This is a genomic window from Bradyrhizobium sp. USDA 4516, from assembly GCF_054055915.1.
In genome coordinates this window covers 2,961,654-3,415,027 of record NZ_JBSRXT010000001.1, presented here as the reverse complement: position 1 = coordinate 3,415,027, position 453,374 = coordinate 2,961,654, and the positions used below count along the sequence as shown (strand labels likewise).

General features: G+C 65.0%; 405 protein-coding genes, 3 tRNA genes and 5 pseudogenes (2 of these 413 cut by a window edge). 195 read left to right on the top strand and 218 right to left on the bottom strand.

Features of this window, described 5'->3' with window-relative positions; all coding sequences use genetic code 11:
* On the bottom strand, positions 1 to 710 hold the 5' portion of the coding sequence (locus tag ACVI1L_RS15695) for an MFS transporter (protein WP_057015508.1). Its footprint begins 580 nt before the window's first position; only the first 710 of its 1,290 coding nucleotides appear in the window; its start codon is at positions 708 to 710; its stop codon lies off the left edge, out of view.
* 234 nt (positions 711 to 944) lie between these two features.
* Here ACVI1L_RS15695 and cyoA point away from each other — a divergent pair, with 234 nt between their 5' ends.
* The 7 genes and pseudogenes from cyoA to ACVI1L_RS15660 all read left to right on the top strand — a co-directional run bounded on the left by cyoA (position 945) and on the right by ACVI1L_RS15660 (position 7,869).
* Positions 945 to 2,111, top strand: coding sequence for a ubiquinol oxidase subunit II (gene cyoA / locus ACVI1L_RS15690; RefSeq protein WP_229192747.1), 1,167 nt, complete (start codon positions 945 to 947; stop codon positions 2,109 to 2,111).
* 10 nt (positions 2,112 to 2,121) lie between these two features.
* Positions 2,122 to 4,126: pseudogene (gene cyoB / locus ACVI1L_RS15685) on the top strand (cytochrome o ubiquinol oxidase subunit I).
* Complete coding sequence (gene cyoC / locus ACVI1L_RS15680; protein WP_225163208.1) at positions 4,123 to 4,755, top strand: cytochrome o ubiquinol oxidase subunit III; 633 nt, start codon at positions 4,123 to 4,125, stop codon at positions 4,753 to 4,755. The pseudogene cyoB and the gene cyoC overlap by 4 nt, the downstream one beginning before the upstream one ends.
* The gene (gene cyoD, locus ACVI1L_RS15675) at positions 4,752 to 5,153 is read left to right on the top strand and encodes a cytochrome o ubiquinol oxidase subunit IV (RefSeq protein WP_456783239.1); all 402 of its coding nucleotides are present in this window, start codon (positions 4,752 to 4,754) and stop codon (positions 5,151 to 5,153) included. Before cyoC ends, cyoD begins: the two co-directional genes overlap by 4 nt.
* A 2-nt stretch (positions 5,154 to 5,155) precedes the next feature.
* Complete coding sequence (locus ACVI1L_RS15670) at positions 5,156 to 5,986, top strand: SURF1 family protein (protein ID WP_456783238.1); 831 nt, start codon at positions 5,156 to 5,158, stop codon at positions 5,984 to 5,986.
* A complete protein-coding gene (locus tag ACVI1L_RS15665) occupies positions 5,958 to 7,343 on the top strand; it encodes an ATP-binding protein (protein WP_168858672.1) in 1,386 nt (461 codons plus the stop codon). The genes ACVI1L_RS15670 and ACVI1L_RS15665 overlap by 29 nt, the downstream gene beginning before the upstream one ends.
* Positions 7,333 to 7,869 carry a response regulator transcription factor gene (locus ACVI1L_RS15660; RefSeq protein WP_057015515.1) on the top strand — a complete coding sequence of 179 codons (537 nt, stop codon included), beginning with the start codon at positions 7,333 to 7,335 and terminating at the stop codon, positions 7,867 to 7,869. Before ACVI1L_RS15665 ends, ACVI1L_RS15660 begins: the two co-directional genes overlap by 11 nt.
* A 58-nt stretch (positions 7,870 to 7,927) precedes the next feature.
* Here ACVI1L_RS15660 and ACVI1L_RS15655 read toward each other — a convergent pair whose 3' ends face one another.
* On the bottom strand, positions 7,928 to 8,326 hold the full coding sequence (locus ACVI1L_RS15655) for a nuclear transport factor 2 family protein (protein WP_229193384.1): 399 nt from the start codon (positions 8,324 to 8,326) through the stop codon (positions 7,928 to 7,930).
* Positions 8,327 to 8,520: 194 nt separating this feature from the next.
* On the opposite strand from ACVI1L_RS15655, the gene ACVI1L_RS15650 reads away from it, so the two are divergent.
* Entirely contained in the window at positions 8,521 to 8,940 is a 420-nt protein-coding gene (locus ACVI1L_RS15650) for a hypothetical protein (RefSeq protein ID WP_456783237.1), read from the top strand.
* Between the two features lie 335 nt (positions 8,941 to 9,275).
* Here the strand turns inward: ACVI1L_RS15650 and ACVI1L_RS15645 are convergent, their stop codons facing one another.
* The 6 genes from ACVI1L_RS15645 to ACVI1L_RS15620 form a co-directional block, all read right to left on the bottom strand.
* Positions 9,276 to 9,830 carry a hypothetical protein gene (locus tag ACVI1L_RS15645; protein WP_156436051.1) on the bottom strand — a complete coding sequence of 185 codons (555 nt, stop codon included), beginning with the start codon at positions 9,828 to 9,830 and terminating at the stop codon, positions 9,276 to 9,278.
* A 311-nt stretch (positions 9,831 to 10,141) separates the two neighbouring features.
* Complete coding sequence (locus ACVI1L_RS15640) at positions 10,142 to 10,948, bottom strand: CarD family transcriptional regulator (protein WP_080686805.1); 807 nt, start codon at positions 10,946 to 10,948, stop codon at positions 10,142 to 10,144.
* Between the two features lie 411 nt (positions 10,949 to 11,359).
* Positions 11,360 to 11,698, bottom strand: a complete 339-nt coding sequence (fdxA, locus tag ACVI1L_RS15635; protein ID WP_057015519.1) for a ferredoxin FdxA — start codon at positions 11,696 to 11,698, stop codon at positions 11,360 to 11,362.
* 135 nt (positions 11,699 to 11,833) lie between these two features.
* Positions 11,834 to 12,118, bottom strand: a complete 285-nt coding sequence (locus ACVI1L_RS15630; RefSeq protein WP_076824784.1) for an RNA-binding S4 domain-containing protein — start codon at positions 12,116 to 12,118, stop codon at positions 11,834 to 11,836.
* 30 nt (positions 12,119 to 12,148) lie between these two features.
* Complete coding sequence (locus ACVI1L_RS15625; RefSeq protein WP_456783236.1) at positions 12,149 to 15,670, bottom strand: helicase-related protein; 3,522 nt, start codon at positions 15,668 to 15,670, stop codon at positions 12,149 to 12,151.
* Positions 15,671 to 16,251: 581 nt separating this feature from the next.
* Positions 16,252 to 17,082, bottom strand: a complete 831-nt coding sequence (locus ACVI1L_RS15620; RefSeq protein WP_456785558.1) for a DUF3108 domain-containing protein — start codon at positions 17,080 to 17,082, stop codon at positions 16,252 to 16,254.
* A 355-nt stretch (positions 17,083 to 17,437) separates the two neighbouring features.
* Here ACVI1L_RS15620 and rpmB point away from each other — a divergent pair, with 355 nt between their 5' ends.
* Positions 17,438 to 17,746 (top strand): 50S ribosomal protein L28, encoded by a 309-nt coding sequence (gene rpmB / locus ACVI1L_RS15615; protein WP_057015522.1) that lies wholly within the window; start codon positions 17,438 to 17,440, stop codon positions 17,744 to 17,746.
* Between the two features lie 72 nt (positions 17,747 to 17,818).
* Here the strand turns inward: rpmB and ACVI1L_RS15610 are convergent, their stop codons facing one another.
* The gene (locus tag ACVI1L_RS15610; protein WP_456783235.1) at positions 17,819 to 19,087 is read right to left on the bottom strand and encodes a helicase-related protein; all 1,269 of its coding nucleotides are present in this window, start codon (positions 19,085 to 19,087) and stop codon (positions 17,819 to 17,821) included.
* 1,294 nt (positions 19,088 to 20,381) lie between these two features.
* Between ACVI1L_RS15610 and ACVI1L_RS15605 the strand changes: the two genes are divergently transcribed.
* Together ACVI1L_RS15605 and ACVI1L_RS15600 are read left to right on the top strand one after the other, a co-directional pair.
* Positions 20,382 to 20,609, top strand: a complete 228-nt coding sequence (locus ACVI1L_RS15605; protein WP_016843499.1) for a hypothetical protein — start codon at positions 20,382 to 20,384, stop codon at positions 20,607 to 20,609.
* Positions 20,610 to 20,878: 269 nt separating this feature from the next.
* Positions 20,879 to 22,084 (top strand): ABC transporter substrate-binding protein, encoded by a 1,206-nt coding sequence (locus ACVI1L_RS15600; RefSeq protein ID WP_057015524.1) that lies wholly within the window; start codon positions 20,879 to 20,881, stop codon positions 22,082 to 22,084.
* Between the two features lie 53 nt (positions 22,085 to 22,137).
* Here ACVI1L_RS15600 and ACVI1L_RS15595 read toward each other — a convergent pair.
* The 5 genes and pseudogenes from ACVI1L_RS15595 to ACVI1L_RS15575 all read right to left on the bottom strand — a co-directional run.
* Positions 22,138 to 23,124, bottom strand: a pseudogene (locus ACVI1L_RS15595) (IS30 family transposase); the annotation flags it as partial.
* Positions 23,125 to 23,500: 376 nt separating this feature from the next.
* Positions 23,501 to 24,463: an alpha/beta hydrolase gene (locus tag ACVI1L_RS15590; RefSeq protein ID WP_456783234.1), complete on the bottom strand. Its 963-nt coding sequence runs from the start codon at positions 24,461 to 24,463 to the stop codon at positions 23,501 to 23,503.
* 29 nt (positions 24,464 to 24,492) lie between these two features.
* Complete coding sequence (locus ACVI1L_RS15585; protein ID WP_057015526.1) at positions 24,493 to 26,268, bottom strand: NAD(P)-binding domain-containing protein; 1,776 nt, start codon at positions 26,266 to 26,268, stop codon at positions 24,493 to 24,495.
* Positions 26,269 to 26,343: 75 nt separating this feature from the next.
* Positions 26,344 to 29,814, bottom strand: coding sequence for an acyl-[ACP]--phospholipid O-acyltransferase (locus ACVI1L_RS15580; protein ID WP_057015527.1), 3,471 nt, complete (start codon positions 29,812 to 29,814; stop codon positions 26,344 to 26,346).
* A gap of 287 nt (positions 29,815 to 30,101) precedes the next feature.
* Entirely contained in the window at positions 30,102 to 30,359 is a 258-nt protein-coding gene (locus ACVI1L_RS15575) for a hypothetical protein (RefSeq protein WP_092083143.1), read from the bottom strand.
* Positions 30,360 to 30,411: 52 nt separating this feature from the next.
* Here ACVI1L_RS15575 and ACVI1L_RS15570 point away from each other — a divergent pair, with 52 nt between their 5' ends.
* Complete coding sequence (locus ACVI1L_RS15570) at positions 30,412 to 31,032, top strand: TetR/AcrR family transcriptional regulator (RefSeq protein ID WP_456785557.1); 621 nt, start codon at positions 30,412 to 30,414, stop codon at positions 31,030 to 31,032.
* A 20-nt stretch (positions 31,033 to 31,052) separates the two neighbouring features.
* Here the strand turns inward: ACVI1L_RS15570 and ACVI1L_RS15565 are convergent, their stop codons facing one another.
* Positions 31,053 to 32,051 (bottom strand): winged helix-turn-helix domain-containing protein, encoded by a 999-nt coding sequence (locus tag ACVI1L_RS15565; RefSeq protein ID WP_456783233.1) that lies wholly within the window; start codon positions 32,049 to 32,051, stop codon positions 31,053 to 31,055.
* A 150-nt stretch (positions 32,052 to 32,201) separates the two neighbouring features.
* Here ACVI1L_RS15565 and ACVI1L_RS15560 point away from each other — a divergent pair, with 150 nt between their 5' ends.
* On the top strand, positions 32,202 to 33,380 hold the full coding sequence (locus tag ACVI1L_RS15560) for an ABC transporter substrate-binding protein (RefSeq protein WP_456783232.1): 1,179 nt from the start codon (positions 32,202 to 32,204) through the stop codon (positions 33,378 to 33,380).
* A 160-nt stretch (positions 33,381 to 33,540) separates the two neighbouring features.
* On the opposite strand, the gene ACVI1L_RS15555 is transcribed toward ACVI1L_RS15560, so the two are convergent.
* Positions 33,541 to 33,960, bottom strand: coding sequence for a hypothetical protein (locus ACVI1L_RS15555; protein WP_028336188.1), 420 nt, complete (start codon positions 33,958 to 33,960; stop codon positions 33,541 to 33,543).
* Between the two features lie 220 nt (positions 33,961 to 34,180).
* Here ACVI1L_RS15555 and ACVI1L_RS15550 point away from each other — a divergent pair, with 220 nt between their 5' ends.
* Both ACVI1L_RS15550 and ACVI1L_RS15545 read left to right on the top strand, forming a co-directional pair.
* Positions 34,181 to 36,448: a DUF2235 domain-containing protein gene (locus tag ACVI1L_RS15550; protein ID WP_456783231.1), complete on the top strand. Its 2,268-nt coding sequence runs from the start codon at positions 34,181 to 34,183 to the stop codon at positions 36,446 to 36,448.
* Positions 36,449 to 36,679: 231 nt separating this feature from the next.
* A complete protein-coding gene (locus ACVI1L_RS15545) occupies positions 36,680 to 38,362 on the top strand; it encodes a phospholipase D-like domain-containing protein (protein ID WP_456783230.1) in 1,683 nt (560 codons plus the stop codon).
* 66 nt (positions 38,363 to 38,428) lie between these two features.
* On the opposite strand, the pseudogene ACVI1L_RS15540 reads toward ACVI1L_RS15545, so the two are convergent.
* Both ACVI1L_RS15540 and ACVI1L_RS15535 read right to left on the bottom strand, forming a co-directional pair.
* A pseudogene (locus ACVI1L_RS15540) lies at positions 38,429 to 39,530 on the bottom strand (LLM class flavin-dependent oxidoreductase).
* A 105-nt stretch (positions 39,531 to 39,635) separates the two neighbouring features.
* The gene (locus tag ACVI1L_RS15535) at positions 39,636 to 40,274 is read right to left on the bottom strand and encodes a TetR/AcrR family transcriptional regulator (RefSeq protein WP_229190798.1); all 639 of its coding nucleotides are present in this window, start codon (positions 40,272 to 40,274) and stop codon (positions 39,636 to 39,638) included.
* 55 nt (positions 40,275 to 40,329) lie between these two features.
* On the opposite strand from ACVI1L_RS15535, the gene ACVI1L_RS15530 reads away from it, so the two are divergent.
* Positions 40,330 to 41,841: an FAD-dependent monooxygenase gene (locus tag ACVI1L_RS15530; RefSeq protein WP_456783229.1), complete on the top strand. Its 1,512-nt coding sequence runs from the start codon at positions 40,330 to 40,332 to the stop codon at positions 41,839 to 41,841.
* A gap of 21 nt (positions 41,842 to 41,862) precedes the next feature.
* On the opposite strand, the gene ACVI1L_RS15525 is transcribed toward ACVI1L_RS15530, so the two are convergent.
* From ACVI1L_RS15525 to cobS, 5 genes are all read right to left on the bottom strand, one after another.
* Positions 41,863 to 42,975, bottom strand: coding sequence for an NADH:flavin oxidoreductase/NADH oxidase (locus ACVI1L_RS15525; protein ID WP_057015537.1), 1,113 nt, complete (start codon positions 42,973 to 42,975; stop codon positions 41,863 to 41,865).
* 137 nt (positions 42,976 to 43,112) lie between these two features.
* Positions 43,113 to 44,195 (bottom strand): esterase-like activity of phytase family protein, encoded by a 1,083-nt coding sequence (locus ACVI1L_RS15520; RefSeq protein WP_456783228.1) that lies wholly within the window; start codon positions 44,193 to 44,195, stop codon positions 43,113 to 43,115.
* 3 nt (positions 44,196 to 44,198) lie between these two features.
* Complete coding sequence (gene cobT, locus ACVI1L_RS15515) at positions 44,199 to 46,097, bottom strand: cobaltochelatase subunit CobT (RefSeq protein ID WP_076824816.1); 1,899 nt, start codon at positions 46,095 to 46,097, stop codon at positions 44,199 to 44,201.
* Complete coding sequence (locus tag ACVI1L_RS15510) at positions 46,094 to 46,504, bottom strand: GNAT family N-acetyltransferase (protein ID WP_028343272.1); 411 nt, start codon at positions 46,502 to 46,504, stop codon at positions 46,094 to 46,096. The genes cobT and ACVI1L_RS15510 overlap by 4 nt, the downstream gene beginning before the upstream one ends.
* A 3-nt stretch (positions 46,505 to 46,507) precedes the next feature.
* Positions 46,508 to 47,506 (bottom strand): cobaltochelatase subunit CobS, encoded by a 999-nt coding sequence (cobS, locus tag ACVI1L_RS15505; protein WP_057015539.1) that lies wholly within the window; start codon positions 47,504 to 47,506, stop codon positions 46,508 to 46,510.
* A 292-nt stretch (positions 47,507 to 47,798) separates the two neighbouring features.
* On the opposite strand from cobS, the gene ACVI1L_RS15500 reads away from it, so the two are divergent.
* The gene (locus tag ACVI1L_RS15500; RefSeq protein ID WP_057015540.1) at positions 47,799 to 48,461 is read left to right on the top strand and encodes a DedA family protein; all 663 of its coding nucleotides are present in this window, start codon (positions 47,799 to 47,801) and stop codon (positions 48,459 to 48,461) included.
* A gap of 60 nt (positions 48,462 to 48,521) precedes the next feature.
* Here ACVI1L_RS15500 and ACVI1L_RS15495 read toward each other — a convergent pair whose 3' ends face one another.
* Positions 48,522 to 49,745 carry a citrate/2-methylcitrate synthase gene (locus ACVI1L_RS15495; protein WP_057015541.1) on the bottom strand — a complete coding sequence of 408 codons (1,224 nt, stop codon included), beginning with the start codon at positions 49,743 to 49,745 and terminating at the stop codon, positions 48,522 to 48,524.
* A 76-nt stretch (positions 49,746 to 49,821) separates the two neighbouring features.
* On the opposite strand from ACVI1L_RS15495, the gene ACVI1L_RS15490 reads away from it, so the two are divergent.
* Positions 49,822 to 50,916 (top strand): citrate synthase/methylcitrate synthase, encoded by a 1,095-nt coding sequence (locus ACVI1L_RS15490; RefSeq protein ID WP_456783227.1) that lies wholly within the window; start codon positions 49,822 to 49,824, stop codon positions 50,914 to 50,916.
* A gap of 331 nt (positions 50,917 to 51,247) precedes the next feature.
* Here the strand turns inward: ACVI1L_RS15490 and ACVI1L_RS15485 are convergent, their stop codons facing one another.
* A complete protein-coding gene (locus ACVI1L_RS15485; RefSeq protein WP_028338207.1) occupies positions 51,248 to 51,886 on the bottom strand; it encodes a J domain-containing protein in 639 nt (212 codons plus the stop codon).
* A gap of 109 nt (positions 51,887 to 51,995) precedes the next feature.
* Here ACVI1L_RS15485 and ACVI1L_RS15480 point away from each other — a divergent pair, with 109 nt between their 5' ends.
* Positions 51,996 to 52,271 carry a BolA family protein gene (locus ACVI1L_RS15480; RefSeq protein ID WP_028338206.1) on the top strand — a complete coding sequence of 92 codons (276 nt, stop codon included), beginning with the start codon at positions 51,996 to 51,998 and terminating at the stop codon, positions 52,269 to 52,271.
* A gap of 118 nt (positions 52,272 to 52,389) precedes the next feature.
* Complete coding sequence (locus ACVI1L_RS15475) at positions 52,390 to 52,839, top strand: hypothetical protein (protein ID WP_456783226.1); 450 nt, start codon at positions 52,390 to 52,392, stop codon at positions 52,837 to 52,839.
* Between the two features lie 176 nt (positions 52,840 to 53,015).
* Here ACVI1L_RS15475 and ACVI1L_RS15470 read toward each other — a convergent pair whose 3' ends face one another.
* From ACVI1L_RS15470 to ACVI1L_RS15460, 3 genes are all read right to left on the bottom strand, one after another.
* On the bottom strand, positions 53,016 to 54,323 hold the full coding sequence (locus ACVI1L_RS15470; RefSeq protein WP_456783225.1) for an HlyC/CorC family transporter: 1,308 nt from the start codon (positions 54,321 to 54,323) through the stop codon (positions 53,016 to 53,018).
* A 117-nt stretch (positions 54,324 to 54,440) separates the two neighbouring features.
* Positions 54,441 to 55,583 (bottom strand): 3-dehydroquinate synthase, encoded by a 1,143-nt coding sequence (gene aroB, locus ACVI1L_RS15465; RefSeq protein WP_057015544.1) that lies wholly within the window; start codon positions 55,581 to 55,583, stop codon positions 54,441 to 54,443.
* 10 nt (positions 55,584 to 55,593) lie between these two features.
* Positions 55,594 to 56,214 carry a shikimate kinase gene (locus ACVI1L_RS15460; RefSeq protein ID WP_076824827.1) on the bottom strand — a complete coding sequence of 207 codons (621 nt, stop codon included), beginning with the start codon at positions 56,212 to 56,214 and terminating at the stop codon, positions 55,594 to 55,596.
* A gap of 145 nt (positions 56,215 to 56,359) precedes the next feature.
* Between ACVI1L_RS15460 and ACVI1L_RS15455 the strand changes: the two genes are divergently transcribed.
* The 4 genes from ACVI1L_RS15455 to ACVI1L_RS15440 all read left to right on the top strand — a co-directional run bounded on the left by ACVI1L_RS15455 (position 56,360) and on the right by ACVI1L_RS15440 (position 60,395).
* On the top strand, positions 56,360 to 56,506 hold the full coding sequence (locus tag ACVI1L_RS15455) for a histidine kinase (RefSeq protein WP_253638074.1): 147 nt from the start codon (positions 56,360 to 56,362) through the stop codon (positions 56,504 to 56,506).
* Between the two features lie 16 nt (positions 56,507 to 56,522).
* Positions 56,523 to 57,506, top strand: a complete 984-nt coding sequence (xerD, locus tag ACVI1L_RS15450) for a site-specific tyrosine recombinase XerD (RefSeq protein ID WP_057015546.1) — start codon at positions 56,523 to 56,525, stop codon at positions 57,504 to 57,506.
* A gap of 203 nt (positions 57,507 to 57,709) precedes the next feature.
* Positions 57,710 to 58,672 carry an acetyl-CoA carboxylase carboxyltransferase subunit alpha gene (locus ACVI1L_RS15445; RefSeq protein WP_253638075.1) on the top strand — a complete coding sequence of 321 codons (963 nt, stop codon included), beginning with the start codon at positions 57,710 to 57,712 and terminating at the stop codon, positions 58,670 to 58,672.
* Between the two features lie 229 nt (positions 58,673 to 58,901).
* A complete protein-coding gene (locus ACVI1L_RS15440; RefSeq protein WP_168858592.1) occupies positions 58,902 to 60,395 on the top strand; it encodes a L,D-transpeptidase family protein in 1,494 nt (497 codons plus the stop codon).
* Between the two features lie 464 nt (positions 60,396 to 60,859).
* Here the strand turns inward: ACVI1L_RS15440 and ACVI1L_RS15435 are convergent, their stop codons facing one another.
* Positions 60,860 to 61,090, bottom strand: a complete 231-nt coding sequence (locus tag ACVI1L_RS15435; RefSeq protein WP_057015635.1) for a hypothetical protein — start codon at positions 61,088 to 61,090, stop codon at positions 60,860 to 60,862.
* Between the two features lie 68 nt (positions 61,091 to 61,158).
* Positions 61,159 to 62,235, bottom strand: coding sequence for a flavodoxin family protein (locus tag ACVI1L_RS15430; protein ID WP_057015634.1), 1,077 nt, complete (start codon positions 62,233 to 62,235; stop codon positions 61,159 to 61,161).
* Between the two features lie 198 nt (positions 62,236 to 62,433).
* Between ACVI1L_RS15430 and ACVI1L_RS15425 the strand changes: the two genes are divergently transcribed.
* The 3 genes from ACVI1L_RS15425 to ACVI1L_RS15415 are packed head-to-tail and all read left to right on the top strand — an operon-like array spanning position 62,434 to position 63,886.
* Entirely contained in the window at positions 62,434 to 63,057 is a 624-nt protein-coding gene (locus tag ACVI1L_RS15425) for a phosphatase PAP2 family protein (RefSeq protein WP_456783224.1), read from the top strand.
* Positions 63,054 to 63,401 (top strand): DUF3147 family protein, encoded by a 348-nt coding sequence (locus ACVI1L_RS15420; protein WP_057015633.1) that lies wholly within the window; start codon positions 63,054 to 63,056, stop codon positions 63,399 to 63,401. Before ACVI1L_RS15425 ends, ACVI1L_RS15420 begins: the two co-directional genes overlap by 4 nt.
* Entirely contained in the window at positions 63,398 to 63,886 is a 489-nt protein-coding gene (locus ACVI1L_RS15415) for a DUF3147 family protein (protein ID WP_229189792.1), read from the top strand. Before ACVI1L_RS15420 ends, ACVI1L_RS15415 begins: the two co-directional genes overlap by 4 nt.
* A 6-nt stretch (positions 63,887 to 63,892) precedes the next feature.
* Here the strand turns inward: ACVI1L_RS15415 and ACVI1L_RS15410 are convergent, their stop codons facing one another.
* From ACVI1L_RS15410 to ACVI1L_RS15375, 8 genes and pseudogenes are all read right to left on the bottom strand, one after another.
* A complete protein-coding gene (locus tag ACVI1L_RS15410) occupies positions 63,893 to 64,594 on the bottom strand; it encodes a branched-chain amino acid ABC transporter ATP-binding protein (RefSeq protein WP_057015632.1) in 702 nt (233 codons plus the stop codon).
* Positions 64,587 to 65,321 carry an ABC transporter ATP-binding protein gene (locus ACVI1L_RS15405; RefSeq protein WP_021081562.1) on the bottom strand — a complete coding sequence of 245 codons (735 nt, stop codon included), beginning with the start codon at positions 65,319 to 65,321 and terminating at the stop codon, positions 64,587 to 64,589. The genes ACVI1L_RS15410 and ACVI1L_RS15405 overlap by 8 nt, the downstream gene beginning before the upstream one ends.
* Positions 65,308 to 66,402, bottom strand: a complete 1,095-nt coding sequence (locus tag ACVI1L_RS15400; RefSeq protein ID WP_253588262.1) for a branched-chain amino acid ABC transporter permease — start codon at positions 66,400 to 66,402, stop codon at positions 65,308 to 65,310. Before ACVI1L_RS15400 ends, ACVI1L_RS15405 begins: the two co-directional genes overlap by 14 nt.
* A 7-nt stretch (positions 66,403 to 66,409) precedes the next feature.
* Positions 66,410 to 67,628 (bottom strand): annotated as a pseudogene (locus ACVI1L_RS15395) (substrate-binding protein).
* A gap of 4 nt (positions 67,629 to 67,632) precedes the next feature.
* On the bottom strand, positions 67,633 to 68,490 hold the full coding sequence (locus ACVI1L_RS15390; RefSeq protein ID WP_028337306.1) for a branched-chain amino acid ABC transporter permease: 858 nt from the start codon (positions 68,488 to 68,490) through the stop codon (positions 67,633 to 67,635).
* A gap of 54 nt (positions 68,491 to 68,544) precedes the next feature.
* Positions 68,545 to 70,059 carry an amidase gene (locus tag ACVI1L_RS15385; RefSeq protein ID WP_057015636.1) on the bottom strand — a complete coding sequence of 505 codons (1,515 nt, stop codon included), beginning with the start codon at positions 70,057 to 70,059 and terminating at the stop codon, positions 68,545 to 68,547.
* A 164-nt stretch (positions 70,060 to 70,223) separates the two neighbouring features.
* A complete protein-coding gene (locus ACVI1L_RS15380) occupies positions 70,224 to 71,408 on the bottom strand; it encodes a substrate-binding domain-containing protein (RefSeq protein WP_456785556.1) in 1,185 nt (394 codons plus the stop codon).
* Positions 71,409 to 71,487: 79 nt separating this feature from the next.
* Complete coding sequence (locus tag ACVI1L_RS15375; RefSeq protein ID WP_253638083.1) at positions 71,488 to 72,669, bottom strand: substrate-binding domain-containing protein; 1,182 nt, start codon at positions 72,667 to 72,669, stop codon at positions 71,488 to 71,490.
* Between the two features lie 178 nt (positions 72,670 to 72,847).
* On the opposite strand from ACVI1L_RS15375, the gene ACVI1L_RS15370 reads away from it, so the two are divergent.
* Together ACVI1L_RS15370 and ACVI1L_RS15365 are read left to right on the top strand one after the other, a co-directional pair.
* Positions 72,848 to 73,291 (top strand): MarR family winged helix-turn-helix transcriptional regulator, encoded by a 444-nt coding sequence (locus tag ACVI1L_RS15370; RefSeq protein WP_016847408.1) that lies wholly within the window; start codon positions 72,848 to 72,850, stop codon positions 73,289 to 73,291.
* A gap of 165 nt (positions 73,292 to 73,456) precedes the next feature.
* Positions 73,457 to 73,891, top strand: a complete 435-nt coding sequence (locus ACVI1L_RS15365) for a VOC family protein (protein WP_253638084.1) — start codon at positions 73,457 to 73,459, stop codon at positions 73,889 to 73,891.
* Positions 73,892 to 73,949: 58 nt separating this feature from the next.
* Here the strand turns inward: ACVI1L_RS15365 and secA are convergent, their stop codons facing one another.
* Positions 73,950 to 76,814 carry a preprotein translocase subunit SecA gene (secA, locus tag ACVI1L_RS15360; protein ID WP_253588264.1) on the bottom strand — a complete coding sequence of 955 codons (2,865 nt, stop codon included), beginning with the start codon at positions 76,812 to 76,814 and terminating at the stop codon, positions 73,950 to 73,952.
* A gap of 392 nt (positions 76,815 to 77,206) precedes the next feature.
* On the opposite strand from secA, the gene ACVI1L_RS15355 reads away from it, so the two are divergent.
* On the top strand, positions 77,207 to 78,133 hold the full coding sequence (locus tag ACVI1L_RS15355) for a peptidylprolyl isomerase (RefSeq protein WP_456783223.1): 927 nt from the start codon (positions 77,207 to 77,209) through the stop codon (positions 78,131 to 78,133).
* 284 nt (positions 78,134 to 78,417) lie between these two features.
* Complete coding sequence (argJ, locus tag ACVI1L_RS15350) at positions 78,418 to 79,659, top strand: bifunctional glutamate N-acetyltransferase/amino-acid acetyltransferase ArgJ (RefSeq protein ID WP_456783222.1); 1,242 nt, start codon at positions 78,418 to 78,420, stop codon at positions 79,657 to 79,659.
* A gap of 261 nt (positions 79,660 to 79,920) precedes the next feature.
* Here the strand turns inward: argJ and ACVI1L_RS15345 are convergent, their stop codons facing one another.
* Entirely contained in the window at positions 79,921 to 81,249 is a 1,329-nt protein-coding gene (locus ACVI1L_RS15345) for a TadE/TadG family type IV pilus assembly protein (protein ID WP_456783221.1), read from the bottom strand.
* A gap of 174 nt (positions 81,250 to 81,423) precedes the next feature.
* Between ACVI1L_RS15345 and ACVI1L_RS15340 the strand changes: the two genes are divergently transcribed.
* Complete coding sequence (locus ACVI1L_RS15340) at positions 81,424 to 81,834, top strand: (deoxy)nucleoside triphosphate pyrophosphohydrolase (RefSeq protein ID WP_028343243.1); 411 nt, start codon at positions 81,424 to 81,426, stop codon at positions 81,832 to 81,834.
* Positions 81,835 to 82,236: 402 nt separating this feature from the next.
* On the opposite strand, the gene ACVI1L_RS15335 is transcribed toward ACVI1L_RS15340, so the two are convergent.
* Positions 82,237 to 83,079, bottom strand: a complete 843-nt coding sequence (locus tag ACVI1L_RS15335; protein ID WP_456783220.1) for a methyltransferase domain-containing protein — start codon at positions 83,077 to 83,079, stop codon at positions 82,237 to 82,239.
* 77 nt (positions 83,080 to 83,156) lie between these two features.
* Between ACVI1L_RS15335 and ACVI1L_RS15330 the strand changes: the two genes are divergently transcribed.
* The 5 genes from ACVI1L_RS15330 (at position 83,157) to ACVI1L_RS15310 (ending at position 86,163) form a co-directional block, all read left to right on the top strand.
* A complete protein-coding gene (locus ACVI1L_RS15330) occupies positions 83,157 to 83,966 on the top strand; it encodes a ComF family protein (protein WP_456783219.1) in 810 nt (269 codons plus the stop codon).
* 29 nt (positions 83,967 to 83,995) lie between these two features.
* Positions 83,996 to 84,268, top strand: coding sequence for a glutaredoxin 3 (gene grxC, locus ACVI1L_RS15325; protein ID WP_057015554.1), 273 nt, complete (start codon positions 83,996 to 83,998; stop codon positions 84,266 to 84,268).
* The gene (locus ACVI1L_RS15320) at positions 84,268 to 85,143 is read left to right on the top strand and encodes a carbon-nitrogen hydrolase family protein (RefSeq protein ID WP_057015555.1); all 876 of its coding nucleotides are present in this window, start codon (positions 84,268 to 84,270) and stop codon (positions 85,141 to 85,143) included. Before grxC ends, ACVI1L_RS15320 begins: the two co-directional genes overlap by 1 nt.
* The gene (locus ACVI1L_RS15315) at positions 85,140 to 85,610 is read left to right on the top strand and encodes a DUF1178 family protein (protein WP_057015556.1); all 471 of its coding nucleotides are present in this window, start codon (positions 85,140 to 85,142) and stop codon (positions 85,608 to 85,610) included. Before ACVI1L_RS15320 ends, ACVI1L_RS15315 begins: the two co-directional genes overlap by 4 nt.
* Before the next feature lie 112 nt (positions 85,611 to 85,722).
* Positions 85,723 to 86,163 carry an EamA family transporter gene (locus tag ACVI1L_RS15310; protein ID WP_076824724.1) on the top strand — a complete coding sequence of 147 codons (441 nt, stop codon included), beginning with the start codon at positions 85,723 to 85,725 and terminating at the stop codon, positions 86,161 to 86,163.
* Here the strand turns inward: ACVI1L_RS15310 and ACVI1L_RS15305 are convergent, their stop codons facing one another.
* Positions 86,164 to 87,063 (bottom strand): DMT family transporter, encoded by a 900-nt coding sequence (locus ACVI1L_RS15305; protein ID WP_076824722.1) that lies wholly within the window; start codon positions 87,061 to 87,063, stop codon positions 86,164 to 86,166.
* 265 nt (positions 87,064 to 87,328) lie between these two features.
* On the opposite strand from ACVI1L_RS15305, the gene ACVI1L_RS15300 reads away from it, so the two are divergent.
* Positions 87,329 to 88,357, top strand: a complete 1,029-nt coding sequence (locus tag ACVI1L_RS15300) for an IS110 family RNA-guided transposase (RefSeq protein WP_057016162.1) — start codon at positions 87,329 to 87,331, stop codon at positions 88,355 to 88,357.
* Between the two features lie 396 nt (positions 88,358 to 88,753).
* On the opposite strand, the gene ubiG is transcribed toward ACVI1L_RS15300, so the two are convergent.
* Positions 88,754 to 89,536, bottom strand: coding sequence for a bifunctional 2-polyprenyl-6-hydroxyphenol methylase/3-demethylubiquinol 3-O-methyltransferase UbiG (gene ubiG / locus ACVI1L_RS15295; RefSeq protein WP_076824719.1), 783 nt, complete (start codon positions 89,534 to 89,536; stop codon positions 88,754 to 88,756).
* A gap of 14 nt (positions 89,537 to 89,550) precedes the next feature.
* Positions 89,551 to 90,018, bottom strand: coding sequence for a PH domain-containing protein (locus tag ACVI1L_RS15290; RefSeq protein ID WP_057015559.1), 468 nt, complete (start codon positions 90,016 to 90,018; stop codon positions 89,551 to 89,553).
* Between the two features lie 209 nt (positions 90,019 to 90,227).
* Here ACVI1L_RS15290 and ACVI1L_RS15285 point away from each other — a divergent pair, with 209 nt between their 5' ends.
* The 3 genes from ACVI1L_RS15285 to prfA all read left to right on the top strand — a co-directional run bounded on the left by ACVI1L_RS15285 (position 90,228) and on the right by prfA (position 95,310).
* Positions 90,228 to 91,484, top strand: coding sequence for an aspartate kinase (locus ACVI1L_RS15285; protein ID WP_057015560.1), 1,257 nt, complete (start codon positions 90,228 to 90,230; stop codon positions 91,482 to 91,484).
* 421 nt (positions 91,485 to 91,905) lie between these two features.
* On the top strand, positions 91,906 to 94,173 hold the full coding sequence (gene ptsP / locus ACVI1L_RS15280; RefSeq protein ID WP_028343590.1) for a phosphoenolpyruvate--protein phosphotransferase: 2,268 nt from the start codon (positions 91,906 to 91,908) through the stop codon (positions 94,171 to 94,173).
* 57 nt (positions 94,174 to 94,230) lie between these two features.
* Positions 94,231 to 95,310 carry a peptide chain release factor 1 gene (prfA, locus tag ACVI1L_RS15275; RefSeq protein WP_076824716.1) on the top strand — a complete coding sequence of 360 codons (1,080 nt, stop codon included), beginning with the start codon at positions 94,231 to 94,233 and terminating at the stop codon, positions 95,308 to 95,310.
* A 34-nt stretch (positions 95,311 to 95,344) separates the two neighbouring features.
* Here prfA and ACVI1L_RS15270 read toward each other — a convergent pair whose 3' ends face one another.
* A complete protein-coding gene (locus ACVI1L_RS15270; RefSeq protein ID WP_057015561.1) occupies positions 95,345 to 95,815 on the bottom strand; it encodes a MarR family winged helix-turn-helix transcriptional regulator in 471 nt (156 codons plus the stop codon).
* Between the two features lie 145 nt (positions 95,816 to 95,960).
* A complete protein-coding gene (locus ACVI1L_RS15265) occupies positions 95,961 to 96,401 on the bottom strand; it encodes a hypothetical protein (protein WP_245311286.1) in 441 nt (146 codons plus the stop codon).
* 292 nt (positions 96,402 to 96,693) lie between these two features.
* Between ACVI1L_RS15265 and ACVI1L_RS15260 the strand changes: the two genes are divergently transcribed.
* The 4 genes from ACVI1L_RS15260 to ACVI1L_RS15245 all read left to right on the top strand — a co-directional run bounded on the left by ACVI1L_RS15260 (position 96,694) and on the right by ACVI1L_RS15245 (position 101,605).
* Entirely contained in the window at positions 96,694 to 98,049 is a 1,356-nt protein-coding gene (locus ACVI1L_RS15260; protein WP_057015563.1) for a substrate-binding protein, read from the top strand.
* A gap of 114 nt (positions 98,050 to 98,163) precedes the next feature.
* Positions 98,164 to 99,039, top strand: coding sequence for a branched-chain amino acid ABC transporter permease (locus ACVI1L_RS15255; RefSeq protein WP_456783218.1), 876 nt, complete (start codon positions 98,164 to 98,166; stop codon positions 99,037 to 99,039).
* 14 nt (positions 99,040 to 99,053) lie between these two features.
* On the top strand, positions 99,054 to 100,910 hold the full coding sequence (locus ACVI1L_RS15250) for a branched-chain amino acid ABC transporter ATP-binding protein/permease (RefSeq protein ID WP_057015565.1): 1,857 nt from the start codon (positions 99,054 to 99,056) through the stop codon (positions 100,908 to 100,910).
* On the top strand, positions 100,907 to 101,605 hold the full coding sequence (locus tag ACVI1L_RS15245; protein WP_057015566.1) for an ABC transporter ATP-binding protein: 699 nt from the start codon (positions 100,907 to 100,909) through the stop codon (positions 101,603 to 101,605). The genes ACVI1L_RS15250 and ACVI1L_RS15245 overlap by 4 nt, the downstream gene beginning before the upstream one ends.
* Positions 101,606 to 101,846: 241 nt before the next feature.
* On the opposite strand, the gene ACVI1L_RS15240 is transcribed toward ACVI1L_RS15245, so the two are convergent.
* The gene (locus ACVI1L_RS15240; protein WP_057015567.1) at positions 101,847 to 102,272 is read right to left on the bottom strand and encodes an HIT domain-containing protein; all 426 of its coding nucleotides are present in this window, start codon (positions 102,270 to 102,272) and stop codon (positions 101,847 to 101,849) included.
* A 105-nt stretch (positions 102,273 to 102,377) separates the two neighbouring features.
* Between ACVI1L_RS15240 and prmC the strand changes: the two genes are divergently transcribed.
* Positions 102,378 to 103,265 (top strand): peptide chain release factor N(5)-glutamine methyltransferase, encoded by an 888-nt coding sequence (gene prmC, locus ACVI1L_RS15235; protein ID WP_456783217.1) that lies wholly within the window; start codon positions 102,378 to 102,380, stop codon positions 103,263 to 103,265.
* 497 nt (positions 103,266 to 103,762) lie between these two features.
* Complete coding sequence (locus ACVI1L_RS15230) at positions 103,763 to 104,533, top strand: DUF4167 domain-containing protein (protein ID WP_057015569.1); 771 nt, start codon at positions 103,763 to 103,765, stop codon at positions 104,531 to 104,533.
* Positions 104,534 to 104,599: 66 nt separating this feature from the next.
* Here the strand turns inward: ACVI1L_RS15230 and ACVI1L_RS15225 are convergent, their stop codons facing one another.
* Positions 104,600 to 105,352, bottom strand: a complete 753-nt coding sequence (locus tag ACVI1L_RS15225; protein ID WP_456783216.1) for a class I SAM-dependent methyltransferase — start codon at positions 105,350 to 105,352, stop codon at positions 104,600 to 104,602.
* A gap of 185 nt (positions 105,353 to 105,537) precedes the next feature.
* Here ACVI1L_RS15225 and gloB point away from each other — a divergent pair, with 185 nt between their 5' ends.
* Both gloB and ACVI1L_RS15215 read left to right on the top strand, forming a co-directional pair.
* Positions 105,538 to 106,305: a hydroxyacylglutathione hydrolase gene (gloB, locus tag ACVI1L_RS15220; protein ID WP_092083095.1), complete on the top strand. Its 768-nt coding sequence runs from the start codon at positions 105,538 to 105,540 to the stop codon at positions 106,303 to 106,305.
* Positions 106,305 to 106,736 (top strand): cupin domain-containing protein, encoded by a 432-nt coding sequence (locus tag ACVI1L_RS15215; protein ID WP_076824702.1) that lies wholly within the window; start codon positions 106,305 to 106,307, stop codon positions 106,734 to 106,736. The genes gloB and ACVI1L_RS15215 overlap by 1 nt, the downstream gene beginning before the upstream one ends.
* A 271-nt stretch (positions 106,737 to 107,007) precedes the next feature.
* Here the strand turns inward: ACVI1L_RS15215 and yddG are convergent, their stop codons facing one another.
* From yddG to ACVI1L_RS15200, 3 genes are all read right to left on the bottom strand, one after another.
* Complete coding sequence (yddG, locus tag ACVI1L_RS15210; RefSeq protein WP_092083093.1) at positions 107,008 to 107,880, bottom strand: aromatic amino acid exporter YddG; 873 nt, start codon at positions 107,878 to 107,880, stop codon at positions 107,008 to 107,010.
* Positions 107,881 to 108,067: 187 nt separating this feature from the next.
* Positions 108,068 to 108,793 (bottom strand): acetoacetyl-CoA reductase, encoded by a 726-nt coding sequence (gene phbB, locus ACVI1L_RS15205; RefSeq protein ID WP_016841131.1) that lies wholly within the window; start codon positions 108,791 to 108,793, stop codon positions 108,068 to 108,070.
* Between the two features lie 267 nt (positions 108,794 to 109,060).
* On the bottom strand, positions 109,061 to 110,239 hold the full coding sequence (locus tag ACVI1L_RS15200) for an acetyl-CoA C-acetyltransferase (protein ID WP_076824763.1): 1,179 nt from the start codon (positions 110,237 to 110,239) through the stop codon (positions 109,061 to 109,063).
* Positions 110,240 to 110,552: 313 nt separating this feature from the next.
* Between ACVI1L_RS15200 and phaR the strand changes: the two genes are divergently transcribed.
* A complete protein-coding gene (gene phaR / locus ACVI1L_RS15195; protein WP_057015574.1) occupies positions 110,553 to 111,143 on the top strand; it encodes a polyhydroxyalkanoate synthesis repressor PhaR in 591 nt (196 codons plus the stop codon).
* A gap of 125 nt (positions 111,144 to 111,268) precedes the next feature.
* Here phaR and ACVI1L_RS15190 read toward each other — a convergent pair whose 3' ends face one another.
* The 6 genes from ACVI1L_RS15190 to ACVI1L_RS15165 form a co-directional block, all read right to left on the bottom strand.
* The gene (locus ACVI1L_RS15190) at positions 111,269 to 111,655 is read right to left on the bottom strand and encodes a RidA family protein (RefSeq protein WP_225162692.1); all 387 of its coding nucleotides are present in this window, start codon (positions 111,653 to 111,655) and stop codon (positions 111,269 to 111,271) included.
* A 257-nt stretch (positions 111,656 to 111,912) separates the two neighbouring features.
* Entirely contained in the window at positions 111,913 to 114,249 is a 2,337-nt protein-coding gene (locus ACVI1L_RS15185) for an acetamidase/formamidase family protein (RefSeq protein WP_456783215.1), read from the bottom strand.
* Positions 114,250 to 114,331: 82 nt separating this feature from the next.
* Positions 114,332 to 115,573 carry an acetamidase/formamidase family protein gene (locus ACVI1L_RS15180; RefSeq protein ID WP_456783214.1) on the bottom strand — a complete coding sequence of 414 codons (1,242 nt, stop codon included), beginning with the start codon at positions 115,571 to 115,573 and terminating at the stop codon, positions 114,332 to 114,334.
* Between the two features lie 40 nt (positions 115,574 to 115,613).
* On the bottom strand, positions 115,614 to 117,224 hold the full coding sequence (locus ACVI1L_RS15175) for an amino acid ABC transporter permease/ATP-binding protein (RefSeq protein ID WP_456783213.1): 1,611 nt from the start codon (positions 117,222 to 117,224) through the stop codon (positions 115,614 to 115,616).
* Between the two features lie 32 nt (positions 117,225 to 117,256).
* Positions 117,257 to 118,150, bottom strand: coding sequence for an ABC transporter substrate-binding protein (locus tag ACVI1L_RS15170; RefSeq protein ID WP_076824695.1), 894 nt, complete (start codon positions 118,148 to 118,150; stop codon positions 117,257 to 117,259).
* A 204-nt stretch (positions 118,151 to 118,354) separates the two neighbouring features.
* On the bottom strand, positions 118,355 to 120,046 hold the full coding sequence (locus ACVI1L_RS15165; RefSeq protein WP_456783212.1) for an EAL domain-containing protein: 1,692 nt from the start codon (positions 120,044 to 120,046) through the stop codon (positions 118,355 to 118,357).
* A 219-nt stretch (positions 120,047 to 120,265) separates the two neighbouring features.
* On the opposite strand from ACVI1L_RS15165, the gene ACVI1L_RS15160 reads away from it, so the two are divergent.
* Positions 120,266 to 120,550, top strand: coding sequence for a hypothetical protein (locus ACVI1L_RS15160; RefSeq protein ID WP_069279792.1), 285 nt, complete (start codon positions 120,266 to 120,268; stop codon positions 120,548 to 120,550).
* 7 nt (positions 120,551 to 120,557) lie between these two features.
* Here the strand turns inward: ACVI1L_RS15160 and ACVI1L_RS15155 are convergent, their stop codons facing one another.
* The 3 genes from ACVI1L_RS15155 to mtgA form a co-directional block, all read right to left on the bottom strand.
* Positions 120,558 to 121,196 carry a hypothetical protein gene (locus ACVI1L_RS15155; protein WP_057015581.1) on the bottom strand — a complete coding sequence of 213 codons (639 nt, stop codon included), beginning with the start codon at positions 121,194 to 121,196 and terminating at the stop codon, positions 120,558 to 120,560.
* A gap of 143 nt (positions 121,197 to 121,339) precedes the next feature.
* Positions 121,340 to 121,525, bottom strand: coding sequence for a 50S ribosomal protein L32 (rpmF, locus tag ACVI1L_RS15150; protein ID WP_021077536.1), 186 nt, complete (start codon positions 121,523 to 121,525; stop codon positions 121,340 to 121,342).
* A 160-nt stretch (positions 121,526 to 121,685) separates the two neighbouring features.
* On the bottom strand, positions 121,686 to 122,357 hold the full coding sequence (mtgA, locus tag ACVI1L_RS15145) for a monofunctional biosynthetic peptidoglycan transglycosylase (RefSeq protein ID WP_028337347.1): 672 nt from the start codon (positions 122,355 to 122,357) through the stop codon (positions 121,686 to 121,688).
* A 199-nt stretch (positions 122,358 to 122,556) separates the two neighbouring features.
* Between mtgA and ACVI1L_RS15140 the strand changes: the two genes are divergently transcribed.
* Positions 122,557 to 123,477 (top strand): polyprenyl synthetase family protein, encoded by a 921-nt coding sequence (locus ACVI1L_RS15140; RefSeq protein ID WP_076824685.1) that lies wholly within the window; start codon positions 122,557 to 122,559, stop codon positions 123,475 to 123,477.
* An 18-nt stretch (positions 123,478 to 123,495) separates the two neighbouring features.
* Entirely contained in the window at positions 123,496 to 124,176 is a 681-nt protein-coding gene (locus ACVI1L_RS15135; protein ID WP_225162686.1) for a DUF1345 domain-containing protein, read from the top strand.
* Between the two features lie 78 nt (positions 124,177 to 124,254).
* Here ACVI1L_RS15135 and ACVI1L_RS15130 read toward each other — a convergent pair whose 3' ends face one another.
* Complete coding sequence (locus ACVI1L_RS15130) at positions 124,255 to 124,689, bottom strand: GFA family protein (RefSeq protein WP_456783211.1); 435 nt, start codon at positions 124,687 to 124,689, stop codon at positions 124,255 to 124,257.
* Between the two features lie 250 nt (positions 124,690 to 124,939).
* Here ACVI1L_RS15130 and ACVI1L_RS15125 point away from each other — a divergent pair, with 250 nt between their 5' ends.
* Together ACVI1L_RS15125 and ACVI1L_RS15120 are read left to right on the top strand one after the other, a co-directional pair.
* Entirely contained in the window at positions 124,940 to 125,314 is a 375-nt protein-coding gene (locus tag ACVI1L_RS15125) for a nuclear transport factor 2 family protein (protein ID WP_016847513.1), read from the top strand.
* A gap of 108 nt (positions 125,315 to 125,422) precedes the next feature.
* Positions 125,423 to 127,030 (top strand): Na+/H+ antiporter, encoded by a 1,608-nt coding sequence (locus tag ACVI1L_RS15120; protein WP_057015584.1) that lies wholly within the window; start codon positions 125,423 to 125,425, stop codon positions 127,028 to 127,030.
* A 157-nt stretch (positions 127,031 to 127,187) separates the two neighbouring features.
* Here the strand turns inward: ACVI1L_RS15120 and ACVI1L_RS15115 are convergent, their stop codons facing one another.
* The 3 genes from ACVI1L_RS15115 to ispG form a co-directional block, all read right to left on the bottom strand.
* Entirely contained in the window at positions 127,188 to 128,528 is a 1,341-nt protein-coding gene (locus tag ACVI1L_RS15115) for a Rieske 2Fe-2S domain-containing protein (RefSeq protein WP_456783210.1), read from the bottom strand.
* 72 nt (positions 128,529 to 128,600) lie between these two features.
* A complete protein-coding gene (locus ACVI1L_RS15110) occupies positions 128,601 to 129,494 on the bottom strand; it encodes a TauD/TfdA dioxygenase family protein (protein ID WP_028343560.1) in 894 nt (297 codons plus the stop codon).
* Between the two features lie 270 nt (positions 129,495 to 129,764).
* Positions 129,765 to 131,054 (bottom strand): flavodoxin-dependent (E)-4-hydroxy-3-methylbut-2-enyl-diphosphate synthase, encoded by a 1,290-nt coding sequence (gene ispG / locus ACVI1L_RS15105; protein ID WP_057016780.1) that lies wholly within the window; start codon positions 131,052 to 131,054, stop codon positions 129,765 to 129,767.
* Between the two features lie 259 nt (positions 131,055 to 131,313).
* Here ispG and ACVI1L_RS15100 point away from each other — a divergent pair, with 259 nt between their 5' ends.
* Positions 131,314 to 132,189: a sulfurtransferase gene (locus ACVI1L_RS15100; protein WP_057016781.1), complete on the top strand. Its 876-nt coding sequence runs from the start codon at positions 131,314 to 131,316 to the stop codon at positions 132,187 to 132,189.
* Positions 132,190 to 132,407: 218 nt separating this feature from the next.
* Here ACVI1L_RS15100 and ACVI1L_RS15095 read toward each other — a convergent pair whose 3' ends face one another.
* Entirely contained in the window at positions 132,408 to 132,596 is a 189-nt protein-coding gene (locus ACVI1L_RS15095) for a hypothetical protein (RefSeq protein ID WP_038387623.1), read from the bottom strand.
* Positions 132,597 to 132,673: 77 nt separating this feature from the next.
* Here ACVI1L_RS15095 and ACVI1L_RS15090 point away from each other — a divergent pair, with 77 nt between their 5' ends.
* Positions 132,674 to 133,450, top strand: a complete 777-nt coding sequence (locus ACVI1L_RS15090) for a DUF805 domain-containing protein (RefSeq protein ID WP_456783209.1) — start codon at positions 132,674 to 132,676, stop codon at positions 133,448 to 133,450.
* On the top strand, positions 133,362 to 134,021 hold the full coding sequence (locus ACVI1L_RS15085) for a hypothetical protein (protein WP_456783208.1): 660 nt from the start codon (positions 133,362 to 133,364) through the stop codon (positions 134,019 to 134,021). Before ACVI1L_RS15090 ends, ACVI1L_RS15085 begins: the two co-directional genes overlap by 89 nt.
* 185 nt (positions 134,022 to 134,206) lie before the next feature.
* Here ACVI1L_RS15085 and ACVI1L_RS15080 read toward each other — a convergent pair whose 3' ends face one another.
* Both ACVI1L_RS15080 and ACVI1L_RS15075 read right to left on the bottom strand, forming a co-directional pair.
* Positions 134,207 to 135,163, bottom strand: a complete 957-nt coding sequence (locus tag ACVI1L_RS15080; protein ID WP_316398848.1) for a DMT family transporter — start codon at positions 135,161 to 135,163, stop codon at positions 134,207 to 134,209.
* Positions 135,164 to 135,394: 231 nt separating this feature from the next.
* Positions 135,395 to 135,883 carry a Fur family transcriptional regulator gene (locus ACVI1L_RS15075; protein ID WP_026191999.1) on the bottom strand — a complete coding sequence of 163 codons (489 nt, stop codon included), beginning with the start codon at positions 135,881 to 135,883 and terminating at the stop codon, positions 135,395 to 135,397.
* Between the two features lie 167 nt (positions 135,884 to 136,050).
* Between ACVI1L_RS15075 and ACVI1L_RS15070 the strand changes: the two genes are divergently transcribed.
* The 4 genes from ACVI1L_RS15070 to ACVI1L_RS15055 all read left to right on the top strand — a co-directional run bounded on the left by ACVI1L_RS15070 (position 136,051) and on the right by ACVI1L_RS15055 (position 140,944).
* Entirely contained in the window at positions 136,051 to 136,530 is a 480-nt protein-coding gene (locus ACVI1L_RS15070; RefSeq protein WP_085970781.1) for a MarR family winged helix-turn-helix transcriptional regulator, read from the top strand.
* Entirely contained in the window at positions 136,523 to 137,695 is a 1,173-nt protein-coding gene (locus ACVI1L_RS15065) for an HlyD family secretion protein (protein WP_253588282.1), read from the top strand. The genes ACVI1L_RS15070 and ACVI1L_RS15065 overlap by 8 nt, the downstream gene beginning before the upstream one ends.
* A gap of 97 nt (positions 137,696 to 137,792) precedes the next feature.
* Complete coding sequence (locus ACVI1L_RS15060; RefSeq protein ID WP_253588283.1) at positions 137,793 to 139,349, top strand: MDR family MFS transporter; 1,557 nt, start codon at positions 137,793 to 137,795, stop codon at positions 139,347 to 139,349.
* Between the two features lie 284 nt (positions 139,350 to 139,633).
* Positions 139,634 to 140,944, top strand: a complete 1,311-nt coding sequence (locus ACVI1L_RS15055; protein ID WP_057016785.1) for an ABC transporter substrate-binding protein — start codon at positions 139,634 to 139,636, stop codon at positions 140,942 to 140,944.
* A 443-nt stretch (positions 140,945 to 141,387) separates the two neighbouring features.
* Here ACVI1L_RS15055 and ACVI1L_RS15050 read toward each other — a convergent pair whose 3' ends face one another.
* From ACVI1L_RS15050 to ACVI1L_RS15010, 9 genes are all read right to left on the bottom strand, one after another.
* A complete protein-coding gene (locus tag ACVI1L_RS15050; RefSeq protein WP_456783207.1) occupies positions 141,388 to 142,557 on the bottom strand; it encodes a Gfo/Idh/MocA family protein in 1,170 nt (389 codons plus the stop codon).
* Positions 142,558 to 142,573: 16 nt separating this feature from the next.
* Complete coding sequence (locus ACVI1L_RS15045; RefSeq protein WP_456783206.1) at positions 142,574 to 143,428, bottom strand: shikimate dehydrogenase; 855 nt, start codon at positions 143,426 to 143,428, stop codon at positions 142,574 to 142,576.
* A 21-nt stretch (positions 143,429 to 143,449) separates the two neighbouring features.
* Positions 143,450 to 143,914 (bottom strand): SRPBCC domain-containing protein, encoded by a 465-nt coding sequence (locus tag ACVI1L_RS15040; RefSeq protein WP_057015448.1) that lies wholly within the window; start codon positions 143,912 to 143,914, stop codon positions 143,450 to 143,452.
* An 11-nt stretch (positions 143,915 to 143,925) separates the two neighbouring features.
* Positions 143,926 to 144,249 (bottom strand): ArsR/SmtB family transcription factor, encoded by a 324-nt coding sequence (locus ACVI1L_RS15035; RefSeq protein ID WP_057015449.1) that lies wholly within the window; start codon positions 144,247 to 144,249, stop codon positions 143,926 to 143,928.
* 143 nt (positions 144,250 to 144,392) lie between these two features.
* Positions 144,393 to 144,995 carry a protocatechuate 3,4-dioxygenase subunit alpha gene (pcaG, locus tag ACVI1L_RS15030; protein ID WP_456783203.1) on the bottom strand — a complete coding sequence of 201 codons (603 nt, stop codon included), beginning with the start codon at positions 144,993 to 144,995 and terminating at the stop codon, positions 144,393 to 144,395.
* 1 nt (position 144,996) lies between these two features.
* Positions 144,997 to 145,698 (bottom strand): protocatechuate 3,4-dioxygenase subunit beta, encoded by a 702-nt coding sequence (gene pcaH / locus ACVI1L_RS15025; RefSeq protein ID WP_456783205.1) that lies wholly within the window; start codon positions 145,696 to 145,698, stop codon positions 144,997 to 144,999.
* 38 nt (positions 145,699 to 145,736) lie between these two features.
* Positions 145,737 to 146,276, bottom strand: a complete 540-nt coding sequence (locus ACVI1L_RS15020; RefSeq protein ID WP_057015117.1) for a 4-hydroxylaminobenzoate lyase — start codon at positions 146,274 to 146,276, stop codon at positions 145,737 to 145,739.
* A 13-nt stretch (positions 146,277 to 146,289) separates the two neighbouring features.
* A complete protein-coding gene (locus ACVI1L_RS15015) occupies positions 146,290 to 147,018 on the bottom strand; it encodes a nitroreductase (RefSeq protein WP_168858249.1) in 729 nt (242 codons plus the stop codon).
* Positions 146,994 to 148,223 (bottom strand): ABC transporter substrate-binding protein, encoded by a 1,230-nt coding sequence (locus ACVI1L_RS15010; RefSeq protein WP_456783204.1) that lies wholly within the window; start codon positions 148,221 to 148,223, stop codon positions 146,994 to 146,996. Before ACVI1L_RS15010 ends, ACVI1L_RS15015 begins: the two co-directional genes overlap by 25 nt.
* 232 nt (positions 148,224 to 148,455) lie before the next feature.
* Here ACVI1L_RS15010 and ACVI1L_RS15005 point away from each other — a divergent pair, with 232 nt between their 5' ends.
* A complete protein-coding gene (locus ACVI1L_RS15005; RefSeq protein WP_076824662.1) occupies positions 148,456 to 149,433 on the top strand; it encodes a LysR family transcriptional regulator in 978 nt (325 codons plus the stop codon).
* 8 nt (positions 149,434 to 149,441) lie between these two features.
* Here ACVI1L_RS15005 and pcaG (ACVI1L_RS15000) read toward each other — a convergent pair whose 3' ends face one another.
* From pcaG (ACVI1L_RS15000) to pcaF, 3 genes are all read right to left on the bottom strand, one after another.
* Complete coding sequence (pcaG, locus tag ACVI1L_RS15000; RefSeq protein WP_456783203.1) at positions 149,442 to 150,044, bottom strand: protocatechuate 3,4-dioxygenase subunit alpha; 603 nt, start codon at positions 150,042 to 150,044, stop codon at positions 149,442 to 149,444.
* A 1-nt stretch (position 150,045) separates the two neighbouring features.
* Positions 150,046 to 150,747: a protocatechuate 3,4-dioxygenase subunit beta gene (gene pcaH, locus ACVI1L_RS14995; protein ID WP_168858251.1), complete on the bottom strand. Its 702-nt coding sequence runs from the start codon at positions 150,745 to 150,747 to the stop codon at positions 150,046 to 150,048.
* 105 nt (positions 150,748 to 150,852) lie between these two features.
* Positions 150,853 to 152,061 (bottom strand): 3-oxoadipyl-CoA thiolase, encoded by a 1,209-nt coding sequence (pcaF, locus tag ACVI1L_RS14990; protein WP_028337987.1) that lies wholly within the window; start codon positions 152,059 to 152,061, stop codon positions 150,853 to 150,855.
* 212 nt (positions 152,062 to 152,273) lie between these two features.
* Between pcaF and mutS the strand changes: the two genes are divergently transcribed.
* On the top strand, positions 152,274 to 155,003 hold the full coding sequence (gene mutS, locus ACVI1L_RS14985) for a DNA mismatch repair protein MutS (RefSeq protein WP_057015406.1): 2,730 nt from the start codon (positions 152,274 to 152,276) through the stop codon (positions 155,001 to 155,003).
* A gap of 92 nt (positions 155,004 to 155,095) precedes the next feature.
* On the opposite strand, the gene ACVI1L_RS14980 is transcribed toward mutS, so the two are convergent.
* The 5 genes from ACVI1L_RS14980 to ACVI1L_RS14960 form a co-directional block, all read right to left on the bottom strand.
* A complete protein-coding gene (locus tag ACVI1L_RS14980) occupies positions 155,096 to 155,893 on the bottom strand; it encodes a hypothetical protein (protein WP_057015405.1) in 798 nt (265 codons plus the stop codon).
* A gap of 158 nt (positions 155,894 to 156,051) precedes the next feature.
* Positions 156,052 to 156,561, bottom strand: coding sequence for an OsmC family protein (locus ACVI1L_RS14975; protein ID WP_057015404.1), 510 nt, complete (start codon positions 156,559 to 156,561; stop codon positions 156,052 to 156,054).
* A gap of 157 nt (positions 156,562 to 156,718) precedes the next feature.
* Positions 156,719 to 157,504 carry an ABC transporter ATP-binding protein gene (locus ACVI1L_RS14970; protein WP_057015403.1) on the bottom strand — a complete coding sequence of 262 codons (786 nt, stop codon included), beginning with the start codon at positions 157,502 to 157,504 and terminating at the stop codon, positions 156,719 to 156,721.
* Positions 157,504 to 158,337 (bottom strand): ABC transporter permease, encoded by an 834-nt coding sequence (locus ACVI1L_RS14965; RefSeq protein ID WP_057015419.1) that lies wholly within the window; start codon positions 158,335 to 158,337, stop codon positions 157,504 to 157,506. Before ACVI1L_RS14965 ends, ACVI1L_RS14970 begins: the two co-directional genes overlap by 1 nt.
* A 216-nt stretch (positions 158,338 to 158,553) precedes the next feature.
* Positions 158,554 to 159,528 (bottom strand): aliphatic sulfonate ABC transporter substrate-binding protein, encoded by a 975-nt coding sequence (locus ACVI1L_RS14960; protein WP_057015402.1) that lies wholly within the window; start codon positions 159,526 to 159,528, stop codon positions 158,554 to 158,556.
* 199 nt (positions 159,529 to 159,727) lie between these two features.
* On the opposite strand from ACVI1L_RS14960, the gene ACVI1L_RS14955 reads away from it, so the two are divergent.
* Positions 159,728 to 162,520, top strand: coding sequence for a [protein-PII] uridylyltransferase (locus ACVI1L_RS14955; protein WP_225647051.1), 2,793 nt, complete (start codon positions 159,728 to 159,730; stop codon positions 162,518 to 162,520).
* Positions 162,521 to 162,767: 247 nt separating this feature from the next.
* On the opposite strand, the gene ACVI1L_RS14950 is transcribed toward ACVI1L_RS14955, so the two are convergent.
* The 3 genes from ACVI1L_RS14950 to ACVI1L_RS14940 all read right to left on the bottom strand — a co-directional run bounded on the left by ACVI1L_RS14950 (position 162,768) and on the right by ACVI1L_RS14940 (position 166,720).
* A complete protein-coding gene (locus ACVI1L_RS14950) occupies positions 162,768 to 164,714 on the bottom strand; it encodes a glycosyltransferase (RefSeq protein ID WP_456783202.1) in 1,947 nt (648 codons plus the stop codon).
* On the bottom strand, positions 164,711 to 166,066 hold the full coding sequence (locus ACVI1L_RS14945; RefSeq protein ID WP_456783201.1) for an HlyD family efflux transporter periplasmic adaptor subunit: 1,356 nt from the start codon (positions 166,064 to 166,066) through the stop codon (positions 164,711 to 164,713). Before ACVI1L_RS14945 ends, ACVI1L_RS14950 begins: the two co-directional genes overlap by 4 nt.
* 387 nt (positions 166,067 to 166,453) lie before the next feature.
* The gene (locus ACVI1L_RS14940) at positions 166,454 to 166,720 is read right to left on the bottom strand and encodes a hypothetical protein (protein ID WP_057015418.1); all 267 of its coding nucleotides are present in this window, start codon (positions 166,718 to 166,720) and stop codon (positions 166,454 to 166,456) included.
* Between the two features lie 368 nt (positions 166,721 to 167,088).
* Here ACVI1L_RS14940 and ACVI1L_RS14935 point away from each other — a divergent pair, with 368 nt between their 5' ends.
* The 4 genes from ACVI1L_RS14935 (at position 167,089) to ACVI1L_RS14920 (ending at position 170,519) form a co-directional block, all read left to right on the top strand.
* The gene (locus ACVI1L_RS14935; RefSeq protein WP_229192240.1) at positions 167,089 to 168,840 is read left to right on the top strand and encodes a PAS domain-containing sensor histidine kinase; all 1,752 of its coding nucleotides are present in this window, start codon (positions 167,089 to 167,091) and stop codon (positions 168,838 to 168,840) included.
* Complete coding sequence (locus tag ACVI1L_RS14930; RefSeq protein ID WP_076824640.1) at positions 168,834 to 169,508, top strand: response regulator transcription factor; 675 nt, start codon at positions 168,834 to 168,836, stop codon at positions 169,506 to 169,508. Before ACVI1L_RS14935 ends, ACVI1L_RS14930 begins: the two co-directional genes overlap by 7 nt.
* A gap of 102 nt (positions 169,509 to 169,610) precedes the next feature.
* A complete protein-coding gene (locus ACVI1L_RS14925; RefSeq protein WP_076824638.1) occupies positions 169,611 to 169,985 on the top strand; it encodes a response regulator transcription factor in 375 nt (124 codons plus the stop codon).
* Between the two features lie 342 nt (positions 169,986 to 170,327).
* The gene (locus ACVI1L_RS14920) at positions 170,328 to 170,519 is read left to right on the top strand and encodes a hypothetical protein (RefSeq protein ID WP_456783200.1); all 192 of its coding nucleotides are present in this window, start codon (positions 170,328 to 170,330) and stop codon (positions 170,517 to 170,519) included.
* 236 nt (positions 170,520 to 170,755) lie between these two features.
* On the opposite strand, the gene ACVI1L_RS14915 is transcribed toward ACVI1L_RS14920, so the two are convergent.
* Positions 170,756 to 171,280, bottom strand: a complete 525-nt coding sequence (locus ACVI1L_RS14915) for a methylated-DNA--[protein]-cysteine S-methyltransferase (RefSeq protein WP_456783199.1) — start codon at positions 171,278 to 171,280, stop codon at positions 170,756 to 170,758.
* A gap of 190 nt (positions 171,281 to 171,470) precedes the next feature.
* Here ACVI1L_RS14915 and ACVI1L_RS14910 point away from each other — a divergent pair, with 190 nt between their 5' ends.
* From ACVI1L_RS14910 to ACVI1L_RS14900, 3 genes are all read left to right on the top strand, one after another.
* Complete coding sequence (locus ACVI1L_RS14910; protein WP_083714868.1) at positions 171,471 to 171,833, top strand: DUF1304 domain-containing protein; 363 nt, start codon at positions 171,471 to 171,473, stop codon at positions 171,831 to 171,833.
* 203 nt (positions 171,834 to 172,036) lie between these two features.
* Positions 172,037 to 173,257, top strand: a complete 1,221-nt coding sequence (locus ACVI1L_RS14905) for an ABC transporter substrate-binding protein (protein WP_456783198.1) — start codon at positions 172,037 to 172,039, stop codon at positions 173,255 to 173,257.
* 380 nt (positions 173,258 to 173,637) lie between these two features.
* Positions 173,638 to 174,864 carry an ABC transporter substrate-binding protein gene (locus tag ACVI1L_RS14900; protein ID WP_018269220.1) on the top strand — a complete coding sequence of 409 codons (1,227 nt, stop codon included), beginning with the start codon at positions 173,638 to 173,640 and terminating at the stop codon, positions 174,862 to 174,864.
* Positions 174,865 to 175,075: 211 nt separating this feature from the next.
* On the opposite strand, the gene ACVI1L_RS14895 is transcribed toward ACVI1L_RS14900, so the two are convergent.
* Entirely contained in the window at positions 175,076 to 175,501 is a 426-nt protein-coding gene (locus ACVI1L_RS14895) for a DUF1330 domain-containing protein (protein WP_456778108.1), read from the bottom strand.
* A gap of 247 nt (positions 175,502 to 175,748) precedes the next feature.
* Between ACVI1L_RS14895 and ACVI1L_RS14890 the strand changes: the two genes are divergently transcribed.
* Positions 175,749 to 178,004 (top strand): transglycosylase domain-containing protein, encoded by a 2,256-nt coding sequence (locus ACVI1L_RS14890; protein WP_168858262.1) that lies wholly within the window; start codon positions 175,749 to 175,751, stop codon positions 178,002 to 178,004.
* Between the two features lie 258 nt (positions 178,005 to 178,262).
* Here the strand turns inward: ACVI1L_RS14890 and ACVI1L_RS14885 are convergent, their stop codons facing one another.
* The 4 genes from ACVI1L_RS14885 to ACVI1L_RS14870 all read right to left on the bottom strand — a co-directional run bounded on the left by ACVI1L_RS14885 (position 178,263) and on the right by ACVI1L_RS14870 (position 182,385).
* On the bottom strand, positions 178,263 to 179,102 hold the full coding sequence (locus ACVI1L_RS14885; protein ID WP_076824634.1) for a M48 family metallopeptidase: 840 nt from the start codon (positions 179,100 to 179,102) through the stop codon (positions 178,263 to 178,265).
* Positions 179,103 to 179,300: 198 nt separating this feature from the next.
* Positions 179,301 to 180,629, bottom strand: a complete 1,329-nt coding sequence (locus ACVI1L_RS14880) for a polyhydroxyalkanoate depolymerase (protein ID WP_028341465.1) — start codon at positions 180,627 to 180,629, stop codon at positions 179,301 to 179,303.
* Positions 180,630 to 180,757: 128 nt separating this feature from the next.
* On the bottom strand, positions 180,758 to 181,582 hold the full coding sequence (locus tag ACVI1L_RS14875; protein WP_057015392.1) for an ABC transporter permease: 825 nt from the start codon (positions 181,580 to 181,582) through the stop codon (positions 180,758 to 180,760).
* Positions 181,579 to 182,385: an ABC transporter ATP-binding protein gene (locus tag ACVI1L_RS14870; RefSeq protein WP_168858263.1), complete on the bottom strand. Its 807-nt coding sequence runs from the start codon at positions 182,383 to 182,385 to the stop codon at positions 181,579 to 181,581. The genes ACVI1L_RS14875 and ACVI1L_RS14870 overlap by 4 nt, the downstream gene beginning before the upstream one ends.
* 141 nt (positions 182,386 to 182,526) lie before the next feature.
* Here ACVI1L_RS14870 and ACVI1L_RS14865 point away from each other — a divergent pair, with 141 nt between their 5' ends.
* The gene (locus tag ACVI1L_RS14865) at positions 182,527 to 183,846 is read left to right on the top strand and encodes an ActS/PrrB/RegB family redox-sensitive histidine kinase (RefSeq protein ID WP_168858264.1); all 1,320 of its coding nucleotides are present in this window, start codon (positions 182,527 to 182,529) and stop codon (positions 183,844 to 183,846) included.
* Positions 183,847 to 183,980: 134 nt separating this feature from the next.
* Entirely contained in the window at positions 183,981 to 184,535 is a 555-nt protein-coding gene (locus tag ACVI1L_RS14860; protein ID WP_016845514.1) for an ActR/PrrA/RegA family redox response regulator transcription factor, read from the top strand.
* A gap of 325 nt (positions 184,536 to 184,860) precedes the next feature.
* Here ACVI1L_RS14860 and ACVI1L_RS14855 read toward each other — a convergent pair whose 3' ends face one another.
* On the bottom strand, positions 184,861 to 185,343 hold the full coding sequence (locus ACVI1L_RS14855) for an MmcB family DNA repair protein (protein ID WP_456783197.1): 483 nt from the start codon (positions 185,341 to 185,343) through the stop codon (positions 184,861 to 184,863).
* Between the two features lie 218 nt (positions 185,344 to 185,561).
* Between ACVI1L_RS14855 and ACVI1L_RS14850 the strand changes: the two genes are divergently transcribed.
* Positions 185,562 to 187,262 (top strand): alpha-amylase family protein, encoded by a 1,701-nt coding sequence (locus ACVI1L_RS14850; protein WP_456783196.1) that lies wholly within the window; start codon positions 185,562 to 185,564, stop codon positions 187,260 to 187,262.
* On the opposite strand, the gene ACVI1L_RS14845 is transcribed toward ACVI1L_RS14850, so the two are convergent.
* Together ACVI1L_RS14845 and ACVI1L_RS14840 are read right to left on the bottom strand one after the other, a co-directional pair.
* The gene (locus ACVI1L_RS14845; protein WP_076824626.1) at positions 187,250 to 188,857 is read right to left on the bottom strand and encodes an alpha-amylase family glycosyl hydrolase; all 1,608 of its coding nucleotides are present in this window, start codon (positions 188,855 to 188,857) and stop codon (positions 187,250 to 187,252) included. The genes ACVI1L_RS14850 and ACVI1L_RS14845 overlap by 13 nt on opposite strands.
* Before the next feature lie 120 nt (positions 188,858 to 188,977).
* Positions 188,978 to 189,790: an RMD1 family protein gene (locus ACVI1L_RS14840; protein ID WP_057015413.1), complete on the bottom strand. Its 813-nt coding sequence runs from the start codon at positions 189,788 to 189,790 to the stop codon at positions 188,978 to 188,980.
* 175 nt (positions 189,791 to 189,965) lie between these two features.
* Between ACVI1L_RS14840 and ACVI1L_RS14835 the strand changes: the two genes are divergently transcribed.
* Positions 189,966 to 190,634, top strand: a complete 669-nt coding sequence (locus ACVI1L_RS14835) for an MBL fold metallo-hydrolase (protein WP_057015387.1) — start codon at positions 189,966 to 189,968, stop codon at positions 190,632 to 190,634.
* Here the strand turns inward: ACVI1L_RS14835 and ACVI1L_RS14830 are convergent, their stop codons facing one another.
* Positions 190,635 to 191,810 carry an extracellular catalytic domain type 1 short-chain-length polyhydroxyalkanoate depolymerase gene (locus tag ACVI1L_RS14830; RefSeq protein ID WP_057015412.1) on the bottom strand — a complete coding sequence of 392 codons (1,176 nt, stop codon included), beginning with the start codon at positions 191,808 to 191,810 and terminating at the stop codon, positions 190,635 to 190,637.
* 210 nt (positions 191,811 to 192,020) lie between these two features.
* A complete protein-coding gene (locus ACVI1L_RS14825; protein WP_456783195.1) occupies positions 192,021 to 193,427 on the bottom strand; it encodes an MFS transporter in 1,407 nt (468 codons plus the stop codon).
* Between the two features lie 272 nt (positions 193,428 to 193,699).
* Here ACVI1L_RS14825 and ACVI1L_RS14820 point away from each other — a divergent pair, with 272 nt between their 5' ends.
* Positions 193,700 to 194,941, top strand: a complete 1,242-nt coding sequence (locus tag ACVI1L_RS14820) for an LLM class flavin-dependent oxidoreductase (protein ID WP_076824620.1) — start codon at positions 193,700 to 193,702, stop codon at positions 194,939 to 194,941.
* 481 nt (positions 194,942 to 195,422) lie between these two features.
* On the opposite strand, the gene ACVI1L_RS14815 is transcribed toward ACVI1L_RS14820, so the two are convergent.
* On the bottom strand, positions 195,423 to 196,265 hold the full coding sequence (locus ACVI1L_RS14815) for an SDR family NAD(P)-dependent oxidoreductase (protein ID WP_316395251.1): 843 nt from the start codon (positions 196,263 to 196,265) through the stop codon (positions 195,423 to 195,425).
* 179 nt (positions 196,266 to 196,444) lie between these two features.
* Here ACVI1L_RS14815 and ACVI1L_RS14810 point away from each other — a divergent pair, with 179 nt between their 5' ends.
* Positions 196,445 to 197,407 (top strand): sensor histidine kinase, encoded by a 963-nt coding sequence (locus tag ACVI1L_RS14810; protein WP_057015384.1) that lies wholly within the window; start codon positions 196,445 to 196,447, stop codon positions 197,405 to 197,407.
* 204 nt (positions 197,408 to 197,611) lie between these two features.
* Positions 197,612 to 199,384, top strand: a complete 1,773-nt coding sequence (locus tag ACVI1L_RS14805) for a putative bifunctional diguanylate cyclase/phosphodiesterase (RefSeq protein ID WP_057015383.1) — start codon at positions 197,612 to 197,614, stop codon at positions 199,382 to 199,384.
* A gap of 167 nt (positions 199,385 to 199,551) precedes the next feature.
* Here ACVI1L_RS14805 and ACVI1L_RS14800 read toward each other — a convergent pair whose 3' ends face one another.
* Positions 199,552 to 200,190: a carboxymuconolactone decarboxylase family protein gene (locus tag ACVI1L_RS14800; RefSeq protein WP_057015382.1), complete on the bottom strand. Its 639-nt coding sequence runs from the start codon at positions 200,188 to 200,190 to the stop codon at positions 199,552 to 199,554.
* 219 nt (positions 200,191 to 200,409) lie between these two features.
* Between ACVI1L_RS14800 and ACVI1L_RS14795 the strand changes: the two genes are divergently transcribed.
* Positions 200,410 to 200,814, top strand: a complete 405-nt coding sequence (locus tag ACVI1L_RS14795; protein WP_016843571.1) for a YccF domain-containing protein — start codon at positions 200,410 to 200,412, stop codon at positions 200,812 to 200,814.
* Positions 200,815 to 200,994: 180 nt separating this feature from the next.
* On the opposite strand, the gene ACVI1L_RS14790 is transcribed toward ACVI1L_RS14795, so the two are convergent.
* The 3 genes from ACVI1L_RS14790 to ACVI1L_RS14780 form a co-directional block, all read right to left on the bottom strand.
* A complete protein-coding gene (locus ACVI1L_RS14790) occupies positions 200,995 to 201,252 on the bottom strand; it encodes a GCG_CRPN prefix-to-repeats domain-containing protein (protein WP_156436045.1) in 258 nt (85 codons plus the stop codon).
* 110 nt (positions 201,253 to 201,362) lie between these two features.
* On the bottom strand, positions 201,363 to 202,403 hold the full coding sequence (locus ACVI1L_RS14785; RefSeq protein WP_456783194.1) for an alpha/beta hydrolase: 1,041 nt from the start codon (positions 202,401 to 202,403) through the stop codon (positions 201,363 to 201,365).
* A gap of 95 nt (positions 202,404 to 202,498) precedes the next feature.
* Positions 202,499 to 203,578, bottom strand: a complete 1,080-nt coding sequence (locus ACVI1L_RS14780) for an LLM class flavin-dependent oxidoreductase (protein WP_168856590.1) — start codon at positions 203,576 to 203,578, stop codon at positions 202,499 to 202,501.
* 130 nt (positions 203,579 to 203,708) lie between these two features.
* On the opposite strand from ACVI1L_RS14780, the gene ACVI1L_RS14775 reads away from it, so the two are divergent.
* Positions 203,709 to 203,785 (top strand) — tRNA-Arg (locus tag ACVI1L_RS14775).
* A 54-nt stretch (positions 203,786 to 203,839) separates the two neighbouring features.
* Here the strand turns inward: ACVI1L_RS14775 and ACVI1L_RS14770 are convergent.
* From ACVI1L_RS14770 to ACVI1L_RS14760, 3 genes are all read right to left on the bottom strand, one after another.
* A complete protein-coding gene (locus ACVI1L_RS14770) occupies positions 203,840 to 204,160 on the bottom strand; it encodes a hypothetical protein (RefSeq protein ID WP_456783193.1) in 321 nt (106 codons plus the stop codon).
* 71 nt (positions 204,161 to 204,231) lie between these two features.
* Positions 204,232 to 209,055 carry an NAD-glutamate dehydrogenase gene (locus ACVI1L_RS14765; RefSeq protein WP_456783192.1) on the bottom strand — a complete coding sequence of 1,608 codons (4,824 nt, stop codon included), beginning with the start codon at positions 209,053 to 209,055 and terminating at the stop codon, positions 204,232 to 204,234.
* 327 nt (positions 209,056 to 209,382) lie between these two features.
* Positions 209,383 to 211,326: a sigma-54-dependent Fis family transcriptional regulator gene (locus tag ACVI1L_RS14760; protein WP_456783191.1), complete on the bottom strand. Its 1,944-nt coding sequence runs from the start codon at positions 211,324 to 211,326 to the stop codon at positions 209,383 to 209,385.
* A 284-nt stretch (positions 211,327 to 211,610) separates the two neighbouring features.
* Between ACVI1L_RS14760 and ACVI1L_RS14755 the strand changes: the two genes are divergently transcribed.
* Entirely contained in the window at positions 211,611 to 213,419 is a 1,809-nt protein-coding gene (locus ACVI1L_RS14755; protein ID WP_456783190.1) for an NAD(P)/FAD-dependent oxidoreductase, read from the top strand.
* Between the two features lie 191 nt (positions 213,420 to 213,610).
* On the opposite strand, the gene ACVI1L_RS14750 is transcribed toward ACVI1L_RS14755, so the two are convergent.
* The 7 genes from ACVI1L_RS14750 to ACVI1L_RS14720 all read right to left on the bottom strand — a co-directional run bounded on the left by ACVI1L_RS14750 (position 213,611) and on the right by ACVI1L_RS14720 (position 220,660).
* Positions 213,611 to 214,030 carry a CBS domain-containing protein gene (locus ACVI1L_RS14750; protein ID WP_057015376.1) on the bottom strand — a complete coding sequence of 140 codons (420 nt, stop codon included), beginning with the start codon at positions 214,028 to 214,030 and terminating at the stop codon, positions 213,611 to 213,613.
* Between the two features lie 251 nt (positions 214,031 to 214,281).
* Entirely contained in the window at positions 214,282 to 214,752 is a 471-nt protein-coding gene (locus ACVI1L_RS14745) for an aminoacyl-tRNA deacylase (RefSeq protein ID WP_176937234.1), read from the bottom strand.
* Between the two features lie 120 nt (positions 214,753 to 214,872).
* Complete coding sequence (locus ACVI1L_RS14740) at positions 214,873 to 215,685, bottom strand: pentapeptide repeat-containing protein (protein ID WP_456783189.1); 813 nt, start codon at positions 215,683 to 215,685, stop codon at positions 214,873 to 214,875.
* 275 nt (positions 215,686 to 215,960) lie between these two features.
* On the bottom strand, positions 215,961 to 216,518 hold the full coding sequence (locus tag ACVI1L_RS14735) for a hypothetical protein (RefSeq protein WP_456783188.1): 558 nt from the start codon (positions 216,516 to 216,518) through the stop codon (positions 215,961 to 215,963).
* A 189-nt stretch (positions 216,519 to 216,707) separates the two neighbouring features.
* Positions 216,708 to 218,543, bottom strand: coding sequence for a DUF1963 domain-containing protein (locus ACVI1L_RS14730; RefSeq protein WP_456783187.1), 1,836 nt, complete (start codon positions 218,541 to 218,543; stop codon positions 216,708 to 216,710).
* 190 nt (positions 218,544 to 218,733) lie between these two features.
* Positions 218,734 to 219,972: a CaiB/BaiF CoA transferase family protein gene (locus ACVI1L_RS14725; protein ID WP_456783186.1), complete on the bottom strand. Its 1,239-nt coding sequence runs from the start codon at positions 219,970 to 219,972 to the stop codon at positions 218,734 to 218,736.
* Positions 219,959 to 220,660, bottom strand: a complete 702-nt coding sequence (locus ACVI1L_RS14720) for a haloacid dehalogenase type II (protein ID WP_456783185.1) — start codon at positions 220,658 to 220,660, stop codon at positions 219,959 to 219,961. Before ACVI1L_RS14720 ends, ACVI1L_RS14725 begins: the two co-directional genes overlap by 14 nt.
* Before the next feature lie 95 nt (positions 220,661 to 220,755).
* Here ACVI1L_RS14720 and ACVI1L_RS14715 point away from each other — a divergent pair, with 95 nt between their 5' ends.
* Entirely contained in the window at positions 220,756 to 221,658 is a 903-nt protein-coding gene (locus ACVI1L_RS14715) for a LysR family transcriptional regulator (protein WP_456783184.1), read from the top strand.
* On the opposite strand, the gene ACVI1L_RS14710 is transcribed toward ACVI1L_RS14715, so the two are convergent.
* Entirely contained in the window at positions 221,655 to 223,064 is a 1,410-nt protein-coding gene (locus tag ACVI1L_RS14710) for an MFS transporter (RefSeq protein ID WP_456783183.1), read from the bottom strand. The two genes, ACVI1L_RS14715 and ACVI1L_RS14710, sit on opposite strands and share 4 nt — an antisense overlap.
* Before the next feature lie 298 nt (positions 223,065 to 223,362).
* Between ACVI1L_RS14710 and ACVI1L_RS14705 the strand changes: the two genes are divergently transcribed.
* Positions 223,363 to 224,532 (top strand): YXWGXW repeat-containing protein, encoded by a 1,170-nt coding sequence (locus ACVI1L_RS14705; protein WP_168856602.1) that lies wholly within the window; start codon positions 223,363 to 223,365, stop codon positions 224,530 to 224,532.
* A 115-nt stretch (positions 224,533 to 224,647) separates the two neighbouring features.
* On the opposite strand, the gene ACVI1L_RS14700 is transcribed toward ACVI1L_RS14705, so the two are convergent.
* The 4 genes from ACVI1L_RS14700 to bioB all read right to left on the bottom strand — a co-directional run bounded on the left by ACVI1L_RS14700 (position 224,648) and on the right by bioB (position 228,751).
* The gene (locus ACVI1L_RS14700; protein ID WP_456783182.1) at positions 224,648 to 225,910 is read right to left on the bottom strand and encodes an adenosylmethionine--8-amino-7-oxononanoate transaminase; all 1,263 of its coding nucleotides are present in this window, start codon (positions 225,908 to 225,910) and stop codon (positions 224,648 to 224,650) included.
* Complete coding sequence (gene bioD, locus ACVI1L_RS14695) at positions 225,907 to 226,539, bottom strand: dethiobiotin synthase (protein WP_168856604.1); 633 nt, start codon at positions 226,537 to 226,539, stop codon at positions 225,907 to 225,909. The genes ACVI1L_RS14700 and bioD overlap by 4 nt, the downstream gene beginning before the upstream one ends.
* On the bottom strand, positions 226,536 to 227,690 hold the full coding sequence (locus ACVI1L_RS14690) for an 8-amino-7-oxononanoate synthase (protein ID WP_456783181.1): 1,155 nt from the start codon (positions 227,688 to 227,690) through the stop codon (positions 226,536 to 226,538). Before ACVI1L_RS14690 ends, bioD begins: the two co-directional genes overlap by 4 nt.
* 65 nt (positions 227,691 to 227,755) lie before the next feature.
* Positions 227,756 to 228,751 (bottom strand): biotin synthase BioB, encoded by a 996-nt coding sequence (gene bioB / locus ACVI1L_RS14685; protein ID WP_456783180.1) that lies wholly within the window; start codon positions 228,749 to 228,751, stop codon positions 227,756 to 227,758.
* A gap of 124 nt (positions 228,752 to 228,875) precedes the next feature.
* Here bioB and ACVI1L_RS14680 point away from each other — a divergent pair, with 124 nt between their 5' ends.
* Positions 228,876 to 229,514 carry a GntR family transcriptional regulator gene (locus ACVI1L_RS14680; protein ID WP_057015362.1) on the top strand — a complete coding sequence of 213 codons (639 nt, stop codon included), beginning with the start codon at positions 228,876 to 228,878 and terminating at the stop codon, positions 229,512 to 229,514.
* A gap of 228 nt (positions 229,515 to 229,742) precedes the next feature.
* On the opposite strand, the gene greA is transcribed toward ACVI1L_RS14680, so the two are convergent.
* The 4 genes from greA to ACVI1L_RS14660 all read right to left on the bottom strand — a co-directional run bounded on the left by greA (position 229,743) and on the right by ACVI1L_RS14660 (position 236,131).
* Positions 229,743 to 230,225 carry a transcription elongation factor GreA gene (gene greA / locus ACVI1L_RS14675; RefSeq protein WP_076824576.1) on the bottom strand — a complete coding sequence of 161 codons (483 nt, stop codon included), beginning with the start codon at positions 230,223 to 230,225 and terminating at the stop codon, positions 229,743 to 229,745.
* A 79-nt stretch (positions 230,226 to 230,304) separates the two neighbouring features.
* Entirely contained in the window at positions 230,305 to 233,451 is a 3,147-nt protein-coding gene (locus ACVI1L_RS14670; protein ID WP_456783179.1) for an efflux RND transporter permease subunit, read from the bottom strand.
* Positions 233,448 to 234,683 carry an efflux RND transporter periplasmic adaptor subunit gene (locus ACVI1L_RS14665; RefSeq protein WP_456783178.1) on the bottom strand — a complete coding sequence of 412 codons (1,236 nt, stop codon included), beginning with the start codon at positions 234,681 to 234,683 and terminating at the stop codon, positions 233,448 to 233,450. The genes ACVI1L_RS14670 and ACVI1L_RS14665 overlap by 4 nt, the downstream gene beginning before the upstream one ends.
* 311 nt (positions 234,684 to 234,994) lie before the next feature.
* Positions 234,995 to 236,131 carry a hypothetical protein gene (locus ACVI1L_RS14660; protein ID WP_076824570.1) on the bottom strand — a complete coding sequence of 379 codons (1,137 nt, stop codon included), beginning with the start codon at positions 236,129 to 236,131 and terminating at the stop codon, positions 234,995 to 234,997.
* Between the two features lie 658 nt (positions 236,132 to 236,789).
* On the opposite strand from ACVI1L_RS14660, the gene ACVI1L_RS14655 reads away from it, so the two are divergent.
* The 3 genes from ACVI1L_RS14655 (at position 236,790) to ACVI1L_RS14645 (ending at position 238,886) form a co-directional block, all read left to right on the top strand.
* On the top strand, positions 236,790 to 237,902 hold the full coding sequence (locus ACVI1L_RS14655; RefSeq protein ID WP_092080909.1) for a helix-turn-helix transcriptional regulator: 1,113 nt from the start codon (positions 236,790 to 236,792) through the stop codon (positions 237,900 to 237,902).
* A 153-nt stretch (positions 237,903 to 238,055) separates the two neighbouring features.
* The gene (locus ACVI1L_RS14650; protein WP_316395140.1) at positions 238,056 to 238,361 is read left to right on the top strand and encodes a hypothetical protein; all 306 of its coding nucleotides are present in this window, start codon (positions 238,056 to 238,058) and stop codon (positions 238,359 to 238,361) included.
* Positions 238,362 to 238,364: 3 nt separating this feature from the next.
* A complete protein-coding gene (locus ACVI1L_RS14645; protein WP_316395139.1) occupies positions 238,365 to 238,886 on the top strand; it encodes a DUF1697 domain-containing protein in 522 nt (173 codons plus the stop codon).
* Positions 238,887 to 239,025: 139 nt separating this feature from the next.
* On the opposite strand, the gene ACVI1L_RS14640 is transcribed toward ACVI1L_RS14645, so the two are convergent.
* The 13 genes and pseudogenes from ACVI1L_RS14640 to ACVI1L_RS14580 all read right to left on the bottom strand — a co-directional run bounded on the left by ACVI1L_RS14640 (position 239,026) and on the right by ACVI1L_RS14580 (position 248,498).
* Positions 239,026 to 240,249: a threonine ammonia-lyase gene (locus ACVI1L_RS14640; protein WP_456783177.1), complete on the bottom strand. Its 1,224-nt coding sequence runs from the start codon at positions 240,247 to 240,249 to the stop codon at positions 239,026 to 239,028.
* A gap of 318 nt (positions 240,250 to 240,567) precedes the next feature.
* Positions 240,568 to 240,723: a response regulator gene (locus ACVI1L_RS14635; RefSeq protein ID WP_456783176.1), complete on the bottom strand. Its 156-nt coding sequence runs from the start codon at positions 240,721 to 240,723 to the stop codon at positions 240,568 to 240,570.
* A 54-nt stretch (positions 240,724 to 240,777) separates the two neighbouring features.
* Complete coding sequence (locus tag ACVI1L_RS14630) at positions 240,778 to 241,101, bottom strand: aminoacyl-tRNA deacylase (protein ID WP_225646649.1); 324 nt, start codon at positions 241,099 to 241,101, stop codon at positions 240,778 to 240,780.
* A gap of 211 nt (positions 241,102 to 241,312) precedes the next feature.
* Positions 241,313 to 242,839 carry a magnesium-protoporphyrin IX monomethyl ester anaerobic oxidative cyclase gene (gene bchE, locus ACVI1L_RS14625; protein WP_456783175.1) on the bottom strand — a complete coding sequence of 509 codons (1,527 nt, stop codon included), beginning with the start codon at positions 242,837 to 242,839 and terminating at the stop codon, positions 241,313 to 241,315.
* A 113-nt stretch (positions 242,840 to 242,952) separates the two neighbouring features.
* The gene (locus ACVI1L_RS14620) at positions 242,953 to 243,693 is read right to left on the bottom strand and encodes a di-trans,poly-cis-decaprenylcistransferase (RefSeq protein WP_057015350.1); all 741 of its coding nucleotides are present in this window, start codon (positions 243,691 to 243,693) and stop codon (positions 242,953 to 242,955) included.
* A 29-nt stretch (positions 243,694 to 243,722) separates the two neighbouring features.
* Positions 243,723 to 244,145, bottom strand: a complete 423-nt coding sequence (locus ACVI1L_RS14615; RefSeq protein WP_168856613.1) for a transcriptional regulator — start codon at positions 244,143 to 244,145, stop codon at positions 243,723 to 243,725.
* Positions 244,132 to 244,749 (bottom strand): hypothetical protein, encoded by a 618-nt coding sequence (locus tag ACVI1L_RS14610; protein ID WP_057015349.1) that lies wholly within the window; start codon positions 244,747 to 244,749, stop codon positions 244,132 to 244,134. The genes ACVI1L_RS14615 and ACVI1L_RS14610 overlap by 14 nt, the downstream gene beginning before the upstream one ends.
* A 128-nt stretch (positions 244,750 to 244,877) precedes the next feature.
* Positions 244,878 to 245,234 (bottom strand): DUF1428 domain-containing protein, encoded by a 357-nt coding sequence (locus ACVI1L_RS14605; RefSeq protein WP_456783174.1) that lies wholly within the window; start codon positions 245,232 to 245,234, stop codon positions 244,878 to 244,880.
* Between the two features lie 144 nt (positions 245,235 to 245,378).
* Complete coding sequence (locus tag ACVI1L_RS14600; RefSeq protein ID WP_057015348.1) at positions 245,379 to 246,116, bottom strand: DUF899 domain-containing protein; 738 nt, start codon at positions 246,114 to 246,116, stop codon at positions 245,379 to 245,381.
* Positions 246,117 to 246,134: 18 nt separating this feature from the next.
* Positions 246,135 to 246,497 (bottom strand): annotated as a pseudogene (locus ACVI1L_RS14595) (SRPBCC family protein); the annotation flags it as partial.
* Positions 246,482 to 246,937: an ArsR/SmtB family transcription factor gene (locus ACVI1L_RS14590; RefSeq protein ID WP_225162100.1), complete on the bottom strand. Its 456-nt coding sequence runs from the start codon at positions 246,935 to 246,937 to the stop codon at positions 246,482 to 246,484. The gene ACVI1L_RS14590 and the pseudogene ACVI1L_RS14595, both read right to left, overlap by 16 nt.
* A gap of 130 nt (positions 246,938 to 247,067) precedes the next feature.
* Positions 247,068 to 247,355, bottom strand: a complete 288-nt coding sequence (locus tag ACVI1L_RS14585; RefSeq protein WP_076824556.1) for a DUF3551 domain-containing protein — start codon at positions 247,353 to 247,355, stop codon at positions 247,068 to 247,070.
* Between the two features lie 171 nt (positions 247,356 to 247,526).
* On the bottom strand, positions 247,527 to 248,498 hold the full coding sequence (locus tag ACVI1L_RS14580) for a Bug family tripartite tricarboxylate transporter substrate binding protein (RefSeq protein WP_057015345.1): 972 nt from the start codon (positions 248,496 to 248,498) through the stop codon (positions 247,527 to 247,529).
* 204 nt (positions 248,499 to 248,702) lie between these two features.
* Between ACVI1L_RS14580 and ACVI1L_RS14575 the strand changes: the two genes are divergently transcribed.
* Together ACVI1L_RS14575 and ACVI1L_RS14570 are read left to right on the top strand one after the other, a co-directional pair.
* A complete protein-coding gene (locus tag ACVI1L_RS14575; RefSeq protein ID WP_057015344.1) occupies positions 248,703 to 249,122 on the top strand; it encodes a VOC family protein in 420 nt (139 codons plus the stop codon).
* A gap of 208 nt (positions 249,123 to 249,330) precedes the next feature.
* On the top strand, positions 249,331 to 250,911 hold the full coding sequence (locus tag ACVI1L_RS14570; protein WP_456783173.1) for an AMP-binding protein: 1,581 nt from the start codon (positions 249,331 to 249,333) through the stop codon (positions 250,909 to 250,911).
* A gap of 102 nt (positions 250,912 to 251,013) precedes the next feature.
* Here the strand turns inward: ACVI1L_RS14570 and ACVI1L_RS14565 are convergent, their stop codons facing one another.
* The 4 genes from ACVI1L_RS14565 to ACVI1L_RS14550 all read right to left on the bottom strand — a co-directional run bounded on the left by ACVI1L_RS14565 (position 251,014) and on the right by ACVI1L_RS14550 (position 256,617).
* Positions 251,014 to 252,303, bottom strand: coding sequence for a cytochrome P450 (locus tag ACVI1L_RS14565; protein ID WP_456783172.1), 1,290 nt, complete (start codon positions 252,301 to 252,303; stop codon positions 251,014 to 251,016).
* Positions 252,304 to 252,454: 151 nt separating this feature from the next.
* On the bottom strand, positions 252,455 to 253,552 hold the full coding sequence (locus ACVI1L_RS14560) for an HD-GYP domain-containing protein (RefSeq protein WP_057015342.1): 1,098 nt from the start codon (positions 253,550 to 253,552) through the stop codon (positions 252,455 to 252,457).
* Positions 253,553 to 253,843: 291 nt separating this feature from the next.
* Complete coding sequence (locus tag ACVI1L_RS14555) at positions 253,844 to 256,129, bottom strand: xanthine dehydrogenase family protein molybdopterin-binding subunit (protein WP_168856618.1); 2,286 nt, start codon at positions 256,127 to 256,129, stop codon at positions 253,844 to 253,846.
* Positions 256,126 to 256,617 (bottom strand): (2Fe-2S)-binding protein, encoded by a 492-nt coding sequence (locus tag ACVI1L_RS14550; protein WP_026192016.1) that lies wholly within the window; start codon positions 256,615 to 256,617, stop codon positions 256,126 to 256,128. The genes ACVI1L_RS14555 and ACVI1L_RS14550 overlap by 4 nt, the downstream gene beginning before the upstream one ends.
* A 309-nt stretch (positions 256,618 to 256,926) precedes the next feature.
* Between ACVI1L_RS14550 and ACVI1L_RS14545 the strand changes: the two genes are divergently transcribed.
* From ACVI1L_RS14545 to ACVI1L_RS14535, 3 genes are all read left to right on the top strand, one after another.
* Positions 256,927 to 257,715, top strand: coding sequence for an alpha/beta fold hydrolase (locus tag ACVI1L_RS14545; protein WP_456783171.1), 789 nt, complete (start codon positions 256,927 to 256,929; stop codon positions 257,713 to 257,715).
* A complete protein-coding gene (locus ACVI1L_RS14540) occupies positions 257,712 to 258,047 on the top strand; it encodes a hypothetical protein (RefSeq protein WP_057015339.1) in 336 nt (111 codons plus the stop codon). The genes ACVI1L_RS14545 and ACVI1L_RS14540 overlap by 4 nt, the downstream gene beginning before the upstream one ends.
* A 134-nt stretch (positions 258,048 to 258,181) precedes the next feature.
* Positions 258,182 to 258,856, top strand: a complete 675-nt coding sequence (locus ACVI1L_RS14535; RefSeq protein WP_076824544.1) for a dienelactone hydrolase family protein — start codon at positions 258,182 to 258,184, stop codon at positions 258,854 to 258,856.
* Between the two features lie 131 nt (positions 258,857 to 258,987).
* Here ACVI1L_RS14535 and ACVI1L_RS14530 read toward each other — a convergent pair whose 3' ends face one another.
* The 3 genes from ACVI1L_RS14530 to ACVI1L_RS14520 form a co-directional block, all read right to left on the bottom strand.
* Positions 258,988 to 259,743, bottom strand: a complete 756-nt coding sequence (locus ACVI1L_RS14530; RefSeq protein WP_168856621.1) for a polysaccharide biosynthesis/export family protein — start codon at positions 259,741 to 259,743, stop codon at positions 258,988 to 258,990.
* Between the two features lie 173 nt (positions 259,744 to 259,916).
* The gene (gene msrA, locus ACVI1L_RS14525; RefSeq protein WP_057015336.1) at positions 259,917 to 260,573 is read right to left on the bottom strand and encodes a peptide-methionine (S)-S-oxide reductase MsrA; all 657 of its coding nucleotides are present in this window, start codon (positions 260,571 to 260,573) and stop codon (positions 259,917 to 259,919) included.
* A gap of 130 nt (positions 260,574 to 260,703) precedes the next feature.
* Positions 260,704 to 261,021: a hypothetical protein gene (locus ACVI1L_RS14520; RefSeq protein WP_016842666.1), complete on the bottom strand. Its 318-nt coding sequence runs from the start codon at positions 261,019 to 261,021 to the stop codon at positions 260,704 to 260,706.
* A 373-nt stretch (positions 261,022 to 261,394) separates the two neighbouring features.
* Between ACVI1L_RS14520 and rpsT the strand changes: the two genes are divergently transcribed.
* The 9 genes from rpsT to ACVI1L_RS14475 all read left to right on the top strand — a co-directional run bounded on the left by rpsT (position 261,395) and on the right by ACVI1L_RS14475 (position 273,528).
* Positions 261,395 to 261,661, top strand: a complete 267-nt coding sequence (gene rpsT, locus ACVI1L_RS14515) for a 30S ribosomal protein S20 (protein WP_057015335.1) — start codon at positions 261,395 to 261,397, stop codon at positions 261,659 to 261,661.
* Between the two features lie 1,227 nt (positions 261,662 to 262,888).
* A complete protein-coding gene (dnaA, locus tag ACVI1L_RS14510; protein ID WP_456783170.1) occupies positions 262,889 to 264,319 on the top strand; it encodes a chromosomal replication initiator protein DnaA in 1,431 nt (476 codons plus the stop codon).
* 264 nt (positions 264,320 to 264,583) lie between these two features.
* Complete coding sequence (gene dnaN, locus ACVI1L_RS14505; protein ID WP_057015333.1) at positions 264,584 to 265,702, top strand: DNA polymerase III subunit beta; 1,119 nt, start codon at positions 264,584 to 264,586, stop codon at positions 265,700 to 265,702.
* A gap of 52 nt (positions 265,703 to 265,754) precedes the next feature.
* Positions 265,755 to 266,042 (top strand): GIY-YIG nuclease family protein, encoded by a 288-nt coding sequence (locus tag ACVI1L_RS14500; protein ID WP_456783169.1) that lies wholly within the window; start codon positions 265,755 to 265,757, stop codon positions 266,040 to 266,042.
* A gap of 46 nt (positions 266,043 to 266,088) precedes the next feature.
* Positions 266,089 to 267,225 carry a DNA replication/repair protein RecF gene (gene recF, locus ACVI1L_RS14495; RefSeq protein ID WP_092080951.1) on the top strand — a complete coding sequence of 379 codons (1,137 nt, stop codon included), beginning with the start codon at positions 266,089 to 266,091 and terminating at the stop codon, positions 267,223 to 267,225.
* 485 nt (positions 267,226 to 267,710) lie between these two features.
* Complete coding sequence (gene gyrB, locus ACVI1L_RS14490) at positions 267,711 to 270,146, top strand: DNA topoisomerase (ATP-hydrolyzing) subunit B (RefSeq protein WP_456783168.1); 2,436 nt, start codon at positions 267,711 to 267,713, stop codon at positions 270,144 to 270,146.
* 164 nt (positions 270,147 to 270,310) lie between these two features.
* Positions 270,311 to 271,603 carry a UDP-N-acetylglucosamine 1-carboxyvinyltransferase gene (gene murA, locus ACVI1L_RS14485; protein ID WP_456783167.1) on the top strand — a complete coding sequence of 431 codons (1,293 nt, stop codon included), beginning with the start codon at positions 270,311 to 270,313 and terminating at the stop codon, positions 271,601 to 271,603.
* 57 nt (positions 271,604 to 271,660) lie between these two features.
* Positions 271,661 to 273,058: an MATE family efflux transporter gene (locus tag ACVI1L_RS14480; protein ID WP_168856624.1), complete on the top strand. Its 1,398-nt coding sequence runs from the start codon at positions 271,661 to 271,663 to the stop codon at positions 273,056 to 273,058.
* A complete protein-coding gene (locus tag ACVI1L_RS14475) occupies positions 273,055 to 273,528 on the top strand; it encodes a DUF2867 domain-containing protein (protein ID WP_076824534.1) in 474 nt (157 codons plus the stop codon). The genes ACVI1L_RS14480 and ACVI1L_RS14475 overlap by 4 nt, the downstream gene beginning before the upstream one ends.
* 14 nt (positions 273,529 to 273,542) lie before the next feature.
* On the opposite strand, the gene ACVI1L_RS14470 is transcribed toward ACVI1L_RS14475, so the two are convergent.
* Entirely contained in the window at positions 273,543 to 274,682 is a 1,140-nt protein-coding gene (locus ACVI1L_RS14470; RefSeq protein WP_076824532.1) for an FUSC family protein, read from the bottom strand.
* A gap of 162 nt (positions 274,683 to 274,844) precedes the next feature.
* Between ACVI1L_RS14470 and ACVI1L_RS14465 the strand changes: the two genes are divergently transcribed.
* Positions 274,845 to 276,215, top strand: coding sequence for an MmgE/PrpD family protein (locus ACVI1L_RS14465; protein WP_456783166.1), 1,371 nt, complete (start codon positions 274,845 to 274,847; stop codon positions 276,213 to 276,215).
* A 273-nt stretch (positions 276,216 to 276,488) separates the two neighbouring features.
* On the opposite strand, the gene ACVI1L_RS14460 is transcribed toward ACVI1L_RS14465, so the two are convergent.
* The 4 genes from ACVI1L_RS14460 to ACVI1L_RS14445 form a co-directional block, all read right to left on the bottom strand.
* Positions 276,489 to 276,779, bottom strand: a complete 291-nt coding sequence (locus ACVI1L_RS14460) for a DUF1330 domain-containing protein (RefSeq protein WP_253638152.1) — start codon at positions 276,777 to 276,779, stop codon at positions 276,489 to 276,491.
* A 129-nt stretch (positions 276,780 to 276,908) separates the two neighbouring features.
* On the bottom strand, positions 276,909 to 278,336 hold the full coding sequence (locus ACVI1L_RS14455) for a serine hydrolase domain-containing protein (RefSeq protein ID WP_456783165.1): 1,428 nt from the start codon (positions 278,334 to 278,336) through the stop codon (positions 276,909 to 276,911).
* A gap of 330 nt (positions 278,337 to 278,666) precedes the next feature.
* Positions 278,667 to 279,740, bottom strand: coding sequence for a helix-turn-helix domain-containing protein (locus ACVI1L_RS14450; protein WP_456783164.1), 1,074 nt, complete (start codon positions 279,738 to 279,740; stop codon positions 278,667 to 278,669).
* A 31-nt stretch (positions 279,741 to 279,771) separates the two neighbouring features.
* Positions 279,772 to 280,347 carry a GNAT family N-acetyltransferase gene (locus ACVI1L_RS14445; RefSeq protein ID WP_456783163.1) on the bottom strand — a complete coding sequence of 192 codons (576 nt, stop codon included), beginning with the start codon at positions 280,345 to 280,347 and terminating at the stop codon, positions 279,772 to 279,774.
* A gap of 293 nt (positions 280,348 to 280,640) precedes the next feature.
* Here ACVI1L_RS14445 and ACVI1L_RS14440 point away from each other — a divergent pair, with 293 nt between their 5' ends.
* The 3 genes from ACVI1L_RS14440 (at position 280,641) to ACVI1L_RS14430 (ending at position 283,639) form a co-directional block, all read left to right on the top strand.
* Positions 280,641 to 281,558 carry a pirin family protein gene (locus tag ACVI1L_RS14440; RefSeq protein ID WP_253588331.1) on the top strand — a complete coding sequence of 306 codons (918 nt, stop codon included), beginning with the start codon at positions 280,641 to 280,643 and terminating at the stop codon, positions 281,556 to 281,558.
* Positions 281,559 to 281,657: 99 nt separating this feature from the next.
* Positions 281,658 to 282,572 carry a phosphoribosylaminoimidazolesuccinocarboxamide synthase gene (locus ACVI1L_RS14435; protein WP_456783162.1) on the top strand — a complete coding sequence of 305 codons (915 nt, stop codon included), beginning with the start codon at positions 281,658 to 281,660 and terminating at the stop codon, positions 282,570 to 282,572.
* A gap of 260 nt (positions 282,573 to 282,832) precedes the next feature.
* Positions 282,833 to 283,639, top strand: coding sequence for a crotonase/enoyl-CoA hydratase family protein (locus ACVI1L_RS14430; protein WP_168856631.1), 807 nt, complete (start codon positions 282,833 to 282,835; stop codon positions 283,637 to 283,639).
* 201 nt (positions 283,640 to 283,840) lie between these two features.
* On the opposite strand, the gene ACVI1L_RS14425 is transcribed toward ACVI1L_RS14430, so the two are convergent.
* The 3 genes from ACVI1L_RS14425 to ACVI1L_RS14415 all read right to left on the bottom strand — a co-directional run bounded on the left by ACVI1L_RS14425 (position 283,841) and on the right by ACVI1L_RS14415 (position 286,473).
* The gene (locus tag ACVI1L_RS14425) at positions 283,841 to 284,302 is read right to left on the bottom strand and encodes a hypothetical protein (RefSeq protein WP_456783161.1); all 462 of its coding nucleotides are present in this window, start codon (positions 284,300 to 284,302) and stop codon (positions 283,841 to 283,843) included.
* 109 nt (positions 284,303 to 284,411) lie between these two features.
* The gene (locus ACVI1L_RS14420; RefSeq protein WP_057015317.1) at positions 284,412 to 285,908 is read right to left on the bottom strand and encodes an NAD-dependent succinate-semialdehyde dehydrogenase; all 1,497 of its coding nucleotides are present in this window, start codon (positions 285,906 to 285,908) and stop codon (positions 284,412 to 284,414) included.
* Positions 285,909 to 286,149: 241 nt separating this feature from the next.
* Complete coding sequence (locus tag ACVI1L_RS14415) at positions 286,150 to 286,473, bottom strand: hypothetical protein (protein ID WP_057015316.1); 324 nt, start codon at positions 286,471 to 286,473, stop codon at positions 286,150 to 286,152.
* Between the two features lie 345 nt (positions 286,474 to 286,818).
* Here ACVI1L_RS14415 and ACVI1L_RS14410 point away from each other — a divergent pair, with 345 nt between their 5' ends.
* Entirely contained in the window at positions 286,819 to 288,012 is a 1,194-nt protein-coding gene (locus ACVI1L_RS14410; RefSeq protein WP_456783160.1) for a serine hydrolase domain-containing protein, read from the top strand.
* A gap of 289 nt (positions 288,013 to 288,301) precedes the next feature.
* Positions 288,302 to 290,041: an AMP-binding protein gene (locus ACVI1L_RS14405; protein ID WP_456783159.1), complete on the top strand. Its 1,740-nt coding sequence runs from the start codon at positions 288,302 to 288,304 to the stop codon at positions 290,039 to 290,041.
* A 168-nt stretch (positions 290,042 to 290,209) separates the two neighbouring features.
* Here ACVI1L_RS14405 and ACVI1L_RS14400 read toward each other — a convergent pair whose 3' ends face one another.
* Positions 290,210 to 291,211 (bottom strand): adenosine kinase, encoded by a 1,002-nt coding sequence (locus ACVI1L_RS14400; protein ID WP_076824515.1) that lies wholly within the window; start codon positions 291,209 to 291,211, stop codon positions 290,210 to 290,212.
* 281 nt (positions 291,212 to 291,492) lie between these two features.
* Between ACVI1L_RS14400 and murJ the strand changes: the two genes are divergently transcribed.
* The 16 genes from murJ to trmB all read left to right on the top strand — a co-directional run bounded on the left by murJ (position 291,493) and on the right by trmB (position 306,664).
* On the top strand, positions 291,493 to 293,052 hold the full coding sequence (gene murJ / locus ACVI1L_RS14395; RefSeq protein ID WP_456783158.1) for a murein biosynthesis integral membrane protein MurJ: 1,560 nt from the start codon (positions 291,493 to 291,495) through the stop codon (positions 293,050 to 293,052).
* A gap of 45 nt (positions 293,053 to 293,097) precedes the next feature.
* Positions 293,098 to 294,150: a tryptophan--tRNA ligase gene (trpS, locus tag ACVI1L_RS14390; RefSeq protein WP_076824511.1), complete on the top strand. Its 1,053-nt coding sequence runs from the start codon at positions 293,098 to 293,100 to the stop codon at positions 294,148 to 294,150.
* Between the two features lie 88 nt (positions 294,151 to 294,238).
* On the top strand, positions 294,239 to 294,733 hold the full coding sequence (locus ACVI1L_RS14385) for a universal stress protein (protein WP_028335525.1): 495 nt from the start codon (positions 294,239 to 294,241) through the stop codon (positions 294,731 to 294,733).
* A gap of 201 nt (positions 294,734 to 294,934) precedes the next feature.
* Positions 294,935 to 295,504 (top strand): NifU family protein, encoded by a 570-nt coding sequence (locus tag ACVI1L_RS14380; RefSeq protein ID WP_028335524.1) that lies wholly within the window; start codon positions 294,935 to 294,937, stop codon positions 295,502 to 295,504.
* 88 nt (positions 295,505 to 295,592) lie between these two features.
* Complete coding sequence (gene tsaB, locus ACVI1L_RS14375; protein ID WP_456783157.1) at positions 295,593 to 296,288, top strand: tRNA (adenosine(37)-N6)-threonylcarbamoyltransferase complex dimerization subunit type 1 TsaB; 696 nt, start codon at positions 295,593 to 295,595, stop codon at positions 296,286 to 296,288.
* Positions 296,285 to 296,770, top strand: coding sequence for a ribosomal protein S18-alanine N-acetyltransferase (gene rimI / locus ACVI1L_RS14370; protein WP_057015309.1), 486 nt, complete (start codon positions 296,285 to 296,287; stop codon positions 296,768 to 296,770). The genes tsaB and rimI overlap by 4 nt, the downstream gene beginning before the upstream one ends.
* 77 nt (positions 296,771 to 296,847) lie before the next feature.
* A complete protein-coding gene (locus ACVI1L_RS14365; RefSeq protein WP_016840396.1) occupies positions 296,848 to 297,300 on the top strand; it encodes a Fur family transcriptional regulator in 453 nt (150 codons plus the stop codon).
* A 5-nt stretch (positions 297,301 to 297,305) separates the two neighbouring features.
* Positions 297,306 to 297,986 carry an HAD family hydrolase gene (locus ACVI1L_RS14360; protein ID WP_456783156.1) on the top strand — a complete coding sequence of 227 codons (681 nt, stop codon included), beginning with the start codon at positions 297,306 to 297,308 and terminating at the stop codon, positions 297,984 to 297,986.
* Positions 297,987 to 298,190: 204 nt separating this feature from the next.
* Positions 298,191 to 299,579: a tRNA (N6-isopentenyl adenosine(37)-C2)-methylthiotransferase MiaB gene (gene miaB / locus ACVI1L_RS14355; RefSeq protein ID WP_456783155.1), complete on the top strand. Its 1,389-nt coding sequence runs from the start codon at positions 298,191 to 298,193 to the stop codon at positions 299,577 to 299,579.
* A gap of 5 nt (positions 299,580 to 299,584) precedes the next feature.
* Positions 299,585 to 300,655 (top strand): PhoH family protein, encoded by a 1,071-nt coding sequence (locus ACVI1L_RS14350; RefSeq protein WP_077231173.1) that lies wholly within the window; start codon positions 299,585 to 299,587, stop codon positions 300,653 to 300,655.
* A 68-nt stretch (positions 300,656 to 300,723) separates the two neighbouring features.
* On the top strand, positions 300,724 to 301,221 hold the full coding sequence (ybeY, locus tag ACVI1L_RS14345; protein WP_456783154.1) for an rRNA maturation RNase YbeY: 498 nt from the start codon (positions 300,724 to 300,726) through the stop codon (positions 301,219 to 301,221).
* Position 301,222: 1 nt separating this feature from the next.
* Positions 301,223 to 302,335 carry a hemolysin family protein gene (locus ACVI1L_RS14340; RefSeq protein WP_076824743.1) on the top strand — a complete coding sequence of 371 codons (1,113 nt, stop codon included), beginning with the start codon at positions 301,223 to 301,225 and terminating at the stop codon, positions 302,333 to 302,335.
* Positions 302,332 to 303,945, top strand: a complete 1,614-nt coding sequence (gene lnt / locus ACVI1L_RS14335; RefSeq protein WP_456783153.1) for an apolipoprotein N-acyltransferase — start codon at positions 302,332 to 302,334, stop codon at positions 303,943 to 303,945. Before ACVI1L_RS14340 ends, lnt begins: the two co-directional genes overlap by 4 nt.
* A gap of 261 nt (positions 303,946 to 304,206) precedes the next feature.
* Positions 304,207 to 304,623 (top strand): helix-turn-helix domain-containing protein, encoded by a 417-nt coding sequence (locus ACVI1L_RS14330; protein WP_028335515.1) that lies wholly within the window; start codon positions 304,207 to 304,209, stop codon positions 304,621 to 304,623.
* Between the two features lie 179 nt (positions 304,624 to 304,802).
* Positions 304,803 to 305,927, top strand: coding sequence for a M20 family metallopeptidase (locus tag ACVI1L_RS14325; RefSeq protein WP_057015302.1), 1,125 nt, complete (start codon positions 304,803 to 304,805; stop codon positions 305,925 to 305,927).
* Entirely contained in the window at positions 305,924 to 306,664 is a 741-nt protein-coding gene (gene trmB, locus ACVI1L_RS14320) for a tRNA (guanosine(46)-N7)-methyltransferase TrmB (RefSeq protein ID WP_456783152.1), read from the top strand. The genes ACVI1L_RS14325 and trmB overlap by 4 nt, the downstream gene beginning before the upstream one ends.
* A 91-nt stretch (positions 306,665 to 306,755) precedes the next feature.
* Here the strand turns inward: trmB and ACVI1L_RS14315 are convergent, their stop codons facing one another.
* Positions 306,756 to 307,598, bottom strand: a complete 843-nt coding sequence (locus ACVI1L_RS14315) for a phytanoyl-CoA dioxygenase family protein (protein ID WP_168856641.1) — start codon at positions 307,596 to 307,598, stop codon at positions 306,756 to 306,758.
* Positions 307,599 to 307,815: 217 nt separating this feature from the next.
* On the bottom strand, positions 307,816 to 308,886 hold the full coding sequence (locus tag ACVI1L_RS14310) for a DUF2336 domain-containing protein (protein ID WP_229191000.1): 1,071 nt from the start codon (positions 308,884 to 308,886) through the stop codon (positions 307,816 to 307,818).
* 347 nt (positions 308,887 to 309,233) lie between these two features.
* Between ACVI1L_RS14310 and rimP the strand changes: the two genes are divergently transcribed.
* The 11 genes from rimP (at position 309,234) to ACVI1L_RS14255 (ending at position 321,769) form a co-directional block, all read left to right on the top strand.
* Positions 309,234 to 310,022 (top strand): ribosome maturation factor RimP, encoded by a 789-nt coding sequence (rimP, locus tag ACVI1L_RS14305; RefSeq protein WP_456783151.1) that lies wholly within the window; start codon positions 309,234 to 309,236, stop codon positions 310,020 to 310,022.
* Positions 310,023 to 310,025: 3 nt separating this feature from the next.
* Entirely contained in the window at positions 310,026 to 311,642 is a 1,617-nt protein-coding gene (gene nusA, locus ACVI1L_RS14300) for a transcription termination factor NusA (protein ID WP_057015297.1), read from the top strand.
* Positions 311,643 to 311,716: 74 nt separating this feature from the next.
* Positions 311,717 to 312,403, top strand: a complete 687-nt coding sequence (locus ACVI1L_RS14295) for an RNA-binding protein (RefSeq protein ID WP_456783150.1) — start codon at positions 311,717 to 311,719, stop codon at positions 312,401 to 312,403.
* A gap of 107 nt (positions 312,404 to 312,510) precedes the next feature.
* Entirely contained in the window at positions 312,511 to 315,207 is a 2,697-nt protein-coding gene (gene infB / locus ACVI1L_RS14290; protein WP_076824501.1) for a translation initiation factor IF-2, read from the top strand.
* A 174-nt stretch (positions 315,208 to 315,381) separates the two neighbouring features.
* Positions 315,382 to 315,792, top strand: a complete 411-nt coding sequence (gene rbfA, locus ACVI1L_RS14285; protein WP_028343913.1) for a 30S ribosome-binding factor RbfA — start codon at positions 315,382 to 315,384, stop codon at positions 315,790 to 315,792.
* A complete protein-coding gene (gene truB, locus ACVI1L_RS14280) occupies positions 315,792 to 316,901 on the top strand; it encodes a tRNA pseudouridine(55) synthase TruB (RefSeq protein WP_253638167.1) in 1,110 nt (369 codons plus the stop codon). The genes rbfA and truB overlap by 1 nt, the downstream gene beginning before the upstream one ends.
* A gap of 2 nt (positions 316,902 to 316,903) precedes the next feature.
* Entirely contained in the window at positions 316,904 to 317,173 is a 270-nt protein-coding gene (rpsO, locus tag ACVI1L_RS14275) for a 30S ribosomal protein S15 (RefSeq protein WP_016844725.1), read from the top strand.
* Positions 317,174 to 317,487: 314 nt separating this feature from the next.
* Positions 317,488 to 319,650 (top strand): polyribonucleotide nucleotidyltransferase, encoded by a 2,163-nt coding sequence (pnp, locus tag ACVI1L_RS14270; protein WP_050383431.1) that lies wholly within the window; start codon positions 317,488 to 317,490, stop codon positions 319,648 to 319,650.
* 203 nt (positions 319,651 to 319,853) lie between these two features.
* Positions 319,854 to 320,576, top strand: a complete 723-nt coding sequence (locus tag ACVI1L_RS14265) for a superoxide dismutase (RefSeq protein WP_057015294.1) — start codon at positions 319,854 to 319,856, stop codon at positions 320,574 to 320,576.
* Positions 320,577 to 320,699: 123 nt separating this feature from the next.
* Complete coding sequence (locus tag ACVI1L_RS14260) at positions 320,700 to 321,176, top strand: GNAT family N-acetyltransferase (RefSeq protein WP_456783149.1); 477 nt, start codon at positions 320,700 to 320,702, stop codon at positions 321,174 to 321,176.
* Positions 321,173 to 321,769, top strand: coding sequence for a glutathione S-transferase family protein (locus ACVI1L_RS14255; RefSeq protein ID WP_057015292.1), 597 nt, complete (start codon positions 321,173 to 321,175; stop codon positions 321,767 to 321,769). The genes ACVI1L_RS14260 and ACVI1L_RS14255 overlap by 4 nt, the downstream gene beginning before the upstream one ends.
* Before the next feature lie 121 nt (positions 321,770 to 321,890).
* Here ACVI1L_RS14255 and fabV read toward each other — a convergent pair whose 3' ends face one another.
* The 3 genes from fabV to fabA all read right to left on the bottom strand — a co-directional run bounded on the left by fabV (position 321,891) and on the right by fabA (position 324,931).
* Positions 321,891 to 323,063: an enoyl-ACP reductase FabV gene (gene fabV / locus ACVI1L_RS14250; RefSeq protein WP_456783148.1), complete on the bottom strand. Its 1,173-nt coding sequence runs from the start codon at positions 323,061 to 323,063 to the stop codon at positions 321,891 to 321,893.
* Between the two features lie 79 nt (positions 323,064 to 323,142).
* On the bottom strand, positions 323,143 to 324,366 hold the full coding sequence (fabB, locus tag ACVI1L_RS14245) for a beta-ketoacyl-ACP synthase I (protein ID WP_253588344.1): 1,224 nt from the start codon (positions 324,364 to 324,366) through the stop codon (positions 323,143 to 323,145).
* A gap of 43 nt (positions 324,367 to 324,409) precedes the next feature.
* Positions 324,410 to 324,931: a 3-hydroxyacyl-[acyl-carrier-protein] dehydratase FabA gene (gene fabA, locus ACVI1L_RS14240; RefSeq protein WP_057015289.1), complete on the bottom strand. Its 522-nt coding sequence runs from the start codon at positions 324,929 to 324,931 to the stop codon at positions 324,410 to 324,412.
* 327 nt (positions 324,932 to 325,258) lie between these two features.
* Here fabA and irrA point away from each other — a divergent pair, with 327 nt between their 5' ends.
* Positions 325,259 to 325,750, top strand: a complete 492-nt coding sequence (gene irrA, locus ACVI1L_RS14235; RefSeq protein WP_026192029.1) for an iron response transcriptional regulator IrrA — start codon at positions 325,259 to 325,261, stop codon at positions 325,748 to 325,750.
* Between the two features lie 72 nt (positions 325,751 to 325,822).
* On the opposite strand, the gene ACVI1L_RS14230 is transcribed toward irrA, so the two are convergent.
* The gene (locus tag ACVI1L_RS14230; protein WP_076824741.1) at positions 325,823 to 326,350 is read right to left on the bottom strand and encodes an SH3 domain-containing protein; all 528 of its coding nucleotides are present in this window, start codon (positions 326,348 to 326,350) and stop codon (positions 325,823 to 325,825) included.
* A 345-nt stretch (positions 326,351 to 326,695) separates the two neighbouring features.
* Between ACVI1L_RS14230 and ACVI1L_RS14225 the strand changes: the two genes are divergently transcribed.
* Together ACVI1L_RS14225 and ACVI1L_RS14220 are read left to right on the top strand one after the other, a co-directional pair.
* Positions 326,696 to 327,700, top strand: a complete 1,005-nt coding sequence (locus tag ACVI1L_RS14225) for a 2-hydroxyacid dehydrogenase (RefSeq protein ID WP_456783147.1) — start codon at positions 326,696 to 326,698, stop codon at positions 327,698 to 327,700.
* A 306-nt stretch (positions 327,701 to 328,006) separates the two neighbouring features.
* On the top strand, positions 328,007 to 329,170 hold the full coding sequence (locus tag ACVI1L_RS14220) for an IS4 family transposase (protein WP_057015126.1): 1,164 nt from the start codon (positions 328,007 to 328,009) through the stop codon (positions 329,168 to 329,170).
* Between the two features lie 410 nt (positions 329,171 to 329,580).
* On the opposite strand, the gene ACVI1L_RS14215 is transcribed toward ACVI1L_RS14220, so the two are convergent.
* A complete protein-coding gene (locus ACVI1L_RS14215; protein ID WP_168856647.1) occupies positions 329,581 to 330,492 on the bottom strand; it encodes a LysR family transcriptional regulator in 912 nt (303 codons plus the stop codon).
* A 121-nt stretch (positions 330,493 to 330,613) separates the two neighbouring features.
* Here ACVI1L_RS14215 and ACVI1L_RS14210 point away from each other — a divergent pair, with 121 nt between their 5' ends.
* Positions 330,614 to 331,621, top strand: coding sequence for an aldo/keto reductase (locus ACVI1L_RS14210; protein WP_456783146.1), 1,008 nt, complete (start codon positions 330,614 to 330,616; stop codon positions 331,619 to 331,621).
* A 9-nt stretch (positions 331,622 to 331,630) separates the two neighbouring features.
* On the opposite strand, the gene ACVI1L_RS14205 is transcribed toward ACVI1L_RS14210, so the two are convergent.
* Entirely contained in the window at positions 331,631 to 332,434 is an 804-nt protein-coding gene (locus ACVI1L_RS14205) for a HesA/MoeB/ThiF family protein (protein ID WP_456783145.1), read from the bottom strand.
* Between the two features lie 225 nt (positions 332,435 to 332,659).
* Here ACVI1L_RS14205 and ACVI1L_RS14200 point away from each other — a divergent pair, with 225 nt between their 5' ends.
* Entirely contained in the window at positions 332,660 to 334,033 is a 1,374-nt protein-coding gene (locus ACVI1L_RS14200) for a serine protease (protein ID WP_456783144.1), read from the top strand.
* A gap of 156 nt (positions 334,034 to 334,189) precedes the next feature.
* Here the strand turns inward: ACVI1L_RS14200 and ggt are convergent, their stop codons facing one another.
* The 3 genes from ggt to mutM all read right to left on the bottom strand — a co-directional run bounded on the left by ggt (position 334,190) and on the right by mutM (position 337,464).
* Complete coding sequence (gene ggt, locus ACVI1L_RS14195) at positions 334,190 to 335,869, bottom strand: gamma-glutamyltransferase (protein WP_456785555.1); 1,680 nt, start codon at positions 335,867 to 335,869, stop codon at positions 334,190 to 334,192.
* Between the two features lie 123 nt (positions 335,870 to 335,992).
* Positions 335,993 to 336,556: a GNAT family N-acetyltransferase gene (locus tag ACVI1L_RS14190; protein ID WP_456783143.1), complete on the bottom strand. Its 564-nt coding sequence runs from the start codon at positions 336,554 to 336,556 to the stop codon at positions 335,993 to 335,995.
* Between the two features lie 2 nt (positions 336,557 to 336,558).
* Positions 336,559 to 337,464, bottom strand: coding sequence for a bifunctional DNA-formamidopyrimidine glycosylase/DNA-(apurinic or apyrimidinic site) lyase (gene mutM / locus ACVI1L_RS14185; protein ID WP_456783142.1), 906 nt, complete (start codon positions 337,462 to 337,464; stop codon positions 336,559 to 336,561).
* 141 nt (positions 337,465 to 337,605) lie between these two features.
* Between mutM and ubiE the strand changes: the two genes are divergently transcribed.
* From ubiE to ACVI1L_RS14145, 8 genes are all read left to right on the top strand, one after another.
* Entirely contained in the window at positions 337,606 to 338,367 is a 762-nt protein-coding gene (gene ubiE / locus ACVI1L_RS14180; protein WP_057020427.1) for a bifunctional demethylmenaquinone methyltransferase/2-methoxy-6-polyprenyl-1,4-benzoquinol methylase UbiE, read from the top strand.
* On the top strand, positions 338,364 to 339,938 hold the full coding sequence (gene ubiB / locus ACVI1L_RS14175; protein ID WP_057020426.1) for a 2-polyprenylphenol 6-hydroxylase: 1,575 nt from the start codon (positions 338,364 to 338,366) through the stop codon (positions 339,936 to 339,938). The genes ubiE and ubiB overlap by 4 nt, the downstream gene beginning before the upstream one ends.
* 69 nt (positions 339,939 to 340,007) lie before the next feature.
* Positions 340,008 to 341,474 carry a bifunctional phosphopantothenoylcysteine decarboxylase/phosphopantothenate--cysteine ligase CoaBC gene (gene coaBC / locus ACVI1L_RS14170; protein ID WP_456783141.1) on the top strand — a complete coding sequence of 489 codons (1,467 nt, stop codon included), beginning with the start codon at positions 340,008 to 340,010 and terminating at the stop codon, positions 341,472 to 341,474.
* A 51-nt stretch (positions 341,475 to 341,525) separates the two neighbouring features.
* On the top strand, positions 341,526 to 341,984 hold the full coding sequence (dut, locus tag ACVI1L_RS14165; protein ID WP_076833820.1) for a dUTP diphosphatase: 459 nt from the start codon (positions 341,526 to 341,528) through the stop codon (positions 341,982 to 341,984).
* A 518-nt stretch (positions 341,985 to 342,502) separates the two neighbouring features.
* Positions 342,503 to 345,013: an ATP-binding protein gene (locus tag ACVI1L_RS14160; protein ID WP_456783140.1), complete on the top strand. Its 2,511-nt coding sequence runs from the start codon at positions 342,503 to 342,505 to the stop codon at positions 345,011 to 345,013.
* Positions 345,010 to 346,533, top strand: a complete 1,524-nt coding sequence (gene tsaE / locus ACVI1L_RS14155) for a tRNA (adenosine(37)-N6)-threonylcarbamoyltransferase complex ATPase subunit type 1 TsaE (protein ID WP_456783139.1) — start codon at positions 345,010 to 345,012, stop codon at positions 346,531 to 346,533. Before ACVI1L_RS14160 ends, tsaE begins: the two co-directional genes overlap by 4 nt.
* 87 nt (positions 346,534 to 346,620) lie before the next feature.
* Positions 346,621 to 346,941 carry a PilZ domain-containing protein gene (locus tag ACVI1L_RS14150; RefSeq protein WP_028337556.1) on the top strand — a complete coding sequence of 107 codons (321 nt, stop codon included), beginning with the start codon at positions 346,621 to 346,623 and terminating at the stop codon, positions 346,939 to 346,941.
* Between the two features lie 125 nt (positions 346,942 to 347,066).
* Positions 347,067 to 347,789, top strand: a complete 723-nt coding sequence (locus ACVI1L_RS14145; protein ID WP_057020444.1) for a nucleotidyltransferase family protein — start codon at positions 347,067 to 347,069, stop codon at positions 347,787 to 347,789.
* A gap of 12 nt (positions 347,790 to 347,801) precedes the next feature.
* On the opposite strand, the gene ACVI1L_RS14140 is transcribed toward ACVI1L_RS14145, so the two are convergent.
* A complete protein-coding gene (locus tag ACVI1L_RS14140) occupies positions 347,802 to 348,815 on the bottom strand; it encodes a DUF2891 domain-containing protein (RefSeq protein WP_456783138.1) in 1,014 nt (337 codons plus the stop codon).
* Positions 348,812 to 349,735: a hypothetical protein gene (locus ACVI1L_RS14135; RefSeq protein ID WP_456783137.1), complete on the bottom strand. Its 924-nt coding sequence runs from the start codon at positions 349,733 to 349,735 to the stop codon at positions 348,812 to 348,814. The genes ACVI1L_RS14140 and ACVI1L_RS14135 overlap by 4 nt, the downstream gene beginning before the upstream one ends.
* Before the next feature lie 123 nt (positions 349,736 to 349,858).
* On the opposite strand from ACVI1L_RS14135, the gene ACVI1L_RS14130 reads away from it, so the two are divergent.
* The 6 genes from ACVI1L_RS14130 (at position 349,859) to ACVI1L_RS14105 (ending at position 359,586) form a co-directional block, all read left to right on the top strand.
* Positions 349,859 to 350,749, top strand: coding sequence for a LysR family transcriptional regulator (locus ACVI1L_RS14130; RefSeq protein WP_456783136.1), 891 nt, complete (start codon positions 349,859 to 349,861; stop codon positions 350,747 to 350,749).
* Positions 350,750 to 350,829: 80 nt separating this feature from the next.
* Entirely contained in the window at positions 350,830 to 353,976 is a 3,147-nt protein-coding gene (addB, locus tag ACVI1L_RS14125) for a double-strand break repair protein AddB (protein ID WP_456783135.1), read from the top strand.
* Positions 353,970 to 357,446 (top strand): double-strand break repair helicase AddA, encoded by a 3,477-nt coding sequence (addA, locus tag ACVI1L_RS14120; RefSeq protein WP_456783134.1) that lies wholly within the window; start codon positions 353,970 to 353,972, stop codon positions 357,444 to 357,446. The genes addB and addA overlap by 7 nt, the downstream gene beginning before the upstream one ends.
* A 116-nt stretch (positions 357,447 to 357,562) precedes the next feature.
* Positions 357,563 to 357,883 (top strand): thioredoxin, encoded by a 321-nt coding sequence (gene trxA / locus ACVI1L_RS14115; protein ID WP_016847387.1) that lies wholly within the window; start codon positions 357,563 to 357,565, stop codon positions 357,881 to 357,883.
* Positions 357,884 to 357,979: 96 nt separating this feature from the next.
* Positions 357,980 to 359,044 carry an ATP-dependent DNA ligase gene (locus tag ACVI1L_RS14110; protein WP_456783133.1) on the top strand — a complete coding sequence of 355 codons (1,065 nt, stop codon included), beginning with the start codon at positions 357,980 to 357,982 and terminating at the stop codon, positions 359,042 to 359,044.
* An 83-nt stretch (positions 359,045 to 359,127) separates the two neighbouring features.
* Positions 359,128 to 359,586 carry a DUF2231 domain-containing protein gene (locus tag ACVI1L_RS14105; RefSeq protein WP_076833804.1) on the top strand — a complete coding sequence of 153 codons (459 nt, stop codon included), beginning with the start codon at positions 359,128 to 359,130 and terminating at the stop codon, positions 359,584 to 359,586.
* Between the two features lie 5 nt (positions 359,587 to 359,591).
* Here the strand turns inward: ACVI1L_RS14105 and ACVI1L_RS14100 are convergent, their stop codons facing one another.
* The 12 genes from ACVI1L_RS14100 to aroA all read right to left on the bottom strand — a co-directional run bounded on the left by ACVI1L_RS14100 (position 359,592) and on the right by aroA (position 372,200).
* Positions 359,592 to 360,332 (bottom strand): metallophosphoesterase family protein, encoded by a 741-nt coding sequence (locus tag ACVI1L_RS14100; RefSeq protein WP_076833802.1) that lies wholly within the window; start codon positions 360,330 to 360,332, stop codon positions 359,592 to 359,594.
* Between the two features lie 47 nt (positions 360,333 to 360,379).
* Positions 360,380 to 361,624 carry a bifunctional folylpolyglutamate synthase/dihydrofolate synthase gene (locus tag ACVI1L_RS14095; protein ID WP_456785554.1) on the bottom strand — a complete coding sequence of 415 codons (1,245 nt, stop codon included), beginning with the start codon at positions 361,622 to 361,624 and terminating at the stop codon, positions 360,380 to 360,382.
* Positions 361,625 to 361,719: 95 nt separating this feature from the next.
* On the bottom strand, positions 361,720 to 362,661 hold the full coding sequence (gene accD, locus ACVI1L_RS14090; RefSeq protein ID WP_028337545.1) for an acetyl-CoA carboxylase, carboxyltransferase subunit beta: 942 nt from the start codon (positions 362,659 to 362,661) through the stop codon (positions 361,720 to 361,722).
* A gap of 104 nt (positions 362,662 to 362,765) precedes the next feature.
* Positions 362,766 to 363,602, bottom strand: a complete 837-nt coding sequence (gene trpA, locus ACVI1L_RS14085) for a tryptophan synthase subunit alpha (protein WP_168856664.1) — start codon at positions 363,600 to 363,602, stop codon at positions 362,766 to 362,768.
* The gene (trpB, locus tag ACVI1L_RS14080) at positions 363,599 to 364,816 is read right to left on the bottom strand and encodes a tryptophan synthase subunit beta (RefSeq protein ID WP_057020413.1); all 1,218 of its coding nucleotides are present in this window, start codon (positions 364,814 to 364,816) and stop codon (positions 363,599 to 363,601) included. The genes trpA and trpB overlap by 4 nt, the downstream gene beginning before the upstream one ends.
* A gap of 120 nt (positions 364,817 to 364,936) precedes the next feature.
* Entirely contained in the window at positions 364,937 to 365,638 is a 702-nt protein-coding gene (locus ACVI1L_RS14075; protein WP_229193010.1) for a phosphoribosylanthranilate isomerase, read from the bottom strand.
* A 75-nt stretch (positions 365,639 to 365,713) separates the two neighbouring features.
* Complete coding sequence (locus tag ACVI1L_RS14070) at positions 365,714 to 366,100, bottom strand: LapA family protein (protein ID WP_253588354.1); 387 nt, start codon at positions 366,098 to 366,100, stop codon at positions 365,714 to 365,716.
* Positions 366,101 to 366,184: 84 nt separating this feature from the next.
* Entirely contained in the window at positions 366,185 to 366,514 is a 330-nt protein-coding gene (locus tag ACVI1L_RS14065; protein WP_016847379.1) for an integration host factor subunit beta, read from the bottom strand.
* Positions 366,515 to 366,688: 174 nt separating this feature from the next.
* Positions 366,689 to 367,666, bottom strand: a complete 978-nt coding sequence (gene sppA, locus ACVI1L_RS14060) for a signal peptide peptidase SppA (protein WP_168856666.1) — start codon at positions 367,664 to 367,666, stop codon at positions 366,689 to 366,691.
* A 467-nt stretch (positions 367,667 to 368,133) separates the two neighbouring features.
* The gene (gene rpsA, locus ACVI1L_RS14055) at positions 368,134 to 369,843 is read right to left on the bottom strand and encodes a 30S ribosomal protein S1 (RefSeq protein ID WP_028337539.1); all 1,710 of its coding nucleotides are present in this window, start codon (positions 369,841 to 369,843) and stop codon (positions 368,134 to 368,136) included.
* Between the two features lie 393 nt (positions 369,844 to 370,236).
* Positions 370,237 to 370,866 (bottom strand): (d)CMP kinase, encoded by a 630-nt coding sequence (gene cmk, locus ACVI1L_RS14050; protein WP_057020410.1) that lies wholly within the window; start codon positions 370,864 to 370,866, stop codon positions 370,237 to 370,239.
* On the bottom strand, positions 370,863 to 372,200 hold the full coding sequence (gene aroA, locus ACVI1L_RS14045) for a 3-phosphoshikimate 1-carboxyvinyltransferase (protein ID WP_456783132.1): 1,338 nt from the start codon (positions 372,198 to 372,200) through the stop codon (positions 370,863 to 370,865). Before aroA ends, cmk begins: the two co-directional genes overlap by 4 nt.
* 145 nt (positions 372,201 to 372,345) lie before the next feature.
* On the opposite strand from aroA, the gene ACVI1L_RS14040 reads away from it, so the two are divergent.
* The 3 genes from ACVI1L_RS14040 (at position 372,346) to ACVI1L_RS14030 (ending at position 373,279) form a co-directional block, all read left to right on the top strand.
* The gene (locus ACVI1L_RS14040) at positions 372,346 to 372,753 is read left to right on the top strand and encodes a TIGR02300 family protein (protein WP_057020408.1); all 408 of its coding nucleotides are present in this window, start codon (positions 372,346 to 372,348) and stop codon (positions 372,751 to 372,753) included.
* A 95-nt stretch (positions 372,754 to 372,848) separates the two neighbouring features.
* Positions 372,849 to 372,924: transfer RNA gene (locus ACVI1L_RS14035), tRNA-Ala, on the top strand.
* 163 nt (positions 372,925 to 373,087) lie between these two features.
* Positions 373,088 to 373,279 carry a GIY-YIG nuclease family protein gene (locus ACVI1L_RS14030; RefSeq protein WP_253625207.1) on the top strand — a complete coding sequence of 64 codons (192 nt, stop codon included), beginning with the start codon at positions 373,088 to 373,090 and terminating at the stop codon, positions 373,277 to 373,279.
* A gap of 56 nt (positions 373,280 to 373,335) precedes the next feature.
* Here the strand turns inward: ACVI1L_RS14030 and ACVI1L_RS14025 are convergent, their stop codons facing one another.
* The gene (locus ACVI1L_RS14025; protein ID WP_057020441.1) at positions 373,336 to 373,797 is read right to left on the bottom strand and encodes a MarR family winged helix-turn-helix transcriptional regulator; all 462 of its coding nucleotides are present in this window, start codon (positions 373,795 to 373,797) and stop codon (positions 373,336 to 373,338) included.
* A gap of 168 nt (positions 373,798 to 373,965) precedes the next feature.
* Here ACVI1L_RS14025 and ACVI1L_RS14020 point away from each other — a divergent pair, with 168 nt between their 5' ends.
* From ACVI1L_RS14020 to ACVI1L_RS13985, 8 genes are all read left to right on the top strand, one after another.
* Entirely contained in the window at positions 373,966 to 374,394 is a 429-nt protein-coding gene (locus tag ACVI1L_RS14020) for an organic hydroperoxide resistance protein (protein WP_168856208.1), read from the top strand.
* Between the two features lie 189 nt (positions 374,395 to 374,583).
* The gene (locus ACVI1L_RS14015; RefSeq protein WP_168856207.1) at positions 374,584 to 375,789 is read left to right on the top strand and encodes a CaiB/BaiF CoA transferase family protein; all 1,206 of its coding nucleotides are present in this window, start codon (positions 374,584 to 374,586) and stop codon (positions 375,787 to 375,789) included.
* Positions 375,790 to 376,079: 290 nt separating this feature from the next.
* Positions 376,080 to 377,396 (top strand): sn-glycerol-3-phosphate ABC transporter substrate-binding protein UgpB, encoded by a 1,317-nt coding sequence (gene ugpB, locus ACVI1L_RS14010; protein WP_028337533.1) that lies wholly within the window; start codon positions 376,080 to 376,082, stop codon positions 377,394 to 377,396.
* A gap of 163 nt (positions 377,397 to 377,559) precedes the next feature.
* On the top strand, positions 377,560 to 378,441 hold the full coding sequence (ugpA, locus tag ACVI1L_RS14005) for a sn-glycerol-3-phosphate ABC transporter permease UgpA (RefSeq protein WP_456783131.1): 882 nt from the start codon (positions 377,560 to 377,562) through the stop codon (positions 378,439 to 378,441).
* Complete coding sequence (gene ugpE, locus ACVI1L_RS14000) at positions 378,441 to 379,289, top strand: sn-glycerol-3-phosphate ABC transporter permease UgpE (protein ID WP_057020404.1); 849 nt, start codon at positions 378,441 to 378,443, stop codon at positions 379,287 to 379,289. The genes ugpA and ugpE overlap by 1 nt, the downstream gene beginning before the upstream one ends.
* On the top strand, positions 379,289 to 380,371 hold the full coding sequence (locus ACVI1L_RS13995) for a sn-glycerol-3-phosphate import ATP-binding protein UgpC (RefSeq protein ID WP_018269287.1): 1,083 nt from the start codon (positions 379,289 to 379,291) through the stop codon (positions 380,369 to 380,371). The genes ugpE and ACVI1L_RS13995 overlap by 1 nt, the downstream gene beginning before the upstream one ends.
* Positions 380,372 to 380,541: 170 nt before the next feature.
* Positions 380,542 to 380,967 (top strand): Hsp20 family protein, encoded by a 426-nt coding sequence (locus tag ACVI1L_RS13990; protein WP_057020402.1) that lies wholly within the window; start codon positions 380,542 to 380,544, stop codon positions 380,965 to 380,967.
* Between the two features lie 50 nt (positions 380,968 to 381,017).
* The gene (locus tag ACVI1L_RS13985; RefSeq protein WP_016843536.1) at positions 381,018 to 381,287 is read left to right on the top strand and encodes a BQ00720 family protein; all 270 of its coding nucleotides are present in this window, start codon (positions 381,018 to 381,020) and stop codon (positions 381,285 to 381,287) included.
* A gap of 79 nt (positions 381,288 to 381,366) precedes the next feature.
* Here the strand turns inward: ACVI1L_RS13985 and ACVI1L_RS13980 are convergent, their stop codons facing one another.
* Positions 381,367 to 381,714, bottom strand: a complete 348-nt coding sequence (locus tag ACVI1L_RS13980) for a DUF6665 family protein (RefSeq protein ID WP_456783130.1) — start codon at positions 381,712 to 381,714, stop codon at positions 381,367 to 381,369.
* 261 nt (positions 381,715 to 381,975) lie between these two features.
* Between ACVI1L_RS13980 and ACVI1L_RS13975 the strand changes: the two genes are divergently transcribed.
* Positions 381,976 to 382,533 (top strand): cytochrome P460 family protein, encoded by a 558-nt coding sequence (locus ACVI1L_RS13975; RefSeq protein ID WP_456783129.1) that lies wholly within the window; start codon positions 381,976 to 381,978, stop codon positions 382,531 to 382,533.
* Between the two features lie 17 nt (positions 382,534 to 382,550).
* On the opposite strand, the gene ACVI1L_RS13970 is transcribed toward ACVI1L_RS13975, so the two are convergent.
* From ACVI1L_RS13970 to ACVI1L_RS13960, 3 genes are all read right to left on the bottom strand, one after another.
* The gene (locus ACVI1L_RS13970) at positions 382,551 to 384,080 is read right to left on the bottom strand and encodes an AMP-binding protein (protein ID WP_456783128.1); all 1,530 of its coding nucleotides are present in this window, start codon (positions 384,078 to 384,080) and stop codon (positions 382,551 to 382,553) included.
* A 123-nt stretch (positions 384,081 to 384,203) separates the two neighbouring features.
* On the bottom strand, positions 384,204 to 385,334 hold the full coding sequence (locus ACVI1L_RS13965) for a DUF5938 domain-containing protein (protein WP_057020397.1): 1,131 nt from the start codon (positions 385,332 to 385,334) through the stop codon (positions 384,204 to 384,206).
* 36 nt (positions 385,335 to 385,370) lie between these two features.
* Positions 385,371 to 386,174, bottom strand: coding sequence for an SDR family NAD(P)-dependent oxidoreductase (locus tag ACVI1L_RS13960; protein WP_456783127.1), 804 nt, complete (start codon positions 386,172 to 386,174; stop codon positions 385,371 to 385,373).
* Between the two features lie 365 nt (positions 386,175 to 386,539).
* Here ACVI1L_RS13960 and ACVI1L_RS13955 point away from each other — a divergent pair, with 365 nt between their 5' ends.
* Complete coding sequence (locus tag ACVI1L_RS13955; protein WP_026192040.1) at positions 386,540 to 387,145, top strand: TetR/AcrR family transcriptional regulator; 606 nt, start codon at positions 386,540 to 386,542, stop codon at positions 387,143 to 387,145.
* Between the two features lie 147 nt (positions 387,146 to 387,292).
* Here the strand turns inward: ACVI1L_RS13955 and ACVI1L_RS13950 are convergent, their stop codons facing one another.
* The 10 genes from ACVI1L_RS13950 to ACVI1L_RS13905 all read right to left on the bottom strand — a co-directional run bounded on the left by ACVI1L_RS13950 (position 387,293) and on the right by ACVI1L_RS13905 (position 397,836).
* The gene (locus ACVI1L_RS13950; protein ID WP_456783126.1) at positions 387,293 to 387,550 is read right to left on the bottom strand and encodes a HepT-like ribonuclease domain-containing protein; all 258 of its coding nucleotides are present in this window, start codon (positions 387,548 to 387,550) and stop codon (positions 387,293 to 387,295) included.
* A gap of 35 nt (positions 387,551 to 387,585) precedes the next feature.
* Positions 387,586 to 387,882, bottom strand: coding sequence for a nucleotidyltransferase family protein (locus ACVI1L_RS13945; protein ID WP_057020394.1), 297 nt, complete (start codon positions 387,880 to 387,882; stop codon positions 387,586 to 387,588).
* A gap of 55 nt (positions 387,883 to 387,937) precedes the next feature.
* A complete protein-coding gene (gene ptsN, locus ACVI1L_RS13940; protein WP_016843543.1) occupies positions 387,938 to 388,399 on the bottom strand; it encodes a PTS IIA-like nitrogen regulatory protein PtsN in 462 nt (153 codons plus the stop codon).
* Positions 388,400 to 388,630: 231 nt separating this feature from the next.
* Positions 388,631 to 389,230, bottom strand: coding sequence for a ribosome hibernation-promoting factor, HPF/YfiA family (gene hpf, locus ACVI1L_RS13935; RefSeq protein WP_028337939.1), 600 nt, complete (start codon positions 389,228 to 389,230; stop codon positions 388,631 to 388,633).
* Between the two features lie 185 nt (positions 389,231 to 389,415).
* Positions 389,416 to 391,071, bottom strand: a complete 1,656-nt coding sequence (rpoN, locus tag ACVI1L_RS13930) for an RNA polymerase factor sigma-54 (protein WP_076833777.1) — start codon at positions 391,069 to 391,071, stop codon at positions 389,416 to 389,418.
* Positions 391,072 to 391,276: 205 nt separating this feature from the next.
* Complete coding sequence (gene lptB, locus ACVI1L_RS13925; protein ID WP_028341724.1) at positions 391,277 to 392,257, bottom strand: LPS export ABC transporter ATP-binding protein; 981 nt, start codon at positions 392,255 to 392,257, stop codon at positions 391,277 to 391,279.
* A 341-nt stretch (positions 392,258 to 392,598) separates the two neighbouring features.
* Positions 392,599 to 393,321, bottom strand: coding sequence for an LptA/OstA family protein (locus tag ACVI1L_RS13920; RefSeq protein ID WP_229193451.1), 723 nt, complete (start codon positions 393,319 to 393,321; stop codon positions 392,599 to 392,601).
* Positions 393,322 to 393,326: 5 nt separating this feature from the next.
* Entirely contained in the window at positions 393,327 to 394,052 is a 726-nt protein-coding gene (gene lptC, locus ACVI1L_RS13915; RefSeq protein WP_057020391.1) for an LPS export ABC transporter periplasmic protein LptC, read from the bottom strand.
* Positions 394,053 to 394,206: 154 nt separating this feature from the next.
* Positions 394,207 to 394,821, bottom strand: a complete 615-nt coding sequence (locus tag ACVI1L_RS13910) for a ribonuclease D (RefSeq protein ID WP_076833773.1) — start codon at positions 394,819 to 394,821, stop codon at positions 394,207 to 394,209.
* Between the two features lie 231 nt (positions 394,822 to 395,052).
* The gene (locus ACVI1L_RS13905; protein ID WP_456783125.1) at positions 395,053 to 397,836 is read right to left on the bottom strand and encodes an autotransporter family protein; all 2,784 of its coding nucleotides are present in this window, start codon (positions 397,834 to 397,836) and stop codon (positions 395,053 to 395,055) included.
* A gap of 446 nt (positions 397,837 to 398,282) precedes the next feature.
* Here ACVI1L_RS13905 and ACVI1L_RS13900 point away from each other — a divergent pair, with 446 nt between their 5' ends.
* Positions 398,283 to 399,548 carry an MFS transporter gene (locus tag ACVI1L_RS13900; RefSeq protein WP_456783124.1) on the top strand — a complete coding sequence of 422 codons (1,266 nt, stop codon included), beginning with the start codon at positions 398,283 to 398,285 and terminating at the stop codon, positions 399,546 to 399,548.
* A gap of 40 nt (positions 399,549 to 399,588) precedes the next feature.
* Here the strand turns inward: ACVI1L_RS13900 and ACVI1L_RS13895 are convergent, their stop codons facing one another.
* Both ACVI1L_RS13895 and ACVI1L_RS13890 read right to left on the bottom strand, forming a co-directional pair.
* Positions 399,589 to 400,797, bottom strand: a complete 1,209-nt coding sequence (locus tag ACVI1L_RS13895; protein ID WP_456783123.1) for a GNAT family N-acetyltransferase — start codon at positions 400,795 to 400,797, stop codon at positions 399,589 to 399,591.
* A 255-nt stretch (positions 400,798 to 401,052) separates the two neighbouring features.
* The gene (locus tag ACVI1L_RS13890) at positions 401,053 to 401,949 is read right to left on the bottom strand and encodes a LysR family transcriptional regulator (protein WP_069279043.1); all 897 of its coding nucleotides are present in this window, start codon (positions 401,947 to 401,949) and stop codon (positions 401,053 to 401,055) included.
* Positions 401,950 to 402,042: 93 nt separating this feature from the next.
* On the opposite strand from ACVI1L_RS13890, the gene styA reads away from it, so the two are divergent.
* The 3 genes from styA to ACVI1L_RS13875 all read left to right on the top strand — a co-directional run bounded on the left by styA (position 402,043) and on the right by ACVI1L_RS13875 (position 404,313).
* On the top strand, positions 402,043 to 403,293 hold the full coding sequence (styA, locus tag ACVI1L_RS13885) for a styrene monooxygenase subunit StyA (protein ID WP_057020386.1): 1,251 nt from the start codon (positions 402,043 to 402,045) through the stop codon (positions 403,291 to 403,293).
* A gap of 129 nt (positions 403,294 to 403,422) precedes the next feature.
* The gene (locus tag ACVI1L_RS13880) at positions 403,423 to 403,950 is read left to right on the top strand and encodes a flavin reductase family protein (RefSeq protein ID WP_456783122.1); all 528 of its coding nucleotides are present in this window, start codon (positions 403,423 to 403,425) and stop codon (positions 403,948 to 403,950) included.
* A gap of 147 nt (positions 403,951 to 404,097) precedes the next feature.
* Positions 404,098 to 404,313 carry a hypothetical protein gene (locus tag ACVI1L_RS13875; RefSeq protein WP_456783121.1) on the top strand — a complete coding sequence of 72 codons (216 nt, stop codon included), beginning with the start codon at positions 404,098 to 404,100 and terminating at the stop codon, positions 404,311 to 404,313.
* A 117-nt stretch (positions 404,314 to 404,430) separates the two neighbouring features.
* Here ACVI1L_RS13875 and ACVI1L_RS13870 read toward each other — a convergent pair.
* Positions 404,431 to 404,517 (bottom strand) — tRNA-Leu (locus ACVI1L_RS13870).
* A gap of 146 nt (positions 404,518 to 404,663) precedes the next feature.
* On the opposite strand from ACVI1L_RS13870, the gene ACVI1L_RS13865 reads away from it, so the two are divergent.
* Entirely contained in the window at positions 404,664 to 405,632 is a 969-nt protein-coding gene (locus tag ACVI1L_RS13865) for a complex I NDUFA9 subunit family protein (RefSeq protein ID WP_456783120.1), read from the top strand.
* Positions 405,633 to 405,901: 269 nt separating this feature from the next.
* On the opposite strand, the gene ACVI1L_RS13860 is transcribed toward ACVI1L_RS13865, so the two are convergent.
* Positions 405,902 to 406,708 carry an undecaprenyl-diphosphate phosphatase gene (locus ACVI1L_RS13860; protein WP_028341730.1) on the bottom strand — a complete coding sequence of 269 codons (807 nt, stop codon included), beginning with the start codon at positions 406,706 to 406,708 and terminating at the stop codon, positions 405,902 to 405,904.
* Positions 406,709 to 406,971: 263 nt separating this feature from the next.
* Here ACVI1L_RS13860 and ACVI1L_RS13855 point away from each other — a divergent pair, with 263 nt between their 5' ends.
* From ACVI1L_RS13855 to ACVI1L_RS13845, 3 genes are read left to right on the top strand one after another with little or no spacing between them, the layout of a single operon-like run.
* On the top strand, positions 406,972 to 407,664 hold the full coding sequence (locus ACVI1L_RS13855; RefSeq protein ID WP_057020382.1) for a glutathione S-transferase family protein: 693 nt from the start codon (positions 406,972 to 406,974) through the stop codon (positions 407,662 to 407,664).
* Positions 407,613 to 408,803: a tRNA epoxyqueuosine(34) reductase QueG gene (queG, locus tag ACVI1L_RS13850; protein ID WP_456783119.1), complete on the top strand. Its 1,191-nt coding sequence runs from the start codon at positions 407,613 to 407,615 to the stop codon at positions 408,801 to 408,803. The genes ACVI1L_RS13855 and queG overlap by 52 nt, the downstream gene beginning before the upstream one ends.
* Positions 408,804 to 408,837: 34 nt before the next feature.
* Positions 408,838 to 409,635 carry an acyl-CoA thioesterase domain-containing protein gene (locus tag ACVI1L_RS13845; RefSeq protein WP_456783118.1) on the top strand — a complete coding sequence of 266 codons (798 nt, stop codon included), beginning with the start codon at positions 408,838 to 408,840 and terminating at the stop codon, positions 409,633 to 409,635.
* Between the two features lie 150 nt (positions 409,636 to 409,785).
* Here the strand turns inward: ACVI1L_RS13845 and ACVI1L_RS13840 are convergent, their stop codons facing one another.
* Both ACVI1L_RS13840 and ACVI1L_RS13835 read right to left on the bottom strand, forming a co-directional pair.
* Positions 409,786 to 410,253, bottom strand: coding sequence for a nuclear transport factor 2 family protein (locus ACVI1L_RS13840; protein WP_310880920.1), 468 nt, complete (start codon positions 410,251 to 410,253; stop codon positions 409,786 to 409,788).
* 178 nt (positions 410,254 to 410,431) lie between these two features.
* Positions 410,432 to 411,235: an alpha/beta hydrolase gene (locus tag ACVI1L_RS13835; protein ID WP_456783117.1), complete on the bottom strand. Its 804-nt coding sequence runs from the start codon at positions 411,233 to 411,235 to the stop codon at positions 410,432 to 410,434.
* A 229-nt stretch (positions 411,236 to 411,464) separates the two neighbouring features.
* On the opposite strand from ACVI1L_RS13835, the gene infC reads away from it, so the two are divergent.
* The 3 genes from infC (at position 411,465) to rplT (ending at position 413,071) form a co-directional block, all read left to right on the top strand.
* Positions 411,465 to 412,004, top strand: coding sequence for a translation initiation factor IF-3 (gene infC / locus ACVI1L_RS13830; protein WP_026192043.1), 540 nt, complete (start codon positions 411,465 to 411,467; stop codon positions 412,002 to 412,004).
* A 432-nt stretch (positions 412,005 to 412,436) separates the two neighbouring features.
* Positions 412,437 to 412,637 carry a 50S ribosomal protein L35 gene (gene rpmI / locus ACVI1L_RS13825; protein ID WP_008539890.1) on the top strand — a complete coding sequence of 67 codons (201 nt, stop codon included), beginning with the start codon at positions 412,437 to 412,439 and terminating at the stop codon, positions 412,635 to 412,637.
* Positions 412,638 to 412,711: 74 nt separating this feature from the next.
* Entirely contained in the window at positions 412,712 to 413,071 is a 360-nt protein-coding gene (rplT, locus tag ACVI1L_RS13820; RefSeq protein ID WP_018269297.1) for a 50S ribosomal protein L20, read from the top strand.
* A 16-nt stretch (positions 413,072 to 413,087) separates the two neighbouring features.
* Here rplT and ACVI1L_RS13815 read toward each other — a convergent pair whose 3' ends face one another.
* The gene (locus tag ACVI1L_RS13815; protein WP_057020377.1) at positions 413,088 to 413,498 is read right to left on the bottom strand and encodes a hypothetical protein; all 411 of its coding nucleotides are present in this window, start codon (positions 413,496 to 413,498) and stop codon (positions 413,088 to 413,090) included.
* 207 nt (positions 413,499 to 413,705) lie between these two features.
* On the opposite strand from ACVI1L_RS13815, the gene pheS reads away from it, so the two are divergent.
* The 4 genes from pheS to ACVI1L_RS13795 all read left to right on the top strand — a co-directional run bounded on the left by pheS (position 413,706) and on the right by ACVI1L_RS13795 (position 419,332).
* The gene (gene pheS / locus ACVI1L_RS13810) at positions 413,706 to 414,788 is read left to right on the top strand and encodes a phenylalanine--tRNA ligase subunit alpha (protein ID WP_456783116.1); all 1,083 of its coding nucleotides are present in this window, start codon (positions 413,706 to 413,708) and stop codon (positions 414,786 to 414,788) included.
* Between the two features lie 163 nt (positions 414,789 to 414,951).
* Positions 414,952 to 417,360: a phenylalanine--tRNA ligase subunit beta gene (gene pheT, locus ACVI1L_RS13805; RefSeq protein ID WP_456783115.1), complete on the top strand. Its 2,409-nt coding sequence runs from the start codon at positions 414,952 to 414,954 to the stop codon at positions 417,358 to 417,360.
* Positions 417,361 to 417,575: 215 nt separating this feature from the next.
* The gene (locus ACVI1L_RS13800; protein ID WP_456783114.1) at positions 417,576 to 418,352 is read left to right on the top strand and encodes a sulfite exporter TauE/SafE family protein; all 777 of its coding nucleotides are present in this window, start codon (positions 417,576 to 417,578) and stop codon (positions 418,350 to 418,352) included.
* Positions 418,353 to 418,387: 35 nt separating this feature from the next.
* Positions 418,388 to 419,332: an MBL fold metallo-hydrolase gene (locus ACVI1L_RS13795; RefSeq protein WP_253605766.1), complete on the top strand. Its 945-nt coding sequence runs from the start codon at positions 418,388 to 418,390 to the stop codon at positions 419,330 to 419,332.
* A gap of 274 nt (positions 419,333 to 419,606) precedes the next feature.
* On the opposite strand, the gene ACVI1L_RS13790 is transcribed toward ACVI1L_RS13795, so the two are convergent.
* On the bottom strand, positions 419,607 to 421,016 hold the full coding sequence (locus ACVI1L_RS13790; protein ID WP_456783113.1) for a flavin monoamine oxidase family protein: 1,410 nt from the start codon (positions 421,014 to 421,016) through the stop codon (positions 419,607 to 419,609).
* 199 nt (positions 421,017 to 421,215) lie between these two features.
* Here ACVI1L_RS13790 and ACVI1L_RS13785 point away from each other — a divergent pair, with 199 nt between their 5' ends.
* Positions 421,216 to 422,097: a YiiX/YebB-like N1pC/P60 family cysteine hydrolase gene (locus tag ACVI1L_RS13785; RefSeq protein ID WP_456783112.1), complete on the top strand. Its 882-nt coding sequence runs from the start codon at positions 421,216 to 421,218 to the stop codon at positions 422,095 to 422,097.
* A gap of 3 nt (positions 422,098 to 422,100) precedes the next feature.
* On the opposite strand, the gene ACVI1L_RS13780 is transcribed toward ACVI1L_RS13785, so the two are convergent.
* Positions 422,101 to 424,305: a TonB-dependent receptor gene (locus ACVI1L_RS13780; RefSeq protein WP_456783111.1), complete on the bottom strand. Its 2,205-nt coding sequence runs from the start codon at positions 424,303 to 424,305 to the stop codon at positions 422,101 to 422,103.
* A gap of 146 nt (positions 424,306 to 424,451) precedes the next feature.
* Here ACVI1L_RS13780 and nikR point away from each other — a divergent pair, with 146 nt between their 5' ends.
* Complete coding sequence (nikR, locus tag ACVI1L_RS13775; protein ID WP_456783110.1) at positions 424,452 to 424,889, top strand: nickel-responsive transcriptional regulator NikR; 438 nt, start codon at positions 424,452 to 424,454, stop codon at positions 424,887 to 424,889.
* 110 nt (positions 424,890 to 424,999) lie between these two features.
* Here nikR and ACVI1L_RS13770 read toward each other — a convergent pair whose 3' ends face one another.
* The gene (locus ACVI1L_RS13770) at positions 425,000 to 425,947 is read right to left on the bottom strand and encodes a hydroxymethylglutaryl-CoA lyase (protein WP_456783109.1); all 948 of its coding nucleotides are present in this window, start codon (positions 425,945 to 425,947) and stop codon (positions 425,000 to 425,002) included.
* Positions 425,948 to 425,954: 7 nt separating this feature from the next.
* Positions 425,955 to 427,124 (bottom strand): CaiB/BaiF CoA transferase family protein, encoded by a 1,170-nt coding sequence (locus ACVI1L_RS13765; protein WP_456783108.1) that lies wholly within the window; start codon positions 427,122 to 427,124, stop codon positions 425,955 to 425,957.
* A gap of 171 nt (positions 427,125 to 427,295) precedes the next feature.
* On the opposite strand from ACVI1L_RS13765, the gene ACVI1L_RS13760 reads away from it, so the two are divergent.
* The 4 genes from ACVI1L_RS13760 (at position 427,296) to ACVI1L_RS13745 (ending at position 432,280) form a co-directional block, all read left to right on the top strand.
* Positions 427,296 to 428,219, top strand: coding sequence for a LysR family transcriptional regulator (locus tag ACVI1L_RS13760; RefSeq protein WP_225642493.1), 924 nt, complete (start codon positions 427,296 to 427,298; stop codon positions 428,217 to 428,219).
* A gap of 275 nt (positions 428,220 to 428,494) precedes the next feature.
* Positions 428,495 to 429,739: an IS4 family transposase gene (locus ACVI1L_RS13755; RefSeq protein ID WP_456785505.1), complete on the top strand. Its 1,245-nt coding sequence runs from the start codon at positions 428,495 to 428,497 to the stop codon at positions 429,737 to 429,739.
* Positions 429,740 to 430,010: 271 nt separating this feature from the next.
* Positions 430,011 to 431,423 (top strand): MFS transporter, encoded by a 1,413-nt coding sequence (locus ACVI1L_RS13750; protein ID WP_456783107.1) that lies wholly within the window; start codon positions 430,011 to 430,013, stop codon positions 431,421 to 431,423.
* Positions 431,424 to 431,527: 104 nt separating this feature from the next.
* The gene (locus ACVI1L_RS13745; RefSeq protein ID WP_057020368.1) at positions 431,528 to 432,280 is read left to right on the top strand and encodes a sulfate transporter family protein; all 753 of its coding nucleotides are present in this window, start codon (positions 431,528 to 431,530) and stop codon (positions 432,278 to 432,280) included.
* Here ACVI1L_RS13745 and ACVI1L_RS13740 read toward each other — a convergent pair.
* The 6 genes from ACVI1L_RS13740 to nth form a co-directional block, all read right to left on the bottom strand.
* Positions 432,277 to 433,779 carry a DHA2 family efflux MFS transporter permease subunit gene (locus ACVI1L_RS13740; RefSeq protein WP_456785553.1) on the bottom strand — a complete coding sequence of 501 codons (1,503 nt, stop codon included), beginning with the start codon at positions 433,777 to 433,779 and terminating at the stop codon, positions 432,277 to 432,279. The two genes, ACVI1L_RS13745 and ACVI1L_RS13740, sit on opposite strands and share 4 nt — an antisense overlap.
* A 59-nt stretch (positions 433,780 to 433,838) precedes the next feature.
* A complete protein-coding gene (locus ACVI1L_RS13735; RefSeq protein WP_456783106.1) occupies positions 433,839 to 434,351 on the bottom strand; it encodes an isoprenylcysteine carboxyl methyltransferase family protein in 513 nt (170 codons plus the stop codon).
* Positions 434,348 to 435,400 (bottom strand): type III polyketide synthase, encoded by a 1,053-nt coding sequence (locus ACVI1L_RS13730; protein WP_456785552.1) that lies wholly within the window; start codon positions 435,398 to 435,400, stop codon positions 434,348 to 434,350. The genes ACVI1L_RS13735 and ACVI1L_RS13730 overlap by 4 nt, the downstream gene beginning before the upstream one ends.
* 140 nt (positions 435,401 to 435,540) lie before the next feature.
* Positions 435,541 to 437,169 carry an MFS transporter gene (locus ACVI1L_RS13725; RefSeq protein WP_456783105.1) on the bottom strand — a complete coding sequence of 543 codons (1,629 nt, stop codon included), beginning with the start codon at positions 437,167 to 437,169 and terminating at the stop codon, positions 435,541 to 435,543.
* The gene (locus ACVI1L_RS13720) at positions 437,156 to 438,301 is read right to left on the bottom strand and encodes an HlyD family secretion protein (protein WP_168856183.1); all 1,146 of its coding nucleotides are present in this window, start codon (positions 438,299 to 438,301) and stop codon (positions 437,156 to 437,158) included. The genes ACVI1L_RS13725 and ACVI1L_RS13720 overlap by 14 nt, the downstream gene beginning before the upstream one ends.
* A 106-nt stretch (positions 438,302 to 438,407) precedes the next feature.
* Complete coding sequence (gene nth, locus ACVI1L_RS13715; RefSeq protein WP_210262631.1) at positions 438,408 to 439,193, bottom strand: endonuclease III; 786 nt, start codon at positions 439,191 to 439,193, stop codon at positions 438,408 to 438,410.
* A gap of 22 nt (positions 439,194 to 439,215) precedes the next feature.
* On the opposite strand from nth, the gene ACVI1L_RS13710 reads away from it, so the two are divergent.
* Positions 439,216 to 439,776, top strand: coding sequence for a DUF2244 domain-containing protein (locus tag ACVI1L_RS13710; protein ID WP_244558980.1), 561 nt, complete (start codon positions 439,216 to 439,218; stop codon positions 439,774 to 439,776).
* Between the two features lie 107 nt (positions 439,777 to 439,883).
* The gene (locus tag ACVI1L_RS13705; RefSeq protein ID WP_057020364.1) at positions 439,884 to 440,780 is read left to right on the top strand and encodes a methylated-DNA--[protein]-cysteine S-methyltransferase; all 897 of its coding nucleotides are present in this window, start codon (positions 439,884 to 439,886) and stop codon (positions 440,778 to 440,780) included.
* Positions 440,781 to 440,904: 124 nt separating this feature from the next.
* Here the strand turns inward: ACVI1L_RS13705 and ACVI1L_RS13700 are convergent, their stop codons facing one another.
* The 8 genes from ACVI1L_RS13700 to dnaK form a co-directional block, all read right to left on the bottom strand.
* Entirely contained in the window at positions 440,905 to 441,528 is a 624-nt protein-coding gene (locus tag ACVI1L_RS13700) for a 2,3-bisphosphoglycerate-dependent phosphoglycerate mutase (protein ID WP_028341753.1), read from the bottom strand.
* Positions 441,529 to 441,575: 47 nt separating this feature from the next.
* On the bottom strand, positions 441,576 to 442,388 hold the full coding sequence (dapB, locus tag ACVI1L_RS13695) for a 4-hydroxy-tetrahydrodipicolinate reductase (protein ID WP_016841511.1): 813 nt from the start codon (positions 442,386 to 442,388) through the stop codon (positions 441,576 to 441,578).
* 71 nt (positions 442,389 to 442,459) lie between these two features.
* A complete protein-coding gene (locus tag ACVI1L_RS13690; protein ID WP_057020363.1) occupies positions 442,460 to 442,756 on the bottom strand; it encodes a DUF1330 domain-containing protein in 297 nt (98 codons plus the stop codon).
* Positions 442,757 to 442,777: 21 nt separating this feature from the next.
* Positions 442,778 to 443,488 carry an orotidine-5'-phosphate decarboxylase gene (gene pyrF, locus ACVI1L_RS13685; protein ID WP_057020362.1) on the bottom strand — a complete coding sequence of 237 codons (711 nt, stop codon included), beginning with the start codon at positions 443,486 to 443,488 and terminating at the stop codon, positions 442,778 to 442,780.
* A gap of 6 nt (positions 443,489 to 443,494) precedes the next feature.
* Positions 443,495 to 444,073, bottom strand: coding sequence for an NADPH-dependent FMN reductase (locus ACVI1L_RS13680; protein ID WP_092081152.1), 579 nt, complete (start codon positions 444,071 to 444,073; stop codon positions 443,495 to 443,497).
* A gap of 48 nt (positions 444,074 to 444,121) precedes the next feature.
* Entirely contained in the window at positions 444,122 to 444,724 is a 603-nt protein-coding gene (locus tag ACVI1L_RS13675) for a class I SAM-dependent methyltransferase (RefSeq protein WP_456783104.1), read from the bottom strand.
* Between the two features lie 99 nt (positions 444,725 to 444,823).
* Positions 444,824 to 445,951 (bottom strand): molecular chaperone DnaJ, encoded by a 1,128-nt coding sequence (dnaJ, locus tag ACVI1L_RS13670; protein WP_456783103.1) that lies wholly within the window; start codon positions 445,949 to 445,951, stop codon positions 444,824 to 444,826.
* Between the two features lie 172 nt (positions 445,952 to 446,123).
* On the bottom strand, positions 446,124 to 448,025 hold the full coding sequence (dnaK, locus tag ACVI1L_RS13665) for a molecular chaperone DnaK (protein WP_026192053.1): 1,902 nt from the start codon (positions 448,023 to 448,025) through the stop codon (positions 446,124 to 446,126).
* Between the two features lie 566 nt (positions 448,026 to 448,591).
* On the opposite strand from dnaK, the gene ACVI1L_RS13660 reads away from it, so the two are divergent.
* The 4 genes from ACVI1L_RS13660 (at position 448,592) to ACVI1L_RS13645 (ending at position 451,693) form a co-directional block, all read left to right on the top strand.
* Positions 448,592 to 449,527: a hypothetical protein gene (locus tag ACVI1L_RS13660; protein WP_057020358.1), complete on the top strand. Its 936-nt coding sequence runs from the start codon at positions 448,592 to 448,594 to the stop codon at positions 449,525 to 449,527.
* 84 nt (positions 449,528 to 449,611) lie between these two features.
* Positions 449,612 to 450,322 (top strand): bifunctional nicotinamidase/pyrazinamidase, encoded by a 711-nt coding sequence (pncA, locus tag ACVI1L_RS13655; protein ID WP_456783102.1) that lies wholly within the window; start codon positions 449,612 to 449,614, stop codon positions 450,320 to 450,322.
* Between the two features lie 22 nt (positions 450,323 to 450,344).
* The gene (locus ACVI1L_RS13650; protein WP_456783101.1) at positions 450,345 to 451,199 is read left to right on the top strand and encodes a helix-turn-helix domain-containing protein; all 855 of its coding nucleotides are present in this window, start codon (positions 450,345 to 450,347) and stop codon (positions 451,197 to 451,199) included.
* A 68-nt stretch (positions 451,200 to 451,267) separates the two neighbouring features.
* Positions 451,268 to 451,693 (top strand): VOC family protein, encoded by a 426-nt coding sequence (locus ACVI1L_RS13645; RefSeq protein WP_076833716.1) that lies wholly within the window; start codon positions 451,268 to 451,270, stop codon positions 451,691 to 451,693.
* Between the two features lie 48 nt (positions 451,694 to 451,741).
* Here ACVI1L_RS13645 and grpE read toward each other — a convergent pair whose 3' ends face one another.
* Together grpE and hrcA are read right to left on the bottom strand one after the other, a co-directional pair.
* The gene (grpE, locus tag ACVI1L_RS13640; protein WP_456783100.1) at positions 451,742 to 452,347 is read right to left on the bottom strand and encodes a nucleotide exchange factor GrpE; all 606 of its coding nucleotides are present in this window, start codon (positions 452,345 to 452,347) and stop codon (positions 451,742 to 451,744) included.
* A gap of 165 nt (positions 452,348 to 452,512) precedes the next feature.
* Positions 452,513 to 453,374: the 3' portion of a heat-inducible transcriptional repressor HrcA gene (gene hrcA / locus ACVI1L_RS13635; protein ID WP_168856177.1), read on the bottom strand. The gene runs 227 nt beyond the window's last position; only the last 862 of its 1,089 coding nucleotides appear in the window; its start codon lies beyond the right edge, outside the window — the gene reads right to left on this strand; the stop codon is at positions 452,513 to 452,515.

Below are 453,374 nucleotides of genomic sequence, written 5' to 3'. Positions count from 1 at the left end.
TCGCCGACCCGCGCCGGCTCGAGATCGCGGCTTTCGAACAGCTCGGAATATTCATCCGTCGCCACCATGCGCAGCCGCGCGAACAGCGCCACCACGTTGATCGCGAAGGCGACGAAGAACGGATAGCGCCAGCCCCAGTCGAAGAAATCATCCGCCGAGAGGTTGCCGGCGAAGAAGGCGAACAGCGCGCTGGCCACGATCAGCCCGAGCGGCGCGCCGAGCTGCGGCACCATCGCGTACCAGCCGCGGCGATGCGCCGGCGAATTCATCGCCAGCAGCGAGGCAAGGCCGTCCCAGGCGCCGCCCCAGGCGATACCCTGCAGCACGCGCGCGGCGGCCAACAGCCAGATCGCCGCGACGCCGATCGTGTCGTAGCCGGGCAGAAACGCGAGCGCCACCGTGGCGGTGCCGAGCAGGAACAGCGCGATGACGAGCTTGGCGCCCTTGCCGTGGCGGCGGTCGACCGCCATGAAGATGACGGTGCCGAGTGGCCGCGCGGCGAAGGCCAGCGCGAAGATGCCGAATGAATAGAGCGTGCCGGTCAGTTCATTGACGAACGGGAACACCAGCTTCGGGAACACGATGACCGAGGCGATCGCATAGACGAAGAAATCGAAGAATTCCGACGTGCGTCCGATGATGACGCCGATGGCGATTTCGCCGGGTTTCGCCTGCCCGTGACCTGATGCGGTCGGGGTGCCGTGAGCCATTGCTGGGGCTTGTGCCATCGCCGGAGAACCGTCCTTTGGAGCACGATCAAACCGGTTTTCCGAACAGACCGTGCTCAAACAAGAAAGTGAGGCCACGGGCAGATTGCCACGCGGTCCACCTCACCTTCTGACCCTTCATCCCGCAGTGCAACATTGGACAAATTGTCCAATGTGAACTTTGCTGCATCGCAGCTACCCCTTGGCGGAACTCATAAAATTCAAGTGGGGTGAGCCGTGCGCGCCTTGAAATTATTGGCCTTATTGCCGTTCGCGGCGCTCCTTGGCGGGTGCGATTTCGTCGTCCTGGCGCCTGCCGGCGACATCGCCGTCCAGCAGCGCGACCTCGTCGTCATCTCGACCGTGCTGATGCTCATCATCGTGCTTCCGGTGATGGCGCTGACCGTGTTCTTCGCCTGGCGCTACCGCCAGTCCAACACCGCGGCCCCCTACGAGCCGGAGTGGGATCACTCCACCCAGCTCGAGCTCGTGATCTGGTCGGCGCCGCTGCTGATCATCATTTGCCTCGGCGCGCTGACCTGGATGGGCACCCATCTGCTCGATCCCTACCGCTCGCTCGGCCGCATCGCCGCCGACAAGCCGATCGAGAGCAAGGACGCCCCGCTCAATGTCGAGGTGGTCGCGCTCGACTGGAAGTGGCTGTTCATCTACCCGGATTACGGCGTCGCCGCCGTCAACGAGCTCGCAGCTCCAGTCGACCGCCCGATCCGCTTCCGCATCACGGCGTCCTCCGTGATGAACTCGTTCTATATCCCCGCGCTTGCCGGCCAGATCTACGCCATGCCCGGCATGGAGACCAAGCTGCACGCGGTCGCCAACAAGGAAGGCACCTATCGCGGCTTCTCCGCCAACTACAGCGGCGCCGGCTTCTCCGGCATGCACTTCGACTTCAAGAGCCTGTCTGGCGCCGATTTCGACAAGTGGATCGCCACCGCCAAGGCGAGCAGCAACATGCTCGGCCGCACCGACTATCTGCAGCTCGAGCGTCCGAGCCAGAACGATCCGGTCCGGCTCTACCGCTCGGTCGACCGCGATCTCTACAAGGCGGTCCTCAACATGTGCGTCGAGCCCGGCAAGATGTGCATGAGCGAGATGATGGCGATCGACGCCAAGGGCGGCCTCGGCCGCGAAGGCTTCAACAACACGCTGCCGCTGACCTACGACAAATACGCCCGCCGCGGCGCGCCGCTCGGCTCTGAGCCGACCTTCGTCGCCGGCATCTGCTCGATGGACGAGATCAAGGACGCGCCGTCGCACGAGATCACCGCGCCGCTCGACCTGACGCCGCTGCGCGGCTTCGGTCTGAAGCGCCCGCCGTTCTCGCCCGCGCACCCCTCGTCGACATCCTTGCTGCTCGGTCAGCGTCCGAAATCAGAGTCCTGAGGAGGACCGCATGAATCCCGATCTCGTCAAGATGATCTTCGGCCGCCTCAATCTGGAGGCGCTGCCGATCCACGAGCCGATCCTGGTCGGCACCTTCGCGGTGGTGGCGACCGGCGGCCTCGCGCTGTTTGCGATCGTCACCTATTTCCGGCTCTGGACCTATCTGTGGCGCGAGTGGTTCACCACCGTGGACCACAAGCGCATCGGCATCATGTACATGATCCTCGGCATCGTGATGCTGCTGCGCGGCTTCGCGGACGCGTTGATGATGCGGCTGCAGCAGGCGATCGCCTTTGGCGGCTCCGACGGTTACCTCCCGGCCCATCATTACGACCAGATCTTCACCGCGCACGGCGTGATCATGATCTTCTTCGTGGCGATGCCGCTGGTGACCGGCTTGATGAACTACGTGGTGCCGCTGCAGATCGGCGCACGCGACGTCTCCTTCCCGTTCCTCAACAATTTCAGCTTCTGGATGACGGTCGGTGGCGCCGTGCTGGTGATGATGTCGCTGTTCGTCGGCGAATTCGCCCGCACCGGCTGGCTCGCCTACCCGCCGCTGTCGAACATCGGCTACAGTCCCGATGTCGGCGTCGACTATTACATATGGGGACTACAGGTCGCCGGCGTCGGCACGACGCTATCGGGCATCAACCTGATCTGCACCATCGTCAAGCTGCGCGCGCCGGGCATGACGATGATGAAGATGCCGGTGTTCACCTGGACCTCGCTCTGCACCAACGTCCTGATCGTCGCCTCCTTCCCGGTGCTGACGGCGGTGCTGGCGCTGCTGTCGCTCGACCGTTACGTCGGCACCAACTTCTTCACGAACGACTTCGGCGGCAACCCGATGATGTACGTGAACCTGATCTGGATCTGGGGCCACCCCGAGGTCTACATCCTGGTGCTGCCGGCGTTCGGCATCTTCTCCGAGGTGACCGCGACATTCTCCGGCAAGCGGCTGTTCGGCTACACCTCGATGGTCTACGCCACCGTCGTCATCACCATCCTGTCCTACCTGGTCTGGCTGCACCACTTCTTCACGATGGGCTCCGGCGCCAGCGTGAACTCGTTCTTCGGCATCACCACCATGATCATCTCGATCCCGACGGGCGCGAAGATGTTCAACTGGCTGTTCACGATGTATCGCGGCCGCATCCGCTTCGAGCTGCCGATGATGTGGACGGTGGCATTCATGCTGACCTTCGTGATCGGCGGCATGACCGGCGTGCTGCTGGCGGTGCCGCCGGCCGATTTCGTGCTGCATAACAGCCTGTTCCTGATCGCGCATTTCCACAACGTGATCATCGGCGGCGTGCTGTTCGGCCTGTTCGCCGGCGTCAACTACTGGTTCCCGAAGGCGTTCGGCTTCAGGCTCGATCCGTTCTGGGGCAAGCTGTCGTTCTGGCTCTGGGTTCTCGGGCTTCTACTTCGCCTTCATGCCGCTCTATGTGCTCGGCCTGATGGGCGTGACCCGAAGGCTCCGCGTGTTCGACGATCCCTCCTTGCAGATCTGGTTCATCATCGCGGGCTTCGGCGCGTTCCTGATCCTGCTCGGCATCGTCGCGATGCTGGTGCAGTTCGCGGTCAGCATTCTGCGCCGCGAGCAGCTGAAGGACACCACCGGCGATCCCTGGAACGCGCGGACGCTGGAATGGGCGACCTCGTCGCCGCCGCCGGACTACAACTTCGCCTTCACGCCCGTGGTCTACGACAACGACGCCTGGTGGGACATGAAGCGCCGCGGCTACAGGCGCCCGCTGACCGGCTTCAAGCCGATCCACATGCCCTCCAACACCGGCACCGGCATCATCCTCGCCGGACTTGCGACGGTGATGGGGTTCGGCCTGATCTGGTACATCTGGTGGCTCGCCGCCGTCAGCTTCGTTGCGCTGCTCGCGGTCGCGATCGGCCACACCTTCAACTATCACCGCGACTTCCACATCCAGGCGGATGAGGTGGTGCGGACTGAAGACGCGCGGACACGCGTGCTCGCCGCGGGAGCCCAGACATGAGCGTAGCAACAACCGTCTCCACCCAGGACTCCGAGCCGATCTTTCACGTTGTGGACGAGCACGATCATCCGGAAGGCGCCAGCACCATGCTGGGCTTCTGGATCTACCTGATGAGCGATTGCCTCATCTTCGCGATGCTGTTTGCGACCTATGGCGTGCTCGGCGGCAACTATGCCGCTGGCCCATCGCCGAAGGACCTGTTCGACCTCAAGCTGGTCGCGCTCAACACCACGATGCTGCTGCTCTCCTCGATCACCTATGGCTTCGCCATGCTGACGATGGAGAAATCGAGGATCGGCGCGACGCAAGCCTGGCTCGCCATCACCGGGCTGTTCGGCCTCGCCTTCCTCGGCATCGAGCTCACCGAGTTCGCGCATATGATCCACGAGGGCGCGACGCCCCAGCGCAGCGCCTTCCTGTCGTCATTCTTCACCCTGGTCGGCACCCACGGCCTGCACGTCACCTTCGGCCTCGTCTGGCTGGTGACGCTGATGGTGCAGACCGCGCGCTTCGGCCTCACCGAAGCCAACCGGCGCCGGCTGATGTGCCTCTCGATGTTCTGGCACTTCCTCGACGTGGTCTGGATCGGCGTCTTCACCTTCGTCTATCTCCTGGGAATGCTGCGATGACAACAAAAGCTCACGCCAAAGCTCATACGCTCGAAGCCAATGCCAGCCACGGACATGGCGATCACGGCGGCGCGGCTCACGGCTCGCTGCAGAGCTATCTGATCGGCTTCGGTCTCTCCGTCGTCCTCACCGCGGTGCCGTTCTGGCTGGTGATGACCGGCGCCATCGCCGACAAGCAGGTCACCGCGCTGATCGTGCTGGTGCTCGCCGCGGTGCAGATCGTCGTGCACATGGTGTACTTCCTGCACATGAACACGCGGTCCGAGAACGGCTGGACCATGATGGCGATGATCTTCACCGTGATCATGGTGGTGATCGCGCTGACCGGCTCGCTGTGGGTCATGCATCATCTCAATGTCAACATGATGCCGCTGCACGACATGAGCCAGATGCCGTGATCATGCGGTCTGCCAGACCATCGCTTGTGCTGCTCACGCTCGGCATGCTGGGCGTGGTGCTGCCGAGCGCGCTCGGTATCTGGCAGATCGAACGCCGGACCTGGAAGCTGGCGCTGATCGAGCGGGTCGAGCAGCGCATGCATGCCGCGCCGGTCGCGCCGCCGCCCCCATCGTCATGGCCGGCGGTCACGGCCGCGAGCGATGAATACCGCCGCGTCACCCTACGCGGCACGTTCCTCAACGCCGACGAAACGCTGGTGCAGGCCGTCACGGCCGAAGGTCCCGGCTTCTGGGTACTGACCCCGCTGCAAGCCGCCGACGGAACCACCGTGCTGGTCAACCGCGGCTTTGTTCCCGCTGATAAGCGCGATCCCGCGACACGGCGCGATGGCGAGCCGCAGGGCGCCGTCAGCGTCACCGGACTGCTGCGGATGTCGGAGCCGAAGGGCGGCTTCCTGCGCAGCAACGATGCTTCGGCCGGCCGCTGGTATTCCCGCGACGTTGCCGCCATCGCCGCCGCGCACGGACTGTCGCATGTAGCGCCATTCTTCATCGACGCCGATGCGACGCCAAATCCGGGCGGCTACCCAATCGGCGGGCTCACTATCGTGCGGTTTCCGAACAACCACCTGATTTACGCGCTGACATGGTTCGCGCTGGCCCTTATGCTGGCGGGCGCGCTCCTGCGCGTCATCAGCGGCAGGAGCCGCGCCGGCACCTCCGATCCAAGGTGGGGTTCACGGCGCGCCGCCGTGCGCCGCTTGATCGGCGCAGCCCGCAATCTGTCTCGCGACACAGGCCCAGATGCTCGAGCGCACATCGGATCTGCATGACGACAAGGCCGCGACCGGCGCGGCGGTAACGCCGTCCGCCGCGGGCGCGGCCGCCGGCATGCCGTTCGACCTCGCAGCGCCCGCCGACATCGCGACCAATCGCAAGAACATGGCCCTCCTGGTCCAGCTGCGCTGGATCGCCGTGATCGGCCAGATCGCCACCATCGGCTTCGTGCAGTTCTGGATGGGCGTCGCGCTGCCGCTGCTGCCCTTGGCGGCCGTGATCTCCGGGCTGGTGGCACTCAATGTCGTCAGCCTGCTGTGGCTGCGCTACCGCGCCGACATCAACAACCGCGAGCTGCTGGTCGCGCTGGCGCTCGACGTCGCGGCGCTGACCGCCCTGCTCTATCTCAGCGGCGGCGCCACCAACCCGTTCACCTCGCTCTATCTGCTGCAGGTGACGCTTGGCGCGGTGCTGCTCGACGCGCCCTCGACCTGGTCGCTGGTGGCGCTGGTCTGCATGAACTTCGCCTGGCTGACCAGCTATTACCGGCCGCTGGAGCTGCCGCAGCAAGGCTTCGCCGATGCCTTCAACCTCTATATCGCCGGCACCTTCATCGGCCTCGTGCTCGACGCCGTGCTGCTCGTGGTGTTCATGACCCGGATCAACCGCAATCTGCGCGATCGCGACCTGCGCCTCGCGGCGCTGCGCCAGCACGCCGCCGAGCAGGATCACATCGTCCGGATCGGCCTCCTGGCCTCCGGCGCCGCGCATGAGCTCGGCACGCCGCTCGCCTCGCTCTCGGTCATCCTCGGCGACTGGCGCCGGATGCCCGCGCTCGCCTCCGACCCTGAAATGTCGCAGGACCTCGGCGAGATGGAGATCTCGGTGCAGCGCTGCAAGTCGATCGTAACGGGCATCCTGCTCTCGGCGGGCGAAGCCCGCGGCGAAGGCTCCTCGCCGACCACGGTCACGGCGTTCCTGACGGCATTGGTGGAGGAATGGCGGACGACGCGGCCGTCGGCCACGCTGTATTTCCGCAACGCCTTCGGCGCTGATCTCGCGATCGTATCCGACATCGCGCTCAAGCAGGCGATCTTCAACGTGCTCGACAACGCCGCCGAGGTGTCGCGCGACTGGATCGAGCTGACCGCCGAGCGCAATGCCGACACGCTGGTGCTGTCGGTGACCGATCGCGGCCCGGGCTTCTCGCGCGAGATGCTGGCGCATATCGGCAAGCCGTATCAATCGACCAAGGGCAGCCCCGGCAGCGGCCTCGGCCTGTTCCTGGTGGTCAACGTGGTGCGCAAGCTGGGCGGCGTGGTGACGGCGCGCAACCGGCCGGACATCGGCGCCGCGGTCAGGCTCGAGCTGCCGCTCTCGACGCTCGCGATCGGAGACCATCTTGACGGATGAACGCCAGCTCCTGATCGTCGAGGACGATGCGGGTTTCGCCCGCACATTGAAGCGCTCGTTCGAGCGCCGCGGCTATGATGTGGCGGTGTCGGCCTCGCTCGACGAGGTCCGCCAGCTGCTCGAGCAGCAATCGCCCGGCTATGCGGTGGTCGACCTGAAGCTCGCCGGCGGTGCATCGGGCCTTGCCTGCGTCGAGGCGTTGCACACGCATGATCCTGAGATGCTGATCGTCGTGCTGACCGGCTTTGCCAGCATCGCGACGGCGGTCGAGGCGATCAAGCTCGGCGCCTGCCACTATCTGGCCAAGCCGTCAAACACCGACGACATCGAGGCCGCGTTCCTTAAAGCGCAGGGCAATGCCGCCATCGAGGTCGGTGCGCGGCCGACGTCGATCAAGACGCTGGAATGGGAGCGCATCCACCAGACCCTGATGGAGACCGACTTCAACATCTCGGAAGCCGCCCGCCGACTCGGCATGCACCGCCGGACATTGGCGCGCAAGCTCGAGAAGCAGCGGGTGAAGTAGGCGATAGAGGCGGATGACGCCGACGACATCCGCGCATGCGCGCCTGCCTCTTGCTTTGTCACGACATCGCGGCAACATCCGCCGCAGTGTCAATGTACTCCTGAAAGAGGACCGCCTTCCCGTCACGGTACTTGAAAACGTGGGCCCATTCGTTCGTTACAGTCTTGCCTGTTTTCTTTGCCCGCGCCGTGAGTGTACCCAGGACCACGACGGTGTCGCCCTGCTCAATCATCTCACGCGGCGCGAACTCGCTGAATTCCAGATTCTCGCCAACCTGGACGAAGAAGTTTGCAATCTGCTGCTTTCCCTTGAAGGTCCCGGCCCAAGGCAGTTTGTCCTGGGGGCCCGGGGTTATCCACGTGCAGTCGTCATCGATCAGATCCCTCATGAGCGTCGGAATGTCACCACGTTGAAAGGCCTCATAACCCTTCCTGGTTGCCTCAACATTGGATGTCATCGAATTTCTCCTCGCTGCAAATTGATGGGGTCAGTTTAATGTCGATCAAATAACGGCAGGGCGGTCAGCATAGCACGCCGCGCTCCGGTTGCCGTCGTCATCCATGAAGCAAGACAAGACGATACTGGTCAGGATCGTTTACGTAGCTTCGAGCGTCATTGCGGCTCGCTTCGCTGCCAGTGTAAAGCGACGGCATGAGTAATGCCGACAAGCTCTTCCAACCCGACCCTGACAATGCCGACCATGCGGCCATGATCGCGGCGGCGATCCGCTGCATCGACGATTTCACCGACCGCTTCAACGCTCGCGATCTCGCCGGCATGGACGCGCTGCTGCACTTCCCGCACGTCATCCTATCCGGCGAGCAGCTCGTGATCTGGGATGGCCCGGGCCAGCTGCCGCCGTCGTTCTTCAACGATCTGGCGCGCACCACGGGATGGACGAAGAGCACCTATCAGCGCAAGGAGCCGGTGCTGGTCGGGCCGCGCAAGGTGCATCTGCTGGTCGAATACAGCCGCGACCGCGCCGACGGATCGATTGTCAGCCGTCACCGCAATCTATGGATCGTGACCTCCGAGAACCGCCGCTGGGGCATCAAGCAGCGCTCGTATTGAGCACGCGGCGCGGCAGCATCAACGGCGTAGCCGACGGGCTACCGCCGAGCCAGGAAGACCCCCAGCAAGAATGCAACGGCAAGCGATTGAAGCGGAGCCGCCCTGGTCGCTTCACTCAAGTGATGCAGCCACCGATCTTGTTGCGGCAAAGGTTCGAATACGCCGCGCTCAGCCATCTGACGGATCGCCTCTGACGCCTGCTCTATGCGTTGTTCAGGACTGGCAGTTGAAGCAATGGAGTTTTCGTTAGCCATCAGACGAACGGGCCTTCTGTATCAGCACTAACGTCCCTCGATTGCGGACTGTTCCTCGGCTCCTTCACTAAAGCGATGCGCTCAGTCATTCCTGAAGAAATTCGCGAACGGACGCGGCGGGGAGTCATCGTCTTCAGACGCCATGATCGGCACTTCGTGGCGTCGCGCCTGCTCCAAGAGCACCGGAGCTTCGCGGCGTTGCTCGCCTTGTTCGATGCGCCGCTGTTGACGCCTCGCCTGCTCGGTCGCGACGCGCTTCGCCTTGCGTTCGGCGTAGCGCTTACGCCGCTCCTTTTCTGCAATGTCAGATTTTCTCGTGTCCACCACGTCCGCCTGCTTCTCGACAGGCGCTTGTACGTCCTTGACCGGCTCCAGTGGCGGCTGCGGCGGTGAGGCTGCGTCTGGCGTGGCGGGCTCTCGTTGGGTGGCAGGCTGCGGTGGCTGCGCAGCTTCTGCCGTGGATGGCAGGATAACGCGCGCTGGTTCCGCGGGCGCTGGCGAAGAGACACGCGCGGGGGCGCCGGCAGAATCCTTAAGCGCCGAATTCGCCATGAACAGTCCACCACCGAACCCAGCGCCTAGGATAATAAAAGTTGTTCCAACGCCTGCGAAAAAAATGCCTGCCTTTGATGTCATGGTCCGCTCTCCTCACTGGCGAGCGAACGCGCGAAAGTTACCGGCGTTCCGTTTCGGGATAAGTCGGCAACGTGTGCCGCTGGTCCAAGAGTCCAGCGGCGCGGACAGTTTGGAATATCGATCTGCCCGGGCGAAGATCGCGGTCGAGGGGCTGCAACTTGCGGAGAGCCTGCACCCTCACCCGGATTGCATTTGCCATGCAATCCGACCTCTCCCACAAGGGGAGAGGTAAGCGTGCCCCACGGACACGCCGCCAAAGCAAAAAGCCCGGTCTTGCGACCGGGCTTTTGTTTTCAATCCGTCGAACCCTTTCAGGCGGCTTCGTCCTCGACGGCGGTATCGTCGCCATCGGTATCGGCATCCTCGCCGTCGGCATCACCCTCGCCTTCACCCTCGGCTTCTGCCTTGGCGCCGCGGCGCGGGCTCTTGGCGAGCTGGCCTTCGATCTCCTTGATCGCCTCGGTCTCGGTCGAGTGCTGCACGACCGCGATCTCGCGCGACAGGCGGTCGAGCGCCGCTTCATAGAGCTGGCGTTCGCTATAGGACTGCTCGGGCTGCGATTCCGAACGATAGAGGTCGCGGACCACCTCGGCGATCGCGACGATGTCGCCCGAGTTGATCTTCGCTTCGTATTCCTGGGCGCGGCGCGACCACATGGTGCGCTTGACGCGGGCACGGCCCTTCAGCGTCTCCAGCGCCTTCTTGACCAGCGCCGGCTCCGACAGCTTGCGCATGCCGACATTGGCGACCTTCGCCGTCGGGACGCGTAGCGTCATCTTGTCCTTCATGAAATTGATCACGAACAGCTCGAGCTTGGCGCCCGCGATCTCCTGCTCCTCGATCGCCAGGATCTGGCCGACGCCGTGAGCGGGATAGACCACGAATTCATTGGCCTTGAAGCCCTGACGCTGCGTCACGACCTTCTTCGGCTCCTCGACGCGCGGCGCGGCGGCCGGCTTGGCGGCAGCCTTCGGAGCAGCGGCGGGGACGGCAGCCTTCGGGGCGGCCGGCTTCGGCGCAGCAGCCGTCTTGGTCGCGGCAGGCTTGGGGGCGACCTTGGCAGCAGCGGGCTTCGCAGCTGCCGCTTTCGCGGCAGTCTTGGCAGTCTTTTCTGGCATCACGCTTCTTTTGTTCTTTGAGGACTTTGCAGCCGCCGCCTTCTTGGCCCCCTTCACGGACGCCTTGGCACGGCCCTTGGTTGCGCTGCGAGCAACGACAGCGGCTTTTTTCGTCGTCTTTGAAGCACTCTTTTTACGCGTTTTCTGTGACACAGCCTGCGCGCGGAAACTGCCACGCCCCTGTTCGAGTTTGCGGGAACCTCGAAGCCACAAGGTACGCATGGCAGGGGGTTCTTGGCCTGTAATGTGTCAGATATAGCACATTTTCCGCAAAAATCAATGGTTTACGCCCGATTCCGGGCATAACAGGGGCCGTTCAGGTCATATGTCCGTCATTAGGGTTAAATCGGCGGCCGAACGGAGGGCCGCGGCGGACCAGAGTCCGACCTTACCACGGTATTCCCTGGCGAATCAGTCGCCGCTGCCGGGATTCGGAGAAAAATATTTATCGAACTTGCCTTCCTTGCCTTCCCACTCCTTGGCGTCTTCCGGCGAGTCCTTCTTCTGGGTGATGTTCGGCCAGCTCTTGGCGTAGTCGCGGTTGACCTCGAGCCACTTTTCCAGGCCCGGCTCGGTGTCCGGCTTGATGGCGTCCGCCGGGCATTCCGGCTCGCACACGCCGCAATCGATGCATTCGTCGGGATGGATGACCAGCATGTTCTCGCCCTCGTAGAAGCAATCGACGGGGCAGACCTCGACGCAGTCGGTATATTTGCACTTGATGCAGGCTTCAGTGACGACGTAGGTCATCCAAAACTCCGGAACGATCGATTTTTCTGGGGTTGCGTAGCGCAGGAATACCGGGGCCGCAAGGGAAGCGGCCCTCGAAAAACGCCCGTATTCTCACGCTCCTGCCACCCAAATTTAGATGCAAGCGCTAGATAACTACTCCTTACCGGCCTGCAAATTGCCGGCCTGCAAATCCTCGTACAGCACCCGCGCCGAACTGGCATCGCCGCGCCGCTCGGCAAAGCCGATCACCTTGAGCACGCGGACGCTGTTGTCGAGCGCGACGGTGACGACGTCGCCCGCCTTCACCGCATGGCCCGGCGATTTCTCACGCGCGCCGTTGATCCGGACATGCCCCGATACGACGAGTTCAGCGGCACTGGTGCGGGCCTTCACCAGGCGCGCATGCCACAGCCATTTGTCGAGGCGCTGTCGATCCAAACTAGACCAAGCGTTAAACTAAGGGTTGGACTATTCCTTCCGGCCTGCGAGCTGCTCTTTCAGGGCAGCGAGCTTGGCGAATGGCGAATTCGGATCGATCGGCCGGTCGCGCTCGCGCGGCGCGCTCGAGGCGTAGGGCCGATGCGACGGGCCGCCCTCGCGCTTGTCGCGGCCGCCCTTGCCGAAATCGCGGCCGCCGCGGTCACGATCGCCGCGCTCGCCCTTGCGGTCGCCGCCAAACTTGTTGTCGCGGCGACGCTCATTGTCGCGATCGCGACCCTTGCCTTCGAAGCGTTCGCGGCGCTGGCCCTTGTCGTCCCTGTTGTCGCGGGCCTGCGCGCCCTCGGCGGGCGCCGCAGCCGGATCCGCGGGCGCGCCTGGACGCGGCGCGCGGAAATCCTGGTGACGGCGCGGACGGCGATGCTGTTCGCGCTTGCTGTCGCCCTCGCCGCCTTCAGCGGCCTGCGCGCCCTCGGCGGGCTTGCCCTGGTGACGGCCGCGGTTGCGATCGTGGCCGCGATGATGCGGACGGCGCTCGTCTCCGCGGCCGCCGGGACGCCAGACTTCGACCAGCTGCGGCTCGGCCGGCGTCTCCGCGGCGGCGGCTTCAGCCGGTGCTGCCTCGGCACTCGCGGTCTCCGCGGCCGCCTCAGTGGCGGTCTCGGAGGGTGTCTCTGCAGTGGCTTCCACGGCAGGCGCGGGCTCGGATACTTCCGAAGCGGGCGCCTCAGCAGCGGGCTCTTCGGCGACCGCGGCGGGCTCCGCGGCGACTTCTGCCACGGGCTCGGGCTTGGTCTCGACGACGACCGGCGTCGCCTCGCTGGACACCACCTCGGCAAAGCCGACATCGGGCAGCAGCGCGGCTGACGGTGCGGGATCGCCGGACACCGGCTTATCCGTGGCGGCCTCCGGCGCTTCGGCCACAACCTCGGCGGTGGCACCAACCGGCGCATCCACGGCGGCCTCAGAGGTCGCCTCGACCGGCGGCGTCTCGGCGGCGACCGTCTCGGTGGTCTCGGCCACGGCCTCCGTGGTCTCGGCCACGGCCTCCGTGGTCTCGGCCGGCGCGGCCTCGACGGGCTTCGGCGGCAGCGGCGGACGGCGGTCCATGCGGTAGCCGAGCGCGCGCAGGATCGAGGCAAAATCCTCGCCTGCGGAGCCGGTCAGCGAGGTCATCGCCTGCGTCACGACAAAGCCGCGGCCGTCGAACGCACCCGCAGGCTTCTCGCCCGGCGAGGTCTCGCGCCAGGCCAAAGCGGGGCGGATCAGGTCGGCGAGCCGCTCCAGGATGTCGACGCGCACCGCGCGCTCGCCGCACTGGCGATAGCCGAGCACGCGATAGGCATCGCGCGGCAGCGCCTTGTCGACCGGGAACGAGGTGCGGCCGCTCGAGGCGAGATGCTGCACATTCGACAGCGCCGCCATGTCGGCATTGCTCTGCTTCTCGGCCCACAGCAGCGAGGCCAGCGAGCGCGCCGCGGGCTTCAAGAGCTGCGGGAAATAGATGTGGTAGGCGCCGAACCGCACGCCGTATTTGCGCAGGGCCGCGCGCGAGGGCTGGTCGAGATCCTTCATCTCGGCCGCGATCTTCGCGCGCTCGAGCACGCCGAGCGCCTCGACCAGCTGGAAGGCGATGCCGCGGGCGATGCCCTGCAGGTCCTCGGCCTTGGACAGTTCGAACAGCGGCCCGAGCAGCTTTTCGATATGCGTCTTGAGCCAGAGGTCGAGCCGGGTCTGCACCGCTTCGCGCGAGGCGCCGGTCAGCCGCTCGTCGGAGATGATGCGCAGCCGCGGATGCAGCGCGTCCTCGGCGGCCACCAGCTTGGCGACCGCATCGCCGGTCCAGCGGATGGTGCCGTCGGAGGTCAGCACGAACTGCTCGTCGGGGGCGGCGCCCAGCTTCTCGGCGCGCGCATCGATCTCGCGCGCCAGCACCTGCTGGGCGGCGGCTTGCAGCGCCTTGGCATCGCTGCCGGCCTCGGCCGCATCAGGTGCGAAGGTGAAACCATCGAGCCGGCCGATCACGTGGCCTTCCACGATCACTTCACCGGTCTTGCCAATTTCCGTATTCAAAACTGAGTTCTCCCGCAGGCGGCGCATCAATACACTGGTCCGCCTGTCAACGAAACGCTCCGTGAGCCGTTCATGCAGCGCATCGGATAATTTATTTTCGAGCTCGCGCGTGATCCCCTGCCAGTGGTCCGGGTCGTAGAGCCAGTCCGGCCGGTTGGCAACAAAGGTCCAGGTCCTGATCTGCGCGATCCGGCCCGATAGCGTGTCGATATCGCCGTCGGTCCGGTTGGCCTGGTCGACCTGGGCGGCAAACCATGCGTCAGGGATACGCCCCTTTTGCATCAGGAAGCCATACAGCGTGGTCACGAGTTCGGCATGGGCGGCCGGCGACAGCTTCCGGTAGTCCGGAACCTGGCAGGCCTCCCACAGCCGCTCCACCGCGGCCGCCCCATGCGCGAGATTGCGCACCTCGGCGTCGCGCGCAACATGCTCGAGCACGCGCAGGTCCTCGGCCACCGGGGCCCGCGTCAGTGCCTCATGATTGGGCGACAGCGCCAGCGACACCTGCAACGCGCCGAGCGAGGCGAAGTCCAACTTCGCGTTGCGCCATTGCAGCACCTTGACGGCATCGAAGGTGTGGTTCTGCAGCGCGTTGACGAGCTCCGGCTCGAACGGCGCGCAGCGGCCGGTGGTGCCGAAGGTGCCGTTGCGCGTCGCGCGGCCGGCGCGGCCCGCGATCTGCGCGAATTCGGCCGGCGTCAGGCGGCGGAACTGGTAGCCGTCATACTTGCGGTCGGAAGCGAAGGCGACGTGATCGACGTCGAGATTGAGCCCCATGCCGACCGCGTCGGTGGCGACGAGATAATCGACGTCGCCGTTCTGGAACATCGCGACCTGGGCATTGCGCGTGCGTGGTGAGAGCGAGCCCAGCACCACGGCCGCGCCGCCATGCTGGCGGCGGATCAATTCGGCGATCGCGTAGACTTCGTCGGCGGAGAACGCGACGATTGCCGTTCTGCGCGGCTGCCGCGTGATCTTGCGGTCGCCGGCGAATTCGAGCTGCGACAGCCGCGGCCGCGTGATGATCGAGGCACCCGGCAACAGCCGCTCGATCATCGGCCGCATGGTCGCCGCGCCCAGCAGCAGCGTCTCGTCGCGGCCGCGGCGATTGAGGATGCGATCGGTGAACACATGCCCACGCTCGAGATCGGCTGCGATCTGGATCTCGTCGACTGCGAGGAACGAGACATCGAGATCGCGCGGCATCGCTTCCACGGTCGAGACCCAGAAGCGCGGCGCCTTCGGCTTGATCTTCTCCTCGCCGGTGACCAGCGCGACGTTGTCGACGCCGGCGCGATCGACGATCTTGTTGTAGACCTCGCGCGCCAAGAGCCGCAGCGGCAGCCCGATCAGGCCCGACGAATGCGCCAGCATGCGCTCGATGGCCAGATGCGTCTTGCCGGTGTTGGTCGGCCCGAGCACCGCGGTGACGCCTGCACCGGGCACGCGGTCATTTCCGAACGAAGTTGAGAAAGCCATATTTTGCAGGTGTTTCTTTTGATCGATGCGCCGCTGTTAGCCGTCATTGCGAGCCAACGGGTCGCGCGAATGCGCGCCCGATGACAGGCTCCGCTGAAGCAATCCATTCGGACCGCTTGCCGCGATAGTGGATTGCTTCGTCGCTTCGCTCCTCGCAATGACGCTGAAATCCGGAAACTGATCGATCATCGACACCATCTGCGGCGAAATCTGTCTCACAATGCGACGCTTTCCGCGTCCCCCTTAAGCTCTGGAACGACTCTAGAACGAATCGCGGCCGAATCGCTGACTCGATTCCGGGCTCGAAACGTTCACCGCAACATCTCGGGCAGGCTGACGGCGGCGGCACTAGATCAAGTTTGAAGGGGCTCCACAAGCACAGGATATGCGGACTGAATTCCTTAAGTTCCAGGGTGGCCGAGTCGAATCAGAAGCGGACAAGAGTCAACTGGATTCCGGTGACGTTTGTTGCTGGTCCGCGCCTACCTCTGTCTGTCATTCCGGGGCGCGCGTAGCGCGAACCCGGAATCTCGAGATTCCGGGTTCGATGCTGCCGCATCGCCCCGGAATGACGGTGCGACTTACTGCGTCTTCGCCACGCGCGGCGGCGCGGCTGTGGTGACGAACGAGGTGGCTTCCAGCATGGCCTGGCCGAGCGGGGTCGGGATCGTCATGCGGAACGGCACCAGGAGGCGGGTGCCGGCGATCGGCACGAAGGCGATCTCGATGTTGCGCTGGGCGGCGAGGTATTTGATGACCGGGCGATCCGGGATGTAGCCCGAGATCGGCACGAAATAGAGCGCGCAGACCAGCGCCGGGCCGTGATAGCCGCGCTCGGCCTTGACGATCTCGACCCGCTTGAAATCGAGCTTGAGGTCGTAACGCATGCGGCCGTCAAAGATGCCGGCGCCGCTGCGGCAAATATCCGGGCTCATCAATTCGGCATTGCCGGGCGCGCGCAGGAACGAGCCGGTCATCGGATCGAACACGTTCTTCCTCTGCGCGTCGGTCACCGGCAGGCGGTCGGGATCGACCGGCGGCTCCGGCTCGATCGCGGATTCCTTGATGCCGCCATTGGCCAGCACCATCCGGATCGTCTCCGACTTCTTCGAGGTGGTGGTGGTCGCGGTGTAGGAGGTGGCGGCCAGCGCGCCGTTGACGACGCGGCCCTGCGAGGCGCCCGCGCCGGAGCCGCCGGAAAACGCTTTCAGAAGGCCCGCGGTGCCGCCCTGGGCCGAGGCAGAGAAGCTGTCGTCGCCGATTTCGATGGTCCAGCTGCCCTTGCCGACCGGGATACCGGCCAGGGTCGCCTCATACCGGGCGTCGAGCCGCCCCTGCGCGCTGGCGCGCTCGGCGCAGAACAGCAGCAATGCGCCCGCGCACAGGCCGAGCAGCCGGCCGAGCGGGGGCAAAATGGCAATGGCGGTGGTCACTTAACCTACCTGACGGTCCTGCTATCGGCGCTCTATCCATTGTCCATTTCGGCGTTCAATTCGGCCGGACAACAAGGCGCATCTTGTATGGAACCTAGACTTGCAGCCGAATACGCCCTTTATATGGTTGCCATATCCGCCGTTAAGTGGCTGGAAGACCTTATGAACCGGCAATTCCGGTGCCCCGCATGCGGCGATATAATCTTGACGCTCGGGTATTCTCCCCCTATACACCCGCGGTTCCTGGAAAATGGACGCGAATTCAAAACCCCCGCGCGGGCCGTGTGATTGCACGCCTGGCAGAGAGGCGGGGATGCAATAAGGATTTTGTAAGATGTCCCGGCGCTGCGAACTGACGGCCAAGGGCCCCCAGACGGGCCACAAGGTGAGCCACTCGAACATCAAGACCAAGCGGCGCTTCCTGCCGAACCTGGCCAACATCACCTTCATCTCCGAAGCGCTCGGCCGCAACGTGCGCCTGCGCGTCTCGACCAATGCGCTGAAGAGCGTCGACCACAATGGCGGCCTCGACGCCTATCTGCTCAAGGCCAAGGCCGACGTGCTCTCGCCCCGCGCCCTCGACCTGAAGCGCGCGATCGAGAAGAAGGTCGGCAAGCCGGCGCTGGTGAAGAAGGCGAGCTGAGCGAGACGCGAGAGCGGAATTCGCGGAGAGAGTTTTGAACGGCCGGGTCGGATGACCCGGCCGTCTTGTTTTTTAGATGGTAGGCTGAACGACTGTAACCAGCGACCGCTCAAAATCAGAGAAGTCGGTCAGTTGATTGACGTCAACGGCTCTCAAGTCCTGCAGCGCTCTATCAAGGTCATATTGATCGAGGTAGGGGATCAGCTTTCGCGCAATCTGATTGGGAATTCCGTACTCGTCTAAGGCAGCTATCGGTGCGGGCAAGAATAGATGCTCTGTAGCCTCGGCATAAACGGTATAGTCCGGGGAAGACAGCTCAAGACGATCTGCGACCTCGGACACGATACGATGAAGAACCATAAGATCGCGTGGGAACTGAAACGTAGCGATGTTACGGACGATTTTGAGCGCATTGTCGATTCGATCTGACACTGACTGGCCAGGCAGCACGCCAACCGCAATCTCTCGAAGATAACCAGACAAGCCCCGCGACATCCCCAACGCATTAAGATGCCAAGCAAGCCCTTTGCCTGACTTGATATCAAGGTCCTTCAGTCTCGGTCCGGAGAGGTCTGCGACTATTAAATCGCAAACGGCTACTAATTGATCCCGCTGCGGGAACCCCCTCCAGAGCAGAAGCGCGTCACCTTGAACGAGTCTATCGTGGACGGCCCGCGCGATCCTGTTTTGCGTGTCCGGCAAGACCGAACCATTCGCCCGCAAAGTATCCGCAGACAAGAAACTACTTTCGATCGCATCGTTTACGCGCTCCCTTGAGCGCTCTGAGAGTTCGCTCTCATCCAACTGCAACAATAGCGAGAGCGGTGTGTCTTCGTTTTGTCCTCCTATCGGGTACTCAACAATAACATCTTCATTCTCTGGCGGCCTTTCGAGCATAAAGACCTTTCCCACGAAGTACGTCCCCATTCGACCGGCGCGCCCCTGAATGTTCTTGTAAGTGAAAAAATCAAGGACGTTCCTATTTCGTCGACGGTCATAGACAATAACGTTCTTGGCTACTGTATTGACGCCCTCAATAAGTGTCGAAGTACAGATGAGGACTCTGATTGAACCGTCATTGAACATTCGCACCATGTGCTGTTGAAGGGCCCGCGGAATTCCTCCGTGATGCAGTCCGACGCCGTGTCGAAGCGCCTCTGCAGCTAAGATGTACACGTTCGTTTTGTCTGAGACTGCCACTTGAGAAGGGTGAGTGATCAAGTGGCAACGGCTCCTGAATTTTTGTGCGATCCGCCTTCGAGTTTCATCTATCAGCGCCAGCGTCGGAAGCACGATCACGATCTTCCGGAACTTATCGAGCGCAATCATTGCGTCGATCAAGAGGCTTTTCCCGACGCTCGTCGAAGCGCTAAGCACGACGTTTGAACCGGACCGCAACTGGTAGTAGATTCTCGCTTGAAGACTGTGAAAGACCGCATCCAATCCATCCGGACGATGCAGTTCGTACGCTAGAAGGTCCTCCGTTTCGGTGGATTCTATAATAGGCGAGAGATAAGGATAAAATCGCGTGCAGTAACGCTTCGCCGATCATTTCGAGGACAAACGACGCAGCTACATGATCTTGATACTTAAATCCAATTCGTGCGGCGACGCCGCCGGCGTCTGAAATGTCGTCCACAATTCACCCTGTACGCAGTTCAACGAACTCAGGTCCCAAACGACTTCTGCAATCAAGCGTTGAAAACGATTCTCCGCAAGAATTTAGTCGAATGCCCTGGGCAGCTTCTTCGCGCGCAGAAGATAAAATTCATCAAATATTTTCAATGCGATACAGCCCCACCCAGTCAATTCAAGGAAAATGCTCCTACTCATTGGCTCCAAATCGCGAGTACAAGCAACGCGTGCCTCCCCCGCTGAGGGACGTATCGCGATCGTGACGGACTGGGTGCGGGATGCGGTGGACGCGGGAGGCGCGCGAGACGAGCGCGCCGAATCGCGGACGGTGAAAGCGTGTGGTCCTGACGCCTCGGTGAAAGGTGTCCCCCGCGAGATGCGAAAGCGTCTTGCGAAGGCGGCGACAATCAAACCCTGTCTCGCCGGAGGTGAATCGATCTGACCGTTGCACGCGGCGTGCGATGGCGAGGTGGATTTTTCTTTGTACGATTACGCGTGAAGTAAAATCATCCATCATATCGCACGAGGAGAGATGGATTTCTTCGTCGCTGCGCTCTTCGCAATGACGGCGTTCGCGAAGGTTCGATGACAGCTGCCGCCAATGACAGCGGTGTCATCGCTGGCCACACTGCGAATCTCTGCTGACGCGCTCTAGGCGAGTGAAGAAAGACTTAACGCACGCGCCTTAACCAACGAAGAAACCCTATAAACAAAGGCAAAGCGGGCCTCTCGCGTGGCCGTTAATCACAACATCACTGCGCATCATCACGAGCGCATGAGGCGCATGCAAAACGCCACGATCTCTTCCAGATATTAGTGTGCAAACAAGCCGTCCGACACGATTGCGATTCGACGCAGGCCAAGCCCGTATCGTCTCGAACACCGTGAGGGACATCACGGCCGGCACAACTGATTGTGAGGCGTGCGCCGCACTCTTGGGAAGAAGCCTGGCCGTTCTTACATCACGTCCGAAGAACGACCCCGATAAAGGAATTCGTCAATGCAAGTTCGCGCAGCCGATCCGCGCGGAAGACTGGTGCCTGCGATTGCAACCGCCGCCGTGGCGGTGCTCGCGACGGCCGCCCTCGTCATCCTCGAATTCAACCCGCCCCGCAATGTGCAGGCCGCGGCCGAGCCCGGCATGATCACCTCCGCCGCCGCCAGCAGAGCCGGCGCTACCGTGCTGCCGACCGATCCGGTCACGACCGGCAGCGTGCGGTATCGTTAAGGACTCCGCTCTCTCATCACGTCGTCCCGGCGAAGGCCGGGACCCATTACCCCGGCTGTTTATTGGTTATAAGGCTGGGGCAACATTCCATGTAACGGCAAACATTAGTGGTTATGGGTCCCGGCCTTCGCCGGGACGACGGTAATCATCACCTCCCCCGCCCGCATTTTCGCATCCCTGCCCCGGCGTCTCACCACAAGCCCAACGTGCGGCCGCTCACGTAAGCTCTCCCTCGCTAACAAAACAAAAAAGCCACAGGGAGGCTCACGATGATCTGGAAGGCCGTCACGGCAGCCGTCGCGCTTGCGCTCGCGACGCAGGTACACGCCGCCGAGAAGAAATACGGCACGGGCGCCAGCGACACCGAGATCAAGCTCGGACAGACCTCGCCATTCTCCGGCGCGGCGTCGGCCTACAGCGTGATCGCGAAGACGCAGGCCGCCTACTTTAGGATGATCAACGACCAGGGCGGCGTGAACGGGCGCAAGATCAACCTGATCACGCTCGACGACGGCTACTCGCCGCCGAAGACGGTGGAGCAGACGCGCAAGCTGGTGGAGCAGGAGGAGGTCGCCGCGATCCTCAATCCGCTGGGCACGCCGACGGGCCTGGCCGTGCGCAAATATCTCAATGACAAGAAAGTGCCGCAGCTGTTCGTTGGCGCCGGCGCCACGCTGTGGGGCGACTACGCGCATTATCCGTGGACGATCGGCTTCCAGCCGTCGTACCAGGCCGAGACCGCGGTCTACGCAAAGTATGTGCTGACCAACAAGCCGGACGCCAAGATCGCGCTGTTCTACCAGAACGACGACGCCGGCAAGGATTACGGCAACGGCTTCAAGAAGGGACTGGGGCCGGAGAACACCGCCAAGATGGTGGTGGCGGAGACGACCTATGAATCGACCGATCCGACGGTCGACAGCCAGATCGTGAAGCTGAAATCCTCCGGCGCCAACGTGCTGTTCATGCACGCGATCCCCAAGCAGGCGGCGCAGGCGATCAAGAAGATCGGCGAGATCGGCTGGAAGCCGGATTTGTTCTTCCTCGCGGCGACCTCGACCTCGGTGTCCTCGGTGCTGAAGCCGGCCGGCTTCGACTATTCCAGGGACATCATCTCGTCCTACTCGCTGAAGGATCCGAACGATCCGCAGTGGAAGGACGATAAGGACGTGATCGCCTGGCAGGACTTCATGAAGAAGTATTTTCCGGACGGCAATCTGCAGGACCAGCTGATCGTCTACGGCTATGTGGTGGCGGAGGCGACGGTGCAGGTCTTGAAGCAATGCGGCGACGACCTCACCCATGAGAACATCATGAGGCAGGCCGCCAATCTCGACATCGCGCTGCCGATGTTCCTGCCCGGCATCAAGGTGAAGACCTCGCCGACCGACTACTTCCCGGTCGAGGCGATGCGGCTGCAGAAGTTCAACGGCGAGACCTGGCAGCTGTTCGGCGACACGATCGGAAATGATTGAGGGGGTTGTTGAACGCAAATCCATCCACATCGTCGTCCCGGCGAAGGCCGGGAGGTGGATTCACATTCGAAGTGCAACACTTGAGCAAAGGACTCGGCAGGCGTGCGGTAGTCAAGGCATTTGCGCGGGGTGTTGTTGTAGGCGGCGATGAACTGGCGGAATCTGGCGGTCGAGAGGGTTACGAGATCCGTCTTGCGGGGAATAAAGCGGCGCATCCTGCCGATGGCGTTCTCGATGCCACCCTTCTGCCAGGGGGCATGGGGATCGCAGAAGAAGGTCGCGATCGAGAGGCGGTGCAGCGCCAGGTGACCGGCGAACTCGGTGCCGTTGTCGAAGGTAACGCTCTGGCGCAGCTCTTGTGGAAGGGGCGCGAAGAAGCCCACGAGATGGCGGGCGACACCGCGCGCGACCTTGCTGGCAAGGCGGATGCCGAGCAGCAGCCGCGAGGTGCGCTCGTGCACGGTCAGCACGGCCTGACCGTATTTCGAGAACATCATCAGGTCGGCCTCCCAGTGCCCGGGCACGCTGCGGTCGGCCGCTTCGAGCGGCCGATTTGCCAGGGATACACGGCCTTCGATGAAGCTTGCGGGGCTGCCGCCCCGCTTGCCGCGGCAGCCGCGCTTGCTCTTGGCGCGCGGCAGATAGCGCCGCCAGTTGAAGTCCGTGGTGCGCCTGAGTTGGCGATAGATGAAGCGGTAGATGGTCTCGTGGGAGATCACCTTGCGCCCGTACTCGCGGGCCAGCCGGCCAGCGACCTGCTCGGGCGACCAGCCGCGGCGAAGGCGTTGCAACACCGCGCGGCGCAGGCCGGGCTCCCGTTCGAGGCGTCCGCCCGTCCAGCGCCGCGCTCGCATCTGGTGCTGGGCATAGCTCGGCTTGTAGCCGACCTGGCTCCCCCGATTGCGCCTCAGTTCCCGAGAGATCGTTGATGGCGAGCGATCCAGAGCTGCCGCGATTTGCCGGACCGAGCTGCCATTGGCCGATAGGCAGGCAATCTCGCATCGGTCGTCCAGAGAGAGCTGCTTGTAAGTCCGCCCCATGGCAACACCTCCTCAAGGAAGTGTTGCACTTCGTTTGTGAACTCAGGGGACCCATTACCCCGACTGGATGGCGTGGCGCGACGCTGGAGCCGCAGCCCGCTCCTGCAACAGGCTGCGGTGGTTATGGGTCCCGGCCTTCGCCGGGACGACGAGGAGGTTAGCTCCCCGTCAACAACGGCGAAATGCCACCTGCCCCCGGGTGCGGGCATACGCATGATCGATTTCGGAATATTGGAAATATACCCCTGAGTTGCCCGACGCGTCAAGTCGCCGGGTCGAACGTCGGCCACCGCCGGCTACTTTGCATGGGGTTGTTTTCGATATTTTGGCAACGCGCCTCCCCCGCAAGCGCCCTCCAGGGGAGGCAAGCGAGGAGTCACACCCCCTTCTCCAGCAACACCCGAAAATCCGCCCGCGCACGCTGCGCCTCGGCGCGTGCGGCCTCCGACGCGTCGCCGAGACCAAAATAGCCGTGAATCAGCCCCTCGCCGGAATGATAGGTCACCGGCACGCCGGCCGCCTGCAACGCCCGCGCGTAGGCATGACCCTCGTCGCGCAGCGGGTCGAACCAGGCGGTGGTGACGACCGCCGGCGCCACACCGGCAAGGCTCTTCGCGCGCAGCGGCGAGACACGCCAGTCGGCGCCCTCGGCCTTGTCGGCGAGATAGTGCCCGCAGAACCACTGCATCGTCGCCCGCGTCAGGAAGTAGCCGTCCGCATTCTCGGCGCGTGACGGAAATTTGGCGTTCTCGGCCGCGTCGGCAAAATTGCCGACCACATGGGTGACGGGATAGACCAGCAATTGCCCGGCGAGCCTGATGCCGGCGTCGCGGCAGGCCAGCGCTGACGTGGCGGCGAGATTGCCGCCGGCGGAATCGCCGGCGACGCCGACGCGGGAAAGGTCGCCGCCGAATTCGTCGATCCGCGCGACCACGTCGCGGATCGCGGCGAACGCATCCTCGAACGCGCCGGGAAAGCGGGTTTCCGGCGGGCGGCGGTAATCGACCGAGATCACGACAGCGCCGGTGTCGATCACGAGGTTGCGGGCCTGGCGATCATGCGTCTCGAGATCGCCGGCGACCCAGCCGCCGCCGTGGAAGAAGATCACGGTCGGCGCCGTGCCACGGCCGTTGCGATAGAGCCGCGCGCCGAGCTTGCCGGCGGCGCCAGCGACCTCGATATCGCGTGCCACGTCGACCGGCGGCGGCGGCACCGCCTTGCGCGCCTCCGCCAGCGCCCGGAGCGAATCGCGACAGCTCTGCGGCGTCATGGTTTCGGGATCGCGCAGCGGCAGCAGCGGGATGATCTTCTCAATGACGGGATCGAGCGGAAGCGGCATGGGAGTCCTTCAGTGCGAGTGCGTGGAGTTCAGGTGAGTTGCTTGGAAAGCGCGCCGGCCTCGATCGCTGCGATCTGCAGCGCGATGAAGCGGCTGTAGATGCGGGCCTGCGAGAACGCGCCGCCGGCGAACCAAAGGCCGGGCTGCGGCGTGCGCGTCCACATGTTGCGCAGCTCCTGGGTCGCCTCGTCGAAGCCCCAGACGCGGCCGACGCGGGCGGCGACGTCCTCGCCGAACAACCTGCCGACCAGATGGTCCGGGCCCTTGTAGCCGGTGGCGAGCACGAACAGCTCGGCGGCGAGCGACGTGCCGTCCTTCAGCGCAAGGCCGGCGGCGGTGATATCGGCGATGTCGGCGGCCTGGATCAGGCGGATTTTGCCGTCGGCGATCAATTCGGAGCAGCCGACATTGAAGTAGTAGCCGCCGCCGCGGGAGCGGAATTTCAGCGGCCAGCCGGTGCCGTCCTCGCCGAACTCGAGCCGGAAGCCGGCGCGCTCCAGCCGCGACAGCAGCGGCGCATCGAGCCGCTTGACCTCGTCAGTGATGATCCTGTGCGCGATCTTCATCACCGGCAGCGGCACGCCGGAATTGAGGATATCGCGCACCTCGATCGGCGGGCCATCGCCGAGATAGGTCTTGTCGTAGAGCTGCGCCGGCTCGACATTGACCACCATGGTCGGGCTGCGCTGCACCATGGTGACGTCGGCGCCGGCGGCGTGCAGCTCCTGGCAGATGTCATGCGCGCTGGTGCCGGTGCCGAACACGACGACCGAACGCCCCGCCCATTCGCGCCCGGCCGCGAACGCGCTGGAGTGCAGCACCTTCCCCTCGAAATTCCCGATGCCGTCGATCCTGGGAATGTTCGGCGTGCCGCTGACGCTGGTCGCGAGCACGATGTGCTTCGGATGCAGCGTACGCGGGCCACAGCTGCGTTGCAGTGTCACCGTCCAGCGTTGCGTCGTATCGTCATAGCGCGCGCCTTCGAACGAGGTCTCGGTCCAGAAGTCGAGCTCCATGATGTCGACATAGCTCTCCAGCCAGTTCGCGATCTTGTCCTTCGGGATGTAGTCCGGAAAGCTCGGCGGGAACGGGAGGTAGCGGAACAGATTGACCGGCGTCTTGTTGTGCAGCTTGAGGCCGCGATAGCGCAGCCGCCAATTGTCGCCGATGCGCCGCTCGCGATCGACGATCAGGGCATCGAGCCCGATCCGCTTGCACTCGACCGCGGCCGCGATGCCGGCATGGCCGCCGCCGACGATCAGCACGTCGGGCTCGCGGTCGGCATAGGCGCGCGAGGCCTGTCGCTGCTCCAGCCAGTCGGGTGCGGCGAAATCGCGCGCGTGGGATTGCTCGGCAGCGCCGTCGGTGCGCGCCTCGCAGATGCGGTTGAAGTCGAGCATCGTGGAGAACGTCCACGCCGCGGAATTTCCGTCAGCATCGTGGAGCAGCCGCACCGCGCCGGTGCCGGGGCCATTCGATGTGTCGAAGGTGAAGACAGCCTCGATCGCCTCGCGTCCGGCCACCACGGCCTGCCGCGGTATCAAGGCACGGTCATCGAGACGAAATCCGCGCGCGCCGACCGCTTCAGCGCGTGCAAGCAGCTCGGCCACGACGCGCTGCCGCCCGCTGAAGGTCGCAAACTGCCAGGAGATGCCGAAGATATTGCGCCAGTGGCTCTCCGGCGCAAACAATGCGGATAGAGCCTCCGTGGAGCGGCTCGCGAGCGCCGCATCCAGCGCGCCGATCCATTGCTCGGCGGCAAGTTCAGGCGCGTCCTCCGTGGCCGGGTTCAGTTTGTCCAGCATGATCGTGCTTTCTCGGGAGCAGTTGCCGTCTATCTGACAACATGCTCCCGAAAAGCACAACCATCATGCCAAGCCTCATGCAACGTGTTGCGCCAGCCGCGCCGGCTCGGCCTCGCCCTCATCGCCGGCGGGCTCGACCTGCGGCGCAGGCGCCGCGGCAAGTTCCGCTGCTATTTCCTTGGCCAGCGCAGTGGCGCCGACATAGTCGGTCTTGCCGGTGCCGAGCAGAGGCACCTTGTCGACGACGCGGATATCGGCCGGCACCGCGAGCTCGGAGGCGCCGACGCTCTTGGCCTGGCGCTGCATCGCGGCGCGGTCGGCGTCCTTCTGCGTAGTGAGCAGCACGATGCGTTCGCCCTTGCGCTGATCGGGCAGCGTGACCGCAACCGACATGGCCTGCGGCCAGATCGCGGCCGCGATCGCCTCCACCGCGGACAATGAGACCATCTCGCCGGCGATCTTGGCGAAGCGCTTGGCACGACCCTTGATCGCGATGAAGCCCTGCGCGTCGACCGAGACGATGTCGCCGGTGTCGTGCCAGCCTTCGGGCAGCGGCTCGAGCACGCCGGGATTCTCGGCACGGAGATAGCCGAGCATGACGTTCGGGCCCTTCACCGACAGGCGGCCGCCTTCCTCGATGCCGGGGACCGGATCGAGACGGTACTGCATCAGCGGCGAGATGCGGCCGACGGTGCCCTGGCGATTGGCCATCGGCGTGTTCATCGCCAGCACCGGCGCGGTCTCGGTGACGCCATAGCCCTCGAGGATGCGGATGCCGTAGCGCTCCATGTAGATCTGCCGCGTGCGCTCCTTCACCGCCTCCGCACCGGCGATGACGAGCCGCAGCGTGCGGAAGTCATAGGCATGCGCCGAGCGGGCGTAGCCGGTGAGGAAGGTGTCGGTGCCGAACAGGATCGTCGCGCCGGTCTGGTAGATCAGCTCGGGCACGATCCGGTAATGCAGCGGCGACGGATACATGAAGATCGGGATGCCGCCGAGGATCGGCATCATCATGCCGCCGGTCAAACCGAACGAGTGGAACACCGGCAGCACGTTGAACACCTTGTCGTTGGCATTGGCATCGACCCGCGCCAGCGCCTGTGCCGCGTTGGCGAGGATGTTGCGATGGGACAGCACGACGCCCTTCGGCGTGCCTTCCGAACCCGAGGTAAACAGGATGACCGCGGGATCGTTGGCCTTGCGGGCGACGCGCGGCGCGATGCCGGCGCGGAAGCCCGCGACCTTGTCGGCGAGGCCGATGCCGGCCCTGACATCCTCGAGATAGACGACGCGCGCCTGGCCGGCGAGCGCCGCGATCAGCTTGTCGAGCTTGCCCTTCTCGATGAAGGCCTGCGAGGTCAGCACGGTCTTCACCTGCGCCGCCTTCATCGCCGCCAGCACATTGACTGGACCTGCCGAGAAGTTGAGCATCGCCGGCACGCGGCCGATGGTCTGCAGCGCCATGAACACGACGGCAACGCCGGCCGAGTTCGGCAGCAGCACCCCGACATTCTCGCCGACCGCGGTGCCCTGCTCGAGCTTGCGGCTCAGCACCTGGGCGCCGAGGATCAGCTTGCGATAGGTCAGCTTGGTGCCGAGCGCGTCCTCGATGATCGGCTTGCCGGTATCGCGGTCGCGATAGGCGTGGCCGAGGCCCTCGAACAGCGTGTGGTCGAGCATCGCGTTCTGGACCATGGCGTTGATCATCACGTCCTGCAGCGCGGCACCGGCGGCATTGCGGCGCGCCTTGCCCTTCAGCGACTGGTCGACCGGCAGCTTCACCGGCGGCAGGATCGAGATCGTCACCTTGGGGAACCAGGAGCGCTTGATCTCGCCATTCTTGAGATAGCTGAGATGCGAACGCTGCGCGCCCTCGATGCGGACCGGGACGACGACCGCATCGGCCTTGTCGGCGATCATTGCGGTGCCGTCATAGACCTTCATCAACGAACCCGAGACCGTGATGCGCCCTTCCGGGAAGATCACCACCGGCTCGCCGGCGGCGACCAGCTTGATCAGGTCGCGCGCGGCCAGCGGCTTGGTCGGGTCCATCGTGTAATGCTTGATCATCTTCAGGAACGGCTTGGCCCACCACGCCTTGGAGATGCCAGTGTCGACCGCGAAGCTCGCATCGATCGGCAAGGTGGCGTGCAGCAGCGGGCCATCGACCAGGCTGACATGGTTGGGCGCGATCAGCATCCGCGTGCCCGATGGCGGCAGGTTCTCCATGCCACGCACCTCGACACGGAACAGCGCCCGGAACAGCAGCGCGCCGAAGTCGCGCACGCCCTCCTTGCCCCACTTGCTCAGCACGAACCAGACGGTGCCGAAGCTCGCGACGGCGAGGCCGAAGAAAATCCAGGCGATCGGCAGGCCGATATATTGCAGGGCGCCGACGAACACCGCGCCGGCGACCATGAAGCCGGCCTGCAAAATGTTGCCTGCGGCGATGATGCGGGCGCGCTCGGACGGCGCGGTCCAGGCCTGCACGGCAGCGAACGACGGCACCACGAACAGGCCGCCGCCGAAGGCGAACAGGAAGAAGTCGGCCAGCATGCGGAAGCCGCCGAACGAGGTCGCGAACGCAACCGCGGTGACATCCTTGCCGAGCGAGGTGGTGGCGATCGCCCAGGCGAGGTCGAGGCCGACCACGCCCATCACGATGGCGCCGATCGGCACCAGCGCGAGGTTCGGGCGGACATGGCTCAGCTGCGCGGCGAACAGCGAGCCGGCGGCGATGCCGATCGCGAACACGGCGAGGCACAGCGTGACCACGCCCTCGGTACCGCCGACGCCTTCCTTGATCAGCGCAGGCAGCAGCGACAGCACGATCGCACCGACCATCCAGAACCAGGACACGATCACCATGCCGTCCCACAGCCGCGGCTCGGCATAGAGCGACTTCAACAGGCGCACGGTCGAGGTCCAGGGATTTTTTGTGATCGGCAGATCGGGCGCCGACGGCTGCGTCACCGGGATGCGCGATGCAAACGCCCAGGACAGCACCGACAGGCCGACCACGGCGGCGCAGATCCAGCCCATGTGGCTGGCGCCGGCGACGAACATGCCACCCGCAATGGTGCCGATCAGGATCGCCATGAAGGTTGCGCCCTCGACCAGCGCGTTGCCGGTCGCGAGTTCAGACACCGACAGCTGGTCGGGCAGAACGGCATATTTCACCGGACCGAACAGCGCCGCGACGATGCCGAACAGCGCCAGCGCGATGAACAGCAGCGGGATCGAATGGGTGAAGAAGCCGGCGGCGGCAAAGGCCGCGGCGAAGATCTCGAAGAACTTCAGCCGGCGGGCGACGACGGATTTGATGTAGCGGTCGGCGAGCTCGCCGCCGAGCGCCGAGAGCACGAAGAACGGAGCGATGAACACCGCCCCCGCGAGCTGGACCAGCGCCGGCCCCTGCTCGTTGGCGACGCCATACAGCAGCATGATGACGAGCGCGTTCTTCAGCACGTTGTCGTTCAACGCCGAGCAGAACTGCGACCAGAACAGCGGCGCGAAGCGGCGGGACGTCATCAATTCCTTGATCATGACCGGTTCCTTGGGTTAGCGCGCACGGCGCTGGCAGGTCTGCGAATTCGGGTGGCGGAGAATGGTGAGCGTGGAGAAAATGACGGGGATGCCGCAGCCTTTAGTCTTTTCCGCAACGTATCGGTTCGAAGGCGCGCAAAATCGGGCGAACCGGGACGTCGCGACATTGCCCGCCAGAGATGTACGAGACCTTATCCAGACCTGGGGTTGATCGACGCCGGATGGGCTCGCAGGGGACATGGTGAGCGCTTTGTTGAGGTTTCGCCGACAATTGCGGGCCGCGTGCTTCAGGTCAGTTCACTCAAGCCGCCGAACGGTGACCATCGGCAGTTGCGCGGCTTGCAGCGGCCTCCGCTCGCAGCCGCCTGGCGCGGCGCGCGCCGATCCGCGCGCCGCTGCTCCAGGACGCCTGCGACGTCGCAGGCGCGGGCAATCCGCTCGATCGGCGCGGTCGCCAGATTGAGGACGGCGCGGCCGAAGCCCTTCACGAGCTCGATCGCGTCATCGACAAGGGTGGTGGTCAATTGAAGTGCTAGGGTCTGCATCTGAGTGGCCTCCTATGCCAACTTGAGCAACGCTCAAATTAGTAGTATGAAAATGAACATTGTTCAAGAAGAATCGCGACGAGACCGAAAAAAACTTCAGCGGCGGGCCCTGCTGATCGAGATCGCGCGCCGGTCAATCGCCACTAAGGGATTGAGATCACTCAAGGTTCGCGATGTCGCCGAGGCCGCCGGCTGCTCCATCGGCAGTGTCTATAATGAGTTCGGCGACTTCGACGGGTTGATCCTGACCGTGAACCGGGAGACCGTTCACGCCCTGACCACACGCCTCAAGGCGGTCCCGGCCGACAATCCCCTGCGCCAGCTACACGGACTTGCCGACGCCTATCTCGGCTTCGCCACCGAGCACGCCAATCTGCTGCGCTCGCTGTTCGAGCACCGGATGGAGGACGACCGGCCGTTTCCGGAAGACATCCTCACGATGGTGATGGATGCGTTCGCGCTGATGCATGCGCCGCTGCTCCGGCTGCTGCCCGATCGTGATCCCGGCGACGTCGCGCTGCTGTCGCGGACGATGTTCTCCGCGGTCCACGGCATCATCTCACTCGGCCTCGAGGAGCGCATGGTCGCGGTCCCGCCCGAGATGCTGCGCGAGCGCCTCGCGCAGTTCGTCGACACGCATCTGGCGGGGCTCGGTGTTTCGCGGCGCGCGTAATCACACCGGGTGCGTCTCGATCAGGTTTGACTGCGTGCAATGCGGCCCGGGTGGGCAAGGGTCCAGAGCGGTTCGAGGAACACGACACCGGTACCTCCCTCGCGGAAGACGAGCTTGAACTCGATCCGTCCATCCGCGGTGATGGAGGCGGAGTGCAGTCCGGTATTGCCGTCATAGCGCAAGACGTCGTCGAGGACATATCCGGTGAAGCCGCCGGAAAAGCCGGGCCCGGGTACACGGCTGTGCGGCATCGCCGGGCCGTTCACGAGATAGCCGGTCGCGACACCGTCCCGATCGACATTGGTGACGATCATCATGAATTGGCGGTGCGAGTTGATCCATCCCTCGGCGCTCACCCACACGCCGAGAAAGCGGCGGACATTGTCCGGTACGTCGCTTGCCGGCGCGCGAACGCGATAGGCGGGAAGCGGAAGCTGCTTCTCGGCGGCCAGCGCGGTGATCCGCTCGACATCCTGCTCCGGCACGATGCCGTGATCCTGCGGCACAAGCCAGTGCGCCAATTCGGCCAGAGGATGCCACATCCCGTTGGCGAGCGGCGGCACGGATGCGAATGATGCGAAGGCGATCACCGACAGGCCGGCGATCAGCGACCATCGGGGAAGCGCGGCCAAGCGTGCTGCGATGCCGCGTGGAGCGGACGTTCGACGCGAGACGTTCTGCGATCCATGATCGTGCGGCGGCGGCAGCGGCCTGGCATCGAGACGATAGCCGCGGCGAGACACCGTCTTGATGATGCGGTGGTCATCATCGCGCAGCTTCAGGCGCAGCTCGCGGATGCACTGGACGAGCGAGTCGTCGGAAACCGCGACGTTACCCCAGACCGCCTCGTGCAGATCCTGCTTGGATGCCAGCCGCCCGGCATTGCTGGCGAGATAGCCGAGCACCGCGAATGATTTCGGCCTGAGATCGAGATCGACGCCATCCACGCGGGCTACGCCGCGGGCGAGATCAAGCTCAAAGGAATCAAATATCAAAACGGAATCAGTCGCCGGGTCCATAGAGGTCACTCCATGCCCACAGACGGCACCAAACGGGAAAATTTAGCAGCAAATTCGCCGTTCTGTCACTTCTTCATCAGGACTTCCCTGGCGCGAAGCCGATAGTCGCGAACCGGCCCGGCATCATTCCGGGCTCGCGGGAGGTTGGCCATGTCGAGCACCCGGTTTGCCATGTTGGTCGGGGCTGTTCTGTCGCTTGCGGCGGTGCGACCGGGACTCACCCAGGCGCAGGACGTCGTAAGGGTCGGGCTGGTGATGCCATTGACCGGCGTTCTGGGGCCGGTCGGCAAGCAGGCGGTCGCCGGGGCGCGGCTCTACATGGCGCAGCACGGCGACATGGTCGCCGGCCGCAAGGTCGAATTGATCGTCCGGGACGATGCCAGCGTGCCCGACAATGCCAAGCGCATTGCGCAGGAGCTGATCGTCAACGACGGGGTGGCGATCCTCGGCGGCGGGTTGACGCCGAGCGTGCTGGCGCTCGCGCCGCTGGCCAATGAGAGCAAGACGGCAACCGTCGTGATGGTATCGGGCACTTCGATCGTGACCGAACGGTCGCCTTACTTCGTGCGCACCAGCTGGACGCACGCGCAGCAGGCCAGCGTGCTGGCGGATTGGGCGGCGAGAAACGGATCGAAACGGGCCACCATCATCGCATCCGACTGGGCACCCGGGCGCGAAGCCGCCGGCGTATTTTCGGCGAGCTTCACCGCGGCAGGTGGAACGATCGTCGAAGCGCTGAAAGTGCCGCTGGCCAACCCCGATTTCGCGCCGTTCCTGCAGCGCGCGCGGGATGGCAATCCCGACACTCTGTTCATTTTTGTCCCGACAAGCCAGGCCGGTATCCTGGCCAAGCAGTTCGTCGAGCGCGGGCTCGACAAGAGCGGGATCAAGCTGATCGGCCCCGGCGACATCGCCGACGACGAGGACCTGCCGGGCATGAGCGATGCGATGATCGGCATGATCACGGCGGGGTTCTACTCCGCCGCGCATCCATCCGAGCTGAACCGCGACTATGTCGCGGCGTTTCGCAAGGCCAACGCGAATGTTCGACCGAACTTCATCAGCGTCAGCGCCTATGACGGCATGCATCTGATTTACGAGGCGCTGAAGGTGACCGGCGGCAAGACCAATGGCGATGCGTTGGTCGAAGCCATGAAGGGCATGGCCTGGGAAAGCCCGCGTGGCCCGATGTCGATCGACCCGAAGACGCGCGAAGTCGTCCACGACATCTACATTCGCAGGGTCGAGAAGGTCGGCGGCGAGCTCTACAGCGTCGAGCAGGAGACGTTCAAGGCGGTCAAGGACCCCGCCAAGGTCGCGAACCGATGAGGGAGGCGGAGTAGCAGCTGATCCGGCTTGGCGTAGGCCTTTGCGGTGTCCCGGCGTAGCGGGTGACGGCCGACACAGGACTTGCGTTCAGACCATCCCCCCTGCAACACGACCGATCCCGAGCCAGCAAACCAGCCTCGTCCAACGCCACTCCGACGCTTCACGCGCGCGCCCGCGCGATCGTGCCGCCGACGATCTGCATGGCAACGCCGAGCACCCAGCCCGCCATGATGGCCGCGGTCCAGCCGATGTCCGGCTCGCTGCGCAGCACGACGACGCCAACCGAGAAGAACGCAACCATCGTCGCGAGGAAGGTCCCGATCGCGCCGAGCAGCTCCGCCGCGTCGATCTTGCGCATCGAGGCCGAATCCTTCGGATGGAACAGCTTGGGCGGCGTATCGATGCCGAGATAGAAGCCGATCGCTCCGCCCAGCATCATGACGAGCAGGAACGCCTGCGAGGTCAGCGCCGAGACGCTCGAGCCGACATGGATGGCGACAAACAGACCGCTTGCGGCTCCCGCCAAAGCAAGGCCGAAGCGCTCAAGGACGTGGGCAAATTTTCTGACGTGGCTGCGCATGGCTGTGCCTCATCAATGAATTGCGCCGCTATTAGGCTAGGCCTTTTCGCAGCAACGCGAAAGCGGTCACCTCTCACATGGCCGCGACCACGTGACGCTTTGTGCGCTAGTTCACACCTATCGCGGCATGGAATGATTAAAGAGCGATCAAAGGTAGCAAACGATCCGGTCCCTGCTACGCTGCGCCATCCGCTTCATTCGTTTCAGCGAGCGTCTTTCAATGCCGAGTCCGAAGATCATTATTCTGTCCGATGGCACCGGCAACGCCGCTTCCAGCGTCTGGCGCACCAATGTCTGGCGGATCTTCCAGTCGCTCGATTTGCAGGGCAATACGCAGGCCGCCAAGTATGATGACGGCGTCGGCACGTCGAAATTCATTCCGCTGGCAATCCTCGGCGGCGCCTTCGGCTACGGCCTCAAGCGCAACATCCTCGACGCCTACAAGTTCATCTGCCGGAACTACGACCACGCGAAAGATTCGAAGGTCTACCTGTTCGGATTCAGCCGCGGCGCGTTCACCGTACGCACGCTCGCCGCACTCATCCTCGATCAGGGCCTGATCGCCGCGGACACCGAATCCGAGCTGCACGACGGCGCGGTGAAGGCCTATCGCGCATACCGGGCCGAGGGCTACCACTCGATCTGGCGCATCGAGGTGCTGTTCCGCGCGCTGCGCGACTATGTTCTTGTACCGCTGTGGGATCGCCTTCGAGGCAACAAGCCGTACGCAAGGATCGCGCGGAAGCCGGTGCCGGCGATCGAATTCATCGGCATCTGGGACACCGTCGCGGCCTATGGCCTGCCGATCGACGAGATGACGCGCGGCATCTCCAACTGGGTGTGGCCGCTCGAACTGCCGAACCGGATTCTCAGCCCGAAGGTCAAGTGCGCGCGACACGCGCTGGCGCTCGACGACGAGCGCACGACCTTTCATCCGGTGCTCTGGACCGAGCAAGAGCCGAGGCAGCCCGCACCGGCCGTGCCGACCAGCATCGATGGCGAGCGCCTCGTCCAGGTCTGGTTCGTCGGCATGCACGCCAATGTCGGCGGCGGCTATCCGGACGACGCTGTCGCATTCGTGCCGCTGGCCTGGCTGGTCGACGAAGCCGTCAAGCGCGGCCTCGCATTCAAGAGCGCACCGATCGCCGACCCTGACGCGATCAAGTCAATCAAGTCCTCCGAGGACAAGGATGGCCGCCTCTACGATTCCCGGGCCGGCCTCGGCGCGTACTACCGGTACGGTCCGCGCAAGGTCGCCGACCTCTGCAACGATCCCTATGCCGGCGTCAGCGTGCCGATGCCGAAGATCCACGAGAGCGTGTTCGAGCGGATCGACAGCGGCGCCAATGCCTATGCCCCGATCGGACTTCCGCCGAACTACGTGGTCGTGTCGCGCAGCGGCCAGGTCACCCCGCTCGGCGCCAATACGTTTGAGACGCCCGCGGGCGCACCGGCGCGCTATGCCGCACAGGAGAAGCTGTGGAACTACGTCTGGATGCGGCGGATCGCCTACTTCGCCACGCTGGCGGCGTCGCTGCATCTGGCCACGTTCTGGCTGTTCCATAACCAGCACAAGGAGCACGAATTCAGCTCACCTGTCAGGATGATCTCGGAGCTGGTGCGCTTCGTTCAATCGTTCCTGCCCGATTCCTTTCATTGGTGGACCGATTGGTACGCCGGCAATCCGGAATGGTTCGCCGGCGGCATCCTTGCTGTCATCGTGCTGATGGGTGCCGGCAGTTCGCTCAGCGCGACGATCAGCGACAGGATGCGGATCATCTGGCGTGACCGCGCGAAGCCGACGCCACTCTCCGGGTTCATGCACGATGCGATCTATCGATTCCGTACCAGCGCGGTCTATCAGTGGATTCTCAACGTCGGAAAGCGGCATGTCGTCCCTTTCCTGCTCACGGCCCTGCTGGTCTGGTTCAGCGCGACGCTGGTCAGCCACTTCCTGTTCAATCTCGCCGATTCGACGGGGGCATTCTGCACGGGCACTGCAACGGACAAGCTTGTCGCCGTCGACAAGGGCATCCCGCAGGATGCCGCCGACTTCGACACCGGCGCCATCTGTGCGCCGACCGGCCTCAAGGTCCGCACCGGGTTCAAATACGAGATCGCGATCACGATGTCGGAGCCATGGGAGGACGCCGGCCGCGCGGTGACGCCGATCGGATACCGGACCTCGACCATCGAAGGCACAAAGCAGTTGCGCGGCTATTTCGCGATCTTCCTGCGGCGGATCCTGTTCCGGCCATGGTTCAGGCTGATCGCACGGGTCGGAGAGACCGGCGTCGACGAGTATTTTCTCGACCCCCTGCCGGTGTCGAACACCGACCCGCAGGTCTACAAGGCGCGTTTCACCGCCGATCGCAGCGGCGAGATCTTCCTCTACGTCAACCAGGCCGTCATCAGCCTGCCCTGGGTCTGCGGATGGTTCTACGGCGACCATAAGGGCAAGGCGAAGGTCACGGTGCGGTTGCTGTAGGAAGCCGCGATCGGGCCCACAGCATCGCGGCCCAACGGGTGCGCACGACGTGACCGATCTGTGATCCTGCCGACAGACCAGGTTGTAGATTGTCTGGCATACTCTCCTTGCTAGATCAGCTGCCCCGACGCTCGGAACGATCCGACGCGACTTCAGGGATCGCCGGGCGACGTTGACGCGCCAGGTTCATGTCGACCGGATATTTCTCAGCCGCGATTTGGAGGCATCACCATGATTTCCACAATTCAGGCGTTCCCGACCACCGACGGCATCTTCGTGGTCTGGGAGGTCGCGGCAATGATCCCGGACTGCCTCGGCTTTGCGCTGTATCGTCAGCAGCAGGGCAAAAGTGCAACCGTGGTCGACACCTGGGTCGGGTTCGAGGACCAGGCGCAGGATCACAAGCCGGGCGAACATCGGCCGAGCACCGAATGGCCGGTGCAGAAGACCAACTGGACCGATTTCCTGGCGCCAACCGACGCGCCGGTCCGCTATGGCGTCGTTCCGGTTCTCAAGGACGGCGCCACCAAGGTGAAGCCCGCCTACAGTGCGCCAGCGACATGGACCGAATACGTCTCCGCAATGCCGTCGGGCCCGCTCAAGCCATGGTTCAACCGCGGCACGATCTCGGCGCAATGGCTGTCGCGCGCGATCGGCAAGGACAAAAAGCCGGCGCAATCCCTGGAGAAGGCGATCTCGACCAAGGGCAACAAGATCCGTGACTTCCTCAAGGGCCAGCTCGGCGCCCGCCTGCTGGCGCTGTTGGCTGAAGCCAAGAAGAGCAAGCGCGACGTCTATCTCGCGCTCTACGAGCTCAACGACCCTGAGCTGATCGCCGCGCTGACCGCGATGAAGGGCAAGGCGCACGTCGTGCTCGGCAACAGCACAGGCAAGTCCGACGCCACCGCCAAGGACACCGAGAAGAACGCCGGCGTGCTGAAGAAGGCCGGCGTCGACATCGTTCGCCGCAAGATCGCGCCGAGCCGTTACGCCCACAACAAGTTCGCGGTGTTCTGCGACGGCGCGCAGAAGCCGAAGGTGGTCTGGACCGGCAGCACCAACTGGACCCGGACCGGACTGTGCACCCAAAACAACAACGGGCTCGAGATCACCGACGACAAGGTCGCGGCGGCCTATCATGACCATTGGAAAGCGATCTACGCCGACGGCAGCAAGTCGCCGAAGGCGCTGGCCGTGGCCGGCGATCACGAATGGCCCTTCACCATCGGCAAGTCGAAGCTCAGCGTCTGGTTCACGCCCACCACCAGGAGCGGTGACCTCAAGGAAGCCACCAGGATGATCGAGGACACCGAGCATGGCGCGGCGTGCCTGATGCTCAATCCCGGCAACAAGGGCCTGCTCGGCCCGATCCTGGAGAAGGCGCAGGACAAGAAGCTTTATGTGCGCGGGGTGCTCAACAATTTCCCGGCGCAGGGCAAGGACAGCCCGAAGGATCAGCTGCAGCTCCTGGCCGGCGACGGACAGCAGCAGGTCTTCAAGGGCAAGCAGATCGCCGACGTGATCCGGCCCGCCGGCATCGACAAGACCGCGGACTGGTGGGAGCACGAGATCAAGAACACCGGCAAATTCATGATCGCCGTGCACAGCAAGGTGATCGTGCTGGATCCGGCCGGCAAGAACGCGGTGGTCATGACCGGCTCGCACAATTTCTCCGACCGCGCCAGCACCAAGAACGACGACAACCTCGTCATCATCAGGGGCGATTCGCAGCTGGCGCTGACCTATGCCGCGCGCATCGTCAGCATCTACGGCCAGTATCGCTGGCAGGCCTGGCGCAACACGCCGGAGGGCCAGAAGGACAAGGGTCTGAAGCGCAGCGACAGCTGGCTGAGCAACCGCATCGGCAAGGGCTGGGCGGAAACCGAAACGCGGTTCTGGCTCGGCACCACCTGACGCCGGCGATCCGTCATGAATACGGGGCAGCGTTACCGCTGCCCCTTGTTATCCTCTCCGCCAAACCTACGCCGCGCGGCCGACCGAGGCGTCGAGATGTTTCAGCCGCGGCAGCACCTCCTGCTTCAGGAGCCGCAGCGAATTGTGCCAGGCTTCCGGCTTGTGCTTGTAGTCGAAGCCGAACACCAGGAGCACGCCGAAACCGCCGACCTCCTGGTAGATCTGCTCGATCTTCTCGGTGACCGTCGCGGGCGAGCCGACGATCCAGTTGTTGCGCGCGCAATATTCGACCGTGACGTCGCTGTCCGGCACGTCGGGCGAGGCCTTCAAGTAATCCTTGAAACCAAAGTGGCCGAGCAGCGGCAGGAAGTACTCGCCCATCATCCGGCCCATCATGTCGCCGGTCGACAGCTTCCATGCTTCTTGATCGGTGTCGGCGACGAATACCTCGCGCACCATTCGCCAATCCTTGCGGCTCGGCGTGCGGCCGGTCTTGGCCGCGCCGGCTTCGACCGAATCCCAGTGGCTGCCGACATAGGCAGGGTTGAGGTTGAGGCTCATCGGAATGAAGCCGCGCTCGCCGGCGAGCTTCAGCGTATCCGAATTCTTGGAGAGCCCCGCGACGCCGATCGGCGGATGCGGCGCTTGCTGAGGCTTGATGTGCGGGCTTGAGGAAGTCGAACATCGTGTCCGGCTTGGTCACGGTCCAGAACTTACCCTTGTGGGTCCAGGGAGCCGGCTCGGTCCACATCTTCAAAATGATCTCGAGCGCCTCGCGGGTCATGTCGCGGTTCTGTCCCGACATGCCGTCGACATTGAACATCGCCCAGTCGCTCGGCAGCCCGGAGGCCGCGACGCCGAAATTGAGCCGCCCGTTCGAGAGATGATCGAGCATCGCGACGCGGTTGGCGAGCTCGGCCGGGTGATGATACGGCAGCAGGAAGCCGCCGGGCCCGATGCGGATGTTCTTGGTCTGCAGCAGCGCCTGCGCGATCAACAGATCAGGCGACGGATGCGGCTCCCAGGGTGCGGTGTGGTGCTCGCCGATCCAGGCTTCCTGATAGCCGAGCTCGTCGAGCCAGCGCAGCACCTGCAGGTCCCAGTCGTGGCCCTCCTTCAATCCGCACTCCGGCGGATGCGACGGCATCGCGAAGTATCCGAGTTCCATGGGTTTCCTCTCTTTGTTCGATGCGTGTCTTCCGCACGCGCTTCGAGAGTAGCTGCCCCGGCTACGGCAGAACAATGGCCTTGTCGCATCCGGCTCGGCCGGGATTCATGCGTAGGGCGTATCCTTCAGCATGATCGCGATACCGGAAAAGCTTCGCTCCATGATCCGCAGGAAGGTCTCGCGTGACGTCGCAGCCGACCTGCGGGCCTTGTGCTCGCGAAGCCCTTCCGCATAGGCGACGGTCAGCGCCGTGACCACCATCGACGCGGCGAGCCGGGCATCGGCATCGGCGAGCGGGCGCTTGATGGCTGCCGCCAGCACGCTCGCGAGATCATCGATCAGTTCGTCACGCATCTCGCGCGCCCGCGCCGAGAGCGCCGGGCTCTCGGCGACGGTGCGCCAGAATTTCGCCGTTGCGTCGGTGAATTTCGCGAACGGATGCACGCGATCCGCCAGGCTGTGCACCAGCTTGCGGAGCGTCGCGATCGGCGCCTCGCCGGCCGGACGCTCGGCAAAGGCAGTCCGCAGCAACTGACGGCTTTCCTCTTCACGGTCGAAAAACAGGTCTTCCTTGCGTGGAAAGTAATTGAACACCGTCATCCGGGAGACCTCGGCTGCCTCGGCGACTTCGGCCACCGAAACATTGTCGAAGCCCCGTTCCAGGAACAGCTCGGTGGCGACATCCGAGATCGCCTGGCGCGTCGCCTCCTTCTTCCGCTCCCGCAACCCGCCCTGATTTGACATGCGGGAATTTGTACCATAATAAATATTATACTGAGTATAATTTTATGGTGACGGCGTGACGCGTGAACGAACCGATGTGGTTGTGGTCGGTGCCGGGCCGACCGGACTGCTGCTGGCGATCGAACTGACCCTGGGCGGCGCCGACGTGATCGTCATCGAGCGGCTGGCCGAGCCCGACCAGACCATCAAGGCCGGCGCGATCGGCGCGCTAGCAGGCGAGGCCCTCGAGCGCCGCGGCCTCGGCGATGCGATGAATGCGGTCGAACGCAGCATGGCGGACAGCATGTCCAGGCTCATGAAGGGCTCGGGCGATGCGAGCGACCTGCCGTTCAAGAAATTCGGCGGTCACTTCTCGGGCATTTTCCTGATCGACCAGACGCGTCAGCGCGAGCCGGACCGGCGGTTGCGCGGGGTGAACCAGCAAGCCCTGGAAAGCATGCTTGCCGAGTGCGCCCACGCGCTCGGCATCGAGATCAGGCGCGGCTGCGAGTTGATCGATTTCGAGGATAGCGGCGACGGCGTCGTGGCGCAAACTAAGGACGCGTCCGGCGATGCCACGCTGCACGCGGCCTATCTCGTCGGCTGCGACGGCGGACGCAGCGCCGTGCGCAAGCGCGCAGGCTTCGCATTCCCCGGCACCGAACCGACCCTCACCGGACACCAGGCCATCGTCGATCTCGATCATCCGGATCGACTTCTGCCGGTCGGCTGGCGGCGAACGCCGGTCGGCATGATGGCCTATGGACCGATTCCTGGCCGGGTGTTCCTGGCCGAGTTCGACGGACCGCCGGCCGATCGCAGCGCGCCGGTCACGCGCGAGGAGATCGAGACCACCCTGCGCCGGATCAGCGGCGTCGACGTTCGCGTCACCGCTGTCAAGACCGCGACGCGCTTCACCGACAATGCGCGACAGGCCGACAGCTATCGCAGGGGCCGCGTCCTCTTGGCGGGCGATGCGGCGCATGTGCACTCGCCATTCGGCGGACAAGGCCTCAATCTCGGCCTGCTCGATGCGGTCAATCTCGGCTGGAAGCTTGCGGCGGTCGTGTGCGATCGCATGCCCGACAGCCTGCTCGACAGCTACACCGAGGAGCGGCACCCGATCGCGGCAAGGGTGCTGGCCAACACCCGCGCCCAGGTCGCCTTGATGCGGCCTGACGTCATGACTGATGCCCTGCGCGAGATCGTCGCTGATCTGATGAGCCTCGACGAGGGCACCCGCTATTTCGGCGAAATGATCAGCGGCATCAGGATCCGTTACGATCTCGGCAGCGACCATCCATCGGTCGGCCGGCTCTCCGGCAATTTCGCTCTCGGCGACGGCGACGCGGAAACAACCCTGTTCGATCAGATGGAGGACGGCAGGGCCGTGCTGATCGATGCGACTGATGGAGCCGCGTCAGCGATCGCGGCACGCTGGGATATCTTCGTGCGATGCGTGCCGCGACGTAGCGGCGCTTCGCTGCTGATCCGCCCGGATGCCTGCATCGCCTGGGCGGCCGACGACGCCGACACGACGGGCCTCGACGCCGCGCTGACGCGCTGGTTCGGGCCCGCCATGCCGTGACCTCGCAAGCGAGGTGCGCTGTCAGCGCGTCCCGAACGTGGTCTTGCCGAACAGCGCCTTCTGCGTCGAGGGCTGCGAGCGCCAGTATTGCGGCGGTGCGCTCACCTCGCCGCCGAGCTCGGCGGCAGCGTGCCAGCCCCAGCGCGGGTCGTAGAGCATGCCGCGGGCGAGCGCGACCATATCGGCCTTGCCGGACGAGACGATCTCCTCCGCCTGCTTCGCTTCCGTGATCAGGCCGACCGCCATCGTGGTAACGCCGGTCGCCTCCTTGACCGCCAGCGCCGCCGGCACCTGGTAGCCCGGCCCGAGCGGAATCTTCTGCAACGGCGAGACGCCGCCGGAGGAGACATCCATCCAGTCGACGCCGCGCTTCTTCAGCTCCCTGGCAAACTCGATGGTCTGCGCAAGGTCCCAGGCGCCCTCGACCCAGTCGGTCGCCGACACCCGCATGCCGATCGGCTTGTGATCCGGGAATACGGCGCGCACGGCGTCGAACACTTCCAGCGGGAAGCGCATGCGGTTTTCGAGCGAGCCGCCATAGCGGTCGGTCCGCTTGTTGGCGATCGGCGACAGGAACTGGTGCAGCAGATAGCCGTGCGCGCCGTGCAGCTCGAGCGCATCGATGCCGAGCCGGTCGGCGCGCTTCGCCGACGCGACAAAGGCCTCGCGGATGCGCGTCAGGCCGGCGTCGTCGAGCGCCACCGGCGCGGCCTCGCCTTCCTTGTGCGGGACGTCAGATGGTCCGACCGTCTGCCAGCCGCCTTCGGCAATCGGGATCAACTGCCCGCCCTCCCAGGGGCGCTGGCTCGACGCCTTGCGGCCGGCATGGGCGAGTTGCATGGCGACCGCCGCTTTCGAATGCTTGCGCACCGAGGCCAGGATCGGCTTCAGCGCCGCCTCGTTGGCGTCGTTGTAAAGACCGAGGCAGCCCGGCGTGATCCGCCCGATATCCTCGACATGGGTGGCCTCGATGCAGAACATCGCCGCGCCCGACAGGGCCAGCATGTTGATGTGGGTGAAGTGCCAGTCGTTGGCGGAGCCGTCGACGGCCGAATACTGGCACATCGGCGAGACCATGACGCGATTGGAGAGTCTCAGGTCGCGCAGTTCGATCGGGGAGAACAGGGTGCTCATGCGGCGGATATCCGGGATCGGGGAGAGGGCCCGGTTAAGATAGAGGCACCACGGCCGATCACCAACCGTCCGGATGGCCGCGCAGGCCGGGGCGCAGATCAGCAATGTCCTGACGGGGTCCCTCCGGGCCGGCGCCCTCAGTCCACCAGCGTGAACTGCAGCAGCAGGTTGCGCTGGATCAGGGAGAAATTGTCGTCGGAGACCATGGTCAGCACGGTCTCGCCCTCCTCCGTGACATGGGCGTCGATGCCTTCCATATTGTCGATCTCGTTGCCGAGATCGGCATTGAAGATCGCGGGGCCGTCGACCACGGCGCCGGGCGCGATATCGGACAGCGCGAGACGGCGGATGCGGATGCCGACGCCGCCGAACCAGGAGAATTTCCGCTCCAGAATCAACAGACCGCCCGACGGCAGCAGGAGCGCGTCGCTGATATCGAAATTCTCGCTGCGACGGACGCTAAACTGGCCCGGCGTCTTGCCGCCGACCAGGAAGGCGACCAAATTGCCGCTCGCATCGAGCCCGCGTTCCGAGAATGCGATCAGCGTACCGGCAAGCGGCTGGCCTTTCGGCACGAAGACGAGCCCCTCCAGCCCCTTGTTGTTGGGAAGCTTGCGTGCCGCCGGCGGCAGCGCAATCACCTCGCCGCGCGAGCGGGTAAAGCCCTTGGCGAAATCGAAGCGCAGCACCTGGTTGACCCGCTCGAGACCGACATAGGCGAACGAGCCGTCGAGCGCGAGCGATTCCGAATCATACCAGCCGCGGGTCGCGGTGATCGGCCTGCCGTCGGCGCCGAGCAGCGGCGCCGCTTCGACATCCTCGAGCCCGACCATCTCCCGGCCGCGATAGACGATGCGGCCGGTGAACCAGCTGCCCTGGTCGCTGACCGCGATGAAGCGTTCGCCCTTGGCATCGAGCCGTAGCGCGGAGAGGCCGCCGAAGCCGGAGAACGACGAGGTCAGGATCAGGCCGCTGCGATATTCCAGCGCGCCGAACCGCGTGCGCGCGCGGTCGCGGATGTCGAACGACGGCAGCGGCCGCGCGTTGACGTCGATCGAAGCCGGTTCGTTGACCCGGTAGGGGCTCGGCCTCGCAGCCGGCCTCGGCGTCGCCGGCGGCCGGGTCGCGCTCTGCGCCTGCGCAAGACGCGGCAATGCGGCGGCCGACAGCCCCGCCGCCATACCCTGGAGGAAACGGCGGCGGCTAGGGGACGAGCGCATGTCTCACGAGTGGAGGCGGCGCCGGACGCCCGGCGCGGGCGCCGAGCCGTGGGTCTCGCTGAACAGCTCGGCGAGCTTTTCGGTGATGGCGCCGCCAAGCTCTTCGGCGTCCACGATGGTCACGGCGCGGCGATAGTAGCGCGTCACGTCGTGACCGATGCCGATCGCGATCAGCTCGACCGGCGAGCGGGTCTCGATCTCGTCGATGATGTGTCGCAGATGCCGCTCGAGATAGTTGCCGGGATTGACCGACAGCGTGGAGTCGTCGACCGGCGCGCCGTCGGAGATCATCATCAGGATGCGGCGCTGCTCGGGGCGCGCGAGCAGGCGCTTGTGCGCCCAGTCGAGCGCCTCGCCGTCGATGTTCTCCTTGAGCAGGCCCTCGCGCATCATCAGCCCGAGATTTTTCCGCGCGCGACGCCAGGGCGCGTCGGCCGACTTGTAGATGATGTGCCTGAGATCGTTGAGGCGGCCCGGATTGGCCGGCTTGCCGGCCGCGAGCCACGCCTCGCGCGACTGCCCGCCCTTCCAGGCGCGCGTGGTGAAGCCGAGGATCTCGACCTTGACGCCGCACCGCTCCAGCGTGCGCGCCAGAATGTCGGCGCAGGTGGCGGCGACCGTGATCGGGCGGCCGCGCATCGAGCCGGAGTTATCCAGCAGCAGCGTCACCACGGTGTCGCGGAAGGTGGCCTCCTTCTCATGCATGAAGGACAGCGGATGATAGGGATCGGTGACGACGCGCGAAAGCCGCGCTGGATCGAGGATGCCCTCCTCGAGATCGAAATCCCAGGCCCGGTTCTGCTGCGCCATCAGCCGGCGCTGCAAGCGGTTGGCGAGCCGCGCCACGATGCCCTGCAGATGCGCGAGCTGCTTGTCGAGATACGAGCGCAGCCGCTCGAGCTCGTCGTGATCGCAGAGATCTTCGGCGGCGATCACCTCGTCGAACTTCGGCGCGAAGGCGTGATATTCCGGACCGCGCGGCTCGTTCTGTCCGCGCGCATTCGGCCGCGTCGCCTCGCCCGGCGTCTCGTCGTCGCCGAGCTCGCCGTCGTCGAACGTATCAGACGTGGAGGCCTGCGCGCTCTCCATCGCGCTTTCGCTCATCTCTTCCGCTGACGTCTGCGCCTGGTCGGCGCTCATCTCCTGCGCGGCATCGGAGTCGGGCGAGCCCTCGGCGCCGGACTGATCGCTCTCGCCGTCCTGGTTCTCGTCCTGGTCGTCGTCATCGTCCGAATCCATGTTGCGGTCGTCGCCGAGATCGAGCGCCGACAGCAGATCATGGACGAGGTCGCCGAACCTCGCCTGGTCCTCGGTGAAACGGCTGAGCTTGTCGAGCCGCGAGCCGATCTTGTCCTCCAGGGTCGGACGCCAGAGATCGACCATCTTCTTGGCGGCCGCGGGCGGGGCCATGCCGGTGAGACGCTCGCGCACCAGCATCGCCAGCGCATCCGACAGCGGCGCGTCGGCGCGATCAGTGATCTCGTCATACTTGCCGCGATGGAAATGATCGTCGAGCATCGCGGTGAGGTTCTTCGCGACGCCCGCCATCCGCCGCGAGCCGATCGCCTCGACGCGCGCCTGCTCGACCGCCTCGAACACGCCGCGCGCCTGCGGATTACCCGGCATCAGCTTGCGATGCACCTTGGGATCGTGACAGGCGATCTTGAGCGCGATCGAATCGGCGTGGCCGCGCACGATCGCCGCATCGCGCTTGGTCATCTTGCGCGCCGGCTCCGGCAGCCGCGCCTTGCCGGGCGCAAGCCCCGGGCGCTCGGCGGCGAAGGAGACCTCGAGCTCCGGCTTCTTGGCGATCGCCTTCAGGCACGCCGACACCGAGCGCTTGAACGGCTCGGTCGGCGCTTCCTTGGATCCGGGACGGAATTTGATGTTGGAGGTTGTCATAGCGATTTCGTAAACCAATGGCGCGTTACGCCGCCGGGATACCCCTCAATCGAACCGAACTCTTTATATCCGTTGGCGCGGTAGAAGCCCGGCGCCTGGAAGCTCATCGTATCCAGATAGGATCGCGTCGCTCCGAAGCGCCGCGCCTCGTCCTCGATCGCCTTGATCAGCTTCGCGCCAAAGCCCTTGTTGCGAAACTTCTGCTCCATCCAGAACAACTGGATGAACAACACCGCGGTCCAGACCTCGCCGACGATGCCGCCGACAATCTCGTCGCCTTGCCGCAGCGAGATGGCGAAGCGCTTGTACTTCTGCTTCCCCATCTTCTCGTTGTTGTAGTGGAGCAATCCGCCGAGCACCGCTTTCTTCGTCTGTGTGACTGTGCGCTCGACGGAGATTTTCGGCATGGACTAGCTGAGCGCCACGTTGACCGAGGATTCCGGCAGCTCGACGTTGAAGCAGCGCTGGTAGAACTCGGCGACCAGCGGCCGCTCCAATTCGTCACACTTGTTGAGGAAGGTGACGCGGAACGCGAAGCCGATATCGCTGAAGATGTCGGCGTTCTCGGCCCAGGTGATCACCGTGCGCGGGCTCATCACCGTCGACAGGTCGCCATTGGCGAACGCGTTGCGGGTCAGATCCGCAAGCCGCACCATCTTGTTGACGATGTCGCGGCCTTCCTGCGTGCGGTAGTGCTTCGCCTTCGCCAGCACGATCTCCACTTCCTCGTCATGGGCGAGGTAGTTCAGCGTGGTGACGATCGACCAGCGGTCCATCTGGCCCTGGTTGATCTGCTGGGTGCCGTGATAGAGGCCCGAGGTGTCGCCGAGGCCGACCGTGTTGGCGGTCGAGAACAGGCGGAACGCCGGATGCGGCTTGATCACCTTGTTCTGGTCGAGCAGCGTCAGGCGGCCGGAGACTTCCAGCACGCGCTGAATCACGAACATCACGTCCGGGCGGCCGGCGTCGTATTCGTCGAACACCAGCGCGATATTGTGCTGCAGCGCCCAGGGCAGAATGCCGTCGCGGAATTCGGTGACCTGCTTGCCTTCCTTGACCACGATCGCGTCCTTGCCGACGAGGTCGATACGGCTGATGTGGCTGTCGAGGTTAACGCGCACGCAGGGCCAGTTGAGGCGGGCCGCAACCTGCTCGATGTGGGTGGACTTGCCGGTGCCGTGATAGCCGGTGACCATCACGCGGCGGTTCTTGGCAAAGCCCGCGAGGATCGCGAGCGTGGTGGCGCGGTCAAAGCGGTAGTCGCTGTCGACTTCCGGCACATGCGGATCGACTTCGGAATAGGCGGGAACTTCCAGGTCGCTATCGATCCCGAAGACCTGCCGGACCGACACCTTCATGTCGGGCAAGCCGACGGGTTCCTGAGCTTTGGTCTGGACGGCGGTCGTCATTCATCCTCCGAGGTCCCGGGCGTTCCCGAAACCAGATTAATCGTTTGGCTGCGGATGGGGTGCTTCGCATAAGCCTAGCAGAGAGCAACGGTTGGCAGAAGCCCGCGAGCAAATCAAAGTTCCGTTGTTCTATCATAAAGATAGGAGCGAAACTCGGTTTTTGGAAGGCTGCCCTGCAAATCCCGCCGTACTTTTGCCGCAGCACCACGACGGCCGGCCCGGGCCGGGCACTTTTCAGGCCGGCGGGGAGTTGTTAGCTCTCAAATCGATAACACCGCCACATGGGAATTTTGTGACTTCATTCCTTGACCCTTTGATCGCGTTCGTTTCGGCCCATGCCTGGCTTGCCTATCTGACGCTGTTTCTGGCCGCCCTGCTGGAGGCGGTGCCGGTGGTCGGCTCCCTGGTGCCGGGGTCGACCATCATCCTGGCGTTGAGCGCGCTGGTGCCGGGCGGCGAATTGAAGCTGTTGCCGGTGCTCGCCGCGGCGGCCGCCGGCGCGATGCTCGGCGACGGCACCGCCTACCTGATCGGCCACCGCAGCCAGCGCGAGATACTGTCGGCCTGGCCGCTTTCCAACTACCCGCGCGTGGTGGCGCAGAGCGAGGCCTTCTTCAACCGCTGGGGCGTGCTCGCGGTGTTCTTCGCCCGCTTCGTGCCGCCGATCCGCGCCTTCGTGCCGATCACGGCCGGCGCGCTCGGCATGCCGCCGGCGCGCTTCTACGCGGTCAACATCCCCGCGATCCTGCTCTGGGCGCCGGCGCATGTGCTGCCCGGCGTGCTCGCCGTCACCGCGCTGCATGACTATGCCGGCCTGCCGCATCATGGCCATGTCGGCAAGCATCTCTGGATGTTTGCGGTCGCGGGCGGCGCCGTGATCCTGGCGCTGGCCGTCTGGACCATCCGCCGCCGGCACGGCGGCAGCCTGATCGAACCGGCCAAGCCGGCGAAATAATTCCTTTCACTTGCGCATGATCTTCTCGGAAAACCGGTCTCCACTTTTCCGGATCATGCGCTAGATGCTGTTGGTCGTTCCCGCCCGCCCGGGTGCCGGACCGACATAGCGCGCGCGAGGCCTGATCAACTTGCCGAGCTGAAGCTGCTCGCTGGCATGCGCGATCCAGCCGACGCTGCGCGCCATCGCGAACAGCGCAAGCTCGCTGCCCGCGGGCATCCGCAGCGCATGCACCAGCACCGCCAGCGCGTAATCGATGTTGACGAATTCGCCCGTTGCCTCCGCGATCCGCTCCGGCACTTCCCTGGTGAATTTGCGCGGCGCGCCGGCCCGCGTCAGCGCCTCGAGCAGCGAGATCGCGCGCGGATCGCCCTTCTTGTAGACGCCGTGCCCGAAGCCGGCGAAACGTTCGCCAAGCGCGACCCGCTCACGAACCACCGGCGCAACGTCATTGTCGAGCATCGTCTTGACGAGGCGCGAGGCGAGCACGCCGGCACCGCCATGCATCGGTCCCTTCAGCGCGACGAGACCCGCAATGACAGCGTCGTACAGATTGAGCCCGGTCGATGCCGCGCAGCGTGCGGTGAAGGTCGACGCATTCAGTTCGTGATCGGCGAGCAGCACCAGCGCGCGGCGGATCAGGTCGGGCGCGTGCTTGTTGCCTGGCGTCCAAACCTGCGCCACCTGCTCGTGCAGCGGCTCGTTCGATGGCGCAGCGTTCAGCATGGTCGCGACCAGCAGCCGCAGGATGCGGCCGCCGACCATGGCGCGGCCGTCGGGCGCGCGCGTGAAGGCGCCGGGATCGGCACTTGCCGCCAGCGCCAGCACTGCCACCGTGCGGTCGATCGGCTGGGCGCGGCGCGCGGCCTCAGCGATCGCGCGCATTTCGTCCGAGAGGTGCGGGCAATTGTCCGGCGCGAACGGATCGACGCCGGTGACATCCCACAGCAGCGTCGCGGTGTGCTCCAGCGTGTCGCGCTCGGCGAGCTCGACGCAGTTCACGCCGCGATAGATCGGGCCTTGCTCGGTGATGGTTGCGATCGCCGAATCCATCACCGGCAGGTCGGCGTCGAAATTACGGAAGCCCCGCGGCTCCGGCGACGGCACGCGGCGCTCCTTCAACCCCCTGATGTCCTCGGCGCGGTAGCGGTGGCTGCGCGAATCCGGCGACGGCTCGGAGCGGATTAGCCCGCGGCTGACATAAGCGTAGAGGGTCGCCGGCGAGATCGCGAGCTCGGCGGCGGCTTCGCGAGCGGAGAGGTAAAGCTCGGCGGATTTTTTCATATTGATTTATATAATCAAGATTGATCAACTCGTCGAGAGGCCCGACCTTGAAGGGGTGAAGCAAGGAGATCAGGCCATGAATATGCACCTCACCAAGAGCCAGATCGGTCTGGACGGCGTTCCTGCCGCCGAGACCGTGTTGAGCCATGTCGACGGCGAGCGCGGCGAATTGATCATCGCCGGCGAGCACGTCGCCGACCTCGCGGGCAAGTCGAGCTTCGAGGGCGTCACGGCGCGGCTGTGGAACGGCGCCACCGGCAAGTCGCTGAGTGAAGCCAATGTCCGCGCCAGCCTCGGCGCCGCCCGCGAACGCGCCTTCGCCCGCCTGCCGGACCTGCTGCCGGCGACGCGCGGCATGTCGATCGTCGACGGCTTCCGGGCCGCGATCGCAGGCCTCCGCGGCGAGAACGGGCTGGAGCACGAGGCGACCATCGTCGGCGCCTTCCCGGTGATCGCGGGCGCCCTGGTCCAACACGCCAAGGGACACGACCCGATCGCGCCGGACCCGAATGCCGGCCACGCCGCCGACACGCTGCGGATGCTGCTGGGCCGCAAGGTCGAGCCGCGCGAGGTGGCAGCGCTCGACGCCTATCTCGTCACCGTCTGCGACCACGGCATGAATGCGTCGACCTTCACCACACGGGTGATCGCCTCGACGCAGGCCGACCTGTTCGCGGCGATCACCGGCGGCTATTGCGCGCTGACCGGCCCGCTGCATGGCGGCGCACCTGAGCCGGTGCTCGAAATGCTGGACGCGATCGGCACACGCGAGCGCATCAAGCCCTGGGTTGACGGCGCGCTGGCGCACGGCGAACGGCTGATGGGATTTGGTCACCGCGTCTATCGCGTGCGCGACCCGCGCGCCGACGTGCTGAAGGTCGCGATCGAGCGCCTCGAGGCCAGTGGTGCCGACCTGCCATTTGCCGGCGAGGTCGAGGCTTACATCCGCGAGGCGCTGCGGAAAAAGAATCCGGAGCGGCCGCTCGAGACCAATGTCGAGTTCTTCACCGCGATCCTGCTCGACGGGCTGGAAATCCCGCGGCAGGCGTTCACGCCGATCTTTGCCACCGCGCGCGCCGCCGGCTGGACCGCGCACGCCCTGGAGCAGCGGCGCACCGGGCGCCTGATCCGGCCGAGCTCGTCCTATGTCGGGACGGTGCCGAAGGGGTGAGGGCTAACCACGAACCGTAGCCCGAATGGAGCCAACGGGTCGCGCGAACGCGCGCCCGATGGCAGGCTCCGCGAAATCCGGGAACGGTCTTGCCACGGATCGAGGGGTCCCGGATTGCGCTGCGCTTCATCCGGGCTACAAAACTGCACCGTTGGACGATGGCGGAGCCACACACTCCGCCGTCGTCCCGGCGAAGGCCGGGACCCACACGCCGCGGCCCATCGATGGGGCAATCGGGCAGACATCTTGTGCAAACGATAACGGCCGGTGGTTATGGGCCCCTGCTCCCGTGCGCAACTGCGCACTAGGCAGGGGCGACGGAGGCAAGACTTCAGGCCTCGCGCACCACGGTCTTCAGATAATTGTACGCCTTGATAATCTCGATCAGGCGATCCTCGGTGGAGCGGTCGCCGCCATTGGCGTCGGGATGGTGCTGCTTGACCAGCGCCTTGTACTTCGACTTGACGTCTTCGAGCGTCGCCTCGGCCCCGAGCCCCATCACCTGCAGCGCCTTGCGCTCGGCGTTCATGACCTTGCGGGTCTCGGGCTTGGGCTCCGCGCCACCCGGTCCGGGGCGCCAGCGGCCGCGGCCGTTGAGCTCGGAGAACACGTGGAACGGATCGGAGGCGGCATCGAGACCGCTCTCGCCCTTCTTGCCGTTGTTGGCGCCCATCTTCCAGGTCGGACGGTGGCCGGTCAGCGCGTCCTTCTGGTAGCGCGCGACGTCGTCAGGATTCATACCCTGGAAGAAATTGTAGGACTGGTTGTATTCACGGACGTGGTCGAGACAGAAGTGCCAATACTCGCGTGAATTCTCGCGGCCTTTCGGGGCGCGATGCGCGCCTTTGTTCTGGCAACCCGCCCACTCGCAGGTCACGGCCTGCTCGCCGGCCTGCGCCTGGCGCTTCGCACTGACCTTGGTCGGCTTGATGCGAATGGAGTCGAAGAATTTTGATGAATCGATCGGCATGTTCTCTTTGACTACGCAATGCACAAATCTTCAAGTCTTGACATTGCGCGGACCTCGTTTCCCGCTTGCACCATTGACGAAAAGCTGTCGCGAACCTAACTCCGCCGCCATGAGCACCAAAGACGCTATCATAAACAAGTTGCGTGAAGCTTTCTTGCCGGAAAGCCTCGACGTCGTCGACGAGTCACATCTGCATGAGGGCCACGCCGGCCACAGGCCAGGCGGGGAGACGCACTTTCGGGTATATATTGTGTCTCCGGCCTTCGAAGGGAAGAGCCGGATCGAACGCCATCGCATGATAAATGCGACGCTGGCGCAGGAACTCGCCGGCTCGGTGCATGCGCTGGCGATCCACGCCCACGGCCCCGGGGAAAAGCCGCGCTAGTTCGCGCTTGCCTCAAGACGAAGCGGTGGTTTTCCTCTATGAGAACAGGATGGACCTGCTCCATAGGTGAGCAGGTGAAACTACGGATTGCACCGCCACGCATGATATGGGGCCATTGATGATCCGTTGCTGGCCACGTTTCCGGTCGATCGTCACCGCCGCCGGCCTGCTCCTGATATGCGCGATGCGCCCGGCCTCGGCGCTGGACATGCCGAGCCCGTTCGTCCAGGAGGTTCTGATCAAGAGCATCCTGGTCTCGCTCAACGATGCGGTGGCGGCGAACAATTTCACCGTGTTCCACGCCAAGATCTCAAAGCCGTTCCGCGACCAGTTTCCACCCGACAAGCTCAAGACCATCTTCAAGGATCTGGTCGACAAGCACGCGGTGTTCGACGCCGTAGTCGCCAAGCCGATCGTTCTCGACGAGGACGCCAAGATCGACGACAAGGGCGTGCTGCGGCTGAAGGGTCATTTCGACACCACGCCCAAGCAGGTGAAGTATCAGCTCGGCTTCATCCCTTCCGACGGCGCCTGGAAGCTGTCGGGCATCTCGATCGATATCGAGTAGGTCCACGCCGCTGCCTGATCCGTCATCCCCGCGCAAAGGCTGCGCCTTTGTCGCTGGAGGAGCCGCGAAGCGGCGTCTCGAAGGATGCACGGCCACCGGCCGGGCCGTCGACCCTTCGAGACGCGCGCGATGCGCGCTCCTCGGGGTGACGGTGCTAGGAGACTGGCCAACTCGAACTAGAACGCCGTCCCCGCCCGCTTCGGCTTCTTCTCCTCCAACTCGGTCTCGCGCGGGACGGCGACGATGCGCAGCGCGGTGATGCGGTTGCGCTCGCGGCGGAGCACGCGGAAGCGGAAGCCGTGGAAGGTGAAGCTCTGGCCGCGCTCCGGGATCGAGCGCGCCTCGTGGATCACGAGGCCGGCGACCGTGGTCGCCTCCTCGTCCGGCAGGCGCCAGTCCATCGCGCGGTTGAGATCGCGGATCGGCACCGAGCCGTCGACCACCACGGATCCGTCCAGCTGCGCCCGCACGCCGGCGACCACGACGTCATGCTCGTCGGAGATATCGCCGACGATCTCCTCCAGGATGTCCTCCAGCGTCACCATGCCTTCGACCTCGCCATACTCGTCGACCACGAGGGCGAAGTGGGTCTTGCGGCGGCGGAACGCCTTCAACTGTTCGGAGACCGGGCGCATCTCCGGCACGAACCAGGGCGGCAGCGCGATCGCGGAGGCATCGATCGCCGACATGTCACCCTCGTTGGCGCGCATCGCGCGCAGCAGGTCCTTGGCGTGGAGCACGCCGACGATGTTCTCCGGCTTCTCCCGCCACAGCGGGATGCGGGTGTATTCGCTCGCCAGCACCTCGCGCACCAGTTCCTCGGGCGGCAGGTCGGCGTTGACCATGGTCATCTCGGTGCGATGGACCATGACGTCGGAGACCTGCAGTTCGCTGAGATCCAGCAACCCGCCGAGCATGTCGCGATCCTGCTTCTCGACCTTGCCCTCGTGATGCAACAGATCGACCGCACCGCGCAGACGTTCGGTCGGCGACAGCACCGCCTGATGCGCCCCGACCTTGATGCCGAGCAGCTTCATCAGCGCCAGCACGATGGTCTCGATGATGGTGAGCAGCGGCCCCAGCACGAAGATCGTCAGCCGCATCGGCCGCGCGACCAAAAGCGAGATGCGGTCGGGCGCGTTGATCGCGATGGTCTTGGGCAGCACCTCGGCGAACACCACGACCATCACGGTCATGACAGCGGTGGCATAGAGCACGCCGACATCGCCGAACCAGGCGGTGAACACGCCGGTCGCCAGCGCCGAGGCGCCGATATTGGCGATGTTGTTGCCGAGCAGCAGCGCGCCGATCATGCGCTCGCGCATGTTGACCAGCTTGGAGACCACGCCGGCATCGGTGTTGCCCTGCTTCGACAGCCGCAGCATGCTGGCGCGCGAGGCGCCGGTCAGCGCCGTCTCACTCGCCGCGAAAAACGCCGAGATGAACAGGCAGAGCAGCACGATCGAGAAGGTGAACCATCCCACTGAACTGATCCGTGGCTAGAGCATGATCCGGAAAAGTGTGCAGCGGTTTTCCGAAAGGATCATGCTCAAATCAAAAAGATAGAGCGGGATGACGATCCGAAGGAGAGACATCCCGGTCTAGGCCTTCAGCTTGGCTTGCAGGAAGTCGCGCACCGGCTGCGGCTCGACATTGTTGGCGATCACGGCGCGGCCCACGGCCTCCAGCAGGATGAAGGTGAGCTTGCCGCGCTTGACCTTCTTGTCCTGCGCCATCAGCGCCAGCAGCGCGTCGGCGTCGGCAAGGCCTTCCTGCGCGAAGCCTGCGATATCCTGCAGGCGCGTCGGCAATCCGACCGCGGACAGATGACGCGCGATGCGCCCCGCATCGTCGGACGAAATCATGCCGAGCTGCGCCGAGAATTCCGCGGCGAGCACCATGCCGACCGCGACGCCCTCGCCGTGGAACAGCCGGTCGGAGAAGCCGGTTGCGGCTTCCAGTGCATGGCCGAAGGTATGGCCGAGATTGAGCAGCGCCCGCTCGCCGGTCTCGCGCTCGTCGCGCGAGACGACGCCCGCCTTGGCGCGGCAGGAGGTTGCGATCGCGTGCTCGCGCCCGGCGCCGCCGGCGAAGATGTCGGTGTGGTTCTTCTCGAGCCAGGCGAAGAAGGCCTCGTCGCCGAGGATGCCGTATTTCGCGACCTCGGCGTAGCCGGCGCGGAACTGGCGCGGCGACAGCGTGTCGAGCACCGAGGTGTCGGCGATGACCAGCACCGGCTGGTGGAATGCGCCGATCAGGTTCTTGCCCTGCGGCGAGTTGATGCCGGTCTTGCCGCCGACGGAGGAATCGACCTGCGCCAGCAGCGAGGTCGGCACCTGCACGAAATCGACGCCGCGGCGCAGGATCGCGGCCGCGAAGCCGGCGAGATCGCCGACCACGCCGCCGCCGAGCGCGATCACGAGGTCATTGCGCTCGATCTTCGCCGCGATCAGCGCCTCGCTGACCTCGGTCAGCGTGGCATAGCTCTTCGAGCCCTCGCCCTCCTCGACGACGATCCGCGACGTCGGCACCCCCGCGGCGGCGAGCGACGCCTCGGTCGGCTCCAGCCAGTGCTTGGCGACGGTGCGGTCGGTGACGATGGCGGTACGCACGCCGGGCCGCAGCGCCGCGACACGCTCGCCGAGCGACTGCAGCACGTCGCGGCCGATCACGATGTCATAGGCGCGGTCGCCGAGCGCGACGTCGACGGTAACTGAGGCGGAATGTTTCAAGGGCGCAGTCATGAGGTCGCGTTCAATCCATCACAGGTGGTTGCTCGTCGGCCGGACGCGCACCGCACAGATGCGCATGCAGGGCCTCGAGGCATTCGTCGACGATGCGGTCGTGCGGCACGTCGCGCGAGGCAATCGTCAAATCGGCGGTGCCGTAGACCGGCTCGCGCTCGCTGAGCAGGCGGTTGACGGTCGCCTCCGGGTCGGGGGTGTGCAACAGCGGACGATCGGCGCGGCGGCGCACCCGGCGCATGATGATATCACTGTCGGCCTTGAGCCAGATCGAGATCGCGCGGTCGCGGATCCGGTTGCGGGTCTCCTCGCGCATGAAGGCGCCGCCGCCGGTCGCCAGCACGACCGGGCCATTGCCGAGGATACGGGCGATCACCCGCGCCTCGCCGTCGCGGAAATACGGCTCGCCCTTGCTCTCGAAGATCTCCGGGATCGTCATGTCCGCCGCCGCCTCGATCTCGGTGTCGGCATCGGTGAACGGCAGCTTGAGTCGCGCCGCCACCCGCCGGCCGATGGTCGACTTGCCGGCCCCCATCATGCCGACCAGCACGATCGACCGCGTCCCCAGCGCGGCCGCGATGTCGGCCTCCAGGGTCGGGTGGGTGGGCGCCGGTACGGCTGCGTCGGACATCAAAAAGCTCGGATATTGGGACGAATTGTTCAGAATTCGAGCCACCTATACTACCCCCGGCGACACCCTTACCAGCGACTCTTGCAACCGCGCGGGGAACATGTTGGATGATTTCATTGGTTAATTCGCCGCCCGAGTCGCCTCCATGCCCAGCCTGTTCCGCTTCCTGACGGTCGTCGCCGTGATTTTCGGGATCGGCTACGGCATCGTCTTCGCGCTGGCGAATTTCGTGCACCCGAAACCGCGGGAAATGACGGTGACCATCTCACCGGATAAGTTCCTCAAGAAATAGACGCTATGATTCCGGCATGCCCGCTGCTGCCAAAAATCCCGCCAAGACCCTCGCCAAGTCCTCCGACGCCAGACTGACCGCGTTGTTCCTCGACATGCTCGCCGCGGAACAGGGCGCCGGCGCCAACACGCTCGACGCCTACCGGCGCGACCTCACCGATTTCTCCGACTACCTCGCCCATGCCGGCGCCGATTTCACCAGCGCCGACACCGAGACGCTGCGTGGCTACCTCGCCGACCTCGATGTCAGAGGCTTCAAGTCGACCAGCGTGGCGCGGCGGCTGTCGGCGATGCGGCATCTCTACCGTTTCCTGCTCAATGAGCGGGTCCGCACCGACGATCCGGCCGCGATCCTGTCCGGCCCGAAGCGCGGCCGCGGCCTGCCCAAGGTGCTGTCGATCGCCGATGTCGACCGCATGCTGACCCGCGCCAAGGAACTGACCCAGACCGACGTCTCGCCGGCGCAGCGGCTGCGCGCGCTGCGGCTGTATTGCCTGCTCGAGGTGCTCTACGCCACCGGCCTGCGCGTCTCCGAGCTGGTGTCGCTACCGGTCTCGGCGGCGCGGCGCGATGCGCGGATGATCGTGGTGCGCGGCAAGGGCAACAAGGAGCGGCTGGTGCCGCTGAACGACGCCTCGCGCCAGGCGATGGCAGACTATCTCGCAGCGCTGGAGGTGATGCAGCCGAAGGCGAAGAAGGCCGCGCCGGCGAAATGGCTGTTTCCGTCCTCCGGCGAGAGCGGCCATCTGACCCGGCAGCATTTCGCCCGCGATCTGAAGGAGCTCGCGAGCGCCTCCGGCCTTGCGCCGCGGCTGGTCTCCCCGCACGTGCTGCGTCATGCGTTTGCCAGCCATCTGCTGCACAATGGCGCGGACCTGCGCATCGTGCAGACCCTGCTCGGCCACACCGACATCTCGACCACCCAGATCTACACCCATGTGGTCGAGGAGCGGCTGAAGAGCCTGGTCCGCGACCTGCACCCGTTGGCGGAGAAGTCCTAGGGATCCGAAGCCCAGAGACCTCGATACCTTCATCTGATCCGCCTTGACTTCCGCTTCGTCTCCGCAGAAAGAGCGTCACTTGCTTGCGATCCCGAAGCGTGCATTCCACCCGGATGCGCGTTAACCTTTTGAAGTTACAAAGCTTCTCTTTCCGACGCCGAAACCGCTTCGCCCCTCGCACCGATCTTCCCTATATTGAGTTGATGCCCGACCCGATGCGCAGCTATCTCGACTTCGAAAAACCCGTCGCCGAGCTTGAATCCAAGATCGACGAGTTGCGTGCGCTTGCCGCGAGCGGCAGCGACATCGGCGACGAGGTCGCGCGGATCGAGGACAAGGCGGCGCAGGCGCTCACCGAGCTCTATTCCAATCTGACGCCGTGGCAGAAGACGCTGGTGGCGCGGCATCCGCAGCGGCCGCACTTCACCGATTTCATCGGCGGCCTGATCACCGAATTCACGCCGATGGCCGGCGACCGCAAATTCGCCGACGACGAGGCCCTGGTCGGCGGCTTCGGCCGCTTCCGCGGCGAGAGCATCTGTGTGGTCGGCCAGGAGAAGGGCGCCACCACCGAGAGCCGCATCAAGCACAATTTCGGCATGGCGCGCCCCGAAGGCTACCGCAAGGCGGTGCGCCTGATGGAAATGGCCGACCGGTTCGGCATCCCGGTGCTGTCGATCGTCGATTCCGCCGGCGCCTATCCCGGCATCGGCGCCGAGGAACGCGGCCAGGCCGAGGCGATCGCGCGCTCGACCGACGCCTGCCTGTCGCTCGGTGTGCCCAATGTCGCGATCGTCACCGGCGAAGGCATGTCGGGCGGCGCCATCGCCATCACCACGGCGAACCGCGTCCTGATGATGGAGCATGCGATCTACAGCGTGATCTCGCCGGAGGCGGCATCCTCGATCCTGTGGCGCGACGGCACCAAGGCGCAGGAAGCCGCCAACAGCATGAAGATCACCGCCCAGGACATGCTGCGCTTCGGCGTGATCGACCAGATCCTGAAGGAGCCGTCCGGCGGCGCTCATCGCGACGCGGGCGCGATGATCGCGACCACGGGCGATGCCATCGCCCAGGCGCTCAACGACCTACGAAATCTTGATCCGGACGCGATTCGCAAACAGCGGCGCCAGAAATTCCTCGATATCGGCCGCAAGCTCGGCTGAGGCGCCCAAACCGCCCGATTTTTCGTCCAAATCGACCAATTTTGCCGTAATTGGGCCCCGAGCCGGGTCTTTAACATTCCTTGAACCATGCCTGCTACCGTGAGGGCTGTCCGCCCCGGTTCAGGTTGCGAGCAGGGGTCGTCGAAGGCTAATATTTTACACAATGGCTTCAGGGCATATTCGCCGTGTTGGGGTCGCGAAAATCGCCCGGTGGGTGTGGAGCTCGGACTTGACTCATCGCACGCTCGTACGCGCGCTTCTGACCTCGGCGGTCCTCGCCGCAGGCGTCATGCTCGCCGGTTGTGACAGCGACCAGATCTCGCTCGCGCAGAACGCCAAGGCCAACCAGCCGGTCCCGCCAAAGCTCGTCGCTGCCATGACCGAAAAGGACATGGACATGCAGTCGCCGATCCTGGTGCGGCTGTTCAAGCAGGAGGCCGAGCTCGAGGTCTGGAAGCAGAACCGCTCCGGCCAGTTCGCGCTGCTCAAGACCTATCCAATCTGCCGCTGGTCGGGCGACCTCGGTCCGAAGGTCCGCGAAGGCGACCGCCAGGCGCCCGAAGGGTTCTACTCGATCAACCCGAGCCAGATGAACCCGCAGTCGGCCTATTACCTGTCGTTCAACACCGGCTATCCCAACGCCTTCGACAAGGCGCTCGGCCGCACCGGCTCGCAGCTGATGGTGCACGGCGATTGCTCTTCGCGCGGCTGCTACGCGATGACCGACGAGCAGATCGCAGAGATTTACTCGCTCGGCCGCGAATCCTTCTTCGGCGGCCAGAAGGCGTTCCAGCTGCAGGCCTACCCGTTCCGGATGACGCCGGTGAACATGGCCAAGCACCGCAACAATCCGAACATGCCGTTCTGGAAGATGATCAAGGAAGGCTACGATCATTTCGAGGTGACGAAGCAGGAGCCGAAGGTCGACTTCTGCGAGAAGAAGTATGTGTTCGACGCGGTGAAGGCGCCGGGCGCGACACGCGATCCGGTGTTCGACGCCTCCGCGAAGTGCCCGGCCTATGTGATCCCCGAGGAGATCGCGAGCGCCGTGCACGAGAAGGAGCAGAAGGACGCCGCCGAGACCGCCAAGCTGGTATCCAAGGGCACGCCCGTTGCGCGCCTCAACACCGGCATCGACGGCGGCATGAACGCGATCTTCGCCTCGAAGATTCCGGAAGGAAACACCGGCCTCTCCGAAGGCGGCGACAGCCAGGCGCTGGCATCGATGTCGCTGGCGCGCGCGCCCGGCACGATCCCCGGTACGGTCAATCCGCCGAAGCCCAATCTCGCGGTCCAGCAGGAAGAGCCGGTCGTGGCGACGACGTCGTCCACCGCATCGTCAGCCGGCATCCGCGTTGCCTCGGCGAACGCGTCCGACAAATCCGCCTCTGACAAATCCGCCTCTGACAAGTCCGAAGGCTTCTTCTCCAGCTTTGCCCGCAAGGTCGGGATCGGCGGCACCGCCGACGCCAGCAAGACGACCGCGCCGGCTCCGGCCGCTGCCGCACCAGCCAAGCCGAAGGTCGCCGAGGCCAAGCCGCAATCGGTGGTTCGCGTCGCCCCCAAGGCTGAGCCGAAGCAGGCCGCCAAGCCCGCGCCGAAGCCGGCAGTGACCACGGCCGCAGCCGCCGCACCGGCCCCGTCGTCGTCGACCCAACTCGCCGGCTCCGCGCCTGTCGTGCAGACCAACTCGTTCGACACCCGCTTCTCGGCGGTGAAGTAGGCGGGGCGCGTCTGCGCGAAGACAGCTCGCTGCCGCTTGTCGCAATGCTGCTGTAGCGCAAACTATTTCCAGCCGTCGTCCCTGCGAAGCAGGGACCCAAAACCACCGAACTTGATCGTGAATGGGATCGTGGCCCCAGCGTCGCGCAACAACTCTCATTTGGGGTAATGGGTCCTGGCTTTCGCCAGGACGACATTGAGTGTGTGGCGCGGTCTGTGAGTCACACCACAACGTTCTCGCGACATGATTTGTCCGAGCTTTGCTCTTCGTTCCGCCCTCTCCGTTGGCAGAGCGCGCAGGGAAAGCCGGGCGCCGATCGCACCCAAAGCGTCAGGCCTGCACGATTTCGCCGTCCGCGTTGCGTGCTTTCGTCAGTACCGCGCGCAGACGCCTCGTCGCTGCCGCACCGCCACGCTCGCAGGTTCGAACACCACGCTCCGTCACCGTCGCATGCGCGTTGACCGTTACATTCCGTGGCTTTCGAAAACCTTCTTGCAGCTTCGGCTCAGGCTGGCCCGCTTCATCTGGAGACAGCTCTGCACGGCGCCGTCATTGCCGAGGTCCTTCCGGCAGAAGCGCTGTGCATCGCGCGTGCACGCGCTCTGTTCCGATGGCGTACCGGAATGCTGCGCCAACGCGGCACCGCTGCTCATCACGGCAGCAGCAACAAGAGCTGCAATCGAAATATAGCGCATTGTGACTTCCTCCCGCGGCCTAACGGGCAGCGGGGGCCCATCGTTCCTTTGGGAACCCGGATTCCATCCTACTTCGGCCGCGGGTCCTCAAGCCCCTTGCCGGGATCTTCCAGATGCCCGGTGCGCGCGAGGTCGACGGCGGCGCCGAGCGCCTGCGCGACATTGCGCACCTGTTCCTGGAAGGCCTTGTCTTCGTCGAGATCGCGATGCGACGTCGCATAGGGCTTCATGTAGCCGACATAGCCATCGATCTCGGCCCTGCCGCCGGCCGAGATCAACTCCATGTCGGTGAGCCAGTCCGCAAGAAAGCGGCGGCATGTTTCCGCACCGACGCTGTCGCCGTGGACCACGATGCCGAAATGCCGGCCGCGCAAATGCTTGGGGTATGGCCAGCCCTTGAGTTCGAGCGCCTTGGCTTCGCTCGCGGTCTTGCCGTGGGTCGAGGTCGGATCGGGATTGCCGCCATCGGCGCAGACCAGGCGATCGATCATCGCCTTGAGTCCGGTCGGCGTCTGGTACCAGTTGACGGGCGAGATGATCATGATGCCGTGCGCGCGCACCCACAGCGGATAGATCTCGTTCATCCAGTCGTCGGTTTGCCCGAGCGAGTAGTTCGGATAGCAGCTGCACGGCCAGTGGCAGAGTGCCATCGAGGTGGAGACGCAGGACTTGCAGGGGTGAATCTCCCTGCCGAACTCGGACGTCAGCCGCGACAGATCGAGCACATCGACCGCCAAGCCCATCTCGCGGAAGGCGGCCTCGGCGATCTCGACCATGCGCCAGCTTTTGGACATCTCGCCGGGACACGTATGTTCGCTGCGCGAGGAGCCGTTGATCAGCAGGATATGCGGCGCTTCGTTTGGATCGTCGTGCCTGCGTTGCGCTTCATCGATGGCATCGCGCGCGGACAGCCAATCGACCGCGAGATCATAGTCGGGATCGGCAAAACCGGGGCCGGCCTTGCGGGTAACCGGCGCCTTGCGCGAATGACGATAGGCGTCCCAGGCGCCGGCGATGATCGTCGCAAGCTCCGTCTGCATGGATTGAAAGACCGGATCGGCAAATCGCTTGCGGTAGCGCCGTTCGAATTCATCGCGCGAAAGCTTGACCGGCGGCATCCCCTTGCGAACGTCCGGCTCCGTCATCGACACCTCTCCCTGCCTGCAATCCATCGCCCGCCGTGCATCCCGGTTGGCGCGCGAAACCTCGGGATGAGACCTTGGGATCAAGTCGAGACGGGCAGAGGCTAAAGACCATCGATCTGCATTTGGTTCCTCCGGGCGATGCCTCGCACGCCGGTTAGGACCCATGCCGCGGCTGGCGCGTTGGATGGGAACCTGATCATGCATACGACAGCCCGAGTTCGCGCACGCCGCCAGCGAGGCGCCCCCTTCCCGATCACCATTCGCCCGACCGCGGCGGACGCCATGATCGCGCGTGCGATCGCCCGCAACACCGCACCTGCGCCGGAAGAGATCGCCCGCACACTGACCTGGGGCGCTGACGAAAAGGTCCTGCTTGCGCTCGCCGCCGCAGGCTGGCTCGCCTCACGCGGGCGCGGCGCCTCGCTCGAGCGCGCCGGCAATCACGCGCTGCTGGTGACGGTCGCAGCATCGCTGCTGCCGCATGGCCTGAAGTTGCTGTTCAACCAGACTCGCCCGGATCGCCTGACCGTGGCCGGCCATGCCAACGGCATCCCGATCTCTGGCAGGCGCGATGACGCCTTCCCATCCGGCCACGCGCTGCATATGGGCGCGCTGGCGTCGGCGGCAGCGACATTGCCCGCCGGCGCGCGCCGCCCAATCCAGGCACTCGCGGTCGGCCTCTCGCTGACGCGCATTATGGTTCTCGCACACTGGACGAGCGACGTGATCGCGGGATTCGGGCTCGGAGCACTTCTCGAGCGGCTGCTGCGATTGTGGACCGGCTATCCCGGTGACGATCCACCGCGGGGCAAGGCGCGATGAGCGAATATGTCATCCGCTTTCTCGTGGGCGGGGCCGTGGTGTCGGCCTTCGCGATGCTGGGTGACGTGCTGCGTCCGAAGAGCTTCGCCGGGCTGTTCGGCGCCGCGCCGTCGGTTGCGCTCGCCACCCTCGGCATCGCCGTGTACCAGCACGGCACCGACTATGCCGGCCTGCAGAGCCGCGCGATGATGGCTGGCGCCGTTGCGCTGGCCATCTATAGCTTCGTGGTCTGCCAATTGCTGATTCGCGCGAGGCTCCGCGCTGCCCCCGCCACCTTGCTGGCGCTTGTCGTCTGGCTCGCGATCGTCTTCGGCTTGCTGGGCGTTGCCGGAGGACAGGCATGACACCGGTCCGCGTCTCACTGTCCTCGCTCAGGGAAAGCCGGTGGACCGAATATCTGATCCGCTTCGTGCTCGGTGGCGGCGCCACCGTCCTGACCGGACTGATCAGCAGCACGTGCGGCGCCTATGTCGGCGGCGCCTTTCTTGCACTCCCCGCCATCTTCTGCGCCAGCGCCACCCTCATCGAGAAGCATGAAATCCGCCGCAAGCGGAACGCCGGCCTCGACGGCACGTGGCGCGGGCAGCAGGCCGCGGCGCTCGATGCGGCGGGCGCAGCGCTCGGCGCGGTCGGCATGCTGGCATTCGCCATCGTCTTCGCGCTGACGGTGGGCCGCAGCGTCCCGGCCGCCTTCATCGCGGCATCGCTGGCCTGGCTGATCTGCTCGGTCGCGGCCTGGTATGTGCGTCGCGAGATGCGATCGGCACGGCGGACGCGGACGCCGGGAGACGGCGTGATCGGCCGCAAGGCCGACCGCCTGCCGCATTGAAGCCTGCTACGGCGCCAGATAGCGCAGCAGTTCCGGATCGCTCCGCACCTCGCTGGCGCCGCCCTGCAGCGCGACGCGGCCGCGGTCCAGCACATAGGCATAGTCGGCGACGCGCAGCGCGAGGTCGAGATGCTGCTCGACGATCACGACCGAGATGCTTTTGGCGAGCTCGATCAGCCGTTCGGTGATCTCCTCGATCACGCCGATCCAGACGCCTTCGGTCGGCTCGTCCAGCAGCAGCAACTTTGGATTGCCGAGCATGGCGCGGCCGATCGCCAGCATCTTGCGCTCGCCGCCGGACAGCGTGCCGGCCGGCTGGTCGAGCCGCTGGCCGAGTTTCGGAAAGATGGCCAGCACGCGATCGACGGCGCTGGCATCGGAATTGAACAGCGAGCCGACGGCGAGGTTGTCGCGCACCGACAGGCGGGCGAACACCGAATGCTCCTGCGGCACATAGCCGATGCCGGAGCGCACCCGCTCCTCGGTGCGGCGGCGGGTGATGTCGCGGCCGTCGAAGAACAACTCGCCCTGCGAGCTTGCGAGCTCGCCGACGATGGTCTTCATCAGCGTGGTCTTGCCGGCGCCGTTGCGGCCGAGCACGGCGACGCCGCCGCGCCAGGGAATGCCGATGTTGACATCGAACAGGACCTGGCTGCGGCCATAACCGGCGTCGAGATGCCGGATATCGAGGAAGGTTTGCTCAGGCACGGCGAAGATAGATCTCCTGGACGCTTTTGTTGGCCTGGATTTCCGCGACCGTTCCCGAGGCCAGCACCTTGCCCTGGTCGAGCACGGTGAGGCGGTCGCAGATGTCGCGGATGAAATCGAGGTCGTGTTCGACGATGACGAGCGAGCAATGCTGCTTGATCGGCTGCAACAGCTCGCCGGTGACGCGGCGCTCCTCGAGGCTCATGCCGCCGGTCGGCTCGTCCAGCAGCAACAGCCGTGGCTTGCCGGCGAGCGCCATCGCGATCTCGAGCCATTGCTGCTGGCCGTGCGACAGGGCCGCGGCGGCATCATGTGCGCGATCGGCGAGCCGGAACTGGGTCAGCATCGTCATCACCTGATCGTGCAGCTTCTTGCGGGTCCGCGACAGCACGAGGTCGAACAGCGAGCAGTGTGCCTGCAGCGCCAGCAGGATGTTGTCGTACAGCGTCAGCGTCGGCAGCACCGAGGTGATCTGGAACTTCAGGCTCATGCCGGCGCGCGCGCGCTCGGTCGGCGTGAACGCGGTGATGTCGGTGTTGACGAAGGAGACCTTGCCCGTGGTCGGCACCTCGGCGCCGGCGACGCATTTCATCAGCGTGCTCTTGCCCGAGCCGTTGGGGCCGATCAGGCCGTGGAACTCGTTCTCGCCGACGGTCAGCGCTGCACCGTCGAGCGCGGTCAGCTTGCCGAACACTTTGCTGATCCCTTGCGCCTCAAGGAGCGGCATTGCCGGTCTCCTTCGGGGCTTTGCCGAAACTGCCGACCCGCTCGCGCTCGCCGAGCACGAAGGAGATCAGCCCGAGCGGCCGGAACATGATGACGAGCAGCAGCAGCACGCCGAGGATGATCGGCCAGACGTCGCGGTAATTGTCGGACAGCCAGAAGCTGACGCCCTCGATGATCACGGTGCCGATCACGGCGCCGATCAGCGTGCCGGAGCCGCCGAACAAGACGTAGAGCACGACCTGGGTCGAGAACACGACGCCCAGCATGTTGGGCCAGACGAAGCCCTCGTGGAAGGCATAGAGGCTGCCGGCAAGACCGGCGATGGTGCCGCCGACTGCAAAGATGATCGCCTTCAGATGCTGCGCCTTGTAGCCGAAGAAGGCGATGCGCTGCTCGTTCTCGCGCAGGCCGGCGAGCGCGAGGCCGAATTGCGAGCGGACCAGGAAGCGGCAGAGCAGATAGACGACCACGAGGATGCCGAGCACCATGTAGTAGTAGATCGGCCCCTCCTCGAACTCGTAGCTGCCGAGGGTGAGCGGCGGGATCGACGGGATGCCGTTCTGGCCGCCGAGATAGTACCAGCCGCGCGCCAGCCGGTCCGCGGCATAGGAGCCGGTGAGGGTGCCGAGCGAGACGAAGATCACGCTCGAGGGATAACGCCCGAGCAGCAGGAAGCCGCCGAGCAGCAGCGACGCGGTGAGCCCGATCAGCGTTCCGGCAGGCAGGATCAGGAGGATCGAGGTGACGTTGAGATCGCGCGCCAAGAGCGCCACGCCGTAGCCGGCGGCGCCGAAGAACAGCGCCTGGCCGAAGCTCATGATGCCGGCATAGCCCCACACCAGGTCGAACGACAGGGCGAACAACGCGAGGATCACCACGCGGGTGGCGAACACCGTCAGATAGTCCTGCAGCACCCATGGCAGGACCAGTGCGATCAGCAGCACCAGCCCTTCCACGATCGGCAGGACCTTCCATCCTGCCGATACCCGTCCCGCCGGCGCGCTTGCGGCCGGTGCACCCTCGCCCGTCACGACATCTGGTTCCTCACCGACGCGTGCGACAGCCTCTCTTGCTCCAACCATGGATCGCTCAGCATTCCTTGGGATCAACGAGACCGTCGCTGCGCGCGACGATCTCATAGTTCCCGCCTTTGGCAACAGCGGTGTACATCTTCATCTTGCAGTGACGCTTGCCCGGCACCATCTCCGCCCGGTCCGCCCGGCCCTTCGGCGATCTTGGCGTGGTCGAGCGCGGCCGCAACGGAGTCGCGGTCGACCTTGCCGGCCTCCTTGACCGCCGCCTCCCACAGCTTGAGGCCGCGATAGGTTCCGGTGGCGGCGCTGCCGGCCGCGAACAGGAAGTTGCCGGGGAAATCCTTCTCATAGGCTGCCTGGAGCTTGGCGTCGAACGGATCCTCCTTGGTCAGCACCTTGAAATAGTCGAGGCAGCTCGCAAGGCCCTCGATCTCGTTGGCCTGATTGATGTTGAGCGTGTTCTCGTCATAGTAGACGCAGGCGAGCCGCCCGCCGTTCTTGAGGAAGCCGGCTTCATAAAGCTGCTTGAAGAACGGGCCGACGCCGGGCGGGATCACGGTGTTGAACACGACGTCGACCTTGTTGGAGATGACGCGGTTCACGGTGGCCGAGAAGTCGACCTGGTCGAGCGGGTAGTATTCCTCGAACACCACCTCGCCGCCGTTCGATTCGATCACCTTGCGGGCGTAGACGTTGAGCGTGTGCGGCCAGACATAGTTGGCGCTCGGCAGCGCGAACTTCTTGCCGCCGTTCTTGATCAGCCAGGGAATGAAGGTGTCGCACTGCTGCGCCGGGGTCGGTCCGGTGCAGAACAGATAGGGCGTGCACTCCTTGCCTTCGTAGAGCTGCGGATAGATGTAGAGCGTCTTGCCGCGCGCCACGATCGGATCCTTGATCGCATTGCGCATCGACGAGGTGATTCCGCCGAGCACCATGTCGACCTTGTCGCGCTGGATCAGCTTGCGGACATTGCCGACCGCGACCGATTCGTTCGAGGCAGTGTCCTCGATGTAGAGCTCGAGCGGCCGGCCGAGCAGGCCGCCGCCGGCGTTGATCTCCTTGATCACCATCTTGGCGACGTTGGCGTCGGCGTTGCCGGCATAGGCGATCGGGCCGGTCAGGTCGGTCGCGATGCCGACCTTGATCGGTCCCTCCGCTGCGTTGGCCCAGTCGGGCCTGACCACCCAGCTGCCGACCCCGGTCGCGAGCGCGCCGGTCGCGAACGCGAAATTGCTCATGAAGCGGCGGCGCGTGAGATTGGTGCGATCGAACATCTGACTAAACCCCTTTTCCCGATATGAGGCCCTGCGGGCGGAATTTGATGAAGGCAATGGCGAGCACGAAGACCAGGACGTCGGCGACGACAGGAGACATCACCCAAGGCAGCGCCGCGCTGAGCGTGCCGATCACACCGGCGCCGGCGACCGGACCGATGAAGGAGCCGACCCCGCCGACCATCACGGCGACGAAGCCCTGGATCAGGAAGCGGATGCCGAGATCGGCGAACAGGCTGAACACCGGCACAATCAGCGCGCCGGCAAGTCCGGCCAGCGCCGCGCCGAACGCGAAGGTTGCCCCGTAGATCAGGGGCGTCGAGATGCCCGACGCGCGCGCCAGCGCCGGATTCTCCAGCGTGGCGCGGACCCGAAGCCCGAACGAGGTGCGCGCCAGCAAGAGATAGCAGCCGCCCATCACCAGCAGCGTGATCACGATGATGGTGAAGCGCCAGGCCGAGATGTGGACGGAGCCGAGGTCGATCGAACCGCCGATCGGCTCCGGCACCGTGAGATAGAAGCCGCCGATCAGGCCGCGCACGCTCTCGCGGATGATCAGGCCGAGCGCATAGGTGCCGAGCATCGCCACGATCGGCGCGGCGTAGAACCGCCTGATGATCAGCGCCTCCAGCACGAAGCCGATCGCGCCGACCACGAAGGGCGCCGCGACCATGCCGGCCCAGACCGGCGCGCCGTGGGCGTAGGCCAGATAGGTGACATAGGCCCCGAGCAGGACGAACTCGCCCTGCGCGAAGTTGAAGATGCCCATCATGCTGGCGATGATGCCGAGCCCGAGCACCACCAGCACGATGATCGCGCCGAAGCTCACGATCTCGAACGCCGCGGCAAAAGTGCTAGCCATGTCGTTCGATCCGGCGTTCGATCCATCCAGCCTGCGTCTGCAACAAGCGGCGCCTCACATCTTCTTCCAGTCGCCGGCCTGCTCGAAGGCGTGCGCGGCGCGGTAGATGGTGGATTCCTCGAACATCCGGCCGACCAGCATCAACCCGACCGGCAGGCCGTCGACCATGCCGCAGGGCAGCGACATCGCCGGGTGGTGGGTGATGTCGAACGGCGCGGTGTTGGTGATCATCTCGAGCGCACGGGCGACATAGTCCTCGCGGCTGGCATTGGCCGCCGGCAGCGCCGGCGCCTTCATCGGCGTGGTCGGCAGCAGCAGCAAGTCGTAATCCTTGAACGCCTTGTCATAGGCCGCGGTGAGGCGGCGGGAGATGTTGAGCGCCTTGCCGTAGAAGCGCGGACCGAAATTGTTGTTGATGTAGGTGCCGAGCATCATGAACAGCTTGGTGGTCTCCGACAGCGAGTCCGCCTGGCGGCGCCAGCCGCGATGGAAGTCCATCAGCGAGGTCGAATAGAGGTCGGGCCGGCTGAGGCCGTAGCCGTCGCCGAACATCATGGTCTGGGTCAGGCCTTCGGTGCCGATCGGGGTCCAGATCGCGGGGCCGACCATGTGCATCGGGATCGACACGGTGTCGACCGACGCGCCGAGATCCTTGAAGCGCTTGGCCGCCTCGCGCACGCTTTCATTGACCGCGGCTTCCGCGGTCGGCTGCTCGAAGCCTTCCTTGAGGATGCCGATCTTCATGCCCTTGACGCCCTTGCCCAGCGCCTTGGTGTAATCCTCGACCTTGGGCGCCTTGATGCGCGGATCGTAGCCGTCGTCGCCGGCGATCACCTCGAGCAGCAGCGCGTTGTCCTCCACCGTTGCGGTCATCGGTCCTGTGTGGTCGACGAAGATCTCGATCGGCATGATGCCGGTATAGGGCACGAGGCCCCAGGTCGGCTTCATGCCGTAGGTGCCGCAGAACGAGGACGGCATGCGGATCGAGCCGCCCTGGTCGCCGCCGATCGCCATGTCGACCTCGCCGAGCGCGACCACGACGCCGGAGCCCGACGACGAGCCGCCGGCCGAATAGCCCATCTTGTGCGGATTGTGCACCGCTCCGTAAGAGTTGGTGTGGCTGCCGCCGGACAGGCAGAAGTGCTCGCAATGGGTCTTGCCGGCGATCTCGGCGCCGGCATCGAGCATCCGCGTGACGATGGTGGCGTCGAAATCGGGGATATAGCCTTCCAGCGTCGACGAGCCGTTCGTCATCGGCACGCCGGCCAGCATGATGTTGTCCTTCAGCGCCACCGTCTTGCCCTTGAGCTTGCCGGACGCCGCGCCCTTCACGGTCGACTTGTAGTACCAGGCGTTGCGCGGGTTCTCCTCTGGCGCCGGGCGATAGCCGGGCGTGCGCGGATATTTCACCGCAGGCAGCTCGTCCGGCATCGCGGCGATCACGTTGTAGGCGTCGATCGAGCCCTGCATCAGGCCGCGGAACGAGGCCACATCCTCATCGGTCAGTGACAGGCCGCACTGCTCGGCGACGGCACGAAGTTGCGTTGGCGTGGGAAGGACGACGGTCACGGCGCTCTCCTGATAGCTTTTGATCTTTGGATTTGATCCCTCGACGCAGGTGCAGCGGCGCGCTGCCCGCGCGAACCGCTCACCCCGTTGCTGTATTGAAAACGGAAATATTTTCCTTTTCAAGTATTATTTCGCAAAACCTTCCGGCGACGCTGTCGCACTGCTCAGATCGGCTTGATCACCCTGAAGTCGAGACCGTCGGCTTCGGCAAGATACATCGGCATCCTGGCATGGCCGCTGCGCACCGTGACCGGACCGCGCGGGCCGCGATAGACGAGGTTGTCCGCCGCCGCGAGCAGCGGCCGCATGTCCAGCGTGCCGGCGCGCTTGGCGGCGGCCTCGAGCAGGCAGAACCCTTCATAGGCGGACTCGCTGCACGAGCCGACCGGCGGCGCGAACGCACCGAACATCGCGCGATAGCGGTCCCTGAAATCGTCGCCTTCGCGTGAGCCGACGGAGGGGAAATAGCCGGAGGCGCAGTAAAGGTTCTCGGTCTTGTCGGCGCCGATGCCGAGCAGCGCCGTCTCGTCGAAACAGCCGGCAAAGCGCAGCGTGGTGGCGGCAAGGCCGGCATCGGCGAAGGCGCGGTTGAAGGTCACGCTATCGGTGCCGATCAGCGAGATCAGCACGACATCGGGTTTCGCGGCGCGGATGCGTTCCAGCTGCGCCTCGTGATTATCCTCGCCGACCGGCACGAACTCCTCGCCGACCACGAGCCCGCCGGTCTCCTTGATGTAACGCTTCACCGCGCGGTGCGACTGCCATGGCCAGACATAGTCGCTGCCGATCAGGTACCAGCGCGAGGCGCGCTTCGCCTCGGCCAGCCAGTGGATCGACGGCCGGTTCTGCCAGCGTGGCGTCTCGCCGATCGCGATGACGCCCGGCGTCCGCTCGCCGCCTTCATAGACCGGCGTGTAGATGTAGGGGATCTTGCTGCGGGTGATCAGGCCGCGCAGCGCGACGCGCACCGCGCTGGTGTGCATGCCCATGATGAGATCGACATCGTCGGACGCGATCGCCTGCTCGGCGCGATCGAGCACGTCCTCGATCGGTCCGCCGGCGTCATAGACCGAGAACTCGACCTCGCGGCCGAGGATGCCGCCGCGCCGGTTGATGTCGGCGACGGCGAGCTGTGCACTCGAGGTCGCGGCCGGTCCCCACATCCCGGGCGAACCGGTGCAGCAGACGAAGCCGGCGATCCGCAGCCGGCTGCGCGCACCGCGCGGACCGAAACCGTCCCGATCCATCGGGGAAAAGACCCGATCGGACCGCGCCGACGTCAGGTTCCGGAACAGCAGGGGAGGCGGGCATGGAAGGCCGCCATACCTGTTGCTCGAGGTTCGGGCCATGACGTAGGGCGTCGATTGCACACCTGCTCCTGTCTGGCACCGGCAAGCCGCGCGGCGAGCGCGGCATCGCCCGGTCCATCTAGATCGTCCTGATCACATTGAAGTCGAGACCGTCGGCCTCGGCAAGATAGATCGGCATCTCGGCGCGGCCGTCGCGAATTGTGACGGTGCCGCGGGCACCGCTGTAGACGAGATTGTGCGCCGCGGCGGACAATGGTCCGATCGACAGCGAGCGCGCCTGATTGGCCGCCGCCTCGAGAAAGCGCATCCCCTCATAATTGGACTGCCCGACCGAGCCGATCGGCGGCGCATGCGCCCCGAACATCGCGCGGTAGCTGGTCCGGAAGTCGTCATTGGCGCACGAATCGATGCAACCGAAATAGCCGGAGGCGCAGAACAGGTTTTGGGTCGAGTCGGGGCCGATGCCGAGCATCACGGTCTCGTCCATCGCGCCGGCGTAACGCAGCGTGGTCGCGGCAAGCCCGGCCTCGGCGAAGGCACGGTTGAAGGTGATGCTGTCGGTGCCGATCAGGGTGATCAGCACGACATCTGGCCGTGCTGCGCGAATCCGCGCCAGATGCGGCTCGTGATTGTCCTCGCCGAGCGGGACAAATTCCTCGCCGACGACGTGGCCGCCGGCCTCCTTGATGTAGCGCTTCACCGCGCGATGCGACTGCCAGGGCCAGACATAATCGCTGCCGATCAGGTACCAGCGCTGGGCCTTCTTGACCTCGGTGAGCCAGTGGATCGCCGGCCGGCTTTCCGCGCGCGGCGTCTCGCCGATCGCCATCACGCCGGGCGTCCGCTCGCCGCCCTCATAGACCGGCGTGTAGACATAGGGGATGCGGCCGGCGGTGACCTTGCGCAGCGCGAGGCGCACCGCCGAGATATGCGAGCCCATGATCACGTCGATCTCGTCGAAAGCGATCGCCCGCTCGGCGCGTCGCACCACTTCCTCGATCGGGCCGCCGGCGTCGTACATCGACAATTCGACCTCGCGGCCGCGGATGCCGCCGCGCCGGTTGATCTCGGCGACCGCGAGCATGACGCTGTTGGCGGAGATCGGCCCCCAGATCCCGGGCGCGCCGGAGAAGGTGATGAAATTGCCGATTCGAAGCTTGCTGTCGGTGCTGCGACGGCGCGACGAGCCGGGCTTGAGGGTCAAAGCGAGATCGGCCGCGCAGGACGACGGATTTCGAAACAGCAGCGGCGGCGCGACGGGCATGCCGCCATACGCCTGGAAAGAGACCGTCGAGAGCACGCCAACTCCTGTCTGGGAAGCAGTAAGCAACGCAGCCAGCGGGCGGTCGCGGCATCCGCCCCTTGGTTGGGGGAATATCCTAGGTGAAAATATTGAATATTCAACAATTGAAGTGCATATAGAAATGGCATGAGTTGCCGGACATTCATTCACCGGGTCAGGAACCAGGTCTTACGCCGTGGCTAAACCGCCGAAAGAAAATTCCCCGATCACCGAACATCTCGCCTACCTGCTGGCGCAAGCCAACCGGGAGATCAACCGGCAGTTGGAGACGCGGCTCGCCAAGGAAGGCGTGCCGGTCGAGCAGTGGCGCATCCTGAAGGTGCTGTCCGACGGCAACGGCCACTCGATGGGCGAGCTTGCGGATGCTGTGCTGCTCAACCATCCGACGCTGACCAAGATGATCGACCGCATGGTGTCGGACGCGCTGGTCTATCGCGTCCAGGATCCCAAGGATCGCCGCAAGGTGCTGATGTTCGTCTCCGACCGCGGCAAGGCGCTGTGCCGGCGGCTCAACTCGCTCGCGGTGAGCCAGGAAGAGCACATCGTCGAGAGCTATGGCGACAAGTCGACCACTGAACTCAAGCGCCTGCTGGAAAGCCTGATCGGCAGCGCCAATTAAGGCCGCGCCGGCCCGGCGCGCCCCTGCCGAAACCATCGAAAAAAGACCGGCAGGAAATGTCGGGATGCGGCGGTTTGGTGCGTCCTTGGGGCGCGCCCTGCGGCGCAGCCTTCGCGCTTGGCCGCGCTGGTCCACCCGATTGCTCGTTAGTGAGGATTTCCCGTCATGACTTCGATCACGCCGTTCCTCTGGCTCGACAACAACGTCCGCGATGCCGTCGCCTTCTACCAATCGGTGTTTCCGAACGCCAAGATCGAGACCGTCAGCGATTTCATGGCGACCTTCGAGCTCGAGGGGCAGCGGTTCCACGCGCTCAATGGCGGGCCGCAGCACAAGTTCAACGAGGCGGTGTCGTTCTTCCTGAGCGTCGAGACCCAGGAGCAGGTGGACTACTTCTGGGAGAAGCTCACCGACGGCGGCCAGGAATCGCGCTGCGGCTGGCTCAAAGACCGCTTCGGCCTGTCCTGGCAGGTGATCCCGACCGCGCTCGGCCGCTATCTCAGCGCCCCCGATCGCAAGGCAGCCGACCGCGCGATGCAGGCGATGCTGAAGATGCAGAAGATCGTGATCGCCGATCTCGACAAGGCCTTCGCCGGCTGAGAGCGATGCGGCTCGACGGGCGCGGGCCAGTCGCCCGCCGCCTCAGCGCGCGCGGCGGCTACGCGTACCGGCCGTGGCAGTGCTTGTACTTCTTGCCTGACCCGCAGGGGCAGTCCTCGTTGCGGCCGACCTTGCCCCAGCTCGCCGGATCGTTCGGATCGCGGTCGGTGGCAATCATCCCGGGCGCCAGTGAGGCCTGGGCGTAGGTGGCCTCGGTCAGGCGGGCCTGCGCGAACTCGTCCTCGCCGGTGTTGGGATCGAGCTTGTGCGCCTCCATCAGCGGCAGCGGCTGCGGCGGCTCCTCCGGCGGCACGATCTCGACCCGCATCAGCTGCGCGGTGACCGCCTCGCGCAGATGCGCGCTCATCTCCTGGAACAGGTTGAAGGCCTCGGTCTTGTACTCCTGCAACGGGTCACGCTGGCCATAGCCGCGCAGGCCGATCACCTGTCGCAGATGGTCGAGCATGATCAGGTGCTCGCGCCAGAGATGGTCCAGCGTCTGCAGCAGGATGGTCTTCTCGACGTAACGCATCACGTCGGGACCCCATTGCGCGACCTTGGCGGCCATGCGCTCGTCGACATGGGTCTCGATGCGGGTCAGCAGCTCCTCGTCGGCGATGCCCTCTTCCTTGGCCCATTCGTCGACCGGCAGATCGACATCGAGCACGCGCTTCAATTCGTCCTTGAGGCCGGCGGTGTCCCACTGCTCGGCATAGGCGTGCTCGGGAATGTATTTGGCGACCACGTCCTCGACGAAGGCATGGCGCATGTCGGTCACGGTCTCGACGACGCTGTCGTCCTTCATCAGGTCGACGCGCTGGTCGAAGATCACCTTGCGCTGGTCGTTCTGGACGTTGTCGAACTTCAAGAGGTTCTTGCGGATGTCGAAGTTGCGCGCCTCGACCTTCTGCTGCGCCTTCTCGAGCGCCTTGTTGATCCAGGGATGGATGATCGCTTCGCCTTCCTGCAGGCCGAGCCGCTGCAGCATGCTGTCGAGCCGGTCGGAGCCGAAGATGCGCATCAGATCGTCTTCCAGCGACAGGAAGAACTTCGAGCGGCCGGGATCGCCCTGACGGCCGGAACGGCCGCGCAGCTGGTTGTCGATGCGGCGGGATTCGTGACGCTCTGAGCCGATGATGTAGAGGCCGCCCGGCTTCTTCACGGTTTTCGCGGGCTTGTTGCCCTTGGCGGGCTCGACCTCGAAATCCTCTTCCGCCTTCAGCACGATCTCGCGGAAGCGCTCGATGTCGGCCTTGATCTGCTCGATCTTCTTGGCCTTCTCGGCCTCATCGGTGATCCCGGCGGTCTCCTGCTGGATCCGCATCTCGAGCGAGCCGCCGAGCTTGATGTCGGTACCGCGGCCGGCCATGTTGGTCGCGATCGTGATCGCGCCCGGCACGCCGGCTTCCGCGACGATATAGGCTTCCTGCTCGTGGAAGCGCGCGTTCAGCACCGCGAACAGCTTTGCCGGCTTGCCGGCGCGCGCGGCGGCATAGAGCTTCTCCATGCCGGATTCGGACGTGAAGTCGATCTGCTTGTAGCCGTGCTTCTTCAAGTACTCGGCCAGCACTTCCGACTTCTCGATCGACGCCGTGCCGACCAGCACCGGCTGCAGCCGCTTGTTGGCGCGCTCGATCTCGGCAAGGATCGCGGCGTATTTCTCGTTCTGGGTGCGGTAGACCTCGTCGTCCTCGTCAAGGCGCGCCACCGGCAGGTTGGTCGGGATCTCAACGACCTCGAGCTTGTAGATGTCGAACAGTTCGTCGGCTTCGGTCAGCGCCGTGCCGGTCATGCCGGACAGCTTCTGGTACATCCGGAAATAGTTCTGGAAGGTGATCGAGGCCAGCGTCTGGTTCTCGGGCTGGACCGTGACGTGCTCCTTGGCTTCCAGCGCCTGGTGCAGGCCTTCCGAATAGCGGCGGCCCTGCATCATGCGGCCGGTGAACTCGTCGATGATGACGACCTCGTCGTCGCGGACGATGTAGTCCTTGTCGCGCGTGAACAGCGTGTGCGCGCGCAGCGCCTGGTTGACGTGATGCACGACGGAGACGTTCTCGACGTCGTACAGCGAGTCGCCCTTGAGCTGGCCGGCGTCGCGCAGCAGGTTCTCCAGCTTCTCCATGCCGGCTTCGGTCAGCGTCACCGTGCGCTGCTTCTCGTCGACCTCGTAGTCGTCCTTCTTGGCGAGATTCGGCATGAAGGTGTCGATGGTGTTGTAGAAATCCGAGCGGTCGTCGAGCGGGCCGGAGATGATCAGCGGCGTGCGCGCCTCGTCGATCAGGATGGAGTCCACTTCGTCGACGATCGCGTAGTAGTGCTCGCGCTGGACCATGTCCTCCAGGCGGTACTTCATGTTGTCGCGCAGATAGTCGAAGCCGTATTCGTTGTTGGTGCCGTAGGTGATGTCGCAGGCATAGGCAGCCTTGCGCTCGGCGTCGTCGAGGCCGTGCACGATCACGCCGGTGGTCAGCCCCAGGAAGGCGTAGATCTGGCCCATCCAGCCGGAGTCGCGGCGGGCGAGGTAGTCGTTGACGGTGACGACGTGGACGCCCTTGCCGGCGAGCGCGTTGAGGTAGACTGCAAGCGTCGCGACCAGCGTCTTGCCTTCGCCGGTCTTCATCTCGGCGATGTCGCCCTCGTGCAGCACCATGCCGCCGATCAGCTGAACGTCGAAATGGCGCTGGCCGAGCGTCCGCTTGGCGGCCTCGCGCACCGTGGCGAAGGCCGGAACCAGGATGTCGTCCAGCGTCTTGCCGCTGGCGAGCTGCTGCTTGAATTCGGCGGTGCGGGCCTTGAGCTGATCGTCCGTCAGTTTGACGAGCTCGGGCTCCAGCGCGTTGATGGCGTTGACGCGGGACTGATACCCCTTGACCCGACGGTCATTGGCGGAGCCGAAAAACTTGCGGGCGAGCGCGCCGATCATGCGAAATTCCTGTTCTTCGGTCTCGAGTTCGGTCTTCGTTCAGTGTTGGAATTCAACTTGGAATTCAGTCTTGGATTACAGCCTGAGATGGTCCGCCGGATCGCCTATCAACTCAACGTGACGCGCTACGGTTCGAGCCCCGGCCCGGGGGCTCCTCCGCCAATTGAGTGGGAAACAGGCCATCCTGGGTTCAACGGCGAAAAACGCAGCAAAATAAGCGCTCTCGCCGCTGACGCGGTTGGCCAGAGATATGGCCCGGTCGGGGGGTTGTCAACGCTGGCAAGATGTCAAGGAATTCATCATTTTGACAAGACTTTCGCGTTGCCAATGTAACACGATTGGGCGAGTGTCCGCCCCGCTCGAGCTTCCCCCCTTTGAGACAAGGATTTTGCATGACCACCTCGCCCCCGGAAACCAAAACCGGCCTGCGCCTCGGCCTCGCCACCCTGGCCGCGACGGGCTGTCTTGTCGCAGTGCTGGCTGCCGGCCTCCCGGTCCGGGCCGCGGAATCCGATCCGGTGCTGGCGAAGGTCAACGGCTCGGAGATCCACGCCAGCGACGTGGCGCTCGCCGAGGAGGAACTCGGCCAGAGCCTGCAGCAGATGGACCCCTCGACCCGCAAGGACAACGTGCTGTCCTTCCTGATCGACATGAAGATCGTGTCCAAGGCCGCCGAGGACAAGAAGATCGAGAACAATGACGACTTCAAGAAGCGGCTCGCCTTCACCCGCAACCGCCTGTTGATGGACAGCCTGCTTGCCAGCGAGGGCAAGGCCGCGACCACCGACGACGCCATGAAGAAGGTCTATGAGGAGGCCGCCAAGCAGATCACCGGCGAGCAGGAGGTGCGCGCCCGCCACATCCTGGTCGAGACCGAGGACGAGGCCAAGGCGATCAAGGCCGAGCTCGACAAGGGCGCCGACTTCGGCGAGCTCGCCAAGAAGAAGTCCAAGGACCCCGGCGCCTCCGACGGCGGCGACCTCGGCTTCTTCACCAAGGAGCAGATGGTGCCGGAATTCTCCGCGGTCGCCTTCTCGCTCGAGCCGGGCAAGATCTCCGATCCGGTCAAGTCGCAGTTCGGCTGGCACATCATCAAGGTCGAGGAAAAGCGCAACCGCAAGGCGCCCGACTTCGAGCAGGTGAAGGCCCAGATCGAGACCTATGTGACCCGCAAGGCCCAGGCCGACTATGTCGCCAAGCTGCGCGAGGCCGCCAAGGTCGAGCGCATGGACAAGCCGGCCGATGCGGCCGCGCCGGCGGATGCCGCCAAGGACGCGCCGGAGCCGGCCGACAACAAGATGGCGCCGGCGAAGAAGTAAGCTTTGCGACGTCGATAGCTTCAATGCGCGATGGCCGGGCTCGTCCCGGCCATTTTGCTTTTTTAGCCCGTCCTCGTAGCCCGGATGAAGCGCAGCGAAATCCGGGGTCTGTTGCCGCGGAGGGACTCGTCCCGGATTGCGCTTCGCTCCATCCGGGCTACACATTCGTCGCGCTACCGCTTCCTTGAACGATTCATGACAGCGCGTTCGCATCGCAGCCCTCTCCCGCTTCTTGCGGCGAGATGTTATGGAGCGCTTCCCTCCCCGTAGCCGGAAGCTTGCCGATGTCCACCGCCGTCTCCCCCCTCGCCCCGCCCGACGTTCCAGAGATGCCCGTGATCGCGGGTGTGCGGCTTGCGACCGCTGCCGCCGGCATCCGCTACAAGGGGCGCACCGACGTGCTGCTTGCGCTGCTCGACAAGGGCACCACGGTGGCCGGCGTGTTCACCAAGTCGAAGTGCCCGTCGGCGCCGGTCGAATGGTGCCGCGCCAAGCTGAAGGGCGGCGCCGCGCGCGCGCTGGTGGTCAATTCCGGCAACGCCAACGCCTTCACCGGCAAGACCGGCAAGGCGTCGACCGCGCTGACCGCGCAGATCGCGGCGAAGGCGGTCGGCTGCTCGACATCGGACGTGTTCCTCGCCTCCACCGGCGTGATCGGCGAGCCGCTCGACGCCACCAAGTTCGACGGCGTGCTGGCGCAGCTCGCACAGACCGCGACCCCCGATCGCTGGATGGACGCAGCGAAGGCAATCATGACCACCGACACCTTCCCGAAAGTCGCCACCGCGACCGTCAAGCTCGGCAAGGCCAAGGTGACGATCAACGGCATGGCCAAGGGCGCCGGCATGATCATGCCCGACATGGCGACCATGCTGTCGTTCATCTTCACCGACGCGCCGCTGTCGGCCTCGGTGCTGCAATCCCTGCTCAAGGCCGGCGTCGAGGACACCTTCAATGCGCTGACCATCGACGGCGACACCTCGACCTCGGACACGCTGCTGGCATTTGCAACCGGCGCAGCCGCTGCCAACGGCGCGCCGAAGATCTCGCGCGCCGGCGACCCGCGGCTGAAGGCCTTCACCAAGGCGTTCCAGCAGATCCTCGCCGATCTGTCCGAGCAGGTGGCGCGCGACGGCGAAGGCGCCCGCAAGCTGGTCGAGGTCGTGGTCGAGGGCGCCACCACCAAACCGTCGGCGCGCAGAATCGCGATGTCGATCGCCAATTCGCCGCTGGTGAAGACCGCGATCGCCGGCGAGGACGCCAATTGGGGCCGCGTGGTGATGGCGGTCGGCAAGGCCGGCGAACCTGCCAACCGCGACAAGCTCTCGATCTCCTTCAACGGCATCCGCGTCGCCAAGAGCGGCGCGCGCGACCCCTCCTACAACGAGAAAGAGGTGTCGGAGGCGATGAAGGCGCCGAAGATCCAGATCAAGGTCGCGCTTGGCCTCGGCAAGGCCAAAGACCGCGTGCTGACCTGCGACCTCACCAAGGAATACGTCGCGATCAACGGGGACTACAGGTCGTAGTAGCCGACATAGCGTCGCCACCTCCGTCATTGCGAGGAGCGAAGCGACGAAGCAATCCATCCGTCCATGCATGCGGACAGATGGATTGCTTCGCTTCGCTCGCAATGACGGCGTGAGTCCCGTCATCCTGAGGAGCGCGTAGCGCGTCTCGAAGGATGCACGGCCCGATAGCGCCGCGCGGAGAAAATCGGGCCGTCGACCCTTCGAGACGGCCGCTTTGCGGCCTCCTCAGGGTGACGGTGATAGAGCGTGTGCGCTTCGCTAGCTGCTGATCCGCGCGTCGGCGACGGCCTTCTTGAACAGCGCGTTCATCGCATCCGCGATGCCCTGCGTCGGGCTGACCTCGAAATAGAAGCCCGGCGACGCGCAGGCCTGCATGTTCTGCGCGATCTGGCTGTTCGGCGACGGGCCGAACGGGCCCTGGTTGAACGGATCGATCCAGGTCATGTACCAGCCGTTGGTCGGCAGCTGCAGGTAAGTCGTGTAGAGCACCGCGATCTTGATGCCGCGGTTCTTGATGGCCGTGCACAACGCCGGATTGATCGGCGACTGGCAGCGATTGCCGCCGCTGACCGGCTTCAGGCAGCTTGAATTCGGTTCGTCAGCCACGCCGTCGGACACGAAGAACAGGTATTTCATCGGCGCCGCCGCCGTGCCCGGGCCCGGCGCGCTGATCGCGTTGCTGATGGCCGGAAGCACCGTCGAGAACTGGCTGTCCTTGTCGGCGGTGTAGGAATCGTTGTTGCCGTTGACGCCCATCAGGTCGATGTTGCCGGCTGCGGTCTTGGCGCTCGATAGGCTGGTCGACAGCGAGAACAGTGCGCGCAGGCCGATCGTCTTCGACGAGGCGCCGAAATCGTAGATCGCCATCCGGTACTGGCTGGCATAGGTCGCGGTGTTCGCGGCCGTGTCCATCAATTGCTGGGTCGCGCTGCGCAGCACGTCGATCCGCGTCGTCACGCCGAGCGTCTTGGCGAGATTGTAGTAGTTGTTGGCGTCGTTGTAGTCGTGACAGGCGAAGGCGCACTTGTCGGACGTGTTGTTGACCATCTTGGTCACGTCGGCGGGCGTCGCCGCAACCCCCATCGACGGCGAGTTGTCGAGCAGGAGATAGAAATCGATATAGAGCGGCATGTTCGCGGTCGAGGTCGACGCGCCGGTCACCGTCATCTTGCTTTGTCCGATCACGCCGAGGAACATGGTCGGGACATCGGCGGTGAACTTGACCGTCGAGGTGATGACGCCGCCGGTCTTGGTCATGGTCGGCGTCACGCTGGTCAGCGTGAAGCTGTTCTGGTTCAAGATGTTGCCGTTGAAGATCTTGGCCGCATCGGCTTCGCCCGCCTGGATCTCGCCGTCCGAGGTCATGGCGCCGGCGGCGATGAAGCCGGGCGATGCCTTGGCGATCGATCCGACGCTCGCGGCGTCGGCGGCCGATATCAGCTTGCTGCGGATCTGGTTGGCGCGGGAATAGTCGACCGCGCATCCGACCGCGACGATGAGCGGCAGCACAGCGAGGCCAAAGGTCATTGCGATGTTGCCGGAGCGATCGCGACGGAAACGGCTGATGGTCCGGATCAAGGTGCTCATGGGTTATGTCGGCAAAGAATATGATGCGCAGATAAATGAGAACCTTCACCCTGCCGGATACGAATTAAGGCCGGCTTATCGCGATCGCGGAAAGCCGCGCGGGCATAAATCGTTTGGCTGACAGCGCGTTGCTGGTTAATGAAAGCTTGCAGACTGGAAGGAATCCCCCGCCGCATGGCTGACATCAAGCTGACTCTCGTCGTCGCCTGCGCGCTTGTCGATGCCGACAAGCGCGTGCTGCTGGCGCAGCGCCCCGAGGGCAAGGCGCTGGCCGGCCTGTGGGAATTCCCCGGCGGCAAGATCGAGCCCGGCGAGCGGCCGGAGCAGACCCTGATCCGCGAGCTGCATGAGGAGATCGGCATCACCGTGAGCGAGCCGTGCCTCGCGCCGCTGACCTTCGCCAGCCATGCCTACGAGACCTTCCATCTGCTGATGCCGCTCTACATCTGCCGGCGCTGGGAGGGCATCGCGGTGGCGCGCGAGGGCCAGAACCTCGCCTGGGTCCGCGCAAGCAAGCTGCGCGACTACCCGATGCCGCCCGCAGACATCCCGCTGCTGCCGCATCTGATCGATCTGTTGCTGTGATCCTCTTCGCCTCTTCCGCTTGCGCGGGAGGCGCGCTGCCAAAATATCGAAAACAACCCCATGCAAAGCAGGTGGCGGTGGCAGGCGTTCGACCAGGCGACTTGACACGTCGGGCAACTCACCGGCATAATTCCATTATTCCGAAATCGTGCAAGCTCCCCTCGCCTTTTCCCGCAAGGACAGGGCAATCGCATATGGCCGTTTGAGGCGATCGGAGTTCCCACAAACTCGTCATGCCCGGGCTTGTCCCGGGCATCCACGTCTTCGTTTCCACCGGAGAAAAGACGTGGATGGCCGGGCTAAACAACAAGCCCGGCCATGACGGCGCGGAAGAATCGGTTCATTCCATATGCAATTGCCCTCCCCCGCAAGCGGGAGAGGGAGCCCTAGCATCGTGCGTCCCTAACGCTTCGTCCCCTTCACCGCCGCCTCAAGGCTCGCCTTCGCCGACCCTGGCTTGAGCGGCTTCGGCTGGCTTTCATGCGGCGCCCAGCCGGAGAGCCAGACGATGTCGAAGGTGGCGCGGATGCGGCCGTCGGAATCGGCGAAGCGTTCGCCGTAGATTTGTGCCATGCGCAGCATGGTGGCGCGGCGGGTTAAGGTGTGACGTCGCTCGCGCAGCACATTGGTCGCGCCCATGCGCCGCAGGTCAGCCATCAGCGCGAACGCGCTTGAATAGCGCACCACGACGCGGTCGACGTCGGTGACCGGCAGCGCGAAGCCGGCCCGCTGCAACAGCGCGCCGATGTCGCGCAGATCGGCGAACGGCACGACGCGCGGCGACGCCCCGCCCTCGCACTCGGCCTCCGCCGCGGCAAAGCTCTGCCGCAGCTCGGTCAGCGTATCGCCGCCGAGCATCGAAGCGAGCAGCAGCCCGTCCGGCTTCAGCGCCCGGCGGAGCTGCGCCAGCACGCCCGGCAGATCATTGACGAACTGGAAGGCCAGCGCGGAGACCACAAGATCGAGCGACTCCGGCGGCAGACCGAGCGCTTCCGCCTCGCTGAAACCGATCGCATCGACCGCGGCGACACGCCCGCGCAGGACGTCCGCGAGCCCGACACCCGGCGTCCAGACATCGGCCGCCGCCGAAAAGCTGCGCGATACCGCCTGCAAGCGGTCCGCCATGTCTTCGCTGGCACGCTCGAGCAGGAATGTCGCCGCGCCCTCGCGCCGCGCGCGCGCCAGCCGCGCGCCGAGCAAGGCGCGGTCGAACAGGATGGGGGCTGAGGGCGGGTTCGGTGTCATGCCGCTGGTTACGCCGGACCGCCGCCGCAGGCAATGCGCCTTGAGCCGGCGTTGCTCAAACGCTAGCCTCGCCCGCCATGGACGCCGAGGCATCACCGACACGCTCCATTACCGGTCACGTCCAGCGCGCGCTTGGCGCGATCGGGGGCGCGTGGCTGCGCACGGCGCGGCTGGCGCTCGATATCGCGCTGCCGACGCTATGCGTTTCGTGCCGCGAGCCGGTCGATGGCGAGGGGGTGTGCGCGGCCTGCTGGGCCAGATTGTCGTTCATCGCGCCGCCGTTCTGCCCGCGGCTCGGGATTCCCTTCGTCTACGATCCCGGCCCCGGGCTGCTGTCGATGGAGGCGATCGCCAATCCGCCGGCCTACAGCAGAGCCCGCGCCGCGGTGCGCTATGACGATGTCGCGCGCACGCTGGTGCACGCATTGAAATACCAGGATCGCACCGATCTGGCGCCCACAATGGGTCGCTGGATGGCGCGGGCGGGGAAGGAATTGCTCCACGACGCCGATCTGCTGGTTCCGGTTCCTCTGCATTGGCGGCGCGGCTGGAGCCGGCGCTACAACCAGTCCGGGGCGCTCGCCAAGGTGATCGCGCGCCAGAGCGGCGTCAAAATGACTGCCGAAGCGCTGCGGCGCATCCGCGCCACCGAGCAGCAGATCGGGCTGTCACGCAAGGATCGCGCCAGCAATGTCCAGGGCGCATTCGGGGTCGCCGATGAACGCAAGGCTGACGTCCAGGGCCGCCGCGTGATCCTGATCGACGACGTCCTGACCTCGGGCGCGACAGTGGACGCCTGCGCGCGGGCGCTGCTCCGCGCCAAAGCCGCGCAGGTCGACGTGCTGGTGTTTGCCCGGGTTGTCGATACCCACCGCGCTCCCATATAATCTGACATTCTGGTTCAACCGAGCGCACCATGACCGCTGCCATTGAAATCTACACCCGCCCGGGCTGCGGTTATTGCAGCGCGGCCAAATCGCTTTTGACGCGCAAGAACGCCGCGTTCACCGAATTGAGCGTCGCCAGCAACCCGGCCTATCGCGACGAGATGTATGGCCGCGCCGGTGCCGGCTCGACCTTCCCGCAGATCTTCATCGGCAAGACCCATGTCGGCGGCTGCGACGAGCTCTACGCGCTCGACCGCGAGGGCAAGCTCGACGGCCTGCTCAGCAACGGAGGCGGCGCCTGATGACGGAGAACATTTTCACCGCCGCCATGGTGCAGATGCGCACCGGATTGCTGCCGGAGCCGAGCCTCGAGCAGGGCACGCGGCTGATCCGCGAGGCGGCGGCGCAGGGTGCCAAGTACGTGCTGACCCCTGAGGTCAGCAACATGATGCAGCTCAACCGCAAGGCGCTGTTCGAGCATTTGGCGAGCGAAGAGGACGACCAGTCGCTCAAGGCGTATCGCGCGCTGGCCGCCGAGCTGAAGATCCACCTGCATATCGGCTCGCTGGCGCTGCGCTACTCGCCGGAGAAGGCGGTCAACCGCTCGTTCCTGATCGGGCCCGAGGGCAATCTGCTCGCGAGCTACGACAAGATCCATATGTTCGATATCGATTTGCCCGGCGGCGAAAGCTACCGCGAATCGGCCAATTATCAGCCCGGCGAGACTGCCGTGATCTCCGACCTGCCCTGGGGCCGGATCGGACTGACTATCTGCTACGACGTGCGCTTCCCGGCGCTGTACCGTGCGCTGGCCGAAGCCGGCGCATCGTTCCTCACCGTGCCGTCCGCCTTCACCCGCAAGACCGGCGAAGCGCATTGGCACACGCTGCTGCGCGCCCGCGCCATCGAGACCGGCTGCTTCGTGTTCGCGGCAGCGCAGGCCGGCCTGCATGAGAACAAGCGCGAGACCTTCGGCCATTCGCTGATCATCGACCCCTGGGGCGAGATCCTCGCCGAGGGCGGCGTCGAGCCGGGCGTGTTCCTTGCCGAGATCGACCCCGCCAAGGTCGAGACCGCGCGCAAGACCATTCCCTCGCTGCAGCATGGCAGGCGTTTCGGCATCGCCGACCCCAAGGCCGGCCCGGAACATCTGCACCTCGTCCGGGGTTCGGCATGATCCGCTACACGCTGCGCTGCGAGCGCGGCCACCAGTTCGAGAGCTGGTTCCAGAGCTCCTCGGCCTATGAATCGCAGGAGCGGCGTCACCTGATCGATTGCCCGTCCTGCGGCTCAAGCAAGATCGAGCGCGCCATCATGGCGCCGCAGGTCGTCAGCAAGAAGGGCCGCGAACCGGCCCAGCCGGCGCCGGCCGCGCCCGTCGAGGCAGCGGCGAGCGAGTCGACATCGCTGATGATGGCGCAGGAGCGCGAGCTGCGCAGCAAGCTGAAGGAGCTGCGCGACCACATCGTGAAGAACGCCGACAATGTCGGCGACCGCTTCCCCAACGAAGCACGCAAGATGCATTACGGCGATATCGAGCACCGGCCGATCTACGGCGAGGCCTCGCCCGAAGAGGCCCGCGCGCTGATCGACGAAGGCGTCGAGGTCTCGCCGCTGCCGACGCTGCCGGAAGACCGGAATTGACGCGCAGCGTCATTCCGGGGCACGCGACGCGTGAACCCGGAATCTCGCGCCGCAACCTCGAGATTCCGGGTTCGGTGCTGCGCACGCCCCGGAATGACAATCTGGGAAGAGCATGACTCCCGACTCATTCTCCTCCTGGCAGGTCTGGGCGTTCCTTTCCGCCGTCTTCGCCGCGCTGACCGCGATCTTCGCCAAGGTCGGCGTCGAGGGCATCAACTCCGATCTCGCCACCCTGATCCGCACTGTGGTCGTGCTGATCACGCTGTCGGCCATCCTGTTCGCGACCGGACAGTTCACCCAGTCCGGGCCGATCTCGGCGAAGAGCTGGCTGTTCCTGCTGCTGTCCGGGCTCGGCACCGGCGCGTCGTGGATCTGCTATTTCCGCGCGCTCAAGCTTGGACCTGCGACGCTGGTCGCGCCGATCGACAAGCTCAGCGTCGTGCTGGTGGCGCTGTTCGGCGCTACCTTCCTCGGCGAACGCCCCTCGGCCTATGGCTGGATCGGGATCGCGCTGATCTCCGCGGGCGCGGTGCTGATCGCGGTGAAAGGGTAATTACGCGGCGATCAAGAGCGCGACGCCGATCACGATCAGGACGATGCCGAACACCTCGCGCAGCGAGAACGGCTGCTTGAGCGAGAAATACGCCACGCCCTGCGCGAACAGCACCTCGATCAGCGCCAGCGTGCGCACATTGGCGGCGGCGGTGAGCGCGAACGCCAGGAACCAGAATTGCGATGAGAATGCGCCCATGAAGCCCGCGAACATCGAGGGCCGCCACAGCTTGAGGATCGACCTCAGCACGTCGGGCGCGCGCAACAACAGATAGACCGACAGGATCAGCGTCTGCACGAGGAGGCTCCACATCAGCGTGTAGGAGGCCGCCGTGACAAATGAGACTGAGGGCACCGCGATGATCGCGCCGCGAAAGCTCACCGCCGAGATCGCGAACACTGCGGCGGCGCCGAGGCCGAGCACGGTCGGGCGCAGGTCGGCGAAGCTCTTCTGCCCGCCGGGCCGCAGCGCGGTGATGACGACGCCGATGGTCGCGATCACGATCGCGATCACCTTGGTCGTCGTTAGATGGTCGCCGAGGAAGATGAAGCCGAAGATCGCGGTCTGGATCGCCTCGGTCTTCATGTAGGCCGTGGTGACGACGAAAGAGCGGTCGTTCATCGCCAGCAGCATGAAGCCGGTGCCGACGATCTGGCTGAGCGCGCCGGTCACCAGCCACGGCCAGAACGACGATGACGGCCACGGCACGCGATCGCCGGTCAGCAGCACCGCCAGCGCGAAGAACACCACCGAGAACGGCAGGCCGAACAGGAAGCGGATATTGGTCGCGCCCCAGGTCCCGAGCGGCCCGGTCAGATGCCGCTGCATCGCATTGCGCGCCACCTGCCCGAACGCAGCGACGATGGTGAAGGGGATCCAGAGCGAGGCGATCGTGAACATGGGGGATAAGGAAAGCATGCCGGCGGGAGTACACGCCCAGCGTGCCGATTGCCGCTGACGCGGTCAACCGAGTGGGCGCATGACAGGCCTGCGCGATGTCCACAAACTTCCGTAGATGGGGTAACGGGCCGGCCGCCCGCTCGCTACGGCGCAATTTGGAAGCGCGCTCGCGAGCGGCCTGTTGGTTGGAAGGCGGTCGTCCCTCAAACTGATGGTGTTCAACGGAGTCGGGCAAGCCCGCTCCAAGCATCATTAAGGGACGACCATGTACCACTATGCAGGAATTGACGTGTCTTTGGAATGCTCGAGCGTTTGCCTTGTCGATGGGACAGGCAAGATTTTGCGCGAGACGAAGGTTGCGAGCGAGCCGGCGGCGCTGATCGCCTGGTTCCGGTCGCTGGGTCTGGTACTGGAACGGATCGGGCTGGAGGCAGGCCCCTTGTCGCAATGGCTGTATGCGGGTCTGCGAGACGCAGGGCTTGCGGTCGAGCTGCTGGAAACGCGGCACGTTCGCGAAGCCTTCAAGTCGATGCCGGTGAAGACGGACCGCAACGATGCCCGCCGGATCGCGCAGTTGATGCGGCTCGGCTGGTTCCGGCCGGTGCACTGCAAGTCGGTCGCGGCGCAGGAGACCCGCGCCATCCTGACGGCGCGCAAGCTGCTGCAATCCAAGCTTCGCGATGTCGAGAACAGCCTGCGCGGCATACTTCGCGGTTTTGGCCTGAAGGTCGGTGCGACCACCGAGCGCACGTTCGCCGGGCGCATCCGCGAGCTCGTGACCGGCCATCCCGGACTGGAGTTGGTCGCGGCGGCGCTGCTCCAAGCCCATGCGGTGCTGCTGCGGGAGTTCAAGAGCCTGGACAAGCACACCCAGAAGCTCGCCAGGACGCATCCATCCGCCAAGCTCCTGATGACAACGCCGTCCGTTGGTCCGATCGTGGCGCTCACCTATGCCGCGGCGATCGACGACCCGAAGCGCTTCCGCTCCTCGAAGGCCACGGGAGCCCACTTTGGGCTCACCCCGAAGAAGTACCAGTCCGGTGAGACCGACTACACCGGCCGCATCAGCAAGATCGGGGATGCCTCCGTGCGCGAGGCGCTCTACCAGGCAGCTCACGTCATGCTGACCAAGCCGGTCAAGAATTGCTCGGCATTGAAGAGCTGGGCGATGCGGATCGCCCGGCGCGCAGGCATGCGCAAGGCCAAGGTAGCGCTGGCTCGCAAGCTCGCCGTGATCCTGCATCGCATGCTCGCCGACACCAAACCGTTCAACCCGATGACCAAGGCCATCTAGCCAGGAGCAGCAATCGGTTCCGGGCGGGCCACGACACCAGGCTCTCCCCGAGCGAAGTCCCTCCGCTGGGACGATGGATCCGGTCAGGCCGCCATCCGGGAAGTGGCTCACGACCACGCAATCCGTAGATTGGCCGGCCGGCTCCTCAATGCACCCCATCAGGCGACGGCCTTCGCGCCGATCCCGTACAGAAGCAAGTGCCCGGCGAGTGGATGACGCGAAAAGGGATTGACTAACCAAGGCCCGTTACAGAAGCCCGGATGAAGCGCAGCGCAATCCGGGGCCAGCTCATCCGCGGACGAAGCAGTCCCGGATTACGCTACGCTCCATCCGGGCTACGCATTCTGTGGTCGCAGGGACGACACCTGTTGTGTGGCCGAGACCGTGGTATCTAACTCACACCTCTTCCGCCACCACCATGTAGTTCACGTCCATGTCGGTCGACACGGTCCATTTGTCGGCGAGCGGGTTGTAGACCACGCCGGCCTGCTCGGTGACGGTGAGGTTGACGTCGCCGAGATAGCGCTCGAGCTCGGCGGGGGTGACGAACTTGCTCCACTCGTGGGTGCCGCGCGGCAGCCAGCGCAGCACGTATTCGGCGCCGACGATCGCCAGCGCAAAACTCTTCAAGTTGCGGTTCAGGGTCGAGACCACCATCAGCCCGCCGGGCTTGAGCATGACAGCGCAGCGCTTGATGAAGGCGCCGACGTCATTGACGTGCTCGACCACCTCCATCGCCAGCACGATGTCGAAGCGCTCGCGGGCGTCCATCTCCTCCACCGTGGTGCAGCGGTAGTCGATCGACAGATGGCCCTTGTCGGCGTGCAGCTTCGCGGCAGCGATGTTGGTGGCGGACGGATCGATCCCGATCACCTGGGCCCCTAACCGCGTGAACGGCTCGCACAACAGGCCGGCGCCGCAGCCGATGTCGAGCAGGCGCAGGCCGGACAGGCAGCTGAGGCTCTTGGCGTTGCGCTCGAACTTGCGGCAGGCCGCGTCGCGGATATAGGTCAGGCGCAGCGGGTTGATCTTGTGCAGCGGCGCCATCTTGCCGCGCGGATCCCACCATTCATCGGACAGTTTCGAGAATTTCGCGACCTCGGCCGGATCGACCGAGCTGGCGGAGGCATTGGCGGAGGAACTGGCGGAGAAACCGGAAAGAGTTGATTGCGTGGCCATGATTGCGCGCGCCCCTATCGCGCGGTGATCGAATTGCGGAACGACAGCGGCGCGGCGATGGTCCTGATGGTCTCGATGCCCTCGCCGACGCCGCGGATGGTGACGTCGCCATAGTTGAGCAGGCGCCCCATGATGCTCTGGTTGACGTCGACGCTTTCGACCTTGTCGAGGCTCATCTCGAAGGTGCGCCGCTTGATGAAGCCGCTCTTGTGCACCACGCGGAAATTGGTGACGTCGGTTTCGGTGGTCCAGCGGTGGAACCAGGCCGCGGCGGTCCAGTACAGCGCCGCGACCGCGACCACGGCGGCGGCCGCAAAGCAGGCCATCACGAGGCCGTCGACCGTCGTCATCCGCGACAGGATCAAGAGCGCCAGCACCACGATCCAGGCCCCGATCGCCGGCAGATAGAACATCCAGTGCGCATTGGTGGAATACAGCACCTTCTCGCCAGGCTGCAGGATCTCATCGATATAACGTCCCATCCAATCCGCCTTCGAGTTGCCCCGTGTTACCCGTGCGCCACAACCCGCCCGCAACCGGTCAAAACACCCCCAAAAGACACTCGAGGGCCCCCTACCTACCGGCTTGCCCCCGGGCGCGGCGCTATGTATACGCGCGTTTCGGTCCCCGCGCTTGCGGTTTTCGGCGTGGGTTAACCTACTTATCCTCTTAAAGGAATAGACGCGTCGTCATGGGCCGCCTCGTGATGAAATTCGGCGGTACATCCGTCGCCAATATCGATCGTATCCGCAACGTCGCGCAGCATGTGAAGCGCGAGGTCGACGCGGGCCACGAGGTCGCCGTCGTCGTCTCCGCGATGTCCGGCAAGACCAATGAGCTGGTGGCCTGGTGCACCGATGCCTCGCCGATGCACGACGCGCGCGAATATGACGCGGTGGTCGCCTCCGGCGAACAGGTCACTTCGGGCCTGCTCGCGATCGTGCTGCAGGGCATCGGCATCCAGGCGCGCTCCTGGCAGGGCTGGCAGATCCCGATCAAGACCTCGGAGGCGCATGCCTCGGCGCGCATCCTCGATATCGACGGCACCGAGATCATCACCCGCTTCAAGGAGCGCAAGGAAGTCGCCGTGATCGCCGGCTTCCAGGGCATCAATCCCGACACCGGCCGCATCACCACGCTCGGCCGCGGCGGCTCGGACACCTCGGCGGTGGCGATCGCCGCCGCGCTGCGCGCCGACCGCTGCGACATCTACACCGACGTCGACGGCGTCTACACCACCGATCCCCGCGTGGTGCCGAAGGCGCGCCGGCTCGACAAGATCGCCTTCGAGGACATGCTGGAACTGGCCTCGCAGGGCGCCAAGGTGCTGCAGGTTCGCTCGGTGGAACTCGGCATGGTGCACAACATGCCGATTTTCGTGCGCTCCAGCTTCGACAAGCCAGAGGATATCGACCCGCACGCCAACCAGCCGCCGGGCACGCTGATCTGCAGCGAGGAGGAAATCATGGAAATGCACGTCGTCACCGGCATCGCCTTCTCCAAGGACGAAGCCCAGATTTCCGTGCGCCAGATCGAGGACAAGCCTGGCGTCGCCGCCGCGATCTTCGGGCCGCTCGCGGATGCCAATATCAATGTCGACATGATCGTGCAGAACGTGTCCGAGGACGGCAAGACCACCGACCTCACCTTCACCGTTCCGGCCGGCGACTATAACCGCGCCAAGGACACGATTACCGCCGCCAAGGCCAAGATCGGCTACGCTCGCGTCGATACCGCGACCGACGTCGCCAAGGTCTCGGTGATCGGCAGCGGCATGCGCAGCCATGCCGGCGTCGCGGCCAAGGCGTTCAAGGCGCTGGCCGACCGCAACATCAACATCCGCGCCATCACCACCTCCGAGATCAAGTTCTCGGTCCTGATCGACGCCGCCTACACCGAGCTCGCGGTCCGCACGCTGCACACGCTGTACGGCCTCGACCAGGCGTAGGCGCGACCGGCAGGGGCAGGGCTCGCTCCGCTGTCATTCCGGGGCGATGCGACAGCATCGAATCCGGAATCTCGAGGTTCCGGGTTCGCCGCTTCGCGACGCCCCCGGAACGACGAGACCGAGCACTGGCCGTGCTCCCCAGCCGCGCCCCGGAGTTAGAATTTCTCTTAGCGGGCGCAGCATTGGGCTGACGCAGACGTTATTTGCTACTGGCAGGCGTTTTGCTTGGCAAAGCAAGCCTCGATTGGCTATACGGCCAGTCAGGTAGGCTGTCGCAAACTGTGGCACAGTTTAGTGATCCCGAATCGGCGGGAACTGGCGAGCGGCGACGCCGAATGATTAAAATTGTTGTTTTTGACGAGTTTTGCGCCAACGGCCGGCCGCACCGGTGCGCTGGCTACGTGGGGAGGGACTGAAACATATGCGGAGCGCGTCGGGAGGCCCCCGCATCCTGTTGAGACGGCTCCGCGAGACCATGGCGGAGCAAGTCTCCGCCCAGGAGCGGCTCGACAAGATCGTGGTGCTGATCGCGGCCAACATGGTGGCCGAGGTCTGCTCCTGCTACGTGCTGCGCATCGACAACACCCTCGAACTCTATGCCACCGAAGGTCTGAACCGCGACGCCGTCCACCGCACGGTGATGAGCGCGCATGAAGGCCTGGTCGGCCTCGTCGCCAGCGAGGCGACGCCGCTCAACCTGTCCGACGCGCAAAGCCATCCCGCCTTCGCCTACCGCCCGGAGACCGGCGAAGAGGCCTACCACTCGTTCCTCGGCGTGCCGATCCTGCGCGCCGGCAACACGCTCGGCGTGCTCGTGGTGCAGAACCGCGCCAAGCGCACCTATGTCGAGGAAGAAGTCGAGGCGCTGCAGACCACCGCCATGGTGCTGGCGGAGATGATCGCCTCCGGCGAGCTTGCCGCGCTGGCGCAGCCCGGCGCCGAGCCCGCCGCGCGGCACTCGCTGCACAAGACCGGCGCGGTGCTCTCCGACGGCATCGCGCTCGGCCACGTCGTGCTGCACGAGCCGCGCGTCGTCATCACCAACTACATCGCCGAGGATCTGCCGAAGGAGATCAAGCGGCTCGACACTGCGCTCGCCAATCTGCGCGCCGATCTCGACCGCATGCTGGAGCGCGGCGACGTCGCCGACGGCGGCGAGCACCGCGAGGTGCTGGAAGCCTACCGCATGTTCGCCAACGACCAGGGCTGGTCGCACAAGCTGCACGAGGCGGTCGCCACCGGCCTCACCGCGGAAGCCGCCGTCGAACGCGTGCAGTCCGACACCCGCGCGCGCATGCTGCGCTCGACCGATCCCTATCTGCGCGACCGCCTGCACGACCTCGAGGATCTCGGCCATCGCCTGATGCGGCAGCTGGTCGGCCAGGACCATGCGCCGTCGCGCGAGCAGCTGCCCGACAACGCCATCCTGATCGCCCGCGCGATGGGCCCGGCGGCGCTGCTCGACTATGACCGCAAGCGGCTGCGCGGCCTGGTGCTGGAGGAAGGCACCGCGAATTCCCACGTCTCGATCGTGGCGCGCGCGCTCGGCATTCCCGCGGTCGGCGAGGTGCCGAACGCGCCCGGCATCGCCGACCCGGGCGATGCCATCATCGTCGACGGCATTTCCGGCGAGATCTATGTCCGCCCCTCGACCGAGATCGAATCCGCCTATGCCGAGCGTGTCCGGTTCCGGGCGCGGCGGCAGGCGCAATATTCGGCGCTGCGCGACAAGGCCTGCGTGACCAAGGACGGCCAGCCGATCGAGCTTCTGATCAATGCCGGCCTGACCATCGACCTGCCGCATATCGACGACACCGGCAGCGCCGGCATCGGCCTGTTCCGCACCGAATTGCAGTTCATGGTGAGCCCGAACCTGCCGCGCTCGAGCGACCAGCTCGCGCTGTACCGCACCGTGCTCGACGCCGCAGGCAGCAAGCCCGTCACCTTCCGCACGCTCGACATCGGCGGCGACAAGGCGCTGCCCTATATGGAGACCGTGATCGAGGAAAATCCCGCGCTCGGCTGGCGCGCGATCCGGCTCGGCCTCGACCGTCCGGGCCTTTTGCGCGGCCAGATCCGCGCGCTGCTGCGTGCCGGCGGCGGCCGCGCGCTGAAGATCATGTTCCCGATGATCTCGGACATCGCCGAGTTCGACCAGGCCAAGGCGATCGTCGAGCGCGAGTTGACCTATCTGCGCCAGCACGGCCATTCGCTGCCCGAGCGGATCGATATCGGCACCATGGTCGAGGTGCCGGCGCTGCTCTACCAGCTCGACGAGCTCCTGAAGAAGGTCGACTTCGTCTCGGTCGGCTCCAACGATCTGTTCCAGTTCCTGTTTGCTGTCGACCGCGGCAATGCCAAGGTCTCCGAACGCTTCGACATCCTCTCGGCGCCGATCCTGCGCGCGCTGCGCGACATCGTGCGCAAGGCCAAGGCGGCGAAGAAGGCCGCCTCGCTGTGCGGCGAGATGGCGTCGAAACCGATCGGCGCGCTGGCGCTGATCGCAATCGGCTACCGTTCTCTTTCATTGTCGGCAACTGCGCACGGCCCGGTCAAGGCGTTGATCCTCGACCTCGATGCCAAGAAGGCCGAGGCGATGATCAATCCGCTGCTGGACGCGCCGGTCGGCAGCGTCTCGATCCGCGCGGCGCTGACGAAGTTTGCGGAAACCGAGGGGCTGGCCTTGTAGCGACGCTGCCGTCGCCGCTGCCGCCCCTCCGTACCTTCCGCAATTCGAGATACCGCTATGCTACCCGAAGCCAAACTCGACGTCCTGCTCGCCCATCATGCCTCGCTCGAGGCCGAGCTGCTCGGCGAGGTCAAGTCCGAGCGCTATGTGCAGATCACGCGCGAGCTCGCCGAGCTCAACCCGTTGATCGACGCGGTGAAGCTCTACCGTTCTGCGCGCAGCGAACTCGCCGATACCGAGGCGATGCTGGCGGATGCGGAGACCGACGCCGAAATGCGCAGCATGGCGGAAGCCGAGCTGGAAACGCTGCAGGCGCGGCTCGGCGAGCTCGAGCAGCAGATCCGGATCGCGCTGTTGCCGAAGGACGCGATGGACGACCGCAACGTGATGCTGGAAATCCGTGCCGGCACCGGCGGCGACGAGGCCTCGCTGTTCGCCGGCGACCTGTTCCGGATGTATGAGCGCTTCGCGTCCTTGCAGGGCTGGAAGGTCGAGGTGATTTCGGCGAGCGAAGGCACCGTCGGCGGCTACAAGGAAATCATCGCCGAGGTGCAGGGCCGCGGCGCGTTCGCCAAGCTGAAATTCGAATCCGGCGTGCACCGCGTGCAGCGTGTGCCCGACACCGAGACACAGGGCCGCATCCACACCTCGGCCGCCACGGTCGCCGTACTGCCCGAGGTCGAGGACGTCGACGTCGATATCAAGGACACGGACTTGAGGATCGAGACCATGCGCGCGGGCGGCGCCGGCGGTCAGCATGTCAACAAGACCGAATCGGCGATCCGCATCACCCATCTGCCGACCGGCATCGTCGTGATGATGCAGGACAGCCGCTCGCAGCACAAGAACCGGGCGTCGGCGATGAACATCCTGCGCTCGCGCATCTACGATGCCGAGCGCCAGCGCGTCGAGGCGGCGCGCTCCGCCGACCGCAAGGAGAAGGTCGGCTCCGGCGACCGCTCCGAGCGCATCCGCACCTATAATTTCCCGCAAGGACGCGTCACCGACCACCGCATCAACCTGACGCTCTACAAGCTGCCGCAGGTGATCGCGGGCGAAGCGCTCGGCGAATTGATCGACGCGCTGACCACCGAGCACCAGGCGGCACAGCTCGCCGCGCAGGGCGCCGCGGCCTGACGCGCGCCGCCGCTTGCGCCGGCGGATGCTGCACTCAGTCCTCTTCGGAAGACGGCGAAGACTTCAGCAAGCGGCGCAACGCCGGGCTCGCGACGCGGCGCAGTTCCTCGATGTTCTTCTTCGAGACCGCCTGGAGCTTCTGCTCACCCTTTGCCGTCAGCTTGAGCTGAACCCGCCGCGCGTCATCCGGATCGGCAAGGCGGCTGACCAGCCCGAGCTTTGCCATGCGGTTCATCAGTTCGACGGCGGAGTGATGCCGGATCAGCAGGAACCGGGCGATGTCGCCGACGGTCGGCGGACCGGGATCGACGAAACCCTTGATGCCGAGCAGCGCCTGATGCTGCCGCGGCGTCATTCCGGCCTTCCGGGCGCCCTCCTCGCTGAATGCGAGAAACCTGCGCAACTCGTAGCGAAACTGCGCCAGCGCCCGGTAGTCCACCGTCGCGGCCACGGCCTTGCGTTTGGTTGCGCCGGCGAGCGCTCGTCGTTGCTTTGGTTGCGGCATTCGATCGTCCTGCTGCTGGCTCGCTCCGCCGGACGGCAGACGCCGTGCAACGCTATCAAGCCCGCGCCGGACGCACCATACTACCGGCCGCCCTTCCACTTATGTTTTCAACGGTTTGACGATCGAGCGGCGGGGCCGCGCAAGCTCAGGGCTGCGGCCAGTGATCGTAGGTCGAGCTCAATATTTTCAGCAGCACGATCTGGAACGCGACCGGAATCCGCGGGCTCCTGCGGCGAATGGATTTCTCCAGCGCCTCGGTGATCTCGCTCTTGGTGAGATGCCCGGCCGAGGCACGCGCGACCAGATCGCCCCAGACCTCCGTCAACGACTTGCCGGTGTGATGCGGAGACGGGATCGTTATCCCGCGCGTCTCGGCCCAAGCGATGATCTCGCGCATGGTTTGCCGTCCGCAATTTCGCGCCGTCGCGAGGTGGCGCGCGGTGAGCAGCCGCAGCAGATCGTCCGGCGGCGCCCAGCCCACCTTCGGCGGCACTTCGTCGAGCAGCTCGACCGCCAGCTCCTTCAGGACGTTGATCGCGCGAATGCTCAGGCTGCCCGATTGCCCGGCGCCACCGTGCTCGGGCACGGCGCGCTCTCCGGCATTTCCGGTGCGACTTGAAGGCTCCTGGATCATCGCTCCCTCACTTACAGGACCCGCACCCGGTCGGTAAACCCTCGATACATCGTAGACCGATATAAATTCTATCGTAGGCCGATATGATTCGACGAAAGGTGACATTGACTAAATATGCCGGTGGGGAATTGTAGCTGTGACAGGCTGCTCGATTGCAGCCGGCGCATCATGCCGCCGATCGATCCGATCAGGCGACGAGTGAGCATGCGCGCCAACAATCAATATAATTGGAGGATACTGAGCGATGAGCACCAAGGATTTTCGGCCGGGCAGTGCCCCGAACGTTTCGCGCCGCACTTTGCTGCAAGCCGGCGCGGGCCTGATCGGCGGCAGCGTGCTGCCGGCCTCGATCGCATCGCGGGCCTTCGCCGAGGACCACCCGGCGATCGGAACCTATCCCGCGGGCACGTCGGGCTCTTCGGCGTTCATCGGCATCTCGGTCCCGCGCACCGGCACCTATGCGGTGCAGGGCGAGGATGAGCTCAAGGGCTATCAGCTCGCGATCGAGCACATCAACAGCGGCCACGAGCTGATCAAGAAAATCTCGCCGAAGACCAGCAAGGGCGTGCTCGGCAAGGAGCTGAAGTTCGGCGTCGCGGATTCCGCGGCGAAGCCGAACGAGGCCGTGCAGGCGCAGCAGCGCTTCATCTCCGAGAACAAGGCGGTGATGATCACCGGCGGCACGTCGAGCGCGGTCGCGGTGGCGCTGAACAAGCTGGCGCAGCGCGAGAAGGTGATCTTCGTCTGCGGCATTTCCGGCTCCAACGACACCACCGGCAAGGATTGCGTGCGCTACGGCTTCCGCCAGAACTTCTTCGGCCAGACCGCCGCGGCGGCGATCGCGCCGGTGCTGATCAAGCAGTTCGGCAAGAACAAGAAGGCCGCCTACCTGACGCCCGACTACACCTACGGCCACACCGTCACCAAGTCGATGCAGGACTACCTCGCCCAGGCGGGCTGGACCACCGTCACCAACCAGGTCTCGCCGCTCGGCGCGCCGGACTATTCGTCCTATCTGCTCAACGTCGCGAATTCCGGCGCCGACGTGCTGATCAACGTCAACTGGGGTCACGATGCCGTGCTGTCGACGCAGCAGGCCAAGCAGTTCGGCGTGCTCGACAAGATGAAGCTCGTGGTGCCCTACCAGGTGCCGTTCATCGCCCGCGAGACCGGCGGCCTGATGCAGGGCGTCTACGCCGCGACCGACTATTGGTGGACCATCGAGGACAAATATCCGCTGGCCAAGATGTTCAACGAGGCCTTCGAGAAGAAGTACGGATACAAGCCGGAATGGGGCGCCGAGAATGCCTATGTCAGCTTCGCGCACTGGGCCCGCATGGTCGAGGAGGCCGGCAGCTTCTATCCGCCCGACGTCATCAAGGCCTATGAGAAGGGTGAGACGCTGCCTTCGCTTGTCGGCGACGTCCACTATCGCCCCGAGGATCATCAGTGCGTCCGCCCCGTCGTCATCGTCCGCGGCAAGATGGAAAAGGAGATGAAGAACAAGGAGGACTATTACGAGGTGATCGAGATCGTCCCCGGCGACGGTCTGATGCAGAAGCCGGATGCGTTCGGCTGCCATCTCGGCGACTACACCTGATTAACGTGGGAAGACTCGGCGCCGTGGGCGGGGCGACCCGGCCCGCGGCGCCGCTTTTCTCGGAACGCATCCTCCACTGACCGGGCCAGGTATACGGCTGAGTGAACGCGCGTCATGATCAACTGGCCAAATTTCGTCTCGCAACTTTTCAACGGACTGGCGCTCGGCGCGCTGCTCGCGCTGATCAGCTCCGGATTGACGATCATCTACGGCACACTCGGGGTGCTCAACCTCGCCCACGGCGCCATGTTCATGATCGGCGGCTACGCCGGATACGTGACCTATTCCTACACCGGCTCGTTCATTCTCGCCGTGATCGCAGGCTCGCTGTTCGTGATGGTGCTCGGGATTGCGATGGAGCGGATCATCGTCCGCCACTTCTACCATCGCCCGCATGAGGACCAGCTGCTGGTCACGTTCGGCCTCGGCATCTGCTTCGTCGAGATTGTGCGGCTGATCTTCACCAGCCAGTCGCAGGTGGTGCCGCCGCCGGCGCTGCTGCAGGGCATCACCTCGCTCGGCTTCCTGTTCTACCCGACCTACCGGCTTGCGGTCGTCGGCATCGTCGCGGTCGCGCTGGGCGCGCTGTTCCTGATCCTGTACCGCACCCGGCTCGGCATGATCGTGCGCGCCGGCATCGAGGATTCGGTGATGGTCGATTCGCTCGGCATCAACGTCTACCGCGTCTTCATGATCGTGTTCGGCATCGGCGCGATGGCCGCGGGCTTCGCCGGCATCATCAACGCGCCGGTGGTGTCGCTGACGCCGGGTGTCGGCGACGACATCCTGGTCGAGATCTTCGTGGTGGTGGTGATCGGCGGCGTCGGCTCGTTTCCCGGCGCCATCCTCGGCGGACTGATCGCCGGCGAGATCATCAGCATCACCTCGATGTTCAACCCCGGTTACGCCTACGTCATGCTGTTCGCGGCGATGACGCTCGTGCTGGTGCTCAGACCGCATGGCCTGCTCGGCACGCAGGGCCGCGAATGACGACGGATATCTAGATGCTTAAACAGCGCCCATACCTGATCGAACTCCTGACCGCCGCCGGCCTGATCGTCGCGCCCTTCGTGCTGCCGTGGCTCGGCTTCGCGCCCAACACGGTGAACCGGATCCTGGTCTGGGGTCTGTTCGGCCTCGGCTTCGACATCCTGTTCGGCTTCACCGGCCTGCTGTCGTTCGGCCAGTCGGCCTTTTACGGCACCGGCGGCTTCGTCGCGGCCTATCTGCTGACGCGCGCCGGTTTTCCATACGTCGTGCTCGCGCTCGTCATCGGCATGATCGCGGCCGCCGCCACCGGCTATCTGATCGGCCTGATCGCGCTGCGTCGCACCGGCATCTACTTCGCGATGATCACGGTGGCGATCGCCGAGGTGTTCTTCTTCGTCGAGTTCAATCCGCTGTCGGACTTCACCGGCGGCGAGAACGGGCTGCCGGGCGTGCCGACCCCGAGCTTCAATCTCGGCTTCACCACGCTGCACTTCACCACCGGCTGGTCGCTCTATCAGTTCCTGGCGCTGTGCTACTTCATCGGCGTCGTGATTGCGCTGCGCATCGTGCGCTCGCCGGTCGGTGCCGTGTTCAGCGCGATCCGCGACAACCCGCTGCGCGCGACCGCGGTCGGCCACAACATCCACGGCTACAAGCTCACCGCCTTCGTGATCGCCGCCGCCTATGCCGGCTTTGCCGGCGGGCTGCTCGGCGTGCTGCAGGCCTTCATGCCGCCTGACGCGTTCACCTTCGACACGTCGGGGCAGCTCGTGATGCAAACCGCGATCGGCGGCCGCGGCACGCTGTTCGGGCCGCTGGTCGGCGCCGCGGTGTGGCTGTCGCTGCAGGACTTCCTGCAGGCGGCGCTCGGGCTCGGCGCGGCCTGGAAGCTCGTGCTCGGCATCGTGTTCGTGCTGCTGGTGTGCTTCCTGCGCCGCGGCATCATCGGTGGCCTCGCCGATCTTTACCGCCTCCTGACCGGACAGCGCGGCGCCAAGGAGCCGGAGGAGAGCGCACCCGAGGTCGTCGCCGTGGCAAGCGAGCGGCACGCCGCAGCGCCCGCCGCGCCGAAGCCGGTGGCGGCTCGTGCTGGCGGCAATCCGTCCGGCCCGATCCTCCAGGCCAGGGGCCTGACCAAGCGCTATGGCGGCCTGCTCGCCAACAGCGACATCGACTTCACCGTCAATCACGGTGAGCTGCGCGGCATCATCGGCCCGAACGGCGCCGGCAAGTCGACCTTCTTCAAGATGCTGACCTGCGAGGTGCATCCGACCTCGGGCACCATCCTGTTCGAGGGCCGCGACATCACCGGCATGAACGTCACCGACGTCTGTCAGCTCGGCCTGACCAAGAGCTACCAGGTCAACCAGCTGTTCACCGGGCTGACGGTGCGCGAGAATTTGGTGATCGCGGCGCTGTCGGCGCTGCGCGGCAAGTTCAAGCTCGACCTGTTCCGCAGCATCGACAGCATCCCCGGCCTGTCCGAGCGCGTGCAGCAGACGCTCGAGCTGGTCAATCTGACCTCGAGGCCGGACACGCCCGTGTCCGAGCTTGCCTATGGCGAGAAGCGGCGGCTGGAGATCGGGCTGGCGCTGGCAACGTCGCCGAGCCTGTTGCTGCTCGACGAGCCGCTGGCCGGCATGAGCCCGCGCGAGCGCGTCGAGACCGTCAAGCTGCTGAAGTCGATCAGCCAGGGCCGCACCATGATCATCATCGATCACGACATGGATGCGCTGTTCGAGCTCGCCGAACGCGTCACCGTGCTGCAGGAGGGCCGCGTGCTGGTCGAGGGAACGCCGGAAGAGATCAAGACCAATTCGACCGTCCAAGAAGCCTATCTTGGCGGCGTGCATGGAGTGCTCGCCGCATGAGCCTGCTCGAGGTCAATGGACTGAACAGCTATTACGGGGATTCCCACATCCTGTTCGACGTCTCGATGCGCGTCGAGCGCAACGAGGTGGTGGCGCTGCTCGGACGTAACGGCGCCGGCAAGAGCACGACGCTGAAGAGCCTGATGGGCGTCGTCACCCCGCGCCGCGGCTCGGTGATGTTCGACGGCGTCGAGATCTCCGGCCGGAAGAGCCACAAGATCGCGCAAGCCGGCATGCAGCTGGTCCATGAGGAGCGCCGTATCTTCGGTAGCCTGAGCGTCGAGGAGAACCTCGTGATCGCCGGCCTGACCGCCTCGCAGCGCTGGCCGCTCGACCGCATCTACGAGATGTTCCCGCGGCTGCGCGAGCGGCGCGGCAACCGCGGCACCGACCTGTCGGGCGGCGAGCAGCAGATGCTGGCGATCGCGCGCGCCTTGGTACGCGATCCCAAGATCATCCTGCTCGACGAGCCGTTCGAGGGCCTGGCGCCGGTGATCGTGCGCGACCTGATGAAGGCGTGTCGCGATCTCGCCGAGGCCGGACAGACCATCGTGCTGGTGGAGCAAAACCTCGCCGCGACGCTCGCGCTGGCGCAGCGCATCTACATCATCAACAACGGGCACATCGTCCATGAAGGGCCGGCGCAGGAGATCAAGGCGCAGCCCGATGTTCTGCAGCGCTATCTCGGGGTTTAGGGCGCGTCACTTTCTCCGCCGTCATTGCGAGCCAACGGGTCGCGCGAACGCACGCCCGATGACAGGCTCCGCGAAGCAATCCATCGGTCCGCATGCGCGGATGGATGGATTGCTTCGTCGCTACAGCGCAAAATTGCTTTACAAATTTTGTCGCGAGCTCCTCGCAATGACGAACTCGATATTGCGCATGGCCTCTCGGGATAGAGATTACGGCATTCCCGCGTCGGACCGGGCCACCCGCTCACCCACCCAGCGCCGCGATCATCCGCCTGGCGTGATCGGCGAGCACATCCATCTCCGCCTTGACGGTCTGCGCCGGCAGCAGTGCGACGCCGGCCTTCACCGGCATCACATGCATGTGCAGGTGAAACACTACCTGACCGCTGGCGGGCTCGCTGAACTGCTGGATGATGATGCCGTCGGCCGCGAACGCCTTCATCGCGGCGATGGCGATGCGCTTGGCCGACCGCGCCACCGCGGCGAGGTCGTCTTCCGCGATGTCGAGGATGCCGCGCGCGGGCGCCTTCGGAATCACCAGGGTATGCCCCGGCGATCGCGGCATGATGTCGAGAAAGGCAAAGGTCCGGTCGGTCTCGTAGACCTTGAAGCTCGGAACCTCGCCGCGCAGGATCCTGGCGAAGATGTTCTGGTCGTCATAGCCCGTCATGGTCGCGCGTTCCGGATAGCTAGGTTCAGATTCTGACCGTGCGCGCCGGCCGCACGGGGCGCAAGTGATATCGACGCCGCATCGACCATCGGCTAACAACGCGCCATGAGCGAACCCGCAGGACATGGCCAGACTGTCGAGAGCATCAGGCGCAGCCTCACCGCCCGCCTCAAGGCGGCCGGCCACGACGCCGCCGAGCTCGATGCGCGACTGCTGGTCGGCGCCGTGCTGGGGCTCGATCTGACCGGCATGATCACCGGCGCGAAGCGCGCGCTGACGAGGGACGAAGCCGATCGCCTCGAGCACCTCGCGCAGCGCCGCCTCGCCGGCGAACCGGTCGCGCGCATCCTCGGCGTCAAGGAGTTCTGGGGACTGCCGCTGCACCTGTCCGCCGCGACGCTGGTGCCGCGCCCGGACACCGAGACGGTGGTCGAGCGCGCACTCGAACTGCTGCGCGCCGACGGGGTGGCCGAGCGCGCCTTGCGGATCGCCGATCTCGGCACCGGTTCTGGCGCGATCCTGCTGGCGCTGCTCTCGGAACTGCCGAACGCGCATGGCTTCGCCACCGACATCTCGACGGAGGCGCTGCAGACCGCGAGCCGCAACGCCAGCGCGCTCGGATTCGCCGATCGCACGACATGGATCGAGTGCGACTACGGCCGCGGGCTCGTCGGCGCGTTCGAGCTGATCGTGTCCAATCCGCCGTACATCCCCTCGGCCGACGTCGCCGGACTCGACATCGAGGTGCGCGCGCATGATCCGCGCGCGGCGCTCGACGGCGGTGCCGACGGGCTCGACGCCTACCGCGCGCTGATTTCGCAATCTGCGGGTCTTTTGACCTCAGGAGGATTTCTGGTTGTGGAAGTCGGACAGGGTCAGAGCGGCGACGTTGAAGCGCTGATGACGGCATCCGGGTTATCCCCAACGGGGCCGCCAAAGGCCGATCTGGGGGGCATCCCGAGGGCCGTTTCCGCCCGCCGGCTGCCCCGATAAAGTCCTATTGGAACGAAAAAAAACCTCTTGGATTATCCCCCGGGAACGACTACGTTCCGGGCACAACATCGGTGCTGGCCCCGTAATCCGTTACGGGTGATGACCAGGGTTCAGCAGAGCCCGCCGATCGAAAGGTTCCAGGAACGCAGGTCATATAGAGCGCAATAGCCGAAGCTGTGCTGCTCTCGACCGCCAAGCGAACGAAAGCCTGTTATTGCGCTTGAAGACTTACGCACGAGAACTGAGCCTGTCTCAACGGGCGGAATGATTTGGTCGCTGGCGCGATTGCCGGCGGTTGGGGAACGCGTCTTTGCTGCACGCGACTTTGCTGAACGAGATGGTCGGCGACATCGAAACCACTTCGAACGGTATTGCGATTCCGTGTGCCTAGGCGCGCGCCGAATCGGACTCTGGGAATCGGACTTCTGAGAAATCGGACTGCTGAGAAATCGGACTGTGGACTGCAATAACTTCAGGGCTGGAATAAAAGGCGACAGATGAGAAACGGTCAGAACAACAAGCGGATGCGCAACCGGAATAACAACAACAATAACAACAACAATAACCGGCGCGGCCAGAATCCCCTGACACGGGTGTACGAATCGAACGGACCTGACATCAAGATCCGCGGCACGGCCTCCCACGTGGCCGAGAAATACGTTCAGCTTGCGCGCGATGCGCGCTCCTCCGGCGATCCGGTGGCCGCTGAGAACTACTACCAGCACGCCGAGCACTACTACCGGATCATCGCGGCCGCGCAGGAGCAGTTCCGGCAGAATCAGCAGCCGCCGCGCCCCGACGCCGAGGTCACCCCGACCGAAGACGGCGACGACGACAGCGACGGCTATTCGAGCTTCGGCCAGGAGCCGGGCTTCGTGCCGCAGCAGCAGCAACCTTTCATGCGCGACAACGGCCAGCAGCCGTACCAGCGCGAGCAGCAGCAGCCGCGCGAGCATCGCGAGCGCGACCAGCAGCCGCGTGAGCACCGCGAGCGCGAGCATCGTCCGCAGCCGCAATATCAGCCGCAACCGCAGAACCAGCCGCAGCCCGCGATGGCCGATGCCGGCGGCGTCGATCGCCTGCCCTCGTTCATCACCGGCGGCGCGCAGCCACAGGTCAACGGCGCCTATGAAGGCAATAATGGCGGCGCAGAACGCGGCGAACGGAGCGAGCGCTTTCCGCGCCGCCGCCGCCGTCCGCACGGCCCGCGCCCCGACCTGGCGACGCAGCCCGCACCGAGCGACGACTTCAATCCGGGCAACGAGTAATCCTGAAAATCTGTCACCCTCCCTTCACGGGGAGGGTGAATTGTCCGCGTCACGCCTCGGGTCGTGTTACGGCTCTGCGTGAGTCGATTTGCGCGTCGCCGTCGAGGACGGCACCAGCACCGGACGCAATGACGGGATCAGTTGCGTGCGCTCGCGACGCGCGGGAATCGCCCGATAGACCTGCTTGGTCGCCTCCACGATATGCACGCCGGCGAACGGCATCGACAGCGCCGCGCCGACCCGCTCCCACGCCATCGCCGAGCGCAGGAACCAGCTGCCCTGCACCGGCGGCATGAACAACGCCTCGCCCCACGACGACGGCGTGAACCAGGTCTGCCGCAACAGCTGCGTGATCTGCGCCCGCGAATAGGGCCGGCCATGGCCGAACGGCGTGGCGTCGGTGCGCGTCCAGACGCCGCGGCGGTTCGGGATGATCGCGATCAGCCGCCCCGACGGCGAGAGCACCCGCCACACCTCGCGCAGCAACCGCTCCGGGTCATCGGACATCTCCAGCGCGTGCACCAGCAGCACGCGGTCGACCGCGGCATCCGGCAGCGGCATCGAGAATTCGTCGATCAAGGTGGCCAGCGCCGGCCGGCCGGTCGGCCATTTCAGCACGCCCTGGGCCGCCGGCATGAAGGCAATGCAGCGCTCGCAGGACTCACGGAACAGGCCGAGATAGGGGGTCGGATAGCCGAGGCCGAGCACGCGCTGGCCTTCCGCGTTCGGCCACCGCGCGCGGATACCCCGGTTGATCAGCTGCCGCGCCACGATGCCGAGGCGCTGCGAATAGAAGTCGCGCAGGTCGATGACGTCCATGGTGTTTAGCCTAACACGCCCCCTGCTGCCCGGGTGCGCCGAAAATTGCATTGCCGCCGGAGCGTTAACGCCATATTTCACCCCTATATTGGGCGCGTTAAAAGCATGACCCGGGAAAGTCGATACCGGTCTTTCGAATACATCATGCTTTGAAAATGTCCGTCCCGTTTGTTCGTGGAGATATCATGACCGCCGAAATTCGCACCTTCAGCTGCCTCACCGACAATTTCGGGTATTTGATCCACGATCCCGCGACCAAGGCGACCGCGTCGATCGACGCGCCGGAAGCCGGCCCGATCATCAAGGCGCTGGAGCGCGAAGGCTGGACGCTGACGGATATCCTGATCACCCATCACCACGGCGACCATGTCGGCGGCGTCGCCGAGCTGAAGCAGAAATACGGCTGCCGCGTCGTCGCCCCGCACGACCAGTCGGCCAAGATCGCCAATGTCGATCTGCGCGCCGCCAATGCCGATGTCATCAAGGTCGGCAGCCTGCTCGCACGCGTGGTCGAGACGCCCGGCCATACGCTCGATCACATCTCCTATGTGTTCGACGGCGAGAAGGCGGTGTTTGCCGCCGATACGCTGTTCTCGATCGGCTGCGGCCGGGTGTTCGAGGGCACCTACCCCATGATGTGGGATTCGCTGCTGAAGCTGCGCTCGCTGCCGGACGATTTCCGTCTCTATTGCGGCCATGAATATACCGCTGCGAATGTGAAATTCGCGCTCACCATCGAGCCCGACAATCCGGCCCTGCAGAAGCGGGCCGAAGAGGTCACAAAGCTGCGCGCCGAGAACAAGCCGACGATCCCGGTGCTGCTCGGCGACGAGAAGAAGGCCAACGTGTTCCTGCGCGCCGACGAGCCCGCGGTAGCGGCGAAGCTGCACATGAAGGGCGCCGATCCGGCGCTGGTGTTCGGCGAGCTCCGCGAGCGCAAGAACAAGTCGTGATGGCCGACCTCTCGGCGGCCGACATCATCGCGCGGCTCGCGCTGCAGCCGCATCCCGAAGGCGGGCACTATCGCGAGACGTTTCGCGACGCGCGCTGCGACGCCAATGGCCGTGCGCATTCGACCGCGATCTACTTCCTGCTGGCGCGCGGCGAGCGCTCGCATTGGCACCGCATCGACGCCGTCGAGATGTGGCACTATTACGCCGGCGCGCCGCTGACATTGCGGATCGCGCAGGACGGCGGCCCACATTCGATCACGCTCGGGCCGGATGTGGCGCGCGGCGAGCAGCCACAGGCAATCGTGCCGGCGGACACATGGCAGGCTGCGGAAAGCAGCGGCGACTGGACGCTGGTCGGCTGCACCGTCGCGCCGGGATTCGAGTTCGCGAAGTTCGAGCTGGCGCCGAAGGGCTGGGAGCCCGCTTCGTAAGAGCTTTTTCCCGTCATCCCCGCGCAAAGGCTTTGCCTTTGTCGCTGGAGGTGCGAGCCTTGCGGCGCAATTGCGCCGCTGGGCGAGCCTCGAAGGATGAATCGGCCACAGACGGGGCCGTCGACCCTTCGAGACGGCCGCGTTGCGGCCTCCTCTGGGTGACGGTGAAACAATAGCAACAACCCTCTTCGTAGGATGGGTAGAGCGCAGCGAAACCCATCATCTCGCCGCGTGGACCAAAGGCGATGGGTTTCGCTTCGCTCTACCCATCCTACGTTCTTTTTCTCAGCACCATATCCTTGGCCGCGATCAACCCGCCGCCGGCGATCAGGATCGCGGCGATCGCGATATTGGCGCTGGGCTTGGCGAAGCCCGCTGCGATCAGGAACGCGGTCGAGAGCAGCGGCGTGGCGTAGGAGGCGGCACCGAGCACGCGGATGTCGCCGCGCTTCATGCCGATATCCCAGGCGAAGAACGCGGCCCCCACCGGACCGATGCCGAGCGCGACGACGGCAAGCCACTGCAGCGGCGTCGCGGGCCACACCGTCGTCTCCACCATCATGTGCACGAGCGCCGCAAGCACGGCGGTCGCGAGGCAGAAGCCTGCCACCGCATCGGTCGGCACCGCCTTGAGCCGGCGCGACATCACCGAATAGGACGCCCAGACGAACGCCGCGACAAAGGCGGCCGCGAAGCCTGGAATCTGCTCTTTTGTGAAGGCGCCGGTGTTGCCGGCGAACAGCAGCACGGTGCCGGCGAGCCCGAGCAGCGCGCCGACGATGTGATGCACCGCAAGCCGCTCGCCCGGCAGCAGTGACGAGAACAGCACGATCAACAGCGGCCAGAGATAATTGAGCAGGCCGGCCTCGGCCGGCGGGGCGAAGCGCAGCGCCAGGAAATACAGCGCGTGATAGCCGAACAGCCCGCCGACGCCGACGACCCAGGCGACCAGCGGTTGCTTCAACGCGCCGAAGGCTGACGGACGCAACAGGAAGCTCGCGAACGCGACCGCGGCGCCGATCGCAAAGGTCATGGCCGCGAGCTGGAACGCCGGGATCGCCCCGGTCGCGACCGTCATGACCGACAGCAGCGACCACATCAGGATGGCGGTCAGTCCGACAAGGGTGGCAGTTCGGGTCGTCATCTCAATTCAATCCGTCGTGGCCGGGCATGACTATCCAAAGGATGGCGGTCTGAAGCCGCTCGCCGATGTCCCGGCCGGCCACGTCTTCCTTCGCGTGTGGCGCGTTGTAAAGACGAAAATGCCCGGCACAAGGCCGGGCATTCGCTACTTGATTGTGCGCGCCTGCGACGCGACGACGCTACTCGCGTCAGGCGTGATACTGGCCGCCGTTCACCGTCAGCGTCGAGCCGGTGATGAAACCGGCATCGTCGGCGGCGAGGAACACCACGGCCCGCGCGATCTCTTCGGGTTCGCCGAGCCGGGCAACCGGAATCTGCGGGATCACGTTCTTCTCGAGCACGTCCTTCGGCACCGCCTGCACCATCTCGGTGTTGATATAGCCGGGGCAGATCACGTTCACGGTGATGCCGCCCTTGGCGTTCTCCAGCGCCAAGGCCTTGGTGAAGCCGATGTCGCCGGCCTTGGCCGCGGAGTAGTTGACCTGGCCGAACTGGCCTTTCTGGCCGTTGATGGAGGAGATCGAGATGACGCGGCCGAACTTGCGGGCGCGCATGCCCTCGATCACCTGGCGCGTCATGTTGAACAGCGAGCCGAGGTTGGTGTTGATCACGGCATTCCACTGCTCGACCGTCATCTTGTGGAACGCGGTGTCCTTGGTGATGCCGGCATTGTTGACGAGCACGTCGACCGGGCCGAGATCGGCCTCGACCTGCTTGACGCCGGCCGCGCAGGCGTCGAACGATGCGACGTCCCACTTGTAGACCGGAATCCCGCTCTCCGCCTTGAACTTCTCCGCCGCGGCGTCATTGCCGGCGTAGCTCGCCGCCACCTTGTAGCCCGCCGCTTTCAGCGCCTTGCTGATCGCAGCTCCAATACCGCGCGTTCCGCCCGTCACCAATGCAACACGTGCCATGTCCGTTTCCTCCTTGGCCGTCTTTTATAACCGGATAACTCCGGCCTACGCACTCACTCAACAAAGCGCGATGAGATCAGGTTGAATTGTCATCGCGCTTTGGCTCCCTTTTTTGAGCATGATCTTTCGGAAAACCGCTGCACACTTTTCCGGATCATGCTCTCGAAACAAAAATGCCCGGCGCAAAGCCGGGCATCTTATTTATCAGCTCGCTTCGCGGTTGACAGATGATCTTTTCATCACCTAACCGGCCTCGCTGCCTTTTGTTCAGTCGCGTGCAACGCACATAGCGATGCCCATGCCGCCGCCGATGCACAGCGTCGCGAGGCCCTTCTTGGCATCGCGCTTCTGCATCTCGTGCAGCAGCGTCACCAGCACGCGCGCACCCGACGCGCCGACCGGATGGCCGATCGCGATCGCGCCGCCATTGACGTTGACCTTGGCCGGATCCCAGCCGAGGTCCTTGTTCACCGCGCAAGCCTGCGCCGCGAACGCCTCGTTGGCCTCGATCAGATCGAGGTCGGCGATGTTCCAGCCGGCCTTCTTCAGCGCGGCGCGCGAGGCGGGGATCGGGCCGGTGCCCATGATCTTGGGGTCGACGCCGGCCTGGCCCCACGACACGATGCGGGCCAGCACCTTCTTGCCCTGCTTGGCGGCTTCCTTGGCGGTCATCAGCACGACGGCGGCGGCGCCGTCATTGATGCCCGAGGCGTTGCCCGCGGTCACGGTGCCGTCCTTCTCAAAAGCCGCGCGGAGCTTGGCCATCGCGTCGAGCGTGGCGCCGTGGCGCGGATACTCGTCGGTGTCGACCACGATATCGCCCTTGCGGGACTTGATGGTGACCGGGACGATCTCGTCCTTGAACTTGCCGGCCTTCTGCGCCGCCTCGGCCTTGTTCTGCGAACCGACCGCGAACTCGTCCTGCTGCGACCGGGTGATCTGGTACTGCTTGGCGACGTTCTCGGCGGTGTTGCCCATGTGGTAGCCGTTGAAGGCATCCCACAGCCCGTCCTTGATCATGGTGTCGATCAGCTCGAGGCCGCCCATCTTGACGCCGCCACGCAGATATTGCGCGTGCGGGGCCATGCTCATGGATTCCTGGCCGCCGGCGACGACGATCGAGGAATCGCCGTTGAGCAGCGCCTGGTAGCCGAGCGCCACGGTGCGCAAGCCCGAGCCGCAGAGCTGGTTGACGCCCCAGGCCGGGCTTTCCACCGGGATGCCGGCCGCGATCGAGGCCTGGCGGGCCGGGTTCTGGCCCTGCGCGGCGGTGAGGATCTGGCCCATGATGACTTCGGAGACCTGACCGCCCTCGACGCCGGCACGCTCCAGCGCCGCCTTGATGGCGATGGCCCCGAGGTCATGGGCCGGCGTGGTGGCGAAAGCGCCGTTGAAGCTACCGACGGGGGTGCGGGCGGCGCTGACGATGACGACATCGTCTGACATGGACATCTCCTATGGGTTGTAGCTGGGTTTCTCGACGGCGGGCGGCCGATTTGGCGGGCCTGTCTCTTGACGGCTATCCTGTAAACCTCGTTGAGACATGTCAATCGCACTGTCGGGCAAATCGCGCCGCGACGCACTCAAAATGACGCCCTTGGCACTTTCCTGAGCAAATCCTATGCTTTGGAATTAACCGCACAGCACAAAACTGTAGCCGAACCGCTTTGAAAATGCTTACCTTTGCTGCGATGCGTTGCATTTTGCCCTGCGGCGATGCCGTAGGGTTCCAGGTTATTCGGTGTTGAAGTGAGAGCCCATGGCAAAATCTGAACAACCGACCACGATCAAGAAATACGCGAACCGGCGGCTCTATAATACCGGGACGAGCACCTATGTCACGCTCGAGGATCTCGCGGCGATGGTGAAGGAAGGCGAAGATTTCCTCGTCTATGACGCCAAGACCGGCGACGACATTACCCGCTCCGTGCTCGCGCAAATCATCTTCGAGCAGGAAAACAAGGCCGGGCAGAACCTGCTGCCGACCACTTTCCTGCGCCAGCTGATCCGCTTCTACGGCGACAGCATGCAGATGGTGGTGCCGAAATATCTCGAACAGTCGATCGAGACGCTGACCAAGGAACAGGAAAAATTCCGCAAGCAGATCGCGGGCGCGCTGAGCGGGACACCGTTTGCGCCGCTGGAAGAACAGGTCCGCCGCAACATGGAGCTGTTCCAGCAGACCTTCTCGATGTTCAAGCCGTTCGTGCCGCAACGCGGTGGCGGCGAGGCCGACAAGGCGCCGGAGCCCACGCCCGATGACGGCAACATCGACGATCTTCGCCGCCAGATGAAGGACATGCAGGAACGCCTCGAGCGCATGTCGCAGCCGACGAAGAAGGACGAGTAGGTCTCGTTCAGGTCCGCTGCCGGCCCGGCCGGACCTCCGGCCGCCATCACTTCTGAAGTCCTGACGGCGGCTCTCGCCGACGTCGGGCGGTCTCCGTCTGGTCGAGCATACCCTCGCGGGCGCGTCTATGCAGGCCGGCGGCAGACGAGATCGATTTCGATCAACGCATCATAGGCGAGACCGGTGACGCCGACGCAGGTGCGGGCCGGCAGGCGGTCGGACGGGAAATAGCTGCGATAGGTCTCGTTCATCGCCGCATAATCTTCCTTGAAGCGCGTCAGATAGATGCGCGACATCACGATATGCTCGAGGCCGAGATCGAGGCCCGCAAGCACCACGCGCAGATTCTCCATCACCGCGCGGGTCTGCGCCACGATGCCCTCGGGCAATAGGCCGGGTGCGGCCGGCGTATCCGGCATCTGGCCGGTGACGAAGACGAAGCCGTCCGTCTCGACCGCGTGGCTGAACGGCGCGACCGGCTTCGGGCCACCGGATATCATGTGAAACTGCAACGACGTCTCCTCGCCTGCTCTTTGATGGATCATGATGCGCGTCTACGGCATCGCATCATGATCTCATGTCTTTGTTCGAGCATGATCTTTCACGCTCTAGTGTCCCGAATCCGAAGTTCGCATCATTTGCCGCACCTTCGGAGCGAACTTCGGATTCGATAAGGACACTAGCAAACTTATGATTCTAGTGTGCTTTATGAATGCGAAGTTCGTGAAAGTGGCTGCCGCGAAATCGCACGAACTTCGCATTCAGCACACTAGTTTTGCGGCGCGTGATCGAAGACGCGCTTGCTGAGAATGGCATGGACGCCCCAATTGCCGTCCACCACCTGCGTCACGCCGAAATCCACCGCCACCGACATCAGCGCGATCGCCTCGTCCTCGGTAAGGCCTTTGATGTTCATCAGGAAGCGGCGCATCTTGCGGAACGCATCCTTCATCGCGAGATCGAGCGACGAGGTCGCGTAGACCTCGCTCTGCCCCTTGGCGCCGAATTCGGCGAGATAGTTGGGATGACTGAAGCCCATCAGCACCCAGTCGGCTTCGGTCTCGATCAACGGATAGGTAAGATCGGCGAAGGGCTGATTGGTAAGCTCGTTCTTCTTGTGCAGGATGACCTGGAACGTGCCGGTCATCGAACATTCGATGGCGGTGCCGCCGAGTTCGCCGTCACCCTGCGCAGCATGGGGATCGCCGACTGACAATAGCGCGCCCGGCACCGACACCGGCAGATAGACCGTCGAGCCCTTGCCGAGCCGCCAATTGTCGAGATTGCCGCCGAAATATGCGGGCGGGACGGAATCGACAAGCTCGGCCTCGCGCGGCGCAAGCGCGATGACTCCGAAATGCGGGCGCAGCGGAATGCGGATGCCGTCGAGCACGTCGTGGCGGCGCCGCACCGATGACGGCGGGATCGGGATGCCCGGATAGTCGTAAGTCTTGTGCAGCGTCCCGAACGGATCGGTCTGCGGCTCCCAGCGATAGGAATACAGCGCACGGGCATGCGGCGCGTCATCGTCGTCGACGATCTCGTAGATCGTCACCGCCTCATGGGCGTTCTGCTCGGCAAGGAACTCCTTGTAGTGATAGCCCCACCAGGCCGCGACGCTGCTGCCGAACACGCGGCCCTCGAAGTCCGGATTGCGGCTCGCGCGCGGCGCGATGTCGAGGATGCGGATTTCCAGTACGTCCCCTGGCTCCGCGTCCTTCACGGCCACCGGCCCGGTGCAAATGTGAACGCCGAATCCCTCGCCGGCGCCGCGGCCGTAGATCGAGGCATCGAGCGGGCCGGCGCCGCGGCGATCGACGTTCTTCCGATCGCGCGTCCAGTGGAACACGCTCTCCGCGCCTGGATCTCCCTTGATCATGCGCTCGGGATCGTCGGAGGCGTGCTGGGTCAGCGTCTCAATGGTGATGGTGTCGCCGGAGCCGATCTCGACCTGCGGCGGCAACGAATGGCTGAAATAGCCCCAATGCACGCGCGAGGCATCCGCGGCGAGATGGTGATGGCGCGGCGCGTCCGCGATCTCCACGTCATGGGCGTTGAACGGCGCAGCCGTCCTGCGCACCAGCGCTGCGCGCCGGCTGCACATTTGCGCCAGCGCCTGTTGAGGCCAGCCGCGTTGCACCGTGGCCGCGGATGCGGTCTGCCGCTCGGCTTCATGCTGGCGGAATTCGCGCGGCGACAGACCGAAGCGCTGGCGAAACGCGCGGCTGAAATGGGCAGAGTCGTTGAAGCCGACGCGGAACGCGATCTCGGAAATCGAACGATGCGCCTCGGCGGGATTCGACAGATCGGCCCAGGTGCGCTGCAGCCGACGTTCGCGCAGGTAATGCGTGAAACTGGTGCCGGCCCCCTCGAACAGCTTTTGCAGATAGCGTTCAGAAATGCCCTCGGCACTGGCGATTTTGACCGGCGTCAGATCGGGTTCCTCGAGGCTGCGTTCGACGGTCTGACACAGGCGATGCAGCGTCGCTGCCTTGGAAGCGCCGCCGCCGCCGCGATCGCCCGCCGTCTCGCCATGCTGACGCATGAAGGTCGGCAGCAGATCGGCGAGACTTCGCGCCAGCGCCGTCCATTCGACATCGGACAGCGCGTCGAGATCGCGCGCGGCGAGCTCCATCATCTGCGCGAATACGCTGCCAAAGCCGCCGGGCTGGAGCACCCGCACCTCGCCGCCTTGCAACGTGGCGCGATGGCGATGTGCCGGTTCGGACGTCACCGACAGCACTACCGCGCGCATCTCGCGCTGGAACGACACGCTCCAATCCCCTGCGCGTGGCAGCAAGAGAAGATGCCGCGCAGCAACGATCTGATAACCGGTGGTCGTCTTCAGCGCCACCCCGTCTTCGAGCGGCAGCAGCACCAGCGGATGATCGGCCACAGCATCCGTGCGCGGCGACACCGATTGTGGCCCTGCCGAAAGCCTGGCCAGCGTCACGCCCTGAAAGCTGCGCCGCACCGCGATGGCATGGCCGGCATGGGTGCTCGTGGCGACCGTGGGCTGCAAGCCGACCGACGCCAGGACGTCCCGCCACGCCTCGGGGCGGTCGCCTTCGGAGTAGGATTCACTCGTGAACGGACGCAACCTCATGCATCGACCTTTATGGCCGAAGCGAAGCAATCTCCGTGCCATCCCCAAGGATGACACGTCCTGCTCGGTGGCCGGCGCGTGATCAGTCACACCGGAACACGTTCTTGCGGATGGTCCCGTGCACGCCCCAATTGGCGTCGACCACCTGCGTCACGCCAAAATCTGCCCCCACCGACATAAGCGAGATCGCCTCGTCCTCGCTGAGCTTGTGCACCGTCATCAGGAAGCGCCGCATCTTGCGAAAGGCGTCGCGCATGGCGCGGTCGAGGCTGGAGTGATTGGCGATTTCGAGCTGCGCATTGGCGCCGAGCTCGGCGAGATAGTTCGGGTAGGTGAAGCCGTAGACCGACCAGGCGTCGGGGGTTTCCAGCATCGGATGCGTCAGGCCTTCGAGCTGTGTGCCGCCGAGATCGCGATGCTTGTGCAGGATGAATTCGAAATCGCCGGTGAGCGAGGTCTCGATCGCCGTGCCGCCGAGCTCGCTGTCGCCCTGCGCGGCATGCGGATCACCGACCGAAAAGAACGCACCGGGCACCGCAACCGGATAGAACATCTTGGCCCCCTTGCCGACGCGCCAGTCGTCGATGTTGCCGCCGGTATAGCTCGGCGGGATCGAGGAGACGAAATCCTGCTCCGACGGCGCGAGGCCCATGGTGCCAAAATGCAGCCGCGCGGGCACACGGACATTGCTCAGAACATTCTCACGCTTGACGACGGTGGCGTGATCGACGCGGACGCCGGGATAATCGATGGTCGGGTGCACGATGCCATCAGGATCGGTCTGCGGCGTCCAGATATAATTGTAGACCGCTTTGGCGAAAGGCTCACCCGACGCGTCGAGCTCGAAGATCGTCACCACCTCGCGTGGCTTCGGCTCTTCGATCAGGTCGTGATAGTGAAAGCCCCAATTGGCCGCGACGTTGGAGCCGAAGCATTTGCCGGCATGGCAGGCGTTGCAGGCCGGCCTCGGTCGCACGTCGAGAATGCGAACCTCCAGCACGTCGCCCGGCTCGGCGCCTTCGATCGCCACCGGACCGGTGAGCAGGTGCACGCCGACGCCTTCGCCGGAGCCGCGGATGAACGGCCCTTCGATGGGCCCCGAACCGCGCCGCACCACCGCCTTGTGCTCGCGCGTCCATTTGAACACGCTCTCGGCACCCGGATCGCCCTCGATCATGCGCTCGTAATCGTCATTGGCGTGATGCGTCAGCGTCTCGATGGTCGCGCGGTCGCCGGACTTCAGCGTCAATGCCGGCGCCACGACCTTGCTGAAATAGCCCCAATGCACAGTCTTCGCAGATACCGGCAGCAGATGATGTTTCACGCAGGGGTCCTCACGCGGATGGAAACGGAACGGGTTCTATTCATGCGACCTCGGCCTCCATGGCATTGAGGAAACGCTGCGCGACCGGATTGCGCGGATTGCTCAGCACCTCGTCGGCCGGGCCCTCCTCGACGATCGCGCCATCCGCCAGCAGCACCACGCGATCAGCGACTTCACTGGCGAAGCGCAGTTGATGGGTCGAGATGATCATGGTGAGGCCGTCTTCCACCGCGAGGCGACGGATCACTTCAAGGACCTCATTGACGAGTTCGGGATCGAGCGCGGAGGTCGGCTCATCCAGCAACAGCACGCTGGGATTCGGCGCGATCGCACGGGCGATGGCGACGCGCTGCTGCTGGCCACCGGAGAGATGCCGCGGCAGCGCATCGGCGCGGTGGCTGAGGCCGACGCGCCCGAGCAGTTCGGTCGCCCGGCGATCCGCATCTATGCGCGACACGCCATGCACCCAGCGCAGCGGCCCGGCGATGTTCTCCTTCGCGGTGAGGTGACCGAACAGGTTGAACTGCTGGAACACCATACCGACACCGACCTCGGCGCGCGCCTGCGCCAACAGTCGCGGCGACAGCGCCTTGCCGCTATCGCTGAAGCCGAGCCGGCGACCGCCGACCTTGATGCTGCCGTCGTTCCAGAGTTCGAGATTGTTGATACAGCGGAGCAGCGTGCTCTTGCCGGAGCCGGACGGCCCGAGCAGCGCGACCACCTCGCCGATCCGCACCGTGAGATCGACGCCGGCGAGCACCATTTGCTTGTCATAGCTTTTGCGCAATGCGGCAACATCGACCGCCACATTGTTCCGCTTCAGGATCTCGTTGCGTTTGGCACGATCGACACGCTCGGTCTGCGCCCGCGGCGGCGGCAATTCGGCGACACCGGCATCGGGCAAGATCTCGGGCGGCGCGTCCTCGGCCGCAATCAGCGGATCATCGAATCCCTGCGCGCGATACCCCGGCATCATCCGCATCAGCTTGATCTGCTTCGATGCGCGGTCGAGATCGAACAGCCATTCGAGGAACAGCTGGATGCCGGCGATCGCCGCGGTAAGGAACAGATAGATCAGGCCCGAGGCGAAGAAGATCGAGAAGAAATCGAAAGTTGCCGACGCCATCTGGGTCGAACGCAACGTCAGCTCCTGCACGGCGATCACCGACGCCAGCGAAGAATTCTTCAGCGCGCTGACGGTCTCGTTGCCGAAGGCGGGGATCATCGAGCGGATCGCCTGCGGGGCGATGATCCGGCGCATCAGGACGCCGGGCGTCATGCCGAGCGCCTGCCCGGCCAGCACCTGGCCGCGATCGACGCCGAGCACGCCGGAGCGCAGCATCTCGGCGATGAACGGAGCTTCGTTGCAGGCCAGCGCGAGGCCGGCGGCGAGAATGGCCGGTAGCTTGATGCCGATCTGCGGCAGGGCATTATAGGCGAACACCATCTGCAGGATCAGCGGCGTGCCGCGAAAGATCACGGTGTAGACCCGGGCGAAGGACGCCAGCGCCCTGAAGCGGCTGAGTTGCATCCACGCCAGGATCACACCGAGGATCAGGCCGCCGAGCAGACCGAGGGCGGTGACCTGCAAGGTCGCCTGAATGCCCTCGATCATATACGGCATGGTCAAATAGTGGAGGAACAGCTCCATGGAGCATGTCGTCCTTTTGCCGGTGCTGGGGCCTACTTGACCGTCAGCAGACCGGGCTCGATCAGGTTCTCCGGATCGAGATTCCACTTCTTCAGCAACGCGAGCTGATCGCCCGATTTGTAGATCTCGGTCAGCGCCGCCTTCACGGCATCGCGGAAGGCCGGTTTGTCCTTGGGCACGCCGATGCCGACCTTGTACGGGATCGTCACCGCGATAGCTTTTTCGAGCTTGTCCGGATAGGCCTTCACCGCATTGTCGACGGTGTTGACGTCGTTGACATAGGTGTCGGCGCGTCCGGCCAGAATCGCCTGGATGCAGTTGGCGTTGTTGTCGTAGAGCTGAATGGTCGGCTCAGGCTTGCCCTCCTTCTTGCACTCCGGCACGAGCGCCTGGATCAGCGGAACTTCAACGTAGCCTGTGTTCTCGGCCGCTGCCGCACCGCACATCGAGGTGTTGATGCCGGAGATCTTCTTCGGATTGCCCTTGGCGACCAATACGCCGTCGAACACCTTCGAATAGGTGATGAAGTCGGCCGCCTTGGCACGCTCTTCCGTGGCGTAGATGTCGGAGATCACAATGTCGGCCTGACCACTGGACAGCGTGGTCAGAAGTGCGGCGAAGGTCACCGCCTTGTAGGTCAGCTTGAAGCCGAGGCATTCGCCGATCTGCTCGCCGAGATCGATATCGAAGCCGACATATTTGCTCGGATCCTTCGGATCGATCGACTCGTAGCCCGGCGTATGCGGATTGATTGCGTTGACGAGGGTCTTGCCCTTCCAGTCCGGATACTTTGCCTGCAGCTCCGCACAGGCGGCCGGCGCAGCTGCCCTGGCGTCGGTTGGAGCACCGACGCCCACAACGAGCAATGCCCCTAACGCTGCGATGTGCATGAGTTTGTACGCGCGCGGAAAAGATAACGTGACCATTCGATCCTCTTTCGACGTTGTCATGGCGCAAGCCACGGTCCAAACCTCGAAGAAGTAAACGGCGGTCTCCGGCGGAAAACTTGTCTGGGGACGCACAATTAATTGGATGAACTCCCGCCAAACCTTGGGCAGGACGCGCTCATATTTTGAGCAATCCCTTTCGCGGGTATCACGACCGATATTGTGAAGCGGCCTATGGCCGCTTCAGCCCGTGGCGGGCACGGGCTTCTCCGCCGACGCGTTCCACGGGCGGTCCGGCGAGGCGAGGCCGATCAGGCGGCCCTGGATGAAGTCGCAGCCCCATTCGCGCAGCATCACGGCGGCTTCCTCGTCCTGCACCCATTCGGCGACCGTCCTGATCTCGAGGCGGCGGGCGAGATCGATCAGCGTTTGCACGAAAGCGCGGTCGTCGGCCGAACGCACGATGTTCTGCACGAAGGCGCCGTCGATCTTCACGATGTCGACGCCGAGCTTGCGCAAGTTGCGGAACGAGGTGTAGCCGGCGCCGAAATCGTCGATCGCGATCCGGCTGCCGAAGTTCTTCAGGCGCGTGACAAAGCCGCGCACGTCGTCGATATCCTGGATCGCCACCGTCTCGGTGATCTCGACGATCAGCCGCTCGCCGACGCCGTGATGCGCGCGCATCAGGGATTCGATGGTGGCCCACCAGTCCGGATCCATCGTGGTGTCGGGCGAGATGTTGAGGCTGAGCTGTACGCCGGGAGCGGCAGCGAGCTCGGCGATGGCGAGCTCCAGCACACGGTGATCGACCAGCCGGATCAGGCCGAGCCGCTCGGCGACCGGCACGATATCGGGCGCGAGCAGCGCGCGGCCGTCGTCCTGCTCCATCCGGACCAGGCACTCGTAGAACGCGGGCTGCCGCAGGCGCGCATCGACCACGGGCTCGAAGCCGATCACGATGCGGCGCTCGTTCAGCGCGGTGACGATCTCGTCGGTGACGCGGATGTTGACGCGGCGCTGGGCGTCGCGCTCGACATTCGGCTTCCACAGCGCGAACGATCCGGCGCGGCGGCTCTTGGCCGCGTCCAGCGTCTCCTGGGCGCGATTGACCGCCTCCTCCGCCGACCGCGCATGGCGGGGAATGGTGACGGCGCCGATCGAGACCGTCACCGATACCGGGCCGGACTTGGTCGGCACCACCTCGTCGCGCACCGCGGCCAGGAAGCGCTCGGCCGCGACATTGGTGTCGTCGACGGTGCAGTTGCGCAGGATCAGGCCGAACTTGTTGCCGGAGAAGCGGCCGAGCATGTCGCCGCTGCGCAGCCGCGCACGAATCCGCTTCGCGACCTCGGCGATGACGGCGTCGGCGACATCGAAGCCAAAGGCATCGTTGACGCGCGCGAGGTGATCGATGCCGATCAGCATGAAGGCGCAGGAGGAGCGGAAGCGCGCGCACTCCTCCATCGTCTCGGCGAGCGAGGCGATCAGATGGGTGCGGTTGAGCTCATTGGTCAGCGGGTCGTGCCGCGACAGCTTCAGCAGCTGCTCGTCGCGGGCATGCCGCTCATTGTTGATGCGGACGACGCCCTGCACGCGCGCCGGCCTGCCGTCGGCGCCGGCAAACCAGCAGCCGGTCTCCTCGATCCAGATCACCGGCGCCGAGGTGACGGCCCGCACGCCATATTCGATCCGGTAGGGAACGCCCTCCCCGCCGCGTACCGGCGCCGGCGCGCCGAGCGCATCGGATCGCACCGAGCGCGATGGCTCGATCAGCTTTGCAAGCTCGGCGCCGCTCGCCAGCGCCGCGACCGGGATATCCGGGAAGACTGCCGCCACATTGTCGCTCCAGGCGATCGCATCGCTCGCGAGGTCCCAGGCGAATGTCGCTTGGCCGAGCGAGGCGAGGATGCTGGCAGCTGGCGGGACAGGGGGCATCGAACATGTCTCGATTTGGGACGGCACCCGGTGATTCTACACGCTCTCAAGATAGTGGTTCCGGCGAATCCAACGCTAGGTGAAGTTGATAAATAATCTGGAAACCACGTTTTCGACTGTCCGGGAACGAACTGGGGACGGCGGGCATGACCCTTGCCACAGGGGTGTTGCGGAGGGCCGCAACGTCCCAAACTATGACGCTCCAACGGGTCGCAGACGATGCCGGATATCGATCAATCGGAAATCCTCGACGGCGAGTGCACCGGCGATGCTGCGGCGGCCAGCACGGCGCTGGTGCCGCTGGCCGCGACCACCCATTGGGCGCCCAAGATCCCGCTGCCGCATGCCGATCCGTCGTTTGTGGCTCATCTGATCGCCACCGCCGCACACGAACCGCAGACGCGCGGGCAGCGGCGTGGGTCATTGGCCGACGCGCAGAGCGCTTACGGCCCGCATGTCGACGAACGCCGCAGCGTGGCGCGGCGGACCCGGCAGATCATCTAGGAAAATATCAGCGCTGCGGCGCGTCCGACGGCGGATGGCCGCCCGGCTGCAAATCCGGCGAGGTCACCGTCGGCTTTGGCGCGGACTGATCGAGTAGCACGGATTCCGCAACCGACGTCGCCGAGGGGACCGGTGCGGCCGGTGGCGGCGCGGCAGGCGCCGGCGCGGCGACAGGCGCGGGCTCAGGCCGGGGTGCCGGCTCCGCTACGGGTGCAGGTTGCGGTGCCTCAGCTGCCGCAGGGTGCGCCCTGCCGGCGCTGGGCGCCGGTGCGACCACCGCACGGCGGCGGGTGCGCAGCGCAATTCCGGAAATGAAATCGACCAGCGCCAGCAGCGTGAGCAAGCCATAGGTCGAGTTGCCGAATTTCGGCCAGAGCACGAATTCGGCAGCGGCGGCGCCGAACACGATCAGCGACAGCAGATGGTCGGTGAGATATTTCGCGCCGGGGCGCGCGCCCTTGATGACCTCGAGCAGCAACAGCAGTACGGCGGCGGCGAGCAGCATGTCGCTGAGCGTGATCTGCCACTGCTCGCCCGACAGCAATGTCAGCCTGATCAGCGGGTCGGTGAACGACACGCCGGGCATCAGGAAAGCGATGATGTTGTAGACCGCGAGCGGAACGAGCAGCAGCGGAAAACCGACCATCGGGGCTTGCGCCTTATTCAGGGAGAACCAGCAATGCGGCGATGCTCATTGGCCTCGCCGCGGACGCGCCCGTCTTGGCCGCACTCGTTGACCGAATTCAGGCGCCGCGCCGCATGGCTGCGGCGCGTAGGCCGAATGTCCGATCAGGACTCTTTCTTGGCCTTCAGGACCTGGCGGCCCTTGTACATGCCGGTCTTCAGGTCGAGGTGGTGCGGACGGCGCAGTTCGCCGGAGTCCTTGTCCTCGACATAGGTCGGGGTCTTGATCGCATCGGCCGAACGGCGCATGCCACGGCGCGACGGCGAGGTTTTTCTTCTGGGAACGGCCATGACGGTGTCCTCTAGGGGTGTTGCGGAGGCATCGTCCGAAATGGGGACGAGCGCACAGCGCTTCAAAGCGCCAGCTGCGATGCCGGTAAGGCCGCGCTTATAGAGGAAGGCACTGCGTAAAGCTAGGGCCGGAGACAGCAAAAAGCGTCCGAAATCGGCCTCAGGAGCCGCGATTTTCGCGCCAGCAGCGCGTCACGGAGTTGGCCCGGACCATATAGGTGGCGGACAGCCTGCGGACCCCCGGGCCGGGGTTCCGGGCGCTCCTCTTGACCGGATTCGGCAGGATCGCGGCCAAAAGCGCGGCCTCGCGGGCTGACAGCCCAGCGGCGGACCGGCCGAAGGCATATTGGGCGCCGGCTTCGGCGCCGAACTGGCCGGACGGGCCCATTTCCGCGATATTGAGGTAGATTTCCAGGATCCGCTGCTTGGGCAGCACGAGATCGATCCAGAGCGCCAGCGGCAGTTCCAGCCCCTTGCGGATCACGCTGCGGCCGGACCACAGGAACAGGTTCTTGGCGACCTGCTGGGTGATGGTCGAGCCGCCGCGGGCCACCTCGCCATCCTCGGCGTCGTCGAGCACCTCGCGCAGCGCGCCCCAGTCGATGCCCCGATGCTTGCAGAAATGAGCATCCTCCGAGCCGACCACGGACCGCACCAGATAAGGCGACATCGCGCCGAAATCGATCCAGTGCCGCGTCACCGGGGCCCCGCGCAGGGTCCGCCACGCCATCAGCGCCGAAACCGGATGGCCGGTGCGATAGAACGGCGCCACCAGATACGGCAGCAACAGCAGCGCCAGCAAAAGCAGCAATAAAATTCGGACGATGCGCAAAACAGGGGTTTCCGGGGAGGACCATTCCAGGAAGGATTTGGGACCCGCCCGCCAGAACACGGCCGGCGCCGTCGACGTCTGCGGGATAATTCACGGTTTTTCCAGCACTTTTAAGGCGCATTCCGTCGCAGGGCGGGAATTGACGAAGCCGATGCCATCAACGATTGTCCGGCCGAAAATCGATCTGGAGCAATTCTTAATGACGACCGGTACTGCAGAGTTTTCCAAGCGGCTGGACCAGACCGCGGAGGATACCGAAGCCCTGCTCGCCAAACTGCTGTCCGACGCGACCGAAAGCGATGAGATCGTGCGCCCGAAGCGGCTGATCGAGGCCATGCGCTATTCGAGCCTCGGCGGCGGCAAGCGGCTGCGGCCGTTCCTCGCGGTCGAGAGCGCGGCGGTGTTCGGCATCCCACGCGAATCCGCGCTGCTGGTCGGCGCCGCGCTGGAATGCATCCACTGCTACTCGCTGATCCACGACGATCTGCCGGCGATGGACAATTCCGATCTGCGCCGCGGCCGCCCGACCCTGCACAAGGCCTATGACGACGCCACCGCAATCCTCGCCGGCGACGCGCTGCTCACCATCGCCTTCGACATCATCACCCGTGATGCGATCCACAAGGACGCCCAGGTCCGCCTGCTGTTGACCCGCGCGCTGGCGCGCGCCTCCGGCGTCGGCGGCATGGCCGGCGGCCAGATCCTCGACCTCGCCGGCGAAGGCCGCTTCGGCGACCGCGAGCCGGTCGATGTCGCGCGCCTGCAGCAGATGAAGACAGGCGCGCTGCTCCGCTTCGGCTGCATCGCCGGCGCGATCCTCGGCCAGTCCTCGCAAAAGGAGTACCAGGCGCTCGACGATTACGGCAAAGCGCTCGGTGAAGCCTTCCAGATCGCCGACGATTTGCTCGACGTCGAGGGCGACGCCGCCGCGCTCGGCAAGCCGGCCGGCGCTGACGCCGCGCTCGGCAAGACCACGTTCGTCACCCAGCTCGGCATCGATGGCGCCAAGCAGCGCGTCCGCGATCTCCTCGCGCGTGCCGACGCCGCGCTGTCGGTGTTCGGCGACCGAGGCGACGTGCTGCGCGCGGCCGCCCGCTTCGTCGCCGAGCGCAAGAACTAGCCGAGAGCACAGCGCGAAATGAACAAGGAGATCGACGACCGCCTTGTTCGCTTCCGCAAGCTGCCGCTGCCGGTCCGCGTCGTCGTGGGCCGGCCGCGCACCTTCGGCTCGATCGCTTTCGGTATCCTGGCTGCGCTGCTGGTGCCGGGAGCACCGCGCATCGTCACGCGCCTGCTCGCGGGCTGGGATGCCTTCGCCGCGCTGTATCTCGTGCTTGCCTATGTGATGATGCTGCGCTGTGGCGTCGCCCATATCAAGCGAAGCGCCATCCTGCAGGACGACGGACGTTTCCTGATCCTGCTGCTGACCGCGTTCGGCGCGCTGGCGAGCCTCGCCGCCATCGTGTTCGAGCTCGGCGCATCAAAGGGCAGCCCGGCCGGACTGGCGCTGGCAATCGTCACCATCACGCTGTCATGGGCCTTGGTGCACACCGCGTTCGCGCTGCACTACGCCCATGAGTATTACCGAGGCAAGACGCCCGGCGGATTGCAGTTTCCGAGCGGCGAGGAACATGCCGACGCCGATTACTGGGACTTCGTCTATTTCTCGTTCGTGATCGGCATGACCGCGCAGGTCTCCGACGTCGGCATCACCGACAAGATCATCCGCCGCACCGCGACCGTGCACGGCATCATCTCGTTCGTGTTCAACACCGCGCTGCTCGCCCTGATGGTGAACATCGCCGCGAGCGCAATCTAGCTGCGCGGCATGATGAGATGCCGTGCGCAGGGCGGTCGGCAAGGGCTACAAGCAGCACGCCGATGACGTCGTGCGAATTTATTCCCCGCCTTGCGTCACGTGCTCCTGATATTGCGGCAGATCGTCCGATATCGCGTACCACGGCGCCTTGGAGCCGACGAAGATATGGGCGGTCGGCCGGATCGCCGGCGCATCGCGCAGCGTACCCATCGCGACATGGACATAGGCGCCGCCGCGGACCTGCGAATAGAGCAGCGAGCCGCAGCGGCCGCAATGCGCGTCGTGGGCGAGCTCATCGCCATAGATCAGGAGCCCATCAGCGCCGCCGACCACGGTGAATTTGTCGCGCGCGATTCCCGCGAACGGCTTGAACGCCGATCCCGTGGTGCGCCGGCAGTTCGAGCAGTGACAATTGAGCGCATAGGCAAACGCGTCGGCCACCTCGTAGCGCACGTCGCGGCAGAAGCATTCGCCGGTCAGGATATGTTCGTTCGAATTTGCAGATGCGGTCACAACTCGTCCCTCACGCAGAATTTTGTCGCCGGCCATGGCGCAATCTAGCGGTTCATGGCTAAATCCTAGCATTGTGTCTCTGACAGTCCATTCCGTCATTCCGGGGCGCGACGAAGTCGCGAACCCGGAATCCAGAGGTTGTGGATCGAGATTCCGGGTTCTCGCTTCGCGAGCCCCGGAATGACACTGAGTGAATCACGCGTCAGAGACGCAACACTAACAGATCAAACCCTGCCGGGAGGACCAACCAATGAGCCAAGATCGATCCAGCGTCGAAAGCGTCGTGCAAACCTATTTCGACGGTCTCTACGAGAGCAATGCCGACAAGCTCGCCGAGGCTTTTCATCCGAGCGCCGATTTGCGCTGGGTGGAGAAGGGCGAGCTGAAGGTCCTGACCGTGCCGGACTGGCTTGCCCTGGTGCGCAAGCGCACCTCGGCGAAGGCCGAAGGCAAGCCGCGCGAGGATTTTATCGTCACCATCGACCGCTCCGACGACAACACCGCCTTCATCAAGGTGCGCTGCCAGCTGCCGCCGCGCTATTTCACCGACTATCTGGTGGCGATGAAGCTCGCCGACGGCTGGCAGATCGTCTCGAAGTCGTACCGCTACGACCTCAGGGATTGATCGACCGGGCGCGGCGCGCCCGCGACGGCTTTGTGACACGCCCCCCGCGGTCCGGCTCCGGCCGGACCGCATTGACTGGCACCGGTTTCCGGGCGAATTGAGCCCGTTATGGAAGCCAAATTTCAGATTTTTCTCACTTTGCTCGGCGTGCTGGCGGGAACCGCCCTGGTGGCGCGGCGGACCGATATCGCGCCCGCGATCCTGCTGCTGCTGGTCGGCATCGTGCTCGCCTTCGTGCCGGGCATGCCGTCGCTGGAACTGCCGCCTGAGCTGGTGCTGCTGGTGGTGCTGCCGCCGCTGATCTATTCGGCGAGCGTCGCGATGAGCTGGCGCGAGTTCAAGGCCAACCTGCGGCCGATCATCCTGCTGTCGGTCGGCTGCGTGATCTTCACCGCCTTCATGGTCGCGGCCGCGACCCATTATCTGATCGGCCTGCCCTGGAGCATCGGCTTCCTGCTCGGCGCCATCGTCGCGCCGCCTGACGTGGTCGCGCCGCTGGCGATCGCCCGCAGGCTCGGCATGCCCCGCCGCATCCTGGTGGTGCTCGAGGGCGAAGGGCTCGCCAATGACGCGACCGCGCTGATCCTCTACCGCTTCGCGCTCGCCGCGATCACCACCGGACTGTTCTCGCTGCCGAAGGCGACCGGCACCTTCCTCGTCATCGTCGCCGGCGAGATCGCGTTCGGCACCGCGGTCGGCTGGCTCAGCCTGCGCGCCCGCCGCCGCGCCAGGGATCCGCAGGTCGAGATCACGCTGTCGCTGATCACGCCCTACCTCGCCTACTGGATCCCCGAGCATTTCGGCGGCAGCGGCGTGATCGCGACTGTCGCCTGCGGCCTCTACATGAGCTGGAACGGACCGCTGTTGATCTCGGCCGCGACGCGCCTGCAGGGCATCTTCTTCTGGGACTTGATCATCTATCTGATCGAGGGCCTGCTGTTCCTCTTGACCGGCTTCCAGATGCGTTCGCTGTACGAGAAGTCGAAGTCGTTCCCGCTGCACGACATCCTCACCGCGACCGTGCTGGTCGCCGTCATCGTGATCGTGGCGCGCTTCGTCTGGGTGTTTCCCGGCACCTATCTGCCGCGCTGGATCAGCCGACGCGTGAGCGAGCGCGATCCGCTGCCGTCGTGGCGGGCGGTGTTCGTGGTCGCCTTCACCGGCGTGCGCGGCGCGGTCTCGCTCGCCGCGGCGCTGGCGCTGCCGCTGACATTGCCGAGCGGAGACGCCTTCCCGTATCGCGACCTGATCCTGTTCGTCGCCTTCGGCGTGATCTTCGTGACGCTGGTCGGGCTCGGCCTCACTCTGCCACCGGTGGTGCGCTGGCTCGGCCTCGCCAGGGACGGGCGCAGCGAGCACATCGCCGAGCACGAGCAGGAGATCGCGGCGCGGCGCGAGGCGCTGAACGCCGCGCTGAAGTCGCTCGATGCCATCACCGACGACCGCGAGCTTTCCGACGAGGTCATCAAGCTCTTGCGCTCGCGGCACGAGATCCGGATCAACCAGCTGCCCGACTCGCTCAATCCCGACACGCACGACGTCTCCGCCACCGGCACCGAGCTGACGCGGGAGCTGATCGCCTCCGAGCGCAAGTTCATCCATATGCTGCTGCGCGACGGCAAGATCACCGACGAGACCAGGCGGCGGATCGAGCGCGACCTCGACCTCGAGGAAGCCAGCCTCGCCAACCGCGAGTATCGCAGGATTCCGTTGTAGCGCGTGTAGCGCGCGGTATCCCTCCCCACGTCGTCCCGGCGCAGGCCGGGACCCATAACCACCGTCGCTGGCTTGGCGAAGGTTCGGGCCACAGCGCATCTCAACAATATCCAACGGTGGTTATGGGTCCCTGCTTTCGCAGGGACGACAGCAGAGATTACTCCGCCGCGGCGTTCTGGCCGGGACCGCCGACGAAGCCGGCGGGATCGCCGAACCGCTCGATCATGACGGCCGTGAGGTCCTTGGTCTTGCTGGTGACGCAGGCGCCGGAGCGCACGGTGTAACGGTCCTGATGCTGAGCATGCGGCGGCGCCTCGCCCTTTTGCAGCGCGCGGGCCGCCTCCATGACCAGCTTGCGGAAATGCATGATGCCGAGATCGGTCGGGCCGAGATGCTCGCGGGTACGGTCGGCGATCGGGCCCTGGCTGTCCTGCACCGCGGCGTCCTGCTCGGAGACGCCCTTGATGCCGGTGTAGCTCTTGGTCCGCTGCAGCTTGCGGTCGATCAGATAGTCGTTGGCCTTGTTGCGCAGCGGCACGTAGTTCTCGTCGACGACAGCCATTACGCCGTTGCCGTTGGCGTAGCCTTCGCGCTCGGCATCGGTCAGCGGCCGGTGGGGATTCCACGCATAGGTGTAGATCCAGCAATTGGTGTCGGTGACCGGCACGAAGGTCTGGCCGAACATGTTCTCGCCCGGCATCGAGCTCGGCGCGTAGCTGTGGAACGGCATCAGGAACTGGGCGATGCGCCAGTAGATGTTGTCGCTGCCGGTGAGCCGTCCGCCCGCCACCGTGAGGCCGGCCTCATGCGGATTGATCTTGATCACCGGGCGCGGGTCCTCGGCGATCCAGCGCATGTGATCGGTCGCGACCCGGGTCAGCGGGTTCACGAAATGCTTCTTGATGTCGAGGATCTCGTTCTCCTCCTTCTCGAAGGAGAGATGCGCGAAGGTGAAATGCGCGGTGTCGATCGAGCCTTCCACCGCCTGCACCCAGTTGCAGTCCTGCCACTTCTTGGTGACGAAGCGGTGCGAGGCCGGCAGCAGCGCCATCTCCAGCGCCGGCAGTTCTGGCATCTGATCGGCCGGGCCCATATAGGCCCAGATCATGTCGCCCCATTCGCGCACCGGATGGGACTTGATCCGGATCAGGTCCTTTGCGTTGAGGTCGGGATACGAGGTCGGCATATCGACGCAGCGGCCGTCGGTATCGAACTTCCAGCCGTGATAGACGCAGCGGATGCCGCATTCCTCGTTGCGGCCGAGCCAAAGATTGGCGCCGCGATGCGGGCAGTACTGGTCGATGACGCCGACCACGCCTCTGGTGTCGCGGAAGGCGAGCAGCTCCTCGCCCATGACAACGATCTTCTTCGGGTCGCTGTCCGGCTCCGCCAGTTCCTCGGACAGCAGCACCGGAATCCAGAACCGCCGCAGCAATTCGCCCATGCCGGTCCTCTCACCGGATTCGGTGAGGAATTTGTTGTCCTCGGCGCGAAGCATGGGCGGTCTCCCGATGGCATTTTTCAGTTCGTAGTTCGTAGGATGGGTGGAACCAACGCAGCACGCAATTCCTCACACCGGCCGCTCTCCCTTCACGGTGACGCGGGTGCCGGAGCGGGTGTGCGGCCAGTAATCCCACATCGCGCGGTGCTGGGCGCAGCGGTTGTCCCAGAACGCGATCGCGTTCTCGGTCCAGCGGAAGCGGCACTGGAACAGCGGGTTCTCGGCGTGCTGGTAGAGATAGGCCAGCATGGCGTCGCTCTCGTCGCGCGGAATGCCGACGATGAAGCGGGTGAAGCCGCGATTGACGTAGAGCGATTTCTTGCCGGTCACCGGGTGGGTGCGGACCACCGGATGCTCGGCGCGAGGATATTCCCGCTTGTCGGCGACGCCGTAGTTCGCATACAGGCCACGATAGGTCTGCTCGCCGTCATGCAGCGCGGTCAGCCCGTCGAGATAGGCCTTCATGCGGTCCGACAGCGCCTCATAGGCGGCGTACATGTTGGCGAACAGGGTGTCGCCGCCGCGCGGCGGGCACTGCTTGATGTAGAGGATCGAACCCATCGGCGGCTCGAGATCGCAGGACACGTCGGTGTGCCAGCCCTCGCCATTCGCGCGTGGCGAATCCTTGTCGGCATAGATCTTCATCAGCGCCGGATCGCCCTCGTTGGGCGCGGCCGGATGCACATGCAGCTCACCGAACTTGCGGCCGAAGGCGAGATGCTGGTCGGGACTGATGTGCTGGTCGCGGAAGAAGATGACGAGGTTTTCGGCGAGCGCGCGATGGATCTCGTCCATCTGGCGGTTGGAGCGCGCATCGTCGCCGACCAGCTTGCCGATATCGACGCCGGAGATCTCCGCGCCGATGATCGGCGTCAGCTTCTCGACGCCGATGGTCTCATAGGGCTCGGATTGGTCGGCGAGGTGGCGATAGCGCGGACCCTGCTTGCCGGATAGCGAGCTCATGGGCGTTCTCCCAATCATTCTTGATTGGGAGCATGGTAACGCGCATCGACGGAAGCGCAATCTGCGCCTCAAACATATCTGTCGTCCCGGACAAGCGCAGCGAAGCGGAGCGCAGATCCGGGACCCATAACCACAGGATCGGGTTTTGCGAAGGCTGGTAACCCGCATCTCGCGCCACAACCACATCCTGTGGTTATGGGTCCCTGCTCCCGTGCGCAATTGCGCACTAGGCAGGGACAAGGTTGAGTGTGGGTCACGCGCGGAGTGAAACTACTCCGCGGCGCCGGCCTGCTCCGGCAGCTTGGCGCCGTTGCCGTAGCGCTGGTCGATATAGTCGATCACCAGTGCCTTGAAGTCGGCGGCGATGCCGGGGCCGCGCAGGGTGCGGAACTTCTTGCCGTCGACGAAGACAGGCGCGGCCGGCGCTTCGCCGGTACCGGGCAGCGAGATGCCGATATTGGCATGCTTGGATTCGCCCGGGCCGTTGACGATGCAGCCCATCACCGCGACGTTGAGCTGCTCGACGCCCGGATACTTGGTCTTCCAGGCCGGCATCTCGTCGCGGATGAAATCCTGGATCGAGCGCGCCAGCTCCTGGAACGTGGTCGAGGTCGTGCGGCCGCAGCCCGGGCATGCCGCAACCAGCGGCACGAAGGTACGGAAGCCCATGGTCTGCAGCAATTCCTGCGCGACCTGCACTTCCAGCGTGCGGTCGCCGCCGGGCTCCGGCGTCAGCGAGATGCGGATGGTGTCGCCGATGCCCTGCTGCAGCAGGATGCCGAGCGCGGCCGAGGAGGCCACGATGCCCTTCGAGCCCATGCCGGCCTCGGTGAGGCCGAGATGGATCGCATAATCCGAGCGGCGCACGACTTCCTGATAGACCGCGATCAGGTCCTGCACGGCCGACACCTTGGCCGACAGGATGATCTTGTTCTTCGGCATGCCGAGCTCTTGCGCACGCGCGGCCGACAGCAGCGCCGACTGCACCATCGCCTCGCGGGTCACGGCGCGGGCATCGCGCGGATTCGCAGACGCCGTATTCTCGTCCATCAGCTTGGTGAGCAGTTCCTGGTCGAGCGAGCCCCAATTGGCGCCGATGCGCACCGGCTTGTTGTTCTTGTTGGCGATCTCGATGATGTCGGCGAACTGGGTATCGCGCTTGTTCTTGAAGCCGACATTGCCGGGATTGATGCGGTACTTGTCGAGCGCCTCGGCGCAGGCCGGATATTCGGCGAGCAGCTTGTGCCCAATATAGTGGAAGTCGCCGATCAGGGGCGTGGTGATGCCGCGCTTGCGCAGGCCGTCACGGATGTGCGGCACGGCAGCGGCGGCTTCCTCGCGGTCGACGGTGATGCGGACCATCTCGGAGCCGGCGCGGGACAGCGCGGCAACCTGGGCGATGGTGCCGTCGACATCGGCGGTGTCGGTGTTGGTCATCGACTGCACGACGATCGGCGCGCCGCCGCCGACGGCGACGTTGCCGACCATGACCTGCGTGGTTTGGTGCCGCGGCGCGGGGCCGGCGACGTCGTCTTGCGGCAAAATCTCGGGCTTGTTCATGGCGTCTCGAATATCAGGTTTTGGTGACATTCACCAAGGGGGCGATGGGCCTCGCGCGCGACGGGCCAAGCGATCGTGTTTCGGAGTGAATTCAATAGCTTATGGCGCCGATTGAGGCCAAACGCAAGCCATGCAGCGGCGTCCTGCATGCCCCGCTATATTGGACCGGATTGGGGTGAATCAAAGGGCAAAGTGACAGCTTTTCATGTGATCTGGCGCATCTTAGCATCCCGTTAAACACACACCGGGAGGACGCAAAATGGCCGGCAACAGCGAGCTGATCACCACGGCGGAACTTGCCGAGATCCTGACCCGGCCGGACCTTCGCCTGTTCGACTGCACGACCTATCTGGAGCCGGCCCCCGCCGGCAGCAACGCTCCCTATATGGTCGTCTCGGGCCGCCAGACCTTCGAGGCCGGCCACATCCCGGGCGCCAATTTCCTCGATTTGCAGGCCGAATTCTCGGATGCCCATACCCATCTGCGCTTCATGATGCCGCCGACAGCGCAGCTCGAAGCCGCGTTCGGCCGCCACGGCATCTCGGCGGGCAGCCGCGTCGTGCTCTATTCGATCGGCACCGCAATGTGGGCGACGCGGTTCTGGTGGATGCTGCGCTCGCTCGGCTTCGAGGGTGCCGCCGTGCTCGACGGCGGCATCGACAAATGGACTGCCGAAGGACGCGACATCGAGACCGGACTTGCCGGCGGCTATCCGCCGGCGACGTTTCCGGCGCGGCCGAAGGACGGCATGTTCGTCGACAAGCATGACGTGCTCGCCGCGACCACGGAGGGCGACACCGTCATCGTCAACGCGCTCGGCCCGCAATTCTACAAGGGGCTGGAGCCGAGCCGTTACGGCCGACCCGGCCGCATCCCCGGCAGCGTCAGCGTGCCGGCGGCGACCTTGATCGATCCCAAGGCCAAGACGTTCGTGCCGCTTGAGGAGGCCGAAGCAATCTTCGCAGCGCAAGGCATCACCAGGGACAAGCGCGTCGTCGCCTATTGCGGCGGCGGCATCTCCGCGACCATCGACCTGTTCCAGCTGCATCGGCTCGGCTACGACAATCTCACGCTCTATGACGGCTCGATGGGCGAATGGGCGAAGGATGAGTCCCTGCCAATCGAGAGGGGTTAGTGGGGAAGCGCGATGTCTCCTCCGTCGTCCTGGCGAAGGCCAGGACCCATAACCACCGAATTTGCTTGTGAACGGGAAAGCGGCCCCCAGCGCCACGCGACAACCGACAGTTGGGGTAATGGGTCCTGGCCTTCGCCAGGACGACGCTGAATGTTTGGCGCGCCGATGAGTCATACATCCGCATTCTCGCGACATGAATCGTCGGAGTCTTGAGGCGATCAAGCCGGCTTCTTGACGATCTCAAGGCCTCGGGCCGCCAATTCCTTCAAGATGCTCCGTGCGAGGTGGGAGCACTCATCCGGCTTGATCCAGCACGCGCTCCGCCAGTCCGGATCATCCTCCTTGGAGTATGCGGTGAACGCGGAGCGAATTCCGGCTTCAATTGCATCGGTGGCATCGATTGGCATCAGCGCGCCTCCAACGGCATCCCTCGCATGGGAGCCTTCGTGGAGGCGATGTTGACGTAAATCGATACCGTCCGCAATTGCGCCTGAAGGCCACAATTGTCCGCTCAGCAATAGGGAAACGTAAATCTTCGCCGCTAGAGTGCCGCCGTCTGCCGGAGATGGTCGTGCATCCCACCGCGTCGATCGCCACCTGTTTCAGGAAGTTCGCTGATTTCACCGGACGGGCTTCGCGTGCCGAGTTCTGGTGGTTCTTCGGCTTTTGTCTGCTGCTCCTGCTCGCAGCCCATCAGCTCGACAAGACGGTCTACGCCGCCGTCGCAATAGCGCTGCCGCTGTTTGCCGTGACGGCCCGGCGCTTCCACGACAGTGGCCTGACCACCGGCCTTGCGGTGTTCTTCGCCGTTGCGCCGTTTGTCATCTTCTACTTCTTTTCCGCTGTCCAGGATCGCATCGAGGCATGGTTTGGCGTGCACGTGCCGTATGGATTGATCGCCGCGATCCCGGCGATCTGCGCCTTTGCTTTCTCTGCCTTCTGCTTCCTCGCCGCACTCGGCCGCCGAAGCCTGCAGACCGCTTCGACGGCACGGGCGAGGTCCGGCGTCGATTCATCGGAAGCAAATCCGGCCGTGCTCGCCAGGCAAGAGGCGGAACGCAAGGTCTCCGGTTTTTTCCAAAGCCGTCATGGCCGTATTCGCGATCCCGGCGGATGGCGGGGCGTCGGCCGGCGCCGACAAGACCGACCCCGGCGTCACCGCCGCGTGCGGGATGGTCGTCGATCTCTGCGCGCGTTACGGACACGGCATCACCTCACCGCCATTCAACGCGCTGTTTTCCGGATCAGGGGCGCGACTTGAGGCCGCCGGCTGGCACGCCCTACCGGACGGCGGCGCGGAGATCGACCTGAACCATCGCGCAAGCACCAGCATCGTGCGCAATTGCGCAGTTGAACTGCGCAAGGACGCGGGACAGACCGACATTGCCGGCCTGCTGCGCAAGGAGAAAGAGCAGTTGCAGGCGGCCGAGACGGCGACGCCGGAACAGGATCGGACGACGGCCTATTACGCGCTCGACGGAGCGGGCGCAGCCGGATTCATTGCGATCGAGAAGCTGCGTCAAAGCTACAACACCTATTTCCGAATCCGCATCTGCCTTGCCGAAGGGCATGGGCGCGCCGCGATGGAGACCCTGCGATCGTCGACGCTCTACCAGGCATTCCGCCACGCGTTCTCCGATGGCGCGCCGCCCTATCCCGCGTTCGGCCAGAGAATCATCAAGGGCTATCAGCCGATCCTCTACCGGGACGGGCTCGGCATCTCACTCGAGGTCACCGATCTCGGAGCCGGGAGCGCAAAAATGCTTGCCGGCCGCGGGCTGCATCTTCCGCCGGTCTACGTCGATTTCGAGATGCATGAGCGGATGATGTAACGGGATTGCGCTCCGGTTGTCTGCGGCATTCCGCTCCTCTTTGCTCGTCATCCTGAGGCGCGAGCTCTTGCGAGCCTCAAAGGATGAACGGCCCGGGTGCCGGCTGGGCCGTCGTTTCGAGACGCGCGTTCCGCGCTCCTCAGCATGACGGGGAGAGAGTTGAGCGCACGGCACCCAGGATAACCTCACGCCGGCACGTTGGGATCCGGCGTCACCTTCGGGTCGGGCTTGTTGACGAGATAGAGCCCGGCGATCACCAGCAGCGCGGCGACGCCGAACACCGCCGTCAACGTGTCGTGCATGATGAAATAGGCCGCGACGACGCCGAACAGCGGCGTGACGAAGGTGAAGGCCGACAGCTTGCTCGCGGAGTAGGTTTTCACCATCGCAAACCAGATGACGAACGTGCAGCCCACCACCCAGACCGCCTGATAGGCAAGCAGCGAGATCGACAGCGCGCTCGGCACATGCTCGATGCGCTCGCCCGCGATCCAGGCGGCGAGGCCGAGGATCGGAATCGAGATCGCGACCTGGTAGCCGAGCGCCTTTTCCGGCGCGGCCTTGCGCAAGCCCGTGCCCTTGGCGACCAGCGTAGTTGCCGCCCACAGCGCGCCGCCGCCGACCACCATGAGGTCGCCGAGCAGCACCTTGGCATCGACGTTCGGCTGCGGCACGCCGATCGCGAGCGCGACGCCGGCAAAGCTCAGCGCAAGCCCGCTCCACTGCACGGTCGAGAGACGCTCGCCGAGGAACTGGTGCGAGCCGAGCGCAACGAAGAACGGCGCGGTGTAGAGGAACACCGAGGCGCGCGAGGCCGAGGTGAAGACGAGGCCGGTGAAGATCAGCACGAACTCGCAGCCGAACATCAGCCCGGCGACGATCCCGGGGACGAGGGTGCCGTCGCGCTCGAAGAATTTGACGCCGCGCAGGTGGCCGACGATCAGCATCACCGGCAGCGCGCCGGCGGAGCGGATCATCGCCTGCAGCATCGGCGGCACGTCGGGCAGCGCAAGCTTGACCGCGAGCTGGTTGAAGCCCCAGCTCACGCACAGCATCAGCATCACGGCGATGGCGCCGGGCGGCAGCCCGTGTCCGACGCTGACGGGCCTTGTGACGCTGGCGGAGATCGCTTGGGTCGACATGTTTCCTCGCGAGCCGGCTTGGTGCCGTGTTGTTAATTGCCGGTTGGGCTCCCTCGCCCCGCTCTTGCGGGGAGAGGGTTGGGGTGAGGGGCCGTCGCCGCAAATTCGATAGAGGCGAGCGTGCGGAGAGTCCCCCTCACCCGAAATTCGCTACCGCGAATTTCGACCTCTCCCCGCAAGCGGGGCGAGGTAGCTCGAAAGCAGTGCGAGTTAGCTGAAACCATCGCGCCATCACGTCTTTTGGCAGTGCGCACAGGTGCCGGCGATCTCGACGACGGAGAGTTTCGGGATGAACCCCGAGGCCCGCGCCGCCGCGGTCAGGCTTTGCGCGACGGGGGCGGCCGGGATCTCGCCGACCGAGCCGCAATGGTCGCAGATCAAAAACGCCACCATCGAGGTCTCGTCATGGTCGTGCGCGCAGGCGAGGAAGGCGTTGCGGCTCTCGATGCGGTGGACGAGGCCGTTCTCCATCAGGAAGTCGAGCGCGCGGTAGACGGTAATCGGTGCCGGCCGCGGCATCGTCTTGGCCAGCTCGTCGATCACCTCATAGGCGCCGAGCGGGCGATGGCTCGACAGCAGCGCCTGCAGCACCTGACGGCGGATCGGGGTGAATTTCTGGCCGCGGCGCGCACACACCTGCTCGGCATGCGCCATCGCGTCCGCGGCGCAGCGGCCGTGATCGTGGTCGGGGGCAGGAAATGTCGGCTTGGCCAGGCTCATTGCCTCGATATCTAGCATTTGCGCGCCCGTTCCCAAAGCCCGGCTCTCAACCCCGGTTCGCCGCCGCGTTGCAGCCATGCCCGCAATGCGGGGCAGCCTCGCGTTAACCCGGCATGCAGAAATCATAAGCAAGCTTATTATATCCCAAGCTTATGGAGGCAGGATCGATGCGCGGTTCGGTGGACACCGATTTCTTGTTTACGCTGGGCGAAGTGTTCCGGCTGATCCGCGTCTATGCCGACAAGGAGGCCGCACGCTACGGCATCACCCGCGCGCAATGGGCCGTGCTGTCCAAGGTGGAACGCCAGGAAGGGTTGAAACAGACCGAGCTCGCCGAGCTGCTCGAGGTGCAGCCGATCACGCTGACGCGGCTGATCGACAAGCTCTGCGACAATGGCTGGATCGAGCGCCGCAGCGACGAGAACGATCGCCGCGTCAACCGCCTCTATCTGAAGAAGGCCGCGCGCCCGCTGCTCGGCAAGCTCGCCGGCCTCCGCTCCGAACTCACCGCGACCGCGCTCGAGGGCATCAGCCCCGCTGACGCGTATCGCCTGCTCACCCAATTGGAATCGATCAAGGAAAACGTTCGCAATGCCGTCCAGACCCCAGCCGGCGAGCCCTCCCGAAAGGAACAGCGCTATGGCTGAACCCGTCCTCAAACTGGCCCCCGAGCAGAAGAGCAATCCGGGCGAGCCTGCGCCGTCGGGCAAGGCCAGCCGCGCGCCGCGCCGTCGCCTGATGGCCGGTCTGCGGCGCTATCGCCGCACGCTGCTGCTGGTCGTGCTGCCGACGCTCGCTGCGATCGGCGGCATCGTGTTCTATCTCAATGGCGGCCGCTATGTCGGCACCGACGACGCCTATGTCGGCGCGCAGAAGGTGCTGATCACGCCGGAAATCTCCGGCAAGATCGACAAGATCGTCGTGAAGGAAGGCCAGCACGTCAGGAAGGGCGACGAACTGTTCGAGATCGACCCCGTGCCGTTCCGCCTCGCGGTGGCGCAGGCCAAGGCCGCGCTCGACCAGACCAGGACCACCTATGACAACCTGGTCGACAACATCAAGATCAACGGCAGGATGCTGGAATTCGCCCAGCAGAGCATCGAATTGAAGAAGCGCGACGTCGAACGCAAGTCGACGCTGGCCAAGCAGAATTTCGGCTCGCAGCTCGACCTCGACAACGCGGCGAATGCGCAAGTGACGGCCGAGAGCCTGGCGCAATACATCAGGCAGCAGATCTCCAAGGACAAGACGCAGCTGCTCGGCGATATCGACCTGCCGATCGAACAGTTCCCGCCCTACGCCCAGGCCAAGGCCAAGCTCGACGACGCCCAGCGCAATCTCGACCACACCGTGCTGCGCGCGCCGATGGACGGCGTCGCGACCCAGGTCGACCAGATCCAGCTCGGCCGCTTCGTCGCCGCCGGCTCGCCGGTGTTCTCGATCATCGACGTCGACCATCCCTGGGTCGACGCCAATCCGAAGGAAAGCGACTTCACCTATGTCGCGGTCGGCCAGCCGGTTGAGCTCGACGTCGACGCGTTCCCGAACCATCGGTTCAAGGGCAAGGTCGGCTCGCTGTCGCCCGGCACCGGCGCGCAGTTCGCGATCCTGCCGCCGCAGAACGCGACCGGCAATTTCGTCAAGGTGGTGCAGCGCGTGCCGGTGCGGATCTATTTCGACGAGAACGATCCGTTCGTGAAGAAGCTGAAAGCCGGCATGAGCGTCTACGCGACGATCGACACCAACCACCGCCGCACGCTGGCCGGCCTGCTCGGGCTGGCGCCGGCCTCGGCGCACCCGGACCACGAGTAGAGAGAAGAAGCGGTCGATCATCGACCGCAGAGACAGTGCGCCCCCTCTCCCGCTTGCGGGGGAGCGGGTTTCCAACGCTCGAACAGGACCGACCTGAATGAATGCACCGTCACCATCCGCCGTACCCGGCATGCGCCGGAACATGGTGACGATCTGCGCGATGACCGCGACGATCATGCAGGCGCTCGACACCACGATCGCCAACGTCGCGCTGCCCTATATGCAGGGCTCGCTGTCGGCCTCGCAGGACCAGATCAACTGGGTGCTGACCTCCTACATCGTCGCGGCCGCGATCATGACCGCGCCGGTGGGCTGGATCGCCAACCGCTATGGCCGCAAGCGCATCTTCATCATCTGCTCGGCCGGCTTCACCGTCGCCTCGGTGTTCTGCGGCCTGGCGCAGGACATCAACCAAATGGTGCTGTTCCGCCTGCTGCAGGGCGTGTTCGGCGCGGCGCTGGTGCCGCTGTCGCAGGCCGTGATGCTCGACTCTTACGCGCTGCATGAGCGCGCGAAAGCGATGTCGATCTGGGGCATGGGCGTGATGATGGGCCCGATCATGGGGCCCTCGCTCGGCGCCTGGCTGACCGAGACCTATTCCTGGCACTGGGTGTTCTTCGTCAACCTGCCATTCGGCGCCATCACCGTGCTCGGCCTTGCCGTCTTCATGGACGAGACCAAGCAAGACCTCAATCTGCGCTTCGACTGGTTCGGGTTCGGCGCGCTCGCGGTCGCGATCGGTTCGCTGCAGCTCGCGCTCGACCGCGGCGAGCAGCTCGGCTGGCTGGAATCCAACGAGATCATGATCGAATTCGTCGTCTCCGCGATCGGCTTCTACTATTTCTTCGCCCATTCGCTGACGACCAGCCGGCCCTTCATCCAGTTCGCGCTGTTCAAGGACAAGAACTTCCTCGGCGGCTGCGTGTTCATGACTGTCATGGGCCTCGTGCTGTATTCGACCATGGCGCTGTCCTCGCCCTATCTGCAGAACGTGGTCGGCTACCCGATCATCACCGCGGGCCTGTTGTTGGCGACCCGCGGCGCCGGCACCTTCGTCGCGATGATGCTGGTCGGCCGCATGATGCGCTACATCGAGGCGCGCACGCTGATCATCTCCGGCCTGGCGCTGACCGCGGCCTCGCTGTTCCAGATGACCGGCTGGACCGACATGACGCAGGCCAACGAGATCATCGTCGTCAGCGTGATCCAGGGCTTCGGCTTCGGCCTCGTGTTCGTGCCGCTGTCGACGGTGGCGTTCATGTCGCTGCCCAACCATCTGCGCACCGACGGCACCTCGATGCTGACGCTGTTGCGCAACGTCGCAAGCTCGGTCGGCATCTCGATCGTGATCGCGCAGCTGACGGAAGGCGGACGGCGGATCTACGCAAAGCTGTCGGAGCAGATCAATCCGTTCAACCACGCGCTGCAGATGCCCGACGTATCGGGCATGATCAACCTCAACACCGATGCCGGCCGCGCGATGGCCGACAAGATGGTGGCGGCGCAGTCGCAGATCATCGCGTTCTCGCACGACTACCAGCTGGTGATGCTGTTCATCCTGGTCTCGATCCCGCTCGCGCTGATGATCGGCTCGACCAAGGCCACGCTGCGCGCGCAGTCGGCGCCATCGGATCATGCCGCGGTGATGGAGTAGGTTTTCGCCCTACGTTCTCCGAGTGTCGGGGCGATTGGTCACACCGTCATCCTGAGGCGCGAGCACTTGCGAGCCTCGAAGGATGCACGGCCCCGTTGGTGGCCGTCGACCCTTCGAGACGCGCTACGCGCTCCTCAGGGTGACGGTGAAAGAGTGAGGACGCCCCCTCCGAAAGCGCAAGACGCCGCAGCCGCAAGCCGCGTTGACTTTCCGACCTTGCCTCCCAATACTCCGCGAAAACAAGCAGACCCGTCATACAACTGACGGTTTCAGGGGAGGACGCGATGCCGACTTCACGCAGGACGCTGCTGAAGACTTCAGCGGCTGCCGCCGCTGCTTTCAGCTTGGATTGGACACGGGCGCAGGCGCAGGCCGAGACGGTCCGGATCGGCGTGATCTACGACCTGACAGGCCCGTTCGCCGCCGGCGGCTCGGTCGCCTCCTCGATCGGCACCCAGATCGCGATCGACCTCGTCAACGAGAAGGGCGGCATCGGTGGCAAGTACAAGATCGCGCCGGTCAACGTCGATTCCCAGAGCAAGCCCGATGTCGCGATCAACGAGGCCAATCGCCTGATCGACCAGGAGAAGGTCGACATCCTCAACGGCGTGTTCGCAAGCTCCCACGCGGTGCCGCTCGCCGCCAAGGTCGAGCAGCAGAAGCGGATCCTGTGGATCACGACCGCAGTCTCGACCGCCGTGTTCAAGGACAAGAACCTGCAATACGTATTCCGCGCGCAGATCCATTCCGACCAGTACGGCCAGGCCTTCGCGAGCTTCATCAACGAGCATGCCAAGGCCAAGCTCGGCATGGAGCCCAAGGACGTCAAGGTGGCGCTGATCCACGAGGACGGGCCCTATGGCGTCGGCGTCGCCGCGGCCGACGAGGCCTTCGCCAAGGAGGTCGGGCTGCAGGTCGCGCTGAAGGAGGGCTATTCCGCCTCCGCGCCCGATCTCTCGGTGCTGGTCACCAAGCTGAAGCGCGCCAAGGCCGACGTGATCTCGCACGCCGGCTACAATCCCGACATCACGCTGTTCCTGCGCCAGGCACGCGAGAGCGGGCTGAAGTTCAAGATGCTGTTCGGCGCCGGCGCCGGCTACAGCCAGCTCGACAAGCTGCGCGCGACCTTCGGCGCCGACATCGACAATTTCTGCAACATCGATCCGGTGCCGGCGCAGCTGCTCGATCCCGCCAAGCTCGCGCCGGGAATCGGCGACCTCACCAAGACCATGGTCGCGCGCTACCGCGAGAAGACCAATGCGACCGAAGTGCCGCCGCACTGCTCGATGGGCTTCAACCAGACCTGGATCCTGCTCAACAATGTGCTGCCGGTCGCCAAGGAGAAGTACGGCGGCTTCGATCCCGAGGCGATCCGCAAGGCGGCGCTCGACGTCGACATCCCCGCAGGCGGCACCATCCAGGGCTATGGCGTGAAGTTCTATCCGCCGGGCACGCCGCTGTCCGGCCAGAACGAGCGCTCGACGCCGGTCGTGATGCAGAACGCCGGCGAGCGCATCACCGTGGTGTGGCCGACCAATATCCGCACCCAGGATCCGGTGTTTCCGCTGCCGAAGGGCTCGGTGTACGCGGCGTAGCGTGGCGACGAGGCGAGACTGCCGCCGCATCGGGGCTGCGCTCCCTCGCCCCGCTGTTGCGGGGAGAGGGTTGGGGTGAGGGGCTTCTCTCCGCGAATGCGATCGCGATGAGACCTGTACCCCCTCACCCGGATTGCATCTGGCGATGCAATCCGACCTCTCCCCGCAAGCGGGGCAAGGTGAGGTGAGATGTCGCCTCGCCGCTCGAGCGAATGACGCGGTGACAACCTCTCATCCGGCGCGCTGTGCGCGCCACCTTCTCCCACAAGGGGAGAAGGGAAGAGCAGCCGCAGGGTAACCAAAAGGAGTGCGACGACGTACCAGACTCACATGCTGCTCTCGACTCCGTCATCCTGAGGTGCGAGCGGAGCAAGCCTCGAAGGATGGACGGCCCGGCATACGCACTATGGGACGAGAGCAATCACGCTGCTCCTCCCGCGCCGTTACAACACCACCCGCCTGCCCTCATCCGCCGCCCAGTAGCCGGCGTAATTTACCCGTGTCGTCTCATACGCCAGCGCGAGGTCCGCGAGGGGCTGCCGCCCGGTCGCGACGCATTCCATGAAATCCTGGATCTCCTGCAGGTAGCCGCGGGTCCATTCCTCCTCGAGGCAGACATATTGCCAGCCGGTTTTGCGATCGACCTTTTCGGTGATGTAGACCGAGGCGAGCTTCTCCTCGCTCGTCTGGTAGCTGGTCAGATGCGTGTTCGGGGTGATGTTGGCAAACAGTGAGCCGCCGCTCGTATAGATCTCGATCAAATTGCGCACGCCGCCCATGATCATGTCGCCGGAGAACACCGTTGCCTTGGTGCCGTCGGAGAAGGTTGCGGTCAGCGTGCCCCAATCCTCGACATCGACAGGATTGGCCTTGATGTAGGCGCGCTCCTCGGATTTAAGGCCGGCGGTGACATTGCCGACGTCGCAGGTGACGCTGGCGACCGTGATGGTCTCGCCGCGCGCTTTGGCCTCGACCTGCTTGAGATAGAGCACCGCCGACAGGGGATGACAGCCCATCCGGATCAGCGAGCCGCCGCCGGTCATCGCCCACTCGGCGGCATGCGCCGCATGCGAGCCGGAATGGCTCTCCTCGCCCTTCATGAACAGGATCTTGTCGCCTGTCGCGCGGATGATCTCCGCGGTCTTGGTCACCGCCGGTGCGTAGATCCAGTCCTCGGCATACATGAAGAGTTGTCCGCTTCGCTCGATCGCGGCGCGGGTCACCTCCATCTCCTCCATCACCCGCTGGTACATCAGCGCTTTCGGCACATACCTGCCGATCGGCGCCTTGTCGCCGTCGCGGCCGAAATAGCCGCTGAACGGCTTCTCGCAGATCACGTGCTTGCCGGCCTGCATTGCCTCGACGATCATCGCGGCGTGAAGGTTCGGCGGCGTGCAAATGTCGATCACGTCAAGCTCGCGGTCGGCGATCAGCTCGGCGAAGCGGCGATAGGCGTTCGGGATTGCGTGCTTGCGGGCGAACGCATTGACATGATCGCCGCGCGCCGCGACCGCCCTCACCTCGACGTCGACGCCATAGACGCGCCGGTAGGCAACCATATGCAGCTCCGACACGAAGCCGCAGCCGGCCAGCCCGATCCTGATTTTTGTCATTTTGTGTCTCCGCCCCTCAGGCGGGCGCAGAGTAGCGTGCGGCCATCACCGCGTCGAACGCATTTGCCATGACATCCGTCGAAGGCATCATTGTCGTGAACAATTCGAACGCGTCCGCTGCTGCGTAGATCGCAAGATCGCGCCCGGTCAGAACTTTGGCGCCCTTGGCCTTGGCCGCCAACAGCAGCGGCGTCCACAGCGGCGTGTAGACGGCGTCGGCGACCCACATCGACGGATGCAACAAGCCGTCCGGCACAGGACTGTCGCGGCTCGGCAGCATGCCGACCGGCGTTGCGTTGACGACGCCGGTCGCGCCATCGACCGCGGCCTCGATGCCGGCGACACCACGAACCGCATGACGGCCGGCCAACTGGCCGGCCAGCCACGCGACCTTCGCGGCATCAGCGTCGAAGATGCGGAGCCCACCAACGCCGAGGATGGCGAGCGCGAAGGCGATCGCCTTGCCGACGCCGCCGGCACCGATCAGCGCGATCGGGCCGCGCGGCGCTGACGCAAGCAGCGGCGCGATTGGGCGCGCAAAGCCGGTCGCGTCGGTGTTGTGTCCGACCAGCCGCGTGCGATCGACGACGATGGTGTTGACCGCGCCGATCGCACGCGCATCGGGTGCGAGATCGTCGAGCAGCTCGACCACCGCCTCCTTGTAGGGAAAGGTGACATTGACGCCGGCAAAGCCGAGCCGCCGGATGCCGTCGAGCATCGCGCGCAGCTCGTCGCGGCCGGCGCCGTTGACCTCGATGAGCTGGTAGTGGACGCGAACGCCGAGCGCTGCTGCGGCCGCTTCGTGCATCGCAGGCGCCGCCGAATGCGCGATCGGATAGCCAATCAGCCCCGTCAGGAAACGGTCGCGCATTGTCCCTCACGTCAGTCGCGTTCAGCTCATGCGGTCGAGCCGAGCATAGCTGTCTTCCATGCCGTGCTCCATGCCGGTCGCGAGCATCGCTGCGCGCGTTTCGGCATCCGGCAAGGTCATCCGCATCGTCATCAAGGTGCCGTCGCCGTCGAGCGCAAAGCGCGTCTCGACATGATTGTCCGGCGTCGGATCCGGCAGATGCATGCGCTCGACATGCACGATGCGGCTGAACGGTTCGAGCGCGAGATATTCGCCGGTCAAATGAAAGCCGCCGCCCTTCCCGTCGGTCCATTCGTAGCGGATCCTGCCGCCGGGCTTCGCCTCGCTGATGCAGACCGGCATGGTCCAGCCGTCGGGACCGAGCAGCCATTTCTGCAACAGCTCCGGCTCGGTATGCGCCCGATACACCGCCTCCGGCGGCGCGACGAAGCGCCTGGTCACGACGACATAGCGGTCGCCTTCGGTCTTCAGCGTCAACTTGCTCATGGGGATACCCTTCACTGCTCAGGCTTCATTGTGGCCAGCACACCGTCCAGCCGGTCGTAATTGGTTTCCAGCGCACGGCGCAGCATGCCGAGCCATTGATCGATCTCGGTAACCGCTGATGGCGCTAGCCGGCACGGTCGCTTGGTGCCCTCGATCCGCCGCACGATCAGGCCGGCGCCCTCGAGCACCTTGAGATGGCGGGAGATCGCGGGCTGGGTCATGTCGAACGGCTCGACTAGCTCCATCACAGTCGCCTCGCCCAGCGCGAGGCGCGCCAGGATCGCCCGGCGGGTCGGGTCGGCGAGCGCGGAAAAGGCGGCGTCGAGGTTGGCCATGCTTTATCTCGCATCGGTTATATAATAATCTTATTATATAACCGATGCTGCATGATCAAGTCAAATCCGCTGCGGCGAACGCGCGCAGCGGATTTTTCGGCCGTCCCCCAAAGTTGGATTGGCGCGCCGCTGGCGGCGCGCAGCTAGACGTCGAAGAACACCGTCTCGTTGTCGCCCTGCAGATGGACGTCGAAGGTGTAGACGCTGCCCGCGCCGGCCTTGCGCCTGGCGATCAAGGTCGCGCGTCGATCGGCCGGCACCAGCGCCAGCGTGGAATCTGTGGCGTTGCCGGCTTCATCTTCGAAATAGATCCGGGTGTAGAGGTGCAGCAGCATGCCGCGCGCGAACACCGCGAGCCCGATATGCGGCGCCTGCGGCTTGCCGTCGGCATCCGGCACCACGCCCGGCTTGATGGTGTCGAAGGCGTAGCCACCGCTCTTGTCGGTGCCGCAGCGGCCAAAGCCCTTGAAACTCGAATTGGGCAGCGCGCGCGCATCCTGCGGATCGGAGAAGCGGCCCTGGCTATCGGCCTGCCAGATCTCCAGCATGCAATCCGGGATCACGGCGCCGTCGCCGTCATAGACCTTGCCCTCGACGCGGATGCGCTCACCCGAGACGTCAGGCGTCAGAAGGTTGTTGGTAAAAGCGTCGTTCCATTCATATTCGCCGTTCGGCGTCAGGCCATACTTGAAATAGGGGCCGACGGTCTGCGAAGGCGTGATTCCATCAGGGCGCGGGTTCGACACGTTACTTGGTCTCCATCGGCGTGGCACTCTGCCCGCGCAGCACGATATCGAAGCGGTAGCACAGCGCCCATTCCGGCTTGGTGTTCTCGAGATCGAACGACGAGATCATCCGCGCCCGCGCCTTCTCGTCCGTCACCGAGTTGAAGATCGGATCGAACGGGAACAGCGGATCGCCCGGGAAGTACATCTGGGTCACGAGACGCGAGACGAACGAGTGGCCGAACACCGAGAAGTGGATATGCGCGGGCCGCCAGGCGTTATGGTGATTGCCCCAGGGATAGGCGCCGGGCTTGATGGTGATGAACTTGTAATAGCCCTTGGCATCGGACTGCGTGCGGCCGGCGCCGGTGAAGTTGGGATCGAGCGGCGCCGGATGCTGGTCGACGACATGGATGTAGCGGCCGCAGACATTGGCTTGCCACAGCTCGACCAGCGTGTTGGGCACGCCGCGGCCGTCCTCGTCGAGCACATAGCCATGCACGATGATGCGCTCGCCGAGCGGCTCGCCCTCGGCCTGGATGGTGAGGTCGTTGTCGTGCGCGCGCACGGTCTCATGACCATAGACCGGCCCGGTCAGCTCCGAGAGCGTGTGCCGCAGCGGGATCAGCGGCTTTGAGGGTACGCGCTTGATCGCGCTGCGGTACGCAGGCGACAGGCGCGCGGGATGGACGCTGTTCGAAGCGACCGGGTAGATCAACGTCATGAGCTTTCTCCAGACCGGATTGCCGCCCGCGCCGGATATCAGGCCGGCGCCTTGAAATCGTAGGAGATGCGCCCGGCCGGCAGAAAGAACAGCGCGATGACCGCGCCACCCCTGACCTCCGGATAGTGCCGGCTGCCGGGATCCGGCGCGGTCCAGCCCGGCCCCTGCCAGCCCTGCAGCCCCTTCAACTGCGCGCCCTTGTCGAGGGGAACGACGAGGTTGAGCTCGCCATAGGGGTGACCATGATATTGCCCGCGCAGCACGTCGTGATCGTCCTCGTCCTTGAAGCGGCACGGATCGGTGCTGTTCATGTAGACCGCGGTGATGCTGAACTGGAACGTCTCGGGGACCGGCTCGAGGATGCGGCTGCGCCGATAGTTCGGACCTTCCACCTCCTGGTTCGCCGCCCAGCCCTCCTCGACTCCCATTTTGATGAGGCGGGCGAGATCCTGGTACAGCGCGCTGTCCTCTCCATAGGTCTCGTTGAGCCATCGCTCCATCGCCGCGCTCGGCGTCATGTCCTTGACCTCGCGCAGAAACGGAATGCTGCGTTCGATAAGCTGTTCCCGGCTTCCCATGACTTTCTCCTGTCTAATCCTCGAAACCCTTGAAGGAGGCGAATGCCTCCAGTTCCGCGCGCGGCATCAGCCGCGTGCGCGACCGCTCCCTAGGGTGGCCCATCGAGATTCCGCAGGCCACCATCTGCTCGGCGGGGATCGACAGCAGCGGACGCAAGATCCGATGGAATCTGGCGAAGGTCTCCTGCGGACAGGATTGCAGCCCGCGTCCGACCGCCGCCAGCATCACGTTCTGGATGAACATGCCGAGATCGAGCCAGCTTCCCATCGCCAGGCGCCGATCGATGGTGACGATCAACCCAACCGGCGCGCCGAAGAACATGAAGTTCTTTGCGGTCTGCCGGCTCCTCGCCGCAGCGTCGCTTTGCGCGATCCCGAGCGAGTCATAGAACAATCGCCCGAACTCCTGACGACGGCCGAGATACGGCTCGGGGAAAGCGCTGGCGTAGTATTGATATTCGGAGACGTGCTCGTTCGGCTCGTTCTCATACGCATCCAGCAGCGCAGCCGACACCTTGGTCTTGGCGGCGCCGGCGAGCACGTAGACGTGCCAGGGCTGGATGTTCGCGCCGCTCGGCGCGAACCGCGCCACGCGCAGGATCTGCTCGATGGTCGATCGGGAGACCGGACTGCCGGAGAACTCGCGGCACGACAGCCGGCCGGCGATCACCTCGTCGATTGGATTGCGTGCGGCTCCGCACGCCACATCCCGGTCGATCACGACTTCTTCACGAGCGAGCATCCGCCGTCCTCCATCGGTCTGAAGGCCTCTTCACCCGGGATGGTGGCCAGCAGCTGGTAGTAGTCGAACTGGTATTTCGACTCTGCCGGCGACTTGACGCGGAACAGATACATGTCGCGGACCAGCCGGCCGTCGGGACGGATCCTGCCGTTGCGGGTCATGAAATCGTTGACCGGCAATTCGCGCATCTTGGCCGCGACCGTCGGCCCATCAAGCGTGCCGGCGGCTTCGACCGCCTTGAGGTAGTGCATGACAGCACCATAGGTGCCGGCGTGGATCATGGTGGGCACTTTCTTCGCCTTCTCGATGAAGCGCTTCGACCATGCCCGCGTCTCGTCGTTGAGGTCCCAGTAGAACGCCGAGCTCAGCATCAGGCCTTGCGCACTCTGCAGCCCAAGGCTGTGAATGTCGGCGATGAAGACGATCAGGCCGGCAAGCTTCTGCCCGCGCGTCACCCCGAACTCGCCGGCCTGCTTCACGGCGTTGATGAAGTCGCCGCCGGCGTCGGCGAGCGCGATCACGTCGGCCCTGGAGGCCTGCGCCTGCAGCAGGAAGGACGAGAAATCGGGCGTGTTGATCGGGTGTTTCACGGCGCCGACCACCTTGCCGCCGGTCGTGTCGATCACCTTGCGGCTGTCGGCCTCGAGCTGCGCACCGAGCGAGTAGTCGGCCGAAAGAAAGAACCAGGACCTGGCGCCGAGGCGCGAAATCGCCCTCGTCGTCCCCTGCGACAGCGCATAGGTATCGTAGGTCCAGTGGATGCCGGTCGGCGAGCACTCGTCGCCGGTCAGCCGGGACGTTGCCGCGCCGGTGGCGAGAAACAGCTTCTTCTTGTCGCGCGTGATGCCCTGGACCGCCAGCGCGACCGCGGAATTCGGGACATCGAGAATGGCCTCGACATTGTCGTTCTCCAGCCAGCGCCGGGCAATCGCCGAGCCGATATCCGCCTTGTTCTGATGATCGCCGGCAACGATCTCGATCGGGCGGCCGAGCACCTTGCCCTTGAAATCGTCCACCGCCATTTGCGCCGCGACCACCGAGCCCTGGCCGCCATTGTCAGCGTACAGCGACGACATGTCGGTCAGCACGCCGAGCCTGACCGGCCCGTTCTGTGCAATCGCCGACGTCGCCGTCGCCACCAGCATCAACGCCAGTCCGATTGATTTACGCGCGCCACTTCGGGCCAACATCACCCAGGCCTTCATCGCTTTTCTCCTCCCAACCCGGCGCCGGCAATCTTGGCCAGAACGCCGCGTTGCGGAAGTGAAAGTCTTGCAGAGTGATCCTGAACCGGCTTCAGATGGCAGGTGGTGACGACACGGCTATACGCTCGTGGAGAATCCGCTCGGTTGCATCCGCCAGACGCCTGGCCTTAACTGCCGTCGATCGCGGAATTTTGCCGAGGCGAGCGATCTGCCATAGACGGGGACTCTCAACGTGTCCGTTTCCTTCAAGACCCTGGATCTGAATCTGCTCAAGGTATTCGACGCCGTCATGGAGGAGCGCAGCGTGCTGCGGGCCAGCCAGAAGGTCGCGCTGAGCCAGTCCGCTGTCAGCCACTCTCTGGCGCGGCTGCGCGAGATGCTGGATGACGACCTGTTCGTGCGCACGGCCACCGGCATGCAGCCGACCGCGCGCGCGTTGACGATGGCGCCGCAGGTTCGCCAGGCGCTGCGATCGCTGGAGGCCGCGGTCGAGCTGCCGACCTTCGCTCCAGCAGCCTCCACCAAGCCGTTCACGCTGGCCGCCAACGACTTCACGACGATGGTGCTGGCGCCGCCGCTCCTGAAGATCCTGGGCCGGGAAGCTCCTGCGATCGACCTCACCATCAAGCCGGTGACGCGGATCGATCTTGCCGAGCAGATCGACCTCGGCCGCATCGACGTCGCGATCGGCGTGTTCTCGTCGCCGCCGAGCCGTTTCCGCACGGCGCTGCTGTTCGAATATAATGATGTGCTGATCGTCGGCAAAAGGCGCAAGCTTGGCCGGCTCGACAAGGCAAAGCTCGCGACCTTGCCGTTGGTCGTGGTGTCCTTTGGCGGCGAGCAGGAAGGCGCGATTGGCGGCTTCATCTCCGAGCGCGGACTCGCCAGGCGTTCGGAGATGTACGATCGCCCCGCGCTCGAACGGGCGCTGTCCGACAGCGACCGGCCGCCGCGGATCGCGGTCTCGCTGCCGCACTTCCTTGCCCTGCCCGCACTGCTGATCGATTCCGAGTTGGCTGCGATCGTCCCGCGGCCGCTGGCGCGTGCACTCGAGCAGGCACATGCGATCACGACCTATGAACTGCCTTACACCACGACGCCCGTGGAGGTTCGGCTGCTCTGGCACGAACGCGTCGAGGACGAGCCTTCGCACGAATGGCTTCACGAGGTGCTCCGGCGCGCCACCGAAGAGCTGCGGCGCGGCGGCTAGCGGCCGGGCTAGACGTCGAAGAACACCGTCTCGTTGTCGCCCTGCAGATGGACGTCGAAGGTGTAGACGCTGCCCGCGCCGGCCTTGCGCCTGGCGATCAAGGTCGCGCGGCGATCGGCCGGCACCAGCGCCAGCGTGGAATCTGTGGCGTTGCCGGCTTCATCTTCGAAATAGATCCGGGTGTAGAGATGTAGCAGCATGCCGCGCGCGAACACCGCGAGCCCGATATGCGGCGCCTGCGGCTTGCCGTCGGCATCCGGCACCACGCCCGGCTTGATGGTGTCGAAGGCGTAGCCACCGCTCTTGTCGGTGCCGCAGCGGCCAAAGCCCTTGAAACTCGAATTGGGCAGCGCGCGCGCATCCTGCGGATCGGAGAAGCGGCCCTGGCTATCGGCCTGCCAGATCTCCAGCATGCAATCCGGGATCACGGCGCCGTCGCCGTCATAGACCTTGCCCTCGACGCGGATGCGCTCACCCGAGACGTCAGGCGTCAGAAGGTTGTTGGTAAAAGCGTCGTTCCATTCATATTCGCCGTTCGGCGTCAGGCCATACTTGAAATAGGGGCCGACGGTCTGCGAAGGCGTGATTCCATCAGGGCGCGGGTTCGACACGTTACTTGGTCTCCATCGGCGTGGCACTCTGCCCGCGCAGCACGATATCGAAGCGGTAGCACAGCGCCCATTCCGGCTTGGTGTTCTCGAGATCGAACGACGAGATCATCCGCGCCCGCGCCTTCTCGTCCGTCACCGAGTTGAAGATCGGATCGAACGGGAACAGCGGATCGCCCGGGAAGTACATCTGGGTCACGAGACGCGAGACGAACGAGTGGCCGAACACCGAGAAGTGGATATGCGCGGGCCGCCAGGCGTTATGGTGATTGCCCCAGGGATAGGCGCCGGGCTTGATGGTGATGAACTTGTAATAGCCCTTGGCATCGGACTGCGTGCGGCCGGCGCCGGTGAAGTTGGGATCGAGCGGCGCCGGGTGCTGATCGACGACATGAATGTAGCGGCCGCAGGCATTGGCCTGCCACAGCTCGACCAGGGTGTTGGGCACGCCGCGGCCGTCCTCGTCGAGCACATAGCCGTGCACGATGATGCGCTCGCCGAGCGGCTCGCCTTTCGCCTGGATGGTGAGGTCGTTGTCGTGCGCGCGCACGGTCTCATGACCATAGACCGGCCCGGTCAGCTCCGAGAGCGTGTGCCGCATCGGGATCAGCGGCTTCTGCGGCGAACGCTTCACGGTGGAGCGATAGTCCGGCGACAGCCGCGCCGGATGGGCCGCAAGCGATTGCAGCGGGTACAACAAGGTCATGGCGAATTCCTCCGCGGCCCACGCGCCCGGTGAGCTCACGTCAGATCATTATAATGCATAACCAATTTGGGGAAGGGCTGTTTTCAGCCCCTCCAAACCATTGGCTTAATTAAGTTTTTCGATCGCGACCGCAACGCCCTGACCGACTCCGACGCACATAGTTGCCAAGGCAAGCTTCCCGCCCCGCTTCTCCATGCCGTGCACGGCGGTCAAGACCAGCCGCGCGCCGCTCATGCCGAGCGGGTGGCCGAGCGCGATCGCACCGCCATGCGGATTGACGAAATCGGCGTCTTCCTTGACGCCGAGCTGGCGCAGGCAGGCGATACCCTGCGAGGCGAAGGCCTCGTTGAGCTCGATCAGGTCGAAGTCCGACACCTTGATGCCGAGGCGTTCGACCAACTTCTTCGTTGCCGGCACCGGACCGATGCCCATGATGCGCGGCGGCACCGCGGCCGAGGCAAGGCCGAGGATTTTTGCGCGCGGCGTCAGGCCGTGCTTCTTCACCGCGGCTTCGGAAGCGAGGATCATCGCGGCGGCGCCGTCATTGACGCCGGACGCGTTGCCCGCGGTCACTGTGCCCGGATTGCGCACGATCGGCTTCAGCTTGGCGAGACCTTCGAGCGTGGTCTCCGGACGCGGATGCTCGTCCTTGTCGACGGTGATCGGGCCGGCCTTGCCGCCGGGCACTTGGATCGGAACGATCTCCTCGGCGAAATAGCCCGACGCAATCGCCGCGCCCGCACGCTGCTGCGAGCGGATCGCCATCGCATCCTGATCGGCGCGCGACACCTGGAATTCCTCAGCGACGTTCTCGCCGGTCTCTGGCATCGCATCGACGCCGTACTGCGCCTTCATCAGCGGATTGATGAAGCGCCAGCCGATTGTGGTGTCGTAGATCTCGGACGAACGCGAGAAGGCTTCCGCGGCCTTGCCCATCACGAACGGCGCGCGCGTCATCGATTCGACGCCGCCCGCGATCGCGAAATCGATCTCGCCGGCGCGGATGGCGCGGCCCGCAGCGCCGACTGCATCGAGGCCGGAGGCGCAGAGCCGGTTCAGGGTCTGGCCGGGAACCGACTCCGGCATGCCTGCGAGCAGCAGCGCCATGCGCGCAACGTTGCGGTTGTCTTCGCCGGCCTGGTTGGCGCAGCCGAAATAGACCTCGTCAACCTCGTTCCAATTGAGCGTCGGGTGCTTGGCCATCAGCGCCTTGATCGGGGCCGCCGCGAGATCGTCGGCGCGTACTTTGGCGAGCGAGCCGCCGAAACGGCCGATCGGGGTCCGGACGGCATCGCAAATGAACACATCACGCATTGAATCTCTCCCTGAATGCCGCGACTTAGGCGCTGGATCTGCTGGAACTTGAGATCGGTTTTAGGAGCGTGCCCGCGGCAGGTCAATTGATGCGGCTGCGCGCCCCGCACGCATTGCCGTGAGGGCTGACATAATTGGCGCGTGGACAGGGTGGAAAACCCCGACTTCGCGGATAGGACCGCGCGACGAAATTTTGTAGTTTCCGCCCCCTCATGACAGTCCAGCAGCCCATCCCCGTTCCGCCCGAGCCCGCTCCTGCCGCCGAGGCGCCGTCGCGCGTCACGCCGATGATGGAACAGTATCTGGAAATCAAGGCCGCCCATCCCGGCCTGCTGCTGTTCTACCGGATGGGCGACTTCTACGAACTGTTCTTCGAGGATGCGGAGATCGCCTCCCGGACGCTCGGCATCGTGCTGACCAAGCGCGGCAAGCATCAGGGCATGGACATCCCGATGTGCGGCGTTCCGGTCGAACGCTCCGAGGATTACCTGCATCGCCTGATCGGCGCCGGCCATCGTGTCGCGGTGTGCGAGCAGACGGAAAATCCCGCGGAGGCCAAAGCCCGCGGCAACAAGAGCGTGGTCCGCCGCGGCGTGGTGCGGCTGGTGACGCCGGGCACGCTGACCGAAGACACCCTGCTCGACGCCCGCACCAACAATTACTTGATCGCGATCGCGCGCGCCCGCGGCTCGGCCGGTGCGGATCGTCTTGGCCTTGCCTGGATCGACATTTCGACCTCCGAATTCATGGTGACGGAGTGTGCGACGGCGGAGCTCGCGGCGACGCTGGCGCGCATCAATCCGAACGAGGCCATCATCACCGATGCGCTCTACAGCGACAGCGAGCTGGCGCCGACCTTGCGCGAACTGCCGTCGGTGACGCCGCTGACCCGCGACGTGTTCGACAGCGCCACCGCCGAGCGGCGACTCTGCGACTATTTCGCGGTCGCGACCATGGACGGCCTGTCGGCGATGTCGCGACTGGAGGCGACCGCCGCGGCCGCGGCCGTCACCTATATCGACCGCACCCAGGTCGGCAAGCGTCCGCCGCTGTCGCCGCCGGCGCGCGAGGCCGCCGGCACCACGATGGCGATCGATCCGGCGACCCGCGCCAATCTCGAACTGACGCGCACGCTCGCCGGCGAGCGCCGCGGCTCGCTGCTCGATGCGATCGACTGCACCGTCACCGCGGCGGGCTCGCGCCTCCTGGCGCAGCGCCTTGCCGCGCCGCTCACCGACGTCGCCGTGATCGCGCGGCGGCTCGATGCCGTCTCGGCCTTCGTCGCGGATTCCGCGGCGCGCGAGGACGTCAGGACCGTGCTGCGCGCGGCGCCCGACATGTCGCGCGCGCTGGCGCGGCTCTCGGTCGGCCGCGGCGGCCCGCGCGACCTCGCCAGCCTGCGCGACGGCATCCTCGCCGCCGACCAGGCGCTGGAGCTGCTGGCGCAGCTTTCCAATCCGCCGGCCGAGGTTTCGACCGTGATGGCGGCGCTACAGCGTCCCTCGCGCGATCTGGCGCAGGAATTCTCCCGCGCGCTCTCCGAACAGCTTCCGCTGATCAAGCGCGATGGCGGCTTCGTCCGCGAGGGCTATGAAGCCGCGCTCGACGAGAGCCGCAATTTGCGCGACGCCTCGCGCCTCGTCGTCGCCGCGATGCAAGCGCGTTATGCCGAGGATACCGGCATCAAGACGCTGAAGATCCGGCACAACAACGTGCTCGGCTATTTCGTCGAGGTCACCGCGCAGCACGGCGACAAGCTGTTCGCGCCGCCACTGAATGCAACCTTCATCCATCGCCAGACGCTGGCGGGGCAGGTCCGCTTCACCACCGCAGAGCTCGGCGAGACCGAGGCCAAGATCGCCAATGCCGGCGAGCGCGCGCTCAATCTCGAGCTCGAGATCTTTGAACGCCTGAGCGCGATGGCGCTCGCGGCGAGCGCTGATCTGCGCAATGCCGCGCATGCCTTTGCGATGCTCGACGTCGCGACGTCATTGGCCAAGCTTGCGATCGACGACAATTACGTGCGGCCTGATGTCGACGGCTCGCTCGGCTTTGCGATCGAGGGCGGCCGGCATCCGGTGGTCGAGCAGGCGCTGAAACGCGATGGCCAGCCGTTCATCGCCAATGCCTGCGACCTGTCGCCGGCGCCGGGCCAGAAATCCGGCCAGCTCTGGCTGATCACCGGTCCGAACATGGCCGGCAAGTCGACCTTCCTGCGCCAGAACGCGCTGATCGCGCTCTTGGCGCAGATCGGCTCTTACGTGCCGGCGTCGCGCGCGCGGCTCGGCATCGTCGACCGGCTGTTCTCGCGCGTCGGCGCCGCCGACGACCTGGCGCGCGGACGCTCGACCTTCATGGTCGAGATGGTCGAGACCGCGGTGATCCTGAACCAGGCCAGCGAACGGTCGCTGGTGATCCTCGACGAGATCGGCCGCGGCACCGCGACGTTCGACGGGCTGTCGATAGCCTGGGCCGCGATCGAGCATCTGCATGAGAGCAACCGCTGCCGCACGCTGTTCGCGACGCATTATCACGAGTTGACCGCGCTCTCGGCGAAACTGCCGCGGATGTTCAACGCCACGGTGCGGGTCAAGGAGTGGCAGGGCGACGTCGTGTTCCTGCACGAGGTGCTGCCGGGCTCGGCCGACCGCTCCTACGGCATCCAGGTCGCAAAACTCGCCGGCCTGCCGCCGGCCGTGATCACGCGCGCCAAATCGGTGCTGGCAAAACTCGAAGCCCAGGACCGCGGCCAGACCGCGCGTGCCTTGGTCGACGATCTGCCGCTGTTCGCCGTCCCCTCCCGCGCCGCCAGTGAGGACAAACCGCCGAGCGAGGCCGATCTGCTGGTCGAGGCCGTGAAGGCGCTGCATCCCGACGAGATGTCGCCGCGCGAGGCGCTGGATGCGCTGTATGCGCTGCGGGCAAAGCTGCCGAAAGCGTAGGTGCTGTCGTCATTCCGGGATGTTCCGAAGGACCAGACCCGGAATCTCGAGATTCCGGGTTCGATGCTTCGCATCGCCCCGGAATGACGGCGTCAACGTTTTACTTTCCTCCGCCCGATCTGCCACAGCACCAGATTCCAGACGATGCAGGTGGCGAGCGCGCAGCAAAGGCCGATTAGCGAGCCGAGTTGCAGCACCGCGACGTGCAGCACCGCAACCCCGAGGCCAAAGCCCATCAAGCCCCAGGCGCTGTTGGCGAGCACGGCGGCGGTTGCGGGGCCGCCGATGCGCGGATGCAGAATCAGCATCATCGAGGAGAATACGATCGGAAACAGCGCCATCACGCCGGTGACGCGCGGGCCGACCCAGCCTGACGCCGTGACCACGGTGCCGACCAGGCTTGCGACCAGCGCGGCGCGCAGCGGAATGTCGTACCAGCGCCGCGCGATCAGCGGCATTTTCGCGACATGCCGATAGGGCCTCAGCAGCGGGATGCAGATCGCAAAGGTGATGGCGTTGACGATCAGCCCGGCGACGAGCGACCACTCGAACTGGCGGATGATGGTGGCGAGCACCAGCCACACCGCGATCGCGCTGCCCGCGCTGATCCACATGCTGAAGCGCTGCGCCAGCACGGCGTAGGTCAGGCCCATATAGATCGTGGCGGCGTTGACCGGCAGGCTCGCCAGCGCCCCCTCGGCGATGAAGGCGGCGTCATGGTCGAGCGCGAGGAAGGTGTAGGACGGCCCGGCCGAGATCGGCAGGGTTGCGATCAGCGCGCCGATCACCGGTCCCGAACGCTCCGTGATGATGGACGCGCTGACCACGAATGCGGCCGCAACCGCCATGCGCAACACGAGGATCAGGACGAAGTGGAGTTCGGGGGACATTCTGCGTCATCCCGGCGAAGGCCGGGATCCATAACCACGGCTGTTCGTGAGGAGCGAAAGCCGTCGGGCAGCGGGGCTTGAATCGAGAAGACACGGCGTATGGGTCCCGGTTCCATGCGAAATCGCGCACTAGGCCGGGACGACACCGTTGAAAGCGGCTACACCCGCTGCATCGTCACCGAAACCTTCGGGCCGCTCTTGATGGTCTGATAGACCACGCAATAGCGCTCGGTGAGTTTCAGCAAGAGATCGAGCTTGTCCTGCGGCGCGTCGGTGCCGATCTCGAAGCGGAGGCGGATCTCGCGGAAGCCGACCGGGGTCTCCTTGTCGACGCCGAGCGTGCCGCGGAAATCGAGATCGCCCTCGGCGAAGACATTGCCGGGCTTCAGCGGCACGTCGATCGCGGTGGCGACCGATTTCAGCGTGACGCCGGCGCAGGCGACCAGCGCTTCCAGCAGCATGTCGCCGGAGCAAAGCTCGAGCCCGGAGCCGCCGGTAGCGGGGTGGAGGCCGGCGATCGCGAGCGCACGGCCAGTCTCGACCTTGCAGGCGATGCTCTCATTGTCGATCGATCCCTTGGCCTTCAGCGTGATCACGGCGGCCTGGGGGTCGGTCTTGTAGCGCTCCTTGATCGGAGCCTGCATTGCGCGGAGTTCGGCGGAGTCCATGGGTCTGCTCCCGGCTATTCTTCTTAAAGCGCGATGAGACTCAGGCTGAAATCGTCATCGCGCTTTAGATTCTTGTTTTAGCATGATCTTTTCGGAAAACCGCTTCACACTTTTCCGGATCATGCTCTAGCCGATGTAAGGCCTTAAGGAGCGGATGTCACCACCACATCGCCTCGCCGGCGCTGGATTTGTCGGTGACGTCCCGCACCGAACGGTCGAGCGAGCGGTCGAGCGCGGTCAGCACGCGGCGCTTGAAGGTGTCGAACAGCTCCGATTTGCGGTCGCGCGGCCGCGCCAGGTTGATGGTAATCTCCTCGAACAGCCGGCCCGGCCGCGGCCGCATCACCAGCACGCGGTCGGCGAGCACCACGGCCTCGTCCACGTCGTGGGTGACCAGGATCAGGGTCGGCCGCGTGTCGGCCCACAGATCGAGCAGATGATCCTGCAGATCGCGCCGCGTGAAGGCATCGAGCGCCGAGAACGGCTCGTCGAGCAGCAGCACTTCGGGCTGCGGCACCAGCGCGCGGGCTATCGCGACCCGCTGCGCCTGGCCGCCGGACAATTCGCGCGGCCAGGCCGCGGCCTTGTCGGCAAGGCCGACGCGGGCGAGCGCCGCCACGACGCGCGCGCGCCTCGCCTCGGCCGGAAGGTCGGCGAGGCCGAAGCCGATATTGTCGGCGACGCTGAGCCAGGGCAGCAGCCGTGGCTCCTGGAAGATGATCCCGATCTTGGCGTGCGGCGATGATATCACCGCATTGTCGAGCGTCACGCTGCCTGAAGAGGCGCGATCGAGGCCGGCGATGGCGCGCAGCAGCGTCGACTTGCCGCAACCGGAGCCGCCGATGATCGCGATGATCTCGCCGGGCGCAATCTCGGCCGAGAACCGCTCCAGCGCGTGGACGCCGTTCGGATAGGTCTTGCCGACTGCTTTGAGCGCCAGCATTACCGCCCTCCCCGCGCGCCGAACGCGTCCTGCCAGCGCAGCAGCGGTGCGGCGGCGACCTCGATCAGCCAGTCGGTGAGCTTGCCGAGAATCGCGAAGATCACGATCGCGGCGAGGATCTGCGCCGGCTTGCCGAGCTGCTGGCCGTCGAGCAGGAGGTAGCCGAGGCCTTCGGAGGCGCCGATCAGTTCGGCCGCGACCACGAACATCCACCCCAAACCGAGCCCGACCCGCAGCGCAACCACATAGGCCGGCAGCACGGCGGGCAACAGGATGCGGCGGATCATCGCCGGTCCGGACAGGCGGAACACGCGGCCGACCTCGACGATCTTGCGATCGACCGACAGGATTGCGCCCATCACGCCGAGATAGATCGGAAAGAACACGCCGACCGCGATCAGCGCGACCTTCGAGGTCTCGAAAATGCCGAGCCAGAGCACGAACAGCGGCACCCAGGCGAGCGAGGGGATCGCGCGCAGCGCCTGCACCGTCGGATCGAGCAGCCGCTTGGCGAAATCCCAATAGCCGGAGATCGCGCCCATGATGGTCCCGGCGACGACACCGAGCGCAAAGCCCGCGCCCACGCGCCACAGCGTCGCGAGGATATGGCGCGACAGCTCTCCGCTCTTGGCGAGCTCGACGATGGTCTCGAACACCTTTGACGGAGGCGGCACCAGGCGGCCGTTGGAATAGCCGAGAGAGACGACGAGTTCCCAGCCCAGCGCCAGCGCAATCGGCAGCACGAGCCCGAGCACCGGGCGCGCATAGCGTGACCACCGCGCAGGTGCACCGGGCGGGGCCGTCTGTTCCAGCGCGGGCAGGTCAACGGTCATGGCCATAGCAACAACTATTCTTCCGGCGGGATTGCAAGGCGGAGCGCGCCTAACTCCATCCACGTCGTCCCGGCGAAGGCCGGGACCCATAACCACAGGGCGTGGTAATCAAGCGAGCTGGGGCCACAGCCTTGTTCAACAATAAAGCCCTGTGGTTATGGTCCCGGGTCGCGCTTCGCTTGCCCGGGACGACGGAGGTTAGTTTAACGACAGCGGTTAGTTGGTGGGCAGCGGGACCTGATCGTCGACCAAGGAATCCAGCGCGGCCTTGACGTCGGTCTTGGCGTCGATCACGCCCGCCTGCTGCAAGGCGAGGCCGGCGGCGAGGATCGATTCGCGCTGGGCACTGCCGATCCGGCTGTGGGTCAGCTCGGTGCGCTCCTTGAGCTGCTTGTCGACCACGGCGTCCGGCAGCTTGGTGACGGCGATGAAGGTCTTCTTCAGCTCGTCATAGTTGGCCAGCGAATATTTCCGCGCTTCCTCGTACGTCGCGAGCACGCGGCGGACGATATCCGGATGCGCCTTCAGGAACTCCTCGCGCACATTGAGGATGCCCCAGGTGTTGGCTTCCGCCTTGCGGTAGAACAGCTTTGCACCGTCCTCGACCTCCGCCTGCGCCATCATCGGATCGAGACCGGCCCAGGCGTCGACGTCGCCGCGGATCAACGCGGTCTTGCCGTCGGCGTGCTGCAACAGCACCGGCGTGATGTCCTTTTCGGTGAGACCGGCGCCGAGCAGCGCACGAACCAGGAAGATGTGCGGATCGGTGCCACGCGTCACCGCGACGCGCTTGCCCTTGAGGTCGGCGACGGACGCGATCCTGGAGTCCTTGGTCGTGACCAGTGCGGTCCATTCGGGACGCGAATAGACATAGATCGACTTGATCGGGTTGCCGTTGATCTTCGCGACCAGCGCCGCCGAACCCGCGGTCGAGCCGAGATCGATCGAACCGGCGTTGAGGAATTCGAGCGCCTTGTTGGAGCCGGCCGACTGCACCCAGACGATGCTGATGCCGTCCTTGGCGAATTCCTTTTCCAGGAGGCCCTTCTGCTTCAGGACCATCGACACCGGATTGTAGGTCGCCCAGTCGATCCGGATCTCCTTCAGCGCGTCGGCGGCGCGCGCCGCGCCGGGCAGCAAGGTCGAGACCGCGAGCAGCGCAGCGAACGTGCGCCGGGAAAATTTTTGCATTCGTCGACCCCCTCGATCAGTTTTATGAAACAATCTTTTATTTCAATGAGTTAGCCTTGCGGTCAACGAGAAAATCTCTACCCTTTACGGGATGGCGCGAGAACGATCTTGCTCGAAGCGCCGCCATGAGAGCATGGAGCTGCTGTCGTTATACTTTGGTCAGTGACAGCAACGGCTCCGTCCGATATCGGATGAACCTATGGACAGCGTCGTAGCCGAGGCCCGCCCTGAAGCGGATGATCGTTTCGAGACCGAGCGGATCACCGCGGCGGTGAATGCACTTGCCGAACGGCATGCCGGCCGCGAGGACCAGTTCCGCGCCGCGATGGCGCAGCTGCTCAAGGCCGAGCTGATCGCCGCGCGCGCCACGGCGCAGGCGCTGCTGCTCAAGGACCGTCACGGCCGGCGCTGCGCCGAACGGCTCTGCTTCGTGCAGGACGAGATCATCCGCATCCTCTACGCGGCGGCGACCCGCCACCTCTATCACTCGCCGATCCCCTCGGGCGCCGAACGCATGGCCGTGGTGGCGACCGGCGGCTATGGCCGCGGGCTGATGGCGCCGGAGTCCGACATCGATCTGTTGTTCATCCTGCCCTACAAGCAGACCGCCTGGGGCGAACAGGTCGCTGAAGCGATTCTCTATTGCCTCTGGGACATGGGGCTGAAGGTCGGCCACGCCACCCGCTCGGTCGATGAATCGATCCGTCAGGCCCGCGGCGACATGACGATCCGCACCGCGATCCTCGAGACGCGCTTCCTGACCGGCGACCAGCCGCTTTATGACGAGTTGGTCGAGCGCTTCGACAAGGAGGTGGTGCAGGGCACCGCGTCGGAATTCGTCACCGCAAAGCTCGCCGAGCGCGAGGAGCGGCATCGCCGCGCCGGCCAGTCGCGCTATCTAGTCGAGCCCAACGTCAAGGACGGCAAGGGCGGCCTGCGCGACCTGCACACGCTGTTCTGGATCGCCAAATACGTCTACCGCGTGCGCGAGACCGACGAGCTGCTGGAACGCGGCGTGTTCGACGCGCAGGAATACCGCACCTTCCGCCGCTGCGCCGACTTCCTGTGGTCGGTGCGCTGCAATCTGCACTTCTTCGCCGGACGCGCCGAGGAGCGGCTGTCGTTCGACATGCAGCGCGAAATCGCGGTCCGCCTCGGCTACACCTCGCATCCCGGCATGCAGGACGTCGAGCGCTTCATGAAGCACTACTTCCTGATCGCGAAAGACGTCGGCGACCTCACCGCGATCCTGTGCGCCAAGCTCGAGGAAGAGCACAACAAGCCGGCGCCGGTGCTGAGCCGGATGGTGGCGCGGCTGCGGCCCGGCACCAAGCGGCGGCGGGTTAACGGCAGCGACGACTTCATCGTCGACAACAACCGCATCAATCTCGCCGCGCCCGACGTCTTCAAGCACGATCCGGTCAACCTGATCCGGATCTTCCGCCTTGCGCAGCAGAACAACCTCGCCTTCCATCCCGATGCGATGCGCACGGTGACGCGCTCGCTGAAGCTGATCAACACCCAGCTGCGCGAGAACGATGAAGCCAACCGCCTGTTCATGGAGATCCTGACCTCCGACAATGCGGAGATCGTGCTGCGGCGGATGAACGAGACCGGCGTGCTCGGTCACTTCATCCGCGCCTTCGGCAAGATCGTGTCGATGATGCAGTTCAACATGTACCACCACTACACGGTGGACGAGCATCTGCTCCGCTGCATCGGCTTCCTGCAGGACATCGAGCGCGGCGGCAACGAGGAGTTCACGGTCGCCAGCGACCTGTTTCGCAAGATCCGCCCCGAGCACCGCCCGGTGATCTATATCGCGACGCTGCTGCACGACATCGCCAAGGGCCGACCTGAGGATCATTCGATCGCCGGCGCCAAGGTGGCGCGGCGGCTGTGTCCGCGGCTCGGCTTCTCGGCGGCCGACACCGAGCTGGTGGCGTGGCTGATCGAGGAGCATTTGACGATGTCGACGGTGGCGCAATCGCGCGACCTGTCGGACCGCAAGACCATCGAGAATTTCGCCGCCGTGGTCCAGTCGGTCGAGCAGATGAAGCTGCTCACGATCCTGACCACGGCCGACATCCGCGGCGTCGGCCCGGGCGTTTGGAACGGCTGGAAGGCGCAGCTGTTGCGCACGCTGTATTACGAGACCGAGCCGGTGCTGACCGGCGGCTTCTCCGAGGTCAACCGCGCCCAGCGCATCGCGGTGGCGCAAGCCGAATTCCGCCGCGCCTTCACCGAATGGCCGGAGGCGGAGCTCAACGCCTATATCGGCCGGCACTATCCGGCCTACTGGCTCAAGGTCGAGCTGGCGCGCAAGATCCGCCAGGCCCGCTTCATCCGCGCCAGCGAGCAGGCCGGCCACAAGCTTGCGATCAATGTCGGCTTCGACGAGGTCCGCGCCGTCACCGAGCTGACGATCCTGGCGACCGACCATCCGTGGCTGCTGTCGATCATCGCGGGTGCCTGCGCGTCGGCCGGCGCCAACATCGTCGACGCCCAGATCTACACCACGACCGACGGCCGCGCGCTCGACACCATCTCGATCTCGCGCGAATACGACCGCGACGAGGACGAGGGCCGCCGCGCCACCAGAATTGGCGAGATGATCGAGCACGTGCTGGAAGGCAAGCTGCGGCTGCCCGAGGCGGTCGCCAAGCGCACCGTCCGCAGCAAGGCGCGGCCGTTCATCGTCGAGCCCGAGGTGACCATCAACAACCAGTGGTCCGACCGCTACACCGTGATCGAGGTCTCCGGGCTCGACCGGCCCGGCCTGCTCTACCAGCTCACCACCGCGATCTCAAAGCTCAACCTCAACATCGCATCGGCCCATGTCGCGACCTTCGGCGAACGTGCCCGCGACGTGTTCTATGTCACCGACCTGCTCGGCGCCCAGATCACGGCACCGACCCGGCAGGCCGCGATCAAGAGCGCGCTGCTGCATCTGCTGGCGAGCGAGGACCAGGCGGCGAAGCCGGCGGCGTAGATCGAATCGTAAGAAGCGTACACGCCTGTCCCGTCATCCTGAGGAGGCCGCGCAGCGGCCGTCTCGAAGGATCGACGGCCACGTTCCTTCCCCAAGAGAGTGGGAGTATGCGGAAGCGGCCGGGCCGTCGATCCTTCGAGACGCGCGTTCCGCGCTCCTCCAGCGACAAAGGCGAAGCCTTTTCGCGGGGATGACGGGATCGAAAGCTGTTTCCACCGAAGGAGCGAAGCACCAATCCCGTGGCGGATCAACCGAACAGCCGCATCAGCAGGGCCTTGCCGACCGGCGCCGCGCGCACGCCGTGGAAGGCGCGGACATATTCACCGGCATAGAATGCGCGCACGACATTGACCCGCGTCGCCACCGCGTCCTCGAAGCGGACGCCGAAGCCGTCGCGGGTGCGCCGGACCACAGTCGCGGCGACGTTCTGTCCGTAGACATTGCATTTGATCAAGGAACCGATGGCGGGCGGGACGGGATCGATGAAGCGCGCACCGGAGATCGAGATGTCGGCCATCCGGATCAGCCGCATCTCGCTGTCCTGATGGATCAGGATCGGCTCGTCGCGCTCGAACCGCTCGGCCTTGCGGCGCCGCGGCTGCTCGATGCAGATGAAGCACACGATCGCGAGCACGACGCAATTGTACAGGCTCCAGGCCAGCGCCAGCCCGCCATAGGCGATGTTTTCGCCGCGCAGATGCAGGATGAAGGCGTAGGCGATCGCAAACAGCGTGATCAGCAGGGCGGCACCGTAGAGCCGCAGCAGCGGCCACTCGATGAAGCGGCGGTTGCGGTCGCCGCCCTTGGCCGTCACCTTGAATTTGTGGCCCTGCGGCCTGGCGAGGCCGGTCACGACCGCCTTCAGCACCGCGGGCGCCGCGATGTATTGCGACACGTCGGTCATGATCGCGAGCGAGCGGCCGCGCGAAATCCAGGCCATCGTGAAGGCGTGCCAGACATAGAACGGCAGGAAATATTTTAGCAGCTCGAACAGGTCGGCATGGACCGCCTTGATCCCGAACAGCAGATAAAGCCACGGCACGACCAGGCCGAACACCTTGGTGCCGTAGACCGCCGCCCAGCTCATGAAGGCGTCGACCAGCGACAGCCGGTCCATGAAGGCGAGCTTCGATTGCCGCGAGAACGGCCCGCTGCGGCCGCGGAAGATCTGCATGAAGCCGAGACACCAGCGTCCGCGCTGCGTGATGTATTCCTTCAGTCGCTCCGGCGCGAGTCCGATGGTCAGGCGCTCGTTCAGATAGACCGTGCGCAGTCCCTTCTCCTTCAGCCGCAGTGTGACGAGGTAATCCTCCGTCACCGAATCGGTCGGGAAGCCGCCGATCTGCATCAGGCCGGAGAAGCGGATCAACGATGAGGTGCCGCAGCAGAACGCCGTGTCCCAGGCATCCTTGGCCGGCATCAAAATATCGAAGAAGAAGCGCTGCTCGTCGGGCCACACATCGGTCGCCGCGAGATTGGTCTGGATCGGATCAGGGTTGATGAAGTGCTGCGGCGTCTGCACGACGCCGACGCTGCCGTCCTGCATCAGGCTCATCGCCCGGGTCAGGAAATCCGGCATCGGGACAAAATCCGCATCGAGGATCGAGATGAACTCCGGCCGCTCAGCCAGCCCGGAAACGTGCTGGAGCGCATGATTGATGTTGCCGGCCTTGGCGTGGCGGTTGTCCGGGCGGGCCAGATAGTTGCAGCCGAGCTCCTGGGCGAGCCGGCGCAGCCAGAGCCGCCGCCCGTCGTCGAGCACCCAGACGCGGTAGTTCGGATAGTTCAGCCCGGTCGCGCCGATGATGGTGCGCTCCAGGATCGCTTTCTCCTCGTTGTAGGTGCAGATGAAGACGTCGACGAGCGGCGCGTTTGCGGGCAACCTCGATCGGCGCAGGATCGCATTGACCTCAGGCGAACGGTCGATCGTGCGGCTGAGGAACAGTAGCGACAGGCACACCGCGATCATCGAGGCCGCCTCGGCCAGCATGAAGGGATAGCCGACCAGCGCGTCGGCGGTGAGGCCCGGAGGCGGCAGGGTGTGGGTCACCCGCCACGCGAAATAGTGGACCAGCAGGACGAACGACATGCCGGTCATCATGACGCGGGCCAGGGTCTGCTCGCGGCGGAGCAGGGGCAGGATGGCAAGGCAGGCGCCGAAGGCGACCAGCCCGGGCGCAAATGCCGCCATCATGACTTTGCCAGGTCCGCGTTGAACACCACGCGCCCGGTGCGGCCGACCGCGCAATCCTTGCCCGTGGTATCGAGCGCCGGCATCGAGACCGTGACCCGATAGGGTTCCTTGTTCAGCGCATCCGGATTGATCGCAAGGTTCGCGGGCGCGCCCGACGCGCCGGTGAGATTGACGATCTCGCCCTGCAGCGCGGCGCTGCCGTCATTCGGCTCGAAGCTCGCCTGCTCGCCGAGTTTCAGTCCGTTGTAGACGCTCTCGGTGACGTTCGCCGTGACCACCGCGCCGCTGCAATCGAGCAGCTTGAGCAAGGGCTGCCCGGCCCTGACGTCCTCGCCGGGCGACGTCATCATCTCCCAGATGCGCCCGCCGACCGGCGCCTTGATGTCGGCTTCCGCCCGGTTGACGTAGTGCAGCTGCTCGGCTGCGATCTCGTGGGTCAGCCAGTCGATCTCGGCGTCGGCATGCGCCAGATCGGCGCGCAGATCGCTCACGCGCTGGCGCATCTCCTCTTCGCGCTGCACGGAGCTCGGCCGGTCATTGTAGCTGTCGCCGAGATAAGTGCCATTCCTTGCCGCGGTGAGCTCGACCTTGGCGGCGTCGAGACGCCGTCGAGCGCCGATTTCGGTCTGCTGCGAGATCGCCTGCTCGCGCGTCAGGCGGGCCATTTCGACCGTCGACACGCTGCCCGACTTGATCAGCGACGACGCCCGCTCGACGGCGGCCACGGCCTCCTCCCGCCGTGCGGCGGCGGCCTCGATCGCGGTCTGGATTTCGGCGATCCGGGCCTCGAGCTGAAGGATGCGGCCGTCACGGAACTGGCCGGCCTGGCGGGCAAGATCCTGTTGCGCCGTCTCGGCGGCCGCAAGCTTGGCGGCCAGACTCGGGCGCTCATTTTCCAACCGCGACATCTGTCGCCGGAGATCATCGAGCCGGGCGCGATCGCCGCGTGCGTTAACGACGTGAAGGATCGCATCGCCCTCGTGAACCACGCTGAGCTGCGTGGATTTCTGCGGCTTCGCGCTCACGGTGCCGTCGATCGGTGAGCGCAAGGTCACGATCCTGGCGTTGACCACGGCCTCCACGCTCGAGGTCTGCAACACAGCCCTGAGCGGCAGCCATCCGAAGACGGTGACGATGGCAAGGCCAATGCCGACCTTGAGCAGGCGGCGAACCATCCGGCCTGAGCCTGCGGGCGCTTCGGGATGGGGAGCGCTATCGCTGGCCGGCTCGTCATGCTCCGGCTGCAGCCGTTCCTGCAGATCGCGCTGCAATCCCCGTGCGCCGTCGGCCTCATTCCTGGTGACGGAATTATTGTCTTCGGGAAGCGGCTTGTGCTGCTGTGCCTGATTCATAATGACCGGCCCCTGATCTGTCAGTGCGCGAACCAACGCACAGCTCTGCAGAGCGATGCCGTTGCCGGACAGATCCAATAATCAGGTGCTTCAAAAGCGGCTAAAGCGAACCGGGCATCTTTCGAAAAAATTGCTGCAATTTGCCGCCGTCGGGAGCCTGGCGCGCGAGCCGCGCCGTCGACCTGCTCCGCCCATCATTGCGGTGCGCCATTGCGCAGCCGAGGGCGTCTGCAGAACTGAGCCCGGAATCCATCAGGGCCGGGGCTAGGCGGGGAATGGATTCCGGGCTCTCACGGAGGCTGTGATCGGACCCGTCTTGCGCGACCCAGGCGTGAGCAGCCAGCGCTTCGGTCCCGGCAGCCTGCCGGACTTGGAATTCAGGGCCGGCTACCGCCCTGAGTCTGGCGCGTCGAATTGCGGCTGCAGCGCCGCCAGGCTCGCTCCCAGCAAGGCCAGGTAGCTGGCCTGACAGACCACCACGCCCAGATCGAATGCGTCCAGCAGATCGATCCACGGGTTGTCGGTCAGCGTGCTTGCTGTTTGCCTGCCACCAACGATAACGGAAGGCTGGAAGCTGCGATCGCGTCTCTGAGGCCTTGCCTCGTGGTCGACGTCGTCGGAGCAAACGATCAGATGCAGGCGCGCGCTGGGCATTTCAATCTCCGTCACTGATTGGCGATTGCTGAACCCCGGAAATCTCTGCCGTCGTCGAGTTACCCAATAAGCGTAGTCACCGGGATGGAACGGGCCATTGAACGGAGGTTGATCCGACCGTTACATTCGGTGGGGACGACTCATACTTGAGTTTAGGTCGCAACCTGGACCTGAGCGCGCTCAACGGCTTCGCTTTCTGCGCGATCCCACGGGGGTGGACCGCCAAAAAGGCCGGCGTCATCCCGCCCGGGCGGCAAGAAAGCTGCTAATATACAGTCTATTGGGAGGGCGACGTTGTCGCCGCTGATGGTAGCAGTCACCTAGCGACGCAGCGCGGCCCATGATGATGGCCAAGTGCTGGGCTGCCGATGATCCGCGACCCGACCACGAAGTCCTGGTCGGCCGAGCAATGGCTGCTCGGCGGCATGGTGCTGGCCTTGGCGGCAACCTGCATCGGGCTGTTGCTAGGTTCGCAGCCGGCAGCTTCCGCCCATCTGGTTGCCCTGGCGCTGCTCGTCGCGTCGCTGACCGCCGCATTGCTGATGATCCGCCTGGTGGGCCGTTCGCAAAGGCGGATGGAAGCCATGTTGCGCGGCCGAGCCAGCAGCGAGGAGCGCGCGATGGAGGCGCTGCGCAACAGCGAAGCGCAATGGAAGGAGGTATTCGAGCACAACCCGGTCATGTACTTCATGGTCGACGCAACGGGGCTCGTGCTGTCGGTCAACACGTTCGGCGCGGCGCAGCTCGGCTACACCGTCGACGAACTGCTTGGACAATCGGTGCTGCGGGTCTTTGCCGCCGAAGACCGGGACATGGTCCAGCGCAACGTCGCGGCATGCCTCGACAACATCGGCCAGACCCACAATTGGGAAATCCGGAAGGTCCGCAAGGACGGTTCACGGATTTGGGTTCGTGAAAACGCCAAGGCGGTGCGGCGGCTGGGCGATCAGCTGATCGTGCTGATCGCATGCGAGGACATCACCGAGCGCAAGCACGCCGAAAATGCGCTGCAGCAGAGTGAAATGTACTTGACCGAAGCCCAGCGATTGAGCCACACCGGCAGCTTCGGCTGGCACGTCGCCAGCGGCGAGATCATCTGGTCGGAAGAGACGTTCAGGATCTTCGAATTCGACAGAGCTCCTTCCATCACACATGCCACGGTCCTGCAGCGCGTCCATCCGGACGATCGCGCCCGCGTGCAACGGACCATCGACCGCGCCTCGCTCGACGGCAAGGACTTCGAGCACGGCTACCGATTGCTGATGCCCAATGGGGCGATCAAATTTGTTCACGCCAGGGCGCATGCGGTGACGAATCTTTCGGGCGACACCGAATTCATCGGAGCGGTCACCGACGTGACCGCCCGCAAGCGAGCCGAGGCGGAGTTGCACGAAGCGCAGACCAACCTCGCACACGTCACGCGCGTGACGGCGCTCGGCGAGCTCGCCGCATCGATCGCCCATGAAGTGAACCAGCCGCTTGCCGCCGTGGTCACCAATGCCGCGGCATGCCTGCGGTGGCTCAACCGGGCGGCCCCCGATCTGAACGAAGCTCGCGGCGCGGTCAGGTCGATCATCAGCGACGGCAACCGGGCGGGCGAGGTCATCCAGCGCGTCCGCGCGATGGTGAACAAGACGACCGATCAGAAGGCGCCACTCGACGTCAATGAAGTCATCAACCAGGTGATCATCCTGGTGCAGCATGAACTGCAGCGCCACCATGTATCCTTGCAGCTCGACCTCGCTCCCGCGCTCCCGTCTGTCGTTGCCGACCGTATCCAGCTGCAGCAGGTCATCCTCAACCTGGTCCTCAACGGCATCGAGGCCATGCAGCCGGTCACGGACCGGCCGCGGGAACTGGTGATCCGGACGCGACATGACGAGGTCGGGCAGATCGTGGTCACGGTCACCGACTGCGGCGTCGGAATCGCGACCGAGAATGCCGAACGGCTGTTCGACGCCTTCTACACCACCAAGGCCAGCGGCATGGGAATGGGGCTGTCGATCTGCCGATCGATCGTCGAAGCCCACCGAGGCCGCCTGTCCGTGACCGGAAATAGCGGCCCCGGCGCGACATTCCAGTTCACCTTGCCACTGCACGAAGAGGATCATGCATGGTGACCGGGCGCGCGGCATCGCCTTCTGGTCTGGCAAACGCCGAGGATCCCATCGTCTTCGTCGTCGACGACGACGCATCCGTGCGGGACGCGCTGAGCAATCTGTTCCGGTCGGTCGGCTTGCGGACCGCAGCATTCGGCTCGGCCCATGAATTTCTGCAGCGCAAGCCCCCGGATGTCCCGAGCTGCCTGATCCTCGACATCCGGCTGCCCCGGCTCAGCGGCCTCGACTTTCAGGGGGAGCTGGCGAAGGCGGGCATCGATATTCCGATCATCTTCATGACCGGCCACGGCGATATCCCGATGACGGTCAGGGCCATGAAGGCCGGCGCTGTGGACTTCCTGACCAAGCCATTCCGCGATCAGGACATGCTGGATGCCGTCACGACGGCGATCGAGCGCGACAGGAGTCGTCGCGATGAGGCCAAGGTTCTTGCCAACCTGCGCGCCGCCTTCGCGACCCTGACGCCGCGTGAACGCCAGGTGATGACGCTCGTCACGGCGGGGTTGATGAACAAGCAGGTCGCCGCCGAAATCGGTGTGGCCGAGATCACAGTGAAGATACACCGCGGGCACATCATGCGGAAAATGGCGGCAAAGTCGTTACCCGATCTGGTCAGGATGGCACAGATGCTCCAGATCGGACCGGCAGCCGGCGGGGCGCAAACCTAAGTATGATTCTCCGGCCCCGATTGGCGACGCACTGTGGTCCCCACATGATGCACACGCCAGAGGCCCTTCCGGCCCGGGATAACCTCCTTGCCCAACCCGCCAGTGATATCAATCATCGACGATGACATGTCGGTTCGCACCGCGACCGACAATCTCGTCAGGTCGCTAGGCTACGCGGTCGAGACCTACGCGTCGGCCGAGGAATTTTTGCACTCGCCCCGCCTGAATGACACATCCTGTGTGATCGCGGATGTCAGGATGCCGGCCATGAGCGGGCTCGACCTGCAGAGCCACCTCATTGCCAGCGGACACCGCTTTCCGTTCATTTTCGTCACGGCGTTCTCGGTCGAAAGCGATCGCGTCCGGGCGCTGAAGGCTGGAGCGATCTGCTTTCTGAGCAAGCCCTGCGACGGGGACGTGCTGATCAAATGCCTCGATACCGCCCTCAGGCAGCACAGCGCGGCGCCGGGTGCGTGAGTTGGATCAGCCGTCACCAGGCCGGCTATACGCAAGGATGATGCCACAAAACATCTGGACAAGTTGCGCATGGACGGCGGCGGCGCGAGATTTCGCATCGTCGTCCTTCGGGAAGATCGACGGCGAGGACAGCACCAGACATTTTGATTGGCAAATGGCAATTCCTCGGAGGGAGGTCGCCATGCGTGCGGAACCGCGCTGCGCCCAGTGTGACAGCGAAGAGCCCAAGATCATCTGTTTGCGAAATCCGGCGGGCGAACGCTACTGCGGACGCCTCTGCCTCTACAAAGGCCAGGAGGACTTCATCCGCTGGCTTTGGCGCGCGAATGCGGAGGTAGCGTCATGACAGCTCGTTGCGGAAATCCGGCCTGCAAGCGGCCTTTCGGGCTGATCCGGCATAATTGGTATTTTGAGCAGTTTTGCTCGACGAAGTGCCGCGAGATCCAGAAGCGGCAGCTGGAGCGCAACAAGACCTATTGGAAGTGGCTGTATCCCTTCCCCAGAACCGGCGCCCCATCGAAAAAGCCGATCTGACGACGTTGGCCAACAACGCTCAAGGGAGTCTCACATGACAACGGTCGACGCGATGCTGGTGGGAGCGATACTCGCGTGGGTGCCTTCGCTCATTGTGTTCCTCTATATCGTGCGCGATCTGCGCAACATGCCCCGCGAAGATCTCGACTGATCGCCGCACCGGCGGCCGAAGCGGATTGCTGGATCGTTATCTTGACGCGCTTCTTCACGCGAACCGGTTCCCGCTCGAAATCACTCTAGACCTCCACGCCCTCGTGGCGCAGCAGCCAGCGCTTGCGCTCCAGCCCGCCGCCATATTTGACCAGTGAGCCGTTGGCGCCGATCAGGCGATGACATGGCACGACGACGCTGATCGGGTTGGAGCCGTTGGCATGGCCGACCGCGCGCATCGCATTCGGCGCGTTCAGTTTCGCCGCCAGTGCGCCGTAGCTCATGGTGGTGCCGTGCGGAATGTTCGGCAGCGCGTGCCAGACCTTCTGCTGGAACGGCGTGCCGGCGACGCGCCATTCGACATCGGTGAGACGATCGAGATCGCCCTTGAAGTAATCGCCGAGCGCCTTGCGCATCGCAGCCGGCGCGTGGCCGTCCCGCAGCGTCACGGCGCCATAATGCAGCCGCAGCAGGTCGAGCATGCGCCCTTCATAATCGTCCCAGTCGAGCACGCGCAGCACGCCGTCATCATCGGTCACCAGCAGCGCGGTGCCGATCGGGGTCTTGAGGCGGTCGAGCTTGAAGGTCTGTGGAGTCCTGCGGTCGGCCATTGTCATATCTCGGGCAAGCAGATCGGCCGGCATACAATTCACCGCCCGCATGCTAGCGTCCACCCGAATTCTGGGTAGAGCGATTTTCGAGCGAAGCGGAGACCGGTTCGCGTGAAGAAAACGCGCCAAAACAAGAATCTTGAGCTTCGATTCTGATTCAATCAGAACCGAAGCTTTGGGGGGCCGCAATATGTTGTTGCTTGGCAATGTTCTGGTCGCGGTGGTGGCCATGCTGCACGTCTATTTCCTTGTGCTCGAGATGTTTCTCTGGACCAAGCCGCTCGGGCTGAAGACGTTTCGCAACTCGATCGAGAAGGCAAACGATTCCGCGGTGCTCGCCGCCAATCAGGGGCTCTATAACGGCTTCCTCGCCGCCGGACTGATCTGGGGCCTCGTACATGGCAATCCGGCCTTCGCGTTCCAGATCAAGACATTCTTCCTGCTCTGCGTGATCGTCGCCGGTGCCTATGGCGCCGCCACCGTCAGCCGCCGCATTCTTTATGTGCAGGCGGCTCCCGCTGCGTTGGCGCTGATCCAGCTCTGGCTGGCCTAAAGCGCGGGCGCGCTTTTGTTTTCTTGAGCATGATCCGCTCGGAAACCGCTTCACAGTTTTCCGGATCATGCTCAAACGCGACATCGCGCGCAGGGTGCATCGTCTTGCAATGGCCCAGCCGTTCCTCCATCATCCCGTGCAACGGTGACATCCGCCGGCCTGAGCTTGCGGACAAGATCACCGGCAACAGGGAGGTCACGGACATGAGAAGCGTGCAATTGCTCGCTGCGACGGCGCTTGCGATCGCGTTGTCGGTTACATCGGCCACCGCGCAGAAGAAATACGACATCGGCGCGACCGACACCGAGATCAAGATCGGCCAGACCGTGCCGTTCTCCGGCCCCGCATCCGCCTATGCCGGCATCGGCAAGACCCAGGCGGCCTACATGAAGATGATCAACGATCAGGGCGGCATCAACGGCCGCAAGCTGAACCTGATCCAGTATGACGACGCTTATTCGCCGCCGAAAGCGGTCGAGCAGGTGCGCAAGCTTGTCGAGGGCGACGAGGTGCTGTTCACGTTCCAGATCATCGGCACGCCGTCAAATGCCGCCGTGCAGAAATATCTGAATGCCAGGAAGGTGCCGCAGCTGCTCGCCTCCACCGGCGCCTCGCGCTTCTCCGACCCGCAGAACGCGCCGTGGACGATCGCGTTCAACCCGAACTACCAGTCCGAGGGACGCATCTACGCCAAATACATCCTGGCCAATCACCCCAACGCCAAGATCGGCATCTTCTACCAGAACGACGATCTCGGCCGCGACTACATCACCGGCCTGAAGAGCGGGCTCGGCGACAAGGCCGCCAGCATGATCGTCACCGAGGTGTCCTACGAGCTGACCGACCCGACGGTCGATTCCCAGATCGTGAAGCTGAAGGCCGCCGGGGTCGATTTGGTCTATGACGCCTCGACACCAAAATTCGCCGCGCAGGCGATCCGCAAGGTCGCCGATCTCAACTGGAACCCGGTGCACATCCTCGACATCAATGCGAGCCCGGTGTCGGCGACGCTGAAGCCGGCCGGTCTCGACATCTCCAAGGGCATCATCTCGACCAATTACGGCAAGGACCCCGCCGACCCGCAATGGAAGGACGATCCCGGCGTGAAGGCCTATTTCGCCTTCATGGACAAGTATTATCCGGAAGGCGACAAGCTCAACACCGTCAACACCTACGGCTACTCGACTGCCGAGCTCCTGATCCAGGTGCTCAAGCAGTGCGGCGACGACCTCACCCGCGAGAACCTGATGAAGCAGGTGACCAGCCTGAAGAAGTTCGTGCCGAGCCTCGCGCTGCCGGGCATGTCGATCACGACGGGACCGAACGACTACCGCATCAACAAGCAGATGCAGATGATGAAGTTCAACGGCGAGCGCTGGGAGCTGTTCGGCCCGATCATCGAGGACACCGGACCGGCGGGCTAGCCGCGGTCGGGACGAGACTCCACTCCCTCTCCCCGTTCTTACGGGGAGAGGGTCGGGGTGAGGGGCTGCTTCCGCGCACCGCTGCATTAGCTGCGCCCGCGGAGACTCCCCCTCACCCGCATCGCATCTTCGATGCGATGCGACCTCTCCCCGCAGGCGGGGCGAGGTAAAGCGGGCCCCAACCTTCGCGCCGCTCCACCCACCTTTTCGCAACGCCCCCTACTTTGGTTGACTGAAATCGCTCACCTTTTCGGCAGCGCTCGTCTTGCGTTGCAATAACGGTTCCTCCAGTATCCCGGCCCAGCGATGGCGACCGCGGGACCTTGAACCCGCGGACAAGATCATCGGCCAACCATCAGTCACGTGAGGGAAACAGCATTATGAGGAACGGGATTTTTCACCTGGTCACGGGAACGGCGCTCGCGATCGCGCTGTCGGCAACGTCGGCCTTTGCGCAGAAGAAGTACGATCCCGGCGCGAGCGACACCGAGATCAAGATCGGCCAGACCGTCCCCTTCTCCGGACCGGCCTCTGCCTATGCCTCGATCGGCAAGACCCAGGCGGCCTACTTCAAGATGATCAACGATCAGGGCGGCATCAACGGCCGCAAGATCAACCTGATCCAGTATGACGACGCGTATTCGCCGCCCAAGGCCGTCGAGCAGGTTCGCAAGCTCGTCGAGAGCGACGAGGTGCTCTTGACCTTCCAGATCGTCGGCACGCCGTCGAACGCCGCCGTGCAGAAATATCTCAACGCCAAGAAGGTGCCGCAGCTGTTTGCCGCGACCGGCGCCTCGAAGTTCACCGACCCGAAGAACTTCCCCTGGACGCTCGGCTTCAACCCGAACTACTTCGTCGAAGGGCGCATCTACGGCCAGTACATCCTGAAGGAGCATCCCAACGCCAAGATCGGCGTGCTCTATCAGAACGACGACCTCGGCAAGGATTATCTGAACGGCATCAAGGCCGGCCTCGGCGACAAGGCCGCCAAGATGATCGTGGCCGAAGCCTCCTACGAGGTCTCCGACCCGACCATCGATTCCCAGGTGATCAAGATCAAGGACGCCGGCGCCGACCTGTTCTTCTCGGCCTCGACGCCGAAGCAGGCGGCGCAGGCGATCAAGAAGATCGCCGAGCTCGGCTGGCACCCTATCCACATCGTCGACATCAACGCGACATCGGTCGGCGCCGTGCTGCAGCCGGCCGGCCTGGAAGCCTCCAAGGGTCTGATCAGCACCAATTACGGCAAGGATCCGGCCGATCCGCAGTGGAAGGACGATCCGGGCATGAAGCGCTATTTCGACTTCATGGCCAAGTACTATCCCGACGGCGACAAGAACTCGAACTTCAACACCTATGGCTACTCGACCGCCCAGTTGATGGTGCATGTGCTGAAGCAGTGCGGCGACGACCTGACCCGCGACAACGTGCTGAAGCAGGCGACCAACCTGAAGAATGTCGAGCTCGACATGGCGCTGCCCGGCATCAAGGGCAACACCGCGCCGAACGACTATCGCGTCAACAAGCAGCTGCAGATGATGCGCTTCAACGGCGAGCGCTGGGAGCTGTTCGGCCCGATCCTCGAGGACGCCGGCCCGGCCGGCTAGTCGGTTCGCGCAGGTTTGAAATGCAATCGGCGGCCTCCAGGCCGCCGATTTGTTTGCGGGGATGTCCTATCACCGTCACCCTGGGGAGCGCGAGGCGCGTCTCGAAGGGTCGACGGCCACCAGCGGGGCCGTGCATGCTTCGAGGCTCGCTCCGCTCGCACCTCAGCATGACGGGGATGGAGATCGCCGCGACCCATCGATTTTTACGCGCCTACTTCGGAATCTCGCCGAAATTCTTCCCCACCGGCAGCACGGCATGGCGGATCAGGCGGGAATCGTCCACCGCGGCCTGGCGGTGCTTCACCGCCTCGCGATAGACCGGATCGCGGATCATCTCGACGAAGGCAGCGACGCTTGGATATTCCGCGATGAAGCAGTGATCCCAGCGCTCCTCCTGCGGTCCGATCAGCATCAGCTCGAAGCGGCCTTGCCAGACGATGCGGCCGCCGAGCCGTTCGAACACCGGCCCGCTCTCGCGGCCGTAGGCCGCATAAGCCTCCGCGCCGGTGGCCTTGCGGCCGTCGGGATAGGCGGCCCATTCGCGCAGGCGCACCAGGTTGAGCATGTGGATCGGGCCCGGCCGGTTGTCGTCCCGGAACTGCGCGAAAACGTCCTTGGTCGGATCGATATGGCCCATGCGGTGCTCCTTCGTTTCTTGTTCCCTAGCGCGATCGCTCGATCGCGCTCTTCCATCCTGTTTGAGCATGATCTCCGCGCAAACGCTCCGCGTTTGTCGCGAGGGAAAACCGGTGCCCACTTTTCCTGATCATGCTCCTTATGTAGCACGCGCTGCCTCACCTCCTAATCCCCCGTTAAGCTTTGCGTAACCGCCCCTTAAACCGGGAACGCTAGCGTGCGTCCCTGTCAGGGTGTGAGCGTTGCGGATGGCGTGGGGACGGAAAAAAGGCGGTGCGCGCAAGGAGCCGCTGTTCGGGCTTCCGGCCGCGCTTGCCGACCTTCGGCTGTCGCCGTCCGATCGCATTCCCGGCGGCGGCGACGACAAGCCCGCCAAATCCAAACCCAAGAGCAGCGACAAGAGCAGCGATTCCGGTAGCGAGAAACCGCGCCCGTCGCGCAGCGGCAGCAAGCGGCGCAGCAAGTCGCGGGGCTTTGGCATCGGCCGCCTGTTCTATTGGACCGCGGTGCTCGGCCTGTGGGCCGGCATTGCGGTGATCGGTGTCGTGGTGTGGGTCGGCGCGCATCTGCCGCCGATCCAGTCGCTGGAGATTCCCAAGCGTCCGCCGACGATCCAGATCGTCGGCATCGACGGCAGCGTGCTGGCGCAGCGCGGCGAAATGGCCGGCGCCAATATCGCGTTGAAGGATCTGCCGCCCTATCTGCCGAAGGCCTTCATCGCGATCGAGGACCGCCGCTTCTATTCGCATTACGGCGTCGACCCGGTTGGCATCCTGCGCGCGGCGGTGACCAACCTCCTGCACCGCGGCGTCTCGCAGGGCGGCTCGACGCTGACCCAGCAGCTCGCCAAGAACCTCTTCCTGACCCAGGAGCGCACCATGCAGCGCAAGCTGCAGGAAGCCGAGCTCGCGCTCTGGCTGGAGCGCAAGCATTCCAAGAACGAGATCCTCGAGCTCTACCTCAACCGGGTCTATTTTGGGTCCGGCGCCTATGGCGTCGAGGCCGCCGCGCAGCGCTATTTCGGCAAGTCGGCGAAGAACGTGACGCTGCCGGAAGCCGCGATGCTGGCCGGCCTCGTCAAGTCGCCGTCGCGGCTGGCGCCAAACCGCAACCCTGAAGGCGCCGAGCAGCGCGCGCAGGTCGTGCTGGCGGCGATGGCCGACGCCAAGTTCATCACCGAGGCGCAGGCCAAGGCCTCGATCGGCCAGCCCTCGATTGCGGTGAAGCCGGCCGGCGCCGGCACCGTGAACTATGTCGCCGACTGGATCGGCGAAGTGCTCGACGATCTGGTCGGCCAGATCGACCAGGACATCGTGGTGCAGACCACGATCGATCCGAAGCTGCAGAACGTCGCCGAAGCCGCCATCATCGATGAGCTCGCCGCCAAGAGCGTGAAGTTCAATGTCAGCCAGGGCGCGCTGGTGGCGATGACGCCGGACGGCGCGGTGCGCGCCATGGTCGGCGGCCGGAACTACTCGGAGAGCCAGTACAATCGCGCGGTCACCGCGAAGCGGCAGCCGGGCTCGGCGTTCAAGCCGTTCGTCTATCTCACCGCGGTCGAAGCAGGACTGACACCGGACACCATCCGCACCGACGCGCCGCTCGACATCAAGGGCTGGAAGCCGGAGAACTACACCCACGAATATTTCGGCTCGGTGACATTGACCCAGGCGCTGGCAATGTCGCTGAACACGGTCGCGGTGCGGCTCGGCGTCGAGGTCGGCGCCAAGAATGTGGTGCGCACCGCGCACCGGCTCGGCATCTCCTCCAAGCTCGAGCCCAACGTCTCGATCGCGCTCGGCACCTCGGAAGTCTCGGTGATCGAGCTGGTCGGCGCCTATGCGCCGTTCGCCAATGGCGGCTACGTGGTGTCGCCGCATGTGGTGACCAAGATCAAGACCAGTTCGGGCAAGCTGCTCTATGACCGTCCGACCGATCCGCCCAACCAGGTGATCGAGCCGCGCTATGATTCGATGATGAATAGCATGATGCGCGAGACGCTGATCTCGGGCACCGCGCGCAAGGCGGAGATCCCGGGCTGGACAGCCGCCGGCAAGACCGGCACCAGCCAGGATTATCGCGACGCCTGGTTCATCGGCTACACCGCCAAGCTCGTCACCGGCGTCTGGCTCGGCAATGACGACAATTCACCGACCAAGAAGGCGACCGGCGGCGGCTTGCCGGTCGAAGTGTGGACCCGCTTCATGAAGGCGGCGCATCAGGGCGTGCCGGTCGCGGCGATCCCGAACTCGCAAGGCAGCTGGGGGCCGGCGAACCTGATGCAGATCTCGTCACAGGTCACCGCGCCGTCAGCGCCGGCGGGACCGATGCAGATTCAGCCACCGATGCAGGCATCGCAACCGCCCGCGCCGGTACCATCCGGCGGTTACTATCGCCCGCCACCGCCGACGCCGGCCCGCGCCTCGGCGCCACCCAACCCGAACGCGCGGCCCGAGGCTGCGGCTGGACTGGACGGCTGGCTGGCGGATCGGTTGTTTCGGTAGAAGTCGGTAGGCGGACGGATCGCGTTGCTCCGTAGCCCTGATGAAGCGAAGCGTAATCCGGGACCAGTCACGCCATCGATGAAAGCTGCCCCGGATTACGCTTACGCTCCATCTGGGCTACGCACTCAAGCCGTCATCCCCCGCGAAGGCGGGGGATTCAGTACGCCTCAGCCCTGGATTGAAGACAAACGCCTCTGGAATACTGCATCGCCCGCTTTCGCGGGCGATGACAGCAACGTTCGGGGCGAACAGCGCGCCCTACTCCTGGATCCCGTAGCGGTGCAGGTCGTTGCCGTAGGTGTCGAGCCAGTTCTTGGCGCGCGTTACCGACGCGCAGACCTTGTCGACCACCCGCCAGAACCGCGCCGAGTGGTTCATCTCGACGAGATGGGCGACCTCATGCGCGGCGAGGTAATCGAGCACGAAGGGCGGCGCCAGGATCAGCCGCCATGAGAACGACAGCGAACCCGCCGAAGTACACGAGCCCCAGCGGCTGGACTGATCGCGGATCGAGATCCGGCGTACCCGCACGCCGAGTTCCGCGGCGTGAAGCTGCGCCGCCTTCTGCAGGTCCTTGCGCGCCTCGCGCTTGAGGAAGTCGTGCACGCGGCGATCCATGTACTCGACGCCGCCGGCGACGCAAATGATCCTCTCGCCGCTGTCGCGCGTCTCGGTCCACACCGTGCCGCGCTCGCCCGAGCGGTGCACCAGGCGATGCGGCACGCCGCGCAACGGCACCACGGTGCCGGGCTGGAACGGCGCGGCCTTCGGCAAGCGGCCAAGACGGGCGGCGATCCAGCCGCCATGGAGATTGGCGAACTCCTTGGCTTCCGGAATCGTGCCGCGCGGCGGCATCGTCAGGATCGCTTCACGATCGGTTGGATGTATCCTGAGTGTGTAGCGGCGCGCGCGCCTATGCCGGCGCAACCTGACGGTGAAGAACTGGGAGCCGTGTCTGACCAATACGGTCGCGGGTTCGGCAGGCCGCCGATAGAGGAGCGCGCGAGTAGCCATTTCTGAGAGTCCGGGGAGCAGGAGTTCGCCCGAACTTTGCCATATCCGCCGCCAGGGAAAGCGCTCGGCGCAAAAACAAATCATTTGCCCAATATACAGGGGCTGGACGTTAATTGACCTCTACAGGCAGGGGCTGGAACCGGAATTTTTCCGATGAATCAAGATTACGAAAAAGGCCCAAAGAATGAAATTACATTCACCCTTTTGGCCTTGCCCGATTTGGGATTCTTTTAGTTAAATCAGCGACTTGCGCGACCGCGAAAATCGCGGCCGGGGCGATACCTATTCGGCGGCGGCGACCAGCGAAAGCCGCGTATTGGCCGCCGAAACCATGAAATCGGAGATCCGCGGCACGATTTCGGAGCGGAAACGCGAGCCGTTGAACACGCCATAGTGCCCAACGCCCTTTTGCACGTAATGCACGCGGCGATGGTTCGGGATCGCGGTGCAGAGCGCGTGCGTCGCCTCGGTTTGGCCAAGACCTGAGATGTCGTCCTTCTCGCCTTCGACCGTCATCAGCGCGACGCGGCGGATCTTCGACGGATCAACCGGCTTGCCGCGATGGGTCATCTCGCCCTTCGGCAGCGCGTGCTTGACGAAGACGAGGTCGACGGTCTGGAGGTAATATTCGGCGGTGAGATCCATCACCGCGAGATACTCGTCATAGAATTCGCGGTGCTTGTCGACGAGATCGCCGTCACCCTTGACCAGATTGGCGAACAGCGCCTTGTGCGCGTCCATGTGCCGGTCGAGGTTCATGCTGATGAAGCCATTGAGCTGCAGGAAGCCCGGATAGACGTCACGCATCACGCCCGGATGCGGGAACGGCACCTTGGTGATGACATTGTTGCGGAACCACTCGATGCCGCGCTCTTCCGCGAGGTTGTTGACCGCGGTCGGATTGCGCCTGGTGTCGATCGGCCCGCCCATCAGCGTCATCGACAGCGGCACGAACGGATCGTTGTTGGCTTCCATCACCGAAACCGCTGCCACGACAGGCACGGAAGGCTGGCACACCGCGATGACATGCATGTTGCCGCCGAGAGCGTGCAGCATCTCGATCAGGTAGTCGACATAGTCCTCGAGATCGAACCGGCCGGCCGCGAGCGGCACCATGCGCGCGTCGGCCCAGTCGGTGATGTAGACCTCATGCGTCGGCAGGAACGCCTCGACTGTGCCGCGGAGCAGCGTCGCATAGTGACCCGACATCGGCGCCACGATCAGCACGCGCGGCTGCGGCGAGCGCAGCGGGCGCGTCAGCTTGCGATCGAAATGCAGCAGGCGGCAGAACGGCTTTTCCCAGATCGAACGGACCTCGACCGGAGTGCGGATGCCGTTGACCTCGGTCGTCGGCAGGTTCCATTCCGGCTTGCCGTAGCGGCGCGTGGTGCGCTCGAACAGCTCACAACCGGCGGCGATCGACTTGCCGAACTCGGTGTGGGTCCACGGATTGAGCGGGTTCTGAAACAGGATCTTGGTGGCGTCAGTTACCGCGCGCACCGGATTGAGCGACGCATGCGCCATCTCGTACATCCAGTACAACGGCGTCGTGAGTGCCGGGCTGCCTTCCGCCGCTAGTGGCGGGGCACCGCCAAATTCACCGATGGGCATAGTATTTTCAGACCCCTGTTTTGCGCCGCAGCATACTGACCAATGCGTAACAATGCGTCAATGCGCCGCGAGCCGAATCTGGGGGCGATATCGGGCTAAAAGGCCGAGAATCCACGAGAAAGTGACATTTATTCACCACCGCCGAGCAGCGACCCGTTGCGCTTGGCGCTCTGCAAAAGGGCAAGGAAGATCGCAAAAGAGGCAGCGAACAGGAACGCGTTGATGACCAGCGCCCACGCCATCAGGTCGGCGCGGAAGACGTGATCGATCAGAAGCGAGCGCATGCCTTCGAACACATAGGTCGGCGGCAGCGTCCAGGCGACAGCTTGCAGCCAGGCCGGCAGCACCTCGACCGGATAGTAGATGCAGGCGAGCGGCATCACCGCGAACATCAGCGTCCAGACGATGCTTTCCGCCCCTAACCCGTTGCGCAGCACGAGGCCCGAGGCGAACACGCCGACCGACCAGCTCGTGAAGATCAGATTGCAGAAGAACGCGATCAGCGGCAGCCCGATGGCGTAGAAGTTGAAGCCGAAAAAGAACAGCGCCAGCAGCGTCATCGGGATCACGCCGATGGCGAGCCGGATCAGGCTCATGATCATCAGCGAGAGCAGGAATTCGATCGGCTTCAGCGGGCTCATCATCAGGTTGCCGAGGTTGCGTGCCCACATCTCCTCCAGGAACGAGATCGAGAAGCCGAGCTGCCCCCGGAACAGGATGTCCCACAGGATCACGGCACCGATCAGCGTGCCGCCCGCCTTGGCGAAGAAGCCGGATGCCTGCGAGATGTAATTCTGCAGGAAGCCCCAGGTGATGATCTGCAATGCCGGCCAGTAGACCAGCTCCAGCAGCCGCGGCCATGACGACATCAGGAGATACCAATAGCGCAGCACCATCGCGTTGATGCGTTGCAGTGAAATGGTGTGCTGGTGCTGGCTGACGAGTTCGCTCATGGTGTGTCCTCTGGCGCGCCCTCCCGCACCCGGCCGCGCGCCACGTCGAGAAACACCTCTTCCAGCGTGTCGCGGTTGTAGCGCGCCATGATCCGGTCGGGGCTGTCGTCGTCCTCGATCTTGCCGCGCTTCATGATGATGACGCGGTCGCAGAGGCGCTCGACCTCCAGCATGTTGTGTGACGCCAGCAGGATGGTCGCGTTATGGGTCTTGCGATAGGTCTCGAGATGCTGCCGCACCCAGTCGGCGGTATCCGGGTCGAGCGAGGCGGTCGGCTCGTCGAGCAGCAAGAGGTCCGGTTCGTTGATCAGCGCCTTCGCCAGCGCCACGCGGGTCTTCTGCCCGGCGGAGAGCTTGCCGTTGGAGCGGTCGAGGAATTCCTTGAGATCGAGATCGTCGGCGAGCTGGTCGATCCGCTCACGCAAACGCTGCACGGCATAGAGGCGCCCGAAAATGGTCAGGTTCTGCCGCACCGTGAGCCGCATCGGCATGTCGACATAGGGGCTTTCGAAGTTCATCCGGCCGAGCACGTCGTAGCGCTGCTCGGGGATTTTTGCACCGAGCACCTCGACGCTGCCTGAGGTCGGCAGCACCAGGCCCATGATCATCGCGATCGTCGTGGTCTTGCCGGCGCCGTTGCCGCCGAGCAGGCCGGTAATGCTGCCGCGCGCGATGCGGAACGAGATGTCGTCGACCGCGCGGGTGGTCTTGTAGACCTTGACCAGATGCGCAACGTCGATCGCGGCCGACTCGCCTTGTTCAGCCGCCGGAGCTTGCCTCTGACCTGTCCCGACCTGTTGCATATGGCCGTCATTGAGCCATTGCGACAATAAGCGCAAGGCTCGGCGGTAATTAAAGGCTTGGCGGTAATTAAAGGCTCGCCCTGCATCGTTGCGCTAAGTCGCGAATTTGTGCGCCGCCCACGGCACAGCTAAGGTCCCGGCATGACCGACGTCGCCTCCGATTTCCGCCAACCCCGCCGCTACGTCCGCCTGGATACGATCCTGCGGCTGCGCTGGCTCGCCGCGCTCGGCCAGCTCGTCGCCATCTTCATCGTGGCGCAGGGACTGGAATTCGACGTTCCGATCGTCCCCTGCGTCACCATCGTGACGTTCTCGGCGCTGCTCAATCTTGCACTGCAGATCGCCTTCAACCCGATGCAGCGGCTGGAGCCGGCCTATGCCGCCGCCCTGCTCGCCTTCAACATCGTCGAGCTCGGCGGGCTCCTGTACTTCACCGGCGGATTGCAGAACCCGTTCTCGTTCCTGTTCCTGGCGCCGGTCCTGATCTCGGCCACCGTGCTGCCGATCCGGCTGACGATCGCGCTCGGCTGCCTTGCGGTCGCCTGCGCCTCGGCGCTGTTCTTCTATCATCTGCCGCTGCCCTGGGATGCCGACGATCCCTTGGTACTGCCGCCGATCTATCTGATCGGCGTCTGGCTTTCGATCCTGCTCGCGATCGGTGTCACCAGTCTGTACGCATTCCAGGTGACCGAGGAAGCGCGCCAGCTCTCCGATGCGCTGGCCGCGACTGAACTGGTACTGACACGCGAACAGCACCTGACTCAGCTCGACGGCCTCGCCGCCGCCGCCGCGCATGAGCTCGGAACGCCGCTGTCGACGATCTTCCTGATCTCGCGCGAGCTCGAGAAGACGGTGCATGACGCGGCGATCGCCGGCGACCTCAAGACCCTGCGTGAGCAGGCGCAGCGCTGCCGCGACATCCTGAGCAAGATCGCGCAATTGTCATCGAGCGGTGCGCCGTTCGACACCATGAAGCTGTCGACCTTGATCGAGGAGGCGGTGGCGCCGCATCGCGATTTCGGCATCAACATCAAGGTGCGGCTTGCTGTCGCAGCAACGCCTGAACCGGTCGCCGCGCGCAATCCGGCGATCCTCTATGGCGTCGGAAACATTCTCGAAAATGCGGTCGATTTCGCGCACCAGACCGTCGAGGTGAACGCGTGGTGGAACGCCGAGACCGTTGAAGTCGTCGTCTCCGACGACGGTCCGGGCATCGCGCCCGACATGCTGAAGCGGATCGGCGAGCCGTATCTGTCGCGTCGCCGAGGTGCGGATGAGGCCCAAAACCCACGTGGGGGCCTCGGTCTGGGCGTTTTCATCGCAAGGACGCTGCTGGAACGCACTGGTGCCAAGGTGTCGTTTACCAATCGCACCTTTCCCGATCACGGCGCCGTGGTGCAGATCGTCTGGCCGCGCGAGCGCTTTGAGGAATCCGCGCCGGGCGACGAAACCGAATCCTAAGAACGATTCTTAATCGCAACCCTGGCATTACGGATGCATTGCTCTTTCCGGACGAGCACGCGACTTTCGGCTGCCTTGGCAGCGCCGCAGTAGGACCCCATATATTAGGGGTCTGCCACAGGGAAAAATGGATCGTGAACGCCATCACTGAACTGAATGACCATGCCGACCGCTCGCTCCTCATCGTCGAGGACGACAAGCCGTTCCTGGAACGGCTGTCGCGCGCGATGGAGACGCGGGGTTTCGCGGTGAAGTCATGCGACACGGTATCTGATGGTCTCGCCGAGATCGGCCGCGCCGCGCCCGCTTTCGCAGTCGTCGATCTTCGCCTCGGCGACGGCAACGGCCTCGACGTCGTTTCGGCGTTGAAGCGCAAGCGCCCCGAGGCGCGCGCGATCGTGCTGACCGGCTACGGCAACATCGCCACCGCCGTCACCGCGGTGAAGATGGGCGCCGTCGATTATCTCTCGAAGCCCGCCGACGCCGATGACGTCGTCGCCGCGCTGCTCGCGACCGGCACCGAGAAGTCCGAGCTGCCGGCCAATCCGATGTCGGCGGACCGCGTGCGCTGGGAGCACATCCAGCGCATCTACGAGATGTGCAACCGCAACGTCTCGGAGACCGCGCGCCGCCTCAACATGCACCGCCGCACCTTGCAGCGCATCCTCGCCAAGCGCGCCCCGCGGTAAGCGATACTTCATTTGCTTTCGCGATGGCCGGGCTCCTCCCGGCCATTTGCTTTTGTAGGGTGGGCAGCTACGTAGGATGGGTGAAGCGAAGCGATACCCATCCTCTCTCCCGGTGTCCCGAAGCTGATGGGTTTCGCTTCGCTCTACCCGTCCTACGGAATCCAACAAGCTGTCCGTCACCCCGAGGAGCGCGCCCTTGCGCGCGTCTCGAAGGGTCGACGGTCACCAGCCGGGCCGATTCATCCTTCGAGGCTCGCTGCGCTCGCGCCTCCGGCGACAAAGGCGAGGCCTTTGCGCGGGGATGACGGGGCAGCAATGTTCTTCGCTAAAACTCGTGCCCCTGCGGATCGACCAGGCGGTTGATGCGCTGCGCCGCGGTCATGGCAAAGCGCACCGTCATCGCCTTGCGCGTGGCCGCCGGCACGCGATGCTCCGGCGCCTCGCAATGCAGATGCCCGCCATAGGCGTCCGCGATGATCAAACCGGTGTCGACGGGAAAGATCTCGCACGGCAGATCCTGCGTGAAGGCGAAGAACAGCCGGTCGCAATGCATCCGGTAATCCTGCCATTTCTGGTCGGCGCGCAGATCCTCGACCGATGACTTGATCTCAACGATCCAGATCTCGCCGCGCTCGTTCAGCGCGACCAGATCGGCTCTTCGGCCGGACGGCAGCGGCAATTCGCTGATGCAGGAAAATCCCAGCGATCTCAGAAGCCTCGCCGTGCCGCGCGCGATCGCAAGCGCGGTCTCCGACTGGCGTCGGTCGGGCGCGGGCACAAGCGCGATCTGGCGGGCGGATGAGTCCATTGCGCGAAGATTAGCCGATTCCACGAGACCATGATCCGGAAAAATGGAAGCCGGCTTTCCGCGAAGATCATGCTCCAGCCGATAGAGCGCGGCAGCGTCAGGCCGGCACGGAGCGTCGTCCGTCTCCGTTGTGGGACGGCGCTCCACAGGAACCCGTCGCCGCCTCACCGCTTATCCTCCCGGCCGCCGCCACGGGTGGGACTGGAGAGGATTGCCTGGTGATCGACGACCTCTGGTACAAGAACGGAGTGATCTACTGCCTGTCGGTTGGCACCTACATGGATGCCAACGGCGATGGCATCGGTGATTTCAGCGGTCTGCTCCGGCGCCTGGACTATTTGCACGGGCTCGGCATCACCGCGATCTGGCTGATGCCGTTTCAGCCTTCGCCCAACAGGGACGACGGCTACGACATCTCGGATTATTACGACGTCGATCCGCGCTACGGCACGCTGGGCGATTTCGTTGAATTTACCCATGGCTGCCAGCAGCGCGGCATCCGCGTCATCATCGACCTCGTCGTCAATCACACCTCGGATCAGCACGACTGGTTTCGATCGGCGCGCAGCTCGAACGACTCGCCGTACCGCGATTGGTATGTCTGGTCGGACAGGAAGCCCGCCAATGCCAACACCGGCATGGTGTTTCCCGGCGTTCAGAAATCGACCTGGACGCGCGACAAGCAAGCCGGCGCCTGGTACTTTCATCGCTTCTACGATTTCCAGCCGGACCTCAACACATCGAACCCGCATGTGCAGGCCGAGATCCTCAAGATCATGGGGTTCTGGATTCAGCTCGGCGTCTCGGGCTTCCGCATGGACGCCGTGCCCTTCGTGATCGCGACCAAGGGCGCCTCCAGGCGCAAGCCGGTCGAGCAGTACGACATGCTGCGATCGTTTCGGGAATTCCTGCAATGGCGCCAGGGCAACGCGATCATCCTCGCTGAAGCCAACGTATTGCCCGAGACGGACATGGAATATTTCGGGCGTGACGGCGACCGGATGCACATGATGTTCAACTTCCACGTCAATCAGCATCTGTTCTACGCGCTGGCGTCGGCGGATACGAAGCCGTTGGCGAAGGCACTGACGGCGACCAAGCCACGGCCCGCGACCGCACAATGGGGCTTGTTCCTGCGCAATCATGATGAACTCGACCTCGGCCGCCTGTCGAAGCCGCAGCGCGAAACGGTGTTCGAGGCATTCGGTGCCGACAAGAGCATGCAGCTCTACGACCGGGGCATCCGGCGACGGCTTGCGCCCATGCTGGGCGGCGACCGCCGACGCATCGAGCTCGCTTACAGCGTGATGTGCACGCTTCCCGGCACGCCCGTGATCCGCTACGGCGATGAGCTCGGCATGGGCGACAATCTCGACCTGCCCGAACGCGGTTGCGCGCGCACACCGATGCAATGGTCGACCGAGCCACACGCCGGCTTCACCGAGAGCGATCGGCCATGTGTGCCCGTCATCGAGAATGGACCTTATGGCTATGAGCACGTCAACGCGGCCAAGCAACGGCGCGACCCCAATTCGATGCTGAACTGGACCGAGCGCATCGTCCGTATGCGCAAGGAAGTCCCCGAGGTCGGCTGGGGAGATTTCAAGGTTATCGCAAGCCGAAACCCCGCCATCCTGATCATCCGGTACGACTGGCGTAACAACTCGGTGCTGTTCGTGCACAACTTCGCGGAAAAGCCGCTCGAGATATCGTTCAACGTCGGTCTGCCCGACGACGCCGGCAAACTCCTCGTCAATCTCCTGACCGAGGACCACAGCCGCGCCGACGAGGCCGGTCGCCACAAGCTTCTGATCGAGGCCTACGGCTATCGCTGGTATCGGGTCGGTGGGCTCGACTATCTGCTCAAGCGCAGCGACATCGATACCATGGAGCCCCGCACCCGGCGTCAATCGTCCTGATGTGGTCCGAGGATCACGCCCTCATTGGGGCGTAGATCGAGCACGCCTTCGACCTTCTCGCCCTGCCGGTCCATCAAGGTCGACAGCAGGACTTCATTGCTGAAGCCGATCGCGCTCGAGGAGACCGACGCGGCGGCCGCGCCGAAGTTCAGCGCGATCACGGCGACGCCCTCAGTGCTGCGCCGCCGGTAGAGCAGCACATCACCGTGCGCCGCCACCGGCTCATAGCTGCCATGGACGAGCTGCGGCAGCCTTCGCCGCAGCGCGATCAGCGCCTTGTAGAGATTGAGGATCGACGTCCTCTCGGCTTCGAGACTTGCGACATTGTCGCTGGCAAAATCCTGCGCCAGCGGCAGCCACGGCGGAGCCGTCGAGAAGCCGGCATGGCGCTCGGCGCTCCATTGCATCGGCGTGCGGCAGCCGTCACGGCCGACGCCGATATCCGGCACGTTCTTCTCGAAGGGATCGCGCACCTGGTCCGGCGCAATCGCAACCTGGCGCATGCCGATCTCGTCGCCGTAATAGAGCGTCGGCGTGCCGCGCAGCGTCAGCAGCAGCATCGCGGCGACCGGCGCCTGCGCCGGCCCCACCCGGCTCGCCACCCGCGGCCGATCGTGGTTGCCGAGCACCCAGTTCGGCCATGCCCCCGGCGGCAGCGCCTTTTCGTAGTCGGCGATGATCATCTCGACCGATCGCGCGCTCCACAAGGTCGACAGCAGCGCAAAGTTGAACGGCATCTGCGCGCCGCGCAGATCGTTGCCGTAATAGGCGACCAGCCGATGCAGCGGCAGATAGATCTCGCCGATCAGCACGCGGTTGTCGAATTCCTCGGTGACGCCGCGCATCTCGGTGATGACGGTGTGCACCTCGAGCTGATCGGTCGAATATTGCGTCAGCAGCTTCTCGTGCGGCGGTCGGCCAGCGCGATAATGCGGGTTTGTCGGGTTATCGCGGAAGTCGGCATCCTTGATCAGGTGCCAGATCACGTCGACGCGAAAACCGTCGACACCCTTGCGCAGCCAGAAGCGCATCACGTCGTAGATCGCGTCCCTGACCTCGCGATTGCGCCAGTTGAGATCGGGCTGCTGCGCGAGGAAGGCGTGATAATAGTATTGGCCTGAGGCCTCGTCATACGCCCAGGCGCTGCCGCCGAACTCGGACAGCCAGTTGTTGGGCGGGCCGCCGTCCGGCGCCGGATCGCGCCAGATGTACCAGTCGCGCTTGGGGTTATCGCGCGAGCTCTTCGCCTCGATGAACCATTGGTGCTGGTCGGATGTGTGGTTCGGCACCAGATCGAGGATCAGCTTGAGGCCGGAATCGTGCGCGGCCGCGACCAGCGCGTCGAAATCCTCCATCGTCCCGAACAGCGGGTCGATGCCGGTGTAATCGGAGATATCGTAACCGAAATCGGCCATCGGCGACGGGAAGATCGGCGACAGCCAGACCGCGTCGACGCCAAGCCGCGTCAGATAGGGCAGCCGCGTGATGATCCCCTTGAGATCGCCGACGCCGTCACCGTCGCTATCCGCGAACGAGCGCGGATAGACCTGATAGAAAATGCCGCGCCGCCACCAGTCCCTGCTGTCCTGATCCATCCCGTCCCCCCAAGCTCGCAGCCCGGCCCAGGCCGCTCCGCGCCCGGAGTGGCCGATCGGTTCAGGGATGACGCACAATTCGGGACGGAAAGATGGCCGGATCCGGCCGCTGTCGCCCGTTCAATGCCGGGCCATCGCCAGCTGATAGATGGTGATCAGCACCTCGAACAGGATCAGGAAGACGATGATCAGCTCCAGCCGCAGCGAGCGGCTGGTGTCGATGATGTCGGTCAGCACCTGCGCGGTTTCGGCGACGACTGCGAGCTTGCGGTTCAGCGACTCCGCACGCTCCTTCAATTCATACTCGTCCTCGAGCCTGGCGTAGAGGCGCTCGAGCTGCGGCTTGTCCCAGAGGATATCGGGCTTCTCCGACACTTCCACCGGTCCGGCCACGCGATGCCGCACCAGCAGCGCGTTGCCGATGTGCTTGAGGATCGCAACGCGGCCGCGATGGACGCGGCCGCCCTTGGCGAGCTCACGCGCAAGCGGCTCGGTCGTGTCGAAGACTGCGCGGACCTCGCGCTCGTGCCGCGCCAGCACCACGCTTTTCGCCAACGCCTCGCCGACCAGGATCAGCCGCTCCGGCGAGAGGCCCTGCAGATAGATCGGGCCGCCCGGCGGAATCTGATCCTCCTTCTCGGCGGCGAGCTCGATGATCGCGATCTCCTCCTCGCGCCGCGTGAACAGGCCGGTCATGCGCGACTGCAGGCTGCGCAGGAATTCATCCTCCTCCAGCGCATTGAGGCCGATCAGAACGACGACGCCGTAGCGGAACAGGATCGCCACGCCGTTTTCATTGACGCGAAACGCCAGCGGCGTCGTGGCCAGCACGTCGCCGCGCTCGAGGCCCGACGTGTTGATGCGGTCCGCGACGAAGAAGGCGCGCGCGGTGGTCCGGGGTCCGCCGAGCGGTGATTTGGAAGCCTGGGTCATGAAGTTCCGGACTGCGAGGACTTGAATCATGATCGAGAGCAGCCGCGTACCGGCCTGCTCACGAACTTGTTCTGCTGGAAGTGACCTTATCACGGTCCGTTTTGGGATCACACGCCGGGGCAGCCGCATTTCCAGCGCGTGTTGACGACGTTTCCCGGAAGCCTATGGTGCCCCCATGAACGAGACAACCGACACCAAACCGAAAGCCGGCGCGATCATCGTGCCGGTGACGCTGTTCGAGCAGAACTGCACCATCATCTGGCACGAGCCCACCAAGAAGGCCGTGGTGATCGACCCGGGCGGCGACGTGCCGAAGATCCAGGCCGCGATCAAGCAGACCGGCGTGACGGTCGAGAAGATCTGGCTGACCCACGGTCATATCGACCATGTCGGCGGCGCTGCTGAACTGCGCGACGCGCTGCAGGTCAAGATCGAGGGCCCGCACATCGCCGACAAATATCTGCTCGACAATGTCGTCTCGAGCGGCGCGCGCTTTGGCATGACCGGGGTACGCAATTTCGGGCCAGACCGCTGGCTCGATGAGGGCGATCAGGTCTCGATCGGCGACCTCACCTTCGACATCCTGCACTGCCCCGGCCACTCACCGGGCAGCGTGGTGTTCTTCAACAAGGAGCTGCGCTTCGCCCATGTCGGCGACGTGCTGTTCGCCGGCTCGGTCGGACGCACCGATTTGCCCGGGGGCAGCCATCCGACCCTGATCCAGTCGATCAAGGACAAGCTGCTGCCGCTCGGCGACGATGTCGGCTTCATCTGCGGCCATGGCGCCGGATCGAGCATCGGCCAGGAGCGGATGACGAATCCGTTCCTGACCGGCGAGATGTAGCTACTTCATCAGCCCCGCGGCGGTGAGCGCCCGCGTGATGACGCCGCCGACATCGACACCCTTGCTCCGTCGCTTGCGCGGCCGATCGCTCTTGCGGCCGGATGCCACCTCCGGCTCGGCCGCGGGCACCGGTACCGTCATCGAGACCGTGTCAGCGCGCTCGCGCGGAATTCCGGTCGGCGCGATATGCGGCTGACGGACCTTGTCGGTCAGGCCGAAGAAGCTCGCGATGTGATAGGAGGAGGAGATCCCGGCCTCGATCAGGAACGCGCCCTCCACGCCATAGCGCTCGTCATTGTCGGCAAGCCCGAGCGGCGTGCCATGCGCCATGTCGGCGATGGTGTAGGACTCGACCAGCGTTTCGCCGTCGGCGTTCCACCACACCTCGCGCGGATGGCCGTCGACATCCGCCTTCGACATCGCGGCAAGCGGCAGGCCGTGCACGTCGAGCCACTGCCGCACGATTGCATCGGCATTGCCGGGATGCACGGTGCGGTCGGCACTGCCGTGCCACACCGAAATCTTCGGCCAGGCGCCGCCATGCGTCGACGCGTTGCGCACCAGACCGCCGAGCTCGGGCGCGGAGAGCGCGCTGCCATGCATCATCGCGTGCAGCGCTTCGCGCAGATCGGTGGCGACGCCGAACGGCAGGCCGGCGATGATGGCGCCGGCCGCGAACACATCCGGATAGGTCGCGAGCATGACCGAGGCCATCGCGCCGCCGGCGGACAGACCCGTCACATAGATGCGGCGCGGGTCGATCTCATGCGTGCCGACCAGATGCGCGATCATCTGCCTGATCGACGCGGCCTCGCCCTGCCCGCGCGCGATGTCTTGCGGGTTGAACCAGTTGAAGCAGGTGTTGCCGTTGTTCAACGCCTGCTGCTCCGGCATCAGCAGTGCGAAGCCGTAATGCGCCGCAAGCGCCGACCAGCCGGCGCCGAGATCGTAGGACGCTGCAGTCTGGCCGCAGCCATGCAGCACCACGACGAGCGCGGGTGACCGCGCCAGCTGCGCGGGCACGAACGAGAACATCTTCAGATCGCCGGGGTTGACGCCGAATTCGGTCGTCTCGACGAGCGGCGTCGGCACGGCCGGCGCGAGTGCGCCAAGGCCGCTGAACGCGTTCATCTTCGGCAGATGACGCAGAAATTCGACGTTGTTGATCAGGGACAACAGCAACTCCTGAGGTGATTTAGTCTTCTGTGTCACCCGATCAGATAATTGCTGCACTGCAAAATGAAAAGGCCGTGTGCTGTCTTTCCCTGCGGAATTTGTGAGAATCGGCGTTAATGCGTGATCGCGCTGCGAGCCGGCCGAAATAGTTGCCATAGCACCTTGTTTGAGCACCAACTTTTCAGGAATGCGCGCCGCGTGGCGCCGGATTCACGCCGTGGCGCGGCGCATCCATGACAGAAATGCGGCTGAAATTGCGATCGACAGCACAAACAATGCGCATGCCGCAAACAGCGCCAGACGTGCTGACATCGTACTCTCGATTGCGAAGAAGACTGCGCCGATCGCGGCAACGCCGGCCGCGTTGCCGATCTGCGTCGTCGTGCCGTACATGCCGGAGCCGGCACCGGCGCTGGCGGGCCGCACGCTCGCGAGCACCGCGCTCGACAATGGCGCCATGACAAGCCCCTGGCCGTAGCCGAAGATCATCAGCGCCAGCGCGAGCAGCAGTGCCGACGGTGCCGCGACCACCTCAATTGTCGCGACGAGCACGGCGAGACCGACGATCTGCAGCGCACAGCCCTCGATCAGCACCAGCGTGCCGCGATGCCTTGCGCGCACGCCGCTGTGACGCGAGGCAACCACGAAGGTCAGCGCCAGCGGCACGAACACCAGCCCGGCCTGTAGCGGCGGAATCTGCAAGCCCTTCTGCATGAACATGGTCATGATCAGATAGAACGACAGATTGGCGAAGAAGAAGAAAAACACCGCGACCAGGCCGAGCATGAAGGCGCGATCCGACAGCAGCGACAGATCGATCAGCGGCATGCCGCCGCGGCGCGCGACGGACCGCTCGAGCCGCACGAAGGCCGCGATCACAGCGATGCCCACGGCCATCACCAGCCACACCCATGCCGTCCAGCTGAGATCATGGCCGAACAGCAGCGGACCGATCAGGCACAGCAGGCCCGCGAACAGCACGATTGCGCCCGGGATATCGAGCCGCGTGCCGGCGCGGCGCGGTACCGTCGGCATGATCTTCAGCGCCGCCGCAATGATGACGACGCCGCACGGCACGTTGACGAAAAACACCGCGCGCCAGCCGAGCCCGGCGAGATCGAGCGTCACCAGCACGCCGCCGAGCGTGAAGCCGGCGGCTCCCGCGAGCCCCAGCACGATGCCGTAGATGCCGAACGCCCGCGCGCGGCTGGCGTCTGAGAACAGCAGATGCAGCGTCGCCAGCACCTGCGGCACCATCAGCGCCGCGGTTGCACCCTGCGCCAGCCGCGCGACGATGAGCTCGGGCCCGGACTGCGCGAGACCACACCACAGCGAGGTCACCGAGAATCCGGCGACGCCGGCGATGAACACGTTCCTGGTGCCATGGATGTCGCCAAGCCGGCCGCCGGTGACCACCAGCGTGGCATAGGCGATCAGGTAGATCGCGATCACGGCCTCGATCTCTGCCGGCGTCGCGTGCAGCTCCGCCGCGATCGTCGGGATCGCGACGTTGACGATGAAGGCATCGACCCCGAACATGAATTGCGCCGACACTACGATCGCCAGCACCCACCAGCGGCGGGACGTGTCCGCTCGCGTCGGAACGATCTGGTGCATGTCCTGTCCTGCCCGAAATGACGTTATAGCGGACATCAGCAGATTCCGGTCATCGCTTCGATTACCTGCGAGGTAAGCCCGGGATCACAGACGCTCGAGCCCCGGCTGCCAATTTGCGTTGACGCGCTAGGAAACATTCCGGACGGCGGCAATCGCCGCCGATTTGCGCAACAACCATGCGACCGCCGCAACCCCCGAGCATTGCCTTGCCCCGGGCCACCCCGTAGGTTGGCGGAAAGCCCCCGATAACAATAGTCCGGAGAGAACGACCCATGGCGCGCCTCAAGTTCGGAGCCTTCCTCGCCCCGCATCACCCGATCGGCGAGCATCCGATGCTGCAATTCCGCCGCGACCTCGATTTCGTCGAGCAGCTCGACGCGCTCGGTTACGACGAATTCTGGTGCGGCGAGCACCACTCCTCGGGCTGGGAGACCATCGCCTCGCCGGAAATGTTCCTGGCCGCCGCCGGCGAGCGCACCAAGCGCATCAAGCTCGGCACCGGCGTGGTCTCGCTGCCCTATCACCACCCCTTCAACGTCGCGCAGCGCATGGTGCAGCTCGACCACATGACCGGCGGCCGCGCCATCTTCGGCTCCGGCCCCGGCGCGCTCGCTTCCGACGCCCACACGCTCGGCATCGACCCGATGACCCAGCGCGATCGCCAGGACGAGGCGATCGCGGTGATCCGCCGCCTGTTCAACGGCGAGCGCGTCACCGCCAAGACTGACTGGTTCGAGATGCACGACGCCGCGTTGCAGATCCTGCCGCTGCAGGAGGACATGCCGTTCGTGGTGGCCTCGCAGATCTCGCCGTCGGGCATGACGCTCGCCGGCAAATACGGCATCGGCATCATCTCGCTGGGCTCGATGTCGACCCAGGGCTTGATGGCGCTGCCGCAGCAATGGCAGTTCGCCGAGGATGCCGCCAAGAAGGCCGGCACCACGGTGAGCCGCGCCAACTGGCGCGTGCTGCTGTCCTGGCACATCGCCGAGACCCGCGAACAGGCGCGGCGCGAGGCCGGCGCCGGGCTGATGCGCTGGCACAACGAATATAACGTCGGCACCCTGATGCGGCCGGGCCTGACCGCATTCTCCTCGCCCGATGAGGCCGTCGACAAGACCGCGTTCGTCGAAGGCGCCGCGTCCACCATCGGCACGCCGGATGATCTGATCAAGATGATCAAGAACCTGGTCGATGTCTCCGGCGGCGTCGGCTCGATCATCGGCTTCGCGCACGACTGGGCCAATCCGGAAAACACCCGCCGCAGCTGGGACATGGTCGCGCGCTATGTCGTGCCCGAGATCAACGGCTATATCGACGGCCTGCGCAAGTCGCGCCAGTTCCTGATCGACAACCGCGCCGTGTTCGAGCGCGCCGGCCAGGCTGTCATGGCCAAGATCATGCAGAACGACAAGGCCGCCGCCGCCCTCCAGCAAACCGGCCCCGGCCGCGTCGCGATCCCCGCTGTGAACGCACCGGATCTTACTAAGGCCGCGGCTAAACAGAAGGCGTGATTTGTGATCCTTCCTGGAGGAAGAAAAAGCGCTGGAGGAAGAAAGAACGCCAGCTCGCGCCACACCCACCGCCGTCGTCCCGGCGCAGGCCGGGACCCATACGCCGCGGCGGGTGTTGTGAAAGGGGCTCGTCCTTCCAGCATTGGGCAACAATCACCATTCGTGGTTATGGGTCCCGGCCTGCGCCGGGACGACGGTGGGGATGGTTTGCGCTTCAAACGCCAAACAATGCGGCGTCATCACCCGCACATGCCGCGTGCGAGTGAGACCATTCGAATGTGTCAAGGTCGTAAGCCTGATGACCTCGCGCGACCAACTCTTCGATCGCGGACGATTTCTCCGTTCCAGACATGCCCGTGATCAAGACGCACTTCATACTTTTTCCTCGCCCTGAAGGAATCGGCAGTGCACGCTATGGATTGCTTCCGCCTTCGCCACGGCTTCAGCGGACAAGTCGCTCCGCTCGCAATGACGGATACTGCTACCCCGCCCCCTGATCGAACGCCTTGCGCAGCGCGACGTAGCCGGCCTGCTGCTGGCTCCAGTTGCGGCCGCCGGTGATGGCGCCGTCGATGACGAGGTCATGGCCGTTGATGAAACTCGATTCGTCGCTCGCCAGGAACACCGCGGCATGCGCGATGTCGTCGGGCAGTCCGGCGCGCGGGATCGGCTGCGCCGCCTTGTAGACCTCGCGCATCACGGCCGCGGTCTTCTCGGCTGCTTCCGTCGACAATCCGAGCGCCTTGCCGAAAATGCCGGTGGCGATCGCGCCGGGCGAGATCGAGTTGACGCGGATGCCAGACTCGCCGAGCTCCATTGCCACGCATTTGGTGAAATGGATCACCGCGGCCTTCGCGGCGCCATAGACCATCGACGACGAGAAGCCGGCGAGCCGTCCGGCGATGCTGCCATTGTTGATGATACTGCCGAAGCCCTGTTTGCGCATGTAGGGCGCGGCATGCTTCATGCCGAGCATGACGCTGCGCACCAGCGTCGCCATCGCGGCATCGAACCGCTCGACGTCGAGGCCTTCGATGCCCCCGGTCTGCGCCGGGCCGCCGGCATTGTTGAACAGGCAGTCGATCCGGCCGAACTTCTCAACCGCAAGCGCGATCAGCGCCTGCATCTGTTCCTCGACCGTGACGTCGGTCTGACGGAACACGCAGGTCTCGCCGAGCTGTTGCGCCAGTGCCTCGCCCTCCGGCGCGCGGCGTCCGGCAATCACCACCTTCGCGCCCTCCGCGACAAAGATCTCCGCCGTGCGCAGCCCGATGCCGCTGGTCGCCCCTGTGATCACCGCGACCTTGCCGTCCAGCCGTCCCATGTCGGTCCCCTCAACTTACGTATGATGTTGCGGATATTCCCCAGCTCCTGCTGCCAATACAAGCACTTGCAAGCCGCCACGCTCGCAAGGTCCGCCTGTGGCCAGAAGGCCACAACTGCGGTTTTTCGGTCGCAGCGGCCTTATTTTGGGTCGCCTGTTCACGTGAACTGGAACGACCGATGGCGAAGTGGATCGACGATTTCAGGGCGTGTTGGCGGGGCGATGCCCAGCCGTCGGTGCGGCTTGCGGTCGCCTTCGCGGTGCTTTGTCTCGTTTTGGCCACGGCCGCGCGCTTCGGGCTCGCCCAGATCCGGCCGGATGTGTTCTTCACGCCCTATTTCCCGGCGGTGTTCTTTGCCACCGCCCTTGGCGGTTTCCGGATCGGGATCGCGACCGCGCTGGCGAGCGGCCTGCTCGGCGTCGTGCTCAATTTCAGCGGCGCGCACGCCGATCCTGCGCGCTTTGCGCTGCTGATGATCTTCTGGGTTGTGTGCGGCATCGCGATCTGGGGCGTCGAGCATTACCGTTCCCTGGTCGCACAGCAGCGCGAAGTTTCCAAACGGCTGATCGAGGAAGAGCAGTACCGCAAGGTGGTGGTCGACGAATTGCAGCACCGGCTGAAGAACAAGTCCTCGACCATTCATGCCGTACTGCATCAGGCGCTGCAGGACCGGCCCGATGTCTGGCAGCGCATCGACCATCGCATCCGCGCGCTCTCGGCGACCGACGATCTGATCGCGCGGGTCGACGGCTATGGCTGCGATATCAAGGATTTGCTGCGCTCGGAACTCGGGCCCTACGGCCACGTGCGGTTCAACCTCAATGGCGAGCAGCTGTTCCTGCCCGCCAAGCTCGCCGTCTCGCTGGCGCTGATCTTCCATGAGCTCGCAACCAACGCCGGAAAATACGGCGCCTTCTCCTCGCCGCGCGGATTTTTACAAGTGTCATGGACGGTCGACGACGGACGTCTCAACGTGATCTGGGACGAGACCGAGGGACCAGTGGTCGAGACGATCGGCGAAGCCGGCTTCGGCACCAAGCTGCTCAAGTCGGCGCTGCGGCCGTTCGACGGCAAGACCGAGATCAGTTACCTGAAGACCGGTGTTCACTGCACCATGCAGTGCAAGCTTCCGAGCTGTTGATAAGTCGGCTTTCCGGCGCACGCGCATGTGTTGATGCAACCGCGCGCTGCGCAATCGCTTTCAGCAGCGGTCGCAGCCGACATTGATACTCTGTTAATGACGATTGCCGCGACGGCTTGCGAAAGCCGTCGCGGTCTCATTCTGTCACGGCATTTCGCAGGTCCGCTTAACCAAAACTACAACGGACTTTGCCAAGGTCGGCGCATGCACAGTCTCACCAGACACGATTTTCAGGCGGGCGCGGCAGTGCCCGGCCAAGACGATATTTCCGGCAATGAATTGCGTATCCTGCGCGACCTTCTCCAACTCCTTCCGGCGGGAGTGACCGTCCAGGACGAGCAGGGCCAGATCATCCTGGTGAATGAAGCAGCCGCGAGCCAGCTGCAGCTGGCCGCCAGCGCGAGCCAGCCGTCCCCGGTCGACGAGCGCCACGCCGCCAACCTGGACCTGCTGCGCAGCGGCCGTCCGGTGGTGCTCGAGGAAACGCTCTCCTGCGGCGCATCCAAATACGTGTTCCTGACCTCGCACCGGCCCGTCCGGATCGCCGGTCGCAATCTCCTGATCTCGACCTCGACCGACATCAGCGAGCAGAAGGCGTTCGAGGACCAGCTGTTCCGCTCGGCCTATTACGACGAGCTGACCGGCCTGCCGACCCGCCGGGTGATCGAGCACCGCGTCAACGGCTTGATCCGCGACGATTCGCAAGGCCATTTCGCGCTCGCCTTCCTCGACGTCGACAACTTCAAGCACATCAACGACTATTACGGCCACGCGATCGGCGATGCGCTGCTCGTTGAGCTGTCGAAGCGACTCGGCCACGCGCTGCGCGACACCGATATCCTGTCGCGCATCTCCGGCGATGAATTCCTGCTGCTGCTCAACCCGATCAGCGGCAATGACGAAGTCGCCGAATTCATCCATGTCATGCAGGAGCGGCTGAAGGCGCCGTTCTTCATCGAGGACTCCGAGATCTTCGCCTCGACCTCGATCGGCGTCAGCCTCTATCCGATGCATGGCCGGAGCTACGAGGCGCTGCGCCAGAATGCCGATATCGCGATGTACCGCGTCAAGAACAACGGCAAGGGCTCGACCGCGTTCTTCGACAACAGCATGGAGCGCGAGGCGCTGGCGCGGATGAAGATCGAGCAGTCGCTGCGGCTGGCGATCCTGGAAAAGCGCTTCTGCTGCGCGTTCCAGGCCAAGGTCGATATCCGCACCCAGGAGGTGAAGGGCATCGAGGCGCTGGTGCGGCTGCGCGACGACGAGGGCGTGATCCAGGCGCCGGGCACCTTCATTGATCTCGCGGTCGAGCTCGGCCTGATCGACGAGCTGACGTTCCTGGTGCTGGCGGAGATCGTCAAGTCGATCGACCTGATCAACGACACGTTCGGTCCGACGGCGACGATCAGCATCAATGTCGCCGCCAAGCAGGCCTCCAACCTCGAATTCATGCGCCGGTTCGCGCGCGCGCTCGAGGAGACCGGCTTCCCCAAACGCTTCATGATCGAGGTAACCGAGGACGCGTTCGTGACGCGGTCGCATTTCCAGGACCAGATCCTGCCGATCCTGCGCGGCATCGGCGTCGGCATCTCGATCGACGATTTCGGCATCGGCTATTCGTCGCTGTCGGCGCTCGCCGATATCACCGCCGACGAGATCAAGATCGACCGCTCCTTCATCACCGACATCCATCAGCGGCCGCGCAGCCAGGGCATCTTGCGCGCAATCGAATCGCTGAGCGAGGCGCTCGGCATGACCGTGATCGCCGAGGGTATCGAGTCCTACGAGGAACTCACCTATCTGCAGGCCGCGACCAAGATCCGCTATGCCCAGGGCTATTACTTCGCCAAACCGATCTTCCTCGAGGATTTGAAGCCGGCGACGCCGGTCGCCAGCGAAACGCGCGCCAGCATGGCCGCGCGCCCCGCCCAGGAAGGCCGCCAGGGCTATTCGCGCGCCAGCGGTTTCCGGCGGTAAGCGCGCGATGTGACTGCGCTCCCTCTCCCGCTTGCGGCGGAGGGTTGGGGTAGGGGTTTCACCACGAGTCAAAACTGGGGAGAGAGCCCCCACCCGCCGCGCGCTGCGCGCACGTCGACCTCCCCCGCAGGCGGGAGAGGTAAGAACGCGAGACCACTGCAGACGCCCTACTTCTCCAGCACCGCCAACGGCTGCACGCCGTTATTCGCGGGACCGGCCTGCATCGTGATCAGCATCATCGAGACCATGTCGTAATAGCCCATGATGGCGATGATATCCGTGATGCCGCGCTCGCCGAATTTATCCAGCGCCGCCTTGTAGACAGCGTCGCTGACCTTCTTGTCGCGATAGAGCGCGATGCCGAGATCGTACAGCGCGGCCTCGTCGTCCTTCATGCTCTCGGGCCGCGTGCCCTTGGCGATCGCGTCCGCGATTTTCGGATCGAGCCCGCCCTTGATCGCCAGCGGATGGTGCGCGGACCATTCATATTGCGCGGTCCAGTGCCGCGCCGTGATCAGGATCGCCATTTCGCTGAGCCGCGCCGGCAGCGAGGTATTCCACCGCAGATACTCCGACAGGTTCGACAGCTTTGGTGCCAGATCGGGATTGCGGATATAGGCGCGGTAGGGCGGCGCGGTGAATTTGGCATTGCGCGGCGGCGCGCTGATCATGTCGGCCCAGGCCTTTTGCGCCGGCGACAGCTCCTCCGCCTTCAGCGGCGCGAAGCGCACGGCGTCCTCAGCCCGCACGGCCGACACCGACAATGCCAGCGCCGCCAAGATCCCTGCTCCGAATATTGTTCTCATTGTTGTTCTCCCTTTTCGGTGCAGGCGTCTTTGCGCCCTGCCCGGTCGCGCGAGATTAATTGCCGTCGCGATGGATGCAATGAGGTGCCAGCTGTCGTTCGGTGCCGGCCGCCGGTGAAGCGCCTCGTCACGGCAGGCGCGCGGTTAGGCCACACCTACCGCAGCGCCGGGCGGCGGCGTATATAAAGAGCAGTCCCAAGCGGCGCGAAGGTGTCAGCCATGCAGCCTGTATCTATCCTCCTGAACATCCTCTGGATCCTGATCGGCGGCGCGTGGATGGCGTTCGGCTGGCTGGTCGCCGCCGTGATCATGGCTGTGACCATTATCGGGCTGCCCTGGGCGCGCGCCGCCTTCAACATCGCCGTCTACACGCTGCTCCCGTTCGGCTCGCGTGCGGTGCGCCGCGATGAGGTGACCGGCACGTCCGACATCGGTACCGGACCGCTCGGCGTGATCGGCAATCTGATCTGGTTCATCCTGGCCGGCTGGTGGCTCGCGATCGGCCATGTGATCACTGCGATCCTGCTGGCGGTGACCATCATCGGCATCCCGTTCGCCTGGGCGCATCTCAAGCTTGCCGGCATCGCGCTGTGGCCGATCGGCAAGGTGATCGTGCCGGCGTGACGCTGGCCAGGCCGTCGACGGCTAGTGTCCCGAATCCGAAGTTCGCATCATTTGCCGCACCTTCGGAGCGAACTTCGGATTCGATAAGGACACTAGCAAACTTATGATTCTAGTGGTTTATGAATGCGAAGTTCGTGAAAGTGGCTGCCGCGAAATCGCACGAACTTCGCATTCAGCACACTAGAGCCAATCCTTCGTGGTCTGGCTGCAAGCCTGATAGTCGCGCCGCCAGACGAAGCCAGCGCCACCACACGGCGGGCGCGGGCGCGAGGTGGCGGGACACTCATTCCTGACCCGCGCGGCGGTGCCCCAGCCGTCGATCACGCAGGCACCTCGTGAGGTCCTGTGGCAACCGTCACCGCATCCCTCTGCGGCGTTGGCCGGGGTCAAGCCGAGGAAGGCACCGGCTGTCAGAAGCGTGATCAAACCTGCTCTCATGATGTTCTCCATCGAGCTGTCGGTCGTGCTGCTCCATTCGCGGCACAAGCGTAGGCGATCTCTGTGCCGCTTGCCACCGTCTCCGCGCACAAATTCTGGTGTCGGGGGGCTCAGCGCGCTGCTTCGCAGCCGGGGATGTCGAATACGGCGGTCAGGCCGCAGGGCGAGTTGAGCATCTTGCCGCCGGCATGGCCGACGCCGGGCACATCCCACACGCTGTGGTTTGGCGCGCCGCCGTCGCGGGCCTGCATCACGGCGGCATAGGAATGCCCGCGCGCGTAACGGTACGGCCCCTGGGCCTCCGCCATGCAGGATTTGTCGAGCGCGGGATGATTGGGGTTGGTGTCGAGCGTTCCGAGCAGATAGATCACGCGGCGCGCGACATAGGCCTGCTCCAGCGCAGCCGGCGAAGGCTCGGCAAGATAGGGCGGGCGGTCGTCCATACCGAATTTCCAGCTGTTGTAGCCATGGCAGTTCGCCGCGATCGCGGGCTCCGGCCGCTCCTTGGTGAAATAGGCGTAGGAGGACGGATTGGCGACCACATAGCGCACGCCGATGCCCTCGCGCAGCAGCAGCTGATCGCCCTTCACCGCGATCGCATAGCGCTGCACCACCTGGCCGCCGCCGGAATGACCGAACACGACGACCTGCTGCAGGTTCGGAAACAGCTTGCGGTCGCCGAGCTTCGCCAGGATGGCATCGAGCGCCTCGAACGAGCTCGCCGCGCTCGGCGCGAGCGCAGGCTCGCCGCCCTGCCAGCCATAGAGGCTCCAGCGCAGCGTCTCCGCCGGCAGCTTGAAGGCCTCGACGTCGGACTCGATCAGGAATTGCGGCGCGATCATCAGCGCATGCTCGCCGGCATCGCCGGCCGCGGCCTGCGCGCTCAGCGCCGCGCGAAAATAGTCGTCGGCATTGCGCAGCACGCCATGCAGCACGAGCACCGCGCGCGTAACATCCGGCAGCGGGTTGGACCAGTCGGCCGAGAGGTAGAGCGGAAAGCTCGCTTTGCCGACGGCAATCCGCGCATTGGCGATCTCCTTGACCGGTTTCCGGTCGCGCTCGGTCTGTGCCTGCGTCGCGGACGCCGCGGGTACGTGCGCCGCCGCCACGACGAGCAATGCCGCGGCCGCAAGCCAGGCCCGGTGATGCATGGTTCGACTCCGTTGCTGCCGCGAGCTCGGCTGGATCATGGCGCGTCAGGCGCAGATTCACCCGTGAATTTTTGGAAAGCTTCCGCACCCGCACCTCAGGCCACGAGCCGTCCATGATTGTTGGCGGCGAGGATCGGGCGGATCAGGCGGCCGAACCGCTCGGCCTCCTCGTCGTGCAGATAACCGGACAGGCAGAAGGAGTGGCAACCGGCATCGATGAACTGCTGCAAGGTCGCGGCGCATTGCGCGGGATCGCCGACCACCGCGATGCCGGCGCCGGGCCGCACCTTGGTGATGCCGGTCCACAGATGCGGCATCAGGAGATCGCCGTAGTCGCGCGCGAGCTGCTGCACGCGCTGGTTGGCCTCCGAGCGATTGTAGAGCGTCTTCATCTCCTGCTTCTGCCGCTCGGTGGCGTGGCGCACCAGCTGGTCGGCCGCCTCCCAGGCATCTGTCTCGTTCTCGCGGCAGATCACCTGCAGCCGCATGCCGAAGCCGATCGCATCCTCGCGGTCATGCGCCCGCGCCATCCGCCGAATCTCGGCGATATTCTCCGCGATGCGCTCCGGCAGGTCGCCCCAGAACAGATGGACGTCGGAATGCTTCGCCGACACCTCCCAGGCCTGCCGCGAGCCGCCGCCGAGATAGAATTTCGGAAACGGCTGCTGCAACGGACGCGGCCTGATATGCGCGCCGGAGATCGTGTGAAACCTGCCCTGGAAATGCACCGGGCCGCGCGTCGTCCACAGCGCCTTGAGGATCGAGACCTCCTCCTCCATCAGCGCGTAGCGTTCCTCTTTGGCATAGCGCACGCCCTCGGCCTCGACCTCGCTCTCGTTCTGGCCGGCGATCAGATTGATGCAGATCCGCCCGCCCGACATCTGGTCGAAGGTCGAGATCATCTTTGCCATCAGCACCGGGTTGATATAGCCGGGCCGCGCCGCAATCAGCGGCTTGATCCGGCTGGAGCGCGCCGCCATGAAGGCGCCCGTGATCCAGGCCTCCCAGCACACCGAGCCTACCGGGATCAGCAGATACTCGAAGCCGGCGTCCTCGGCGGCCGCGACCACGCGCTCGCAGAGTTCCGGCGAACCGGCGATCTGGGCCTCCATCAGCCCATAGGCCGTGGTGTCGCCATGCGTGGGCAGATACCAGCCGAATTCCAGCGGACGCATGGGCAAACTCCCTCGAAAGACGGCCTTTTTTCGCGGCCTGTCATATTGTCGGGAGGCAGTTTACAGCCCTTAACCAGTTGGACAACGCCGTTGCCGACGCGGAGCCAATCAGCTAAATGAACCCCTGCACGCACCCGTAGCTCAGCTGGATAGAGCGTTGCCCTCCGAAGGCAAAGGTCACACGTTCGAATCGTGTCGGGTGCGCCATTTCCGCTTCGTTCGCCGCCGTTCAATTGTAGCCTTTGCTGCGATTCCCCCAGCTTAGGGGATTCTTTCCACAACGTTGGGCCGGTTTTTCTCGAGCCAGGCGACGGCCTCGGGTCCATCGACGACACACTCGAAGGTTTCCCAGGTTGGGTCCTCCAGAGATTCCAGTTGCAGTCGCTTCGCCGCATACTCAACGAGGTCGTGCAGGCGTTCGTATCCTTGTCTGTGCTCGAGGGAATCTGCAATCGCAGTGCTGGTCCATCCTCGTTGGGCCAAATCGATAATGCTTGGAGCGTCAGCCTCGCTGAACCACGGTGTGGCATCGAACTCGATGCAGCGAACATTGTCGGCGGTATGACAAGTGGCGTGGATCATTGGATTCCTCCGTTTACCGGCTAGCTACCTGCGCCAGCATCGCGCTTCTCACATCGCTGCCTCGCACGCCCTCAGGCCTTGACCAAGTCCCCCAGCAGGTTCGCCGCCACCGTCAGCTTGGCGAGGGTCAGGCCGCTGGCAGCGATCTCCTCCACCGAGCGGCGGATACGCGTCGCCTCGGGGTGAGCCGCGAGCCAGGTCTCGACGGCCTGCTGGCCAGACTGGCCGGTTGCCAGCATATCGGCGGCCAGTCTCCTTTCGGCGCCGGCGATCTGCTCGACGGCGCGATCTATGGCCATGCGTTCGAAATAATCGTTGGCCGGCACACTGCGTGCGGCGGCGATGATGCGGTCGAGACGGAAATTCGCCTCGGCGGCGTAGAAGGTCGCGGCGGCATCGCCGATGGGGCGCGTGGTGCGCTCGGCAACCGTCACGATGTCGGGAGCCGAGACCAAAGCGTCAAGATCGGCGAGCTCTCCGGCGAGGCCGGCCGGGACGCCGGCGTCGGCGAGTTCCTGCCGCCGCTTGACGCGCGCGGCTTGCAAGTCCGGCGGCAAGGCAGTGTCGAGCCCGGCGACGATCTGGCGGATCGCCGGGCCGAAGCGCGCGACGACGGCCTCCAGCCCGTCCTTGAAATCGGCATTGCGCACGTACCAGACCATGCGGGAGAGCAGGAGGTCCTGCACCGAAGCGTAGAGGGACAGCTGCAGCTGCCCGTCGATGCAGGCGTCGAGCGCGTCGATCGCGTCATTGAGCCACTTCAGGCCGTAGCATTCATCGACCGCCACATAGGCCATGACGATGGTCGGGATGTCGGCGTCGGTCTCGTCGATCAGGCGCACGACGCAGGCCGGGCCGCCGCGATTGATCACCGCATTGGCAAGACTGGTCGCGATGATCTCCCGCCGCAGGCGATGCAATCCGGCCGCGGTCGGGAATTTGTCCTGAACCTCGCGCGGAAAATACTGGGATAGTTCGCGGGCAAGATAGGGGTCGTCGGGCACGCTGGTGACGAGCAGATCATCGTAGAGGGTCAGCTTGGCGTAGGCGAGCAGCACGGCAAGCTCGGGCCGCGCGAGGGACTGGCCGCGCCGTGTGCGCTCGGTGAGCGCGGCGTCGTCGGGCAAGAACTCCACGGCGCGGCTCAGCAAGCCGCGCTGTTCGAGCGACTGCATCAGGCGGGTGAGGAAACCGGTCTCTGCCACACCCTTGCGCTCGGCCAGCGACAGCGCCAGCGTCTGCAGATAGTTGTTGCGCAGCACCAGCACGCCGACCTCGTCGGTCATCGCGGCAAGCAGGCTGTTGCGGTCAATGGGACTGAGGCGTCCCTCGCGTTCGGGGCGCGCCAGCGCGATCTTGATGTTGACCTCGACGTCGGACGTGTTCACGCCGGCCGAATTGTCGATGGCGTCGGTGTTGAGCTTGACGCCCTTCTGCGCCGCTTCGATGCGGCCGCGCTGGGTAACGCCGAGGTTGGCCCCTTCGCCGATCACCCGGGCACGCACGTCGCCGCCCGCGATGCGGATCGGATCGTTGGCGCGGTCCCCGACCTGGTCGTCGCTTTCCCCGGAGGAGCGGACATAGGTGCCGATGCCGCCAAACCACAACAGGTCCGCGCGAGCCTTCAGGATCGCCGTCATCACCTCGAAAGGCGTGGCTTGCGGCTTGTCGAGATCGAGCAGCGTGCGCACTTCCGGCGCAAGCGGGATCGCCTTGAGCGAGCGCGAGAACACGCCGCCGCCCTGCGAGATCAGCGACTTGTTGTAGTCCTGCCAACTCGATCGCGGCAGATCGAACAGGCGCTTGCGCTCGGCGAAGCTGGTCGATGGATCGGGTGAAGGATCGATAAAGATGTCGCGATGATCGAAAGCCGCCACTAGCCTTGTCGCCGGCGAGAGCAGCATGCCATTGCCGAAAACGTCGCCCGACATGTCGCCGACGCCGACCGCGGTGAACGGCATGGTCTGAATGTCGGTGCCGAGCTCGCGGAAGTGGCGCTTGACCGCCGTCCAGGCGCCGCGCGCCGTGATCCCCATCTTCTTGTGGTCGTAACCCTGGCTGCCGCCGGATGCGAAGGCATCGCCGAGCCAATGGTTCATCTCGGCCGAGATCGCGTTGGCGACATCGGAGAAGGTGGCGGTGCCCTTGTCGGCGGCGACGACGAGGTAGGGGTCGTCGCCGTCGTGACGCACGGTGGATTCGGGCGGCACGACGATGTCGCCGTCGAGATTGTCGGTGAGCTCGAGCAGCGAGCGAACGAAGATGCGATAGCTTTCGGTGCCCTCCGCGAGCCAGGCGTCGCGCTTGGAAGGCGGCGGCAGGCGCTTGGGCACGAAGCCGCCCTTGGCTCCGACCGGCACGATCACGGCGTTCTTGACCTGCTGCGCTTTCACCAGGCCGAGGATCTCGGTGCGGAAATCCTGCGGCCGGTCGGACCAGCGCAAACCACCGCGCGCAACCTTGCCGAAGCGCAGGTGGATACCTTCGACACGAGGGGAATAGACGAAGATCTCGTAGAGCGGTCGTGGAGCGGGCAAGTCGTCGATCCGGCGCGCCTCGAACTTGAAGGAGATCACCGGACGCGGGTGTCCATCCTCGCCGATCTGCCACAGATTGGTGCGAACGGTAGCCTGCACCAGATTGGTGAAGCGGCGCAGGATGCGGTCTTCATCGAGCGAGGCGACGGATTTGAGCTGTTCCTCGACCTCGGCAAGCAAAGCCGCCTCGCGCGCCGCGCGCTCGGCGTCCGTCAAGGCGAGGCGCGGATCGAGGCGGGTCTGGAACATCGCGACCAGGCTGGCCGTGATCGCGGCGTTCTTGCGCAAGGTCTCCCACATGTAATCCTGGGTGAACGGAGCGCGGATCTGGTGCAAATAACGCGACAGCGCCCGAATGGTCGAGACTTCCCGCCAACTTAGGGCGGTGCGCAGGATCAGGCCGTTATATCCGTCAGATTCGGCGCGATCGGTCACCACCGCCATGATCGAGGCTTCCAGGCGATGGCTGAATTCCGGGTTGATCTCGATGGGCTGGCCGTCACTGGTCTCGATCGTCATGTCGTGCAGCCAGACCGGCGCAGGCCTGGTACCGGGCACGACCTGATAGGTGCGTTCGTTGACCACACGCAGGCCGTGATTTTCGATCACCGGCACGCGGTAGGATAACGACAGCGGTACGGCGTCCGAAAACACCTTCAGGCCGAAGCGCCTCGGATCGTCGCCTTCGATGCGGTAAACCGAAATCGTCACCGGGCGCGCCGGCGTCAACTTTTCGACGGTCGTGATATCGGCGATCGCCTGTTCCGCGCCGAACACCTCGGTATAGCCGCCGCTGAAGGCCTGGGCATATCGGTTGGTGAGCATGCGCGCCCGCATGCCATCGGTCGACGCGGTAAGCGCGGCCTTCAGCTTGTCGGCCCAGGTCGCGGCAATGGCGCTGATCCCGGCTTCGAGCAGGGCGCGGTCGACGACGGGCGTTTTGCCTTCATAGCGTCCGATGATGAAGTGGACGCGCGCAAGCGCCCCTTCCGGGAATGATACGTAGGAGGCGGACAGCTTCCCTTTGTAGGCCTGCGCCAAAAAGGCTCCGACGCGCGTGCGGACGTCGGTGTCGTATTTGTCGCGCGGAATGAAGGTGAGGATGGAGACAAAGCGATCGAACTTGTCGACCCGCGGCAGCGCCCGGACGCGCGGACGCTCGTAGAGGATCAGGATCTCGATGACGAAGTTGTAGAGCGTGTCGACGTCGATCTGGAACAGCTCGTCGCGCGGATAATCTTCGAGAATATGCATCAGCGCCTTGCCGGAATGGCCGTTCGGGTCGAAGCCCGCGCGCTGCAGCACCCGCGAAACCTTGTGGCGGACATAAGGGATCTGCCGTACCGAGCGAGTATAGGCGCCCGAGGTGAAAAGGCCGACGACGCGCAGCTCGCCTTCGAGCCGGCCGTCGGGCGAGTAGAGTTTGATGCCCACATAATCCATCCGGGTGCGGCGATGGACGCGGCTGGAGACATTGGCCTTGATGACGATCAGCAGGGTCGGCTCGTGCATGAACTCGCGGATTTCCGGCGTCATCACCACCATTTCGCTGCCGCGACGCAGGACCTTCACGTCCGGATCGCGCAGAATGCCGAGGCCTTCGCCGGTTGTAATGTCGTCCGACGCGTCGCTGTCGGGCGAGAAGCGATATTTGCGCACGCCGAGGAAAGTGAAATTGTCCGCGCAGAGCCATTGCAGGAACTGATTGGCTTCGGCGAGTTCGTCGATCGGCAGCGGCGGCGGATTGGAAGAGAACGTCTTGATCGCTTCCTCGACACTGTCACGCATGACGCGCCAGTCGGCAACGCAGGCGCGGACATTGTTCAACGTCCTGGTCAGGCCGTCGATCAGCTTCTGGCGATCGGAATCCGCATCCAGGCGGGTGATGTGGAGATGAATCAGGCTTTCGCGCGCGCCCTTTGCTCCGTCCGGCAATGCTTCCCCGTAGAATCGCAGCAGCTTGCCTCCATCGTCGCGCTCCACCGCGATGATCGGGTGAGCGACCAGGGTGACCTCGAGGCCCTGCTCGGCGAGCTCCGCCATGGTGGAATCGAACAGGAAAGGCATGTTGTCGTTGAGAATTTCGAGCACGGAAATCTCGCGTCCGTTCGGCAACGTCGGATTGACGACGCGGATATCGGCGCTGCCAGCCGTGCGCCGCTGCACGTGCTCCCAGGCCTGCTCCGCCAGCAGGGCAAGCGAGGCGGCATCGTAATTGGCGAGATCCTCGATATTGGTGTAGCCGAACAAGGGCTCGGCAAAGGCCCGGGGGCTCTTGCCCGCTGGCACGCTGCCCGCTGCATCGCGGATCAGGGCTGCCCGGGCCTTGTCGTCACGCCACGCCATAATGTCCTCCATTTGCCGTGCCGTCCGATCGCAGCCGCGACCATCCGCTTGATTCTGGAGTGCATCTCTTCGTGCGTTGCGATCGAATGCTACGCGAAATCCTAGCTTCGACGGCTGCCGACGACAATACTACGATCCCGCAGCGAACGGCGCACGCTGTCGTGAGGCGTGCTGAATTTCGCTTGCGACAGCGGGTGGGCCGAAGTCGGCCGACGGCGGCCGAACGCCTGGGGCAGGAAAAATCACATGCAATTTCAATTATGTATGGGTTCGCGCCGCAGTTCGGCAGGGATGTCGTATCTGACGGTGGCGGTCAGCGACGGCGGGCAACGACCGCACTCAGGTCAGGTCTTTCGGCATCGTGATGCCGAAGCGGACAATCTGGCGATGGATGGTCGAGCGATCGACGCCGCGTTCGCGCGCCACCTGCGAGACGTTCCAGCGATTGTTGCGCAACGCCGCAAGTAGCGCATCGGCTTGCCACGACGTCGCCGCTCTGCCACGTGCCGGCTTTCCGGAGCTGTCCTGACCCAGGGGATGAGCGATCCGGTCCGGCAGATCGGCAAGATCGATCGTGCCGTCGTTCGACAGCGCGCAGCCATGATCGAGCGCATTGATCAGCTCGCGGATGTTGCCAGGCCATTGGTACTTGAGCAGCGCGCTGCGCGCGCTTGCCGTCAGCGCATAGTTGGCCTTGTGCTCCGTCGAAAGCCGATGCAGGGATTGATCGATCAGCCACTCGATATCGGTGCGCTGACGCAGCGGAGGCAGCGCAAGCACCGCGCCGTTGAGGCGGAAATAGAGATCCTCGCGGAACTGCCCCGCCTTCACCAGCGTGACGAGGTCGCGATGGGTGGCAGCGATGACGCGGACATTGAGCGGGACCGGCCGGGTGCGGCCGACCGGTGTCACCTCGCGCTCGGCGAGCACGCGCAACAGGCGCGTCTGCGACGAGATCGGCATGTCGCCGATCTCGTCAAGGAACAGGGTGCCGCCGTCGGCTTCGAGCACGAGACCCTTCTTGCCCTTGGCCGCCGCTCCGGTGAAGGCGCCTGCCTCGTGGCCGAACAGCTCGCTCTCGATCAGGCTTTCCGGCAGCGCGGCGCAGTTGACGGCGACGAACGGTCTGCCTGCCCGCGCACTGACCGAATGCAGCGCCTTCGTCAGGTGCTCCTTGCCGGTGCCGGTTTCGCCGGTGATGAGCAGGCCCATCTGGGTATTGATGAGCTTGGCGGCGCGCGTCACCACGTGATGCATGGCGGGATCGCCGCGGAACAGGTTGCGTAGTGGCGCCGGAAGCGCCGACTCACTGCGGGAGGACGCCGGCGCCACCAGCTTGTTCGGGGGCGGCAAGGTCTGCGCGAACAGCGTCGCGCCGCTGTTGGCTAGTCGTAGCGTGCGTTGGCCGGTGGGGCGCGAATGGGCGAAGCGCGGCAGATCGTCGATGGTGCATTCGAAGATGTCGGACACGCCGAAGCCGTCGGCCCGCAGGCGAAGGTCCGGACGCTTGGCCAGTTCGCGGGCGAGCAGCTGCCTTGCGCGATTGTTGAAACCGATGATGTGGCCGCTGCTATCGACGGCCATTACATAGTCCGGATCGACATCGGCGAATTCCGCGGAGCCGGACAGCTTGATGATCCATTCCTGCCGGAAACGGTTCAGCAGATTCGCATTCTCGATCTTGTGGGCGAACGACTTGACCAGTTGCAGCGCCAGGAACTGGCTGGCCTTCGGTTCCGGCGAGCGCAGCGCGGAGATATCCAAGACCGCAGCGAGCTTGCCGCTGGGATCGAAGACCGGCGCGGCCGTGCAGGTCAGCGGAATATGGGTGGCGTCAAAATGGTCGGATTGATGCACCGTCAGGGCTTCTTCGGTCGCGATGCAGGTGCCGACTGCGCAAGTGCCGGCATGCGGCTCGTTCCAGTCGGCGCCGAGATAGAGGCCGGCCCTGCGAAGCGTGTTGTTGAATGTCGGGTCGCCGATGAAATCCACCGTGATGCCCCTGGCATCGGTGAGCAGCAGCACATAGCCGAGTCCGGCGATCTGACGATACAGCATCTCGACGCCGAAGCGCGCCGTGTGCAGGAACTCGTCCATGGCGTCGCGATGCTCGCGCAGCCGCCCGGACGTTACGATATGAGCGTCGCGCAGCACCAACGGATCGAGCTTGTGTTCGGAGACGCATCGCACCCACGACTGATGGATGATTGCGTCACGCGCGCTGCTCTGGCCGTCCGCAACGCGAACCAGCTCGTCGATGTGCGCAGCCCGCTCCGTCGTCACGGCTGATGCTCCTGGATGTTTCCCCGCACGTTGTTGCGTCGAGTGTCACTCGGATTGTGCCGCCGATCAAGTTTGTTGCGTGCAACACCTGTTGCATGACGCAACAAGTGAGGCGGCCTGGCGCCGACAGCTAACGCGAGGAAATGCCGAGCGTTTTTCGAGATGCGCCGCAATGGCATGAGGCTTGCTGACATGGTGGTCGAGGCAAGATTCGACCTCGCTAACAAACGCGCCGGACCCACGACGCAAAGGCGATCGACGCCGGCATATGGGAGAATGAAACCATGCTCACGAAGGCCCCGGACGGAAAGATCACCGCGCTGCTCGACGAGTTCAACGTCGCATTGTCGTCGGGTGACATCGAACGCGCGATCGAGCTGTTCCAGACCGATTGCTACTGGCGCGATCTGGTCACCTTCACCTGGAACATCAAAACCATGGAAGGCAAGGATCAGATCCGCGACATGCTTCAAGCGCGGCTTGCGGATAGCAAACCGTCGGGATGGCGCATTGCCGATGGCGAAGCCGCGAGCGAGGCCGGCGGCATCATCGAGAGCTGGATCGAATTCGAGACCGATGTCGCGCGCGGCTATGGTCACCTGCGCATGAAGGATGGACGCATCTGGACCTTGCTCACCACCATGGCCGAGCTCAAGGGACATGAGGAAAAGTCCGGCTCCACCCGTCCGCTCGGCGCCAAGCACGGCCACGGCAAGGACCGTAAGAGCTGGCGCGAGGAACGTGACCAGGAAATCACCGAGCTGGGTCATGCAAAACAACCCTATGCGCTGATCATCGGCGGTGGCCAGGGCGGCATCGCGCTTGGCGCGCGGCTGCGGCAATTGAACGTGCCAACCATCATCATCGAGAAGAACGAACGCGCCGGCGATTCCTGGCGCAAGCGATACAAGTCGCTCTGCCTGCACGATCCGGTCTGGTACGACCATCTGCCCTATATCGACTTCCCGAAAAACTGGCCGGTGTTCGCGCCGAAGGACAAGATCGGCGACTGGCTGGAGATGTACACGAAGGTCATGGAGCTCAACTACTGGAGCTCGACCACGGCGAAGTCGGCCAAGTATGACGAGAAGGCCGGGGAATGGACCGTCGTGGTCGAGCGCGACGGCAAGGAGATCACGCTCAAGCCGAAGCAGCTCGTGCTGGCGACCGGCATGTCGGGCAAGGCGAACTGGCCCACCTACAAGGGGCAGGACATCTTCAAGGGTGAGCAGCAGCATTCCTCGACCCACCCGGGGCCGGAGAAATATCGCGGCAAGAAGGTGGTGGTGATCGGCTCCAACAACTCCGCCCACGATATTTGCGCGGCGCTATGGGAAGGTGGCGCCGACGTCACCATGGTGCAGCGCTCGTCCACGCATATCGTGAAATCCGACACGCTGATGGATATCGGGCTCGGCGCGCTCTATTCGGAGCAGGCGGTGGCGAGCGGGATGACCACGCGCAAGGCCGATTTGATCTTCGCCTCGTTGCCCTACAAGATCATGCACGAATTCCAGATCCCGCTCTACGAGCAGATGCGCGAGCGCGACAAGGATTTCTACGCCGCGCTGGAGAAAGTCGGCTTCATGCATGATTGGGGCGACGACGGCTCCGGCCTGTTCATGAAGTACCTGCGCCGCGGTTCGGGCTATTACATCGACGTCGGCGCCTGCGATCTCGTGATCGACGGTTCGATCAAGCTCAAGAGCGGCAAGGGCGCTGCGGTGCGGGAACTGACCGAAACCGGCGTCAGGTTCGTGGACGGCAGCGAACTCCCCGCCGATCTCGTCGTCTATGCCACCGGCTATGGCTCGATGAACGGTTGGGCCGCCGACCTGATCTCGAAGAACGTCGCCGACAAGGTCGGCAAGGTCTGGGGTCTTGGATCCGATACCACCAAGGACTCCGGCCCGTGGGAGGGCGAGCAGCGCAACATGTGGAAGCCGACCCAGCAGGAGGCACTTTGGTTCCACGGCGGCAATCTGCACCAGTCGCGGCATTACTCCCAGTATCTGGCGCTGCAACTGAAGGCGCGGATGGAAGGCATCCCAACCCCGGTCTACGGCTTGCAGAAGGTTCATCACCTCGGTTGATCGACCGGGCGATAACGAGGTGTCGGGCGGATCGTCGTGCGATCCGCCCCTCGACAGATCGGATGGAGATCGAACCGTGCCGATCGCCGTCCAGCTTCGGGCCGATGCCTGCGAGACAGCCGGCACCGGTTGCCTTCCCGGTTGACCACGATACTAGCCGGTCTGCCAGCTTCCCGCAGACCGGCCTCGCCTCAATGATGAGCCGACACGCTCTTCATGCATTGGGACAAGAGATCGGCACCGGCAAAGTGGCCTACATCGCCCAGGCTGATCATGCCAACCATCCGCTTGCTCTTGTTGATCACAGGCAGTCTGCGAATCTTCAGCGTTTCCATGTGATGTATAGCTTTCGTCAGATCGTCGTCTTCCCGGCAGCAGTGGATGCCTTCGGTCATCACATCCCGCGCTGTGGTGCGCGCAGAGTTGAAGTCCTTGCTCGCGAGACCTTTGCAGACGAGGTCGCGATCCGTCACCATCCCGATCAGACGATCGTCTTGCCCGATCGGAATGCAGCCGATGTCGTGCCCTTGCATCAATTTCGCGATTTCGGTGATTGGCGTGTCGGGGCTCACCCAATCGACGCCCTTGTGCATCACGTCCTTGACTTTCATGGAGGACCTCCCGTCCAAGGCAGCACCCCCTCGCTCGCAATTATACAACAGAGCTGGCGCGACTGCATGCGTGCTGCGCCTTAAGGCACGATGAAACCGGGTCGAAGCGTCATCGCGCTCGAGCCCCTTGCTTGAGCATGATCTCCGCGCAAGCGCGTTCCTCCCTTGTCTCGGGGGAGAGCCGCTTCGCACCCTTCCGGATCATGCTCCAGTCGGGGCGCACAGATAGATGGTCCCGCTGTCACGCCGCCTCAGTCGTGCGCACTGAAGCTGCCATGCAGGGAACCGGCGGTCAGGCGTGCGAATTGCGCACGACCGAGATGAAGCAACGTCTCATGATCGCCGGCTTCGATATAGATCTCGGGCTGCATCCGGATGCTGTCATCAACGATAACGTCGAGCCCGTAGCAGCTACCGGCGGCGGGAACCGCCCCGTGCGCACAGTCCGTGAACAGCCGATCGATCTCGCCTTCAGCGGCCATGGCGATATCGTCACCGAATCTCGCCCTGAGATCCGCCAGCCTGAGGTGATGCGATGCCGGCAACACGGCGAGCAGGTACCCGTCGTTGCGGCGCAGCACAATGGCCTTGGCCAAGCGATCGCCCGAGACGTGACAAGCCTGGGCGGTAAGGGCTGACGACATCGTCAGGACGTGCGGGATTTCGTCGTACTCGATGTTTTCTGCAGCGAGATAATTGTGCAGTTTGGGAGAAATGGTCATGGCCTCACCTCCGGTGCGACATGCAACCATCCACCGTGGTCGTGCCCGCCGCACGATGAGCGGCTGCGTGGTTCTCAAGACAGAACATAGGTCTTGTCGCAGGACACTGCAATTCGATCCCTAACGGGGGCGCCGCGCCAAGTTCAAGTTCCGGGCCTTGTCCAGATTGCGGGCCTCGGCCAGCGCCGCCGCGCTCGGCAACAGGGCCGACGCAAGGTCGGCCTCGGTGAAATCTGCGCCGGCGACATTGGCGTCGGATAGGTCGGCTCCCGCAAGGTCAGCTCTATGGAGGCTGCAGTTCGCCAAATTGGCATTCTGCAGTTGCGCAAATTCGAGATCGGCGCGCGAGAGATTGGCGCCGCTTAAATCCGCGTTCCGCAGATCGGCGGATTTGAGCACGCCACGCATCAGGCCCATCGATTGGTTGCGCATATCAGCGCTCAGATCGGCGCCCGCAAGCCTGGCCCCGATCAGGCTGGCACCGGAAAGATCGGCGGTTATCCGAGCGCCGCTCAAGTCGGCGCCGCCAAGCTTGGCGCGTTGCATCTGCGTGCCGAGCAGCGATGCCTTGACGAGGGACGCCCCCGTCAAGTCTGCGTCGATCAGCCAGGCCTGGTTCAAGATAGCCCGATCGAAGCGGGCGCCTTTCAGATTGGTCTGGTTGAGCTTTACGAGATGAAGGTTGCCGCCGGAGAAGTCGAGGCCCGAGAGATCGAGGTGCGACAGTCGCTTTCCATCCAAATCTGCAGTGCGTCCGTTCCCTTGAGGGATCGACTTGAGGAGCGCATCGACCTCGGCGCGCGTCATCTCCGATGCCGTCATTTCCGGACTGTTGAGGTCGACACTCCGCAGCATGTCCTGCGACACGGCGTCAGTCGAATCAACCAGCACCGCCGCTATCGACACAAAGGCAAATGCGAGACGAAACGACATCGCCGTCTCTCCGCCGCTCAGAAACCCGGTATTGTCTCTTGTATTCTCCGGGTTGGCCGCGCCGTCAGGTTAGCTGGCCGGCTCCGGCCTATGCCAGAGTATGAAACCGGATATCGATCCTGGCAATGCCAGTGACCGTCTCAGCCGGAGCAGGACGAGGCGAACCAAGCCAGGCGCGGAATATGGTCGGGCACCTTCATGCCGCCGGCTCAACCCGAGGCCTGATCCCGATTGACGGGACGCCGCCAACACCTCGCGATGCACCACCGAGCCAGTTAACGCAGGATCAGCCGGCCGCGCTCGTCAACAAGCGCCGGAAAACGGGCCGCGAGAGTAGCGGTGAGCGGCGCATTCTGCTCGACCACTAGAAACGTCATTCGGCCGAGCCGGTAGCCCGCCCCGAAGGCGGCGGCGAGATTGTCGGACGAGACCACGACAACGGATTTAGGCTTGCTCGTGTCGGTGAACGTCACCAGCGCCGGATAGTCCTTCGGACGCAGGACGCCGGATGGCTTGGCTTTGACAGCCGCGCTCATGGTTCTCGCGTTGTCGCCGGGCGGAAGTGGCGGCGCCAGCTCGCGATAGCCGAGAACCTGGACGACGATATGCGTCATGCTGCTCAGATAGCTGTAATTTCGATCGTAGTTCGTCGCGAACAGAACCTTTCCGTCGCCAAGATCCACAAATGGGGCTTCGCCGTGCACGGTGAAGCCACCACCCCAGTCGGAACCACCGGCGCCCGGCATCGGGATCAGGAATTCCCGCTCAAGGCGCAGTTCCATCACTGAAGAGCCGGACTTCAACCCGCCGGGGGTTTCGACCTCGATGGTCATCCGGTAGCGCAAAGATGCCTGCGGCGTACTGCATCGGACCAACAGCCACGCCAATGCAATGGCCATGACGGCAAGAATGACAGGCCGTTTCAAAAGGACACCTTTGCGCAGCCAACAATCGGATATTGGCCGTCTTTCGCTTCGCTGATCATTCGGCTGCGACCGGCAACCGCCTTTGCGGCGGATCTGTCAATTCGATACATCCACCCGCACATGTCTGAAGTCGTACCGTTCAAGATCGGAGCGGGAGATCGAGACGACGAGGTCGCTGACGTCGCCGCATCTGAAATGCGTGAGATTGTTGCTCGGAAATTGCAGCAGCATGACCGAGTTCGGCTTGTTTTCGATGAAGTCCGCGCACCAGCCGCGCGGGGCGCCGCCGATCTGGAGCGTGGCTTGCTCGGCGTCGAACGCCCAGTCGGTCTCAAGCGGATGCCGGGCCGCCGGGATCACTGCATCGGGATCGTCGGCGTAAAGCTGCTTGGCGATTTCGGAGCGCAACACCCTGTACCCCGTCGACCAAAACTCCGGCAGCGCCTGATCGGCCGCACGCTCATCGAGCAGCCGATAGAGCGCGGTCCACTCGTCGGGCACGAACGCGGCCTCGCTCTGGCGATTGCGGATCCTGCGCATGACCGCTTCCAGCTCTGCGACGAGCGCCTCGGCCTTCTGCTGCCTGCTCCGTGCGATGGCGGGCCTCTGGCCCTCGCTTGCCTCGGCCGTTCCGAACCTGCGCAATTGCTCATGCGCCCAGTCGCGCTCGCTCTCCGCGCGCCCGCGGGCGTCTGCCCAGCTTTCGGGCGGCGGCAGCCCGCGACCATGCGCCATCGTCGTCTCGAGCGCCGCGGCGTTGTCGATCCAGAACGCGTAGTACAGTTTGCGAATCCCGCGAACCCGCGCCGCATAGGCTTCCCAGTCCTGCGGAAACTTCTCCCTGTATTCCAGCCAGCCGGCGAGATCGGCTGAAACGCCCCTGTCGGGCGACGGCATCCGTACGTCGGCCTGAATATCTCGTTCAAGGTCCTGAATGAGCCGAACCAGCCCGGCATATCTGCGCCCTTGCTCGGTATCGGGCGGAAACAGAGGCGCTTTCGATTTCACCCAGATCGGCGCCAGAAAACCCTCGCCATTGGCGAGCTCGATTTCCGACTTGTCGAGCGCCGCAACGAAGCTGCCGCCACGCTGCAAGGTGATCTCGTCGTGCAGCTCCCTGATGCGCAGGACCAGTTCGGCGTGGGACAGCCAGCTTTGCAACGAGAATGGCTGCTCCGCTTCGGAACGTGCCAACGCCTCGCGCAGCCGTTCCGCTGTTTCAGCGAGTTGCTCGAACGCAGTCACCAGCTCCTTGCGCGGCGGCTTGAGCCGCGCTTCCTGCTGCCGCGCCGCGTCGGTCAGACGCGCCGCCCACGCCCTCGATTGGGCAAGCGCCTCCTGCACGAGCAGTTCGAGCGTTCTCCAATCGATCGGCTGAAGCTCCCACGATGCGATGGCGAAAACTGCATCGGCAGAAGGATTGCGCCGCAGCCGGTTTGGAACGCAGCTTTCGCCGTCGACGGGATGCACGAAGTCGAGCGGCCATCTGGGCGGCGGTGCCAGCAGCCCGTCATACTTGTCATCGACCCAATACAGACCCGTGGCGCTCTTCTGCCAGGCGCGTTCGTTGCGACGTTGCGGTCCGAGCGTCGGTTGATGGATGACCTTCACGTCGATACGGCCGGAAACGGCTGCGAAAAATGCCAGCCATCCCGTCCTCTGACCGACGCCGCCCCACAGGCTGGGCGGCAAGGACGCGCAATTGATCTGGCAAAGAAACTGATACGGCTGGCCGTCCCTGCTGGGCCATTGGAAGGGATCAGGAAGTTCTGGATTGCCGCCGATCCAGCCGATGTCGGCTGCCGCCGGACGAGCCGGAATCGCAGCGCGCAGCCAGACTGCATTCTGGTCATGCGCGGCCGGGTCCTCATCCGAGGCCTTGGCAAGCATCTCCAGATTGTACGTTAGGAACTTGGCAATAAAGTCCTTCATCGCGCGCCGCTCCTCAACCTGGGCCAGAATATCGGCGTCGATTCAGGATTGCGCCATCCAAATTCTGTATCTTGGAAAGCGAGTTCTTAATTCCCGCGGACGGGCGCGCTTGATCAGGTAAAGGCCAGGACTGTGCTACGCGCCATTTCGCCGCACGTTGGGCGGCGCGGCGCGACCGCAGCGGCGTCGCTCACATCGACGATCGCACGAACGTCCGTCCAAAGTCGCCGAACGCGCCATCGACCGCTGACCTCTCGAGCCGATCGTCGCTCCAGCCGAGCCATTCCGCAAACACCTCGCCTGTGTGTTCGCCGAGCATCGGCGGCGGCGTGGAAGGTGGCGGCGGTTCGTCGCCGAACCGCGTCGGCCTCGCGATGAACTTCACATCTCCCGCGGCCGGATGGCTGATGGTCTGGACCATTCCGCGCTGCGTGAGTTGAGGCGTTTCGCAGACCTCGCCGACCGACTTGATCGCGCCGCACGGAATGCCCGCCGCGCCGAGCGCCTGCAGCCAGTCGGCACGACTCCTCCGCGCGAAGATCGGCGAAAGGATCGCGACGAGCTCGTTTCGGCTCGCCGCGCGGTTCGGAGCGGTTGCGAAGCGGATGTCTTCGCGCAGCTCCCGACGGCCGACGACGCCGCAAAACGCCGCCCAGAACTTGTCGTTCGCGACCCCGACATTGATCCAGCCGTCACTCGCCTCGAACGGTTCATACGGGCTGATGGTCGGATGGACATTGCCGCGGCGCTTCGGGCTTTGTCCCGAGGCGAAGTACATGCCGGCGTTGAACGTCAGCAGCGATGCCATGGCGTCGAGCATGGAGACGTCGACTCGGCCGCCCTCGCCGGTGCGGCTCTTGCGCATCAGGGCGGCCAGCACCGAATGCGACGCATAGAGACCCGTGACGAGGTCGGCGATCGACGTGCCGACCTTGGTCGGCGGTCCGTCCGGATCGCCGGTGATGTCCATCACGCCGGATTCGCCTTGAAGGATCAGATCGTAGCCGGGGCGCGCGGCGTCGGCGCCGGTGCGACCGAATCCCGAGATGCTGCACAGGATGATGTCGGCCTTGCGGGCGCGCAACGCGTCGAAGCCGAGCCCCCATTTGTCCAGGGTACCGGGGCGGAAGTTCTCGATGACGACATCTGCGACGGATGCAAGATCGAGCACCGCGTCGCGCCCGGCCGGCGACTTCAGATCGATGGCGCAACTTCGCTTGTTGCGGTTCACCGACAGGAAGTACGCACTCTCGCCGCCGATGAAGGGGGGTCCGTAACGGCGGCTTTCGTCGCCTTGACGCGGATCCTCGATCTTGACGATGTCGGCACCGAGATCGCCGAGCTGCATCGTGGCAAACGGGCCGGAGACCACCCGGCAGAGGTCGAGGACCCTGATGCCCGACAGCGGCTCGCGATCAGACGATCGCATCGGCGAGGTCCTTCATCGACGGCACCAGGATATCAGGCTGATGCGGCGTGATGCCGAACGGGCGGCTGCGCCGATCGATGAAGGCCGTCCGCATGCCGGCGGACTTGGCGCCGATGCAGTCGAAGGCATGATTGGCCACGAACAGCACCTGCGCCGGCTTCACGCCCATGATCTCGGCCGCTTTGGTGTAGGTCGCGACATGCGGCTTGAACGAATTGGCCTCCGCCACCGAGATCACGCGATCGAACGGGACCTTGTGGTATTGCTTCGCGGTCTCGAGCATGTCCGGATCGCCGTTCGAGAGCACGATGAGCTTGTACTTGCGTTGCAGCCGCGCGAGCGCGTCCGGCACCTCCGGAAACGGCACCAGCTTCTCGATCTCGCCCACGAGGTAACGCACATCGTCCATCGTGTAATCGATCTTCGCGCGATCCATGACGTGGGCAACCGCGCGGTGCCCGATCTCGCGATAAGGCGTGTGCTCGCGATGCAGCAACGCATCGATCATCGAGTTCTCGAAATGCGTGCGACGCCACCACGTGACGAAGGAATCCGGATCGCCCCTCCAGCCCTTCTTCTCGAGGAACGGCGTCGCGATCCTGGTCAGGCCGCCCTGCATGTCGACGACCGTGCCGTACTGGTCGAACATGCAGATCTTCACGTCGCGCTTGATCGTCTCAAAGCTCATTGATGCCCTCCTTGGTCCTGATCGATTGATACGCCCTGCGCCATCATGGATGAAATGGATTTGTTATCTTTCGTCATTCACGATATGAATGATGGATGAACCTTCGATCCATCGACCTCAATCTGCTCGTCGCGCTGGACGCATTGCTGACCGAGCGTCACGTCACCAAGGCGGCGGATCGCGTCGGCCTCAGTCAACCGGCGATGAGCAATGCGCTCAACCGGTTGCGCGCGATGTTCAAGGACGAACTCCTGGTGCGGACCACGACCGGGATGAAGCCGACGCCCCGCGCCACCGAACTGGCGGAGCCGCTGCGCCAGGTCCTGCGCCAGGTCGAGCGCGTGATGGCGAGCGACGCCGGCTTCGATCCAGACCGGACCGAACGCACCTTCACGATCAGGATGTCGGACATTCTCGCGTGCCTGCTGCTGCCGCGACTCGCCGCAGCGCGGCCGCCGGAGGGGCGGATCTCCTACAACACGATCCATCTGCCGCCCGCCCTGACGAGCGATGCGCTCGAGCGGGACGAGATCGACGTCGCGGTGAGCATGGGGCTCGAGCATTCCGCATCGATCCGTTCCGAGACGCTGCTCCGCGACCGCATGGTCTGCCTGATGCGACGCGGACACCAGATCAAGCGCGCACGGCTGACTTTTGAGCGCTTCATCGCGCGGGAGCACATGAAAGTCTCGATGAGCCCGACCGATCTTCGCTTCGTCGACGACGTGCTCGCCGAACGCGGCCATCGAAGACGCATCGCCCTGAACGTGCCGCATTGGCTGGTCGTGCCCCATGTCTTGAAGAAGACCGATCTGCTCGCGGTGATGCCGAGGCACCTCGCGACCGTGCTGATGGACGATGATCTGAGGATGGAGGAACTGCCGTTCGAATCCGCGCCGTTTGACTGGATGTTGTACTGGCACCGCAGATACGATCAGAGCAACGCGAACGGCTGGCTCCGCGACCGGATCAGGGCGGCGTGCTCCGACCTGAACTAGGCGCCGAGGTCCGCCGGCCTCCGCGCCACGGGCGATTGACGTGCTGCCTCGGCGTCCGTGACGGCCGATGCGTCCTCTAAAGAGCGCCCCTTGGTCTCGAAACCGAACACGAGGAAGACCACGGCCTGGAAGACGAGGATGCCGGCCAGGGTCGTCAGCACGCCGGTCAGCCCCTGCCAGGCGAAGATCGCAACCACGACGTATTGAACCAGCGCGGTCGCGATGCGTCCGGATGTGGCGCAGATCGCCGTGCCGCGAAGCCGATACCGCGTCGGAAACAGTTCGGGGACGTGCATCGCGAACCCGGTCGCCAGCATCACGTAGATCGCCGTGATCAGCAGGAAGCCCACACCCGCGAGCGCAACGCCATCCGGCATGTATGGATAGGCGATACCGAGCGCCGCTGCCGCAATCGACGAACAGACGATCGACAGCCTGCGTCCGAGCCGGTCCGCCAGCACGAGCCCGATCAACGATCCGACCGGGCCGCCCAGCGCCATCACCGTGGTGTAGCCCAGCGAGGAAACCACGCTGTGGCCGCCCTTGACCATGAAGGTCGGCAGCCAGCCGATGAACCCGTAGAGGCTGAAGCCGACGACGATGTGCAACAGGCTGCCGAGCAGCGTGCGCGCGAGATACGGCGGCTGGAACAGACGCCAGACCGCGCCGGGAGACTCCTGCACCGGCGCGCGGGCAGCGACGGCAGGCAGTGTCGCCTTGCGCGCGGCCTCGACTTCGATCGCCGACAGGATCTTCTCGGCTTCATCGGCGCGTCCGTTGGCGGCGAGCCAGCGCGGCGATTCCGGCATCGACTTGCGCAGAATCCAGACGACCATCGCAAGGCAACCGACAAGGCCGAACATGTAGCGCCATCCAAGCGTCGGGATCACCCACAGGCCGACCATCGACGAGACGAACAGCGAGAAATTGGTGATCACCGCCAGCAGCCCGATCCAGCGCCCACGCGAGGAAGCCGGCACGAATTCCGTCAACGTCGCGTAGCCGACCACGATCTCTGCGCCGAGGCCAATGCCGATGATGAAACGCAGGCCGATCAGGACGATCATGTTCGGCGCGAAGGCCGCGGCGATCGAGGCGAGGCCAAAGATCGCGAGGTTCATCTGATAGGAGAAGCGGCGGCCGAACCGATCGCCGAGGATACCGGAGCACCACGCGCCGATCGTCATCCCGACGAAGGTCGCGGAGACGAATGCGGCGTTGAGCTCGAGCGTCGACCAGCCTTCCTTGAGCACGGCGCCCAGCACGCCGCCGGCCAGATAGATATCGAACGCGTCGAGGAACATGCCGGCGCCGATCAGGGCCATGATGCGCCAGTGGAATCCGCAGATCGGCAGCCTGTCGAGGCGCGCGCCCGCGTTGATGTCGATGTCGGCGGATCGCGCCATGCCAAACCTCCCTGCCCGGCCTTTGGCAGCCGGATGCTCCGGGCACCGATTGATGACGCGCAGGGGGTCGTCGTCCAATTCAAATCGAAAATTCGACTATTTGGCGCAGTGATGAAGCTGACGAGACCGCATGATCGCGTTCCATCCTGACACCGAGCTGACTTGCATTCGTTGTCGTTAACGATCCCGCCGTCGCTCGATCTCGAAATCACGGTGTCAGCACAAACATTCACAACGGGTTCATGTCGCCGCCACTATTCGACTCCAACGCTGGGGGAAGAAGATTGGAGTATGTGCCATGCGCCGCATCGCCGGACTGCCTTTCGCCCTGGCTCTCAGCCTCTGCTGTCTTTCACCACCACACGCTGCGCGCGCGCAGCTTGCCATCGGCATCACCGTCAATGCGGCGCCGCCGCCATTGCCTGTTTATGTCCAGCCGCCGATCCCCGCGCCGGGCTACATCTGGACTCCGGGCTATTGGGCATGGAGCGACGACACCGGCTACTACTGGGTGCCCGGCACATGGGTGCTTCCGCCGGCGCCGGAATTGCTGTGGACCCCCGGCTATTGGGGCTGGAGCGACGGCGCCTACGCCTTCCACGCCGGATATTGGGGTGCGACCGTCGGCTTCTACGGCGGCATCTCTTATGGCTTCGGCTACACCGGCGTCGGCTATGAGGGCGGCTACTGGCGCGGCGGCAGCTTCTTCTACAACAGCTCCGTCAACAACATCTCGAACGTCTCGGTCACCAACGTCTACAACAAGACCGTCGTCAACAACACGACCAACGTCAGCTACAACGGCGGCACCGGCGGCACCACGGTGAAGCCGACGCCGCAGCAGCTCGCGGCCCAGAGCGGGCACCACATGGCCGCGACCGGCGAGCAGACGCGACACGCGGAAGCGGCGATGAAGAATCCGGCGCTGACGCTCGCCAACAACCATGGTCATCCGGCGGTCGCCGCGACCGCGCACGCAGCACGGTTCAGCGGCGCCGGCGTGGTGGCCGCGCGCCCGGGCAAGCCGATCGCGGCGCCGCCGCCCCGACATGCGCAACCCACGGCCGCACACGCCTTGCCAACGGGACATGCTCTCCCGACGGGGAATGCTCCGCCGCCAGGACATGCCCTGCCGACAGCAAATGCTTCGCCGGCCGGACACGCTCTACCGACGGGGAACGCTTTGCCGCCGGCACACGCCTTACCGCCGGGACACGCCTTGCCGACTGCGCATGCTCTCCCCGGCACCGGCGCACATCCCGCACCCGCGCCGCACGTCGCTCCGCCGGCGTCAAGACCGCAGCTCGTGCAGCATGCACCGCCGCAGCCACGCGCGGTCGCGCATCCACCGGCACCGCGCGTCGCGCAAGCGGTTGTGCATCGGCCCGCGCCGCCGCATGTGTCACGACCGGCGCCACGGCCGCATCCTGCTGCGAGGCCGCGTCCGGCGCCACACCAACACTCATGATCGGGCTCATCGGCGTGCCTGCAAGGGCACGCCGATCTCGTATGAGACCCCATCGCGGGCACCACGGCCCGCGATGCAATCATCAATCCCTGACCTTTGGGCGCGAAGCGCGTCGTCAAGCCAGCGCGTCGGCCGCGCAGCTGATCCCGTCGTAGATCTCCTCAAGATCCGCCTCCGTGACGCAGTAGGGCGGCATGACGTAGATCGTGTTGCCGAGCGGCCGCAGCAGCAGATTGCGGCGTTCGAAGAAGGCCTGAAGCTTTGGGCCGATGCCGGCGAGATAGCCCGCATCACTTGCCTTCAGATCAAGTGCGGTGATGGTCCCGGTGCGGCGGACGTTCTCGAAGCGCGCGTCGGCGCGGAACGGTGCGATCAGGCGCTCCTGCATCGCAGCCACCACGGCTGTGCGCTCGCCCGCGCCGTGTTGCCAGAGCTCGAGGTTTGCTTTTGCAGCGGCGCAGGCGATCGGATTAGCCGTGTAGGAGCTGGAGTGGAAGAAGGTGCGCGAACGATCGCTGGAATAATGCGCGTCGTAGATCTCGGCCCGGCAGAGCGTCACCGCGAGCGGCAGCGAACCGCCGGTGAGGCCCTTCGAATAGCAGGCGATATCGGGCCTGACGTCCGCCTGCTCGCAGGCGAACAAGGTGCCGGTGCGGCCCCAGCCGGTCATCACCTCGTCGGCGATGAACAACACGCCAGCGGCTGCGCAGATGCGTTTCATTTCCTTCAGCACCCAGGGCGGATACATCAGCATCCCGCCCGCACCCAGGATCAGCGGTTCGACAATGAACGCTGCCGCGAATCCCTTCCTGCACGCGGCTTCGAGCGCGTCGAGCGTCGTCTGTTCATGGCCAGGCGCCGGAAACGGGATCGACACGACGTCGAACAGCAGCGGCTCGTAAGCCTTGTTGAAGACGCCGCGCGCGCCGACCGACATCGTCCCGACCGTGTCGCCATGGTAGGAGTTTTCCATTACGATGATCTGCGTGCGCGTCGCGCCGATATTGTGCCAGTAGCCGAGCGCCATCTTCAGCGCCACCTCGACGCTGGTCGACCCAGAGTCGGAGAAGAACACGTAATCGAGCCCATCGGGCGCCAGCTTCAACAGCCGCGCGGCGACCTGCTCGGCCGGATCGTGGGTGTGGCCCGCGAAGATGATCTGGTTGAGCTGCTCCGCCTGGTCCTGGATCGCGCGCACGATGTGCGGATGGCAATGGCCGTGGGTCACGACCCACCAGGATGCGATCGCATCGATGATGCGGCGATCATCCGCGGTGTAGAGATAGGCGCCCTCCCCACGCACGATCCTCGTCATCTCGCCGTGCAGCGCGTGCTGGGTGAACGGGTGCCAGATCGGCGACTTCCGAGCGGATGTCATGGATTGAAATCTTCCCGCCGGAACGACGCCTTGAACGCTGCCTGCAGCGTGTCTGCCGCAAGCGGAGCAAGCCAGGGCAACCGGCCTAGCCGGCGCACCTGCCCGATCTCGCAGATCGCGCGCTCGCTCTCGGGATTGCTCTCGCCGATGAATGCGATCCCGTGAATGTCGATCCCGCGCGTGCGCAGCGCCTCGACCGACAACAGCGAGTGATTGATGGTGCCGAGCGCGGTGCGGGCGCACAGCACGACCGGCAGGCGCCATCGCGCGAAGATATCGATATAGAGCGTGTTGCCGTCGAGCGGCACCATCAGCCCGCCGGCGCCCTCGATCACCAGCGGACGGTCCCCGGCATCGGGCACGCCGAGCGCGGCAGCGTCGATGCGCACGCCGTCGAGTGCGGCAGACTGATGCGGCGAAGCCGGCGTTCGAAGCCGGTAACGCTCCTGCACGATGCGATCCGCCGGGAGCCCGCCAAGCCGTGCGACCAGTTGCGCATCGGTTTCCTCCTCGAGGCCGGCCTGAACCGGCTTCCAGTAGCGCGCGCCGAGGAAGCCGGCGAGGCCCGCGGAGAACACCGTCTTCCCGATCCCGGTATCGGTGCCGGTGATCACGATCCGGCTCGTCATCGCGACCAGCCTTTGGTCTCGTCGACTAGCGCGTCGAGCAGCGCGCGCACGTCGTCCTCGTCGACATTAAGGGTCAGCGCAATCCGCAACCGGGCAGAGCCTGCCGGCACGGTCGGCGGCCTGATGCCTCTGATATCGAAGCCGCGCGCCTGCAGCGCAGACGCCAGCTGCATCGCACGCGCATTGTCGCCGACGATATAGGGCACGATCTGCGAGCGCGACGGGCTGCGCCAACCGCGCAGGTCGAGCTCGCGATGCGTGAACGCGACCAGTTTTGCCAGGCGCTGCTGATGCACGGGCTCCTGCTGCAGGATCAGCAGCGCCTCGCGCACGGCGACGGCCACAAGTGGCGACGGTGCAGTGGCGAAGATGAACGGGCGGCAGCGATTGACCATGAAGTCGCGCAGCACGGTCGAAGCGGTGACCAGCGCGCCGGCGGCGCCCAGCGCCTTGCCGCAGGTATGAACGATCACGAGGTTCTCGCGCCCCTCATAGGACGCCGTCAGCCCACGCCCCTGCTCGCCATAGACGCCGGTGCCATGCGCCTCGTCCACCATCAGGAACGCGTCGTGCCGGTCCGCGATGGCGACGAGGTCGTCGAGCGGCGCGACGTCGCCATCCATGCTGTAGACGCTTTCGACCACGATCCAAGCCCGGCCCGTGCCGCCCTCGGCACGCCAGCCGCGAATGGTGTCTTCGACCGACTGGGGATCATTGTGCGCGCTGATCCGGAATTCGGCCCGGCCGGCCCGCACGCCTTCATGGATGCTGGCGTGCACGAGAGAATCGAGCACCAGGAGATCGCCGCGCTGCGGCAGCGTCGTCAGCACGGCGAAATTGGCGACATAGCCGCCGCCGAAGAACAGCGCCGTCTCGGCTCCAAAGAACGCGGCGGCTTCGGCCTCTAGCCGTTCGTGCTCCTCGCAATTGCCGCGCAGCAGCCGCGACCCACCGGCGCCGATCGGTGTGCCGGCCTCGAGCGCGGCCGAGACCGCATTCTTGATGCGCGGCGCGTTCGCGAGCGCCAGATAGTCGTTCGAGACGAAATCGATGCCTGCGCGCGGCTTGAGACCGCGCAGCCGATCGTCCTTGCTCAGGGCGTGCAAGGCCGCGGCGTAATCAGCGACCTTGGCCGCATGGATTGCGCTCATGCTTCTCTCTCAGATTTGTAGTTGGTCGCGCGGCGAATCCCGCCGCGCGCGTGCCGGAGTTGCGCTCAGGCGAGGGCGGAGTTGATGCCGAGCCGGTCCAGCAAATCGGCGTCGCGATCGCGCTGCGGGTTCCTGGTGGTCAGCAGCACATCGCCGATGAAGATCGAATTCGCGCCGGCGAGGAAGCACATCGCCTGCAGCTCGTCGGTCATGTATTGCCGTCCGGCCGACAGCCGCACCACGCTCTTCGGCATCATGATCCGCGCAGTGGCAACCAGACGCACCAGCGCGATCGGATCGGGCCGTTCCGCGGTGTCGTTGACCGGAACGCCATTGACCTCGTTCCACAGATTGATCGGCACGCTCTCCGGATGGCTGGGGAGATTGGCAAGCAGCATCAGCATGCCGAGCCGGTCATCGACCTGTTCACCTATGCCGATAATGCCGCCGCAGCAGACCTTGATGCCGGCGTCGCGCACATGCGCGAGCGTATCGATGCGATCCTGCAGGGTGCGGGTGGTGATGATCTTGTCGTAGAACTCGGGCGAGGTGTCGACGTTGTGGTTGTAGAAATCGAGCCCGGCGTCAGAGAGACGCTCGGCCTGCTTTGGCGTCAGCATGCCGAGCGTGACGCAGGTTTCCATGCCGAGGCCCTTCACCGCGCTGACCATGTCGCAGACCTGATCGAGATCGCGGTCCTTCGGGCTGCGCCAGGCCGCAGCCATGCAGAAGCGGGTTGCGCCGGCGTCCTTGGCGCGCTGCGCGACCGCGACCACTTCGTCCCGCGGCATCAGGCGAGTGGCCTTCAGGCCGGTGTCGTAATGCGCGCTTTGCGAGCAGTAGCCGCAGTCTTCCGGGCAGCCGCCGGTCTTGATGCTGAGCAGGCTCGCGGTTTCGACATGGTTCGGATTGAAGTTGGCGCGATGCACGCCTTGCGCCTGAAACATCAAATCCGCGAACGGCAAATTGTAGAGTGCTTCAGCCTCGGTACGGTCCCAGGTCTTGCGGGGCGCTGCACCGGTGCCGCTGTCGGTCCGTTCGATTTCCACGACATCAACCATATGGCTTGCTTTCTCGTTTGCTGTGCACCATAGATAATCTGGCATATTATCTATGATCTGTGGACTTAGAACGATGCTAGCCGAGCCAGGACGCGCGCGCACCCGTTTTTACGATAGATAATCTATGACGAGCGAAGGCGAGAACACGACCACCGCGGGGCGCATCGCCGAAGCGATCGGCGAGCGCATCATCAACGGCGAATTGCTGCCGGACGCGCCGCTGCGGCAGGATCATGTCGCGCGCGAATTCCATTCGAGCCACGTGCCGGTGCGCGAGGCCTTCAGGCAATTGGAGGCGCAGCATCTCGTTGTTGCGGTGCCGCGACGCGGGGTGCGGGTCGCGCCGCTCGACACCAGGTCGGTGAAGGAAATCGCCGAGATGCGCGCCGCGCTCGAGGTGGTCGCGTTGCGCAATGCCGCCCCCAGGCTCACATCGGCCCATCTGGCACGGATCGAACTCGCCATGATCCAAGGCGACAATGCCGAGACGGTGCAGGATTTCGAGATGGCCAATCGCGCCTTTCACCATGCGCTGGTGGCGCCGTGCGCGATGCCGCGGCTGCTTGCCAGCCTCGACGGCCTGCAGCTTGCGAATTCGCGACTGGTGTTCGCGATGGCGCGCAACGCCGGCTGGCGGCCGCGGCCGAGCCAGGATCATCGCGTGATCCTGCAGGCGCTGCGCGCACGCAACATCGAACAGGCCTGCAGCCTGCTGGCGCGGCATATTCAGACTATCGAGCGGCTTGCCCTGCCGGCAGCGTGATCACTTTGCTCCGAATCGAGCGGCGGACTCCGGTTCACCTCGCCCCGCGTGCGGGGAGAGGTCGGAACGCATCGGCAGATGCGTTCCGGGTGAGAGGGGGGTCTCCGCGAGAGTATCTGTCTCCGCGTGTGCGGAGGCAGCCCCTCACCCCAAACCCTCTCCCCGTAAGAACGGGGCGAGGGGACGCGCCGCCTTTGCGACCGCCATTCAATCTAATCCCATCACTCTCTAAGCGATCGCGACGATCTCCAGCTCCTGATCGCCCGAGCCTGCGACGTCGCCCAGGGCTTTGCCCATCAGCGACCTCGCTACCGGCGAGACAAAGGAAATCGAGCCTGCCTTTGGGTCGGCTTCGTCCTCGCCGACAATGCGATAGGTCTGCACCCGCCCGTCGGCGCGGCTGAAAGTCACCGTGCTGCCGAAGGCAACAGTTTCGGTGGAAGCAGGGTCAGGCACGACCTGCGCGGTGCGGAGCCGCTCTGTGAGATAGCGCGCGTCGCGCAACGGAACCGCCGACTGCCGCCGCCGTTCGTTGACGTCGTCCAGCTGCTGCGCGGCCTCAAGGGCCTCGCGTGCCGCCTGGAGCTCACGCTCCAGCGCCTTGCGTCCTGCTTCGGTCACCAGGTTGGGATGCGGCGAAATGGGGCGGTCCGGCAACAGCGTTTCGGACGCGGTCTCGGCACTTTCTTCCTTGGTGAAGGCAACGCTCAATCCAGAACTCCATCGATGAGGCCAGCAGCATAGACCCGCCCCACGCGCCTCCCTAATGCGCGAAGGGATTAGGCAGGATCTAATGCGAGGCAGGCTGTTCCGCCTTGGTCCGTCTGCCGAAGCGGTTCTTTACACCCTCGCGCCAGCCCTGGAAGGTGACGAACAGCATCGGCACCAGGAAGATGCCGACCGAGCTTGCGGCGAGCATACCGCCGAACACCGCGGTGCCGACCGCACGGCGGCTGATTTCCGCGGCACCGGTCGCGACCACCAGCGGCACCAGGCCGAGGATGAAGGCAATTGATGTCATCATGACGGCGCGGAAGCGCATTTGCGCGCCCATCGTCGCGGCCTCCGCGATCGGCTTGCCGGCCTCGCGCTGCTCCTTGGCGAACTCGACGATCAGGATGCCGTTCTTGGCGGCGAGCGCGATCAGCACCACGAGGCCGATCTGACCGTAGAGATCGAGGTTGAGGCCCGCGAGCTTGATCGCAAGATAGGAACCGAACACGCCGACCGTGACCGATAGCAGCACGGGAATCGGGATCGTCCAGCTCTCATACAGCGCGACCAGGAACAGATAGGCAAACAGCACCGCGAGGCCGAGAATGATGCCGGTCTGGCCGGAGGCCGCCTGCTCCTGATAGGCCGTGCCGGTCCACTCGTAGGAATAGCCGGAAGGCAGCGTCGACTTGGAGAGCTCGGCCATCGTCGCGATCGCGGTGCCCGAGGACACGCCCGCCGCCGGGCTGCCGTTCACGGTGACCGAACGATAATTGTTGTAGCGCGTGATCACCTGCGGTCCGGTCACGATGCGCAGGCTTGCGATCGAACGGATCGGCACCATCTCGCCGCCGCTGTTGCGCACATAGATCTGCCAGATGTCGGGGATGTCGCGGCGGTTGGCCGCGTCGCCCTGTACATTGACCTGCCAGGTGCGGCCAAACAGGTTGAAATTGTTGACGTAGATGCCGCCGAGCGTGGCCTGCAGCGCGGTGAAGACGTCGGCCATGTTGAGGCCGAGCGCCTGCGCCTTGGCGCGATCGATGTCGAGATAGACCGACGGGTTGGTCGCGGTGAAGGTCGAGAACACGCGGGCCAGATTTGGATTGCGGTTCGCAGCACCGATCAGCCCGCCCATCACGCTGCTGAGCGAAGCCGGATCCTGCCCCTCCAGCGCCTCGAGCTGATATTCGAAACCGCCGGAGGTCGAAAGCCCGATGATCGGCGGCAGGTTGAACGGCAGCACCGAAGCCTGGCGAATCTGCGATCCCCCAACGAAGGTCTGCCCGATCGCAGCCTGCACCGAGTCGGTGACGGCCTTGCGATCGGCGAACGCCTTCATGCGTGCCACCATGAATGCCGAATTCGGCTCGCTGGCACCGTCGAGTAGCGAGAAGCCGATGATCGACAGCACATGGTCGATCGCCGGATTCTTCTTCAAGAGTGCCTCGACCTGCTTGGTGACCTCGCTGGTGCGTGCCACCGACGCGCCGTCGGGCAATTGCACCGCGATGAAGAAGGCGCCCTGATCCTCCTCAGGCAGGAAGCCGGTCGGCGTGATCTTCGACACGCCGAACACCGCGCCGGCAAACACCAGCACCGCAACCAGTGACAGCACCGCCACACGAACCAGCCGTTGCACCACGCCGGCGTAGCGGTCACGTACCCAGTCGATGCTGCCGAGCACCCGTCCCATGATGCCGCGGCGCGGCCCGCCATGACGCAGGAACACGGCGCACAGTGCCGGCGACAAGGTCAGCGCATTCAGCGCCGAGATCACCATCGCGGCGCTGATCGTCACCGCGAACTGGCGGAACAGCGTGCCGGAAATGCCCGGGATGAACGCGATCGGCACGAACACCGAGAGCAGCACCAGCGAGATCGCGATGATCGGCGCCGTGATCTGGGCCATCGCCTTCTTGGTGGCGTCGGCCGGCGACAGCTCCGGTTCCTCCTCCATGACGCGCTCGACGTTCTCGACCACGACGATGGCGTCGTCGACCACGATGCCGATCGCCAGCACCATCGCCAGCAGCGAGACCGTATTGGCGGAATAGCCGAGCGCCAGCAGCACCGCGAAGGCGCCGATCAGGCTGACCGGAACCGCGACCGCGGGGATCACCGTGGCGCGCAGATTGCCGAGGAATAGGAACACCACGATCACGACGAGCACGAAGGCCTCGCCGAGCGTCTTCATCACCTCCTTGATCGTATCGGAGACGAATGTGGTGGAATCGTACTGCACGAGATAGGTCAGCCCCGGCGGAAACCGCTCCGACAGCCGCGCAAGCGTGGCCTGCACCGCCTTGGCCGTGGTCACCGCATTGGCGCCGGGCGCGAGATAGATGCCCATCGGCACGCCGGGATTGCCGTCGATCCGCGACTCCGAATCCATGTTCTGCGCGCCGATCTCGACACGAGCAACGTCCCTGATCCGCAGCACCGAGCCATCCGGATTGGCCCGCAGCACGATGTCGCCGAACTGCTTGGATGTCGTCAGGCGGCCCTGCGTCTGCACATTGAACTGGAACTGCTGGTCATTGCTGATCGGACGCGCGCCGATGCGGCCGACCGGTGCCTGCACACTTTGCGCCCTGATCGCGGCGATCACGTCCGACGGCGCCAGGTTGAGGCTGGTCAGGCGCTGGGTGTCGAACCAGATCCGCATCGAGTAGTTCAGCTTCGCGAACAGCGAGGCCTGTCCGACACCAGGCGTGCGCGAGATCGCGTCCAGCACGTTGATGATGGCGTAGTTGGTGATGAACAGCGGATCCTGATCGCCGCTCTTGCTGTACAGCACGATGAATTGCAGCACCGCCGAGGATTTCTTCTGCACGGTCAGGCCCTGCGCCTGCACCTCGGTCGGCAATTGCGCGAGCGCGCTCTGCACGCGGTTGTTGACGTTGACGGTGTTGATATCGGGATCGGTGCCGAGCGCAAACGAGACCGTCAGCGTGTAGCTGCCGTCATTGCCGCTGGTCGACTTCATGTAGAGCATCTTGTCGACACCCACGACCTGCGCTTCCAGCGGCTGGGCGACGCTCGATTCGACCACTTCGGCCGATGCGCCGGGGAATACGGCGGAGACCGTGACCTGCGGCGGCACGATGTCCGGAAACTGCGCGACCGGAATCTGCATCAGCGCCAGCGCGCCCGCGATCGTGATCACGAACGCGATGACGATCGCAAGCCGCGGACGATCGACGAAGACGGCAGAAATCATGGGTTATTGCCCGTCGATTTCGGCGCGCTGCTCGCGCCGCCATCCGCCGAAACCTTCATGCTCGACTGGATCAGCGCGCTGACGGGCCCCGGCGCCACCACCTCGCCCGGCTTGACCTTCTGCAACCCCTCGACGACGACCTTGTCGCCGAGCGAGATGCCACCCGTCACCGCCGCAATCGTTGCGGTCGATTGCCCAAGCTGGATCCGCCTTTGCTCGGCCTTGTTGTCCGCGCCGACGACATAGACATATTCGCCTTGCTGGTCCGACAGCACCGCCGAACGCGGGATCGCGAGCACCTCGACCGGCTGCACGCCTTCGAGGAGAACGGTCACGAACTCATTGTCGGTGAGTTCGCGGAGCGAGCCGCCGGCCGCGACGGAGGTATATGTCGGCGGATTGGGGATGGTGCCGCGCAGGGAGATGGTATCGGTGTTCTGCGCGATCGTGTTGTTGACGAAATTCAGCTCGCCGGTCTTGTCGAAGAGCCGGCCGTCCGGCAACCGCAGGCGGATGACGACGGCCTTGAAGCCGCCGCGCGTCGCATAACGGTCGCGCAGATCGAGCGCCTCGCGCACCGGCACGGGAAAGGTGACATACATCGGGTCCTGGCTGACGATGGTCGTCAGGGTTCCCGAGCTCGGCGTCACGACGTTGCCCTCGGTGACCGCGGTGCGTCCGATCCTGCCGTCGATCGGCGAGTGGATCATGGTGTAGTCGAGATTGATCTGGGACAGGTCGACCTGCGCCTGCGCGGCCTGCACCTGTGCCTCGAGGCTCTGCTGGTTGGCGACCGCCGCATCAACATTGGATTGCTGGCCGGCCGGGCCGCCCATCAGGGCCTTGGCGCGATCGGTGGTCAGCTTGGCGTTGACCAGCGTCGCCTGCAATTGGGCGACCTGTGCCTTCTTCGATGCGAGATCGGCCTCGAACGGTCCGCGCTCGAGTTGATACAAGAGATCACCGGCCTTGACCTCGGAGCCCTCGACAAAGTTCCGCTTGTCCAGGAACGCGGTCACACGCGCCACCACGTTGACGCGGTTGGGGGCTTCGATGCGTCCGAGAAATTCATTGGTTTCGGTGGTCGGCCGCTTCACCGCCTCGAACACGCCCACGGCAGGAGGCCCGGGCGGCCCCGCCTGGGCATGGGCCGCCGATACTCCCGCCGCCATTAGTCCCGCCGATACGAGAAACCCTGCCAAGCCACCGAGCATGCGTTCCGTACCACTCATGCAGTCCAACCCTTCGGCTACCAACAGACGCTACGAGACGGATATGACGTCGAGTTCCCTCAGACCCGAAGGTCAGGATGGGCAGTGCGTTGCAGCAGATCATAACGCGGCCAATCCGACAATGCTGTAAGCTGATCGCGATCGTTGCGCCGATCCCGACGACAGCCAGCTTTGTGAAGCGCTGCGACGCCACCATGACACAGCCATTGCGGCCGCGCGGACCGGCTCAGTGCATGCCGCCGTCGCCGAAAGCTCCCGTCAATGTGATCCCACACGAGCGCACTCTCGGTACCCTCGAGGTCAGGCTGCGCTCACAACGCGATGGCGTTCTTCAAGCGAGAGGTGTCTTGATAGGCTGGCGACGCCAGACGTTCGGATAGCCACGGCCGCGCGCGCTTGCCGCTGACCTCGTGCACACCGTCGAAGATGTCCATGTCGATCAAATGCGGATGGCCTGACGATGCGTAGACCGACTGCATTTGAGAAAACTTTTCATCCCGCCCAAGTTCCAGCGCGTTTGCACCGTCACGGCTCCCGATCTCGACGAACAGCGGGCACGGGCAGAGCAAGTACGCCAGCTCCGCGCCGGCGTACTTGGCGCGGCCGTTGCTGAAATGAATGTAAGCCGCGAGTTCGACGCCGAGATTCCTGGTGATCACGGATGACATCAGGAACTTCTTCTCGTCGCGCATATATCCGGACACGACAGTCGGCCGCATCTGCCCCGTCGCGGCTTCCAGATGCAGCGCGAGAAAGGCGCCCCAGGACACCCCGTAGACGCCGACATTCAAACCCGACACGCCGGTGAGCTTCCTGCAAACGATTTCGCCGGCGTCGAGCGATGCGCATGACACGTTGTGGGCGGAGATGCCGTGAGATGCCAGCATCGCGGCGATGTTGTTCTGGCTCTCCTGATTTCCGATCTGGACGATGTAAGGACACCAGACGACGTAACCGTCCCGACATAGCCGTTTGCCGAGCGCGTTCATGTAGTCCTTGTCGGCATCGTCGAAGCAGCGCTCCGGCGTGCTCGCCATGCCGTGGCCGAGCAGGATCAACCCCTTGAATTCTCCGTCGGGAATTCCAAGACATCCGCGCACCGGCACGCCGCATTCCAGATCGAACTCGACCTTCACGACCGAGAAGCCATCCGCCGGCGCGCGCCAGAGCACCCGGATCTCGTCACGCGACGGCCGATAAAGCCGCCGCGCCCGGAACAGAGATCGCATCTCTCCGCGAATCTCCGAACCGGTTGCGACCGCATGCAGCCTGCCGCTTGCCGCGATATCGAACAACGACCGGCAGAACTGATCGTAGCCAAGGGTCGGCAAGTCGACATTCGCGCATGATCCCTGGCAATGGCCCAGCGCCAGCCTGTCGCTGCCGGCCCGCGACGAGGGGCCGACCAGCGTCATCAACAATCCGGAAAGCGCCCTGCGGCTGATCATCGGCCCTCCCCGAGCCGACGATGGCTCGCATGAATGTCAGAGGTGGCCGCTCAAAGCGCGATCAGACCCGGTTTGAATCGTCATCGCGCCTTAGGCCGCCCGTTAGGCATGATCCTTTTCGAAAAACCGCTTCGCACTTTTCCGGATCATGCCCTAGCTGGCGCCACGGATTGCGCGGATACAAATTAAAGGATGTTCATGCTCGAACGATCGCGTGCAACGTTGCAAATGTGTGACGCCGGCGGGCTTGGCGCAGCGCCAGTCATGCCAATCCGGTTTCGGGATGCTTCGGAATGTTTCCATCTGTCACGTAGCTTCGATTTTGCCGCGCGCGGCGATGATCGTCAGGCCCTGATTATCGAGTCTTCATCAAGTCTCTATCAAGTCATGGGGCCGCCCCGCCGACCTGGCATCGAGCTTCGCCTTCGTCGTCCGTGCGCCGGCGGCCGCGCGCCGGATCGCAGCCGAGCGAGCGAGACCCCGGCCGCCGCGCGAAAATCGCGAAGAAGAGGCGGCGAAAACGTCGGAATTCCCTCCTGATGCGCGTGAACGCGCACCGGAATAACCCGGACTCGTGGGTTGGGCCGAATTACTCTACGCAATATTTCCGGGGTCGATGGGTTTATCTATTGGGCAACAACGGTTTTTGGGATGACCGATGGCGAACGACCTGCACGAGCATCTGATTGAACTGGCCTATGAGGCCGCGGTCGTCCCCGAATTGTGGCCGAATGTCCTGCATCAGGTCGGTGCAATCGCGCGTGCGCGCGGTATCGTGCTGCTGACGGCGGCCCCACACGACGTCCGCTGGGTCGCGTCGCCCGACATGCACGACGACACGGTGGCCTATGTCGAGGGCGGCTGGCACGAGCGCAACGGGCGATTGCCGCGCCTGCTCGCGGCCAACCATGCCGGCTTCCTGCGCGACATCGACGTGTTCGATACGCCCGAGGAGGTGCAGCAGGACTTCCAGATCCGCGAATTCTTCCGCCCGCGCGGGCTCGGATGGGGCGCCGGTACTGCGATCCCGGTGCCGAGCGGCGACGTGCTGATCTACAGCGTCGAGCGTGAATACCAGCACGGACCGATCGAGCGCGAAGCGATCGAGCAGCTCGACGCGCTGCGGCCGCATCTGGCGCGTGCCGCGCTGCTGTCGGCACGGCTCGGGATGGAGCGCGCCAGGGCGGCGACCGAATCGCTGGCGATGCTCGGCCTGCCCGCGGCAGTGCTGCGGCGCGGCGGCCGCCTGATGGCAGCCAACACGCTGTTCGACCGCCTGGTGCCCGACGTGATGCAGGATCGCGGCGAGCGCCTGACGCTGGCGGCGACCACTGCCGATGCGCTGTTCGCACAGGCGCTAGCCGCGCTTGATCAGGGACTGATCAGCGTGGAGGTGCGCTCGGTGCCGATCGCGGCGCAGGAGGATCGGCCGCCGCTGATCGTGCATCTGGTCCCGATCCATGGCGCGGCGCGTGACCTGTTCGACCGCGCGGCGGCGATCGTGATCGTGACGCCGGTGGTGCCGGCCGAGGTGCCGACCGCGGAAGTGCTGCAGGGCCTGTTCGACCTGACACCGGCGGAGGCGCGCGTGGCGCGCGGCATTGGCGAAGGACGCACCGTCGAGGCAATCGCCGGCGCTTTCGGCATCTCCCGCGAAACGGTGCGCAACCAGCTCAAGGCGGTGCTGGCCAAGACCGGACTGGGCCGGCAGGTGGAGCTGGCCAGACTGCTCGCCGGCGCGAAGGTGCCGCCGGGGTCGTCAGGAGACTAGCGCACGCCGCGCAAGCCTCGGTACAGGGGTCGATGCGATCCTCCGGGAATTCGCAAAACGATCGCATGTTCAAACGGTGCCGGTTACGCTAGGGGTAGCGTCCCTCCCTCCGTGCGCCCGCCCGGCGCATGTCCAGTCAATGAGTGCAACTGAATGGCCGAAGCCGACCTCGACGCCGTCATCCGGCAAACCGCAAAAGCGCAGACCAAGGCCGTGATGGCGGCTGCCAAGAAACGCCAGGCCGCCTGGGTCTCTCGCGCCGCCAAGGCCAAGGACAAGGAGACCAAGGCGCGCTTCCGCTTCCTGGCCAAGAGCACGATTCTGAACGCAACCGCAACCGCCAAGCGGTTGCAGAATTCGGCCGAGAACGCCGCCGACGCCTATGCGCGCGCCATGAAGAAGGCGATGGAAGAGCCGCCGCCGGCCAAGAAGCCCGCGAAGAAGAAAACCGACGGCTAGTCGATGCCGCGTTACGTCGCCCTGCTGCGCGCGGTCAATGTCGGCGGCACCGGCAAGCTACCGATGACCGAGTTGAAGGCAATGTGCGTCGACGAGGGATTTGCCGACGCGCAGACCTATATCGCCAGCGGCAATGTCGTGTTCTCCTCGAAGCTCGGCGCGGCCAAGGTCAAGGCCACGCTGGAGCGGCGGCTGCAGGCCTATGCCGGCAAGCCGGTCGGCGTCGCCGTCCGCAGCGCGGACGAGATCGCCGCGGTGCTGAAGGCCAATCCGTTTCCGAAAGCGCCGCCGAACTATACTGTCGCGATCTTCCTCGACGAGCCGCCGCCCAAGGACGCCTTGAAGGACATCAAGGGCCAGCAGGACGAAGAGGTGCGGCTCGGCAAGCGCGAGATCTATGTCGCCTATGGCAGCGGCATGGGCCGCTCGAAGCTGAAGATCCCCGCCGCCGCCAAGGGCACCGCGCGCAACATCAACACCATCGCGAAGCTCGCCGAGCTGGCGGCGGGGGACAACGAGGGTTAGTTCGCCCATTGAAATCCGTCATCCTGAGGAGCGCGCACTTGCGCGCGTCTCGAAGGATGCACGGCCCGGCTGGTGGCCGATTCATCCTTCGAGGCTCGCTCCGCTCGCGCCTCAGGATGACGGTCAAGCAGTCTGACAGCTAACTCTCCCGCACCGCGAATCCTTCGGCGCTGAGCCTTGCCAGCACCTCCTCCAGATGGGCGCGGTCGCGGGTTTCGATCACGAGCTCGAGCAGCGTCGCCTTCGCCGGAAGATCGGAGAAGGTGCGCTGATGCGAGACCTCGATGATGTTGGCGCCGGCATCGGCAAGCAGGATCGACACCGCCGCGAGCTGTCCGGGCCGGTCGACGATGTCGAGCGCCAGTTGCGTCAGTCGTCCCTCGCGCGCGAGCTCGCGGGTCAGGACCGAGGCAATCAGCCTGGTGTCGATATTGCCGCCGGTCAGCACCAGGCCGACTGAGCTGCCCGCAAAGCGCTCCGGAGCTGCGAGCACCGCCGCGAGACCGGCGGCGCCGGCGCCTTCGACCACCGTCTTTTCGATCGAGATCAGGGTCGCGACCGCGCGCTCGATCTGGTCCTCGCTGACCAGGATGATGTCGTCAACGAGCTCGCGCACGATTTTCGTGGTGATCTGCCCGGGCGCCTTGACCGCAATGCCCTCGGCGAGGGTGTCGCCGCGCATCGGCAGCTGCTCGCCTTTGACCGCATTGTACATTGACGGATAGAGCTGGGCCTGCACGCCGACGACCTGGATCGACGGCTTCAGCGCCTTCGCGGCGGTGGCGATGCCCGAGATCAGCCCGCCGCCGCCGATCGGCACCACCAGGATATCGAGCTCCGGCACCGTCGCGAGCATTTCAAGTCCGATCGTGCCTTGCCCTGCAATGATCAGCGGATCGTCATAGGGATGGATCAGGATCAGGCCCTTCTGCGCAGCATGCGAGCCAACGAACGCGAAGCATTCTTCCAGCGTCTGCCCGGTGATGATGACCTCGGCGCCGTGCCGCCTGGTGTTCTCGATCTTCACCATCGGCGTCCCGATCGGCATCACGATGGTGGCGGGGATGCCGAGCCGCTTGGCGTGATAGGCCACGCCCTGGGCGTGATTGCCGGCAGAGATCGCGATCACGCCGCGCTTGCGCTCCTCTGGCGACAGCGCCTGCAGGCGATTCAGCGCGCCGCGCTCCTTGAACGTCGCGGTGAACTGCAGGTTCTCGAATTTGAGGAACAGGCGGCAGCCGCAGATCTCGCCCAGCGTGCGGCTCTCGTTGCAGGCCGTGACCATGACCGCATCCCGGATCAGATCCGCGGCACGGCGTATGTCGGCAAGGGTGATGGCGGCGGTATGGGCAGGCTGCGGCATCGGGTTTCGCTTTGGTCCGTTTCGTCAGACGGAACCTAGCGGGTTTCGGCGCCGAACACGACCGCGCTTTAGCGTGCGGTCAACACCCGTTCCTCCGGCCTCGCCGGCCCGGTCAGTTAAACCTCATCACATTTCGGGCATACCAGCGCGGTGCGGAAATGCTTGTCGAGCACAATGGTTCGCGTCCTGCCGCACTGGCAGCGCATCGGCTTATCCATGGAAGACCGGCCCGGGTTAGAGATGCAAGGAAAGCGTGCGCCCGGCTACCTCGGTCCGGTTGACCCGATATGACTTGAGGCCGGATAATTTGTCGCGCGGCTAGAAGAGACCGGCGCTGAGATCGAGGCCGTAGCTTGCCCTGAGCGCCACGACGAACAGGACCGCGGAGGCAAGCAGCAGGAGATGCCGGGCGATGCTGCTCCGAAGCGAATTGGCCAGAAACGCGCGTGCGATCGATTGAGCCAAAGCAGTCATTTGCGACCTCCGGAGCCACGTCCCGAAGGTAGGTCGCGGGCAGCGCAGTGAGGTTCAATGCGGCTCGCGGATCGGCCGGCGGCGCGCCAATGTGCTCTGTTCGGGATCACTCGGTGCCCGCACCCGATTCTTGAAGCGGTGACCGACCACGATCAGCCTGCCCTCGGCGCGGATTACGGTATCGGCCGATGGCGCGGACGGCAGATTGTCTTGCGTGACCGCTTCCAGTGCACGCAGGAACTCGCGACCGGCCGATGTGATCTCCCAGCCTTCGACGTCACGGAGCACATAGCCATGGCTAAAGATGTCGAGTTCGGGGACCCGCGACGCCAGACGTTTGATCCGCGCATGCCAATCGTCGCCGCTCGATGAGAGCACGGCGAGATCGTGCTTAAGTGAATTGATTGTGGCTTTGCCGCGGACGTGACTGGCCAATATTTTTAAGATCGCAACCTGTATGCTCAACTCGACGCCTCGACCGCCACGGTTCTTTTTGTTCTGCGCAGCCGACCTGGAAATTATCGCGCTGATGACTGAGGCGTCCAGTCATCAGCGCCAGATATCCAGAACCCGACAAGACGGTATCGACTTACGCCGCGCGTGATGTGCCGACGCGGCGCTCGGGCCGGTGCGACGACATCGATTCCTCCTCCATATCCTGCGGCGCGCCCCAAAATTCCTGCACGGTGGGCCCGTTCTTCAGCCTCTTGTCGCGCAGGAAGCCGAGGATTTCGTGCGGCCAGACCCGGCGGCCCATCTGCGTGTACCAGCGCATCGCGTGACGAAGTCCGGCGTCGCGGTGGAGCAGCACGCGGAGCAGCGCCTTCGGGCGGCACTGCAGCACCATCTCGGTGAACTTGAACCAGAGCAGCACGCGCCATGGCGGCATGTGCCGGGTCGCCAGCACCTGATGCTTGTAGTCCCAGAGCCTGCGATCGGTCTGGATGACGCGCCGCTCCGCCGCGAGACGGAAATACGGCGTCCAGCGATGCGGCGTGACGTAGAGCATCTGGATCTGGTCGGGATCATAGGACAACAGCTGCCTGAGACCACGCCAATGATCGCGATCGGTCTCCTCCTCGAAGCCGACCACCCACGTCGCCATCGACAGGATGCCGTGCTGGCGCATCAAACGGATGGCTTCGCGATCGATCGTGGTGGTCGCGCCCTTGCGGATCAGCTCCAGCGTCTTCTCGTCGGTGTTCTCCATGCCGAGCAGGAAGCGCTGCCAGCCCGCCTTCCTGTAGAGATGCAGGATATCGGCGTCGCGCACGATGTCGTCGGCGCGGGTCGAGCCGACCAGGATCAGATCGACATCCTCCGCGATCAGGGCCTCGAGAAAGGCCCGCCACGCCTTCTTCGAGACGGTCGGATTCTCGTCGGCGAAATTGATCACCTTGACGCCGTGCTCGCGATGGAGCCGCGCCAGCTCCTTCGCAAAGCGCACGGGATCGCGGCGCCGCCACCGCGTCCAGAAGCCGCGCTGGCCGCAGTAATTGCAGAGATGCGGACAACCGCGCGAGAATTGCACGACGACGGCACGCAGCCCGCCCCAATAGCTGTAGCGCGCGTGATCGATCAATTCCCAGCCGACGCGATAGGCATCGAGGTCACGGATGACAGGCGCAGGCGGCGTCACGCGCGGCCCGTAATCGTCACGGAATGCGATGCCGTTGATGATACGGAGATCCTCGCCGGCCTCCAGCGCTCGCATCAGACGCCGCGCCGTCTCTTCGCCCTCGCCGCGCACGATCGCGGTGATGTAGCGCTCCTCGCGCAGGATGTCGCGCCAGTGATAGGTCGGAAACACGCCGCCATAGACGATCCGCACACCGGGCACGGCCTTGACGATCGCCTGCGCCACCTCGGCGATGACAGGATGGCCCGACGTCGAGCCGGAATGGCCGAACAGCACCGCATCCGGTGCAAATCTCGATGCCTCCGCCACGATGGCTTGGACCGGCATCGGCCCGAACTCAGCATCGATAAGACCAACGTCGTGGCCGTCATCGATCAGCGGCCCGCCGATCGACAGCAGGCCGAGTGGCGGCAGATGGTCGTCGGGGATCCGGCTGCCGATCGCCGGATGCGGCACGTTGATGAGAAGAATGCGCATGGATGATCGCTCCCGCTTTGGTTGGCGTGATCGTTCGTCCCCGCATCTTGTGAGAGAGAGCCCAACCCCCCGGCCGGGCTTTAGGAATAGAGCAGTTGGCGCGGCTTGACGCGTTAGAGGTTCGGCACCTCCGCCGGCGCGATCGCGGTCAGTCCGCCGAAGCGGCGCTCGCGGCGATGGAAGGAGCCGAGTGCGTCGGCGAGATCGTCGGCATCGAATTCGGGCCACATCCGCTCGGTGAAATGCAGCTCGGCATAAGCGCCCTCCCAGAGCAGAAAGTCCGACAGCCGCTTCTCGCCCGAGGTGCGGATGATCAGGTCGACGTCGCGCAGCCCGGCCTCGCCGGTAATGAGATCGGAGAACGTCTCGCGGCTGAGCTCGCCGGCGCCGGCCGCGCGCGCGGCGGCGTTCAGGATGGCGTCGCGCGCCGAATAATCGATCGCGATGCGCAGATGCAGCGTGGTGCCGCCGGCGGTCTCGGCCTCGGCGCGCGTGATCGCGGCGGCGATGCCGTCGGGCAGCCGGTCGCGGCGGCCGATCACGGTGAGGCGAACGCCGTTGCGCACCAGCGCAGCGATCTCGTTGGCGAGATAGAAGCGCAGCAGCCCCATCAGTGCCGCGACCTCGGCCTTCGGACGGCGCCAATTATCGCTCGAGAAGGCGTAGAGCGTCAGCGTGCCGACGCCCTGGTCCGGCGCGGCCTCGACGATGCGGCGGATCGCCTCGACGCCGGCCTCGTGTCCGCGCAGCCGTGACAGGCCGCGCCGCGTTGCCCAGCGGCCATTGCCATCCATGATGATGCCGACATGGAGCCTGAAGGCGGCTTCCGGCTTGAGCGCGACGTTACTTTGCATCACAAAGTCTCCGGACAAAATGAGATGGTTCAAACCGGCTGGATACCGAGGCGGCCAGCTGCGCGGTCGTCCTTGCCGGCGGCCTTTTCTGCCGTGCCGGCGGCCCTCTCGGCCGTGCCGGCGGCCTTGGCCGCGTCACGCACCAGCTGCTCGAGCACGGCGAGATAGTCGAGGAAGCGGCGACGACCGCTCTTGGTCAGGCGGCAGGTGGTGTGCGGACGATTGCCTTCATAGCCCTTGATGACGTCGACGAGACCGGCCTCCTGCAGCACCTGGAGGTGCCGGCTGAGGTTGCCGTCGGTCAGGCCGCAGAGCTGCTTGAGATCGGCAAAGGCGAGCCCCTTCGGATGCGCCATCAGCGAGGTCAGCAGGCCGAGCCGCGCCTTCTCGTGGATGACGCGGTCGAGGCCGTCATAGGCGAACGGCGCGGCGGTCAGGTCAGTCTTCGGCATCATGGCCTCCGGAAGCGAAATAGAGCAGCGCTGCGAGCAGCAACTGGCCGATCGCGAATGGCAGTCCCATGGTCCAGGGCGACAGCGCGTGGCTCTGGCTTGCGATCAAGAGCACCGTGAAGCCCGACAGGAAATACCAGGCGCCGCCGAGCGCGATCGTGCGCGGCAGCAGGCGGACCGAGGCGAACACGCCGAGGCTGACCAGCACCTGCCACAGGCCGGGCAGCATCCACAACGTCTCGGGCGCGAACTTCCATTGCAGGATCGCGAGCAGCACGCCGGCGATCGCCGCGGGAACGAACTGCTCGATCGCCTGCTGGACCATCGCGTCCGCAAGGCCGGAATGATGCCGCCGCGAGCGCGCCTGCATCTCGATCCAGATCAGCACGGCGGAGACCAACGCGGCCGCCGCCCAGCCTGCGAGGAACGCGATCGGATGAGCGGTGGGATCGGCGAGCCAGAGATATTGCGCAAGCGCCGTGACCAGCGCGATGCCGCTGGTGGCGGCGACGGTCGCCGGACCGTAGCCGCGGAACGCCGTTCCGGCCGCAATCTGGCTGCGGATGGCGAGGATATCGGCCAACGCCTTGTCGAGGTCACGCATGATTCGCCCGAACTTTGTATTGCAAAGTATACGGGATCACCAAGTAAACGCAAGCGGCACCGCGCGGCTTGCCGAGCGTGATGTTTAACAGCTGGTTACTGCGCGGATTGCGGCGAAACCGTGCCGCGTCAGACCTTCACCAGGCTGGCGAAGCCGCCATAGATCATCCGCTTGCCGTCGAACGGCACGTCACCCATGCTCATCGATGCTAGGCGCGGATCGGCCATCACCTTGGCGTTGATCCGGTCGCGCTGGGCGCGCGACTTGTAGGTGATCCAGGCGAACACGACGGTTTCGCCGGCCTTCAGTTTCACGCTCTGCGGAAACGAGGTCAGCTTGCCCGGCTTGACGTCGTCGGCGACCCATTCGCGATAATCCAGTGCGCCATACTCGCGCCAGACCCTGCCGGCCTTCTTCGAGAGTTGCGCATAGGCTTTGAGTTTCTTCTTCGGCACGGCGACGATGAATCCATCGACGTAAGGCATTGGGCGGTTTCCTGCTGTTTGGGCTCCCTCTCATTGCGAGCGCCAGCGAAGCAATCCATCTCTCCAAACGCTGAAGATGGATTGCTTCGTCGCTTCCACGCAAAATTGCCCTGCAATTTTGTCGCGAGCCCCTCGCAATGACGATCAGCTGTGACAGCAGGATGCCTGAACCGGCGCCGGTTGGTACTGGTCACGTAGCCGCACCCAATCCATCGGATAGGGCAATCCTTCCTCGTGGCGGCCGAGTGGCGTCAGGTCGAGATAGTGATAGGCGGCATTCATCATGTCGAGGCCGCGCGCGAAGGTCGAGTAAGTGTGGAACACGCTCCCTGTCTCATCGCGGAAGAACACGCTGATGCCGGGCAGTTCGGGACCATAGAGCGGCGTCGTTCCATAATTGTATTTCGCGTTCCCCGCATCGATCTGCGCTTGCGTGAACGACACGCCGTAATCGTAGTTGAAGTCGCTCTCTCCCGAGGAGACCCAGTCGAAGGTCCAGCCCATCCGCGCCTTGAATGCGTCGAGCTTGACGAGCGGCGCCCGCGAGATCGCGATCATCGTGGTGTCGCGCGCGGCGAGATGCGGAACCATGCGCTCGAAACCGTCGGCCCAGAACGAGCAGTTCTTGCACGCCGCGTCCCACTCCGGCGCGAACATCACATGCTGCACCACGAGTTGCGGCCTGCCCTTGAAGAGATCGCCGAGCGTCATTTTGCCGCCCGGCCCGTCGAACACATAGTCCTTGTCGACCTTGACCCAGGGCAGTTCGCGGCGCTGCCGGCTGAGCGCTTCGCGGGCCTGGGTCAGTTCCTTCTCACCGGCCATCAGCGCCTTGCGGGCTGCGATCCATTCTTCACGCGAGACGATCATGTGCTGTTGCATGGGATGCTCCTTTGCAGGTCAGGCGTCGACGAAGCTTTCCAGATTGCCGAGGAATGCGGTCCAGCCGCGCTGGTGGTTGTCGCGGGCGGTCTCATCGACGAACTGCGCGTGATGGAAGGTGAGCAACGTACCGCCGGCATCGGGCTTGATCGATATCGTTACCTCGGATTCGCGTTCGGGCGTCGAATGCCAGGCCCAGCTGAACACCAGCTTCTCGTTCGGCACCACCTCACGATAGACGCCGCCGACCTCGTGATATTCGCCGTTGGTGCCGATGAATCCGATGCGATAGCGTCCGCCGACGCGGACATCGAGCTCCGCACGCGTCGTGGCCGGCTTGACCCCACCCGGTCCGAACCACTGCGCTAGATTTTCCGGCTCGGTCCACGCGGCGTAGACTTTTTCCGGCCGCGCGCGGAGGCGCCGCGTGAGGGTGAGGCTTGGGCGCGCGGCGAGGCCGGCGTCGGCGGCGACTGCGGATTGGTTTGCCATGGTTCTTCCTCCACAAAGGCTGCAAGGCGGTCGAGATTGTCGGACCAGAATTGCGCATAGCGATTGAGCCAGTTCATCGCCTGCTCCATCGGCCGTGCGGTGAGCCGGCACGCCACCGTGCGGCCGGTCTTTTCGCGCGCGACGAGACCCGCATCGGTGAGCACGTCGAGATGCTTCATGATCGCCGGCAGCGACATCGCGAATGGCTGCGCCAGCTCGCTCACCGACAGGCTTTCCTGGTCGCCGAGCCGCGCCAGCAGCGCGCGACGGGTGGGATCGGAAAGCGCCGCAAAGGTGCGGTCCAGCGTCTCATCCTGATACTTAACCATGTGGTTTAGTATAGGCGCAAACGGCGTGACGTCAAGTGCGCGGCTTCACGATCACGTCAGCATGGACCCGACGCGAGGGACGAACGTCAGGAACAGTGGCGACAGACTGCCTTGCGGTGATGCCGCAACGCTAGTCGGGATAAACGGTCCGGTGCCGACGCTGATAGCGGCCCGGTGGTGGCGGCGGCGGTTCGCTGAACAGGAAGCGCGGATTCTCGCCGCAATAGAGATAGCGGCCGGACACGCTCGCGAGGCATTGCTGGTAGGTCCGGTAAGCGCATTCGCCGGGATAACCCAGGCTCGGGCCCTGCGCGCACCATGGGTAGTCATAAGGATCGGCGGAAGCGGGCGTGATACTCGCCGCGCCTGCGAGCGTCATCGTTCCCAGAACAAGCATTGCCAATCCCGATGCGCGCATGATCCGGCTCCTCGGACGCCGCAGTTAGCCAGGTGCGGCATCTTTGATAAGGTTCCTGAAGGTCATTTTATTCCGCGTCAAGGCCGACGAAACCGGCTTCGGCCAGGGACCGGCTGTACCACGCGGGCCACGTTTGTCCCGCGCGATCCAGCATCGTGCCTCTTGCGAGGCCTACTCGACCTTGAGGCCGGCGAACTCGACCACCTTCTTCCACTTGTCGGTTTCGGCCTTGATGTCGTTACCGAAGGCTTCCGGCGTCTGGATCAGCGGATCGCCGCCGAGCTCGACCAGGCGCTTCTTCATGTCGGGTTCGGCGAGCACGGCGTTGATCTCGGTGTTGAGCCTGGCGATAACTTCCTTCGGCATGTTCTTCGGCGCGCCCATGCCGAACAGCGCGCTCGCCTCGTAGCCCTTTACGGTTTCGGCAACCGACGGAACATCGGGCAGTTGCGAGGATCGCTCCGTTGAGGTCACAGCCAGCGCGCGCAGCGCGCCGGAGCGGATGTGCTGGATGATCGAGGGCATGTTGTCGAAGATCACCTGCACCTGGCCGCCGAGCATGTCGGTGATCGCGGGCGCGGCGCCGCGATACGGCACGTGCTGCATCTTGCAGCCGGTCATCGCCATGAACATCTCGCCGGAGAGATGCACCGAGGTGCCGTTGCCGGAAGAGGCCATGTTCACCTTGCCGGGATTGGCCTTCACATATTCGATGAACTCGGCGACGGTCTTGGCCGGCACGTCCTTGTTGACGGTCATCACGTTCGGCACGCGATTGAAGGAAGCAACCGGCGCGACGTCGCGCACGAAGTTGAACTTCAGATTGGCGTAAAGCGAGGCGTTGATGTAATTGGCCGGATTGACCAGCAGCACGGTGTAGCCGTCCGGCTCGGCATTGATCGCCGCCTCGGTGCCGATATTGTTGCCGGCGCCCGGCTTGTTCTCGATCACGAATTGCTGCCCGAGCCTCTCCGACAGCCGCTGCCCGACCAGGCGCGCGATGATGTCGGTGGCGCCGCCCGGCGGATAACCCACGATCCAGCGCACCGGCCGCGCCGGATAGTCGGCAGCGGAGGCGCGGCCGATCGCGAATGTCGAAATCCCCGACCCGATCAGGCCCAGCGCGGTACGGCGTGAAATCATGAAGTTTCTCCCAATCCAGCAGGGTTTGGCGCCCTGCCCGTTTCTGTTGCGTTGCGTGCGGCGCGGTTTTAACAAACAATGCCTGAAGCGACCAGTGCGACACGTGCGCCGCCGACCGCGACGAAAGACTAAGCTTCGGCTCTGATCGCACCAGAACCGGCGACCACATCGCTCGAAAGCACTCTGGACCGAAGAGGATCGATCATGTCCGTCAAGGTGAATGGGCTCGACCATCTCGTGATCAACGTCACCGATGTCGTGCGCTCGGTTGCCTGGTACAGCAGGATCCTCGGCATGGAGGTGAAGGTGTTCGACCCGGGCAAGGGCAAGACACCGCGCACCTCGCTGGTGTTCGGCAACCAGAAGATCAATGTGCGGCCGCGCGATGCCGACAAGGTGGACTGGTTCACCGCCGATCACGAGGCGGCCGGCAGCGACGATCTCTGCTTCCTCACTTCGAGCACACCCGAGGAAGTGGTCGCACATCTGAAGGCCAATGGCGTCAGAATCGAGGAAGGCCCGGTGGCCAAGCAGGGCGCGCGCGGCACGCTGCGCTCGGTTTATTGCCGCGACCCCGACGGCAGCCTGATCGAGATCTCGTCGTACGAGAAGAACGCGACGTAGCTTTCGTTCGTCCTTGCGAACCGGCGCGGCGTGCGAATGCGCGCCCGATGACGGATGCCGCGAATAAATCGATCTCTTCCGTGCGGCGGAACAGATTGCTTCAGCGCAAAACCGCTTTGCAAATCCCGATTTGCTCTCGGCGCACGCCGATGGCAGAACTGCTCCAACCAAGATCAATGGCGGCCGGCAAGGCCGCGCGGGAGGACATATGAGCAATTCAAAAGCAGTGCCGGGCGTCGTGGGACCGTTTGCGGGGCTCGACGTGCCTTGGCTGCTGCGGATGCGCGCCGAAGTGCGCCGCGACCATCCATTCCTGATCTGGGCGCCGTTCGACACGGCGGCACGGCGCTGGAGCTACGGCGAATTCCATGAGCGCGTCGGCGCGCTGGCTGCGGGCCTTGCGAAGCGCGGCATCCGGCAGGGCGACTATGTCCTGATCCATCTCGACAATTGCGTCGAAGCGATCATGTCGTGGTTCGCCTGCGTCGAGCTCGGCGCCATCGCCGTCACCACCAACACCCGCTCGGCCGCCGCCGAGATCGAATATTTTGCCGGCCATTGCGGCGCGGTCGCCGCGATCACCCAGCCGGCCTATGCCGAGCTGATATCAGCCAACTGCAAGGGCCTGCGCTGGATCGCGGTGACCTCGCACGACGCCGGGCAAGCGCCGGCACAAACGCCCGCGCACGGCGACAGTTTTGACGCGCTGTTTGCCGACAGCGCCGACCGGCCGCGTCGCCCGACCGATCCGCTCGCCCCCTGCAGCGTGCAATATACCTCCGGCACCACGTCGCGGCCGAAGGCGGTGCTGTGGACCCACGCCAACGCGCTGTGGGGCGCCAAGATCAACGCCGCGCATCAGGATCTGCACGCCTTTGACGTGCACCAGACCTATCTGCCGCTGTTTCACACCAACGCGCTGGCCTATTCGATGCTGGCGAGCCTGTGGGTCGGGGGCACCTGCGTGATCCAGCCGCGCTTCTCGGCGAGCCGCTTCTGGCCGGTGGCGCTCGAGCATGGCTCGACCTGGACCTCGACGATCCCGTTCTGCATGAAGGCGCTGCTGGAGCACGAGGTGCCGAAGAAGCACAAATTCCGGCTCTGGGGCACCGCCGTGAACGAGCCGCCGGCATTCGCGATGTTCGGCATCAAGATCATCGGCTGGTGGGGCATGACCGAGACCATCACCCACGGCATCATCGGCGAGGTCGATCAGCCCAACACGCCGATGTCGATCGGCCGCGCCGCCCCCGAATACGAAATCCGCATCGTCAATGACGACGGCGCGCCGACCGGCGTCGGTGAGACCGGCAATCTCCTGATCAAGGGCATTCCCGGCCTGTCGCTGTTCGCCGAATATCTACACAACGAGACGGCCACGCGCGAGAGTTTTGACGAGCACGGCTACTTCATCACCGGCGACCGCGTCACGATGCTGGAGGGCGGCTACATCAAGTTCGGCGACCGCTCCAAGGACATGCTGAAGGTCGGCGGCGAGAATGTCGCGGCCTCCGAGATCGAACAGGTGATCGCGGTGGTGCCGGGCGTACGCGAAGCCGCCGTGGTGGCAAAGAAGCATCCGATGCTGGACGAGGTCCCGGTCGTCTTCATCATCCCGCAGGCTGGCGTCGCCAAGCTGCCCGTCGACCTCCACGACAACGTCATGGCCGCTTGTCGCGCAAGCCTCGCCGACTTCAAGGTGCCGCGCGAAATCCGCTTTGTCGAGGAGATGCCGCGCTCGACGCTGGAGAAGGTCGCGAAGGCGGAGCTCAGGAAGATGCTGGAGTGAGGCGGACTTGATCGCGTCATTCCGGGGCGATGCGTTAGCATCGAACCCGGAATCTCGAGATTCCGGGCCTGGTCCTTCGGACCATCCCGGAATGAAAAGTACTCAATTCACCTCGAACCGGATCGGCAGCTTCTTCGGGCCGTTGACAAAATAGGCCTGCGTCATCTTCACCTCGCCGTCGAGCGACAGCGACCTCAGGTGCGGCAGCAGCTCCTCGAACAGGATGCGCATCTCGAGCTTGGCGAGGTACTGACCGAGACAGAGATGCGCGCCATAGCCGAACGCGACATGGCGGTTGGGCTTGCGGTCGCTGCGGAAGCGATCGGGGTCCTCGAACACCTCCTCGTCGCGATTGCCCGAGGCGTAGCACAGCATCAGCCAGTCGCCCTTGGCGATCTTGCGGCCGCCGAGCTCGGTATCCGCGGTGGCCGAGCGCATGAAATGCTTGACCGGCGTCATCCAGCGGATCGACTCATCGACCAGGCCCGGAATCAGGTCCGGATTGGCCTTCACCTTGGCGAATTCCGCGGGGTCCCTGGCCAGCGCCCAGATCGCGCCGGCGGTCGAGGATGAGGTGGTGTCGTGGCCCGCCGTCGCGACGATCATGTAATAGCTGGTCTGATCGTGCTCCGGCATGTACTCGCCGCCGATCTTCGCGTTGGCGATGACGGTGGCGAGATCGTCGCGCGGGTGCTGGCGGCGATCCTCGGTGATCTTGCGGAAGTAGGCGGAAAAGTCGGCGATGATCGCCTGCAACATCGCGGAGACCTGCTCCGCGCTCAGCGCGTCGCGGACGCGCGCGGTGTCGGGATCCTGCGGCCCGAACAGTTCCTGCGTCAGCTTGAGCATGCGCGGCTCGTCCGCCTCGGGCACGCCGAGGATCTCCATGATGACGTGCAGCGGATAGCCGAGCGCGACGTCCTCGACGAAGTCGCAGGCGCCGCCCCTCGCGAGCATGCGCTGCACCGTGGCGCGCGCGATCTCGCGGACGCGGGCCTCGAACTTGCCGAGATTGGCCGGCATGAACCAGCCTTGCGTCAGCGCGCGATATTTCGGGTGATCGGGCGCGTCCATCTGCACCAGCGAGCGCACCAAATTGGGCCCGCCCGTGATCTTGCGAACGCGCTCCTCGAGCGCCTGCGTCGTCAGGGTGGTCGGCCGATCGGCGTTGTGGAACAGCTCGTTCTGCCGGCTGATCGCCTGGATATGCGCGTGCTTGGTCACCACCCAGAACGGGTCGAACTTCTCGGGCCGCGCGATGCCGAGCGGGTTGTTGGCGCGCAGCCAGCGATAGCTGTCGTGGATGCGGTCGTCCGCATAGGCGACGGGATCGACAAGGGTTGCCGCGATGTCGGCGGGGATGTCGAAATCCCCGGTCGTTGCCGTATCCATGATCGTCCTCACCCGTCGGAGCATCGGTCCTGCCGATGATCACCGGAATCTAGGCGGAGGTAAGGAGCACGACTTGCGTTGATTGGCTAGAGCCGTCGCCTCAGCCGGCATTGCGACGACGAAGCGACGTAGCAATGATGGGGTTGAGGACTCAATAGTGCCCGAACGCCACCGGGCGGAACGCCTGCAGCAATTGCTGGTCGAGCTTGCCGCCCATCTCCTCCATCATGGAGAATGCCTTGGCGTGGGTGAACTGCAGGCGGTAGGCGCGCTTCTCGACCAAAGCGGCATAGACGTCGACGATCGTGGTGACGCGGACGATGTCGCTGATCTGGTTGCCGCTGAGGCCGTTCGGATAGCCGGTGCCGTCGAGGAATTCGTGGTGATGCAGGATCACGTCGAGCATTTCCGGCGGGAAGCCGCCCTGCGCGGACAACGCCTCGTAGCCGCGGCGCGGATGCTCGCGCATCTCGGCCATTTCCTCCACCGTCAGCGCGCCGGGCTTGTCGAGCAGCGCGACCGGAACGAAGGCCTTGCCGACGTCGTGCAGCAGCGCGGCGCGGGCGAGCCGGCGCTGATCGTCGTCGCGCATGCCGAGATGCTGCGCGAAGGCGACTGCAAAACCGGTCACGAACAAGCAGTGGCGATAGGTCTCCTGGTGATGGCAGCCGACCGTGGTCAGCCATTCGCGCAGCGAGTTGTGCTTGATCGCCTTGAGGATCTTGTTCTCGGCGGCGACGATGTCCTCGAACTTGAGCGGCTCGCCGGCGCGCATCCGCTCGAACATCTTGACCATCACGCCGTGCGCGGCTTCGACGCCGCGGTTGAGCGCCTTGCCGCGATCGGTTTCGTCATAGCCACTGTTGTCGGGGAACGCGGCGCGGATGCGCTGCAGGATGCCGCGCGCATCGAACGGCCGCGAGATCGTGTCGGTGGCGCCGAGCGCCCAGGCCTGCATCGAGGCGTGATGCAAGGCGTCCGCCAGCACGAACAGCCGCGGCATCTCGCGATAGGCGTCGGCCTGCAGCTTGGCGCGGACGAGTTGCACGGCTTCGGGCGAGCGCAGATTGATGTCGACGACGATGCCGGAGAGATCGCGGGCCGGCTGCTCGGGAATGTCAGAGGTCGGAACGGTATCGACCTCGCCCACCGAGCGCAGGATGTTGGCGAGCTCGTTGCTCTGATCGCTTCGATCTGACGCCAGCAGGAGGCGGCGCTTCGAAGTCTGGTTGTTGGCTAAGGCTGTCATGAAATCCCCGTCGCGGTAACGACTGACGCCGGGACGCTACCTGACGATGCGTTCCCTCCGGCTTAATGGGGATGCTGAACGGCGCTTAAGCGCAATGGGTACAATTTGAGGGATCGCCGAATCCGCCAGCAAAATCAGGCCGGCCGGAAATCGATGCAGTTGCGCAGATCGGCAGCGAATCATGAATTTTTGCGGCGTCGAAGTTGATGCCGTCACTGCCCGGCCGACACGCGGAGCAAAGATAAACGCCGGAGAGCTCGTGCTCTCCGGCGTCCTTGTTCGTTCAGGCCGTTACGCCTTCATCGCCGCCTTGACGGCTTCCGCGGTGATCGGCAGGCCGCGGACGCGGGCGCCGACCGCGTTGAAGACGGCGTTGCCGATCGCCGGCGCCACCACCGTCACCGCGGGCTCGCCGACGCCGGTCGCCTTCTCGCCATTGGCGATGACGTTGACCGCGACTTCCGGCAGCTGGCTCATCCGAAGCGGCGTGTAGCTGTCGAAGTTGGTCTGCTCGATGCCGCCGTCCTTCAACGTCGCCTTCTCGAACAGCGCCAGCGACATGCCCCACAGCGCCGCGCCCTCGACCTGGGCTCGGATGCCGTCGGGATTCACCTGCGTACCAACGTCGGTCGCAACCGTCAGCTTCTTCACCGTCACCTCGCCCGACGGGGCGACCGCGACATGGGCGACGCAGGCAGTCCAGCTCGCCGTGGCGCGCTCCTGCGACGACACGCAGGCGACCCCCATGCCTTCGCCCTTGGGCAGCTGCTTGGTGCCGTAGCCGGCAAGCCCCATCGCAGCGAGCAAGGTGTTGCGGAGACGCTGCGCGCCGCCGTCATTCTTGCCCTTGCCGTCGAGCAACGAGATGCGCAGCTGCGCCGGGTCCTTGCCGGTCGCATGCGCGATCTCGTCGATCATGCTTTCGACCGCCCAGAACGTCCAGCCCGGCGCCACCGAACGGAGCTGACCCGACGGGGTGGCGTTGTGCGCCATCTCGTTCTTGATCGCCCGCACATAGTGGTTGGGCACGGTATAGAAGAAGTCCGCTCCGTTCACGGTGAAGGAGTCGAGCGGGCCCTTCTTGTCGACCGACGGTGTGAGGAAATCGGGGATTCCCCAGCGCGCGGTCGGCCAGGCCGAGACCACGTCGTGGCTCATCGCGACGATCTTGCCGTCGCCGTCCATGCCGGCCTTCACCTTCTGGTAGGTCAGCGGACGCGAGAAATCCATCGTCATGTCGTTTTCGCGCGTGTAGATGACCTTGACCGGCTTGCCGACGGCCTTCGCCGCCTGCACCGCGGGCACCATCATGTCGGCGTCGAGACGCCGGCCGAAACCGCCGCCCAGCCACATCTGGTGCATCACCACGAACTTCGGATCGATCCCGGCGGCGCCGGCCGCAATCGCGCCGGAGCGCGTCGCGAACTGGTTGCCGGAATAGATGTGCAGGATGTCGCCCTTGAACTCCGCGGTGGCGTTCATCGGCTCCATCGGCGCGTGGATGTTGATGTTGGTGGTGTATTCCGCCTCCAGCACCTTGGCCGCCGATCCGAAGGCCGCCTTGGGATCACCGTCCTTGACGAAGAACTGGCCGGAATCGTCCAGTCCCTGAAGCCGCTTGGCCTCGGCGAGCAGCGATTCGCTCGACAGCTTCGCGTTCGGACCGCCGTCATAGCTGATCTTCAGCGCCGCCGCGGCTTTCTTCGCCTGCGCATAGGTGTTGGCGACCGCGACGACCCAGCCGGTCGTGGTTGTGGTCTTGTCGTCGAGGGTGACGGCCTTGATGAAGCCGGGCAGCTTCTTGGCCGCGCTATCGTCGACCGACTTCACGGTGGCGCCGTAACGCACCGGCGGCGTGACCAGCGCGCCGTAGACCATGCCCGGCACCATCACGTCGATGCCGTACTTGGCCGTGCCGTTGGTCTTCGACGGGATGTCGAGTTGCGGCACCGAGACGCCGATCATCGTGTACTGGTCGGGCGTCTTCAGCTTGATCGCCTTCAGATCATCCGCCGTGAAGGTCTTGGTCGCCTTGCCGCTCTTCACCACTTCGGCGAACGACATCGACTTCTTCGACTTCGCATGGCTGATCCTGGAGTCACGTACCACCAGCTCGCCGGCCGGCACGCCCATGGAGGCCGCCGCCGCCTCGGTCAATGCAATGCGGCCGGCTGCGCCGGCGCGGCTCATCGCGTCGAAGTTCATCATCGTCGACCAGCTGCCGCCGGTGATCTGCGCGCCCAGCACGGGATCGTTGAACTTCGGATCGTTGGAGGCGAGTTGAACCCGCATGTCCTTCCAGTTCGCGCCGAGCTCTTCGGCCACGATCTGCGCCATGGTCGAGGCGACGTGCTGGCCCATGTCGGCCTTGCCGCAGGTCACGGTGACGAGACCGTCGGGCGCGATCGAATACCAGACGCTCGGCTCGAAGTTGGCGGGCGCGGGTGCCGCGAGCGCCTGGTCGATGCCGGACCCGGCGTAGCCGAGCACGAGGCCGGTTGCAGCGGTGCCGACCAGGAAGGAACGGCGGCTGAGATCGGTCGTCTCTGGCGCGAGGTTTTTCACGTGCTTGTTCATGTCGCCCTCCGCTCGGATCCGGTGGCCGATGCGGTGCGCATGTCGGACGCAGCGCGCATGATCGCCTTCTGGATTCGTGAATAGGTCATGCAACGGCACAGGTTGCCGTCCATATGCGCGACCACTTCTTCCTTGGTCGGGTTGGTATTCTTCGACAGCAGCGCCGCCGCCTGCATGATCTGGCCGGACTGGCAGTAGCCGCATTGCGGCACCTGCTCGGCGACCCAGGCCTTCTGCAAGGGATGATCGCCCTTGGCGGAGAGGCCTTCGATGGTGGTGATCTTCTTGCCGACGGCGTCGGCGACCGAGGTCTGGCAGGACCGCACCGCTTCGCCGTTGACGTGAACCGTGCAGGCGCCGCACAGACCGGCGCCGCAACCGAATTTGGTGCCCGTCATCTGCAATTGCTCGCGGATGACCCAAAGCAGCGGCGTGTCATTGGCCGCCTCGACGGACATATTCCGTCCGTTGATATTGAGATTTGGCATCTCTCTCCCCTTCCGGTGTAGGAAGCCGCTTACGGCGGCAACTCACTGTTGGGTCTTGGCCGGCGCCCACCGGGTAAGCGACAGTTGCCGAAACAATGATCCGGTTCCCGGCTGGAGGCAATCCAATTTGGAATTGCTCGAAAAGAATAAATTTCCGAAGATGCCTGTTGTGCGATGCGGCAACGGCATGACGCTTTTTGGAATACCAGCGTTGGTGTCTAATCGACAGGCGCTTGCTCAAAGCGTCGGCAGCAAGCGCCGGCAACGCCGTCCGACGACAGCGGCGAGAGAAACACAAGGAGCCCGTCAATGGCCAAGCTCAACCGCAACGGCGTCGAGATCTACTACGAGGTTCACGGCAGCGGCCCGCCGCTGATCCTGACCCACGGCTATTCCTCGACCTCGGCGATGTGGCAGGGCCAGATCGAGGCGCTGTCGCGGCGGCACAAGCTGATCCTGTGGGACATGCGCGGGCACGGCCAGTCCGACTATCCCGACGATCCCGATGCCTATAGCGAAGCGCTGACGGTCGGCGATATCGCCGCTCTGCTCGACGCCGCCGGCGCCGACAAGGCGATCGTCGGCGGGCTGTCGCTCGGCGGCTACATGTCGCTCGCCTTTCATCGCGCCCATCCGGAGCGGGTGCGGGCGCTGCTGATCATCGACACCGGCCCGGGCTTCAAGAAGGACGACGCCCGTGAGGTCTGGAACAAGCGCGCCCGCGAGACCGGCGACCGCTTCGACCGCGAAGGGCTCGAGGTGCTTAGGTCGTTGAGCGCCGAGCGCGCGTCGGTCACCCATCGCAACGCCAGGGGCCTCGCGCTCGCCGCGCGCGGCATGCTGGCACAGCGCGATGCACGGGTGATCGAATCGCTGCCCGGGATCCAGGTGCCAGCACTGGTTGTGGTCGGCGCCGACGACACGCCGTTCCTGGCGGCGTCCGACTACATGGCGGCAAAAATCCCCGGGGCGCGGAAGGCGGTGATTCCGAACGCCGGCCATGCCGTCAACATCGACCAGCCGCAGGCCTTCATCGCCGCGGTGCTGCCGTTCCTGGATGGCCTTGAAGCCGGCGCGCCGGGAAAGCCCGCGCCATGAAGACAATCGCCGTTGCCTTGTTGCTGACTGCGGCGACGACAGGGGCGAGCGCGCAGAAGCTGCCGTTCGTCACAGCCCCGTCCACTTTCACCGCGACGTTGTCGAACACCACGCCGCTGGTGTTCGGCATGGGCGTTGCGGACGCGCAGCGCGCGCTCGGCACGCCTTTCACCTATGTCAGCGGACGGCCCGGCAACGAGATCTTCCTGACCTTCCGCGACCTCGGCGGCAGCGGGCTGTTTCCGCACCACGACCGCCTCTTCCTGCAATTCCGCAAACACCGGCTGACCGGCTGGAAGGCCGACTGGGGCGAGAACTGGATGTGGCGCTAGAGCATGGTCCGGAAAAGTGCGAAGCGGTTTTCCGAAACGGCCATGTTCAAACGAAGAGCCAAAGCGCGACGACGATGTCATCGCGCCTCATCATCGAGAGCTTCATGCACCCCCCAAACTGACAAGGATGGACCATGGGACAAGACATCAAACTCAAAGCTTCGGACGGATTTGAACTCGGCGCCTACCGCGCCGATCCTGCCGGCGCGCCGAAGGGCGCGGTCGTCGTGATCCAGGAGATTTTTGGCGTCAATCACCACATCCGCTCGGTCTGCGACCGGCTGGCGAAGGAAGGCTATGTCGCGGTTGCACCTTCGATCTTCGACCGCATCACGCCGAACTTCCAGAGCGGCTATTCCCCCGACGAGATCGCCGAGGCGCGGAAGTTCGTTGCCAATCCGGACTGGGCCGCGATGCTGCGCGACAGCCAGGCGGCGATCGACGCTGTGAAGCCGGTCGGTCCGGTCGGCATCATCGGCTTCTGCCTCGGCGGCAGCGTCGCCTATGCTGCCGCCACCAAGCTGGCCGGGCTGTCAGCCGCGGTCGGCTATTACGGCGGCGCCGTCGTGCGCTTCGCCGACGACAAGCCGGCGGTGCCGACGCAGCTACATTTCGGTGAGAAGGATGCCGGCATTCCCCTGAGCGATGTCGAGACCATCAAGTCGAAGCGGCCCGAGGTCGAGGTCTTCATCTATCCCGGCGCGCAGCACGGCTTCCATTGCGACGAGCGCGCCAGCTACGACAAGGCAAGCGCCGACATCGCCTGGCCGCGCAGCATGGAGTTTTTCGCAAAGCATCTGAAGAAGTGACGCTGCAAGCGTCATTCCGGGGCGATGCGCAGTATCGAACCACAGATGCGCAATTGCGCATCGGGGAATCTCGAGGTTCCGGGTCTGGTGCTAACGCACCATCCCGGAATGAAGAAGGACACTATCCTTCTTCAGAACCAGCGCTCGCCGACGAATACCGTATCGCCCGGGCTCATCGGCGTGCCCAGCGGCACCACAAAGCGCCCGGAGCCGGACGCATCGGTGTGGGTCAGCGTCACGCTGTCGCGGCGGGCACGCGGCGAGAAGCCGCCGGCAATCGCGACCGCGCTCTCGACCGTCATGTTCGGCACGTAGGGATATTGGCCGGGGGCCTGGACTTCGCCGAGGATGAAGAACGGACGATAGGACTCGATCTCGACCGCCACCGAAGGCTCGCGGATATAGCCGTTGCGCAGCCGTGCCGAGATTTCGCCGGCAAGCCCGGCCGGCGTGCGGCCGCGCGCCGGCACCGAGCCGATCAGCGGCATGGTAATCGCGCCCGCGGCGTCGATCGCATAGGAATTGGTCAGGCCTTCCTGGCCGTAGACCACCACGCGAAGCTTGTCGCCGGGGCCAAGGTGATAGCCGTTGTCGTAACCGGCGGGGGGTCCACCCGGGGAGGCGGCGGCATAGACGACCGGGGCGGCGGCCGGTGCGGCATAGCCATAACCAGGGGACGTGCTGGCGAAGGCGGAACGCAATGCGCTGATCGCACCGCCGCCGCCTGCATCGGCAACCGGAGCGGGTGCGTAGGCCGGGCCGTAGGTGACGGCATCGACGCCTTGCGGGCCGACGGCGACGGGACCGGACGTGCTCATGCAACCAGACAGCGCGAGCGCAGCCACAACGGCAGTGATCGGCAATCGTAACGCGCGTGCAACCGGCACCGGACCTATCCCTCAACGGCGAGACAGGCCCAGTCTTGCACCACTTATGGTTAACAAAGGGTTTTCGAGGATCGAGCGGGAGGCCGGAACAGCCGGCCTCCCATTGGCTTGGAGCCGTGCCCGGGAAGAGCGCAAACCGGCTTTCCAGAGCGAGCTCTTTCTCAACAAGACGATCAGGCGGTGACGCCGACGCCGATCGGGCAGGACACGCCGGTGCCGCCGAGCCCGCAATAGCCCGCCGGATTCTTGGCGAGGTATTGCTGGTGATAGTCCTCGGCGAAGTAGAATTCACCGGCTGGCGCGACCTCGGTGGTGATGGCGCCGAGGCCCTTGGCGGCAAGCGCCTTCTGATACATCGCCTGCGACTCATCGGCGGCTTTGCGCTGCGCGTCGCTGAACGTGTAGATCGCGGAGCGATATTGCGTGCCGATGTCGTTGCCCTGGCGCATGCCCTGCGTCGGGTTGTGGTTCTCCCAGAACGTCTTCAGCAGCCTCTCGTAGGAGATCTTCTTCGGGTCGAACACGACCAGCACCACTTCGGTGTGGCCGGTGCGCCCCGAGCATACTTCCTCATAGGTCGGGTTCGGCGTGTGGCCGCCGGCATAGCCGACCGCGGTGGTGTAGATCCCCTCGCCGAGTTCCCAGAACTTGCGCTCCGCGCCCCAGAAGCAGCCGAGCCCGAACACCGCCTGCTCGAGGCCTTGCGGATAAGGCGGCTGCAACTTGCTGCCATTGACGAAATGGGTGATCGCGGTCGGGATCGGCGTCGCGCGGCCCGGCAACGCCTCGGCGGCGCTCGGCAACGCAGTGGTCTTGCGCATGAACAACATGGACACCTCCAGGCGGGACATCGGCCGACGCGGCAACGGCCTGCGGGCCGGCTGTCACCTATATATGTCCTTACGCGGATGATGGCAGCCCCGTTACGGGGCGGTGCAGCCAAGGAGGGCTGCCGACAAGTCAGTCGCGCGCGTAGCCGATCAGGGGCTTACGCGGCCGGAACAGGATCATCAGCAGGATGCCGGCAATGCCGAGCACCGCGAATACCGGCTGCTCCAGAAGCAGGCGGATCACGTCATTCCAGAGCCAGGGCGCGAAGCGATCCACCCAGGCATGGAATGCCTGCTGGCTCGACTGGTGGATGTCGTTCCAGAACTGGCCGAATTGGGTGAACCGCAGGCTCTGGTCGGCGACGTAGCGGGCCCCGTCATAGACCATGAAGATGAAGCTGCCGGCCAGCAGCAGAAGGCCGATCAGACGGAAAAAGCCGCGGATCATGCGTCACCCTAACTCCCAGTCGCGCCCCACGCGTCGTCAGGCCTTACCGGGCGCCCCCCGGAAATTCAACCTCTTCAGCGGCTTATCCGGCCCCCGCAGGGACGATTTCGGGCCCTTTTGGGGTCCCGAAAGCGTTGACGCTTAAGCCCGCGCCATCTATAAGACCGACCGATGGCGGCGGGCGCAATCCTGCCGCCGCTGTTCTTTGGACAGTGTCGCATGCGGAGGCAGCATTTTGCGCTCTTCGCATGGCCGCCTCAAGGACACCCAAGAAAACCACCTTGGACAAATACATCAGAGTTGAGATTTGAACCGGCCGGTGCGCGCAAGCCCGACCACCGAGCGATCACCGCCGAAGGACAGTTAGAGAACCATGGCCAACACCACCTCCGCCAAGAAGGCGACCCGCAAGATTGCCCGCCGCACCATCGTCAACAAGTCGCGCCGCACGCAGATGCGTGGCGCGGTGCGCACCGTCGAGGAAGCGATCAAGAGCGGCGACCGCGAGGCGGCACTGAAGGCGATGAGCCGCGCTGAGCCCGAGCTGATGAAGGCAGCACAGCGCAACATCATTCACAAGAACCTCGCGAGCCGTAAGGTGTCGCGCCTCACGCAGAGCATCGCCAAGCTCGCGAAGTAACGGCTTGCCACCAGAGCTGACTGGAAAACACATTTGTCACGAAGCCCGGCTCGCGCCGGGCTTTTTGTTTTTGTCTCGACTTTTGTCGTGGAAGTTTCATAGCGCGAGAACACTTCGCGTTGCCGCGCAACGAACTGCGTGTCATGTTTCGTCGCGTCCGTAGTTCTACCGGCTCGACATGCTTAACGCGCCGCACTCGCCCACAGATTGTTCTTCGCTAAGCTAGATAGATGGAATAGCGCGCGAGCATTTCGCGGACGAAACTTGCGAAGCGGGGTTACCCTGCAAAAGTAATCGAGAAAAATGACGTCTCGCGAATTACTTATGCACATAGCGTTGGACAGCGATTGGAAAAATGACCGGCGCGAGACCAAATGTAAATTTTCTATGAAAAATTTTTGGTATTGCACCGTCGTTTGTGACACGCGTGAATCTGTGCGCTGATTCAAAAACTTGCTTTCGCAACTCAGCATCGGCAACGCCGCAACAGTCGCGAAGAGTCTCGATCCCCGTCGAATCCACGGATTGTCAGAAAATCAGCTTGGTGTATTTATTTCTTGTTCGCGACGCCCACGGCTCTCCAGATCAGCGCGGTTTGAGACCCAGGGGCGGACGCACAAATCGGCGGCGGTGTGTGCGTTAGCGACGCTTTCCAAGCGAAGCTAGATTGACAACTCATAGCGATATGAGGACAGACGACCTGTGTCAAAAATTCTCCGGCGATGTCCCCGGCAATTTGGGGGATCGAACAAGAGAGACCAGGACGTCAGTCGGAATCTGGCAGCGGGAACGCGGAGCGAGTGAACGGGTTGACGACGACACGGCGGCGGCGAAGCGCCGGGCATTTCGGTGTTCGGTAGCAGCAGTTCGAATTTGAAGACACGAGCAAGCTGACAACTTGCCGCGATACGTCGCGGCGGGAGGGGGAGGTCATATGGCTTACGGTATCATCACTGCAGTCGAACCAACGACAGCCGAAGCGCAAATTTCCAGTGGTGCCGTAATCAACCCCTCGGACGTCAGCTCCCACCCGAAGCGTCCGTCGAGTACGCGCTGACCTCGCGGGGCGCATCTTCTCCAAACAGCTGATCTGTCGGGTGGCGCATGGACGCCACACGGGAGAGCTTTGTCCGGAGCAGACCGCGCCCGCTAGAGGTCGCGCCGCGGCAGGAAACCTGCACGGCGCTTTCGCAACGATTATCTCTCAGACTTGGAAGTACGAAGGCAATGACGAACACGGAACAGGATCGCTGGTCGCGGGTGAAGGGACGTTTGCGGACGAGCGTTGGCGAGGACGTCTACACGAGCTGGTTCGCTCGGATGGATCTGGAGAGCGTGCACGACGAGAGCGTGCACCTGTCGGTTCCGACCCGGTTCCTCAAGAGCTGGATCCAGGCGCACTATGCCGAACGCGTGCTCTCCTGCTGGCAGGCCGAGATGCCCGAAGTGCATCGCATCGACCTCACCGTGCGCTCGGCAATCCGCGCGACGGCTCCGGTGAAGGAAACGGTTGCGCCCGTCGAAGTGCGCCGCATCGAGCGCACTGACGGCCGGCTCGTGCCTGAACTGCGCTCGGTTGCGACCGCGCCGGTGTCCGCGAGCCACGACGCGCTCGGCGGCTCGCCGCTCGATCCGCGCCTGACCTTCGCCAGCTTCGTCGTCGGCAGGTCCAACACGCTGGCTCATGCGGCGGCCCGCCAGGTCGCGGAAGGTCGCCGCGGCGATCCCGTGATGTTCAACCCGCTCTACATTCATGCCGGCGTCGGCCTCGGCAAGACGCATCTGCTGCAGGCGGTGACCTGGGCCGGCAATTCCGGCGGCGAGCGCAAGGTGCTGTATCTCACCGCCGAGAAGTTCATGTACGGCTTCGTCGCGGCGCTGAAGACGCAGACGGCGCTGGCCTTCAAGGAGGCGCTGCGCGGCATCGACGTGCTGGTCATCGACGATCTGCAGTTCCTGCAGGGCAAGTCGACGCAGGCCGAGTTCTGCCACACGCTGAACGCGCTGATCGATGCCGGCCGCCAGGTTGTGATCGCAGCCGACCGTCCGCCGTCGGATCTGGAAAGCCTCGACGACCGCGTGCGCTCGCGGCTCGCCGGTGGCCTCGTGGTCGAGATGGGCTCGCTCGGCGAGGAACTGCGGCTCGGCATCCTGAAGTCGCGCGCCGCCGCCGCCCGCGCCCACCATGCGAGCTTCGATGTACCGGAGGAAGTGCTCGACTATCTGGCGCGCACCATCACCCATAACGGCCGCGACCTTGAAGGCGCGATCAATCGCCTGCTGGCGCACTCCAAGCTCAACAACCAGCCGGTGACGCTGGAGATGGCCGAGCGCGAGGTGCGCGACCTGATCCGCCCACAGGAGCCGAAGCGGATCAAGATCGAGGACATCCAGCGCGTGGTCGCCCGGCAGTACAATGTCAGCCGCTCCGACTTGCTGTCGTCCCGCCGTACCGCCAATGTGGTACGCCCGCGCCAGGTCGCGATGTATCTGGCGAAGACGCTGACCTTGCGCTCGCTGCCGGAGATCGGCCGGCGCTTCGGCGGCCGCGACCACACCACGGTGTTGCACGCCGTGCGCAAGATTGAGGCACTGGTCGCCAAGGACACGGCGCTGTCGGAGGAAGTCGAATCGCTGAAGCGCCAGCTGCAGGAATAGGGCCGCTTCATCCGGCCGGATCGTTCCATAGCCCTCCCCTCGCCAAAGGGGAGGGCTAAACTTTTTTCCGACCCAAAACGTGGGGAACGGGGCTCGTTTCGCGCCCGTATCCCTTGCACCGGCCGCCCATCCGCGCCACCTTGCGGTCCCCCCGTGGGTTTGATCAAATCCGGTATTGATCCGGCTTTTCGGGTTTCCAATGCCGCGGCGCTGCCCTGAACGGCCGCCCGGCTTTTCCATCTGAGGGATCTGGCGGGTATTGCAATGAAGGTCACCGTCGAGCGCGCGCAACTCCTGAGATCGCTGGGTCACGTTCACCGCGTGGTCGAGCGCCGCAACACCATCCCGATCCTCGGCAACGTGTTGATCCGCGCCGAGGGCGCCAAATTGTCGCTGAAGGCGACCGACCTCGACCTCGAGGTGACGGAGACCTTGGCCGCCGAGACCGGAACCGCCGGCTCGACCACGGTGCCCGCGCACATGTTCTACGACATCGTCCGCAAGCTGCCCGACGGCTCGCAGATCGTGCTGGAAGCCGACGGCGACCGCTCGGTGCTGGCCGTGCGTGCCGGCCGCTCGCGCTTCACGCTGCAGACGCTGCCCGAGAGCGACTTCCCGGGCCTTGCCGCCGGCGACATGACGCATTCGTTCTCGCTGCCGGCGTCCGACATCAAGCGCCTGATCGACCGCACCCAGTTCGCGATCTCGACCGAAGAGACCCGCTACTACCTCAACGGCATCTATCTGCACGCGGCCGGCAGCGCCAAGGCGGCGACCCTGCGCGGCGTTGCGACCGACGGTCACCGGCTGGCGCAGATCGACCTCGCGCTGCCCAAGGGCGCAACCGGCATGCCCGGCGTGATCGTCCCGCGCAAGACGGTCGGCGAGGTGCAGCGGCTGATCGAGGGCGACGACGCCGAGATCTCGATCGAGCTGTCGGACGGCAAGATCCGCTTTACGCTCGGCAACGTGGTGCTGACCTCGAAGCTGATCGACGGCACCTTCCCGGACTATGGCCGCGTCATCCCGCAGAACAACGATAAGGAACTCGTCGTCGACAAGAAGGATTTCGAGGCCGCCGTCGACCGCGTCTCGACGATTTCCAGCGAACGCGGCCGCGCGGTGAAGCTCGCGCTGTCCGCGGGCAAGCTGGTGCTCTCGGTCACCAACCCGGATTCCGGCAGCGCCACCGAGGAGCTCGAGGTCGAGTACGCCTCCGACGCGCTCGATATCGGCTTCAACTCGCGCTATCTGCTCGACATCGCCGCCCAGATCGAGGGCGAGGTCGCAGTGCTGAAGCTCGCCGATCCCGGCTCGCCGACCCTTGTGCAGGACCGCGACAGCAAGGGCGCGCTCTACGTGCTGATGCCGATGCGGGTGTGATTCCTCCTTCTCGTCATGGCCGGGCTTGACCCGGCCATCCATCGAGCAAGAGATGACCTATTGGGTGTACACCCTCGCCAGCAAGCCCGGTGGAACCCTTTACGTCGGTGTAACCAATAATCTGGTCCAGCGCGTCTACGAGCATCGCGAAGGTCTGGCCGAGGGCTTTACCAAGAAGTACGGCATCAAGACGCTCGTCTATTTTGAGGCACACGAGACGATTGCCGCCGCCCTTCAGCGCGAGAAGAATATCAAGCACTGGTCGCGTGAGTGGAAAATCGACCTGATCGTCGCAGGCAATCCCGAGTGGCGCGATCTATATGATGAAATTGTCCGCTGACGCGGACGATGGATTGCCGGGTCAAGCCCGGCAATGACAAGGAACCATGACCCCGTCCCGCATTCACCGCCTGTCGCTGACGCATTTCCGCAATTACCGGACGGCGACGCTGCAGGTCGCCGGCGACATGGTGGTGCTGGTCGGGCCGAACGGCGCCGGCAAGACCAATTGTATGGAAGCGGTCTCGTTTCTGTCGCCGGGCCGCGGCCTGCGCCGCGCGACGCTGGAGGACATCGCCGACAACCAGGGCGACGGCTCCTGGGCGGTCTCGGCCGAAGTCGAGGGCGCGCTCGGCCTTGCGACGCTCGGCACCGGTATCGATCCGCCGACCGGTGACGCCGGTAACACAAGGCGCTGCCGCATCGACCGCGAACCGGTGGGGTCCGCAACCGCGTTCGGCGATCATCTGCGCATCGTGTGGCTGACGCCGGCGATGGACGGCCTGTTCATGGGCGCCGCCTCGGAACGGCGGCGCTTCTTCGATCGCCTGGTGCTGGCGATCGATTCCGAGCATTCCAGCCGCGTCTCGGCACTGGAGCGCTCGCTGCGCTCGCGCAACCGGCTGCTCGAGGTGCGCAACTATGACGACCATTGGTGTGATGCGATCGAGCGCGAGACCGCCGAGCTTGCGGTCGCGGTCGCCGCATCACGCGGCCAGACCGCCGCCAAGCTCGCCGTGATGCTGCGCGAGCGCGGCGCGGCCTCGGCCTTCCCCTCCGCCGAGATCATGCTCGACGGCTGGATGGAGAATGCGCTGCTGCAGGAGCCTGCAACGGCGGTGGAGGACCGCTACCGCGAGATCCTGCGCGCCAGCCGGCCGCGCGATGCCGCCGCCGGGCGCACGCTCGACGGCCCGCATCTGACCGATCTGCAGGTGGTCTACGCGCCGAAGAACATGCCGGCGCGTGACGCCTCGACCGGCGAGCAGAAGGCGCTCTTGATCGGGCTGGTGCTGGCGCACGCCACGATGGTCGCGGAGATGACCGGCATCGTGCCGCTGCTGCTGCTCGACGAGGTCGTCGCCCATCTCGATCCGAACCGCCGCAAGGCGCTGTTCGACGAGCTCGCCAAGCTCGGCGCGCAGGTCTGGATGACCGGCGCCGATCCCGCGGCGTTCGTCGATATCGGCCCGCGAGGAGAGATTTTCGACGTCGAATCCGGCCGCGCCACGCGGCGCGGCTGATTGGCTAGTCTAGGGCAATCTGAAGCGATGGCGCCGTCGCAGAGCGCATTGCCAAAATATCGAAATCAACCCCATGCAAAGTGGCCAGCGGCGGCAGGCGTTCGACCAAGCAGCTTGACACGTCGGGCAACTCAGGAACAATATTCTAATATTCCGAAATTACGCGAGCATCCCTCGCCCCGGTTCGCCCTGCCCAGCGGGGAGAAGCGAACCTCCGAAGTCGCTCCAATTCAGCTTGGTCTCATCATGTTTCTGGCGGCGCAGAATCGGCCTCGATAGGGCTCCGAATCCGCCACCGAATCGGGCTTTTCAAAGCCCCCGGAATCCGCCTTTGAAAGCCTTGAAACAGGCCTAAAAAATCCTATTTATTCAATAGTTTGCAGATGGAGACTTTGCGCTAGGCGCAACCCCTCTTTCATGGCACAAATAGCGGAATCAGCGCCTCATATTGCGCGGCTGATTCGGATAATCCTCGAAGGCCTCACATGACTGAACCTGCCCGGCAGACCCCTGCCGAATCTGAGCATCCCGTTCCGGCCGAATATGGCGCGGAATCGATCCGGGTGCTGAAGGGCCTCGACGCCGTCCGCAAGCGCCCCGGCATGTATATCGGCGACACCGACGACGGTTCCGGCCTGCACCACATGGTCTACGAGGTCGTCGACAATGCGATCGACGAGGCGCTGGCGGGCCACGCCAGCCGCGTCCTGGTCACCCTCAACGCCGACAATTCCGTCACCGTGTACGACGACGGACGCGGCATACCGGTCGGCATCCACAAGGAAGAGGGCGTCTCGGCAGCCGAGGTCATTATGACCCAACTGCACGCCGGCGGAAAATTCGACCAGAACTCCTACAAGGTTTCCGGCGGCCTGCACGGCGTCGGCGTCTCCGTCGTCAACGCGCTCTCCAGCAAGCTCGCGCTGCGGATCTGGCGCGACGACAAGGAGCACTACATCGAATTCGCGCACGGCGATGCCGTGGCGCCGCTCAAAGTGGTCGGCGATGCCCCAGGCAAGCGCGGCACCGAGGTCACCTTCCTCGCCTCGGTCGAGACCTTCAAGAACATCGAGTATGATTTCGCGACGCTCGAGCACCGGCTGCGCGAGCTCGCCTTCCTCAATTCCGGCGTCAACATCGTGCTCTCCGACATGCGTCACGCGGTCGAGAAGCGCGAGGAGATGCACTATTCCGGCGGCGTCGAGGAATTCGTCAAATATCTCGACCGCAACAAGAAGGCGATCGTGCCGGCACCGATCATGGTGCGTTCGGAAGCCAACGGCATCGGCGTCGAGGCGGCGCTGTGGTGGAACGACAGCTACCACGAGAACGTGCTGTGCTTCACCAACAACATCCCGCAGCGCGACGGCGGCACCCATCTGGCCGGCTTCCGCGGCGCGCTGACGCGCCAGGTCAACGGCTATGCCGAGGCCAATGCGAAGAAGGAAAAGATCGCGCTGACCGGCGACGATTGCCGCGAAGGCCTCACCGCGGTGCTGTCGGTGAAGGTGCCCGATCCGAAATTCTCGTCGCAGACCAAGGACAAGCTGGTGTCCTCGGAGGTTCGACCGGTGGTCGAGAACGTCCTGAACGAGGCACTGGCCGCCTGGTTCGAGGAGAATCCGAAGGAAGCCAAGGAGATCGTCGGCAAGGTGATCCAGGCCGCCGCGGCCCGCGAGGCTGCGCGCAAGGCCCGCGAGCTGACCCGCAAGAATCCGCTCAGCGTCTCCTCGCTGCCCGGCAAGCTCGCCGACTGCCAGGAGAAGGACCCGGCCAAATCCGAACTGTTCATCGTCGAGGGCGACTCGGCAGGCGGCAGCGCCAAGCAGGGCCGTAACCGCGAATTCCAGGCGGTGCTGCCGCTGCGCGGCAAGATCCTCAATGTCGAGCGCGTCCGTCCCGACAAGATGCTGTCGTCCGAGCAGATCGGCACGCTGATCACCGCGCTCGGCACCGGCATCAGTGACGATTTCTCGGTCGACAAGCTGCGCTATCACAAGATCATCGTGATGACCGACGCCGACGTCGACGGCGCCCACATCCGCACCCTGCTGCTGACCTTCTTCTATCGTCAGATGCGCTCGATCATCGATGGCGGTTATCTCTATATCGCCCAGCCGCCGCTCTATAAGGTCTCGCGCGGCAAGTCCGAGCAATACCTGAAGGACGAGCGCGCCCTCGAGGACTACCTGATCTCGACCGGGCTCGACGAATGCGTCTTCAAGCCGGCCTCCGGCGACGACCGCTCGGGCCGTGATCTGCTGTCGCTGGTCGAGGACGCCCGGGTGATCCGCTCGGTGTTGCGCAACCTGCACAGCCGCTATAATCGCGCCGTCATCGAGCAGGCCGCGATCGCGGGCGTGCTCAATCCCAGGATCACCGGCGACATCGCCACCGCCAATTCGGCGGCCGAATACATCGCCAAGCGGCTGGACGCCGTGGCCGAAGAAGTCGAGCGCGGCTGGATCGGCACCTTCACGGAGGGCCAGGGGTTCCAGTTCGAGCGCACCGTGCGCGGGGTCAGGGAATTCGCCGTGATCGACGACGCCTTTCTCGGCTCGGCCGACGCCCGCAAGCTCGATGAGTATGCGACCGAACTGCAAGAGATCTACGTGCGCGCGGGCAAGCTGCGGCGCAAGGATGCCGAGCAGATCATCCACGGCCCGATCGACCTGTTCGAGGCGGTGACCGACGCCGCCCGCAAGGGCATCTCGCTGCAGCGCTACAAAGGTCTCGGCGAGATGAACCCGGACCAGCTCTGGGAGACCACGCTGGACACCGAGGCGCGCTCGCTGCTGCAGGTGAAGATCAAGGAGGTCGACGAGGCCGACGATATCTTCACCAAGCTGATGGGCGACGTGGTCGAGCCGCGCCGCGAGTTCATCCAGGACAATTCGCTCAGCGCAACCATCGACATCTAGGTTCCGCGCACGGCCAAGCGGGTGTGCGCTTTTCGGCGCCGTCGCGGCGCTACCTTTCGTGTGGAAGCTGCGCCGCCAGTTGTGTTACGGTGCCGCACGGCCGTTGATTCCGTTGCGGAATTTCCAATGGCCCAGTCTGAATGATGCGTTAGGGGACATTCCGCGTGCCGCCGATCCAATACATCGTCGAAGGCGGCCGCCGCCTTTCGGGCACCATCGAGCCGTCGGGCAACAAGAACTCCGCGCTGCCGATCATCGCCGCGGCACTGCTCACCGAGCACCCGGTCACGCTGACCAACGTGCCGCGCATCCGCGACACCGAAACGCTGGTCGAATTGTGCCGCTCGGTCGGCGCCACCGCCGAATGGACCGAGCGCAACACGCTGCAGATTCATGCCAAGGAGATCCGCGCCGCCGATCTCGATCCGGCGCTATGCGCGCGCATCCGCGCCTCGATCCTGCTCGCAGGCCCGCTGCTCGCCCGCTGCGGCGAGGTCGCGCTGCCGCCGCCCGGCGGCGACGTGATCGGCCGCCGCCGGCTCGACACGCACTTCCTGGCCTTCGAGCAGCTCGGCGCCACCGTCACCGCGACGCACCGGCTCGAATTCCGCGCCACGCGGCTGAAGGGCGCCGACGTGTTCCTCGACGAGCCCAGCGTCACCGCGACGGAGAACGCGCTGGTCGCCGCGGTCGCCGCCCGCGGCACCACCTATCTGCGCAACGCGGCCTCCGAGCCGCATGTGCAGGACCTCGCCAATTTCCTGATCGCGCTCGGCGCCAGGATCGAAGGCGTCGGCACCAACACCATCATCGTGCACGGGCCGACAACGCTCGGCAGCACGACTTTCGCGATCCAGCCCGACCATATCGAGGTCGGATCGTTGATCGGGCTCGCCGCGGTGACCCGCTCGCCGCTGCGCATCGCGCGCGCCGGCGTCGAGCATCTGCGCTCGATCCGGATGGGTTTTGAGCGGCTCGGCATCGTCTGCGGCGTCGAGGGCGACGACCTCGTCGTACCGTCCGGCCAGACCATGAAGATCCAGGACGATTTCGGCGGCCATGTGCCGAAGCTTGAGGACCAGCCCTGGCCGGCCTTCCCGGCCGACCTGATGTCGATCGCGATCGTCACCGCGACACAGTGCGACGGTGTCATCCTGATGCACGAGAAGATGTTCGAATCCCGGATGTTCTTCGTCGACAACCTGATCGCGATGGGTGGCCGCATCGTGCTGTGCGACCCGCACCGCGCGATCGTCGCCGGCCCCAGCCGGCTGCGCGGCGCGCCGATGAACTCGCCCGACATCCGGGCCGGTATGGCGATGCTGCTGGCCGCGGTGTGTGCCGAGGGCACCTCCACAATCAACAACGCCGACCAGATCGAGCGCGGCTATGAGCGGATCGATGAGCGGCTCAACGCCCTCGGCGCCAAGATCAGGCGGATACCCGCGCGATCGTGATTCCCTGCGGCAGCTTGGCCATCCTTCCGGCCGGTTTGCCGTGCTAAGCGTGCCGTCATGACCTGCATCGACAAGATCGACCCGGCCGCGCCGAACGCGGCCGTTGTCGTCCCTCGCAACCTGCTCACGGCCGAGCTCGCGGAAACGCTGAAGCTCGCGGTGCCGCTCGCGCTGACGCAGCTCGGGCAGATCGCGATGATGACGACCGATCTCGCCTTCATCGGCCGGCTCGGCAGCGAAAACGTCGCCGCCGCGGCGCTGGCGCACACCGTGTATTTCGTCAGCTTCACCATTGGCATGGGCATGATGTCGGCGGTCTCGCCCCTGGCCGCGCAGGCGTTCGGCGCGCGCAACCCGCGCGTGATGCGGCGCGCGCTCCGCGTCGGCCTGTGGGCCGGCTTCTTCATGGTGCTGCCGCTGATGGCGCTGCCGTTCCAGGGCGAGCGCATCCTGCTTATGCTCGGCCAGACCCAGGCCACCGCGCATCTGGCGCAGCAATATCTGTTCGGTCTCGCCTGGGGCATCCTGCCGGCGCTGTGGTTCATCGCGCTCCGCGGCTTCATGAGCGCGGTGAACAGGCCGGAGCCGGTGCTGTGGATCACGCTCGCGGCGATCCCGGCCAATGCGCTGATGGTCTACCTGTTGCTCTACGGCAAATGGGGCATGCCCGAACTCGGCATGTTCGGCGCCGGGCTTGCGACCACGATCGTCAATCTCGGCACCTTCCTTGCCGGCGTGTGGTTCGCGGCGCGCCGCCGCCCGTTCCGCAAGTACCACGTATTCAGCCGCGTCTGGCGCATCGACTGGCCGCTGATGGGCAAGCTGGTCGCCGTCGGCGCGCCGATCTCGATCGCCTTCTTGCTGGAGTACGGCCTGTTCGGTGCGGCCGGCCTGCTCATGGGGCTGATCAGCACCACGGCGCTAGCCGCGCACCAGATCGCGCTGCAGATCGCGGCGATCCTGTTCATGGTGCCGTTCGGCGTCAGCATGGCCGCTACCGTGCGGGTCGGCCAGGCCGTCGGCCGCCGCGATACCGACGCGGTGCAGCGCGCCGGCTTTGTCGCGATCGCGCTCAGCGGCATCTTCATGAGCATCATGACGTTCGCGGTGATCCTGGCCCGCTTCGAGATCGCGGCGCTGTTCCTCGGCGAGGCCTCCGATACCACCGCGCAGCTCACCGCGGCGCTGCTGTTGATTGGCGCGACCTTCTTCATCGCCGACGGCATCCAGACCACCACCGCGGGCGCGCTGCGCGGCATGAACGACACCCAGGTGCCGCTGCTGTTTGCCGTCATCAGCTATTGGCTGATCGGCTTCGCGTCGGCCTCAGCGCTCGCCTTCTGGGTCAAGCTCGACGCCGCCGGTGTCTGGATCGGGCTGTCGCTCGGGACGGCGGTCTATGCGACCCTCCTTGTCTTGCGTTTCCGCCTGCTGGCACGCAGACTGGGCAAATGAGGGTCGACGAGGTCACGCCGAACGTGGATTCCGCCGCGCTGCTCGCCGGCGCGCAGTTCGTCGACGCGTTCCGGATCGCGACCGCGCGCCCCGACCTCGATGCGCGGCACGCCGCCGAGGCGATGGTGGCGCGGCAGCCGCGCTGGATCGAATGGCTGCTTGCCCTGCGTAATTTCATCGTCGCGCCGCTTGGCCTGAAAACCTCGGGCGCAGCCGACGGCGCGACACGCGATATGATCGGCATCTTTCCGGTGGTCAGCGAGACGCCGGAGCGGCTGGTCGCGGGATTCAACGACAAGCATCTCGACTTCCGGCTCGTCGTCGACGTCGCCTCCGCGGGAGCTGTGCGCAGCATTACCGCGACCACGCTGGTGCTCACCCACAACTGGTTCGGGCGCGCCTATCTCGCGGTGATCCTGCCGTTCCATCGCCTGATCGTGCCCGCGATGCTGCGCAAGGCCGGACGCTGAAGTAGTACTCGACCTCAAGCCGCGCTCTTCTCCGGCGTGTCGGCGACGATCTTCTCGGAGGCGTCGGCGTTGGTGCACCAATTGCCGTGGCAGCGCTTGAGGTCGTTGAGATTCTGCCGCATCTGGTCGAGCGAGAAGCCGAGCGCGTAGAAGCGCTCGGCGGCATCGACCGGCAGGCCGCGGATCAGGCCATCCCTGCGCACCGCGGCGACCTCCTCGCTATAGGCGTGCAGCGCCGCATCGACCGGCGCCATGTCGGCCGGGCCGCTGCCGGCGCGCAGAGCGGTCGCGACCGCCACCATGTAAGTCACGATCGCCTTGCTGACGTCTGCCAATGGGCGCGCCAGCCTCGCCTGGATATCGGCCGGCAGCGGCACCACGCAGGCCCGCCCGATCATCACGACGTCGTGCCGCAGCCGCTGGATTGTCCGCAGCAACGGGCCGGTGTCCGGTCCTGATGACAGATGCATGGAGCGCTCGCGCTCGGCCTCGAGGCCGGTCGCGTGCAGATTGGTCACCGCGGTGCCGATGCCGTCCTGGATCCGGTGCAGCGCGTCGTTGTCGAGGCCGCGGGTCAGGCCGGCGAGCAATTCGGCGAACGCCGCCGACAGCAGTTCCAGCAGCTTCGATCCGTTGACCCTGATCTGGCTGATCGCGCGCGACGGCAGCACCAGGAACGAGATCAGAAGCCCGGTGAGCGCGCCGACCGTCACCTCGAGGACGCGGTCGATCGCGGAGTCCAGCGGGTTGGAGTGATGCATCGTCGGCAGCAGCAACACGATCACCGCCGTCACCGTCGCCGAGTTCAGGCTCGGATTGAGCGCGGCGATGAAGGCCAGCGGCACGATCGCCAGCACCAGCAGCGCCAGCAGGCTGCCCTCGCCGGAATGCGGGATCAACACCGCGATCGCGCCGCCATAGACGGCGCCGCCGATAGTGCCGAGCATGTAGTCGCGGCTGGCCTTCAGCGAGCGGCCGACGCTCATCTGGGTCACGATCAGCGAGGTCAGCACCGCCCAGAGCGGCAGCATCAGGTTGAGCGCCAGCGCGATGGTATAGGCCGCCACGCCGGCGGACGCGATCCGGACCGCCAGCGCCAGCTGCGTCTTGCGAGCCCAGAGCTGGTCGAACATGCGTTTTGCGAAGGTCCTCATGCACCGTGATCCGCAATCAAAGGAAAGGCCCGTGTTACATGACTTGAAGCTAACCGACCTGAAGCTAACCGATCTGGAGCATGGCAGCTGCCCGCGGCGGCAAGGTGGCTTGAAAGGCCTGACCTGCCCGCCTACCCTGCGCCGCAAAATTGAGGAAACACGATGGCCCACGAAACCGCAACGCTCGCCGCCTACGTCGCCGACCTGAAATATTCCGACATTCCGCCGGAGGTGCTGGAGCGCGCCAAGGTTTTGACGCTGGATTTCCTCGGCAGCACCATCCGCGCCCGGCGCGATGCGGAATCGACGCCGTCGCTGATGAAGACGCTGGAGGCGCTGGCGCTCGACGGCAAGGGCGAGGCCACCGTATTCGGCGACACCAAGACCTGGACCCCGGCGGTCGCGGCGCTGCTCAACGGCGCGCTCGGCCATTCGCTCGACTTCGACGACACCCATGCCGATTCCTCGCTGCATCCGAGCGCACCGGTGGTGCCCGCCGCGTTTGCGGTCGGCGAGATGGTCGGCGCCTCCGGCCGCGACGTGCTGACCGCGATCGTCGCCGGCTATGAAGTGTGCTGCCGGCTCGGCAACGCACTCGACCCGACCTCGCATTACGCCCGCGGCTTCCATCCGACCGCGACCGCCGGCACCTATGGCGCTGCCGCGGCGGCGGCCAAGCTGTTCGGCCTGTCGAAGGAGCAGATCGTTTCCGCGTTCGGCGTCTCCGGCAGCCAGGCCGCGGGCTCGCTGCAATTTTTGGTCAACGGCGCCTGGAACAAGCGCTACCAGGTCGGTGCCGCCGCGATGAACGGCGTGATCGCCGCGACCCTGGCGCGCAACGACTTCATCGGCTCGAGCGAGTCGGTCGAAGGCAAGCACGGCCTGCTGGTCGGCTACAGCGACGATGCGCATCCGGACAAGGCGGTGGCGGACTTGGGCCACACCTACGAGACGCTGAAGATCGGCGTGAAGCCGTATCCGAGCTGCCGCTACACTCACGCCGCGATCGACGCGCTGATCGCGATGCGACGCGAGCACAACCTGACGCCGGACCAGATCAGGAAGGTCGAGATCGGTCTGCACCGCAACGGCATCACGCTGACCGGCGACGCCGCCACCAAGCGCCACCCGACCTCGGTGGTCGGCGGCCAGTTCTCGATGTTCTTCACCGGCGCGATCGCGCTCGACCAGGGCCATTTCGGCTGGGACGACTACGACCGGCTGGGCGATGCGGCCATCGACGCGCTCGCCGACAAGTTCGACGTGGTGCAGGACGACCGGCTCGAGGTCGGCCGCACCCATCCGTTCGGCGCCCGCGTCTCGATCACGACAGATGACGGCACCCATGAGCGCCTCTATGCCGATCCCTCCGGCGAGCCGACCTCGTTCCCCGACGCAAAGGCGATGCAGCAGAAGTTCCTGACGCTGGCCCGCCCGGTGCTCGACAAGCGCGCCGACCAGCTCGCCGACGCCATCCTGACGCTGGAGCGCTTCGATCGCGTGGAGAAGGCGACGCAGCTGGGAAGGCAGTAAGCAGGCCGTCGAGGCGCAGGCTGCACGCCACGCCCACAGCTGTCGTCCTGGCGAAAGCCAGGACCGATAACCACCGCATTTGATCATGAAGGGGATCGTGGCCCCAGCGTCGCGCAACAAGTCTCATTTGGGGTAATGGGTCCCGGCCTTCGCCGGGACGACGACGGCGGGGATGCGTCGTAATTCAAGAAGTCAAACAGCGCGGTGTCATCGCCCGCGTGGCGAAATGGATTCCGGGCTCATGCTTCGCATGCCCTGGAATGACGGCGCGTCCTACTCCGCTCCATCGATAATCACAAAATCCCCCTCCGAGTATTTCTGCCGGACCGCCTTCGCGGCCTGATATTCAGGGCAGGTGTAACATTCCATCGCAGTGGCGCGATCCCTGAACTCGATGACGAAGTTGCGCTGGCGCGTTGCGCCTTCCATCACCTCATAGGGGCCGTTGCGCACGATGAAATTGGCGCCGTATCTGGCGAATACCGGCATCGCGGCGGCGAGATATTCGGGATAGCGGGCTTCATCGTGAACCGTGACGTGCACGATCCAGTAGGCTTTCGGCATGATGGTCTCCGGTTGACGCGTGCTTCAAGAAACTATGGCGCGCCTCCTCGCGAGATGCGCCACAGCATCAGAAAATTCCGGAGGCCGAGATTCAATTCACGATCGCGCGGGTGTTGTGTGACATGCCGGTCAATTGCCGCCCGCGAGCCGCGCACTTGCAGACGTCGCTGTGACGACGTCACGGACCAGATCGAACACGCCGTCCGCCTCGGGCGGCATGTTCGGCGAGCGGCCGAGGCGGACGATGACGAGGTGCTGCGACGGCACGATAATCACATATTGCCCGATCGTGCCCTTGGCGAAGAAGGCATCGCGCGGCCAGCCGTGCTCGACACGGAAGCGAGCGCCAAAGCTGTCGCCGAGATTGGTCCAGAAGCCCGCGCCATAGCCGACCCAGGCATTCGGCGTCGGCGATGCCGAGTATTTCACCCAGCCCTCGGGCAGGATACGCTTGCCGCCGGCCACGCCGTCATTGAGATAGAGCTGACCCAAGCGCGCCCAGTCGCGCGCGCTCGCCATCATCGCGCCCGATCCTTCCGGCGTGCCCGCAGCATCGAACTGCATCACGACATTGCGCATGCCGAGCGGTCCGAACAGCTCCTCACGGGCGAAGCTCATCACATCAGCCGCATGCCCGCCGACGGCGTTGCGGATCAGGTGCGAGAGGATCAGGTAGTTGCCGTCGTGATAGTTCCAGACCCGGCCGGGCGCGCTCTCCAGCAGAGCGCTCTCGGCGAAGGCGGCCATATCCGATTCCATGAACTTCATGCGGTTGACCGGCTCGAGCACGGATGCCAGCGACGCCTGCAGCGAACTGCCGAGTGCGAGGCCCGCGGTGTGGCGCAACAGCTGATCGACCGTGATCGCGTGGCGCGGATCGTCAGGATTCCGCCAGGCCGCGATCGGGACCGGCTGGTCGCGCGTCAGCCTGCCCTCGCGCACCAGGATTCCGATCAGCGCCGAGATCACCGATTTGGTCGCGGAGAAACCGAGCAGCGGCGTGTCGGTGCCAACGCCGGCGGCGTAGCGCTCGGCGACAATGCGGCCGTCCTTCATCACGACGACAGCGCGGGTGCGGCGGAACGGCGGCTCGGCCGGCTCGGCAAAGGCGCGGTCGAGCGCAGCCGCAAGCTGCGGGGTTTGCGGCGCGACGAGCGCGGGGCCGGCGATCTCGGGCAGCAGCGCGGCCTGCGGCCTCAAAGGCGGCAACGCAGTCTCGCCCAGCGTCTCGTCATGTTCGAGCGTGCAGCCCATGCCCTCGCGATAGACCGCATGGCTGCGGCCAAGCCCGAACAGCGTCACGGTGACGTCCTTGCGGTCGAGGTCGACCTCGGTGTCCATCGCCCAAGTGATCAGGCCGGCCCCCGGCATCGCGTCAGTGGTCTCGGTCAGGTTTCGCCTGGGGTCGAGCCCGCTGACGAAGGTCTCCGAGCAGATCACGTTGGCGACAAAGCCGGTCGCGACCTCAGGCACATCGCGGGCGCGGGCGGCGGACAGCGCCAACGCACCGAAGGCGGTGGTGGCGGCGAGAATGAGAAAGAGCTTTCGACGGGTCACGGGATCCTCCGGCATGGCGCAACGGGCGCGTGGCCGGATCGGGCCGCCGGGGACGGGAGAGCGCTCGCCGGATTTGGAAATCGGGCTGGTCGAGGATTGGAGGCGACTGGTCGATTCTGGAATTCTACAGCGATTACAAAGGCCTGCAATCGCGACGCCTCTTACCTCCTCCCCTTGTGGGAGAAGGTGGCGCGGACGAAGTCCGCGACGGATGAGGGGTCTCTCTATCCGAGGAGACAAACCCCTCACCCGGCTTCGATGCTACCGCATCGAAGCCACCCTCTCCCACAAGGGGAGAGGGTGCAGCGGTATCCGCCGCAAGCAGGACATCTACACCGCGCTTGCCTTCAGCTTCCGGTACTCTGTCGGGGTCACGCCGGTTGTCGCCTTGAAGGCGCGGTTGAAGGGGCCGAGCGACTGGAAGCCGGCGTCCATGGCGATGGTGATGACCGGGACTTCGGCCTGGGAGGGATCGGCGAGCGCCGCCTTGGCCTCCTCGATCCGGTGGTTGTTCAAGAAGACATTGAAGTTGCGGTAGCCGAGCCGCTGGTTGATCAGCCGTCGGAGACGATATTCGGGGATTTTCAACCGGGTCGCCAGCGCGCCGATGGTGACGTTGTCATGGCGGTAGATCCGCTCGTCCGCCATCAGCCGCATCAGGGCATCGACCAGCTTGCGGTCGGCCGCCTCCTCGGCCGCGGCCGGCTTCGTCGGCACGACGGCCTCCGCCGGCACCGTGAACAGGTCGGCGCCGTCGACGCGCATCATCGCCCAGGTGATTGCGGCCACGATGGCGGTGAGCACGGCCGCGTTCACCAGGTTGGCCCATTCCACGGTCACGCGGCTGCCGGCATAGGCAATCTGCAGCAGCGCGTTCATTCCGCCGTACAGCGCAGAGGCGGCGACGATGAAGACGCGGACACGTCGGCGGCGCTCGACCAAGTCCGCCGACCACGATCCGATGGTTTGCGCCACCGCGAGCGCAACGAAGACGAGCGTGAGCGAATTGACCATGGTGATCGCGATCCGCGCGTGACCGGCGGGTGCAATCCACATGCAACTGACGAAGCTGTAGGCCACGACCGCGGCCCAGATCAGGCCGTGCCACCAGCGCAGCTGAAACGCGTCATCGAACAGCGCGCGCGTGAACAGCCAGAACACCACGATATCGCCGGTCGAGAGCGCGATCAGTGGCGCATGCCAGTCCGAGACCGGCGGCCCGGCGCCGATCGAGGCGGTCACCGCATGCGCGGCCGCGCCGAGCGCGAAGGCGGCTGCAAGGCGCCCGGAAAGCGCCTTGCGAAAGTCAGTGAGCAGCAAGGCGGCAAGCACCAGCAGCAGCGCCACGCTGGCGCTGCGCAGGCAGAGTTCAAGTGCAGGCCAATGTGAAGCAGCCGATGTCATCGCCGGACAATCGTCGGTCGGACGTGGTTTTTCAAGATGGCCGGCGCTGCCAGCGTTGACGCGACGTCACCCAGATATCGACGACATCACCCTCGAGCTGGCCCGGCCCCTCATTCACGGCACCTAGCCGCCCCGCCACGGCCTGGGAAGCTGCGTTGGCCGGATCGATGCAATGGATAATGCGGTCGACCGTGAAGTTCGCGAACACAAAGTCGATCGCGGCACGCGCCGCTTCCACCGCATAGCCCTTGCCGCGATGCTCTTTGGCGATGCCCCAGCCGACCTCGAAGCCGGGCCATTCCGGCGGATAATACGGGCCGACGCGCCCGATGTAGTGGGCGGAAGACTTCTCCTCCACCGCGAACATGCCGAAGCCGTGCAGCGCCCAGTGGCCCGAGATGACGGCGGCATTGCGCCAGCCCTTCAGCTCAGACGTGACCGGCTGGTGATCCGGCGTAATGAAGCGCGCCGTCTCGGGATCGGACAGCATCCGCGTGTTCGCAGTAATATCCGATGCGCGCCACGGCCGCAGGATGAGCCGCGCGGTCTCGATCACGGGACCGTCGACCTGCAGCAGACTTGCGCCTGGCTTGATCAGAGAAACCATGACTGTCTCCGGTTTCCAAGTTTGAACTTGCTGCCATCGAGAGCAGGTGCAAGCCACAAGTAATTCGTCGTCCCTGCGAAAGCAGGGACCCATAACCACCGATGTGTGTTGCTAGCGAAAGCTGGGGCCCCAGCCTTCGCAAGACTAGCATCGGTGGTTATAGGCCCCGGCTCGCGCGGAGCCTGTCATCGGGCGGCGCTTCGCGCCAACCCGTTGGCTTGGCCGGGACGACGGATAGAGAGTATGATCACGGCAAAAGAGTATCATCGCTACACTACTGTAAGGAGTCCGACATGAGCTGGCAGCCCTCGACCGATCCCGAACTCGGCGATCCCAAGACCTGCGACGCGCTGGATCTGATCATCGTGCCGCGCACCCGCGATCTCGGCGACGGCTTTGCCGTGCGCCGCGCGCTGCCGCATGGCAAGCGGCAGATGGTCGGACCCTTCATCTTCTTCGACCATTTCGGGCCGGTGCAGTATCTCGCCGGCAAGGGCATGGACGTGCGGCCGCATCCGCATATCGGGCTCGCCACCGTCACCTATCTGTTCGACGGCAGCATCATGCACCGCGACAGCGAGGGCAACATCCAGGAGATCCAGCCCGGCGCGATGAACCTGATGACCGCAGGCCGCGGCATCGCGCATTCCGAGCGCACCCCCGACGTGCAGCGCCGCGACGGCCAGAAGATGCTGGGCCTGCAAAGCTGGATCGCGCTGCCGGCGGGCAAGGAGGAGATCGCGCCGTCGTTCCAGCACTATGGCGCCGGCGATCTGCCGATGATCTCCGAGCGCGACTTCACCGCGCGCATCATCGCCGGCTCGGCATTCGGCATCACCTCGCCGGTCAGCATGGTCTCGCCCTGGTTCTACACCGAGGTGACCGCGAAGGCCGGCACCTCGGTGCCGCTCGACCCCGACCATGAGGAGCGCGCGATCTATCTCGTCGACGGCGAGGTCGACATCGCGGGCGACCGCCACGAGGGGCCGCGGCTCCTGATCTTCCGGCCCGGCGACCGCATCACCGTCAAGACGCTGCGGCCGACCCGCATGATGTTCCTCGGCGGCGACGCCCTGGAAGGGCCGCGCCATATCTGGTGGAATTTCGTCTCGTCATCCAAGGAGCGGATCGAGCAGGCCAAACAGGACTGGAAAACCGGCCGTTTCGCGCAGGTTCCGCACGAACACGAGTTCATTCCGCTGCCGGAGTGAGCTAATTCCTGTGATAATCTCGAACGCCCGCACGGCCGTGTGCGGGCGCTCGTCTTTGCAAGCCACCTATTTTGAAAAGCCACCTAGAAAGATCACGCCATGACCGCGATGCTATCCAGCGATTTGCCCCTGTCCCGGATCGGCCGCGGCAAGGTGCGCGATATCTACGCCGTCGGCGACGATCGTGTGCTGCTGCTGACCACCGATCGCATCTCGGCATTCGACGTGGTGATGGCGGAAACCATACCGATGAAGGGCGCGGTGCTGACCCAGATCAGCGCCTGGTGGTTCCGGCAGCTTGAGGGCTCCGTGCCGCATCACATGATCAGCGCCGATGCCGACGAGATCATCCGCGCGGTGCCTGAACTGAAGGACCATCGCGCCGACATCCTCGGCCGCGCGATGCTGTGCAAGCGCACCACGGTGTTTCCGATCGAATGCGTGATCCGCGGCTACATCTCCGGCTCGGCCTGGAAGGAATACGCGGCCGAGGGCACGCTTGCCGGCGAGAAGCTGTCGGCCGGCCTGGTCGAGAGCCAGAAGCTCGAACCCGCGATCTTCAGCCCGGCGACCAAGGCCGAGGCCGGCCATGACGAGAACATCACGGTTAAGCGGGTGCGCGAGATCGTCGGTGCCGACGTCGCCGCGACGCTGGAGAAGATGGCGCGCGACGTCTATGGCTACGGCGAGCAGACCAGCCGCGCCCGCGGCATCATCATCGCCGACACCAAGTTCGAGTTCGGCCGCGACAAGGACGGCCGCATCATCCTGATCGACGAGGTGATGACGCCGGATTCGTCGCGCTTCTGGGCGGTCGATGCCTACAAGCCCGGCCAGCCGCAGCCGAGCTTCGACAAGCAGCCACTGCGCGACTATCTCGACGTCGAGCGCCGCGCCGGCCGCTGGAACGGCGATGCGCCCGCTCCGCCGCTGCCAGCGAGCGTGGTGGATGCGACGAGCAAGCGGTATCTGGAAGCGTATCGCCGCGTGACGGGAAGCGAGCTGAAGGTTTAGCTGCACCGTCGGCGCGTTCGCTCTTTCACCGTCACCCTGAGGAGGCCGCAACGCGGCCGTCTCGAAGGGTCGACGGCCCGGCTGGTGGCCGATTCATCCTTCGAGGCTGGCTCCGCTCGCACCTCGGGATGACGGGGAATGAGCGGTGCACGCTTCGCTTTGCCCACCCTGCGGAATTGCGCTGTCTGTCGTGGGATTGCAACGAACTCACCTCTGATGCCACTCTCCGGGCACAACAAGAACAGCCCAGGGAGCGCCCCATGTCCGATGCCGATACCGTGCTCGTCGAGCGCGACGGTCCTGTCACCATTATCTCCATCAACCGTCCGCACAACCGCAACGCCGTCGATGGCACCACCGCGCGCAAGCTGTATGACGCGTTTCTCGCCTTCGATGCTGACGCGAGCGCATCGGTCGCGGTGTTCACCGGCACCGGCGGCTATTTCTGCGCCGGCGCCGATTTGAAGGCGGTGGCGGCGGGCGATCCCGAGAAGAAGCGCGAGGTCGGCGGCCACGACACGATCGCGCCGATGGGACCGAGCCGGCTGCGGCTTTCGAAGCCGGTGGTCGCCGCTATCGAAGGCTTTGCGGTCGCCGGCGGCATGGAACTCGCGCTGTGGGCCGACATGCGCGTCGTGGCCGAGGACGCAACCTTCGGCGTGTTCTGCCGCCGCTTCGGCGTGCCGCTGATCGATCTCGGCACCATCCGCCTGCCGCGACTGATCGGCCATTCGCAGGCCATCGACATGATCCTGACCGGACGCCCGGTTGCCGGGCCCGAAGCCCACCGCATGGGACTCGCGAACCGATTGGTGCCGAAGGGTGAGGCCCGCGCCCACGCCATTGCGCTCGCCAAGGACATCGCGAAATTCCCGCAGAAATGCATGCGCGCCGACCGGCTGTCGGCGCTGCGGCAGTGGGACCTCGACGAGGAAGAGGCGATCAGGAACGAGATGCGCGGCGGGCTCGACGTGATAGCGTCAGGCGAAACGCTGTCGGGCGCGGCGCGCTTTGCCTCCGGCGTCGGCCGTCACGGCGCCTTCGGCACTGAGAGCGGCCACGGCTGAAGATTACGTCTCGCTAGCCTTCTCCTTTTCCTGAAAGGGGGAAGGTCGGGATGGGGTGAGCCGCAGGCGATGCCGTATGCGGAGAGAGCTGATCCCCACCCGCTTGCTCTGACGAGCAAAGCGACCTCCCCTTTTCAGGGGAAGGTAATGCGGAGAGACTCCGGATTTCGCTTCGCTTCATTCGGGCTACGAAGGCGAGAACTACAGCGACCCGCGGCTTTCGCTCGCCGCAAGCTGACCCATCAGCGCCTTGTCGTCATAGCGCGCGAGCGAAAGGCTGCGGGCGAAGACTGGCACGGGCGCGCAGACCACAGCGCGGGCGCAGAGGTCGCCGGTGGCGCGGGCGCCCATCGTGCCGTAGCCCGGCAGCGCGGTGGCGAGGAACACGCTTGGCGTCTTCGCCGCCCCGATCAGTGGCCAATTCTCTCTCGTCATCGGATAGTAGCCGCCGTAATGCACGCGGTCGCGCGGCAGCGCGCCGAGATAGTGCGCGAGCTTTGGCTGCAGCCGGCTCGCCGCGCGCAGCACGACTTCGGGGAAATAGGGATTCAGTTCCGGCTCGCGAACCGGCTCGGTGATCTGTTCCGCGTTGAACGCCCAGCCGAGCTTGATCCACTCGCCGTGATCGCCGCCGTCGGGCCGGCAATGGATGCTGCCCGGCATGCCCCCCACCCCAACCGTCTCCCCGCAAGAACGGGGAGAGGGTGCGCAGCGGCAGTTGCCGTCACGATACGGCCTAATCTCGCTACACTCTCAAAGGTAATGACGGCGATCAGACGCCGGCCATCATCACGTATTTGATCTCGACATATTCCTCCATGCCGTGGCGCGAGCCTTCGCGGCCGAGGCCCGATTCCTTGACGCCGCCGAACGGCGCCACTTCGGTCGTGATCAGGCCGGAGTTGACGCCGACCATGCCCGACTCCAGCGCCTCGGCGACGCGCCAGACGCGGCCGATGTCGCGCGAATAGAAGTAGGAGGCAAGGCCGAACGGTGAGGCATTGCACATCGCGATCACGTCGGCCTCGTCCTTGAAGCGGATCACCGGCGCGAGCGGGCCGAAGGTCTCTTCGTGCGACACCAGCGCGTCCGGCCGCACATCCGACAGCACCGTGGGCTCGAAGAAGCTGCGGCCGAGCGACGAACGCTTGCCGCCGGTGACGATCTTGGCGCCGCCCTTCACCGCATCGGCAATGTGCCGTTCGACCTTCTCGATCGCTTCCATGTTGATCAGCGGCCCCTGCGTCACGCCCTGCTCCGTGCCGTCGCCGATCTTCATCTCCGCGACCTTCTTCGACAGCTTCGCGACGAACGCGTCGTAGATCTTGTCCTGGGCATAGAGACGGTTGGCGCAGACGCAGGTCTGGCCCATGTTGCGATACTTCGAGACGATGGCGCCTTCGACGGCGGCATCGATATCGGCGTCGTCGAACACCACGAACGGCGCGTTGCCGCCGAGCTCGAGGCCGAGCTTCTTCACGCCGACCGACGCCTGCCGGTACAGGATCTTGCCGACCTCGGTCGAGCCGGTGAAGCCGACGAAGCGCACCGCCGGATGCTCGCACAGCACCTTGCCGATCGGCGGCGCATCACCGGTGATGATGTTGAACACGCCCTTCGGCACGCCGGCCTTCTCGGCCAGCGCAACGAGCGCGAGCGCGGACAGCGGCGTCTCGTTGGCGGGCTTCAGCACCACGGTGCAACCGGCCGCCAGCGCCGGCGAGACTTTGCGGGTGATCATCGAGTTCGGGAAATTCCATGGGGTGATGGCGCCGCAGACACCGATCGGCTGCCGGATCGCGAGCAGACGCGCGTCCGGACGCTGGGTCGGGATCGTCTCGCCATAGACGCGACGCGCCTCTTCCGCGAAGAATTCGACATAGGCGGCGCCGATATCGACCTCGCCGAGCGCTTCCGCCAGCGGCTTGCCCTGCTCGGAGGTCAGGATCAGCGCAAGGTCCTCGCGGTTGGCGATGATCAGATCAAACCACTTGCGCAGGATGTTGGAGCGCTGTTTCGCGGTCAGCTTGGCCCAGGCCGGAAACGCGCGCTCGGCGGCCTCGACGGCCTTGGTCGCGTCATCGGCGCTCAGCTGCGGGATCTTGATCAGCTCGACGCCGGTCGCCGGATTGTTGACGGCGAATTCGGGGCTGCCGACCCAGGCGCCATCGATATAGCAGCGGTCGCGCAGCAGCGAGGGGTCCTTCAGGCGGCTCTGCAGGGAGGATGCTGCGGATTGGGTGGCGCGTGCGGCGACGGGCGGGGTCATGGCGTTACTCCTGTCATTTCTGGAATTTCTTGGGGGTGTTCACCGCCTATATAGGCGGAAAGCCGCTGCGATGCACCGGCGCCGGGCGCGACCCTGCTTGGACGCAAACGCGGCGCGATTGTTGGAGGGTTGTCATTCCGGGGCGGCTCTAAGAGCCGAACTCGGAATCTCGAGATTCTCGGTGCGCAGTTGCGCACCTGAGGGTTCGATGCTGCGCATCGCCCCGGAATGACGGCTCTGATCAGACCGCGCCGCCGGACATATAGGTTTCACGACGCCCGATCATGCGCTCGGCCGCGGCCTTGGCGTCCGCCTTGGTCGAGGTCGCGCAGGTCCGGTATTCGAGGTCGGCCTGCGCCCGCGCATCGCGGCGGCCGAACCAGGATTTGGCGCCGGTCTGCAGCAGCGCCAGCGCCCGCGCGACATTCGCGACGGCCTCGAACGAGTGCAGTGCGCCGGTACCTGCGTAGCGGACTTCGTAGAGACCTGGGCTGATCGGCGCTTCGATATTCTCGCCGCGGCCCGGCCGCGGATAGCGCTTCCATTCACTCCATGTCGAAATCATTGCTGCGCCCCCGCAAGGCGGGAAATGACGAATCTTTTCGTCAAATCCGGTCCAATCCGCCGCACCGTTTGTGCAGCGATCTGAATGCGTTAATGCAAATAATCAGGTACGAAAATCATTCCTTGATCACGTTACCGTGGCCACCCGCGAAGGTCACCGGGACTTGCTCGAAGTCCCCTGCAAAATCTGCGCGCGTGGTGAACGCCTCCCGACCAAGGCCGTTCCTAGCGGCCGGCCTTCACGACATCGCGACGTCGTCGCATCGCGCCCGCCTTGCGGGAGCGGAAAAGCGGGAGGATGATCCGCCCACTTCAAAACAATAAACCCCACCGGAGGAAGCCCCCAATGCAGAGCAAGGCTCAGATCGATCAGGTATTGCGCCAGAAAAGCGAGGCAAAGGAAATTCCCGGCGTGGTCGCCATCGCGGCCACCGGCAAGGACGTGATTTATGAAGGCGCGTTCGGCAAGCGCGACCTCTCCAAGAGCGATCCCATGACGGCGGACAGCGTGTTCTGGATCGCCTCGATGACCAAGGCGGTGACTTCGGCGGGCGCGATGCAGCTCGTCGAGCAGGGCAAGCTCTCGCTCGATGAGCCGATCGGCAAGCTGTTGCCCGATCTCGCCGCGGTGCAGGTGCTCGACGGCTTCGACGCCAAGGGCGAACCGCAGCTGCGGCCGGCGAAAAAGCCGATCACGCTGCGCCAGCTCATGACCCACACCGCCGGCTTCGCCTACGACATGTGGGACGGCAACCTCGGCAAATATCTGGAAAAGACCGGCACGCCCGGCATCATCACCTGCCTGAATGCCGCGCTGAAGACGCCGATTATGACCGATCCCGGCACGCGCTGGGAATACGGCACCAATATCGACTTTGTCGGCAAGGCAGTGGAGGCCGCATCCGGCAAGAAGCTCGATGCCTATCTGCGCGACAATATGTTCGCGCCGCTCGGCATGAGCGACACCGCCTTCAAGATCTCCGACGACATGCGCAAGCGGCTGGTCGGCATGCATGCCCGCGGCGAGGACGGAACGCTGGCGGCAATCCCGTTCGAGCTCGAGCAGAATCCTGAATTCCACATGGGTGGCGGCGGCCTGTATTCGACCGCGGCCGACTACATCAAGTTCTGCCAGATGATCCTCAACAAGGGCAAAGGCAACGGCAATCAGGTGCTGAAGGCCGAGACGGTCGCGACCATGGGGCAGAATCACATCGGCGAGCTCACCGTCGGCAAGATGACGACGGCCCTGCCGATGTACACCAACGATGTCGATCTCTATCCCGACATCGTCAAGAAATGGGGCTTGAGCTTCCTCATCAACACCGCCAAGACGCCGGAAGGCCGCAGCGCCGGCAGCCTCGCCTGGGCGGGCCTTGCCAACACCTATTACTGGATCGATCCGTCGCGCGACGTCTGCGGCGTGATCCTGACCCAGCTGTTGCCGTTCGCCGACAGGCACAGCCTGGAAGCCTTCGCAGGCTTCGAGAAGGGCATCTATGCCGGGCTCGACGCCGGCAGCGGGCAAAGGGCGGCGTAAGGCTCGATGAGATAAGTCGTACCAACCGTGACGGGACTCCTCTCCCTCTCCCCGTTCTTACGGGGAGAGGGTTGGGGTGAGGGGCTGCTTCCGCGCAGACGGTCGCAATTGGACTCGCAGAGACTCCCCCTCACCCGGATCGCATCTTCGATGCGATCCGACCTCTCCCCGCACGCGGGGCGAGGTGAAGCGGAACCCGTCGCCGCCACAATCGAAAACCATACCCGCCATAGGTCGGGCCTGTCCCATCGGCGCCAAACGACTAAGATCGCGCAAAAAGCGTGACGACATGAACACGACCGCGAGGAGGACGAGCTTGGCACCCACACCCAAGGGAGACAGCAAGGCAGACAGCTATGTCTGCGGCATTTCCGATACGCCGCTGCTCGGTGAAACCATCGGCCGCAGCCTCGACCGCGCACGGGCGCGCTGGGGCACGCGCGAGGCGCTGGTCTCGCCCAGCCACAATGTGCGCTGGACCTGGAACGAGTTCGCCGAGCGCGTCGGTGCCTTGGCGGCGGGCTTCATCGCGCTCGGGCTGCAACGCGGCGAGCGGATCGGGATCTGGTCGCTGAACCGGCCGGAATGGACGCTGACGCAATTCGCCGCCGCGAAAGCCGGACTGATCCTCGTCACCATCAATCCGGCCTATCGCCTCAGCGAGCTGGAATTCGCACTCGGCAAGGTCGGCTGCGCCGCGATCGTGACGGCGACCGCATTCAAGACCTCGGCCTATATGGAGATGCTGAACACGCTGCTGCCCGAGCTTGCGAGCTCCGAGCCCGGCCATCTGCGCTCGGCGCGGCTGCCGCAACTGCGCGCCGTGATCCAGATCGGCGGACCGGCGGCGCCGGGCACCATTCCGTTCGATGCGGTATCGCAGATGGGCGGCGATCGCCATCGCGAGCAGCTTGCGGCGCTCGGCGAGAGCCTGCAATTCGACGATCCCGTCAACATCCAGTTCACCAGCGGCACCACCGGCTCGCCCAAGGGCGTGACGCTGACCCATCACAACATCCTCAACAACGGCTACTTCACCGGCCGCGCCATGCGCCTGACCGAAGCGGACCGCATCTGCATTCCGGTGCCGCTCTATCACTGCTTCGGCATGGTGATGGGCAACCTCGCCTCGGTCACGCTCGGCACCACCATGGTCTATCCCGGCGAAGGTTTTGATCCGCTGGCGACGCTGACGACGGTCGCGCAGGAGAGATGCACGACGCTGTACGGCGTGCCGACCATGTTCATCGCCGAGCTCGACCATCCCGACTTCGCGCGCTTCGACTTGTCGTCGCTGCGCACCGGCATCATGGCCGGCGCGCCCTGCCCGATCGAGGTGATGAAGCGCGTCAACACCGAGATGAACATGCGCGAGGTGACGATCGCCTATGGGATGACCGAAACCAGCCCGGTGAGTTTCCAGAGCGCGACCGACGATCCCTTGGAGCGCCGCGTCTCCACCGTCGGTCGCATCCATCCGCATGTCGAGGTCAAGGTCGTCGATCTCGACGGCAAGGTGGTGCCGCGCGGCGAACGCGGCGAGCTCTGCACCCGCGGCTACAGCATCATGCTCGGCTATTGGAACGAGAAGGAGAAGACATCAGACGTGCTCGACGCCAATGGCTGGATGCACACCGGCGATCTCGCCGTGATCGACGACGAGGGCTACTGCAACATCGTCGGCCGCATCAAGGACATGGTGATCCGCGGCGGCGAGAACCTCTATCCGAGGGAGATCGAGGAATTCCTCTACCGCCATCCGAAGATCCAGGACGTGCAGATCTTCGGCGTCGCCGACGAGCGCTATGGCGAGGAGCTGTGCGCCTGGGTCAGGATCAGGCAGGGTGAAACGCTCACCGCCGACGAGGTCCGCGCCTTCTGCCATGGCCAGATCGCCCACAACAAGATCCCGCGCTATGTCGAGTTCGTCGAGGAATTCCCGATGACGGTGACGGGGAAAATCCAGAAGTTCGTGATGCGCGACGCGGTCGAGCAGCGGCTCGGGCTCAAGGCGGCGAAGACGGCGTGATCTCTCTTCTCCCTCGCCCCGCTCTTGCGGGGAGAGGGTCGGGGTGAGGGGCCGCCTCCGCAAACTGGATGAAGATGAGTACGCGGACTCCCCCTCACCCGGATCGCATCTTGCGATGCGATCCGGCCTCTCCCCGCAGGCGGGGCGAGGCGAGAAAGAGCGGCGCCCTTAAACCAGCAGCCCCTGCTGCTTCGCCAGATCCTGCAGCGACACCAGCGGCCGGGCACCGATGTGCTGGATCACTTCGGCGGCGGCGAGCGCGCCGAGCCGGCCGGCATTCTCATGGCCGACATTGCGCACGAGACCGACCAGGAAGCCCGCGGCGAACAGATCGCCGGCGCCGGTGGTGTCGACCAGCCTGTCGATCGGCGAGGCGGGCGCCGAGACGACGCTGTCGCCTGATATCACGACGCAGCCCTTCTCGCTGCGCGTGACGACGCCGAGCTTGGTGTCCTTGCCGAACTGCTTCAGCGCGGTGTCGAAATCCGAGGTCTGGTACAGCGAGTGCAGCTCGGACTCGTTGGCGAATACCAGATCCACCACGCCCTTGCGCATCAGATCGACGAACTCGTCGCGGTAGCGATCGACGCAGAACGAATCCGACAGCGTCAGCGCGACCTGGCGGCCCGCGCCATGCGCGATGTCAGCCGCCTTCACGAACGCGTCCTTGGCGTTCTTCGGATCCCAGAGATAGCCCTCGAGATAGATGATGCTGGCGGCTGCGATCTGGTTCGGATCGATATCGTCCGGCGTCAGATCCTGCGCGGCCCCGAGATAGGTGTTCATGGTGCGCTCGCCGTCCGGCGTCACCAGGATGTAGGAGCAGCCGGTGGCCGGTCCGGTCCTGGCCGGCGCGGTGTCGAACGCCACGCCGGCGGCGCGGATATCATGGACGTAAAGCTTGCCGATCTGGTCGTCCTTGACCTTGCCGACATAGGCGGCGCGGGCACCGAGACTGCCGACGCCGACGATGGTGTTGGCAGCCGAGCCGCCCGACATCTCGGTCGCCACGCCCATGTCGCCGTAGATCGCGGTGGCGCGCGCCTCGTCGATCAGTTGCATCGAGCCCTTGGTCATGCCGTGACGGGCAAGGAACCCCTCGTCGGTCTGCACCAGCACGTCGAAGATCGCGTTACCGATCCCAAGAACGTCGTATTTTGCATCAGCCATAGACCTGCCCTGTGTTAACGCCACCCAACAAGAGTGGCGGCCTATCACGTTACGCCTCGGGGCAGCAAGGGAAGCTCTACGTTCCGTCATCCCGAGATCTACGTTCCGTCATCCTGAGGAGCGCGGAACGCGCGTCTCGAAGGATGCGCGGCCCCACGCCGGCCGATTCATCCTTCGAGGCTCGCCCAGCGGCGCAATTGCGCCGCAAGGCTCGCACCTCAGGATGACGGGTCCGTTAGAGTGCCGCTGGCAGCAAAGCGCGCTGCTGCTATACAGACCTCATGTTCCGCTCCTTCCTCACGGTCTCCTCGGGAACGCTGGCCTCGCGACTGCTCGGCTTCGTGCGCGATTCCGCGATCGCGGCGCTGCTGGGCGCGGGACCGGTGGCGGATGCCTTCCTGGCGGCATTCCAGCTTGTGAATGTTGTGCGACGGCTGTTGTCCGAGGGCGGACTGAATGCCGCCCTGGTGCCGGCCTGGCTGAAGGCACGCGATGCCGGCGGCTTGGAGGCGGCAACCGCCTTTGCCGGCCGCGTGCTCGGCACCGTCAGCGCCGCGGTGATCGCATCCGCGCTCGTCATCGGCCTGCTGATGCCGCTGGTGATCGCGGCGATCGCGCCGGGTTTTGTCGGCCGCGACACACTGCAATTCGCCGTCGACGATGCAAGGCTGATGCTGCCCTATCTCGCCTTCGCCGGCCCGGTCACCGTGATGATGGCGCTGCTCAGCGCCCAGGGACGTTTCGCGCTGACCGCGTTCTCGCCGCTGTTGTTCAACATCGCGCTGATATCGGTGATGGCCGTGCTGCTGGTGCGGCAGCAGGAGCCGGCGCAGGCCGCGATTGTCATGGCGGCAACGATCGGCGTCGCCGGCTTCCTGCAACTGTCGATGCTGGCGCTGCGCGGCGCAAGGCTCGCCTCGCCGCTCCGCGTGTCCTTCGATCCTGACATGCGCGGCTTTCTCGGCCGCGCGATCCCCGGCATGGTCGCGAGTAGCGCGCCGCAATGGCTGATGGTGGCAGGCGCGGTGATCGCATCGACCTCGCCGTCGGCGGTGTCCTGGCTCTATTTCGCCAACCGCCTGCTCGAGCTGCCGCTCGGCATTGTCGGCGTCGCCATGGGCACCGTGCTGATCCCGGAGATGACGCGCGCCGTGCGCAGCGGCGAATCCAGCGCAATCGCGCATGCGGAATCACGTGCCCTCGAGCTCGCGGTCGGGCTGGCGCTGCCGGCGACGCTCGGCCTGATGGTGCTGAGCGAACCGATCGTGCGGATGCTGTTCGAGCACGGCGCGTTCACCGCCCAGGATAGCGCGGCAACCGCGCAAGCCTTGATCTGGCTGACGCTGGCCTTGCCGGCGCATGTGCTGGTGAAGGCGCTGTCGCCGGCGTTCTTCGCGCGCGAGGACACGCTGACGCCGCTGCTCGCGACGCTGAAGGCGGTCGTGGTGACGATCGCGGCGGCCTTCCTGTTCGGTCATATCTTCGGTGCGAGCGGAATTGCCGCAGGCATCGCGCTCGGCGCCTGGAGCAACGCGCTGGCACTGATCCGCAAGGGGGCCGCGACCTTCGGCTTCTCGATCGATGCCGATGCGCGCCGCCGGCTGCCGCGCATCCTGGCCGCGGCGCTCGCGATGGGCGCCCTGCTCTGGCTCGCGGAGGGCGGGCTGCCGTCAGCCGGCAGCCACGGTTTCGTGCAAGCAGGGTCCCTGCTCGTGCTGATCGCGGCAGGTATCGCCGCTTACGGGCTGTTCTTGCAGCTTTTCGGCGTCACCGGCTGGCGCGAGGCGGTTAACGCCGTCAGGCAAAGGCGCCCCGCCCTGACTTGCGCGCGCGGAGCTTAAGTGGCAAACGACGCGGCAAAACTAGCCATTTCCGGGAATTAGACCATGGCGTTCGTTGAACGGGTTTTCTCAGGCGTCCAGCCGACGGGCAATCTGCACCTCGGCAACTACCTCGGCGCCATCGTCAACTTCGTGAAGATGCAGCAGACCCACAACTGCATCTATTGCGTCGTCGACATGCATGCGATCACGCAGGGCGTCGAGGTCTGGGGCGGCCCGGCCGAGCTCGCCCGCAACACCCGCGAGGTCACCGCGGCCTTCATCGCCGCCGGCATCGATGCCAAGAAGCACATCGTGTTCAACCAGAGCCAGATCGCCGGCCATGCCGAGCTGACCTGGATCTTCAACTGCGTCGCGCGGATCGGCTGGCTGAACCGCATGACGCAGTTCAAGGAGAAGGCAGGCAAGGACCGCGAGAACGCCTCGGTCGGCCTCTACGACTATCCGGTGCTGATGGCCGCCGACATCCTGCTCTACCGCGCGACCCATGTGCCGGTCGGCGAGGACCAGAAGCAGCATCTGGAGCTGTCCCGCGACATCGCGCAGAAGTTCAACAACGATTTCGCTGATTCAATTCGTGGTCATGGTTTCGCCGACGGCCTGTTCTTCCCGCAGCCCGAGCCGCTGATCACGGGGCCGGCGACGCGGGTGATGAGCCTGCGCGACGGCACCAAGAAGATGTCGAAGTCGGATGCGTCGGACAATTCGCGCATCAACCTCACCGACGACGCCGACACCATCGCGCAGAAGATCCGCAAGGCGAAGACCGATCCGGAGCCGCTGCCGTCCGAGGAGAAGGGTCTGGAAACCCGCCCCGAGGCCGACAACCTGGTCGGCATCTACGCGGCGCTGGCCGGCATCTCCAAGCAGGAGGTGCTGACGCAGTTCGGCGGCGGGCAGTTCTCCAGCTTCAAGAACGCGCTGGTCGAGGTTTGCGTCGCAAAACTGGCGCCGATCGCCTCCGAGATGAAGAAGCTGGTCGCCGATCCCGGCCATGTCGACGCGGTCCTCGCCGACGGCGCCAACCGCGCCCGCGGCATCGCCGACGAGACCATGCGCATCACCAAGGACATCGTCGGCTTCATCCGCCCGCGCTGACGCGCGAGGCAGGAACTGCGCGCTCCCTCTCCCAAACGGCGAGGGAGTATGGCACCATGGGTTGGTTTGGTTCAGCACCGGGACATGCATGACCACCCAGCGACGCAGCTACGAGTCAGGTCACAAGCCGAAATGCCTCGTCATCGTTGACGACACTGCGGAATGGGACCGCGCGGTCTACTACGCCAGCCGGTGGGCGATCCGGGTCGGCGGCGGCGTCGTGATGCTGCGGGTGATCGAGACCGAGGACCAGAACCAGCAATGGCTCGGGGTCGCCGACATCATGCGCGCGGAGGCCGAGGAAGCCGCCAACGAGGCGCTCGACCGCGCCGCCGGCCGCGCCAACGGCATCGCCGCGATCACCCCGGAGCGGGTGATTCGAGAGGGCGACCCGATCGAACAGATCCTCGACGTGATCGACAAGGACGTCGATATTGCAGCGCTGGTGCTGGCCGCCAACCCGGGCGCCGAGGGGCCCGGGCCGATCATCACCACCATGGCCAAGACCATGGGGGCATTCCCGATCCCGGTAACCATCGTGCCGGGCGGCCTGACCGACGCCGAGATCGACGCCCTGTCCTAACGCGTTACCGGCGCCGGACCCGCTTCCGGGCATGGGTATGCGCCTGGAACCGCGGTTTTGCGGCTTGATCGCGGGCTTTTTAGTTGCCATCTGACTCCTTGATTTGACGCGTTTTCTTCGCGAACCGGTGTCACTTCGCTCGAAAACGCTATAATGGAACCCAACGCGCCGGCCTTGAACCGGCGACGCCGGAGACAGCAGATGTTCATTCAGACCGAAGCCACGCCGAATCCCGCCACGCTGAAATTCATTCCGGGCCGCATGGTGCTCGACAGCGGGACGATGGAATTTTCCTCGCCCGAGTCCGCCGCGCGCTCGCCGCTCGCCGAACGGCTGTTCGCCGTATCCGGCGTCACCGGCGTGTTCTACGGCGGCGACTTCATCACCGTGACCAAGGCGGACGGCGACTGGCAGCACCTCAAGCCCGCGATCCTCGGCGCGATCATGGAGCACTACATGTCCGGCGCGCCGCTGCTCGCCGACGGCACCGCGGCCAGCGACGACGCCCGCGATGAGGAGGACGAGTTCTTCGACGAGGCCGACGCCGAGACGGTCGAGCAGATCAAGGACCTGATCGAGACCCGCGTGCGTCCCGCGGTTGCCAATGACGGCGGCGACATCACCTTCCGCGGCTTCAAGGACGGCATCGTCTACCTCAACATGAAGGGCTCCTGCGCCGGCTGCCCGTCATCGACCGCAACCCTGCAACACGGCATCCAGAACCTGCTCCGGCACTTCGTGCCCGACGTGCAGGAAGTCCGGCCGATGTGATGGAGCGGCGAATGGCGAGTGGCGAATCGCGAATAGCATTCTCCGCAAGACCCCTGTTCGCCATTCCCTATTCGCTATTCGCCCTCCCATGATGATTCTCGCCATCGATACGGCGCTCGACGCCTGCTCCGCGGCGGTGCTCGACACCACCTCCGGCAATACAATCGCCATTGAATCGCAGGCGATGCAGCGCGGCCATGCCGAGGCGCTGATGCCGCTGATCGCTCGTGTGATGAAAGAGAGCGGCATCGGCTTCGCCGGGCTCGACCGCATCGCCGTCACCACCGGCCCCGGCAGTTTCACGGGCCTGCGCGTCGGCCTCTCGGCGGCGCGCGGCCTGGCGCTGGCCGCAGAAAAGCCGGTGGTCGGACTGTCGACGCTCGCCGCCTACGCTGCGCCTGTCGTCGCCGAGAATGGCGCGGCTGCGATCCTGTCGGCGATCGATGCGCGGCATGATCACGTCTATTTCCAGCTGGTCGGCGGCGACGGCAGTCCGATCATCAAGCCGAAGGTGGCGCCGATCGCGGAAGCGCTCGAGGCCTCCCAACACGGCGCGCTGCATCTGGTCGGCAACGCCGCCAATATCCTCGCCGAGCGCTGGCCCGCCGACGCCGCACCGCCGGTCAAGGTCGACCGGCAGCCCGCGCCCAATATTACCTGGGTCGCCTGGATCGGCGCGGCCGTGGATCCTGAAACCGCGCCGCCGCGGCCGTTCTATCTGCGCGCGCCCGACGCCAAGCCGCCGAAGGACCGGCTCGAAATCAGCACGCCGCGATCGACATGATCGGTTGGCTGTCACGATGGTGGGGCGGCGGTCCGCCCGCGGTCGAGCCCGCATCGCTGCGCGACGCGGCGCGACTCGCGCAATTGCACGGCGCGTCGTTTCATCGCGGCTGGGGCGAGGGCGAATTCGAGGCGATGCTGACCGAGCGCAACACGCTGGTGCACCGGCTGCGGCAGGGACGCAAGGTGATCGGCTTTGCCGTCTCGCGGATGGCGGCGGACGAAGCCGAAATTCTGTCGATTGCGATCGATTCCAATCAGCGCGGCCGCGGGCTGTCGCGCGATCTGCTGCTGACCCATCTCGGCCATCTTGCCGGCCGCGGCATCCGCACCATCTTCCTCGAGGTGGAAGAGAACAATCAGCCGGCGCGACGGCTCTATGAAAAGGCCGGATTCGGCGTGATCGGCCGCCGCGAACGCTACTACAAGCAGCCCGGCGGGGAACATTTGAACGCGCTTCTGATGCGGCGCGACTTGTCGTAACATCGGCGCGATGGCAGAACAGCGCCCTGCTCTGCCATCCAAGGCTCAAGGACTGGCCAAGGACCTGCCAAGGACCCATGACGACGGTGAAAATCACGCCTGCGCAGAAGAATACCGGCATCGAGGCGCGCTGCGCCGCGACCGGCATGCGCATGACCGAACAGCGCCGTGTGATCGCACGCGTGCTGGCGGAGGCCATGGATCACCCTGACGTCGAGGAGCTCTACCGCCGCTGCGTGGCGGTCGACGACAAGATATCGATCTCGACCGTCTATCGCACCGTCAAGCTGTTCGAGGATGCCGGCATCATCGAGCGCCACGACTTCCGCGAGGGCCGCGCGCGCTACGAGCAGATGCCCGAGAGCCATCACGACCACCTGATCAATCTGCGCGACGGCAAGGTGATCGAGTTCACCTCCGAAGAGATCGAGAAGCTGCAGGCCGAGATCGCGCGCAAGCTCGGCTACAAGCTGGTCGATCACCGTCTCGAGCTGTATTGCGTCCCGCTCGACGAAGACAGCAAGTCGTAAGCCGGGTGAGTTTCGACCTCGTCATCTTCGATTGCGACGGCGTGCTGGTCGACAGCGAGGTGATCTCCTGTCGCGCGCATGCGGAGACGCTGACGCGGCACGGCTTTCCGATTACACCCGACGGCGTGCTGAAGCGCTTCCTCGGCGTGTCCGACCGCGAGGCGCGGCGGATCGTCGAGAGCGAGATCGGCCGCGCGCTGCCCGAGACCTTCGAGGCCGAGGTCAAGCACGCGACGCTGAGCTTCTATGCCGACGATCTCAGCGCGATCGCGCATGTCGGCGAGGCGATCGCCGCGCTCGGCTTACCGAAATGCGTGGCGTCGAGCGGCACGCCGGAAAAGATCCATCACGGCTTGACCTGCGCCGGGCTCTACGACCAGCTCGCGCCGCATATTTTCTCCGCCACCCAGATCAAGCGCGGCAAGCCGGCGCCCGATCTCTTCCTGTTCGCGGCGGCGCAGATGGGCGCCACCCCCGCGCGTTGCGTCGTGATCGAGGACAGCGTGGCCGGCGTCACCGGCGCCCGCGCCGCCGGGATGACCGTGCTCGGTTTTTACGGCGGCAGCCACTGCACGGCGGAACATGAGGGGATGCTGCGCCAGGCCGGCGCGGCCGTCACCTTCGCCGATATGCGGAAATTGCCCGATTTGATCGCCCGGGTGGGGGCCACGGCGAGCGCTGACTGACCCTGCGAGGTCATTCCGGGGCGCGACCGAAGGGAGCGAACCCGGAATCTCGAGATTCCCCGATGCGCAATTGCGCACCGGAGGTTCGATGCTGACGCATCGCCCCGGAATGACGTCCAGACCGCTGGATTTTCCCCGGTTTAAGCTATATTTCAGCCTCGGCGCCCCGATGGCGCCGTTTCCATTTTTCACTCTCAGGGTTCCATGACGACGCCGCGCAAGCTGCACATCAAGTCCTATGGCTGCCAGATGAATGTCTACGATGCGCAACGCATGGCGGACACGCTGGCCGGCGAGGGCTTTGTCGAGACCGCGAGCGCCGAAGACTCCGACCTCGTCATCCTCAACACTTGCCACATTCGCGAGAAGGCGTCGGAGAAAGTCTATTCCGAGCTCGGGCGGCTGCGCGTCGCCAAGGACGAGGCCGCGCGGGCGGGCCGCGAGATGAAGATCGCGGTCGCCGGCTGCGTCGCGCAGGCCGAAGGCGCAGAGATCATCCATCGCGCGCCGACCGTCGACATCGTGGTCGGGCCGCAGAGCTATCATCATTTGCCCGAGCTGTTGAAGCGCGCCAAGGCAAACGGCCGCGCGCTGGAAACGGAATTCCCGGTCGAGGACAAGTTCGGCTTCCTGCCGCAGCCGAAGCCGGATGCGATCCGCGCCCGCGGCATCTCCGCCTTCGTCACGGTGCAGGAAGGTTGCGACAAGTTCTGCACCTTCTGCGTGGTGCCCTACACGCGCGGCGCGGAAGTCTCGCGTCCGGTCGCCAGGATCATCGACGATGTGAAGCAGCTCGCCGACAATGGCGTGCGCGAATTCACGCTGATCGGACAGAACGTCAACGCCTATCACGGCGAAGGTCCCGACGGCCGCGTCTGGCCGCTCGGCAGATTGTTGCAGCGCCTCGCCGAGATCCCCGGCGTCGCGCGGCTGCGCTATTCGACCAGCCATCCGCGCGACGTCGACGACGCCCTGATTGCGGCCCATCGCGATTTGCCCGAACTGATGCCGTTCGTGCACCTGCCGGTGCAATCCGGGGCGGACCGGATCCTTGCCGCCATGAACCGCAAACATACCGCCGATGACTACCGGCGCGTCATCGACCGGTTCCGCGCCGCGCGGCAAGACATTGCTTTTTCATCAGATTTTATCGTGGGCTTCCCCGGAGAGACCGCGGAAGAATTTTCAGCCACCCTCGCGCTTGTCGCACAAATCGGGTACGCTGCGGCGTATTCATTCAAGTATTCGCCACGGCCGGGCACGCCGGCGGCGGAGATGCGGGAGACAGTGTCAGCAGCCGAGATGGACGAGCGCTTGGGGCGGCTTCAGGAATTGATCGACAGCCAGCAATCGGCCTTCAACCGGGCTGCGATTGGCACAACGGTCGATGTGCTGTTCGAGCGCGCCGCGCGCAATCCGGGCCAGATCGTCGGCCGCACCGCCTATCTGCAGCCCGCCCATGTGATGGCGTCGCCTGACATCATCGGCCAGGTCCTCCCGGTGAGGATCGACAGCCTCGAGCGCTACAGCCTGATCGGCGAGCTCGCGACGCGACCCGCGCCCGGCCTCATTTCGCAGACCATTGGAGCCTGAAATCCTTGCCCAAAAGCGCATCGGATTCGTCTTCGCTCGCTCCCAGCCGCAAACCTGACCGCGACATGCAAATGCCACCTGAGACCCGGCCCCCTGAAACTCAGGTCGTCATCGATTTCGACGACAACCGCGCGGCATCCGCGCTGGTCGGCCCCTACGGACAGAATCTGGCGCTGATCGAGCGGCGGCTCGGCGTCGTGGTCGATTCCCGCGGCAATCATCTCACCATCGCAGGCTCCCGCGACGGCTGCGACGCGGCGCGGCGCGTGCTGGAGACGCTCTACGCGCAGGCCGTCGAAGGACACGACCTCGATCAGGGCGAGGTCGAAGGCGCGATCCGCGCCGTGATCGCACAGGGCTCGCTGTTCGAATTCGACAACAAGACCGCCAAGCCGACCTTCGAGACCATCAATCTGCGCAAGCGTCCGGTGCGCGCCCGCACCGCGGCGCAGGATTCCTACATCCGCGCCCTGAAGCGGCATGAGCTGGTGTTCGGCATCGGCCCGGCCGGCACCGGCAAGACCTGGCTCGCGGTAGCCCATGCCGCGCAGCTGTTCGAGCGCAAGGAGGTCGATCGCATCATCCTGACGCGGCCCGCTGTCGAGGCCGGCGAGCGGCTCGGCTTCCTGCCCGGCGACCTCAAGGAGAAGGTCGATCCGTATCTACGCCCGATCTATGACGCGCTGTACGATCTGATGGACGCCCGCGTCGTCGAGCGCGCGCTGCAGGGCAACGAGATCGAGATCGCCCCGCTCGCCTTCATGCGCGGCCGCACCCTGACCAATGCCGCCATCATCCTCGACGAGGCGCAGAACACCACGACGATGCAGATGAAGATGTTCCTGACGCGTCTCGGCGAGAACAGCCGGATGATCGTCACCGGCGACCCGTCGCAGGTCGACCTGCCGCATGGCCAGGCCTCGGGCCTCACGGAAGCCGTGAAGCTGCTCGACGGCGTCGAGGGCATCGCCCAGGTGCATTTCAAGGCCGAGGACGTCATCCGCCATGAATTGGTGGCGCGCATCGTGGCCGCCTATGAGGGATTGCCGCAAAAGCCGGCAAACGCCAGATCTTGAGACCAATAGCTTCGGCCGCGAGCCCGCACGATGCGGGATCCGGCCATAACGCAGATTTTGAAACCAACGTGTCCGCTTTTCCTGCCACCGAGGTTCTCGTCACCGCCGAATGCTGGCAGGCCGAGCCCAATGCCGACGCGGTGATCCACCGCGCCATCAAGGCTGCCGCTGAAATCGCCGATGCCGATGTCGCCGACGCCGAGCTTGCGGTGATGCTGACCGACGATGCCGGTATCCGCACGCTGAACGCCAACTGGCGCAGCATCGACAAGCCGACCAACGTGCTGTCGTTCCCGGCGCTGCAGCCCGAAGGCGCCGGCGGACCCGACGATGCCCCGCGCATGCTCGGCGATATCGCGATCGCCTATGAGACGACTCGGCGGGAAGCCGATGAAGAAGGGAAACCGTTCGACCATCATTTGAGCCATCTCGCGGTGCATGGCTTCCTGCACCTGATCGGTTACGACCACGAGAACGATGACGATGCCGAGGACATGGAGGCGCTCGAGCGCGAGGTCCTCTCTTCCCTCGGCATTCCCGACCCCTATGCGGATCGGACCGCCTGACATGCCGGATTCCGAACCGACCCACGACAACCCGCGCAACGTGAGCAACCTGCCCGCCGTGGTGCATGAGGGCGAGGTGCAGCGCCCGGCGGCCGAGGGCTGGCTGGTGCGCGCGATCCGCACCCTGTTCGGCTGGAAGGCCGGCTCGGTGCGCGACGATTTGCAGGTGGTGCTCGACGCCTCGACGCCCGACGATGTCGGCTTCTCGGCGATCGAGCGCACCATGCTGCGCAACATCCTGTCGCTGAACGAGCGGCGGATCGCCGACGTCATGGTGCATCGCGCCGACATCGTCGCGGTCAAGCGCGACATTCCGCTCGGCGAATTGATGAGCCTGTTCGAGAGCGCGGCGCATTCGCGGCTCGTCGTCTACAACGAAACCCTCGACGACCCCGAGGGCATGGTGCACATCCGCGACCTGCTCGCCTTCATGACCGCGAGAGCCCGCGTCACCGACGCGACCAAGACGAAGCGCAAGAAGCCGTTCCCGGCGGGGCTCGATCTGCGCAGCGTCGATCTCGCGCTGCCGCTGTCGGAAGCCAACATCATCCGCAAGCTGCTCTATATCCCGCCGTCGATGCGCGCGATCGACCTGCTGGCGCAGATGCAGGCCTCGCGGATCCATCTCGCTTTGGTGGTCGACGAATATGGCGGCACCGACGGACTGGTGTCGATCGAGGATATCGTCGAGCAGATCGTCGGCGAGATCGACGACGAGCACGATTCCGACGAGCCGCCGTCCATCGTGCGCCAGCCGGACAGCTCCTTCATCGCCGATGCGCGCGCCAGCCTCGACGATGTCCGCTCGGTGATCGGCGAGGATTTCGTGATCGGCGACGCCGGCGAGGAGGTCGAGACGCTCGGCGGTTACCTCGTATCGTTCGTCGGACGCCTGCCGGTGCGCGGCGAGGTGATTTCGGGACCCGGCAATTACGAGGTCGAGGTGCTCGACGCCGATCCGCGGCGGGTCAAGCGCGTGCGCATCAGCGCGCGCAAGGAACGGCCGACGCCGCGCAAGGAGCGCGAGCGGCGCCGCGAGCAGGCGCCGGACTCCGGAAACCCGCAGGCGAATGACAACCTGCCGCCGCCCGGCGAGGGAGCCGGTCCGCAGTGAGGCTGTCCGACAAGCTCCGATCGATCGGCCTTGCAATCATCCTGACCTGGGGATGGAAACGCGCCGTCCTCGCGCTCGCGGCCGGCGCGCTGTCTGCGCTGGCGATGGCGCCGTTCAACGCCTGGCCGGTTCTGTTTCTCACCTTTTCCATCGCGGTCTGGCTGATCGACGGCAGCGCGGCCGGTCGCTGGCGCGGTCTGCCTGCCGCGGCGCTGTCCGGCTTCTGGTTCGGCCTCGGCTATTTCGTGCCGGGGCTGTACTGGATCGGCTACGCCTTCTTCGTCGATGCGGACACCTTCGCCTGGCTGACACCGTTCGCGGTGCTCGGCCTGCCTGCCTATCTCGCTTTGTTCACCGCCTTCGGCTTCGCGCTGGCGCGGCTGATCTGGCCGCGCGACGCCTCGCGCGTGCTGGCGCTCGCGGTCAGCCTGACGATTTCGGAATGGCTGCGCGGCCATCTCCTCAGCGGCTTTCCGTGGAATGCGTTCGGCTACGCACTGACCGAGCCACTGGCGCTGGCGCAGACCGCGTCGCTGATCGGGCTCTGGGGCATGACGTTCCTGGCCGTCGCGATCTTCGCAAGTCCGGCCGTGTTGATCGATGGCGCCTCGCGCGGCCGCAAGCCGTGGCGCGCGCCGGTGGCCGCGGTGCTGGTTCTGGCGGCGATGCTGGCGTTCGGCGTGGTCCGCCTCGCGCAGCAGCCGACCAGGTTGGTCGACGGCGTCAAGCTGCGCATCATGCAGCCCGATCTGCAGCAGGACGCCAAGTTCAACTACTCCGCCAAGGCGGCGGTGATGCAGAAATATCTCACCCTGTCGGATCGCGCCTCCGGGCCGCACGCCACCGGCGTGAAGGATGCCACCATCCTGATCTGGCCGGAATCCGCGTTTCCGTTCTTCCTGACCAAGGAAGCCGACGCGATGGCGCAGATCGCCGACCTGCTGCCGAAGGGAACCGTGCTGATCACCGGCTCGGTGCGCGCGCCCGATCTGCCGCCCGGCGTCCGCGTGACGCGCGCCCATAATTCCATCTACGTCATCGACCACGACGGCAACGTGCTTGCGGTCTACGACAAGCTGCATCTTGTCCCGTTCGGAGAATATCTGCCGTTCCAGGACTGGATGGAGAAGCTCGGCTTCGTGCAGCTCACCAAGGTGCAGGGCGGCTACATTCCCGGCACGATTCGCCGGACGCTCGATATTCCGAATGCACCGCGCGCCCTGCCGCTGATCTGCTACGAGGCGATTTTTCCCGGCAATGTCGTGAGCCGCGACGACCGTCCCGGCTGGATCGTCAATGTCACCAATGACGGATGGTTCGGAATCTCGACCGGCCCTTACCAGCACCTGCAACAGGCCCGGCTGCGCACCATCGAGGAAGGCCTGCCGATGGTCCGCGCCGCCAACACGGGCATCTCGGCCGTGATCGACCCGGTTGGCCGGATCGTTGCACAACTCGGGCTCGGCATCGAAGGCGTGCTCGATGCCGGCCTGCCGGCAGCCATCGCGCCGACGATCTATGCGCGTGTCGGGAACGTCCCCGCCGCTGTGATTGTGATCACAGCCCTGGCGTTCGTGTTGCGGCGGCGGTTTGTGAGGCGAAAACCCTGACGGCTGCATATCGCCGGTTGTCGCGAACCCGAAAAAACGTCGAAATTTACCTCAGTATGATTCCACCAGTTGACAGATCGACCGTGCACTTCGCATTGTACGGGTCCACGCGAAATCACAAGCCAAGTCAGCCCCTTTGCGCAAATTGTCCGCATTTCGTCCCGATCCTCCTTGCAGGATTTGACGGCACCGGCGCCTGAGGCATACTCCACTTCCAACTTGCCTCATCCACGGGCGCGCAATCCCTTAGGAGAGTTGGAGATGTCCACCAAAGCGCCCAATCCTGTTGACAAATATGTCGGCAGCCGCGTCCGTATGCGACGCATCATGCTCGGCATGAGCCAGGAGAAACTGGGCGAGGCGCTAGGCCTGACGTTCCAGCAGGTGCAGAAATACGAGAAGGGCACCAACCGCGTCGGCGCCAGCCGGCTGCAGCAGATCTCCGAAATCCTGCAGGTGCCGGTCTCCTTCCTGTTCGACGGCGGCCCGAGCGGGGTCAAGACCGCCGACGGCTTCAGCGAGGGTGCCTCGCCGACCTACGTCTCCGATTTTCTGGCAACCGCCGAGGGCCTGGCCCTGACCCGCGCCTTCACGCGGATTGCGGACGCCAAGCTCCGCCGCAGCATCGTCGAACTTGTCGAGCAGATCGCGGCGCGCGAGGCGGCCGAGCAGGCCTGATTCAGCCATATCCGTTTGAGAGATCGTCAAATCTGGAATATGCCATTCCGGCGCGCGCCAACGCGATGAGCTCAGCTTGAGCATCATCGCGCTTGAGCGCCTCCTTTGAGCATGATTCCTGATCGTGCTTCGGCGCGTGCGCGCAATGACAAAGCGAACTCACAGGCGACGACAACAGCATGTCCAGCAATCCGTTCGAAACCGCCGTGATTCTCGACGGCATCCGCCGCTGGGTCGAGATCGAATCTCCGACCGAGCGGCCCGATCAGGTCAACAAGCTGGCTGATCTCGTCGCGTCGGGCTATCGCGACCTGCCGGCCACGGTGGAGCGCATTGCGGGACGCGACGGCTGCGGCGACCACCTGGTGACGCGCTCGTCCTGGGGCCAGGACGCGCCGGGCATCCTGGTGCTGAGCCATCTCGACACAGTTCATCCGATGGGATTCATCGAACGGTTACCATTCAAGGTCGACGGCGACAGCGCCTTCGGCCCCGGCATCTACGACATGAAGGGCGGAGCCTACCTCGCCCATCATGCGTTCAGGCAGGTCTGCGCCGACGGCGCGCGCCCGCCGCTCGGCATCACCCAGCTCTACGTATCGGACGAGGAGATCGGCAGCCCGACCTCGCGGGCGCTGATCGAGGCCGAGGGCCGCAAGGCGAAATACGTGCTGGTGACCGAGCCGGCGCGCGACGGCGGCAAGATCGTCACCGGACGCAAGGGCGTTGCGCGTTTCGACGTGTTCATCAAGGGCGCGCCGGCCCATGCCGGCACGCGCCCCGAGGACGGCCGCAGCGCGATCCGGGAGCTCGGCAATGTGATCCAGGCGCTGGAGGCGATGAACGACCTGAAGCGCGGCGTCACCGTCAATGTCGGCGTCGTCCGCGGCGGCACCAAGCCGAACGTGATCGCCGAGGAGGCCTATGCGGAAGTCGACATGCGCGTGCCGACGATGGCCGACGCCGACGAGCTGGTGCCGAGGATCCTCGGAATCACCTCACGCACCGAGGGCGTCAGCGTGAAGATATCGGGCGAATTGAACCGTCCGCCCTATGAGAAAAGCAACGCCGGCGCCGCGCTCTACGAGCACGCCAAGGGGCTGGCCGCCGAGCTCGGCTTCGAGCTGGTGGATGTGTTCACCGGTGGCGGCTCCGACGGCAATTTCACCGCGCCACACACGGCGACCCTCGACGGCCTCGGCGTCGACGGCAAGGGCGCGCATACCCATTACGAGCAGCTCTACATCTCGTCGATCGAGCCGCGCGCGCGGCTGCTCCACCGTCTCTATCAAACGCTGCGATGACACCGGCTCCAGGCGACCGCGGCGATCGCGATTCCCCCGACGACGGCGCGATGGCGCATGCGCGCGGCTCGTTCTTCGGACGGCGCAAGGGCCACAAGCTGCGCCCGCATCAGGCCGACCTGATCGACACTCTGCTGCCGCATCTGGCGGTCGACATCTCGGCGCCCGCGCCCGAGGCGCTGACCGAGTTGTTCGATGACAGCATCGAGAATGTCAGGCTCGAGATCGGCTTCGGCGGCGGCGAGCATCTGATCGCGGAGGCACAGGCCTTTCCGGCCACGGGCTTCATCGGCTGCGAGCCCTATGTCAACGGCATGGCGAAGATCCTGACTCAGATCGAGGCGCTGAATATCGGCAATATCCGCCTGTTCGCCGGCGACGCGGCCGAACTGCTGGCCTGGGCGCCGACGCGTTCGCTTGCGCGCATCGACCTGATCCATCCCGATCCCTGGCCGAAGCGGCGGCACTGGAAGCGGCGCTTCGTGCAGGATGCGACGGTCGCTGCGATGACACGATTGCTGCCGCCGGGCGGCGAATTCCGCTTCGTCAGCGACATCGACGACTATTGCGCCTGGACGCTGGCGCATCTGATGCGCTCGCCCGACTTCGCCTGGCTCGCCGAGCGCGCGATCGACTGGCAGCAGCCGTGGCCGAACTACACAATGACGCGCTACGGCGCCAAGGCCGAGCGCGAAGGGCGCAAGGCGGCGTATTTGAGGTTCAAGCGCTTGCCTTGACGCCGTCATTCCGGGGCGTGCGGAAGCACGAACCCGGAATCTCGAGGTTCCGGGTTCAATGCTTCGCATCGCCCCGGAATGACGGATATCTTCACGCCTGCCCCGCCAGCCGCGCCTTCCTGACGTCGGTCGCCTCCCACACCATCCGCTTGCCGCGCTCGCGGCCGAGCAGCTCGATCGGATCGTGATTGTCGATGTGGCCGAACTGGCCCTTGTAGACGCTGTAGCCACACAATTCCTGCAGCCGGCGCGGAAAGCGGGCTGCGGTCTCGCGCGGAATGCCGAGCTGCAGGTTCTCCTGCTGCCGCATCCAGCCCCAGCAATAGGCGCAGGAGAAGGCAAAGCGCCTGGCGTCGCTGCTGTTGGCGCCGCCGCCATGCCACAGCGCGCTGTCGAACAGCATCACGCTGCCGGCCGGCATGGTCGCGGTGACCGCGTCGTACTCCTTGCCGTATTCGGGCGACGAATCGAATTTGTGGCTGCGCGGGATGATCCGCGTCGCGCCGTTATCTTCGCGGAAATCGGACAGCGCCCAGATCGCATTGATCGTGATCGGAATGTGCGGCCGCGGCAACGGGATCAATTGGGTGTCTTCGTGAATCGGCTGCGCTTCCTGGCCGGGCCCGAGCACCAGCGAGCAGAACGACGACAGCAGGCATTCCCTGTCCAGCACGCGTTCGACCACCGGCAGCACGTTGTCATGCAGCGGCACCTCCCAGAACAGATCGTCATAGGTCAGGAGGTTGTTGATGCGCAGCGTCTTGAAGCCTTCGAACGACGTCCTGGCAGGTGCGAGATTGTGCTCGCTCTCGATTCTCAGCACCGCCGCCTTCAACCCCTCGACCAGATCGGGCGAGGCGGCGCGCTCGATCACGGTGTATCCGTCGTCGCGGATCCGCGCGGCGTGCGTTTGGATGTCGGCGTCCGTCAGCATGGCAATCTCCCTGTTGGCGCTGTGTCGCGCCTTGCGGAAAGCATAGCGGAACGATTTTGGGTTTGGGAAGTGTGCACGATGATCCGTCATGCTGAGGAGGCCGCAAAGCGGCCGTCTCGAAGCACGACGGCCCGGCTGCAACGGCGTGGCCGTGCATCCTTCGAGACGCGGCTGCGGCGCTCCTCAGGATGACGGAGCCAAGAGCAGTTAGCGTGAACTAGCGCGACTTCCAGAACTCCACGACGCGCTGCGCCGTCGAGGGCATCAGGCGCACGAAATTCACCCGCGCACCTTCGATATCGGCAGGAGACGGCACGCGGTTCGGCCCGAGCCGCATCAGGATCAGGGCGCGCACGGTCGGCCATTCGAAGCCGATCGTCTTGCTGGCGATCAGGATCGGATCGTAACGGTCGCCGGAGATCAGGCGATCGAGCGTGACGATTTTCACGCCGGCCATCGCGGCGAGCGCCGCCACGCATTCCTCATATTTGAAGGCCTTTGCGAAGCCGGCCACCGCGGCCTCGTTCAATTCGCCGGCGCGATGCAGTGCCAGGATGGCGCGCTGCGCGGCTGTGAAATCGCGGCCCTCGACCTGAACGATCACGCCCTCGATCTCGGTCATCGCCAGCTTGATCTCGGCCTGGCGTTCCGGCTTGGCGACGGCATGCAGACGGCGGCGGATCACGTCGATCGAGCCGGCGAGCAGGCCCTTCAGATGCTCGGGCGGAAGATCATCGCGGCGGCCGATCCGCAGCGTCAGCACGCCGTCCTGGCTGGCGCGTTGCACGAGCGTCGTGAAGGAGGCGTCCGAGAACGCCGCGCCCGCATTGCCGGCCGCGCATCGGATGACGTCGCGATCGCCGCGTCGGACGAGGACGTCGGTCAGCGCAGTCGAGAGCTTCGATCGCTCGGCCATCGCGAGCAGATGGCCCTGGCCCTTGGCATTGGCGATCTCGACCAGCACCTTTTCGTCAATCACCGGCGATCGGCGCAGCAGCGGCCCCGCGATCGCGACCTCGTCGTCGCGGGCGAGCTGCCCGACCAGATGCCGCGGCGCGTTGGCGAGCAGCGCGAGCCGTTCGGCGAGATCGACCCGCGCAGCAAGCTCGGCGTGCGGGACCAGGCTGGTCAGCACCCTGTCGAACAAGTCGATATGGTCGGGGCGAAAACTCGCGGCGCCCTGCAGGAACAGCTCGCCGAGCCGCCGCGCGGCCTCGGCGCGGCGCTTGGGGTCGCCACGGCGAACGATGTCGTCGAGTTCCGGAATCAGCGCGGGGGCTGTCGTCATGAGCCTTGTCCAACCGGCGACTTCTGCCGATTTTCGGCAATCTATGGTCCCGTTCGTAAACGGAGGGTTAGATCAATCCGGCATCCGGAGAGCCGTAAAATCGCCTCCCGCCGGACCCGAGGGCCTTGCCGGACCCGGGCAAAAGAGCTATATCCGGCGCAACTTATGGTATCTCATACGATCGCGTAGGAGAGTGGGCCCCCCGGGACCCGCTCTTTTTTATTACCTGACGGGACCCAACGAGGCCGGGTCCGGTTTGGGTAGCGTTAGCGGCCCCTTAAGGCCACCTGAACAACACAACAGACCTCAGCAGCCTTTAAGACCCTAGACAGCCTTTGACACTGGATATGACCGAACCGACCGCCACGTCCGTGGACACCGAACTGCTCGCCGAGCCGCGTCTCGTCGTCGAGCCCGGGGTTGCGGCGCGCGTCGCCGCGGTCGCGGTCCCGGTGCTGCAGGGCATGGGCTATCGCCTGGTGCGCATCAAGGTCTCGGGCGATGCCGGCTGCACCGTGCAGATCATGGCGGAGCGACCCGACGGCTCGATGCAGCTCGAGGATTGCGAGGTGATCTCGCGCGCGCTGTCGCCGGTGCTCGATGTCGCCGACCCGATCGAGCGTGCCTACCGGCTGGAAATCTCGTCGCCCGGCATCGACCGCCCGCTGGTGCGCCGCTCCGACTTCGAGCGCTACACCGGGCATCTCGTGAAGATCGAGATGGCGGTGGCGCATCAGGGCCGCAAGCGGTTTCGCGGCGTGCTTGCCGGCGTCGAGGGCGATGCGGTGCGCATCAGGCGCGACGATCCGCGTCCCGACGAGGACGCCGAGGTTCTCCTGGTGATGGAGGACATCTCGGACGCGCGGCTGGTGCTGACCGACGAATTGATCGAGGAATCGATGCGCCGCGGCAAGGCCGCCGAGCGTGAGCTCCGCCGCGAGCTCGGCCTTGCGCCGCCGCAGCCGGCCCATGCCAAGAAGAGCGATCCGGCGAAGAGCCAGAAGCCGAAACCCAAGCCTGGTGATAAGCCTGCTCACAAGCCCGGCAAGAAACCGGCTCCGACCAACACCAAAAAGCACCGCCTGGCGGCCGAGCGCGCGCGCCGTGGCGAGATCGATCCATCCGAAGGAGACTAAGCCATGGCAGTCAGCGCCAACAAACTCGAACTGCTGCAGATCGCAGACGCAGTTGCGCGCGAAAAGTCGATCGACCGCTCCATCGTGATCGCGGCGATGGAAGACGCCATCGCCAAGGCCGCGCGCGCCCGCTACGGCAGCGAGACCGACGTCCATGCCGAGATCGATGCCAAGAAGGGCGAGCTGCGGCTGACCCGTCACATGCTGGTGGTCGACGTTGTCGAAAACTCCTCCAACCAGATTTCGCTGCACGACGCGCAGCGCGCCAATCCGGGCGCCCAGGTCGGCGACACCATCGCCGACACCCTGCCGCCGCTGGAATATGGCCGCATTGCCGCGCAGTCGGCCAAGCAGGTGATCGTGCAGAAGGTGCGCGAGGCCGAGCGCGACCGGCAGTACCAGGAATTCAAGGACCGCATCGGCGACATCGTCAACGGCATCGTCAAGCGCGTCGAATATGGCAGCGTGATCGTCGACCTCGGCCGTGGCGAAGCGATCGTGCGCCGCGACGAGATGCTGCCGCGCGAAGTGTTCCGCAACGGCGACCGCGTCCGCGCCTATATCTTCGACGTCCGCCGCGAGACCCGCGGTCCGCAGATTTTCCTGTCGCGCACCCATCCGCAGTTCATGGCGAAGCTGTTCGCACAGGAAGTGCCGGAGATCTACGACGGCATCGTCGAGATCAAGGCGGTCGCCCGCGATCCGGGCTCGCGCGCCAAGATCGGCGTGATCTCGCGCGATTCCTCGGTCGACCCGGTCGGCGCCTGCGTCGGCATGCGCGGCTCGCGCGTGCAGGCCGTGGTGAACGAGCTGCAGGGCGAGAAGATCGACATCATCCCATGGTCGCCCGACATTGCGACCTTCGTCGTCAACGCGCTGGCGCCGGCTGAAGTCGCCAAGGTCGTGATCGACGAGGACCGCGAGCGCATCGAGGTCGTGGTTCCCGACACCAACAACCAGCTGTCGCTGGCGATCGGCCGCCGCGGCCAGAACGTCCGCCTCGCCTCGCAGCTGACCGGCTGGGACATCGACATCCTGACCGAGCAGGAAGAGTCGGAGCGCCGCCAGGCCGACTTCGAGAACTCGACCCGCGTGTTCATGGAAGCGCTCAATGTCGACGAGGTGGTCGGCCAGCTGCTCGCCTCCGAAGGCTTCACTTCGGTCGAGGAACTCGCGCTGGTCGATGTCAAGGAACTCGCCGGCATCGAGGGTTTCGACGAGGAGACCGCCACCGAGTTGCAGACCCGCGCCCGCGAATATCTGGAACAGCTCGAGGCGGAACTGGAAGCCAAGCGCAAGGAACTCGGCGTCGAGGACGCCATGAAGGACGTGCCCGGCATCACCGGCAAGATGCTGGTGAAGCTCGGCGAGAACGATGTGAAGACGGTCGAGGATCTCGCCGGCTGCGCCACCGACGACCTGGTCGGCTGGACCGAGCGGAAGGAAGGCGGCGAGCCGACCAAGCATGCCGGGTTCCTCGACGGCATCGAGATCTCGCGCGACGAGGCCGAGGCCGTGATCATGCAGGCCCGTCTGAAGGCCGGCTGGATCACCGAGGCCGACCTCGCCAAGCCTGCCGAGGAGGCCGAGGCCGCCGAAGCAGAAACGACGGCTTCGTAGCGCGTGTTCCGCAAAGGTGGATACCGGCTTTGCGATAAGAACTCGCGCCAATTCACGACGGAGATGCCCCACGGATGTTGGCTCAGGCTGACCCCGATCTCGACGATGGGCCGCGGACGCAGAAGTCCGCGACCACGCGGATGTGCGCGGTCAGCCGCGAGGTGCGTCCGATCGACGAGCTGATCCGGTTCGTCGTCGCGCCCACAGGCGAGGTGATCCCGGATATCAAGCGCAAGCTGCCCGGCCGCGGACTCTGGGTTTCCGCGTCGCGGCGCAGCGTTGCGGAAGCCGTGCGCCGTCACCAATTTAGCAAGGGATTCAAGCGCGATGTCCGCGTCGCGCCGACCCTCCCCGCCGACACCGACACCCTCCTGGTGCGCAGCGTCACCGAGGCCCTGGCAATGGCCGCCAAGGCCGGTCAGGTGGTTTCGGGCTTCGGCAAGGTCGAGGACGCACTCAACCGGAACGAAACTGCAGCCCTGATCCACGCTTCCGACGGCGCGGCGGACGGAATCCGCAAATTGGACGCGATCGTGGGGCAAAGGGGCGAAAAACGTGGTGAATCGCCGGTAATCCCCGTCGTCAATGTTTTGACGTCGGAAGAATTGGATTTGGCACTTGGGCGGTCAAATGTGATACATGCTGCGCTGCTCGCGGGCCCGGCGAGCAAGACGTTCCTGTCGCGCTGCCAGATGCTGGTCCGATACCGGATGGCCGACGACGACAAGACCGCCGAAGCGGCCAGAAATTCCAGAGCGTGATCCGGGAAGGCGGACGCCGTCTTTCCGACCGGTCATGCTCAGCAAACGACGACACGTTGAAGGATTTGTGCGGCAAACGCACAGCGAAACGAGATTAGGACTGCTGAATGGTTGATACCAAGACCCCTGGCGACAAGACTTTGAGTGTCCCGAGCAAGACGTTGTCGCTGAAGCCGCGCGTCGAGACGGGCACCGTGCGCCAGAGCTTCAGCCACGGCCGGACCAAGCAGGTCGTGGTCGAGAAGCGCGGCAAGCGTCGCGTCGGTGGCGATGGTCCCGGCGAGGCGCACGCGCCGGAACCCGTGGTTGCAAAGCCTGCGGCGCCGGCCGCCAGGCCGCCGCTCGGCCGCCCCTCAGGCCCGCCCCCCGGCCAGCAGCAGCGTAACACCCGCTCCGGCGTGGTGCTGCCGACCCTGACCGAGGACGAGCGTTCCGCGCGCGCCAGCGCGCTGGCCGACGCCCGTCAGCGCGACATCGAGGAACGCCGCCAGGCCGAAGAGGAAGCCAAGCGCCGCGCCGTCCGCGAGGCTGCCGAGAAGGCCGAGCGCGAGGCCGCCGAAACCCGCCGCAAGGCGGAAGAAGAGCGCCACCGCCACGAGGAAGAGGCCAAGCGCAAGGCCGAGGTCGAGGCCAAGCGCCGCTTTGGCGAGGGCGAAGCCAAACCCGGCGCTCCGGCCACAACAGCGGCCAGGCCCGCGACAGCCGCACCTGCGTCTGCTCCGCCTGCCCGCGCCCCCGCAGCACGCCCGACCACCACGACAACCGCGCGCGCACCAGCCTCTGCGCCGCGGCCGGCGGCAGTTGCGGCCGGGCCGGACGAAGACGAAGGTCCGCGCCTGGTGCGCCGCCCCGGCGGCGCCGTGCGCCCCGCCGCGGCTCCGAAGACCACCCACAAGCCCGGCCCGCAGAAGGAGCGCGGCCGCCTCACTCTGACCACTGCGCTCAACGCCGACGACGTGCGCGAGCGTTCGATCGCCTCGTTCCGCCGCCGCACCCAGCGCCTGAAGGGGCATGCGTCGAACGAACCGAAGGAAAAGCTGATCCGCGAGGTCACCATTCCGGAAGCGATCACGATCCAGGAACTCGCGAACCGCATGTCGGAACGCGCGGTCGACGTCATCCGCATGCTGATGAAGCAGGGCGCGATGCACAAGATCACCGACGTGATCGATGCCGACACTGCGCAACTGATCGCCGAAGAACTCGGCCACAGCGTCAAGCGCGTCGCGGCGTCCGACGTGGAAGAGGGCCTGTTCGACGTCGTCGACAATTCCACCGACACCGAGCCGCGCTCGCCGGTGGTCACCGTCATGGGTCACGTCGACCACGGCAAGACCTCGCTGCTCGACGCGCTGCGCCACGCCAACGTCGTATCGGGCGAAGCCGGCGGCATCACCCAGCATATCGGCGCCTACCAGGTGCTGTCGCCCGAGAGCGGCACCAAGATCACCTTCATCGACACACCCGGCCACGCCGCGTTCACCGCGATGCGCGCCCGCGGCGCCAAGGTCACCGACATCGTCGTGCTGGTGGTCGCGGCCGATGACGGCGTGATGCCACAGACGATCGAGGCGATCAATCACGCCAAAGCGGCCAAGGTGCCGATGATCGTGGCGATCAACAAGATCGACAAGCCGGATGCGCGGCCGGAGCGCGTGCGCACCGAGTTGCTCCAGCACGAGGTGCAGGTCGAATCGCTCGGCGGCGACGTCGTCGACGTCGAGGTTTCGGCCAAGAACAAGACCAATCTCGACAAGCTGCTCGAGATGATCGCGCTGCAGGCTGAAATCCTCGACCTGAAGACCAACTCGGAGCGTCCGGCGGAAGGCACCGTGATCGAAGCCAAGCTCGATCGCGGACGCGGTCCGGTCGCGACCGTGCTGGTGCAGCGCGGCACGCTGCGCGTCGGCGACATCATCGTGGCCGGCGCCGAGATGGGCCGCGTCCGCGCCTTGATCTCCGACCAGGGCGAGAATCTCGAAGAGGCCGGCCCTTCGGTGCCGGTCGAGGTGCTCGGCTTCAACGGCCCGCCGGAAGCCGGCGATCGTCTCGCCGTGGTCGAGAACGAAGCCCGCGCCCGTCAGGTCACGAGCTATCGCGCGCACCAGAAGCGCGAGAATGCCGCGGCCTCGATCTCGGGCATGCGCGGCTCGCTCGAGCAGATGATGTCGCAGCTCAAGACCGCGGGCCGCAAGGAGTTCCCGCTGATCGTCAAGGCCGACGTGCAGGGCTCGCTGGAAGCGATCCTGGGCTCGCTCGAGAAGCTCGGCACCGACGAAGTCGCCGCCCGCATCCTGCATGCCGGCGTCGGCGGCATCTCGGAATCCGACGTCACGCTGGCGGAAGGCTTCAACGCCGCGATCATCGGCTTCTCGGTCCGCGCCAACAAGGAAGCGGCGGCCGCGGCCAAGCGCAACGGCATCGAGATCCGCTACTACAACATCATCTACGACCTCGTGGATGACATCAAAAAGGCGATGTCCGGCCTGCTCGCGCCTACGCTGCGCGAAACCATGCTGGGCAACGCGCAGATCCTGGAAGTGTTCAACATTTCCAAGGTCGGCAAGGTCGCGGGTTGCCGCGTCACCGACGGCACCGTGGAACGCGGCGCCAATGTTCGCCTGATCCGCGACAACGTCGTGGTGCACGAAGGCAAGCTGTCGACGCTGAAGCGCTTCAAGGATGAAGTGAAGGAAGTGGTCGCCGGCCAGGAGTGTGGCATGGCGTTCGAGAACTACGGCGACATGCGTGTCGGCGACGTGATCGAGTGTTACCGCATCGAGACGATCCAGCGCTCTCTGTAAGTCCAAATCTTACGAAGCGCAGATCTTGCTAGGCGTTGGGTCCATTTAACTGAAAATGCGACGGCGTGGCCGGACGTTAGTCCGGCCACCAGCGCATCGTCCGATTGAAAGCAAAGCAAGGACATTGATGCCCGCGGCCACGGCTGGCGGGCGCGACGGTTTTGGAAAAAGGTCATGCCCCGTCAAAAGAAGAGTTCCAGCCCCGGCGGATCGCAACGTCAGCTGCGCGTCGGCGAAACGGTTCGCCATGCAGTTGCCGAGATTCTGTCACAGGGTGAGGTTCACGATCCCGATCTGGAAGGCCACATCATCACCGTTCCCGAGGTGCGTATGTCGCCGGATCTGAAGCTCGCCACGATCTACGTGATGCCGCTCGGCGGACGCGACACCGACACGGTGATATCCGCGCTCGAGCGCAACAAGAAGTTCCTTCGCGGCGAGATCGCGCACCGCGTCAACCTGAAATTTGCACCCGACATTCGCTTCCGCGTCGATGAGCGGTTCGACGAAGCGGAGCGCATCGAGAAACTACTGCGGACACCTGCGGTGCAGCGAGACCTTGCACCCGATTCGGACGACGAGTGATGACTGTGATGACGACCAACAGCGTTATCGACGCGAAGGATGCCGACGCGCGCGACGCTGAGCGGGATGCTTTTGCCGGCCAGCGCACCGACGATGCGCGCCGCACCAACAACGACCCGCGCCAGAAGCAGGGCAGGCAGAACCAGCAGCCGCGCCGCGACAAGCGCGACGTCCACGGCTGGGTGGTGCTTGACAAGCCGATCGGCATGACCTCGACGCAGGCGGTCGCGGTGCTCAAGCGCCTGTTTCAGGCCAAGCGCGCCGGCCATGCCGGCACGCTCGATCCGCTCGCCTCCGGCGGCTTGCCGATCGCGCTGGGCGAGGCCACCAAGACGGTGCCGTTCGTGATGGACGGCCGCAAGCGCTACCGCTTCACGGTGTGCTGGGGCGAGGAGCGCGACACCGACGACACCGAGGGACGGCCGGTCAGGACCAGCGACAGCCGGCCGACCGCCGATTCGATCCGGGAACTGTTGCCGCGCTTTACCGGGGTGATCGAGCAGATCCCGCCGCAATATTCGGCGATCAAGGTGCAGGGCGAGCGCGCCTATGATCTGGCGCGCGACGGCGAGACCGTGGAACTGAAGCCGCGCCCGGTCGAAATTCACGAATTAACCCTTGTAGAACATGGCGATAACGGCCAGTCCGTGTTCGAGGCCGAGTGCGGCAAGGGAACCTATGTCCGGGCGCTGGCCCGCGATATGGGCCGGATTCTGGGCTGTTTCGGCCATATCTGCGCCCTGCGGCGAACCCTTGTCGGTCCGTTTACCGAACGAGACATGATTCCGCTGGAACAGTTGGAGGCTTTATGCAATAGAGCCGCGTCTGGCGAGGGCAGCCTCGCCGACGCGCTTTTGCCCGTTGAGACCGCGCTGGACGACATCCCGGCACTGGCCGTCACACGGGCTGATGCGGCAAGGCTCCACAGGGGCCAGGCCGTTTTGTTGCGCGGACGGGATGCGCCCAATACCAGCGGCACAGTCTATGTCACGGTGGCAGGCCGGCTTCTCGCGCTTGCCGAAATTGGCAATGGCGAACTCATCCCCAAGCGCGTGTTCAACCTGAACGGACTGACTGCCGGTCCGGCTCGCAACCATGAAAGTAACTAACGATGTCGATTACCGCCGAACGCAAAGCGGAAGTCATCAAGACGAATGCCAACAAAGCCGGCGACACCGGCTCGCCCGAGGTTCAGGTCGCGATCCTGTCGGAACGCATCAATAACCTCACCGAGCACTTCAAGAGCCATGTGAAGGACAACCATTCACGCCGCGGCCTCCTGAAGCTCGTGTCGACGCGTCGTTCCCTGCTTGACTACATCAAGCGCAAGGACGAGGCGCGCTACAAGGCGCTGCTCGAAAAGCACAACATCCGTCGTTGATTTGAGAAGCACGCGCGCGAGGGTTCGCGCGCGTTTTCGCATGGTCGTCCGTGAACTCGGGCTTTCGAATTGTCGAAAGATGACCAAGCGCAGCATGGCAGTCGCGCCATGCACACTAGCGTCCAGCAGCAATCCGGCCGCTGGACCGGGCAAGATGCCCAGATGACCGAAAGGATGGACGCCATCCGAAATCCAGGGACCATGGCAGGATCGCCGGATGCTGATCGCGACAGCGCATCAGTGTCTCGCCGTCTTGGCATGGTCTTTGTGTTTCAGGGCGCCGTGCTTTCGTGAAACCATGAAAGAAAACCGAAATGTTCAATTCGCATTCCGTCGAAATCGACTGGGGTGGACGTCCCCTCAAACTTGAAACCGGCAAGATCGCCCGCCAGGCCGACGGCGCCGTGATGGCCACCTACGGCGAGACCGTGGTGCTTGCCACCGTCGTTGCGGCGAAGGCGCCGCGCGAGGGCGTCGACTTCCTGCCGCTCACGGTCGACTACCAGGAGAAGACCTACGCTGCCGGCCGCATTCCCGGCGGCTACTTCAAGCGCGAAGGCCGTCCGACCGAGAAGGAGACGCTGGTCTCCCGCCTGATCGACCGCCCGATCCGTCCGCTGTTCGTCGACGGCTGGCGCAACGAGACCCAGGTGATCGTCACCGTGCTCTCGCACGACATGGAGAACGATCCGGACATCGTGTCGCTGGTCGCCGCCTCCGCCGCCCTGACGCTGTCGGGCGCGCCGTTCAAGGGCCCGATCGGCGCCGCGCGCGTCGGCTTCGCCAATGACGAATACGTGCTCAACCCGACGCTGGACGAGATGACCGAGACCCAGCTCGATCTCGTCGTCGCCGGCACCGCCGACGCCGTGCTGATGGTCGAATCGGAAGCCAAGGAGCTCAACGAGGACGTGATGCTCGGCGCGGTCATGTTCGGCCACCGCCACTTCCAGCCGGTCATCAACGCGATCATCGAACTCGCCGAGAAGGCCGCCAAGGAGCCGCGCGAAGTCACCACGATCGACAATTCGGAGATCGAGAAGGAGATGCTCGGCATCGCCGAACAGGAACTCCGCAAGGCCTATGCGATCCCGGTCAAGCAGGAACGCTATGCCGCGGTCGGCGCCGTCAAGGAGAAGGTGCTGGCGCACTTCTTCCCGGAAGGCCAGGAGCCGAAATACGACAAGCTCCGCGTCGCCGGCGTGTTCAAGGAACTGGAAGCCAAGATCGTTCGCTGGAACATCCTTGACACCGGCAAGCGCATCGACGGCCGTGACGCCAAGACCGTGCGCAACATCATCGCCGAAGCCGGCGTGCTGCCGCGCGCCCACGGCTCGGCGCTGTTCACCCGCGGTGAGACCCAGGCGATGGTCGTGACCACGCTCGGCACCGGCGAGGACGAGCAGTACATCGATGCACTGTCGGGGACGTACAAGGAAACGTTCCTGCTGCACTACAACTTCCCGCCCTACTCGGTCGGTGAAACCGGTCGCCTCGGCGGCACCAAGCGCCGCGAAATCGGCCACGGCAAGCTCGCCTGGCGCGCGATCCACCCGGTGCTGCCGCCGCATCACGAGTTCCCGTACACGATCCGCGTGGTCTCCGAGATCACCGAGTCGAACGGCTCGTCCTCGATGGCCTCGGTGTGCGGCGCCTCGTTGTCGCTGATGGACGCCGGCGTGCCGCTGAAGCGGCCGACCGCCGGTATCGCCATGGGCCTGATCCTCGAAGGTCAGCGCTTCGCGGTGCTGTCGGACATCCTCGGTGACGAGGATCATCTCGGCGACATGGACTTCAAGGTCGCCGGTACCGACCACGGCATCACCTCGCTCCAGATGGACATCAAGATCGAGGGCATCACCGAGGAGATCATGAAGGTTGCGCTTGGCCAGGCCAAGGAAGGGCGCATCCACATCCTCGGCGAGATGGCCAAGGCTCTGACCGCGGCGCGCGCCGAGCTCGGCGAATACGCACCGCGCATCGAGACCTTCAAGATCGCCACCGACAAGATCCGCGAAGTGATCGGCACCGGCGGCAAGGTGATCCGCGAGATCGTCGAGAAGACCGGCGCCAAGGTCAACATCGAGGACGACGGCACCGTGAAGGTCGCCTCCAACGATGGCGAGGCGATGAAGGCTGCGATCAAGTGGATCAAGTCGATCGCCTCCGATCCGGAGGTCGGCCAGATCTACGAGGGCACCGTCGTCAAGGTGATGGAGTTCGGCGCGTTCGTAAACTTCTTCGGCGCCAAGGACGGCCTCGTCCACATCAGCCAGCTCGCGTCCAACCGCGTGCAGAAGACCTCCGACGTCGTCAAGGAAGGCGACAAGGTCAAGGTCAAGCTGCTCGGCTTCGACGATCGCGGCAAGACCCGCCTGTCGATGAAGGCGGTCGACCAGGAGACCGGCGAGGATCTCGAGGCCAAGCAGAAGACCGAAGCGCCGGCTGCGGCGCCGCGCGAAGCTGCCGGCGAGTAAACCAAGGCCAATCGACTAGCAAATCGACTGTTACGAAAAGGGCGGCCCTGTGGCCGCCCTTTTTGGTTTGCCGAGATCGGACGCAAATCAATCTCCGCTGATCGGCATGCGCGATTTTGACCCGGCATTGTGACCGGATTCGCTGGAACCCGTTCACAACTCGGGCCTAACATCAGGAAGCTTTCCCAGCACGGAGAACCACGATGTCCTCGATGTCCCGACGCCATTTGATCATCGCAGCAGGCGGCATCGCCGCAGCCGCAGCCGCATCGCGCACGGCATTCGCGCAGGCCCCCGCCGGACCGTTCAAGATCGATCCGCTGACCTATCCCACCAATGCGCTGGAGCCGCATATCGACGCCAAGACGATGGAAATCCATCACGACCGGCATCATCAGGCCTATGTCACCAACCTCAACAATTTCGCCAAGGACAATCCGCAGATCGCCGAGAAGCCGGTCGTCGAGGTGCTCGCCAATCTCGGCAGCGTGCCGGAGGCGATCCGCACCGGCGTGCGCAACAACATGGGCGGCCACGCCAACCACACCATGTTCTGGCAGATCATGGGACCGAACGGCGGCAAGGCGGACGGCGAGGTGCTCGCCGCGATCGATCGCGACCTCGGCGGCATGGAAAAATTCCAGACCGATTTCAACGCCGCCGGCGGGCGCGTGTTCGGCTCCGGCTGGGTGTTCGTCACCGTGACCAAGGACGGCAAGCTCGCGATCGAGACCCGGCCGAACCAGGACAATCCGATCATGGACGGCAAGCGCGCGCTGCTCGGCAATGACGTCTGGGAGCACGCCTATTACCTGACCTATCAGAACCGTCGGCCCGATTATCTCAAGGCGTGGTGGAATACGGTGAACTGGAAGGCCGTGGCTGAGCGCTATGCGGCAGCAAAGGCCGGCACGCTCGGCGTGTGAGCCGCCGGGCTCGCCGGTCGCACACAACTACGCTAGAGTTGAAAGCTCCGCGAGGCGCTCGCGGGCTTTCACCTTTATGCACCCACAGCGTCGCGCCGCCGGCGTCGAAGGCGATAGGGAACAATGACGCTGCCGATCATCCGCCCCGCTCGTCCCGACGAACATGACGCGATCGCGCGCGCCTGGATGGCTAGTTGGGTTTCGACCGGGCTCTCGCAAGCCAGCGACAACCTGTTGAATGATCTGCGTGTCCGCCTGCCGCGCGAGATTGCCGGCGGCTGGAGCCTGTTCGTGGCCGACGATCGCGGCGCCATCGCCGCCATGCTGGCGCTGCACCTGCCGACCTTGCTGCTCGATCAGCTGATGGTGGTCCCCGCCTATCAGGGCCGGAGCCTGGGACGCGAGCTGCTTGCCTTCACGCGCCGGCAGATGCCCGACGAGATCTGGCTGAAATGCGTCCGCGAGAACGAGAAGGCCTGGCGCTGGTACGAGCGCGAAGGCTTTGTGTTCGACAAGGAAGCGCCCAATCCGGTCACCGGCTTCATGATGAAGCACTATCGGTGGATGAGAACAAACCGCACATCGGAGGCTAAGCCATGATCAAGCTGTACTGGTCGCCGCGCTCGCGCTCGTTCTCAGCCATCTGGCTGCTGGAGGAATCCGGCCTGCCATACGAACGGGTGCTGACCGACATCAGCACCGGGGCGCAGAAATCGCCCGATTTTCTCAAGATCAACCCGATGGGCAAGGTGCCCGCGCTGACCGACGGCGACGCGCAGCTCGCCGAGGCCGCCGCGATCTGCGCCTATATCGCCGACCGCTATCCCGAGACCAAACTCGCGCCGGCAGCGACGGACCCGAAGCGGGCGCGCTATCTGCAGTGGCTATTCTTCTCGCCGAGCTGCATCGAGCCCGCGCTGATCCAGCTCTTCACCAAGCTCGAGGTGCCGACCAGCACCGCGGCATGGGGCAGCGCCGCGCAGGTGTTCGACGTGCTCGATGCCGAGCTGCAGAAGGGGCCATGGATCCTCGGCGATCAATTCTCCGCGGCCGACATCGCGATCGGCGCGGGACTGAACTTTGCGGTGCGCGTGTTCAAGATGGTGCCGTCGCGGCCGTCATTCGAGGCCTATATCGGCCGCTGCGTGGCCCGGCCCGCGTTCCAGCGCGCAGAGAAGATCGCGGCGGGGTGAGACATGTAGCCCGGATGAAGCGCAGCGAAATCCGGGGCTCTCTGCCACAGAGGGACTGTCCCGGATTGCGCTGCGCTCCATCCGGGCTACGAAGCTGTGATTGCGATGTTTCCCGAACGGCCTAACCCGGCACGACGCGCGGATCCACGTCCTGCGTGTAATCCACGCTGTCGATGCCGAAGCCGAACAGGCGCAGGAACTGGCTCTTGTACTCGCCGAGATCGGCCAACTCGCCGAGCGTCTCGGTGGTGAGCAGTGGCCAGCGCCGCGACACTTCCGTCTGCACTTCGGGGGAAAGCTCCCAATCGTCGACCCGGACGCGCTGCGCGTCATCGAGCGCGACGCCCTTACCGAGCTTCGTCCGGAACAGGCGATCAATCTGCTCGATGCAGCCTTCGTGAAGCCCGAGCTGCTTCATCACCTTGAACAGCACGGTGCCATAGAGCGGCACCACCGGAATCGCCGAGCTCGCCTGGGTGACCACGGCCTTCAGCGCGACGACGCGGGCGGCGTCCGCACCGAGCCGGCCGCGGATCGCTTCCGCCTTGCTGTCGAGATCGACCTTGGCGCGGCCGAGCGTGCCGTTCCAGTAGATCGGCCAGGTCAGTTCGCTGCCGATATAGGTGTAGTTGAGCGTCTGGAAGCCCGGCGCCAAAACGCCGGCATCCGCGAGCTGGTCGATCCAGCGCTTCCAGTCGTCGCCGCCCATCACCGCGACGGTGGCCGCGGTTTGCTCCTCGCTGGCCGGTTCGAGCGTGGTCTGGAACACCTCGCCGGTCTCGGTGTCGAGCGTCTTGATCTCGACCGGGGCGCCCAGCGGCTTGATCACCGAACGATAGGTCTTGCCGGTGTCGGGATCAGTGCGGACCGGAGCGGCCATGCTGTAGACCAGGAGGTCGAGCTGCCCGAATTTCTCGCGCACGCGCTCGATGAAGGTCGCCTTCAGCTCGTCGGAGAAGGCGTCGCCCTCCAGCGTGAGCGGCGAGCGTCCGACCTTCTGGGCCTCGATCTCGAAGGCGCGGTTGTTGTACCAGCCGGCGCTGGCGCTTCTCTTTTCCGACGGCTCGCGCTCCAGCGACACGCCGATCGTATCGGCGCCGCCGGCGAAGGTCGCGACGATGCGGCTCGCGAGGCCATACCCCGTCGAGCAGCCCAGCACGGCAACGCGCTTCGGGCAGTCGGCGACCGGACCCTGCTTCAGAACATAGGCGATCTGTTCGCGGACATTCGTGGCGCAGCCGACGGGATGTGCCGTCGTGCAGATGAAGCCTCGCACGCGCGGTTCAATAATCATTCCCACCCCATTCCGGATCGTTGCAATGTTCCCATTCGCTGCCCGCGGACCTCCCTCAGCAAGGCGAGGAGAGGCGAAATCACGCGTCAAGCCGCCTGAACACCAGCGTCGCGTTGGTGCCGCCGAAGCCGAACGAGTTCGACAGCACGGTGTTGAGCTTGGCGTTGTCGATGCGCTTGCGCACGATCGGCATGTCGGCAAACACCGGATCGAGTTCGGTGATATGCGCGCTCTCGCAGATGAAGCCGTTGTTCAGCATCAGCAGCGAATAGATCGCTTCCTGCACGCCGGTGGCGCCGAGCGAGTGGCCGGTCAGCGCCTTGGTCGCCGAGATCGGCGGGCACTTGTCGCCGGTGCCGAACACCTTGCGGATCGCCTCGATCTCCGGCGGATCGCCGGCGGGCGTCGAAGTGGCGTGCGGATTGATGTAGTCGACCGGCGTGTTCACCGTCGACATCGCCATGCGCATGCAGCGCTCGGCGCCCTCGCCTGACGGCGCCACCATGTCGTAGCCGTCGGAGGTTGCGCCGTAGCCGACGACCTCGCCATAGATCCTGGCACCGCGCGCCTTGGCATGCTCGAGCTCTTCCAGCACCACGACACCCGCGCCGCCCGCGATGACGAAGCCGTCGCGGTTGAGATCGTAGGGACGCGAGGCGGTGGCGGGCGTGTCGTTGTATTTCGAGGACATCGCGCCCATGGCGTCGAACAGCACCGACAGCGTCCAGTCGAGCTCCTCGCAACCGCCGGCGAAGATGACATCCTGCTTGCCGATCTGGATCGTCTCATAAGCGTTGCCGATGCAATGGTTCGACGTCGCGCAGGCCGACGAGATCGAATAGTTCACGCCCTTGATCTTGAACCAGGTGGCGAGCGTCGCCGACGCGGTCGAGGACATGCCCTTCGGCACTGCGAACGGACCGACCCGCTTCGGGCCCTTGGCGCGCGCGATGTCGGCGGCCTCCACCAGCGTGCGCGTCGACGGACCGCCGGATCCCATGATGATGCCGGTGCGGATGTTGGAGACTTCGTTTTCCTCGAGGCCCGAGTCGCGGATCGCCTGTTCCATCGCAACGTGATTCCACGCCGCACCTTCGGCAAGGAACCGCATCGCGCGGCGATCGATCACCTCGGCAGGATTGAGTGTCGGCGCACCGTGCACCTGCGAGCGGAAGCCGAGTTCGGCGGCCTTCTCCGCGCGCGAAATGCCCGACTTCGCCTCGTAGAGGCTCGCAAGCACTTCCTGGGTGTTGTTACCGATGGACGAGACAATACCCATCCCCGTGATGACAACCCGCCTCATGTTCGCCTCGCCCTGCCTTTATGTTGCCGCATGATGATCCTGCTCAAGATGGAGCCGTGCCCTGCTTGAACAACCCGACCTTCAAGTCCTTGGCGCGATAGATAATCTCGTCGTCCATGGAAAGCCACCCGTCGGCAATTCCAAGCACGAGCTTTGACCGCATCACGCGCTTGATATCGATGTTGTACACAACCTTGCGCGCTTGCGGCAGCACCTGTCCGGAGAACTTCAGCTCGCCGAGGCCGAGCGCGCGGCCACGACCTTCGCCACCGATCCAGCCAAGGTAAAAGCCGACCATTTGCCACATGGCATCGAGGCCGAGGCAGCCCGGCATCACCGGATCATTCTTGAAATGGCAGCCGAAGAACCAGAGATCCGGTTTCACCTCGAGCTCGGCGCGCACCAGCCCCTTGCCGAACTCGCCGCCATTCTCCGAAATCTCGCTGATGCGATCGAACATGAGCATCGGCGGCAGCGGCAACTGGGCGTTGCCGGGACCGAAAAGCTCGCCCCGCCCGCAAGCCAGCAAATCCTCGTATTCGTAACCGCCGCGCCGATCCAGCATCCTCTTTCCACCTCTGATGTCCCGATGAGCGCTTTGCTTGGTCGGACCTTGATCTACCCACGGGAACCGGAATAACCCGTCCCGCATCTTGGCGCTACCTGGGTACGCTACGGCCTGTTATCTCTGCCGAAAGCGCATATGTGGTCCGCGCGCTCTCTAACATAGCGCCAACTGGGCGGCAAAGCGGCATTCCGAGGATAAATGACCGCTTCTCCTTAGGTTTCTACCGCAGCTTGGATTCGTTCTAGTTGCGAAAAACTTGCATCTGATAGGCATCCTTTTTATATTTATGAGGAATATTGCCTGAGTTGGGTGCATAGAGTGGATATGAACGAGGAAGTACCGGCTGTGAACGATGATGCCGTGCACCCGGCTGCCCGGGGCGCTGGTCACCACCCTGCCCTGACCGGCTGTCCGTGGCATGACGTCAACGAGATGTTGCAGTCTGCCGGTCTGCGGCCGACCCGTCAGCGCATGGCGCTGGGCTGGCTGTTGTTCGGCAAGGGTGCCCGCCACCTGACCGCTGAAATGCTGTACGAGGAAGCCACGCTGGCCAAGGTTCCGGTGTCGCTGGCGACCGTCTACAACACCCTGAACCAGCTGACCGACGCCGGCCTGCTGCGCCAGGTCAGCGTCGACGGCACGAAAACCTATTTCGATACCAACGTGTCGACGCACCACCACTTCTATCTCGAGCATAACCACGAGTTGGTCGACATTCCCGACCCGAACCTCGTGCTGTCGAAGATGCCCGACGTGCCCGAAGGCTACGAGATCTCCCGCGTCGACATGGTCGTACGGCTGCGCAAGAAGCGCTGAACCGTCTTACCGTCGATTTGAGTTGTGATGGCCGGGCTCGTCCCGGCCATTTTCATTTGCGGTCGGGGAAGCTCAATCCACCTTCTCGTCGGCGTAGACGCCCCAGAGGCGCTGCTGCTCGATCCAGCCGTCGAACCCGCTGCCGGTGACCCGGCACCAGTTATTGGCGCATTTCTTCACCTGCGCGACGACTCCGGCCTGCAGGCGCGCCGCGATCGCGCTGGTGGCGTCGGGACGATCGTAGAGCGAGGCCAGATCGTCCTTGTTCTTCATCGTGACGACGGCGGTCCGGCGGCCGGACAGCAGGGAGTGATAGACCCAGCCTTCGGCGCCTTCGGAATCGCGCACCCGGCGCCAGTTCTCGAACTCGGCGGTGATTTCGACCGGCAGCCCCGACCGCGTGTAGACCCAGGCGACGTCATTGTCCTTGGTCGGGCCGGCCCGGACGTTCACGTGATCCGACTTCAGGCTGACATAGCGCGGGATCGGCAGGCCGCTGGTGGTGGGGCTCAAATCCTTGGCGGAATGTCCGGGCATGACCGACGCGCTCAGCATGCTTCCGACCAGCGCCACCAATGAACTGAAACGCCAGAACGCCACCATCAACTCGTCTCCTGCCGAGATGCCCAATCGGCACTCGGCGAATTGCAACCCAAACCACGCCCGAAGGCCCCTGCGCCTGCGCCGTTCGCTCCCGCACTGCAAGTCCGAGGGGTTCTTGTCTTGGCCCGGCCTTCTGCTAGAGAGGACGGAACGCCTGAGAGCCAGAACACCCGAATTTGCCCGTCGTTTCGCCTTGGCGAAGAGCCGGGGCAAGTATCGGGGAACCCTAGGAAACGCGAAGGAAACGCCGGGACAGCGCGGCTATCAGCAGTGTCGAACAACCGGGTTAATGAGGCCTCAACGGTTTGCTTTTTGGCAAGCCGCGCGTCATGAAAGCAGGACATGTCGGTGAAGAAAAAGCCTCTCGTCGTCGTCACCCGCAAGCTGCCGGACTCGATCGAGACCCGGATGCGCGAGTTGTTCGACGCCAGATTGAATCTCGACGACACGCCAATGACGCCGGAGCAGATCGCCGAGGCGGCGCGAACCGCCGACGTGCTGGTGCCGACCGTGACCGACATGGTCCGCGAGGACGTGATCAATCAGCCCGACTGCAAGCTGAAGATGATCGCCAATTTCGGCAATGGCGTCGACAATATCGACGTGGCGGCGGCGCATGCCCGCGGCATCACCGTGACCAACACCCCGAAGGTGCTGACCGAGGACACTGCCGACATGACCATGGCGCTGATCCTGGCGGTGCCGCGGCGCCTGATCGAGGGCGCCTCGATCCTGACCGAAGGCAAGCAGCATTGGGCGGGCTGGTCGCCGACCTGGATGCTCGGCCACCGCATCGGTGGAAAGAGGCTCGGCATCGTCGGCATGGGCCGCATCGGCCAGGCCGTGGCGCGCCGTGCCCGCGCCTTCGGCCTGCAAATCCACTATCACAACCGCCGCCCGGTGGCGCCTATGATCGCCGAAGAGCTCGGGGCGACCTATTGGGAAAGCCTCGACCAGATGCTGGCGCGGATGGACATCATCTCGGTGAATTGCCCGCACACGCCGGCCACCTATCACCTGCTCTCGGCGCGGCGGCTCAAGCTGATCCGGAAAGAGGCCTATGTCGTCAACACCGCGCGCGGCGAGGTGATCGACGAGGACACGCTGATCAAGCTGATCGAAGCCGGCGATATCGGCGGCGCAGCCCTCGACGTCTATGAGCACGAGCCCGCGGTGAACCCGAAGCTGGTGCGGCTCGCCAAGGCCGGCAAGGTGACGCTGCTGCCGCATATGGGTTCGGCCACCATCGAAGGCCGCGTCGAGATGGGCGAGAAGGTGATCATCAACATCCGAACCTTCCTCGACGCCCACAAGCCGCCGGATCGCGTGCTGCCGAGCATGCTGTAAGCGCTCGTAGCCCGGATGGAGCCAACGGGTCGCGCGAACGCGCGCCCGATGACAGGCTCCGCGCAATCCGGGACCGCTTCTTTCCATAACCTCCCCTTGAAAAGGGGAGGTCGCTTTGCTCGCCAGAGCAAAGCGGGTGGGGATCATCTCTCTCCACGAGCGACGGTGCATGTGGCTGACCCCCATCCCGACCTTCCCCCTTTCAGGCAGGGGTGTCCGGGGAATGATTCACTGTGTCGCGGTGCATGCTCGGCAGGACCGAGGCAAATCGGTCTTTTCTGGTTGTCGAGACACAGAGGGCCGAGCATGCGATATCGCGGTAGCATTTTTGGAAGGCTGCTTGAACCGATCAATCGACGGCAGTTTCAGACGGTTGTGGATCGTCTGGACGGGGATGCCTACGACAAGTCGTTCAGGAGCTGGGATCATCTGGTGGCGCTGATCTATGCCCAGCTTAGCGGCAACAGCAGTCTGCGCGGGGTGGTGACTGGCTTCAACGCCAATTCGCAGCATCACTATCACTTGGGAACCGGCAAGCTGTCGCGCTCGACGTTGTCCGATGCCAATGCCCGCCGTCCGATCGGCATTTTCGCGCAAACCTTTGCGGCGCTGTCGGCGATGGCGCGTCGCCAGCTGCGGAGTGAAGGCATGGAGATGGTGCGTCTGATCGACGCCAGTCCGATCCCGCTCGGCAAGGTCTGCAGTTGGGCGACGTGGAACGGCCGCATCCGCGGCATGAAGCTGCATGTCGTCTACGACCCAAGGAGCGATGTCCCGACCTGCGTCGAGATGACGGCCGCGAACGTCAATGACATCGAGATCGGCCGACAGACCCCAATCCAGCCCGCCACCACCTATGTGTTTGACAAGGGCTATTGCCGTTTCGACTGGTGGCAGAAGATCAATGATAGCAAGGCTTTCTTCGTTACCCGGGCGAAGACGAGCATCCGTCTTCGCTCGCTCAGGCATCGCGCCATCCGCAAGCGTAACGGGGATGGCTTCGAAATCCTTGCCGATGACGAGGTGAAGCTCACCAGCAAGGGCGATTCGCGCCTTCCAATCCCGCTCCGCCGCATCAAGATCAGACGCGAGAAAGGCGGCAAGATCACACTCCTGACCAACGACCTTGCCCGTAGCGCCGTCGAGATCGCCGCCCTCTACAAGAGCAGATGGCAAATCGAGCTGCTGTTCCGCTGGATCAAGCAGCATCTCGATATTCGCAAGTTCCTCGGCGCCAACGACAACGCGATCCGCCTTCAGGTGCTCGCTGCGATGATTGCCTACCTGCTGCTGCGCATCGCCGCTCACACCAACTGCATCAAAATGCTCCCGCTCAGGTTCGCCGAACTCGTCGGCCAGCTCCTGCTCACGCGTCGATCCCTCGCTGCCATCGACAAACCTCCGCCCATCAACCCCAGCCGTCGGAAATCAACCATCTCACCTGACCAGATGGAGCTCCGCTATGCCTGAATTTCCCCGGACACCCCTGCCTTTCAGGGGGAAGGAGAAGAGAGATCTGTAGCCCGGATGGAGCGCAGCGAAATCCGGGGCCTGTATCCGCGGACAGGCCGCCCCAGATTACGCTTCACTCCATCCGGGCTACGGGACGTGGGTAGTCACACGCGACAGCCCTGCCGTCGCAGGGGCGCGCTGCCAAAATATCGAAAACAACCCCATGCAAAGGAGCCGGTGCGGCCGGCGAGGCGCATGCTGTAATCACGCATTCGGTGTCGTCCCTGCGAAAGCATGCGAAAGCAGGGACCCATAACCGCAGGGCCTCGTTGTTGCGAGGGCTGTGGCCCCAGCGCTGCAAGGCAATCCGCATTTGTGGGTACGGGTCCCGGCTCAAGGCCGGGACGACGATGTGGCGAGGTCCTGCTCTACTTCTTCCGTCGCGCCTGCTTGCGCCAGTCGGCGACGAATGACACGAACGCAGCGAGCGCCGGCGGCGGCTGGCGACGGCTCGGATAATAGAGGAACGGTCCGTCGAATGGCGGGCACCAGTCGTCGAGCACGCTGACCAGCGCACCGGATTTGACGCCGTAGCGGACATAGCCCTCGAACGTCGCCCAGTAGCCGACGCCGTCATGAACCGCACGCAGCGCGAGGCCGAGATGGGTCGCGGTCAGCCTGGCCGGCGGCGAAATCTTCACCACGCGGCCGTTCTTCTCGAACTCCCAATCGAACATCACACCGTTGCTGAAGCGGCTGCGGATGCAGGGGTGCGCCAGCAGATCTTTCGGATGCATCGGCCGGCCGTGCTTTGCGACATACGCGCTGGACGCCACGATCGCGTAACGTTGCGGCGCGCCAAGCGGAACCGCGACCATGTCCTGTGCCAGGTGCTCGCCGTAACGCACGCCGGCGTCAAAGCCCTGCGCGACGATGTCCACGAACGCACTCTCCGCAACGACGTCGAGCTCGACCCGCGGATATCTGGCGAGGAACGGCGCGATCATCGGCGCCAGCACCAGATCGACCGCGGGCGGCGGCGCGTTGATGCGCAACCGCCCCGACGGCTCGGCGCGCAGGCCGCGCACCTCGGTGATCGCATCGGCGACGTTGACCATGGCCGGCGCGACACGGGCAAGCAGCAGTTCGCCGGCCTCGGTCAGCGCGACGCTGCGGGTGGTGCGGTTCATCAGGCGGACGCCGAGCCGCTCTTCCATGTCGCGCAGGCGCTGGCTGAGGCTGGAAACCGAGACGCGCTGCTCGAGCGCCGCACGCCGGAAATTGCGCGTGCGCGCCACCGCTACGAAGGCGTCGAGGTCGCGAAGGTCGAAATTCTGCATTGTTCGATATAGTGAACAAGCCATTCGGGATTGTCCAGCTTATCGGCGAAAGCTGGCCGGCCCATATCACCTCGGCATTTGGCGACGGATTTTCCGCCGCAAACGTTCGAGGAACATCCACATGGACACACGCAAACTCGGCTCAACCGGGCCCACCGTCGCGGCCCTCGGCCTCGGCTGCATGGGCATGTCCGAGGTCTATGGCCCGGCCGATCGCGGCGAGAGCATCGCCACCGTGCACGCGGCGCTCGATGCCGGCATCACGCTGCTGGATACCGGCGACTTCTACGCCATGGGCCACAACGAGATGCTGGTGCAGGAAGCCCTGAAGGACGTCGCGCGCGACCGGCTGCAGATCAGCGTCAAGTTCGGCGCGTTGCGCGGCCCCGCGGGTGAATTCGCCGGAATGGACACCCGACCGGCCGCTACGAAGAATTTTCTCGCCTATTCGCTGCAACGTCTCGGCACCGACTACATCGACATCTATCGCCCGGCACGTCTCGATCCCAACGTTCCGATCGAGGAGACGATCGGCGGCATCGCCGATCTGGTGAAGTCCGGCTACATCAGACATATCGGCCTGTCCGAGGTCGGCTCCGACACCATCCGCCGTGCTCTTGCCGTGCATCCGATCGTCGATCTCCAGATCGAATACTCGCTGATCGAGCGTGGTATCGAGCGCGATATCCTGACGACCTGCCGCGAGCTTGGCATCGGCATCACAGCCTACGGCGTGCTGTCGCGCGGGCTGATCAGCGGCCACTGGTCGAAGGAGTCCGGCAAGATCGGCAGGGACTACCGGCTGATGACGCCGCGCTTCCAGGGCGCGAACCTCGATGCCAATCTCGCGCTGGTCGAGCAGTTGCGCGCCGTTGCCGCCGAGATCGGGGCGACGCCGGCGCAGGTCGCGATTGCCTGGGTCGCGGCGCAGGGCAAGGAGATCGTGCCGCTGGTCGGCGCCCGCACCCGCAACCGTCTCACCGAAGCGCTCGGCGCGACCAGGCTGACGCTGACGCAAGCTCATCTCGCAGCGCTGGCGAAAGCCTTCCCGCCGGATATCGCTGCCGGCACGCGCTATGCGGCCGAGCAGATGGCGCATCTCGACAGCGAGAAGCCGGCCAGCAGATAACGGCAGCAATCAGGTGCGATGGGCGCTGAGGTCAGTGATGACAGGCCCATCGCCATTGAGCGGGTTCTGCGGATCGCGCGCGTAGCGCAGGGTTTCGAACCGCATCGCGCGCGCATCCACCATCAGGAGGCGGCCGACCAGGCCCTCGCCGAAGCCGACGATCTCGCGGATCGCCTCCAGCGCCATCATCGATCCCAGGACGCCGGCGAGCGCGCCCATCACGCCGGCCTCGGCGCAGGCCGGCACCGTGCCCGGCGGCGGCGCCTCCGGAAACAGGCAGCGATAGGTCGGATTGAACTCGCCGTCCGCATTCTTCTCATGCGCGCGGATCGTGGTCAGCGAACCGTCGAACTGGCCCAGTGCGGCCGTGATCAGCGGCCGCTTCGCGAGGAAGCAGGCATCGGCGACGAGATAGCGGGTCTCGAAATTGTCGGAGCCGTCGAGCACGAGGTCGTAGTTCGCGATCAGCGCCATCGCATTGTCGGCGATGAGCCGCATCGAATGCGCCTCGAACGTCACATGCGGATTGAGCGCATGGATCTGTGCCGCCGCGCTGTCGACCTTGCGCTTGCCGATATCAGACGTCGCATGGATGATCTGGCGCTGCAAATTGGAGAGCGAGACGATATCGTCATCGATCACGCCGAGCCGGCCGACACCGGCGGCCGCCAGATACATCAGCACCGGCGCGCCGAGGCCGCCGGCGCCGATCACCAGCACGGAGGCCTGCTTCAGCGCATTCTGGCCGGGGCCGCCCACCTCGCGCAGCACGATGTGGCGGGCATAGCGTTCAAGTTCGTCGGCACTCAGCATTGTCTCATCTATCCTACCCGTGACCCTCATGGTGAGGAGCGCGGCACGCGCGTCTCGAACCATGAGGCCCGGTCCGTGGCCCTCATCCTTCGAGACGCGGCTCTCGCCGCTCCTCAGGATGAGCGTTGACGCGCTCCCTGAACCGGAGCGCGGTTGTTGCCGACCAAGCAGATGTGCTTAATTGCCTGGACGTCAATGGTGTCAGTCATTCCCCCCGGATTTGTCATGAGATCGGTGCTTTCGGCAACATTGATGGCCGCTTCCATTGCGGTCACGGGGATGGGCATGGCGCAGGCCCAGATGACCCCGCCCTCGACGGCCGGGACCAAGCCGAAGACCGTGGCGACGGTGCCGATACGCCCCGGGCTGCAGAAGCCGGAGGATACCGCGGGCGCGATGGCGCAGGCCGAGAGGCTGGCGCTGCAATCCGACCTCGCCTGGGTCGGCGAATATAACGGCGCCATTACCGGCGACGTCAGCGAGCGCATGGTCAATGCGATCAAGGAATTCCAGAAGAAGCGCGGCGGCAAGCCGACCGGCGTGCTGAACCCGCAGGAGCGCGGCGTGCTCGCCGACACTGCGCGGCGGAAGCAGGAAGGTGTCGGCTGGCGGATCGTCACCGAGCCGGCCACCGGGGCGCGGCTCGGCATTCCCACAAAGCTGGTGCCGCAGCTCACCAGCGACGCTTCTGGCGCCAAATGGACCTCGCCGACCGGCACCGTCCAGGTGCTGCTGACCCGGCGCAAGGAAGCCAGCCCGACCACCGCAAAGCTTGCCGAGCAGGAGAAGAAGGAGCCGGCCGGCCGCACCATCGACTACACCGTGGTGAAGCCGGATTTCTTCGTGCTGTCGGGCATGCAGGGGCTGAAGAAGTTCTATCTGCGCGGCACCTTGAAGGGCGACGAGGTCCGCATCCTCACCATCCTCTATGACCAGGCGATGCAGTCCACCGTCGAGCCGGTGGTGATCGCGATGTCGAGCGCCTTCAACGCATTTCCGTCCGCCGTGCAGGCCGGGCCGCCGCCGCGCAAGACCGTCGAATATGCCACCGGCGTCGTGGTCAGTGACGATGGCGCCATCATCACCGACCGCGTGGCGACTGACGACTGCATCGCGCTGACGATCCCGGGCTACGGCAATGCCGATCGGGTCGCCGCGGACAAGGAGCACGATCTCGCTCTGCTGCGCATCTATGGCGCGCGCGGGCTGAAGCCGCTCAACATCGCAGGCCAGGCGACGCAGACCGCGCTCGACATCACCGGGATCGCCGATCCGCAGAAACAGGGCGGCGGAGCGGCCGCGAGCAGCCTGAAGGCTTCGGCCGCACAGATCGGCGGCGGCGATCAGGCGCTGTCGCCGGCGCCGGCACTCGGGTTCTCCGGCGCGGCGGCGCTCGACGGCGGCGGCAGGTTTGCCGGGATCGCGGTGCTGAAACCCGTCATCGTCGCAGGCCCCGCAAACGCGGCGCCGCCGGCGCAGGCCGCGCTGGTGCCGGCCGACACGGTGCGCAGCTTCCTGAAGGCGCATGGCGTCACCGCGTCGGGCGACTCGGCGGACGCCAAGGCGGCCGTGGTCCGCGTGATCTGCGTCAGGAAGTAGAGCTACCTCGCCCCGCTTGCGGGGAGAGGTCGGATTGCATCGCCAGATGCAATCCGGGTGAGGGGGTACAGGTCCATCAATGGACACCACCTCGTGGAGTGAGCCCCTCACCCCACCCTCTCCCCGCGAGAGCGGGGCGAGGGAGCCTAACCAACCTCACCTCAACGCAAAGCGCACCCCGGCGCGGGCGAGGCCGCCGGCAATGCCGACCGGGGTGCCGTCGGCGCGCCAGCAGGCTGCGCCCGACATTGTGCCGTCGGCGTGAAACTGGATCGCGTTCATGCCGCCGGCCACCGTCGGCACGACCTGCACCTTGTGGCCCTTGGCTGATAGCGCGGCGCGGACAGCCTCCGGCACCGCCTGCTCGACCTCCAGCGCATTGCCCTCGGTCCAGACCCGCGGCGCCTCGACCGCCTCCTGCAGGCTCATGCCGTGGTCGATCAGATTGATCAGCGCCTGCATCGCGCTCGGGAAGATGCGCTTGCCGCCGGGCAGGCCGAGCGCGTAGGCGAGCTTGCCGTCGCGCAGCGCCATCATCGGCGACATCGAGGTGGTGACGCGCTTGCCGGCGGCCAGCGACAGCGCGTGTCCCGGCCGCGGATCGAACAGGTTCATGTAGTTGTTCGGCACGGTGCCGAGGCCCGGGATCAGGATCTTGGCGCCGAACAGATTGTTGATGGTCTGGGTGGTCGCGACCACATTGCCCATCGCATCCGCCGCGGTCATGTGCGTGGTGTGCGCGCTTTCGAGCTGGGTGACGCCGGCGCTCCAGGCTTGCGCGCGGTCGGGATCGATCGCGCGGCGGCGCTCCTCGGCATAGGCCTTCGAGGTCAACCGCTCCACCGGCACGTTGATATGGGCGGGATCGCCGCTCGCGGCCGCGCGGTCGGCAAAGGCGATCTTCAGCACCTCGGCAAGATAATGGATCGTCTCGGTCGTGCCGAAGCCGAGCCGCGCGATGTCATAGCCTTCGAGGATGTTGAGCATCTGCGTGATATGCACGCCCGATGCCGCGGGCGGCGGAGGCCCGAGGATTTCCCAGCCGCGGTAGTCGCAGCGGATCGGCTGCCGCTCGACGGTCTTGTAGGTCGCGAGATCCTCCTGCGCGATGAAGCCGCCGCTCTTTTTCATGTAGTCGACCAGGATGTCGCCAAGCGGCCCCTGGTAGAGCGCGTTGTCGCCATGATCGGCGATGTATTTCAGCGTCTCGGCATATTCCGCCTGCACCACGCGCTCGCCGGGCTTCAGCGGCGTGCCATCAGGCAGATAGATCGCCGAGATCGGCTTGTCTTTCAGCATCTCCTCGGCGCCGTCGGTGATGCATTCATGCAAATAGGGCGTCGCCGCATAGCCGCGCGCGGCTTGCTTGATCGCGGGCTGCATCACATCGGCAAGGCTCATGGTGCCGAAGCGGCGCAGCGTTTCGCACCAGGCTTTCAGCGAGCCCGGCACCGCGACCGCTTTCGGCCCGTTCAAATTCTCGTTGCCGACGGTGTCGAACACGTCGTGCGCCGATCCTGGCTTCGAAGTGTAGGTGTCCGGCCGCACCGCTTTCGGCACCGTGCTCTGGCCGTCGATGAAGCGATGGCTGCCGTCGGCGAGACGAATATGCGCCATGCCGCCGCCGATGATGCCGACCATCATCGGCTCGACCACGGTCAGCGTGAACAAGGTGGCGATCGCCGCATCGATCGCATTGCCGCCGGCAGCCAACATCTCGGCGCCCGCGCTCGATGCCAGCGGATGATTGCTCACCACCATGCCGCGGCTGCTGGTGGCCGGCTGCTTCTCGCATTGAAAACTTGTCGCGGCGCGGTCGCGCCAGGCGTCATTCATCGACATGCCGTTCATCGCCATTGTGTTCTCGTTCTTGATGGAGCGATCGGAGCCATGTTCTCCGGCCGCGCGTGCACGGTCAAGGCGCCGCGATTTTCCTCGCGGCGGTATTCGCAAATAAGGTCACGGCTTCGCGCGATCGCGCAACCAGGTCTCGCGCGTCACCTTCCACTTCTCCGCTCTGGATTCGCCATTGTGGTGCGGAAGCTCGACGAAGCCGACGAATTCGGCTCCGGTCTTCTGCTTGACCCGGCGCGAGCCGACGTTGGACGGCGCGTTGCAGACATGGAAGTGATCGAGGCCGAGCGCCAGGAAGGCGAAATCGTTCACCGCCGCGATCGCCTCGGTCATGAGGCCCTGATTCCAATACGGCTCAGCGAGCCAGAATCCGCGATTGCCCTTGCGGCCTTCGGCGCGCGGCCGGAAATTGATGTTGCCGATCGCCTCGCCATCGCGGGCACGCAACACCAGTGCCCATTGATAGCTTTCCTCTCCGGCCGCGATCTTGTCGAGCTCGCGCCTGATAAAGCTTTCCGCGCCGTCGCCGGGATAAGGCCACGGCACCACCGTGGCGAGAGTCTTGATCACGTTCCAATTGTTGAAGTGACTCTGGATCGCCGCGGCATCCGACAGCGCAAGCGGCCGCAGGATCAGGCGTGGCGTCTCGATGCGCGGGGTCTCGAACATTGCTACTTCTGGCACTTCGGGCACCAGAACGTCGAACGGCCGTTCTGGGTGAAGCGCCTGACGATGCCCTCGCAGCCGGACGTACGGCACGTCTCGCCCTCGCGGTCATAGACCTGGAACGAATGCTGGAAATAGCCGAGATCGCCGTTGGTCAATCGATGGTCGCTGATCGAGGAGCCGCCGGCCTTGATCGCCTGGTTGAGCACCGAATGGATCGCGTCGACCAGCCGCCTGGCGTGGTCGGTCGGCTCGCCCCCGGCAACGCCCTTGCGTTGTCCGGACTTGGTCGCGAGCGTCGCGGCCAATCGCCGCGGCGACAGATGCGAACGAAACAGCGCCTCGCAGACATAGATGTTGCCAAGTCCCGCCACCACGCGCTGATCGAGCAGCGCGGCCTTCAGGCTGGTCTTCTTGTTGTGACAGGAGCGCGCCAGCATCGCCGCGTCGAACTCGTTGCCGAGCGGCTCGGGACCGAGCCCTTTCAGGAGCGGTTCATCCTCGATCGCGTTGCGCGCGATGATCTTCATATAGCCGAAGCGCCGCGGATCGTTGAAGACGACGGCCGCGCCCGACGACATGTGGAACACCACGTGATCATGCACGCGATCCTCGCCGCGCGGATGGTGGAATTGCCCCGGCGTCGCCGCGCCGTCCTGCTTCAGCACGCGGAACGAGCCCGACATGCCCAGATGCATCAGCAGCACGTCGCCGGAGTTCAGGTCCGCCATCAGATATTTGGCACGGCGGCCGAGCCCGGTGATGGTCCGGCCCTCCAGCCGGGCGATAAAGTCTTTTTGAAACGGAAACCGCAAATCCTTGCGGCGAGCCTCGGCCTTGAGGATCCTGGACCCCTCCATGGCCGGTTGCAGGCCGCGGCGGACGGTCTCGACTTCGGGTAATTCCGGCATGGCAGGCATTCACCTTTTGGAAGTGACGTGATAGCGCCATTGCGGCCGCCGCGCTATGGTTTGGCTGGAGCGTTTTTCGAGCGAAGCGGCTACCGGTTCGCGTGAAGAAACCGCGACCAAAAAGGGTAAGAGTTCTGAGTGATGGATCGGCCGGATCAAACCACCCATTTCGGCTTCAGGGATGTGCCCCTGGGCGAGAAGCAGACGCTGGTGAACGACGTGTTTCACAGCGTGGCGTCCCGCTACGACCTGATGAACGATCTGATGTCGGCGGGCCTGCACCGGGCCTGGAAGGACGTCATGATCACGATGCTCGATCCGCCGAAGGGCGACCGGCCGTTCGCGCTGCTCGACGTCGCCGGCGGCACCGGCGACATCGCGTTCCGGGCCGCCAAGACCGCGGGCGCGGGCTTTCATGCCACGGTCTGCGACATCAATGCCGACATGCTCGCCGTCGGCCGCGAGCGCGCCGCGAAGCAGCACCTCGATGACCGGGTGTCGTTCGTCGAGGGCAACGCCGAAACGCTGGGTTTTGCCGACCGCGCGTTCGACGCCTACACCATCGCATTCGGCATCCGCAACGTGCCGCAGATCGACCTCGCATTGCGCGAGGCCTATCGCGTGCTCAAGCCGGGCAGCCGCTTCCTGTGCCTGGAATTCTCCACCGTCGACGTGCCCGGCCTCGACAAGATCTACGATCTGTTTTCCTTCAAGGTGATCCCGCCGCTCGGCCGCGCCGTCACCGGTGACGCCGAGTCCTATCAATATCTCGTCGAGTCGATCCGCAAATTCCCGCGGCCGAACGCGTTCGCCGAGATGATCGGCGCCGCCGGCTTTGCCCGCGTGAAGTGGCAGAGCCTCTCCGGCGGCATCGTGGCGCTGCATTCGGGCTGGCGTTTGTGATCTCTGCACTGACCCACATCACGCGCCTCGCCCGCGCCGGTTTCGTGTTTGCGCGCGAGGGCGTGTTCGGCGTCGTCGATCCCGCGCTGGTGCCGCCGCCCGGGCAGCTCGCGCTGAAGCTGGCGCGGCTGATCGAGCGCCGCTCCGCCAAGTCAGGTCCGCGGTTGTCGCGCGCACTGACGCGGCTCGGACCGGCCTATCTCAAGCTCGGGCAATTCCTCGCCACCCGCCCCGACGTGGTCGGCGTGGCGATGGCGCGCGATCTCGAAGCCCTGCAGGACCGGCTGCCGCCGTTCGCGCAGGAAGCGGCCGAAACCGTCATCACGCAATCGCTGGAACGGCCGCTGCCGCAGGCCTTTGTGCATCTGGGCCCTGCGGTTGCCGCGGCCTCGATCGCGCAGGTGCATCGCGGCGAAATCGAGCGCGACGGCGTGCGGCATCAGGTTGCGGTCAAGGTGCTCCGGCCCAACGTCGCCGCGCGTTTCCGCCGCGACCTCAGCGACTTCTTCTTTGTCGCGCATAAGGCCGAGGCGCATTCCGCCGAGGCGCGGCGCTTGCGCCTGATCGAGGTCATCAACACGATGTCACGCTCGGTCGCGATGGAGATGGACCTGCGGCTCGAGGCCGCCGCGCTGTCCGAGATGGCCGAGAACACCCGCGACGATCCGGACTTCCGCGTCCCCGCGGTGGATTGGGATCGCACCGCGCACAGCGTGCTGACGATGGAGTGGATCGACGGCATCGCGCTGAACGATCACGTCCGGCTGGCGCAGGCCAAGGTCGATTTGCCCGATCTCGGCCGCAAGGTGATCCAGAGCTTCCTGCGCCACGCGCTGCGCGACGGCTTCTTCCATGCCGACATGCATCCCGGCAATCTGTTCCTCGACGAGGCCGGCCGGCTCGTTGCCGTGGATTTCGGCATCATGGGACGGCTCGGGCTGAAGGAGCGGCGCTTCCTGGCCGAGATCCTGCTCGGCTTCATCACCCGCGATTATCGCCGCGTCGCCGAGGTGCATTTCGAGGCCGGCTACGTGCCGGGCCACCATTCGGTGGAGAATTTCGCGCAGGCGATCCGCGCGATCGGCGAGCCGATCCACAACCGCACCGCCGAGGAAATCTCGATGGCGAAGCTACTCACGCTTCTGCTCGAGGTCACCGGCCTGTTCGACATGCAGACGCGCCCCGAGCTGATCCTGCTGCAGAAGACCATGGTGGTGGTCGAGGGCGTGGCGCGCGGCTTCGACCCGAAGCTCGACATCTGGAAGATCGCCGACCCCGTGGTGCGCGAATGGATCACGCAGAATCTCGGCCCGGCCGGCCGCATCCAGGGCGCGCTATCGGGTGCGGGCGAACTCGGTCGCATCCTCGCCAACCTGCCGTCGATCGCCAACCGCGCCGTGACGGTGCTCGAGCAGCTGGAGACCATGACGCTGGAGGGCCACATGCTGTCGTCGGACTCGATCGACGAAATGGCCCGCGCCGAGGCCCGCAAGGCGCGGGTGCAGACCGTCGGCCTCTGGGTCATTGCGATCGCCTCCATCGCGATCTTTTTCGCCATCCGGGCTCACTGATTGCAATGCATGCACCACGTGATAGCATCGCTATCATATTTATTTGAGCATGATGCCTGAGGGCACGCCATGGCCAGCCTGACCATTCGCAAACTCGACGACACGCTGAAGGCCTATCTGCGGCTGCGCTCCGCCAGGAACGGCCGCTCGGTCGAGGAGGAGGTCCGGGTGATCCTCCGGGAGCTCGCAGACGGCGGTACGGAGCCTGCCGAGGCGCTTGGGGCGGGTTCCGCGACGGTTGCCGCCCCTGCTCCACGGGCCGCCAGCGCGGCCGGAGAGCCGCGCATCACCCTGATCATCGGCGGGGGGATTGCGGCCTACAAGGCGCTGGATCTGATCCGGCGGCTCAAGGAACGGCACATCCAGGTCCGCTGCGTGCTGACCAGGGCGGCCCAGCAATTCGTCACCCCGCTCGCCGCCAGCGCGCTGTCGCATGAGCGCGTCTACACCGACCTGTTCGACGCCGAGAGTGAGTTCGACGCCGGCCATATCCGCCTGGCGCGGGACTGCGACCTGATCGTGGTGGCGCCGGCGACCGCCGACCTGATGGCCAAGATGGCGCAGGGCCATGCCGACGACCTCGCCACCGCCACCTTGCTGGCGGCCAACCGGCCGATCCTGCTGGCGCCGGCGATGAACCCGCTGATGTGGAACAATCCGGCCACCCGCCGCAACGTGCTGCAGCTCCGCCGCGACGGCGTCCACACCGTCGGCCCCAATGCGGGCGAGATGGCGGAAGCCGGCGAGGCCGGCGTCGGCCGGATGGCCGAGCCGACCGAGATCGCCGCCGCCGCCGACCGCATGCTGCGCCCGCCGCAGCCACGTCCGCTAGCCGGCAAGCGGGTGCTGATCACCGCGGGCCCGACCCATGAGGCGATCGATCCGGTCCGCTACATCGCCAACCGCTCGTCCGGCAAGCAGGGCTTTGCCATTGCCGCCGCCGCGCGCGCCGCCGGCGCCGAGGTGGTGCTGGTGACCGGCCCGGTCGAGCTCGACGACCCCCAGGGCATCTCGGTGATGCGCGTGGAGTCCGCGCGCGACATGCTGCACCGGGTCGAGGCCGCGCTGCCGGTCGACGTCGCGATCTTCGCCGCCGCGGTCGCCGACTGGCGGGTCGCCACCGAGCGCAGCCAGAAGCTGAAGAAGACCGCGGCCGGCATGCCGCCGCTGCAGCTGGTCGAGAACCCCGACATCCTCGCGACAATTTCCAAGCTGAAGGAGCAGCGGCCGCCGCTGGTGATCGGCTTCGCCGCCGAGACCGAGCATCTGATCGAGAACGCCAAGGCGAAGTTCGCGCGCAAGGGCTGCGACTGGATCGTCGCCAACGACGTCTCGCCGGCGACCGGCGTGATGGGCGGCGACCGCAACACCGTTCACCTGCTCTCGCGCGAGGGCAAGGACGTCACCGTCGACTCCTGGCCTGTCATGACCAAGGAGGAAGTCGCGACCGCGCTGGTGTCGCGCATCGCAAGAGCGTTTTCGAGCGAAGTGGTCACCGGTTCGCGTCAAGAAAACGCGACCAAACAAAAGGATTAGAGCATGATCCGATTCAATCGGATCATGCTCTAGAGCCGTAGGAACCGCATCGTGAGCGCCACCATCAAGGTCGAAGTCCATCAATTGCCGCACGGCGCCGATCTCCTGCTGCCGATCTATCAGACCGCCGACGCGGCCGGGCTCGACCTGCTCGCGGCGGTGCCGCAGTCGGCGCCTCTGCTGCTGCTCCCGGGCCGCTACGAGATGGTTCCGACCGGACTGACGATCGCGCTGCCGCCGGGCTACGAGGCGCAGGTGCGGCCGCGCTCCGGCCTTGCCGCCAAATACGGCGTCACGGTGCTGAACTCGCCCGGCACAATCGACGCCGACTATCGCGGCGAGATCAACGTGCTGCTGATCAATCACGGCCACGAGGTGTTCTCGATCCGGCGCGGCGAGCGCATCGCGCAGATGGTGATCGCACCGGTCACAAGGGCCGAGCTGGTTCCGGTCGACGTGCTGCCGGCGACCGGGCGCGGCAGCGGCGGCTTCGGCTCGACCGGACGCTAGTGCGCGACGACTTCACTCGAGCGGCGGCGCCACTTCACCTCGCCCCGCGTGCGGGGAGAGGTCGGAACGCATCGTCAGATGCGTTCCGGGTGAGGGGGAGTCTCCGCGAACGCAGCTATCACCGGATATGCGGAGACGGCCCCTCACCCCAACCCTCTCCCCGTAAGAACGGGGAGAGGGAGCCAAGCGCCTTCGCATCGGAGAAGTGTGCGGACGAGCTCGGGAAGATCACGCTTCGTGCGCGCTCTCCGCACCAATACGGAGTCAATTCGCGTAAAATCCGCCCCACCCGGCGGCATTTTTTCACAGGGGATTCTGCGTTCACGGTCTGGACTCTTACTCGCCGAGTCCCGTTGGGACTATTCTGTCTTGATTCGAGCACGACGGGGGGTCTTCGTCGGGCTGTCTGGTCCTGCTTGGGCATGATCGGCGGACAAACGTCGTACGTTTGCCGTGAGGAACACCGGTCTCCTCTTTTCCGGATCATGCCTTAAGGTTTGTGCGTTCTGGGGCAACATATGTCGGGCGTAGTCGCGGCAATGCGTCGAACCCTGCTGTCATGCACCTCACTGGCGCGCGACGGCATGATTGGGCTCGCCATCACCGCATTGCTGCCGGCCCGCACCGCGTTGGCCGCCGAGAGCCCGGTCGCCCAGGCGATGTCGGATCATTTCGGCTTCAATCACCAGGAGGTCGCGGTCCTCGCGACGTCGCTTGCGCTGGTCGGCTTCTCGGCCGTCGCCGCGATCCTCTTGATGCGCACCCGCGTGCGCGCGACGAGGAACGAGGAACAGCTGCAGTCCGAGATCACGGACCTGCAGGCGCAATCGGACCGGCTGCGCGCGCTGCTGTTCGTCGAGCCGCAGGTCCTGATCTCCTGGGCCGCGGGCGACAACCGGCCACAGATCTCGGGCGACATCTCGCTGGTGATGTCGCAGGAAGGCTCGCCGCAACGCGTCCTCGCCTTCGGAACCTGGCTGCCGCCCGAGCCGGCGCTGCAGATGGATCACGCCGTCGACGCGCTGCGCGAGAAGGGCGAGGCGTTCCTGCTCAACCTCTCGACCTCGGCCGGCCGTGCCATCGAGGCGATGGGCCGCGCGATCGGCGGCCAGGCCATCGTGCGGATCCGCGAGCTCGGCGGCCTGCGCCGCGAGCTCGCCGAGTCCAACCTGCGCTACAAGGCGCTGCAGGAGGAAACCGAGCTGCTGCGCGATTTCGCCGCCGCCGCGCCATGGCCGATCTGGGCGAAGAGCCTCGAGGGCAATCTGCGCTATGCCAACGCGGCCTATGTCCGCGCCACCGAGGGCAAGAGCGTGTCGGACGCGCTGCAGCGCAATCTCGAACTGCTCGAAAGCGACCAGCGCGGCGAATTGACCCGCGCGCTGAACGACAATGCCAATTATGCCGCGCGGCTGCCGATCGTCGTCAGCGGCGAGCGGCGGATCTACGACGTGCAGGCGCTCAAGCTCTCCGGCGGCAGCGCCGGCATCGCGATCGACGCCAGCGAAGCTGCGGCGTTGCGCGCGGCGATCGCGCGGATGGTCGAAGCGCACCGGCGTACCCTCGACCAATTGTCCTCGGGCGTCGCGGTGTTCGATGCCGACCGGCGGCTCACCTTCTACAACGAGTCCTATCGGCGGCTGTGGGGCCTCGATCAGGCCTTCCTCGACGGCAACCCCGACGATTCCAGCGTGCTGGACCGGCTGCGCGCCAACCGCAAGCTGCCCGAGCAGCCGGATTTCCGCGCCTGGAAGGCCAAGCTGCACGAAGCCTATCGCGCGGTCGAATCCGAAACCTATACCTGGTTCCTGCCCGACGGCCGCGCCATCAGCGTGGTCACCACGCCGAACCTCGAGGGCGGCGTCACCTATCTGTTCGACAACGTCACCGAGAGCCTCGACCTCGCCCGCCGCTACGACCGCCTGACGCGGGTGCAGCGCGAGACCCTGGACAATCTCGGCGAAGCGGTCGCGGTGTTCGGCAGCAACGGCCGCGCGGAACTGTTCAACCCGCCCTTCGCCAAGATGTGGAAGCTGCCGGCCGACGCGCTGCAGGGCGAGCCGCATATCGAGGCGGTGGAAGCACTGTGCCGGCCGCTGTTCGACGACGCCCTGACTTGGCGGACGCTGCGCGAGCAGATCACCGCGATCGAGAACCGCGCCCAGGTCGCGCTCAAGCTCGAGCGCAAGGACGGCAGCGTGCTGAATTGCATGACCATCCCGCTGCCCGACGGCAAGACCCTGCTCGCCTTCCAGGACATCACCGACACCGAAAATGTCGAGCGGGCGCTGCGCGAGCGCAACGAGGCGCTGGAAGCCGCCGACCAGATGAAGGTGGATTTCGTCCACCACGTCTCCTACGAGCTGCGCGCACCGCTCACCACCATCATCGGCTTCGCGCATTTCCTCAGCGATCCCTCGACCGGACCGCTGACGCCGAAGCAGGCCGAATATCTCGACTACGTCACCAAATCGACCAACGCGCTGCTGGCGCTCACCAACAACATTCTCGATCTCGCCACCATCGACGCCGGCGCGATGAAGCTCGAGCTCGGTCCGGTCAATATCGGCCAGGCGATCGAAGCCGCCGCCGAAGGCATCCAGGATCGCCTCGCGACCGACCGCATCACCCTCAAGGTCGATATCGAGCCCGACATCGGCGCCTTTGTCGGCGACGAGCGGCGCGTGGTGCAGGTGCTGTATAATCTGCTCGCCAACGCGGTCGGCTTCTCGCCGCACGACGCCACCGTCACGATCAGCGCCCACCGCACCGAGCACAGCGTGGTGTTTGCGGTGACCGACGCCGGTCCCGGCATTCCGGCGGAGATGCGCGACAAGGTGTTCAACTGGTTCGAGAGCCATTCGCACGGCTCGCGGCACCGCGGCGCGGGCCTTGGCCTGTCGCTGGTCCGCTCCTTCGTCGAACTCCATGGCGGACGGGTGCGCGTCGATTCGACCGTAGGCCGCGGCACGACCGTGACCTGCGACTTCCCGATCGACCAGACCGCACACCGCAACGCTGCTGAATGACGGCGACCTCGACATTCTCGGTGGCACTCGCGAACGAGACCGCGACAGCAGAGCTGATGGCCGACCTCGCGCTGCTGATCGGCGCCGGCGACGTCATCACGCTGTCCGGCGATCTCGGCGCCGGCAAGACCACGGCCGCGCGCGCGTTGATCCGCTATCTCGCCGACGACGACGCGCTGGAGGTGCCGAGCCCGACCTTCACGCTGGCGCAGAACTACGAGCTGCCGTCGTTTCCGCTGGTTCATGCCGACCTCTACCGCATCAACGACGCCGGCGAGCTCGAGGAGATCGGGCTGTCGCCGCTGCCCGACGACATCGTGGCGCTGATCGAGTGGCCGGAGCGCGCGCCCGACGCGATGCCCGCCGACCGCATCGATATGGCGTTCAGCCATCGCCCGGCGCTCGGATCGGCGGCACGCGCGGCCGAGATCACCGGCCATGGCAAGGGCGCGGCGAAGGTCGCGCGGCTCAACGAGCTGCGCCAGTTCCTCGACCGCGCGGGCTTTCTCAATGCCCGGCGCGAACGCATGCCGGGCGATGCCTCGACGCGCTCCTATGCGCGGCTGCGCAACGACGACGGCACCGTCATCCTGATGAACTCGCCGCGCCGTCCCGACGGCCCGGCGATCTACAGCGGCCAGTCCTACAGCGCAGCGGTGCATCTCGCCGAAGACGTCAGGCCGTTCGTCGCGATCGGAAACGGCCTGCGCAAGCATGGTTTCTCGGCGCCCGCGATCCGTCACATCGATCTCGGATCCGGCTTCCTCATCACCGAGGATTTCGGCGCCGAGGGCGTCATCGAGGGCGACCCACCGCAGCCGATCGCCGAGCGTTACGAGGCCGCCGTCGACATGCTGGCGGCGCTGCACCGCGAGGTGCTGCCGGAGCAATTGCCGCTGACGTCGGACGAGAGCTACGACATCCCGGTGTTCGACATCGACGCCTGGCTGATCGAGATCGGGCTGATGCTGGAATGGTACCTGCCAGACCGCGGCGCGCAGCCGAGCGAGGAGCTTCGCGCCGAATTTCTCGGGATGTGGCGCGGCCTGCTGGAGAAGCCCGCAGCCGCACCGCAGACCTGGGTGATCCGCGACTTCCATTCGCCGAACATCATCTGGCTTGCCGAACGCACCGGCATCCTGCGCGTCGGCGTCATCGATTTCCAGGACGCGCTGCTCGGCCCCGCGGCCTATGACGTGGTGTCGCTGCTGCAGGATGCCCGGATCGATGTGCCCGAGCAGCTCGAGCTGTCGCTCTTGACCCGCTACATCAAGGCGCGGCGCGCGACCGATGAAAGCTTCGATCCGGCCGGCTTCGCCGAGCTCTATGCGATCATGTCGGCGCAGCGCAACACCCGCCTGCTCGGCACCTTTGCGCGACTCAACCGCCGCGACGGCAAGCCGCAATATCTCAAGCACCAGCCGCGGATCTGGACCTATCTCGAGCGGTCGCTGGCTCACCCCGCGCTGACCAGCTTCCGCATCTGGTACAAAGCCAACGTCCCTCCTCCAGTACCGTAGTTTACGGGTTATTAGCCTCGCCTCCCCTAAGGTTGCGGAGCCCGCACCTGATCCATGGCGCGGCCGGATCTGGAGCGGGACCACACGATGGGGACGGAACGACGCAAGGGCGATCGTGTCACGTTTGAGCGCGGCATAGCAGCGCACATGATGGGCATCGACGGCACCTGGCGGCGCGACTGCACCATGGAAGACGTGTCGGAGACGGGCGCCAAGCTCTCCGTCGACGGCTCGGTCGAGGGCCTGAACCTGAAGGAGTTCTTTCTGCTGCTGTCGTCCACAGGATTGGCCTATCGCCGCTGCGAGCTGGCATGGGTCAATGGCGACCAGATCGGCGTCAACTTTCTCAAACAAGGCGACAAGAAGAAGAAAACCGCCAGACGCGGCACGCAAGCTGCCGACGTCTAGGCCAGGGTCGTCATTGCCGTCTTACGGCCGTCATGTCTCGTGACTATGGCGTCTGATTGATGTGCTTGCCGAATCGCCGTGATATGATCGGCGCATGAGAGATGATGACCGAGAATATCCGGAAGATGCCCGTCACTCCCCATAAAGCCATGGTGCTCGCTGCGGGCCTCGGCGTGCGCATGCGCCCCCTGACCAACACGATGCCGAAGCCGCTGGTCAGCGTCGCCGGCCAGCCGCTGCTCGACCATGTGCTCGACAAGCTCGCCGGCGCCGGCGTCAGCGAAGCGGTCGTGAACGTGCACTATTTGCCCGACCAGATCATCGAGCACGTCAAGCCCCGCAGCCGTCCGCGCGTGATCATCTCCGACGAGCGCGACCAGGTGCTCGGCACCGGCGGCGCGGTGGTGAAGGCGTTGCCGCTGCTCGGCGATGCGCCGTTCTATCATCTGAACGCGGACACGATGTGGATCGACGGCGTGCGCTCCAATCTGGCGCGGCTCGCGGAAACCTTCGATCCCGCGCGGATGGATATCCTGCTGCTGATGGCGCCGACCGCTACGAGCATCGGCTATGGCGGGCGCGGCGACTATTCGATGTTGCCGGATGGCGCGTTGCGCAAGCGGCGCGAGCACCAGGTGGTGCCGTTCGTCTATGCCGGCGCCGCGATCATGTCGCCTGCGCTGTTCGCCGACGCGCCGGCCGGCGAGTTCTCGCTGACCAAGATGTTCGACCGCGCCAACGAGCAGGAGCGGCTGTTCGGCCTGCGCCTCGACGGCGTCTGGATGCATGTCGGCACTCCGGACGCGATCCAGGCTGCGGAAGAAGCTTACCTGGAAAGCGTCGCGTAGGCGGCGCCTTCGTCAGCCATCGGCGTCGATCGCGAGCACCGCGAAGCTCGCAAGCCAGTGTTCACCCATATAGTCGCTGGCGATATGCGGCAGGCCGGCGTCGAGATGCCGGCGCGCGGCATCCTGCAGGATCGGACGGCGCGCATCGGCCGCCGGCAACGCACCGGCCAGCGCCCGCCAGCACCATGCGCGGCTGAGATTGAGCCCGTCGAGATGTGCCAGCTTGCCATCCGAGCGATCGGTGACCGTGGCGGGCCGGAACAGGGTTGCGGGTTCGCGCAGCTCGAGCCGCGGCAGGAAGCGGTCGAACCAGGGCAGGAAGTCACCCGGTGCCAGCAGCCGGCGCATGCACTCCGCTTCGATCAGCGCGGACGACTGGAAGTCATCACCGCTCGGCTCACCCCAGGCGGGGCAGTCCTGATCGGCGCCGTACCAGCGCAGCGCTGTGTCGCGCAACAGCGCACTGAGCGCATCGTCCTGTGTCACCGCGGCGTAGTCGGCTGCCATGCGCAGTCCGAACGCGGTGTTGAAATGGGTGCCGACCCGCACCGGATAAGTGGCGAGCGGCAGGAAATCGCGGTAGCGCTGCGCGAAGATCTCGGCGAGCGGAGCGATCCGATCGCGCCAGTTGGTGTTCTCGACGAGCGAGAGCTCTGCGGCGAGCTTCAACAGCCAGCCCCAGCCGTAAGGCCGCTTGAAGCCGCGCGCGGTCGGGGCGGCGAGATAGCTGCATTCGGCCGCGATCTTCTCCGCAACGAACTGCGCGTCGAACAGCGCGCGGATATCGTTCGCCGCCTCGGATGAGGGATAGCGGCGCAGCAACCGGGCAAGCATCCAGTAGCTGTGGACGCAGGAATGCCAGTCGTAGCTGCCGAAGAACACCGGATGCAGCTCGCGCGGCGTGCGCGCATCCTGCGGCCCCGCCAGCACGTGATCGGGCTTGTTCGGATATTCGCGCGTGACATGGCCGAGCGCGATGCGCGCGAAACGGACGGCGAGGTCTTCGGTCAAGATCGTCGCGCTCATGGTGAGGCATTCTCCTTGCACTCGCGGCGAACAAGCATCTCGATCAGCCGCGGCGTCATATAGATCGGAAACTGCGTGGCGGCGAAGAACAACGCCGTCATCGGCGACACCGCAGCGCCCATCGCCGACCAGACCAATCCGACATTGCGGTTGCCGACAATGAGGCCGCTGGTCAGCCGTGCAGCCAGATTGCCCGGCGTGAGCAGCGCGCCACACAATTGCAGGGCGAGATTGCAGCCGAAGGCAAGGCCGACGCAGGTGAACGCGGCGGCCGGTTGCGCTTCGATCTGGGTGCGCACCCCGGCCATGGTGGCGATCGCGAACAGCAGCAGCGAGGCCAGCACGAGCGCGTCGATGATGCGCGCATGCTGCACCAATCGTGCCGCGGCCTGACGGCGCAGCAGCAACGCCAGCGCGCCGGCGCCGCCAACCAGCAGCGCCAGCCGCGTCGCGAGCGCCAGCGGATCGATTGCGAGATCTGCAAATCCCGCCGCGATCAGCGGCACGGTGACCGGCGCCAGCGCCATCGACAGCAGCGTCACCGCAAGCGGAATGGTCGCATCGAAGCCGAGCATGCGCGCGACGGCCGCCGTGCCGCTCGACGGCGGCGCACACGCCGACAGCACCAATGCGACGATCAGCTCTGGTCGAAAGCCGGCGCCGCGCGCCGCGAAGCCGACGGCAAGCGGGCTCGCCAGCATGGCGAGCGCCGGCAACAGCAGCCAGACCAGCGGCCGCCGCAATGCGCGCCGGAACGCCGTGCCGTCGACCTGGAGGAAGGTGCCGAGCACCAGGACGAAGATCGCCGCCGTCATCAGCGGGCGCACGCCGTCCGCCAACGCAGGGAAAGCCAATCCTGCCAGCACGCCGATGATCAGCAGTGTCGGCCCGCTTGGCACCAGCCTCGCAAATCTCGCCAAATTCCTGGGTCCCGTCGTCATGTCCGACCAACGAGCATAGGCCGGGGCAAATCATTGTTGAAATCGATTATTCTTATAAGCATTATTGCTACGATGAATTTATCCGCCATCGATCTCAACCTGTTGGTCGCCTTCGAGGCGCTGATGGAGGAGCGCCACGTCACCCGGGCGGCCGAGCGCATCGGGCTCGCCCAGCCGTCCATGAGCAGCGCGTTGCGGAGGCTGCGCGCGCTGTTTGCGGATGAGCTGTTCCTGCGCGCCGGCGCGGGCATGCAGCCGACCGAAAAGGCGCTGGCGCTGGCCGGGCCGATCGGCGAAGCGCTGTGGCAAATCCGGAGCGCGCTGGTGCCCGATCAGGGCTTCGATCCGGCGATCGCGCAACGGCGCATCACCATCGCCGCGACCGACTATGGCGATCTCGTTGTGGTGCCGGAACTGACCCGGCTGCTGCGCGTCGAAGCGCCCGGCATTGACCTTGCCGTGCGCCCGCTCACCGATGCGACGGTGGCGCTGGCGAAGCTGGAGCGCGGCGAGCTCGATGCCCTGATCGGCGGGCACCTGCCGGACTCGCCGCGCTGTGTCCGGCACCGGCTGTTCGAGGAACGCTTCGTCTGCGTCCGCGATACCACGCGCACGAACCGATCGGAGCGCCTCAGCCTGGAAGATTACGCGACCTTGCCGCACGCGCTGTTCTCGGCGGCCGGCGGCGATGGCCTGCCGAGCGTGATCGACGCGCTGCTGGCGCGCCATGGACTGAAGCGACGGGTGGCGGTGACGCTTGCGCATGTGGTGGCCGTTCCGTTCGCCGTGGCCGGCACCGATCTGATCGCCACGATGTCCGAGCGCATCGCCCGGCGCTTCACGCATCTGGCCGACATTGCCGTCGTCGCGCCGCCGATCGACATCCCCGCCTTCGCGATCGACCTGATCCATACGAGCCGCGCCGCCCGGGATCCGGCGCTGCGCTGGTTCCTGGATGCCGCCGATCGCTGCGCCGGCCGATTGCGATATTGAGCGGTGACGGTTCTCCGACAGGGGTGGCTAACGACGGTCGCCGCTCCCTATATTGGCGCCGGATTCGAATCAGGCAGCCCATGCGCGTCTTCAGTGTTCCCGTTTCTGCGCCGTTCCTGCGGACCGTCATCTCGGCGCTGGTCGATGGCCGGCTGGTCGCGGGATTCGAGGCGCAGAGCGATCCGGCAAGGCTCGCCAACGCCACGCTGTATCTGCCGACCCGCCGTGCCGGGCGGCTGGCGCGGGAAATCTTCCTCGATGTGCTCGAGTCGGACGCCGCCGTGCTGCCGCGCATCGTCGCGCTTGGCGACATCGATGAGGACGAACTCGCCTTCGCCGACCAAAGCGAGGACGTCGGCGGCGCCGCGCCGCTGGAGATTCCGCCAAGGCTGGGCGAGCTCGAGCGCCGGCTGACGCTGGCGCATCTGGTCGCCGCCTGGGCGAAGACGCCGGTATCGGCGCCGCTGGTGGTCGGCGGGCCGGCCTCGACGCTGCAACTCGCCGGCGATCTGGCGCGGCTGATGGACGACATGGTGACGCGCCGCGTCGACTGGCGCGCGCTCGACCGCCTGGTGCCGGACCAGCTCGACAAATACTGGCAGCACTCGCTCGACTTCCTGCGCATCGCGCGCGACGCCTGGCCCAGCTACCTCAAGGAGATCGGCCGGATCGAACCCGCCGCGCGCCGCGATCTGCTGATCGAGGCGGAGGCGGCGCGGCTGACCGCGCACCACGCGGGCCCGGTGATCGCGGCCGGTTCGACCGGCTCGATGCCGGCGACGGCGAAATTCCTGCACGCGGTGGCGAAGCTGCCGAACGGTGCCGTGGTGCTGCCCGGGCTCGACACTGATCTCGACGAGGACTCCTGGGACACGATCGGCGGCGAGCGCGGCGACGACGGCAGGTTCGTAACGCCGCCCTCGTCGAACCATCCGCAATTCGCGATGCACGCCTTGCTCGACCGCTTCGGCATCAAGCGCCGCGACGTCGAGAGCCTTGCCGAGCCGGCGCCGCTCGGCCGCGAGGTGCTGGTGTCGGAGACGATGCGTCCCTCGACCGCGACCGCGCAGTGGCACGACCGGCTAGAACGGCCGGAGATCGTGGCGCGGATTTCCGCCGGGATGACCAACCTCACCGTGGTCGAGGCGCCCAATCCGGAAATGGAGGCGCTGGCGATCGCGGTGGCGATGCGCGAGGCGCGGCATCTCGGCAAATCGGCCGCGCTGGTGACGCCGGATCGCGCGCTGGCGCGCCGCGTGATGGCGTCGCTGACGCGCTGGAAGCTCGAGTTCGACGATTCCGGCGGCGATGCGCTGATCGAGACGCCGGCCGGCGTGTTCGCCCGCCTGACCGCGGAGGCGGCGGCCAAGGGGCTGGAGCCGCCGACGCTGCTCGCGCTGCTCAAGCATCCGCTGTTCCGGCTCGGCGGTTCGCGCGGCGCGCTGCGGCGCGCGATCGAGGTGCTGGAGATCGCGCTGCTCCGCGGCACGCGGCCGCAAGCCGGGACCGGCGGCCTCGCCCGCGACTTCGCGCGCTTCCGCGCCGAGCTGGTCAAACTGCACGGCGGCGAGACCTCGTCGCTGCACGCCATGGAGCCGCGCGCCCGGCTGCGCGACAACGAGCTCAACCGGGCGCAGGACCTGATCGCCAGATTGCAGGCGGCGCTGGCGCCGCTCGAAGGCATGGCGTCGTCAAAACCCTATGATTTCGCGGAGCTGGCCGCGCGCCACCGCGAGGCCCTGATCGCGCTGTCCGGCGACCAGAACGGCGTTGCCGTCGTGTTCGAGGAGCGCGCCGGTGCGTCGCTGGCGTCTGCGTTCGACGAGCTGCTCGCCAAGCAGCAGCCGAGCGGGCTGATGACGCCGCTCGCCGATTATCCCGAGGTGTTCCAGACCGCGTTCGCCGACCGCATGGTGCGGCGGCCGGAATCGGCGCGCGCGCAGCTCAACATCTTCGGCCAGCTCGAAGCCCGTCTAACCGAATCCGATCGCGTCATCCTCGGCGGCCTGGTCGAGGGCGTCTGGCCGCCGGCGCCGCGGATCGATCCGTGGCTGAGCCGGCCGATGCGGCACGAGCTCGGGCTCGACCTTCCCGAGCGCCGCATCGGCCTTTCCGCGCACGACTTTGCGCAGCTGCTCGGCCATGACGAGGTGATCCTCACCCACGCCGCAAAAGTCGGCGGTGCGCCGGCGGTCGCCTCGCGCTTCCTGCATCGGCTCGAAGCGGTCGCCGGCGAGGCGCGCTGGAAGGCCGCGACATCGGCCGGCGAAACTTACGTGCAATATGCCGCCGAGCTCGACCGGCCCGACAAGGTCGAGCCGATCCCGCAGCCGGAGCCGCGGCCGCCGCGCGAGGCACGTCCGCTGAAGATGTCTGTCACCGCGATCGAGGACTGGCTGCGCGATCCCTACACGATCTATGCGCGCTACATCCTGCGGCTCGATCCGCTCGACCCCGTCGACATGCCGTTGTCGGCGGCCGATCGCGGCTCGGCGATCCACGAGGCGCTCGGCGAGTTCACGCAGGTCTATGCCGACGCGCTGCCTGCCAACACCCTGCTCACGTTGCGCGAGATCGGGGCCAAATATTTTGCGCCGCTGATGGAGCGGCCCGAGGCGCGAGCGCTGTGGTGGCCCCGCTTCCAGCGCATCGCAACATGGTTTGCCGAATGGGAGCAGGCCCGGCGCGGCCAGATCGAGGCCATCAAGGCCGAGATCCGCGGCGAGATCGGCATCCCGCTCGACGATGCCAGGACCTTCACGCTCTCGGCGCGCGCCGACCGCATCGAGCGGCGCGATGACGGCAGCTTTGCGATCCTCGACTACAAGACCGGCCAGCCGCCGACCGGCAAGCAGGTGCGCATGGGCCTGTCGCCGCAGCTCACCCTGGAAGCCGCGATCCTGCGCGAGGGCGGCTTCGCCGACATCCCGGCCGACTCCTCGGTCGGCGACCTCGTCTATGTCAGGCTGAGCGGCAACAATCCGCCGGGCGAGCAGCGTTCGCTGGAGCTGAAGATCAAGACCAACGACACGCCGCAGCCGCCCGATGAGGCCGCCGACAGCGCGCGGCGCAAGCTCGAGGCCCTGATCCGCGCCTTCGACGACGAGCAGCAGGCCTACACCTCGCTGAACCTCTCGATGTGGGCGAACCGCTACGGCGCCTATGACGACCTCGCACGCATCAAGGAATGGTCCGCCGCCGGCGGCCTGGGGATCGAGGAATGGTGAAGGCGCCCCGTCCGATTCCGCCCGCCGTGCGCGACGCGCAGGCGCGCGCGTCCGATCCGAAAGCGTCGACCTTCGTGTCGGCCAACGCCGGCTCGGGCAAGACCCATGTGCTGGTGCAGCGCGTCATCCGCCTGCTGCTGTCGGGAGTGCCGCCGGAAAAGATCCTCTGCATCACCTTCACCAAGGCGGCTGCCGCGAACATGGCCGAGCGCGTGTTCACGACGCTCGGCCATTGGGTGACGCTCGACGACGCCGGGCTCGACGCCGCGATCCGCGAGGCCGGCATTGCCCATCCTTCCGCCACGTTGCGGCGCGAGGCGCGCAAACTGTTTGCCTGCGCGCTGGAGACCCCCGGCGGCTTGAAGGTGCAGACCATCCACGCGCTGTGCACCCGCCTGCTGCAGCAGTTTCCGTTCGAGGCCAACGTGCCGGCGCGCTTTGCCGTGCTCGACGATCGCGACCAGAACGAGATGATGGAGCGCGCCAACCTCGCGGTGTTCCTCGAAGCGTCGCGGATTCCCGACAGTCCGATCGGCCGCGCGCTGCGGACGGCGATGGCAAATGCCGCCGACGTCACTTTCAAGGAGGTGGTCCGCGAAGCCTGCCTCAGCCGCGACCATTTCATGGCCTGGACCGATGCCGCCGGCAACGCCGCGGCCGCCGCAGCGCAGATGTCGGCCGCGCTCGGCGTCTCCTCTGACATTCGCATCGAGGAGGTCGAGCGCGAGATCGTCGACGGGCCGAACCTGGCGCGCGCGAGCTGGAAGGAGATGGCGATGCTGCTCGATACCAGCAGCAAGGCGGATCAGAAGCAGGCCCAACGGCTGCGGAGCGCGCTGACCTTCACCGGTGCAGCCCAGGTCGACGAATATCTCGGCGTCTTCCTGACCGATGAACGCGCCCCCCGCGCGTCTGTCGTCACCAACAGTTTCATCAAGAAGAATGCGGTCGCGGGCCATCGGTTCGAGGCGGAGGTCGACCGTCTCGGTCCGTTGATCGAGCGCCGCCGCGCCGTGGTCGCGCGCGACCGCACCGAGGCGCTGATCCACATCGCGACCGCGGCCGCCGCGCACTACCGGCGCGAGAAGCTGGAACGCGGCCTGCTCGACTATGACGATCTGATCGACAAGACGCTGGCGATGCTCGACCGCGTCTCGTCGGGCTGGGTGCATTACAAGCTCGACCGCGGCGTCGATCACGTGCTGATCGACGAGGCGCAGGATACGAGCCCGCGGCAATGGGACATCGTCGCGCACATCATCTCGGAATTCACCTCCGGCGCCGGCGCGCGCGACGGCCTGGTGCGCACCGTGTTCGCGGTCGGCGACGAGAAGCAGTCGATCTTCTCGTTCCAGGGCGCGGCGCCGCGCGAATTCGACCTGCGCCGGCGCGAGCTGAAGCGGCGATTCGAGGAAGCCGGGCTGAAATTCGACCCGGTGTCATTCACCTATTCGTTCCGCTCGGGGCCGGTGATCCTGCATTCGGTCGACCATGTGTTCCGCGAGCAGGAGATCTTCCGCAGCATTCATGCGATCGAGAACGGCTACCCGATCCACAACGCGATGGCCGATGCCGGCCCCAGCCAGATCGAGCTCTGGGATCTCGCCGTGGCCGACGATCGCCAGGATATCGAGGGCTGGCGCGCGCCGTTCGACGGCGTGTCGGTGACCAGCCCCGAGGTGAAACTGGCGCGTCGCATCCAGGCCGAGATCAAGCGCCTCGTTGCCAGCGGCACCATGACCGGCAGCACCGGCGGACGGCGGCCGCTCAGCTACGGCGACATGCTGATCCTGGTGCGGCGGCGCGGCAACGCCTTCGACGCGGTGATCCAGGCGCTGAAGCACGCGGGCATCCCGGTCGCCGGCGCCGACCGGCTGAAGCTGACCGAGCACATCGCGATCATCGACCTGATGAACCTCGCCGATGCGCTGTTGCTGCCGCAGGACGATCTCGCGCTGGCGGTGGCGTTGAAGAGCCCGCTGTTCGGCCTCGACGACGACGATCTATTCAAGCTGGCGTACCAGCGTCGCGGCTCGCTGCGCGAGGCACTGGCCGCGCAGGCACCCACCGATGAGCAATTTTCGGCCGCGCTGCGCCGTCTCGAACAATGCGAGCGCCGCTTCACCCAGGAGACGCCGTTCGCGTTCTACGCCTGGCTGCTCGGCGGCGATGGCGGGCGGGCGCGCATTCTGCGCCGGCTCGGCCATGAGGCGAACGACGCGCTCGACGAGTTCCTCGAGCTTGCGCTGAGCTACGAGCGCAAGGCGCCGGCCTCGCTGCAGGGCTTTGTCGCCTGGCTGCGCGCCGCCGACACCGAAGTGAAGCGCGACATGGAGATTTCGCGCGACGAGGTCCGCGTCATGACCGTGCACGGCGCCAAGGGCCTCGAAGCGTCGGTGGTGTTCCTGGTCGACACCACGACCTCGCCGTCGGACACGCAGCGGCTGCGGCTGATCCATCTGCCGCAGGGCAACGCCGCGCCGAACGCGCCCGGCGTCGTGGTGTGGGCCGGCAAGAAGGCCGAGGATCCGCCCGGCGTCGCCGAGGCGCGCAAGGCGATGCTCGGCGACACCGAGGACGAGTATCGCCGCCTGCTCTATGTCGCGATGACCCGCGCCGCCGATCGGCTGATCGTCGGCGGCTGCATGCCGGGCAACATGAACACGGTGCGGAAATCGTCCTGGTACGATCTGATCACCAAGGGCCTCGCCGGTTCCGGGCTCAAGCTCGAGGAGCTGGAGACGCCAGGAGGCAAGGTGATGCGCTATTCGCGGCCGGATGACGTCGCCGATCTCACCGGCGCGACTGCGTCGGCGGCCGCGGTGCCGATCGCTTTGCCGTCCTGGCTGCGGGCTCCGGCCGTACCGGAAGCATCGGCGGCGAGCATGCTGCGTCCGTCCGATCCGGCTGATGACGACAGCCATCCGATCCGAACCGGCGAATCGGTGCAGCTGCGCGCCCGCGCCCTGCAACGCGGCACGCTGGTGCACCGGCTGCTGCAGTCGCTGCCCGTCGTCGCCCTCGAGCGGCGGCGCGCCGCCGCGCTCGGCTTCCTCGCGCGCAATGCCGACGGCTGGAGCGAACAGGAGCAGGCCGCGCTCGCCGATCAGGTGCTCGGCCTGATCGGCGATCCGCGCTTTGCCGCCGTGTTCGCGCCCGGCAGCCGCGCCGAGGTCTCGATCGTCGGGCGGCTGGAGCGGCCGGGCCAGCCGAAGGCGCTGGTGTCGGGCCAGATCGACCGCCTGGTGGTGACGCCGACCGACGTCCTGATCGTCGATTTCAAGACCAACCACGCTCCGCCCAAGACGGCAGCCGAGGCGCCGCGGGGCTATGTCCGGCAGCTCGCGCTATACCGCGCGGTGCTCGCCAGGCTTTATCCCCAGCTGCCGGTGCGGGCCGCCCTGCTCTGGACCGAAACGACTGAAATCATGGAGATTTCCGCCTCCGCGCTGGACGCTGCCCTGGCATAAGTTCATGTCGGCGTGAGCACGCTTGACCCGGCAAGGGGGCGTTCATAGGTTTGACCCATGCTCCCGGGCGCGATTCCCAACCGCGCCCTTTTGTCTCAACCGAACGAGGTACTCACATGGCCGTTGGCAAGGTTTCTGACGCCGATTTCGAAGCCGAAGTGCTCAAGGCGACCGGGCCGGTGGTCGTCGACTTCTGGGCCGAATGGTGCGGCCCCTGCCGCATGATCGCGCCCGCTCTCGATGAGATTTCCGGCGCGATGGGCGACAAGGTCAAGATCGTGAAGCTCAACGTCGACGAGAGCCCGAAGACGGCGTCGAAGTATGGCGTGATGTCGATCCCGACCCTGATGATCTTCAAGGGCGGCGAGATGGCGTCCCGTCAGGTCGGCGCCGCGCCGAAGGCCAAGCTGCAGCAGTGGATCACCGCTGCGGTCTGATCCCGCTTCTTCTGATTAATAAATTCGTGCACGGCCGGCGGATTCGCCGGCCGTTTGCGTTGGGACCGTGTGTGTTGCGTTTGAAGGTCCCGGCACTTGCCCTCCCCGCGTCAAAAGCCCGCTTCCAGGTCCACGCCGCTCGTTGCGATGGAGGCGCGCTCGGTCGATGCCATCCCGCGCGGCAAGGAGTGGCAGTACGAACCCAAATGGGACGGCTTCCGTTGCCTGCTGAAACGCGAAGGCCGCAAAGTCGACCTGCGCTCGAAATCCGGCGAAGACCTCGCCCGCTACTTCCCGGAGCTGGTCGCCGCGGCGCTGAACGTGAAGGCCAGATCGTTCGTGCTCGACGGCGAGATCGTGGTGCCGCACGGCCGAACGTTCTCCTTTGACGATCTCCTGCAGCGCATCCATCCTGCCGCCAGCCGGGTGACGCGGCTCGCACAGGAAACGCCCGCCTTGTTTCTGACGTTCGATCTCTTGGCCGCGCCAACCATGAAGAAGCTTTCCGGCCAGCCCTTGAGCAAACGACGACCGCAGCTCGAGGCGTTCGCCAAGTCGCAATTGAAATCCAATTCCAGCTTTCGGCTATCTCCCGCGACGACGAGCTACGCGCTTGCCAGGAAATGGCTGGCGCGATCCGGCGGCGGCTTCGACGGCGTAATCGCCAAGCGCCTGGACCTGCCCTATCAGGCCGGCAATCGCGACGGCATGCAGAAGGTTAAGAGGTTTGGGAGCGCCGACTGTGTGGTCGGCGGCTTTCGCTACGCCAGCAACAGGATCGGCGGCCGTAACGTGGTGGGCTCGCTGCTGCTCGGCCTCTATGACGACGACGGCTTGTTGCACCATGTCGGCTTCACCTCGGCGATCAGGCAGCAGGAGAAGCCGGCGCTCACCGACCGTCTCGAGCCGTTGATTGCAAAGCCCGGCTTTACCGGGAATGCGCCGGGCGGCCCGAGCCGGTGGTCGACCGAGCGCTCGGCGCAATGGTGTCCGCTGAAGCCGAAGCTCGTGATCGAGGTCTGCTACGACCATTTCAGTGGCGATCGTTTCCGCCACGGCACCTCGATCCTGCGCTGGCGTCCGGACAAGGCGCCGAAGCAATGCTCGTTCGAGCAACTGAAGCAGAAGGCGGCCGACCCGATGAAGCTGTTGAGGGGATAACGGCACTGCCGTTGCGGTGCAGCGAATAGGAACCCGGACAGGCAGTCGATGTTGAGGGATCAAATGGCCCTCAGGAGGGACCCATGTCGAACCCCAGATCAACCGCGCAGGTCGCGGGACATCCTATCCATCCGATGCTTATTCCATTTCCAGTCGTATGCTTTGTTTTGACCTTCGTTGCCGATCTCGCTTTCTGGAAGACGGGCACTGACTTCTGGGCCAGCGCCTCGCTCTGGCTGCTTGGCATCGGCTTGATCATGGCCGCGCTCGCCGCCATCGCCGGCGTGATCGATCTCCTCGGAGACGATCAGGTCCGCAATCTTTCCGATGCATGGCAGCACGCCGGCGGCAATGTCATCGCGGTGCTGATCGCGCTCTACAACTGGTATTTGCGCTTCGAGCACGGCGCATCCGCCATCGTGCCGACCGGTCTCGCGCTATCGTTCATCGTGGTCCTGATCCTGCTGTTCACCGGCTGGAAGGGCTGGGAGATGGTCTATCGCGAGCATGTCGGCGTCTCGGATGAGGCGCATATCCATTAGGCAAGTCAGCGAATCCATCCCGTCGCCAGCGCCGAGGCGAGTTCGGCCTGGCCGTGCTGCCGCGCCAGCGCCGCCATTGCTGCGTGGTCGTAGGGGATGTGGCGGAAGGTTACGTCCCAGCCACCATCGACCTGTTCGAGGATCGCATAGCGCGCATCGGGCGAACCGGCCTCGACGACATGCGGATGCGGCTTGCCGGCGCGATAGCCGGGCGAGCCGACGCTGCCGGGATTGACGATCAGCCGGCCGTCGCGAAGTCGCATGGCGCGCGCGGTATGCGTGTGTGCGCAGAGGATCAGCGATTGCGGCACGCCGGCCGCTCTCGCCTCGATCGCTTCCAGCGGGGACATGCAGACTTCGCCGCCCGGCAGCACCGTCTCGAGCCAGTAGGTCTCGTCATTCTGGGGCGTTGCATGACAGAGGAAAACTTCGTCGCGATAGATCGAATTCGCCGGCAGCGTGCGCAGCCAGTCGAGATGCCGCGGCTCGAGCTGGGTATAGGTCAGCCGCTCCCAGGAGCCCATTTTCTCATGCGGGCGGTCGATCAGATAGCGGTCGTGATTGCCGAGCAGATGGACCGCATCGAGCGCCATCAGCGTATCGATGGTGGGCCGGGCGTCGAGCGGCCCGCTCACCATGTCGCCGAGGTCGACGATGTCGGAAATGCCCTGCGCGCGGATGTCCGACAGTACGGCTTCGAGCGCGAGATGGTTGCCGTGGATGTCGGCGATCGCAGCAAAACGCATGATGCTCGTCCTCCCTCATGCGCACCGCATCCGGGACGCGTCACCTGTTATGCAGGAGGCGTGCCGTTGGCCGCAAGCACAGGACCGGCCAGATACAGCGAGCCCGTGATCAGGATGCGCGGCGGCACCTCGTAGGCCAGCGCAGCAAGCCGCCGCAAGGCGGCGGCGACGCCATCAGCGATCTCGACCCGCATGCCGAGCGCGCGCGCGGCGTCAGCCAGTCTGTCCGGCGCCATGCCGTTGTCGCGGCCGGGCACCGGGACCGCGATGATGTGGCGGGTCAGTCCGGCGAAATTGGCGAGGAATGCGTCGGCATCCTTGTTGGCCATCATCCCGACGATCACCACCAGCGGCCGCGACACGCGCTCCTCCAGATCGCCGAGCGCAGCCGCCGCGACGCGGCCGCCCTCGGCATTGTGTCCGCCGTCGAGCCAGACCTCGGAGCCCTGCGGCCCCTGTCCGACGAGAGTGCCGGAAACCAGCCGCTGCATTCGCGCCGGCCATTCCGCATTGACGATGCCGGCTTCAAAGGCCGCGATGTTGAGCTTGAATGCGTCGATGGCGCGCAGCGTCGCGATCGCAAGGCCCGCATTGTCGAACTGGTGCCGGCCGAACAGTTTTGGCGCGGCGAGATCCAGCAGGCCGCGCTCGTCCTGATAGACCAGCCGGCCGCGCTCGACGCCGACATGCCATTGCTGGCCGGCCGCATGCAGCGGCGCGCGCATGCGGTTCGCCTGCGCCTCGATCACGGCCATCGCATCCGGCGCCTGCTCGGCACACACCACCGGCACCTTGCGCTTGATGATCGCAGCCTTCTCGCCGGCGATTGCCGTCAGATTGTCGCCGAGGAATTCCATGTGGTCCATGCTGACCGGCGTGATCACCGAGGCGAGCGGCGCCTCGACCACATTGGTCGAATCGAGCCGGCCGCCGAGCCCGACCTCGAGCAATGCGACGTCGGCCGGATGCTTGGCGAACAGGCAGAACGCCACCGCCGTTTCCATCTCGAAGATGGTGATGGGACTATCGGCGTTGACGCGTTCGCAGTGCTCGAACGTCTCGCGCAGCTCTTCGTCGCCGACCAGCTTGCCGCCGCCGACGGCGCCCAGCCGGTAGCATTCGTTGATCCGCACCAGATAGGGCGAGGTGAAGACGTGCACGCGCAGGCCGGCGGCTTCGAGAATCGCGCGCAGATAGGCGATGGTCGAGCCCTTGCCGTTGGTGCCGGCGACATGGATCACCGGCGGCAGCTTGCGCTCGGGATGATCGAGCCGCTCCATCAGGCCGCGCATGCGATCGAGGCTGAGATCGATGCGCTTGGGATGCAGCGCCGATATCCGCGCGATCAACGCCTCGAACGAGGCTTGCGATGGGACGGCGCTCGCGGTCACGCGTGCGGCGCGGCCGGCACTGTCTCCGGCGCCGTGACGATCTGGGCCGGCTCGATGACCGGTGCCGTGGGCTTCGATGCGGATTCGAGCGCCGGCGCCTTGGTCAGCAGGCGGCACAGCCGCGCCAGCGTGGCCTTCATCTCGTGGCGGTGCACCACCATGTCGACCATGCCATGCTCGCGCAGATATTCGGCGCGCTGAAAGCCGTCCGGCAGCTTTTCGCGGATGGTCTGCTCGATCACGCGCGCGCCGGCAAAGCCGATCAGCGCACCGGGCTCGGCGATCTGGATGTCGCCGAGCATCGCATAGGACGCCGTGACACCGCCGGTGGTCGGATTGGTCAGCACCACGATGTAGGGCTGGCGCGCTTCGCGCAGCATCTGCACGCCGACGGTGGTGCGCGGCATCTGCATCAGCGACAAGATGCCTTCCTGCATCCGCGCGCCGCCGGATGCGGCGAACACGATGAAGGGCGACTTCTTCTCGACCGCGAGTTCGAGCCCGCGCACCATGGCTTCACCGGCGGCCATGCCGAGCGAGCCGCCCATGAAATCGAAATCCTGCACGGCGACCACGACGCCGGCACCTTCTAACTTGCCGTAGCCGACCTTGATCGCGTCGTTCAGCCCGGTCTTGGTGCGGGCGTCCTTGATACGGTCGACATATTTGCGCTCGTCGCGGAACTTCAGCGGATCCGCCGTCACCTCGGGCAGCGCGACGTCGAACCAGGTCTCGTTGTCGAAGATCGACTTCAGCCGCGCCACCGCGCCCATGCGCATGTGGTAGTTCGAGCCGGGGATCACGAACTGGTTGGCCTCGACGTCCTTGTAGAACACGAGCTGCCCGGAATCCGGGCACTTGATCCAGAGGTTTTCCGGCGTCTCGCGCCGCAGGATGTTGCGGATCTTCGGCCGGACGACGTTGGTGAGCCAATTCATGGTTCGCTCCGAAATGCGGATCGGTTCCGCACCAGCTGGATATATGGCGGGCCGGGCGAGCCCGGCAAGCCGCCATCGGCGGCCTTGTTGCCGCAAAATGTGGCTTATTCAGCGGCCTGCTTGGCGCCCCGGACCCCCTGCGCCAGCGCCGACACCAGGTCCGCCACCGCGCTCACGGTCTTCGGCGTCGCACGGCCCTCGGCATCGAGATTGGCACGCACCACATCGACGATCGCAGTGCCGACCACCGCGCCGTTGGCGTTCTCGGCGATCGCGCGCGCCGTCTCCGGGGTGCGGATGCCGAAGCCGACGCAGACCGGCAGCTTGGTGTGCCGCTTGATGCGGGCCACGGCTTCCGCGACCACCTTCGAATCGGCCGTCGCGGCGCCGGTGATGCCGGTGATCGAGACGTAATAGACAAAGCCCGAGGTGTTGGCGAGCACCGCCGGCAGCCGCTTGTCGTCGGTGGTCGGCGTCGCCAGCCGGATGAAGTTCAGCCCGGCCTTCATCGCGGGGATGCAGAGCTCGGTATCTTCCTCCGGCGGCAGGTCGACGATGATCAGGCCGTCGACGCCGGCGGTCTTGGCGTCGGCCAGGAAGCTGTCGACGCCGTAGATGTAGATCGGATTATAGTAGCCCATCAGCACGATCGGCGTGGCATTGTCCTCCTTGCGGAAGTCGCGGACCATCGCCAGCGTCTTGCGCAGCGTCATGCCGCCCTTGAGCGCGCGCAGACCGGCGGCCTGGATCGACGGGCCATCCGCCATCGGGTCGGTGAAGGGCATGCCGATCTCGATGACATCGGCGCCGGCCTTCGGCAGCGCCTTGAGGATGTCGAGCGAGGTCTTGGCGTCGGGATCGCCGGCCATCACGAAGGTGACGAAAGCGGAGCGGCCCTGCTGCTTCAGCTCGGAGAAACGTGCGTCGATACGAGTGGTCACTTCTTCCTCGCCTTCAAGATGTCGCCGACCTGCGGCACGTCCTTGTCGCCGCGGCCCGAGAGGTTGACCACCATCAGGTGATCCTTCGGTCGCTGCGGTGCGAGCTCGGACAGTTTCGCGATGGCGTGCGCCGATTCCAGCGCGGGGATGATGCCCTCGAGCCGCGACAGCAGCTGGAATGCGGCCAGCGCCTCCTCGTCGGTCGCCGAGAGATATTTCACGCGGCCGGTCTCGTGCAGCCAGGCGTGCTCCGGGCCGATGCCGGGATAATCGAGGCCGGCCGAGATCGAATGCGCTTCCTCGATCTGGCCGTCGGCGTCCATCAAGAGATAGGTGCGGTTGCCATGCAGCACGCCGGGACGGCCGCCGGCCAGCGAAGCGGCATGCAGCTGCGTCAGTCCGTGACCGGCAGCCTCGACGCCGAAAATCTCGATCAAGGGATCGTCGAGGAACGGATGGAACAGGCCCATCGCATTGGAGCCGCCGCCGATGCAGGCGATCAGCGAATCCGGCAGGCGGCCCTCGGCCTCCTGCATCTGCTTGCGTGTCTCGTGGCCGATGATCGACTGGAAGTCGCGCACCATCATCGGATAGGGGTGCGGACCCGCCACCGTACCGATGCAATAGAAGGTGTTGTGCACGTTGGTGACCCAATCGCGCAGCGCGTCGTTCATCGCGTCCTTCAGCGTGCGCGCGCCCGACTGCACCGGGACGACCTTGGCGCCCAGCATCTCCATGCGGATCACGTTCGGCTGCTGCCGCTCAACGTCGACCGCGCCCATATAGACCACGCATTCGAGCCCGAACCGCGCGCACAGCGTCGCCGTCGCCACGCCATGCTGGCCGGCGCCGGTCTCGGCGATGATGCGCTTCTTGCCCATGCGGCGCGCGACCATGATCTGGCCGAGCACATTGTTGACCTTGTGCGAACCGGTGTGGTTGAGCTCCTCGCGCTTCAGATAGATCTTGGCGCCGCCGAGATGCTCGGTGAGCCGCTCGGCGAAATAGAGCGGCGAGGGCCGGCCGACATAATCCTTCAGATAGACATTCATCTCGGCCTGGAACGCCGGATCGGCCTTGGCGTCGGCATAGGCTTTTTCGAGATCGAGGATCAGCGGCATCAGCGTTTCCGCAACGAAGCGTCCGCCGAAAATGCCGAAATGCCCGCGCTCGTCGGGACCGCTGCGGAAGGAATTGGGCAGATTTGGATTCATCGAACCATCAGTTCTTCTTGCCGGCTTGCGGCGCTGTTTCCGCTCCCTCGCCCCGCTCTTGCGGGGAGAGGGCTGGGGTGAGGGGTTTCTCCAATTGCTCGATCATCGTTGCAGCGCCCCTCACCCGCCCGCGCGTTGCGCGGTCGACCTCTCCCCGTGAACGGGGAGAGGTGAAGAAGGCTGGATTGCGCGCGCGGCGCGGATGAAGGCGCGGATCAATTCGGGATCCTTGACACCGGGCGTGCGCTCGACGCCCGACGAGACATCGACGCCGCCGGCGCGCGTGACGCGGACGGCTTCAGTGACGTTGTCGGCGTTGAGCCCGCCGGAGACCATGTAGGGCAGCGCAAGATCGAGATTTTCCAGCACGTGCCAATCGAAGGGCGCGCCGAGGCCACCCGGCCGCGTGGCATCCTTCGGCGCGCGGGCATCGAACAGGATGCGATCGGCGACACCGGCATAACCCGGCAGCGGCGCAAGGTCGGCCGACGTCTCGACCGGCAGCGCCTTCATCAGCGGCAGGCCGAACTTCGCCTTGATGTCGCGCAGCCGCGCCGTGGTCTCCTTGCCATGCAATTGCAGGATATCCGGCCGCAGCGTCTCGACGATGTTTTCCAGGATCGCATCGTCGGCATCGACGGTGAGGGCGACCTTGACGGCGCGGCCCTTGGCGCGGCTGCCAAGCTCGCGCGCGGTCTCGAGGCTGATGTGACGCGGCGACGGCGGAAAGAATACGAACCCCACCATATCGGCACCGCCTTCAAGCGCGACGTCGAGCGTCTCGCGCGTGGACAGGCCGCAGATTTTGACGAGCAGGGGCATGGTCTCGAAACGGGTCTCAAAACGGGTTGTCGGGCGACCGGAACCGGGGTGAACCCTGGTCCGGTGGGGCGGGTTCTACAACGTCGCGCCCTGCTTGTCTCGCCCGGCGGCCCCGTAAAAGCCGAGTTGCGCCGGGGCCGGACGGCGCTGCGCGTCGTCCCGGGAGGCGGCGGCCTTGAGGTCGGCGAGCTCGGCGCGGACATGGCGGGCGTCAGCCTCGTGCTGCCGGGCCGCGCGGCGCCAGCGCCCTTGCTTGAACCAGGTTCCGATGCCGCCCGCGATCACGCCCAGGATCGCGGAGGCGATGATGACGACGAACAACGGTAGCGTGACCGCAACCGTCGGGGTCACCGAATTGAAGGGATCAAACGACACCGTCACCCAGTGACGGTTAGCGACTGCAAAAATGATGAAGATCAGACCGAGCGGAACGACGACCACTGCCGTGAAGAACTTTCGCATGACCATCTCTCGCAGCGATGGAGCAAATGCGGGCATATCGCCCGCAACACGGCAACGCCTGACGTCGCGCCTTAGGCGTCGGCCTTAAGCATCAGCCTTGGGCGCATCGACCTTGGCGGCGCCCGCCTCGGTCACGTCGCGGTTGAGGCGCTCGCGCATTTCCTTGCCGGTCTTGAAGAACGGCACGCTCTTCTGGTCGACCGGCACATGCTCGCCGGTGCGTGGATTGCGGCCGGCGCGCGCCGGGCGGTGCTTCACCGAGAATGCGCCAAAACCGCGCAACTCGACACGGTCGCCACGTGCCAGCGCTGCGACGATTTCATCGAGAATCGCATTCACAATGTTCTCGACATCCCGCTGATAGAGGTGCGGGTTGTGCTCGGCGATACGCTGAACAAGTTCGGATTTGATCATCGAAAGTGGGATCCGGGCTCTTGCGGAAACCCATTTCCGTGAAAATGCCGTGCACTGTCAAGACGCTAAATCGATTTAGGACGTCGTGAAATCACGTGACAAATAGCCCAATTGGGGCATGCGGCGATTCCCGCAAAGCGGGAATAGCCTGACGAGCACGCCTTTGGCAGCCGATCAGTTGGTTCCAGCCGGGCTCCACAGCGCCAGCATGCCGTCAAGCCCGAACCGGTCGACCGCCTCGGCCACGCCGCCCTGCTCAATCCGCCGCGCGATCGCACCAAGACCGAACGCATCGAGCGTCACGGACGCCGCCGTGCGCAGGAAGGTCAGATCGCCGAACCGCGGATTAAGCTTGTAATTGCGCACCGGCAGGTCGCTTTTGACCTTCTTCTCGGCAACCAGCCAGGCGATCGCGGTCTTCTCGTCCCCCAGCTGATCGACCAGCTTGAGATCGACCGCCTGCCGGCCGGTGAAGACGCGACCGTCCGCGACCTTCTCCAGCAGGTCATCGTCCATGCCGCGCCGTTGCTTCACCAATCCACGGAACCATGCATAGGAGTCCTTGACGAGACCGTCGATCGCGGCACGGGCCTCCGGGCTGGTCGGCTCGAAGCCGTTCGGCGCGGCCTTCAGCGGGGAAGATTTGATCTCCTCCATCTTCACGCCGACAGTCTTGAGCAATTCCGAAACGTTCGGATATTGGAACAGAACGCCGATCGAGCCGACCAGCGAGGTCTGCTGGGCGACGATATGATCGGAGGCGATCGCCGTGATGTAGCCGCCCGAGGCGGCCAATCCCTCGACCACGACGACAAGCGGCTTCTTCGCCTTCAGCTGCATCAGCGAGTCGTAAAGCTGCTCGGAGCCCGCGGTGGTGCCGCCGGGCGAATTGATGTGCACGACAACAGCCGCATAGCTCGACTTGCCGAGCCGCTCCAGCGCCTCGACGCGATCCTGGTCGCTGCGGATCAGTCCGTCGATATTGACCCGCGCGATCGTGTTCGATGTCGAAAAGGTGCCGCGCCCGCCGGCGGCGATCACGCCCACGCCGACGATGGCCGCGATCGCAATGACCGCGGCGGCGACGCGCCAAAACGTCAGTTTGCGCCTGATGCGGCGACGATCGACGATCACGTCCGAATCCAGCGACATCCGATCTCTCCAGAAATGGTCAGCGCGCAATCCGCGCGTTTTGCAGTCGCAGCGTCACTATCAGCTTAGCCAAATACATCAATTGCGACGCAATATGAAGAAAACAAGGCCCGGTATTCGGAGACACTCGTAGCCCGGGTGCACGTGCGCTTCATCCCAGCCGCGCCCTAACCTCCCCTTGAAAAGGGGAGGTCGCTTTGCTCGCCAGAGCAAAGCGGGTGGGGATCAGCTCTCTCCATGAGCAGCATCGCCTGTGGCTGACCCCCATCCCGTCCTTCCCCCTTTCAGGGGGAAGGGGAAGACAAATCCGTAGCCCGGATGAAGCGAAGCGTAATCCGGGAGGCTTCAGCAGCACGGATAGAAAGTCCCGGATTTCGCTTCGCTTCATCCGGGCTACGGATGCCCCAAAGCAAAGGGCCCCGGCTTGCGCCGGGGCCCCGATTGTTCGCCTCAAATCGCGCGAACGCTTACTTGTCGGTGCCGCGGTTCTTCAGCGCGGTGCCGAGGATATCGCCAAGCGTCGCACCCGAATCGGAGGAGCCGTACTGCGCGATGGCTTCCTTCTCTTCGGCGACTTCCAGCGCCTTGATCGAGACCTGCACCTTGCGGGCCTTCTTGTCGAACTGGATGACGCGGGCATCGACCTTCTCGCCGACGGCGAAGCGCTCGGCGCGCTGGTCGTTGCGGTCGCGGGCCAGCTCGGACCGCTTGATGAACGTGGTGAACTCGGTGCCCGAAATCCGGACCTCGATGCCGCTCTCCTTCACTTCGAGCACTTCGCAGGTCACGACCGCGCCCTTCTTGACGTCGCCCGGCTCGGCGAAGGGGTCGCCTTCGAGCTGCTTGACGCCGAGCGAGATGCGCTCCTTCTCGACATCGACATCGAGCACCACGGCCTTGACCATGTCGCCCTTCTTGAAGTTGTCGATGACCTGCTCGCCCGGAAGCTTCCAGTCGAGGTCGGAGAGGTGGACCATGCCGTCGACATCGCCCTCGAGACCGAGGAACAGACCGAACTCGGTCTTGTTCTTGACCTCACCCTCGACCACCGAACCGACCGGGAACTTCTCGACGAAGACTTCCCAGGGATTGCGCATGGTCTGCTTGAGACCGAGCGAGATGCGGCGCTTGACCGAATCCACTTCCAGCACCTGCACTTCGACTTCCTGCGAGGTCGAAACGATCTTGCCGGGGTGCATGTTCTTCTTGGTCCACGACATCTCGGAGACGTGGATCAGGCCTTCGATGCCCGGCTCGAGCTCGACGAACGCGCCGTAGTCGGTGATGTTGGTGACGCGGCCGGTGAAGCGGGCACCCAGCGGGTACTTGCCTTCGATGCCCTGCCACGGATCATCCAAGAGCTGCTTCATGCCGAGCGAGATGCGGTGCGTCTCGTGGTTGATCTTGATGATCTTGACCTTCACGGTCTGGCCGATGGTCAGCACCTCGGTCGGGTGGTTGACGCGGCGCCAGGCGATATCGGTCACGTGCAGCAGGCCGTCGATGCCGCCGAGATCAACGAACGCACCGTAATCGGTGATGTTCTTGACCACGCCGTCGATCACCTGACCCTCTTCGAGGTTCTGCACCAGCTCCTGGCGCTGCTCGGCGCGGGTCTCTTCGAGAACCGTGCGGCGCGACACCACGATGTTGCCGCGGCGGCGGTCCATCTTGAGGATCTGGAACGGCTGCGAATTGTTCATCAGCGGCGCAACGTCGCGGATCGGACGAATGTCGACCTGCGAGCGCGGCAGGAAGGCCACCGCACCGTCGAGGTCGACCGTGAAGCCGCCCTTGACCTGGTTGAAGATGACGCCGTTGACCTTTTCGTTGTTCTGGAACGCCTTCTCGAGCTTGCCCCAGCTTTCCTCGCGGCGCGCCTTGTCGCGCGACAGCACGGCTTCGCCGAGCGCATTCTCGATACGGTCGAGGAACACCTCGACTTCGTCACCGACCTTGAGATCGCTTTCACGGCCGGGGCCGGCGAATTCGCGCAGCGCAACGCGACCTTCGGTCTTCAGGCCGACGTCGATGACGGCCATGTCCTTCTCAATTGCAACCACCTTGCCCTTGATGACCGAGCTTTCCTGCAAATTGCCGCCGGCAAAGGACTCATCAAGCATCGCCGCGAAGTCATCGCGGGTGGGAGTATAGGAAGACGCAGAATTCGAAACCATTTGTTCTCCAGATGCGGGATCTCGCCGGCCGTTCGGGTTGATGGGCGCACCGTGCGTGAAGTGTCGGGGTTCCGCAAACCCTGACGACCGCTCATTGCAGGAGGTGCAACAGCGGGCCGGCAGCAAGACTGCACGTTCGGTACGTATGATTGATCCGGAGCCTGAAACGAAAATATCGACGGCAAGACCTGGGAGCGGGCGTTCCTCCAGATGCGGCGTTGGTTTCGTTTGAGATTGGTTCAAACCCATCGCCGGCCCGCTCAGACACGGCCTCGACATCGTCGATGCTGCTCCGAACGGCGCTGATATAGCCCTGCATGCGACTTTCGGCAAGCAGGAAATGCCCCATTTTGCTGGGTTTTCGGGCCGAGAGCGACGCGACGGCCCGCGATTCTAGCGCCTGGCGCGCGCGGCCTCGACGATGGCGATGGCGGCGCGGACGCCGGCCTCAATGTCCAGATTTGAATTGTCCAGCGTGTGGGCGTCCGGAGCCGGCCGCAGAGGCGCAATCGCCCGGTTCTTGTCTCGCTCGTCGCGCTTGAGGATGTCGGCGAGCACCGCCTCTTCGTCGGCGTCCTCGCCGCGGGCGCGCGCCTCCAGCGTGCGCCGCCGTGCCCGCACGCGGGGGTCGGCGACCACGAAGATCTTCACGTCGGCATCCGGGCAGATCACAGTGCCGATGTCGCGTCCATCCAGCACCGCACCGGGCGGATCGGCGGCAAACTGGCGCTGGAAGTTCACCAGCACCTCACGAACCTGCGGAATCGCCGACACCACGGAGGCGGCATCGCCGACCTTCTGGGTCTTCAGGATCGGATTGCCGAACTTTTCGGGGTCGAGCTCGAGCGCCGCGGCCACGGCCAGCACCTCGTTGCTGAGCTCGGCACCAGCTTGAATCATCGCATAGGCCACCGCACGGTAGATCACGCCGGTGTCGAGATGACGATAGCCGTAGTGGTGGGCGAGCCGCTTGCCAAGCGTGCCCTTGCCCGAGGCGGCGGGTCCGTCGATGGCGATGATCATGCGAAATCAGCTCCGAGCGCGCGCATCATCGGGATGAAATCCGGAAAACTGGTGGCGATGAAGGCGGTATCGTCGATTTTCACCGGCCGATCGGAGGCGCAGCCCATCACCAGCGCCGACATCGCGATGCGATGATCCATATGGGTGGCAACGAGGCCGCCGCCTGGAACATGGCCGCGGCCCTCGACGATCAGATCGTCGCCGGAGACCTCGACCTTGACGCCGTTGACCCGCAGCATGTCGGCGGTGGCTTCAAGGCGGTCGGATTCCTTGACGCGCAGCTCCTGCAGGCCGCGCATGATCGTGGTGCCCTCGGCGAAGGCGGCCGCGACCGCCAGCACCAGATACTCGTCGATCATCGACGGCGCGCGCTCCGGCGGCACTTCGACACCCTTCAGCTTCGAGGCGCGCACACGCAGCTGCGCCATCGGCTCGCCGGCATCGCCGCGCACATCGCTCTCCTCGATCGAGGCGCCCATCTCGCGCAGCGTGGTGAACAGGCCGGTGCGCAGCGGATTGGTCATCACGTCTGAGAACACGACATCGGACCCTTCGACGATCAGTGCGGCCACGATCGGGAATGACGCGGAGGACGGATCGGCGGGCACCACGACGTTGGCGCCGTGCAGCTCGGGCTCGCCGTGCAGCGAGATTCGCCTGCCGTGGCTGCCTTCCTGCTCGGAGGATATCTCGGCGCCGAAATGCTTCAGCATCAGCTCGGTGTGGTCGCGGCTTGCCTCCTGCTCGATCACCGTCGTGATGCCGGGCGCGGAGAGCCCCGCCAGCAACACCGCGGACTTGATCTGGGCCGAGGCGACCGGCGTCTTGTAGACGATCGGCACCGGATAGCGGGCGCCGTGCAGGGTGAGCGGCAGCCGGCCGCCCTCCCTTATGTCGCTGGTTCGGGCGCCCATCAGCTCCAGCGGGTCGAGGATGCGGCGCATCGGCCGCGAGCGCAGCGAGGCGTCGCCGTCGAAAATGGCGGCGATCGGGCAACCGGCCACCGCGCCCATCACCAGCCGGCAGCCGGTGCCGGAGTTGCCGAAATCGAGCGGCGCGGCAGGCTGGGCGAAGCCGCCGACCCCGACGCCGGACACCGACCAGGTAAACGGCGCCGACCGCTCCACTTTGGCGCCGAGCGCGCGCATGGATTTGGCGGTATTGAGGACGTCCTCGCCCTCCAGGAGGCCGGAAATGCGGGTTTCGCCGACCGAAAGCGCCCCCAGGATCAGGGCGCGGTGGGAAATCGATTTGTCGCCGGGAACGCGGACCGTGCCGGCCAGGGGGCCGCACGCGCGCGATTCCAGCGAGGTCGGGGTGTCAGAATGGGCCAAGATTGTGTCCTCTCGCGTCGCGGCAGGTATCACATAGGCAACACCGCGTCACGCGCCCGTCAAATGCGCGCAGACCGCTATTGACAGCGGCTCCTCAACTAGCCAAGTGAAGCTCCGTTTTTCAGGAAAATTCTGGGATTACCACGTGGCCAAGTCCGAGCTCGGAACCAAGCGCATTTGCCCGACCACGGGCAAGAAGTTCTACGACCTCAACAAGAATCCGGTGATCTCGCCCTATACCGGCGAAGTCGTGCCGATCGCGCCGATCGCCCCGCCGCGGGGCCGTGGCGCCACCGTCAGTTCGCCTGCGACCGCAGCCGACATGCCGGAGCCCGCCGAGGCCGAGGAGATGGTCTCGCTCGAGGAGGCTGATGCCGAGGAGAACACCGGGAAGGTCAAGGCCCAGGTTCCCGAATCCGAGGACGATATCGAGGTCGATGAGACCATCGACGACGATGACGACGACGATTCGACCTTCATCGCCGACGAGGAAGAGGGCGATGAGGACGTGACCGACATTATTGGTGACGTCGGCGGCGACGAAGAGACTTGAGATCGGCGCCGATCTATGATCAACGGTGCTGCCGCGCGAGTCGTCCAGGCCGCGCGGGCTGGGATCGATCCCCCAGGATCATCCCAACTGGATAAGGGGCCATAGCTCAGCTGGGAGAGCGCTTGCATGGCATGCAAGAGGTCGGCGGTTCGATCCCGCCTGGCTCCACCAGCCTTCGCTCGCTTCGCGAGCTTCGGCTCGGCAAGCCCGGACAGTCCATCGTAGCGAAGTGAGCGAAGGCTGCCGCGGCGTAGCCCGAAGGGCGGAGCCGGGCTCTCTCCGAAATCCGAATGCGTTAGCATCCACCCCGTCAGCCGTGTGTTGGGGGGAACAGATGAAATACGTTTACATTCTCGAGAGCCTTGATTGCCTGCACTTCTATGTCGGGATTACCGATCTGCGGGCTAGACTGGCTAAGCACAATGCCGGGGAAGTGCCCCATACATCCAAATTTGGACCGTGGCGGCTCAAGACCTACGTCGCTTTCAGCGACGAGAAGCAGGCCGTCGCTTTTGAAAATATCTGAAGTCCGCATCCGGCCGCGCCTTCGCCAAGAAGCGCCTCTAACCGCCCCGACCGCCCCTACTCCCCCAGCACCGCATTCAGCCGGTCGCGCAGCGCGACGATCTCGTCCTTCATCGCCATCAGTTCGCCGACGGTGCAGTCCGAGGCCGCGAGGATCGACTGCGGCACGGCCTTGGCCTTTTCGCGCAGCGCGTGGCCCTGCGGCGTCAGCGCGATCAGCACCACCCGCTCGTCCGCGGTGCTGCGGGTCCGTTTGATCAACTCCGCCGCCTCCAGCCGCTTCAAGAGCGGCGTCAGCGTGCCGGAATCCAGGAACAGGCGCTCGCCGAGGTCCTTCACCGCGACGTCGTCGCGCTCCCACAGCGCCAGCATCACGAGATACTGCGGATAGGTCAGCCCGAGCCGGTCGAGCAGCGGCTTGTAGACGCGGTTGAAGGCGTGCGCGGTCGAATAGACCGCAAAGCAGATCTGATTGTCGAGCCGCAGCGCCTGATCCGCGGCCGTCGGTTTCCTGGCCATGATTCCCATCGAATCCATCTCGTTTCCGGGTCATTCTGGGCTCACGGGACCGCGGATTCAATTGCGAACAATTAAATGTGAGACCGCATATTTTATATTGTGCGCAATCTATTTGCGTGCAATACATGCGTCATCGAATTCAAGCCCAACCCACCAAGGGAGACCACGATGTCTGTGAACGTGCTCTACAAGACCAGCGCCAAGGCAACCGGCGGCCGCGACGGCCATGCGGCGACGCTCGACGGCGCACTCGACGTCAAGCTCACGACCCCGAAGGAGCTCGGTGGCGGCGGCGGCGGTGCCGGCAACAATCCGGAGCAGCTGTTCGCGGCAGGCTATGCCGCCTGCTTCATCGGCGCGATGAAGTTCGTGGCGTCGCAGGGTGGCCCCAAGGTTCCCGCCGACGCCTCGGTGACCTCGACGGTCGGCATCGGCCCGCGCTCGGAAGGCGGGTTCGGTCTCGCCGTCGAGCTCGCGGTGTCGCTGCCCGGCCTTGCGCGCAGCGATGCCGAAGCGCTGGTCGAGAAGGCCCACCAGGTGTGCCCCTATTCCAACGCGACCCGCGGCAATGTCGACGTCAAGCTGAGCGTCGTCTAATTCCACATCACGCAATGGTCCGCCGCAACACGTGGCGGACCATTGCTCTTTCAGCGGCGCGTTCGCTTGGCGAACGCATGCGCCGTCTGCTGCATGGGCCTGCGCCGACGGAAGCATTGCTGCCCCGGCTGAAGACCGTTAGCTCTGGGACCCTCGTTATCTGATCCCAACTGAGCGAAGGTTGCTTCCATGAATACCCCAGCGGCTACGGGCGCGATGACCGGCCTGCGCGTGATCGATCTGACGCGCGTGCTCGGCGGTCCGTATTGCACCCAGATTCTCGCCGACCACGGCGCCGACGTGATCAAGGTCGAGCCGCCCGCCGGCGACGAGGTGCGAGACTGGGGTCCTCCCTTCCACGAAGAAGACGCGGCCTATTTCGTCGGCATCAACCGCAACAAGCGCTCGATCGGCCTCGACCTCGCTTCCGAGGGCGGACGCGCGGTGCTGATGAAGATGCTCGAGACCGCCGACGTGCTGATCGAGAATTTCAAGCCCGGCACGCTCGACAAATGGGGCATCGGCAACGACGCGCTGCGCGCGAAATTTCCGCGCCTCGTGCATTGCCGGATCTCCGGCTTCGGCGCCGACGGCCCGCGCGGCGGCAATCCCGGCTATGACGCGATCATCCAGGCGATGACCGGCATGATCGCGGCGACCGGCTCGCCGGAGAGCGGCCCGATGCGGATCGGCGTGCCGCTGGTCGACATCACCACCGGGCTCTACGCCACGATCGGCATCCTGATGGCGCTGTCGGAGCGGCAGCGCTCGGGGCTCGGCCAGTTCATCGAGACGACGCTGTACGAGACCGGGCTCGCGATCATGCATCCGCACACCGCGAACTACTTCATGCACGGCAAGCCGCCGTCGCTCACCGGCAACGAGCATCCCAACCTCGTGCCGTACGCGATCTTCCCGACCAAGACCGACAACATCTTCATCGGCGTCGGCAATGACGGAACCTTCCGCAAGCTCGCCAAGGAGATCGGCAAGCCCGAGCTCGGCACCGACCCGCGCTTTGCCCGCAACAAGGACCGCATCGCCAACCGCGATGCGCTCCGCGTCGAGCTGGCCGCGGTGTTCAGCCAGCACGAGGCCGAGCCGCTGTGCAACCGGCTGCTCGCCGCCGGCCTGCCGGCTGGCCCGGTGCAGAAGATCGACCAGGCGCTGACCAACCCGCACACCATTCATCGCGGCGACGTCATCGAGAAGGATTGGTACAAGGGCGTCGCCTCGCCGATCCGCCTCGAACGCACCAAGCCGAACCTGCGCCGGACGCCGCCGAAGTTCAGCCAGCACGCCGCGGAAGTGCTCGGCGAGTTCGGCTACTCGAAGGACGAGATCAACGGCCTGGTTGAGAAGGGCGTGGTCTGCGGTCCCCAGCGCAAGCGCTAAAGGCGTTTTCGAGCCTGTCCCGCACGCGATGCGGGATGCGCACCGGTTCGCGTCAGGACAAAGCTGGAGCGTCGGCCCGTATCGAACCGGCCGACGCATCAACACTGCGGTGCAACGTCGCGTTTGGCGCTGCACCGCACGGAGCCGGCTGCGGTCTTCGCCTTTTTTACCGCTTCCCTTCGCTTCGGCTTCCCCCCTACCATGACTTTCGTTTATACGGTCATTTGAACGTCATCCGGCGCTGATAACGCGCGCAACGAAAGATGATGTTCCAATTGGGAGGGGTTTTGATGTTCTTTCGACGACTAGGCGCTGCCGCGGCAGCCGCTGCCGCGCTTGCATTCGCGTCGCCCGCGTTCGCGGTGACCGAGATCCAGTGGTGGCACGCGATGACCGGCGCCAACAACGACGTCATCGTCAAGCTGGCCAACGACTTCAACGCCTCGCAATCCGACTACAAGGTGATCCCGACCTACAAGGGCGGCTACGCCGACACCATGAACGCCGGCATCGCCGCGTTCCGCGCCGGCAACGCGCCGCATATCATGCAGGTGTTCGAGGTCGGCACCGCGACGATGATGGCCGCCACCGGCGCCGTCAAACCGGTCTACAAGCTGATGGCCGACGCCGGCGAGAAGTTCGATCCGGGCGTCTATCTGCCCGCGATCACCGGCTACTACTCGACCTCCAAGGGCGAGATGCTGTCGTTCCCCTTCAACTCGTCGTCGACGGTGATGTGGATCAATCTCGATGCGCTGAAGAAGGCCAACATCGCGGAGATTCCCAAGACCTGGCCGCAAGTGTTCGACGACGCCAAGAAGCTGAAGGCAGCCGGCTATAACACCTGCGGCTTCTCCGGCTCGTGGGTCACCTGGGTCAATCTCGAACAGCTCTCGGCCTGGCACAATGTGCCGCTCGCCAGCAAGGCCAACGGCCTCGACGGCTTCGACACCGTGCTCGAATTCAACGGCCCGCTGCAGGTCAAGCATCTCGAGAACCTGGTCGAGCTGCAGAAGGACAAGACCTACGACTATGCCGGCCGCACCAACACCGGCGAAGGCCGCTTCACCTCGGGCGAATGCCCGATCTACCTGACCTCGTCGGCGTTCTTCGGCAACGTCAAGGCGCAGGCCAAGTTCAACTTCACCGCGGCGCCGATGCCGTATTATCCCGACGCCAAGGGCGCGCCGCAGAACTCGATCATCGGCGGCGCCTCGCTCTGGGTGATGGGCGGCAAGTCGGCCGAGGAATACAAGGGCGTGGCCAAGTTCCTGACCTTCCTCTCGGACACCGACCGCCAGGTCTGGATCCACAAGGCCTCGGGCTATCTGCCGATCACCAAGGCCGCCTATGCCAAGGCCAAGGAAGAAGGCTTCTACAAGGACCAGCCCTATCTCGAGACCCCGCTGCTCGAGCTCACCAACAAGGAGCCGACCGCGAATTCCCGCGGTCTGCGCCTCGGCAACATGGTGCAGCTGCGCGACATGTGGTCGGAGGAGATCGAGCAGGCGCTGGCCGGCAAGAAGACCGCCAAGCAGGCGCTGGACGCCGCCGTCGAGCGCGGCAACCAGATGCTGCGGCAGTTTGAAAAGACCGCCGTCCGCTGACATGATGCCTTCGGGCATGAACCGGACAAGCGCGAAGCGGCTTTCCGAAAAGATCATGCCCAGACGACAAGCTAAAGCGCGATGACGATCCAAGCTCATCTCATCGCGCTTTAGGGCGATCAACCGGCAGGCCGCATCCGCGGCCTGCCCTTCCTCCGAGCCCATGCAAAAGCAAGCGATTTTCCAGTCAAAGCTGTTGCCTTACGCGCTGGTTGCCCCGCAACTCGCGATCGTCCTGATCTTTTTCTACTGGCCGGCCCTGCAGGCGGTGATCCAGTCCTTCCTGCTGCAGGACGCCTTCGGCCTCTCCACCAGCTTCGTCTGGTTCGAGAACTATCTCGAGCTGTTCAAGGACCCGGCCTATTTCGCGGCGATCGTCCGGACCTTCGTGTTCTCGTTCGCGATCGCGGTCTCCTCGCTGTCCTTCGCGCTGCTGCTCGCGGTCATGGCTGACAGGCCGCTGCGCGGCTCGACGCTGTATCGCACGCTGCTGATCTGGCCCTATGCGGTGGCCCCGCCGGTGGTCGGCGTACTCTGGGTGTTCATGCTGCACCCCTCGCTCGGCGTGCTGTCGCGCTATCTGCGCGCCATGGGCATCGACTGGAATCCGCTGCTCGACGGCGACCAGGCGGCGGCCCTGATCATCCTCGCCGCGGCCTGGAAGCAGATCTCCTACAATTTCCTGTTCTTCCTCGCCGGGCTGCAGAGCATCCCGAAAAGCGTGATCGAGGCCGCCGCGATCGACGGCGCCCGGCCGATGCGGCGGTTCTGGACCGTGATCTTCCCGCTGCTGTCGCCGACCATCTTCTTCCTCTTGGTCATCAACATCGTCTACGCCTTCTTTGACACTTTCGGCATCATCGACACCATGACCCGCGGCGGTCCCGGCAGGGCGACCGAGACGCTGGTTTACAAGGTCTATACGGACGGCCTGCTAGGCGGCAATCTCGGCTCGTCGGCGGCGCAGTCGGTCATCCTGATGGTCATCGTCGTCATGCTGACGGCGATCCAGTTCCGCTTCGTCGAACGCAAGGTGACCTACTGATGGTCGAGGAGGAAGGCTTCCAGCGCTATCTGGCTCACGCCATCCTGTGGATCGGGATCGCGATCGTCGCCTTCCCGGTCTATCTCGCGCTGGTCGCCTCGACCCAGGACAACGCCGTGATCGCCAACGGCCAGATGTCGCTGCTGCCCGGCGGCCATTTCCTCCAGACCTACTACCAGACGCTGTTTGTCGGCACGAGCGGCTCGACCCGCGAGCCGGTGCTCCACATGATGCTGAACTCGCTGGTCATGGCGCTCTTGATCGCGGTCGGCAAAATCGCGATCTCGATCATCTCGGCCTACGCGATCGTGTATTTCCGGTTTCCGTTCCGGATGGCGATCTTCTGGATCATCTTCATCACGTTGATGCTGCCGGTCGAGGTACGCATCTATCCGACCTACAAGATCGTCGCCGATCTGCATCTGCTCGACAGCTATGCCGGCCTGTCGCTGCCGCTGATTGCGTCGGCCACCGCGACGCTGCTGTTCCGCCAGTTCTTCATGACCGTGCCGGATGAATTGCTGGAGGCTTCGCGGATCGACGGCGCAGGCCCGTTCCGCTTCTTCTGGGATACGCTGCTGCCGCTGTCGCGCACCAACATGGCCGCGCTGTTCGTGATCCTCTTCATCCTCGGCTGGAATCAGTACCTCTGGCCGCTGTTGATCACCACGCGCGACGACATGCAGACCATCCAGGTCGGCATCCGCAAGATGATCACGACGACGGACGCGCTGACCGAATGGCCGATCGTGATGGCGACCGCGTTGCTCGCGATGCTGCCGCCGGTGTTCGTCGTCGTCGTGATGCAGAAACTGTTCGTGCGCGGATTGGTGGAGACGGAAAAGTAATGGCTAACGTCACGCTGCGCAGCGTCCGCAAGACCTATCCCGGCGGCTTCGAGGCCATCAAGGGTGTCGATGTCGACGTCGGCGACGGCCAGTTCTGCGTGCTGGTCGGCCCATCCGGCTGCGGCAAGTCCACGCTGCTCCGCATGGTCGCGGGGCTCGAGACCATCACCGGCGGCGAGATCGACATCGGCGGCCGCGTCGTGAACCAGGTCGAGCCTGCTGATCGCGACATCGCGATGGTGTTCCAGAACTACGCGCTCTATCCGCATATGAGCGTCTACAACAACATGGCCTACGGCCTGCGCAACCGCGGCATGGCCGAGGCCGAGATCAAGACCCGCGTCGAGGAAGCCGCGCGCGTCCTCGAGCTCTCGCCGATGCTGGAGCGCAAGCCGCGCCAGCTTTCCGGCGGCCAGCGCCAGCGCGTCGCGATGGGCCGCGCCATCGTGCGCCAGCCAAAAGTGTTCCTGTTCGACGAGCCGCTGTCGAACCTCGACGCCAAGTTGCGCATCGCGATGCGGGTCGAGATCCGCAAGCTGCAGCGCCGGCTCAACACCACATCGATCTACGTCACCCACGACCAGCTCGAGGCGATGACGCTCGCCGACATCCTCGTCGTCATGAACGGCGGCCAGGTCGAGCAGGTCGGCAATCCGCTGGACATCTACCAGAAGCCGGCGACCACCTTCGTCGCCTCCTTCATCGGCGCCCCGCCGATGAACCTGATGCCGCTGCGCGCGGACGAGCTGAAGTCCCAGATCACGGGCGCCGACGGCGCCGGCATTGTCGGGATCCGGCCGGAGGACTTCGTGATCTCGAGCGAGACCGCATCCGGCGGCGTCGCGCTCGGCCTCACCGTCGAGGCGATCGAGCATGTCGGCGCCGAGACCTTCGTCTACGGCAGCCGCCAGCGCGAGGAGCAGGGCGTTGCCGCCAATCCGGGCGAGCTGCCGCCCGGTGAGGTGATCGTCCGGGTTCCCGGCGTCTCGGGTCCCGCCATCGGCGAGCGGATCCGGGCCGTCGCCCCCCGCGACAAGCTGCATCTTTTTACCGCCGATGGCCGCAAGCGCGTCGGGGAGTAACCGATCGGGAAGAATTTACCCCCATGTTGCGGGCGTTTAGGCTGGTTTCGGGGCTGCTTGAACGCTATCCAGATCGCCCCCATATCCCTCACTGACCGGAGGCCAGACGGCCCGCCGGTTGCATGGGGCGCCGCAAGGGCCCCTCAAAGTCGCTTCGAGAGGACTTTGTAATGTCTCGTGTTCCATCGTTGTCCAGTCCGTTCCTTCTGGGATTCGACGAGATTGAGCGTGCGCTCGACCGCGTCGTGAAGGGCGCCGACGGCTACCCTCCGTATAACATCGAGCGGTGCGACCGTACCAACGGGCAGCCTGAACGGCTGCGCATCACGCTGGCGGTGGCGGGCTTCACCCGCGACCAACTCGATGTAACTATTGAGGAAAATCAGCTCGTCATCCGCGGCCGCCAGCAGGACGACAAGGCCCGGCAATACATCCATCGCGGCATCGCCGCGCGCCACTTCCAGCGCACCTTCGTGCTGGCGGAGGGGATGCATGTGCTGGGCGCGGATCTGAAGAACGGGTTGTTGTCGATCGACCTGGCCAGGCCGGAACCTGAACGGGTCATTAAGACAATCGCTATCAATGAGCACGAATAATAGAAACAACGAGCGGACTCGACCGCTTATCTGACTGAGGAGTCGAGACCATGAGTGAACTGAGTACCACCACCATCGAATCCGAGAGCGTCACGCCGGAAGCGCTGGCCCATCTGGGCGAAGGTCATATCGCCTACGTGAAGCAGGTCCGCTCCGAGGACGTGCCGGATCTCTTTCCGCAAGCGCCGAAGATCGCGCCGGGCCTCAAGCTGTTCGCACTGCACGCCGCCGACGGCACGCCGATCATGCTGACCGACAGCCGCGAAGCCGCGGTCGCAAATGCGTGGAGCAACGAGCTGCAGGCCGTCAGCGTCCACTGACGCAAATCTACGGCTGAATTCAGCATCCGCGAATTCAATGCGCGGGCCTGCTTCGTCACCGAGGGGGCCTGCGCATTTTTTATGGCGATGAGGTCGACGTGGCGAGCATCGGGCCCATGCTGAGCTGCACCTCGCCGGGCACGTTGTAGTCGCGCATCAGCATGCGGTTGTTGCGCAGCCCGCAGGCTTCCCGCTGCACCACGAACATCCAGAGCGCATGGCCGGCCTCCCGCACCAGGAGGCGCCGTGCCTGTTGTGTTGACGTCGATGTTTCAGCGCGCGGATGGGCGGCATCGAACTCGCGCAGCCTGGCGAGTGCCTGTTCCAGCGCGCGGCCCATGCGGCCGAGCGCACTCGCCCTCTCTTCGGTGAGCTCGTAAGCGAGAACGTCGACGGGAACGCGATCAAGGCGAAAATCGCGGGACATCAGTCATCCCTGGTTCGTTGCGCGCGTCCGTCTTCCGGCGTCATCGGCTGGTTGTCAATAGGTGCTCGTGTCTTCGATCGCCAAGCGAAAGCTCGCTCAACTTGAGCAATTCATTGCGCAGCCTTGGGCAGCGGACCATGGCCGCGGCTCCATTTCGCTCTGTGCATTTCCGTGCTGTAATAAGTTCCCGCGAGAAGCACTGCGACAAGGAATTTCCAGCACGAATTATTCGCCGCCAAATCGATTGAAGGAGATGCGAACATGCAGAAGAGCTCGCTGATCAATCTCGTTGCTTCGGTGTCGATTTCCGTCCTCGCGACAGGTGTCGCGATTTCCGCGCAGGACAAGTACAGCCTGCAGGTGCCCAACGGGCTCGCGTTCTCCGAGTTCAGGGGATACGAGGACTGGCCGGTGATCGCGATCAGCGAGAACGACGGCGTCATCGCCGTGATCCTGGGCAATCCGGCGATGATCGGCGCTTACCGGGAGGGCGTGCCCGGCAATGGCAAGCCGTTCCCGGATGGCGCCAAGATGGCGAAGATCCATTGGATCCCGAAGAAGCAGGAGGCGTATCCCGGTCAACCGACGGTGCCGGGTGCGCAGCATGACGTCGACTTCATGGTCAAGGACAGCAAGAGGTTCGCAGACAGTGGCGGATGGGGATACGGCGCGTTCGAGTATGACGCAGCGTCAGATGTGTTCAGGCCCGCCACCACGGCGGACAATCCGCCCCAGGAAAACGACGCGAAGTGCGGCCATGCGTGCCACACGGTGGTACAGAATCGCGACTACGTCTTCACCGAGTACGGCAAGAGGTAGACATCGGATCGCACGGGCTAGCGTTGCACCAGCCGCGCGCGGATGTCCGGCTTCAGCACCTTGCCGACCTTGGAACGCGGCAGATCGTCCCAGACCTCGATCTGCTTCGGCGTCTTGATGCTGCCGATCTGCTGCTTGACGAAGGCGGCGAGCGCTGACGCATCGACGGTGTGGCCGACGCGCGGCTGCACCACGGCGACGATCCGCTCGCCCCATTTGTCGTCAGGCAATCCGATGACGGCGCAATCCTGCACCGCCTCATGGGCGCGCAACGCGTTCTCGACCTCGATTGAGTACACGTTGAAGCCGCCGGTGATGATCATGTCCTTGGCGCGATCGACGATATAGAGATAGCCGTCACCGTCGATGTAGCCGATGTCGCCGGTGTGGTGCCAGCCATGCGCCGAAGCCTCGCGCGTGGCCTGGGGGTTCCTGTAGTAGCCTTCCATGACAAGCGAACCGCGCACCACGATCTCGCCGCGCGATCCCGCCGGCAACAGCTTGCCGTCGCCATCCATGATGCCGGCGTGCACCAGCGGGCCGATCCGCCCGGCCGACGAGAGTCGCTCCATCGCAATGGTGCCGTCCGGATTGTAGTGATCGGCGGGCGGCATCATCGAGATCATCATCGGCGCCTCGGTCTGGCCGAACAGCTGCGCCATCGGCCCGATCCGCTTCAAGGCTTCCGCTAGCCGCGTCGCCGAGATCGGTGCCGCGCCGTACCAGAAACATTGCAGCGAGCCGCGATCGGCCGCGTCGAGCCCGGGATGATCGAGCAGCATGTAGATCACGGTCGGCGGCAGGAAGGTATGGGTGACGCGGTAGCGCTCGATCAGCGCCAGGAACTCGCCGATGTCAGGGTGGTGCATGATCACGACGCGGCCGCCCAGCGTCATGATCGGGAAACAGAGCACGCCGGCGGCATGCGTCAGCGGCGCCAGCGCGAGATAAATCGGACGGCCCTTGAACGGATAGCCCATCAGGGTCAGCGCGGTCATCGCCTCGATGTTGCGTCCCGACAGCATCACGCCCTTCGGCTTGCCGGTGGTGCCGCCGGTGCCCGGGATCATCGCGAGATCGTCGATCGTGGCGCGCTGATAGACATCGTCGGCGAGCCCGCCGAGCCAGCGGTCGAATGACGGCGCGAATGGCAGCTCGGCGTCGAGACAGACCAGCGCGCGCAGCTTGGGTAGGTCCTGCCGGACCGCGTCGACCATCGGCGCAAAGCTGGAATGAAACAGCAGCAGGCTGCAATCGAACTGATCGAGGATGAACTTGTTCTCGGTCGCCTCGTTGCGCGGATTGATCGGGCACCACACGGCAGCCGCGCGCGAGATGCCGAACACGCAGGCGAAAGCGAGCGGATCGTTGCCGGACAGGATCGCGACCTTCTCGCCCGGAGAGATACCCGACCGCTCGAGCCCGCGCGCGATCCGGTAGCTCAGCCGCTGCACCTCGCCATAGCTGAGGTCGCGCCCGTCCATGGTGAGACACGGCACGTCGGCGCCGAGCGAGGCACCCTTATCGAGATAATCGATGAAGCGCATGGCAGGTCTCGCGCAAGAGGCGGGTGACGCGCTACTGCGTCACCCGCGGAAGGTGCGTTTTCGAGCAAAACGAAAACGCTTCAGGGAAGGAGTGTCGAGCCCCGATCCGAGCGGGGCTCAAGCTCAATCATGCACGGTCAGGACCGGCTTGCCGACCAGCCCAAAACTGCGCAATTGCCCGAGCAGCTCGCGATGGCCGAACGCCTGACAGCCGGAGGCGAACCCTACACGCTTGGGCGGCTGCTGCAGCAGGTGCGCGGCAGCATAGGCCTGCAGCATGCCGGTCTGCTTGTAGTTGCTGTTGCCGTAGATGACGCAGTGCGCGCGCCCCAGCGGGCCGGAGGCATACACCGAATCCAGCGACTTGTTGACACGCGGGTTCTCGCGCGGCGGCATGGTGTTCATCACGCCGGCAGCGGTCTGTGCCAGCGCGGCGTAGCGCTCGTCGGGCTTCATGTCCTTGGTCGCCTCCAGCGCGGCGGCGACGATCTGCGGCACGCCCAGCATCAGCGCGCGATTGAACACGCCGCCCAGCACCTTCACGTTGGCGACGCGCGGATCCTGCTTGAACCACACCGGGTGCGACGTGCCGCCCCACGGCAGCGCCAGCGCCAGCTCGTGTTGGCCGGGGATGGCGAGGTTGTAGAGGCCGGCATCGGGCTGATGCTCGACGTACTTGTTCTGCTCCAGGTAGTAGGCCTTGGCCATCGCGGCGTTGACCAGGATGGTCTGCGTCGAGGCGATGGTCGGGCTGCCGCCCCAGAACACGGCGATATCGAGTGTGTCGAGGCCGGGCGTTTCCAGGCACAGCTGCGCGGCGATCTCGCCGGTGGTGTACATCTGCGCGATGCCCGGCGCCAGCAACAGGCCGGCATTGGCGAATTTCGTGCCAAACTCGTGCTCGAGCGTGATCAGCCAGTCCTGCTCGCCGGTCGTATCCGTATAGTGGCACCTGGCAGCCAGGCAGGCCTGCACCACCTCGCCGCCGAACTTGGCGAAGGGGCCCACGGTGTTGAGCACCACCGAGGCGCCCTTGAACAATTCGGTCAGCGCGGCCACGGTGTGCGGCACCGACACGACCTCGTAGTCGGCGGTCTCGATGCCGGCCACGTTCGACTTCATCGCGGCGTTGAGCTTCTCGGCGCTGCGGCCAGCGGCGATGAAGGGGATGTTGTACTCGCGCAGATATTCGCAGACCAGCCGGCCGGTATAGCCGGAAGCGCCATAGACGATGACGGGCTTCTTGTCGCTCATTGCGATCCTCCGAAATGCTTGTTGTCGGCTTTGTTGCTACATGCCCATGCCGCCATCGACCGGCAGGCCGATGCCAGTGATGAATCGCGCATCGTTCGAGCACAGGAACACGGCGGCGTCGGCGATGTCGGAGACCTCCGCGAGCTTGCCGAGCGGCGTCTGCTCCACCACCGAACCGACAGCGGCGTTGACGTCGGGCGCGAGACCGATCTTCACGATGTCGTTGGCGAGCTGCAGGCCCATGTCAGTCGGGATCAGGCCTGGATAGATGCAGTTGACGCGCACGCCATAGCCGAGCTTGCCGGCTTCCATCGCGCCGACCCGCGTCATGCGATCGACCGCGGATTTGGTGCCGGAATAGACCGCGATGCTCGGGAAGGCGATCGTCGCCGCGACCGAAGCGATATTGACGACCGCGCCGCCCTTGCCCGCGGCGCCGCCCGGCCGCATCGCGCGGAAGGCGTGCTTCATGCCGAGCACGGTGCCGACGATGTTGACGTCGCACATGCGGCGCGCGTCCTCGGCCTTGATGTCGGCGACCAGCGACGTGATCTCGATGCCGGCATTGTTGATCAGGATGTCGAAGCCGCCGAGAGTTTCGACCGTCGCTGCGGCGGCCCGCTCCCATTGCACATCGTCAGTGACGTCGAGCTTGACGAAGCCGGTCTTGACCCCGGCCTTGGCGATCTCGGCGACGCTGGCCTTGCCGGCGTCATCCAGAATGTCACCGATCATGACCGCGGCGCCGGACCGCGCCAATGCCTGCGCGATCGCCGCGCCAATCCCCCGGGCGCCGCCGGTGACCAGGGCTTTCCTGCCTTCAAGGCTCTTCCCACTCATGACGTAGTCCTCCCTTTGCTTGCCGATTGATGGTGGTGCTGACAGAGGCAGCGCGGGCCGGGGCCTGCGCATTTGGAGCGCAATGGTGATCGCGGCCGGCGTCGGCAGGGCGCAGCGTTGGCGCGCCCCGGCGGTGCATTTCCTCCTGGTTCGTCGATTGGTCAGCCGTCTTGACGGTTGTCCAAATTATTTCGCCAACCCTCGTCCAGGAACTTGACACTTGTCAAGTCTGAATTTGACAAGTGTCAAAGAGGATGGTTGTGAAGAGATGGAGCGCGCCGCGGTCGCCGCGGTATAGTTGCTCGAGGGAAGAAGCAGAGGGAAGGCACGGAATGGCGCGGCAAGCGACAGGAGCGGCCCAACGGGTGGCTGTAGCGGCCGAGGCGCTGCGCGACGAGAAGTTCAACGCGCGGCGCGTCGAGCTCGCGGAGGCCGCGCTGGAGACGCTTGGCGAGCTCGGCTTCGCGCGCACCAGCCTGCGCGAGATCGCGCAAAACTCCGCATTCACGCACGGCGTGTTTCACTACTACTTCAGCGACAAGCTCGATTTGATCTGCTGCTGCGTCCGCCACTACAAGGCGAAATGCGTGACGCGCTATGACGAGGTGGTGACGACAGCACGCAGCCGCGACGAATTGACCGAAGGTTTTCTCGCCAAGCTCGCGGCCACGCTCGAAAACGAAGCGCGCATGCATCGGCTCTGGTACGATCTGCGCTCGCAGGCGATGTTCGAGCCGGCGTTCCGCAAGGACGTGCTCGAGATCGACAAGAGCCTGGAAGCGATGATCTGGCGCATCGCCACGCGCTACGCCGAGCTCGGCAACAAGCGGCCGGCATCGTCACCGGCGGCGCTGTACGCGCTGTTCGACGGCCTGTTCCAGAGCGCGCTGCTCCGGCATCTCGCCAATGACGAGAAGGCAATCCCCGATCTGCTCGACGAGGTTCGCCGTCTGCTGCCGACGATCTGCTGAGAGGTTTGCGAACGCTCCGTAGCCCGGATGGAGCGCAGCGTAATCCGGGACTGAACTATCCGCAGTTAGAGTAGCTCCGGATTGCGCTTCGCTCCATCCGGGCTACGGACTACTCCAATGAAGCCTTGAGCGCCAACAGCGCGGCCTTCAGCGGTGGTAGATCATACTTGACCTCGTGGCGTCAACGCGCTGGTAATCATGCCGCAAGATGTTGCCTATGCCTGCGATGTCTTTCCAGCGGACATTCTCGTGCTGAGCCTTTAACTCGCTGCCGAGGTGGCGGCTCGCTTCCGAAATGACTTCGATTCCGCGTTCAATTGCGGAGCGCAGCAGCCACGAGCGCTCGTAGTCGCGGATGGATTTTCCTGCCAACGCCTTTTCGATGCCACGGATGCTTTCGAGCATGTCGTGGATACGAAGCAAGGGGAGCGCACGATCATTCAGAAAACCCGCGTTGCCTCCGCCTCGATCCGCTCTCGAATCAGTGGATGAAGTCCTTTGCGTGTGGTGAGATCGACTTCGACGCCGAGACTCTCTTCGAGCAGTCGCTTGGTCGCGACCAGGTCGAGAGCATTGAACCGGCTGCGAGGATCGTAGTCCACGAAAAGATCAATATCACTCCCTGCACGAGCCTCGTCGCGCGCAGTCGAACCAAATAGATACAGCGAAGTCGCCCCGAGTGCCTTGATGGCATCGGCCTGGTCACGGAGCTTCCTGAGGGCTTCGGTTCGCGTCACGAACGAACTATACCACGGGCCGCCAAGCGCCCGCAAAATCGTACGGCAGGCGGCCTTACGCCGCGCTCGCCGGCGGCAGTGCGAGCACCGAGTAGATCGCCTGGGCGTCGCGTGAGGCGCGCAGCTTCTTGGCGACGTCCTGGTCGCGCAGCAGGCGGGCGATCCGCGCCAGCGCCTTGAGATGGTCGGCGCCGGCGCCTTCCGGTGCGAGCAGCAGGAAGATCAGGTCGACCGGCTGGCCGTCCATCGCCTCGAAATCGATCGGGCGCTCAAGGCGGGCGAAGAAGCCGAACAGCTTCTCCAGCTTGGGCAGCTTGCCGTGCGGAATGGCGACGCCATAGCCGACCGCCGTGGTGCCGAGCTTCTCGCGCTGCAGCAGCACCTCGAAGATGGCGCGCTCATTCTGCCCGGTCAGAGCGGAGGCACGCGCGGCGAGTTCCTGCAGCGCCTGCTTCTTGCTGATGACTTTCAAAGCCGGGAGAATCGCCTCGGGTGCGACCAAATCGGTAATCGGCATTGGGACGTTCCGAGGTGAATGACCGTCAGGTTGCGAAATAGGCTTTACAGCGGCGGCGTCAAGAAGATGAGGTGGGATGCGGGCTTAGCCCGGGTCCGGTTGGCAGGGCTTCTACTCCAACGTATCGGCGGTGCCAACACCTGCGAACCCTGTTCCGCCCCCCTTGTTCCTGGAGGCGGCGGACCATAAGCAGGGCCGGCTTCGGACGTCAATGCCATCTGCCAACTATCCTCAAGGGCTCACCGCCGGCGGATCGACCCAGCCGACATTACCGTCCGTACGGCGGTAAATGATGTTCAACCGGCCGCTGCCGCCATGCTGGAACACCAGGCAGGAGGCGCCGGTCAGATCGAGCTCCATCACGGCTTCGCTGACCGACAGCCGCTTCAGCGCGGTGGTTGCCTCGGCAATGATCACCGGGCTGTATTCGGTGACCTCGTCCTCGTTCTCGGGCGCCTCGATGACGTAGCTCGGCGCGTCGAGCCCGACGCCGTTCAATTCGGCGAGCGCGGCCGTCGCGGCATAGGTCTTGCGGGCGGAGCGATCCTTGAGCCGGCTCTTGTAGCGGCGCAGGCGCTTCTCGATCATCAAGAGCGCGGCGTCCGCGCTGGCATAGGCGTCGGTGGCGTTGGATTCGGCTTCCAGCGTGATGCCGGAATCCAGATGCAGCGCGCAATCGGTTCGGAAGCCGAAGCCATCCTTGCTCAGCGTGATGTGACCCGAATAGTTGCCATCAAAATACTTTCGCAGGACCTCGTCGGTGCGCTCGCTGACGCGCGCGCGAAGCGCCTCGCCGATGCTGATGCTCTTTCCCGAGATTCGAAGGGTCATTTGATGCCTCAATTGCTGGATGCCTCGATCACTCTTGCAGGAGCATGATGCTTGCTGGGCTTCCGGTTACCTCCCTTTCTGGACGACGTTCGACCTGGAAAGATTGAGACTATCCCGATTTGGCGCGAACGCAACGAGCGCATGGCCCGGTCCGTACCCGAACGGGGTCACGCTCAAGAAGTAACCTAAACGGAGGCCGTGTCGCGCGACCGGTCGGACGAGGAGGCAGGAGCCGAAAGGGCATTACCGAGCATGCTCTGTTTGTCACGGCGGCGCTGCACCGAGGATGGTATCCGCATCGCCTCGCGATACTTCGCGACGGTACGGCGGGCGATATCAATGCCCGAGGCGCGCAAACGTTCCACGATCGTGTCGTCGGACAGGATCGCCGACGGGGCCTCGCCGTCGATCAATTGCTTGATGTGATGACGCACCGCTTCGGCCGAATGCGCCTCGCCGCCGTCGGCCGACGCGATCGAGGCGGTGAAAAAATACTTCAATTCAAAACTGCCGCGATTGGTCGCCATGTATTTGTTGGCGGTGACGCGCGACACCGTCGATTCATGCATCTGGATCGCGTCCGCGACCGCCTTCAGATTGAGCGGCCGCAAATGCGCGACGCCATAAGTGAAGAAACCATCCTGCTGGCGGACGATTTCGGTCGCGACCTTCAGGATGGTGCGGGCGCGCTGATCGAGCGCGCGGACCAGCCAGGTCGCGTTCTGCAAGCAATCGGTGAAATACGACTTGTCACCGTCCTTGCGGATCGTCTTCGACAGTTCAGCGTAATAGGTCTGGTTGACCAGCACGCGCGGCAGAGTGTCGCTGTTGAGCTCGACATGCCAGCCGCCGTCGGGACCCGGACGCACATAGACGTCGGGCACCATGGTTTGCGTTCGCGCGGTGCCGAACTTCAGTCCGGGCTTCGGGTCGAGCCGGCGGATCTCGGCGATCATGTCGGTGATGTCTTCGTCGTCGACGCCGCAGAGCTTTCGCAAGGCCGCGATGTCGCGCTTGGCGAGCAGGTCGAGATGCTCGACCAGCGCCTGCATCGCCGGATCGTAGCGATCGAGCTCGCGCAGCTGGATCGCGAGGCATTCGCTCAGGTTTCGCGCGCATACGCCGGGCGGATCGAACTTCTGCAGCACGGCGACGACCTCGTCGACCGCTTGCTGCGACGCACCGAGCCGCTCGGCGGCCTGGCCGAGATCGGCCGGCAGGTAGCCGGCGTCGTCGACCAGGTCGATCAGATACTGCCCGATCATGCGCTGCGCCGGCGCCGAGAACGCGACCGCGAGTTGTTCGGCGAGGTGGTCGGCAAGCGTCAGCTCGGCGGCCACGAAAGCTTCGAGATTGTACTCGTCGTCGCTGGAGGCGCCGCCGCCCCATTCGGTGTAGACCGATGGCGGTGCATCCTGCGCGGCGCGCGCCGCCGCCTCCGCCGGCTCCTCGGAAAACACGTTGTCGAGGCGGGTATCGAGCGTCTGCTCGATTTCGGCGCGGCTGCCGAGGTCGCGGTTCAGCCATTCCTCCTGGCCGGGATCGAATCCGGCCTCGCCGCCTGGGCCTGCGGCCATGTCGGAGGCGTCGCCATCGTCCCCATAGCTGCTGGAACCGTCGGAATCGCCGTAGTCCGGCCGCTCCATGGCGGGCTCGCCCGCCACCGGCGGCTCCGGTCCGTCGGCCGCCCGCTCCAGCAGCGGATTGCGCTCCAGCTCTTCCTCGACAAAGGCCGACAGATCAAGGTTCGACAGTTGCAGCAGCTTGATCGCCTGCATCAGCTGCGGCGTCATCACCAGCGACTGCGACTGGCGGAACTCTAGTCTTTGGGTCAGCGCCATGGAGGCAAGAACGATCCTAAAAGTTGGCTCGATTCTTGCTTATATTAGTCCGAAGCCCTTGTACACGGCTTGACGGATTGGAAAATAGCGATAACCGCGATCAGCAAAAGTGGACGCCCCTGTTTTGCGTCCGATCGCGCGTCAAATTCTTTAATTAGCGCATGATCTTATCGCCAAACCGCTTCACACTTTGGCGGATCATGCGCTACAGGCGGAATTCCTCGCCAAGGTAAAGCCGACGTACATCGGGATCATTAACGATCTCCTCCGGGCTTCCCTCAGTCAAGATTTCACCGGCATAGACGATATAGGCGCGGTCGGTCAGGCCGAGCGTCTCGCGGACATTGTGGTCGGTGATGAGCACGCCGATGCCGCGGTTGGTGAGATGGCGGACGAGGTCCTGGATGTCGCCGACCGCGATCGGGTCGATGCCGGCGAACGGCTCGTCGAGCAGCATGTAATTGGGGCGCGTCGCCAGCGCGCGCGCAATCTCGACGCGGCGGCGCTCGCCGCCGGACAACGCGATCGACGGGCTCTTGCGCAGCCGCGTGATGTTGAACTCGTCGAGCAGCGAATCCAGCTCGTGCTCGCGCTTCTTCTTCGAGGGCTCGACGACCTCGAGCACCGCGCGGATGTTCTGCTCGACCGACAGGCCGCGGAAGATCGAGGCTTCCTGCGGCAGATAGCCGATGCCAAGGCGCGCGCGCTGATACATCGGCAGCTTGGTGACGTCGTGGCCATCGAGCTCGATCGCGCCGCGATCGGCCTTGATCAGCCCGGTGATCATGTAGAACACGGTGGTCTTGCCGGCGCCGTTGGGCCCGAGCAGGCCGACCGCCTCGCCACGGCGCACATAGATGCTGACGCCGCGCACGACCTGGCGGCTGCCGAAGCTCTTTTCCACGCTATGCACAGCCAGATAACCCGGCCGCTTGATCAGCTGCGGCGCGGCGGGAGCGCTGTTCCTGGCCGGCCTCGCACGCGCCGGCGCTGCTGCCGGTTGGGATCGCGGCAGCTCGACGCCGGGAGCCGACGCGGCGCGCGCCATCGGCGGCGCGTCACGCACTGGAGACGTCAGCATCTCGCCGAACTGGTCATCGAGCGCCGTGATGTCGTCATGCGAGCGCGCAAATCCGGTACTGCGTTTCGCAGAGCGCCGCCGGAACATGCCGAGAAAATCCACCATCCCCGCTTCGCTTCAGCCTTTCACGGTGATCCCGCGACCTCGCCTGCGCATCGATCGATTCGCGTGCGAAGCCGCAAGCATGAGCCGGAAATCTGAATACCGGCCTTCCCGCGCGACAAAAGCGGACGCGTTTGCGCGGAGATCATGCTCGAACAACACGGCAAAGCGCGATCACCCGCGCCTTGAATGAATGGATGCCCCTGTCCCGGCCGACATATTCCCCTCGAGGCGCATTGTTCGGCCGGGCCGCTGCAGTAGATACAGTCTCGCCCCGCCGGCTTCAACCACGCGGCCGCAGAATATTATCTAACTGATTGATTCTGCTTGACCTTACGTGAAGCTTACTTGGACTTGCCGCCCGGAAGCAGCTGCATCGGCGACGGGGCCGGGGCTGAGCCGGGGGCGGCCGGCGTGCCGCACTTGCCGCTCTGTCCGCCCGGCGACTGGATGAACAGGCCCTGCACCTTGCCATTGTCGGCTTCGACGCGCGAGACGCCGGTGGTCATGTCGACCAAAAGGCGGTCGCCGCGCAGCACATTCTGGCACTGGGTCAGCACCACCTGGCTGCCGCCGCCGCCAAGCATCGTGATCAGATTGGTCTTGGTGTCGAAGATCGCGGTCTCGCCGGTGACGACCTGATCCTTCTGGGTCACGACGACATTGCCCTTCGCCTCCAGCCGCTTGATCGAGGAGGCGCCGCCGGGGCCCGGGGTTGCCGTCTGCATCGGCGCGGCGCCCTTGGCGTTTGCCCCCTTGGTGCCGGCCGGGGCGGGCGCCGGCGCCTGGGTCGATTTATCCTCGTAGAACACGACCAGCGTCTTCGACGTCATGGTGGTGTCGCCCTGCACGACCTTCACATTGCCGGCGAAGGTCGCCTCCTTTTTCTTGTCGCGCATTTCGAGCGAAGCAGCCTCGATCTGGATCGGCTGGTCGCGGTTCTGCGAGAAGCCCTGCATGGCGTTGGGCACGCCGCTCATCGAGCCCTGCGCGAACGCGGCACTCGCGGAGAAAAGCGCGAGCAGGAACGCCGCAATTGCCATGCCGTGCGGAAAACGTCTCATCATCAAAATCATTTCGTGTTGGCGGATTTGCGCGGCTTCGGCGGCGGCGGCGGTGGAGCGGGCTCGGCAGGCGGGGCAGCATTGTTGTCACCAAGCTTGTCGAGATTCATCACGACATTGCCTTCGAACCGCACCAGCTCGCCGCTGTTGTAGATCCGGAGCCTGTCGGCGGTCAGCGTGCCGTCGAGCAGCTTGACGTCGACATGCTCGTCCGACGACACGTTGCCCTTGTTGATGTCGACGAAGGCCTGCGTCAGCCTCGCCTCATAGCCGGTGGACGACTGCAGGAAGATGTCCTGGCGCAAGTCGAGCAGCTGCTTCTTGTTGTCGAAGAAGCCGGTGCGCGCATCCATCGTCACCGTCGACCGATCCTGCTGCGCCACCTTGGCGCGGATCGTCTTCAGCTCGACATGGTCGGGATCGGTGACATCCTGGATCGCCGCCTTGGCCCACATTTCGTAGGGCCGTCCGTCGTTGGAGAAGCCGGCGATATGCGGCGCTTCCATCGTGATCTTGGTGCCGGACACGACGAGGTTATCCATCTCGAGCGGCAGCTTGGGGATCAGGTCGTGGAACGGATTGAAGAGCGCGATGTAGATGATCACGGCCATCGCCAGCCCGACCATCGCGGGAACCGCGACGCGCAGAATCCGCACCATGCGACTGTGCCGCGCGGCGGCGGCAAAGCGGGCCTCGAGGCCCGTGACATAGGCTGGATTCTGAACCGAATTCACCTGAGCTCCAGAGGCGCGAAACTGCCCCTATTCTAGCCGGAGCCGCCCAAATATGCAGCCCGGACCTCACCTCGCGCCCCCGCAGCGGACCACGCGTGAACAGTTTGGCCGAAACGGGGCGGAACTGCCCCGGCCGAGACGAATTCGGCGCTCATCATGAATGGGCGAAAATGTCCTCGGCCTCCCAGCCGTCGAGATCGAGCCTGGCACGGGCGGGAAGGAAATCGAAGCAGGCCTGGGCGAGATCGGTCCGTCCCTCGCGCGCGAGCATGACATTCAACTTGTCGCGCAGCGCATGCAAGTGCAGCACGTCGGAGGCCGCGTAGGCGAGCTGGGCCTCGCTGAGGCTTTGCGCGCCCCAGTCGCTCGACTGCTGCTGCTTCGACAATTCGACGTTCAGCACCTCGCGCACCAGATCCTTCAGGCCGTGGCGATCGGTGTAGGTGCGCGACAGCCGCGAGGCGATCTTGGTGCAATAGACCGGCGTCGGCATCACGCCGAACGTGTTGTAGAGCACCGCGACGTCGAACCGTGCGAAATGGAAGATCTTGGTGATCTTGGGATTGGCGAGCAGCGCCTTCAGGTTCGGCGAATCGGTGTGGCCCTTCGGAATCTGGATCACGTCGGCGGTGCCGTCGCCGTTCGACATCTGCACCACGCAGAGCCGGTCACGGTGCGGATGCAGCCCCATGGTCTCGGTGTCGATCGCCACCGAATCGGTGTAGCGGGACAGATCGGGCAGGTCGCCGCGATGCAGGCGGATGGTCATGCTGTCAAAAACCTCGTCGAATCGCTGTCGGAATAAACTACCGTCCAATCCGCCGACATGCGAGCATGCGCCAGTCTTCGGATCGCGCATTGGTATCGGGGCCCGTCAGGGCCGGACACGAGCAGCGGGAATCCTTAATTGTTCCGGCACAGACAGTTCAGGGTGTACCGCCATTGTGCAGCGGAGACAATGGGTTGCCGTCCCCGCCGCGCGCCCCACGGGGGCGCGCCATCATTGCCAGCTGACACGGAGGCCGAAGCGGCCGGTGATATCCTCGCGATGGAGGCTGTCCACCGAGGTCGTGTAGCCGGCGCTCGCATAGGCGCTGATCGTGCGATTGAGCTGCGCGGAGATGCCGGCACCGATCTCGACGGCGGTGCCGCGGCTTTGCACGCCGATCAGGTCCGTCGTCGCGAACGCGATGCTGCGGTCATTCGCCGCCGTGTGCCAGAGATTGGCCTCGAGATACGGACGCAGTTCGGCCGTGCCGACGACGAAGGTTGAGGGAATGCGCACGCCGAGCCGCCCGGTCAGCGTATCGGCACTGCCGAGCGCGACGCTCGAAAACATGTCGTTGAAGCTGTCGAACGACTGCCGTTGCCAGATCAGCTGCACCTGCGGCTCGATCGCGAGAAAACTGTTCAGCGGGATCGGCGCGCCGGCTTCCAGCGATGCAGCGACGCCGGTGCCCGACACCCGTGCGCCGACCTGACGATCCGACTGCGGGCTTGCGCCGTAGAAACTGCCCATCAGCACGGCGTCGACATACCAGCCCGACGGGCCGACATGGGTCCAGTAGCCGCCGATATTCTGGCTGTCGATCGAGAGCGTGCCGGTGCGGACGTCGTTCAGGCCGAGCGCGAAGCCGCTGATGTTGCCGTTGGCCCAGCCATACGCATAGAAGAAGCCGGCGCGATCATGATGCTCGGGCGCGGACTGGAAGCGCAGGATGTCGACGCCGACCTGCACGCCGGCCATGGTGCCGTCGAAGGCGGGGCTGACCGTGCCGGCCCAGCTCTGCGAGCTGTGCGAGCCATAGGCACGCGCCCACGCCGCCGGCTGTTCGCCGCCGCTGGTCAGCAAGGCCTGATCGCCCTGGCGCTGATGGAAGGTGCCGAGCGTCGCCAGCCCGAGCTTTTGAGCCACCTGCGGCAGCGCCGAATAGACCGACACCTCCTCCCGGTAGAGCTGGACCGGTGCGGCGCCCGCCGGCGGCGGCGTCAGCGACGACAGATCCTCCGCAGGCAGCCCCGGAGGCGGCGGTACCACGTTGGGCGATAAAGGCGGCGCCGGCGCGGGCGCAGCCGGCGGCGCAGGCGAGGCCGTGCCGGGCAACAATGTCGAGCGCAGATACCAGTTGTTGGCGCTGCCGGCGGAGACGCCGCCGCGGAACAAGAGATATTCGTGCGCGCCCGCCACCACGGCGTTGGAGAGACCGAATGCGCCCGCAGCCGTGGTGCCGCCGTTGACGGCCTGCACCACCATGATGCCGTCGGCGGTGGTCAATGCGCCCGTGCCGCCGGCATTGGTCACGGTCACCGCGGTCGAGCCCGACGCATTGCCGCCGGAGATGACGAGCCGATCCGACGGCGACCCATCGCCGCCGAGCACGGTGCGCAGATAAAGCCCGCCGCCATTGCCGACATAGTTGCCGGCAATGGTCAGGCTGTTCGCCGCGGTGGCGCCGCCATTGGTCAGGTTGATGACGCCGGCATTGGTGACGGTGATCTGCGGGCCGCCCGGAAACGGCGTGATCGACGGATTGGCGCCGTTGCCCGCCAGCAGGCTGGTGCCGGCCGCAATCGACACATTGCCGGTCAGCGACGTCTGCAGCGTCAGCGAGCCGCTGTTGACGAAGGTGTTGGCGAAGGTGCCGGTGCCGGCCCAGGTCCAGTCATTGCCCTCCATCGTTAACGTCTGGAATCGCGCGAACGCATTGTTGGCCGCGCCGCTGCCTTGCAGCCGCACCTGGTTGCCGCCGCCGCCGCCATCGGCAAGCCCGACGATCTGCGAGCCGGTTTGCAGGATCATCGTCACCGCACCGCCGCCGCCCGCGAGCGCCGTACCGCTGTTGCCGGCGATCAGGCCGGCATTGACGATGGTGGTGGCGCCGTTGAGCGTGCGGATCGCGGGTCCCCCCTGGCTGATGATCTTGCCGCCGGCGAGGTTCTCGATGCGGGCGGTGAACGACGATCCGGCGGTGTTGGAGAACACGCCGTCGGCTTTGACGCCGCGCGCCTCGATCGTACCGCTGTTGCGCAACACGCCCGCATTGCCCTGCATGAACACGGTGTTGTTGGCGGTGCCGCCCGCGTCCCCACCGGTCGTGAGCAGCGTGCCGGTATTGGTGATGGTCGCAAACTGGCCGGCGGAGAAGATCGCACGGGCGCCTGCGCCGGCCGTGGTGATGGTGCCGCTATTGGTGAAGGTGTTGCTGTCGCCGGTCTGCACATAAAGGCCGTGCGATTGCGGGCCCTGGGTGGTGATCGTCCCGGTATTGATCAGCGTGTTGTTGTTGTGCTGCGTGAGACCGGTGATGGCAAGGCCGCGCGAGGTGCCGTTCTGCGTCGTGATCGCACCGTTATTGATCAGCGTGTTGCCGTTGCTGCTGGCGGCGATCGCATTGCTGCCGGCGCCCGAGGTCGTGATCACGCCCGACGCGCCGTTGGTGAAGACGTTGCCGTCGCCGCTGCCGAAGATGCCGGTGCCACCGCCGCTGATGGTCAGCGTGCCGTTATTGGTGGCGGCACTGCCGGAGACAAGCCCGATCGCGGTCGCTCCGGCGCCGGGCGTGATGCCGGCGCCCTGCAGCACGTTCACGGTGACGTTCGAGCTGCCGGCAGCGGCCTGCACGCCGGCCGGCGAGGGATTCGGCGCTGCGGTCGAGCAGGTTACCGTCTGCCCGCTCGCCGGCGCGAGACTGTCGCAGGCGGCAAACGCCGGCGACGTGGACAACAGGCAACCGCCACTTAGAGCCGTGCACGACAGGATCGCCGCGAGCCGCGAGGAAACCATGCCCTTACTCCAACGTCGGCGCGAAGCCGAGCGCCCGGCCTCCCGCCACCCCCGCCCCGCTCTCAGCTCCGCCGATCGCTCCATTCAAACTTGAAACGATTTGCAGCGACCTGTTGCGCGGTCGCCACAGACGGAACCATGAGATGCATCCGCATGATTCACATCCTTGACGTGCGTACGCTTTCAAGGTTGTGAAGTACAGCATTCACCCGTTGCAGTTATCGACCGACACAACCGGAAACAAAATCGCCATGGCGTCTCGGGTGCGCCGCTGTCCCCATTTTCTCGCCAAGTTCGACGTGGGCACGCGGCCAAGTCGGGGCCAAGTCATTGCCGCGACGCGTTCAATTTCGAGGGAACTGTTGCCCGCGCGCCCCATGAAATCGGGCCGCGCCGACCCTATTTGTTGCCAGCCCGAACCCGCCGTCCCAAATGAAATGAGCCTTATGTCCGACCAGACCATCGCCGCGCCGATCGACGACCAGCAGGAGCGCGGCTTCTCGCGCTACCAATCGTTCCTGATCGCGCTGCTCGCCTTCACGCAATTCACGCTGATCCTCGACTTCATCATCATGTCGCCGCTCGGCGCCATCCTGATGCCGTCGCTGAACATCACGGCCGGGCAATTCGGCGTCGCGGTCTCGGCCTACGCGTTCGCGGCCGGGATTTCCGGCGTCCTCGCCGCCGGCTTTGCCGATCGCTTCGACCGCAAGCGGCTGCTGCTGTTCTTCTATGTCGGCTTCATGCTCGGCACCGTGCTCTGCGCGCTGGCGCAGAATTTCCACGTGCTGCTGCTCGGCCGCATCGTCACCGGCGTGTTCGGCGGGGTGATCGGCTCCGTCGTGCTTGCCATCGTCACCGACCTGTTCCCGCTGCAACAGCGCGGCCGCGCCATGGGCATCCTGCAGACGGCGTTCGCCGCGAGCCAGGTGCTCGGCGTCCCGGCCGGCCTGTTCCTGGCCAATCACTGGAACTGGCACATCTGCTTCGTGGCCATCGTCGGCCTGTCGATTGCCGCGATCGCGGCGATTGCGATCGCGATGCACCCGGTCGATGCCCATCTCAAATTGCAGCACGACAGCAATCCGTTCCGCCATCTGATCGCGACCGTCGGCCAGCCGCGCTACACGCTGGCCTTCCTAGTGACCACGCTGCTCGCGACCGGCGGCTTCATGCTGATGCCGTTCGGCAGCGCCTTCACGGTGCATAATCTCGGCATCGACATCGTCCACCTGCCGACGATCTATCTCGTCTCGGGCCTGTTCAGCATCATCATCGGGCCGCTGGTCGGCCGCGCCAGCGATGCGTTCGGCAAATATCCGACCTTCGTGTTCGGCTGCGTGGTGTCCGTCATCATGGTGCTGATCTACACCAACCTCGGCCACGTCTCGCTGCTGACCGCGATCCTGGTCAATGTGCTGATGTTCATCGGCATCTTCTCGCGCATGATCCCGTCCCAGGCCCTGATGTCGGCGATTCCCGACGCCAGCCAGCGCGGATCGTTCAGCGCGATCTCGGCCTCGGTGCAGCAGCTGTCGGGCGGGCTGGGCTCGGTCTTTGCGGCGGCGATCATCGCGGAAAATCCCGACGGTTCGCTGCTGCATTTCGACCGGCTGGGCTACATCGTCCTCGCAACGACCATCATTTCGATGATCGCGATGTATTTCGTGCAGCGGCCGATCGCGCGACGCGCGGGCCGGCGGATCGTGTGACGGCAGGGGCCACTCGTTCCGGCTACGCAGGCTTCGGCAGCTACATTTGAAGCGAGGAAACGAGAGGAATTGCGCAGAATGCTTTGTCAAGCAAGGCCTTGCGAAGGCGCTGCGCAACACCGCGGAGCTTCGGGTGGTGTTCCACCAGCCGCTTGGTGCGGTCCACCGCGGACATCACTCCGGCGGGCTGTCGGCCGAGCCTGGTGAGCGGAATGAAACTGTCGAACAATGGCTCGTCGTCCTTGCAGAACAGCCGCTTGTACTCATGCGAGCCGAGGCCGAAGTCGAAGGCGCGATAGTGCCGGCCGGCAAAATGATGGATGATTTCCTGCATCAGGAGCAGGCCGGGACTGAATTTCGCGTTGTCTGACAAAGTGTAGGTGTTGAACATCGTCGAGAAGCGGTGGCCATCGGCAGCCAAGGCGAAGATCGCGATCACTTCCTCGTCGCATTCGAGCGCATGGATGATGACACGGCCGCCGTGGGGCAGCCTTGTCGTGCAGGCGGCGCGGATGAATTTCTCCACGGCGCGTTCGGCGAACACGTTGGACATCTTCCGCTCGGCCAACCGCTCCGACTTCACGCGGAAAAACCAGTCGAGCAGGCGGGCGATATCGGCATCAGTGGAGGCAACGTGATAGCGGTAGCCGGTCAGCTCCAGCAGTTTGCGCTGCTTGAGCTTCATGCGGCGGGAGGGATTGCCGGTCAGGTTCGCGGCCGTTGCGCCCGGCTCGATTGTGCGCATCGGGCAGTTCAAGACCAGGGGCTCATGAGGCAGCAGCGCCAGCGGGTTTTGCACGCCGCGCCACTGCGCCGGCTGCTGGCGCAACGCCAGCACGTCGACTTTGTCACGCTTGGCGAGCATCGCCATGAATGCGTGGAGATCGGCCTTCGTGGCACCCAAGGCCAACCCACGCTCCCACAGGCCCATATTGAAGGTTGCGTGCTCGCCGCCCATGAAGCTCGCGCGGCGCACGCCGAGAGCCGTTTGCAGGGCGAGCGGCAGCAAGCCCCGTGGTTGGCCATCGCCGTCACGCGCGATGACGATGAAAGGCGACAGGCCCGCGCGCTCACCGACCTCACGCTGCCACGGGGCGAGGAAGTCGAACCGCTGAAAGGGCGTGATGGAATGACTCGAGTTCTCAAGACTCCGCCAGATCATCTCGGCGGCGTCGAGATCTTGGACGACGTCGACGGCGGCGATGCGCGCTGATTGAGCTCGCGCCGTCCGGCTTTCGATCGCGATCATCGCCAAGCTCTGTCGTGGTGCATAGTCGGAGCGCGGCTGGGGCCGTCCAGTCGGCGCCCGATCTGAGCGTAATTCGATGTCGGGACAAAATTGGCAAAATGCCGCAGGACGAGAGAACTGGGATTACCTCCATCGTTTATTCGTTGGTCATGAAGCTGTCGCTTCGCGCGACGCGCGGGCCGACGGATCGTGTGACGGCAGGGGCTGCGGCGGCGATCGCCGGCGTTCTCAAATACCCAGCATCGGCCGACGTGTTCAGCCAATCGCAAACATGTCGGCACGCTCAATGATCAGATCGCGGAATAGTCTCGCGCGGTGCGACATCCAATGCGGGTCAGGATAGACGAGATGCATCGGTAGCGATGGTACCGCATAATCCGGCAGCAGATGAACAAGCCGGCCTGCGGCGATGTGTTCGACGGCGCACCAGCTTGGCAGCACCGCGACGCCGAGCCCCTCAACCGTCGCGAGCGTCATCACGTCGGCGTCGTCGCAGGTCATGGACGGCGCGATCTCGACCACATGGCGGCCGGTCTCGGCTTCGAACGTCCACTGATTCCGCGGCGACAAGCGTGAATACGTTACGCTCGGCATGCGGCGCAGATGGTCGGGGAGGAGCGGGGCTTGATGCCGTGCGAGCAGTGAAGGGGCCGCCACCAGGAGGCGCTTGATGGTGCCGACGCGCCGCGCCACCAGCGAGCTGGAGTTCAGCATTCCGATCCGAATTGCCAGCTCCGTCCCTGTCTCCACCAGGTCTACGAACTGCTCGGTGAAGCTCGCATCGAGCCGCACGTCGGGATAGCGGCGAAGATACTCTGCGAAAATGCCGCGGAAAAAGTAGCGACCGAACGAGGTCGGCACAGTGATTCGCAAGGTCCCCGACGGACTGCGAACCCGGCTCTGCGCCGGCGTGCTGGCACTTTCCAACAGCGCGACGATATCCTTGGCGAGCTTGAGCACGCGATCGGCCTCCGGCGTCGGACGAACCTTGCGCGTGGTGCGGACGAACAGCCGGCAGCCGAACTCCGCCTCCAACAACGCCACGCGCTTGCTGATGGCCGGCTGTCCGAGGCCCAGATCGCTCGCGGCCTGGCTGAAGCTGCCGGCCTCCATCACGCGAATGAAGGTTTGCAGCGCATCGATTCGATCCATGCATTCCTCCCAGGAATTTGTAATATTCTTATCATTCCCTACATGGACACAGTCGATCCGGTCTAGCCTCTCGGTAACCAGGGAGGATCAACAATGAACAAATCGATCGGGATCGTCGGCGCCGGAATCGGGGGCCTGCATCTGGCTCTTTATCTCCAACAGCATGGGATCCAGGCGACGGTGCTGACCGACCGCACTCCGGAGCAGTACGCCTCGGCGCGGCTGATGAACACGGTCGCCCATCACAGCGTCACCATCGCGCGTGAGAACGAACTAGGCGTGAACCATTGGGATGACGCCGCCACAATCTACCACCACCACGACCATTTCTTTAATTTCCCAGGCAACGGGCTGCTGTTTCGCGGCGCGTTCAAGAAGCCGAGCCGGGCAGTGGATTACCGCATGTACCTGCCCGCGCTGATGAGGGATTTCGAGCATCGCGGCGGCAGCATCGAATATGCCAGCATCCAGGACGACGACATCCCGGCTCTGGTTTCACGCTTTGACCTTCTCGTCGTGTCGACCGGCAAAGGTGCGCTCGGGCGAATGTTCGCCCATCGGCCGGAGTTGTCCCCCTACAGCCAGCCACAGCGCCTGCTCTGCGTGGGCCTCTATGACGGCGTCGATCACGGCAGCCCGGACGGTGACGACCCGCGCGGTGTCACGCTCTCGGTGTCGCCCGGACATGGCGAGATGATCGTCATTCCGACGCTGTCATTCAGCGGCATGAAGACGGCGCTCCTGATGGAGAACATTCCCGGCGGCGACATGGCCGATCTGGTCTCGCTGAGCTACGACGCGGACCCTGCAGCCTTCCGCCAGACAATTCTCGACAAGCTGGAAAAGCATCATCCGCACACCTACAACCGGATCGACACCCATCGCTTCGGGCTTGCCCAGCCGCTCGACCTGCTGCAAGGCGCGGTGGTGCCGACCGTGCGGCAATCGTCGGTCGCCTTCGATGGTGAGAAATTCGCCGTCGCGCTGGGCGACGTACATTCAGTGGTCGACCCGCTGATGGGCCAAGGCGCCAACATCGCCTCCTACGCCGCCTTCGAACTCGGCAAGGCGATCGTGGAAACGGTGGCCTTCGACGCACGCTTCGTTGAGGAGGTGGATCGCGCCCGCGAAAATCGAGTGTTCGCGGCTGCGCGCTGGACGAATCTGATGCTGCGGCCGCCGTCCGAGGCGATGGGTCGGCTGATCCTCACCATGGCGCAGGACCGAGAACTCTGCGACGAGTTCACCGATAATTTCAACTACCCGGAGCGTCAGTGGGATCGTGTCGCGACCGACAAGCGCATCCACGCTTGGATCGACAGGCGCGCGCCGCTCGCTGCCTGACGCAACAATGATCGCGAGCCGGCCGTACGGTCCACTTGCACCAGGCCGCGACTGCGTGCCGACAAACCATCTCTCGAACCACACGCCGAAAGGCGCGACCTCTTGCCGTTTCGCCATGGAGCGCGATCGATGAACCCGCATCCCGATCCGGCGAGCTTCCGGGCGGCCGCTGCGCGATTCCCCACAGGCGTGACAGTCGTGGCGAGCATCGACCGCGACGGCACTCCGGTCGGCATGACGGCCAACAGCTTCACGACCGTCTCCACCAAACCGCCGACAGTGCTGGTCTCGGTGATGCGAGGGCGGACCTGGCAGGCGATCATGGATTCGAAGCGTTACGCCGTGAATGTCCTTCACGCGGAAGATCTCGCACTCTGCGCGCACTTCTCCGGCAGGCCGCAGGCCGAAAGCTCGCCATCGCTGGTCAACCGGGAAGAGTTTCCCGTCCTGTCGCAAGCGATCGCCCAGTTCGCTTGCGACGTGGTCCGGTCAATTGACGTCGCCGACCACACGCTGTTCATTGGCGAGGTCCGCGGGTGCCGGCAGCGAGACGGTTCCCCGCTCGCCTTTTATTCCAGCCGATTCTGCAACGGGCTCGGCATGACGATCGAGCCCGCGGAGGCAGTCGCCTATCCCGCCGACGGATGGGCGATCTAAGGCGAAGCGCGAAGCCTTCGCGCGACGACCCCTGGAGAACCCGAAATTTGCGGCGCACTGGAGCGGTGGCGCCACGGGGGAACGATCGCAAGCGCCAGGTGAGCAGGGTGCCTGCCAAGCTCGTCAAGCCCGTCCTGAGATGGTGGAATGAAGATCGGGGACAGAGTCGAAGTCGTGGCGATTCCAGATACGCTACCGGAATACACGGGAACGCGGACATTCTTCACGAGGTGTCTCGGCCGCCATTTTCCGACCGTCGATCTCAAGGGAGAACTGGTCGAACTCGAAGTCGGCGAGGTGGTCGAGGAGTCCAGCTACATGCACTCGATTTGGATCGAACGAGATTGCGTCCGTCGCGTCTAACGACGAGAAATGAGGGCCAACGGTAGAATCGCTGTCTCGCCTCTACCCTCGCTGGGTGACGGCTTGCCCGCACCCACCCCCCGGATACTGAGCGATTTCAATCGCTTAAAAAGGGGGTGGTGCCCAGGAAAGGACTCGAACCTTCACGGCCGTTAAGCCACTGGCACCTGAAGCCAGCGCGTCTACCAATTCCGCCACCTGGGCATGTGGAGCGGCTTAGTAAGGATCGGTTGCGCGCTTGTCAAATTCGCGATTGGAAATTCAAATACCCTGTACAGGATAAGGCCGATGGCGTATCGCCAGACGGTTAACCTACGTCAATCGCTCTCGAATCCCACAGGAATCACCCCATGGCATCGAACCTGGACACGCTGGTCACGGTCTTCGGCGGAACGGGTTTTCTGGGGCGGAACGTGGTCCGGGCGCTGTGCAAGCGCGATTACCGCGTCCGAGTCGCGGTGCGGCGGCCCGAGCTAGCCGGCCATCTGCAGCCGCTCGGCCGGGTCGGGCAGATCCATGCCGTCCAGGCCAATGTGCGCTACCCGGCCTCGGTCGAGGCGGCGATGCGTGATTCGCATATCGCCATCAACCTGGTCGGCATCCTGGCCGAGGGCGGTGGGCAGAGCTTCGATGCCGTGCAGGTGAAGGGCGCCGAGACCATCGCCAAGGCGGCGGCCGCGGCCGGCGGGCGGATGGTCCATGTCTCGGCGATCGGGGCCGACGCGGATTCGCCCTCGAGCTATTTCCGCGCCAAGGCGGGCGGCGAGGCAGCGGTGCTGGCGGCGTTGCCGTCGGCCACCATCATGCGGCCGTCGCTGCTGTTCGGGCCCGAGGATCAGTTCACCAACCGCTTTGCGGCGCTGGCACGGATGTCACCGGTGCTGCCGCTGGTCGGCGGCGGGGTCAACACGGTGCAGCCGGCCTATGTCGGCGACGTCGCGGACGCCGTGGTCCATGCCGTGGACGGCGAGGCGAAGCAGGGCGCAGCTTACGAGCTCGGCGGGCCGGAAGTGCTGACCATGCGCGAGGTGATGCAGATCATCCTCAAGATCACCCAGCGCGATCGCATGCTGGCGCCGCTACCGTTCGGCCTCGCCAAGTTCCAGTCGTACTTCCTGCAGTTCGCGCCGGGGCCGTTCACGCTGACGCCGGACCAGGTCGAGATGCTGCGTTCGGACAATGTGGTGTCCGACGCCGCCAAGGCCGCCGGCCTGACCTTCGCAGGCCTCGGCATCTCGCCGGATTCGATGGAAGCGATCGCCCCGCAATATCTCTGGCGCTTCCGCGCGACGGGTCAGTTCCAGAAGAAGAGCGCGTAGGCAGCTCTCTCCACCTGTCGTCCCGGCCAAGCCAACGGGTCGCGCGAACGCGCGCCCGATGACAGGCTCCGCGCGAGCCGGCACGGCACCACTACGTTTTTCCCACGCTACCAAGCCCTTCCCCGTCATCCCCGCGCAAAGGCTTTGCCTTTGTCGCTGGAGGTGCGAGCCTCGAAGGATGAACGGCCGGGATCGGGGCCGTCGCCCTTCGAGACGGCCGCTTTGCGGCCTCCTCAGGGTGGCGGTGATGGGATGGTGTCCGTCGCGCCTTACCGTCCCATCGCCAGCGCGATCAGGCCGAGCGTGCCGACGATCACGCGCCACCAGGCGAAGAAGGTGAAGCCGCGGCGGGTGACGAAATTGAGGAAGGCCCGCACCACGATCATCGCCGTGATGAACGACACCACGAAGCCGACCGCGATGACGCTGAGATTGTCGGAGGTGAAGTCGGCCCGGTTCTTGTAGAAATCATAGGCGAACGCGCCGACCATGGTCGGGATCGCGAGGAAGAACGAGAACTCCGCCGCCGAGCGCTTGTCGGCGCCGAGCAGCATCGCGGCCACGATGCTGGCGCCCGAGCGCGACACGCCGGGAATCATCGCCAGGCACTGCGCGACGCCGATCCAGAAATACATCAGCAGCGGGAAGCGGGTCGCATCGTCCTCGTACACTTTGAGATCGAGCTGATCGACCCACAGCAGCACGGCGCCGCCGACGATCAGCGTGAAGCAGACCACCCACGGATTGAACAGGAACTCCTTGATGTATTTGCCGGCGATCAGGCCGATCACGACCGCGGGCAGGAACGCCACCAGCACGCCGATCACGAAGCGGCGGTCGTCGGGATTGGTGAACATTCCGAGCGCCACGCGCCACAATTTGACGAAGTAGAGCGCAAGGATCGCGAGGATCGCTCCGAGCTGGATCAGGATCGCAAAGCTCTTCCAGAAATTGCCTTCGCCCAGATTGAAGAAGCGCTCCGCAAGCAGCAGGTGGCCTGTCGAGGAGACCGGCAGGAACTCCGTGACGCCCTCGATGATGCCGAGAATCACCGCCCGCAGCATATCCGTCATCATGTTGTGGCCTGCCCTGTGTGGAAAACGGGATTCTTCTCGCTTATTCGCACATTGGCCGCAATCGCAAAAAATCGTCAAACAATGGGTTACCCGGCCGATTTGCTGAGCTATAGCGTTTTTGTGACCCGCACCATCTGCGGGGGTGGCTACCGGTTTGCGTGCTGACGCGACATAGAGACGACCGGAACTGGTCTGGCCAAAGCACAGGTCCAGGCCGCACAGGTTGATGATTTCTTAAGCGCCGCGAAACTACCAAGGGCTTCATGTACACGCTGTATCACCATCCGTTCTGTCCGCATTCGCGCTTCATTCGGCTCGTGCTCGGCGAGTATGGGCTCGATTTGCGCCTTGTGGAGGAACGGGTGTGGGAACGGCGCGAGGCGTTCCTGGCGCTCAATCCGGCAGCCACCACGCCGGTACTGATCGCCGAGAGCTTTCCGCCGATTCCGGGTGCGCCTGTGATCGCCGAATACGTCGACGAGACGCACGGCCTCGATGCCGGCGATCGGCGGTTGTTGCCGACGTCGACGGCCGAGCGCGTCGAGGTGCGCCGGCTGATGGCGTGGTTCAACGAGAAATTCTTCGAGGAAGCCTCCAACCCGCTGGTGACCGAGCGGATCTACAAGCGGTTCATGAGCGAGGATAATGGCGGCGGCCCGCCGGCGCCCGACATCATGCGCGCCGCCAAGGTCAATGTGCGCTATCATCTGAGCTATATCGGCTGGCTGGCGAAGACGCGGAACTATCTCGCCGGCGACCGCCTGACCTACGCGGATCTCGCCGCCGCGGCGCATCTCTCGGCGATCGACTATCTAGGCGACGTGCCATGGAGCGAGGACGACGCGGCAAAGTCGTGGTACGCGCGGGTGAAGTCCCGCCCGTCGTTCCGCCCGCTGCTCAGCGAATGGCTGGCGGGGGTGCCGGCGTCGCGCACCTATGTGGACCTCGACTTCTGAACCAGGCGGTCAGGCTCTCCCCTTCCGATCTCAAGGCAGCGCTTCAGCGCGAGGCGCATGCGCTCGGCTTCGACGCCGTCGGCTTCACCGCGCCTGATGCGACCAGCGAGGCCGGAAAATATTTCCTCGAATTCCTCGGCTCCGGCGGCCATGGCGACATGGACTGGCTCGCGGCCAATCCGGAGCGGCGCACCGATCCGCGCGTGCTGTGGGGCGGCGTGCGCTCGATCATCATGCTCGGCGTCAATTACGGGCCCGACGACGACCCGCTCGACATCCTTGCACGCCGGTCGCATGGCGCGATCTCGGTCTATGCGCAGGGCGACGACTATCACGACGTGATCAAGAAGCGGCTGAAGGTCCTGGCGCGCTGGCTCGCCACGATCACCGGCGATGAGGTGAAGGTGTTCGTCGACACCGCCGCTGTCATGGAGAAGCCGCTTGCCCAGGCAGCCGGCATCGGCTGGCAGGGCAAGCACACCAACCTCGTGTCGCGCGAATTCGGCTCGTGGCTGTTTCTCGGCGCGATCTATTCGGCCACCGAGCTGCCGCGCGATGTTGCCGAGGCCGATCATTGCGGCAGCTGCCGCGCCTGCCAGGACATCTGTCCGACCGCGGCGTTCCCCGCGCCCTACAAGCTCGATGCGCGGCGCTGCATCTCGTATCTGACGATCGAGAACAAGGGTCCGATCCCGCACGAATTCCGCAAGAGCATCGGCAACCGCATCTATGGCTGCGACGATTGTCTCGCGGTGTGTCCGTGGAACAAGTTCGCGCAAGCGGGGCGCGAGCAGAAGCTCGCCGCGCGCGATGCGCTGCGGGCGCCCGCGCTTGCCGATCTCGCACGGCTCGATGATGCCGCCTTCCGCGCGCTGTTCACGAAGTCGCCGGTCAAGCGCATCGGCCGCGACCGCTTCATCCGCAATGTGCTGATCGCGATCGGCAACTCCGGTGACGCAAGCCTTGTCGGCGAAGCGCGGCGTTTGCTCGACGACGCGAGCCCGCTGGTGCGCGGCGCCGCGGTGTGGGCGCTGTCGCAACTGACCGCCCGCGAAGCATTCGCGGCGCTGGCGTCGCGGGCCGGCGGCGAGCCCGACGTCACCGTACAGCAGGAGTGGCGCGCGGCCACCGCCTCTTGATTTCATCGCGCCATTCCCGTCATGGTCGCACGCCATGACAAACCAGCCCTTCTTCACCAGGCACGGCGACGGCTTCATGCCGACGGCCGTTGCGAACGGACCGTGGAGTCCGGAATCCCTGCACGGCCGCGTCGTGATCGGCCTCCTCGCCTTCGTCATCGAGGAGCGCCACGGCTCCGACGAATTCGTCCCGGCGCGGCTGACGGTCGACATGTTCCGGCTGCCCAGCATCACGACGCCGATCGAGGTGACGACCAAGCTCGTGCGCGACGGCATGCGCATCAAGATGATCGAGGCCGAGTTTGTCTCCGGCGGCACCAGCATGGCGCGCGCCTCCTGCCAATTGTTGCGCCGGACGGAAAATGCCCCCGGCAATGTGTGGTCGCCGCCGAACTGGCAGGTGCCGGCGCCATCGGAGATTCCGAAGCCGACCGATCCGAGGCTCGGCATGAACGGCAAATGGGAGACGCGGCCGATCGTCGGCCATATGGGCTCGCTCGGCGAGCGACGGCTCTGGATGAGCGAGGTGCGCGAGCTCGTCGCGGGCGTGAAGATGACGCCGTTCGTCCACGTCGCGACCGGCGCGGATTTCGCCAGCCCCTTCGCCAATGCCGGCGACCAGGGGCTCGGCTACATCAACAGCGACGTCACGATCTATCTGCATCGCTTGCCGGTGACCAACTGGATCGGCTTCGAGGTGGTCAACCATCACGCCACGGACGGCATCGCGATCGGCGAATGCTGGCTCTATGACGAGAAGGGTCCGATCGGCACCTCCACGGTGGCCGCGCTCGCCCAGCGCAAGCCGATGACCAATCCGCCGCCGCCATGATTGTCATTCCCAGGTGCGCAATTGCGCACCTGAGGGCGATGCGCAGCATCGAACCCGGAATCCATCGGGCCGTAAAGACCAACGGAGAAATGGATTCCGGGTTCGCGCTTCGCGCGCCCCGGAATGACGACGGGGGGATTGAGGCTTAGACTAAGCCAGATGCCGCTGCATCTCCGGCCGCGCTTTCAGCTCCGCGCCCTGCTTGCCGACGATCTTGGCGATCCGCTCCGGCGCGAAGTTCAAATCGACGAAGGCCGGCGCGGTGTTGGCGACCTCGTGGTACTCCGTGATCTTGCCGTCGCGCAGCCGCATGATCGCGACGCCCTCGAACATCGCACGCGCGCCCTTGGCTTCCGGCAAGGTCGAGCGGTAGCTGAACGTGTAGCGCGCGTAGAGCGTCGTGCCATCGCTCACGGGATCATGCATCACCCAGCGGAAATCGGTCGCGGTCCGGTAGAACCAGTCGTCGATCATCTCGCCGATTTTGCCGTGGCCCTTGAAGGCACCGTAGAACACATCGTGATAGACGCCGTCCTCGGTGAAGAGATTTGCAAAGGCCTTGCCGTTGCGCTGTTCGACCGCGTCGCAGAACGCGCGCAGCATTGTTGTCGTGTCCATTGGTAGTCTCTCCCGGCTCCTCGCTTCTTCTTCCCTCTCCCCTTGTGGGAGAGGGTGGATCGAATGAGCGAGAGCTCATTCGAGACGGGTGAGGGGTCTGTGTCCGCGGAGAGAACCCCTCATCCGGCGCGGACATCGTCCGCGCCACCTTCTCCCACAAGGGGAGAAGGAAAAAAGCTTAGCCGATCTCCGCCACCGCGGCGATGATGCGGGCGATGTCCTGCGGACGCGACAAGCGGTGGTCGCCGTCCTGGATCATGGTGAGCACGACATCTTCAGCCGGCAGGCGGTGCACCAGCGCGAAGGCGTGCTTCCACGGCACGTCGGGATCCTGCGCGCCCTGCAGGATGCGCACCGGGCAGCCGACGTCGATCTTGCTTCCGAGCAGCAAATGTTTGCGGCCCTCCTCGATCAGATTGCGTGTGATCGGATAGGGCGTGCCGTCGCCATAGTCGGACGGACGCAGCCACATGCCCTTGGCCTCGATCTCGGCGCGGACCTCCGGCGAGAAGGCCTTCCACATCAGCTCCTCGGTGAAGTCGGGCGCCGGCGCGACCAGCACGAGGCCGGCGAGCGAAGCGCTGCCGCCGCCAGCATTGGCCCGTTTGGCGATCTCGCGCGCAAGCAGCAGCGCCATCCAGCCGCCCATCGAGGACCCGATCACGACCTGCGGCCCACTGCAGAACTGCGAGAACACCGCCACGCTCTCCTCGAGCCAGCGGCCGATGGTGCCGTCGGCGAAATCGCCGCCGGATTCGCCGTGGCCGGAATAGTCGAACCTGACGCAGCCGCGGCCGTGCTCGGCCGCCCACGCATCGAGCGCCAGCGCCTTGGTGCCGGCCATGTCGGACTTGAAGCCGCCGAGCCAGAACAGCCCGGGATTGCTGCCGGCACGGGCCCGCACCGCGATCCGGCGCGCCTCGCTGCCCTCGCCGACCTCGATGAAGGCAGGTTCCTGTTCCGATGCGGCGGTTTGGCTCATGGTTCGGTCACTCGCGTGTCAGACATCTGCTTTTCAATTGTCGCGCGGCACCGGTCAACGGCTGCGACCCCTGCCTTGCGGAGCAGACGAGCCCGCTATATGTGCCGAGCGTGGCCAAAATGCCTCGCAATTGGCGGTTTTGCCGCTTAAAGAAGCGAGTTCGCTTGCCCGTTGCAGCATCTTGCTTCAAAATATCCGCCTTCCCTTTCACAACTTTGGAGAGTTACCCATTCGCCGTCCCAATAGAGCCCCGCCCACAGTCGCCAAAGAAGGGCCGCGCACCAATGACGAGATTCGCAACGCACAGATCCAGCTGATCGATGCGGAGGGTGTCAATCAGGGCACCGTCGAAACCATGGTGGCCATCAAGATGGCCATGGAAGCCGGCATGGATCTCGTCGAGATTTCGCCGAATACCAGCCCTCCCGTCTGCAAGATCATGGACTACGGGAAGTACAAGTATTCCGCGCAGAAGAAGGCTGCCGAAGCTCGCAAGAAGCAGAAGGTCGTCGAGATCAAGGAGATCAAGCTCCGCCCGATGATCGACGATCACGACTATGACGTGAAGATGCGCGCGATGCAGCGCTTCTTCGAGGAAGGCGACAAGGTCAAGATCACCTTGCGCTACCGCGGTCGTGAGATGGCGCACCAGGAGATCGGCACCAAGCTGCTGGACAAGGTGAAGGCCGACGTCGCCGAATTCGCCAAGGTCGAGCAGGACGCGAAGTTCGAGGGCCGCCAGGTCGTGATGGTTCTGGCGCCACGCTAGTTCGAATTTGTCGCTTTGTTGAAATGAAATGGCCCGTCAGGCGATCTGGCGGGCTGTTTCGTTTCCGTAGCCCGGATCCACCTCCCCTTGAAAAGGGGAGGTCGCTTTGCTCGCCGAGCAAAGCGGGCGGGGATTTGCTGTCCCCGCAGACGGGATCGCTTGCGGCTGACCCCCATCCCGACCTTCCCCCTTTCAGGGGGAAGGGGAAGACGGTTCCGACCCCGATTTCGCGCCGCAAACGTTGCAAAACCGCCGATCCTCTGTCATAAGCCGGGCCTTCGCCGCCCGGCTGATCAAGGGCTGCCGTGGCGACGTCTGGTGCAGGTTCTTTCAATTCGGAAAAAACCTTAGCACTTTCAACGCTCTAACGAGCATTTTAGCCGGCCGGACGCCTCTCGGGGCGATTTTCGTGCTGTGCGACAGGAGAGCCAAATGCCCAAGTTGAAGACCAAGTCGGGCGCTAAAAAGCGCTTCAAGGTGACCGCCACTGGCAAAGTCATGCACGCCCAGCGCGGCAAGCGCCACGGCATGATCAAGCGGACGAAGAAGCAGATCCGTCAGCTCCGCGGCACCCGCGTGCTGTTCAAGACCGACGGCGACAACGTCAAGAAGTACTTCTTGCCGAACGCCTGATCGCACCGATCGCTTGAACCCTCGCCGCGACTGCGCGGCGCCCCGTCACCTCTTCCAGATCAAGGATTTCCGTCATGTCTCGCGTCAAACGCGGTGTGACCGCTCACGCCAAGCACAAGAAAGTCTACAAGGCCGCCAAGGGCTATTACGGCCGCCGCAAGAACACCATCCGCGTCGCCAAGCAGGCCGTCGAAAAGGCCGGCCAGTACGCCTTCCGCGACCGCAAGCGCAAGAAGCGCACCTTCCGCGCGCTCTGGATCCAGCGCATCAACGCCGCGGTCCGTCCGTTCGGCATGACCTACAGCGTGTTTATCAACGGCCTCTCCAAGTCGGGCGTCGTCGTCGACCGCAAGGTGCTGTCGGATCTCGCGATCCACGAGCCGGTTGCGTTCCAGGCGATCGCCGAGAAGGCCAAGGCCGCGCTGGCCGCCTGATCCTGGCGGGGCGGCCCTAACGCGATTTGGGGCCCGCCTTCAGCGCCTTCTGCGAATAGCGCTGGGCGACGATCGCCCGGCAGAACGCCGTGAACGAGCGGTACATGGTGCCGCTTTCGTGGTCGTATTTGTGGTCGCAGCGCTTGAGCTGGCCGGCATAGGCCTTCTTCTGCGACGCTCCGAGGCCGGACAGGAAGTCCCCCTCGCACCTCTTCTCGACCACGGCGCCGAACTGGACGTCTCCGCTGGCGCCGTATTCGCACGCCTCGAAGATCTTCATCGCGCGGTTGCAGCTCGGCGCCTTCTGAAGCTCCGCGATGATGTCGTCCATCTGGGTCGATTTGGCGGGACATTCCTCGGTCGCGGCATGCGCCGTGGTGAGCATCAACAGCACCGCCGGCACGGCCAGGCAAGATCGCAGCAACATCGCGTGGGCCTCCTTGAACTCCCCTTGGGTAGCCCGGCCTCCGCGCGGGGTTCAATGCTGCCGGCCACCGGCTCGAAATGACCGGCTTTTCGCTTGACGTTACCGCCTTCGGGCGGCGACAACCCAGCCGAATTTTGGCGCATGGTACCGGTTCGGGTAGCGGTTCTTCCCACCGGATCATGCTCCGCTCAAGCGCAGGAATTGACCGTGTCCGACCTCGCAACGCTCGAACAATTCATCCTCGACCAGATCGCCTCAGCCGCTGACGAGGCCGCCCTCGAGGCGGTCCGCGTCTCGGCGCTCGGCAAGAAGGGCTCGATCTCGGCCTTGCTCGCCACCCTCGGCAAGATGTCGCCGGAGGAGCGCAAGACCGAAGGCGCGAAGATCAACCTCGCCAAGGATGCGGTGACGCAGGCGCTCGCGGCCAGGCGCGACGTGCTGAAAGCGGCCGCGCTCGATGCGCGCCTCGCCGCCGAGACCATCGACGTCACGCTGCCGCTGCGCGAGGCGCCGGCGGAGACCGGCCGCATCCATCCGTTGAGCCAGGTCTGGGACGAACTCACCACGATCTTCGCCGACATGGGCTTTGCGGTCGCCGAAGGTCCCGACATCGAGACCGACGACTACAACTTCACCAAGCTGAACTTCCCCGAAGGCCATCCGGCGCGCGAGATGCACGACACCTTCTTCTTCAACCCGAAGGAGGACGGCTCGCGCATGCTGCTGCGGACCCACACTTCGCCGGTGCAGGTGCGCACCATGCTGACCCAGCAGCCGCCGATCCGCGTGATCTGCCCGGGCCGCACCTATCGCATCGATTCGGATGCGACGCACACACCGCAATTCCACCAGGTCGAGGGCCTGGTGATCGACAAGGGCTCGCATCTCGGCCACCTCAAATGGATCCTGCACGAGTTCTGCAAGGCGTTCTTCGAGGTCGACCACATCAACATGCGGTTCCGGCCGTCGTTCTTCCCGTTCACCGAGCCGTCGCTCGAGGTCGACATCCAGTGCCGCCGCGATAAGGGCGAGATCCGCTTCGGCGAGGGCGAGGACTGGCTGGAGATTCTCGGCTGCGGCATGGTGCACCCCAACGTGCTGCGCGCCTGCGGCCTCGATCCCGACGTCTACCAGGGTTTTGCCTGGGGCATGGGCATCGACCGCATCGCGATGCTGAAATACGGCATCGCCGACCTGCGCCAATTGTTCGACAGCGACGTGCGCTGGCTCAGCCACTACGGCTTCAAGCCGCTCGACATCCCGTCGATCGCGGGAGGGCTGAGTACGTGAGTCAGGTTCTCCTTGACCTACGTCGCGCTCTCTCCGACAGCGCAACGTCCTTCCGAGCAAGTGGCTTGCGCCTCTCCCCAATCCTCCCCCGCAAAGGGGGAGGGAGCCCTGCCGCCGTCGCAAGCACGCTAGTCAACACCAACAAGAACCGAGGCATGCAGCCGTGAAGTTCACCCTCTCCTGGCTGAAGGAACATCTCGAGACCGACGAGCCGCTCGACAAGCTCGCTGACAAGCTCACCATGATCGGGCTCGAGGTCGAGAACATCGAGGACAAGGCGAAGGCGCTGGCGCCGTTCACCATCGCGCGTGTGATCTCGGCCGAGCAGCATCCGAATGCCGACCGGCTGCGTGTCTGCATGGTCGACACCGGCGACGGCGGCGCGCCGGTGCAGGTGGTCTGCGGCGCGCCGAATGCGCGTGCCGGGCTGATCAGCGTGTTCTCGCCGCCCGGCACCTACATCCCCGGCAAGAACATCACGCTCGGCGTCGGCACTATCAGAGGCGTCGAGAGCCGCGGCATGCTGTGCTCGGCGGCGGAATTGCAGATCTCCGAGGATCACGACGGCATCATGGAGCTGCCGGCGGACGCGCCGCTCGGCAAGGGCTATGCCGACTGGGCCGGGCTCGGCGATCCCACCATCGAGATCAATTTGACGCCGAACCGGCAGGACTGCACCGGCGTGCACGGCATCGCGCGCGATCTGTCCGCCGCCGACATGGGCAAGTTCAAAGACCCCGGCATCAGGCCGATCAAGGGCGAATTCCCCTGCCCGGTCGAGGTGAAGGTGGAAGACGCCACGCTGTGTCCGGGCTTCGCGCTGCGGCTGGTGCGCGGCGTGAAGAACGGCCCGTCGCCGGAATGGCTGCAGAAGCGGCTGACCTCGATCGGCCTGCGCCCGATCAACGCGCTGGTCGACATCACCAACTTCATGACCTACGACCGCGCCCGCCCGCTGCACGTGTTCGACGCCAAGAAGGTGCAGGGCAACCTCACCGTCCGCCGCGCCAAGGACGGCGAGACGCTGCTCGCGCTCGACGGCCGCACCTATACGCTCGACAGCAACACCTGCGTCATCGCCGACGAGCACGGCGTCGAATCGCTCGCCGGCATCATGGGCGGCGAGGCCTCGGGCTGCGACGACAACACCACCGACGTGCTGATCGAATCGGCGCTCTGGAACGAGATCAACATCGCGCAGACCGGCCGCAAGCTCGGCATCAATTCGGACGCGCGCTATCGCTTCGAGCGCGGCGTCGATCCGGCCTTCATGGTGCCCGGGCTCGAGCTCGCGACCAAGCTGGTGCTGGCGCTGTGCGGCGGCACGCCGTCCGAGAACGTCGTGGTCGGCAAGCAGTTCGGCGAGGATCGCGTCATCGACTTCCCGCTCAGTGAAGTGAAGCGCCTCGCCGGCATCGAGGTGCCGCTGGTCGAGGTGAAGCTGATCCTCACCCGGCTCGGCTTCATGCTGGCCGGCAACGGCCCCGTGGTGAAGATCGCGATCCCGTCCTGGCGCACCGACGTGCACGGCAAGGCCGACATCGTCGAGGAGATCGTGCGCATCGTCGGCGTCGACAAGGTGCCGATGACGCCGTTCGAGCGCGGCGAGGAGCCGCGCAAGCCGGTGCTGACGCCGATGCAGCTGCGCACCCGCCGTGCCAAGCGCGCGCTCGGCGTGCGCGGCATGGTGGAAGCCGTGACCTGGTCGTTCATCACCAATGACGCGGCAAAACTGTTCGGCGGCGGCCAGAGCGAGCTCGTGCTTGCCAACCCGATCGCGGCCGATCTCTCCGACATGCGGCCGAGCCTGCTGCCTGGCCTCGTCGCGGCGGTTCAGGCCAACATCAATCGTGGCTATCCCGATGTGGCGCTGTTCGAGGTCGGCCAGGTGTTCCGCGGCGACCGCCCGGAGGACCAGTTGGTCGCCGCCTCCGGCGTGCGCCATGGCTTCGCCTCGGCGAAGGGGATCGGGCGGCACTGGACGGGCTCGGCTGCGGCGGATGCGATGGATGCCAAGGCCGACGCCTTCGCCGTGCTGGCGGCCGCCGGCGCGCCGATGCAGGCGCTGCAGATCGTCCCCGGCGGTCCGGCCTGGCTGCATCCGGGACGCTCCGGCACCATCCAGATCGGCCCGCAGAACGTGCTCGGCACTTTCGGCGAGCTGCATCCGCGTGCGGCCGAGGCGCTCGGCGCCGACGGCCCGATGATCGTGTTCGAGGTGATCCTCGAGCGCATCCCGCAAGGCAAGCAGCGGGCGACGCGCGCCAAGCCGGTGCTGGAGCTCTCGGCATTCCAGCCGGTGTCGCGCGACTTCGCCTTCATCGTCGATCGCAGCGTCAAGGCGGGCGACATCGTCCGCGCGGCGCAGAATGTCGACAAGAAGCTGATCACTGATGTGACCGTGTTCGACGTCTACGAAGGCAAGGGCATCGACCCCGACAAGAAGTCGATCGCGATCGCGGTGACGATCCAGCCGCGCGAGAAGACCATGACCGACCAGGAGATCGACGCGGTCGCCGCCAAGGTCGTCGCCGATGTGACCAAGAAGACCGGCGGCACGCTGCGCGGGTGATGTGAACCACAGGCGGTCTATTGCACCGTCACCCTGAGGAGGCCGCGTAGCGGCCGTCTCGAAGGGTCGACGGCCCCGCCTGTGGCCGTGCATCCTTCGAGGCTCGCTCTGCTCGCACCTCCAGCGACAAAGGCGAAGCCTTTGCGCGGGGATGACGGGTCTGAGTAGGGGCGCTTTGAGTTGCCAGCCAGCTAGTCGAATCTCGTTATCCTTTCATGACCTCCTTCAGCCTGATCCCCTCCGACATCTCGACCAGCATCGCGCTCGCGATTTGCGCGATCGCCTTCGTGTCGGGCACGGCGCGCGGCTTCTCGGGCTTCGGCTCGGCGCTGATCTTCATGCCGCTCGCGAGCAGCGTCGCGGCGCCGCGGCTGGTGGCGGCGCTGCTGCTCGTCATCGACTTCATCGCCGCCACGCCGCTGCTGCCGAACGCCTGGACCCACGCCGACCGCAAGGCGACCGCGGTCATGGTCGCCGGCGCGCTGGTCGGCGTCCCCATCGGCACCTATTTCCTGACCGTGCTCGAGCCTGTCACGACGCGCTGGATCATCTCCTGCTTCGTCGCGGCGCTGCTCGCACTGCTGCTGTCGGGCTGGCGCTATCACGGCAAGGAGCACGTCGCCCTCTCCGTCGGCGTCGGCGGCCTCTCCGGCTTCTGCAGCGGCCTCGCGCAGACCGGCGGCCCGCCGATCGTCGCCTACTGGCTGGGCCGCCCGATCTCGTCGGTGATCTCGCGCGCCAATATCGTGCTGTTCTTCGGTGCCTCGGACTTCTTCTCGCTGGTCAGCTACTGGTTCACCGGCCTGATCACGATCGAATCGGTCAAGTTCTCGCTGATCGTCGGCCCGATCTACGGCATCGGAGTCTGGTTCGGCGCCGCGCTGTTCGGCAAGGCGAGCGAAAATGTGTTTCGCGCGATCTGCTACGCGCTGATCGCGGCTGCCGTCATCGTCGGCCTGCCGGCGCTTGATGGCATCCTGCGCGGCGGCTAGGGTCGCAGCACAAAAAAGAGACCAGGGAGACACCGATGATCGATCGCCGCAACGCATTGAAACTGGCGCTCGGCAGCGCCGCCGTGCTCGCGGCACCGGGCGTGCGCGCGCAAACCGACAAGGCGCGGACCCGCATCGTGTTCCTCGGCACCAAGGGCGGGCCGCGCGTCGGCAACGGCGCTTCGAACCCTGCCAATCTCGTCGTCGTCAACGATACCCCGTTCGTGATCGATTGCGGCATGGGCGTCAGCCGCCAGCTTGTGCGCGCGGGCGTGCCGATCCCGCAGGTCAAGTACATCTTCATCAGCCATCATCATTCCGATCACAATCTGGAATACGGCAATCTGTTCTACAACGCCTGGGCGGCCGGCCTCTCGACGCCGATCCATTCGTTCGGCCCCAAGGGCATCGAGGCGATGACCAAGGAATATTGGGAGCTGAACAAGTTCGACGTCGAGACCCGGATCGAGGACGAAGGCCGCCCGGACCCGCGCAAGCTGCTGATCGCGAAAGACATCAGCGACGACGGTGTGGTGCTGAAGACATCGGATGTCACCGTGACCGCGTTCCGCACGCCGCATCCGCCGATCACGGATAACTTCGCCTACAAGTTCGAGACCCCGGACGGCACCATCGTGTTCTCCAGCGACACCGCCTACAACCCGAAGCTCGCCGAATTTGCCAAGGGCGTCGACGTGCTGGTGCACGAATGTCTCTACGTCCCCGCGGTCGACCGCCTGGTCGCCACGACCAAGAACGGCGCCACGCTGAAGAAGCATCTGCTCGACAGCCACACCTCGACCGAGGACGTCGGCCGCATCGCAGCCGCCGCCGGCGTGAAGACGCTGGTGCTCAGTCACTTCGTCCCCGGCGACGATCGGCAGGTCACCGACGATGACTGGACGAGGGACGTGAAGAAGAACTATTCCGGCCGCATCGTGGTGGCCAAGGATCTGATGGAGCTGAAGCTGCCGGTGTGATCGGACAAATCATGTCGCGAGAATGCGGATTCATGACCACCTGCTGCGCAACATCCTCGGTGTCGTCCCTGCGAACGCAGGGACCCATAACCACGAACGGTTATTGGTGAACGATGGTGGAACGACGAGTCCCGATCACAACATCTGCTGCGGCGTATGGGTCCCTGCGTTCGCAGGGACGACATCTGTTGTGCGGCAGCACTCGCCACCAAATCAAATCATCGCACACACGACGGTAAGGCCGGCCGCGCTCAACCGTCACCTCGCCCGACCGTCAATTCATCGCCCCGGAGCGAGGCGACGTGCGGCGCTTGTGTTTTGCGGCGGGCGCTGCGGGCGCCGGTGTCGCTTCCTTCGCCCCGCCGATCCTGCGCAGCGCGGCGTCGGCGGCGCGCTCGCCGCTGTCCCAGGCGCCGTCGATGGTGCCCCACAGCGTCTCATGGGTGGCCTCGCCCGCGAGATACATCGCGCCGATCGGCTCGGCCAGGATTCGGCGCGAGAATTGTGCGCCGGGTGCAGCAGCCGACATCGCGCCCATAATGAAGGGCTGTGCATTCCAGCGCGTCGCGCTGGTCTTCTTCACGGCGGCGCCGACCTCGCTGCCATAGAGCTTGGTCAGCCATTCCACCGCGAAAGCCGACATCGCCTGCTCGCCCTGCGCCGACAGGTCGCGGCCGAACGAGCCTGCGACGTCGATCGTACACAGCGAGGAGCCTGCGATATTGCCGTAGAGCAGCGCCGTCTTGGTCGAATTGCTCTGCTCAATGATGACGTCATCGCGCGACAGTCCGAGCGGATTGCCGGGGATCTGCAGCGCGATGCGATCGTAGCTGCCGAGGCTGAGCTTGGCGGCGGCATCGAGCGCGCGCTTCGGAAGCTCCGGCGCGAATTTGATATTGCCGCTCGCGAGCACGTTGCTCGACACCGTGACGATGGCGGCGCGCGCGGTGATCTTGCCGGAGGGCGTCTCGACCATGACGTCGCGATTGCTCCACAGGATACGCTGCGCCGGCGTCGACAGCGCCAGCGGCAGTCCTTCGCCGAGCTTTGCGATCAGCGCGCCGAGCCCCTGCCGGCAAGCGATCGCGGTGTTGCGATCCTGCGCGCGCACCTTGTCGACGGCGGAGAGATCCTTCAGATCCTTGCCGCAGAAATTGGGCCCGAGCAGGAATTCCGCGGTGCCGGCCCAATCGCCGAGATCCTTCGGCATCGCAGCGGCGCAGGCGATATCGGCCTTGCGCGCAGCGTCGTCGATGGCGCGATTGGCGCGCACCAGCGCCGCCAAAAACTCCTCGGTCTCGCCGGGGCGGGCATAGCGCCGGCCGATGCGAATCTTCTGCCCCGCAGGCGCCGTGACGATGTCGAGGCCCGCGGAGCGGGCCAGCCGGATCATCGGATTGGTCTCGGGATTGTGCATCCAGCGCGCGCCGCGGTCGAACGGCACACCGAATGTCGACGCGTCGGTCTGGCAGCGACCGCCGACCTGGCCTGCCGCTTCCACCACGATCACCTTGCGGTTGGCGGCAACGATCCGTCGCGCCGCGGCAATGCCTGCGGCCCCTGCGCCGATCACGACGATGTCGGCCTCGCGCGGCGGCGGCGCCGCAAGCACCCGGCCGCCCAGCGCAGGCACCAGCGCGAAGGCTGCGGACGCCGACAGGAAATCGCGGCGGGTCACGGTCATGACATAGCTTCTGGCATGGTTTCCGGGGACTTGCGGAGAACGGGAACGCTTCGCGAACTGTGCCGCATCTCACCGACCGCAGCAACCATCACGGTAAATCAATCATGATTGATCCGCCGATGGCATGAACTAAATTGCAACAGCTTGCGACCATGATTAAGTGAAAGACAAGCGGTCATAGAACCGCTGGGGGGAATCCATGGGCGTAATGCTCGATACCGTCGGTAAATGGATCGCGGGGTACCTGCAGAAGGAAGTCCCCGGTTACGAGCCGTTCACGCCGAGCGACCCGGACCATCTGCGGACCATCATGCAGCCCGGCGACGTGCTGCTGGTCGAAGGCAACAACCGGATTTCCGGCATCATCAAATACCTCACGCAGTCGACCTGGTCGCACGCCGCGCTGTTTGTCGGGCCGATCGACGGCGCGTTCGAGCCTGACGGCGAACAGCATGTGCTGATCGAGGCCAATATCGGCGAAGGCGTGACCTCCGCGCCGCTGTCGAAATATCTCGCCTACCACACCCGCCTCTGCCGTCCAGTCGGACTGTCGTTCGAGGACCGCACCACGGTGTGCCGCTACGCCATCAACCGCATCGGCTTCGGCTACGACACCAAGAACATCGTCGATCTCGCGCGCTATCTGTTTCCGCTGCCGATCCCGCAGCGCTGGCGCCGCCGCATGATCGCGTTCGGCTCCGGCGATCCGACCAAGATCATCTGCTCGGCGCTGATCGCGCAGGCGTTCGACGCCGTGCGCTATCCGATCCTGCCCAAGATCACGCGCGCCGCCAGCCGCAAGGCGCGCCGCGAGATCCTGCATATCCGCGATTCTTCGCTCTACATGCCTCGCGATTTCGACATCTCGCCCTATTTCGAAGTCGTCAAACCCACCATCGTGCACGGTTTCGACTATACGGCCCTGCACTGGGCCGACAAGCAGAAGCCGCTCCAGGAGGTGGCGGGCGAATTCGGTGTGTTTCCAGAACGTAAGTCGCCGCCGCTTGTTCCTGAAGCGACTGACGAAGAGACGGCGCTTCCGGCTGCGGAAATGACCGCGGAAGGTCGCGCGCCGGTGTGACGATCAGAACGTTGCCGCAAGCGTCAGTCGAACGGCAAGCGGCTCGGCAGGATGCACATGGCGGTCGGCGACGCCATCGATCGGCTCGCCCGGCAGCCGCGACAGATAGTAGTATTCGATCTGGTTGGTTTGCGCGTTGAAGAGATTGAGGACGTCGAGCTGCAGCCGCATCCCGTTGTCGAATTTGTAGCCGGCGCGGGCGTTGACGATGAATGACGACAGCGAGCGCACGCTGTCATCCTCGATCAGCGGGCGCGGGCCGAAATAGCGGGCGCGCAGGCTGCCGAACCAGCCGGTCTCGCGGCCGAAGGTGACGCCGCCGCTGGCGACCCAGGCCGGCGCACCCGGAATGAAATTGCCGGCCGGATCGACATCCGTGAAGCGGGCGCGGGTATAGGCGAGGTCGAAATCGAGGCTCACCCACGGCAAGAGCTTGTACTGGTTGGTCCACTCGACGCCGACGCGCCGGCTCGGCCGGCTCGGCTCGGTGGTGCCGGCATCGCCGACGAACAGCAGCTCGGAATCGAAATCGAGCACGAACACGGCGAGCGACGAGGTGAGGCCGTCGATCGCCCTGGTGCGGATGCCGAGCTCGGCGCCCTTCGAGCGCACCAGCAGCGGCACGCGCTCGAGCGGCGTCACCTTGTCATTGGGATCGACGGTGATGGTCGCGCCCCTGATGTCGTTGGAATGCAAGCCGAAGCCGGCATTGCCGTAGAACTCGGTCCTGGACCAGGGGCCGAGCACGATGCCGGCCTTCGGGCTCGTCATCGCCGCCTGGGCGTTGCCGGAATTCTGCGGCGTGTCGCTCAGCACATGGCCGGCAAAATAATCCTCGCGGATGCCGACCGTGGTGCGCAGCCAGTCGGTCCAGCGCGCGGTGGTATCGGCCCACAGCGCGACGCTGCCCTCCTGCACCTGGTCGTTGCGCACGCTGGACAGGATCTCGCGCTGCACGGTCTTGAACAGACCGACATTGATGTCGTCGTAGCGGGTCTGCACGCCGACCCGGGTCTGCGTATCGACGCCGGCGAAACGAAGGTCGAAAGCATGGCTGGCGTCGAGGCCATAGACGGTGCGCCTGTCGGTCTGGCTGAACTGGTCACCGTTGACGGGGTCGTCGAGGAAATAGGTGAAGTTGTTGTCAAGCTGCAGCGACGAGCGGATCACATAGGCGTTGAGCTTGCTCTGCCCGTAGTCGCTGGACTGCGCCCAGTTGCCGGACAGGCTGAAGCGGCTGGCGGTGCCGCCATCGGTCGGATCGAGCGTGCCATAACGGCCGATCAGGCCCTGGTCGATCGCACGTTGCGCGACCTGGTCGGTCGAATTCCAGCCATTGGAATAGGCCATCGCGGTCAGCGAGAAGCCGTCGGTCGCGGTACCCTGGCTATAGCGCAGTACGCCGTTGAGCTTGCGAATGTCGTCGGGCACGTCCCACGGGCCATTGTATTTGTTGGCCTCGAAGGCTGCGAGCAGCGTGCCATCGCCGGCCTTGGCCGAGCTGGCTGTCATCGCGCGCAGATAGCCGAAGCTGCCAACTGTCAGCTCGGCGATGTTCTTCGGCAGTGCGTTCAGATAATTGATGTCGACCGCGCCGGCGGAAGCGAAGTCGCCCTTGTCCGCGTAGTATGGACCCTTGCGGACATCCATCGACCGGATCAGCTCCGGGATCAGGAAATTGATGTCGGCATAGCCCTGGCCATGACCATGGGTCGGCATGTTGACCGGCATGCCGTCGACGGTGATGGCGAGGTCAGTGCCGTGATCGAGATTGAAGCCGCGCAGAAAATATTGATTGGCTTTGCCCTCGCCGGAATGCTGGGTGACGATCAGGCCTGGCACCGCCTCCAGAACTTCGCCGACGCGCGAGACCGGCCGCGCATTCACCTCGTCGCCGCTGATCTGCCGCGCGCTGGCGGCGGTCGGTTGCAGATCGGACGCGGACACGGTCGCCGAGCCGCCGGTGATTCCGTCGCTCGCAGCGGTGGGCTGGCTCGGTTGGAGCGCTGCGGGCTTGCGGCCGCCGCCGGCTACACGGCGCGGACGCTGGGACGGTCTGGCGTGCCTGGGTGGCCCCTGGTCCGGCGACGTCACAGTCACCGGCGGCAACTGGCCGGGCACGGTGGCGACCGTCTGCGCTTCGGCGGCCGGCGCGAATGCTGCAATGGAGGCGGCGGCGGGAAATATCCGCCATGCAGTACGACGCAACGCCCATGCCCCCGCATGATACCTGTTACAGTCACGCGACGACCGCACCAGTCCAACCAACCCCGGCAATCGACGCTAGCAAGCACAGTATGACGTTACAAGAAAAATGTCATACCGCCAGGCAATCGAGCCACCACGGATAATCCATGCAACGCATCACCATCACCATCGAGGATGACCTGCTCGCAGAGATCGACGCCGCCGCCGAGGCGCGCGGCTATCAGAACCGCTCCGAGATCATCCGCGATCTCGCACGCGCCGGCTTGCAGCAGAGCGCGGAAGAGGCGCCGTCAGGGCAGTGCGTTGCGGCGCTGGTCTATGTCTACGACCACGCCGCGCGCGATCTGTCGAAGCGGCTGGTGCAGAATTTCCATGGCCATCACGACCTGTCGCTGGCGACGCTGCACGTCCATCTCGACGACGACAGCTGCATGGAGGTGACGGCGCTGAAGGGTGCCAGCAGCGAGGTCCGCCATCTCGCCGATCACATCATCGCCGAGCGCGGTGTGCGTTACGGTCGCGTCGTGATGATCCCGACCGTCCCGGACAAGAAGCCGCGCAAGCGGGGGCACGGGCACGATTGAGAGCGTGTCGTCTCGTAGCCCGGATGGAGCGCAGCGAAATCCGGGAAGCTCCGTCTGCGGGCGAGGCCCCGGATTTCGCTTCGCTCCATCCGGGCTACGCAATGTATACGCTACGCCGCCCTCGCCTTGGTGCCGCGCGGCAGGCCGGCGCGGGCGAGACCGCCATAGAGCGCCTCGTTCGGCATCTCCGATTTCAGGATCGCGCGCACCTCGACCAGGCGATCGAGATCGATGCCGGTCGGAAATCCCTTGCTCTCGCAGAGAAAGACGAGGTCCTCGAACACGACATTGCCGGTGGCGCCCGGCGCGAACGGGCAGCCGCCGAGGCCGCCGAGCGAGCCGTCGAGCACGCGGGCGCCCTCATCGAGCGCGGCGGAAGCATTCGCGATGCCCATGCCGCGGGTGTCGTGCAGATGCACGCAGACCGGCTTCGATCCCGCCATCTTCACCGCGCCCCGCGTCAGCTCGCCGACCTGCTTCGGCCCGGCATAACCCACCGTGTCCGCAATCGCGACCATGTCGACGCCGACCTCGTACAGCTTCTCGGTGAGGCGCAGCACCTCGTTCGGATCGACGGGACCGACGATCGAGCAGCCCAGTGCCATCGAGATCGCGGCATTGACCAGGGGCTTGTGCGCGCTGGCATCGCGCAGCTCGCAAAGCCGCTTGATGTTCCCGATCGCGGATTCGCGCGAGCGGTTGGCGTTGGCCTGGCTGTGCTCCTCGGTCGCCGATACCACCGAGGCGATCTCGGCAACGCCGGTGGCCAGCGCCTCGTTGACGCCGCGCTCGTTCAGCGCCAGCGCGACGCCGTGCGCCCCGGGCAGCGCGGCGATGGAGGCGACCACGTCGCGGACATCGACGAATTGCGGGAAGGTCTTGGCCGGCAGGAACGAGCCAACCTCGAAATGCCGTACGCCGGCGGCGTATTCATCGCGCACCCAGCGCTGTTTCGCCGCGGTCGACGGGAACGTCTTCACGAGTTGCAGCCCGTCGCGCAGGCCGACCTCTCGCAGGCTCACCTTGTCGGTGGGATAGATATCGTGGACACGGGTCATGTCAGCCTCACGCAGCGTTTCCGGTTGATGAAATCTTCTGTTGTGCGAGCTCGGCGCGCACCGCTTCGGTATCGGCGCCGAGCACCGGCACCTTCAGACCTTCGCCGATATTGCGGCCGTTCCATTCGAGCGGCAGCGCGGGGACGCGGAACGGCTTGCCGTCGGCGTTCACGTTGTTGACCAGCCCGCCGGGACGCAGCACATGCGGATCCCCGAGCAGATCCTCCGGCCGGTTGATCGGCGAGACGCAGATGTTAAGCGCGTCGAGCCTCGCCGAGAGGTCCGCCACGTTCCAATCCTTGATCACCGCGGCAACGCGCGGAATGATCCGGTCGCGCGCCATGATGCGGTCCGTGGTCGAGCGCAGCGTCGGATCGTCGGCGAATTCCGTGAGGCCGAACTCGCGGCAGAAGCTCTGCCAATGACCTTCGGTGACGACGCCGATGAAGATGCGATCGCCGCCGGCGGTATCGAAGATGTCGTAGATCGGCCAGGCATGCTCGCGTTCCGGCATCGAGCGCGGCTTGCGTCCGGTCATCTCGTACTCGACTATGTGCTGGGCAACCAGGAACAGGCAGTTCTCGAACAGGCCGATGCGGATGTCAGCGCCGCTCCTGTCGCCGCCACGCTTCTGATAGAGCGCGGCGAGGATCGAGATCACCCCGAACATGCCGCCCATGATGTCGTTGGCGGAGGAGCCGACGCGCTGCGGCTTGTCGCGCGTGCCGGTCATCGCCGCGAGCCCCGACATCATCTGCACGACCTCGTCGAGCGCCGGCCGATGATCATAGGGACCGGACAGAAAGCCCTTGTGGCCGGCGATGATCAGCTGCGGATATTTTTGGCGAAGCTCCTCGGCGCCGAGCCCCTGCTTGTCGAGCTGGCCGTCGCGAAAATTCTCCAGGAACACGTCGGCGCTGGCAAGCAGCCGGTGCATCGTGTCGCGGTCCTCGGGCTTGGCGAAGTCGAGCACGACGCTGCGCTTGCCGCGGTTGAACAGCGGGAAGAACGAGACGCCCATGCCGCCGAGCGAACGGGTCTTGTCGCCGGCGGGCGGTTCGACCTTGATCACCTCGGCGCCGAGTTGCGCCAGGATCATGCCGCAGGTCGGCCCCATCACCATGTGGGTCATCTCGACGACCCTCACGCCTTCCAGCGGCAGTCCGTTCCCGGTCATCGGTTTCTCCGTGCTCGTTGCGCTCTTGTTCTGACGCGTTTCTTCACGCGAACCGGTATCCGCTTCGCTCGAAAACGCTTTGTGATCGGCGCAGGTTAGGCTTCCGCAACGCTATCTGAAAAATATAATCTGTCGAATAGAGTATTCGTGGTTCTAGAACGCTGAACCCTCATGGATTCGCGCCAGCTTCGCTATTTCATCGCGGTTTACGAGCAGCGCAACCTGTCGCGGGCGGCGGATCAGGCCAACGTCGCGCAATCCGCGCTCAGCCACCACATCGCTAATCTGGAAGCTGAATTCGCCACGCCGCTGTTCGAGCGCAAGCCACGCGGCATGGAACCGACCGCGGCGGGCGAGCGGCTCTATGAACATGCCCGCATCATCCTGCGCGCGATGGCGGCGGCCGAGCGCGAGATCAAGGAAGGCGCCAGCGTGATCGCCGGCGATATCTCGATCGGCATGGCCAATTCCGGGATGAAGGCGATCGGCGTGCCGCTGATGCGCACCGTGCTGACGAAATATCCGAACCTGAAGCTGTCGCTGACCGAGAGTCTCTCCGGCGCGACGCTGCTGCATCTGCTGAGCTCCGAGGTCGACCTCGCGCTGGTCTACAATCCGCCGTCGGAAAAAGACTTGGTCGCCGAGCCGGTGCTGGAGGAACAGATGTTCTGCGTCGGCACCGAGAAGCTGATCGGCAAGAAAACGCCAATTCCCTTCGAGGAGGTGACGCGGCTGCCCCTGATCCTGTTGCGGTACGGACTATCGGCGCGCGCGCTGCTGGATGATCCCGTGCTGCTGAAGCGGCTCGAGGCCAATGCGATCATGCACCTCAACTCGACCAGCGGCATGATCGGCGCGCTGACCGCGGGCTTGGGCTGCACGATCGCGACGACGCATTTCGTCAGCGAGCCGTTGAAGGCACGATTGCTGGTCGCGCGCGAAGTCATCGAACCAAAACTGACCCGCACGCTCTATCTTTGCCGCTTGCGCAATCGCCCGATGACTTACGTCATGGAGGAGATGTGCCGCCTGATCCGCGCCCTGATCGCAGACCAGGTGGGCCGCGGCGCCTGGGAGGCGACGCTGCTGATCTGAATGTATGACCCAGTGGTTGCACAGGTTCAGAGTCGTCCCTGCGAAAGCACTAGCGTGTCTACACGGTTTTGGGGCGCGACAGATTGACTCGGTGCAGCAAGAAGTGGCGTCTCTGCAGCATGTTGTATGATTCTCTCACTGGCGCTTTGATTCGAAGGAGCGCCAGCGATGCAGCCGGATTTGTCTTTGGGTGAGTTCGGGGACGTTCGTCTCGACAAAAGGGGGCGACGCTTCTCCGGGCTATGCTTTGCACGCGCAGCGTCTGCTTGCGCCAGATGGCCCGGGGCGATTGGGCTGCCAATATGGCGTTCTGGCGGTTTGTGAACAACCCCCAAGTCACGATCGATAAATTGATTGAGGGCTGGAGCACGCAGACGCGGACTGCGGTCAGCGGGCGTCATGTGCTGGCGATCCAGGATACGAGCGAGGTCAAGTTCCAGACCCAGGCGGGACGGCGGCGCGGGCTGGGCAAAGTCGGCAAGGGCAATGCTCGCGGCGTGCTGTTGCATGCGATGATGGCGGTGGATGCCGACAGCGGGGTCTGTCTTGGCCTTACTGGCGGCAACGTTTGGACGCGCAAAGGCAAGGTAAAAATCCCGCATGAGCGGCGCGCCTTGGCCGACAAGGAGTCGGCGCGCTGGGTGACGGCCGCCGAGCAAGGCCGCGACGTCCTGGCAGATGCCCGCATGATCACCGTCGTCAACGACCGCGAGGGGGATTTCTTTGCTCACTGGGCGCTGACGCCAGCTGAGAATGTCCATCTTCTGTCGCGTGCCATGCACGACCATGCGCTGGTCGATGGCGACACACTTTATCAGGCGGTCGAGCGGAGCCGCTTCTGCGACAACGCGGTGATCGATCTGCCGCAGCGAATGGATCGGCGCGGCCGGCAGGCCCATCTCTCGATGCGCTTCGGAACCGTCGTGCTCAAGCGGCCGCAGAGGCCCGGCGTCACCGACTTGGCGGAGGGCATCAAACTCAGCTTCGTAGAAGTGGTCGAGTTGCATCCGCCGAGAGGTGCGGAGCCCATTCGCTGGCTGCTCCTGACCACTCATCCGGTCGCCACCGCTAAAGACGCCTGGCAGATCGTCTCCTGGTACCGCCAGCGCTGGATCATTGAGCAACTCTTTCGCTCGCTGAAGAGCCAGGGTTTGCGCATCGAGGATAGTCAGATCGAGAGCGCCGAAGGCCTGATCAAGCTCGTGGCGGTCGCCACCAGAGCGGCATGTATCGTCATTCAACTCGTTCAGGCCCGCAACAGTGGCGAAGAATTGCCGGCTGAATTTGTCTTCACCGCAGAAGAGATCGAGACGCTCAGGGCCATCAACAAAACCATGAAAGGTCGCACCGAGCTTCAGAAAAACCACCATCGCCCCAACACCCTTGCTTGGGCGGCATGGATCATCGCAAAACTCGGCGGATGGACCGGCTACGCCTCCCACCGTCCACCTGGACCAATCACCTTCCACACCGGAATGGCCCGCTTCCAAATCCTCGCAAATGGCCCGACAAACGTGTAGATGCACTAGTGCGAAAGCAGGGACCCATAACCACCGAACCGCAAAGTTGCGCACCAGTGGGACGACGAGTCCCTTTCACTGCTTTCGCAGGGACGACAGTTGAACAAGCCGTTTGAAAGGTGAATCAAAGCAACCCTCCCCCTGAGTTCGAAAATATCGAACGATTCCTTCGATATGTTCGTCTGGATTTCTGGCTCCCGGCTGCCAAACATGCGCGACCGGCACGCCTTCGCAAGAAGGGCGGCCGTTGCACCATTCGGGGAGGACCATCATGCGCGCCGTCGAACTCGGCTCGGTCGCCGATCTCGCCACCACGACAAGCGGACCCGACGAGATTTCGAGACGGCTCGAGGCGCTGCCCACCTCCTTGTATGTCTGGCGGCTGGTGATCCTGCTCTCGCTCGGCGGCTGCTTCGAAATCTACGACCTGTTCTTCACTGGCTATATCGCGCCGGGCCTTGCCCGCAGCGGATTGATGACCACGACGACCCAGGCGTTCTTCGGCTTCTCCGGGATCGGCGCCTTCGTCGCGGCGACCTTCGCCGGCCTGTTCGTCGGCACGTTCTGCCTCGGCTTCCTCGCCGATCGTTTCGGGCGCAAGGCGGTCTTCACCTGGTCGCTGCTGTTCTACAGCACCGCATCCGTGATCATGGCGTGCCAGACCACACCCGGCGGCCTGCTGCTGTGGCGCTTCATCGCCGGGATCAGGATCGGCATCGAGGTCATCACCATCGACGCCTACATCACCGAGTTGGTGCCGAGCTGGATGCGCGGCCGGGCGTTTGCGATCAACCAGGCGGTGATGCTGTCGGCAGTGCCGATCGTCGCGGCACTCGCGTGGTGGCTGGTGCCGCTCTCGCCGCACGGCATCGACGGCTGGCGCTGGGTCGTGCTGATCGGCGCCGCCGCCAGCATGATCATCTGGGTGCTGCGGCTCTACGTTCCGGAAAGCCCGCTCTGGCTGGCCCGCCATGGCCGCGCTGCCGAGGCCGAGACAATCATGCGGACACTCGAAGCCGCATCGCCGACGGCGGCGCCGCGCCCGACCGCGACGGCGGCGATGGCGCCGGCAGGTGCGCCGGCCGAGACCGGCTATGCCGACCTGTTCAGGCCGCCCTACGCCTCGCTCGTCGTGCTGTTCATGATCTTCAATCTCTGCCAGGCATTCGGCGTCTACGGCTTCTCCAACTGGGTTCCGGCGCTCTTGGTGCAGAAGGGCATCAACGTCACCAAGAGCCTGCAATATTCCTTCATCATCGCCTTCGCCTATCCGCTCGCGCCGCTCTTGGCCGCAACCTTCGCCGACCGCTTCGAGCGCAAATGGATCATCTGCGGCGCGGCCGCCGCGATCTCGGTGTTCGGTCTCGCCTTCTCGCAGCTCACCGAGCCGGTGCTGCTGATCGCCAGCGGCGTGCTGGTGACGGGGGCCAACATGACGCTGTCCTACGCCTATCACGCCTACCAGACCGAGGTGTTCCCGACCGCGATCCGGGCACGCGCCGCGGGCCTCGTCTATTCGATGAGCCGGCTCAGCGCGACCTTCTCCGGCTTCATCGTGGCGTTCATGCTGAAGGAGGCCGGCGTCGGCGGCGTGTTCGGCCTGATCACCGCGGCGATGGTCATCGTGATCATTGCCATCGGTGTCTGGGGACCGAACGTCCGCGGCAGGCCGCTCGACGCCTAGAGCAATTCACTCGAAAACGCTCTCGCCGCGGCACAAACGGCACTTGCCGAAGCCATATTGGGTGTCTACCTCTCGCGGGTCATTTGTGCAGAGGTAACCCAGTCATGTTAGCCGCCGCCGTCAAGGCGCTTTCGCAAATCCTGTCGCCGCCGATGCGCTCGATCCTGTGGCGCTCGATCGGGCTCGCGCTGGTGCTGATCACCGTGCTGGCGATCGGATTGCAGCGGCTGCTCAGCTGGTTTGCCGACTATGGAGAGGTCTGGGCCGAAGGCATGCTCGGCCCCAATTTCCATTCCACGCTGCACGTGCTGTCCTGGATCGTCTCGATCTCGGCGGGCCTTGGCGTCGTGCTCGGCGGCATCTTCCTGATGCCGGCGATCACCTCGCTGGTGGCGAGCCTGTTTGTCGACGACGTCGCCGACCATGTCGAGCGCGAGCATTATCCGGCCGACCATCCCGGCGTGGCGCTGCCGGTGACGCTCGCGACGATCGAGGGCGTCAAGACCGCGCTGCTGACGATCCTGGTCTATCTGGTCGCGCTGCCGTTCGTGCTGTTCGCGGGCGCGGGCTTCATCATCTTCTTCCTCGCGACCGCCTGGCTGCTCGGCCGCGAGTATTTCGAGCTTGCGGCGATGCGGTTCCGCTCGCCTGATGACGCCAAGGCGATGCGCAAGGAGAACGCGGCGACGGTCTTTACCGCGGGCCTGTTCATCGCTGCCTTCGTCTCGATCCCGATCGTCAATCTGGCGACGCCGCTGTTCGGCATGGCCTTCATGGTGCACATGTACAAGCGGCTGTCGGGCCCGCGGCGCGAGCTGATCGAACCGGCGCGGCGAACCAACGTGTCCTCGGTCTAGGTGGTATCCGGAAGCTCGGGCAGCGATGCCGGCACCCGATCGCTTGCGAAGGGCACGAGCAGCAGTCCGACGATCGCCACGCAGGTGAGCATCGCCCATGCCTCGTTCGCGGTGAGTGCGAGCGAGGCCCGTTCGACCAACGGCCGGATGAACGCCACCGTGGCATCGTCTGGCAGACCCGGCGGGCGGTCGATCAGCAACTTCGGATCGAGCCCGATCGCCTGCGCCGCGGTGACATCTCCCGCCAGCAGGCGCAGGCGGAAATCCTCGCCATAGATCGGGCTTCGCCCATAGAGGATGGTATCGATCAGGGCGATCCCGATCGCGCCGCCCAGATTGCGCATCAGGTTGAACAGTCCGCTGGCGTCGGCGATGTCCGCCTCCGGCAGGGCGCCCAGCGCAATGCGCGTCGGCGGTAGCAGGCAGAACATGATCGCGACGCCACGCACGACCTGCGGCCAGAACATCTCGCCAAAATCCGCCGTGCGCGGCTGAATGGCGCTCCAGCCGAGGCCGAGCGCGAACAAGGCGAAGCCCGCGCCGGTCAGCCGCCGCGCGCCGACGCGGCTTTCGAGGATCGCCGCAAGCGGCGCGGCGGCGAGCTGCGCAACCCCCGTGACCAGCATGATCGTGCCGATCTCGAAGGCGTCATGGCGGCGGACGAAACCGAGGAATACCGGCATCAGATAGGTCGATCCATACAGGCCAATGCCGAGGCAAAAGCTCAGTGCGCAACCGATCGCGAACGGACGCCGCTTGAAAAGCGTCAATTGCGCGATCGGATAGGCCGCGCGGAGCGTGCGCCGGATCAGCAGCGCCATCCCGGCAATGCTTCCGATCAGCAGGCCGAGGCAAGGCATCGAGGCCCAACCGCGTTGCGGCGCTTCCTTCAGACCGATCATGAAGCTTGCGAGTGTCGCTGCGAGCAGGACAAGCGACCATTTATCCAGCCTGGAGAACGCGCGAAACTGCATGCCTTCCCTCGGAAGCAGCAACGGCGTGACCGAGGCTGCCACCGTTCCCGGAAACACATTGATCAGGAATAGCCATGGCCACGACCAGGTCTGCGTGATCCAGCCGCCGACGACGGGTCCAACGGTCGGCGCGAGCACCGCGACGACGCCGCCGATCGTGGTGGCTACAGGATGAAGCCGCGCCGGAAACAGCGTGAACACGGCGGAGAACACTGCGGGGATCAGGACGCCGCCGGAAAATCCCTGCAGCACGCGAAACGCCAGCAGCGCGGCAAAACCGCCGCTGAGGGCGCAGCCGACCGAGGCGACAGTGAACAGGCTCACCGCAAGCGCGAACAGCCAACGCAACGACAGCGCGTGCGTGAGCAGGCCGGTCAGCGGGATCGCGATCACCTCCGCGATCAGATAGGCGGTCTGGATCCAGCTCATCGCCGCCGGCGAGATCGCAAGCGCGCGCTGGATCGTCGGCAACGAGGTTGCGACGACCTGGATGTCGAGAATCGCCATGAACATGCCGAAGCACATCAAGAGGAAGCCGGTCCAGGTCGCAGCCGATGGGCCGTCGGTTCGGTGATCCGCCTTGCTCATGGCGTGCTTGTGCGCGGCCAATCGGAGACGGAGAGCGCGCGGTTCTCGATCCGAATCCGGACCGCAAGCACCGCGAGATTGAGGAGGGTAAAGATCAGCGCCAATCGCGGCAGGTGGAGCGCGAGGGGAAGAAGTGCGATTTCACCGACCACGACGGCGTAGTTTGGATGCGGGAAATATCGGTACGGCCCGGATGCGACCAGCGGCGCGCCCGGCAGCACGACGATTCGCGTGGTCCATCGCGGCCCCAGCGCGACGAGGATCCATATCCGCAAGCCTTGCAGCACCAGGAAACCCGCCAGCGCGGCCAGATTGACGTCCTGGTCGCTGCCCCAGATCCACAGCGCGGTCAGCCAGCCGGCGTGAACCAGGACAATGAGCGGGTAGTGATTGGCGCCGACCTCGACCGCGCCTCGTGCGAGAAGCCGCTCGGTGTTGCGACGTGACAGCACGAGCTCGCCGAGACGCTGCAGCGTGACCAGCGAGAGGATGACCGACGCGAAGCTCACGCCGCGTGCCTGAGCGCAACGCAGCTGAGCGTGAAGCCCGGCCCGAGCGCCGTGAGCAGCGAGCGCGGCGGCAATCCCTTGGCGCAGGCTCGTTCGAGAACAAAGAGAACCGTCGGGCCCGACATGTTGCCGCAAGCCGCGATGACGTCGCGTTCGTGATCGAGCGTGCCCTGATCGAGCGCGAGTGCCCGCTCCAGCGCGGCGATGACCTTGGCGCCGCCGGGATGGCAGAGGAAGCGGTCGATGTCATCGGCGGTCAGCTGCATCCGCGCCAGGATTTCGGCGACGGCTGGTCCAACATGGTCGCGGACGAAATCCGGAATGGTTCGCTGAAAGACCACGCCGAATCCTTCCGGATCGACCGTCCAGCCCATGATGTCGAGCGTATCCGGCCACAGCTTTTCGCCCATCGCCTCGATCCGCGTCGCGCCACCGTCCCCGGCACGCAGCACGATCGCGGCCGCGCCATCGCCGAACAGGCTGGCCGCAACGATATTTGCCTTGGTGAGCTCGTCGTGCCGGACCGCGAGCGTGCAGAGTTCGAGCGCAACCAGCAGCACGTTCGCTCCCGGCCGCGCTTCGGCCAGCCGCGCCGCGATCGACAGGCCCGACACGCCGCCCGCGCAGCCCAGGCCGAACACCGGCACGCGCGACACATCCGTCCGCAGTCCGAGCTTGCCGGCGACGCGCGCCTCCAGCGTCGGCGTGGCTATACCCGTCGAGCACACCGTGACCACGATATCGATGTCCCCGCCGGTCAGGTCGGCGCGCGCAATCGCCTTGCGGGCCACGTCGACGTACAGCGTCTCCGCGCCCTCCAGGAACGCCAGCGTTCGCTCCGGCCAGCCCCGCCGTTCGAGATACCATTCGATCGGCTTGACGCCGTAGCGATGCTGGATGCCGGTGTTGGCGAACAGGCTGGAGAGCGTCTCGAATTCGGGATAGCGATCGGCGAGGAGATTGTGCGCGGCCTGCAGGACCTGTCCCTGATGGAATAGATGCGGTGGAACCGCCGTCGCCAGGGAAACAAGCGCGGCCGTCTGCTTTATCTCGATCATCATGGCTCCATTTCCCCCGCTCTTGGAACCGCGCGATGAGCAAAATATTTCAACACGCCTGCGACATCGCGCGGGCGCCGCATTCACTATAAATTGACCCGGCGCCGATATCCGCGCCGCCTCTTCGAAAATCAGGAAGCGGTGGCGCCCAGCCTGCGCATCGCGCTCTTCACCAAGCCGAGCGGCGCCGGCGACAACGGGCCCTGCGGCGCGCGCGTGATGAAGGCGACCAGGACCAGCGCCAGGATCGCGAGCCAGAAGCACAGCCAGAAGCCGTCGATATAGGCGAGCGTGTTGGCCTCGCGCTGCACCAGCGCCGCCAGCGTGCCGACGGCGCGCCCGGTCGCCGTCCCGATGCCGTGGCCGGAAAATTCACCCGCCAGCCGCTTGAGCAGGTTCACGACGTCGATATCGCCATTCTGGACGTGCTGTCCGAGATAGTTCGAATGGATCTGCTCGCGGACCCGCAGCCAAGTCCCCATCAGCGCGACGCCGATCTCGGCGCCGCCAAGGCGCATGATCTGGATATAGGCCGCGAACGCCGTCGCCCGCGACGGATCGGAATTCGACAGCGCCATGATGATGATCGGCAGCAGCGTGAACGCCTGCCCGATCGACGTGAGCAGGACGATGCCGACGAAATCCTCGCGCGCCCAGACGTGGCTCAGCTGCGTGCCCCAGAGATTGGTGGCTGCGAACGCCGAGAAGCCGAGCACCACGACGATGCGCGGATCGAGGTGGCGCAGCAGCAGAATCGAGATCGGCACCAGCACGAACATCGGCAGCGCGCCGTAGGTGAACAGCAGCACGCCCGACTGCTCCGGCCGCAGCGCGCCGACGGTGCCGAGGAAGTTCGGCACCAGCGACGAATTCGACAGGCTGGTCAGCGTGTACAGCAGGATGACGACCAGCGAGAGCCCGACATTGCGCGAGAACAGCACGTTGAAATGCGCCCAGGGCCGGCGCGCGATCATTTCGTTGATCATGAAGGCGACGATCAACAGCCCGCCGCCGATCAAGAGCGCCATCACCGTGCCCGACGACAGCCAGTCCAGCCGGTTGCCCTGATCGAGCCCGGCATAGACCATCGACACCCCGGCGCCGAGCAGCAGCATGCCGCCCCAATCGGCATGGTGCAGCAGGTCGCGATTGACGGGTTCTTTCGGCGTGCCGAGATACACCATCAGCCCCATCAGCGGCGCGATCACCACGCCCTGCCAATACAGCCACTGCCAGCCGAGATGCTCGACATAGAAACCGACCAGCGAGCTCGACGAGTCGAGCGCGAAGCCGACGCGGATCGAGTACATCGCGATCGCCGGCAGCCACCATCGGATCGGCAAATTGCGCAGGATGATCATCAGCGTCGCCGGCACGAAGGTGCCGAGCAGCATGCCGTGGGCGATGCTGAGCGCGATCAGCGTCGTGTAGTCGCGCACGAACGGGATGGTCAGCGAGACCACCGCATAGACCAGGCTCGGAATGCCGAGCACGCGGCGCAGGCCGAACACGGTGGCAAGCCAGGCCACCGCAGGCGCGACGAAGATCTGCGAGCCGATGGCGGCCGTCGAGAGCCAGGCGCCCTCGTCGAAGCTGAGCGAGAACGCGCCGCGCAGATCGGGCAGGCCGACCGAGGTCAGGCGGCTGTCGAAATTCGCCAGAAACGCGCCGAGCAGCACGGCGACGACCGCGAACAGCGGATAGCGCGCGACGTCGCCGCGCGAGACCGGACCACGGTCGCGGTCGTCACTTTCCGCCATTGGCGACCGCCTCGCCGGTGTCGATCCGCGTGACGACCGACATGCCCGGCAGCAGGCGCTCGAGCAAGGGCTGGCCCTTGTCGAACTGGATCCGCACCGGAATGCGCTGCACCACCTTGGTGAAATTGCCGGTGGCGTTGTCGGGCGGCAGCAGCGCGAACTGCGATCCGCTCGCCGGCGCGATGCGCTCGACGACGCCGCGCAGCTTCTGGCCCGCGAACGTATCCACGGTGACCTCGACCGGCTGGCCCGGCTTGACGTTGGTCAGCTGGGTCTCCTTGTAGTTGGCGATCACATAGACGTTCGGCAGCGGCACGACGTTGATCAGATTGGCGCCGATGTTGACGTAGTCGCCCGGCTGGACTTGGCGCTCGCCGGTGACGCCGTCGAACGGCGCGACGATCTTGGTGTAGCCAAGCTTGAGCTTGGCCGATGCCAATAGCGCCTTGGCGGCGTCGAGGTCGGCGGCACGCTGCTTCTTGGTGCCTTGCAGGACCTCGAGCTGATGGCGCTGTGCCGCGATGACAGCGCGGCTGGCGCGCACGTCGGCCTCCGCCTTGGCGTAGGATGCGGTCGCCTGCTCGAGCCGCTGCCGCGTGCCGGCGTCGGTTTGCGACAGCGACTGCTGACGCTCTTCCTCCTGGCGTGCCAGAGTCTGCTGCGCCTCCGCGGACAGCCGCGCAGCTTCGGCCTGCGCGATGGTCGCATATTGCAGCTCGACCTGGTTGTTGAGGTTGTCGAGCACGGCCTGAGCACCGACCACGCCGGCCTCGGCTTGCGCCACCTGCGCCTGATAATCGGCCGGATCGATCTGCACCAGGAGATCGCCGGCCTTGACGTGCTGGAAATCGGAGACGGCGACGGTGAGCACCTCGCCGGACACGCGGCTGGAGAGCTGGGTCAATTCGGCGCGCACATAGGCATCATTGGTGGTCTGGATCGTGGCGCTGCCGACCCAGGCATCCCAGCGGCTGGTCGCCACCGCGACGAACACCAGCGCGACGAGCACGGCAAACAGCGGAATCGCGAAACGGCTCCAGAAGCCGCTTGCCGAAGGTTGCGGCTTGGCAGGTGCCGCAGCAGGCGCGGTCTGGCTGGCGGGTGACGGACCATCTTCAACCTGCTCTGCCACACCGCACTCCCTCAATCACGCACCGGAACAGCCGACGAACCTATCACGCGGACCGGCATCCACTTCGCTCGAGAACGCCCTGATAGCACATGACGACGATCATGCCTCAGACAGTCTTTTCCGGCCACCGGCAGAGATCATTGATCAGACACACGTCGCAACGTGGACCGCGGGCGAGGCAGGTGTAGCGGCCATGCAGGATCAGCCAGTGATGGGCGTGCAGCATGAACTCGGTCGGGATCACTTTTTCCAATCCCAGCTCGACCTCGAGCGGCGTCTTGCCGGGCGCGAGCCCGGTGCGGTTGCCGACGCGAAACACATGGGTGTCGACCGCCATCGTGTGCTCGCCGAACGCCATGTTGAGCACGACATTCGCGGTCTTGCGGCCGGCGCCGGGCAGCGATTCGATCTCGGCACGCGTGCGCGGCACCTCGCCGCCGAACTCGGCGATCAGCTTCTGCGAGAGCGCGATGACGTTCTTCGCCTTGTTGCGATAGAGCCCGATGGTCTTGATGTAGTCGCGCACTTTGTCCTCGCCGAGCTCAAGCATCTTGTCCGGCGTGTCGGCGACCGCGAACAGCGCTCGCGTCGCCTTGTTGACGCCGGCGTCGGTCGCCTGCGCCGACAGCACCACCGCAACGAGCAGCGTGTAGGGATTGAGGTGCTCGAGCTCGCCCTTGGGCTCGGGATTGGCTTTGCGGAACCGGTCGAAGGCCTCGTAGACCTCCTCCGATGTCCATGGCTTTGACTTTACGGTTCGCTTGGCGGCCTTCTTGGCCGCCTTCTTTGCCCCGCGTTTGGGCAGCAGCCTTGCCGCATTCGCAGGCTTCTTCTTCGGTGCGGAACGAACGCTTGATGTGCTGGCGCGTTGAGAGCGGATGATTTTGGCCATGAACCGGATATACTGATACGTCATGACCGCAGGCAACGACTTTGATCCGGGCGAAGACCGCAGGGCCAATGATCTCGCGGCTGATGCCGCTGAGGCCGAGCCCAAACTGTTCTCGGCATTGCTGACGCCGCACCGCTCGCTGAATCGCACCGGCTTTATCGTGCTGATGTCGTTCGTCACCGTGGTCAGCTTCATCGCCGGCGCGGTGTTCTGGTGGCTGGGCGCCTGGCCGATCTTCGGCTTCTTCGGCCTCGACGCGCTGGTGATCTATTGGGCGTTCAAGGTCAATTTCCGCTCCGCCAAGGCGAGCGAGGAGATCACCGTCACACCGTCGGAACTGCGGGTGCGCAGGATCAGCCATCGCGGTCATGTGGCCGAATGGGTGCTCAATCCGCTCTGGGTGCGGTTCGAACAAATCTCGCATGAGGAGTTCGGTATCGAGCGGCTCTATCTGGTCTCCCGGGGCCGCCGGGTCAGCGTTGGCAGCTTCCTCGGACCGGACGAAAAGGCCAGCTTCTCCAAGGCCTTGACGGCGGCGCTCAACGCCGCAAAACGCGGCCCGACTTACAACCCCATCCACTAGGTCTTATTTGAGCATGATCTTGCCGGAAAACCGGTCCCCACTTTTCCGGATCATGCTTGTCAGAAATCGGGTGGTTTGGACGCGCCATGGCTCCTAAATCAGACACCATGATGACACTCGCCATACACGACCAGCGCCTGGCCAAGCCGGGCCTCCAGAGCGCCGCGCTGCGCGACTATGACTCGGTTCGGCGCGCCATCGCGTTCATCTCGGAGCATTGGCGCACACAGCCGACCATCGAAGCGATGGCCGATGCCGCCGCCGTCACGCCGGATGAGTTGCATCATCTGTTCCGCCGCTGGGCCGGGCTGACGCCGAAGGCTTTCATGCAGGCGCTGACCCTGGACCACGCCAAGAACCTGCTGCGCGATTCCGCCAGCGTGCTCGACGCGGCACTCGACTCCGGCCTGTCAGGGCCGGGACGGCTGCACGACCTGTTCGTCACGCATGAGGCGATGTCGCCGGGCGAATGGAAGACCGGCGCAGGCGGCATGACGCTGCGCTACGGCTTCCATCCCTCGCCGTTCGGCACTGCGATCGTGATCGCAACGGATCGCGGGCTTGCGGGGCTTGCCTTCGCCGATCACGGCGACGAGCAGACCGCATTCGCCGACATGAAGCGGCGCTGGCCGAACGCGACCTATGTCGAGGACACCGACGGCACCGCCGCGCTGGCGCAGCGCGTGTTCGATACAAGGTTGTGGCGGGCGGACCAGCCGTTGCGCGTCGTCTTGATCGGCACCGATTTCGAGGTGCGGGTGTGGGAGACGCTGCTCAAGGTCCCGATGGGCCGCGCGGTTAGCTACTCCGACATCGCCTGCAAGATCAACAGCCCGAAAGCCTCGCGCGCGGTCGGCGCCGCGGTCGGCCGCAATCCGGTGTCGTTCGTGGTGCCCTGCCATCGCGCACTCGGCAAGAGCGGCGCGCTGACCGGCTATCACTGGGGCATCACCCGCAAGCAGGCGATGCTGGGCTGGGAAGCCGGCCAGGTCGGATTGCACTAACCTCTATCTCGTCATTCCGGGATGGTCCGAAGGACCAGACCTCAGGTGCGCAATTGCGCACCGGGGAATCTCGAGATTCCGGGTTCGATGCTGCGCATCGCCCCGGAATGACAACATCAAACCTCTACCCCGCGAGATCGACCTTGGACGCAACGGTGGAATCGGCATTGAGCCGATAGACCACCGGCGCGCCGGTCGCGAGTTCGCGCTTGAGGATCTGCTCGGGCGTCAGCTTCTCCAGCACCATGATCAGCGCGCGCAGCGAATTGCCGTGGGCGGCGATCAGCGTGCGCTGGCCGCGCAGCACGCCGGGCAGGATCTCCTGTACGTAATAGGGCAGCGTGCGCGCCAGCGTGTCCTTCAGGCTTTCGCCGCCGGGCGGCGGCACGTCGTAGGAACGGCGCCAGATCAGAACCTGATCCTCGCCCCACTTCTTGCGGGCGTCGTCCTTGTTGAGGCCGGAGAGATCACCGTAATCGCGTTCATTGAGCGCGAGATTCTTCGTGGTCGGCAATCCGGTCTGGCCGATCTGCTCCAGCATCAGCTTCAGCGTGTGCTGCGCACGGGTAAGATCGGAGGTGAACGCGACATCGAACGACAGGCCCTGCGCCTTCAGCTTGCGGCCGGCCTCGTTCGCTTCGTTGACGCCCTGCTCGGTGAGATCAGGGTCCTTCCACCCGGTGAACAGGTTCTTCAGATTCCAGTCGCTCTGACCGTGACGAACGAGCACAAGGAGACGATCACTCATTTCAGATTCCGTTTTCGCTTAGCTGGATTTCATTCCGTCGAGCGGTGTCAGTCGCTCAACCCGAGGACGTCGGCCATCGAATACATGCCGGGCTTCTTGCCATGCGCCCACAGCGCTGCCTTCAGCGCGCCCTGCGCGAACAGCGCGCGATCCTCTGCATGGTGCGAGAGCGTGATGCGCTCGGAGGGGCCGGCAAAGATCACGCTGTGATCGCCGGCCGCAGTGCCGCCGCGCAACGAGGCAAAGCCGATATCGCCCGCGCGCCGCGCACCGGTGAGGCCATCGCGGCCGCGCGCCGAATGCTGATCGAGCGCGATTCCGCGTCCCGCGGCCGCGGCTTCGCCGAGCATCAAGGCGGTGCCCGACGGCGCATCGATCTTGGACTTGTGGTGCATCTCGAGAATTTCGATGTCAAAGCTCTGGTCGAGCGATTGCGCGACGCGCTTGACGAGCGCGGCGAGCAGATTGACGCCGAGGCTCATATTGCCTGACTTCACCACGATGGCGCGATTGGTCACGCTGCGGATCACCGCATCGTCGGACGGCGACATCCCGGTGGTGCCGATGACGTGAACGAGGCCGCGCTCGGCCGCGATCGCGACGTTGGCGATGGTCGCGGCCGGCACGGTGAAATCCAGGATGCCGTCGGCGCCGGCCGACATCGACCACAGATCGGCCGACAGCTTGACGTCATTGGCGGGGAGGCCGGCGAGCACGCCGGCGTCCTTGCCGAGCAGTTCCGAGCCCGGCGCTTCCAGCGCGCCGACCAGCACCGCCCCCGGGGTTTCGGAAATCACCCGGGTCAGCGTGCGGCCCATCCGGCCGCCGGCTCCCGCAACGATCAAACGCATGTCAGCCATGGCTCACCTCTCCACGCGATATAGCGAGCCAAGGCTGTTCCGGCAACCGAACCGGCTACCCGATGTGCGGACTATGGGCTGTCGTGCCCCTCGATGATGATGAGGTCGGCGATCGAATGCGGCTGCCGCACCTTGATGTTGGCTTGGTATTCCGGCGATTGGTAGCAAGCGAGCGCGGTCGCGTAATCGGGGAATTCGATCACGACATTGCGGGAGCGGCTCTGGCCCTCCACGCCGGTGAACTTGCCACCGCGAACGATGAACTTGCCGCCGAATTTCTGGAAGATGGCGGGGTTGGCCGCCATGTAGGGCTTGTAGCCTTCCTCATTGTGAACGTCGACGCGTCCAATCCAGTATCCCTTCGCCATCTCTGTTCTCCCTCTTGTTGTTCAGGCGAGCGCCTGGGCGATTTCGGCGTGAATGGCTTCGGCTGATGCCTTCGGGTCGGCGGCTTCCATCACCGGACGTCCGACCACGAGATAGTCGGCGCCGGCGGCAATGGCGCGAGCCGGCGTCATGATGCGCTTCTGGTCGCCGGTCGCCGAGCCTGCGGGGCGGATGCCCGGGGTCACCAGGTTCATCTGGTCGCCGACGATCTTGCGCAAGGCGGCGGCCTCCTCGGGCGAGCTGACGAGGCCGTCAACGCCAAGCGCCTGCGCCTGTTTGGCGCGCGCTTCGACGAGATCGGAGACGTTGAGGCGATAGCCCGCCGCATGCAGATCGGTGTCGTCGTAGGAGGTCAGCACCGTCACCGCGAGGATCTTCAGGCCGGAGCCGGCGCGTGCCTCGACCGCCGCCTTCATGGTCTGCGGGTAGGCATGCACGGTGAGGAAGGTCGCGCCAAGCCCGGCGACGCTTTCGACCCCGCGCGCGACGGTGTTGCCGATGTCGTGCAGCTTCAGATCGAGGAAGACCTTCTTGCCGCTGCCTGCAAGCTGCTTCGCCAGGATGAGGCCGCCGGCATAACCGAGCTGATAGCCGATCTTGTAGAAGGTGACGGCATCGCCGAGCCGGTCGATCATCGCCTCGGCGCTGGCGACGGACGGCAGATCGAGCGCCACGATCAACCGGTCTCTTGGAGCGATCCTGGCTGGCTGCATGTCACCTCACATCATGCGTTGGGATTGGTCGATCAGTTGCCGCACCAGCGCCTGCATCGCGTCGATGTCGGCTTGGTGCTTCAGATGATCCATATCGTCGTAGGCCTGCTCGGCAAATGACAGCGCGAGCTGGTTTGGGATCACGGTGGCGCGGCACGCCGTCAGGATCAGGCGCAGCGCCGCCAGCGCGCGGGTGCCGCCGAGCCGGTTGCCGGATGCGGCTGAAATCGCGAACGCGCGGCCGTGGAACACCTGACCTCGCACCTCATGCGGATCCTGCACGCGGCTCACCCAGTCGATCGTGTTCTTCACCAGCGCCGGCACCGAGGAATTGTATTCCGGCGTCACGATCAGCACGCCATGATGGACGCCGATCATCCGCTTCAGATTCACGGCATGCTGCGGCACGCCGGATTTCGCCTGCAGGTCGCCATCATAGATCGGCAGCGGAAAATCGCCGAGCGAGATGCGGGTGACGTCGGCGCCGGATTGCGCCAGTTCGTGCGCCAGCACGGCAGCCAGCTTCGCATTGAGCGAGCCTGACCGAAGCGATCCGGGGATCACGAGGATTTTCAGCGCGGACATTTTGAAATCGCAGGTAAGGCGCTCGCCCGGCGCGACGGCGCCGGGTGGTCAGCCCTTGCGATACACCCAGACCCGCGCGGGCGGAAGGTTCATCCAGATCCGCTCGGAGGCCTCTGTGGACACGCCCGGCAGCGACTTCGGAATCGGAGGCACCACTGAATAGGTGAACTGAATGAACGGCGCGCCGGGTGCGAGCGCCAGGAAAGCGTCACGGACCAGCCTCAGGCGGGTCAGCATCGGCTTGGTGACGAGCGGCAGGCCGGAGACCACGGCCGAGGCGGGAGATTTCATGACATCCCACAGCGTGTCGCGGAGCCTGTAGGCGTCGCCCTGGACCACCTTGGCTTGCGGATAACGTTCGCGCAGCAACGCGCAGAAACCGGGATTGTATTCGACCAGGACGAGACGCTTCTGGTCGACGCCGTGCTCGATCAGCGCGTTGGTGATCGCCCCGGTGCCGGGTCCAAGTTCGACGACCGGCCCCTCGGCGTCGTGATCGACATATTGCGCCATGGTGCGGGCGAGCAGCCGTCCGGACGGCATCACCGCGCCCATATGCAGCGGCTTCTCCATCCATGAACGGAGAAATCGAACCTCGTCGTCGAGACGGAGGGGCTTCTTCGACGCACGCACGGACGATTGCAAAGGCATGTCGCTACCAGGCGGGGACCGCACAATCGAGCGGTTGTCAGAAAACAGTCACAAAGACGTATAGATCGAAGTCGTTACGGTCAAGCATAACGACTGCGGCTAGACGGAGCGATTGCCAAAGAAGTCCTTGACCTTAGAGAAGAAACCCGCTGCCTCCGGCTGAGTTGCGCCGGACGACAGCTTTTCGAACTCCATCAGCAGTTCCTGCTGCTTCTTGGTCAGATTCTGCGGCGTTTCGACCACGACCTGGACATACATGTCGCCGGTCTGGCGCGAGCGGAGCACCGGCATACCCTTTGATGCAATGCGGAATCGCCGGCTGGACTGGGTGCCGGCCGGCACCTTCACCTTGGTCTTGCCCTTGTCGATGGTCGGCACCTCGAATTCGCCGCCGAGCGCTGCGGTCACCATCGAGATCGGCACACGGCAGTGCAGGTCGGCGCCGTCGCGCTGGAAGAACGGGTGCGTGGTCAGCGACAGGAAGATGTAGAGGTCGCCGGGCGGTCCGCCGCGGACACCGGCCTCGCCTTCACCGGCGAGACGAATGCGGGTGCCGTCCTCGACGCCCGGGGGAATGTTGACCGACAGCGTGCGCTCGCGCGTCACCCGGCCGGAACCGGCGCAGGAGGTGCAGGCATCCTCGATCATCTGGCCGCGACCCTGACAGCCGGGACAGGTCCGCTCCAGCGTGAAGAAGCCCTGGGCCTGCCGGACACGGCCGGCGCCGCCGCAATGCGAGCACGTCTTCGGCTTGGTGCCGGCCTTGGCGCCGGTGCCCGAGCAGGATTCGCAGGTGACCGAGACCGGGATCTCGATCTGCGCGGTCTTGCCCTGGAAGGCCTCCTCGAGCGTGATCTCCATGTTGTAGCGCAGGTCGGCTCCGCGCTCGCGGCCGCCGCTGCGACGCTGCCCGGCCATGCCGAACAGGTCTTCGAAAATGTCGGAGAAGGATGAGGCGAAGCCGGCGCCGAAGCCGGGGCCGCCACCGCCCATGCCCTGCTCGAAAGCGGCATGGCCGAAGCGGTCATAGGCGGCGCGCTTGTCGCCGTCCTTCAGCACCTCATAGGCTTCGTTGATTTCCTTGAATCGGACTTCGCTGGCGGCGTCGCCCGGATTCTTGTCCGGATGCCATTTCATCGCGAGCTTGCGGAAAGCCGATTTGAGCTTGGTCTCGTCCGCGTTCCGCTCAACCTCGAGGGTCTCGTAATAGCAGCGCTTGGTGGACATCCTTCAATTCCGTCCGAAGTTCATCGCGATCGCCAAAGATTGCGCTGACGATTGCGTCAAGGATTGCGCCTGTCTGGAAGATGCAGCGATCGCCTTAAAGAAAAATGACCCCCACTCCTCCGAGACGCGGCGCGTGCTCATTGGTGTGAGGGTCATGATCGCAAATCCGCGCTTAAGCAGACTTCTTGCTGTTCTTGTCGTCGTCGACCTCGGTGAACTCCGCGTCGACAACGTCATCCTTAGCAGCGTCCTTGGCCGCATCGGCCTCGGCCTGCTGCTTGTACATGGCCTCGCCGAGCTTCATCGAAGCCTGCGCCAGCGTGTTGGTCTTGGCCTTGATCGCCTCGGCGTCGTCGCCCTTCAGCGCTTCCTTGAGGTCGCTGACGGCGTCTTCGATCGCGCGGCGCTCGGTGTCGGCGATCTTCGAACCGTGTTCGGCCAGAGCCTTCTCGGTCGAGTGAACCAGCCCGTCGGCATGGTTCTTGGCGTCGACAGCCTCGCGGCGCTTCTTGTCCTCGGCCGCGTTGACCTCGGCGTCCTTGACCATCTTGTCGATGTCGGCTTCGGACAGACCGCCGGATGCCTGGATCCGGATCTGCTGTTCCTTGCCGGTCGCCTTGTCCTTGGCCGAGACGTTGACGATACCGTTGGCGTCGATGTCGAAGGTCACCTCGATCTGCGGCATGCCGCGCGGAGCCGGCGGAATACCCATCAGGTCGAACTGGCCGAGCATCTTGTTGTCGGCCGCCATTTCACGCTCGCCCTGGAAGACCCGGATGGTGACAGCGCCCTGATTGTCTTCGGCGGTCGAGAACACCTGGCTCTTCTTGGTCGGGATCGTGGTGTTGCGGTCGATGATGCGGGTGAACACACCGCCCAGCGTCTCGATGCCCAGCGACAGCGGGGTCACGTCGAGCAGCAGCACGTCCTTGACATCGCCCTGCAGCACGCCGGCCTGGATCGCAGCGCCGATCGCGACGACCTCGTCGGGATTGACGCCCTTATGCGGCTCCTTGCCGAAGAACTGCTTCACGACTTCCTGGATCTTCGGCATGCGGGTCATGCCGCCGACCAGCACCACTTCGCCGATCTCGCCGGCGGTCAGGCCGGCATCCTTCAGCGCCTTGCGGCACGGCTCGATGGTCTTCTCGACGAGATCGGCCACCAGCGCCTCGAACTTAGCGCGGGTCAGCTTCATCGTCAGATGCTTCGGACCGGTCTGGTCAGCCGTGATGAACGGCAGGTTGATTTCGGTCTGCGTGGTCGACGACAGCTCGATCTTGGCCTTCTCCGCAGCCTCCTTCAGGCGCTGCAGGGCAAGCTTGTCGTTGCGCAGGTTGATGCCCTGCTCCTTCTGGAATTCGTCGGCGAGATAGCCGACCAGGCGCATGTCGAAATCTTCACCGCCCAGGAAGGTGTCGCCGTTGGTCGACTTCACCTCGAACACGCCGTCGCCGATCTCGAGGATCGAGACGTCGAAGGTGCCGCCGCCGAGGTCGTACACGGCGATCGTGCCGGACTTCGACTTGTCGAGACCGTAGGCGAGCGCGGCAGCCGTCGGCTCGTTGATGATGCGCAGCACTTCGAGGCCGGCGATCTTGCCGGCGTCCTTGGTGGCCTGACGCTGCGCGTCGTTGAAATAGGCGGGAACCGTGATGACGGCCTGCTCGACCTTCTGGCCGAGATGCGCCTCAGCGGTCTCCTTCATCTTCTGCAGAATGAAGGCCGAGACCTGCGAGGGCGAATAGGTCTTGCCATCGGCTTCGACCCAGGCGTCGCCGTTCGATGCCTTGACGATCTTGTAGGGAACGAGCTTCTTGTCCTTCTCGACCATCGGGTCGTCATAGCGGCGGCCAATGAGGCGCTTCACCGCAAAGAACGTACGCTCGGGATTGGTCACCGCCTGGCGCTTCGCCGGCTGGCCGACGAGGCGCTCGCCATCGTCAGTGAAAGCAACGATCGACGGCGTCGTTCGCATGCCCTCGGCATTCTCGATCACCTTGGCGTTCTTGCCATCCATTACGGCGACGCACGAATTCGTGGTGCCGAGGTCGATCCCAATGACCTTACCCATGGTTTTGATATCCTCTTTGCTACGGCAGGTTGGTTGGGCCCTGACGGCGCTCCGTACCGAACCCCCAGACGTTCACATACTCGCGATATTGCGACGGTGAGCCTGATATAGGAGAGAGGGTCCTGCCCGCAAGGACTGGACGCAACGTTGAGGCCTGAAAAGACTGACGTTTGAAAGATTGTGTCAGCCCGGCCGCAGCGCCGGTTCAAGCCCGATCCAAGTTAACAAATCGGCAATGATGCGGCACGCCGTCGACCGCGAACATCCGCCACGCGATGTCCGCGCTGTTGAGTGAACACTCACAAACGTCGTATGCGGAAGCGGGCGCAGGCCGAGGGCGCGCTGTTTGGCCGCTGGTGGCCGATCGTCGGAAACGTCGGGAAACTGGAAAGTGCCGGCCAATCGGGACGAAAAGCCCCTGGAATCGGGCCTGCAGGCCCGGAGCGCGGCTTTGGCGGCCTGTTGCAGGGTCATCAAAACCGCTAAAAGCGGTCCGACTGAAAGAGGCCATCCAGCCCTGCACCGGCCCCGTTGCGCGGCCACCAAGCAAAACCGGTAGATCCCCCATGACGCCTTTTCGACTTCTCGTTGCGGTTGCCTTGCTGCTTGCTGCCACCTGTCGTGGCTTTGCCGCCGACGTGGTGTTTCCGCCGGGCGCGCATGTCGGGATGAAGCCGCTGGTGGGCCTCAACCGCGCCAAGTCGTTCATCGGCTTCGAGACCGAGGACCAGGGCGTGAAGGTCTTGATCGCCGATCTGCCCGCGGACGCCTACAACGAGGTCGTGAGCGCCTTCAAGGCCAACCCGGCCGGCAGCGGAAACATCAAGCCGGAGAGCCTCGAGACGCCGGCGGGCCTCGCCTATTACACCGTGGAGAGCGCGCGTGACGGCACCACCAATGTGCGGCGCTACTCCATGATCCTGCCGGGACCGACCTTCTCCGGCTATGTCGCGGTACAGGTGCCGGAGAACGCGAGCAAGATCTACACCGACGACGCCGTGCGGCAGATGTTCGCCACCGCCCAGATCCGCAACGAGGTGCCGGTCGACGAGCAGCTAAGCATGATGCCGTTCAAGGTCACCGAGCTCAGCAGCTTCAAGAATGTCCGCATGCTGGCGCCGGGCGCGGCGCTGCTGATGGCCGACGGCGACGACAAGGGCCTTGAGACCAAGCCCTTTATGCTGCTTGGCATCATCGGCTCGGCCCCGGCCACACCGGATGATCGCGGCCGCTTCGCCCAGCAGATCGCCACCACGATCCCCGGCGTGCGCGACGGGCGGATCACCATGTCCGAACCGATCCGGATCGACGGCCAGCCCGGCTTCGAGACGCGCATCGACGCCGTCAGCGGCAAGGACAATACCCCGGTGACCATCGTGCAGTGGCTGCGGTTCGGCGCGCAAACATCGATGCGCATCATCGGCAGCTCCCCGCGCACCGATTGGGAGAAGGCCTTCCCGCGCTTCCGCGCGGTGCGCGACGGCATCCAGCCGCGCGGCTGACAGGCCCGCCGAAAAATCGGACTTTCGCAGCTCCACGAACGGAACTAGCCTCCTCGTGCAATTATCAAAGCGAGGAGGGGCGCGATGCCGGATCGACGACAGGTTGTTGCAGGCCTCGGTACGCTGGCGCTTGCCGCGCTGGTTCCAAAACATCTCTGGGCGGCTGCGATCAAGCCCGACGACGGCTCCGCGCTGCTCGTGATCGACGTCCAGAACTGCTTCCTGCCCGGCGGCAGCCTTGCCGTGAAGGACGGCGAGCAGGTGGTGCCGGTGATCAACCGGATCGCCAAGAGCTTTGCCAATGTGGTGATGACGCAGGACTGGCACACGCCCGGACACATTTCCTTTGCCTCGACCCATTCCGGCAAGAAGCCGTTCGAGACCGTCGACCTTGCCTATGGCAAGCAGGTGCTGTGGCCCGACCACTGCGTGCAGGGCACCGACGGCGCATCGCTGTCGAAGGAACTCGCGATCCCGCAGGCCGAGCTGATCATCCGCAAGGGTTTTCACAAGGACGTCGACAGCTACTCCGCCTTCACCGAGGCCGACGGCAAGACCACCACCGGGCTCGCCGCCTATCTCAAGGCGCGCAACGTCGAGCGGGTTTTCGTGGCCGGGCTCGCCACCGATTTCTGCGTGGCATGGACCGCGCTCGATGCGCGCAAGGCCGGCTTCGAGACCTATGTGGTGGAAGATGCCTGCCGCGGCATCGACACCCAGGGATCGCTCGCCAAGGCCTGGGACGACATGGCCAAGGGCGGCGTCAAGCGCATCCAGTCCTCGGATATCGCCTAGGACGCCGCCTCGCGAGATTCGCATGGCCGAGCCTGCGTCACCTCATGCATTCGATCTCGCGCAGCGCCTGCCGTCGCCGCGCATGGCTGGCCTGATCGTCCGGATCACCGGTTATCGCGAGACCGCAACTGGCCGGTTCGCACAACGACAGACCGCGCCGCTGATCGTCCCGCTGATCATCAGTTTCGGCTCGCCGTTCCTGATCGCGCTGTCGCGCGAACCTGGTGCGGCCGACCGTCAGCTCAGCTTCGCCGCCGGCCTGCATGCCGGGCCTGTCTACATCGAGTCCGACGGCCACGCTGCCTGCGTGCAGGTCGATTTCACCCCGCTCGGCGCCTACGGCTTCTTCGGCGGCGCCGTGACCGACCTAGTCGGGCGCATGGTCGATATCGACGATGCGCTCGGCCATGATGGCCGTCGTCTGCGCGAGCAACTCGGCGCCGTGACCTGCTGGCAGCGCCGCTTCGACCTGATCGAGGCGTTCGTGCTGCGCCGCGCCGGCCACATGCCGTCTCCCGAAGTCGCGTTCGCCTATCGAAAACTGGCGCGTTCGGCCGGCGCTATCAGCATCACGGCATTGGCCGACGAGATCGGCTGGAGCCGCAAGCATCTGGCTGGCCGGTTTCGGTCCGAACTCGGCCTCGCCCCCAAATCGCTGGCGCGCATGATGCGGTTTCACCGGGCGAGCCGGCTGGCGCAAAGCGGCGCAGCGCTTGGCTGGGCGGGGATCGCGGCGGAAAGCGGCTATGCCGACCAGGCCCATCTCGCCCGCGAGTTCGTCGAATTCGCAGGCGAACCGCCAACCGCCTGGGCGCGCCGCCGGGCGCTGACCGACCGCCGGCTGGTTCACGCCGGCGATGGGCTGGCGGACTGGTAACAAACCTTCAAGCTAACGCCGCGTTGCCCCGTGCAGGATGGCGCCGTCAGCCAAGGAGGTGAGCGACCATGACGCACGACATCGAACCGCCCCGCATCTACCCGACCCTGCGCTGCAAGGATGCCGAGGCGATGACCAATTGGCTCACGACGGTGCTTGGGTTCACCGAACACGTCGTCTACCGCGATGGCGGCGTGATCCATCACGCCGAGCTCGCCTATGGTTCCTCGATGCTGATGCTGGGCCAGAGCCGCGACGACGCATATGGCAGGCTGGTCGGCGACCTCGACAACCGCCGCACCGACTCGATCTATATCGCCGTCGACGATCCCGACGCGCTGTACGCGAAGGTCAAGGCTGCCGGAGCGAAGATCGAGATGGAACTGCGAAACACGGATTATGGCAGCCGCGACTTCGCCTGCCGCGATCCGGAAGGAAATCTCTGGAGCTTCGGCACCTATTGGCCGAAGGCACACGAGAAGCCGCGACCGTGAGCCCGCGCAATCCGCGAGCTCACAGACGGGTGTCCGGGATCGGACGGATCAGGCGGTGATGTCGGCGGTCGGGGCGGCCTTGGCGCCGCCCTTGGAGACGCCGACCAGCGCCGGACGCAGGATGCGCTCGCCGATTATGTAACCGGCCTGCACGACCTGCACCACGGTGCCCGACGGCACCGACGGATCGGGCACCTCGAACATCGCCTGCTGGAAGTTCGGATCGAACTTCTCGCCGATCGGGTCGAACTTCTTGACGCCGTTCTTCTCCAGCGCGTTGAGCAGCGAACGTTCGGTCAGCTCGACGCCTTCGATCAGCGCCTTCAGGCCGGGATCGGCGGCTTCCTTGGTCTCGGCCGGCACCGCATCGAGCGCGCGCTGCAGGTTGTCGGCGATATCGAGCACGTCGCGGGCAAAGCCGGTGATGCCGTAGGTCTTGGCGTCGGCGACCTCGCGGCGGGTGCGCTGGCGGAGATTCTCCATCTCGGCCAGGGTGCGCAGCGTCCGGTCGCGCGCCTCGGCGAGTTCCTTGGTCAGCGCCTCCGCCGATCCGGCTTCGGGCTCGTCAGGCATGATGTAGGGCTTCGAGACCACGGGCTCACCCGTCGGCGCCGAATTCTCGGTGTTGTCATTGGCCCGGTTCGGATCGGTCATGGCTTGCCTTCTCGAAAACTCGCGTCGGTTCAAATCTTGGGGATTGCTTGCCGGGATATCGTGCTTTGGGCGGCGAAAATCAAGCGCAACATACCGGTCTCGGGAACTGGGATCTCCGGCTTGGGTGAAGAAAACCCGTCAAATGAAAGCGAAATCGCCCTCCGGTCAGCCGCCGAGCATCTTGCTGACGATGCGCGCGGCATAATCGACGGTCGGGATCACCCGCGCATAGTTCAGCCGTGTCGGTCCGATCACGCCGAGGACGCCCACGATCCGCCCCTGGGCGTCGCCGTAGGGCGCGATGATGGTCGAGGAACCCGACAGCGAGAACAGCTTGTTCTCCGAGCCGATGAAGATCCGCACGCCCTCGCCGCGCTCAGCGCGGCCGAGCAGATCGATCACGCCGCGTTTGGTTTCGAGATCGTCGAACAGCGACTTGATGCGCTCGAGATCGTCGAGCGCATGCAGGTCCTCGAGCAGATTGGCGTGACCGCGCACGATCAGCTGGCGGTCTTCGTTCTCGCCGCCGGACCAACTCGCAATGCCCGCCGCGACCACCTTCTGCGTGAGCTGATCGAGCTCGGCGCGGTTTTGCGTCAGTGCCGTCTCGAGCTCGAGCCGCGCTTCGGCCAGCGTCCGGCCGCGGATCCGCGCATTGAGGAAATTGGTCGCCTCGGTCAGGGCTGAGGATGGAACACCCGGCGGCAGTGCCAGCACGCGGTTTTCGACCTGGCCGTCTTCGCCGACCAGCACGACCAGCGCCTTTTCCGGCTCCAGCCGGACGAACTCGATATGCTTCAGCCGTGCATTCGACTTCTGCGTCAGCACCACCGCCGCGGCGCGGGTCAGTCCCGACAGCCGCGTCAAGGCTTCGCCGAGCGCGGCCTCGACGGATTGCGCGCGGCCGACGGCAGCAAGCTGGGTCTGGATCGACTGACGCTCGGTCTCGGTGAGGTCGCCGACCTGCATCAGCGCATCGACGAAGAAGCGCAGCCCGAGTTCGGTCGGCAACCGGCCGGCGGAGGTG

What these genes read in the sequence shown, in the direction of transcription:
- cyoC (WP_225163208.1), top strand. Translation starts at nt 4,123, where the DNA reads ATGAGCGTAGCAACAACCGTCTCCACCCAGGACTCCGAGCCGATCTTT.
- cyoD (WP_456783239.1), top strand. Translation starts at nt 4,752, where the DNA reads ATGACAACAAAAGCTCACGCCAAAGCTCATACGCTCGAAGCCAATGCC.
- ACVI1L_RS15670 (WP_456783238.1), top strand. Translation starts at nt 5,156, where the DNA reads ATGCGGTCTGCCAGACCATCGCTTGTGCTGCTCACGCTCGGCATGCTG.
- ACVI1L_RS15665 (WP_168858672.1), top strand. Translation starts at nt 5,958, where the DNA reads ATGCTCGAGCGCACATCGGATCTGCATGACGACAAGGCCGCGACCGGC.
- ACVI1L_RS15655 (WP_229193384.1), bottom strand. Translation starts at nt 8,326, where the DNA reads ATGACATCCAATGTTGAGGCAACCAGGAAGGGTTATGAGGCCTTTCAA.
- ACVI1L_RS15650 (WP_456783237.1), top strand. Translation starts at nt 8,521, where the DNA reads ATGAGTAATGCCGACAAGCTCTTCCAACCCGACCCTGACAATGCCGAC.
- ACVI1L_RS15645 (WP_156436051.1), bottom strand. Translation starts at nt 9,830, where the DNA reads ATGACATCAAAGGCAGGCATTTTTTTCGCAGGCGTTGGAACAACTTTT.
- ACVI1L_RS15640 (WP_080686805.1), bottom strand. Translation starts at nt 10,948, where the DNA reads ATGCCAGAAAAGACTGCCAAGACTGCCGCGAAAGCGGCAGCTGCGAAG.
- fdxA (WP_057015519.1), bottom strand. Translation starts at nt 11,698, where the DNA reads ATGACCTACGTCGTCACTGAAGCCTGCATCAAGTGCAAATATACCGAC.
- ACVI1L_RS15625 (WP_456783236.1), bottom strand. Translation starts at nt 15,670, where the DNA reads ATGGCTTTCTCAACTTCGTTCGGAAATGACCGCGTGCCCGGTGCAGGC.
- rpmB (WP_057015522.1), top strand. Translation starts at nt 17,438, where the DNA reads ATGTCCCGGCGCTGCGAACTGACGGCCAAGGGCCCCCAGACGGGCCAC.
- ACVI1L_RS15605 (WP_016843499.1), top strand. Translation starts at nt 20,382, where the DNA reads ATGCAAGTTCGCGCAGCCGATCCGCGCGGAAGACTGGTGCCTGCGATT.
- ACVI1L_RS15600 (WP_057015524.1), top strand. Translation starts at nt 20,879, where the DNA reads ATGATCTGGAAGGCCGTCACGGCAGCCGTCGCGCTTGCGCTCGCGACG.
- ACVI1L_RS15590 (WP_456783234.1), bottom strand. Translation starts at nt 24,463, where the DNA reads ATGCCGCTTCCGCTCGATCCCGTCATTGAGAAGATCATCCCGCTGCTG.
- ACVI1L_RS15585 (WP_057015526.1), bottom strand. Translation starts at nt 26,268, where the DNA reads ATGCTGGACAAACTGAACCCGGCCACGGAGGACGCGCCTGAACTTGCC.
- ACVI1L_RS15580 (WP_057015527.1), bottom strand. Translation starts at nt 29,814, where the DNA reads ATGATCAAGGAATTGATGACGTCCCGCCGCTTCGCGCCGCTGTTCTGG.
- ACVI1L_RS15575 (WP_092083143.1), bottom strand. Translation starts at nt 30,359, where the DNA reads ATGCAGACCCTAGCACTTCAATTGACCACCACCCTTGTCGATGACGCG.
- ACVI1L_RS15570 (WP_456785557.1), top strand. Translation starts at nt 30,412, where the DNA reads ATGAACATTGTTCAAGAAGAATCGCGACGAGACCGAAAAAAACTTCAG.
- ACVI1L_RS15565 (WP_456783233.1), bottom strand. Translation starts at nt 32,051, where the DNA reads ATGGACCCGGCGACTGATTCCGTTTTGATATTTGATTCCTTTGAGCTT.
- ACVI1L_RS15560 (WP_456783232.1), top strand. Translation starts at nt 32,202, where the DNA reads ATGTCGAGCACCCGGTTTGCCATGTTGGTCGGGGCTGTTCTGTCGCTT.
- ACVI1L_RS15555 (WP_028336188.1), bottom strand. Translation starts at nt 33,960, where the DNA reads ATGCGCAGCCACGTCAGAAAATTTGCCCACGTCCTTGAGCGCTTCGGC.
- ACVI1L_RS15550 (WP_456783231.1), top strand. Translation starts at nt 34,181, where the DNA reads ATGCCGAGTCCGAAGATCATTATTCTGTCCGATGGCACCGGCAACGCC.
- ACVI1L_RS15545 (WP_456783230.1), top strand. Translation starts at nt 36,680, where the DNA reads ATGATTTCCACAATTCAGGCGTTCCCGACCACCGACGGCATCTTCGTG.
- ACVI1L_RS15535 (WP_229190798.1), bottom strand. Translation starts at nt 40,274, where the DNA reads ATGTCAAATCAGGGCGGGTTGCGGGAGCGGAAGAAGGAGGCGACGCGC.
- ACVI1L_RS15525 (WP_057015537.1), bottom strand. Translation starts at nt 42,975, where the DNA reads ATGAGCACCCTGTTCTCCCCGATCGAACTGCGCGACCTGAGACTCTCC.
- ACVI1L_RS15520 (WP_456783228.1), bottom strand. Translation starts at nt 44,195, where the DNA reads ATGCGCTCGTCCCCTAGCCGCCGCCGTTTCCTCCAGGGTATGGCGGCG.
- cobT (WP_076824816.1), bottom strand. Translation starts at nt 46,097, where the DNA reads ATGACAACCTCCAACATCAAATTCCGTCCCGGATCCAAGGAAGCGCCG.
- ACVI1L_RS15510 (WP_028343272.1), bottom strand. Translation starts at nt 46,504, where the DNA reads ATGCCGAAAATCTCCGTCGAGCGCACAGTCACACAGACGAAGAAAGCG.
- cobS (WP_057015539.1), bottom strand. Translation starts at nt 47,506, where the DNA reads ATGACGACCGCCGTCCAGACCAAAGCTCAGGAACCCGTCGGCTTGCCC.
- ACVI1L_RS15495 (WP_057015541.1), bottom strand. Translation starts at nt 49,745, where the DNA reads ATGAAAAAATCCGCCGAGCTTTACCTCTCCGCTCGCGAAGCCGCCGCC.
- ACVI1L_RS15490 (WP_456783227.1), top strand. Translation starts at nt 49,822, where the DNA reads ATGAATATGCACCTCACCAAGAGCCAGATCGGTCTGGACGGCGTTCCT.
- ACVI1L_RS15485 (WP_028338207.1), bottom strand. Translation starts at nt 51,886, where the DNA reads ATGCCGATCGATTCATCAAAATTCTTCGACTCCATTCGCATCAAGCCG.
- ACVI1L_RS15480 (WP_028338206.1), top strand. Translation starts at nt 51,996, where the DNA reads ATGAGCACCAAAGACGCTATCATAAACAAGTTGCGTGAAGCTTTCTTG.
- ACVI1L_RS15475 (WP_456783226.1), top strand. Translation starts at nt 52,390, where the DNA reads ATGATCCGTTGCTGGCCACGTTTCCGGTCGATCGTCACCGCCGCCGGC.
- aroB (WP_057015544.1), bottom strand. Translation starts at nt 55,583, where the DNA reads ATGACTGCGCCCTTGAAACATTCCGCCTCAGTTACCGTCGACGTCGCG.
- ACVI1L_RS15460 (WP_076824827.1), bottom strand. Translation starts at nt 56,214, where the DNA reads ATGTCCGACGCAGCCGTACCGGCGCCCACCCACCCGACCCTGGAGGCC.
- ACVI1L_RS15455 (WP_253638074.1), top strand. Translation starts at nt 56,360, where the DNA reads ATGCCCAGCCTGTTCCGCTTCCTGACGGTCGTCGCCGTGATTTTCGGG.
- xerD (WP_057015546.1), top strand. Translation starts at nt 56,523, where the DNA reads ATGCCCGCTGCTGCCAAAAATCCCGCCAAGACCCTCGCCAAGTCCTCC.
- ACVI1L_RS15445 (WP_253638075.1), top strand. Translation starts at nt 57,710, where the DNA reads ATGCCCGACCCGATGCGCAGCTATCTCGACTTCGAAAAACCCGTCGCC.
- ACVI1L_RS15435 (WP_057015635.1), bottom strand. Translation starts at nt 61,090, where the DNA reads ATGCGCTATATTTCGATTGCAGCTCTTGTTGCTGCTGCCGTGATGAGC.
- ACVI1L_RS15430 (WP_057015634.1), bottom strand. Translation starts at nt 62,235, where the DNA reads ATGACGGAGCCGGACGTTCGCAAGGGGATGCCGCCGGTCAAGCTTTCG.
- ACVI1L_RS15425 (WP_456783224.1), top strand. Translation starts at nt 62,434, where the DNA reads ATGCATACGACAGCCCGAGTTCGCGCACGCCGCCAGCGAGGCGCCCCC.
- ACVI1L_RS15420 (WP_057015633.1), top strand. Translation starts at nt 63,054, where the DNA reads ATGAGCGAATATGTCATCCGCTTTCTCGTGGGCGGGGCCGTGGTGTCG.
- ACVI1L_RS15415 (WP_229189792.1), top strand. Translation starts at nt 63,398, where the DNA reads ATGACACCGGTCCGCGTCTCACTGTCCTCGCTCAGGGAAAGCCGGTGG.
- ACVI1L_RS15405 (WP_021081562.1), bottom strand. Translation starts at nt 65,321, where the DNA reads ATGCCGCTCCTTGAGGCGCAAGGGATCAGCAAAGTGTTCGGCAAGCTG.
- ACVI1L_RS15400 (WP_253588262.1), bottom strand. Translation starts at nt 66,402, where the DNA reads ATGGTTGGAGCAAGAGAGGCTGTCGCACGCGTCGGTGAGGAACCAGAT.
- ACVI1L_RS15390 (WP_028337306.1), bottom strand. Translation starts at nt 68,490, where the DNA reads ATGGCTAGCACTTTTGCCGCGGCGTTCGAGATCGTGAGCTTCGGCGCG.
- ACVI1L_RS15380 (WP_456785556.1), bottom strand. Translation starts at nt 71,408, where the DNA reads ATGGCCCGAACCTCGAGCAACAGGTATGGCGGCCTTCCATGCCCGCCT.
- ACVI1L_RS15365 (WP_253638084.1), top strand. Translation starts at nt 73,457, where the DNA reads ATGACTTCGATCACGCCGTTCCTCTGGCTCGACAACAACGTCCGCGAT.
- secA (WP_253588264.1), bottom strand. Translation starts at nt 76,814, where the DNA reads ATGATCGGCGCGCTCGCCCGCAAGTTTTTCGGCTCCGCCAATGACCGT.
- ACVI1L_RS15355 (WP_456783223.1), top strand. Translation starts at nt 77,207, where the DNA reads ATGACCACCTCGCCCCCGGAAACCAAAACCGGCCTGCGCCTCGGCCTC.
- argJ (WP_456783222.1), top strand. Translation starts at nt 78,418, where the DNA reads ATGTCCACCGCCGTCTCCCCCCTCGCCCCGCCCGACGTTCCAGAGATG.
- ACVI1L_RS15345 (WP_456783221.1), bottom strand. Translation starts at nt 81,249, where the DNA reads ATGAGCACCTTGATCCGGACCATCAGCCGTTTCCGTCGCGATCGCTCC.
- ACVI1L_RS15340 (WP_028343243.1), top strand. Translation starts at nt 81,424, where the DNA reads ATGGCTGACATCAAGCTGACTCTCGTCGTCGCCTGCGCGCTTGTCGAT.
- ACVI1L_RS15335 (WP_456783220.1), bottom strand. Translation starts at nt 83,079, where the DNA reads ATGACACCGAACCCGCCCTCAGCCCCCATCCTGTTCGACCGCGCCTTG.
- ACVI1L_RS15330 (WP_456783219.1), top strand. Translation starts at nt 83,157, where the DNA reads ATGGACGCCGAGGCATCACCGACACGCTCCATTACCGGTCACGTCCAG.
- grxC (WP_057015554.1), top strand. Translation starts at nt 83,996, where the DNA reads ATGACCGCTGCCATTGAAATCTACACCCGCCCGGGCTGCGGTTATTGC.
- ACVI1L_RS15320 (WP_057015555.1), top strand. Translation starts at nt 84,268, where the DNA reads ATGACGGAGAACATTTTCACCGCCGCCATGGTGCAGATGCGCACCGGA.
- ACVI1L_RS15315 (WP_057015556.1), top strand. Translation starts at nt 85,140, where the DNA reads ATGATCCGCTACACGCTGCGCTGCGAGCGCGGCCACCAGTTCGAGAGC.
- ACVI1L_RS15310 (WP_076824724.1), top strand. Translation starts at nt 85,723, where the DNA reads ATGACTCCCGACTCATTCTCCTCCTGGCAGGTCTGGGCGTTCCTTTCC.
- ACVI1L_RS15305 (WP_076824722.1), bottom strand. Translation starts at nt 87,063, where the DNA reads ATGTTCACGATCGCCTCGCTCTGGATCCCCTTCACCATCGTCGCTGCG.
- ACVI1L_RS15300 (WP_057016162.1), top strand. Translation starts at nt 87,329, where the DNA reads ATGTACCACTATGCAGGAATTGACGTGTCTTTGGAATGCTCGAGCGTT.
- ubiG (WP_076824719.1), bottom strand. Translation starts at nt 89,536, where the DNA reads ATGGCCACGCAATCAACTCTTTCCGGTTTCTCCGCCAGTTCCTCCGCC.
- ACVI1L_RS15290 (WP_057015559.1), bottom strand. Translation starts at nt 90,018, where the DNA reads ATGGGACGTTATATCGATGAGATCCTGCAGCCTGGCGAGAAGGTGCTG.
- ACVI1L_RS15285 (WP_057015560.1), top strand. Translation starts at nt 90,228, where the DNA reads ATGGGCCGCCTCGTGATGAAATTCGGCGGTACATCCGTCGCCAATATC.
- ptsP (WP_028343590.1), top strand. Translation starts at nt 91,906, where the DNA reads ATGCGGAGCGCGTCGGGAGGCCCCCGCATCCTGTTGAGACGGCTCCGC.
- prfA (WP_076824716.1), top strand. Translation starts at nt 94,231, where the DNA reads ATGCTACCCGAAGCCAAACTCGACGTCCTGCTCGCCCATCATGCCTCG.
- ACVI1L_RS15270 (WP_057015561.1), bottom strand. Translation starts at nt 95,815, where the DNA reads ATGCCGCAACCAAAGCAACGACGAGCGCTCGCCGGCGCAACCAAACGC.
- ACVI1L_RS15260 (WP_057015563.1), top strand. Translation starts at nt 96,694, where the DNA reads ATGAGCACCAAGGATTTTCGGCCGGGCAGTGCCCCGAACGTTTCGCGC.
- ACVI1L_RS15255 (WP_456783218.1), top strand. Translation starts at nt 98,164, where the DNA reads ATGATCAACTGGCCAAATTTCGTCTCGCAACTTTTCAACGGACTGGCG.
- ACVI1L_RS15250 (WP_057015565.1), top strand. Translation starts at nt 99,054, where the DNA reads ATGCTTAAACAGCGCCCATACCTGATCGAACTCCTGACCGCCGCCGGC.
- ACVI1L_RS15245 (WP_057015566.1), top strand. Translation starts at nt 100,907, where the DNA reads ATGAGCCTGCTCGAGGTCAATGGACTGAACAGCTATTACGGGGATTCC.
- ACVI1L_RS15240 (WP_057015567.1), bottom strand. Translation starts at nt 102,272, where the DNA reads ATGACGGGCTATGACGACCAGAACATCTTCGCCAGGATCCTGCGCGGC.
- prmC (WP_456783217.1), top strand. Translation starts at nt 102,378, where the DNA reads ATGAGCGAACCCGCAGGACATGGCCAGACTGTCGAGAGCATCAGGCGC.
- ACVI1L_RS15230 (WP_057015569.1), top strand. Translation starts at nt 103,763, where the DNA reads ATGAGAAACGGTCAGAACAACAAGCGGATGCGCAACCGGAATAACAAC.
- ACVI1L_RS15225 (WP_456783216.1), bottom strand. Translation starts at nt 105,352, where the DNA reads ATGGACGTCATCGACCTGCGCGACTTCTATTCGCAGCGCCTCGGCATC.
- gloB (WP_092083095.1), top strand. Translation starts at nt 105,538, where the DNA reads ATGACCGCCGAAATTCGCACCTTCAGCTGCCTCACCGACAATTTCGGG.
- ACVI1L_RS15215 (WP_076824702.1), top strand. Translation starts at nt 106,305, where the DNA reads ATGGCCGACCTCTCGGCGGCCGACATCATCGCGCGGCTCGCGCTGCAG.
- yddG (WP_092083093.1), bottom strand. Translation starts at nt 107,880, where the DNA reads ATGACGACCCGAACTGCCACCCTTGTCGGACTGACCGCCATCCTGATG.
- phbB (WP_016841131.1), bottom strand. Translation starts at nt 108,793, where the DNA reads ATGGCACGTGTTGCATTGGTGACGGGCGGAACGCGCGGTATTGGAGCT.
- ACVI1L_RS15200 (WP_076824763.1), bottom strand. Translation starts at nt 110,239, where the DNA reads ATGTCAGACGATGTCGTCATCGTCAGCGCCGCCCGCACCCCCGTCGGT.
- phaR (WP_057015574.1), top strand. Translation starts at nt 110,553, where the DNA reads ATGGCAAAATCTGAACAACCGACCACGATCAAGAAATACGCGAACCGG.
- ACVI1L_RS15185 (WP_456783215.1), bottom strand. Translation starts at nt 114,249, where the DNA reads ATGAGGTTGCGTCCGTTCACGAGTGAATCCTACTCCGAAGGCGACCGC.
- ACVI1L_RS15175 (WP_456783213.1), bottom strand. Translation starts at nt 117,224, where the DNA reads ATGGAGCTGTTCCTCCACTATTTGACCATGCCGTATATGATCGAGGGC.
- ACVI1L_RS15170 (WP_076824695.1), bottom strand. Translation starts at nt 118,150, where the DNA reads ATGGTCACGTTATCTTTTCCGCGCGCGTACAAACTCATGCACATCGCA.
- ACVI1L_RS15165 (WP_456783212.1), bottom strand. Translation starts at nt 120,046, where the DNA reads ATGCCCCCTGTCCCGCCAGCTGCCAGCATCCTCGCCTCGCTCGGCCAA.
- ACVI1L_RS15160 (WP_069279792.1), top strand. Translation starts at nt 120,266, where the DNA reads ATGCCGGATATCGATCAATCGGAAATCCTCGACGGCGAGTGCACCGGC.
- ACVI1L_RS15155 (WP_057015581.1), bottom strand. Translation starts at nt 121,196, where the DNA reads ATGGTCGGTTTTCCGCTGCTGCTCGTTCCGCTCGCGGTCTACAACATC.
- rpmF (WP_021077536.1), bottom strand. Translation starts at nt 121,525, where the DNA reads ATGGCCGTTCCCAGAAGAAAAACCTCGCCGTCGCGCCGTGGCATGCGC.
- ACVI1L_RS15140 (WP_076824685.1), top strand. Translation starts at nt 122,557, where the DNA reads ATGACGACCGGTACTGCAGAGTTTTCCAAGCGGCTGGACCAGACCGCG.
- ACVI1L_RS15135 (WP_225162686.1), top strand. Translation starts at nt 123,496, where the DNA reads ATGAACAAGGAGATCGACGACCGCCTTGTTCGCTTCCGCAAGCTGCCG.
- ACVI1L_RS15125 (WP_016847513.1), top strand. Translation starts at nt 124,940, where the DNA reads ATGAGCCAAGATCGATCCAGCGTCGAAAGCGTCGTGCAAACCTATTTC.
- ACVI1L_RS15120 (WP_057015584.1), top strand. Translation starts at nt 125,423, where the DNA reads ATGGAAGCCAAATTTCAGATTTTTCTCACTTTGCTCGGCGTGCTGGCG.
- ACVI1L_RS15115 (WP_456783210.1), bottom strand. Translation starts at nt 128,528, where the DNA reads ATGCTTCGCGCCGAGGACAACAAATTCCTCACCGAATCCGGTGAGAGG.
- ACVI1L_RS15110 (WP_028343560.1), bottom strand. Translation starts at nt 129,494, where the DNA reads ATGAGCTCGCTATCCGGCAAGCAGGGTCCGCGCTATCGCCACCTCGCC.
- ispG (WP_057016780.1), bottom strand. Translation starts at nt 131,054, where the DNA reads ATGAACAAGCCCGAGATTTTGCCGCAAGACGACGTCGCCGGCCCCGCG.
- ACVI1L_RS15100 (WP_057016781.1), top strand. Translation starts at nt 131,314, where the DNA reads ATGGCCGGCAACAGCGAGCTGATCACCACGGCGGAACTTGCCGAGATC.
- ACVI1L_RS15095 (WP_038387623.1), bottom strand. Translation starts at nt 132,596, where the DNA reads ATGCCAATCGATGCCACCGATGCAATTGAAGCCGGAATTCGCTCCGCG.
- ACVI1L_RS15085 (WP_456783208.1), top strand. Translation starts at nt 133,362, where the DNA reads ATGGTCGTCGATCTCTGCGCGCGTTACGGACACGGCATCACCTCACCG.
- ACVI1L_RS15080 (WP_316398848.1), bottom strand. Translation starts at nt 135,163, where the DNA reads ATGTCGACCCAAGCGATCTCCGCCAGCGTCACAAGGCCCGTCAGCGTC.
- ACVI1L_RS15075 (WP_026191999.1), bottom strand. Translation starts at nt 135,883, where the DNA reads ATGAGCCTGGCCAAGCCGACATTTCCTGCCCCCGACCACGATCACGGC.
- ACVI1L_RS15070 (WP_085970781.1), top strand. Translation starts at nt 136,051, where the DNA reads ATGCGCGGTTCGGTGGACACCGATTTCTTGTTTACGCTGGGCGAAGTG.
- ACVI1L_RS15065 (WP_253588282.1), top strand. Translation starts at nt 136,523, where the DNA reads ATGGCTGAACCCGTCCTCAAACTGGCCCCCGAGCAGAAGAGCAATCCG.
- ACVI1L_RS15060 (WP_253588283.1), top strand. Translation starts at nt 137,793, where the DNA reads ATGAATGCACCGTCACCATCCGCCGTACCCGGCATGCGCCGGAACATG.
- ACVI1L_RS15055 (WP_057016785.1), top strand. Translation starts at nt 139,634, where the DNA reads ATGCCGACTTCACGCAGGACGCTGCTGAAGACTTCAGCGGCTGCCGCC.
- ACVI1L_RS15050 (WP_456783207.1), bottom strand. Translation starts at nt 142,557, where the DNA reads ATGACAAAAATCAGGATCGGGCTGGCCGGCTGCGGCTTCGTGTCGGAG.
- ACVI1L_RS15045 (WP_456783206.1), bottom strand. Translation starts at nt 143,428, where the DNA reads ATGCGCGACCGTTTCCTGACGGGGCTGATTGGCTATCCGATCGCGCAT.
- ACVI1L_RS15040 (WP_057015448.1), bottom strand. Translation starts at nt 143,914, where the DNA reads ATGAGCAAGTTGACGCTGAAGACCGAAGGCGACCGCTATGTCGTCGTG.
- ACVI1L_RS15035 (WP_057015449.1), bottom strand. Translation starts at nt 144,249, where the DNA reads ATGGCCAACCTCGACGCCGCCTTTTCCGCGCTCGCCGACCCGACCCGC.
- pcaH (WP_456783205.1), bottom strand. Translation starts at nt 145,698, where the DNA reads ATGACGTTGATCTACCCGGTCGCTTCGAACAGCGTCCATCCCGCGCGC.
- ACVI1L_RS15020 (WP_057015117.1), bottom strand. Translation starts at nt 146,276, where the DNA reads ATGGGAAGCCGGGAACAGCTTATCGAACGCAGCATTCCGTTTCTGCGC.
- ACVI1L_RS15015 (WP_168858249.1), bottom strand. Translation starts at nt 147,018, where the DNA reads ATGCTCGCTCGTGAAGAAGTCGTGATCGACCGGGATGTGGCGTGCGGA.
- ACVI1L_RS15010 (WP_456783204.1), bottom strand. Translation starts at nt 148,223, where the DNA reads ATGAAGGCCTGGGTGATGTTGGCCCGAAGTGGCGCGCGTAAATCAATC.
- pcaH (WP_168858251.1), bottom strand. Translation starts at nt 150,747, where the DNA reads ATGACCTTGTTGTACCCGCTGCAATCGCTTGCGGCCCATCCGGCGCGG.
- pcaF (WP_028337987.1), bottom strand. Translation starts at nt 152,061, where the DNA reads ATGCGTGATGTGTTCATTTGCGATGCCGTCCGGACCCCGATCGGCCGT.
- mutS (WP_057015406.1), top strand. Translation starts at nt 152,274, where the DNA reads ATGACAGTCCAGCAGCCCATCCCCGTTCCGCCCGAGCCCGCTCCTGCC.
- ACVI1L_RS14980 (WP_057015405.1), bottom strand. Translation starts at nt 155,893, where the DNA reads ATGTCCCCCGAACTCCACTTCGTCCTGATCCTCGTGTTGCGCATGGCG.
- ACVI1L_RS14975 (WP_057015404.1), bottom strand. Translation starts at nt 156,561, where the DNA reads ATGGACTCCGCCGAACTCCGCGCAATGCAGGCTCCGATCAAGGAGCGC.
- ACVI1L_RS14970 (WP_057015403.1), bottom strand. Translation starts at nt 157,504, where the DNA reads ATGCTGGCGCTCAAAGCAGTCGGCAAGACCTATCCGAACGGCGTCCAC.
- ACVI1L_RS14965 (WP_057015419.1), bottom strand. Translation starts at nt 158,337, where the DNA reads ATGACCGTTGACCTGCCCGCGCTGGAACAGACGGCCCCGCCCGGTGCA.
- ACVI1L_RS14960 (WP_057015402.1), bottom strand. Translation starts at nt 159,528, where the DNA reads ATGCAAAAATTTTCCCGGCGCACGTTCGCTGCGCTGCTCGCGGTCTCG.
- ACVI1L_RS14955 (WP_225647051.1), top strand. Translation starts at nt 159,728, where the DNA reads ATGGACAGCGTCGTAGCCGAGGCCCGCCCTGAAGCGGATGATCGTTTC.
- ACVI1L_RS14950 (WP_456783202.1), bottom strand. Translation starts at nt 164,714, where the DNA reads ATGATGGCGGCATTTGCGCCCGGGCTGGTCGCCTTCGGCGCCTGCCTT.
- ACVI1L_RS14945 (WP_456783201.1), bottom strand. Translation starts at nt 166,066, where the DNA reads ATGAATCAGGCACAGCAGCACAAGCCGCTTCCCGAAGACAATAATTCC.
- ACVI1L_RS14940 (WP_057015418.1), bottom strand. Translation starts at nt 166,720, where the DNA reads ATGCCCAGCGCGCGCCTGCATCTGATCGTTTGCTCCGACGACGTCGAC.
- ACVI1L_RS14935 (WP_229192240.1), top strand. Translation starts at nt 167,089, where the DNA reads ATGATCCGCGACCCGACCACGAAGTCCTGGTCGGCCGAGCAATGGCTG.
- ACVI1L_RS14930 (WP_076824640.1), top strand. Translation starts at nt 168,834, where the DNA reads ATGGTGACCGGGCGCGCGGCATCGCCTTCTGGTCTGGCAAACGCCGAG.
- ACVI1L_RS14920 (WP_456783200.1), top strand. Translation starts at nt 170,328, where the DNA reads ATGACAGCTCGTTGCGGAAATCCGGCCTGCAAGCGGCCTTTCGGGCTG.
- ACVI1L_RS14915 (WP_456783199.1), bottom strand. Translation starts at nt 171,280, where the DNA reads ATGGCCGACCGCAGGACTCCACAGACCTTCAAGCTCGACCGCCTCAAG.
- ACVI1L_RS14910 (WP_083714868.1), top strand. Translation starts at nt 171,471, where the DNA reads ATGTTGTTGCTTGGCAATGTTCTGGTCGCGGTGGTGGCCATGCTGCAC.
- ACVI1L_RS14905 (WP_456783198.1), top strand. Translation starts at nt 172,037, where the DNA reads ATGAGAAGCGTGCAATTGCTCGCTGCGACGGCGCTTGCGATCGCGTTG.
- ACVI1L_RS14900 (WP_018269220.1), top strand. Translation starts at nt 173,638, where the DNA reads ATGAGGAACGGGATTTTTCACCTGGTCACGGGAACGGCGCTCGCGATC.
- ACVI1L_RS14895 (WP_456778108.1), bottom strand. Translation starts at nt 175,501, where the DNA reads ATGGGCCATATCGATCCGACCAAGGACGTTTTCGCGCAGTTCCGGGAC.
- ACVI1L_RS14890 (WP_168858262.1), top strand. Translation starts at nt 175,749, where the DNA reads ATGGCGTGGGGACGGAAAAAAGGCGGTGCGCGCAAGGAGCCGCTGTTC.
- ACVI1L_RS14885 (WP_076824634.1), bottom strand. Translation starts at nt 179,102, where the DNA reads ATGATTTGTTTTTGCGCCGAGCGCTTTCCCTGGCGGCGGATATGGCAA.
- ACVI1L_RS14880 (WP_028341465.1), bottom strand. Translation starts at nt 180,629, where the DNA reads ATGCCCATCGGTGAATTTGGCGGTGCCCCGCCACTAGCGGCGGAAGGC.
- ACVI1L_RS14875 (WP_057015392.1), bottom strand. Translation starts at nt 181,582, where the DNA reads ATGAGCGAACTCGTCAGCCAGCACCAGCACACCATTTCACTGCAACGC.
- ACVI1L_RS14870 (WP_168858263.1), bottom strand. Translation starts at nt 182,385, where the DNA reads ATGCAACAGGTCGGGACAGGTCAGAGGCAAGCTCCGGCGGCTGAACAA.
- ACVI1L_RS14865 (WP_168858264.1), top strand. Translation starts at nt 182,527, where the DNA reads ATGACCGACGTCGCCTCCGATTTCCGCCAACCCCGCCGCTACGTCCGC.
- ACVI1L_RS14855 (WP_456783197.1), bottom strand. Translation starts at nt 185,343, where the DNA reads ATGGACTCATCCGCCCGCCAGATCGCGCTTGTGCCCGCGCCCGACCGA.
- ACVI1L_RS14845 (WP_076824626.1), bottom strand. Translation starts at nt 188,857, where the DNA reads ATGGATCAGGACAGCAGGGACTGGTGGCGGCGCGGCATTTTCTATCAG.
- ACVI1L_RS14840 (WP_057015413.1), bottom strand. Translation starts at nt 189,790, where the DNA reads ATGACCCAGGCTTCCAAATCACCGCTCGGCGGACCCCGGACCACCGCG.
- ACVI1L_RS14835 (WP_057015387.1), top strand. Translation starts at nt 189,966, where the DNA reads ATGAACGAGACAACCGACACCAAACCGAAAGCCGGCGCGATCATCGTG.
- ACVI1L_RS14825 (WP_456783195.1), bottom strand. Translation starts at nt 193,427, where the DNA reads ATGCACCAGATCGTTCCGACGCGAGCGGACACGTCCCGCCGCTGGTGG.
- ACVI1L_RS14820 (WP_076824620.1), top strand. Translation starts at nt 193,700, where the DNA reads ATGGCGCGCCTCAAGTTCGGAGCCTTCCTCGCCCCGCATCACCCGATC.
- ACVI1L_RS14815 (WP_316395251.1), bottom strand. Translation starts at nt 196,265, where the DNA reads ATGGGACGGCTGGACGGCAAGGTCGCGGTGATCACAGGGGCGACCAGC.
- ACVI1L_RS14810 (WP_057015384.1), top strand. Translation starts at nt 196,445, where the DNA reads ATGGCGAAGTGGATCGACGATTTCAGGGCGTGTTGGCGGGGCGATGCC.
- ACVI1L_RS14805 (WP_057015383.1), top strand. Translation starts at nt 197,612, where the DNA reads ATGCACAGTCTCACCAGACACGATTTTCAGGCGGGCGCGGCAGTGCCC.
- ACVI1L_RS14800 (WP_057015382.1), bottom strand. Translation starts at nt 200,190, where the DNA reads ATGAGAACAATATTCGGAGCAGGGATCTTGGCGGCGCTGGCATTGTCG.
- ACVI1L_RS14795 (WP_016843571.1), top strand. Translation starts at nt 200,410, where the DNA reads ATGCAGCCTGTATCTATCCTCCTGAACATCCTCTGGATCCTGATCGGC.
- ACVI1L_RS14790 (WP_156436045.1), bottom strand. Translation starts at nt 201,252, where the DNA reads ATGAGAGCAGGTTTGATCACGCTTCTGACAGCCGGTGCCTTCCTCGGC.
- ACVI1L_RS14785 (WP_456783194.1), bottom strand. Translation starts at nt 202,403, where the DNA reads ATGCATCACCGGGCCTGGCTTGCGGCCGCGGCATTGCTCGTCGTGGCG.
- ACVI1L_RS14780 (WP_168856590.1), bottom strand. Translation starts at nt 203,578, where the DNA reads ATGCGTCCGCTGGAATTCGGCTGGTATCTGCCCACGCATGGCGACACC.
- ACVI1L_RS14770 (WP_456783193.1), bottom strand. Translation starts at nt 204,160, where the DNA reads ATGATCCACGCCACTTGTCATACCGCCGACAATGTTCGCTGCATCGAG.
- ACVI1L_RS14765 (WP_456783192.1), bottom strand. Translation starts at nt 209,055, where the DNA reads ATGGAGGACATTATGGCGTGGCGTGACGACAAGGCCCGGGCAGCCCTG.
- ACVI1L_RS14755 (WP_456783190.1), top strand. Translation starts at nt 211,611, where the DNA reads ATGCTCACGAAGGCCCCGGACGGAAAGATCACCGCGCTGCTCGACGAG.
- ACVI1L_RS14750 (WP_057015376.1), bottom strand. Translation starts at nt 214,030, where the DNA reads ATGAAAGTCAAGGACGTGATGCACAAGGGCGTCGATTGGGTGAGCCCC.
- ACVI1L_RS14745 (WP_176937234.1), bottom strand. Translation starts at nt 214,752, where the DNA reads ATGACCATTTCTCCCAAACTGCACAATTATCTCGCTGCAGAAAACATC.
- ACVI1L_RS14740 (WP_456783189.1), bottom strand. Translation starts at nt 215,685, where the DNA reads ATGTCGTTTCGTCTCGCATTTGCCTTTGTGTCGATAGCGGCGGTGCTG.
- ACVI1L_RS14735 (WP_456783188.1), bottom strand. Translation starts at nt 216,518, where the DNA reads ATGACCATCGAGGTCGAAACCCCCGGCGGGTTGAAGTCCGGCTCTTCA.
- ACVI1L_RS14730 (WP_456783187.1), bottom strand. Translation starts at nt 218,543, where the DNA reads ATGAAGGACTTTATTGCCAAGTTCCTAACGTACAATCTGGAGATGCTT.
- ACVI1L_RS14725 (WP_456783186.1), bottom strand. Translation starts at nt 219,972, where the DNA reads ATGCGATCGTCTGATCGCGAGCCGCTGTCGGGCATCAGGGTCCTCGAC.
- ACVI1L_RS14720 (WP_456783185.1), bottom strand. Translation starts at nt 220,660, where the DNA reads ATGAGCTTTGAGACGATCAAGCGCGACGTGAAGATCTGCATGTTCGAC.
- ACVI1L_RS14715 (WP_456783184.1), top strand. Translation starts at nt 220,756, where the DNA reads ATGAACCTTCGATCCATCGACCTCAATCTGCTCGTCGCGCTGGACGCA.
- ACVI1L_RS14710 (WP_456783183.1), bottom strand. Translation starts at nt 223,064, where the DNA reads ATGGCGCGATCCGCCGACATCGACATCAACGCGGGCGCGCGCCTCGAC.
- ACVI1L_RS14705 (WP_168856602.1), top strand. Translation starts at nt 223,363, where the DNA reads ATGCGCCGCATCGCCGGACTGCCTTTCGCCCTGGCTCTCAGCCTCTGC.
- ACVI1L_RS14700 (WP_456783182.1), bottom strand. Translation starts at nt 225,910, where the DNA reads ATGACATCCGCTCGGAAGTCGCCGATCTGGCACCCGTTCACCCAGCAC.
- bioD (WP_168856604.1), bottom strand. Translation starts at nt 226,539, where the DNA reads ATGACGAGCCGGATCGTGATCACCGGCACCGATACCGGGATCGGGAAG.
- ACVI1L_RS14690 (WP_456783181.1), bottom strand. Translation starts at nt 227,690, where the DNA reads ATGAGCGCAATCCATGCGGCCAAGGTCGCTGATTACGCCGCGGCCTTG.
- bioB (WP_456783180.1), bottom strand. Translation starts at nt 228,751, where the DNA reads ATGGTTGATGTCGTGGAAATCGAACGGACCGACAGCGGCACCGGTGCA.
- ACVI1L_RS14680 (WP_057015362.1), top strand. Translation starts at nt 228,876, where the DNA reads ATGACGAGCGAAGGCGAGAACACGACCACCGCGGGGCGCATCGCCGAA.
- ACVI1L_RS14670 (WP_456783179.1), bottom strand. Translation starts at nt 233,451, where the DNA reads ATGATTTCTGCCGTCTTCGTCGATCGTCCGCGGCTTGCGATCGTCATC.
- ACVI1L_RS14665 (WP_456783178.1), bottom strand. Translation starts at nt 234,683, where the DNA reads ATGAGTGGTACGGAACGCATGCTCGGTGGCTTGGCAGGGTTTCTCGTA.
- ACVI1L_RS14660 (WP_076824570.1), bottom strand. Translation starts at nt 236,131, where the DNA reads ATGATCAGCCGCAGGGCGCTTTCCGGATTGTTGATGACGCTGGTCGGC.
- ACVI1L_RS14655 (WP_092080909.1), top strand. Translation starts at nt 236,790, where the DNA reads ATGGCGAACGACCTGCACGAGCATCTGATTGAACTGGCCTATGAGGCC.
- ACVI1L_RS14650 (WP_316395140.1), top strand. Translation starts at nt 238,056, where the DNA reads ATGGCCGAAGCCGACCTCGACGCCGTCATCCGGCAAACCGCAAAAGCG.
- ACVI1L_RS14645 (WP_316395139.1), top strand. Translation starts at nt 238,365, where the DNA reads ATGCCGCGTTACGTCGCCCTGCTGCGCGCGGTCAATGTCGGCGGCACC.
- ACVI1L_RS14640 (WP_456783177.1), bottom strand. Translation starts at nt 240,249, where the DNA reads ATGCCGCAGCCTGCCCATACCGCCGCCATCACCCTTGCCGACATACGC.
- ACVI1L_RS14635 (WP_456783176.1), bottom strand. Translation starts at nt 240,723, where the DNA reads ATGACTGCTTTGGCTCAATCGATCGCACGCGCGTTTCTGGCCAATTCG.
- bchE (WP_456783175.1), bottom strand. Translation starts at nt 242,839, where the DNA reads ATGCGCATTCTTCTCATCAACGTGCCGCATCCGGCGATCGGCAGCCGG.
- ACVI1L_RS14620 (WP_057015350.1), bottom strand. Translation starts at nt 243,693, where the DNA reads ATGCAAAGTAACGTCGCGCTCAAGCCGGAAGCCGCCTTCAGGCTCCAT.
- ACVI1L_RS14615 (WP_168856613.1), bottom strand. Translation starts at nt 244,145, where the DNA reads ATGCCGAAGACTGACCTGACCGCCGCGCCGTTCGCCTATGACGGCCTC.
- ACVI1L_RS14610 (WP_057015349.1), bottom strand. Translation starts at nt 244,749, where the DNA reads ATGCGTGACCTCGACAAGGCGTTGGCCGATATCCTCGCCATCCGCAGC.
- ACVI1L_RS14605 (WP_456783174.1), bottom strand. Translation starts at nt 245,234, where the DNA reads ATGCCTTACGTCGATGGATTCATCGTCGCCGTGCCGAAGAAGAAACTC.
- ACVI1L_RS14600 (WP_057015348.1), bottom strand. Translation starts at nt 246,116, where the DNA reads ATGCAACAGCACATGATCGTCTCGCGTGAAGAATGGATCGCAGCCCGC.
- ACVI1L_RS14590 (WP_225162100.1), bottom strand. Translation starts at nt 246,937, where the DNA reads ATGGTTAAGTATCAGGATGAGACGCTGGACCGCACCTTTGCGGCGCTT.
- ACVI1L_RS14585 (WP_076824556.1), bottom strand. Translation starts at nt 247,355, where the DNA reads ATGCGCGCATCGGGATTGGCAATGCTTGTTCTGGGAACGATGACGCTC.
- ACVI1L_RS14580 (WP_057015345.1), bottom strand. Translation starts at nt 248,498, where the DNA reads ATGATTTCACGCCGTACCGCGCTGGGCCTGATCGGGTCGGGGATTTCG.
- ACVI1L_RS14575 (WP_057015344.1), top strand. Translation starts at nt 248,703, where the DNA reads ATGTCCGTCAAGGTGAATGGGCTCGACCATCTCGTGATCAACGTCACC.
- ACVI1L_RS14570 (WP_456783173.1), top strand. Translation starts at nt 249,331, where the DNA reads ATGAGCAATTCAAAAGCAGTGCCGGGCGTCGTGGGACCGTTTGCGGGG.
- ACVI1L_RS14565 (WP_456783172.1), bottom strand. Translation starts at nt 252,303, where the DNA reads ATGGATACGGCAACGACCGGGGATTTCGACATCCCCGCCGACATCGCG.
- ACVI1L_RS14560 (WP_057015342.1), bottom strand. Translation starts at nt 253,552, where the DNA reads ATGACAGCCTTAGCCAACAACCAGACTTCGAAGCGCCGCCTCCTGCTG.
- ACVI1L_RS14555 (WP_168856618.1), bottom strand. Translation starts at nt 256,129, where the DNA reads ATGAACAAGCACGTGAAAAACCTCGCGCCAGAGACGACCGATCTCAGC.
- ACVI1L_RS14550 (WP_026192016.1), bottom strand. Translation starts at nt 256,617, where the DNA reads ATGCCAAATCTCAATATCAACGGACGGAATATGTCCGTCGAGGCGGCC.
- ACVI1L_RS14545 (WP_456783171.1), top strand. Translation starts at nt 256,927, where the DNA reads ATGGCCAAGCTCAACCGCAACGGCGTCGAGATCTACTACGAGGTTCAC.
- ACVI1L_RS14540 (WP_057015339.1), top strand. Translation starts at nt 257,712, where the DNA reads ATGAAGACAATCGCCGTTGCCTTGTTGCTGACTGCGGCGACGACAGGG.
- ACVI1L_RS14535 (WP_076824544.1), top strand. Translation starts at nt 258,182, where the DNA reads ATGGGACAAGACATCAAACTCAAAGCTTCGGACGGATTTGAACTCGGC.
- msrA (WP_057015336.1), bottom strand. Translation starts at nt 260,573, where the DNA reads ATGTTGTTCATGCGCAAGACCACTGCGTTGCCGAGCGCCGCCGAGGCG.
- ACVI1L_RS14520 (WP_016842666.1), bottom strand. Translation starts at nt 261,021, where the DNA reads ATGATCCGCGGCTTTTTCCGTCTGATCGGCCTTCTGCTGCTGGCCGGC.
- rpsT (WP_057015335.1), top strand. Translation starts at nt 261,395, where the DNA reads ATGGCCAACACCACCTCCGCCAAGAAGGCGACCCGCAAGATTGCCCGC.
- dnaA (WP_456783170.1), top strand. Translation starts at nt 262,889, where the DNA reads ATGACGAACACGGAACAGGATCGCTGGTCGCGGGTGAAGGGACGTTTG.
- dnaN (WP_057015333.1), top strand. Translation starts at nt 264,584, where the DNA reads ATGAAGGTCACCGTCGAGCGCGCGCAACTCCTGAGATCGCTGGGTCAC.
- ACVI1L_RS14500 (WP_456783169.1), top strand. Translation starts at nt 265,755, where the DNA reads ATGACCTATTGGGTGTACACCCTCGCCAGCAAGCCCGGTGGAACCCTT.
- recF (WP_092080951.1), top strand. Translation starts at nt 266,089, where the DNA reads ATGACCCCGTCCCGCATTCACCGCCTGTCGCTGACGCATTTCCGCAAT.
- gyrB (WP_456783168.1), top strand. Translation starts at nt 267,711, where the DNA reads ATGACTGAACCTGCCCGGCAGACCCCTGCCGAATCTGAGCATCCCGTT.
- ACVI1L_RS14480 (WP_168856624.1), top strand. Translation starts at nt 271,661, where the DNA reads ATGACCTGCATCGACAAGATCGACCCGGCCGCGCCGAACGCGGCCGTT.
- ACVI1L_RS14475 (WP_076824534.1), top strand. Translation starts at nt 273,055, where the DNA reads ATGAGGGTCGACGAGGTCACGCCGAACGTGGATTCCGCCGCGCTGCTC.
- ACVI1L_RS14470 (WP_076824532.1), bottom strand. Translation starts at nt 274,682, where the DNA reads ATGAGGACCTTCGCAAAACGCATGTTCGACCAGCTCTGGGCTCGCAAG.
- ACVI1L_RS14465 (WP_456783166.1), top strand. Translation starts at nt 274,845, where the DNA reads ATGGCCCACGAAACCGCAACGCTCGCCGCCTACGTCGCCGACCTGAAA.
- ACVI1L_RS14460 (WP_253638152.1), bottom strand. Translation starts at nt 276,779, where the DNA reads ATGCCGAAAGCCTACTGGATCGTGCACGTCACGGTTCACGATGAAGCC.
- ACVI1L_RS14450 (WP_456783164.1), bottom strand. Translation starts at nt 279,740, where the DNA reads ATGACATCGGCTGCTTCACATTGGCCTGCACTTGAACTCTGCCTGCGC.
- ACVI1L_RS14445 (WP_456783163.1), bottom strand. Translation starts at nt 280,347, where the DNA reads ATGGTTTCTCTGATCAAGCCAGGCGCAAGTCTGCTGCAGGTCGACGGT.
- ACVI1L_RS14440 (WP_253588331.1), top strand. Translation starts at nt 280,641, where the DNA reads ATGAGCTGGCAGCCCTCGACCGATCCCGAACTCGGCGATCCCAAGACC.
- ACVI1L_RS14435 (WP_456783162.1), top strand. Translation starts at nt 281,658, where the DNA reads ATGACCGCGATGCTATCCAGCGATTTGCCCCTGTCCCGGATCGGCCGC.
- ACVI1L_RS14430 (WP_168856631.1), top strand. Translation starts at nt 282,833, where the DNA reads ATGTCCGATGCCGATACCGTGCTCGTCGAGCGCGACGGTCCTGTCACC.
- ACVI1L_RS14425 (WP_456783161.1), bottom strand. Translation starts at nt 284,302, where the DNA reads ATGCCGGGCAGCATCCATTGCCGGCCCGACGGCGGCGATCACGGCGAG.
- ACVI1L_RS14420 (WP_057015317.1), bottom strand. Translation starts at nt 285,908, where the DNA reads ATGACCCCGCCCGTCGCCGCACGCGCCACCCAATCCGCAGCATCCTCC.
- ACVI1L_RS14415 (WP_057015316.1), bottom strand. Translation starts at nt 286,473, where the DNA reads ATGATTTCGACATGGAGTGAATGGAAGCGCTATCCGCGGCCGGGCCGC.
- ACVI1L_RS14410 (WP_456783160.1), top strand. Translation starts at nt 286,819, where the DNA reads ATGCAGAGCAAGGCTCAGATCGATCAGGTATTGCGCCAGAAAAGCGAG.
- ACVI1L_RS14405 (WP_456783159.1), top strand. Translation starts at nt 288,302, where the DNA reads ATGAACACGACCGCGAGGAGGACGAGCTTGGCACCCACACCCAAGGGA.
- ACVI1L_RS14400 (WP_076824515.1), bottom strand. Translation starts at nt 291,211, where the DNA reads ATGGCTGATGCAAAATACGACGTTCTTGGGATCGGTAACGCGATCTTC.
- murJ (WP_456783158.1), top strand. Translation starts at nt 291,493, where the DNA reads ATGTTCCGCTCCTTCCTCACGGTCTCCTCGGGAACGCTGGCCTCGCGA.
- trpS (WP_076824511.1), top strand. Translation starts at nt 293,098, where the DNA reads ATGGCGTTCGTTGAACGGGTTTTCTCAGGCGTCCAGCCGACGGGCAAT.
- ACVI1L_RS14385 (WP_028335525.1), top strand. Translation starts at nt 294,239, where the DNA reads ATGACCACCCAGCGACGCAGCTACGAGTCAGGTCACAAGCCGAAATGC.
- ACVI1L_RS14380 (WP_028335524.1), top strand. Translation starts at nt 294,935, where the DNA reads ATGTTCATTCAGACCGAAGCCACGCCGAATCCCGCCACGCTGAAATTC.
- tsaB (WP_456783157.1), top strand. Translation starts at nt 295,593, where the DNA reads ATGATGATTCTCGCCATCGATACGGCGCTCGACGCCTGCTCCGCGGCG.
- rimI (WP_057015309.1), top strand. Translation starts at nt 296,285, where the DNA reads ATGATCGGTTGGCTGTCACGATGGTGGGGCGGCGGTCCGCCCGCGGTC.
- ACVI1L_RS14365 (WP_016840396.1), top strand. Translation starts at nt 296,848, where the DNA reads ATGACGACGGTGAAAATCACGCCTGCGCAGAAGAATACCGGCATCGAG.
- miaB (WP_456783155.1), top strand. Translation starts at nt 298,191, where the DNA reads ATGACGACGCCGCGCAAGCTGCACATCAAGTCCTATGGCTGCCAGATG.
- ACVI1L_RS14340 (WP_076824743.1), top strand. Translation starts at nt 301,223, where the DNA reads ATGCCGGATTCCGAACCGACCCACGACAACCCGCGCAACGTGAGCAAC.
- ACVI1L_RS14330 (WP_028335515.1), top strand. Translation starts at nt 304,207, where the DNA reads ATGTCCACCAAAGCGCCCAATCCTGTTGACAAATATGTCGGCAGCCGC.
- ACVI1L_RS14325 (WP_057015302.1), top strand. Translation starts at nt 304,803, where the DNA reads ATGTCCAGCAATCCGTTCGAAACCGCCGTGATTCTCGACGGCATCCGC.
- trmB (WP_456783152.1), top strand. Translation starts at nt 305,924, where the DNA reads ATGACACCGGCTCCAGGCGACCGCGGCGATCGCGATTCCCCCGACGAC.
- ACVI1L_RS14315 (WP_168856641.1), bottom strand. Translation starts at nt 307,598, where the DNA reads ATGCTGACGGACGCCGACATCCAAACGCACGCCGCGCGGATCCGCGAC.
- ACVI1L_RS14310 (WP_229191000.1), bottom strand. Translation starts at nt 308,886, where the DNA reads ATGACGACAGCCCCCGCGCTGATTCCGGAACTCGACGACATCGTTCGC.
- rimP (WP_456783151.1), top strand. Translation starts at nt 309,234, where the DNA reads ATGACCGAACCGACCGCCACGTCCGTGGACACCGAACTGCTCGCCGAG.
- nusA (WP_057015297.1), top strand. Translation starts at nt 310,026, where the DNA reads ATGGCAGTCAGCGCCAACAAACTCGAACTGCTGCAGATCGCAGACGCA.
- ACVI1L_RS14295 (WP_456783150.1), top strand. Translation starts at nt 311,717, where the DNA reads ATGTTGGCTCAGGCTGACCCCGATCTCGACGATGGGCCGCGGACGCAG.
- infB (WP_076824501.1), top strand. Translation starts at nt 312,511, where the DNA reads ATGGTTGATACCAAGACCCCTGGCGACAAGACTTTGAGTGTCCCGAGC.
- rbfA (WP_028343913.1), top strand. Translation starts at nt 315,382, where the DNA reads ATGCCCCGTCAAAAGAAGAGTTCCAGCCCCGGCGGATCGCAACGTCAG.
- truB (WP_253638167.1), top strand. Translation starts at nt 315,792, where the DNA reads ATGACTGTGATGACGACCAACAGCGTTATCGACGCGAAGGATGCCGAC.
- rpsO (WP_016844725.1), top strand. Translation starts at nt 316,904, where the DNA reads ATGTCGATTACCGCCGAACGCAAAGCGGAAGTCATCAAGACGAATGCC.
- pnp (WP_050383431.1), top strand. Translation starts at nt 317,488, where the DNA reads ATGTTCAATTCGCATTCCGTCGAAATCGACTGGGGTGGACGTCCCCTC.
- ACVI1L_RS14265 (WP_057015294.1), top strand. Translation starts at nt 319,854, where the DNA reads ATGTCCTCGATGTCCCGACGCCATTTGATCATCGCAGCAGGCGGCATC.
- ACVI1L_RS14260 (WP_456783149.1), top strand. Translation starts at nt 320,700, where the DNA reads ATGACGCTGCCGATCATCCGCCCCGCTCGTCCCGACGAACATGACGCG.
- ACVI1L_RS14255 (WP_057015292.1), top strand. Translation starts at nt 321,173, where the DNA reads ATGATCAAGCTGTACTGGTCGCCGCGCTCGCGCTCGTTCTCAGCCATC.
- fabV (WP_456783148.1), bottom strand. Translation starts at nt 323,063, where the DNA reads ATGATTATTGAACCGCGCGTGCGAGGCTTCATCTGCACGACGGCACAT.
- fabB (WP_253588344.1), bottom strand. Translation starts at nt 324,366, where the DNA reads ATGAGGCGGGTTGTCATCACGGGGATGGGTATTGTCTCGTCCATCGGT.
- fabA (WP_057015289.1), bottom strand. Translation starts at nt 324,931, where the DNA reads ATGCTGGATCGGCGCGGCGGTTACGAATACGAGGATTTGCTGGCTTGC.
- irrA (WP_026192029.1), top strand. Translation starts at nt 325,259, where the DNA reads ATGAACGAGGAAGTACCGGCTGTGAACGATGATGCCGTGCACCCGGCT.
- ACVI1L_RS14225 (WP_456783147.1), top strand. Translation starts at nt 326,696, where the DNA reads ATGTCGGTGAAGAAAAAGCCTCTCGTCGTCGTCACCCGCAAGCTGCCG.
- ACVI1L_RS14220 (WP_057015126.1), top strand. Translation starts at nt 328,007, where the DNA reads ATGCGATATCGCGGTAGCATTTTTGGAAGGCTGCTTGAACCGATCAAT.
- ACVI1L_RS14215 (WP_168856647.1), bottom strand. Translation starts at nt 330,492, where the DNA reads ATGCAGAATTTCGACCTTCGCGACCTCGACGCCTTCGTAGCGGTGGCG.
- ACVI1L_RS14210 (WP_456783146.1), top strand. Translation starts at nt 330,614, where the DNA reads ATGGACACACGCAAACTCGGCTCAACCGGGCCCACCGTCGCGGCCCTC.
- ACVI1L_RS14205 (WP_456783145.1), bottom strand. Translation starts at nt 332,434, where the DNA reads ATGCTGAGTGCCGACGAACTTGAACGCTATGCCCGCCACATCGTGCTG.
- ACVI1L_RS14200 (WP_456783144.1), top strand. Translation starts at nt 332,660, where the DNA reads ATGAGATCGGTGCTTTCGGCAACATTGATGGCCGCTTCCATTGCGGTC.
- ggt (WP_456785555.1), bottom strand. Translation starts at nt 335,869, where the DNA reads ATGAATGACGCCTGGCGCGACCGCGCCGCGACAAGTTTTCAATGCGAG.
- ACVI1L_RS14190 (WP_456783143.1), bottom strand. Translation starts at nt 336,556, where the DNA reads ATGTTCGAGACCCCGCGCATCGAGACGCCACGCCTGATCCTGCGGCCG.
- mutM (WP_456783142.1), bottom strand. Translation starts at nt 337,464, where the DNA reads ATGCCGGAATTACCCGAAGTCGAGACCGTCCGCCGCGGCCTGCAACCG.
- ubiE (WP_057020427.1), top strand. Translation starts at nt 337,606, where the DNA reads ATGGATCGGCCGGATCAAACCACCCATTTCGGCTTCAGGGATGTGCCC.
- coaBC (WP_456783141.1), top strand. Translation starts at nt 340,008, where the DNA reads ATGGCCAGCCTGACCATTCGCAAACTCGACGACACGCTGAAGGCCTAT.
- ACVI1L_RS14160 (WP_456783140.1), top strand. Translation starts at nt 342,503, where the DNA reads ATGTCGGGCGTAGTCGCGGCAATGCGTCGAACCCTGCTGTCATGCACC.
- tsaE (WP_456783139.1), top strand. Translation starts at nt 345,010, where the DNA reads ATGACGGCGACCTCGACATTCTCGGTGGCACTCGCGAACGAGACCGCG.
- ACVI1L_RS14150 (WP_028337556.1), top strand. Translation starts at nt 346,621, where the DNA reads ATGGGGACGGAACGACGCAAGGGCGATCGTGTCACGTTTGAGCGCGGC.
- ACVI1L_RS14145 (WP_057020444.1), top strand. Translation starts at nt 347,067, where the DNA reads ATGCCCGTCACTCCCCATAAAGCCATGGTGCTCGCTGCGGGCCTCGGC.
- ACVI1L_RS14140 (WP_456783138.1), bottom strand. Translation starts at nt 348,815, where the DNA reads ATGAGCGCGACGATCTTGACCGAAGACCTCGCCGTCCGTTTCGCGCGC.
- addB (WP_456783135.1), top strand. Translation starts at nt 350,830, where the DNA reads ATGCGCGTCTTCAGTGTTCCCGTTTCTGCGCCGTTCCTGCGGACCGTC.
- addA (WP_456783134.1), top strand. Translation starts at nt 353,970, where the DNA reads ATGGTGAAGGCGCCCCGTCCGATTCCGCCCGCCGTGCGCGACGCGCAG.
- trxA (WP_016847387.1), top strand. Translation starts at nt 357,563, where the DNA reads ATGGCCGTTGGCAAGGTTTCTGACGCCGATTTCGAAGCCGAAGTGCTC.
- ACVI1L_RS14105 (WP_076833804.1), top strand. Translation starts at nt 359,128, where the DNA reads ATGTCGAACCCCAGATCAACCGCGCAGGTCGCGGGACATCCTATCCAT.
- ACVI1L_RS14100 (WP_076833802.1), bottom strand. Translation starts at nt 360,332, where the DNA reads ATGCGTTTTGCTGCGATCGCCGACATCCACGGCAACCATCTCGCGCTC.
- ACVI1L_RS14095 (WP_456785554.1), bottom strand. Translation starts at nt 361,624, where the DNA reads ATGCGCGGCCTGATGGAGCGGCTCGATCATCCCGAGCGCAAGCTGCCG.
- accD (WP_028337545.1), bottom strand. Translation starts at nt 362,661, where the DNA reads ATGAATTGGCTCACCAACGTCGTCCGGCCGAAGATCCGCAACATCCTG.
- trpB (WP_057020413.1), bottom strand. Translation starts at nt 364,816, where the DNA reads ATGAATCCAAATCTGCCCAATTCCTTCCGCAGCGGTCCCGACGAGCGC.
- ACVI1L_RS14075 (WP_229193010.1), bottom strand. Translation starts at nt 365,638, where the DNA reads ATGCCCCTGCTCGTCAAAATCTGCGGCCTGTCCACGCGCGAGACGCTC.
- ACVI1L_RS14070 (WP_253588354.1), bottom strand. Translation starts at nt 366,100, where the DNA reads ATGCGAAAGTTCTTCACGGCAGTGGTCGTCGTTCCGCTCGGTCTGATC.
- ACVI1L_RS14065 (WP_016847379.1), bottom strand. Translation starts at nt 366,514, where the DNA reads ATGATCAAATCCGAACTTGTTCAGCGTATCGCCGAGCACAACCCGCAC.
- sppA (WP_168856666.1), bottom strand. Translation starts at nt 367,666, where the DNA reads ATGTCGCTGGATTCGGACGTGATCGTCGATCGTCGCCGCATCAGGCGC.
- rpsA (WP_028337539.1), bottom strand. Translation starts at nt 369,843, where the DNA reads ATGGTTTCGAATTCTGCGTCTTCCTATACTCCCACCCGCGATGACTTC.
- cmk (WP_057020410.1), bottom strand. Translation starts at nt 370,866, where the DNA reads ATGATCATCGCCATCGACGGACCCGCCGCCTCGGGCAAGGGCACGCTT.
- ACVI1L_RS14030 (WP_253625207.1), top strand. Translation starts at nt 373,088, where the DNA reads ATGAAATACGTTTACATTCTCGAGAGCCTTGATTGCCTGCACTTCTAT.
- ACVI1L_RS14025 (WP_057020441.1), bottom strand. Translation starts at nt 373,797, where the DNA reads ATGGCCAGGAAACCGACGGCCGCGGATCAGGCGCTGCGGCTCGACAAT.
- ACVI1L_RS14020 (WP_168856208.1), top strand. Translation starts at nt 373,966, where the DNA reads ATGTCTGTGAACGTGCTCTACAAGACCAGCGCCAAGGCAACCGGCGGC.
- ACVI1L_RS14015 (WP_168856207.1), top strand. Translation starts at nt 374,584, where the DNA reads ATGAATACCCCAGCGGCTACGGGCGCGATGACCGGCCTGCGCGTGATC.
- ugpB (WP_028337533.1), top strand. Translation starts at nt 376,080, where the DNA reads ATGTTCTTTCGACGACTAGGCGCTGCCGCGGCAGCCGCTGCCGCGCTT.
- ugpA (WP_456783131.1), top strand. Translation starts at nt 377,560, where the DNA reads ATGCAAAAGCAAGCGATTTTCCAGTCAAAGCTGTTGCCTTACGCGCTG.
- ugpE (WP_057020404.1), top strand. Translation starts at nt 378,441, where the DNA reads ATGGTCGAGGAGGAAGGCTTCCAGCGCTATCTGGCTCACGCCATCCTG.
- ACVI1L_RS13995 (WP_018269287.1), top strand. Translation starts at nt 379,289, where the DNA reads ATGGCTAACGTCACGCTGCGCAGCGTCCGCAAGACCTATCCCGGCGGC.
- ACVI1L_RS13990 (WP_057020402.1), top strand. Translation starts at nt 380,542, where the DNA reads ATGTCTCGTGTTCCATCGTTGTCCAGTCCGTTCCTTCTGGGATTCGAC.
- ACVI1L_RS13985 (WP_016843536.1), top strand. Translation starts at nt 381,018, where the DNA reads ATGAGTGAACTGAGTACCACCACCATCGAATCCGAGAGCGTCACGCCG.
- ACVI1L_RS13980 (WP_456783130.1), bottom strand. Translation starts at nt 381,714, where the DNA reads ATGTCCCGCGATTTTCGCCTTGATCGCGTTCCCGTCGACGTTCTCGCT.
- ACVI1L_RS13975 (WP_456783129.1), top strand. Translation starts at nt 381,976, where the DNA reads ATGCAGAAGAGCTCGCTGATCAATCTCGTTGCTTCGGTGTCGATTTCC.
- ACVI1L_RS13970 (WP_456783128.1), bottom strand. Translation starts at nt 384,080, where the DNA reads ATGCGCTTCATCGATTATCTCGATAAGGGTGCCTCGCTCGGCGCCGAC.
- ACVI1L_RS13965 (WP_057020397.1), bottom strand. Translation starts at nt 385,334, where the DNA reads ATGAGCGACAAGAAGCCCGTCATCGTCTATGGCGCTTCCGGCTATACC.
- ACVI1L_RS13960 (WP_456783127.1), bottom strand. Translation starts at nt 386,174, where the DNA reads ATGAGTGGGAAGAGCCTTGAAGGCAGGAAAGCCCTGGTCACCGGCGGC.
- ACVI1L_RS13950 (WP_456783126.1), bottom strand. Translation starts at nt 387,550, where the DNA reads ATGCTCGAAAGCATCCGTGGCATCGAAAAGGCGTTGGCAGGAAAATCC.
- ptsN (WP_016843543.1), bottom strand. Translation starts at nt 388,399, where the DNA reads ATGCCGATTACCGATTTGGTCGCACCCGAGGCGATTCTCCCGGCTTTG.
- hpf (WP_028337939.1), bottom strand. Translation starts at nt 389,230, where the DNA reads ATGACCCTTCGAATCTCGGGAAAGAGCATCAGCATCGGCGAGGCGCTT.
- rpoN (WP_076833777.1), bottom strand. Translation starts at nt 391,071, where the DNA reads ATGGCGCTGACCCAAAGACTAGAGTTCCGCCAGTCGCAGTCGCTGGTG.
- lptB (WP_028341724.1), bottom strand. Translation starts at nt 392,257, where the DNA reads ATGGTGGATTTTCTCGGCATGTTCCGGCGGCGCTCTGCGAAACGCAGT.
- ACVI1L_RS13920 (WP_229193451.1), bottom strand. Translation starts at nt 393,321, where the DNA reads ATGATGAGACGTTTTCCGCACGGCATGGCAATTGCGGCGTTCCTGCTC.
- ACVI1L_RS13910 (WP_076833773.1), bottom strand. Translation starts at nt 394,821, where the DNA reads ATGACCATCCGCCTGCATCGCGGCGACCTGCCCGATCTGTCCCGCTAC.
- ACVI1L_RS13905 (WP_456783125.1), bottom strand. Translation starts at nt 397,836, where the DNA reads ATGGTTTCCTCGCGGCTCGCGGCGATCCTGTCGTGCACGGCTCTAAGT.
- ACVI1L_RS13900 (WP_456783124.1), top strand. Translation starts at nt 398,283, where the DNA reads ATGTCCGACCAGACCATCGCCGCGCCGATCGACGACCAGCAGGAGCGC.
- ACVI1L_RS13895 (WP_456783123.1), bottom strand. Translation starts at nt 400,797, where the DNA reads ATGATCGCGATCGAAAGCCGGACGGCGCGAGCTCAATCAGCGCGCATC.
- ACVI1L_RS13890 (WP_069279043.1), bottom strand. Translation starts at nt 401,949, where the DNA reads ATGGATCGAATCGATGCGCTGCAAACCTTCATTCGCGTGATGGAGGCC.
- styA (WP_057020386.1), top strand. Translation starts at nt 402,043, where the DNA reads ATGAACAAATCGATCGGGATCGTCGGCGCCGGAATCGGGGGCCTGCAT.
- ACVI1L_RS13880 (WP_456783122.1), top strand. Translation starts at nt 403,423, where the DNA reads ATGAACCCGCATCCCGATCCGGCGAGCTTCCGGGCGGCCGCTGCGCGA.
- ACVI1L_RS13875 (WP_456783121.1), top strand. Translation starts at nt 404,098, where the DNA reads ATGAAGATCGGGGACAGAGTCGAAGTCGTGGCGATTCCAGATACGCTA.
- ACVI1L_RS13865 (WP_456783120.1), top strand. Translation starts at nt 404,664, where the DNA reads ATGGCATCGAACCTGGACACGCTGGTCACGGTCTTCGGCGGAACGGGT.
- ACVI1L_RS13860 (WP_028341730.1), bottom strand. Translation starts at nt 406,708, where the DNA reads ATGATGACGGATATGCTGCGGGCGGTGATTCTCGGCATCATCGAGGGC.
- ACVI1L_RS13855 (WP_057020382.1), top strand. Translation starts at nt 406,972, where the DNA reads ATGTACACGCTGTATCACCATCCGTTCTGTCCGCATTCGCGCTTCATT.
- queG (WP_456783119.1), top strand. Translation starts at nt 407,613, where the DNA reads ATGGCTGGCGGGGGTGCCGGCGTCGCGCACCTATGTGGACCTCGACTT.
- ACVI1L_RS13845 (WP_456783118.1), top strand. Translation starts at nt 408,838, where the DNA reads ATGACAAACCAGCCCTTCTTCACCAGGCACGGCGACGGCTTCATGCCG.
- ACVI1L_RS13840 (WP_310880920.1), bottom strand. Translation starts at nt 410,253, where the DNA reads ATGGACACGACAACAATGCTGCGCGCGTTCTGCGACGCGGTCGAACAG.
- ACVI1L_RS13835 (WP_456783117.1), bottom strand. Translation starts at nt 411,235, where the DNA reads ATGAGCCAAACCGCCGCATCGGAACAGGAACCTGCCTTCATCGAGGTC.
- rpmI (WP_008539890.1), top strand. Translation starts at nt 412,437, where the DNA reads ATGCCCAAGTTGAAGACCAAGTCGGGCGCTAAAAAGCGCTTCAAGGTG.
- rplT (WP_018269297.1), top strand. Translation starts at nt 412,712, where the DNA reads ATGTCTCGCGTCAAACGCGGTGTGACCGCTCACGCCAAGCACAAGAAA.
- ACVI1L_RS13815 (WP_057020377.1), bottom strand. Translation starts at nt 413,498, where the DNA reads ATGTTGCTGCGATCTTGCCTGGCCGTGCCGGCGGTGCTGTTGATGCTC.
- ACVI1L_RS13800 (WP_456783114.1), top strand. Translation starts at nt 417,576, where the DNA reads ATGACCTCCTTCAGCCTGATCCCCTCCGACATCTCGACCAGCATCGCG.
- ACVI1L_RS13795 (WP_253605766.1), top strand. Translation starts at nt 418,388, where the DNA reads ATGATCGATCGCCGCAACGCATTGAAACTGGCGCTCGGCAGCGCCGCC.
- ACVI1L_RS13790 (WP_456783113.1), bottom strand. Translation starts at nt 421,016, where the DNA reads ATGACCGTGACCCGCCGCGATTTCCTGTCGGCGTCCGCAGCCTTCGCG.
- ACVI1L_RS13785 (WP_456783112.1), top strand. Translation starts at nt 421,216, where the DNA reads ATGGGCGTAATGCTCGATACCGTCGGTAAATGGATCGCGGGGTACCTG.
- nikR (WP_456783110.1), top strand. Translation starts at nt 424,452, where the DNA reads ATGCAACGCATCACCATCACCATCGAGGATGACCTGCTCGCAGAGATC.
- ACVI1L_RS13770 (WP_456783109.1), bottom strand. Translation starts at nt 425,947, where the DNA reads ATGACCCGTGTCCACGATATCTATCCCACCGACAAGGTGAGCCTGCGA.
- ACVI1L_RS13765 (WP_456783108.1), bottom strand. Translation starts at nt 427,124, where the DNA reads ATGACCGGGAACGGACTGCCGCTGGAAGGCGTGAGGGTCGTCGAGATG.
- ACVI1L_RS13760 (WP_225642493.1), top strand. Translation starts at nt 427,296, where the DNA reads ATGGATTCGCGCCAGCTTCGCTATTTCATCGCGGTTTACGAGCAGCGC.
- ACVI1L_RS13755 (WP_456785505.1), top strand. Translation starts at nt 428,495, where the DNA reads ATGGCCCGGGGCGATTGGGCTGCCAATATGGCGTTCTGGCGGTTTGTG.
- ACVI1L_RS13750 (WP_456783107.1), top strand. Translation starts at nt 430,011, where the DNA reads ATGCGCGCCGTCGAACTCGGCTCGGTCGCCGATCTCGCCACCACGACA.
- ACVI1L_RS13745 (WP_057020368.1), top strand. Translation starts at nt 431,528, where the DNA reads ATGTTAGCCGCCGCCGTCAAGGCGCTTTCGCAAATCCTGTCGCCGCCG.
- ACVI1L_RS13740 (WP_456785553.1), bottom strand. Translation starts at nt 433,779, where the DNA reads ATGTGCTTCGGCATGTTCATGGCGATTCTCGACATCCAGGTCGTCGCA.
- ACVI1L_RS13725 (WP_456783105.1), bottom strand. Translation starts at nt 437,169, where the DNA reads ATGGCGGAAAGTGACGACCGCGACCGTGGTCCGGTCTCGCGCGGCGAC.
- nth (WP_210262631.1), bottom strand. Translation starts at nt 439,193, where the DNA reads ATGGCCAAAATCATCCGCTCTCAACGCGCCAGCACATCAAGCGTTCGT.
- ACVI1L_RS13710 (WP_244558980.1), top strand. Translation starts at nt 439,216, where the DNA reads ATGACCGCAGGCAACGACTTTGATCCGGGCGAAGACCGCAGGGCCAAT.
- ACVI1L_RS13705 (WP_057020364.1), top strand. Translation starts at nt 439,884, where the DNA reads ATGATGACACTCGCCATACACGACCAGCGCCTGGCCAAGCCGGGCCTC.
- ACVI1L_RS13700 (WP_028341753.1), bottom strand. Translation starts at nt 441,528, where the DNA reads ATGAGTGATCGTCTCCTTGTGCTCGTTCGTCACGGTCAGAGCGACTGG.
- dapB (WP_016841511.1), bottom strand. Translation starts at nt 442,388, where the DNA reads ATGGCTGACATGCGTTTGATCGTTGCGGGAGCCGGCGGCCGGATGGGC.
- ACVI1L_RS13690 (WP_057020363.1), bottom strand. Translation starts at nt 442,756, where the DNA reads ATGGCGAAGGGATACTGGATTGGACGCGTCGACGTTCACAATGAGGAA.
- pyrF (WP_057020362.1), bottom strand. Translation starts at nt 443,488, where the DNA reads ATGCAGCCAGCCAGGATCGCTCCAAGAGACCGGTTGATCGTGGCGCTC.
- ACVI1L_RS13680 (WP_092081152.1), bottom strand. Translation starts at nt 444,073, where the DNA reads ATGTCCGCGCTGAAAATCCTCGTGATCCCCGGATCGCTTCGGTCAGGC.
- ACVI1L_RS13675 (WP_456783104.1), bottom strand. Translation starts at nt 444,724, where the DNA reads ATGCCTTTGCAATCGTCCGTGCGTGCGTCGAAGAAGCCCCTCCGTCTC.
- dnaJ (WP_456783103.1), bottom strand. Translation starts at nt 445,951, where the DNA reads ATGTCCACCAAGCGCTGCTATTACGAGACCCTCGAGGTTGAGCGGAAC.
- dnaK (WP_026192053.1), bottom strand. Translation starts at nt 448,025, where the DNA reads ATGGGTAAGGTCATTGGGATCGACCTCGGCACCACGAATTCGTGCGTC.
- ACVI1L_RS13660 (WP_057020358.1), top strand. Translation starts at nt 448,592, where the DNA reads ATGACGCCTTTTCGACTTCTCGTTGCGGTTGCCTTGCTGCTTGCTGCC.
- pncA (WP_456783102.1), top strand. Translation starts at nt 449,612, where the DNA reads ATGCCGGATCGACGACAGGTTGTTGCAGGCCTCGGTACGCTGGCGCTT.
- ACVI1L_RS13650 (WP_456783101.1), top strand. Translation starts at nt 450,345, where the DNA reads ATGGCCGAGCCTGCGTCACCTCATGCATTCGATCTCGCGCAGCGCCTG.
- ACVI1L_RS13645 (WP_076833716.1), top strand. Translation starts at nt 451,268, where the DNA reads ATGACGCACGACATCGAACCGCCCCGCATCTACCCGACCCTGCGCTGC.
- grpE (WP_456783100.1), bottom strand. Translation starts at nt 452,347, where the DNA reads ATGACCGATCCGAACCGGGCCAATGACAACACCGAGAATTCGGCGCCG.